The sequence below is a fragment of the Candidatus Baltobacteraceae bacterium genome (assembly GCA_036489885.1).
Lineage (GTDB): Bacteria > Vulcanimicrobiota > Vulcanimicrobiia > Vulcanimicrobiales > Vulcanimicrobiaceae > JAFAMS01.
In genome coordinates this window covers 115,343-576,715 of sequence record DASXEW010000001.1, presented here as the reverse complement: position 1 = coordinate 576,715, position 461,373 = coordinate 115,343, and the positions used below count along the sequence as shown (strand labels likewise).

Annotated in this window: 430 protein-coding genes, 3 tRNA genes, 1 other RNA gene and 5 pseudogenes (2 of these 439 only partly in view); 204 read left to right on the top strand and 235 right to left on the bottom strand. The window is 60.9% G+C overall.

Annotated elements, in window-relative coordinates:
- Nucleotides 1-269, top strand: partial view of a diguanylate cyclase gene (locus tag VGG22_02755; GenBank protein ID HEY1727283.1) — the final stretch only. It extends 1,006 nt beyond the left edge of the window; 269 of the gene's 1,275 nt are visible here — the last part of the coding sequence; its start codon lies beyond the left edge, outside the window; the stop codon is at nucleotides 267-269.
- On the opposite strand, the gene VGG22_02750 is transcribed toward VGG22_02755, so the two are convergent.
- Nucleotides 266-502 carry a hypothetical protein gene (locus tag VGG22_02750; protein HEY1727282.1) on the bottom strand — a complete coding sequence of 79 codons (237 nt, stop codon included), beginning with the start codon at nucleotides 500-502 and terminating at the stop codon, nucleotides 266-268. The two genes, VGG22_02755 and VGG22_02750, sit on opposite strands and share 4 nt — an antisense overlap.
- 54 nt (nucleotides 503-556) lie before the next feature.
- Between VGG22_02750 and VGG22_02745 the strand changes: the two genes are divergently transcribed.
- Nucleotides 557-1,198 (top strand): hypothetical protein, encoded by a 642-nt coding sequence (locus VGG22_02745; protein ID HEY1727281.1) that lies wholly within the window; start codon nucleotides 557-559, stop codon nucleotides 1,196-1,198.
- On the opposite strand, the gene VGG22_02740 is transcribed toward VGG22_02745, so the two are convergent.
- The 16 genes and pseudogenes from VGG22_02740 to def form a co-directional block, all read right to left on the bottom strand.
- Complete coding sequence (locus tag VGG22_02740) at nucleotides 1,112-1,561, bottom strand: DUF2269 family protein (GenBank protein ID HEY1727280.1); 450 nt, start codon at nucleotides 1,559-1,561, stop codon at nucleotides 1,112-1,114. The genes VGG22_02745 and VGG22_02740 overlap by 87 nt on opposite strands.
- A complete protein-coding gene (locus VGG22_02735; GenBank protein HEY1727279.1) occupies nucleotides 1,561-2,508 on the bottom strand; it encodes a D-2-hydroxyacid dehydrogenase family protein in 948 nt (315 codons plus the stop codon). Before VGG22_02735 ends, VGG22_02740 begins: the two co-directional genes overlap by 1 nt.
- Nucleotides 2,509-2,510: 2 nt before the next feature.
- A complete protein-coding gene (locus VGG22_02730; GenBank protein HEY1727278.1) occupies nucleotides 2,511-3,575 on the bottom strand; it encodes an alcohol dehydrogenase catalytic domain-containing protein in 1,065 nt (354 codons plus the stop codon).
- Nucleotides 3,572-4,291: an ABC transporter ATP-binding protein gene (locus VGG22_02725; protein HEY1727277.1), complete on the bottom strand. Its 720-nt coding sequence runs from the start codon at nucleotides 4,289-4,291 to the stop codon at nucleotides 3,572-3,574. The genes VGG22_02730 and VGG22_02725 overlap by 4 nt, the downstream gene beginning before the upstream one ends.
- A complete protein-coding gene (locus tag VGG22_02720; protein HEY1727276.1) occupies nucleotides 4,284-5,054 on the bottom strand; it encodes an ABC transporter ATP-binding protein in 771 nt (256 codons plus the stop codon). Before VGG22_02720 ends, VGG22_02725 begins: the two co-directional genes overlap by 8 nt.
- Complete coding sequence (locus VGG22_02715) at nucleotides 5,051-6,055, bottom strand: branched-chain amino acid ABC transporter permease (GenBank protein ID HEY1727275.1); 1,005 nt, start codon at nucleotides 6,053-6,055, stop codon at nucleotides 5,051-5,053. The genes VGG22_02720 and VGG22_02715 overlap by 4 nt, the downstream gene beginning before the upstream one ends.
- Entirely contained in the window at nucleotides 6,052-6,921 is an 870-nt protein-coding gene (locus VGG22_02710) for a branched-chain amino acid ABC transporter permease (GenBank protein HEY1727274.1), read from the bottom strand. Before VGG22_02710 ends, VGG22_02715 begins: the two co-directional genes overlap by 4 nt.
- Nucleotides 6,922-7,000: 79 nt before the next feature.
- Entirely contained in the window at nucleotides 7,001-8,386 is a 1,386-nt protein-coding gene (amt, locus tag VGG22_02705; protein ID HEY1727273.1) for an ammonium transporter, read from the bottom strand.
- A gap of 127 nt (nucleotides 8,387-8,513) precedes the next feature.
- Nucleotides 8,514-9,362: a divergent polysaccharide deacetylase family protein gene (locus VGG22_02700; GenBank protein HEY1727272.1), complete on the bottom strand. Its 849-nt coding sequence runs from the start codon at nucleotides 9,360-9,362 to the stop codon at nucleotides 8,514-8,516.
- Nucleotides 9,359-10,603: an FtsW/RodA/SpoVE family cell cycle protein gene (locus VGG22_02695; protein ID HEY1727271.1), complete on the bottom strand. Its 1,245-nt coding sequence runs from the start codon at nucleotides 10,601-10,603 to the stop codon at nucleotides 9,359-9,361. The genes VGG22_02700 and VGG22_02695 overlap by 4 nt, the downstream gene beginning before the upstream one ends.
- Nucleotides 10,593-11,480: a protein phosphatase 2C domain-containing protein gene (locus tag VGG22_02690; GenBank protein ID HEY1727270.1), complete on the bottom strand. Its 888-nt coding sequence runs from the start codon at nucleotides 11,478-11,480 to the stop codon at nucleotides 10,593-10,595. Before VGG22_02690 ends, VGG22_02695 begins: the two co-directional genes overlap by 11 nt.
- Nucleotides 11,471-11,902, bottom strand: coding sequence for an FHA domain-containing protein (locus VGG22_02685; GenBank protein HEY1727269.1), 432 nt, complete (start codon nucleotides 11,900-11,902; stop codon nucleotides 11,471-11,473). The genes VGG22_02690 and VGG22_02685 overlap by 10 nt, the downstream gene beginning before the upstream one ends.
- Nucleotides 11,895-12,548, bottom strand: coding sequence for an FhaA domain-containing protein (locus tag VGG22_02680; GenBank protein HEY1727268.1), 654 nt, complete (start codon nucleotides 12,546-12,548; stop codon nucleotides 11,895-11,897). Before VGG22_02680 ends, VGG22_02685 begins: the two co-directional genes overlap by 8 nt.
- The gene (locus tag VGG22_02675) at nucleotides 12,545-13,885 is read right to left on the bottom strand and encodes a transcription antitermination factor NusB (protein HEY1727267.1); all 1,341 of its coding nucleotides are present in this window, start codon (nucleotides 13,883-13,885) and stop codon (nucleotides 12,545-12,547) included. The genes VGG22_02680 and VGG22_02675 overlap by 4 nt, the downstream gene beginning before the upstream one ends.
- Nucleotides 13,882-14,787 (bottom strand): annotated as a pseudogene (fmt, locus tag VGG22_02670) (methionyl-tRNA formyltransferase). Before fmt ends, VGG22_02675 begins: the two are co-directional and overlap by 4 nt.
- Before the next feature lie 23 nt (nucleotides 14,788-14,810).
- Nucleotides 14,811-15,335 carry a peptide deformylase gene (gene def, locus VGG22_02665; GenBank protein ID HEY1727266.1) on the bottom strand — a complete coding sequence of 175 codons (525 nt, stop codon included), beginning with the start codon at nucleotides 15,333-15,335 and terminating at the stop codon, nucleotides 14,811-14,813.
- A gap of 69 nt (nucleotides 15,336-15,404) precedes the next feature.
- On the opposite strand from def, the gene VGG22_02660 reads away from it, so the two are divergent.
- Nucleotides 15,405-16,121 carry a type II CAAX endopeptidase family protein gene (locus VGG22_02660; GenBank protein ID HEY1727265.1) on the top strand — a complete coding sequence of 239 codons (717 nt, stop codon included), beginning with the start codon at nucleotides 15,405-15,407 and terminating at the stop codon, nucleotides 16,119-16,121.
- Between the two features lie 53 nt (nucleotides 16,122-16,174).
- Nucleotides 16,175-17,656 (top strand): APC family permease, encoded by a 1,482-nt coding sequence (locus VGG22_02655; GenBank protein HEY1727264.1) that lies wholly within the window; start codon nucleotides 16,175-16,177, stop codon nucleotides 17,654-17,656.
- A gap of 49 nt (nucleotides 17,657-17,705) precedes the next feature.
- Here the strand turns inward: VGG22_02655 and VGG22_02650 are convergent, their stop codons facing one another.
- The 5 genes from VGG22_02650 to topA all read right to left on the bottom strand — a co-directional run bounded on the left by VGG22_02650 (nucleotide 17,706) and on the right by topA (nucleotide 24,382).
- Complete coding sequence (locus tag VGG22_02650; GenBank protein ID HEY1727263.1) at nucleotides 17,706-18,050, bottom strand: hypothetical protein; 345 nt, start codon at nucleotides 18,048-18,050, stop codon at nucleotides 17,706-17,708.
- A gap of 805 nt (nucleotides 18,051-18,855) precedes the next feature.
- Nucleotides 18,856-20,277 (bottom strand): ATP-dependent protease ATPase subunit HslU, encoded by a 1,422-nt coding sequence (gene hslU, locus VGG22_02645; protein HEY1727262.1) that lies wholly within the window; start codon nucleotides 20,275-20,277, stop codon nucleotides 18,856-18,858.
- 4 nt (nucleotides 20,278-20,281) lie between these two features.
- Entirely contained in the window at nucleotides 20,282-20,818 is a 537-nt protein-coding gene (hslV, locus tag VGG22_02640; protein HEY1727261.1) for an ATP-dependent protease subunit HslV, read from the bottom strand.
- Nucleotides 20,819-20,826: 8 nt separating this feature from the next.
- The gene (gene trmFO / locus VGG22_02635; protein ID HEY1727260.1) at nucleotides 20,827-22,167 is read right to left on the bottom strand and encodes a methylenetetrahydrofolate--tRNA-(uracil(54)-C(5))-methyltransferase (FADH(2)-oxidizing) TrmFO; all 1,341 of its coding nucleotides are present in this window, start codon (nucleotides 22,165-22,167) and stop codon (nucleotides 20,827-20,829) included.
- On the bottom strand, nucleotides 22,154-24,382 hold the full coding sequence (gene topA, locus VGG22_02630; protein ID HEY1727259.1) for a type I DNA topoisomerase: 2,229 nt from the start codon (nucleotides 24,380-24,382) through the stop codon (nucleotides 22,154-22,156). Before topA ends, trmFO begins: the two co-directional genes overlap by 14 nt.
- A 198-nt stretch (nucleotides 24,383-24,580) precedes the next feature.
- On the opposite strand from topA, the gene VGG22_02625 reads away from it, so the two are divergent.
- Nucleotides 24,581-24,865, top strand: a complete 285-nt coding sequence (locus tag VGG22_02625) for a hypothetical protein (GenBank protein HEY1727258.1) — start codon at nucleotides 24,581-24,583, stop codon at nucleotides 24,863-24,865.
- A gap of 52 nt (nucleotides 24,866-24,917) precedes the next feature.
- Here the strand turns inward: VGG22_02625 and VGG22_02620 are convergent, their stop codons facing one another.
- Genes VGG22_02620 through dxs form a run of 4 tightly spaced genes read right to left on the bottom strand, consistent with a single transcriptional unit; the run spans nucleotide 24,918 to nucleotide 29,360 of the window.
- The gene (locus VGG22_02620; protein HEY1727257.1) at nucleotides 24,918-25,970 is read right to left on the bottom strand and encodes an oligopeptide/dipeptide ABC transporter ATP-binding protein; all 1,053 of its coding nucleotides are present in this window, start codon (nucleotides 25,968-25,970) and stop codon (nucleotides 24,918-24,920) included.
- Nucleotides 25,967-27,022, bottom strand: coding sequence for an ABC transporter ATP-binding protein (locus VGG22_02615; protein ID HEY1727256.1), 1,056 nt, complete (start codon nucleotides 27,020-27,022; stop codon nucleotides 25,967-25,969). Before VGG22_02615 ends, VGG22_02620 begins: the two co-directional genes overlap by 4 nt.
- Before the next feature lie 7 nt (nucleotides 27,023-27,029).
- Nucleotides 27,030-27,425: a preprotein translocase subunit SecG gene (gene secG / locus VGG22_02610; protein ID HEY1727255.1), complete on the bottom strand. Its 396-nt coding sequence runs from the start codon at nucleotides 27,423-27,425 to the stop codon at nucleotides 27,030-27,032.
- A gap of 45 nt (nucleotides 27,426-27,470) precedes the next feature.
- On the bottom strand, nucleotides 27,471-29,360 hold the full coding sequence (gene dxs / locus VGG22_02605) for a 1-deoxy-D-xylulose-5-phosphate synthase (GenBank protein HEY1727254.1): 1,890 nt from the start codon (nucleotides 29,358-29,360) through the stop codon (nucleotides 27,471-27,473).
- Between the two features lie 141 nt (nucleotides 29,361-29,501).
- On the opposite strand from dxs, the gene VGG22_02600 reads away from it, so the two are divergent.
- Nucleotides 29,502-30,074 carry a phosphatase PAP2 family protein gene (locus VGG22_02600; GenBank protein ID HEY1727253.1) on the top strand — a complete coding sequence of 191 codons (573 nt, stop codon included), beginning with the start codon at nucleotides 29,502-29,504 and terminating at the stop codon, nucleotides 30,072-30,074.
- Here VGG22_02600 and VGG22_02595 read toward each other — a convergent pair.
- The 6 genes from VGG22_02595 to VGG22_02570 are packed head-to-tail and all read right to left on the bottom strand — an operon-like array spanning nucleotide 30,036 to nucleotide 34,908.
- Complete coding sequence (locus VGG22_02595; protein ID HEY1727252.1) at nucleotides 30,036-30,341, bottom strand: contact-dependent growth inhibition system immunity protein; 306 nt, start codon at nucleotides 30,339-30,341, stop codon at nucleotides 30,036-30,038. The two genes, VGG22_02600 and VGG22_02595, sit on opposite strands and share 39 nt — an antisense overlap.
- Nucleotides 30,338-30,862, bottom strand: coding sequence for an RNase A-like domain-containing protein (locus VGG22_02590; protein HEY1727251.1), 525 nt, complete (start codon nucleotides 30,860-30,862; stop codon nucleotides 30,338-30,340). The genes VGG22_02595 and VGG22_02590 overlap by 4 nt, the downstream gene beginning before the upstream one ends.
- 27 nt (nucleotides 30,863-30,889) lie before the next feature.
- On the bottom strand, nucleotides 30,890-31,684 hold the full coding sequence (murI, locus tag VGG22_02585) for a glutamate racemase (GenBank protein HEY1727250.1): 795 nt from the start codon (nucleotides 31,682-31,684) through the stop codon (nucleotides 30,890-30,892).
- A 9-nt stretch (nucleotides 31,685-31,693) separates the two neighbouring features.
- Complete coding sequence (locus VGG22_02580) at nucleotides 31,694-33,730, bottom strand: N-acetylmuramoyl-L-alanine amidase (protein ID HEY1727249.1); 2,037 nt, start codon at nucleotides 33,728-33,730, stop codon at nucleotides 31,694-31,696.
- Nucleotides 33,702-34,208 carry a GerMN domain-containing protein gene (locus VGG22_02575; GenBank protein HEY1727248.1) on the bottom strand — a complete coding sequence of 169 codons (507 nt, stop codon included), beginning with the start codon at nucleotides 34,206-34,208 and terminating at the stop codon, nucleotides 33,702-33,704. The genes VGG22_02580 and VGG22_02575 overlap by 29 nt, the downstream gene beginning before the upstream one ends.
- A 37-nt stretch (nucleotides 34,209-34,245) precedes the next feature.
- A complete protein-coding gene (locus VGG22_02570; GenBank protein ID HEY1727247.1) occupies nucleotides 34,246-34,908 on the bottom strand; it encodes an aspartate/glutamate racemase family protein in 663 nt (220 codons plus the stop codon).
- Between the two features lie 17 nt (nucleotides 34,909-34,925).
- Between VGG22_02570 and VGG22_02565 the strand changes: the two genes are divergently transcribed.
- Entirely contained in the window at nucleotides 34,926-35,432 is a 507-nt protein-coding gene (locus VGG22_02565; GenBank protein ID HEY1727246.1) for an invasion associated locus B family protein, read from the top strand.
- Nucleotides 35,433-35,438: 6 nt separating this feature from the next.
- Here VGG22_02565 and VGG22_02560 read toward each other — a convergent pair whose 3' ends face one another.
- The 5 genes from VGG22_02560 to VGG22_02540 form a co-directional block, all read right to left on the bottom strand.
- A complete protein-coding gene (locus VGG22_02560) occupies nucleotides 35,439-59,009 on the bottom strand; it encodes an autotransporter outer membrane beta-barrel domain-containing protein (GenBank protein HEY1727245.1) in 23,571 nt (7,856 codons plus the stop codon).
- Entirely contained in the window at nucleotides 59,009-60,679 is a 1,671-nt protein-coding gene (locus tag VGG22_02555; protein HEY1727244.1) for a hypothetical protein, read from the bottom strand. The genes VGG22_02560 and VGG22_02555 overlap by 1 nt, the downstream gene beginning before the upstream one ends.
- Nucleotides 60,676-62,409 (bottom strand): hypothetical protein, encoded by a 1,734-nt coding sequence (locus VGG22_02550; GenBank protein ID HEY1727243.1) that lies wholly within the window; start codon nucleotides 62,407-62,409, stop codon nucleotides 60,676-60,678. Before VGG22_02550 ends, VGG22_02555 begins: the two co-directional genes overlap by 4 nt.
- 203 nt (nucleotides 62,410-62,612) lie before the next feature.
- Nucleotides 62,613-63,443 carry a sugar phosphate isomerase/epimerase family protein gene (locus tag VGG22_02545; GenBank protein HEY1727242.1) on the bottom strand — a complete coding sequence of 277 codons (831 nt, stop codon included), beginning with the start codon at nucleotides 63,441-63,443 and terminating at the stop codon, nucleotides 62,613-62,615.
- Nucleotides 63,440-64,201 carry an MBL fold metallo-hydrolase gene (locus VGG22_02540; GenBank protein ID HEY1727241.1) on the bottom strand — a complete coding sequence of 254 codons (762 nt, stop codon included), beginning with the start codon at nucleotides 64,199-64,201 and terminating at the stop codon, nucleotides 63,440-63,442. The genes VGG22_02545 and VGG22_02540 overlap by 4 nt, the downstream gene beginning before the upstream one ends.
- A 155-nt stretch (nucleotides 64,202-64,356) precedes the next feature.
- Here VGG22_02540 and VGG22_02535 point away from each other — a divergent pair, with 155 nt between their 5' ends.
- A complete protein-coding gene (locus VGG22_02535) occupies nucleotides 64,357-65,670 on the top strand; it encodes a malonyl-CoA decarboxylase (GenBank protein HEY1727240.1) in 1,314 nt (437 codons plus the stop codon).
- Nucleotides 65,670-66,353 carry a ribose-5-phosphate isomerase RpiA gene (rpiA, locus tag VGG22_02530; GenBank protein ID HEY1727239.1) on the top strand — a complete coding sequence of 228 codons (684 nt, stop codon included), beginning with the start codon at nucleotides 65,670-65,672 and terminating at the stop codon, nucleotides 66,351-66,353. The genes VGG22_02535 and rpiA overlap by 1 nt, the downstream gene beginning before the upstream one ends.
- On the opposite strand, the gene hpnI is transcribed toward rpiA, so the two are convergent.
- Genes hpnI through VGG22_02515 form a run of 3 tightly spaced genes read right to left on the bottom strand, consistent with a single transcriptional unit; the run spans nucleotide 66,350 to nucleotide 69,010 of the window.
- On the bottom strand, nucleotides 66,350-67,465 hold the full coding sequence (gene hpnI, locus VGG22_02525; protein ID HEY1727238.1) for a bacteriohopanetetrol glucosamine biosynthesis glycosyltransferase HpnI: 1,116 nt from the start codon (nucleotides 67,463-67,465) through the stop codon (nucleotides 66,350-66,352). The two genes, rpiA and hpnI, sit on opposite strands and share 4 nt — an antisense overlap.
- Nucleotides 67,455-68,264: a hopanoid biosynthesis-associated protein HpnK gene (gene hpnK / locus VGG22_02520; GenBank protein HEY1727237.1), complete on the bottom strand. Its 810-nt coding sequence runs from the start codon at nucleotides 68,262-68,264 to the stop codon at nucleotides 67,455-67,457. Before hpnK ends, hpnI begins: the two co-directional genes overlap by 11 nt.
- Nucleotides 68,264-69,010: a ferritin-like domain-containing protein gene (locus VGG22_02515; GenBank protein HEY1727236.1), complete on the bottom strand. Its 747-nt coding sequence runs from the start codon at nucleotides 69,008-69,010 to the stop codon at nucleotides 68,264-68,266. The genes hpnK and VGG22_02515 overlap by 1 nt, the downstream gene beginning before the upstream one ends.
- A gap of 214 nt (nucleotides 69,011-69,224) precedes the next feature.
- Here VGG22_02515 and VGG22_02510 point away from each other — a divergent pair, with 214 nt between their 5' ends.
- The 8 genes from VGG22_02510 to VGG22_02475 are packed head-to-tail and all read left to right on the top strand — an operon-like array spanning nucleotide 69,225 to nucleotide 76,923.
- Nucleotides 69,225-70,076, top strand: a complete 852-nt coding sequence (locus tag VGG22_02510) for a squalene/phytoene synthase family protein (protein ID HEY1727235.1) — start codon at nucleotides 69,225-69,227, stop codon at nucleotides 70,074-70,076.
- The gene (gene hpnD / locus VGG22_02505) at nucleotides 70,076-70,939 is read left to right on the top strand and encodes a presqualene diphosphate synthase HpnD (GenBank protein HEY1727234.1); all 864 of its coding nucleotides are present in this window, start codon (nucleotides 70,076-70,078) and stop codon (nucleotides 70,937-70,939) included. The genes VGG22_02510 and hpnD overlap by 1 nt, the downstream gene beginning before the upstream one ends.
- Nucleotides 70,921-72,159, top strand: a complete 1,239-nt coding sequence (hpnE, locus tag VGG22_02500; protein ID HEY1727233.1) for a hydroxysqualene dehydroxylase HpnE — start codon at nucleotides 70,921-70,923, stop codon at nucleotides 72,157-72,159. The genes hpnD and hpnE overlap by 19 nt, the downstream gene beginning before the upstream one ends.
- Complete coding sequence (gene shc, locus VGG22_02495) at nucleotides 72,156-74,057, top strand: squalene--hopene cyclase (GenBank protein ID HEY1727232.1); 1,902 nt, start codon at nucleotides 72,156-72,158, stop codon at nucleotides 74,055-74,057. Before hpnE ends, shc begins: the two co-directional genes overlap by 4 nt.
- A complete protein-coding gene (hpnH, locus tag VGG22_02490) occupies nucleotides 74,054-75,061 on the top strand; it encodes an adenosyl-hopene transferase HpnH (protein HEY1727231.1) in 1,008 nt (335 codons plus the stop codon). The genes shc and hpnH overlap by 4 nt, the downstream gene beginning before the upstream one ends.
- Nucleotides 75,051-76,025: an NAD-dependent epimerase/dehydratase family protein gene (locus VGG22_02485; GenBank protein HEY1727230.1), complete on the top strand. Its 975-nt coding sequence runs from the start codon at nucleotides 75,051-75,053 to the stop codon at nucleotides 76,023-76,025. Before hpnH ends, VGG22_02485 begins: the two co-directional genes overlap by 11 nt.
- A complete protein-coding gene (locus tag VGG22_02480) occupies nucleotides 76,022-76,609 on the top strand; it encodes a hypothetical protein (GenBank protein ID HEY1727229.1) in 588 nt (195 codons plus the stop codon). The genes VGG22_02485 and VGG22_02480 overlap by 4 nt, the downstream gene beginning before the upstream one ends.
- Entirely contained in the window at nucleotides 76,606-76,923 is a 318-nt protein-coding gene (locus VGG22_02475) for an NIPSNAP family protein (protein ID HEY1727228.1), read from the top strand. Before VGG22_02480 ends, VGG22_02475 begins: the two co-directional genes overlap by 4 nt.
- 54 nt (nucleotides 76,924-76,977) lie before the next feature.
- On the opposite strand, the gene VGG22_02470 is transcribed toward VGG22_02475, so the two are convergent.
- On the bottom strand, nucleotides 76,978-78,120 hold the full coding sequence (locus tag VGG22_02470; protein HEY1727227.1) for a CoA transferase: 1,143 nt from the start codon (nucleotides 78,118-78,120) through the stop codon (nucleotides 76,978-76,980).
- Nucleotides 78,117-79,778, bottom strand: a complete 1,662-nt coding sequence (locus VGG22_02465) for a thiamine pyrophosphate-binding protein (GenBank protein ID HEY1727226.1) — start codon at nucleotides 79,776-79,778, stop codon at nucleotides 78,117-78,119. Before VGG22_02465 ends, VGG22_02470 begins: the two co-directional genes overlap by 4 nt.
- Before the next feature lie 47 nt (nucleotides 79,779-79,825).
- On the opposite strand from VGG22_02465, the gene VGG22_02460 reads away from it, so the two are divergent.
- The 8 genes from VGG22_02460 to VGG22_02425 are packed head-to-tail and all read left to right on the top strand — an operon-like array spanning nucleotide 79,826 to nucleotide 88,492.
- Nucleotides 79,826-80,914: a hypothetical protein gene (locus VGG22_02460; GenBank protein ID HEY1727225.1), complete on the top strand. Its 1,089-nt coding sequence runs from the start codon at nucleotides 79,826-79,828 to the stop codon at nucleotides 80,912-80,914.
- 13 nt (nucleotides 80,915-80,927) lie between these two features.
- Nucleotides 80,928-81,203: a hypothetical protein gene (locus VGG22_02455; protein HEY1727224.1), complete on the top strand. Its 276-nt coding sequence runs from the start codon at nucleotides 80,928-80,930 to the stop codon at nucleotides 81,201-81,203.
- A 21-nt stretch (nucleotides 81,204-81,224) separates the two neighbouring features.
- Nucleotides 81,225-81,446: a hypothetical protein gene (locus VGG22_02450; GenBank protein ID HEY1727223.1), complete on the top strand. Its 222-nt coding sequence runs from the start codon at nucleotides 81,225-81,227 to the stop codon at nucleotides 81,444-81,446.
- The gene (locus VGG22_02445) at nucleotides 81,443-84,058 is read left to right on the top strand and encodes a M1 family metallopeptidase (GenBank protein HEY1727222.1); all 2,616 of its coding nucleotides are present in this window, start codon (nucleotides 81,443-81,445) and stop codon (nucleotides 84,056-84,058) included. The genes VGG22_02450 and VGG22_02445 overlap by 4 nt, the downstream gene beginning before the upstream one ends.
- A 40-nt stretch (nucleotides 84,059-84,098) precedes the next feature.
- Nucleotides 84,099-84,557, top strand: coding sequence for a (2Fe-2S)-binding protein (locus VGG22_02440; GenBank protein HEY1727221.1), 459 nt, complete (start codon nucleotides 84,099-84,101; stop codon nucleotides 84,555-84,557).
- A 37-nt stretch (nucleotides 84,558-84,594) separates the two neighbouring features.
- Nucleotides 84,595-85,524: a xanthine dehydrogenase family protein subunit M gene (locus VGG22_02435; GenBank protein HEY1727220.1), complete on the top strand. Its 930-nt coding sequence runs from the start codon at nucleotides 84,595-84,597 to the stop codon at nucleotides 85,522-85,524.
- Nucleotides 85,521-87,605: a xanthine dehydrogenase family protein molybdopterin-binding subunit gene (locus VGG22_02430; GenBank protein ID HEY1727219.1), complete on the top strand. Its 2,085-nt coding sequence runs from the start codon at nucleotides 85,521-85,523 to the stop codon at nucleotides 87,603-87,605. The genes VGG22_02435 and VGG22_02430 overlap by 4 nt, the downstream gene beginning before the upstream one ends.
- Before the next feature lie 8 nt (nucleotides 87,606-87,613).
- On the top strand, nucleotides 87,614-88,492 hold the full coding sequence (locus VGG22_02425; GenBank protein ID HEY1727218.1) for an NAD-dependent epimerase/dehydratase family protein: 879 nt from the start codon (nucleotides 87,614-87,616) through the stop codon (nucleotides 88,490-88,492).
- Here the strand turns inward: VGG22_02425 and VGG22_02420 are convergent.
- Both VGG22_02420 and VGG22_02415 read right to left on the bottom strand, forming a co-directional pair.
- The gene (locus VGG22_02420) at nucleotides 88,476-89,252 is read right to left on the bottom strand and encodes a DUF4097 family beta strand repeat-containing protein (protein ID HEY1727217.1); all 777 of its coding nucleotides are present in this window, start codon (nucleotides 89,250-89,252) and stop codon (nucleotides 88,476-88,478) included. The two genes, VGG22_02425 and VGG22_02420, sit on opposite strands and share 17 nt — an antisense overlap.
- Before the next feature lie 68 nt (nucleotides 89,253-89,320).
- Complete coding sequence (locus VGG22_02415; GenBank protein HEY1727216.1) at nucleotides 89,321-89,860, bottom strand: GNAT family N-acetyltransferase; 540 nt, start codon at nucleotides 89,858-89,860, stop codon at nucleotides 89,321-89,323.
- Nucleotides 89,861-89,871: 11 nt separating this feature from the next.
- Here VGG22_02415 and VGG22_02410 point away from each other — a divergent pair, with 11 nt between their 5' ends.
- The gene (locus VGG22_02410; GenBank protein ID HEY1727215.1) at nucleotides 89,872-90,225 is read left to right on the top strand and encodes a tRNA-binding protein; all 354 of its coding nucleotides are present in this window, start codon (nucleotides 89,872-89,874) and stop codon (nucleotides 90,223-90,225) included.
- 375 nt (nucleotides 90,226-90,600) lie between these two features.
- Here VGG22_02410 and VGG22_02405 read toward each other — a convergent pair whose 3' ends face one another.
- Genes VGG22_02405 through VGG22_02395 form a run of 3 tightly spaced genes read right to left on the bottom strand, consistent with a single transcriptional unit; the run spans nucleotide 90,601 to nucleotide 91,502 of the window.
- On the bottom strand, nucleotides 90,601-90,921 hold the full coding sequence (locus VGG22_02405; GenBank protein ID HEY1727214.1) for a carboxypeptidase regulatory-like domain-containing protein: 321 nt from the start codon (nucleotides 90,919-90,921) through the stop codon (nucleotides 90,601-90,603).
- Nucleotides 90,918-91,268: a UBP-type zinc finger domain-containing protein gene (locus VGG22_02400; protein HEY1727213.1), complete on the bottom strand. Its 351-nt coding sequence runs from the start codon at nucleotides 91,266-91,268 to the stop codon at nucleotides 90,918-90,920. Before VGG22_02400 ends, VGG22_02405 begins: the two co-directional genes overlap by 4 nt.
- 3 nt (nucleotides 91,269-91,271) lie before the next feature.
- Complete coding sequence (locus VGG22_02395) at nucleotides 91,272-91,502, bottom strand: hypothetical protein (protein ID HEY1727212.1); 231 nt, start codon at nucleotides 91,500-91,502, stop codon at nucleotides 91,272-91,274.
- 30 nt (nucleotides 91,503-91,532) lie between these two features.
- Here VGG22_02395 and VGG22_02390 point away from each other — a divergent pair, with 30 nt between their 5' ends.
- The 5 genes from VGG22_02390 (at nucleotide 91,533) to VGG22_02370 (ending at nucleotide 93,757) form a co-directional block, all read left to right on the top strand.
- Nucleotides 91,533-91,667, top strand: coding sequence for a hypothetical protein (locus tag VGG22_02390; protein ID HEY1727211.1), 135 nt, complete (start codon nucleotides 91,533-91,535; stop codon nucleotides 91,665-91,667).
- Complete coding sequence (locus VGG22_02385; GenBank protein HEY1727210.1) at nucleotides 91,664-92,422, top strand: hypothetical protein; 759 nt, start codon at nucleotides 91,664-91,666, stop codon at nucleotides 92,420-92,422. The genes VGG22_02390 and VGG22_02385 overlap by 4 nt, the downstream gene beginning before the upstream one ends.
- Nucleotides 92,422-92,673 (top strand): GIY-YIG nuclease family protein, encoded by a 252-nt coding sequence (locus VGG22_02380; protein HEY1727209.1) that lies wholly within the window; start codon nucleotides 92,422-92,424, stop codon nucleotides 92,671-92,673. The genes VGG22_02385 and VGG22_02380 overlap by 1 nt, the downstream gene beginning before the upstream one ends.
- Nucleotides 92,663-93,337: a YoaK family protein gene (locus VGG22_02375; GenBank protein HEY1727208.1), complete on the top strand. Its 675-nt coding sequence runs from the start codon at nucleotides 92,663-92,665 to the stop codon at nucleotides 93,335-93,337. The genes VGG22_02380 and VGG22_02375 overlap by 11 nt, the downstream gene beginning before the upstream one ends.
- A 69-nt stretch (nucleotides 93,338-93,406) precedes the next feature.
- On the top strand, nucleotides 93,407-93,757 hold the full coding sequence (locus VGG22_02370) for an STAS domain-containing protein (GenBank protein ID HEY1727207.1): 351 nt from the start codon (nucleotides 93,407-93,409) through the stop codon (nucleotides 93,755-93,757).
- Between the two features lie 10 nt (nucleotides 93,758-93,767).
- On the opposite strand, the gene VGG22_02365 is transcribed toward VGG22_02370, so the two are convergent.
- Complete coding sequence (locus tag VGG22_02365; protein HEY1727206.1) at nucleotides 93,768-94,418, bottom strand: transporter substrate-binding domain-containing protein; 651 nt, start codon at nucleotides 94,416-94,418, stop codon at nucleotides 93,768-93,770.
- 61 nt (nucleotides 94,419-94,479) lie between these two features.
- Between VGG22_02365 and VGG22_02360 the strand changes: the two genes are divergently transcribed.
- A complete protein-coding gene (locus VGG22_02360) occupies nucleotides 94,480-94,773 on the top strand; it encodes a winged helix-turn-helix transcriptional regulator (GenBank protein ID HEY1727205.1) in 294 nt (97 codons plus the stop codon).
- A 35-nt stretch (nucleotides 94,774-94,808) separates the two neighbouring features.
- A complete protein-coding gene (locus VGG22_02355; GenBank protein ID HEY1727204.1) occupies nucleotides 94,809-95,738 on the top strand; it encodes a 2-dehydropantoate 2-reductase in 930 nt (309 codons plus the stop codon).
- Here the strand turns inward: VGG22_02355 and VGG22_02350 are convergent, their stop codons facing one another.
- Entirely contained in the window at nucleotides 95,739-96,497 is a 759-nt protein-coding gene (locus tag VGG22_02350; protein HEY1727203.1) for a peptidase E, read from the bottom strand.
- On the opposite strand from VGG22_02350, the gene VGG22_02345 reads away from it, so the two are divergent.
- Nucleotides 96,490-98,112, top strand: coding sequence for an FAD-dependent oxidoreductase (locus VGG22_02345; protein HEY1727202.1), 1,623 nt, complete (start codon nucleotides 96,490-96,492; stop codon nucleotides 98,110-98,112). The genes VGG22_02350 and VGG22_02345 overlap by 8 nt on opposite strands.
- Nucleotides 98,113-98,120: 8 nt before the next feature.
- Here the strand turns inward: VGG22_02345 and VGG22_02340 are convergent, their stop codons facing one another.
- Nucleotides 98,121-98,435 (bottom strand): EthD family reductase, encoded by a 315-nt coding sequence (locus VGG22_02340; GenBank protein ID HEY1727201.1) that lies wholly within the window; start codon nucleotides 98,433-98,435, stop codon nucleotides 98,121-98,123.
- A gap of 113 nt (nucleotides 98,436-98,548) precedes the next feature.
- Between VGG22_02340 and VGG22_02335 the strand changes: the two genes are divergently transcribed.
- Both VGG22_02335 and VGG22_02330 read left to right on the top strand, forming a co-directional pair.
- Nucleotides 98,549-98,932, top strand: a complete 384-nt coding sequence (locus VGG22_02335) for a DoxX family protein (protein ID HEY1727200.1) — start codon at nucleotides 98,549-98,551, stop codon at nucleotides 98,930-98,932.
- 23 nt (nucleotides 98,933-98,955) lie between these two features.
- Nucleotides 98,956-99,234: a hypothetical protein gene (locus VGG22_02330; protein ID HEY1727199.1), complete on the top strand. Its 279-nt coding sequence runs from the start codon at nucleotides 98,956-98,958 to the stop codon at nucleotides 99,232-99,234.
- Nucleotides 99,235-99,260: 26 nt separating this feature from the next.
- Here VGG22_02330 and VGG22_02325 read toward each other — a convergent pair whose 3' ends face one another.
- Nucleotides 99,261-99,422, bottom strand: a complete 162-nt coding sequence (locus tag VGG22_02325; protein HEY1727198.1) for a hypothetical protein — start codon at nucleotides 99,420-99,422, stop codon at nucleotides 99,261-99,263.
- 76 nt (nucleotides 99,423-99,498) lie between these two features.
- Between VGG22_02325 and VGG22_02320 the strand changes: the two genes are divergently transcribed.
- The gene (locus VGG22_02320; GenBank protein ID HEY1727197.1) at nucleotides 99,499-100,224 is read left to right on the top strand and encodes a hypothetical protein; all 726 of its coding nucleotides are present in this window, start codon (nucleotides 99,499-99,501) and stop codon (nucleotides 100,222-100,224) included.
- A gap of 1 nt (nucleotide 100,225) precedes the next feature.
- On the top strand, nucleotides 100,226-100,429 hold the full coding sequence (locus VGG22_02315) for a hypothetical protein (GenBank protein ID HEY1727196.1): 204 nt from the start codon (nucleotides 100,226-100,228) through the stop codon (nucleotides 100,427-100,429).
- Between the two features lie 4 nt (nucleotides 100,430-100,433).
- Here VGG22_02315 and VGG22_02310 read toward each other — a convergent pair whose 3' ends face one another.
- The 3 genes from VGG22_02310 to VGG22_02300 are packed head-to-tail and all read right to left on the bottom strand — an operon-like array spanning nucleotide 100,434 to nucleotide 102,311.
- Nucleotides 100,434-100,877, bottom strand: coding sequence for a hypothetical protein (locus tag VGG22_02310; protein HEY1727195.1), 444 nt, complete (start codon nucleotides 100,875-100,877; stop codon nucleotides 100,434-100,436).
- Nucleotides 100,878-100,901: 24 nt separating this feature from the next.
- Entirely contained in the window at nucleotides 100,902-101,030 is a 129-nt protein-coding gene (locus tag VGG22_02305; GenBank protein ID HEY1727194.1) for a hypothetical protein, read from the bottom strand.
- A gap of 15 nt (nucleotides 101,031-101,045) precedes the next feature.
- The gene (locus tag VGG22_02300) at nucleotides 101,046-102,311 is read right to left on the bottom strand and encodes a tetratricopeptide repeat protein (GenBank protein HEY1727193.1); all 1,266 of its coding nucleotides are present in this window, start codon (nucleotides 102,309-102,311) and stop codon (nucleotides 101,046-101,048) included.
- Between the two features lie 92 nt (nucleotides 102,312-102,403).
- Here VGG22_02300 and VGG22_02295 point away from each other — a divergent pair, with 92 nt between their 5' ends.
- Nucleotides 102,404-103,504: a glycosyltransferase family 9 protein gene (locus VGG22_02295; GenBank protein HEY1727192.1), complete on the top strand. Its 1,101-nt coding sequence runs from the start codon at nucleotides 102,404-102,406 to the stop codon at nucleotides 103,502-103,504.
- A 116-nt stretch (nucleotides 103,505-103,620) separates the two neighbouring features.
- On the opposite strand, the gene VGG22_02290 is transcribed toward VGG22_02295, so the two are convergent.
- The 9 genes from VGG22_02290 to VGG22_02250 form a co-directional block, all read right to left on the bottom strand.
- Entirely contained in the window at nucleotides 103,621-105,705 is a 2,085-nt protein-coding gene (locus VGG22_02290; GenBank protein ID HEY1727191.1) for a prolyl oligopeptidase family serine peptidase, read from the bottom strand.
- 721 nt (nucleotides 105,706-106,426) lie between these two features.
- Nucleotides 106,427-106,780: a transfer-messenger RNA gene (gene ssrA, locus VGG22_02285) on the bottom strand.
- A 21-nt stretch (nucleotides 106,781-106,801) separates the two neighbouring features.
- Entirely contained in the window at nucleotides 106,802-107,590 is a 789-nt protein-coding gene (gene surE / locus VGG22_02280) for a 5'/3'-nucleotidase SurE (protein HEY1727190.1), read from the bottom strand.
- Between the two features lie 6 nt (nucleotides 107,591-107,596).
- Nucleotides 107,597-107,944 (bottom strand): phage holin family protein, encoded by a 348-nt coding sequence (locus VGG22_02275; protein HEY1727189.1) that lies wholly within the window; start codon nucleotides 107,942-107,944, stop codon nucleotides 107,597-107,599.
- A gap of 10 nt (nucleotides 107,945-107,954) precedes the next feature.
- Entirely contained in the window at nucleotides 107,955-108,440 is a 486-nt protein-coding gene (locus tag VGG22_02270; protein HEY1727188.1) for a hypothetical protein, read from the bottom strand.
- Nucleotides 108,441-108,451: 11 nt separating this feature from the next.
- Complete coding sequence (uvrC, locus tag VGG22_02265) at nucleotides 108,452-110,473, bottom strand: excinuclease ABC subunit UvrC (protein ID HEY1727187.1); 2,022 nt, start codon at nucleotides 110,471-110,473, stop codon at nucleotides 108,452-108,454.
- 4 nt (nucleotides 110,474-110,477) lie between these two features.
- Nucleotides 110,478-111,083 (bottom strand): DedA family protein, encoded by a 606-nt coding sequence (locus VGG22_02260; GenBank protein HEY1727186.1) that lies wholly within the window; start codon nucleotides 111,081-111,083, stop codon nucleotides 110,478-110,480.
- A gap of 3 nt (nucleotides 111,084-111,086) precedes the next feature.
- The gene (locus VGG22_02255; GenBank protein HEY1727185.1) at nucleotides 111,087-111,473 is read right to left on the bottom strand and encodes a Clp protease N-terminal domain-containing protein; all 387 of its coding nucleotides are present in this window, start codon (nucleotides 111,471-111,473) and stop codon (nucleotides 111,087-111,089) included.
- Nucleotides 111,474-111,479: 6 nt separating this feature from the next.
- A tRNA-Pro gene (locus VGG22_02250) sits at nucleotides 111,480-111,556 on the bottom strand.
- A gap of 92 nt (nucleotides 111,557-111,648) precedes the next feature.
- Here VGG22_02250 and VGG22_02245 point away from each other — a divergent pair.
- Genes VGG22_02245 through VGG22_02235 form a run of 3 tightly spaced genes read left to right on the top strand, consistent with a single transcriptional unit; the run spans nucleotide 111,649 to nucleotide 113,984 of the window.
- Complete coding sequence (locus tag VGG22_02245; GenBank protein ID HEY1727184.1) at nucleotides 111,649-112,326, top strand: TrkA family potassium uptake protein; 678 nt, start codon at nucleotides 111,649-111,651, stop codon at nucleotides 112,324-112,326.
- The gene (locus tag VGG22_02240; protein ID HEY1727183.1) at nucleotides 112,326-113,012 is read left to right on the top strand and encodes an NAD-binding protein; all 687 of its coding nucleotides are present in this window, start codon (nucleotides 112,326-112,328) and stop codon (nucleotides 113,010-113,012) included. The genes VGG22_02245 and VGG22_02240 overlap by 1 nt, the downstream gene beginning before the upstream one ends.
- A 12-nt stretch (nucleotides 113,013-113,024) precedes the next feature.
- Entirely contained in the window at nucleotides 113,025-113,984 is a 960-nt protein-coding gene (locus VGG22_02235) for an ABC transporter substrate-binding protein (GenBank protein ID HEY1727182.1), read from the top strand.
- Here the strand turns inward: VGG22_02235 and VGG22_02230 are convergent.
- Both VGG22_02230 and VGG22_02225 read right to left on the bottom strand, forming a co-directional pair.
- The gene (locus VGG22_02230) at nucleotides 113,981-114,616 is read right to left on the bottom strand and encodes a response regulator transcription factor (protein HEY1727181.1); all 636 of its coding nucleotides are present in this window, start codon (nucleotides 114,614-114,616) and stop codon (nucleotides 113,981-113,983) included. The two genes, VGG22_02235 and VGG22_02230, sit on opposite strands and share 4 nt — an antisense overlap.
- Nucleotides 114,613-116,166, bottom strand: a complete 1,554-nt coding sequence (locus tag VGG22_02225) for a GAF domain-containing sensor histidine kinase (protein ID HEY1727180.1) — start codon at nucleotides 116,164-116,166, stop codon at nucleotides 114,613-114,615. Before VGG22_02225 ends, VGG22_02230 begins: the two co-directional genes overlap by 4 nt.
- A 54-nt stretch (nucleotides 116,167-116,220) precedes the next feature.
- On the opposite strand from VGG22_02225, the gene VGG22_02220 reads away from it, so the two are divergent.
- Complete coding sequence (locus VGG22_02220; GenBank protein HEY1727179.1) at nucleotides 116,221-118,338, top strand: hypothetical protein; 2,118 nt, start codon at nucleotides 116,221-116,223, stop codon at nucleotides 118,336-118,338.
- Here VGG22_02220 and kdpC read toward each other — a convergent pair.
- Genes kdpC through kdpF form a run of 4 tightly spaced genes read right to left on the bottom strand, consistent with a single transcriptional unit; the run spans nucleotide 118,328 to nucleotide 122,819 of the window.
- Complete coding sequence (kdpC, locus tag VGG22_02215) at nucleotides 118,328-118,945, bottom strand: potassium-transporting ATPase subunit KdpC (protein HEY1727178.1); 618 nt, start codon at nucleotides 118,943-118,945, stop codon at nucleotides 118,328-118,330. The genes VGG22_02220 and kdpC overlap by 11 nt on opposite strands.
- Nucleotides 118,946-118,947: 2 nt before the next feature.
- Entirely contained in the window at nucleotides 118,948-121,032 is a 2,085-nt protein-coding gene (gene kdpB / locus VGG22_02210) for a potassium-transporting ATPase subunit KdpB (GenBank protein HEY1727177.1), read from the bottom strand.
- Nucleotides 121,032-122,729, bottom strand: a complete 1,698-nt coding sequence (gene kdpA / locus VGG22_02205) for a potassium-transporting ATPase subunit KdpA (protein ID HEY1727176.1) — start codon at nucleotides 122,727-122,729, stop codon at nucleotides 121,032-121,034. The genes kdpB and kdpA overlap by 1 nt, the downstream gene beginning before the upstream one ends.
- Nucleotides 122,730-122,819 (bottom strand): K(+)-transporting ATPase subunit F, encoded by a 90-nt coding sequence (gene kdpF / locus VGG22_02200; protein HEY1727175.1) that lies wholly within the window; start codon nucleotides 122,817-122,819, stop codon nucleotides 122,730-122,732.
- Nucleotides 122,820-123,044: 225 nt separating this feature from the next.
- On the opposite strand from kdpF, the gene VGG22_02195 reads away from it, so the two are divergent.
- Together VGG22_02195 and VGG22_02190 are read left to right on the top strand one after the other, a co-directional pair.
- Nucleotides 123,045-123,167: a hypothetical protein gene (locus VGG22_02195; GenBank protein ID HEY1727174.1), complete on the top strand. Its 123-nt coding sequence runs from the start codon at nucleotides 123,045-123,047 to the stop codon at nucleotides 123,165-123,167.
- A 117-nt stretch (nucleotides 123,168-123,284) separates the two neighbouring features.
- Nucleotides 123,285-124,298 (top strand): hypothetical protein, encoded by a 1,014-nt coding sequence (locus tag VGG22_02190; GenBank protein HEY1727173.1) that lies wholly within the window; start codon nucleotides 123,285-123,287, stop codon nucleotides 124,296-124,298.
- On the opposite strand, the gene VGG22_02185 is transcribed toward VGG22_02190, so the two are convergent.
- From VGG22_02185 to VGG22_02150, 8 genes are all read right to left on the bottom strand, one after another.
- Nucleotides 124,295-125,506, bottom strand: coding sequence for a radical SAM protein (locus VGG22_02185; GenBank protein ID HEY1727172.1), 1,212 nt, complete (start codon nucleotides 125,504-125,506; stop codon nucleotides 124,295-124,297). The genes VGG22_02190 and VGG22_02185 overlap by 4 nt on opposite strands.
- Nucleotides 125,503-126,282, bottom strand: coding sequence for a diaminopimelate epimerase (gene dapF, locus VGG22_02180; GenBank protein HEY1727171.1), 780 nt, complete (start codon nucleotides 126,280-126,282; stop codon nucleotides 125,503-125,505). Before dapF ends, VGG22_02185 begins: the two co-directional genes overlap by 4 nt.
- A gap of 5 nt (nucleotides 126,283-126,287) precedes the next feature.
- Nucleotides 126,288-126,548 carry an RNA chaperone Hfq gene (gene hfq / locus VGG22_02175; protein ID HEY1727170.1) on the bottom strand — a complete coding sequence of 87 codons (261 nt, stop codon included), beginning with the start codon at nucleotides 126,546-126,548 and terminating at the stop codon, nucleotides 126,288-126,290.
- Nucleotides 126,545-127,447: a tRNA (adenosine(37)-N6)-dimethylallyltransferase MiaA gene (gene miaA / locus VGG22_02170; GenBank protein HEY1727169.1), complete on the bottom strand. Its 903-nt coding sequence runs from the start codon at nucleotides 127,445-127,447 to the stop codon at nucleotides 126,545-126,547. The genes hfq and miaA overlap by 4 nt, the downstream gene beginning before the upstream one ends.
- Nucleotides 127,444-129,117: a DNA mismatch repair endonuclease MutL gene (gene mutL, locus VGG22_02165; protein HEY1727168.1), complete on the bottom strand. Its 1,674-nt coding sequence runs from the start codon at nucleotides 129,115-129,117 to the stop codon at nucleotides 127,444-127,446. Before mutL ends, miaA begins: the two co-directional genes overlap by 4 nt.
- Nucleotides 129,114-131,594 (bottom strand): DNA mismatch repair protein MutS, encoded by a 2,481-nt coding sequence (gene mutS / locus VGG22_02160; protein HEY1727167.1) that lies wholly within the window; start codon nucleotides 131,592-131,594, stop codon nucleotides 129,114-129,116. The genes mutL and mutS overlap by 4 nt, the downstream gene beginning before the upstream one ends.
- Nucleotides 131,595-132,029: 435 nt before the next feature.
- Nucleotides 132,030-133,439, bottom strand: a complete 1,410-nt coding sequence (gene miaB, locus VGG22_02155; protein HEY1727166.1) for a tRNA (N6-isopentenyl adenosine(37)-C2)-methylthiotransferase MiaB — start codon at nucleotides 133,437-133,439, stop codon at nucleotides 132,030-132,032.
- 42 nt (nucleotides 133,440-133,481) lie between these two features.
- On the bottom strand, nucleotides 133,482-134,252 hold the full coding sequence (locus tag VGG22_02150) for a PEGA domain-containing protein (protein ID HEY1727165.1): 771 nt from the start codon (nucleotides 134,250-134,252) through the stop codon (nucleotides 133,482-133,484).
- Between the two features lie 45 nt (nucleotides 134,253-134,297).
- On the opposite strand from VGG22_02150, the gene der reads away from it, so the two are divergent.
- The 6 genes and pseudogenes from der to VGG22_02120 all read left to right on the top strand — a co-directional run bounded on the left by der (nucleotide 134,298) and on the right by VGG22_02120 (nucleotide 140,356).
- Nucleotides 134,298-135,662: a ribosome biogenesis GTPase Der gene (gene der / locus VGG22_02145; GenBank protein HEY1727164.1), complete on the top strand. Its 1,365-nt coding sequence runs from the start codon at nucleotides 134,298-134,300 to the stop codon at nucleotides 135,660-135,662.
- Nucleotides 135,662-136,276 carry a glycerol-3-phosphate 1-O-acyltransferase PlsY gene (gene plsY / locus VGG22_02140; protein ID HEY1727163.1) on the top strand — a complete coding sequence of 205 codons (615 nt, stop codon included), beginning with the start codon at nucleotides 135,662-135,664 and terminating at the stop codon, nucleotides 136,274-136,276. Before der ends, plsY begins: the two co-directional genes overlap by 1 nt.
- A complete protein-coding gene (gene efp / locus VGG22_02135; protein ID HEY1727162.1) occupies nucleotides 136,273-136,830 on the top strand; it encodes an elongation factor P in 558 nt (185 codons plus the stop codon). Before plsY ends, efp begins: the two co-directional genes overlap by 4 nt.
- A 76-nt stretch (nucleotides 136,831-136,906) precedes the next feature.
- Entirely contained in the window at nucleotides 136,907-138,889 is a 1,983-nt protein-coding gene (locus tag VGG22_02130) for an adenylate/guanylate cyclase domain-containing protein (protein HEY1727161.1), read from the top strand.
- A 41-nt stretch (nucleotides 138,890-138,930) separates the two neighbouring features.
- Nucleotides 138,931-139,668, top strand: a pseudogene (locus VGG22_02125) (sulfite exporter TauE/SafE family protein).
- Nucleotides 139,661-140,356: a FecR domain-containing protein gene (locus VGG22_02120; protein HEY1727160.1), complete on the top strand. Its 696-nt coding sequence runs from the start codon at nucleotides 139,661-139,663 to the stop codon at nucleotides 140,354-140,356. Before VGG22_02125 ends, VGG22_02120 begins: the two are co-directional and overlap by 8 nt.
- Here VGG22_02120 and VGG22_02115 read toward each other — a convergent pair.
- Nucleotides 140,351-140,836: a SprT-like domain-containing protein gene (locus VGG22_02115; GenBank protein HEY1727159.1), complete on the bottom strand. Its 486-nt coding sequence runs from the start codon at nucleotides 140,834-140,836 to the stop codon at nucleotides 140,351-140,353. The genes VGG22_02120 and VGG22_02115 overlap by 6 nt on opposite strands.
- 70 nt (nucleotides 140,837-140,906) lie before the next feature.
- Here VGG22_02115 and VGG22_02110 point away from each other — a divergent pair, with 70 nt between their 5' ends.
- Complete coding sequence (locus VGG22_02110; protein HEY1727158.1) at nucleotides 140,907-141,092, top strand: hypothetical protein; 186 nt, start codon at nucleotides 140,907-140,909, stop codon at nucleotides 141,090-141,092.
- Complete coding sequence (locus VGG22_02105; GenBank protein ID HEY1727157.1) at nucleotides 141,089-141,898, top strand: prephenate dehydratase; 810 nt, start codon at nucleotides 141,089-141,091, stop codon at nucleotides 141,896-141,898. Before VGG22_02110 ends, VGG22_02105 begins: the two co-directional genes overlap by 4 nt.
- 316 nt (nucleotides 141,899-142,214) lie before the next feature.
- Here the strand turns inward: VGG22_02105 and VGG22_02100 are convergent, their stop codons facing one another.
- From VGG22_02100 to VGG22_02090, 3 genes are read right to left on the bottom strand one after another with little or no spacing between them, the layout of a single operon-like run.
- Nucleotides 142,215-142,796: a YdeI/OmpD-associated family protein gene (locus VGG22_02100; GenBank protein HEY1727156.1), complete on the bottom strand. Its 582-nt coding sequence runs from the start codon at nucleotides 142,794-142,796 to the stop codon at nucleotides 142,215-142,217.
- The gene (locus VGG22_02095) at nucleotides 142,793-143,779 is read right to left on the bottom strand and encodes a transketolase C-terminal domain-containing protein (protein HEY1727155.1); all 987 of its coding nucleotides are present in this window, start codon (nucleotides 143,777-143,779) and stop codon (nucleotides 142,793-142,795) included. The genes VGG22_02100 and VGG22_02095 overlap by 4 nt, the downstream gene beginning before the upstream one ends.
- Nucleotides 143,776-144,747, bottom strand: coding sequence for a thiamine pyrophosphate-dependent dehydrogenase E1 component subunit alpha (locus VGG22_02090; protein HEY1727154.1), 972 nt, complete (start codon nucleotides 144,745-144,747; stop codon nucleotides 143,776-143,778). The genes VGG22_02095 and VGG22_02090 overlap by 4 nt, the downstream gene beginning before the upstream one ends.
- 89 nt (nucleotides 144,748-144,836) lie before the next feature.
- Between VGG22_02090 and VGG22_02085 the strand changes: the two genes are divergently transcribed.
- The 4 genes from VGG22_02085 to VGG22_02070 are packed head-to-tail and all read left to right on the top strand — an operon-like array spanning nucleotide 144,837 to nucleotide 148,733.
- Entirely contained in the window at nucleotides 144,837-146,594 is a 1,758-nt protein-coding gene (locus tag VGG22_02085; protein ID HEY1727153.1) for a thiamine pyrophosphate-binding protein, read from the top strand.
- Nucleotides 146,591-147,391 carry a hypothetical protein gene (locus VGG22_02080; protein HEY1727152.1) on the top strand — a complete coding sequence of 267 codons (801 nt, stop codon included), beginning with the start codon at nucleotides 146,591-146,593 and terminating at the stop codon, nucleotides 147,389-147,391. The genes VGG22_02085 and VGG22_02080 overlap by 4 nt, the downstream gene beginning before the upstream one ends.
- Nucleotides 147,392-147,409: 18 nt before the next feature.
- On the top strand, nucleotides 147,410-147,898 hold the full coding sequence (locus tag VGG22_02075) for a DoxX family protein (protein HEY1727151.1): 489 nt from the start codon (nucleotides 147,410-147,412) through the stop codon (nucleotides 147,896-147,898).
- Nucleotides 147,899-147,935: 37 nt separating this feature from the next.
- Nucleotides 147,936-148,733, top strand: a complete 798-nt coding sequence (locus VGG22_02070) for a sulfite exporter TauE/SafE family protein (GenBank protein ID HEY1727150.1) — start codon at nucleotides 147,936-147,938, stop codon at nucleotides 148,731-148,733.
- On the opposite strand, the gene paaI is transcribed toward VGG22_02070, so the two are convergent.
- Genes paaI through VGG22_02055 form a run of 3 tightly spaced genes read right to left on the bottom strand, consistent with a single transcriptional unit; the run spans nucleotide 148,730 to nucleotide 151,872 of the window.
- Complete coding sequence (gene paaI / locus VGG22_02065; protein ID HEY1727149.1) at nucleotides 148,730-149,116, bottom strand: hydroxyphenylacetyl-CoA thioesterase PaaI; 387 nt, start codon at nucleotides 149,114-149,116, stop codon at nucleotides 148,730-148,732. The genes VGG22_02070 and paaI overlap by 4 nt on opposite strands.
- Nucleotides 149,117-149,132: 16 nt before the next feature.
- A complete protein-coding gene (gene paaN, locus VGG22_02060) occupies nucleotides 149,133-150,833 on the bottom strand; it encodes a phenylacetic acid degradation protein PaaN (GenBank protein HEY1727148.1) in 1,701 nt (566 codons plus the stop codon).
- Between the two features lie 19 nt (nucleotides 150,834-150,852).
- On the bottom strand, nucleotides 150,853-151,872 hold the full coding sequence (locus VGG22_02055) for a ferritin-like domain-containing protein (GenBank protein ID HEY1727147.1): 1,020 nt from the start codon (nucleotides 151,870-151,872) through the stop codon (nucleotides 150,853-150,855).
- Nucleotides 151,873-151,953: 81 nt separating this feature from the next.
- Here VGG22_02055 and VGG22_02050 point away from each other — a divergent pair, with 81 nt between their 5' ends.
- The gene (locus VGG22_02050) at nucleotides 151,954-152,706 is read left to right on the top strand and encodes an SDR family NAD(P)-dependent oxidoreductase (protein ID HEY1727146.1); all 753 of its coding nucleotides are present in this window, start codon (nucleotides 151,954-151,956) and stop codon (nucleotides 152,704-152,706) included.
- On the top strand, nucleotides 152,706-153,680 hold the full coding sequence (locus tag VGG22_02045; protein ID HEY1727145.1) for a D-glycerate dehydrogenase: 975 nt from the start codon (nucleotides 152,706-152,708) through the stop codon (nucleotides 153,678-153,680). The genes VGG22_02050 and VGG22_02045 overlap by 1 nt, the downstream gene beginning before the upstream one ends.
- On the opposite strand, the gene VGG22_02040 is transcribed toward VGG22_02045, so the two are convergent.
- Nucleotides 153,673-154,239 (bottom strand): TetR/AcrR family transcriptional regulator, encoded by a 567-nt coding sequence (locus VGG22_02040; GenBank protein HEY1727144.1) that lies wholly within the window; start codon nucleotides 154,237-154,239, stop codon nucleotides 153,673-153,675. The genes VGG22_02045 and VGG22_02040 overlap by 8 nt on opposite strands.
- Nucleotides 154,240-154,300: 61 nt before the next feature.
- Between VGG22_02040 and VGG22_02035 the strand changes: the two genes are divergently transcribed.
- On the top strand, nucleotides 154,301-155,311 hold the full coding sequence (locus VGG22_02035) for a thiamine pyrophosphate-dependent dehydrogenase E1 component subunit alpha (GenBank protein ID HEY1727143.1): 1,011 nt from the start codon (nucleotides 154,301-154,303) through the stop codon (nucleotides 155,309-155,311).
- Here the strand turns inward: VGG22_02035 and VGG22_02030 are convergent, their stop codons facing one another.
- On the bottom strand, nucleotides 155,312-156,604 hold the full coding sequence (locus VGG22_02030) for an NAD(P)/FAD-dependent oxidoreductase (GenBank protein HEY1727142.1): 1,293 nt from the start codon (nucleotides 156,602-156,604) through the stop codon (nucleotides 155,312-155,314).
- A gap of 17 nt (nucleotides 156,605-156,621) precedes the next feature.
- Here VGG22_02030 and VGG22_02025 point away from each other — a divergent pair, with 17 nt between their 5' ends.
- Nucleotides 156,622-157,209, top strand: a complete 588-nt coding sequence (locus tag VGG22_02025; protein ID HEY1727141.1) for a hypothetical protein — start codon at nucleotides 156,622-156,624, stop codon at nucleotides 157,207-157,209.
- A 46-nt stretch (nucleotides 157,210-157,255) separates the two neighbouring features.
- On the top strand, nucleotides 157,256-158,647 hold the full coding sequence (locus VGG22_02020; protein HEY1727140.1) for a glycosyltransferase family 87 protein: 1,392 nt from the start codon (nucleotides 157,256-157,258) through the stop codon (nucleotides 158,645-158,647).
- Here the strand turns inward: VGG22_02020 and VGG22_02015 are convergent.
- Genes VGG22_02015 through VGG22_02000 form a run of 4 tightly spaced genes read right to left on the bottom strand, consistent with a single transcriptional unit; the run spans nucleotide 158,582 to nucleotide 164,227 of the window.
- Nucleotides 158,582-160,240, bottom strand: a complete 1,659-nt coding sequence (locus VGG22_02015; protein HEY1727139.1) for a peptide ABC transporter substrate-binding protein — start codon at nucleotides 160,238-160,240, stop codon at nucleotides 158,582-158,584. The two genes, VGG22_02020 and VGG22_02015, sit on opposite strands and share 66 nt — an antisense overlap.
- Nucleotides 160,233-161,366, bottom strand: a complete 1,134-nt coding sequence (locus VGG22_02010) for a hypothetical protein (GenBank protein HEY1727138.1) — start codon at nucleotides 161,364-161,366, stop codon at nucleotides 160,233-160,235. Before VGG22_02010 ends, VGG22_02015 begins: the two co-directional genes overlap by 8 nt.
- 2 nt (nucleotides 161,367-161,368) lie before the next feature.
- The gene (locus VGG22_02005) at nucleotides 161,369-162,880 is read right to left on the bottom strand and encodes a TolC family protein (GenBank protein ID HEY1727137.1); all 1,512 of its coding nucleotides are present in this window, start codon (nucleotides 162,878-162,880) and stop codon (nucleotides 161,369-161,371) included.
- 3 nt (nucleotides 162,881-162,883) lie between these two features.
- On the bottom strand, nucleotides 162,884-164,227 hold the full coding sequence (locus VGG22_02000) for an efflux RND transporter periplasmic adaptor subunit (GenBank protein HEY1727136.1): 1,344 nt from the start codon (nucleotides 164,225-164,227) through the stop codon (nucleotides 162,884-162,886).
- Nucleotides 164,228-164,354: 127 nt separating this feature from the next.
- Here VGG22_02000 and VGG22_01995 point away from each other — a divergent pair, with 127 nt between their 5' ends.
- The 3 genes from VGG22_01995 to VGG22_01985 all read left to right on the top strand — a co-directional run bounded on the left by VGG22_01995 (nucleotide 164,355) and on the right by VGG22_01985 (nucleotide 167,671).
- The gene (locus VGG22_01995) at nucleotides 164,355-164,750 is read left to right on the top strand and encodes a thioesterase family protein (GenBank protein HEY1727135.1); all 396 of its coding nucleotides are present in this window, start codon (nucleotides 164,355-164,357) and stop codon (nucleotides 164,748-164,750) included.
- 138 nt (nucleotides 164,751-164,888) lie between these two features.
- On the top strand, nucleotides 164,889-166,148 hold the full coding sequence (locus tag VGG22_01990; protein ID HEY1727134.1) for a copper amine oxidase N-terminal domain-containing protein: 1,260 nt from the start codon (nucleotides 164,889-164,891) through the stop codon (nucleotides 166,146-166,148).
- A gap of 188 nt (nucleotides 166,149-166,336) precedes the next feature.
- On the top strand, nucleotides 166,337-167,671 hold the full coding sequence (locus VGG22_01985) for a stalk domain-containing protein (protein ID HEY1727133.1): 1,335 nt from the start codon (nucleotides 166,337-166,339) through the stop codon (nucleotides 167,669-167,671).
- 69 nt (nucleotides 167,672-167,740) lie between these two features.
- Here the strand turns inward: VGG22_01985 and VGG22_01980 are convergent, their stop codons facing one another.
- Entirely contained in the window at nucleotides 167,741-168,289 is a 549-nt protein-coding gene (locus tag VGG22_01980; protein ID HEY1727132.1) for a hypothetical protein, read from the bottom strand.
- A 112-nt stretch (nucleotides 168,290-168,401) separates the two neighbouring features.
- Between VGG22_01980 and VGG22_01975 the strand changes: the two genes are divergently transcribed.
- The 3 genes from VGG22_01975 to VGG22_01965 all read left to right on the top strand — a co-directional run bounded on the left by VGG22_01975 (nucleotide 168,402) and on the right by VGG22_01965 (nucleotide 171,837).
- On the top strand, nucleotides 168,402-169,850 hold the full coding sequence (locus VGG22_01975) for a TldD/PmbA family protein (GenBank protein ID HEY1727131.1): 1,449 nt from the start codon (nucleotides 168,402-168,404) through the stop codon (nucleotides 169,848-169,850).
- The gene (locus VGG22_01970; GenBank protein ID HEY1727130.1) at nucleotides 169,847-171,175 is read left to right on the top strand and encodes a TldD/PmbA family protein; all 1,329 of its coding nucleotides are present in this window, start codon (nucleotides 169,847-169,849) and stop codon (nucleotides 171,173-171,175) included. Before VGG22_01975 ends, VGG22_01970 begins: the two co-directional genes overlap by 4 nt.
- 173 nt (nucleotides 171,176-171,348) lie before the next feature.
- Nucleotides 171,349-171,837 carry a urate hydroxylase PuuD gene (locus tag VGG22_01965; GenBank protein HEY1727129.1) on the top strand — a complete coding sequence of 163 codons (489 nt, stop codon included), beginning with the start codon at nucleotides 171,349-171,351 and terminating at the stop codon, nucleotides 171,835-171,837.
- Here the strand turns inward: VGG22_01965 and VGG22_01960 are convergent.
- Genes VGG22_01960 through VGG22_01945 form a run of 4 tightly spaced genes read right to left on the bottom strand, consistent with a single transcriptional unit; the run spans nucleotide 171,754 to nucleotide 174,634 of the window.
- Nucleotides 171,754-172,737: a hypothetical protein gene (locus VGG22_01960; GenBank protein HEY1727128.1), complete on the bottom strand. Its 984-nt coding sequence runs from the start codon at nucleotides 172,735-172,737 to the stop codon at nucleotides 171,754-171,756. The genes VGG22_01965 and VGG22_01960 overlap by 84 nt on opposite strands.
- Nucleotides 172,734-173,267: a redoxin domain-containing protein gene (locus tag VGG22_01955; protein HEY1727127.1), complete on the bottom strand. Its 534-nt coding sequence runs from the start codon at nucleotides 173,265-173,267 to the stop codon at nucleotides 172,734-172,736. Before VGG22_01955 ends, VGG22_01960 begins: the two co-directional genes overlap by 4 nt.
- A gap of 15 nt (nucleotides 173,268-173,282) precedes the next feature.
- Nucleotides 173,283-173,996, bottom strand: coding sequence for an LON peptidase substrate-binding domain-containing protein (locus VGG22_01950; protein HEY1727126.1), 714 nt, complete (start codon nucleotides 173,994-173,996; stop codon nucleotides 173,283-173,285).
- Nucleotides 173,993-174,634: a Fe-Mn family superoxide dismutase gene (locus VGG22_01945; protein HEY1727125.1), complete on the bottom strand. Its 642-nt coding sequence runs from the start codon at nucleotides 174,632-174,634 to the stop codon at nucleotides 173,993-173,995. The genes VGG22_01950 and VGG22_01945 overlap by 4 nt, the downstream gene beginning before the upstream one ends.
- 79 nt (nucleotides 174,635-174,713) lie before the next feature.
- Here VGG22_01945 and VGG22_01940 point away from each other — a divergent pair, with 79 nt between their 5' ends.
- The 5 genes from VGG22_01940 to VGG22_01920 all read left to right on the top strand — a co-directional run bounded on the left by VGG22_01940 (nucleotide 174,714) and on the right by VGG22_01920 (nucleotide 177,659).
- On the top strand, nucleotides 174,714-175,346 hold the full coding sequence (locus VGG22_01940; protein HEY1727124.1) for an O-methyltransferase: 633 nt from the start codon (nucleotides 174,714-174,716) through the stop codon (nucleotides 175,344-175,346).
- Nucleotides 175,336-175,815 carry a flavin reductase family protein gene (locus tag VGG22_01935; protein HEY1727123.1) on the top strand — a complete coding sequence of 160 codons (480 nt, stop codon included), beginning with the start codon at nucleotides 175,336-175,338 and terminating at the stop codon, nucleotides 175,813-175,815. Before VGG22_01940 ends, VGG22_01935 begins: the two co-directional genes overlap by 11 nt.
- On the top strand, nucleotides 175,812-176,447 hold the full coding sequence (locus VGG22_01930; GenBank protein ID HEY1727122.1) for an MBL fold metallo-hydrolase: 636 nt from the start codon (nucleotides 175,812-175,814) through the stop codon (nucleotides 176,445-176,447). Before VGG22_01935 ends, VGG22_01930 begins: the two co-directional genes overlap by 4 nt.
- Nucleotides 176,448-176,518: 71 nt before the next feature.
- Nucleotides 176,519-177,070 (top strand): YceI family protein, encoded by a 552-nt coding sequence (locus tag VGG22_01925; protein ID HEY1727121.1) that lies wholly within the window; start codon nucleotides 176,519-176,521, stop codon nucleotides 177,068-177,070.
- A gap of 217 nt (nucleotides 177,071-177,287) precedes the next feature.
- On the top strand, nucleotides 177,288-177,659 hold the full coding sequence (locus tag VGG22_01920; protein ID HEY1727120.1) for a hypothetical protein: 372 nt from the start codon (nucleotides 177,288-177,290) through the stop codon (nucleotides 177,657-177,659).
- A gap of 70 nt (nucleotides 177,660-177,729) precedes the next feature.
- Here the strand turns inward: VGG22_01920 and VGG22_01915 are convergent, their stop codons facing one another.
- Together VGG22_01915 and VGG22_01910 are read right to left on the bottom strand one after the other, a co-directional pair.
- Nucleotides 177,730-178,257: an iron-sulfur cluster assembly scaffold protein gene (locus VGG22_01915; protein ID HEY1727119.1), complete on the bottom strand. Its 528-nt coding sequence runs from the start codon at nucleotides 178,255-178,257 to the stop codon at nucleotides 177,730-177,732.
- Nucleotides 178,254-178,880, bottom strand: a complete 627-nt coding sequence (locus tag VGG22_01910) for a methanogen output domain 1-containing protein (protein ID HEY1727118.1) — start codon at nucleotides 178,878-178,880, stop codon at nucleotides 178,254-178,256. Before VGG22_01910 ends, VGG22_01915 begins: the two co-directional genes overlap by 4 nt.
- Before the next feature lie 91 nt (nucleotides 178,881-178,971).
- On the opposite strand from VGG22_01910, the gene sufC reads away from it, so the two are divergent.
- Genes sufC through VGG22_01885 form a run of 5 tightly spaced genes read left to right on the top strand, consistent with a single transcriptional unit; the run spans nucleotide 178,972 to nucleotide 182,856 of the window.
- The gene (sufC, locus tag VGG22_01905; protein ID HEY1727117.1) at nucleotides 178,972-179,742 is read left to right on the top strand and encodes a Fe-S cluster assembly ATPase SufC; all 771 of its coding nucleotides are present in this window, start codon (nucleotides 178,972-178,974) and stop codon (nucleotides 179,740-179,742) included.
- The gene (gene sufD, locus VGG22_01900; protein ID HEY1727116.1) at nucleotides 179,729-180,880 is read left to right on the top strand and encodes a Fe-S cluster assembly protein SufD; all 1,152 of its coding nucleotides are present in this window, start codon (nucleotides 179,729-179,731) and stop codon (nucleotides 180,878-180,880) included. Before sufC ends, sufD begins: the two co-directional genes overlap by 14 nt.
- The gene (locus VGG22_01895; GenBank protein HEY1727115.1) at nucleotides 180,877-182,136 is read left to right on the top strand and encodes a cysteine desulfurase; all 1,260 of its coding nucleotides are present in this window, start codon (nucleotides 180,877-180,879) and stop codon (nucleotides 182,134-182,136) included. The genes sufD and VGG22_01895 overlap by 4 nt, the downstream gene beginning before the upstream one ends.
- Before the next feature lies 1 nt (nucleotide 182,137).
- Nucleotides 182,138-182,536, top strand: a complete 399-nt coding sequence (locus VGG22_01890) for an SUF system NifU family Fe-S cluster assembly protein (GenBank protein ID HEY1727114.1) — start codon at nucleotides 182,138-182,140, stop codon at nucleotides 182,534-182,536.
- Nucleotides 182,537-182,595: 59 nt separating this feature from the next.
- Nucleotides 182,596-182,856, top strand: coding sequence for a hypothetical protein (locus VGG22_01885; GenBank protein HEY1727113.1), 261 nt, complete (start codon nucleotides 182,596-182,598; stop codon nucleotides 182,854-182,856).
- A gap of 5 nt (nucleotides 182,857-182,861) precedes the next feature.
- Here the strand turns inward: VGG22_01885 and VGG22_01880 are convergent, their stop codons facing one another.
- The 9 genes from VGG22_01880 to VGG22_01840 form a co-directional block, all read right to left on the bottom strand.
- Complete coding sequence (locus VGG22_01880) at nucleotides 182,862-183,371, bottom strand: hypothetical protein (GenBank protein ID HEY1727112.1); 510 nt, start codon at nucleotides 183,369-183,371, stop codon at nucleotides 182,862-182,864.
- Nucleotides 183,329-185,242, bottom strand: coding sequence for a TRAP transporter large permease subunit (locus VGG22_01875; GenBank protein ID HEY1727111.1), 1,914 nt, complete (start codon nucleotides 185,240-185,242; stop codon nucleotides 183,329-183,331). The genes VGG22_01880 and VGG22_01875 overlap by 43 nt, the downstream gene beginning before the upstream one ends.
- On the bottom strand, nucleotides 185,243-186,247 hold the full coding sequence (locus VGG22_01870) for a TRAP transporter substrate-binding protein (GenBank protein ID HEY1727110.1): 1,005 nt from the start codon (nucleotides 186,245-186,247) through the stop codon (nucleotides 185,243-185,245).
- Between the two features lie 17 nt (nucleotides 186,248-186,264).
- Nucleotides 186,265-186,963, bottom strand: coding sequence for an ABC transporter ATP-binding protein (locus VGG22_01865; GenBank protein ID HEY1727109.1), 699 nt, complete (start codon nucleotides 186,961-186,963; stop codon nucleotides 186,265-186,267).
- A complete protein-coding gene (locus VGG22_01860; protein ID HEY1727108.1) occupies nucleotides 186,960-188,789 on the bottom strand; it encodes a branched-chain amino acid ABC transporter ATP-binding protein/permease in 1,830 nt (609 codons plus the stop codon). Before VGG22_01860 ends, VGG22_01865 begins: the two co-directional genes overlap by 4 nt.
- On the bottom strand, nucleotides 188,786-189,631 hold the full coding sequence (locus tag VGG22_01855; GenBank protein ID HEY1727107.1) for a branched-chain amino acid ABC transporter permease: 846 nt from the start codon (nucleotides 189,629-189,631) through the stop codon (nucleotides 188,786-188,788). Before VGG22_01855 ends, VGG22_01860 begins: the two co-directional genes overlap by 4 nt.
- A gap of 96 nt (nucleotides 189,632-189,727) precedes the next feature.
- The gene (locus VGG22_01850; GenBank protein ID HEY1727106.1) at nucleotides 189,728-191,062 is read right to left on the bottom strand and encodes a substrate-binding protein; all 1,335 of its coding nucleotides are present in this window, start codon (nucleotides 191,060-191,062) and stop codon (nucleotides 189,728-189,730) included.
- Between the two features lie 125 nt (nucleotides 191,063-191,187).
- Complete coding sequence (locus tag VGG22_01845; GenBank protein ID HEY1727105.1) at nucleotides 191,188-191,547, bottom strand: hypothetical protein; 360 nt, start codon at nucleotides 191,545-191,547, stop codon at nucleotides 191,188-191,190.
- A gap of 96 nt (nucleotides 191,548-191,643) precedes the next feature.
- Entirely contained in the window at nucleotides 191,644-192,411 is a 768-nt protein-coding gene (locus VGG22_01840; protein HEY1727104.1) for a hypothetical protein, read from the bottom strand.
- A 75-nt stretch (nucleotides 192,412-192,486) separates the two neighbouring features.
- Between VGG22_01840 and VGG22_01835 the strand changes: the two genes are divergently transcribed.
- Together VGG22_01835 and VGG22_01830 are read left to right on the top strand one after the other, a co-directional pair.
- Nucleotides 192,487-192,801 carry a hypothetical protein gene (locus tag VGG22_01835; GenBank protein ID HEY1727103.1) on the top strand — a complete coding sequence of 105 codons (315 nt, stop codon included), beginning with the start codon at nucleotides 192,487-192,489 and terminating at the stop codon, nucleotides 192,799-192,801.
- 173 nt (nucleotides 192,802-192,974) lie between these two features.
- On the top strand, nucleotides 192,975-193,532 hold the full coding sequence (locus VGG22_01830) for a hypothetical protein (protein ID HEY1727102.1): 558 nt from the start codon (nucleotides 192,975-192,977) through the stop codon (nucleotides 193,530-193,532).
- Here VGG22_01830 and VGG22_01825 read toward each other — a convergent pair.
- The gene (locus tag VGG22_01825) at nucleotides 193,529-194,797 is read right to left on the bottom strand and encodes a glycoside hydrolase family 125 protein (GenBank protein ID HEY1727101.1); all 1,269 of its coding nucleotides are present in this window, start codon (nucleotides 194,795-194,797) and stop codon (nucleotides 193,529-193,531) included. The two genes, VGG22_01830 and VGG22_01825, sit on opposite strands and share 4 nt — an antisense overlap.
- Before the next feature lie 71 nt (nucleotides 194,798-194,868).
- Between VGG22_01825 and VGG22_01820 the strand changes: the two genes are divergently transcribed.
- Entirely contained in the window at nucleotides 194,869-195,582 is a 714-nt protein-coding gene (locus VGG22_01820) for a hypothetical protein (protein HEY1727100.1), read from the top strand.
- A gap of 3 nt (nucleotides 195,583-195,585) precedes the next feature.
- Here VGG22_01820 and VGG22_01815 read toward each other — a convergent pair whose 3' ends face one another.
- Entirely contained in the window at nucleotides 195,586-196,002 is a 417-nt protein-coding gene (locus VGG22_01815) for a hypothetical protein (GenBank protein HEY1727099.1), read from the bottom strand.
- Between the two features lie 173 nt (nucleotides 196,003-196,175).
- On the opposite strand from VGG22_01815, the gene VGG22_01810 reads away from it, so the two are divergent.
- From VGG22_01810 to VGG22_01790, 5 genes are all read left to right on the top strand, one after another.
- Entirely contained in the window at nucleotides 196,176-196,844 is a 669-nt protein-coding gene (locus VGG22_01810; GenBank protein HEY1727098.1) for a sigma-70 family RNA polymerase sigma factor, read from the top strand.
- Complete coding sequence (locus tag VGG22_01805; protein HEY1727097.1) at nucleotides 196,831-197,592, top strand: methylated-DNA--[protein]-cysteine S-methyltransferase; 762 nt, start codon at nucleotides 196,831-196,833, stop codon at nucleotides 197,590-197,592. Before VGG22_01810 ends, VGG22_01805 begins: the two co-directional genes overlap by 14 nt.
- Nucleotides 197,593-197,884: 292 nt before the next feature.
- Nucleotides 197,885-199,282, top strand: a complete 1,398-nt coding sequence (locus tag VGG22_01800; GenBank protein ID HEY1727096.1) for a hypothetical protein — start codon at nucleotides 197,885-197,887, stop codon at nucleotides 199,280-199,282.
- Entirely contained in the window at nucleotides 199,282-200,922 is a 1,641-nt protein-coding gene (locus tag VGG22_01795) for a peptide ABC transporter substrate-binding protein (protein ID HEY1727095.1), read from the top strand. Before VGG22_01800 ends, VGG22_01795 begins: the two co-directional genes overlap by 1 nt.
- Complete coding sequence (locus tag VGG22_01790; GenBank protein ID HEY1727094.1) at nucleotides 200,923-201,486, top strand: hypothetical protein; 564 nt, start codon at nucleotides 200,923-200,925, stop codon at nucleotides 201,484-201,486.
- 2 nt (nucleotides 201,487-201,488) lie between these two features.
- Here the strand turns inward: VGG22_01790 and VGG22_01785 are convergent, their stop codons facing one another.
- Genes VGG22_01785 through VGG22_01775 form a run of 3 tightly spaced genes read right to left on the bottom strand, consistent with a single transcriptional unit; the run spans nucleotide 201,489 to nucleotide 204,487 of the window.
- A complete protein-coding gene (locus VGG22_01785) occupies nucleotides 201,489-202,259 on the bottom strand; it encodes an MBL fold metallo-hydrolase (GenBank protein ID HEY1727093.1) in 771 nt (256 codons plus the stop codon).
- A complete protein-coding gene (locus tag VGG22_01780) occupies nucleotides 202,256-202,708 on the bottom strand; it encodes a peroxiredoxin (GenBank protein HEY1727092.1) in 453 nt (150 codons plus the stop codon). The genes VGG22_01785 and VGG22_01780 overlap by 4 nt, the downstream gene beginning before the upstream one ends.
- Nucleotides 202,709-202,756: 48 nt before the next feature.
- Nucleotides 202,757-204,487, bottom strand: a complete 1,731-nt coding sequence (locus VGG22_01775) for an NAD-binding protein (protein ID HEY1727091.1) — start codon at nucleotides 204,485-204,487, stop codon at nucleotides 202,757-202,759.
- 55 nt (nucleotides 204,488-204,542) lie between these two features.
- On the opposite strand from VGG22_01775, the gene VGG22_01770 reads away from it, so the two are divergent.
- The gene (locus VGG22_01770) at nucleotides 204,543-205,076 is read left to right on the top strand and encodes a hypothetical protein (GenBank protein ID HEY1727090.1); all 534 of its coding nucleotides are present in this window, start codon (nucleotides 204,543-204,545) and stop codon (nucleotides 205,074-205,076) included.
- Between the two features lie 34 nt (nucleotides 205,077-205,110).
- Here VGG22_01770 and VGG22_01765 read toward each other — a convergent pair whose 3' ends face one another.
- Genes VGG22_01765 through VGG22_01750 form a run of 4 tightly spaced genes read right to left on the bottom strand, consistent with a single transcriptional unit; the run spans nucleotide 205,111 to nucleotide 208,485 of the window.
- Entirely contained in the window at nucleotides 205,111-205,902 is a 792-nt protein-coding gene (locus VGG22_01765; GenBank protein ID HEY1727089.1) for a thiazole synthase, read from the bottom strand.
- A 4-nt stretch (nucleotides 205,903-205,906) separates the two neighbouring features.
- A complete protein-coding gene (gene thiS, locus VGG22_01760) occupies nucleotides 205,907-206,110 on the bottom strand; it encodes a sulfur carrier protein ThiS (GenBank protein HEY1727088.1) in 204 nt (67 codons plus the stop codon).
- A 19-nt stretch (nucleotides 206,111-206,129) separates the two neighbouring features.
- Nucleotides 206,130-207,788 carry an electron transfer flavoprotein-ubiquinone oxidoreductase gene (locus VGG22_01755; protein ID HEY1727087.1) on the bottom strand — a complete coding sequence of 553 codons (1,659 nt, stop codon included), beginning with the start codon at nucleotides 207,786-207,788 and terminating at the stop codon, nucleotides 206,130-206,132.
- Entirely contained in the window at nucleotides 207,781-208,485 is a 705-nt protein-coding gene (locus VGG22_01750) for a succinylglutamate desuccinylase/aspartoacylase family protein (GenBank protein HEY1727086.1), read from the bottom strand. The genes VGG22_01755 and VGG22_01750 overlap by 8 nt, the downstream gene beginning before the upstream one ends.
- 299 nt (nucleotides 208,486-208,784) lie before the next feature.
- Here VGG22_01750 and VGG22_01745 point away from each other — a divergent pair, with 299 nt between their 5' ends.
- Nucleotides 208,785-209,810, top strand: coding sequence for a FecR domain-containing protein (locus tag VGG22_01745; protein ID HEY1727085.1), 1,026 nt, complete (start codon nucleotides 208,785-208,787; stop codon nucleotides 209,808-209,810).
- Nucleotides 209,811-209,871: 61 nt separating this feature from the next.
- Here VGG22_01745 and VGG22_01740 read toward each other — a convergent pair whose 3' ends face one another.
- From VGG22_01740 to VGG22_01705, 8 genes are all read right to left on the bottom strand, one after another.
- Nucleotides 209,872-211,119: a heterodisulfide reductase-related iron-sulfur binding cluster gene (locus tag VGG22_01740; protein HEY1727084.1), complete on the bottom strand. Its 1,248-nt coding sequence runs from the start codon at nucleotides 211,117-211,119 to the stop codon at nucleotides 209,872-209,874.
- Nucleotides 211,120-211,139: 20 nt separating this feature from the next.
- A complete protein-coding gene (locus VGG22_01735; protein HEY1727083.1) occupies nucleotides 211,140-212,303 on the bottom strand; it encodes an FAD-binding oxidoreductase in 1,164 nt (387 codons plus the stop codon).
- The gene (locus VGG22_01730; protein ID HEY1727082.1) at nucleotides 212,300-213,763 is read right to left on the bottom strand and encodes an FAD-linked oxidase C-terminal domain-containing protein; all 1,464 of its coding nucleotides are present in this window, start codon (nucleotides 213,761-213,763) and stop codon (nucleotides 212,300-212,302) included. The genes VGG22_01735 and VGG22_01730 overlap by 4 nt, the downstream gene beginning before the upstream one ends.
- 42 nt (nucleotides 213,764-213,805) lie before the next feature.
- On the bottom strand, nucleotides 213,806-215,881 hold the full coding sequence (locus tag VGG22_01725) for a hypothetical protein (protein ID HEY1727081.1): 2,076 nt from the start codon (nucleotides 215,879-215,881) through the stop codon (nucleotides 213,806-213,808).
- Between the two features lie 58 nt (nucleotides 215,882-215,939).
- Nucleotides 215,940-217,706, bottom strand: coding sequence for a glycosyltransferase family A protein (locus tag VGG22_01720; GenBank protein HEY1727080.1), 1,767 nt, complete (start codon nucleotides 217,704-217,706; stop codon nucleotides 215,940-215,942).
- Complete coding sequence (locus VGG22_01715; protein HEY1727079.1) at nucleotides 217,703-219,427, bottom strand: glycosyltransferase; 1,725 nt, start codon at nucleotides 219,425-219,427, stop codon at nucleotides 217,703-217,705. The genes VGG22_01720 and VGG22_01715 overlap by 4 nt, the downstream gene beginning before the upstream one ends.
- 219 nt (nucleotides 219,428-219,646) lie before the next feature.
- The gene (locus tag VGG22_01710) at nucleotides 219,647-221,467 is read right to left on the bottom strand and encodes a hypothetical protein (protein ID HEY1727078.1); all 1,821 of its coding nucleotides are present in this window, start codon (nucleotides 221,465-221,467) and stop codon (nucleotides 219,647-219,649) included.
- A gap of 150 nt (nucleotides 221,468-221,617) precedes the next feature.
- Nucleotides 221,618-223,588 (bottom strand): hypothetical protein, encoded by a 1,971-nt coding sequence (locus tag VGG22_01705; protein ID HEY1727077.1) that lies wholly within the window; start codon nucleotides 223,586-223,588, stop codon nucleotides 221,618-221,620.
- 146 nt (nucleotides 223,589-223,734) lie between these two features.
- On the opposite strand from VGG22_01705, the gene VGG22_01700 reads away from it, so the two are divergent.
- Nucleotides 223,735-224,094, top strand: coding sequence for a hypothetical protein (locus VGG22_01700; protein HEY1727076.1), 360 nt, complete (start codon nucleotides 223,735-223,737; stop codon nucleotides 224,092-224,094).
- Here the strand turns inward: VGG22_01700 and gltB are convergent.
- Both gltB and VGG22_01690 read right to left on the bottom strand, forming a co-directional pair.
- On the bottom strand, nucleotides 224,091-228,305 hold the full coding sequence (gene gltB / locus VGG22_01695; protein ID HEY1727075.1) for a glutamate synthase large subunit: 4,215 nt from the start codon (nucleotides 228,303-228,305) through the stop codon (nucleotides 224,091-224,093). The two genes, VGG22_01700 and gltB, sit on opposite strands and share 4 nt — an antisense overlap.
- A 99-nt stretch (nucleotides 228,306-228,404) precedes the next feature.
- Nucleotides 228,405-229,580, bottom strand: a complete 1,176-nt coding sequence (locus VGG22_01690) for a M20 family metallopeptidase (protein ID HEY1727074.1) — start codon at nucleotides 229,578-229,580, stop codon at nucleotides 228,405-228,407.
- 99 nt (nucleotides 229,581-229,679) lie between these two features.
- On the opposite strand from VGG22_01690, the gene VGG22_01685 reads away from it, so the two are divergent.
- Genes VGG22_01685 through VGG22_01650 form a run of 8 tightly spaced genes read left to right on the top strand, consistent with a single transcriptional unit; the run spans nucleotide 229,680 to nucleotide 236,590 of the window.
- A complete protein-coding gene (locus VGG22_01685; GenBank protein ID HEY1727073.1) occupies nucleotides 229,680-230,720 on the top strand; it encodes a thiamine pyrophosphate-dependent dehydrogenase E1 component subunit alpha in 1,041 nt (346 codons plus the stop codon).
- Entirely contained in the window at nucleotides 230,711-231,712 is a 1,002-nt protein-coding gene (locus VGG22_01680) for an alpha-ketoacid dehydrogenase subunit beta (GenBank protein ID HEY1727072.1), read from the top strand. Before VGG22_01685 ends, VGG22_01680 begins: the two co-directional genes overlap by 10 nt.
- Complete coding sequence (locus VGG22_01675) at nucleotides 231,712-232,977, top strand: dihydrolipoamide acetyltransferase family protein (GenBank protein HEY1727071.1); 1,266 nt, start codon at nucleotides 231,712-231,714, stop codon at nucleotides 232,975-232,977. Before VGG22_01680 ends, VGG22_01675 begins: the two co-directional genes overlap by 1 nt.
- Before the next feature lie 5 nt (nucleotides 232,978-232,982).
- Nucleotides 232,983-233,345 (top strand): 6-carboxytetrahydropterin synthase QueD, encoded by a 363-nt coding sequence (gene queD, locus VGG22_01670; GenBank protein ID HEY1727070.1) that lies wholly within the window; start codon nucleotides 232,983-232,985, stop codon nucleotides 233,343-233,345.
- On the top strand, nucleotides 233,345-233,926 hold the full coding sequence (locus VGG22_01665) for a 7-carboxy-7-deazaguanine synthase QueE (GenBank protein HEY1727069.1): 582 nt from the start codon (nucleotides 233,345-233,347) through the stop codon (nucleotides 233,924-233,926). The genes queD and VGG22_01665 overlap by 1 nt, the downstream gene beginning before the upstream one ends.
- Entirely contained in the window at nucleotides 233,923-234,534 is a 612-nt protein-coding gene (gene mqnB, locus VGG22_01660) for a futalosine hydrolase (GenBank protein HEY1727068.1), read from the top strand. The genes VGG22_01665 and mqnB overlap by 4 nt, the downstream gene beginning before the upstream one ends.
- Nucleotides 234,531-235,376, top strand: a complete 846-nt coding sequence (locus VGG22_01655; protein ID HEY1727067.1) for a 1,4-dihydroxy-6-naphthoate synthase — start codon at nucleotides 234,531-234,533, stop codon at nucleotides 235,374-235,376. Before mqnB ends, VGG22_01655 begins: the two co-directional genes overlap by 4 nt.
- Nucleotides 235,373-236,590 carry a DUF1343 domain-containing protein gene (locus VGG22_01650; protein HEY1727066.1) on the top strand — a complete coding sequence of 406 codons (1,218 nt, stop codon included), beginning with the start codon at nucleotides 235,373-235,375 and terminating at the stop codon, nucleotides 236,588-236,590. Before VGG22_01655 ends, VGG22_01650 begins: the two co-directional genes overlap by 4 nt.
- Here the strand turns inward: VGG22_01650 and VGG22_01645 are convergent.
- Complete coding sequence (locus VGG22_01645) at nucleotides 236,587-237,153, bottom strand: PilZ domain-containing protein (protein ID HEY1727065.1); 567 nt, start codon at nucleotides 237,151-237,153, stop codon at nucleotides 236,587-236,589. The genes VGG22_01650 and VGG22_01645 overlap by 4 nt on opposite strands.
- Before the next feature lie 51 nt (nucleotides 237,154-237,204).
- Here VGG22_01645 and VGG22_01640 point away from each other — a divergent pair, with 51 nt between their 5' ends.
- Both VGG22_01640 and VGG22_01635 read left to right on the top strand, forming a co-directional pair.
- The gene (locus VGG22_01640; GenBank protein HEY1727064.1) at nucleotides 237,205-238,599 is read left to right on the top strand and encodes an FAD-linked oxidase C-terminal domain-containing protein; all 1,395 of its coding nucleotides are present in this window, start codon (nucleotides 237,205-237,207) and stop codon (nucleotides 238,597-238,599) included.
- Nucleotides 238,586-239,860 (top strand): FAD-binding oxidoreductase, encoded by a 1,275-nt coding sequence (locus VGG22_01635; protein ID HEY1727063.1) that lies wholly within the window; start codon nucleotides 238,586-238,588, stop codon nucleotides 239,858-239,860. Before VGG22_01640 ends, VGG22_01635 begins: the two co-directional genes overlap by 14 nt.
- Here VGG22_01635 and VGG22_01630 read toward each other — a convergent pair.
- The gene (locus VGG22_01630; GenBank protein HEY1727062.1) at nucleotides 239,799-240,992 is read right to left on the bottom strand and encodes an MFS transporter; all 1,194 of its coding nucleotides are present in this window, start codon (nucleotides 240,990-240,992) and stop codon (nucleotides 239,799-239,801) included. The genes VGG22_01635 and VGG22_01630 overlap by 62 nt on opposite strands.
- A 37-nt stretch (nucleotides 240,993-241,029) precedes the next feature.
- Here VGG22_01630 and pepP point away from each other — a divergent pair, with 37 nt between their 5' ends.
- Together pepP and VGG22_01620 are read left to right on the top strand one after the other, a co-directional pair.
- Nucleotides 241,030-242,352 (top strand): Xaa-Pro aminopeptidase, encoded by a 1,323-nt coding sequence (gene pepP, locus VGG22_01625; protein ID HEY1727061.1) that lies wholly within the window; start codon nucleotides 241,030-241,032, stop codon nucleotides 242,350-242,352.
- Nucleotides 242,349-243,197 carry a TIGR01777 family oxidoreductase gene (locus VGG22_01620; GenBank protein HEY1727060.1) on the top strand — a complete coding sequence of 283 codons (849 nt, stop codon included), beginning with the start codon at nucleotides 242,349-242,351 and terminating at the stop codon, nucleotides 243,195-243,197. The genes pepP and VGG22_01620 overlap by 4 nt, the downstream gene beginning before the upstream one ends.
- A 154-nt stretch (nucleotides 243,198-243,351) precedes the next feature.
- Here VGG22_01620 and trxB read toward each other — a convergent pair whose 3' ends face one another.
- The gene (gene trxB / locus VGG22_01615) at nucleotides 243,352-244,296 is read right to left on the bottom strand and encodes a thioredoxin-disulfide reductase (protein HEY1727059.1); all 945 of its coding nucleotides are present in this window, start codon (nucleotides 244,294-244,296) and stop codon (nucleotides 243,352-243,354) included.
- A 169-nt stretch (nucleotides 244,297-244,465) separates the two neighbouring features.
- Between trxB and VGG22_01610 the strand changes: the two genes are divergently transcribed.
- Genes VGG22_01610 through VGG22_01600 form a run of 3 tightly spaced genes read left to right on the top strand, consistent with a single transcriptional unit; the run spans nucleotide 244,466 to nucleotide 246,763 of the window.
- On the top strand, nucleotides 244,466-245,293 hold the full coding sequence (locus VGG22_01610) for an MBL fold metallo-hydrolase (protein HEY1727058.1): 828 nt from the start codon (nucleotides 244,466-244,468) through the stop codon (nucleotides 245,291-245,293).
- 5 nt (nucleotides 245,294-245,298) lie between these two features.
- The gene (locus tag VGG22_01605; GenBank protein ID HEY1727057.1) at nucleotides 245,299-246,261 is read left to right on the top strand and encodes a 4-hydroxythreonine-4-phosphate dehydrogenase PdxA; all 963 of its coding nucleotides are present in this window, start codon (nucleotides 245,299-245,301) and stop codon (nucleotides 246,259-246,261) included.
- Between the two features lie 55 nt (nucleotides 246,262-246,316).
- Complete coding sequence (locus tag VGG22_01600; GenBank protein HEY1727056.1) at nucleotides 246,317-246,763, top strand: cupin domain-containing protein; 447 nt, start codon at nucleotides 246,317-246,319, stop codon at nucleotides 246,761-246,763.
- Between the two features lies 1 nt (nucleotide 246,764).
- Here VGG22_01600 and VGG22_01595 read toward each other — a convergent pair whose 3' ends face one another.
- Genes VGG22_01595 through VGG22_01565 form a run of 7 tightly spaced genes read right to left on the bottom strand, consistent with a single transcriptional unit; the run spans nucleotide 246,765 to nucleotide 255,406 of the window.
- On the bottom strand, nucleotides 246,765-248,411 hold the full coding sequence (locus VGG22_01595; GenBank protein ID HEY1727055.1) for a redoxin domain-containing protein: 1,647 nt from the start codon (nucleotides 248,409-248,411) through the stop codon (nucleotides 246,765-246,767).
- A gap of 43 nt (nucleotides 248,412-248,454) precedes the next feature.
- Nucleotides 248,455-249,246 carry an ABC transporter permease gene (locus VGG22_01590; GenBank protein HEY1727054.1) on the bottom strand — a complete coding sequence of 264 codons (792 nt, stop codon included), beginning with the start codon at nucleotides 249,244-249,246 and terminating at the stop codon, nucleotides 248,455-248,457.
- Nucleotides 249,243-249,983: an ABC transporter ATP-binding protein gene (locus VGG22_01585; GenBank protein HEY1727053.1), complete on the bottom strand. Its 741-nt coding sequence runs from the start codon at nucleotides 249,981-249,983 to the stop codon at nucleotides 249,243-249,245. The genes VGG22_01590 and VGG22_01585 overlap by 4 nt, the downstream gene beginning before the upstream one ends.
- Nucleotides 249,984-249,992: 9 nt before the next feature.
- Nucleotides 249,993-250,835: a hypothetical protein gene (locus VGG22_01580; protein ID HEY1727052.1), complete on the bottom strand. Its 843-nt coding sequence runs from the start codon at nucleotides 250,833-250,835 to the stop codon at nucleotides 249,993-249,995.
- Between the two features lie 7 nt (nucleotides 250,836-250,842).
- Complete coding sequence (locus VGG22_01575) at nucleotides 250,843-253,230, bottom strand: alkaline phosphatase family protein (protein HEY1727051.1); 2,388 nt, start codon at nucleotides 253,228-253,230, stop codon at nucleotides 250,843-250,845.
- 34 nt (nucleotides 253,231-253,264) lie between these two features.
- Nucleotides 253,265-253,954 carry a response regulator transcription factor gene (locus VGG22_01570; protein ID HEY1727050.1) on the bottom strand — a complete coding sequence of 230 codons (690 nt, stop codon included), beginning with the start codon at nucleotides 253,952-253,954 and terminating at the stop codon, nucleotides 253,265-253,267.
- Between the two features lie 9 nt (nucleotides 253,955-253,963).
- Nucleotides 253,964-255,406, bottom strand: coding sequence for an NAD-dependent malic enzyme (locus tag VGG22_01565; protein ID HEY1727049.1), 1,443 nt, complete (start codon nucleotides 255,404-255,406; stop codon nucleotides 253,964-253,966).
- Nucleotides 255,407-255,478: 72 nt separating this feature from the next.
- On the opposite strand from VGG22_01565, the gene VGG22_01560 reads away from it, so the two are divergent.
- Together VGG22_01560 and VGG22_01555 are read left to right on the top strand one after the other, a co-directional pair.
- Nucleotides 255,479-255,862: a carboxymuconolactone decarboxylase family protein gene (locus tag VGG22_01560; protein ID HEY1727048.1), complete on the top strand. Its 384-nt coding sequence runs from the start codon at nucleotides 255,479-255,481 to the stop codon at nucleotides 255,860-255,862.
- A 116-nt stretch (nucleotides 255,863-255,978) separates the two neighbouring features.
- On the top strand, nucleotides 255,979-256,728 hold the full coding sequence (locus VGG22_01555) for an N-acyl homoserine lactonase family protein (protein HEY1727047.1): 750 nt from the start codon (nucleotides 255,979-255,981) through the stop codon (nucleotides 256,726-256,728).
- A gap of 31 nt (nucleotides 256,729-256,759) precedes the next feature.
- On the opposite strand, the gene VGG22_01550 is transcribed toward VGG22_01555, so the two are convergent.
- From VGG22_01550 to VGG22_01525, 6 genes are read right to left on the bottom strand one after another with little or no spacing between them, the layout of a single operon-like run.
- Nucleotides 256,760-258,106, bottom strand: a complete 1,347-nt coding sequence (locus VGG22_01550) for a TldD/PmbA family protein (protein ID HEY1727046.1) — start codon at nucleotides 258,104-258,106, stop codon at nucleotides 256,760-256,762.
- Entirely contained in the window at nucleotides 258,103-259,512 is a 1,410-nt protein-coding gene (locus VGG22_01545) for a metallopeptidase TldD-related protein (GenBank protein HEY1727045.1), read from the bottom strand. The genes VGG22_01550 and VGG22_01545 overlap by 4 nt, the downstream gene beginning before the upstream one ends.
- Nucleotides 259,509-260,999, bottom strand: a complete 1,491-nt coding sequence (gene dacB, locus VGG22_01540; GenBank protein HEY1727044.1) for a D-alanyl-D-alanine carboxypeptidase/D-alanyl-D-alanine-endopeptidase — start codon at nucleotides 260,997-260,999, stop codon at nucleotides 259,509-259,511. Before dacB ends, VGG22_01545 begins: the two co-directional genes overlap by 4 nt.
- Nucleotides 260,996-263,590, bottom strand: coding sequence for a M1 family aminopeptidase (locus tag VGG22_01535; protein HEY1727043.1), 2,595 nt, complete (start codon nucleotides 263,588-263,590; stop codon nucleotides 260,996-260,998). Before VGG22_01535 ends, dacB begins: the two co-directional genes overlap by 4 nt.
- A complete protein-coding gene (locus VGG22_01530; protein HEY1727042.1) occupies nucleotides 263,551-265,086 on the bottom strand; it encodes a glycosyltransferase family 39 protein in 1,536 nt (511 codons plus the stop codon). Before VGG22_01530 ends, VGG22_01535 begins: the two co-directional genes overlap by 40 nt.
- A complete protein-coding gene (locus VGG22_01525) occupies nucleotides 265,083-265,823 on the bottom strand; it encodes an SDR family oxidoreductase (protein HEY1727041.1) in 741 nt (246 codons plus the stop codon). The genes VGG22_01530 and VGG22_01525 overlap by 4 nt, the downstream gene beginning before the upstream one ends.
- A 105-nt stretch (nucleotides 265,824-265,928) precedes the next feature.
- Between VGG22_01525 and VGG22_01520 the strand changes: the two genes are divergently transcribed.
- Complete coding sequence (locus VGG22_01520) at nucleotides 265,929-266,630, top strand: alpha/beta fold hydrolase (protein ID HEY1727040.1); 702 nt, start codon at nucleotides 265,929-265,931, stop codon at nucleotides 266,628-266,630.
- Here the strand turns inward: VGG22_01520 and VGG22_01515 are convergent.
- Nucleotides 266,625-269,741, bottom strand: a complete 3,117-nt coding sequence (locus tag VGG22_01515; GenBank protein ID HEY1727039.1) for an efflux RND transporter permease subunit — start codon at nucleotides 269,739-269,741, stop codon at nucleotides 266,625-266,627. The two genes, VGG22_01520 and VGG22_01515, sit on opposite strands and share 6 nt — an antisense overlap.
- Before the next feature lie 122 nt (nucleotides 269,742-269,863).
- Between VGG22_01515 and VGG22_01510 the strand changes: the two genes are divergently transcribed.
- Nucleotides 269,864-270,253: a hypothetical protein gene (locus VGG22_01510; GenBank protein ID HEY1727038.1), complete on the top strand. Its 390-nt coding sequence runs from the start codon at nucleotides 269,864-269,866 to the stop codon at nucleotides 270,251-270,253.
- Here VGG22_01510 and VGG22_01505 read toward each other — a convergent pair.
- From VGG22_01505 to acnA, 3 genes are read right to left on the bottom strand one after another with little or no spacing between them, the layout of a single operon-like run.
- Entirely contained in the window at nucleotides 270,250-271,740 is a 1,491-nt protein-coding gene (locus VGG22_01505) for an MFS transporter (protein HEY1727037.1), read from the bottom strand. The genes VGG22_01510 and VGG22_01505 overlap by 4 nt on opposite strands.
- Before the next feature lie 6 nt (nucleotides 271,741-271,746).
- Entirely contained in the window at nucleotides 271,747-272,646 is a 900-nt protein-coding gene (locus tag VGG22_01500; GenBank protein HEY1727036.1) for an oxaloacetate decarboxylase, read from the bottom strand.
- Between the two features lie 20 nt (nucleotides 272,647-272,666).
- Nucleotides 272,667-275,321 (bottom strand): aconitate hydratase AcnA, encoded by a 2,655-nt coding sequence (gene acnA / locus VGG22_01495; protein ID HEY1727035.1) that lies wholly within the window; start codon nucleotides 275,319-275,321, stop codon nucleotides 272,667-272,669.
- Between the two features lie 62 nt (nucleotides 275,322-275,383).
- Between acnA and VGG22_01490 the strand changes: the two genes are divergently transcribed.
- Genes VGG22_01490 through VGG22_01465 form a run of 6 tightly spaced genes read left to right on the top strand, consistent with a single transcriptional unit; the run spans nucleotide 275,384 to nucleotide 281,078 of the window.
- On the top strand, nucleotides 275,384-276,133 hold the full coding sequence (locus VGG22_01490; protein ID HEY1727034.1) for an ABC transporter ATP-binding protein: 750 nt from the start codon (nucleotides 275,384-275,386) through the stop codon (nucleotides 276,131-276,133).
- A complete protein-coding gene (locus tag VGG22_01485) occupies nucleotides 276,126-276,875 on the top strand; it encodes an ABC transporter permease (protein HEY1727033.1) in 750 nt (249 codons plus the stop codon). The genes VGG22_01490 and VGG22_01485 overlap by 8 nt, the downstream gene beginning before the upstream one ends.
- Entirely contained in the window at nucleotides 276,872-277,645 is a 774-nt protein-coding gene (locus VGG22_01480; protein ID HEY1727032.1) for an ABC transporter permease subunit, read from the top strand. Before VGG22_01485 ends, VGG22_01480 begins: the two co-directional genes overlap by 4 nt.
- Before the next feature lie 22 nt (nucleotides 277,646-277,667).
- Entirely contained in the window at nucleotides 277,668-278,675 is a 1,008-nt protein-coding gene (locus VGG22_01475) for an ABC transporter substrate-binding protein (GenBank protein ID HEY1727031.1), read from the top strand.
- A complete protein-coding gene (locus tag VGG22_01470) occupies nucleotides 278,672-279,682 on the top strand; it encodes an ABC transporter substrate-binding protein (protein ID HEY1727030.1) in 1,011 nt (336 codons plus the stop codon). Before VGG22_01475 ends, VGG22_01470 begins: the two co-directional genes overlap by 4 nt.
- 1 nt (nucleotide 279,683) lies before the next feature.
- Nucleotides 279,684-281,078, top strand: coding sequence for an MmgE/PrpD family protein (locus VGG22_01465; GenBank protein ID HEY1727029.1), 1,395 nt, complete (start codon nucleotides 279,684-279,686; stop codon nucleotides 281,076-281,078).
- Here VGG22_01465 and VGG22_01460 read toward each other — a convergent pair.
- Entirely contained in the window at nucleotides 281,070-281,411 is a 342-nt protein-coding gene (locus tag VGG22_01460) for a hypothetical protein (GenBank protein ID HEY1727028.1), read from the bottom strand. The genes VGG22_01465 and VGG22_01460 overlap by 9 nt on opposite strands.
- 137 nt (nucleotides 281,412-281,548) lie before the next feature.
- On the opposite strand from VGG22_01460, the gene VGG22_01455 reads away from it, so the two are divergent.
- From VGG22_01455 to VGG22_01440, 4 genes are read left to right on the top strand one after another with little or no spacing between them, the layout of a single operon-like run.
- Entirely contained in the window at nucleotides 281,549-282,139 is a 591-nt protein-coding gene (locus tag VGG22_01455) for an ABATE domain-containing protein (protein ID HEY1727027.1), read from the top strand.
- Entirely contained in the window at nucleotides 282,136-282,648 is a 513-nt protein-coding gene (locus VGG22_01450) for a hypothetical protein (GenBank protein HEY1727026.1), read from the top strand. The genes VGG22_01455 and VGG22_01450 overlap by 4 nt, the downstream gene beginning before the upstream one ends.
- Complete coding sequence (locus VGG22_01445; GenBank protein HEY1727025.1) at nucleotides 282,599-283,378, top strand: GntR family transcriptional regulator; 780 nt, start codon at nucleotides 282,599-282,601, stop codon at nucleotides 283,376-283,378. Before VGG22_01450 ends, VGG22_01445 begins: the two co-directional genes overlap by 50 nt.
- Nucleotides 283,379-283,402: 24 nt before the next feature.
- Nucleotides 283,403-284,464, top strand: a complete 1,062-nt coding sequence (locus VGG22_01440; GenBank protein HEY1727024.1) for a zinc-binding dehydrogenase — start codon at nucleotides 283,403-283,405, stop codon at nucleotides 284,462-284,464.
- 78 nt (nucleotides 284,465-284,542) lie between these two features.
- Here VGG22_01440 and VGG22_01435 read toward each other — a convergent pair whose 3' ends face one another.
- Nucleotides 284,543-284,845, bottom strand: a complete 303-nt coding sequence (locus VGG22_01435; protein HEY1727023.1) for a GNAT family N-acetyltransferase — start codon at nucleotides 284,843-284,845, stop codon at nucleotides 284,543-284,545.
- Between the two features lie 4 nt (nucleotides 284,846-284,849).
- Entirely contained in the window at nucleotides 284,850-285,038 is a 189-nt protein-coding gene (locus tag VGG22_01430) for a hypothetical protein (GenBank protein ID HEY1727022.1), read from the bottom strand.
- Nucleotides 285,039-285,102: 64 nt separating this feature from the next.
- On the opposite strand from VGG22_01430, the gene VGG22_01425 reads away from it, so the two are divergent.
- From VGG22_01425 to VGG22_01380, 10 genes are all read left to right on the top strand, one after another.
- Nucleotides 285,103-285,414, top strand: a complete 312-nt coding sequence (locus VGG22_01425) for a hypothetical protein (GenBank protein HEY1727021.1) — start codon at nucleotides 285,103-285,105, stop codon at nucleotides 285,412-285,414.
- Nucleotides 285,411-285,653 carry a hypothetical protein gene (locus VGG22_01420; protein HEY1727020.1) on the top strand — a complete coding sequence of 81 codons (243 nt, stop codon included), beginning with the start codon at nucleotides 285,411-285,413 and terminating at the stop codon, nucleotides 285,651-285,653. The genes VGG22_01425 and VGG22_01420 overlap by 4 nt, the downstream gene beginning before the upstream one ends.
- 35 nt (nucleotides 285,654-285,688) lie before the next feature.
- Nucleotides 285,689-287,350, top strand: coding sequence for a gamma-glutamyltransferase (gene ggt, locus VGG22_01415; GenBank protein ID HEY1727019.1), 1,662 nt, complete (start codon nucleotides 285,689-285,691; stop codon nucleotides 287,348-287,350).
- Nucleotides 287,340-288,149 carry a helix-turn-helix transcriptional regulator gene (locus VGG22_01410; protein HEY1727018.1) on the top strand — a complete coding sequence of 270 codons (810 nt, stop codon included), beginning with the start codon at nucleotides 287,340-287,342 and terminating at the stop codon, nucleotides 288,147-288,149. Before ggt ends, VGG22_01410 begins: the two co-directional genes overlap by 11 nt.
- A 62-nt stretch (nucleotides 288,150-288,211) precedes the next feature.
- Nucleotides 288,212-290,056 (top strand): S9 family peptidase, encoded by a 1,845-nt coding sequence (locus VGG22_01405; GenBank protein ID HEY1727017.1) that lies wholly within the window; start codon nucleotides 288,212-288,214, stop codon nucleotides 290,054-290,056.
- 358 nt (nucleotides 290,057-290,414) lie between these two features.
- Nucleotides 290,415-292,850, top strand: a complete 2,436-nt coding sequence (locus VGG22_01400) for a xanthine dehydrogenase family protein molybdopterin-binding subunit (GenBank protein HEY1727016.1) — start codon at nucleotides 290,415-290,417, stop codon at nucleotides 292,848-292,850.
- A complete protein-coding gene (locus VGG22_01395; protein ID HEY1727015.1) occupies nucleotides 292,847-293,707 on the top strand; it encodes an FAD binding domain-containing protein in 861 nt (286 codons plus the stop codon). Before VGG22_01400 ends, VGG22_01395 begins: the two co-directional genes overlap by 4 nt.
- Entirely contained in the window at nucleotides 293,704-294,192 is a 489-nt protein-coding gene (locus tag VGG22_01390; protein ID HEY1727014.1) for a (2Fe-2S)-binding protein, read from the top strand. The genes VGG22_01395 and VGG22_01390 overlap by 4 nt, the downstream gene beginning before the upstream one ends.
- Entirely contained in the window at nucleotides 294,192-295,607 is a 1,416-nt protein-coding gene (locus VGG22_01385) for an AMP-binding protein (GenBank protein HEY1727013.1), read from the top strand. Before VGG22_01390 ends, VGG22_01385 begins: the two co-directional genes overlap by 1 nt.
- The gene (locus tag VGG22_01380; protein HEY1727012.1) at nucleotides 295,604-296,428 is read left to right on the top strand and encodes an enoyl-CoA hydratase-related protein; all 825 of its coding nucleotides are present in this window, start codon (nucleotides 295,604-295,606) and stop codon (nucleotides 296,426-296,428) included. The genes VGG22_01385 and VGG22_01380 overlap by 4 nt, the downstream gene beginning before the upstream one ends.
- A gap of 288 nt (nucleotides 296,429-296,716) precedes the next feature.
- On the opposite strand, the gene VGG22_01375 is transcribed toward VGG22_01380, so the two are convergent.
- The 7 genes from VGG22_01375 to VGG22_01345 form a co-directional block, all read right to left on the bottom strand.
- Nucleotides 296,717-296,800, bottom strand: a tRNA-Leu gene (locus tag VGG22_01375).
- A 24-nt stretch (nucleotides 296,801-296,824) separates the two neighbouring features.
- Complete coding sequence (locus tag VGG22_01370; protein HEY1727011.1) at nucleotides 296,825-297,745, bottom strand: ABC transporter permease; 921 nt, start codon at nucleotides 297,743-297,745, stop codon at nucleotides 296,825-296,827.
- Nucleotides 297,745-298,719 carry an ABC transporter permease gene (locus tag VGG22_01365; GenBank protein HEY1727010.1) on the bottom strand — a complete coding sequence of 325 codons (975 nt, stop codon included), beginning with the start codon at nucleotides 298,717-298,719 and terminating at the stop codon, nucleotides 297,745-297,747. The genes VGG22_01370 and VGG22_01365 overlap by 1 nt, the downstream gene beginning before the upstream one ends.
- Before the next feature lie 15 nt (nucleotides 298,720-298,734).
- A complete protein-coding gene (locus tag VGG22_01360; protein HEY1727009.1) occupies nucleotides 298,735-299,562 on the bottom strand; it encodes a 3-keto-5-aminohexanoate cleavage protein in 828 nt (275 codons plus the stop codon).
- Nucleotides 299,550-300,263, bottom strand: coding sequence for a hypothetical protein (locus VGG22_01355; GenBank protein ID HEY1727008.1), 714 nt, complete (start codon nucleotides 300,261-300,263; stop codon nucleotides 299,550-299,552). The genes VGG22_01360 and VGG22_01355 overlap by 13 nt, the downstream gene beginning before the upstream one ends.
- Before the next feature lie 2 nt (nucleotides 300,264-300,265).
- A complete protein-coding gene (locus VGG22_01350; protein ID HEY1727007.1) occupies nucleotides 300,266-300,823 on the bottom strand; it encodes a manganese efflux pump in 558 nt (185 codons plus the stop codon).
- Between the two features lie 9 nt (nucleotides 300,824-300,832).
- Nucleotides 300,833-301,240, bottom strand: coding sequence for a response regulator (locus VGG22_01345; protein ID HEY1727006.1), 408 nt, complete (start codon nucleotides 301,238-301,240; stop codon nucleotides 300,833-300,835).
- Nucleotides 301,241-301,381: 141 nt separating this feature from the next.
- Here VGG22_01345 and VGG22_01340 point away from each other — a divergent pair, with 141 nt between their 5' ends.
- From VGG22_01340 to VGG22_01320, 5 genes are read left to right on the top strand one after another with little or no spacing between them, the layout of a single operon-like run.
- On the top strand, nucleotides 301,382-302,386 hold the full coding sequence (locus VGG22_01340) for a substrate-binding domain-containing protein (GenBank protein ID HEY1727005.1): 1,005 nt from the start codon (nucleotides 301,382-301,384) through the stop codon (nucleotides 302,384-302,386).
- A complete protein-coding gene (locus VGG22_01335; protein HEY1727004.1) occupies nucleotides 302,383-303,309 on the top strand; it encodes an extracellular solute-binding protein in 927 nt (308 codons plus the stop codon). Before VGG22_01340 ends, VGG22_01335 begins: the two co-directional genes overlap by 4 nt.
- On the top strand, nucleotides 303,281-304,057 hold the full coding sequence (locus VGG22_01330; GenBank protein ID HEY1727003.1) for an ABC transporter permease subunit: 777 nt from the start codon (nucleotides 303,281-303,283) through the stop codon (nucleotides 304,055-304,057). Before VGG22_01335 ends, VGG22_01330 begins: the two co-directional genes overlap by 29 nt.
- The gene (locus VGG22_01325; GenBank protein ID HEY1727002.1) at nucleotides 304,050-304,748 is read left to right on the top strand and encodes an ATP-binding cassette domain-containing protein; all 699 of its coding nucleotides are present in this window, start codon (nucleotides 304,050-304,052) and stop codon (nucleotides 304,746-304,748) included. Before VGG22_01330 ends, VGG22_01325 begins: the two co-directional genes overlap by 8 nt.
- A complete protein-coding gene (locus tag VGG22_01320) occupies nucleotides 304,745-305,599 on the top strand; it encodes a proline dehydrogenase family protein (protein HEY1727001.1) in 855 nt (284 codons plus the stop codon). The genes VGG22_01325 and VGG22_01320 overlap by 4 nt, the downstream gene beginning before the upstream one ends.
- Before the next feature lies 1 nt (nucleotide 305,600).
- Here VGG22_01320 and VGG22_01315 read toward each other — a convergent pair whose 3' ends face one another.
- The 3 genes from VGG22_01315 to VGG22_01305 are packed head-to-tail and all read right to left on the bottom strand — an operon-like array spanning nucleotide 305,601 to nucleotide 307,364.
- Nucleotides 305,601-306,281, bottom strand: a complete 681-nt coding sequence (locus tag VGG22_01315) for a hypothetical protein (GenBank protein ID HEY1727000.1) — start codon at nucleotides 306,279-306,281, stop codon at nucleotides 305,601-305,603.
- Complete coding sequence (locus VGG22_01310) at nucleotides 306,278-306,991, bottom strand: hypothetical protein (GenBank protein HEY1726999.1); 714 nt, start codon at nucleotides 306,989-306,991, stop codon at nucleotides 306,278-306,280. Before VGG22_01310 ends, VGG22_01315 begins: the two co-directional genes overlap by 4 nt.
- Before the next feature lie 34 nt (nucleotides 306,992-307,025).
- Complete coding sequence (locus VGG22_01305; protein ID HEY1726998.1) at nucleotides 307,026-307,364, bottom strand: hypothetical protein; 339 nt, start codon at nucleotides 307,362-307,364, stop codon at nucleotides 307,026-307,028.
- Nucleotides 307,365-307,708: 344 nt separating this feature from the next.
- On the opposite strand from VGG22_01305, the gene VGG22_01300 reads away from it, so the two are divergent.
- Genes VGG22_01300 through VGG22_01290 form a run of 3 tightly spaced genes read left to right on the top strand, consistent with a single transcriptional unit; the run spans nucleotide 307,709 to nucleotide 310,533 of the window.
- Nucleotides 307,709-308,968: a peptidylprolyl isomerase gene (locus tag VGG22_01300; GenBank protein ID HEY1726997.1), complete on the top strand. Its 1,260-nt coding sequence runs from the start codon at nucleotides 307,709-307,711 to the stop codon at nucleotides 308,966-308,968.
- Between the two features lie 3 nt (nucleotides 308,969-308,971).
- Nucleotides 308,972-309,940: a C-terminal binding protein gene (locus tag VGG22_01295; protein ID HEY1726996.1), complete on the top strand. Its 969-nt coding sequence runs from the start codon at nucleotides 308,972-308,974 to the stop codon at nucleotides 309,938-309,940.
- A 44-nt stretch (nucleotides 309,941-309,984) separates the two neighbouring features.
- On the top strand, nucleotides 309,985-310,533 hold the full coding sequence (locus tag VGG22_01290; protein HEY1726995.1) for a GrpB family protein: 549 nt from the start codon (nucleotides 309,985-309,987) through the stop codon (nucleotides 310,531-310,533).
- A gap of 54 nt (nucleotides 310,534-310,587) precedes the next feature.
- Here the strand turns inward: VGG22_01290 and rpoD are convergent, their stop codons facing one another.
- The 3 genes from rpoD to VGG22_01275 are packed head-to-tail and all read right to left on the bottom strand — an operon-like array spanning nucleotide 310,588 to nucleotide 314,858.
- Complete coding sequence (gene rpoD / locus VGG22_01285) at nucleotides 310,588-311,748, bottom strand: RNA polymerase sigma factor RpoD (GenBank protein HEY1726994.1); 1,161 nt, start codon at nucleotides 311,746-311,748, stop codon at nucleotides 310,588-310,590.
- A 3-nt stretch (nucleotides 311,749-311,751) separates the two neighbouring features.
- Nucleotides 311,752-313,590, bottom strand: a complete 1,839-nt coding sequence (dnaG, locus tag VGG22_01280; protein ID HEY1726993.1) for a DNA primase — start codon at nucleotides 313,588-313,590, stop codon at nucleotides 311,752-311,754.
- A 35-nt stretch (nucleotides 313,591-313,625) separates the two neighbouring features.
- Nucleotides 313,626-314,858 (bottom strand): permease, encoded by a 1,233-nt coding sequence (locus tag VGG22_01275; GenBank protein ID HEY1726992.1) that lies wholly within the window; start codon nucleotides 314,856-314,858, stop codon nucleotides 313,626-313,628.
- A 289-nt stretch (nucleotides 314,859-315,147) separates the two neighbouring features.
- On the opposite strand from VGG22_01275, the pseudogene VGG22_01270 reads away from it, so the two are divergent.
- The 6 genes and pseudogenes from VGG22_01270 to VGG22_01245 all read left to right on the top strand — a co-directional run bounded on the left by VGG22_01270 (nucleotide 315,148) and on the right by VGG22_01245 (nucleotide 320,303).
- Nucleotides 315,148-315,534 (top strand): annotated as a pseudogene (locus VGG22_01270) (redoxin domain-containing protein).
- 168 nt (nucleotides 315,535-315,702) lie between these two features.
- Nucleotides 315,703-316,689, top strand: a complete 987-nt coding sequence (locus tag VGG22_01265) for a hypothetical protein (GenBank protein ID HEY1726991.1) — start codon at nucleotides 315,703-315,705, stop codon at nucleotides 316,687-316,689.
- 63 nt (nucleotides 316,690-316,752) lie between these two features.
- The gene (locus VGG22_01260) at nucleotides 316,753-317,685 is read left to right on the top strand and encodes an MBL fold metallo-hydrolase (protein HEY1726990.1); all 933 of its coding nucleotides are present in this window, start codon (nucleotides 316,753-316,755) and stop codon (nucleotides 317,683-317,685) included.
- Nucleotides 317,682-318,932, top strand: a complete 1,251-nt coding sequence (locus VGG22_01255; GenBank protein ID HEY1726989.1) for an HD domain-containing protein — start codon at nucleotides 317,682-317,684, stop codon at nucleotides 318,930-318,932. Before VGG22_01260 ends, VGG22_01255 begins: the two co-directional genes overlap by 4 nt.
- Nucleotides 318,929-319,759, top strand: coding sequence for a carbon-nitrogen hydrolase family protein (locus VGG22_01250; GenBank protein HEY1726988.1), 831 nt, complete (start codon nucleotides 318,929-318,931; stop codon nucleotides 319,757-319,759). Before VGG22_01255 ends, VGG22_01250 begins: the two co-directional genes overlap by 4 nt.
- 82 nt (nucleotides 319,760-319,841) lie before the next feature.
- Nucleotides 319,842-320,303, top strand: a complete 462-nt coding sequence (locus VGG22_01245; GenBank protein ID HEY1726987.1) for a DUF5666 domain-containing protein — start codon at nucleotides 319,842-319,844, stop codon at nucleotides 320,301-320,303.
- A gap of 41 nt (nucleotides 320,304-320,344) precedes the next feature.
- On the opposite strand, the gene VGG22_01240 is transcribed toward VGG22_01245, so the two are convergent.
- Nucleotides 320,345-322,036 carry a S53 family peptidase gene (locus VGG22_01240; protein ID HEY1726986.1) on the bottom strand — a complete coding sequence of 564 codons (1,692 nt, stop codon included), beginning with the start codon at nucleotides 322,034-322,036 and terminating at the stop codon, nucleotides 320,345-320,347.
- A gap of 239 nt (nucleotides 322,037-322,275) precedes the next feature.
- Between VGG22_01240 and VGG22_01235 the strand changes: the two genes are divergently transcribed.
- The 4 genes from VGG22_01235 to VGG22_01220 all read left to right on the top strand — a co-directional run bounded on the left by VGG22_01235 (nucleotide 322,276) and on the right by VGG22_01220 (nucleotide 325,819).
- Nucleotides 322,276-322,572, top strand: a complete 297-nt coding sequence (locus VGG22_01235) for a hypothetical protein (protein ID HEY1726985.1) — start codon at nucleotides 322,276-322,278, stop codon at nucleotides 322,570-322,572.
- Nucleotides 322,573-322,608: 36 nt separating this feature from the next.
- Nucleotides 322,609-324,237 (top strand): peptide ABC transporter substrate-binding protein, encoded by a 1,629-nt coding sequence (locus VGG22_01230; GenBank protein HEY1726984.1) that lies wholly within the window; start codon nucleotides 322,609-322,611, stop codon nucleotides 324,235-324,237.
- Nucleotides 324,238-324,243: 6 nt separating this feature from the next.
- A complete protein-coding gene (metC, locus tag VGG22_01225) occupies nucleotides 324,244-325,398 on the top strand; it encodes a cystathionine beta-lyase (GenBank protein HEY1726983.1) in 1,155 nt (384 codons plus the stop codon).
- A 70-nt stretch (nucleotides 325,399-325,468) separates the two neighbouring features.
- Nucleotides 325,469-325,819, top strand: coding sequence for an Hpt domain-containing protein (locus tag VGG22_01220; protein HEY1726982.1), 351 nt, complete (start codon nucleotides 325,469-325,471; stop codon nucleotides 325,817-325,819).
- Here the strand turns inward: VGG22_01220 and VGG22_01215 are convergent.
- From VGG22_01215 to argB, 5 genes are all read right to left on the bottom strand, one after another.
- A complete protein-coding gene (locus tag VGG22_01215; GenBank protein HEY1726981.1) occupies nucleotides 325,806-327,329 on the bottom strand; it encodes a thiamine pyrophosphate-dependent enzyme in 1,524 nt (507 codons plus the stop codon). The two genes, VGG22_01220 and VGG22_01215, sit on opposite strands and share 14 nt — an antisense overlap.
- Nucleotides 327,326-327,868, bottom strand: coding sequence for a chromate transporter (locus VGG22_01210; protein HEY1726980.1), 543 nt, complete (start codon nucleotides 327,866-327,868; stop codon nucleotides 327,326-327,328). The genes VGG22_01215 and VGG22_01210 overlap by 4 nt, the downstream gene beginning before the upstream one ends.
- Nucleotides 327,865-328,377 carry a chromate transporter gene (locus tag VGG22_01205; GenBank protein HEY1726979.1) on the bottom strand — a complete coding sequence of 171 codons (513 nt, stop codon included), beginning with the start codon at nucleotides 328,375-328,377 and terminating at the stop codon, nucleotides 327,865-327,867. The genes VGG22_01210 and VGG22_01205 overlap by 4 nt, the downstream gene beginning before the upstream one ends.
- A gap of 77 nt (nucleotides 328,378-328,454) precedes the next feature.
- Entirely contained in the window at nucleotides 328,455-330,989 is a 2,535-nt protein-coding gene (ppdK, locus tag VGG22_01200; protein ID HEY1726978.1) for a pyruvate, phosphate dikinase, read from the bottom strand.
- A gap of 105 nt (nucleotides 330,990-331,094) precedes the next feature.
- The gene (gene argB, locus VGG22_01195; protein ID HEY1726977.1) at nucleotides 331,095-331,877 is read right to left on the bottom strand and encodes an acetylglutamate kinase; all 783 of its coding nucleotides are present in this window, start codon (nucleotides 331,875-331,877) and stop codon (nucleotides 331,095-331,097) included.
- A gap of 4 nt (nucleotides 331,878-331,881) precedes the next feature.
- On the opposite strand from argB, the gene VGG22_01190 reads away from it, so the two are divergent.
- Genes VGG22_01190 through VGG22_01130 form a run of 13 tightly spaced genes read left to right on the top strand, consistent with a single transcriptional unit; the run spans nucleotide 331,882 to nucleotide 343,026 of the window.
- The gene (locus tag VGG22_01190) at nucleotides 331,882-332,571 is read left to right on the top strand and encodes a DUF1698 domain-containing protein (GenBank protein HEY1726976.1); all 690 of its coding nucleotides are present in this window, start codon (nucleotides 331,882-331,884) and stop codon (nucleotides 332,569-332,571) included.
- A gap of 50 nt (nucleotides 332,572-332,621) precedes the next feature.
- Complete coding sequence (gene argF / locus VGG22_01185; protein HEY1726975.1) at nucleotides 332,622-333,593, top strand: ornithine carbamoyltransferase; 972 nt, start codon at nucleotides 332,622-332,624, stop codon at nucleotides 333,591-333,593.
- Nucleotides 333,590-334,054: an arginine repressor gene (gene argR, locus VGG22_01180; GenBank protein ID HEY1726974.1), complete on the top strand. Its 465-nt coding sequence runs from the start codon at nucleotides 333,590-333,592 to the stop codon at nucleotides 334,052-334,054. Before argF ends, argR begins: the two co-directional genes overlap by 4 nt.
- Complete coding sequence (locus tag VGG22_01175; GenBank protein ID HEY1726973.1) at nucleotides 334,051-335,277, top strand: argininosuccinate synthase; 1,227 nt, start codon at nucleotides 334,051-334,053, stop codon at nucleotides 335,275-335,277. Before argR ends, VGG22_01175 begins: the two co-directional genes overlap by 4 nt.
- Nucleotides 335,265-336,689, top strand: a complete 1,425-nt coding sequence (gene argH / locus VGG22_01170) for an argininosuccinate lyase (protein ID HEY1726972.1) — start codon at nucleotides 335,265-335,267, stop codon at nucleotides 336,687-336,689. Before VGG22_01175 ends, argH begins: the two co-directional genes overlap by 13 nt.
- Complete coding sequence (gene argC / locus VGG22_01165) at nucleotides 336,686-337,666, top strand: N-acetyl-gamma-glutamyl-phosphate reductase (protein ID HEY1726971.1); 981 nt, start codon at nucleotides 336,686-336,688, stop codon at nucleotides 337,664-337,666. Before argH ends, argC begins: the two co-directional genes overlap by 4 nt.
- The gene (argJ, locus tag VGG22_01160; GenBank protein ID HEY1726970.1) at nucleotides 337,641-338,870 is read left to right on the top strand and encodes a bifunctional glutamate N-acetyltransferase/amino-acid acetyltransferase ArgJ; all 1,230 of its coding nucleotides are present in this window, start codon (nucleotides 337,641-337,643) and stop codon (nucleotides 338,868-338,870) included. The genes argC and argJ overlap by 26 nt, the downstream gene beginning before the upstream one ends.
- Nucleotides 338,867-340,087 (top strand): aspartate aminotransferase family protein, encoded by a 1,221-nt coding sequence (locus tag VGG22_01155; protein ID HEY1726969.1) that lies wholly within the window; start codon nucleotides 338,867-338,869, stop codon nucleotides 340,085-340,087. The genes argJ and VGG22_01155 overlap by 4 nt, the downstream gene beginning before the upstream one ends.
- A 7-nt stretch (nucleotides 340,088-340,094) precedes the next feature.
- The gene (locus VGG22_01150; protein ID HEY1726968.1) at nucleotides 340,095-340,415 is read left to right on the top strand and encodes a hypothetical protein; all 321 of its coding nucleotides are present in this window, start codon (nucleotides 340,095-340,097) and stop codon (nucleotides 340,413-340,415) included.
- Nucleotides 340,412-340,693, top strand: coding sequence for an SH3-like domain-containing protein (locus VGG22_01145; protein HEY1726967.1), 282 nt, complete (start codon nucleotides 340,412-340,414; stop codon nucleotides 340,691-340,693). The genes VGG22_01150 and VGG22_01145 overlap by 4 nt, the downstream gene beginning before the upstream one ends.
- A complete protein-coding gene (nthA, locus tag VGG22_01140) occupies nucleotides 340,690-341,313 on the top strand; it encodes a nitrile hydratase subunit alpha (GenBank protein ID HEY1726966.1) in 624 nt (207 codons plus the stop codon). Before VGG22_01145 ends, nthA begins: the two co-directional genes overlap by 4 nt.
- Complete coding sequence (locus tag VGG22_01135) at nucleotides 341,310-342,212, top strand: DMT family transporter (GenBank protein HEY1726965.1); 903 nt, start codon at nucleotides 341,310-341,312, stop codon at nucleotides 342,210-342,212. The genes nthA and VGG22_01135 overlap by 4 nt, the downstream gene beginning before the upstream one ends.
- 16 nt (nucleotides 342,213-342,228) lie before the next feature.
- The gene (locus tag VGG22_01130; protein HEY1726964.1) at nucleotides 342,229-343,026 is read left to right on the top strand and encodes an arylamine N-acetyltransferase; all 798 of its coding nucleotides are present in this window, start codon (nucleotides 342,229-342,231) and stop codon (nucleotides 343,024-343,026) included.
- Here the strand turns inward: VGG22_01130 and VGG22_01125 are convergent.
- From VGG22_01125 to VGG22_01105, 5 genes are all read right to left on the bottom strand, one after another.
- On the bottom strand, nucleotides 343,023-343,793 hold the full coding sequence (locus VGG22_01125; protein HEY1726963.1) for an ABC transporter permease: 771 nt from the start codon (nucleotides 343,791-343,793) through the stop codon (nucleotides 343,023-343,025). The two genes, VGG22_01130 and VGG22_01125, sit on opposite strands and share 4 nt — an antisense overlap.
- On the bottom strand, nucleotides 343,790-344,611 hold the full coding sequence (locus VGG22_01120; GenBank protein ID HEY1726962.1) for an ABC transporter ATP-binding protein: 822 nt from the start codon (nucleotides 344,609-344,611) through the stop codon (nucleotides 343,790-343,792). The genes VGG22_01125 and VGG22_01120 overlap by 4 nt, the downstream gene beginning before the upstream one ends.
- On the bottom strand, nucleotides 344,608-345,471 hold the full coding sequence (locus tag VGG22_01115; protein ID HEY1726961.1) for an ABC transporter substrate-binding protein: 864 nt from the start codon (nucleotides 345,469-345,471) through the stop codon (nucleotides 344,608-344,610). Before VGG22_01115 ends, VGG22_01120 begins: the two co-directional genes overlap by 4 nt.
- Nucleotides 345,472-345,575: 104 nt before the next feature.
- Nucleotides 345,576-346,916: a M20/M25/M40 family metallo-hydrolase gene (locus VGG22_01110; GenBank protein ID HEY1726960.1), complete on the bottom strand. Its 1,341-nt coding sequence runs from the start codon at nucleotides 346,914-346,916 to the stop codon at nucleotides 345,576-345,578.
- Complete coding sequence (locus VGG22_01105) at nucleotides 346,913-347,632, bottom strand: GntR family transcriptional regulator (GenBank protein HEY1726959.1); 720 nt, start codon at nucleotides 347,630-347,632, stop codon at nucleotides 346,913-346,915. The genes VGG22_01110 and VGG22_01105 overlap by 4 nt, the downstream gene beginning before the upstream one ends.
- A 56-nt stretch (nucleotides 347,633-347,688) precedes the next feature.
- Between VGG22_01105 and VGG22_01100 the strand changes: the two genes are divergently transcribed.
- From VGG22_01100 to VGG22_01085, 4 genes are all read left to right on the top strand, one after another.
- Nucleotides 347,689-349,014, top strand: coding sequence for an amidohydrolase family protein (locus VGG22_01100; GenBank protein HEY1726958.1), 1,326 nt, complete (start codon nucleotides 347,689-347,691; stop codon nucleotides 349,012-349,014).
- On the top strand, nucleotides 349,015-349,968 hold the full coding sequence (locus VGG22_01095; GenBank protein ID HEY1726957.1) for an aldo/keto reductase: 954 nt from the start codon (nucleotides 349,015-349,017) through the stop codon (nucleotides 349,966-349,968).
- A 2-nt stretch (nucleotides 349,969-349,970) separates the two neighbouring features.
- Nucleotides 349,971-350,966 (top strand): alcohol dehydrogenase catalytic domain-containing protein, encoded by a 996-nt coding sequence (locus VGG22_01090; protein ID HEY1726956.1) that lies wholly within the window; start codon nucleotides 349,971-349,973, stop codon nucleotides 350,964-350,966.
- Nucleotides 350,967-351,084: 118 nt separating this feature from the next.
- On the top strand, nucleotides 351,085-351,813 hold the full coding sequence (locus VGG22_01085) for an SDR family oxidoreductase (protein ID HEY1726955.1): 729 nt from the start codon (nucleotides 351,085-351,087) through the stop codon (nucleotides 351,811-351,813).
- A gap of 1 nt (nucleotide 351,814) precedes the next feature.
- Here VGG22_01085 and VGG22_01080 read toward each other — a convergent pair whose 3' ends face one another.
- From VGG22_01080 to prfB, 7 genes are read right to left on the bottom strand one after another with little or no spacing between them, the layout of a single operon-like run.
- A complete protein-coding gene (locus VGG22_01080; GenBank protein HEY1726954.1) occupies nucleotides 351,815-353,125 on the bottom strand; it encodes a glycine--tRNA ligase in 1,311 nt (436 codons plus the stop codon).
- Nucleotides 353,126-353,160: 35 nt separating this feature from the next.
- Entirely contained in the window at nucleotides 353,161-353,529 is a 369-nt protein-coding gene (locus VGG22_01075) for a hypothetical protein (protein ID HEY1726953.1), read from the bottom strand.
- A gap of 41 nt (nucleotides 353,530-353,570) precedes the next feature.
- Nucleotides 353,571-354,644 carry a 23S rRNA (adenine(2503)-C(2))-methyltransferase RlmN gene (rlmN, locus tag VGG22_01070; protein ID HEY1726952.1) on the bottom strand — a complete coding sequence of 358 codons (1,074 nt, stop codon included), beginning with the start codon at nucleotides 354,642-354,644 and terminating at the stop codon, nucleotides 353,571-353,573.
- Nucleotides 354,644-355,306, bottom strand: coding sequence for a uracil-DNA glycosylase (locus VGG22_01065; GenBank protein ID HEY1726951.1), 663 nt, complete (start codon nucleotides 355,304-355,306; stop codon nucleotides 354,644-354,646). The genes rlmN and VGG22_01065 overlap by 1 nt, the downstream gene beginning before the upstream one ends.
- Nucleotides 355,303-355,662: a heavy metal-binding domain-containing protein gene (locus tag VGG22_01060; GenBank protein ID HEY1726950.1), complete on the bottom strand. Its 360-nt coding sequence runs from the start codon at nucleotides 355,660-355,662 to the stop codon at nucleotides 355,303-355,305. Before VGG22_01060 ends, VGG22_01065 begins: the two co-directional genes overlap by 4 nt.
- On the bottom strand, nucleotides 355,659-356,546 hold the full coding sequence (locus VGG22_01055) for a glycosyltransferase family 2 protein (GenBank protein HEY1726949.1): 888 nt from the start codon (nucleotides 356,544-356,546) through the stop codon (nucleotides 355,659-355,661). The genes VGG22_01060 and VGG22_01055 overlap by 4 nt, the downstream gene beginning before the upstream one ends.
- Entirely contained in the window at nucleotides 356,543-357,649 is a 1,107-nt protein-coding gene (gene prfB / locus VGG22_01050) for a peptide chain release factor 2 (GenBank protein ID HEY1726948.1), read from the bottom strand. Before prfB ends, VGG22_01055 begins: the two co-directional genes overlap by 4 nt.
- Nucleotides 357,650-357,795: 146 nt before the next feature.
- On the opposite strand from prfB, the gene VGG22_01045 reads away from it, so the two are divergent.
- Nucleotides 357,796-358,917, top strand: a complete 1,122-nt coding sequence (locus VGG22_01045) for a hypothetical protein (GenBank protein ID HEY1726947.1) — start codon at nucleotides 357,796-357,798, stop codon at nucleotides 358,915-358,917.
- Here the strand turns inward: VGG22_01045 and secA are convergent.
- The 5 genes from secA to VGG22_01020 all read right to left on the bottom strand — a co-directional run bounded on the left by secA (nucleotide 358,914) and on the right by VGG22_01020 (nucleotide 365,822).
- Nucleotides 358,914-361,559, bottom strand: a complete 2,646-nt coding sequence (gene secA / locus VGG22_01040) for a preprotein translocase subunit SecA (protein HEY1726946.1) — start codon at nucleotides 361,557-361,559, stop codon at nucleotides 358,914-358,916. The two genes, VGG22_01045 and secA, sit on opposite strands and share 4 nt — an antisense overlap.
- Before the next feature lie 41 nt (nucleotides 361,560-361,600).
- Complete coding sequence (locus tag VGG22_01035) at nucleotides 361,601-363,031, bottom strand: LCP family protein (GenBank protein HEY1726945.1); 1,431 nt, start codon at nucleotides 363,029-363,031, stop codon at nucleotides 361,601-361,603.
- Nucleotides 363,024-364,406, bottom strand: a complete 1,383-nt coding sequence (gene rimO, locus VGG22_01030; protein ID HEY1726944.1) for a 30S ribosomal protein S12 methylthiotransferase RimO — start codon at nucleotides 364,404-364,406, stop codon at nucleotides 363,024-363,026. Before rimO ends, VGG22_01035 begins: the two co-directional genes overlap by 8 nt.
- Nucleotides 364,407-364,577: 171 nt before the next feature.
- A complete protein-coding gene (locus VGG22_01025) occupies nucleotides 364,578-365,069 on the bottom strand; it encodes a YajQ family cyclic di-GMP-binding protein (GenBank protein HEY1726943.1) in 492 nt (163 codons plus the stop codon).
- Nucleotides 365,070-365,822: a RodZ domain-containing protein gene (locus VGG22_01020; protein HEY1726942.1), complete on the bottom strand. Its 753-nt coding sequence runs from the start codon at nucleotides 365,820-365,822 to the stop codon at nucleotides 365,070-365,072.
- Nucleotides 365,823-365,864: 42 nt separating this feature from the next.
- On the opposite strand from VGG22_01020, the gene mnmA reads away from it, so the two are divergent.
- Nucleotides 365,865-366,947 (top strand): tRNA 2-thiouridine(34) synthase MnmA, encoded by a 1,083-nt coding sequence (gene mnmA / locus VGG22_01015; protein ID HEY1726941.1) that lies wholly within the window; start codon nucleotides 365,865-365,867, stop codon nucleotides 366,945-366,947.
- Nucleotides 366,948-367,251: 304 nt separating this feature from the next.
- Here mnmA and mqnC read toward each other — a convergent pair whose 3' ends face one another.
- The 6 genes from mqnC to VGG22_00985 form a co-directional block, all read right to left on the bottom strand.
- Complete coding sequence (gene mqnC, locus VGG22_01010) at nucleotides 367,252-368,334, bottom strand: cyclic dehypoxanthinyl futalosine synthase (GenBank protein HEY1726940.1); 1,083 nt, start codon at nucleotides 368,332-368,334, stop codon at nucleotides 367,252-367,254.
- Nucleotides 368,321-369,157: a menaquinone biosynthesis protein gene (locus tag VGG22_01005; GenBank protein HEY1726939.1), complete on the bottom strand. Its 837-nt coding sequence runs from the start codon at nucleotides 369,155-369,157 to the stop codon at nucleotides 368,321-368,323. The genes mqnC and VGG22_01005 overlap by 14 nt, the downstream gene beginning before the upstream one ends.
- Nucleotides 369,150-370,277: a CofH family radical SAM protein gene (locus VGG22_01000; protein HEY1726938.1), complete on the bottom strand. Its 1,128-nt coding sequence runs from the start codon at nucleotides 370,275-370,277 to the stop codon at nucleotides 369,150-369,152. Before VGG22_01000 ends, VGG22_01005 begins: the two co-directional genes overlap by 8 nt.
- A 14-nt stretch (nucleotides 370,278-370,291) precedes the next feature.
- Nucleotides 370,292-370,783, bottom strand: a complete 492-nt coding sequence (locus VGG22_00995; GenBank protein ID HEY1726937.1) for a phosphatase PAP2 family protein — start codon at nucleotides 370,781-370,783, stop codon at nucleotides 370,292-370,294.
- A gap of 121 nt (nucleotides 370,784-370,904) precedes the next feature.
- A complete protein-coding gene (locus VGG22_00990; protein HEY1726936.1) occupies nucleotides 370,905-373,250 on the bottom strand; it encodes a DNA translocase FtsK in 2,346 nt (781 codons plus the stop codon).
- Nucleotides 373,251-373,283: 33 nt separating this feature from the next.
- Nucleotides 373,284-373,667, bottom strand: a complete 384-nt coding sequence (locus VGG22_00985; GenBank protein HEY1726935.1) for a helix-turn-helix domain-containing protein — start codon at nucleotides 373,665-373,667, stop codon at nucleotides 373,284-373,286.
- 57 nt (nucleotides 373,668-373,724) lie between these two features.
- Here VGG22_00985 and VGG22_00980 point away from each other — a divergent pair, with 57 nt between their 5' ends.
- Nucleotides 373,725-374,594 carry an SDR family oxidoreductase gene (locus VGG22_00980; GenBank protein HEY1726934.1) on the top strand — a complete coding sequence of 290 codons (870 nt, stop codon included), beginning with the start codon at nucleotides 373,725-373,727 and terminating at the stop codon, nucleotides 374,592-374,594.
- On the opposite strand, the gene VGG22_00975 is transcribed toward VGG22_00980, so the two are convergent.
- Together VGG22_00975 and VGG22_00970 are read right to left on the bottom strand one after the other, a co-directional pair.
- Nucleotides 374,562-375,434, bottom strand: a complete 873-nt coding sequence (locus VGG22_00975) for an ABC transporter permease (protein HEY1726933.1) — start codon at nucleotides 375,432-375,434, stop codon at nucleotides 374,562-374,564. The genes VGG22_00980 and VGG22_00975 overlap by 33 nt on opposite strands.
- Nucleotides 375,431-377,140, bottom strand: coding sequence for a ribonuclease J (locus VGG22_00970; GenBank protein HEY1726932.1), 1,710 nt, complete (start codon nucleotides 377,138-377,140; stop codon nucleotides 375,431-375,433). Before VGG22_00970 ends, VGG22_00975 begins: the two co-directional genes overlap by 4 nt.
- A gap of 57 nt (nucleotides 377,141-377,197) precedes the next feature.
- Here VGG22_00970 and VGG22_00965 point away from each other — a divergent pair, with 57 nt between their 5' ends.
- From VGG22_00965 to VGG22_00945, 5 genes are all read left to right on the top strand, one after another.
- A complete protein-coding gene (locus VGG22_00965; GenBank protein ID HEY1726931.1) occupies nucleotides 377,198-377,470 on the top strand; it encodes a hypothetical protein in 273 nt (90 codons plus the stop codon).
- A gap of 129 nt (nucleotides 377,471-377,599) precedes the next feature.
- Nucleotides 377,600-378,826: a trypsin-like peptidase domain-containing protein gene (locus VGG22_00960; protein HEY1726930.1), complete on the top strand. Its 1,227-nt coding sequence runs from the start codon at nucleotides 377,600-377,602 to the stop codon at nucleotides 378,824-378,826.
- 225 nt (nucleotides 378,827-379,051) lie between these two features.
- Nucleotides 379,052-380,929, top strand: coding sequence for a molecular chaperone DnaK (gene dnaK / locus VGG22_00955; protein ID HEY1726929.1), 1,878 nt, complete (start codon nucleotides 379,052-379,054; stop codon nucleotides 380,927-380,929).
- A 6-nt stretch (nucleotides 380,930-380,935) separates the two neighbouring features.
- Nucleotides 380,936-381,439, top strand: a complete 504-nt coding sequence (locus VGG22_00950) for a nucleotide exchange factor GrpE (GenBank protein HEY1726928.1) — start codon at nucleotides 380,936-380,938, stop codon at nucleotides 381,437-381,439.
- Nucleotides 381,440-381,451: 12 nt separating this feature from the next.
- Complete coding sequence (locus tag VGG22_00945; protein ID HEY1726927.1) at nucleotides 381,452-382,477, top strand: J domain-containing protein; 1,026 nt, start codon at nucleotides 381,452-381,454, stop codon at nucleotides 382,475-382,477.
- A gap of 136 nt (nucleotides 382,478-382,613) precedes the next feature.
- Here the strand turns inward: VGG22_00945 and VGG22_00940 are convergent, their stop codons facing one another.
- Complete coding sequence (locus VGG22_00940) at nucleotides 382,614-384,362, bottom strand: carboxypeptidase-like regulatory domain-containing protein (GenBank protein ID HEY1726926.1); 1,749 nt, start codon at nucleotides 384,360-384,362, stop codon at nucleotides 382,614-382,616.
- Between the two features lie 27 nt (nucleotides 384,363-384,389).
- On the opposite strand from VGG22_00940, the gene VGG22_00935 reads away from it, so the two are divergent.
- From VGG22_00935 to VGG22_00920, 4 genes are all read left to right on the top strand, one after another.
- Entirely contained in the window at nucleotides 384,390-384,635 is a 246-nt protein-coding gene (locus VGG22_00935; GenBank protein HEY1726925.1) for a hypothetical protein, read from the top strand.
- Nucleotides 384,632-385,438, top strand: coding sequence for a tetratricopeptide repeat protein (locus VGG22_00930; GenBank protein HEY1726924.1), 807 nt, complete (start codon nucleotides 384,632-384,634; stop codon nucleotides 385,436-385,438). Before VGG22_00935 ends, VGG22_00930 begins: the two co-directional genes overlap by 4 nt.
- 2 nt (nucleotides 385,439-385,440) lie before the next feature.
- The gene (locus tag VGG22_00925) at nucleotides 385,441-386,109 is read left to right on the top strand and encodes a response regulator transcription factor (GenBank protein ID HEY1726923.1); all 669 of its coding nucleotides are present in this window, start codon (nucleotides 385,441-385,443) and stop codon (nucleotides 386,107-386,109) included.
- 121 nt (nucleotides 386,110-386,230) lie between these two features.
- Nucleotides 386,231-387,040, top strand: a complete 810-nt coding sequence (locus VGG22_00920) for a HAMP domain-containing sensor histidine kinase (GenBank protein ID HEY1726922.1) — start codon at nucleotides 386,231-386,233, stop codon at nucleotides 387,038-387,040.
- Here the strand turns inward: VGG22_00920 and VGG22_00915 are convergent.
- Entirely contained in the window at nucleotides 387,037-387,522 is a 486-nt protein-coding gene (locus VGG22_00915) for a hypothetical protein (protein HEY1726921.1), read from the bottom strand. The genes VGG22_00920 and VGG22_00915 overlap by 4 nt on opposite strands.
- Nucleotides 387,523-387,710: 188 nt before the next feature.
- On the bottom strand, nucleotides 387,711-388,091 hold the full coding sequence (locus VGG22_00910) for an anti-sigma factor (GenBank protein HEY1726920.1): 381 nt from the start codon (nucleotides 388,089-388,091) through the stop codon (nucleotides 387,711-387,713).
- On the opposite strand from VGG22_00910, the gene VGG22_00905 reads away from it, so the two are divergent.
- Both VGG22_00905 and VGG22_00900 read left to right on the top strand, forming a co-directional pair.
- Nucleotides 388,017-388,394 (top strand): hypothetical protein, encoded by a 378-nt coding sequence (locus tag VGG22_00905; protein ID HEY1726919.1) that lies wholly within the window; start codon nucleotides 388,017-388,019, stop codon nucleotides 388,392-388,394. The genes VGG22_00910 and VGG22_00905 overlap by 75 nt on opposite strands.
- Nucleotides 388,395-388,519: 125 nt before the next feature.
- The gene (locus VGG22_00900) at nucleotides 388,520-390,265 is read left to right on the top strand and encodes an ABC transporter ATP-binding protein (protein ID HEY1726918.1); all 1,746 of its coding nucleotides are present in this window, start codon (nucleotides 388,520-388,522) and stop codon (nucleotides 390,263-390,265) included.
- Here the strand turns inward: VGG22_00900 and VGG22_00895 are convergent.
- From VGG22_00895 to VGG22_00875, 5 genes are read right to left on the bottom strand one after another with little or no spacing between them, the layout of a single operon-like run.
- Nucleotides 390,252-391,823: a multicopper oxidase family protein gene (locus tag VGG22_00895; GenBank protein HEY1726917.1), complete on the bottom strand. Its 1,572-nt coding sequence runs from the start codon at nucleotides 391,821-391,823 to the stop codon at nucleotides 390,252-390,254. The genes VGG22_00900 and VGG22_00895 overlap by 14 nt on opposite strands.
- Nucleotides 391,820-392,350, bottom strand: a complete 531-nt coding sequence (locus VGG22_00890; GenBank protein HEY1726916.1) for a YceI family protein — start codon at nucleotides 392,348-392,350, stop codon at nucleotides 391,820-391,822. Before VGG22_00890 ends, VGG22_00895 begins: the two co-directional genes overlap by 4 nt.
- A 29-nt stretch (nucleotides 392,351-392,379) precedes the next feature.
- Nucleotides 392,380-393,516, bottom strand: coding sequence for a hypothetical protein (locus tag VGG22_00885; protein ID HEY1726915.1), 1,137 nt, complete (start codon nucleotides 393,514-393,516; stop codon nucleotides 392,380-392,382).
- Nucleotides 393,517-393,570: 54 nt separating this feature from the next.
- A complete protein-coding gene (locus VGG22_00880; protein ID HEY1726914.1) occupies nucleotides 393,571-394,359 on the bottom strand; it encodes an MEDS domain-containing protein in 789 nt (262 codons plus the stop codon).
- Nucleotides 394,360-394,363: 4 nt separating this feature from the next.
- On the bottom strand, nucleotides 394,364-396,331 hold the full coding sequence (locus tag VGG22_00875) for an AMP-binding protein (GenBank protein HEY1726913.1): 1,968 nt from the start codon (nucleotides 396,329-396,331) through the stop codon (nucleotides 394,364-394,366).
- 62 nt (nucleotides 396,332-396,393) lie between these two features.
- On the opposite strand from VGG22_00875, the gene VGG22_00870 reads away from it, so the two are divergent.
- The gene (locus VGG22_00870; protein HEY1726912.1) at nucleotides 396,394-397,569 is read left to right on the top strand and encodes an acyl-CoA dehydrogenase family protein; all 1,176 of its coding nucleotides are present in this window, start codon (nucleotides 396,394-396,396) and stop codon (nucleotides 397,567-397,569) included.
- Nucleotides 397,570-397,747: 178 nt separating this feature from the next.
- Here the strand turns inward: VGG22_00870 and nth are convergent, their stop codons facing one another.
- Complete coding sequence (nth, locus tag VGG22_00865; GenBank protein HEY1726911.1) at nucleotides 397,748-398,410, bottom strand: endonuclease III; 663 nt, start codon at nucleotides 398,408-398,410, stop codon at nucleotides 397,748-397,750.
- A 48-nt stretch (nucleotides 398,411-398,458) separates the two neighbouring features.
- Between nth and VGG22_00860 the strand changes: the two genes are divergently transcribed.
- Nucleotides 398,459-399,052, top strand: coding sequence for a sulfite oxidase-like oxidoreductase (locus tag VGG22_00860; protein HEY1726910.1), 594 nt, complete (start codon nucleotides 398,459-398,461; stop codon nucleotides 399,050-399,052).
- Here the strand turns inward: VGG22_00860 and VGG22_00855 are convergent.
- Genes VGG22_00855 through VGG22_00845 form a run of 3 tightly spaced genes read right to left on the bottom strand, consistent with a single transcriptional unit; the run spans nucleotide 399,049 to nucleotide 402,418 of the window.
- Nucleotides 399,049-400,011 carry a DUF4397 domain-containing protein gene (locus tag VGG22_00855; protein HEY1726909.1) on the bottom strand — a complete coding sequence of 321 codons (963 nt, stop codon included), beginning with the start codon at nucleotides 400,009-400,011 and terminating at the stop codon, nucleotides 399,049-399,051. The genes VGG22_00860 and VGG22_00855 overlap by 4 nt on opposite strands.
- Nucleotides 400,012-400,062: 51 nt before the next feature.
- Entirely contained in the window at nucleotides 400,063-400,968 is a 906-nt protein-coding gene (locus VGG22_00850) for a hypothetical protein (protein HEY1726908.1), read from the bottom strand.
- Entirely contained in the window at nucleotides 400,952-402,418 is a 1,467-nt protein-coding gene (locus VGG22_00845; protein ID HEY1726907.1) for a PLP-dependent aminotransferase family protein, read from the bottom strand. The genes VGG22_00850 and VGG22_00845 overlap by 17 nt, the downstream gene beginning before the upstream one ends.
- 80 nt (nucleotides 402,419-402,498) lie before the next feature.
- Here VGG22_00845 and lpdA point away from each other — a divergent pair, with 80 nt between their 5' ends.
- From lpdA to VGG22_00820, 5 genes are read left to right on the top strand one after another with little or no spacing between them, the layout of a single operon-like run.
- Nucleotides 402,499-403,944 (top strand): dihydrolipoyl dehydrogenase, encoded by a 1,446-nt coding sequence (gene lpdA, locus VGG22_00840; protein HEY1726906.1) that lies wholly within the window; start codon nucleotides 402,499-402,501, stop codon nucleotides 403,942-403,944.
- On the top strand, nucleotides 403,860-404,660 hold the full coding sequence (lipB, locus tag VGG22_00835; protein ID HEY1726905.1) for a lipoyl(octanoyl) transferase LipB: 801 nt from the start codon (nucleotides 403,860-403,862) through the stop codon (nucleotides 404,658-404,660). The genes lpdA and lipB overlap by 85 nt, the downstream gene beginning before the upstream one ends.
- 3 nt (nucleotides 404,661-404,663) lie before the next feature.
- On the top strand, nucleotides 404,664-405,524 hold the full coding sequence (gene lipA, locus VGG22_00830; protein HEY1726904.1) for a lipoyl synthase: 861 nt from the start codon (nucleotides 404,664-404,666) through the stop codon (nucleotides 405,522-405,524).
- Between the two features lie 32 nt (nucleotides 405,525-405,556).
- Nucleotides 405,557-406,948 (top strand): MFS transporter, encoded by a 1,392-nt coding sequence (locus VGG22_00825; protein ID HEY1726903.1) that lies wholly within the window; start codon nucleotides 405,557-405,559, stop codon nucleotides 406,946-406,948.
- 7 nt (nucleotides 406,949-406,955) lie between these two features.
- Entirely contained in the window at nucleotides 406,956-408,056 is a 1,101-nt protein-coding gene (locus tag VGG22_00820) for a P-loop NTPase (GenBank protein HEY1726902.1), read from the top strand.
- Between the two features lie 49 nt (nucleotides 408,057-408,105).
- Here VGG22_00820 and VGG22_00815 read toward each other — a convergent pair whose 3' ends face one another.
- Nucleotides 408,106-408,426 (bottom strand): YXWGXW repeat-containing protein, encoded by a 321-nt coding sequence (locus VGG22_00815; protein ID HEY1726901.1) that lies wholly within the window; start codon nucleotides 408,424-408,426, stop codon nucleotides 408,106-408,108.
- Between the two features lie 149 nt (nucleotides 408,427-408,575).
- On the opposite strand from VGG22_00815, the gene VGG22_00810 reads away from it, so the two are divergent.
- A complete protein-coding gene (locus tag VGG22_00810; protein ID HEY1726900.1) occupies nucleotides 408,576-409,766 on the top strand; it encodes a M48 family metalloprotease in 1,191 nt (396 codons plus the stop codon).
- Here the strand turns inward: VGG22_00810 and mptA are convergent.
- From mptA to VGG22_00785, 5 genes and pseudogenes are all read right to left on the bottom strand, one after another.
- Nucleotides 409,687-411,198 carry a GTP cyclohydrolase MptA gene (mptA, locus tag VGG22_00805; GenBank protein HEY1726899.1) on the bottom strand — a complete coding sequence of 504 codons (1,512 nt, stop codon included), beginning with the start codon at nucleotides 411,196-411,198 and terminating at the stop codon, nucleotides 409,687-409,689. The genes VGG22_00810 and mptA overlap by 80 nt on opposite strands.
- Nucleotides 411,191-413,326, bottom strand: a complete 2,136-nt coding sequence (locus VGG22_00800) for a family 1 glycosylhydrolase (protein HEY1726898.1) — start codon at nucleotides 413,324-413,326, stop codon at nucleotides 411,191-411,193. The genes mptA and VGG22_00800 overlap by 8 nt, the downstream gene beginning before the upstream one ends.
- Entirely contained in the window at nucleotides 413,327-416,140 is a 2,814-nt protein-coding gene (locus VGG22_00795; protein HEY1726897.1) for a zinc-dependent metalloprotease, read from the bottom strand. It abuts the gene before it with no gap.
- 66 nt (nucleotides 416,141-416,206) lie between these two features.
- On the bottom strand, nucleotides 416,207-417,394 hold the full coding sequence (locus VGG22_00790) for a SpoIIE family protein phosphatase (protein HEY1726896.1): 1,188 nt from the start codon (nucleotides 417,392-417,394) through the stop codon (nucleotides 416,207-416,209).
- A pseudogene (locus VGG22_00785) lies at nucleotides 417,368-418,648 on the bottom strand (GAF domain-containing protein). Before VGG22_00785 ends, VGG22_00790 begins: the two are co-directional and overlap by 27 nt.
- Before the next feature lie 140 nt (nucleotides 418,649-418,788).
- On the opposite strand from VGG22_00785, the gene VGG22_00780 reads away from it, so the two are divergent.
- Nucleotides 418,789-419,262, top strand: a complete 474-nt coding sequence (locus VGG22_00780; protein HEY1726895.1) for a redoxin family protein — start codon at nucleotides 418,789-418,791, stop codon at nucleotides 419,260-419,262.
- Nucleotides 419,259-420,437 carry an MFS transporter gene (locus VGG22_00775; GenBank protein ID HEY1726894.1) on the top strand — a complete coding sequence of 393 codons (1,179 nt, stop codon included), beginning with the start codon at nucleotides 419,259-419,261 and terminating at the stop codon, nucleotides 420,435-420,437. The genes VGG22_00780 and VGG22_00775 overlap by 4 nt, the downstream gene beginning before the upstream one ends.
- Nucleotides 420,438-420,450: 13 nt before the next feature.
- Here VGG22_00775 and VGG22_00770 read toward each other — a convergent pair whose 3' ends face one another.
- Genes VGG22_00770 through msrB form a run of 5 tightly spaced genes read right to left on the bottom strand, consistent with a single transcriptional unit; the run spans nucleotide 420,451 to nucleotide 425,679 of the window.
- Nucleotides 420,451-421,146, bottom strand: a complete 696-nt coding sequence (locus tag VGG22_00770; protein HEY1726893.1) for a VIT1/CCC1 transporter family protein — start codon at nucleotides 421,144-421,146, stop codon at nucleotides 420,451-420,453.
- Nucleotides 421,147-421,180: 34 nt separating this feature from the next.
- A complete protein-coding gene (locus VGG22_00765) occupies nucleotides 421,181-421,495 on the bottom strand; it encodes an NIPSNAP family protein (GenBank protein ID HEY1726892.1) in 315 nt (104 codons plus the stop codon).
- A 20-nt stretch (nucleotides 421,496-421,515) separates the two neighbouring features.
- Nucleotides 421,516-423,108, bottom strand: coding sequence for a hydantoinase B/oxoprolinase family protein (locus tag VGG22_00760; protein ID HEY1726891.1), 1,593 nt, complete (start codon nucleotides 423,106-423,108; stop codon nucleotides 421,516-421,518).
- On the bottom strand, nucleotides 423,105-425,162 hold the full coding sequence (locus VGG22_00755; protein ID HEY1726890.1) for a hydantoinase/oxoprolinase family protein: 2,058 nt from the start codon (nucleotides 425,160-425,162) through the stop codon (nucleotides 423,105-423,107). The genes VGG22_00760 and VGG22_00755 overlap by 4 nt, the downstream gene beginning before the upstream one ends.
- 37 nt (nucleotides 425,163-425,199) lie before the next feature.
- The gene (msrB, locus tag VGG22_00750; protein ID HEY1726889.1) at nucleotides 425,200-425,679 is read right to left on the bottom strand and encodes a peptide-methionine (R)-S-oxide reductase MsrB; all 480 of its coding nucleotides are present in this window, start codon (nucleotides 425,677-425,679) and stop codon (nucleotides 425,200-425,202) included.
- Nucleotides 425,680-425,782: 103 nt separating this feature from the next.
- Here msrB and VGG22_00745 point away from each other — a divergent pair, with 103 nt between their 5' ends.
- On the top strand, nucleotides 425,783-426,661 hold the full coding sequence (locus VGG22_00745; protein HEY1726888.1) for an NAD(P)-binding domain-containing protein: 879 nt from the start codon (nucleotides 425,783-425,785) through the stop codon (nucleotides 426,659-426,661).
- A gap of 113 nt (nucleotides 426,662-426,774) precedes the next feature.
- Here the strand turns inward: VGG22_00745 and VGG22_00740 are convergent, their stop codons facing one another.
- The 4 genes from VGG22_00740 to VGG22_00725 are packed head-to-tail and all read right to left on the bottom strand — an operon-like array spanning nucleotide 426,775 to nucleotide 428,085.
- Nucleotides 426,775-427,149 carry an SRPBCC domain-containing protein gene (locus VGG22_00740; GenBank protein HEY1726887.1) on the bottom strand — a complete coding sequence of 125 codons (375 nt, stop codon included), beginning with the start codon at nucleotides 427,147-427,149 and terminating at the stop codon, nucleotides 426,775-426,777.
- On the bottom strand, nucleotides 427,143-427,298 hold the full coding sequence (locus VGG22_00735; protein HEY1726886.1) for a hypothetical protein: 156 nt from the start codon (nucleotides 427,296-427,298) through the stop codon (nucleotides 427,143-427,145). Before VGG22_00735 ends, VGG22_00740 begins: the two co-directional genes overlap by 7 nt.
- A complete protein-coding gene (locus tag VGG22_00730; protein ID HEY1726885.1) occupies nucleotides 427,295-427,747 on the bottom strand; it encodes an SRPBCC domain-containing protein in 453 nt (150 codons plus the stop codon). Before VGG22_00730 ends, VGG22_00735 begins: the two co-directional genes overlap by 4 nt.
- Nucleotides 427,747-428,085 (bottom strand): metalloregulator ArsR/SmtB family transcription factor, encoded by a 339-nt coding sequence (locus VGG22_00725; protein ID HEY1726884.1) that lies wholly within the window; start codon nucleotides 428,083-428,085, stop codon nucleotides 427,747-427,749. Before VGG22_00725 ends, VGG22_00730 begins: the two co-directional genes overlap by 1 nt.
- Nucleotides 428,086-428,407: 322 nt before the next feature.
- Here VGG22_00725 and VGG22_00720 point away from each other — a divergent pair, with 322 nt between their 5' ends.
- Complete coding sequence (locus tag VGG22_00720; GenBank protein HEY1726883.1) at nucleotides 428,408-429,157, top strand: alkaline phosphatase family protein; 750 nt, start codon at nucleotides 428,408-428,410, stop codon at nucleotides 429,155-429,157.
- Here VGG22_00720 and VGG22_00715 read toward each other — a convergent pair.
- Nucleotides 429,138-429,908, bottom strand: coding sequence for a polysaccharide deacetylase family protein (locus VGG22_00715; protein HEY1726882.1), 771 nt, complete (start codon nucleotides 429,906-429,908; stop codon nucleotides 429,138-429,140). The two genes, VGG22_00720 and VGG22_00715, sit on opposite strands and share 20 nt — an antisense overlap.
- A 16-nt stretch (nucleotides 429,909-429,924) precedes the next feature.
- On the opposite strand from VGG22_00715, the gene VGG22_00710 reads away from it, so the two are divergent.
- Entirely contained in the window at nucleotides 429,925-431,883 is a 1,959-nt protein-coding gene (locus tag VGG22_00710) for a phosphodiester glycosidase family protein (protein ID HEY1726881.1), read from the top strand.
- Here the strand turns inward: VGG22_00710 and VGG22_00705 are convergent.
- Nucleotides 431,880-433,325, bottom strand: a complete 1,446-nt coding sequence (locus VGG22_00705) for an ATP-binding cassette domain-containing protein (GenBank protein ID HEY1726880.1) — start codon at nucleotides 433,323-433,325, stop codon at nucleotides 431,880-431,882. The two genes, VGG22_00710 and VGG22_00705, sit on opposite strands and share 4 nt — an antisense overlap.
- 60 nt (nucleotides 433,326-433,385) lie before the next feature.
- On the opposite strand from VGG22_00705, the gene VGG22_00700 reads away from it, so the two are divergent.
- On the top strand, nucleotides 433,386-434,570 hold the full coding sequence (locus VGG22_00700; protein ID HEY1726879.1) for an acetyl-CoA C-acyltransferase family protein: 1,185 nt from the start codon (nucleotides 433,386-433,388) through the stop codon (nucleotides 434,568-434,570).
- Nucleotides 434,571-434,593: 23 nt separating this feature from the next.
- Complete coding sequence (fabG, locus tag VGG22_00695; GenBank protein HEY1726878.1) at nucleotides 434,594-435,337, top strand: 3-oxoacyl-[acyl-carrier-protein] reductase; 744 nt, start codon at nucleotides 434,594-434,596, stop codon at nucleotides 435,335-435,337.
- A 3-nt stretch (nucleotides 435,338-435,340) separates the two neighbouring features.
- Here fabG and VGG22_00690 read toward each other — a convergent pair whose 3' ends face one another.
- From VGG22_00690 to VGG22_00670, 5 genes are all read right to left on the bottom strand, one after another.
- On the bottom strand, nucleotides 435,341-436,597 hold the full coding sequence (locus VGG22_00690) for a cupin domain-containing protein (GenBank protein HEY1726877.1): 1,257 nt from the start codon (nucleotides 436,595-436,597) through the stop codon (nucleotides 435,341-435,343).
- A 33-nt stretch (nucleotides 436,598-436,630) separates the two neighbouring features.
- Nucleotides 436,631-437,059: a GNAT family N-acetyltransferase gene (locus VGG22_00685; GenBank protein HEY1726876.1), complete on the bottom strand. Its 429-nt coding sequence runs from the start codon at nucleotides 437,057-437,059 to the stop codon at nucleotides 436,631-436,633.
- A gap of 34 nt (nucleotides 437,060-437,093) precedes the next feature.
- A complete protein-coding gene (locus VGG22_00680) occupies nucleotides 437,094-437,795 on the bottom strand; it encodes a gamma-glutamyl-gamma-aminobutyrate hydrolase family protein (protein ID HEY1726875.1) in 702 nt (233 codons plus the stop codon).
- 55 nt (nucleotides 437,796-437,850) lie between these two features.
- Nucleotides 437,851-437,926, bottom strand: a tRNA-Thr gene (locus VGG22_00675).
- 20 nt (nucleotides 437,927-437,946) lie between these two features.
- The gene (locus VGG22_00670) at nucleotides 437,947-438,951 is read right to left on the bottom strand and encodes an LLM class flavin-dependent oxidoreductase (protein HEY1726874.1); all 1,005 of its coding nucleotides are present in this window, start codon (nucleotides 438,949-438,951) and stop codon (nucleotides 437,947-437,949) included.
- A gap of 54 nt (nucleotides 438,952-439,005) precedes the next feature.
- On the opposite strand from VGG22_00670, the gene VGG22_00665 reads away from it, so the two are divergent.
- Nucleotides 439,006-439,200 carry a hypothetical protein gene (locus VGG22_00665; protein HEY1726873.1) on the top strand — a complete coding sequence of 65 codons (195 nt, stop codon included), beginning with the start codon at nucleotides 439,006-439,008 and terminating at the stop codon, nucleotides 439,198-439,200.
- A gap of 56 nt (nucleotides 439,201-439,256) precedes the next feature.
- Nucleotides 439,257-439,799, top strand: a pseudogene (locus VGG22_00660) (DsbA family protein).
- Nucleotides 439,800-439,962: 163 nt separating this feature from the next.
- Here the strand turns inward: VGG22_00660 and VGG22_00655 are convergent.
- From VGG22_00655 to VGG22_00645, 3 genes are read right to left on the bottom strand one after another with little or no spacing between them, the layout of a single operon-like run.
- Complete coding sequence (locus tag VGG22_00655; protein ID HEY1726872.1) at nucleotides 439,963-440,385, bottom strand: hypothetical protein; 423 nt, start codon at nucleotides 440,383-440,385, stop codon at nucleotides 439,963-439,965.
- Complete coding sequence (locus tag VGG22_00650) at nucleotides 440,382-441,494, bottom strand: hypothetical protein (GenBank protein HEY1726871.1); 1,113 nt, start codon at nucleotides 441,492-441,494, stop codon at nucleotides 440,382-440,384. Before VGG22_00650 ends, VGG22_00655 begins: the two co-directional genes overlap by 4 nt.
- Nucleotides 441,491-442,084 (bottom strand): hypothetical protein, encoded by a 594-nt coding sequence (locus VGG22_00645; GenBank protein ID HEY1726870.1) that lies wholly within the window; start codon nucleotides 442,082-442,084, stop codon nucleotides 441,491-441,493. Before VGG22_00645 ends, VGG22_00650 begins: the two co-directional genes overlap by 4 nt.
- 65 nt (nucleotides 442,085-442,149) lie before the next feature.
- Here VGG22_00645 and VGG22_00640 point away from each other — a divergent pair, with 65 nt between their 5' ends.
- Nucleotides 442,150-443,157 (top strand): TRAP transporter substrate-binding protein, encoded by a 1,008-nt coding sequence (locus VGG22_00640; GenBank protein ID HEY1726869.1) that lies wholly within the window; start codon nucleotides 442,150-442,152, stop codon nucleotides 443,155-443,157.
- Nucleotides 443,157-444,026, top strand: a complete 870-nt coding sequence (locus tag VGG22_00635) for a polysaccharide deacetylase family protein (protein HEY1726868.1) — start codon at nucleotides 443,157-443,159, stop codon at nucleotides 444,024-444,026. Before VGG22_00640 ends, VGG22_00635 begins: the two co-directional genes overlap by 1 nt.
- On the opposite strand, the gene VGG22_00630 is transcribed toward VGG22_00635, so the two are convergent.
- Nucleotides 444,010-445,629, bottom strand: coding sequence for a long-chain fatty acid--CoA ligase (locus VGG22_00630; protein HEY1726867.1), 1,620 nt, complete (start codon nucleotides 445,627-445,629; stop codon nucleotides 444,010-444,012). The genes VGG22_00635 and VGG22_00630 overlap by 17 nt on opposite strands.
- Before the next feature lie 15 nt (nucleotides 445,630-445,644).
- On the bottom strand, nucleotides 445,645-446,877 hold the full coding sequence (locus VGG22_00625; protein ID HEY1726866.1) for an ABC transporter substrate-binding protein: 1,233 nt from the start codon (nucleotides 446,875-446,877) through the stop codon (nucleotides 445,645-445,647).
- Nucleotides 446,878-446,933: 56 nt separating this feature from the next.
- Between VGG22_00625 and VGG22_00620 the strand changes: the two genes are divergently transcribed.
- Nucleotides 446,934-448,187: a hypothetical protein gene (locus VGG22_00620; GenBank protein ID HEY1726865.1), complete on the top strand. Its 1,254-nt coding sequence runs from the start codon at nucleotides 446,934-446,936 to the stop codon at nucleotides 448,185-448,187.
- Here VGG22_00620 and VGG22_00615 read toward each other — a convergent pair.
- Nucleotides 448,184-449,236 carry an acyl-CoA dehydrogenase gene (locus VGG22_00615; GenBank protein ID HEY1726864.1) on the bottom strand — a complete coding sequence of 351 codons (1,053 nt, stop codon included), beginning with the start codon at nucleotides 449,234-449,236 and terminating at the stop codon, nucleotides 448,184-448,186. The genes VGG22_00620 and VGG22_00615 overlap by 4 nt on opposite strands.
- A 1-nt stretch (nucleotide 449,237) precedes the next feature.
- Nucleotides 449,238-450,353, bottom strand: a complete 1,116-nt coding sequence (locus tag VGG22_00610) for an acyl-CoA dehydrogenase family protein (protein HEY1726863.1) — start codon at nucleotides 450,351-450,353, stop codon at nucleotides 449,238-449,240.
- Nucleotides 450,354-450,449: 96 nt separating this feature from the next.
- On the opposite strand from VGG22_00610, the gene VGG22_00605 reads away from it, so the two are divergent.
- On the top strand, nucleotides 450,450-453,536 hold the full coding sequence (locus VGG22_00605) for a TonB-dependent receptor (GenBank protein ID HEY1726862.1): 3,087 nt from the start codon (nucleotides 450,450-450,452) through the stop codon (nucleotides 453,534-453,536).
- Here VGG22_00605 and VGG22_00600 read toward each other — a convergent pair whose 3' ends face one another.
- A complete protein-coding gene (locus tag VGG22_00600) occupies nucleotides 453,537-453,788 on the bottom strand; it encodes a hypothetical protein (GenBank protein HEY1726861.1) in 252 nt (83 codons plus the stop codon).
- 96 nt (nucleotides 453,789-453,884) lie between these two features.
- Here VGG22_00600 and VGG22_00595 point away from each other — a divergent pair, with 96 nt between their 5' ends.
- Nucleotides 453,885-454,403, top strand: coding sequence for a gamma carbonic anhydrase family protein (locus VGG22_00595; protein HEY1726860.1), 519 nt, complete (start codon nucleotides 453,885-453,887; stop codon nucleotides 454,401-454,403).
- Between the two features lie 70 nt (nucleotides 454,404-454,473).
- On the opposite strand, the gene VGG22_00590 is transcribed toward VGG22_00595, so the two are convergent.
- A complete protein-coding gene (locus VGG22_00590) occupies nucleotides 454,474-455,391 on the bottom strand; it encodes a hypothetical protein (GenBank protein ID HEY1726859.1) in 918 nt (305 codons plus the stop codon).
- Nucleotides 455,392-455,707: 316 nt separating this feature from the next.
- Between VGG22_00590 and gcl the strand changes: the two genes are divergently transcribed.
- The 5 genes from gcl to VGG22_00565 all read left to right on the top strand — a co-directional run.
- The gene (gcl, locus tag VGG22_00585; GenBank protein ID HEY1726858.1) at nucleotides 455,708-457,447 is read left to right on the top strand and encodes a glyoxylate carboligase; all 1,740 of its coding nucleotides are present in this window, start codon (nucleotides 455,708-455,710) and stop codon (nucleotides 457,445-457,447) included.
- 13 nt (nucleotides 457,448-457,460) lie between these two features.
- Nucleotides 457,461-458,246: a TIM barrel protein gene (locus VGG22_00580; protein ID HEY1726857.1), complete on the top strand. Its 786-nt coding sequence runs from the start codon at nucleotides 457,461-457,463 to the stop codon at nucleotides 458,244-458,246.
- Nucleotides 458,218-458,910: an NAD-binding protein gene (locus VGG22_00575; GenBank protein HEY1726856.1), complete on the top strand. Its 693-nt coding sequence runs from the start codon at nucleotides 458,218-458,220 to the stop codon at nucleotides 458,908-458,910. Before VGG22_00580 ends, VGG22_00575 begins: the two co-directional genes overlap by 29 nt.
- A 208-nt stretch (nucleotides 458,911-459,118) precedes the next feature.
- On the top strand, nucleotides 459,119-460,546 hold the full coding sequence (locus tag VGG22_00570; protein ID HEY1726855.1) for a YncE family protein: 1,428 nt from the start codon (nucleotides 459,119-459,121) through the stop codon (nucleotides 460,544-460,546).
- Nucleotides 460,543-461,373, top strand: the 5' portion of a protein-coding gene (locus tag VGG22_00565) for a hypothetical protein (GenBank protein ID HEY1726854.1). 279 nt of this gene lie beyond the right edge of the window; only the first 831 of its 1,110 coding nucleotides appear in the window; it begins with the start codon at nucleotides 460,543-460,545; its stop codon lies off the right edge, out of view. The genes VGG22_00570 and VGG22_00565 overlap by 4 nt, the downstream gene beginning before the upstream one ends.

Here is a 461,373-nt window from a genome sequence, read left to right as displayed (position 1 = left end):
ACTATGTCTGCCGTTACGGTGGTGAAGAGTTTGTCGTCGTCCTACCCAACACGGACTTCGAAGCGGCGACACAGCTTGCCGAGCGTGCCCGGCAAAATGTCGCAGAGAACGTGGGCGTTACGATCACGATCGGCGTTGCGATGCTGCGCGATGACGGCTATACGCCCGATGAGCTGCTTCTTGCCGCGGATCGCAGACTCTATGAAGGCAAGGAAATGGGACGCAACAAGGTCGTCAGCGAGGTCCCGGACTTCTCCGCGACCGCTTAGGCCTCTGTATCGAGTATCCCAAGCGCGTCGCCGGCTTGATCGTCGAGCTTCGCCAGCGCCTGTAGGCCGGCTTTGCGGGCGACGTCACCGAGATTGAACTGCTGAATCTCATCGGCAGCGTCAGCATCGTCGCCTTCGGCGAGCGACGCGATCGAGTCTGACGCCGTGCGCGAAAGCGATGCCTCTTGCTTGTCGACGGCGTTCATCAGGTCGATCGGACCGATCTCGGACATAAACGCTGACTTTCTGGCAACTTCGCGGCCACCCTTCGGCGGTATCGTCTCGCGGTGTCAGATACGCTCGTGCGCGAGCTCGTTGCTGCGCCCGACGCGGCCTGCCGCCGCGCAGTGATCAAAACCTTGCGACGATTCGGTTCCGGCGCATTGCAGTTTGCAACGACCGCGAACATTCGCGTACACGTCCTTGCCGAGGGCGAACGCTATCGAGATCTTTCGCCCGCGTTGCGACGGCTTGGAATCGACGTCGATTCGTGGCCCGCTCCACCGGCGGGATTGTTCGTCGTGGAAGAACGCCGCGTCTATCTGCGCGCGCTCGGTGCGATGACGGTCGCGCACGAGTTTGGACATGCTCTCGACTGCGCGCTCGGGGGCGGAACGTACCGCTCCGCGGTCGATCCCGCTATACGCCGGGCCTACTCGCGCGCAAAGGCGTTTGTTACGCCATACGCGGCCTCCGGGATCGACGAATATTTCGCCGAGGCGATCCGCGCCCACATCGGCGCAAACGACCCGGTCTCGCCGTGGCCGGAAGCGACTCGCGCGCGGCTGCGCATGGTCGATCCGGAAATGGCGAAGATCGTCGCCCGCTTATTCCGTAGCGAGTTAGCTCGGCTTGACCACCATCACGAAGACGATGACAACGGCGATGATGCCGAGGATCATGCCGATGCTATTGCCGCGCGACGCTAACTTGACGGCTTCGGGGCTGTTGATCCCGCCGCTCGCAATTGCCGCGATCTGATTCTTGAGTGTCGGCGTGTAGAACGCGACCGCGATGATCACCAAGATGACGTACAAGACGAGCGCGATATCGATCCACTTCGTCCCCAGACCGTAGCCGCCGAGGTAGACCTCGAGCAATCCGGTTACGAGCAACAAACCGTAGGCCGGATTCGCGAGACGGTCGTCAAGGATCTTGATGCCTCGCAGAATCGTCTCTGCCGATTCAGGATTCGTTTTTAGGCGTGCGAGCCAGACTGCGTAGGTCGCGTTCGTTCCGAGCGCGACGATCGCCAGCAACACATGGATGAACTTGACGATCAGGTACAACATCACTCGACCACCCTTATCGGCTTGCCCGCAAGCCAAGCCGCGATGTCTTCAACTGTCTCGCGATAGAACGTTTGATACGAGGCGTCGGCAACGTATCCGAGGTGCGGCGTGAGAACGGTATTCGGCGCGTGGAGAATCGGATCGTCTGCCGGAAGCGGCTCGTGATCGTACACATCGATCCCGACGCCTGCAATCTGGCCGGCATGTAAGGCGCCGATGAGCGCCGACGTATCCACGATCGGACCACGGGAGGTATTGACGAGATACGCCGTCTTCTTCATCCAGCCGAGCTCTTCGTGGCTGACGATCTTGCGTGTGCGCTCGCTCAACACGAGATGGACCGTGATCACGTCGGCACGCTCGAAGAGCTGGCGCTTCGTCACGAGCTCGGCGCCTTGTTCGACGGCGCGTTCTTTCGTGAGATTTTGACTCCACGCGATGACGTGCATGCCGAAGGCGCGCCCAATCTGCGCAACCTGCGAACCGAGACGCCCAAGGCCGACGACACCGAGTGTCTTGTTGCGCAACTCCATGCCGACGGCGATCTGCCAGCGATGCTCGCGCAGGCCGTGATCCTCGCGCGGAATCCCGCGCACAACGGCGAGAATCAACCCCCACGCCAGCTCGATCGTCGAACCTTCGCTGCCGGCCGTACCACAGACCGTGATACCGCGTTCCTTGCAGGCAGCCAAGTCGACCGATGCGTTGCGTTTTCCGGTCGTGACGATCAGCTTGAGCTTTGGAAGCTGCTGAATCAACGACCGCGGGAACGGGGTGCGCTCGCGCATGATCGCAATGATCTCGAACATCGAGAGCCGTTGAACCAGCTCATCCTCGTTTTCGACGTGATCGTGAAAGAACCGAACCCCGACATTTTTCCCGAGTGAACCCCAGTCTCCGAGCGTGCGCGCCACGCCTTGATAGTCGTCGAGAACCGCGATGTTCATGCTCAAGCCGGCGCGCCGGGTGGAACGACGACGATCTTCATCGGATCGCCCTCACGCTCGCGCATGACGCGCAAGGCTTCGCTGATCTGATCGAGCGGAAATTCGTGCGTCACCAACTCCTCGCAGCGTAGACGGCCGCGTTGTGCCAGCGAAACCGCGCGCTTCACGTTGTTTCCGCCTTCGCCGCGACTCGTATAAATCGTGATGTCGCTGCGAACGATTGCGCTCATATCAACCGTGACAGGACCCGGATAGAACGCCACGATGAGTATCTTGCCGCCGCGTTTCGTGACACTGACGCATTGCTGCGGCGCGTCAACAGCGCCGGATGCCTCAATCGCGAGATCGACGCCTTTGCCACCGGTAAGCTCCATGATGCGTTTGACCGGATCGGTGTTTCGCGCGTTGACGATCTCATCCGCGCCAAGTTTCTTCCCAAGCGCGAGACGGCTGTCACGCGTTCCGACCAGGATAACGCTATTGGCGCCGAGCTGGTGCACGGCTTGGACCGTCATGAGACCGACGGGTCCGGGTCCCCACACGGCGACATCTTGGCCGAGTATATATCCGCCGGCGACGTCGAGACCGTACAAACCCGTGCCCGCCGTCATGATCAAGACGGCGTCTTTATAAGTCAGCGGCTTTGGAAGTTTGTAGAGCGAGCCGACGTGATGCAACGCGTATTCCGCGAAACCGCCATCGGTTGTCATTCCGGTTGCGCGCTGCCCCTTAGCCGGGTTGCCATAGTTGAGACACGCCGTATATTTTCCGACGAGGCAGTTGTCGCAGCGTCCGCAGCCGTGATGCGCTTCGATCGCAACGTCATCACCGACCGCGAGTTCATCGACGCTCGCACCGACTGCCGCGACGCGTCCCGTCCACTCGTGTCCGGGCGTGTATTCGCCGAACGGCGGCGTCAGCGGGAAATGGCCGTCGTATATTTTGAGATCGGTCCCACACATGCCGCACATCGCCACCTGCACGAGCACTTCACCGGGACCGGGCTTGGGGACGGGCTTGTCGACAACTCGCATGTCTCCCGGCCCGAAGAGCACCGCGGCCTTCATGAAGCTACGTCGGTAAGACCCATTAGCGTGCGAATGCGCTCTTGATCGCGGCGGAGCTGCGCCGCGTCGCCTTCGTAGACGATCTTTCCGTCATCCATCACGTATGCGCGATCGGCGATCTTGAGTGCCAAGAGTGCGTTCTGCTCGACCAGCAAAATCGAAACGCCGTGCGCCTTCATCTCCTCGAGAATGCGGTAGACTTCCTCGACAATCAGCGGCGCGAGGCCTTGTGACGGCTCATCGACGAGCAGCAGCATCGGATTTGCAACCAAGCCGCGTCCGATCGCAAGCATCTCTTGCTCGCCGCCGGAGAGACGGCCGGCTTTGCGCCGTCGCAGCTCAGCGAGTTTCGGTAGATGCTCGAGCACGCGTGCGATCGACCATACTCCAGGGCGGCCGTTCTGTGCCAGCTCCAAATTCTCGTACGTCGTCAGCGATTTGAACATACGCCGGCCTTCGGGCACGTAGCCGACGCCGAGGCGCGCGATCCGATAGGCGGGCCAGCCGAGAATCTCTTGACCGCTGAGCTTGATCGAGCCCGATTGGGCGCGCGTCAAACCGAGAATGCTGCGCATCGTCGTCGACTTGCCCGCGCCGTTTAACCCGAGCAGCGCGACCAATTCACCTTTGCCGACCGTCAAGGATACGTCACGCAAAATGTGGCTCTTGCCGTAGAACGTCTCGAGATTCCGGACTTCGAGTAACGACTCAGACACGGGCGATCACCTCGCGGCCCAGATACGCTTCGCGGACTGCTTCGTTCGACGAAATCTCTTGGGGTGTTCCTTCGGCCAGCTTCGCGCCGCGATCCAGAACGGTGATGATCTCCGCGACGTTCAGCACGACGCGCATATTGTGCTCGACGAAGAGCACGGTTAATCCCAACCGGTCGCGCAGATCGCGTACGGTGTCGATCACCCGCGATGTTTCCGATTCCGCGAGACCCGCCATCGGCTCGTCCAGCAGAACGAGAACAGGAGCGGGGGTGAGACTCATAGCGATCTCACACAGGCGCTGGCTTCCGTGCGAAAGCTCGGCGACTAGGCGGTTTGCGTAACGCGTCAAATTGACGAAGCCCAGCAGTTCTTCAACGCGTTCCTCGAGCTTCTTTCGCTGCGAGCGGGACGGCACGCGCATTTCGAACGCGACGTTCTGCTGCGCTTGCACACCGATCATCAAGTTCTCATGAACGCTCAGCTCCGGGAAAATACTCGGCGTCTGAAAGGTCCGGCTCATACCACGGCGGATGCGTTTCCAGCTAACTTCGCGCGTGATGTCTGCGCCCCGAAACGAAACATCGCCGGCGTCGGGATAATAATAGCCGGAGAGCGTATTGAAAAACGTCGTCTTTCCCGCGCCATTAGGACCGATCAACGCGTGAATCGTCCCTGAACAGACGTCGATCGAAACGTCGTTGACGGCCTGCAAGCCCCCGAAGCTTTTCGAGACGTTGCGCGCGGCGAGAAGAACTTCGCTCATGCCGATATACTCGCCGGCTCGGCTTCCGGAGCTTCCTCGTGCTTTACGCCGCCGTTGCGTGCGACGAGTGCTGCGATCACCGTTCCCAGAATCCCGCGCGGGAAACCGATGACGCATGCAATGAAAATGCCGCCCAAAAATATCTCCCAGGCCGGCGTGATCGTCGAGAGTATCTCTTTGCCTAACACGTAGATCAGTGCGCCGAGCAGTGGTCCCCAGACGGTGCCGGCGCCGCCAAGGACGGCCATCAAAAAGAAATCGCCCGACTGATGCCAGTCGAGCTCGAGCGGAAACGTAAAGAGGATCGAAATTGCGTAGAGCGCGCCGGCGAGGCCGGCATAGGCACCCGCTACGAGCAGCGCCACGAGCACGAAGCTGTCGCTATTGAGACCGAGGTGCCGCACGCGAACTTCGTTTTGCTTGATCGCGATGAGCGTATGCCCAAACGGTGATTTCGTGAGATACCAAAACGCGAGCAGCGTCAGTAAGAAGATACCGAGAGTGAGATAATAGAGCGCCGTCTCGTGAAAGGCGAAGTTCATGCCGGCGAGATGAAACACTGGGCGCTGAAACGTCATTCCGTCCTCGCCGCCCGTCACGTCTCTCATCCGATAAGCGACAAAATAGAAGATCTGCCCGAAAGCAATCGTCAACAGTCCGAAATAGATCCCGCGACGGCGCAGCAAGAACCAGGAGATGAGAAGCGTTCCGAGCAGCGCAAGCACGACGCCGAAGAGGATCGAGACAACGAATCCCGCGTGCAGAAACGTTATCGACAAGCTCACACCGTATGCGCCGAGACCGAAGAGCGCGGCGCTTCCAAACAGCGGAAGACCGGTGTAGCCGAACATTACGTTGACGCTCATCGCGGCCATCGCAAAGACGACGACCTCGCTGATGATCGAGATGTCGAGGCCGAAGTGCGGCGAGATCTGCGGCGCGAGGAGCATGATGACGATGACGACGGCCGAGCTGAGATAGCCGAGACGCTTCAGATTCACCCGAACAGCCCTTCTTCACCGAAGAGACCGCGCGGACGAATCGAGAGCACGACCGCCATCAGTATGTACATCGAGACTTCGCTGGCTGCGGGGATGTAGAGCGTCGTCAGCGCGATAACAACGCCGATAAGGATGCCGCCCGCGATGCTTCCGAGCAGGCTGCCCATACCGCCGATGATGACGCAAATGAAGGCCGGCATCAGGAGCGCGTTGCCGCTGGTGGGATTTAGTCCGAGCAATCCGGCCGAGAGAACACCGGCAACTCCGGCCAACAGAATCCCGATACCAAAGTTGATCATGTACAGCAGCTGCGTGTTCGTACCGAGCGCCGCGATCATCTCCGAATCCAAAACCGCCGCTCGCAGCCGAAGTCCGAATTGCGTCCCGCGCAAGAAGAGCGTCAGCGCCGCGATGACGATGATCAGCACCAGCGCGATGAACAGCCGGTAAACCGGATACGCCATGAAGCCGAGCTGCACCGTTCCGGCGAGCGAAGGCGGCGGCGTGAACGGAACGCCATTTGCTCCCCAAATCAAACGGAACGCTTCTTCGGCGACGAGTGCGAGGCCGAACGTCAGCAGCAAGCTGTAGATCGGGTCGCGGCCGTACAGCGGACGGATCAGCGTGCGTTCCGCGATAATGCCGACGACAACAGTCAAGAGCGGCGCGAGGATCAGCGCCAGCCAATACGGCGAGCCGGCCAGCACGAGCGAGAATGCGAGATACCCAGCGAGCGTCAAGAAACTTGTATGGGCAAGGTTGATCGTGCCGGTCAAGTTCATGATCAACGACAAGCCCAGCGCAACGACCGCATAGAACGCGCCCAGGATAAGACCATTGAAGACAGACGGGAGCAGCTGATCCATCAAGCGCCCGACTCGGTGGGGCTGCCCCAATTATCCTGCCAAAGTTGAAGAGCCCCACCGAAGTGGGGCTCTTTTCGTTTTAGGTGGCTCCCGTCTTTACGACGTCCAGAACCGGGTGTGGTGGTATCGGATCGATGCCGTGGATCGCGAGATCCCCGTCCTCCATTTCCGGCTGACTCGCCCTCAGAGGGATGACGAGCGAGATGAGCTTTAGGATAATAAACGTCGCGATCGCATCCCAGACGATGATGAATGCCGCGGCTTGGGCCTGGTGGATCAGCTGCGTGAAGCCGCCTCCATAGAACAGGCCGGTCGCGGAGACGGCAGACGTCTTCTTGTCCGTGCTGAGGTACTCGAGCATGTTGCCGTTGGCGAAGATGCCGACGCACAGGCCGCCTACCAGACCCGCAACGCCATGCGTGTGCAGGACGCTGAACGTGTCGTCGACGCGCTTCATGAACGGACGTTGCCCGATCAGGTTGAGCGTCAGCCACGGGATGATGCCGGCGCACAAGCCGACCATGATCGCGCCGAACGTGTCGACGTAACCGGCGCAAGGCGTGATGCCCACGAGTCCGGCGATCATACCGTTGATCATCGAGACCGCATTCGGTTTGCCCGTCGACCACATATCGAGAACCAGCCAGCACAACAGCGCAACGGCCGTCGTGACGTTGGTGTTGAGCACGGCTGCAGCTGCGTCAGCGTTCGCAAAGTACGGGTCGCCACCGTTGAAACCGTTCCAACCCAGCCACAAGATGCCGGCGCCTGCGAGCGCCATGATCAAGTTGTTCGGTTCGAACTCTTGGCGATCGGCGAGCAAACGCGGACCGACGACGGCGGCCGCGACAAAGCCCGATACACCGGCGGCCAAATGGATGACGTAACCACCGGAGTAATCGAGTGCGCCGAGTTGCGAAAGCCAACCGCCGCCCCAAATCGCGTACGCACCGACTGTATAGACGAGCGAGCTCCAAAGGGGAACGAAGATCATCCACGCTTTGAAATTCATGCGTGCGAAGACCGAGCCCGCGATCAAGATCGGCGTGATCGCGGCAAATACGAATTGGAAATACATCATCGCTGCGCCCGGAAAACGCAATGGCGGCATTCCAGCCGCAGCAAGGGGGATATTTCCTTGCCCTAAGATCTGGTTTGGATCCAGCGCGAAATGCGGAATCCCGATCAACTGGCTAAGGATGCCGGCGCCGAGCATTGCCGGTGCGCCGAAGCTCATATTGTAGCCCCACAGCACCCAGCACACGAGCACGATCGAAAACGCATAGAAGCACATAACGGCGGAATTCAGCGCCCATTTTTTCTTTACCAAACCGCCGTAGAGTATCGCGAGTCCGGGAATGCTCTGCATGCCGACAAACGTTGCGGCAGTCAATTGCCACGCCGTATCACCAGAGTTGAGATACGGCGGCGCGGGAATGTATGGGTTTACGTCAGCTAAAAACAAAAGAAAGTTATCCCCCTGTGCGAGAGTAGCTTCACGCGACTAGCGTAACGCCTCGCGCCCGTTTGCGCCTTCGACAAGCACCAAACGCTTCGGACCAGACGTCCGCCATTGGGCCGAAAGGACAGACCTACTTCACGAGATCGCCCACGGGCACGATCTGCACGTCATTGTCGGATGTGAGCCGCACGAGATTGGTGCGAAGCGCTTCGTACGTGTCCGGAGTGGCGTGCGCGACGACGATCGCGACGCCCGTGCGGCGCGCGAGATGCACCGCTTGCCGCAACATGTATGCAGCATAGCCTTCTTCATCATACGCATCGATCACGATGTCGCGCGAAGCAGTCGGAACGCGCCCACGTGCGACTTCGAAGTAAGTAGGCGAGCCCCCAGCCATCCCGTCGATGAGAAACGCTCCTGATGTCGCCAAGTCGTGCACGAGCGGTCCGGGACGCGGCGGATTCCCGGCGAGGGGCGTTATCACGCCGCCACCCCGAATTTGGTGCAAGCGCTTCTCAATTTGATCGACCGAACGCGCGCCGTCCGTATCGACGAGCAGCTCGTGCGGATCGGTCCGAAGCGTTTGCGACGGCGCATCCCCGGTCGCCGGAACTGCAAACGTTAGCGGATACGGGATCTGCATGAAGCGCTTGTCGAGCGTATCGTCGGCGCCGATCCCATCGATGACGATCGCCATGCGCACGCTATCGCCTTCGGCCGGGGAGCTATCCGGCGCCCAACCATCGGGGCGCTCGACGACCGCGTCGTCGACGAACGGCTCGTAGGGATCGAGCTGGCCCTCGCGTCCGCGTGCGCCGACGAGCGAGCGTTGGATCGGAACGGGCGCGATCTCGGGAACCTGCATCCTGGTCGGCATCGCCCCAACACGCTGCAGCTGTCCGCCAAGCATCCCGCCGCCAATCGAAAGAACGGCGACTCCTAAGATCGTCCCCCAGAACCAGTTGCCGAAGTTCTTCACGTCGCCGGCGCGCGAGCCGACAGAGCCCAAAGAAACGCCACGAGGAGGTAATTGGCGACGAGCGAGCTTCCTCCATATGAAAAGAACGGCAGCGTGATCCCGGTCAGCGGGAACAGATGCAGCACGCCCCCGACGATGATGAAGACTTGGAATCCCAGCGTCGCCGCAAGGCCTGTCGCCAGCAGCCTTCCATAAAGATCAGGCTTCTCGCGGGCAACGGCGAGCGCACGGAGCACGAGCGCGAGGAAAAGCGCGCAGACCGCGATCCCGCCGAGGGCTCCGAATTCTTCGCTATAGGCCGCGTAGACGTAGTCAGTCGCGACCGCGGGAATGTAGCCCGGTTTGCCGAGGCCATAGCCGGTTCCAAACAAGCCTCCGGCCGCAAGGGCAAATAGCGATTGCAGCGATTGATATCCGCTGCCGTACGGGTCCGCTAACGGATGCTTCCACGCTGCAATACGCAACGCTACGTACGTGTAGTGATGCATTGCCCAAAACGCCGCGAGACCGAACACTGCTATGCTCCCCGCAATCAAGTCGATGCGGCGCGTCGCAACATAGAGCATCGCCGAGAAAATCGCAAGCAAGAGCGCCGCGGTACCAACGTCGCGCTCGAACACGAGTATGCCCACGGATGTTCCCCATCCGATGAAGAGCGGGCCGAGGTATTTCGCATTCGCGCGCAACGACCACGGCCGGGCTTCCGCGATGACGTCGCCGGTTTCGGCCAGATACGCAGCCATGAACAACACGACGAACAGCTTGATGGCTTCGATCGGCTCGAATTGCACCGCGCCGATGCGGATCCACAGTTTTGCGCCGTTGACCTCTTGTCCGAAGAGCGCGACGAGAACGAACAAGACGATCGACGCCAGAATCCAAACGTACTTATAGCGTGCGAGCACGCGATAGCGGCGTAGCGCCGGGCCTATCGCGATGGCAGCGACGAGCGCAATCGTCAGCCAGATGAGCTGCCGGGCTGCGAGCACCGAATCGACTCGCACGATCGTGACGAGACCGATAGACGTTAGCACGATTGCGATCGCCGGCAGCACGTCGTCGCGCCGTTCGCCCGGGGGACGTGCGACGACCCACGCGAGTGCGAGAATCGCAAGCGCGATGACGAGCCAGTGTGGTCCGAGTCCAGGCGGCGGAACAAGCGCAAAAGCGAACGCGCCGATAATCAACGCGCCCAGCATCGGCGCGGCCGCGCGGCCGGCGCCGAGGATGTCAGCGAACAATATGAAGCGGGATCAGCGCCTCGTAGAGGAGCGCGACGACAACGATCACGGCCAGCACGACAAATGCGACGCCGAGCGCGCCGGAAAGACTTCGGCGCGCGGCGAGCTCCGCACCCAGCGAAATCGGAACTGTGAGATCGCGACCGACGATGACCGTCGCGCCGTCTTGGTTTCCACGCATCTTCAGCAACGCCAAGATACGATCGACGACCTCTGCCGAGCTGCCCGGCGAGCTGGCCGCGAACTCGAGCTCGTCGTTCGAGAGCGTCTTATGAACGCCGTCGCTGCACAGAATCAAACGATCGTCGTCGCCGAGCTCGAAATTCGTGACGGTCGCTTCGAGCGCCGGTTGCGTTCCGAGCGTGCGCGTGAGCAGGCTGCGCAATCGCGCGCCTGCACCGATCGTCATTTTTCCGCCGCCGCTGACCTCTGGTGCAATCGCATCGTCTTCAGTAAGCAGCGAAAGCTTTTCTTCACGTACGAGATATGCGCGCGATTCTCCGACGTGTCCGACATAGACGTGCGCACCGACGACGAGTGCGGCGGTCAGAGATGCGCCTGCGGCGACGAAATCATCGTGCGAGCCGCTCTGCGCGTAAATACGATTGTTGGCATGCGCGAAAGCCGCGAGCATCAAACGGCGCAGCGTAAGCGAACCGTTATTGCGCGACGCCAGCGTCCCGCTACGAATCTTGCGGCGAAAGAAATCGCGCAAGCTGGCGATCGCGGCATCGGCGACGCTTCCTCGTCCGATCGTGCCAAAACCATCGGCGACCGCGATCAATGCGACGTCAGGCGCGAGCGCTTCCGAGCAACACGCATCGGCGCTACGCTGATGTTGCGAGATTCCGAGCTCGGAGCCGACCGCTATTTCCATTCGTCCACCCCTACGTAGACAACATCCGTCGAACCTATTCTTACCCGATCCCCCGGATGAAGGAGCGCTTCGCGGACGAGAGATGTTCCATTCAGAAGCGTACCGTTCCGGCTTCCCAGGTCCTCAACATACGCGTCTATGCCCCGCCTTTCAATACGTGCGTGCACGCGGCTGACCGTCGGGTCCGCAAGACTGATCGCGGCGCTGGGAGAGCGGCCGATTAGCAGGCTATGAGCGGCCCGATAGCGCCTCCGCTCACCATCGTCCTCAACCTCAACCTCGAGCGCGAGCGGCGCGCCGCCCAAGTCCTCAGAGGCGACAACGTCGGACATTCTCCGCCTCGCGGTCAGAATGGCAAACAGTACAAGCGCGAGCACAAGTCCCAGCGACCAGAGTCTGGGGTTGGCGAGCGCGTCAGCCATCACCGATTTCTACTCTAAGCTCGGTGTCGCCGAGGATGACGACGTCACCCGGAACCAGACGCGTCGGGCCGGAAATTCGAATTCCGTTGACCTGCGTCCCATTCGTTGAGCCGGCATCTTCGACAATGACGCCTTCGTCAGTGCGCGTCAGGCGAGCGTGACGGCGCGAGACGCGCGGATCGACGAGATCGATCCCGTCTTCGGAACCGCGGCCGATACTGATCGTGCCTTCGATCGGCCATGCTGCGCCGAGCGGCACGCCACGTTTTACGCGAATCGCATAGCCGCGTGCGGAGGCTTCTTGTTCGTCACCTTGGACGGGATCGATAGCAACGGTGCCCGCGACCAGGGATTCATCTGCGTGCAGGATGACCCGCGCGCTCCGCTCGATCGAGAGGCCCAGCGCTGACGTCGTCCGCTCGAGTAACGCGCTCCACTCACGTTCGAGCTCGGCGCGCTCAGCGTGCAAACTCGCCAAATCGCGCGGGTGCAAGCGCACCAAATACGTTTCGGCCGGCGCGCTCTCCATCGTCGCGACGAGCTTGCGCGCAATTTGCGCCGGAGCGACGTCGCTCGGAAAGATGCGTGCAAACGTGCGCTCGACAAATTGGGCGCAGGCATCCTCGATTGCAGCAAACGGGTTCATGCCGGCTCACGACGTTCGAGAAGCGCGACGTAGAAGCCGTCGCGACGCTCGATTCCGGGCGGGAAACGCAAGTCGCCCGAGTCGAGACGCCACGCGCTGTATTTCGGCGCGGTGACGGGCCGCGAAAACTCCGGATGCTCGCGGAGAAACGTCTCTATCCGTTCGCCGGTCTCCACCGGACTGAACGTGCAGACTGAATAGACAAGGCGGCCACCGGGACGAACACGCTGCGATCCGCTTTCGAGCAGCTCGCTTTGGAGCGAGGCAAGGCGCGCCGGATCGCCCGGTTCTTTGCGCCAGCGCGCTTCGGGTTGGCGTCCAAGGATTCCGAGTCCCGAACACGGCGCATCGACGAGCACGAAGTCGGCATCTTGCCGCGCGACCTGCGTCTGGGTCGCATCACCCTCGTGCAGGCGCACGCTCTGCACCCCGAGCTCGTGCAGCCGGGCACGATCGAACGCAATCTTGTGCGCGTCGTGTTCGATTGTTTCCAGCGTTCCGCGATCGCGCGTGCGGCCGACGATCTCGAGCGTTTTGTTGCCGCGACCACTGCAGAGCTCGACGCCGTGCATCTCCGGCTGCGGATCGAGGACGTCGACGGGAACGGCAGCGATCTCGCCTTGTTGTTCCCAGCGCTGCTCCGCATCGGCGAGCACTTCGGGCGCTGCCCCGTCGACAAGGATGATCTCGCTCACCAAATCTGAACGTTTTGCGCCGATCGAACGCGACGCCAACACGTCAAGAGCTTCATCCGCCGTCGTGCGCAGCAAATTGACGCGCAACGCCGTCTGTGGCGGCTCGTTCATGCCGCTCAGCACCGCTTCGAGCTGCGAATCACCAAAGACGGCACGCGCGCTCGCGACAATCCAGGTCGGAAACGAATGCAGCGTTCCCAAGAAATCGTCGTCCGATTCGAATGTGTCACGCTGCGGCGTGCGACGTTCCGGTTCGAGTTCCGTAAGGCGGCGAAGCACCGCATTGACGAGCCCTGCCGTACCGCGATGCCCGTGTCGCTTCGCAAGTCCGACCGTTTCACTGACGGCTGCGTGTGTGGGCACCGCCATGCGCGCGATCTGATATGCGCCCAAGCGTAAGATCTCGAGTATCGTCGGCGGCAGCTCCGCCGTGCGCTTTCCGACGAAAGGCGCGAGCAGCCAATCCAAGTAGCGCCGCGCTTTGATCGAGCCGTAGGCAAGTTCGGCTGCGAAGGCACGGTCGCGCGCGTCGAGATTTGAGCGCCCAGCATGATAGTCGAACGACTCGTGCGCGCTACGCAAACGCCGGTCGCGTGCGAACACGTCACGCACGACGCCCAGGGCAAGCTCTCGCGCCCTCACGAACGCGCGAAGAGTGAGGCTGCGAACGCCTCGCCGCTCATCACGGAACGATTGGCGGGAACGATCCGGTCGATTGCAACGGCGCCCTCGCCGCACGCGACTGCCAACCCGTGCCGGATCTTGGAGGGCGTACCGGGCGCCTGTGTGGCGTTCGTTTCGAGCGGATGGGTCGCAACGATCTTTGCGCCGACGCCTTCGATCTCGCCCCGCGCGCATGGTTGCGGCGAGAGCGAGCGGACGAGCGCATCAACCTCGATCGCACGTCGCGACCAGTCAATGCGAAGATCGGGAGAACGCAGCGGTCGCGTGAGCGTCGCATCGATCTCGGCTTGCGCCGCGAACGTGGCTTGCGCAACCGGCTTGAGCTCCGCGCGCTCGGCGAGACGAATCGCGTTTACGAGCGCCTGGGCACCTAGCTCGGCCAATCGCGTTTCGAGCTCGCCGTAGGTTTCGCGAGCGCCGAGCGGCACTTGCTCGCGAATCAAAACGTCGCCCGTATCCATGCCGGCGTCCATGGCGATGATCGTTACACCCGTGACGGTGCAGCGGTCGCGAATCTGCGCTTGCAGCGGCGTCGCCCCACGGTAGAGCGGCAAGAGGCTCGGATGCACGTTGAAGGCGCCGATGCGCGGTATGTCGAGCACCGCTTGCGACAGAATCTCGCCATACGAGGCAACAACGAAGAGCTCCACATCGACTGCGCGCAGCTGCGGAGCGATCTCGCGCACGCTCTCCGGTTGCAAAACTTCGATCCCGAACTCGGACGCAAGGATCTTGACGGGAGGCGCTTGCAGCTTCTGTCCGCGTCCGGCCGGGCGGTCCGGTTGGGTGACGACGGCGACAACCTGCGTCGCATCGCGCAACGCTCGCAAACTCGGGACCGCAAATTGACTCGTCCCGAAGAAGACGCTCTTAAAGGTTCACCTTAGATTTCGACGGCTTCGGCTGCTTCGAGCTCTTCTTCGGTGACGGCCGGTCGAATGTTCTTGGCCTTGTCGACGTACAGGATCCCGTCGAGGTGATCCATTTCGTGTTGTAAGCAGCGTGAAAACAAATCGCCGCTGGCTTCGACCGAAATCTTGCGGCCATTGCGATCGAGACCTGCGCACACCACTCGCTCGAAGCGCGTGAGGTCGCCGATGAATCCGGGCACCGAAAGACAGCCCTCGACCGACTCGATCTCGCCCTCCGTGATCGTGAACTTCGGGTTGATGAACACGAATGGTCCGTGATTCTCGTCGTCGTCGTGCAAATGAATGACGAATATCCGCTTGCCGACGTCGATTTGCGGCGCCGCCAGTCCGATTCCGGGCGCGTTGTACATTGTCTCGAACATGTCATCGATCAACTGCTGAAAGAGCGGCTCGCGAAGCTCGTCGAGATCGACTTTCCTCGCGACCTTGCGCAGCGTGGGATGATCGTCGGTCAGAATCGGTCGGATGTACGGCATGGCAACGTTTATGAGACAGGTTTCGCGCCGAGAGGTTTGCGGGGCCTCCCGAAGCAAGCGCGGCTCGTGGTGACGACAGCGGCTCCATCGCCGTCCCGGCCGTATCCGCTGTGGCCGACGCTCGGGACAATCGTTCTGGTGCTGGGTGCAGGCTTCTTCGCGATGATCGTGGCCGGTATCCCAACCGTCATCACGCTCGGCACACCGATGAACCCGGGCGATGTCGGCGCCAACATCGTCGAAGCGGCCTTCTATCTCGGCGGACTCGCCGTGCTCGTTCCGATGCTCGAACGTGTTTCGCACCGCTCGCTTTCGCAGCTCGGCGTTCGGCCGCTCGACAAGTTCTCGTGGGCCGTCGTCGCCATTTTGCTCGTCGCGCTGCTGCTGATGCAAATCATCTATCAAGCAATCCTCGGCGCCTTCCATCAGGAGAATCATGTCCAAGCCGGCTTCGAACATTTCCGCGTCGTTTCGCCGGCCGCCGCGATCATGGTTTTGCTAACCGGCTCGCTCATCGCACCGATTGCGGAGGAGTTGTTTTTTCGGGGCCTGATCTTTAACGCGCTCGCGTCACGCATGCCCGTCCTTCTGGCGGCGGTCATCAGTGGTGTGTTGTTCGGACTCGGACACGGCGATCTCGTACTGTTCCCGGCGCTCACGCTCTTTGGGATACTGCAAGCAATCTGTTATCGCATCAGCGGTAATTTGATCGTGCCGATTATCGTGCACGCGGCGAACAATGCGATTCTCCTGGCCCTGATGATCGCCATCCCGGGATTTCGCTAAGCAGGCCAAGCGGTCCAGGTTTCGAAGGCGTCCTCACTCTGAGGGGAGGTCACATGGCCAGTGTTTCTGGGTCAACGGATGCCTTTCGCCTTGCGAAAGTCGCCGGGGTTCTTGCGGTCTGCGCTTCGGCTGTTTCCCAAGAGTACGGTAGCGGCATCAACTTCGTCATGGTGAACAGCCTTAGCCAATATCCGGCGGTTAAGTGGCTCGTTCCATTGGCGATGTTCGCTGCAGGAATCGTACTCATTCCCAAGGTCGCATTGTATGCACGGCTCTCATCCATCGCACCCCGCGCGGGTTCGAGCTACGTGTGGTTGACGCGCTCGCTGAATCTGCCGGTCGGATTCATCGCTGCGTTTCTTTGGTTCGTCGGCGTTGGCGCAGCCGGCGGGTTTCTCGCGTACGCAAGCTCGCCGTTCATCGGGTCGTTTCTGACCTCGATTGGCGTCGACGGCAGCTGGTGCACGACGGTGATCGGGCATCTCGTCATCGGCTTGGCGGCGATTTGGATCCTTTTCGCTCTGCATAATTCGGGCGTGCAAAACTACGCGACGTTCGTCTCCGTCATGTTCGTGCTCGTTTTGATCGCAGCGGCGCTAACGATCGCCTACGGTTTCGGGACGTCGCAGGACTTCTTCATACAAAGGGTCTCGGCAATCGTCCCCGGCATTACCGCGACGCCTCCGGATGCGTCTCCGCCGAGTATCAGCGCGTTCATATCGACGATAACGCTCTTCATGTTCGCGTACGGCGGGTTGACCGCTGCGACGTCGCTCGGTGGCGAAGCGCGCGAACCCCGCGAGAAGACGATGCCACGCGGCATCATCTACGGTTTCGCGACGGCGCTCGTGCTTTACACGCTGATCGCGTTCGCACTCTTCCACGCAGTTCCGTACTGGGCAGTCGGGCCGCTCATTCTCGCAAAGAAGCAAGCTCTCGCGACAACGCCCGGCTTAATCGGACTAATCGCACCCAAAGTAGCGTCCGCGTTCCTCAACTTCCTGGTCGCAGTCATCGTCGTCAAGACGATTGCGCCGGGGATGCTCGACTGTTCGCGGTATCTGTTCGCCTGGGCCAACGACGGGCTGCTGCCCGCTGCGTTCGGTCAGACGAACAAAAACAAAGCGCCGCAGCTCGCACTCATGACGATCGCTCTGCTCGATACGCTGTTTCTGTTCGAAGCAACGTTCATTGGTTGGTCGATCGGCGTCGTCGTTCGTTCGATCAGTCTCGTGCTCGTATTCGGGATGGTCGGCGTCGGCATCTACAACATGAAGTACGGGAGTGCGAAGAACAGCGAGCTCGCGCGGGTCGTCAAAGAACATCCGGACGTCCTGCTCTGGGCGCCGCTTGCGATCATCATCGCGATCATCCTGATTTCGAGCGTGATCGTGGTGCCGAAGGCTCCATGGTATTTCCAACCCAGCTTCCAAGGTCTGATCTCGATCTTGATCGCGATCTGGATCTACATGACGGCGGTCAAGCGTGACCCGAACGTCGCGGCCAAAGCCGCAGCCCATCTAACAGCCGAATAAGGCGCTCAAGCAGAGAGGCGTGCACGGCACGCCTCTCTTTCTTTTTCGGCTACCGAATCAGGCCGATGCGATCGGCTTGAAAATTTCCGTTCGCCCAAAATCCGAAAACGCGGATGTACATGCCCTGATGCAGGGTCAATCCCCGCGGATTGATGATGGTGCCCTGATGCAGATGCACGGGAACAACTTCACCGGCCGAACGGATATCCATCGTGAACGCGTTGAAATAGGTTACCGTCCCGCGAAGTTCATGCGTGCCGACGAACGGACCACCGGCTTGCTGCGCAACGATGACGGGCTGCTCGTCGACAACTGGGTTTGCCTGTGCGACCATCGGCGCTGTAAACGCCAGCACGCCCAGAGCCAGTGCGATTCCAAGAGAGGGGCGTTTCATCAAATTAGTCCTCCGAATTAAGCGGCTTCTCCACGAGAATATGCACCCAGACTGGGAAGCGTGCACTGAACCGCTCGCTTCTAACGGATTCTAAATCATATCGGCGCCCAAGATTGAACGCAGATTAGACGCGTCGCGATTACCGGGCGCGCGTTCGGTTTTTGCTCGGACCGATTACGAGCATGTCATCCCGAGCGTAGCAACGCAATGCGAAGTCGAGGGACAGCGACTATCTCGCTCCCGTCATCAGGAAGGTCCCCGCAGCAGATCGTCGATCAGGCTACCCGGATAAAACCTTGACATCAACCCGGCTGCCAAAAGCAGCAATCCCACGCCGCAAGAAATCGCGACAGCCTTAAGCCGCAGCGTGTCGACAACTAAGGCACGCCTGTAACGCGGAAAATCCCGGCGTAAGGTGGACGATAACCTGAATCCGCTTGCTGTTGCATAACCTCGGGTCACCTCTACAACTCGTCAGCCGCCTCCGGCCTGCTATCGCGCTTGGCGTAGATCTTTCCGGAACGCGAACAAACTCGCCATTAGGACCATAATAACTACGAAGGCCACCTCGCCGGCGATCGATCTCACTTGTCCGCCAAACGTCAACATTATACGTTAACCTTGCTTCGTTGTCGCTGTCCCTCGACTACGCGCCGCCATGCGGAGCTACGCTCGGGATGACAATATTGAGGCGAACCTTTGCGCCGAAGTGTCGACACGCCACAACCGAACGTGCGTGCGGCAATCGCGTTGCCGCTGTCCCTCGACTACGCGCCGCTACGCGGCGCTACGCTCGGGATGACAATCAGAGAATATACGCGCTTAGGTCGGTGTTGCCGGCGATTTGAGCAAGACGATCGCGTACGTAGGCTCCGTCGACCCGGACCGTTCCGGTTTTCTCGGGCGCTTCGAAGCTGACGTCTTCGAGCAACTTCTCAAGGACCGTGTGCAGACGGCGCGCGCCGATATTCTCTGTAACGTCGTTGACCTGGGTTGCGATACGTGCGAGCTCCGCAATCGCGTCCTGTGTAAACTCGAGCGTCACACCCTCGACGCTGAGCAGTTGTTTATATTGCTCGATCAATGCATTTTTCGGTTGCGTGAGAATCGTTTCGAAATCCGCCGCGGTCAGCGAATCGAGCTCGACGCGAATCGGAAAGCGTCCTTGCAGCTCGGGAATCAAATCCGACGGCTTGCTCGTGTGGAATGCGCCGGCCGCGATGAAGAGGACATGGTCCGTCTTGACCGGCCCGTACTTGGTGTTGACTGTGCTGCCTTCGACGATCGGCAGAATATCGCGCTGGACGCCTTCGCGTGAGACGTCCGGGCCGCCGCCACGATCACGTCCCGCGACCTTATCGATCTCGTCGACGAAGATGATGCCTTTCTCGCCGGCGCGGCGCAGCGCTTCGCGCTTGACGGCGTCCATGTCGATCAGCTTCTGTTCTTCCTCTTGCGCGAAGATGCGGCGCGCTTCCGCGACGGTGATGCGCTTGTGGACGCGGCGCTTCGGCAGCAAACCGCCCAGCATCTCGCCGATATCGGCTTGGCCGCCGGATGCGTCGCCGCCGATTACCCCGATCGGCATCGAGGCAGCTTCTTCCACTTCCACGTCGACAAGCCGCACGTCGTAAAAACCACGCAACACGTCGGCACGCGCCTGCTCGCGAGTATTTTGCGCGTTCGGATCGTTCGGTGCTTGTGGCGGAGCCTGGGTCTGCGTAGCCGCCGTCCCTGAAAAACCCGTCCCGCCGAAAATCGAGCCGAGCGCGGCAAACGGATTTTGCGCTGACTGTGGAGAGGGTGCGCGCGTTTCGGGATAGAGCAAATCGACGACGCGCTCGACCGCATTGGCATCCGCAGGCTCGATGACTTCCGCGCGACGCTCTTCACGGACCATGTGAATCGCGGCCTCTACCAGATCGCGCACCATCGACTCGACGTCCCGTCCGACATAGCCGACCTCGGTATATTTCGTGGCCTCGACTTTGACGAACGGCGCGTTTGCGAGCGTCGCCAAGCGCCGCGCGATCTCGGTCTTGCCGACGCCGGTCGGACCGATCATCAAAATGTTCTTCGGACTGACTTCGGCGCGCATCTCGTCGGCCAACTTCTCGCGGCGATAGCGATTGCGCATCGCGATTGCGACGGCGCGCTTGGCGTTCGCCTGTCCGACGATGTATTTGTCGAGCTCGGCGACGATTTGCCGCGGCGTAAGTTCGGGCATATCTCTAGAGCGTCTCCACCACGATGTCCGCGTTTGTATAGATATCGATCTTTCCCGCGATCTCGAGCGCCTTACGCGCGATCTCCTCGGGCGAGAGTGACGTGTTCTGGGACAGCGCGATTGCAGCGGCCTGCGCGTACGGTCCGCCGCTCCCTACGGCCGCGATACCATCGTCGGGCTCGATAACGTCCCCGGTCCCCGAAAGCACGAAGAGATGCTCGGCTGTCCCGACGATGAGCAGCGCCTCGAGGCGGCGGAGCGCGCGGTCTTGCCGCCAATCCTTGGCAAGCTCGACGGCAGCGCGCACGATATTGCTCTTGTATTCGTTAAGCTTGGCCTCGAATTTTTCGAGCAGCGTAATTCCGTCGGCTGCGGATCCCGCAAACCCGGCAATGGCACGACCCTCGGCGATGCGGCGCACCTTGCGCGCACTGTGCTTCATGATGGTCTTATCGAACGTGACTTGTCCGTCGCCGGCAACCGCCAGCTTGCCGTCGCGAAGGACGGCGAGAATCGTCGTTGAGTGAAAACGTGATGGCACTAGCTGAATTACCCGATCGAGGCTAGCAAAGTTCCGTGCGCCGCTTCCCATGCGGCGATCCGGACGAGCGCCCTCTCCGCGAGCACCCGGTGACGCTCGCGCTTGTGGCGCGGCAGGTCGGGCCCCGATGAAAAGTACGCCCAGGTGACATTGGCGGGTTGGAAATCGTGCGTCGCGGTGTTCTGAACGTGCGCAACGACCGCGCCCAGCGCCGTGTCGGCGGGGACGTCGATCGGCTCGATACCGATCAGCTCGCGCGCTGCCGCACGACCCGCGATCATCCCGCATGCCGCGGCTTCGACGTAACCTTCGGCGCCGGTGACCTGGCCCGCAAACGAAATGTTCGGATGTGAATGCAAGCGGAAAAACCGGTCGAGCAAACGCGGACTGTCGATGAACGTGTTGCGATGCATCACGCCGAGGCGGAGCCATTCGGCATTTTCCAGACCCGGGAATCGCCCGAAGACTTCCTTTTGCGCGGGCCACGTGAGGCGCGTTTGAAAGCCGACAAGATTGAGCGCCGAACCTTCGGCGTTCTCTTTTCGCAGCTGCACGACAGCGTAGGGAGCCTTCCCCGTGCGTGGATCGGCGAGCCCGACCGGTTTGAGCGGACCGAACCGCAATACGTCGTCGCCGCGATCGGCCATTTCTTCGATGGGCAGACAACCCTCGAAATACGTAGCCTTCTCGAATTCCTTGAGCTCGTGCCGCGGCTGCGTGCGCAAGTCGTTGATAAATTGCAGATAGGCATCGCGATCCAGCGGGATGTTGAGATAGTCGTCGCCGCCGCCCTTGTCGTAACGCGACTTGCGATACATCTTCGATTCGTCGATCGAATCGGTCGCGACGATCGGCGCGGCAGCATCGTAGTAGTGCAGACGGCCGCCGCCAACCAGATGATCGATCGAATCGGCGAGGCCGGCTCCGGGGAGCGGTCCGCACGCAACGATTGTGCGGCGATCGAGCGGAATCTCGCTGATCTCTTCGCGGCGCAGGCGGATTCGCGGATGCGCGCTGATCTGCGCTTCGATCTCGCCGCTGAACAGGACGCGATCGACGGCCAGGGCACCACCGGCCGGGACTGCATGCTTGCGCGCCGCCATCAAGATCAGCGAGCCGCAGCGGTGCAGTTCTTCTTTTAAAAGGCCGACTGCGTTCTCGAGCGCCGCTCCGCGCAGCGAATTGCTGCAGACGAGCTCGGCGAGGGCGTCCGTTTGATGCGCCGGCGAACGGCGCGCCGGCCGCATCTCATAGAGGTCGACCTCGACGCCCGCTTCCGCTGCTTGCCACGCGGCCTCGCAGCCGGCAAGGCCGCCGCCGATCACGACAAGCGCGTTAGACGGGGACATGCTCCAGATCGGCTTCGACCTCGTCGGCCGACGCCGACGTGCCGCCTTCGATTTGCTCGCCGCTCGAATCTTTGGCGCCTAGTTGCGAGAGATCGTGCTCTTTATCGGTCGAGCATTCGAAGCGAACCGTTCCACCGCGACGCGTCTTAGCCACGACGTACGATCCGCAGACCGGGCACGGCTCGGGAATCACGCGATCCCACGAGACAAAGTCGCACGCCGGATAGTTTGCGCAGCCGTAAAAGATGCGGCCCTTGCGCGATTTGCGTTCGACGATCTTGCCGCCGTCTTTGGGACACAGCGCGCCCGTGTCTTTGAGAATCGGTCGCGTCGTCTTGCACTCGGGATAACCGGTGCACGAGATGAACCGTCCGAAACGTCCCGTCTTGATCACCATCGGACGGCCACACTTCGGGCAGATCTCGTCGGTGGGTTCATCGCGAATTTCGAGTTTGGGAAGCTTCTTCTCGGCTTCGTCGAGCTCGCGCTTGAAATCGCCGTAGAACTCCGAGAGCAGGATGCGCGTCGGTTCCCAACCATCGTCCGACTCCTCGATGCGGTCCAGCCGCTGCTCCATGTTGGCCGTAAAATTGACGTCGACGATGTCCGGGAAATGCTCGACCAGCAGATCGTTGACGGCAAACCCGATCTCGGTCGGATGGAAGCGCCGCTCGATCTGTTCGACGTACGTGCGCGCCTGAATCGTCTCGACGATTGTGCTGTACGTCGACGGCCGGCCGATCCGGTTCTCCTCGAGCGCACGCACGAGCGTCGCTTCGGTGTAGCGCGGGGGCGGCTCTGTAAAGTGCTGCTTTGGGTCCAGGGCTCGCAGATCGAGCCCCTGTTCCGCCTCGAGAACCGGCAGCATCACGCGGGGCTTTATGACCTTTCCGTTCTTGCTCTTGGCGGCAGGCGGCGCTGCATTCGCGGCATCCTCAGACGTGCTCTCGTCGTAGACTGCCGTGAAGCCGGCGAACTTCAGCACGCTTCCCGTCGCGCGGAAAACGTGCGTGTGCCCAGCGCCCTTGGACTCGCAATCGACGGTCGTCTGATCGTAGACTGCGGCTGCCATTTGAGATGCGACGAAACGCTCCCAGATGAGCGTATACAAGCGAAGCTCGTCGCGCTTGAGGAACTGCGACATGCGCTCGGGCGTCCGCTCGACCGCTGTCGGCCGGATCGCTTCGTGCGCGTCCTGCGCGCCTTCACGCAGCTTGTGCTGGCGGAACGGTCCGACGAAATCCTTGCCGTAGGTCGCATCGACGTAGCTGACCGCCGAGTCGCGTGCAGCGTCTGAGATGCGCGTCGAATCGGTGCGCATGTAGGTGATCAGACCGACAGTCCCTTCGGACCCGAGGTCCATACCTTCGTAGAGCGCCTGCGCGAGCTGCATGACGCGCCGGACGCGAATTCGCAAACGGCGCGAGGCCTCTTGCTGAAGCGTCGAGGTCGTAAACGGCGGGGCGGGATTGCGGCGCTGCTCGCGCTGTTTGATGGTCGCGACGCGCCAGGGCGCATGCTCGACGGCCGTGACGATCTCATCGGCCAAAGCCTTGTTCGAAATTTCGATCCGCTCGCCGTCACGCGAATAGAACTCGGCGGGGAAAACCATCTCGCCGCTGCCCGGCGCCAGCGTTGCGGTGATCGACCAATATTCTTTCGCAACGAAGGCCTGAATCTCGCGTTCGCGATCGACGACCAGCCGGACCGCTACGGATTGTACGCGTCCGGCCGAAAGGCCGCCACGCAGCTTGGCCCAGAGCAGAGGCGAAATCTTATAGCCGACGAGGCGGTCGAGAATCCGGCGCGCCTGCTGCGCGTTCACGAGCGGGATCTTGATCTTGTGCGGATCTCTGAGCGCGGCAAGCGTCGCGTCTTTGGTGATCTCGTGGAGCTCGATACGCTTGGGATCTTGCAGCTTCAGAAGCTCGGCAAGGTGCCACGCAATCGATTCGCCTTCGCGGTCGGGGTCGGTCGCGAGATACACATCGGTCGCCGATTTGACAGCCGAGCGCAGCTCCTTGATGATCTCGCCCTTCCCTTTAATAGTGAGATATTTGGGAACGAAGCCATTGTCGACGTCGACACCAAGCGTGCTCTTTGGAAGATCACGAACGTGACCCACCGAGGCTTTAACTGCGTAGCGCCCCGGTAGGAATTTCTTGATCGTCCGAGCTTTGGTCGGCGACTCTACGATTATGAGTGGCCTCGCCAAGCTATCTCGCCTCCCTCAGAAAATGGAGCAAGCCGCCCCAAAAAAACGCCCTCAGTATAGCGCCCGCGTCAAGTGGGTGTCGAGGAAGGCGAACACATCGCACGACAAAAGTTGCATAAAACGTCGCTCCGGTGTACGATGCAAGCAACTGTGTCGCCGCTCGGCGGTCGGCACAACCTTTTCCGAGTCGGAGGAGTAATGGACGATACAATGATGGGCATGGTAGCGCCCGCACCGGCGAAAAAGAAACGTCGTCGCCGGAAAAAGAAGGCTGCCGTTGCTGCCACTGGTCGCAAGAAAGCCCGTAAGGGCGGTCGCAAAAAGGCCAGCAAGAAAAAGGGCGGCGCTCGCAAGAAAAAGGGCGGACGCAAAAAGGGCGGCGCACGTAAGAAAAAAGGCGGCGCTCGCAAGAAAAAGGGCGCGGCACGTAAGAAAAAAGGCGGCGCTCGCAAGAAAAAGGGCGGACGTCGCAAGAAGAAGTAACGCCGACCGGCCGTAACAATTCAAGAGCGATTCAGACGAATCGCTCTTCTTTTTATATTGCTTTTGCGGCCGCGGAGGACGCGACGTCGGGCGCTTTTCCACCGTGTTCTTCGACCCAATGACACGCGGCGAAATGTCCGCCACCGTAGTCTTTGAAGGCCGGAACTTCGACTTTGCAGCGATCAAACGCAACCGGGCAACGCGTGTGAAAACGGCAGCCCGGCGGCGGATTTACCGGTGAGGGAATGTCGCCTTTGAGCACGATGCGCTTGCGTTGACGCTCCTTGACCGGGTCCGGAATCGGAACTGCCGACAGGAGCGATTGCGTGTACGGGTGCAGCGGATTCTCATAGAGCGCATCGCGGTCGGCGAGCTCGACGATCTTCCCGACATACATGACGGCGACGCGGGTCGCAATGTGCCGGATCACCGAGAGATCGTGCGCGATAAACAGATACGTCAATCCGAGCTGCTGCTGCAAATCCTCGAGCAGGTTGATGACCTGCGCCTGAATCGAAACGTCGAGCGCAGAAACCGGCTCGTCGGCAACGATGAATTTCGGCCCAACCGCGAGGGCTCGCGCGACGCCGACGCGTTGGCGTTGTCCGCCGGAGAATTCGTGCGGATAGCGGTTGGCGTGGTAAGGCTGGAGCCCGACCATTTTCAGCAGCTCTTGGCAGCGCACTTCCGCTGCTTTGCCTTTGGCAATGTTGTGAATCTCGAGCGGTTCCGTAATAATGGCGCCGACGGTCATACGCGGATTGAGGCTGGCGTACGGATCCTGAAAGATGATCTGCATTTCTTTACGCAGGGCGCGCAAATCGGATCCGGCCAGATTCGTGATGTCACGCCCGCTGAACTCGATCGTTCCTTTGGTCGACGGCGTCAGCCGCAAGATCACACGGCCGGCTGTCGTTTTTCCAGAGCCGGATTCACCGACCAAGCCCATCGTCTCGCCGGCGCGAACTGCCAAATCGATGCCGTCGACGGCTCGCACGTCGGCGACGTGACGCGAGAAAATCCCAGCATTTATTGGGAAATACTTGAAAAGATCACGCACGACGAGGATGTCGGTCTTGCCATTTGGCACCACGGCCGTGCTCACGTTGCGAGCTCCTGCGGCGTTTCCGCGACCTGATCGAGCGAGACGGTCGGCGCGCTCTGGACCGGAAGCGTGCGAATACCTTCGGTGCGTTTGTCGTACAGAAGGCAGCGCGCGACGTGACCGTCTTTGAAGTCGAAGAGGGGAACTGCCTCGTCGCAAACGGGCATCCGGTAACGGCAGCGCGCGGCAAAACTGCAGCCGCTCGGAAGCCGCAAGAGGTTCGGGGGCTGGCCTTCGATTGGGACGAGACGCTTGTGTTCTTTGTCGTCGAGCCGCGGGAGTGATTCCAGCAATCCCATCGTGTACGGCATCTTCGGCGACGCGAAAATTTGATCGGCGGTCCCATATTCGACCATGTCGCCGGCGTACATGACGAGCACGTTCTTGCAGGTCTCGGCGACGACGCCCAAATCGTGCGTAATGAGGACGATCGCCATCCCCAGACGCTGCTGCATCTCGTTCATCAGCTCGAGAATCTGGGCTTGAATCGTCACGTCGAGCGCCGTTGTCGGCTCGTCGGCGATCAGCACTTCCGGATCGCACGAGAGCGCCATCGCAATCATGACGCGCTGCCGCATGCCACCTGAAAACTGATGCGGATAGTCCTTGATGCGTTTTTCCGGAACCGGGATTTTCACGAGCCGCAACATCTCGACAGCCTTATCCCAGGCTTCTTTTTTCGACATCTTCAGGTGCAGCTGGACTGCTTCTGCAATCTGCTCGCCGACCGTCAGCACCGGATTGAGCGACGTCATCGGATCCTGGAAGATCATCGCGATGTCTTTGCCGCGAATTTTCCGCATCTCCGATTCGCTCTTCTTCAGGAGGCTCTCGCCCTTGAAGTTGATCTCGCCGCCGTCGAAACGGCCGGGCGGTGAGGGGATGAGGCGCATGATCGAAAGCGCGCTGACTGATTTGCCGCTGCCGGATTCACCGACGATGCCGAGCGTCGAACCCTTTTCGATAGCGTACGACAATCCGTTGACGGCCCGAACGATGCCGTCTTCGGTCTTGAAGCTGACGCGAAGGCTCTTGACCTCGAGAAGACTCACGGGGAGCCTAGATGCCCGTCAACGACAACAAGGTCCCGAAAAAAATGAAGCTGATCGCGATGTAGGCGGTAAACCGCGCGATCTGTGCGTCGCCGCCGAACCGTCCGCGATATGCGCTCTCGGTGCGACCACCGATCGTCCCCGAGAGGCCCTCTTGTTTCGTGGTTTGGATTGCAAGCAGTCCGATCAACAAGACCGCGGAAAAAATGAAGATACCGGCAAAGACATGCGTCAGCCACGGCGCGTTCATCGCAATCGCGCTGCGCGACGGATTGAGCGCGTGTTGGAGTTGCTGCTGAAATTGCGCTTGCTGTTGCGGGCTCAGCGTCGCCGTAGCAGCTGCGCTGGCCGACGCAACAGGCGCTGCCGGAGCCGCTAAAAAAGCCAGTATCCCTGAAATCACCCGCCTCCCATTTGACGGCGGGTTCTACCCCGCCTCTGGACGTTTTTAGACGGATGCGGGGGTGCCGAGCGGCGTGCGAATGCGTTCTACGATCGCTTCGGCGGACAATCCGACCTGTGCACGTTGCTTGGGCTGCGAGTTTTGCTGCATCAAGACGTTCGGACAGCCGATCCGCTCGACGCTCGTCCGAATCCGGCGATCGTTGAGCAGCTCGACGACGGCCGATCCAAACCCACCGTCCAAACTGTGCTCTTCGAGCGTCATCAGACGATCGTGCGTGAGTGCAAGCTCGCACATCAGCCGCTCATCGAGCGGTTTCGCAAAGCGCGCGTTCACGACGGTCGGCGCAGCTTCGCCCGCGGCTACGAGCATATCGCGCGCATCGAGCGCGATATCGACACAGTTTCCGTACGCGACGAGCGCCGTGCCGCTTCCCTCATGCAAGACTTCGGCCTTGCCATGCTCGATCGGAGCAACGGGGATTTGATGCTTACCGCTTGTGCTTCCACGCGGATAGCGAATCGCTGCCGGCGTCCCGAGCGACACTGCGTGCGCCATCATCGGAAGCAGCTCATCCTCGTTGCGCGGCGCCATGACCGTCATGTTCGGGAGCGTGCGCATGTACGCAATGTCGTACAAACCCATATGCGTCGGACCGTCATCGCCGACGAAGCCGGCACGGTCCATACAGAAGATCACAGGCAAGTTCTGTACCACGACGTCGTGCACGATCTGATCGTAGGCACGCTGCAAGAACGTTGAGTAGATCGAAACGATCGGCCGCAATCCGGACGCTGCGGCTCCCGCTGCGAAGCATACTGCGTGCGCCTCGGCGATGCCGACGTCGAAATACCTGTCCGGAAAGCGCTTGTGGAACTTGGCGAGCTGCGTGCCGTCTGGCATCGCAGCCGTAATCCCGATGATGCGAGAATCCTTTTCCGCTAAGTCGATCAACGCATCGGCGAAGGCTTCCGAGTGCGACTTGCGCGCGCCGGCCTTCTTCTCGATTTTACCGTTCTCGATGTCGAACGCGCCGCATCCGTGGAAGGTCCGCGAGTCCAGCTCGGCTGGATCGTAGCCTTTACCTTTAACGGTGTGGACGTGCACGAGAACCGGTCCCTTGACCTTGCGTGCATTCGAGAGAACGTCGACGAGCATGTCATAATCGTGTCCGTCGATCGGACCGATGTAGCGGAAACCCATTTCTTCGAAGATGACGCCGGCTTTGTGCTCGGGGGACCAAAACCGCATCGTTGCGACCTCACCGGTCGTGATCGCGCGCCCGACCGTGCCGCCAAACGGGATGCGTCCGAGGACGCCTTTCACTTTTTCACGGGCCGTATTGTAGAGCGGTTTTGAGCGTAAAACTGCGAGGTATGACGCAATCGATCCGACGTTGGGGGCGATCGACATCTCGTTGTCGTTGAGAATTACGATCAAGTTCGACTTGAGCTGACCCGCGTTGTTGATCGCCTCGTATGCCAAGCCGCCCGTCAGCGCGCCGTCACCGATCACCGCGACGACGGTGTGATCGAGGCCCGCGAGATCGCGCGCTTGCACCATCCCGAGCGCAGCTGAAACCGACGTGGATGCATGTCCCGCACCGAACACATCGTAGACCGATTCGCTCCGCATCGAGAATCCCGAAATGCCGCCGCCTTGCCGTAACGTCGGAAAGCGGTCTTTGCGTCCGGTCAATAGCTTGTGCACGTAGCTCTGATGGCTAACGTCCCAGACGATCTTGTCCTCGGGAAGGTCGAGAACGTTGTGAAGCGCCATCGTTAGCTCAACAACGCCGAGATTTGGCGCGAGATGGCCGCCGGTTTTCGAACACACGTCAACGAGGGTGCGACGAATATCGTTCGCTAGCTCGTCGATCTCTTCACGCTTCAGCGCCTTGATGTCAGCCGGTTTGGAGATGCGGTCGAGGATCATAGAGGCCCCTTTTTCGATCTGCCCCTGCCATACCCGTTTGAAGGCCGCTTCCTCCCTGGCACGGTAGCTTTCCAAGCAATGGCCGAAGGGCAAATACGGGCGCCCGCAGACGCGAAGCGTTCGGGACGCGCGTTGCGGGACGTGGCCCGCACCGTTTCCACGGTATGCAATCCGTTCGTCGTCCCGCTCGTACTCTTCGTCTTACTCTGCGCCGGAACGACGCATACGTTCGGGCAGTTTTGGTATCGCCTGAGCGTCTGCGCGCTCTTCACCTCGATCGGGCCGATGCTGTTCTTGCTCTGGCTGTATGCGAGCGACCGCATCAGCGACTTGGACATGTCGGACCGCGAGGAGCGCCGCAAGGTCTTCACCGTCTTTATCATCTTCTACGTGATCGGGACCGGGATGCTGCTCTTGACCCATGCGCCCGCCATCCTCACGGCATCGATGGCCGGTTACACCGCGGCCGCCATCGTCGTCCAGCAGATCACGCGGTTCTGGAAGATCAGCACCCACGCAGTCGGCATCACGGCGCCACTCGTCGCGCTGACCTATTTGTACGGCTGGGATCCTCTACCGTTCTTGATCCTGATACCGCTGGTCGGATGGTCGCGCGTCTACCTCAAAGCTCACACGATCGCGCAAGTTTGCGCCGGAACGTTGCTCGGCGCGCTCTCAGTCGTGCTGTTCTTCCGGATCTTCCGCATCAACTAGCAAAGCTCGTGCGCGCTCCAGCCACGTGTGCGCCGTCTCGCCATCACGCGGCGGATAGAAAATGAATCCCCGCGCGCGCAGCTCGTGATACAGCCGATCGTCGCTCAGCTTTGCGGCGAGGAGCGCATCGATCTCGGCGACGGAACGCGCGACGTCGGGCTTCGGCGACTGCGCCCGGTACGCGCGAATTGCATCCTCGACGCTCCGATAGCTCAGATCGTAATCTTGGTGCAGGTACGTCCGAAACAGCGTTGCGAGCGGCGTCATCGTGCACTCGGATAGGCTGTGATGACAGTGTAGCCGGCCGGAAGTGCGGGGCGATGCTCGAGGATGACGTCAGCATCGGCACTGGGCTGGATCGCGTCCGTATCATAGCGAAAAACGCGCCCGATCGAACGATCGAAATGTACGTGTAAATCAAGGTTTCCGGAGCGATTTGCACTCATCCAACGCGCGATTTTCCCTTGATTTTCCGCGAATGCGGCATCCACGGTCTGCTGTGCCGTACCTGCGTCATCGAAGGTCGAGACATCGTGGTGCGTGCGCACTGCGCGGTCGTGTAAAGCCTGATCGCTCTGCGCGACGTGCCGCCGCAAGGTGTGTCCGTCTTCGCCTTCGATCGCGCGCAACTCGGGGCTGTGATAGGCCTCGGTCGCCGCGGGGCTCGCATCGATGCGATCGACCGCGAGCGAGAGCACGGGCGTCGTTGCCGAAGGCAAGCACGCTTTGAAGCCGTTTTCGCCAAGTACGCCGCTTGCGCCGGTAAGGACACGGAAGTCGATCGCCACCCGCCAGTGATAGCGGACGGCGATTGCTTACGTGTTACCGATACGCGTCAGGATGTCGTGAGCGAAGACGACCTGCGGATTTTCTTCGGCCAAGAGCGCGCGGATTGCCGCCCCAAACGCCATCGGCTCGCCGGTGGTCGCGTAAAGCGTCGTGCCGCTGCCTTCAGGGATTCCGAGCTCCCGGACGACCTTCTCAGCGGCTTGCGCTTGCGCTATTGCCGGATCAAGCCGTATCAATCCGTCGCCGAAAATCTCGGCGAAATGCGGATCGAGGATCGGATAGTGCGTACACCCCAAGACCAGCACGTCCAAGTCGCGCGAAAACGGCTCGCACGCCTCCTCGACTGCGGCACGCACTGCGCGACCGTTGTAGCGGCCGGCTTCAACAAGCGGAACGAGGGCGGGCGCCGCGACTTCCTCAACCTGAACGCCGGGGACGCGCGCACGGATCGCGTTTCCGTAGGCGCCCGTTTGCGTGGTGACGGTCGTTGCGAGGACTCCGACTTTGCGTGCGCCCATCGCGGCGATCGTTTCAGCCGCGTTATCGATGAGGTTCAGAACGGGGACGTTGCTCGCGGGCCAGCCATGCTTTATCGCGACCGCGCACGTGGTGTTGCACGCGACGACGATCGCATCGGAAGCTACGCCTTGCAGATAGACGATGTTGTCGCGCAAGAACCCGAGCAGCTCGTCGTCGGAGCGATCGCCGTACGGCACGTGCGCTTGATCGGCGAGATAGGTGATGTCGTGATGCGGCAGCCGGCGCCGCAATTGCTGGAGTACGGTCAATCCGCCGAGACCGGAGTCAAAGATCCCGAGCATGTACTCTCGTTAAAAGCTCCCCTGCTGCACCGAAACAGAGCTTGAGGGTTGACCGGCGTAATCCTTGATGCCGTCGGCGATGCCGACCGCAATCTGTTGACGGAAGTTCGGAGAACGTAAGCGCACCGCATCCTCTGCATTCGAGACGAAGGCAGTCTCGATCAGCGCGGCGGGCATCGTCGTGCGATGAATGACATAAAAGCGTTCGCGCACGACACCGTCGTCTTTCGTTCCAAGCAACGCGATCAAGCGAGCCTGAATGGCTGCGGCGAGCGGCCGATCTTGCGGTTTGTAATAGTAGGACGTGGTGCCGCTCGGCACGCTCGACGTACTCGAGTTGGCGTGAATCGAGACAAACATCCGCGCGCCGGCATTGTTCGCGACGTCAACACGCGCTTGCAACTCCGCAACGTCGGAGGCGTTCGGTCCATAAACGTCGCGATCCGTATCGCGCGTCAAGTGCACGATCCAACCGCGCGCGATCAGCAGTGTACGCAAGCGCAGCGCAATGTCGAGCGTGATCTCTTTTTCGACCAAACCGTTGTGCATCGCGCCCGTGTCGCTCCCCCCATGCCCGGGATCGAGCACGATCAGGCGGGGATTCGAACCGGGCGGCGGGATTGCGCCCGGGACCGGCGCGATGTCGGACGGCGTTGCCGTCGGCACGACCGCAACGTTTCCGGCGCCGGTCATGCCGCTGCCGACTTGCGCGATAAAATCTCCGGTGGCATCGACATCCGCAATCGTAATCGTCAAACCTTGCGCATCCGGGATGACGTCGAGACGGCGGTTCGGCGTCATCGTCAGTGCGAAACGCACCGTTGGGACGGTCGCGCTTTGGAGCTGACTCATCCGGTAGCCTTGCACGAATGCAACCGGCGGACGATCGTCATGCGCAGCCGACGTCAGCGTCGCGTTCGGGAAATCAATGTAGAAGCGATCGATGCCCAAGCGGTGCCATTCAAATGAAAGGCCGGGCGACGTCGCAATGTGGATCAGCAGGGCATCGGGCGCCGGGTTCTCGACGTCCAGGCCCGTCACAACGGACGACGTCGTCACGGGCGCAGGCGCGGATAGCGGCGTTTGGAGCGGCACTCCGTAGGGCGTCGGCACCGCGGTCGGGACGACCGTCGGAATCGGCATGGACGTCACGGGAGCGGCCTGGGTCGAGGGCTGCACGGCTACGGCCACGAGAGCGGCCGCTGCGGCTACGCTGCGGTAGATCGGGCTTACACCCTGCGAGGGGATGAGAATCCCGCTTTGGGCGACGTCCGGAGCCCCAAACGCGAAATCGAGCTCATTGCGGCTCGTCGAGGGCAAGAGGACGCGCGCCGCGCCGGGCGTCGTCTGAAAGGTCACGACCGTCGTTGGGTTGCGCGCACTTCCTGCGACTGTAATGTCGATGCGTCCGAGGCCCGGCAAATCAACCGCACGCGACGGCGACAAGGTCGAAGACGCACCCCTGAAAACGAGCGTCATCCGTCCCGGCTCGTCGATATCTTTTGTGAAGCGCAGCGGCGTTCCGCCGATCAACGAAACGAGCGTCCTGCGCCCTTCGCTGCGCACGCTGAGCGCGCCGATTTGCGGCTGCAGCACGTACTGCCCGCCTTCGAGAACCGGCTCGACGTACAACGCACGGGCGAGCGTCAGAAACGGCAGATAGACGTCATTGCCGTCGATGTATGCACGCAACGGCACGTTTTCACCGCCGGAGCTGGTTTGAAAGTGCGGCACGCCGAGCGTAAACGTGAGCGTGCGACGGTCGGCGGTCGTGATTACGACGTAGCGCGAGCTCGGCTCCCATGAAAGCGTCGCTCCGACGCGTGCGAGAAACCGCTGAAGTCCGGGATCGCTGCCGCGGACTGCAATTTCATTGTCGACCCTATCGGCATGTTCGAAGATCAATTGCGTTCCGGCGAACCAGAACGGCGGAATCGCGGCGAACGATTGCGCGTTTACCGGCGCGGCTGCAAAAGCAAAAGCGCAGCTCAGCCACAGCAGCGCAAGCGCTGCGGCTTTACCAGCTCGAACGCGCAAGCGGCTCATCGAGCTCCAAGTGACCTCCGGGAAGAGTTGCGACGCGCGAACCGTCGATGCGAATTGAAACCGCATCGATTCCGCGAATCGCCGTCAGCGTCCATACGAGCGATTTGAACATGCCGGATTCATCGAAACTTCCGCCGCCGTACTTGTTCACGTCGCCGGAAAGATCGACGATCGCACTGTCTGCGTGCAAATCTAAGGAAAGCAAATGCGTTCCCGACGGAAAGCGTATGGCTTCGACGCCTGAGGGCGGTCCGGCGACCGCTTGCGTCGCAGCGTAAAACGCGATGCTTTGCGTGTCGTGCGCCGTGCCGAGCGTCACACTGTACGGCACTTCAGTCGTACCGTCGTACTTAGTGTAGTACACGGTTACCGTACCGCTCTTGACGCTCGGGCCGCCGCGGTGATTGAAGTAATACCAACCCGCAGCAATAGCAAGAACGAACACCGTGATGAGAGCGAGGCCGCGCAAGAATCGCACGGACTGTTTTTTTCGCCTATTGCGCGGATTCGGCCTGTTATGCGGCGGCTAAGATTTCGATGAGACGTTCTGCGGCAAGCGCGGGACTGCTGAGAACCGGCTTCTGAAGGTTCGCCGGCAGCTTTGCCGTCAGCGGCGACATGCTGACTTGCGCGAGAAGCGCGACGTCGACGCGCTCGAGCAGCGAAGGCAACGCATCCAAGAGTATGCGATCGTGCGTGTCGCGATCGCCGCGACGCAACGCCTCCATGGCGGCTGCGTGAAAGCTTGGAACGATCTCGATCACCGTCCCCGTGCGAGCGGCCGCCTCGTTGAGCAGAACGACTTGCTGATCGAGTCCGGCCTGAACGGTCGCGAGCACGCCGATGCGTCGTCCGAGCACGATCGCTTTGTCGACCATCGTTTGATCCACGGCCATGATCGGCAGCGAACCGAAGCGTCTGCGCATCTCAGGAACGGCCGTCGAATATGCCGTGCACGTCAATAACACCGCATCGACGTTAGCTTTTTGCAGCAGGCCGATTACGATTTCCATGCGATCCAGCGTCTCGGGAACGAGACCGCCCAAGCGCTCTGCCTCCGAAAGCAGACCTTCATCGAGCACATTGATGAGGCGTACATCCGGAAGACGCTGCGCCAGCACGTCGCGCATCGGCGCGAGCGCGGGCAGGACCGCGTGGACGAGGCCGACGGTTTTCATGAGCGAATCTCTTCGGAATGAAACGAATCTCTCTTCTCGCCTGCCTGCTTCTTCTCGTCGCACAACCGGCGATCGCGCAGCAAGCTGCGCCCGCCTCGCAAGCGCGCATCAATATTACCGGATGGCGCCTCGAATGCGATGCGCAGACGAAGCTCGCGTGCCACCTCAGCAATCAGATTACCCAGTTGCCGACCGGAGGTCTGATCATCTCGATGACGATGGTCCCGGTTGCCAATGGAAAGATCCAGCTGACGATGCAGGTCCCGCTCGGCGCGGCGGTGGGCACGCCGATCAGCGTCAACTTGGGCAACGGCGTAACGCAGAACTATCCGTATCTGACATGCTCGCAGCAAGGATGCTTCGCGACCGCAACCGTGCAGGACGCCGTGCTGACGGCGATGCGCGCAGGCAAAGTCGAGATGAAAGTGACGTACACGATTCTCGATCAGACCTTGACGCCGCACGACATCAATGCGTCGATCGCGTTGACCGGTTTCCCCGAAGTCTACGACAAGCTGAAGTAGACGCGCCTAGTGCGCTGGCGCGTTGCCGACCTTCTGTGTCAGACTGAACTGCAACGTGCCGCCGTGCGTACGGCTGCCGATCAACATGTCCGCGGAGAGACGGAGGCCAAGCCCCTTCTTCCCTTCGATGTCGAGTGACGGCGCCACGTTGATGAGCGTGCGATCGATCTGACTCGTGAACGGCAGGCTCAAATTCGGATCCGCACCGGCGAGTCCGGCGGTGAATCCGGCTTGATTGCGGCCGATGAATTCGTTCGCAGAGATATCCAAGTTCGGGCGGATTTTCGCGTCACGCCAGGTTAAGTTTCCACCGATCTCCATGCCCGGATTGATCGTAAAATACATATCCTGCCTGGCATTTCCGACCAAGTCGAGGGGTCCGGCGCCGGTCTCCGTGTTCGTCCCAACGTAGACCGACGTCTCGTTCAGCCCGATGTATGGCTTGAGTGAGAAGCGGTTGAGGTCGAGCGTCTTGTCCAGCCGGATGCCGCCGGTGAGCATCGATACGTTGTTGGCGCCTTGCGTCGAAACGTTCGGAGTTGAGAAGCCGCCGAAGCCCGTTGCACCCGACGACGTTTGCACGGACGCGCTCGGGAAAGCGATATAGCGGTGCGTTTGATACGTGGCAGAACCTGCTGCGATGTCGGCCGAGAACATGAAGTCGTTTGACGTCTCGCGTTTTGCGGTCAGGCCGAACATGAAGCGCGAGCCCCACATCGACGAATTGCCCGAGTACAGATTGTCGCCCGCATATGAGAGACCCGCACCGACTGAAGTGCGTCCGTCGGCAACCGGGCTCTGGAATCCAAACGAGATGCCCTGCGTCTGCTCTTGGAATTGCACCGATATCGGCGACTCGACTTGCGAGAGATTCGTCGAGTTGATGCCGCCCCACGAGCAATCGCCGTCTTTTACCTCACCGAAATCCGCGCCCGGCGTCTTGCAGCTGATGAGCTGCCGGGCGAAGGCGAGACCGTTGAGCAACGTCGCAGCCTCCATCGGTGTGTAGCTCGCCGGCGTCAGCTCGCGGTAAAGCGAGTTCAGCGACGATTCGTTGGGAGAGTTGAAGATCGTCGTCAGCATGCCGCTCAGCGCCGAGGATGAACCATTGGCCTGAATCGAGGCGATGTACTGGCCGAATGCGCCCGTATCGCCCGACAGCGTCGGCGGCGAGAAGTTGACGACGTTTTGCAGCACGAGCGCGCCGCTCGGGCCGGGCAGCAACTGATATTGCGAGATGAACGACACCGGCGCGACGAGCTGGACGGCAGATGAGTTATTCGTTCCGCCTGCGTTCACGATGTTGAAGTTGAACGTCCCCTGCTTCACCATGTTGGTGTTGAGCAGCGAGAGGTTGATCGTGCCGGCCATCGTCACATTGCCGCTGACGTTCAGTTTGTCGTACGTGTAGTTGCCGAAGTCGACGTCGACCGGCATCACGGCTCCCGCGGTCTGCACGAAGTTGCCGGTGAGATTCGTCGTTTGAACGGTGCCGACGCCGCCGATCGTGAGGATACCGGAATTCGTTAGCGTACCCGGCGCGCCGAGGTTCGCGGTCGGCCCGAGAATCATGACCGCGCCCGGCGCATTGTTGACGTTACCGAAGCCGTCGAGGTCGATCGATCCGACCATAACATTGTTGTTGTTGACGGTCGTAACGCCGGCGTTCTGCGCAACGACGGCATAGCCGTTGATCCCGGAGAGCGAGGTGATCACGCCGTTGTTGTTGAGCGTGTTGTCGGATCCGCCGATGAACAGAACGGCCGCGCCCGTCGCGTCGCCCGCCGGCAGGTCGGCCGGTGTGCGCGAGGCGTTGGAGCCGACGATCGTATCGAGCGTGCGCGTGTTCGAGGACGTCATGGTCGCGCCGGGAGCCGAGCCGTTGTCGCCCCCGCCAACGATGACGCCGTTCTGCGAGAGCGTGATCGTGCTGCTGCCTTCGCCTGCAGCTCCGGTGCTCTGCGCAACGACCGCGTTTGCGGACGCGGATGCGACGTAGACCGAGCCGTTGATATTGATGTTGACGTTGCCCGACGTTCCGGTTCCGGCCGCGCTTTGCGCGACGATGCCACTCGACCCGGAGCCAGTCGTCGAGATCGTGCCGTTCTCCGTCACGTTGATGTTTCCCGACGAACCGTTGCCGCCGGCGCTGCCGATGTAATTGTTATTGACCAGGCCACCGCCGCCGCCGATTGATTGCACGACGAGCGCGTCGGCATTGTTGCCGGTCGTGACGATGTCGCCGGTATTGGCAATCGTAAGGTTGCCGCCGTTACCCGCGTTGCCGCCTTGCAACGAGATCGTTCCGGTTGTATTCGTGGCTTGACCGCCGCCGCCGCCGACCGATTGTGCCAGCACGCCAAAGGCGCCGTCGCCGGTTGTCGTGATCGTTCCGGCGTTCGTTAGGCTGATGTCGCCGCCGTTTCCGGATGCACCGTTTCCGCCCAGCACTACTGCGGATACGCCCGTTCCGACGTAGGCTCCGCCGCCGCCGCCGATCGACTGCAGATCGATCGCGTTTGAGTTCGTGCCGATCGTCGCGACCGCACCCGAATTCGTCAGGGTAATGTCGCCGCCGTTACCGCCCGTGCCGGTCGTTGCGCCGAGCTGAACGTTCGAGCCGGTGATGCCTTGCAGCTGGCTGCCGATATAACCACCACCGCCGCCGATCGACTGCGCAAAGATGCCGTTCGAGAGATCGCCCGTCGTGAAGATCGCGCCACTGTTGTTGAGCGTGATTGCGTTGCCGTCACCCGCGACGCCGCCGCTGCCTCCGAGAACCGCGCCGATCGTAACGCCCGGCGCGAGTGCGCTTGCCGACGTACCGAGATTTCCGCCGCCGCCGCCGATCGATTGAGCCGAGATTGCGTTCGCAAGCTCGCCGGTCGTCGAAATGATGCCGGCGTTGTTCACGCTGACCGCGCCTGCGCTACCGCCTGCGCCGCCTTGCGCTCCGAGATTCATGCTCGCGCCGCCGTCCGCGCCGATGCCGCCGGCTACGCTAAAGCCGGTATTTCCGCCGCCGCCGCCGATCGATTGCGCCAGCACGCCGGCCGATTCGTAGCCCGCCGTCACGATCACGCTCGGCGATGCGCCCGAATTCGTCGTAACGCTGACATCGCCCGAATTTCCGCCGGTGCCACCGTTCGCACCCATTGTCAACGCAACCGAATTCGCGCCCGCAATCGAGTTCGAGATCATGAATCCGCCGTCGCCGCCGCCGCCGCCGATGGACTGCGCGATGACCGCGTCCGCATTCGCACCGTAGGTGCCGATCGTTCCGCCGGCCGTAACGTTGACCGCGCCGCCGTTTCCGCCGCCGCCGCCCGAACCGCCCACTGCGACCGCGAACGAGCCGCTTTGCGCGAGCGTGCCGGCTACGACGAATCCGCCGCTTCCACCGCCGCCGCCGATCGACTGTGCAATGATGCCGGAAGCACCTTGACCGCTGGTCGTGATTTGATTGTTGTTGACGACGTCGACCTCGTCGGCATCGCCCGCAATACCGCCGCTTCCGCCGATGCCGACGGTCGCGGCAAACATCGTGCTTCCACCGCCGGTAACGTCGAATGCACCGTTGCCGCCGCCGCCGCCGACCGATTGCGCCATGATCGCGTTCGAGAAATTACCGGTCGTCGCAAGCAACGCGTTGTTGTTGACCTGTACGAGGCCCGCATCTCCACCAGCACCGCCATTGCCGCCGACTGCAAGACCGAGACCAGCTCCGCTCGACTCGTTCGCGGCAATCGCAACGCCGCCGTTGCCGCCGCCGCCTCCGATCGATTGCGCGAGGATATCGTTTGCTTCCAAACCGGTAGTTTGAATCGAAATGCCCGCAACATTCATGCCGTTGTTGACGCTCACGGCTTGGCCATTACCGCCTGCGCCGGCACTGCTACCAAAGCTGAGTCCGATCGCACCGGCACCGCTCATTCCGTTTGCAACCGTCAGCGCACCGTTACCGCCGCCGCCGCCGATCGATTGCGCTTCAATACCTTGCGCGTTCGAGCCGCTCGTTCCGATCGTTGCGTCGTTCGCAACCGTGACCGTTCCCGCGTCCGATCCGCCTGCGCCCGATGCGCCGAAACCGAGCGTCGCGGCATTCGTCTGCGAAAGCGCTGCTGCAACGACGAAGCCCGCGTCGCCGCCGCCGCCGCCGATCGATTGCGCCAGAATGCCGTTCGACGCCGTACCCGATGTGACGATCACACCGGTGTTTGTTACGGATACATCGTTGCCGGCGTTGCCGCTTCCGCCACCGCCGCCGATGCCGATGTTACCGGCGATTCCGAGCGAGCCTTGCGCTGCAATCGCGAATCCGCCGCTTCCACCGCCGCCACCGATCGACTGCGCAGAGATGCCGTCCGAGAGGTCGCCGTTCGTGAATATCTGACTCGAGCTATTGACGGTGACCGTGTCCGACGAACCGCCGGATCCGCCGCTGCCGCCGAGCGCGAGATTCAGACCCCAACCGCCGGTGATACTTCCCGAAACTGCGAACCCGCCTGCGCCGCCGCCGCCGCCGATTGACTGCGCGAGCACGCCGTCGGCCTCTGACCCGCTCGTGATGAGTTCGGCTGCAGTGTTCTGCACGTTGACGCTGCCGGAGTTACCGCCATCGCCGCCGCTGCGGCCCAGCGCCGTTTTCATGTTCCAATTGGCTGAGATGCCGCCCGCGATCGCAAAACCGCCGTCGCCGCCGCCGCCACCGATTGATTGCGCGAGCAGTGCACTCGAATTCGCGCCGGACGTTTGCACGCTGCCGGAGCTCGTGAGATTGACGTCGTTCGCGTTGCCGCCGCAGGAAGCGCCGCTCGCGCACGAGCTGCCGTAGTTGACATCGACTTCACTCGCGGCAGCTGTGAGAAGCGTGTTCGCAAGCGACTCGCCGCCGTATCCGCCGCCGCCGCCGATTGACTGCGCGAGAATGCCGTTCGAATTATCGCCGGCCGTAACAATCGTATTGTTGCTGGCCACGTTGACCGTACCGGCATCACCGCCCGAACCGCCACTACCGTATTTAAACGATCCGCCGATTCCGGTTTGCGTGACCTTTCCAGTCGCGGTGAACGCGGCGTTTCCGCCGCCGCCACCGATTGATTGCGCAACGATGCCGGATGAATTCTCACCTTGCGTCCAAACGACGCTGTTGCTCGTTACCGCAACATCGGATCCGGTCGAGCCGCTTCCGCCGCCGCTTCCGAGCGTTTGACCGAACGAGAACGCACTGCCGGCGCTGATGACGCCCGCAATCGATGCGCCGCCGTTTCCGCCGCCGCCGCCAATTGATTGTGCGAGTATGCCGTCGGCATTGTTGCCGACCGTGAACACGTCGACCAGCGTACTCGCATCACCGCTCGTGACGGTCACGCCCGCTGCCGTATTACCGGTGCCGCCTGCGCCGCCGATTGCGAGACTGAACGCGTTCAAGCCCGATAGGTCTTGGCCGATGCTAACGCCGCCGTTGCCGCCGCCGCCGCCGATCGATTGCGCCACGATGCCGCTCGATGAGTTGCCGTACGTCTGCAGATTCGTGTAGCTCTCGACGTCGACCGCGCCTGCAGTTCCGCCGTCGCCACCGCCGCCGCCGTGCGCGATGGAGAATGACGAGCCGGCCGAAACCGTGCCCGCAACATCGAATCCGCCGTTACCGCCGCCCCCGCCGACTGATTGCGCGAGAATACCGTTCGCGAAATCGCCGTTCGTCAAAATGGAGATCGCGTTTGCGGTTGCGCCGGAATTCACGGTCACCGCGTCCGACCCGCTGCCGGTTCCACCTGCGCCGCCGAATGCAAGTCCGAGTGCTTTGCCGCCCGTGATGCCGCCGGTTACGGAGAACCCGCCGTTGCCGCCGCCGCCGCCGATCGATTGCGCGAGAATGCCGTTCGAAGAGTCGCCGGCGGTTTGAATGCTTGCGGTCGTCGTTACGCCGACGGTGCTTGCAGTTCCACCGGAACCGCCACTCGTGCCGTAAGCCAGCGATGCGTCATTGCCTTGACCGAGTGTTGCGGCAACGACCCAACCGGAATTTCCGCCGCCGCCACCGATCGATTGCGCGAGAATGCCGTTCGAAGAGTTTCCGGATGTTCCGATCAGACCTGTGTTGTCGACGGTTACCGTACCAGCGTTGTTTGCTGCTCCGCCTGCGCCGCCGATTGCGATGTTCGCGGTCGTCCCGACCGAACCGGTCGCGCTCACCGCGAAACCGCCGTTGCCGCCGCCGCCGCCGATTGACTGCGCCGCGATTGCATCGGAGATGTCGCCGGTCGTTACAATCACGCTCGAGTTCGTCACGCCAACGTTTCCGGACGAACCGCCCGTGCCGCCGCTTCCACCCAGCGTCACGCCGAGCGACCAGCCGGATTGAATCGTTCCGCCGATAGCAAAGCCGCCGTTACCGCCGCCACCACCGATCGACTGCGCCAGAATGGCATCCGATTGCTCGCCGCTCGTGAGCAGCTGCGCTGCGGTGTTGCCGACCGTTACGTCGTTCGCGTTCCCGCCGGTACCGCCGGTCGTCCCGAACGTGTGCGAGAGCGCCGAAGTCGGAGAACCACCAAGATTGAGCCCTGCGGTGACATCGAACGCGCCGTCGCCGCCGCCGCCGCCAATCGACTGCGCAGTGAGCGCCGTGGCATTGTCACCGGTCGTTTGAATGCTGCCGCCATTGGAGATCGCGACGGTGCCGCCGTTGCCGCCGCTGCCTGCGGTCGCGCCGTAGTTCATTCCGAGATCGGATTCGAGCGTACCCATAACGCTGAATCCACCGAATCCGCCGCCGCCACCGATCGACTGCGCGAGCACGGCGTCGCCGTTTTCTCCGCTCGTTACGATCGTATCGGCGGTTGATACCGAAACAGCCTCGCCGTCGCCGGCGGAGCCGCCGCTTCCATAGGTGTAGCTCGCCTTTGCACCGGTGCTGCTGATGCGGCCGGATGCACTGAAACCACCGTTACCGCCGCCGCCGCCGATTGATTGCGCCGAAATCGCGACCGAGTTGTCGCCTGTCGTTGCGATCTGTGTGAAGCTCGTGACGTTCACCGCGCCACCGTTGTTGCCGCTGCCGCCGGCGCCGCCTTCACCGAACGCCATCGCCTTCGTCGCCGCGCTCACATCGCCGCCGACTGCGAAACCGCCGTTGCCGCCGCCGCCGCCGATTGACTGCGCGAGAATACCATCCGCTGCATCGCCGCTGGTCACGATGCCGACCATGTTGGTCGATGCGCCACTGTTGACGGTAACGGTCGATGCAGTGTTACCACTTCCACCCGCGCCGCCGAGCGCTGCCGTCATCGTATTCGCGCCGGTAATCGTACCGGCGACGCTGAATCCGCCGTTGCCGCCGCCGCCGCCGATCGATTGTGCGACGATGCCCGCGGACGAAACGCCGATCGTTTGAATGTTGCTGACGCTGTTGACGGTAACTGTACCGGCCGTACCACTGTCACCGCCGCCGCCACCGGCTGCGAGATTGAACGAACCGCCAGTCGCTGCGCCGCCGAACACGTCGAATCCGCCGTTACCGCCGCCGCCGCCGATCGATTGCGCGAGAATGCCGTTCGCAAAATCACCGCTGGTTAAAATTTGTACGGCGCTTCCGGCGCTGCCCGCGATTACGCCGACGTCGTTGCTTCCGCTTCCCGAACCGCCCGCACCACCAAGTCCGAGGCCTAGCTGTTTGCCGCCGCTGATGCCGGCGTTCGCAACGAACCCACCGTTACCGCCGCCGCCACCGATCGATTGCGCCGCGATACCATTGGATGAATCGCCTTGCGTTTGAATGTTCGCTGTTGACGTAACATTCACGGTCGACGCCGTTCCACCCGAACCGCCGGTCGTTCCGTACGCAATCGACGTGTCGTTGCCTTGATCGATCGTCGCAGCGACAACCCATCCGGAATTTCCGCCGCCGCCACCGATCGATTGCGCGAGGATGCCGTTCGACGCGTTGCCGTTCGTGACGACGAGACCGGTGTTGTTCACCGCGACTGCACCGGCATCGTTGCCGCTGCCGCCGGTTCCACCGATGCCGACGTTTGCACTGAGCCCGGCCGAACCGGTTGCGCTTACTGCGAAGCCGCCGTTACCGCCGCCGCCGCCGATCGATTGCGCCGCAATGCCGTCAGAAAGATCGCCGCCCGTGTAGACGACGCTCGAGCTCGTCACGTTGACGATGCCCGACGTTCCGCCGCTGCCGCCGGCGCCGCCCATCGTGAGGCCGAGCGACCAACCCGATGCGATGTTGCCGTTGACTGCAAAGCCGCCGTTGCCGCCGCCACCACCGATTGACTGTGCGAGAATGCCGTCGGATTGCGAGCCCGTCGTATAAAGTTCGCTCGACGTGTTGGTCAATGTCACGTCGCTGCCGTTGCCGCCGGTGCCGCCGCTCGTTCCGAAGCTGTGAGAGAGTCCGGAGAGTCCGCCCGTACCGAGTCCGGCCGAAACATCGAACGCGCCGGTGCCGCCGCCGCCACCGATTGATTGCGCGAGCAACGCGTGCGAATTCTCACCGGATGTTTGAATGTCGGCCGAGTTACCGACCGTAACGGTCCCGCCGTCACCGCCACCGGCCGACGCACCATAATCCATGCCGAGCGTCGTCGCAAGCGTTCCAATAACACTCAGACCGCCGTAGCCGCCGCCGCCGCCGATCGACTGCGCCATGACGCCCTCCGAGTTGTTGCCGCTCGTGACGATCATCGCGTCGTTGCCGACAGTGACGGCCTCACCAGCGCCCGCCGATCCGCCGCTACCGTATGTTACGCTCGCCTTTGCGCCGGTCGACGTAATCTTGCCGCTCGTGCTCACGCCGCCGGAGCCGCCGCCGCCACCGATCGACTGCGCTGCTATACCCACGGAATTGTCGGCGACCGTGACGATATTCGTGTAACTCGTTACGCCGACTGCTCCGGCATCATTTCCGGTACCGCCGCTGCCGCCTTCACCCATTGCAAGCGCTTTTCCGGCGCTGAGCGAGCCTCCGACGCTAAGTCCGCCGTTACCGCCGCCGCCGCCGATCGATTGCGCGAGAATACCGTCCGATGATTCACCGTTCGTGAAGATATCTACGACACTACCGAGCGCGCCGCTCGAAACGGTTACCGTTGATGCCGTATTGCCGTTGCCGCCGGCTCCGCCCAGGCCAACCGATAGCGAGTTCGATCCCGTGATCGATCCCGCGACGCTGAATCCGCCGTTGCCGCCACCGCCGCCGATCGATTGCGCGATGATGCCGTTCGAATCGTTGCCTTGCGTTTGAATGTTCGTAAAGCTTGCCACCGTCACGGATCCCGCGGTTCCTGCATCGCCGCCTGCACCGCCATGCGCAACCGAAAGCGTCGAACCCGACGCGATTCCGCCCACGATATCGAATCCGCCGTTGCCGCCGCCGCCACCGATCGACTGCGCGAGAATTCCGTTTGAGAAGTCGCCGTTCGTCAAAATTTGAATCGCGTTCGCGGAGCTGCCGGCGTTTACGCCGACGCTGCCGCTGCCGCTGCCGGTTCCGCCGGCGCCGCCCATCGAGAGGCCGAGATTGAAACCGCCCGTTACGCCGTCGGTCGTTGCAAAGCCACCGTTACCGCCGCCGCCGCCGATCGATTGCGCCGCGATACCGTTCGATGAATCGCCTTGCGTTTGTATGTTTGCGTTGGTCGTAACGTTGACGGTGCTCGCCGTTCCACCGGCGCCGCCCGTCGTTCCGTAAGAGAACGACGTGTCGTTGCCTTGCGTGAGCGTGGCAGCGACGGCCCATCCAGAGTTACCGCCGCCGCCACCGATCGATTGCGCGAGTATGCCGTTCGATGCGGTTCCATTAGTTTGAATCGCGTTGTTGTTGATGACCGTAACGGTGTCGGCGTTGTTGCCGCTTCCGCCGGTGCCACCGAATGCAGCGTTTGCCGCAAATCCAACCGAGCCGACTGCGGAGATCGCAAAGCCGCCGTTACCGCCGCCCCCGCCGATCGATTGCGCTGCAATACCGTCGGAGACGTCGCCGTTCGTCGTAATCGTGCTCGAGCTGCTGACGTAAACGTTGCCGGAGGTCCCGCCCGATCCGCCCGCGCCGCCCATCGATGCACCAAGACTCCACCCGGGAGTGATGTTGGCTGCGACGGCAAACCCGCCGTTGCCGCCGCCGCCGCCGATCGATTGCGCTAAAATGCCGTCGGATTGCGAACCGCTCGTATAAATTTGCGCCGAATTGTTGTAGACGGTGACGTCGACGCCGTTTCCGCCCGTACCGCCGCTCGTTCCGAAACTATGACTGAGTGCACCGGTGACGCCGCCGCTAAAACTCAAACCTGCGGATACGTCGAACGCGCCGTTGCCGCCGCCGCCGCCGATGGACTGTGCCGTGATCGCAGCCGAGTTGTCGCCACCGGTTTGAATGCTGCCGGTGTTGTTGACGATCACCGTTCCAGCATCTCCGCCGCCGGCCGCTGCGCCGTAGTTCATCCCGAGCGCAGCTTCGAGCGTACCGGTGACACTGAGGCCGCCGTATCCGCCGCCGCCGCCGATCGATTGCGCTAAGATACCGCCGGAGTTTTCGCCGGTCGTAATAATGTTGTCGAACGAAGCCGCAACGACGTCTGCGCCGGCGCCCGCAGCTCCGCCGCTGCCGAACGTATACGTCGACTTCACGCCCGTGCTCGTGATCTTGCCGGATGCGCTAACGCCGCCCGATCCGCCGCCGCCGCCGATCGATTGCGCGGTAATGCCGACCGAGTTGTCGCCGAGCGTTGAAATCTGCGTGTAGCTCGAGATCGTTACCATGCCAGCGTCGGCGCCGGTTCCGCCGCCGCCGCCCTCGCCGAACGCCAAGGCTTTGTTGGCGCTCGCCGTACCGCCAACCGCGAGGCCTCCGTTGCCGCCCCCGCCGCCGATCGATTGCGCGAGAATGGCACCGGAATTTTCGCCGTTCGTGTAGATCTGTACGTCGTTTCCGAGCGCGCCGCTGTCGACGGTTACCCTCGATGCATAATTGCCGTCGCCGCCTGCGCCGCCCATCGCTACGTCGAGCGAATTCGTCCCCGCAAGTGAAGCCGCGACGCTGAATCCGCCATTGCCGCCACCGCCGCCGATCGATTGCGCGATGATGCCGTCCGACGAATTGCCTTGCGTTTGAACGTCGGTAACGCTTGCAACCGTTACCGCTCCCGCATACCCACCGCCACCGCCCGCGCCGCCATAACCGAGTCCGAGCGATGTTCCGCTCGAGACGTCACCTGCGATATGGAAGCCACCGTTGCCGCCGCCGCCGCCAAGGGATTGCGCAAGAATACCGTTCGCGAAATCGCCGCTCGTCAAAATCTGTATCGTGTTGCCGGCGCCGCCCGCGTTGACGGTGACGGTGTCGCTATTACTTCCCGTTCCACCCGCGCCGCCGAACGATAATCCGACCGCCGTTCCGCCGCTGATGCCGCCTGCAATCGAGAATCCGCCGTTACCGCCGCCGCCGCCGATCGATTGCGCCGCGATGGCGTTTGATGAATCGCCTTCCGTTTGAATATTCGCCGTCGTTGTAACGGTAACAGTCGAGGCGCTGCCGCCGGAACCGCCGCTGGTTCCCCATGCGAAGGATGCGTCGTTGCCTTGACTGAGCGTGCTCGCAATTGCCCAACCGGAGTTACCGCCGCCTCCGCCGATCGATTGCGCGAGAATGCCGTTCGACGCTTCTCCCGCCGTTCCGATTTGGCCGGTGTCCTCGACCGTAACGGCGTTACCGTTATTACCGCTGCCGCCGGTGCCGCCAATTGCAATGTTCGCCGACGTGCCGGTCGTCATGATTGCGGAAACTGCGTAACCGCCGTTTCCGCCGCCGCCACCGATCGACTGCGCTGCGATGCCGTCGGAAATATCGCCGTTGGTTACGATGGCGCTCGAGCTCGTGACGTCGACCGTACCCGAGTAACCGCCCGAACCGCCGGCGCCGCCGAGCGCCATTCCGAGGCCCCAGCTGGCTGCAACGCTACCATTGATTGCGTAACCGCCGTTACCGCCGCCGCCGCCAATTGACTGCGCCAAGATGCCGTCGGACTGAACGTCTTGCGTCAGGAGCGCAGCCGCAGTGTTGTCGACGGTGACGTTGTTTGCATTACCGCCCGTGCCGCCGCTCGTACCAAAACTGTGACTGAGTCCCGCGGTCGCACCGCCGCTCGCTGCGCTAACGGAGATATCCATTGCGCCGTTACCGCCGCCGCCGCCGATTGATTGTGCAACGATCGCCGCAGAGTTTTGCCCAGACGTTTGAATCGCGCCGGAATTCGTGACGGACACGATGTTCGCGTCGCCGCCACCGCTCGATGCGCCGTAATTCATGCCGAGATCGGTTGCGAGCGTTCCGGCAACACTCAACCCGCCGAATCCGCCGCCGCCGCCAATCGATTGTGCGAGAATGCCGTCGGAATTATCGCCGGCGGTCGCGATCGAATCGTACGACGTCACGTAAACTGCACCGCCATCGCCGGCTGAGCCGCCGCTACCGAATGTGTAGCTCGCCTTCGCGCCGGTGTTCGTGATTTTTCCGGATGCGCTGAATCCGCCCGAGCCGCCGCCGCCGCCGATCGATTGCGCAGCGATACCAATCGAGTTGTCGCCGGCTGTGACGATGTCGCTGTAGCTCGTCACGGTTACGGTATTTGCCGTGTTGCCCGTTCCGCCGCTGCCGCCTTCGCCGAACGCCATCGCCATCGAGCTCGATCCCGACGCGCCAACTGCGAATCCGCCGTTACCGCCGCCGCCGCCGATTGACTGCGCGAGAATGCCGGCGGAATTTTCACCGTTCGTGAAGATGTCCACGACGCTTCCGGATGCGCCGCTGCCGACGGTTACGGTCTGTGCAGTGTTCCCGTTACCACCGGCACCACCGAGGCCGATCGTCAAGGCGTTGCCGCCGCTGAGCGCGCCCGCAACGCTGAATCCGCCGTTACCGCCGCCGCCGCCGATCGATTGTGCGATGATGCCGTTTGCGGAATTGCCGAACGTTTGAATGTCGCTGACGCTGTTGACGGTAACCGTACCGGCGGTTCCGCCATCGCCGCCCGCGCCGCCGTAGCCAAGCGTAAGCGCCGAACTGCTCGAGATATCGCCGGCGACCGAGAATCCGCCGTTACCGCCGCCACCACCCAGCGATTGTGCGAGAATGCCGTTCGAGAAATCGCCGCTCGTCAAAATCGAGATCGCGTCTCCGGCACTGCCCGCGATTACGCCGACATTATTGCTTCCGCTTCCGCTGCCGCCCGCGCCGCCGAACGCTAGCCCAAGCGAATAGCCGCCGGAAATATTTCCGGCGACTGCAAATCCGCCGTTACCGCCGCCGCCGCCGATCGATTGCGCCGCGATACCGTCCGATGAATCACCGAGCGTCTCGATGCTTGCGGTCGTCGAAACGTCGACGGTGAAACCGGTTCCGCCCGCGCCGCCCTTTGCACCGTACGCGACCGATGCATCGTTGCCTTGACCGAGCGTGCCGGCAATTGCCCAACCGGAATTACCGCCGCCGCCACCGATCGATTGCGCGAGAATGCCATCCGACTGTGAGCCTGCTGTCGCGATCTGGCCGGTGTTGACGACCGTTACCGCGTTGCCGTTATTACCGTTTCCGCCGTTACCGCCGATTGCAACGTTCGCCGACATTCCGGTCGAGCCGACCGCAGAGATTGCAAAGCCGCCGTTACCGCCGCCGCCGCCGATCGACTGCGCTGCAATAGCGTCCGAAAGATCGCCGTTCGTAATGATGACGCTGGAATTCGTAACGCCGACGGTACCCGAATATCCACCCGAGCCGCCGCTTCCGCCGAGACCAATTCCGAGCGCCCAACCCGGCGCGATGTTACCGTTGATTGCATCGCCGCCGTTACCGCCGCCGCCACCGATCGATTGCGCGAGAATGCCGCCTGACTCGGCGCCGCTCGTGTAGATTTCGACAGCGCTGTTGGCAACCGTGACGTTGCCGGCATTTCCGCCGACACCGCCGCTCGTTCCGAGGCTATGGCTGAGCCCTGACGTAGCGCCGCCGGTCGCTAAACCTCCGGAGATATCCAAAGCACCATCGCCACCACCACCGCCGATCGACTGCGCCGTAATCGCAACCGAGTTATTGCCGCTGGTTTGAATGCTGCCGGTATTGGTGACGTTGACGACGTCACCGTTACCGCCGCTGCCGGCCGAAGCACCGTAGTCTTGGCCGAGCGATGCAGCCAGTGTGTCGGCAAGTTTGAGTCCGCCGTAACCGCCGCCGCCACCGATCGATTGCGCGAGAATGCCGCCCGAATTATCGCCGCTCGTAATGATCGTATCGTACGAATTAACCGTAACGGCCTTGCCGTCGCCGGCCATTCCGCCGCTGCCGAACGTGTAGCTGCCCTTCGCGCCGGTGCTGTTAATCTTGCCCGACGCACCGAAGCCACCCGCACCGCCGCCACCGCCGATTGATTGCGCCATGAGACCGACGGAATTGTCGCCGCTGGTATCGATGTCGGTGTAGCTCGTTACCGTGACGGTGCTTGCATCATCTCCCGTACCGCCGGAGCCGCCTTCACCGAACGCGAGCGCTTTCGAAGAACTGATTGCACCGCCGGCCGCGAATCCACCGTTGCCGCCGCCGCCACCGATCGATTGCGCGAGAATACCGCCGGAATTCGTTCCGCTCGTAAAGATGTCGACGACGTTCGTCGATGCCCCGCTGTCAACGGTTACGGCGCCCGCGACGTTCGCGTTTCCACCGGAGCCGCCCATCCCGATCGTCAGCGAGTTCGCGCCCGCGATGCTTCCGGCGACGCTGAATCCGCCGTTGCCGCCGCCGCCGCCGATCGATTGCGCAACAATGCCGGTCGACGAGTCGCCGAACGTTTGAATGTTGCTGACGCTATTGACGTAGACCGAACCTGCGTGCCCGCCGTCGCCGCCGGTGCTGCCGTATCCGAGCGTAAAGGATGATCCCGCCGAGACCGTTCCCGACACGTCGAAGCCGCCGTTGCCGCCGCCGCCACCGATCGACTGCGCAAGAATACCATTCGAGAAATCGCCTGCGGTAAGAATCGTAACAGCGTCAGCAGCGGTGCCGGAATGCACGTAAACGTTGCCGCTGTAGCTTCCGTTCCCACCCGCGCCGCCTTCCGCGAAGCCGAGCTGCTTGCCGCCGCTGATTCCGCCGGTGACTGCAAAGCCGCCGTTGCCGCCGCCACCACCGATCGACTGCGCGACAATTCCGCCGGCTGAATCTCCATACGTTTGGATGCTCGCCGTGTTCGTGACGTGTACGTTCTCAGAGTTACCACCGGAACCGGCACTGTTGCCGTACGCGATGGAAGCATCGTTGCCGAGATCGAGCGTGCCGGCAACGGCCCATCCGGAATTACCGCCGCCGCCGCCGATCGATTGCGCAAGAATACCGGTTGAACCCGTACCGGTAACGACGCCACCGACATCGCTGCCCGTGACGATGATGCCGCTGTTCGTCACCCTGACGACGCCCGAGGAGTTACCGCTTCCGCCGCTACCGCCAATGGCAGTCGTGGCAGTGAGTCCCGTCGAGCCCGTTGCTGCAACGGCAAATCCGCAGTTACCGCCGCCGCCGCCGATCGACTGCGCCATAACGCCGTCGGAAAGATCACCGGTCGTCATGATTTGACTCGAGCTCGTAACCGTAACGTTTCCAGCCGTACCGCCGCTTCCGCCGCCGCCGCCGAGTGCAACGTTCAATCCCCAGCCCGGCGAGACGTTTCCAGAGATCGCGAAGCCGCCGTTGCCGCCGCCGCCTCCGATTGATTGTGCAACGAGCGCGCTGGATTGCGAACCCGAAGTAATCAACATCGCAGCACTATTAGCAACGATCACGTTGCCGGCGTTTCCGCCATCACCGCCCGACGACCCGAGTGCGTCGGTAATGCTCGACCCGATGCCCGATTGCGTCGCGAGGCCGACACTGATTGCAAATCCGCCGTCGCCGCCGCCGCCGCCGATCGATTGCGCGATGAGGGCGTTCGAGTTGTTACCGCTCGTTTGAATGCTGCCGTAATTCGTCAGCGTGACGTCGGTCGCGTTACCGCCGCACGACGCGCCGCTCGCGCATCCATTCCCAAGACCGAGACCAATCGCATTCGTCGCCGTGTCGACGAGCGAGCCCAGAAGCGACATTCCACCGAAGCCGCCGCCGCCGCCAATCGATTCGGCGAGAATGCCGTTCGAATTTTGCCCCGTCGTAACGATCGTGTCCAAGCTGCTGACGTTTACCGAACCCGCATCGCCACCCGAACCGCCGCTGCCGAAATCCATTCTGCCGGCAACTCCGGTCGAAGCGACCGATGCGCTCGCCGTAAATGCCGCGTTACCGCCGCCGCCGCCGATCGATTGGGCAACGATACCCGATGAGTTGTCGCCGGTCGTGAGGATCGCGCTATTGCTTGCAACGGTAACCGTCGATGCGGTCGCACCGCTTCCACCTGCGCTCCCCAGATTGAGTCCCGTCGTAAAACTCGACGACGTGGTCGCCGTTCCGACAACGCCGAAGCCGCCGTTGCCGCCACCGCCGCCGATCGATTGCGCGAGGATGCCATCCGAATTCGTTCCGACGGTTTGGATCGTCACCGCAGACGTCGAAGTACCGCTGGTGACGAGCACCGTACCGCCGGTGTTGCCCGTACCGCCGTCGCCGCCGAAATTCAGTCCGAATGCATTGGACGTCGAAAGATCGGCAGTAATACTGAAGCCTCCGTTGCCGCCGCCGCCGCCGAGCGATTGCGCGATAATGCCGGCCGATTGATCGCCCCACGTAAAGATGTTCGAATTACTGGTGACCGCGACGTTTCCGGCTGCGCCGCCGGTTTCGCACTGAATCACGCCACCGCATGGAACACCGAACGATGCAGCCGTCGCGCCGCCGCCATATCCAAGCGTAAATGAAGGTCCGCTCGATAGTGAGCCTGCGATGTTCCAGCCGCCGTTGCCGCCGCCGCCGCCGACCGATTGCGCGACAATTCCCGCTGATTGCGCGCCAAATGTCTCGATCTGAACTGCGCTCGTCGCGCTTCCGCTCGTGACGTTGACGTCGCCTGCGGTGTTGCCGTCCCCGCCTGTCCCGCCGAAGCCGAGCGTCATTGCATAACTGCCGCTGATTCCGCCGGAGACGTTGAATCCGCCGTTGCCGCCGCCGCCGCCAAGTGATTGCGCGATTATTCCGCCGGACGAATCACCGTGGGTTGTAATGTCGGCACCATTGGTGACATAGACCGTTCCCGAGTATCCGCCGCTGCCGCCGCTTCCGCCGAATCCGGCCGTGACCGCACTCGCTTCAGTAAGTGTTGCCGCAACCGTGAACCCGCCGTTGCCGCCGCCGCCGCCGATTGATTGCGCAAGTATCCCTGAGGATTGATCGCCATGCGTTACGATCGTGCCGGTACTGGTGTTCAGCACGTTGACGGCGCCCGCGTACCCACCGGTTCCACCGCTCCCGCCGAACGCAAAGTTTGCAGCGGTTCCGGCCGAGCCGCTAGCCGAGATCGCGAAACCACCGTTTCCGCCGCCGCCGCCGATCGATTGCGCTGCGATTGCGTTCGAGAGATCGCCTTGCGTCGTGATCGTACTCGAGCTCGTCACGCTAACGGATCCTGCGTCGCCGCCGGTACCGCCGCTGCCGCCCATCGCTAAACCGAGGCTCCAGCCGCTGGTGAGATTTCCGGCGACTGCGAATCCACCGTTGCCGCCGCCACCACCGATCGACTGCGCGAGAATACCGGTCGCATTCGAGCCTATCGTCGAGAGTGAAATCGCCGTGCTGCCGTCCGAATTTACAACGGTAACATCGCCCGAGTTGCCGCCGGTGCCGCCTGCAGCGCCGAATGCCGTTTTCAGCCCGCTTATTCCACCGCCCGACGCCGAGATGCCGCCGGAAATATCGAATCCGCCTTCGCCACCGCCGCCACCGATTGACTGAGCGACGATTGCGTTCGAAAAATTGCCCGTACTGTTCGTTACGTTCCCGGTCGCAATCGACGCACTGTTCGTGACACTGACGTCATTCGATCCGCCGCCGCTGTCACTGCTTCCGAAACTTACACCGAGCGCGCTTTCGATTTGTCCGGTGATACCGATGCCGCCGTAGCCGCCGCCACCACCGATCGACTGCGCGAGAATGCCGTCCGACGTGTCGCCTTGCGTCGTGATTCCCGACGTGCTCGAAACCGTTACGGTTCCGGAATTTCCACCGCTGCCGCCGCCACCGAAACCAACGCTCGCGCTAGCGCTTCCATTTTTTGCGTTGATGCTGCCCTTGACGTGCATCCCGCCGTTGCCGCCGCCACCGCCGATCGATTGCGCCGCGATGCCCGTCGAAGAATCGCCAAACGTCAGAATCGTACTGTTGCTCGTGACGGTCACGTCGGAGCTTGTGTTTCCCGTGCCGCCTGTTGAGCCGACCGCATCGCCGAAAGACGTGCCGTTCGCGATCGTGCCGGCAACGGACATTCCTCCGTTACCGCCGCCGCCGCCGATACTTTGCGCCAGAATTCCGTCGGCGAAATCACCACCGTCAATACCGGTTATGATCGAAACCGGCGTGCTCCCCAGGCCACTCGTGACCGTAACCGCGCTCGCGGTTCCCCCGCTTCCACCGTTGCCGCCAAGTGAAACGCCGATCGCCGTTCCGTTCGCGAGATCGCCGGCAACGCTGAAGCCACCATTACCGCCGCCGCCACCGATCGATTGCGCAACGATACCTGAGGATTGATCGCCGCCCGTCATCACTGAACTGTTCGAGCTGACGGTTACGGACGAAGCCGTTCCACCGCTTCCGCCTTTACCGCCGATGCTGACCGTGGCCGAGGTTCCATTCGAAAGAGATCCGGCGATTGAAAATCCGCCGTTGCCGCCACCACCACCGATGGATTGCGCGAGAATACCGTCGGATTGCGCGTCCTGCGTAGTTATCGTAACGAGATTCGTCGACGTGCCGCTCGAGAGGAACACGATGCCCGCGTCGCTTCCCGCGCCGCCTTTTCCGCCAATCGAGACGCTAGCCGTCGCGCCGTTCGTAAGGTCACCGGCAATGCTGAAGCCGCCGTTACCGCCGCCGCCACCAAGTGACTGCGCAACCAGACCCGCAGAGTTCGAACCGCTCGTCGAGACGTTGCCGTTGCTCGACAGCTCGGCTGACGACGCGCTGCCTCCGGCACCGCCGGTTCCACCTAAGCTGACGCTCGCGGCGCCGCCGTTCGAAATCGTGCCCGCGACGCTCCATCCACCATTCCCGCCGCCTCCGCCAAGCGATTGCGCAAGTATGCCATCGGCGTTATTACCGCCGGTGGAAATACTTCCGACGCTCGTAACTTGAACGGAGCCCGCATCTGCGCCGCCGGAACCGGAACCTCCGAGCGAAACCGCAGCGCTCGATCCTCCCGAAATTCCGCCTGCAATACTGAATCCACCGTTGCCGCCACTACCGCCAACCGATTGCGCGAAGATACCAACTGCACTGTCGTCGTGCGTCGCGACGTTGCCGATGCTCGAGACGGTGACGTTGTTTGCATCAGCCCCGCTTCCACCGCTGCCGCCCATGCTGAATTGCGCAGCGCCGCTGGCGGAAAGCGTTCCGCCGACACTCCATCCACCGTTACCGCCGCCGCCGCCGATCGATTGCGCGGTGATGCCATTCGATGCGACTCCGTACGTGGTGATCGAGCCCGTGTTCGTGACGCTAACCGTCGAAGCGGTTCCGCCGTTGCCGCCGCCGCCGCCGATCGAAACAGCGGCTGCGAGATCGCCGCCGGCACCCGCAATGCTGAATCCGCCGTTACCGCCGCCGCCGCCGATCGATTGCGCAATAATACCGCCGGCGGAATTGCCGTACGTCGTAATCGAGTTGCCATTCGTGACGTTGACGAAGCTTGCGTTCGATCCGCCGCCGCCGCTGCCGCCGAGGCTGCCGCCGATTCCGGCGTCGCCGCCGCCACCCGCGCCGATGCTAAAGCCGCCGTTACCGCCGCCGCCGCCGATCGATTGCGCGAGAATTCCGATCGAGCCGTTGCCGTCTGTATTAATGGTGGAACCGCTCGAGCTAACGGTGACCGAACCAGCAGTTGCGCCGCCCGCTCCGCTTCCGCCGAGCGAAATACCGGCGCCGACACTGCCGCCCAATCCCGCAGCAACGCTGAACCCGCCGTTACCGCCGCCGCCGCCGATCGACTGGGCCTCGATGCCGATCGAATCGTTGCCGGTCGTCGCGATATTTCCGTTGCTCGACACTGAGACGTAATTTGCTTGACCGCCTGACCCACCCGAACCGCCGATGCTTACACCGGCCGCAGCGCCGGCCGAAAGCGAACCTGCAATACTGAATCCGCCGTTACCGCCGCCGCCACCGATCGATTGCGCGAGAATTCCGTTCGAGTTATTTCCGTACGTCGTGATGTTGCCGGTGTTCGCAACGTAAACAGAACTTGCAGTCCCGCCCGATCCGCTGCCGCCGCCGATACCAACGCCGCCGGCGAAATCAACTCCGCCGCTACCCGCGACGCTAAAGCCGCCATTACCGCCGCCGCCACCGATCGATTGCGCGAGAATTCCGTTTGAGTTATCCGAGCCGCATTGGTTGCCGACGCAATTGCCGGCAAGGCCGGTCTGGATGTTCGTATAGCTTACGATGGTGACGCTCGACGCAGTGCTTCCGGCTCCGCCGTCTCCGCCGACTCCGCCGGCGAGCGCAGCACCGCCTGAAAGTGCGCCTGAAATTGCAAACCCGCCGTTACCGCCGCCACCGCCAACCGACTGCGCAACGATGCCGGATGAATTGGAACCTTGCGTATTGATCGTCGCCATGCTCAACGACGAGTTCCCGCTATAGACGGTGACCGTATTGGCATCGCCGCCGGTGCCGCCGCTGCCACCGACCGAACCGGTCAGTGTTGCGCCGCCGCTTATTCCGCCCGCGATGCTGAAGCCGCCGTTGCCGCCGCTACCGCCGAGACTTTGCGCAAAGATTCCGTTCGAGTTGTCGCCGGTCGTGCTGATCGTGTCGTTGCTGTTCGAAACCGAAACTGCGCCGGCACTCCCCGCATTGCTTCCGTTACCGCCGACCGCGAGCGATGCATTGCCGGCGAGCGAGAGCGCACCCGCGACGCTGAATCCGCCGTTGCCGCCGCCGCCGCCGATTGATTGCGCGATGATGCCGGTTGCGCCGGACCCGCCGGTTGTGATGTTGCCGTAATTGGAAACCGTGACGACGCTTGAGCTGCCGCCGCTGCCGCCGCTGCCGCCGACTCCGAATGCTGCGCCAGCGATTCCCGCAAGCGTTGCACCAACGGCGTAGCCGCCATTGCCGCCGCCGCCGCCGACGCTTTGCGCGAGAATTCCAGTTGAGTCCGTACCGTAGGTATGAATGTTACCGGTGCTACCGACGTTGACGTAGCTTGCATTTCCGCCGCTGCCACCGCTCCCGCCGACCGCAGCACTGACGCCTGCGAGGCTTGCGCTCGCGGCGATGCTCTCGCCGCCGTTGCCGCCGCCGCCACCGATGCTTTGCGCAACGATTCCGATCGAGTCGCTGCCGTACGTCGTGATGTTGTTGTCGCTAGTTACATTGACGACGCCCGCGCCACCGCCGCTGCCGCCGCCACCACCGACACCGAACGCACCGCTGACGAGACCAACGCTCGCCGCGACCGCCATGCCGCCGTTGCCGCCACCACCGCCGACCGATTGTGCAAGAATTCCGTTCGATTGATAACCGTCTGTCGTAATTGAACCGAGCGTGCCGTTGCTCGTGATGATGACATTTCCACCGGCGCCGCCACTGCCGCCACTGCCGCCGAGCGCGAATGCCGCAGCAATCGATCCAACCGACACTGAGATTGCGTAGCCGCCGTTGCCACCGCCGCCACCAACCGATTGCGCAACGACTCCGTTTGAACGATCGGCTTCGCCGCCGTAACCGGTATTGATGTTGCCGCCATCCAAATTGACGGTGACGGTTTGACCTTGGCCGCCGCTGCCGCCACTTCCACCAATCGCAAGCGTCGATCCAAAACCTGCGGCGAGTGAACCACCACCGTTGCCGCCGCCACCGCCGACGGACTGCGCGAAGATCCCCGCGGAATCGCTTGCGTACGTCGTAAGATTGCCGCTGTTCGTAACGTTGACGGTTCCACCATCACCGCCCGCGCCGCCGGTTCCGCCGATCGACTCTAGCCAACCGCCTGACGTGCCACCATTTCCGCCGCCACCGCCAACCGACTGCGCGAAGATTGCTTGCGCACCAAACAAACCGTTGCTGGCGACGCCGGTGTACGTGTGCGTCGTAATACTGCCGCTATTCGTAACGGAAACGTTGCCTGCACCGCTCGTCGAGCTACCGTTGCCGCCCAGCGACGCGAGACCGGTTGCGCTACCACCGTCGCCGCCATGCCCGCCGATGCTTTGTGCAAGAATGCCTTTTGCGACTTGTCCGAGCGTGGAAATTGAACCGTTGTTTGTAACGGTAACGTTCGAACCGGCGCCACCCGCGCTACCACTTCCGCCCTGGTCGTAAATCGCGCCGCTCGATCCGCCTGAACCGCCGCCGCCGCCAATCGATTGCGCGACGAGTCCATATGCATAATCGCCCTGCGTCGCGATCGACGTGCCGCTCTGCGTCGTGACGGTTACGTTGCCGCCGGAACCGCCGTTGCTTCCGTCGCCGCCGAAGCTGACGATACCGTCGAGACTTCCGCCCGCACCACCGAATCCGCCGACGCTTTGCGCGAGAATTCCGTACGAGCTTGTACCCGCGGTGAACACCGACCCGCCGCTTCCGAGTGTTAGCGCAACATCGCTGCCTGCTTGCGCTTGGTTGCCGGAACCGCCGCTTCCATAAAATAAACTGAAGCCGCCGCCGCCGTTACCGCCGCCGCCGCCAATGCTTTCAGCGAGAATACCGAACGCGTTGTTACCGAACGTGAAGATGTTGCTTTGAACGTCGAGATAAACGGTACCGCCCGCGCCACCCGGACCACCATTACCGCCGCCTCCGGTGAAACCGTCGCCGTCTCCACCCGAGCCGCCGACGCCGCCTGCGCTTTGCGCGAAAACGCCGTATGCTCCATCGTTTGCAGTGACAACCGAGAGACCACTTGGTGTGAACAGAGGCGAGGATATAGATGATCCGATGCTGCCACCGTTGCCGCCGCCGCCGCCGCCCGCTCCGCCGCCGCCGCCATACCAATCGCCGCCCGAACCACCATTGCCGCCGTTGGTTTGAAAATTGATGCCGTTGCCGCTGCTCGGGAAAATCACGCCGCTGATTGTGGGGAACGATGCGGTTAACGTTCCACCGTTGCCGCCACCACCGCCGGAATCCGGCGAAACAAAGAGCGCGCCGTCGCGGCCGTTGCTACCACCGCCACCATTGGAGATGTCGTTTTGCGAACCGTTTGTCTGTGGACCGGGGACTGTCGGCGTGGTCGAGCTGCTCGAACAGTTGACGATGTAGCTGCCGCCGCTCGGTGTGAGCGTACACGTAGCTGCGCGCGCGTGCGTCGCCGCCAATGACATATATAGCGGAAGCGCGAGTGCGCACGCCGAGACAAGCCGGACGAAGCGCGACAACATCACGGGACGAGAATCATCTCCGTGGGCGTGTTCAAATTCGGGAACGTTCCTGAGAGCGAGGCCGCCGAAACGGTGCCCGTCGTTGATGTCTCCGTGAACGCCTTCATCCCAGTCGAAGTCAGGACATAAAACGTTTTCGAGTGCGAATCAAAGACCATCGCCGTCGGCGACGACACTGAGAATCCGGACAACGATTGTGCGGCGCCGCTCGTGTTGTACGCAGTGATCGCGCTCGAGCCTTTGTTGGCCGCGAATATCCAGCCCCAATTCGGATCGTACGCCAGTCCGCTCGGATTGCTAAGCGACGTCGTCCACGACGCCGTGGTTCCGGCGCCTCCAGCTTCGGTGAATTCGTAAATCTTGTTGCCGGTACCCGACGCTAAGAAAATGTAGTTGTCCACAGAGTCGTACGCCAGCGCCGTCGCATTCGCGATATTCGAAATCGTCGAGAAGCCCGCGCCCGCCGTGCCGCCGCTCGCGTATGCCTCCATCGTCTGACCACTGGCTGCCAGATTCGCGAGATACAACTGATCGTTGTGCGGATCGTAAACAACCGGTCCTGGTGACGCTATTCCTACGAACGCTCCCGGGAGCGTCGTTGCCGTCGAGGGCGGAACGTACGCCTTGACCGATGGGCCGCCGACGTTCGTAACGTAGATGTCACCCTCATGGGTATCGGTCGTATCCGTACTGTTGTCGATTGCGATGCCTTGCGGCGTGCTCACGGTGAACGCCGGTGAGAGCGTTTTCTGATTTCCTTGCTCGTCGTACGCTGTGACGGAGCCGCCGCCGCCGGAATTCAGCACGAATATCCACGGCTGATAGAGCTGAAGCTGCACGGTCTCGGTAAACGCCGTCGTCGGTCCGCTACTCGGCACCGGCGTCGCTACGATTGTCAGGCTCGTGTTCGACGAAAGCGCCGGATTCGTTGCACTGTATGATGAGGTCAGCGTCCAGACGTTCGTGCCCGGCGACGGCGTCGCGAGCGCGAACGACGCCGTCGGCGACGGTGCGATCGAGGGCGACGGCATCGCGCCGACGATCGTATTGCCGTCGGCATCCTCGAGCACGACGGCAAATTGCACGGCCGTGTTACCGTAGATTTGGAAGCCGTTGCTCGCGCTGCCCGTCATACGGCTCGCGTTCGCCGTCTGCGACTGCACGACGACGGAAGCGACGATTCCGCCCAACGTCAGGTTCAGCGTATTCGCATTTCCGGCAACGACCGTATAAGAGACATTCGTCGCACCGGAGAGCGGATTGTTGCTCGCGTCTTCGAGGGTGAATGAAAACGTGTGGTTGCCCGGCGCAATGCTAAACGGGACGGTGCACGTGACCGGTGGCCCTGCGGCGCAATCGGTATTCGTCGAAGGAACCAGCGAGATCGGCGTCTGGACATTTCCGTCGACCGAGTAAGCGAGCTGTGTCGTTGACGATGAAATATACTTCGGACGGCGCCGTTCGCTCTGTGACGAGCCGCCCGTGGCCGGGATGACTATATGAAGGTAGAAACCAGATTTCGGCTGACTGCCGCCACTACCGTTACCGCCCGTGCTGCCGCCACCATTCGTCAAGCCTGAAAGAACACTGCCGCCGCCGCCGCAGCCGGCGGCAAAAGCCGCAAGCATTGCAAATGCGATCATGGCGATGCGCGCATGCAAAGTGCTCAATGCAGTGTCACTCCGAAGGTGGAGTAGGTGATCGTCACCGTGATGTTCGAGCTGAACCCACCGAGCCCAATCGTGCAGGAGCCCACCGACGGTGACCCTATCGCCGTTACCGTGTAAGTTGACGACGAATCCGACGATGGCTGTGTGATCGTCGCGAAATTGCTGCACGTGCCGCTCGCCGGAATTGTGCCGATGAGCAAGTTACCGTAGGTGGTGCCGGTCCAGCCCGCTTGCGACGCGGTGAACGTAAACGTCGAGCCGGTTCCGCTCGTCGCGTAGAGATCGATCTCCGGATTGCTCGAACTGTTAACGGGACCGGAGTACACGATTGAAGAGAGCGAGGGCGAGAAACTCGCCGTTTGCGTCGTTGCGCTGGTCGCACTCGCGGTGAGCGTCACCGGATTGACCGCTATACCCGTATAGTTGAGGGCGAGCTGTTGCGTGCCTGACGTCAACGTAACGGATTGACTTGCAGCTCCGCCGTTGACTGAGAGCGTCGTTGACGGATCGCTGCTCGTGACCGTCACGGAATTCGCGAACCCACTGTTGACCTGTGCGTTGCTGGAATTGAACGCCTTGAAGTTCAGAAGCTGATTGGTCTCCGACGTACCGGCACTTCCGCTCGGAAGCGTCCCAAACGAGAACGAAGTGACGGTTTGTCCGCCGCCACCCGGTGTCGGTGTGGCCGTGGGTGTGGTCGTTGGGAACGCAGTCGGCGTTGGAGTCGGCGTGCCCGGCGTCGCTGTCGGAGCCAGCGTCGGTGTCGTCGTCGGGCTTGGCGTCGGTGTTGCGGTCGCGGTCGGCGTTGGGATCGGCGTCGGCGTTGGGGCCGGCGTCGTCGTCGGAGTTGGAGTTGGCGTCGGCGTCGCTGTATGGGTCGGCGTCGGGTTCGGGGTCGGCGTCGCGATCGGCGTGCCCGTCCCACCCGGTGTGGGAGTCGGCGCAGGCGTCAAGGTCGTCGTCGGAGCGGCGGTCGGAGTCGCTGTCGTCGTGCCGCTTGCTATTGGTGTCGGCGTCGCGCCGGGTGTCGGCGTACTGCTGCTGCTCGGAGTCGGTGTCGCTACGCTGCTTGGAGCAACGCTCGGTGACGACGTCGGTGCAACGCCGCCGGTGTAGAGCGCGAAGTAGACGGTGCCGTTGGCCGGGATCGAAAGCGAGCCGGTCGCGTCCATCGGAAACGCGACTGCGCCATTGCTGACGTCGGCCGGTCCGGCGACCGTCGTCCACGCGTTGTTCTCGAGCTGCGCTAAATAAAAAGGTCCCTGCGTTTGCAACGACGCGGGCAACGTGATCGTGAATCCCGGATAGCCCGTGAACGTCACTGCGCCGCTTGCAGTGAGCGTGATGTACAGAACCGGCGTCAATCCACCCGAGTCGAGCGGATGACGATACGTACTCAAACCACGACGATGCAGAAGCGGCGTGATGCCGGCCGGTGCATTGACGTCGAGGCCGATCGTGATCGGTGCCGCGATCGCTGCAGGCGGCACCACCATCGTTCCACCGAACGATGCAACGGTTGGAAGCGGAACGCTTGTCGCGCTCGAGATCGGCGTGAATTGATTGTTCGCTGATTGTTGCGTGCAGGTCGGTGCCGTGCCGCTGAAGCCGCCTGGACATGCAGTAACTTGCTGCGCGGGAACTGCGTATGAACTTCCGCCGCCGCCGCCGCACGCGACAAAAGCGCCCGCGCTCAACAGCAGCACGAACGTCCCGAACGCGGTTCTCACCGACGTGCCGTTGAAAATAACTATTAAGACCTCGGAAAACCGTTCGTACGCAGCGACATACGTTCGAGCGGACAGCGACCTGAACGGTAGCTACTTGAGGACGGTAGCGCTTCCTTGTCGACTTACCAATCTATTACGTTCGCACGCTTGCTTACGAGGCTTTTACAAGGAGTTTTGTGCTTCGGGGCACAGGTCTGACGTGCTCAGGAAAGCGCCGGCAGATTCATCACGTTGCTCAGAAATCCGTGGCAATAACTCGCGCAGCGCTCGCCATCCGGGAACTGTTTGCACTCGACCGAGATCCATCCGTCGTATCCAACGGCCCGCAATGTTTCGAAAACGTCGACCCAATTGAAGATGCCGAGTCCGGGCGGAAGACGATTCGCATCGCTCACTTGCACGAACGTCATGTAACCGCTTAGCATCCCGTACACGAGCGCAGCCGGAATACTTTTCTCAACCAGACCTTGGTGATGAATGTCGGCTTCGAACGTAAGATTCTTCGCGTTGAACGATCTTATGAACTCGACGGTTTCTTTGAGTGTGTTGAGCGTGTCGAGATTGTACGGATGCTGCGGCTCGAGAACGATCTTGACGCCTTGACGCTCGGCGTACGGAAGCAGCTCTTCGAGCGCTGCGCGGAACCAACCGACTCCGGTCTTTCGATCCGGCGCCCACTTTGCTTGTCCGCGAAAACGTCCGATGCTCGAATCGACACCGTAACGCGCCGCCAGATCGATGACGGTCTTATAACGTTCGATCGCGCGTTTGCGCAACTCGGGTTCCGGCGACATGAAATACATGTTGTCGGTCTCACCGATGACGCCGGTCGAGACGGCGCAGATGACGAGGCCCGCATCCTTCACCTTCTTCTCGAATGCGACGGTATCGAACGCGGCGGGGTCGCGCGTTTGCAGCTCGACTCCGTCGTAACCCATCTTCGCCAGCGCCGGAAGAATCGTCGCGTGATCGCCTATCCACGCCATCGGCATGCGCGTCACTTCAGGCGTGACGATCGTGTAGGCTAATTTCACGCCGTGACCCCCAAACGCGTGAGATCGAAGGTCGTCAACTCGTCGAAGCCTTCCCCCAGACGAGCCGTCAGGGCGCATCGCAGCGGCTCGCGCTCGTGGACGTGCGACCCGTCGAAACTGCAGCAGCGGTCGTGGCCGAACACGATCACGTTCTGGGGATTCGAAGCGGCCCGTTCGCGCACGCGACGGATCGTCTCCTCGCTGCGCGCGAGGTCGAGCGTCATGTCGACACGCTGCGAGCACAGCTCCGCCCCATTCTTGATCGCGTCACCGGTGTAGATGTACTCGCCGCGCGCGCCCTGCGCGACGTAGGCCATGTGCCCGGGCGTGTGCCCGGGCGTAGCAACCGCTTCGATCCCAGGCACGATGACGTCCCCGTCCCCAATCCGCGACACGTTCTTGTACGTCAACAGCTTCTCGACGTGAAACTCCGCAATCGGATATTTTCCGATCGGTTGTTCCGCCGCCCACTTCAGCTCCGCATCGCCGATAAAAATCTCGGCCTTCGGAAACATCGCAAAGTTGACGCAATGATCCCAATGCGAGTGCGTGATCGCGACAGCCGTTATGTCGCCGAAATCAAGTCCGGCATCCGACAGCCGCTTCGCAAGAACGTCGCGGTGCATATAATGCCCCGTATCGAGCAGCACGTTGTGCTTCCCATCGCGCACGAGTGCAACGGTACTCCATCCCAACCCGCCGTGATAAACGCTCTTCCCCGGATAGCCTTGCTGCAGAATCGTCAACTCGTACGCCATGCGTCTCCCTCGTCCATCGGTCCGCCGACGTTGGCTTGGCGGACGCTCGACTTTTCCATCCCGGCTTCGCGAACGTCGCCGGCACCGCCCTACCGAGGGCGACGGCGAAATGTCGTCGCAACCGACCTGCCTTCAGCGTAGTATCCTTGGGTAGGATGATTAAGTCGATCGTAGGGTGGCGCGATGCCGCGGCTTCAGCCCGCGACAGTATTCTGCGTTCGCGCGCCGAGTCCGATAACCGCAAGACATCTCAGCGTTTGCTGGATCAGATGCGCGCGTGTTTGGAAGCCCGCGGCGGTGAAGTCGCGGCGCGGGCGCGGGCGGCTGCGCTCGGCAAGCAATATCTCGAGCTGGACGACGCCGGACGCGAGCAATTTTTCAAATCGCTTGCGACCTTTGACATCGATGAGGCGCTGCTGGAAGCCGCCGTTTCAGCAATGCGGGATTCTTCCGAAGAAAAGCGCCCGAGAAAGACCAGCGAGCTGCGGGCGGCGCTGCAAGCGCCGTGGGTCCGGTTGCTGACGCAGTTCAACAGCATATCGGGCGGCGTGAAGTTCTTGGTCGATCTGCGCGCCGATCTCTTGAGGATGCTCGATCGCGATCCGAAATTCGCACGCATCGACGACGATCTGCGCGAGATCCTGACCGCATGGTTCGACATCGGATTCCTCGAGCTGCGCGAGATCACATGGGACGCGCCCGCGGCGTTTCTCGAACGCCTCGCGCGTTACGAAGCCGTTCACGAAGTTCGCAATTGGCTCGACCTCAAGTATCGTTTGCAAGGCGATCGGCGCTGCTTCGCGTTCTTGCACCCGGCCATGCCCGACGAGCCGTTGATCTTCATCGAGGTCGCACTGACCGACGAACTCAGCGGCGACATCAGCGAACTCCTTGACCGCAAGGCACGACCGCTCGAGGGCGATCCGTCGGTCGCGATCTTCTACTCGATCTCGAATTGTCAGAAGGGCTTGCGGGGGATCTCGTTCGGCAACGCCCTCATCAAACGCGTTGCCGATCAGCTCTCGAAGGAATTCCGCTCGCTTCGCACGTTTGCGACTCTCTCGCCGATTCCAGGCTTCATGACATGGCTGCGCGGGCGTCTCATCGAGGATCCCGAGGGGATCGCAGCCGCGATCGGCCAGCGCGGCTGGCAACGGGATCCTGAGGTCGCCGAGGCACTGCGTATTCCGTTGATGCGGCTGTGCAGCCACTACCTTGTCCGGGAAAAGCGCGGCGGGAATTTTGCACGCGATCCGGTCGCGCACTTCCATCTCAGCAACGGGGCGCGCCTTGAGCGGATCAACTGGCTCGGCGACGTCTCGCCGAAGGGTCTGCGCGAGTCGGCCGGCATGATGGTGAACTACCTCTACGTCCTCGATCAGATCGATGACAACCATGAGGCCTATATGACGGAAGGAAAAATCGCGACCGGACCGTCCGTGAGGGACCTTTTGAAGTCGGCTCGCTAGTGGACGTAGCCGAGGAAAAGCGCGTTGCGGGCTATGCCGCAGTCGACCAGTTCGTGCGGAAAGAAATGGCCTGCATCGGTCTTGGGACCGGCTCGACCGCCTTCTTTGCGATCGAGCGGGTCGGTCAGCTCCTCGCCGAAGGCTGGTCGCTCTCCGCGGTCGTGACCTCCAAGCAGACCGAGCAGTTGTGTCGCGAGCGGAACATCCCGGTCGTCGGCTTGTGCGAAGGACCGCCGATTGCGGTTGCGATCGATGGGGCCGATGAAGTCGCTCCCGATTTCGCTCTGACGAAAGGCGGTGGCGGCGCGCTCTTTCGCGAGAAAGCCGTGGCGCTTGCGGCAGAAAAATTTGTCGTCGTCGTCGATCAGAGCAAGCTCGTACCGCGTCTCGGTAAATTTCCGTTGCCGGTTGAAGTCGTTCCGTTCACGCTCCGCTATGTCGAACGCGAGATCGCGAACATCTGTCCGAAGCTCGGCGTGCGAATGCGAGACGGAAAGCCGTTCGTCACCGACAACGGCAACTACATTCTCGACTGCGCGTTCGGCGCGATCGACGATCCGGCCGATCTCGACAAGCGCCTACGCGCGATAAACGGCGTCGTCGCGAGCGGCATTTTCGTCGGTCTTACGTCGCACGTACTCGTCGGCGGCAACGGCGGCGTACGCGAGATCGAGCGCCGCTAGCTTTCGAGAATCTCTCCCGCCGCATCGAGTTCGAGATGCTGCCCGCGCCAGTCGACGTCGCGCGCCACAAACGATGCAGCCCAAACTGCGAAGCTCATCGCGTCGCGCAGCGGAATGAGCATCGGCGAGCCTGCTTTGGCTTCGAAATGCAAGGCAGCACGCAAGCCGGCTGCGAGCGCCAGTAGGAGCGGCGTCCCATACCGGCCACCGGTTACGAGCGTCGCGAGTACAGCCAAGGGCAGGCCGAACGTCAGAAACGAAAATGCATGGCCGAGCGGCCGAACCGATCGTATCGTCCGCGACCAGCGCAGCTCGCGCGCCCATAAACTGCGGAAGCCGGGTTCGTCGATGACGTTCTCGACGACATAGTCCGAAAGCACGACCCGTTGGCCGCGATCCGTTACGAGCTTGCCGAGCAAATGATCGTCGGCGACGTGATCGCGTAGCGCCGCAAAACCGCCGATCGCATCGAGCATGCTCCGGCGCACGGCAATCGTGGCGCCAAAACAGTAGCGCAGCGGCTCGAGCGCGGTGGCAACGAGGACCGACGGCGCGAACTGCTCGTTGATATACATCGCGCCGAGCTGCGATTGTAGATTCGTGCTGGGCGCCCCGGCATAGAGGCACGTCACTGCCCCCACATCGTCCGACTCAAACGGCGCGACGATCCGGCGCAGATACGCCGGCTCGACACGCATGTCCGCATCGGCCATCACGATGAGGCTGTGCCGCGCGACACCGATCATCCCGGAGAGATTCGCGACTTTCGGATTGCCGGCGCCGGCCATGCCGTCGCCAATCGCAAGACGGGCGCGATCCGGATAGCGTGCAACGATGCGCTGCGCGATTTCGAACGCAGGATCGCGAACCTCGCACACGCCGAGAATCACCTCGAATACGGGATAGTTCTGCTCGCAAAAGCTGCGAAGATTTTCGAAGAGGTCTTCTTCTTCGCCGTGCAACGGCTTGAGAATCGAGACCGGTGTCAGCGTGCTCGCTTCCACGCGCGCCCGCCGGTTGAACTCGCGCACGCGCGCAAGCGCGAAGCCCAGATAGCCAACGCCGCCGAGCGCCGCGACCGAGAGAGCGATCCCGAAAAGGTTATGCCGCATTTGAGAGCTGCGCGAAATTCATCGAGACGATTTGGCCGGAACGCACCATTCGAATCACGTCCGGATCGCAAAGCGCCTGCAATTCATCGCTCCCGGCGTCGGGATGAAAGTACATCTCGGTAACGCCGGAGGGCAACTGTTCGAGCAGACGTTGGACGCGCTCGGACGTCATCTTTCCGGTATCGCTCAAACCGAGCACCGCATCGTTGTGCAGCATGCCCGCGCGCTCGATCTGCAGCTGCATGAGCGCGAGCCAGGGTGCAAGCAAGGCAGAATTTCCGAAACGTAATCCGAAATCGCGATGCGCGCTGCGCCACGACGGTAAGAACGGCTCGCGCGGAATGCGGACCGCGCGCATTCCATAATCGCCTCCCACGCGCAGAATCGTTGCGAGCACCGTTGGATGGACGTGCATATGGTTCTGCGCATTGACGTGATCGAGCGGCAGACCCGTTTGCGCGAATGCTTCGAATTGTGCACGTATCTCCGCCTGAAGCTGACGGCGTGCACCCGGATGGAAGAAATAGCGCACGCCCGCGCCGACGAGATCGGTCGGAAAATCGCCGTTGCTATCCACTAAATCCGGAACTTGTGAGGGCGGCAGCTTCGAACGGCCATTGACGAGGACGACGTGCAGCCCGACTGCGAGCGACGGCAGCGCGCGGGCGCGCGCAACTGCATCTTGAGTCCCGGGAGCAGCCACCATCAAACTGGCTGCGGTGAGAATCCCTTCGCGATGAGCGCGCTCTACCGCATCGTTGACGGACGTTGAAAGGCCGAAATCGTCCGCGGTTACGATCAGCTTGCGCGCGGTTCGAACACTCCTCGCAGGTTTTGTCCCGTCTTGGCAGCGTTGATGACCATCTGTGCGATGGACGGGACCACGCGCGGCCGGAGCAAGCGCGGATCGAACTGCGCCATAAGACGCGCGTTCTCGTTAACGCCTGCATTTAGTAATGCGATGAGACCAACGTTCGGCAGCTCGACGGGCTCCGTAACACCATCCGCCACATCGCGCCCGCTCACGATACGATCGATGAGTGCACGAATGTATCCGATGGCAGTTGCGACGGCTTGCATGAATGGACCGCCGTACCCGCGTTGCACGCGCTCGTATGCAATCCAATTGACGAAGAACACGATATGGCGCGCTTCTTCCCACAAGACGCGACTGAACAACGAGATCAGCGACTGCGGCATGAACTCGACCTCCTGCGCCAGACGGTATCCACCAAACCCCAGGAACGAGTCCAAACACTCGCAGTAGCCAAAATGGATGAACGCACTCTCAGTCGGCTCGAGCTGAGGCGGATGAACCTTCGCGCCGAGACTGTAACGTTCGACCATCGTTGCAATCAGACGGCCGTGGCGCGTCTCTTCAAAGCCTTGCAGCTCGATCGCTTGGCGAATCGTCGGGTCGGCGATCGTGGCTCCGAATCCGCTGACCATGGCTCCCGCATTGGTCTCGGCTTGCAGCGCCATCGGCCAAATTGGAAGCGCGCGGAGCTTTCTCAGCGACTCTTCATCGAGCTCCGGCCAGGGCAAATTTACGGGCTCATATGGCTCGTGACTCTCCGTGAATGTGCGACAAAACAGCTGCTTATGCGCCTCTGACCCGATTAGAAAGCCCTGCATCATCCTCCGTAACCTTGGCGTGAAATAGTTTGTCGCAGCAGGCATGGTGGAATACCCACGCTAGGGTGGATAACCTGCTAGGGCTTGCCATGAGCAAGTTGAATTTCCCCCACCCGTGGGGCAGATGAATAGACAAGACATGCTCTTGGCGGATGCGTATTGTTTATCGCTCGCCGATCAGCATTACGAAAATTTCAGCGTCGCCTCCAAGCTTCTCCCAGCTTCGATACGCCTGGATTTAGCGCGTATTTACGCATATTGCCGCACCACGGACGATCTCGGCGATGAGAGCGCCTCGCGCGAATCGGCGCGCGTACGTTTAGAGCTGTGGCGTGACGAGCTAAACGCGCTTTTTGCCGGAAAGCCGCCCATCCACCCGGTGCTGATCGCGCTCTCGGAGACGATCAAAGCACATCAAATGCCGATCGAGCCGTTCGTCGATCTAATCGCCGCGAACATTCAAGACCAAGAAGTTTCGTCGTATGAAAACTGGACCGACGTCCTCGGATATTGCCGCAATTCAGCGGCGCCGGTCGGACGCATGGTGCTCGCGGTCTTCGGGATCTACAATGCGACGACGGTACCGCTTTCCGACGATGTTTGCGTCGGATTGCAGCTTGCCAATTTCGCGCAAGACGTAGCTCGTGACGCGGCAATCGGACGCACGTATTTGGTCCAAGCCGATGTCCGTGCCGCCGGCAAAGCCGAGGCGACACGGATCATGGTCGAGCGGGCCCGCGAGCTGCTTGGCTCCGGGCGAGCCCTCGAACGCATGGCCCCCTCGGGGCTCCGCTTCCAATTGGCGCTCTACCGGCTGGGAGGGCTCGCGATCTGCGAGGGGATCGCCCGGATCGGCTACCGCACCGAATTCGAGCGTCCGACGGTTACACGGTCTGTGAAGCTCGGTTTACTTGCCCGCGCGATAGCGCTCTCTCTCCAGCCGGCTCGAAACGTCGAGCGCCCCGAGACCGCATAGTGCGGCTCGAAGCCACCGACTACGATCTCCGAAGCTCGGAGAAATATTGCCATGAACTAGCGCGCCGCGAGGCAAAAAATTTCTATTGGGGGTTCATCTCGCTGCCGTACGAGCAGCGCGTTGCAATCTACGCGCTCTATTGTTTCGCACGGCAAGTCGACGACGATGCCGACGGGCCGAACCGCGGCGATCTTCCCGAGCGTCTCGCAGTTCATCGCGAGCGCATTCGCATGTGCATGCGCGGCGAATGGAACGATCCGATCACCCACGTCCTCGCGCATGTAATCGAACGCTATCAGATCCCCGAGAGCGAGCTGCAAGAGTTGATCGACGGCGTCGAGCTGGATTTCTTCCGCAAGCGGTATCGTACGTGGGACGAGCTACAAGGCTATTGCCATCTCGTCGCATCCGTCGTGGGACGCATGTGCGTGCGCGTCTTCGGCTTCGAAGATCCAATTGCGCTCGAGCTAGCCGATGCGCTCGGACTCGCGCTTCAGCTGACGAACATCTTGCGTGACGTCCGCGAAGACGCCGGGATGGATCGGATCTATCTTCCGCAGGAAGACTTGGATCGATTCGGGGTTACCGAAAAGCAGCTCTTCGACGGTACGGCCGACGAGCGTTGGCGCGGCCTCGTCGCCTTCGAGGCAGCGCGAGCTCGCGAGCTGTTCGCGCGCGGCTACGGCGTCTTGCGACTGATTCCGCGGCGCTCGGCGGTGTGCGTGCACACCATGGCGGGCATCTACGAACGAATTCTCGAGAAAATCGAACGCGATCCCGACTTCCCGTTACGCGGCAGAACCTCGCTCACGCCTAGCGAAAAACTGCTCGTTATGGTCGGGTCGTGGCTGCGACCCGTGTAGCGATCGTCGGCGGCGGGCTCGCCGGTCTTTCTGCGGCGCTCGCGCTAAAGGAACAGGGACACGAGGTCGAGCTCTTCGAACGCACGCGCCTGCTCGGCGGGCGCGCGACGTCGTTTGCCGTCGATGGTCACGAAGTCGACAACGGGCAACATGTTTTCTTAGCCTGCTGCACCGAATTCATCAAGTTCGTCGAGCGCGTCGGGATGGTGGACAATCTCCATCTCCAGGAACGCTTCGATGTGCTCGTGATCGGCAAGGACGTGCGCAGCCGGCTGCGCGCCGCAAATTTGCCGGCACCGCTCCATCTCGCATGGTCCCTCATGCACTATGCGCCGCTCCGTTTTGGAGCGCGAATCGGAATTGCGCGCGCTCTTCTCGCCTTGCGTAAGAACGTTGCGGACTTACCTGACGAGACGTTTGCGCGCTGGCTCGAGCAGAGCGGCCAAGGGCCGGACGAGATCCGCGCCTTTTGGGATCCATTTCTGGTCCCTGCACTCAACGTGCCCCTCGATCAGATGAGTTTGCGCGACGGCGCGTTCGTGTTGCAAACGGCATTCTTGAGCGAAGCCGGCGCAGCGCGCTTCGGCTGGTTGACCGTCCCGTTGGCACGCATCGCGGAGGCCGCGGCAAAACGTCTGGATCGCGTGCATATCTCGACGCCGGTCGCGTCGCTCGAGCTCGGGGGCGCCGAGATCGGCATCATCCTGGCAGATGGACGGCGTGCCTTCGACAAAGTCGTCCTCGCCGTGCCTCCGGCGCAAGCCGCACGCCTGTCCGGGATTGTGAGTCTCGACGCCTACGAACCGCACGGGATTCTCGACATCCATTTATGGACCGATTCCGGCAGTCTGGATTTCGATTTTGCTGCCTTGCTCGACTCACCGGTGCAGTGGGTCTTTCAAAAGGATTCCGGTTATCTGTGTTGCAGCTTGAGCGCCGCCAATGAGTATCTCACCGCGACGACGGTGTCGCTGGTCGAACGCACGTGGACAGAGCTCCGCGCCGCGTTACCCGCGTTGCGCACCGCACAAATCGTTCAGAGTGCCGTGACGCGCAATCCCACTGCCACGTACATGCCGAAGCCCGGCGTGCGGCGCCCGCATTCCCGCACCCAATTCGCGAACCTGGCGCTCGCGGGTTCGTGGCTCGAAACCGGCTGGCCTGATACTATGGAATCCGCAGTGCGAAGCGGGCTTGAAGCGGCCGAGGTTCTGGCGTGATCGATCACACGCAAAGAGCCGTCGATTGGCTGATCGCGAACCAATCGATCGATGGGTGGTGGTGCGGCGAGCTCGAGACGAACGTCACGATGACCGCCGAGCACATCCTCTTGATGCGCTTCCTCGGCGTCCCGTTCGACGACATTCGCGACGGTGTCATCCGGCATTTCCTCCACCATCAACGCAGCGACGGATCGTGGGCGCTGTATTTCGACGGTCCCGCAGATTTGAGCACGACTATCGAAGCCTATGTCGCGCTCAAATTGCTCGGCTTCGATACGGAGCGAGACGAGATGCGCCGCGCGCTCGCGACGATTCATCGTCTTGGCGGCTTGACCGAAGCGCGCGTCTTCACCAAGATTTGGATGGCGCTGTTCGGGATTTATCCGTGGGAAGGCATCCCGTCGCTGCCGCCCGAGATCATCTTCTTCCCGCCGCAGATTCCGTTCAACTTATACGACTTCTCATGCTGGGCGCGCGGAACGGTCGCACCGCTGACGATTGTGATTACGCGCCGTCCGGTGCGTCCGCTAGGAATCGACGTCGATGAGATCTTTGCGCCCGGAACACGCGGGCGCATTTGGAGCGTCCCCGGCGCCGGCTGGATGTGGTGGCTCGATAAATTGCTCAAGCAATATGAACGGTTGCCGAGCAAGCCTGCGCGTGAAACGGCCATCAAACGCGTCTGCGAATGGATCATCGAGCGGCAAGAACTCGACGGAAGCTGGGGCGGCATTCAACCGCCGTGGGTGTACTCGCTCATTGCGCTATCCATCGAAGGCTATCCACTCGAGCATCCGGTGATCCGCAAAGGACTCACCGGAATGCAACGTTTCGTCATCCATGACGAGAACGGTTGGCGTTTTCAAGCGTGCATGTCGCCGGTCTGGGACGTCGCGTGGGCGATCCGCGCGCTTCGCATGGCGGGCCTACCGCGCGAACATCCCACGCTGACACGTGCGGTTAAGTGGATGCTCGACGAACAAATCGCGCCCGACCAGTGGGGCGATTGGCAAGTGCGCTGCAAAGGCGTCCCCAACGGCGGATGGGCGTTCGAGTTCGATAATGACATCTATCCCGACATCGACGACACCGCCGTGATCGTGTGCGCGCTGCTCGAAGGCGCGGTGCTCGACGAGCGCGCGAATGCCGCGATCGAACGCGCTTGCAATTGGACACTCGCGATGCGCTCCAGCAACGGCGCCTGGGCAGCATTCGATCGCGACAACGACAACGAGATCGTCTACAGGATGCCGTTCGCCGATTTCGGCGCTCTCATCGATCCACCGACGGAAGATGTCACTGCGCACGCCCTCGAGATGCTTGCGCTCCTCGGCCGCAACATCTCGGATCCGTATGTTGCGCGGGGACTTGCGTATCTACGCGCGACGCAGAAGCCGGGCGGATCGTGGTTCGGCCGTTGGGGCGTGAACCACATCTACGGCACGTGGTGCGTAATATCGTCGCTCGTCGCGCTCAAGACGGGCGAGGACATGACCGAGCGCGCCGTCGCCTGGCTGCTACGCGTGCAAAATCCGGACGGCGGTTGGGGAGAGACCGCTCATTCGTACGTCGATGAATCGCTCGCCGGTGTCGGCGCAAGCACTCCGTCGCAGACAGGTTGGGCGGTCTGCGCCTTGCAACTCGCAGGTCGGGGGCGGGATTCTGCGGTGCAGCGAGGTCTCGCATTTCTCCGCGAGCGGCAGCGCCCGGACGGAACCTGGGACGAGCCTTATCACACCGGAACCGGTTTTCCGCGCGACTTCTACATTAACTACCACCTTTATCGCCATCTGTTTCCATTGACCGCGCTCGGTTTCGATCGGACGCTCGCCAAGACGGACGACGGCCAAGGGGGCCGTTCCGAACCGCCGACCGAAAGTATTATGACGTCATGAGTATCCCGCTGCAGCAAAAAGTCGCCGTTGGCAAATACATCCTCAGCAAGAAGCTTGCGCGAGTCGAGAAATTCGCGCTCGTTCTGCAGCTCGAGCCGCTCTTTCAGTGCAATCTCGAGTGCGGCGGTTGTGGAAAGATTCAGTTTCCCACCGACATCTTACGCCAGCGCCTGACGGTGCAGCAGTGCATCGACGCGGTCGAGCAATGCGAAGCGCCGATGGTTTCGATCGCCGGCGGTGAGCCGCTCGTTCACGATCAGATCGCGGAGATCGTGGAAGCGCTCGTCGAGCGCAAACGCTTCGTGTACCTCTGCACGAACGCGATTCTCATGCAGAAGAAAATGGATCTGTTCAAGCCCTCCGTCTACTTCTCGTGGTCCGTCCACGTCGACGGCGTCGGCGCGCGTCACGACGAAGCAGTCTGCCGCGAAGGCATCTTCGATAAAGCGGTTGCGGCGATCAAAGAAGCCAAGGCGCGCGGCTTTCGCGTGACGACCAACACGACGTTCTTCAATCGCGACACGCCGCAGACGATCATCGAGACGCTCGATTATCTCAACGACGTCGCGCAAGTCGACGTCATGCAGATCGCGCCCGGCTACGCGTATGAAAAGGCGCCCGATCAGGAACACTTCCTCGGCGTCGAGCAAACGCGCGCGATCTTCCGCGAAGCGTTCGGCAACGGCAACCGCCAACGGTGGCGCCTCAATCACACGCCTCTGTATCTGGACTTCCTCGAAGGCAAAGTCGAGTTTGCGTGCACGGCGTGGGGAATTCCGTCGTACTCCGTTTTCGGATGGCAACGCCCGTGTTACCTGATGTCGGATGCACCCTACGCCGGCAGCTACAAAGAGCTGCTGACGGATACCGATTGGTCGAAGTACGGCCGCGGACGCAATCCAAAGTGCGAAAACTGCATGGCGCACTGCGGCTACGAGCCGACTGCTGTCCTCGCAACGACCGGATCGATCAAGCAAGCGGTTCGCGCGGCCATTGCGCAATGACCGCGTTTTCCTAACCGGCGCGACCGGATTCGTCGGAAGTCACGTCCTGCGCGAGCTGCTCGCGGCAGGTTTCACCGTGCGCGCACTCGTGCGCGACAAGGCGGCGCGCCTCGATGGGTGCGAGACCGTCGTCGGCGACCTGGAGCGCGCTGGAAATTTGCTTGACAGCTTGCGTGAATGCCGTTTCCTCGTGCACTGCGCGGCACTCTATTCGTTTGCGCCCGGCGATCGTGAAGCAATCGAGCGCGTCAATGTCACCGGAACCGAGAGTCTCTTTGCCGCGGCATATCTCGCCGGCGTCGAACGCGCCGTCCTGACGTCGAGCTCAGCGACGGTCGGACCCGCGCACGGCGCAAACGTTGCGACGGAGGCTGACTACGCGCACGAAGGCGGCGAGGGCTATCATGCTTCCAAGCTCGCACAAGAGCGTAGCGCAGTGTCGAGCCGCATACCGACCGTCGTCGTGTTGCCGACCGCGCCCGTCGGTCCCAACGATCACAAGCCCACGCCGACCGGAGCGATGATCCTGAATTTCGCGCGCGGACGCATGTTTGCAAAGCCGCCGTCGGGCGGATTGAACCTGGTCCCTGTCGAGGACGTCGCGCGAGCGCACGTCAGTGCCTTGCGCGATGGACGTCCCGGTGAACGCTACATTCTCGGCGGTGAAAATCTTACGCTCGACGAGGTGTGGGAAATGCTCTCCGAGATCACCGGCAAGCCCGTTCCGCGCGTGCGCATCCCGAAGCCTGTCCTTTATACGATCGCGTACGTCGATGAGATGCGCTGTTTCGTGCGGCGCGACGCGCAGCCGCTTGTTCCGCTCGAGGGCGTGCGCATGGCGGAAGAGCGCATGTTCGTCGACTCATCCAAAGCGCAACACGAGCTGAACTACAAGCCCGGCCCCGTTCGCGGCGCACTGGAACGCGCCGTCAACTGGTATCGCGGTCGCGGCTATTTGAAGTGATCGTCGTCTGCGCGACGCAGACCGAGTATCGCGCCGCGCAGCTCGAGCTGCGGAATCTCAACGTGCGCGTCGTGAAAACGGGCATCGCCCGTGGCGGAACGTTCGACGATACGGTGATCAGCCTCGGACTCTGCGGCGGTTTGCGCCGCGGTGTCGCAAGCGGCACCGTCCTCATACCCGACGAGGTCGAACGTCCGAGCGGAGAGCGCATCAGGTGCGATTCGGAAGCAGCCACGCATCTGCGCGACGCCGCACGGCGACTCGGCGAAGCCCCGGAGAGCGCGCCGCTCGTGACGTCGACGACCCTCGTGCGAGGAAAGGCGCGCGACCAATTAGCCGCCCGCGGCTTTGCCGGCGTCGACATGGAGAGCGGCCTCATCAACGCCCCGGGCCTGGTGGTCGTTCGTATCATTCTCGATACGCCGGAACGTGAGATCTCGGACGCGTGGGTGCGGCCGCTAAGCGTCCTGCTCCGGCCCGAAGCATGGAGTGAATTGCCGTGGCTCGCGCGAACCGCGCCACGTTACGCACGGTTAGCCGCTCTTATAGTACGCAACGCTCTCACCGACGGAGGACACTCGTGATCGTCGATATTCGCACCTACACCACGCTGCCCGGAAAACTCAACGTTTGGCTCGCGCTATATGAGGCGGAAGGCTATCCGATTCAACTCAAGTATCTGGGCGAGCCCCTTGGCTACTTCATGAGTGAAGTCGGCACGCAAAACCAAGTCGTGCATATCTGGAAATACGAGAGCATGGCCGACCGCGAGAAAAAGCGCACCGCAATGCAAGCCGATCCGGCGTGGCAAGCCTATCTGAAGAAAAGCGCAGAAGCCGGCTACATGCAGCACCAAGAAAACAAGATCATGAAATCAACCTCGTTCTCGCCCGTGTAGATTTTCGCCGTCCCTCGACTACGGCGCTTCGCGCCTACGCTCGGGATGACAACGCTAGCCCAGTTCTCTGAGGATTTCTTCGGTGTGCTCGCCGAGATTGGGCGCGATGCCCGGATCGGGGAGCGGCGTTCCCGCGAAGCGCGAGGCATGACCGGTGGTGCGCATCACGCCTTCGGTCGGATGCTGCTGCTTAACGAAGAATCCCGTTGCCGCGAGGTGCGGATCGCTGAGAACGTCGTCGAGATCGTTCATCGGCACGGCCGGCAGATCGTTCTCACGCAGCATCTTCAGCCAGTCCGCGGTCGTTCGCGTCGCCAAAATCTCGGCGACGATCGTGTAGGCTTCGTGATAGTGATCGCGGCGCTTGATCGTGTCGTGCAAGCGCGGATCGCTCGCGTATTGGTCGGCGCGCCCGACCTGCTCGAAAAATCGCTCCCACTGCTTGTCGTCGTAGAGCAGGACACAAATGTAACCGTCAAGCGTACGATGCGGACGCCGCAGCGTCGTGAGCAGCCGCTTGTATCCGAAGTCGCCCTCGCTCGGCTCGAAGCTATGCCCGCCAAGATGATCGCCGAACACGAAGTCGACGAGCGCTTCGAACATCGCGACCTCGACGGCTTGACCTTTGCCCGTTCGTTCGCGATGGTACAGGGCCGCAAGAACGGCGCCGAGCGCGGTGATGCCGCTCGTACGATCCGCCATGTTGAGCGGAACGAAGCGCGGCGCTTCTCCCGTCCGTTTGAACATCGCAGCGAGCCCTGAGGCGCCTTGGATCAAATCATCGTACGCGGGCCAGGGTGCGTACGGACCGTTTTGCGCAAATCCGACTAAGCTCACATACAGAATTTTGGGATTGCGGGACGCAACGTCGGAATACCCTAAACGCAAACGCCCCATCGCTGCGGCACGGATGTTGTGAAAGAGCAGATCGGCGCCTTCACACAGGCGTAAGACCTTCTCGCGATCGCCCTCGTTCTTCAGATCGAGCACGATGCTGCGCTTACCACGATTGAGATGCATGAACAGCGCACCCATGCCGACGTGACGGCCGGGGCCGGTCCAGCGCATGATGTCGCCGGCTTTGGACTCGACCTTGATGACGTCGGCGCCCATATCCGCCATCAGTCGCGTTACGAGCGGCCCCGCAACGACCGTGGACAGATCGATGACGCGCACGCCGTCCAGGGGGCCACTCATGCGGCGATAACGACCTCGATCAGGTTCGGCTTGTTCGACTCGATTGCGCGCTTGAGATGCGAGCGCACGTCATCCAGTGTCTTGACGCGCTCCGACGTGATGCCGAGCGAACGCGCGAGGCCGACGAAATCAATCGCGGGCTCCGTTAAGTCCATCGCGACATAGCGCTTGGTTTCCGCGGTGAACGCGCCCATTGCGAGTGCGCGCTGCTTGAGAATCTTATACGATGTGTTGTTGAAGATCACGAACGTGACAGCGAGCTTCTCGTGCGCCGCAGTCCACAAGCCTTGCACGGTGTACATCGCGCTGCCATCGCCGATCAGTGCGACGACCGGACGCGAGGGCAAGGCCAGCTTCGCGCCGATCGCAGCCGGCAATCCCCAGCCGATGCCGCCGCCGCGCAAGCCGAAATAGCTTTGTGAATCGTCGCTGCGCAACAACGAGCGTATCCCTAGCCCCGACGAAACAGTTTCGTCGACGACGACGGCGTTCGAGGGCAAGGTCTCGGCGATGGCTTGCAAGAGCGCAAGCGCCTCGATCGGCGTACGTTTCGTGGCCTCGGCTGCGGTTTCTGCAAGTTTCGCGCGCGCTTGCGCATTCTGCTTGCGCGTTTCTTCGCCGCGTTCACGCGCCGCGCTACGCTGCTCCGGCGTCATCCGTTCCTGTGTCTCGGCCGTAAGCTCGGGGAGCGTCACCTTAGGCTCACCAAATATCGCGGCCTCGACGGCATAGTTCTTCGCAATCTCCCACGGATCGGTGTCGAGGTGAACGATCTTGAGGTTCTCCGGCAGAGCATCGACCGGTGAGGGAAGCGAAAGCGTGAACAAATCGGCGCCGAGCGAGATCACGAGATCGTGCTGCGCCAGAATCTCGTGAATGTTCTTCTGCAAGCGCAGCATCGCACCGAAGAAATGCGGATGCGATGACGGAAATGAGGCGCGGCTCGATACGACTTCGGCGTAGACCGGGGCACCGAGCAGCTCTGCGAACGCAACGACTTCGGCAAGCGCGTCGCTTTGCGCGATCGCGTCACCGGCAAAGATCAGCGGACGCTGAGCGCTCGCACACAGCTTCGCCGCGGCTTCGATCGCGGCACGATCCCCACGCACGTTCGGCGCAACGCGTGACCGCGTGCCCATCTCAATATTGGCCTCGTTCGTGAGAACATCCCCGGGAAGCGAGAGAAAAACGGGACCGGTCGGGGGCGCGAGCGCCGTTTTCGCCGCGCGATGAATCGCGAGCGGCAATTCTTCCAGTCGTCGTACCTCGCTCGACCACTTGACGAGCGGTCGCGCAATCTCCGGAAGATCGGCCCACAACAGCGGCTCGCTAAACGTGAAGCTCTGATCGTGTTGTCCGGCCGTCACGATAATCGGTGAGCCCGCTTTGCGCGCGTCGTAGAGCATCCCCATGGCGTTGCCGAGTCCCGGAGCGACATGGACGCTGACACACGTAAGTTTTCCGGAAGCTTGCGCGTAACCGTCGGCCATCGCCATCACCGCAGCTTCCTGTAACCCGAGGATGTAGCGGAGCTCCGTTTCGACGGCAAGCGCATCCATGAGCGGAAGCTCGGTCGTTCCGGGATTTCCGAAGATATATTCGACGCCTTCTTGCTTAAGAAGCTCGAGAAACGCGCGTTTTCCTGAAAGAAAGGGCACGCTTCGCGAGTTGTGCAAGGCATTTGCTCAACCCTTGAGGGGACGAAATGACGACTCTCGCGGAAACAAAAACTGAAGACCTCGTCGAGTATTATTTCGAGCAAGCATGGAGCGACGGACTACCCGTCGTTCCGCCAACGCCCGAGAAGATTGCGGCCGTCATTGACGCGCTCGGGGGAGACCCCGAACATCTCGAAGCCGTCGTTCCACCGCGCCGCGGCGGACTAACACGACAGATTCTCGCCGTCAACATGGTGATGGCCGGCTGCAAGCCCGAGTACGCACCGGTCGTTCGCGCAGCGATGCTCGCGCTTTGCTCGCCCGCATTCAATTTGAACGGCGTGCAGGCGACGACGCACATGGTCTCGCCGCTGCTCGTCGTCAACGGTCCGATTCGCCGCGAGATCGGAATGAATTCCGGTCACAACGTCTTTGGTTCGGGGAATCGTGCTAACGCAACGATTGGGCGGGCGATCCGCATGATCTTACTCTCCGTCGGTGGCGGCACACCGGGTGATCTCGACAAGAGCACGCTCGGAAGTCCCGCAAAATATACGTACTGCATCGCGGAGAATGAAGAGATCTCGCCGTGGGCGCCTTATCACGTTGAGCATGGCATGAATCCTGACGACAGCTCCGTATTCGTGATTGCGTCGGAGCCGCCGCACAGCGTCACCAATCACATCGCCGATGACGCAGAGGGCGTGCTGGATAGCATCATATCGGCAATGTCGACGATCGCGCACAACAATGCGGTCTCCAGCGGCTCGTGCGCCGTGGTCATCGGGCCCGAGCACGCCGCCACGATATCCAAAAGCGGCTGGACGCGTCACGACGTGCGCAACTATCTTTGGATGAATGCCGGCAACAAGTTCTCCGCCCTCAGCTTTAACGATCGCTACGGGAAGATCTACAACCGCAATCTTCCACGCTGGTACAAGCGCGAGCCCGATGCACGAATTCCGATCGTCCCGAGTGCGGATGACATTCATCTGTTCGTCGCCGGCGGAGAAGCCGGACGTTTTTCGGCATTCATCCCGGGTTGGGGACATATGACGAGCCCGGTGTTGCTACGAATCGACGGAACGTCGCCGGATGCGGCGGCGATGTGTGAAGACGGCACGTGCCGTCTCTAGAGAGGATCCTCCAATGATCTACGATCCCCGCGGGACGATTGACGCGCCCGTTCTTCACCTCGCCAAACGTCCGGCGAACTTGCGCGGACTGCGCATCGGCGTTCTCGACAATACGAAATGGAACGGCTGGAAGCTCGAGGACCGCATCGCCACTACGCTCGCGCAGCGGCTCTCGCTGGGACCGATCAAGCGCTACAAGAAGGAAAGCTTTTCGCGCGACGCGCGGCCGGAGCTGCTCGCGCAGATCGCGGCCGAAAGCGATCTCGTGCTCACCGGGATAGGTGATTGAGGGTCCTGCACTTCGTGCTGTATGCACGACGCCATCCGGCTTGAAACATCGGGGATACCGACCGCCGTACTCGTCACGACCGTTTTTCTGCACGAAGCCAAAGTTCAACGTGAGGCACTCGGAATGACCGCCATCGAGCCCGTCGTCGTTACCCATCCGCTCAGCACGCTTTCGAACGAACAGCTCGACGAGCGCGCGGCCGAAGCGCTCGAGCAAGTCGTGCACGCGTGGGGTGGCAAATGAAAATTCTGATCACGGCGCTGCTCTTGGCAGCGACGACCGCAACTGCCGCAGCGTTCGATTTCGATAAGACGCCTGGCCGTCTTCCGAAAAACGTCGTGCCGCTCGACTACGCGATCGCGTTCAAGCCGAATATGGTGACCAAGACGATGACCGGGGCAGAGCGCATCACGCTGCTCGTGCGTCAGTCGACGAATCGCATCGTCTTCAACACGCTCAACCAGCATCTGAGCAACGTCCGCGTCGACGGCGTCCCGGCTCAGAGCGTTGTTACGCAGAACGGCAAGCAGCTCTCGACGGTCACCGTCGCGCACACGATGCGGCCGGGGCATCACGTCTTGACGCTGGCCTACACCGGCTTAATCAATACGACGCCGCAAGGTTTGTTCGCTCAGCCGTATCGGACGCCGTCAGGCAGTGGCGTGCTGCTCACATCGCAATTGGAATCAACCGATGCGCGCCGCTTCTTCCCGTGCTGGGATGAACCCGCGTTTCGCGCCCGGTTTACATTGACGGCAACGATCCCCGCAGCGTGGAGCGTCGTCGGTAATATGCCGATCGCGCACCGCGTCGTGCATGGAAGCACAGCCGACGTATCATTCCGCCCGACGCCGAAGATGTCGACGTATTTGGTCGAATTCACGGCCGGGAATCTCGCGTACATAACCGCGCGTAACGACGGCTACACGCATAGCGTTTGGGCCGTTCGCGGTGAGGAACACAAGGGACGCGACGCACTCGCGGCGTCGCAAACAATCCTCAACGACTACAACGCGTATTTCGGATTCCGCTTTCCGCTTCCGAAGTTGGACTCAATCGCGATTCCCGGCGGCTTCCCCGGTGCAATGGAAAATTGGGGTGCGATCACATACAACGACCAGCTTCTGCTGACGGGGCCGAGTACGACGATTTCGGCGCGCCAGATCGCGTGGGACGTGCAAGCCCATGAGATGTCACACCAATGGACCGGCGATCTTGTCACGATAGATTGGTGGAGCGACATCTGGCTCGCCGAGAGCTTTGCAACATGGATGGAGACCAAAGAAACCGCCCTGCGTCATCCATCCTGGGCGTGGTGGGAGATGACCGACGGCGAGGCACAAGATGCGTTTGACGCCGACGGACAACCAACGTCAATTGCAATCGAGTCGCCCGTAAAGGACGAGTTGCAAGCCGAAGCCTCATTTAATCCGGCTATCGTGTACACCAAGGGACGTTCGGTATTGCGCATGCTCGAGGAATATCTTGGTGAGGACACATTCCGGGATGGGATGCGCCGCTACATTCGCGCCAATGCGTATTCGAATACCGTCGGAAGCGATTTGTGGCGCGCCCTGAGCGCGGAAAGCGGTCAAGACGTTGCGGCACTCGGATCAGCGTGGATAAAACAACCCGGCTACCCAACGGTCTTCGTCCGGGCGCAGTGCGACGCGAGCGGCAACCGCACGATCGCATTGAGCCAGAAACGCTTCCTATGGGAAGGTAATGACGCAAAAGGCGAACGGTGGAACGTTCCGCTTCAAATTCAAAGCGGGAACGGCGACGTGGAAAAAATTGTCCTGAAAGATGACGGACAAACCGTCACGGCGGGGACTTGCGATCAGCCGCTGCTTGCAAATGCGGGCGGCTACGGCTTCTACCGCGTGGCATACGACAAGCAAACACTCGCGAACGACACAACGGCATTCGGATCGTTCTCGAATCCGGACAAGATCTCGCTGCTCGACGATCAGTGGGCATTCGCGCGCGCCGGCAAGGCTGGTCTTGGCCCGTACTTCGACATGGCCGCGAAAATGGGTTCCGACTACGATGCTCGCGCGTGGGAGCAAATCATCGCATCGCTCACCACGTTCGAACAGGACGAACGCGGTCTGCCGCGCCACGCCGATCTGTTACGCCGGTCGCGTGAGCTCTTATCGCCGCTCGTGAAGGCGCTCGGATGGAATATCAAACCGGGTGAAGCTCCGCCGATCCGCGACCTTCGCAATAAGGCGATCCTCGCGCTCGGGCAATTCGGTGATCCCGCCGTGATCGGAGAGGCTCGACGCCGCTTTGCGATCTTTGAACATAATCACGCGTCGCTCTCGCCCGATCAACAAGGCACCGTGTTACCGGTCGTGGCAGCCTACGCCGACCCGGCGATGTTCGAGCGGCTCCACAAGGTCGCGCTCACGGCGCGCGACGTTCCGGAGGTGGGGCGCTTCTATGGCGCGCTGGTCACGATACGCGATCCGAAGCTTGCGGCTATGGCGCTGCAGGCGGTCATGACGGATCCGCTGCCGCCACAAGCACAGAGCAACAAGCTGCGCCTGATCTTCGAATCGGCCGACTGGAATCCGAAGCTCTCCTGGACATTCTTCGAACGGCACGGGCCGGATCTCTTGAAGGACTTCTCCGAATTCGACCGGGCGCTGTTCATGGCCGATGCGCTTCCCGACATCTACAAGGATGCCGAGCCACCGTCCGTTATCGCGGTGTGGGTGCAAGCTCGGTCCCCGGCGGGCGCGGCACCGTACATCAAACGCGGCCTTGCGGCCGCACGCGTGAAGCTTGCGGAGAAGGCACGTCTGGTTGCGGAACTCAACGCCGAGCTCTCGCATACGTCCCGAAACTGACCGAGAAACCCCGGGGTCCTGGGGCATACTAATGCCGCAGATGAAATTGAAAGTCAATGGCTCCGACCACACCGTGGAGTTGGAGCCGAACGTCACATTGCTCGACGCGTTGCGCGAGCGGCTCGGTCTCGTCGGTACGAAAAAAGGCTGCGATTACGGGCAGTGCGGAGCATGTACGGTCCTCGTGGATGGAAGCCGCGTGCTCGCGTGCCTATCGCTCGCGATGATGCACGCGAATGCGGAAATCACGACGATCGAAGGCGTCGCGACGAACGGCTCGCTGCACCCGTTGCAGCAAGCATTCATCGAGCACGATGCCTTTCAGTGCGGTTTCTGCACGTCGGGCCAAATCGTCTCGGCGCTCGGTCTCGTCAACGAAGGCCACGCGCACACGGACGGCGAGATCCGCGAAGCGATGAGCGGTAACCTCTGTCGTTGCGGTGCGTATTCGAATATTCTCGCAGCCGTGCGCCAGGAGGTGCGACGTGCAGGCGTTTGATCTTCTTGCGCCCACGGATACGCGCGAAGCTCTCGAGATGATCGCTCGGACGAAGGACGCAGCATTCATCGCGGGCGGAACGAACGTCGTTGACTTGATGAAATGCGGCGTGACCTCGCCGGCGACGCTCGTCGACATTACCCGGCTTCCACTGAATTCGATCGATGCCGACGCCAAGCGCATTCGGATCGGAGCGCTCGTTCGCAACAGCGACGTCGCGCATCATCCCGCCGTCGTCGAGCATTTCCCGATGCTATCGAACGCTTTCCTCGCCGGCGCATCACCGCAGCTGCGCAACATGGCGACGGTTGGTGGCAACATCTTGCAGCGCACGCGCTGCTCGTATTTCCGCGATCCCGCGGCGGCATGCAACAAGCGACGTCCGGGCGACGGCTGCGACGCCTTCGAGGGCTTCCATCGCATGCATGCGGTTCTCGGAACGAGTGACGCGTGCTTCGCAACGCACGCTTCGGACGCTGCCGTGGCTCTCGTCGCCCTCGACGCCATCGTCGAAATCCAAAGCGTAGCCGGCTCGCGCCGCATATCGCTCGACGAATTTTATGCGTTGCCGGGCGAGACGCCGAACGTCGAGAACGACCTGAAACCGGGCGAGTTGATCGTCGCCATCGAGATTCCGCACGGCCGCGCGCACCGCCATTCAACATACCTCAAAGTTCGCGACCGCGCGTCGTATGAGTTCGCGCTCGTGTCCGTCGCCGCCGGACTCGAATTCGACGGCGATCGCATCGACGAAGCGCGCATTGCACTCGGCGGCGTCGGAACGATTCCCTGGCGTGCGCGCGCGGCCGAAGACGCGCTCGTGGGAACCTCCGGCGACTCCGCGTTTCAAAAAGCCGCAGAGATCGCACTCGCACACGCCGTTCCGAGACGCGACAACGGCTTTAAGGTCGAGCTCGCGACGCGCGCGATCGTACGCGCCTTAGAAACGGTGAGGCACGGAGCATGACGGCGACGGTTACCGGGCACACCCCCGTCGTCGGAACCCCGATCGATCGCGTCGACGGGCGTTTGAAAGTCAGCGGTCAGGCGCAATATGCAGCCGATACACCGGTCGAACACGTTGCGTACGCCGTGATGGTGACGAGCACGATCGCGCACGGGAAGATCGTTTCATTCGATACGGCGGCGGCCGGCGAGATTCACGGCGTTCTCAAGATTTTCACGCATGAGAATTCGCCTCGCTTCACCCAGCCGGAAGCTGATTTCATGAAGGCGATTGTCCCGGCGCAAACCTTCATGCCCATGCAAGGTCCCCAGATCGTCCACTACGGACAGCAAATTGCCGTCGTCGTCGCCGAAACGTTTGAGGCAGCACGGGCTGCAGCCGCCCGCGTGCGCGTAACCTACGAACCAGGTCACGCACTGCTTTCGTTCGATGACCCGAAGGCTGGGCGCACGAAACCCGAGCAATTCTTCGGATCGGCCTTGCAAACGGAACGCGGTGACGTCGACAAGCAGCTCGCCAGCGCCCCGGTTAAGCTCGACGAGCAGTACTCGACGCCGACGCAGTTTCACAATCCGATGGAACCACATGCGACCGTGGCGCAATGGAACGGCGATAAGCTGACGATTCACGAGCCGTCGCAGTGGGTTAAAGGTCTTCAGCAGTACGTCGCGATCGTGTTCGATGTAGCGGTCGACAACGTGCACATCATCTCCCCCTTCGTGGGCGGCGGATTCGGAAACAAAGGCTTTTCCTTTCCGCACACGATTTTCGCCGCGATGGCCGCACGCGAGCTCAAGCGCCCGGTGAAGTTGGTGCTGACACGCACGCAGCTCTTCGAACAGACGGGGAATCGTCCGCGCACCGAACAGCACATTCGCATCGGTGCGCAAAAAGACGGTAAGCTAGTTGCAATCGACCATGCCTCGACGATCGGCACGTCCGTCGCCGGCTGGTTCGTCGAACCGTCCGGACGCATCACGTCGATGCTCTATTCGTGTCCGAACGTTCGTATCAGTCACGAAGCGGTCTGGTTAAATACACCCGCGCCGGGACCGATGCGCGCACCGGGCGAGACTCCGGGAACGTTCGCGCTCGAATCCGCGCTTGATGAGCTCGCCGCGAAGCTAGGCATCGATCCCATTGAGTTGCGTGTGAAAAACGACGCGACGCAAGATGAGGAAGAGAAGCTGCCCTTCTCCAGCCGGCATTTGGTCGAGTGTCTGCGGGTCGGCGCGACGCGCTTCGGTTGGAAGGACCGCCCGCGTAAAGCCCGCGAGCGGCGCGAACACAACGAGTACGTCGGATACGGCGTCGCAACAGCAACATTTCCCGGACTGCGTTCGCCGGCTAGCGCCCGCGTGCGTCGAGACGGCGACAACTTCCTCGTTGAGGTCGCAACGCACGACATCGGAACCGGAATGTATTCGATCATTGCGCAGGTCGCCGCCGATGCACTTGGCGTCGGGATCGAGCAAATCGAAGTCCGCATTGGCGATTCTACGTTGCCTCCCGCGCCGGTCGCGGGCGGTTCGATGAGCACGGCGAGTGTCATGCCGGCGGTTCAGGCTGCTTGCCTGAAATTACGCGAGAGCGGCAAGAATCGCGCGGAAGCCAGCTCGGCGCCCGGTGACGAGCAAGGCCGGTACTCATTTCACTCGTTTGGAGCGCAGTTCGTAGAAGTGCGCGTCGATGAGAGGCTCGGACACGTGCGCGTGGCGCGGGCGCTCGGCGTATTCGATTGCGGCAAGATCATCAACCCGAAAACGACGCGCAGTCAATTTCTCGGCGGGATGGTGTTCGGCATCGGAATGGCGTTGATGGAAGGGGGCCGATTCGACGAGCGCTCGGGTCGTGTCATGACCGACAACCTTGCGGACTACCGGATACCCGTCAACGCCGACATCGGCGAGATCGAGGCGATCACGGTCGAGCATCCGGATTTTCTACTCAATCCGCTCGGTGTGCGCGGCGTTGGTGAAATCGGAACGACGGGGATCGCCGCTGCGATCGCAAACGCGGTCTACAATGCGACCGGCAAACGTATCCGCGAGCTGCCGATCACACCCGACAAACTGCTTTAAGGAGAACGATGCGAGTATTCGTTACCGGGGCATCCGGCTACATCGGAACAGCGGTCTGTGCCGCCGTCAAGAAATATGGGCACGACGTTGTCGGGCTCGCGCGTAGGGCCGAGTCGATCGAAAAGCTCAAAGCAGCCGGCGTGCACCCTGTAGCCGGTTCGCTCAGCGACCACAACGTGTTGCGCGAGATGACGCACGACGCCGATGCCGTCATTCATTGCGCGTTCGAGCAGACAGCCGACGGACCCGGACTCGAGGCCGGCGCGCTGGATGCGATGCTTGGCGCGGTCGACACCGATCATGAAGCTTTCATCTATACGAGCGGCGTGTGGGTCTACGGGGATACCGGCGGTAAGACGATTGACGAGCGGGCGGCGCTCAATCCGATTCCGCTCGTTGCATGGCGGCCCGCGATGGAGAAGAAAGTTCAAGACGCGCAGCGGCATAAGCTGCGCACGATCGTGATCCGCCCCGGTCTCGTGTACGGCGGCAGCGGCGGCCTCGTCGGCATGATGATCGGCCTTGCGAAAGCGCAGCAGCTCGCGATCTTCGGCGACGGAAAGAACCACTGGCAGATGGTGCACGTCGAGGCGCTCGCGGAGTTATACGCGCTCGCAATCGATCGCGCACCATCCGATTCGCTCTACAACGGCGTCAGCAGCAACTCGGTCCAATACGGTGAGCTCGCACGCGCTGCAAGCCGTGTTGCCGGCGGCGATGGCAACGTGCACACGGTCACGCTCGATGAAGGCCGTAAAATGATCGGCCCCTTCGCCGATGCGCTCGCGCTCGATCAACGGATCTCAGGCGCGAAAGCAGTGCGCGAGCTGGGATGGCATTCAGAGCGACCCGGCGTTTTGGAAGAACTCTCTAGCGTCCGGATTTGAGCTGCAACGTACCGCTGATGCTTTCGAGATCGATCCACCCGGAGCCGGTCCCGATGCGACCGTTCGCATGTGATCCGACCATCTCGGATTTGACGGTAAGCGGGAAATCGGATTGAAAGCCGCCGGACGTCGTCTGCGCTTTTACGACGGCGCCGGCGTCGTGCGGCACAGTAAGGCTAATCGCACCGCTGACGGTATGAAGCGAAACGCTTCGACCTTCCGGAAAACTCGTCACGGAAACGACGATCGCGCCGTTGATGGTATGCGCTCGCACGCTGCCGTCGCTATTTTCGGCGGACAGATTCCCGGCCACGTCGGTTAACGTCATATCGTTCGCAATACCGTTTGCGACGATGTTGCCCATCACGTTGGAGAGCCGGAGCACCGCGCGTCGAGGCACGCTCAGGGTGTACTCGACGGATCCACCGCGCCCGTCGCGGTCATAGTGCGTACGAATGTCGACGTCGTTTACGGGACTGCCGTCCTTGCTGATCGTCACGCTCATTCCAGCCAGGGCTGCCGCATCGGGAGCGGATTTGACCGCTTTGATCTCGACTACGTTCGCGGTCGATGGCGTCACCAGAATCCGGCCGGAGACGTTCTCGAGACGAATACGCACGTCCGGGGTCGTCCCAAACGACTCGTGGACGGTCGCGTTCGGCTCGTTTGATTGTGCCTGGACGCAGACCCGCGCCCCGCTCCACACGAGCAACGTGACGACGAGCATCGGCACGATGCGCAAAATCCAGGAATCCCTCACGGCTGACCTATCTCCTAATTCTTTAGGAGCAGTTTACCGCGGCAGGCCGAGGCCTGTCAACTAAAATATTAGTTAGAGGCCGGCGCCCGGAAGAGCGCGCTCTCCCATTCCCCATGGTATAGAAAGTCTTTCACGTAGGCGAAGCCGCTCTTTTCGAGGACATGGCGGGACGGCACGTTGACGGGGTCGATCACGCCGTACACGTTGGCGACTTTCAAGGCGTCGAACGCAACGCGTATCGACGCATGCGCCATTTCGGTCGCGAAACCACGTCCCCAATACGGTTCGTCGAGCACATATCCGAGCGCGATGACTTCCTCGTCGTCGATTACGTCATAGAACAGACCTGCAGTTCCGACGAACGTGCCGTCCCCGAGCCGGAACATCCATTCACCGAAGCGATGATCGCTCCAGTGACACATGAACTTTGCAAGGCGTTTTTGGCTCTCTTCGTGCGTGTACGTTTTTCCGAAAAGCGTGCGTTGCACGGCCAGATTTGAGTCGAGGGTACGAAAATTTGGAAGATCGTCAGCCGTCGGCTGCGTGCCGAAGAGCCGCTCGGTCGTAATTGAGCCTGGTGCGCCGAGGAAATTCCGATTTTGAATCATAGTCGGATGAAATGTCTTCGTCGATAAATACGACCGGCACCTTGGACGCGTTCGCGCTCATCGACGTACGCGTCGGTACGATCGTCGGCGCCCAAACCTTTCCGGAAGCACGAAAGCCTGCATTCAAGCTTACGATCGACTTTGGGCCGGATATCGGCGTTAAGCATTCGAGCGCCCAAATAACGGCGCACTACTCGGCCGAAAAACTCATCGGTTCGCAGGTTATCGGTGTCGTGAACTTTCCACCGAAACGTATCGCGGGCTTCCTCAGCGAAGTGCTCGTTCTCGGGCTTCCCGACGATCATGGCGAAGTCGTACTCGTCCGGCCCGATCTGAGCATAGCGAACGGCGCGCGGCTGTACTAAAAGGAGAGAGCGATGTCACGTCAGCTGTTCGGTTACTTGTTGGCCGCATCTGCCTAGTGGCATTAGTGCCAGCGTGGGGCCTACGTTTTGCGCTGCTCACAAAGCTCACGGCCGCCGCCGCCAATGCCTACGGTGCGGTTGAAGCACGGCAGTGGCGAGAACGTGCGCAAGCGCTCGAAGAATCTATCGCTAAGTTGGAATCGGCGACGGTATGGCGCGTGGAGCGCCGCCTCCGGCGCACGCCACGAAAACAACTGCGGAAACGATGAGCCAAAGGAACGCCGACGGTTATCTTTTCGGCATAGAAGGTGGGTTCGCTAGCGGCTACTGACTACACCTGGACGTTGTCTCCTGTCGACAGTTGCGGCTGTATCTCTAACCGTTCTGCATCGATCCGGCCGGGCCGGAACAACTGTAGTCAAGCGTCGTACTGCAGGCACGCATATCGAATCGTGTCGACGGCGCCTTGATAGTCACGCGAAAACGTTCAGATGGAACGTCCTTAGATCCGATCGTAACCCAACGCGCCCCGGAAGCAACACCTTTCACGGCGTAACGTCCACTTCCATCAGTCACAGCGTGCTTGTTATCGACTTGGACGTTCACGCCGCTTAGAGGTTGCCCGGTCGTACGATCGGTGATCTGGCCCGTTAATATCGCGAGCGCGACAAGGACGGCGATCTCTTTGAATTTCAATTCAGCTGCGACTCCCAGTCCTCGGGAACTCGACCGCGAGGACCCGGAACGGGCTGGTCCTCCGGATGCGAGCGCGGCGCCGCAAGACGAGGCCCCTCGACGTACTCACCCGTCTCGTAACTATAGAACCAAGTCTCGCCCGGCTCAAAGCTCGCAATGATCGGATGCTTTTTGGAATGGAAGTGAGCGGTCGCGTGCTGCTTCGGCGAGTTATCGCAACATCCGATGTGGCCGCATTGTGCGCATCGGCGCAGATGAAACCACCAGCCATTCTCGGCCGTGCATTCGACGCAACCCGTTCCTGAAGGCGGAACGGTCGGATCGATTCCAACAACACGTTTGCTCATACGTTACTCCTTCGCGGGAACCTGAACCACGACTGCATACGACGCACCTAAGGGACCGGGAATCAGCAGGGTGAGGGCCTCGTAACTGAATTCGCCGGCCGGCGTCGCGATCGTTGCCGCGCTCGGCAGTAGCGGGCTTGTGACCTTATCGTCGTTCCAAATCGCGCGTGTTTCACCGTCGGATAAAAGCAGCTCGCGAACGGCTCGCAGCGACGGAGTCGGGCGGCGGCTCATTGTTACGGCCGGATTCGGACGCGTTCAGCGTTGGGGCCGAACGAAAAACACTGGCACGGCGCCTCGCCGTTGACCGCGATGACGCACATTGCAACTCAGGAAGCGCTCGACGGCAAGGTCGTCGAATGGCTCGAGAAAGTAAGCGACGAACAATATAATGGTTGAGTAGAACCAGCGGGTATGGGTTCGGTCGTCACGTCCTGGGCGCGGCGGCCTTCGCGTTCGGCGTCATTTCGTTTTTCTGGCACGATTTCGATGCGTGGCAGCATCTCCAAACGCTCGCGAGCACACCTGCCGGAGACATCCTCGTTCGAATAATCTCGGTTCTCGAGATGATCGGCGGCCTCTGCATGCAGTGGCGACGCTCTGAACGCCTGGGCGCCCTGCTGCTGGGCGTCATCTATCTCTTCTTCGCTCTGATCTGCGTTCCGAGGATCATTGCACAGCCGCTCTCCTACGGAGGCGGTTTCGGAACGTTCTTCGAGGAGCTTTCTCTCGTCTCGGGCACATGGCTCGTGTTCTTCGCGGCCGAGCCGCCCTCACCGTGGCGTGCGCGGGCATTGCAGATCGGCCGTTACGCCTTCAGCGTTTGCGTCGTCTCGTTCACGCTCGAACAAGTCTTCTATCTCGAGGCCACCGCGGAATTTATCCCAAAATGGATTCCGCCGTCGCAAATGTTTTGGGCGATTACCACGACTGTCGCGTTCGCGCTGGCGGCAATCGCGCTGCTCACCGGCCTCATGGCGCGCCTCGCATCGAAGCTGACTACGGTCATGATCGTCCTGTTCGGGCTGCTCGTGTGGGTTCCGATCGTGATCGCCGATCCGCATACGCACATGAACTGGGCGGGACTCGCGCAAAACTACGCGATCGCCGGCGGGGCCTGGATCGCGATGGACTTTCTCACGGGAAAATTGTAGTGCAACCTGTGGTCTACGTGCTGCGCTGCGCCGATGGGACGCTTTACACGGGCTGGACGGTCGATCTCGAACGACGCCTGCGTGAACACCAAACTGCGCGGGCATCGAAGTATACGCGTTCGCGTCTACCGGTTGAGCTCGCCGCATCCGTCACCGTTAGCAGCCGCACGGAGGCACGCCGGCTCGAAGCTAAAGTTAAGGCACTGCCGCGTGATCAGAAACTCAAGTTTCTGGAATCGCATGAAGTCTGAGGAACACGGCCCGCTTCCCACCTTGCTGGGTTTGCTGACGCTCATAACCGGCTTTATCGATGCGGTCACGTACATTAATTATGGGCATGTCTTCGTCGCAAACATGACCGGAAACGTCGTGTTGCTCGGGTTCGCGATCGCGGGAAGCCACGACATTTCTATTGTCGGGTCGTTGCTCGCGGTCGCGGGTTTTCTGGTCGGCGCGCTCGCGGGTGGCGTGTTCAACGAACGACTCGGACAACATCGCGGCAACCTGCTGGCAAGGTCGTCGCTTGCGAAGGTTATGCTCCTGCTGACTGCGACGCTTTGCGCAATATTCGGCGTTTCACCCTACGCGATTATTCCGCTGCTCGGCATCACGATGGGCATGCAAAACGCCGTTACGCGGAAGTTGGCAATCCCGGACATCACGACGACGGTCCTCACGATGACGCTCACGGGCATCATGGCCGATAGCTCGCTCGCCGGCGGAAAGAATCCGCGACTGGCGCGCCGTCTCAGTGCGGTCGTGACGATGTTCGCCGGTGCCTTGGCGGGCGCGAGCATCGTTCTCTATCTCGGCATTCCGTTCGCGCTGGCGGGAGCGACGACGATCATGGCGATCGTTTGTGCCGGCACCTACATTCAGAGCCGGAACAATCCGTCGTGGGTGCGAGCCGCATAACCGCAAATCCTAATCTAAATTTTATTGTCCCAGGCGCAAAGCCCAGCGTCTCCGCAGCGGCATCTCAGAGTGACGCTCTACGATACGCACATGAACGGAGAATTGCCGCTCGCTGCGTTCTCAGGTGAGCTGGATATCAGAAACATCACATGGTTCAAGCGCGAGCTCGAATACGCGCTCGGATCGGAATCGTCGCTTGTGATCGATCTGGGTGCGATCACGCACATCGACAGCTCGGTCGTCCTGGCTCTCGTCGAGCTCCGGGACGAATGCCGTCAACGCAACGGTAGACTCATTTTCGCGCGACCCTCACGGAGCGTCGAACGCGTACTACGCTTGACCGGTCTCGGCGGCGCCGTGGCGTCCTCGCACGAGCTTCGTGATGTTCGCTGTTATCGCTCGAGAATGACGAATATCTGACCCTTTAGTCTTACCGTTCTTTCGATTCGCGTAAGATTCGCTCGAATGTCCCATCGGCGTGGATCGAAGCCATGCCGGCATCCAAACGCTGAAGGGTGGCTGCGCCGCGACCTTTGGGGAACGCAACGCCTAGCGACTCGCGCATGAACGGTGTCCCCGGAGCGGAAATTTTCCCCGCATATGCTTGTGCTACGACTTGCTCGCCTTCGTCGATATTCAAGGCAGCTGCATCGGCACGACCGCCGAGAACGTCATCGAGTGTTTCCTGGTAGCTGGCCGTCTTCAGTACAACGACACCCGGAAACTTCTGCTGCATAAAGGAGACGAACGGGCCAAAACTCGGCGTCGCCACCGTTTTGCCGGACATCGCTCCGAAATCATATTCCGACGAATGCTCTACGATGAGGAACGGAGCGATCGCATCAGCGGAGCCGTTTGCCAGCATCGTCGCCGGACTCGATGTCAGCGGCACGAACGTCAGCTTAATGTCTTCACGCGCGGCAGCTGCCTGCAGAATCTCGGCGAACGGCCCGACTACTTTGCCATCCCGTTCGGCGATAAACGCGGGCAACTTCGGATATGCGATGCGGACGGTCTCCGCCATGGCCGTTGTCCCAAGGATCTGGAGCATGAGGACAAGGAGTACGACGACACGAAACATGGTGGCTCACCTTCGTGCAAAATCGCTTTCGACGCAACTAGTATCAATAAGGATACCACGCATGCGCAGAACGCTGCCGGGTTCGAAACCCTACGTCAAGTGCCCCGTTGAGAAGGCATTGGATATCGTCGGCGGACGATGGAAAGCGATTTTGCTCTTCCACGTCTATACAAATCCGACGCTCCGGTTCGGTGAGCTGCGGCGGCGAATTCCGGGCGCGACGGCTGCATCCAGCGCAAAGTCTACGCGGAAGTCCCCACGCACGTCGAATACTCCGCGACGCCGTTCGGCCGCACGCTACAACCCGTCGTCGACGCCCTCTGTACCTGGGGCGTCGCACACGGCGATCGTCTAACGGAGACGGCCGCCGCCTCTTAGAATCACCAGCTTATGAAGATCGCTATTATTGGGGCCGGAGGCATCGGCGGATTTCTCGGGGCGATGCTGGCGCGCGCGGGCAATGACGTTAGCCTTTTGGCGCGCGGACCACACCTCGCCGCAATCGCGCAGAATGGCCTGCAACTCGAAAGCCGGCAATTCGGATCGTTCACGGTCACCACGGTAGCCACCGACGACGCGGCAAAACTTGGCCGCAACGAGCTCGTCTTCATCACGGTAAAGATGAACGACTTCGAAGAGGCCGCACGTACGGCGAAAAGTGTGCTCTCAGACGACGGCTTCGCGGTGACGATTCAAAATGGACTCGATGCGCCCGACATCCTTGCGCGCGTCGTCGGCGAGGCGCATACGTTGATCGGCACGATTGCCATCGAAGCGTCGATCGAAGCGCCTGGCAAGATTGCGCACACGACGCCGATGCACGTCCTCACGCTCGCGCAATTTTCGGGAACTCCAAGCGATGCAGTGAAACGTTTGCAAACAATGCTGCGGGAAGCCGAGCTTAACGCGCTATTGGCGGAGGACGGACGCAAGGCGCTTTGGGATAAGGCGTGCATACTGATACCGTTCGCGACGCTTACCGCAGCCGGTGATTGCACTCTCGGCGAGATCTACGGAATCCCAGCTCTCAAGCACGATTGGACGTCGCTCAGCGCCGAGGCCGCCGCCGTCGCTCGCGCCGACGGCTACGATGTAACCGAGTCGCTAGCGGCGATGCTCACGCGCTTCGAATCGCTCGCGCAGTCGTCGCCAGGCTTTACAACCTCAATGAATCGCGATATCCGAGCGGGCCGCCGCAGCGAGCTCGAATGGTTAACCGGCAGACTGATTCAAATCGGGACGGACAAAGGCGTGGCGACGCCGGCGCATGCAACCTTGTACGGGTTGCTCAAGCTTAAAGCGCAGCGCGCGTCCGTGTAATTACTTCAAGACCGTGGTGGGAAGCGCTGATTCCACGATCTCTCCATCCACTTTTTCGACGTAATAGGCAGACTGATCCGGCGTGCAGCTAACCACGCGGAGCAACTTGTCTCCGCGGTAGTGCGCCGCAACACCATCTGGACATGCAATGCCCGGCGACAACTCGCCGCCTTCAATAAGGGCGTGATACGTCTCACGGCGATCCGGGGCAAAGTAATGGACACAATTGCTTCCGCTGATAAAGCCAAGACCGTCCATCGCCGTATAGGAATCGGCAACTGAATCGGTCAGTCCGTTTTCAAACCAGCACAGCGAGCCGGCGCTCGAACCACATAAGAGTGCGCCCCTCTCCCACGTCTGCCGAACGAGTACATCGAGACCCCAGTGACGCCAGACTGCGAGCATGCTTCTCGTGTTTCCGCCGCCGACTTGAATGATGTCGAAGCTCGACATATATTCCGGCAAATCGGCTGGCGTGCGATCGAAGAATCGAAGCACGTCGGCCTTGACGCCGAGGCCCGTATATGTGGATTGAATCTGATTTATGAACTCGGCATTATCACCGCTGGCAGTCGGGACAAAACAAACGTGGGGCGCCCGTTTACCGGACGACTCGAGTATGAAGCGTTCAATTCTCGTATCGCCGTCGCCGGGCTGGCCCACGCGACCACCAATCGCTATTATTTGTTTATCCGGCATCCACACCATGATTAGCGGGAGGCAGGTCATTGCCTCGGCGAAGCGCCAAAAAATGTTCACGCGCGACGAGCTGCGGGCCATTCCGCTCTTCTCCTCACTTGCCGACAAAGAGCTGGACTACTTAGCCAGCACGAGTGCGGATATCCGGCTGCAAACCGGCGAGTACGTGTTGCGCGAAGGTGAGCCACGCCGCGCGTTTTACATTGCTGTTGAGGGACACATCGAGGGAACGAAATTCGTCGACGGCGTCGAGCGCGTGATCGGGGTGCGCGACGCCGGCGAGACGTTCGGCGAGGTTCCCGTCGTCTTGGACACGCCTTCGCTCGCGAACTTCCGTGCAACCGTTCCGTCACGTGTAATGCGCATCGAGCTCAAGGATTTTCGTACGGTCTCGGCGGCGGCACCGGAGGTCGCCGCATCCCTAACGGCCGTGGCGCTGGAGCGCGTGGAGGGACTGCAAGAGCTCGCCGCGGCTCCATCCCACATTCTCGGCGTTATCGCGCCGCAATACAATGCTGCGGGACATGAGCTGCGAGAATTCTTGCGGCGCAATTCCATCGAGTTCGATTGGAGCATCCCCGATGAAACGGTGACGACGCCGAACCAGCGCTTTCCGATCGTCCGGTTGCGCGACGGAACGCTCTTGGCAGAACCTTCCATCCGCGATCTCGCTGTTGCGATCGGCTTGTGTGTTTTCCCGAGAACGCAAACGTACGATGTCGCGATCGTCGGTGGCGGCCCTGCGGGACTCGCGGCGGCAGTTTACGGCGCATCCGAAGGCCTCTCGACGATCCTGATCGAGGAAGAGGCGCCGGGCGGTCAGGCCGGCACCTCGTCGCGCATCGAAAATTATTTAGGGTTTCCGTTTGGCATCTCGGGCGATGAGCTTGCCAACCGCGCGCTGCAACAAGCGACGCGCTTGGGCGCTGAGATCGTGGTGACGCGCTGCGTCGAAAGTCTCGACATCGACGAGCGGGTTGTGAAATTCGACGGCGGAGATCACGTCTGCGCGAAGACGATCGTCATTGCAACGGGCGTCGCTTGGCGGCGGCTCGACGTGCCGTCACTAACCGCGCTGCAAGGCCGCGGCGTGTTTTTCGGCGCCGCTCCGGGCGAGGAGCGCTCGATCCAAGGGAAGGACATCTTTATCGTCGGCGGCGGTAACTCCGCGGGCCAGGCGGCCATAAACTTCTCGAATTTTGCACGCTCGGTTACGGTGCTCGTTCGTGGCGATTCTCTGACGAGCAGCATGTCGCACTACCTCATCGAACAACTGAAGACGAAGGCGAACGTGAGCGTCGAGACGCACGCCGAGGTCGTTGAGGCAATCGGCGAGGATCACTTGGAAGCAATAACAGTCGTCGACAACGTGACGAAAGAGACGACCCGGCGGGATGCCTCAGCGATATTCATTCTGATCGGCGCCGACGCCGAGACCGCATGGCTGCCCGCTTCCATTGAACGCGATGCGGACGGCTACGTCGTGACGGGATCGGATGTCATGAAGAGCGGCCACTGGCCGCTCGAGCGGCATCCGTACATTCTTGAGACAAGCGAGCCGGGAATTTTTGCCGTGGGCGATGTCCGCGCCGGCTCGATCAAACGCGTCGCAGCCAGCGTCGGTGAAGGCAGCATGGCGATCGCTCTAATCCACCGCTATCTCGCAGGGCACTAGGGGGGCCGCTACGTCGATACTTCGATGTCGCTCAGAAGGAAGCGCACTCCACCCGTACCGATCGCGAGCGCGTCTTTGATTGCACCTTGTCCTTCCGGGCTCGCGATTGCCGCGCATGCATCTGCATAGCTCTCGAAATAGACGTCGGCGGTGCGATAAGCCGGTGTCGGGCTACCATCTTCTTTCGGAAACACTTTCGCGAGCTCGACACGCTTCACGTTGGGAATCTTCTGCGCGAGAGGCACATGCACGCTGTGATAGTGCTTCTCGAACGTCTCCGGATCTGTGGGATTATCGTACACTACGGTCAATTTAACAGCCATTGCGTGGTCCTCGGAAAAGAATGCCATCCAGGGAAATCCCCATAGGAGGCGGCGGCCAAACCTTAGGGCATGACACCTCCGAATACTCTCGAAAAGTCCAAGAAAGGCCACGAATGTTGGACCTCTCCTCGCTCACGGACTTCGGCTTGCTCTTCATGAGAATCATGGTCGGGGCTATCTATGCGAACAGCGGTTACAACGATTTCAAGGACCCCGATGCGCGTAGCAAGAGTATTGGGATGCCGAAGGCCTTCACCGTTTTTCTGGCGGTCGCCGAGATGGCTGGTGGCGCCGGCCTCATTCTCGGAGTTCTGCCGCAGCTTGCAGCGATCGGCTTGATCCTCATTATGCTCGGCGCCATTCAGAAAAAGATCTTCGTTTGGAAGACTGGATTCTGGGGAGCCGATGGACTCGGTTGGTACTACGACACAACATTGATTTCGACGCTGCTCGTCATCGTCTTTACAGATGGCGGGCGCTTCGTATTGCTGCGTTAACTGCAGCAGCCCAACTCGAAAACATGCAGACGGTACCAACCATCTCGGACGATAAGAAACAAACGACGGGACTGGAGGAACGTTACGCGGCTGCTGCGATGCTCGCCGATGATCTAATGGTGCGAGACACCGTCATTCCCTATAGCGGTTGCCTCGCCATCATAGCGGCAAGCCCGATTCTCAAACAAATGCCGGACGTTCAGGCCGAAATCAGCGGAGCGATGACGATGCCTGACACGGACGCGCTTCTTGAGGCTGCGCTTCGACAGCAGTCAACGAGAGATCGACATTCACCATGTTAGAGAGCGCTTCTATGTCAAGCCGGTGCTCACCTCAGGAATCTTAAGTAGAACGCTACGAACAGCAAGACGATTCCAATGTTCGCGATTAACCGCTCACCGAGGCGGTTTCTGAAGAACGCGACGTCTACGCCGACGATGATGGCCACCATCGCCATGACGTAAAGCACGATCACCACCTGCCGGCTCATTTTTACTCTCCGTCAATGTGTGTCTCGAATCGGAACTAGAGGGACCGACCTTCTCAAGGAGCATAGAGGCATTCCTATGACGCATCTCTGGCCGCTTGCGCTCACGGCGTTCGTCGGCTGTTCGGTCGAGGCCGCGGAAGCGATCACGATCGTGCTTGCGGTCGGTACCGCATATAACTGGCGTTCCGCGTTGCTCGGCGCGCTGGCAGCGGTCGTAGCACTGATCGTGTTGGTCGGTGCCGGGGGCGCCGTGCTGCTTACGATCATCCCTATCCGCGTCGTCCGGATTGTAGTCGGCGCGTTTCTCATCTACTTCGGTTATGGCTGGCTGCGCAAGAGCGTGCTGCGCTTCGCCGGGCGGATGCCGGTGCATGACGAAGCAGAAAAGTACCAGCATAAAGTCGCCGCGCTGCGCGACGCGCGTGATGCGCACGGTGGTTTGGCCGTAGCGTTCAATGGCGTTTTTCTCGAGGGACTCGAGGTGGCGATCATCGTGCTCACCGTCGGTTCGTCGTCGACTGCGGCCCTCGAGGCAGCTCTGGGTGCAGCGCTCGTCGCGTGCATTATTATGACGGGGATCGCCGCCCTTTTGCGCAAGCCGTTTTCACGTGTTCCGGAAAACGAATTGAAATTCATAGTAGGAACGATGCTTGTAAGCTTCGGAATCTTCTGGCTTGGCGAAGGCGCCGGCGTAGCGTGGTGGCACGACGAAGTTTCGTTGCTACTCTTAATTGTCGCCATGTTTGCGCTCGCATTCGCAACTATCGTTGGGTTGCGACGCCCGATAATCGCGGTGAAGTGAAGTGTCTTGGCCTCGCAGACACGAGCTGTTCGACATCGATCTCGACGCATACGCAGATGAGGAAGATACCTCCGCACACGGCGAGGCGCAGGCCGAAGAGACTCGGGTCGAGCCGGCGATCGAACAGAAGCGCGTTTCGGTGCTCGAGGCTGCCGAACGTGCCGGCATGCCGCTCGAGGAATTGCTGCCTAAGCTCGAGCGGTGAACGCCTAGTGAAAGTCTTGCTTGACGGTCCACTCCGTAAGGGGATAGCGCCCTTCGAGCCGGTGCCAGCCTCTTAGCAAATCGCTCGCTTCGCCGGATTTCCGGTAGTTTGCAACCGCCAAGAAATACTGCGCTTCAGGAGCACAGATCGAAGTCGGAAACAGCTTGAGTGTTTCTTCATAGAGCGCAATCGCTGCATCGAACTCGCGCAACCGTAAGCGTGCCTGCGCGAGGGCCGCAAGCAGCTGCGCCGCAAACTCAGCCGGCGGTAAATAGCCGTTCCAGCGATAGAGCTCGTCGCCGTCGCCCGTCAGAATGCGAAGGTCGGGCGTCCAGACGTGGTGATAGCGCTTTATGACCGGTTGTGCTGCGTCGACGGTGTTGTCAAACTGAATCGGGATCGTCGCGCGCTCGAGAATCTCGCGAACAGCGGCTTGAGGGTACGTCACGGCACCCATCGCTTTGCACCCGCCTCAACCCGGATTGAAGAAATCCAGTAGTACGAGCTTTCCGGTCTTCCGAGCCTCATCGAGCGCGGCGTCGAAGGACGTGCGCCAGTGGATCTGGCTAGCGGTTGAATGTCCGTCAACAGTTTGTGTCATGTGCTAGCTCCTTTACTATTTGATACCGTAACTCGCGAACTCCGCATCGACGTTGCCTCGTAGTGCCTTCGCGGCGGCGATGTCTGCGTCCGCGCTCGCGTCGCCCTTCTTGCGCTTGGCGAGGCCGCGCACGTACAAGGCTCCAGCGAATTTCGGATCGAGCGTGAGCGCTTCGGTGCAGTCCGTTATCGCCTTATCGAACTGTTCGAGTTTGAAATTGAGATCGCAGCGATTGTTGTAGGCGTTGGCATCCCGAGCTCGATTCACAGATTCATCGCAATCAGGGATCGCAGTGGTTAGGTCGCGACCAATGAGCACGCGCGTCCAACACCGGTTGGTGTAGCCTGACGCATCCTGCGGGTCGAGACGAATTGCGGCGTCAAAATCCGCGATCGCGCGATCGGTGTCGCCTTTCCGGCGATACAGAGCACCGCGGTTGTTATAGGCAGCCCCTTTATTGGGATCGATTCGGAGCACTTCGGTATAATCGGCGATCGCGTGGTCGAGATCGTTCTTACGCCCGTACGCAAGCGCGCGATCGAAGAAGGCGGGTGAGTACTGCGGATTGATTCCGATTGCCTGACTGTATTCGGTGATCGCCCGGTCGTAATCACTCTTAAAGAAATATATATCACCGAGGGCGGTAATGGCGCGCACGGACTTCGCATCAAGGCTAATGGCCTGGTTGAAGTCGGCGATCGCCGGGTCGTAATCGCCTTTACGGCTGTACGCGGTACCCCGGCCAACAAAAGCGGCTACGGACTTTGGATCGATTCCGATTGCCTGTTCGAAATCGGAGATCGCATTTCCGTAGGCGTTTTTCCCGAGGTTCGCGTTGCCGCGACCAATGAAGGCGGCCGCGAGCTTAGGGTTCACAAAAATGGCGCTATTGAAGCTTGGGATTGCGGCGTCGTAGTCGCCCTTGTCGGTGTACGCATCACCGCGATTACTGAAGACAACGGCGTCTTGCGCGTTGAGTTTGATTGATTGGTCGAAGTCGGGGATTGCGTGCGCATCGTCGCCGTTCTTGTAGTACGCTAAGCCACGTTTATTGTATGCGCTTGCCAGATTCTTCGAGCTTTCGCCGTGCGACGTAATGATCGCGCTACACGCAGCAATCTGCACATCAGCGGTGACGGCATCTCCCACGTTGTTGCAGGACGTCCAGTTTGGCGACGACTGTTGCGCCAACGCCGGCGACATCGGCCCGAACGCGACAACCAGTGTCGCGATGACAGTTTTTAGGAGCAGGCGTTTCTTATTCCCAGAAAAGCTGCGCATTACTGAGAGTTTCCCAGCATAGCCCGCGAGCCCTCCGGCGCGGGTTGTACTATGTTTGCAAGAGGACGTACATTGCAGTAGATATTGAGAATATGGACGCAGATCGGTTCGATAATGCGCGCGAATCGCCAGAGCTCGTGGAAGCAGTCGTGCGCGTCGTCGTCGGGTTGGGCTTATATGCCGACGGCGACGTAGCGACGGCGTCAGACATGTTCCTTAGAGCTACGGAATTGGCGCCCGATTACGTCGGCGCACACTTCGCCTACGCGCAAGCCCTCCTTGCACAGGGCCAGTTTTCCCCAGGCTGGCACGAGTTTGCTTGGCGCAAACCATACAATGGAGCGACGACAAGGCTGCTGGAAGAGATCACGATCCCGGAATGGAGCGGTGAACGAATGGACGCCTGCCGTCTCTTAGTGATCTGCGACGAAGGCGTTGGCGATGCGATAATGTTTTCGCGATACCTTCCACAAGTCGCAGACCGTGTCGGCGAGGTCGTCCTAGGGTGGGGGCAAGAACACGCGGCGCTCTTTAGGAAGATCGCCGGCGTATCCGACGTGCTCATATCGCGGCCCACCTTCACAGAATTCGACGCCTTCGTCATGATTTGCGATCTACCGCGCGTCTTCGGTACCACGTTAGAGACGATTCCCGATCAGACTCCCTACCTGCCGCTCGACACGCGCAATGAACAGGAGTGGCGTGAACGGCTCGACGCCAAACTTCCCAAGGGTCAGCTGCGAGTTGGAATAAATTGGGCGGGGAGTGAGCTTCACGCTAGGGATGAGCAACGTTCCCTCGCGTTCGAACAGCTTAGCAGCGTGCTCGGAATCGACGGCATCAGCTTCGTCTCATTGCAAAAGGTAGTGCGGGAACGGGACCGGGCAGATTTGGCGGCGGCTAAGAATGTCTTAGACGTTTCCCCATTGCTCAAAAGTTTTGCGGACACCGCAGCGTTGATCGCAAATCTCGATTTGGTCGTGAGCGTTGACACCGCCGTTGCGCATCTGGCGGGTGCGCTCGGCGCGAAAGTTTGGTTACTTCTTCCGCAACCCTCAGATTGGCGTTGGCTGCTAGGCCGCAGCGACACACCCTGGTACCCAACGATGCGTCTTATTCGCCAACCAAAATACGGTGACTGGGATTCGGTATTACAAGAGACGCGTCTCGGGTTATGTCATCTCGCAGTTTGAGCGAGAGTCTGTCGCCCATAATCACGGGACAGTAACCGTTTGGGGATTGTCATGACCGAGCACCCGCACAATGGAATGAGCACCGATAGCAGCACAGCCGGGAGACCGCTGCACTGTTATCTCGTTTCGTTCCAGAGGAACGTCACGGTGTCGGTGAGGACCGCGACTTCCGATGCCAACGTTCCACCCAGATGTCCGCCTCCGGCCACGTACAAGACGATCGGGGCGTTCGATGCTTGGGCCCACTGGAGAGTTGCCGCGAACTTATAGGAGTGCGCCGGCGAAACGCGAGCGTCGTTTTCTGACGTCAGGATGAAGGTTGCGGGATACGCCGTGCCTTGCTTGATCGCGAGCAGCGGAGCGTACGCCTTAAGCCATTTGAACTGCTGCTCGCTCGCAATCGGCGATCCCATTTCGGTTGCATAGGATGTTTCCGTGCCATACGTATAGGCACGCAAAACGTCGACCGGACCAGCTTCATCAGCTACCGCACGGAAAAGCGACGGATGCTGCACCTCAGTCACTCCGACGAGAAGGCCACCTGCGGACAACCCGTACGCGGCTAAGGTTCGATGCGTTGTGAAGCCGCGCGCGACGAGAGCTTGCGCTGCCGCCGCGAAATCGTCGAAAGAATTCTGCTTTTTGCCGAGCATGCCCGCGCGATGCCATGCTTCACCGTAGTCGCCGTCTCCGCGAATGCACGCGACCGCGAACGTCCCGCCCTTCGCGAGCCATAAGGCGTCGATCGGGTACCATCGCGTGTAGCAGGGAAATCCGGCGTTTCCGTACCCTGTAATCAACGTGGGCGCTAACCGTCCGTCTTTTCGATGTCCGACGAAGACCGGCACGCGAGTGCCGTCCTTGGATCTCACGAATATCTCTTCCGTGATATAGCGCGAAACATCGAATGGAGCGTGGACGCGACTGAACACGATGCTCTTTCCGGAGCGAGCGTCGCTCTGGAACGTTACAGGCGGCGTCGTTAGATTTGAGAATTGATAATAGAAGTTCGAGGTCGCCGGCGCAGCCGAAACATCAACGACGCCGATTCCCGGAAGAGCGACGTCGCGCACGGGTGTCCCGCGCCGGTCGAAGATCGCAAGTTCTGCGTGTGCGTCCCGACGATATTGCGCAATGAAGAAGCCACCGGCCGCATCGACGCTCGTAAGCGTCTCGGATTTTTCGGGCACGATGTCGCGTTCGACGGATGGTTTCTTGAGGTCGATTGCGACGAGCTTCCAGTTCGGCGCCAAATGATTGGTCCGGAAATAGAGAACGGTTCCGCTGCTATCGATGAAGCTATAGGTCGAGCTACTCATAGGACGAACGACGCGGACATGCGCGCCGGGTTTCGCCAAATCCATTACCGCTGCGAGAATCCCGGTGGACTGCGCCCCAAGAAAGAGATAACGCCCGTCTGCCGTTGGCTGCGAATACGGAATCCAATCGGGATGATCGGGAAGGCTGTAAATGTTGGAATCGGCTTCGGCTCCGAGGCGATGGAAGCGCACGGCAAGATCCTGTCCGATTGCCGTGCCAGCTTTGCGTGTCGCTTCCGAGCCATAGCTGTCATAGTAGAATCCACGACTATTAGCTGACCATACGATTGGATACCAGTCGGGAACGCCGGTAGCGACGTCCGGAAGGTCGCGACCGCTCTGGATTTCCATCACGTGCCAACGCATGATCCCTGCTCCGCGGGTTGGCGTCGAGTAGCCGAGCTTTAGCCCATCAGGTGAGAGCTTCCAAGCGCCAATCGACGTCTTTCCATCCGGCCAACGCAGGTCCGGATCGAGCAACACACGCGTTCCACTCGATGTCTTAACAAGGAGAACGTCGCTTTTATCCGGTCTGTGGTGAGACCATACCGTACTGAACCTTCCAAACTGAGGAAGGCCGTCTTGCCACGCTGTCCCAATTTGCAGTGCGAGCTTCCGTGTCGCCTCACGATCGCGAAACGAAGCCAGTACTTCGTCCGTCATATGTCGTTCTTGCGCGACCCAGCTTTTCGTTGTCGCTGAGTCTGTGTTCTCGAGCGCCTCGTACGGGTTAGGCGTCGCATGTCCGAAATAAACGTTCGTCGCAGCACTCCTAGCGATCGTCGGATACGCCCATCGGAATGGGGCAGCAATTCCGGCGAAAGCCGTGAACACGATGAAAGCCGCCACAACGAGAAGCAACGGGAGCGCGCGTATTGCCATAGTGCGGACGTCGTTCGACATGGGTGGTCTTAGATTCTCGAGGAGCGGATCGCGTTAGGTAGTGTCGACACTAACTGTTCGCCTAGGCTCTCCCGAAGACTTCGAGATTGCAAGTCGCCTCTAGAACGAAGTCTTGCGGGTGCCGGTCTCGTTTCCGGTGTATTTTGCGGTTCCGGCAAAGCGGGGGGGAGGGTGCTGTGGAAGTCCTCATCGTTCTAAGCCTTGTCATTGGCATTTATTTTCTACCAACCATCGTAGGCGTTGCCCGAGGAAAACAAAACTCCGGCGCAATTTTCGTGCTTAATTTTTTTCTCGGTTGGACTCTGGTTGGCTGGGTCGTTGCACTGACATGGGCCTGTACCGTTGACACTCAAGCGGTAATCGCTGGCCCGATCAACCAATCCGTCACGCTTCCACCGCAACCCAATGCGCTTCCAGCGGAAGCGACTAAGAAATGTCCGCATTGCTTTTCGGACATTCCAGCGGGCGCTACGGTGTGTCGATTCTGTTCCAGGGCAGTAGTGAGTTCAGCTTAGAGAGCACTGCCCTCTTATGTAGAATCCGCTGGACGTTAGGTCTGGATTTCGCGCTGATCTGATATTCCAAACTCACGGGGGCCGTTTACTGGAACCTCCAGACGATTGAATCCTCAACGATGCTGTCCAGTGAGAGCAAAAAAACAAGAACTCGGGTGCAAACCGAATTCTTGGATGTGCAAAATTGGTGGAGCTGCCGGGGAACCGCCCCCCGGGTCCGAAAAGCCGGACACGTGCTTTCTCCAGGCTCAGTCTCGAGTTTGTCTTGAGCGGAGGAGCTTGTCGAGACCGCAATCTCTTCCGCCGCAAGCCCGGTTGTTCTCAGACGGATCTCGGGCCAACCTCACCGTCCTAGCCGCAGTTAATGTCGGCGCGGGAGCTGATTGCGGCGACCTCTCCCTTACCGTCGCTAGCTTAGATTAAGCAGCGAGTGCGTATTGATTATCCGCGTGTATAGCGGTTGCGATCGTTTTAAGAGGGCTCGCAGCTCTGCCTGCTGACACGTACCGCGGATCATTCCGTCGAAGCTATTCAGCCCCGCGATGCGTTTGCGCATTGTATCACAACCCGGGGTGGGTTGGCGTGGTTGCTTCTAGCTCGTCGCGGAGGAGGGGGAGCAGGCTATCGTCGGTACGGTCGATCGAAATCGGGGTGACACTGGCGTAACCCTCGCGCACCGCCTCCAAATCCGTCCCGATCTCTGCGCTGCGCATATCGTAGCGCCCGCTGATGCGAAACATCGCGCCGCGCTCGCCGTCTTCTTCCCGCAAAAGCCGCTCTTCGTACCGCTTCCGCCCCTGTCGTGTCACGCGAATGCCGCGAAGCTTCCCGTCCGGAACGTTTGGGACGTTGAGATTCAAGAACGATGTTTGTGGAAGCCGCGTGCGCCACTCGCGGACGAGACGCAGCGTCAAGTCGCTCGCGCTTTGCCAATTGAAGGGCGTTTCGCGGTTGCCCCATTGAATCGCGAGCGAGACGGCGACGGACGGAATCCCGATGATCGAACCTTCAATCGCAGCCGCTACCGTCCCCGAGTAGTTGATGTCGTCGCCGAGATTCGCGCCGCAATTGATTCCGCTCACGAGCAGATCGGGGAAAACGTCGAACACTTCATATGCGCCGAGGATAACGCAATCCGCGGGCGTGCCCGAACATGAATACGTCGGAACGCTCCGTCCCTGCACCGGCGCGATCTCGACCGGTTCACGAAACGTCACGCGATGCGAGATCGCGCTGCGATCCCCGTCGGGCGCGACGACGATAACGTCGCCGAGCTCGCGCAGAGCCTCGGCGACGTTGATGATTCCCGGACTCTCGACGCCGTCATCGTTGGTGACGAGGATGCGCATGTTCCGCTAGTCGGCCACCGGCGCGAGCACGGCAGAAAGAATCCACGAGACAATCCACAGGATGATCGAACCCCACAAAGCGGCCCACCAGCCGTGTACGATTAGGCCGATGTGCAAGGAGCCGACGAACCAAAAGAGCACAGCGTTGATCACGAAGGTAAACAGTCCGAGCGTCAAGATCTCGATCGGCAAACTCAAGATAATCAAAATTGGCTTGACGATCGCGTTGACAATTCCCAAAACGATCGCCGCGATGAACAATCCCTTAAGATCGGTGACGGCGACACCGGACACGAAGTGTGCCACAACAAACAAGGCAGCCGCATTGATGATAAGACGTAGTATCAGGTACATCAGCTCTCTCTTACCCGGGAGCGACGTTCGATTGACATTTCGCCGTCTCGGGACTATCACTGGCGAAAACCGACGCGAGCGCGCCCGGAGCGATGGTCACGTCCTTTCCTTTGTGTAGGGCGTTGTATGCGCCTATCACGAGGCCGACACCCGGGATCGGAACGGCGCCGACATACCCGGGAAGCTGTCCATTATAGCCTTGCGCCGCAAGCGCGTTCGGCCGTCGATCGCGAATGACGTGAATCTCGTCGCCGTTCGCAAACTTGAAATACAGCGGCTCGAGACCGATAGCGCCGCCGTGACCGCGACCGGCTGCAACTGCGAGCGTCACGACGCCGAATCCCGGCGTCCCCGACGGGATCACGATCCTGCCTTGAAACGTCACGGCCCCGATCGACTTGAACGCAAAGAAGTCTCCCGGCTTTGCGGTGCGCGATTCGATCGGTTTTGTTGTTTCGATAATAACTTGCGTGCATGGCGGTAGGGCAGGAAGCATACGCTTCGATTTCAAGAACCGCCGAGCGCTGCCTTCACCGACGACGCAAGTGCGGGCGACATTCCTTTGACCGCAGCGATCTCATCGACGCTCGCGCGTTTGATCGCTGCAATGGAACCAAACGCGGTGAGCAACCGTTTTCTCCGTACAGGTCCTACGCCCGCAAGCGCATCCAGTTGCGAGGCGGTCATTGCTTTTGCGCGACGGTTGCGATGATACTCAACCGCGAAGCGATGCGCTTCATCGCGAACTCGCATGACGAGATGCAGGGCCGGCGAGTTCGGCGGGAGTACGATCGGCTCGGATTGGTGCGGCACGTAGAGCCACTCATTTTCCTTGGCGAGACCCGCAACCGGAATGCCCCACATATCCATCTCGTGCAGCACCTCGACGACCGCGCTGAGCTGCCCCTTACCGCCGTCGATCAACAGCAAGTCCGGCTTGTGATGAAAGCGCTCGCGCTTGGCCTTCGATTCTTCGACGGCTTCGACTGCCTTCTCGATGGATTGTGAGTGATGCGTCGGTCCGCGATCAGCTTGCTGGCGCAGATAGCGCAGACGCCGGCGTAACGTTTCCTGCATCATCGCAAAGTCGTTGGGACCCTGATCGTATTGAATCTTAAACTTGCGATAGTCGCTCTTCTTCGCCCGGCCTTCGACGAACACAACCATCGAGGCGACGGAGTTCGTCCCTTGAATGTTCGAGATGTCGTAGCACTCGATCCGATGCGGCGGTTCCGGAAGATCGAGCGCCGCCGCGAGATCGGTTAACGCACGCGCGGACGCGCTCTCCTGTACTTCCTGATGCGCGAGGAACGCCTTGAGATTTTGCTCGGCGTTCTTTTCGACGAGCCGCATGTACTCGGCACGTGGACCGCGCTGCGCCCGCACGACCCGCACGCGCTGACCTTTAAGCGCGGTAAGCCAAGCTTCAATCGTTCCGCGCTCGGCCGGTAAGGCATCGACGAGCACTTCCTTTGGAATGGCCGCAGACACAGCGGAGCGCGCCCGCGCGCGCGCCTTCTCCGGGATCGGAACTTCTTGATCGCGCGCTTGCCGTACGGCGAGCGGACTCATCGCTTCCGGCGCTTGCGCCCCGGCTGAACGCGCGGTGTAGAACTGCTCGAGAAACTCGCGCACGATCTCTTCATTGCTGTGATCGGCGACGCCGTCCAGAATGAAGTGCTCTTGGCCGAGCAGCTTGCCGGCGCGCACCATGAAAACTTGCATGCAGGCTTGACCTTGCGCACGGGCTAGACCGACCAGATCCATATCGATCCGCGACCGCCAGACGACTTTCTGGCCTTCGGTGACGCGACGCACGGCGATAATGCGGTCGCGGAGATGCGCCGCTGCCTCGTAGTTGTAATTCTCAGCCGAGGTTTGCATCTCGCTCTGCAGCCGTCCGAGCAGCGCTTCTTGCCGGCCTTCGAGAAAGAGCACAACCTCTTCGACCAGCGTATCGTACTCCGGTTCGCTTTGATAACCGACGCAGGGAGCCAGACAGCGTTTGATGTGATATTGCAGACACGGGCGTTTGCGCCGCCCGTCGATCGGCTCCGCGCAGGTTCGGAGCGGGAAGACGATTCGAATGAGATCGATCAGTTCGCGCAAACCGTGCGCATTCGTGTACGGGCCGAAATAGCGCGCGCCGTCATCGCGCACCATCCGTGTGAAAACGATCCGTGGAAACGATTCGTTCGTCACCTTCAGGTACGGATAGCGCTTGTCGTCGCGCAAGCGCACGTTGAACGGCGGCTGGTGCCGCTTGATCAGATTGGCTTCGAGGATCAATGCCTCGATCTCGTTGCTCGTGACGACCGAGCGAACGTCGCGCACGCGCTCGACCATCGCTGAGGTTCGCAACGGATGCGCAGCGCTATCCTGAAAATACGAGCGCACGCGATTGCGCAACGAGACGGCCTTCCCGATATAGAGAATGCGGTTCTCGTCCCCGACCATCATGTAAACGCCGGGCGCGTCGGGAATCTGGGCGAGCGTCTGCTCGAGCTGCGAGGGCGTGGCTAGAGACACACTCCTATGAACCCGGTCTGGGCGCAAAACGGCGGCGCATCGTTATATAGGATACGACGCCAAGCACGGCTATGACCAGGATGAAGCGGGCCGAACGCTGCAGCGCTGGGACGATGGCGTCGAGGTGTTGGCCGAAGGCGAAACCGATGTACGCCAGCGCAAAGCAAAAGATCGCCGAACCGAGCGCGTGGTACGTGAGAAAGTAGCGCTTCGGCATGCGCGACACGCCGGCTGGAAGCGCCGCGATACCGCGGATGAACGGCAAGAAGCGGCAGATGAAAATCGTGCGCGCTCCGTATCGCTCGAAGAATGCATGCGCCCGCGCCAGCTCGCGCTCGGCGCGACCGCCGAAGCGATGCGCGACCGGTGCGCCACCGTAGTATCCGATTGCGTAAAGTAAGAGCCCGCCGACGATCTCACCAAGCGTAGCGATCGCGCCCACAAGCAGCCAACTCGAGAGATGACCCGACCCGGCTGCGGCTCCAGCAACGACGATAACGACCTCCGCGCCGACCGGAATCGCCATATTGCCGAGCACCATAACAATGAAGAGCCCGGCGTAGCCGTAGCTGTGAACGAGCCCGAGAATCAGGCTCTGGTAGTGCTCCACTCCTTAACGGCTTGCCGCGAGACGGGCGAGAACGTCGGCGGCAACGCCGCCGCGCTCATCGCGAATCGCTCGGTACAAGTCGATCGGCTCGATATTGCCATCACCGACACGCTCTTCAGCGGTACGCACGATGTTGCGAACGCGCGGTGTGATCAGGATCCCCTCCCACACGCGGTCTTCTCCGGTGCCCAGCGCTCGCTTGAGCTCGGTGTAGATGTCACCGGACGAGATCTGTTCTTCGCGCAGCGCAGCCTCAACGTCGGCGTCCTGCTCTTCGATCAATGCAAAGAGCATGTGCTCGACACCAACGTAGTAATGGTTGTGATTTCGGCACTCTTGCTCTGCAAGCCGAAGCACGCGCAGTGCCGCTGGACTAAAACGTGAGAACATCGTAAATGGTCGGGGCGGCAGGATTTGAACCTGTGGCCTCTGCGTCCCGAACGCAGCGCTCTACCAAGCTGAGCTACGCCCCGACGAACTAGCCCGATGCTCCCCGTTTGCGCCGGGGTCCTCCTCAACGCCTTGCGGGGAGCGGCGCCAGGGTGTATAACTTGCCTGTTCTCCAATGAAGTACATTATCGTCGGCTGCGGCCGAGTGGGGTCGATGCTGGCGAAGCTGCTGGTCGAGGAGGGTCACGAGGTGACCGTCGTCGACGAGAATCCGGCCGCATTCAAGCGGTTGGGCAGCCGTTTTACCGGACAAGTCGAGCTCGGTACGGGAATCGACGCGGAAGTGATCCGGCGCGCCGGCGGCGAGTCGGCTGATGGGTTTGCGTCGACTACCAACGGCGACAACCGCAACGTCATGGCAGCGCTAATCGCACAGCGGCTCTTCAACATCAAGAAGGTCGTGGCGCGTATCTACGATCCGCCGCGCGGAAAAATGTACCGCGAGCTCGGCATCGAGACCGTATGCCCGACGACAGTCGGCGCGCAGCTCATTCGCGACATCCTGATCGCGCCTCCCCAAGTATCGGCAGCGTTCGATTTCGGGAAACTCAGCTCGCTGCGCTGCGCGGTTACCGACGCGGTCGCAAATCGGCGCGTAAGCGAGATCGAACGCGACGGCTCGATTCGCGTCGCCGCGATTCGCACGAACGGCGTCGTCCGCGTCGCATCACCAAATGATGTTCTCGCACGTGGAGACGAGCTGAACGTGATCCTCGCTCCCGAAGCGCTCGATCAGTTTACGAAGCTGTTCGCCGACACGAGCTTGATCGTTCCCGAGAAGGTGGGCGCCTGATGTTCATTCTGATCGTCGGCGGCGGAAAAGTCGGAACGTATCTGGCGCGCGACCTGTTGACGGAAAACCACGAGGTCGTCGTCATCGAAAAGGATGCGCGCAAAGCACAGTTCATGACGAACCTTCTCGAACAAGACGTCGCGATCGTCGGCGACGGCTGCGACCCGGTCGTGCTCACGCAAGCCGGCGTATCGCGAGCCGACGTCGTGGTTGCAGATACGGGCGATGACGAAGATAATCTTGTCGTCAGCCTTATCGCACAGAAGAATTCAAAAGCACGCTGCATCGCGCGCGTCAACAATCCGCGCAACAAAGCGATTTTCGACTCGATCGGCAAGGACGGAAATCCGATCTCGGTCATCTCGTCGACCGAGCTGATCCTGCGCATGGTTGAAGACGAAGTAAACATCTCGGAGTGCCGTCCGCTCTTGCGGCTGCGCAACGGCGACGTACAGTTGGTCAAGATGTCCGTCGAGGCCGGAACGAACGCCGACGGCAAGCGGATCGCCGATCTCGGTTTCCCGCGGAGCGCCATCGTCGTCGCCGTCGAGAGCCGTGACGGCGAGGTGACGATCCCGACGGGGGACACGCGTCTTTCGGCCGGCGATGACGTCGTCATGATGATCAAGAGCTCGGTCCGCGACCAAGTTCGCGACGTTCTCCGAGGAACGGGCGCCGCCGTCTAGGAAGCGCCGCCCATGATAACGAGGGGCGGTTTTCTTTCGGGCAGTGCGGCGACGCTCGTCGCAGCGGCGCCACCGGCTGCGCCGGCGAGCGTGGCGACTGCGTACCAGCCGGGCATGGGGTATGCCGCGTTCATCGTCATGCAGAAGCGCGGGCGACTAGCCGCGCAATTTCCGAACACGCAACTCACGTGGCGCGAGCTTTCGAACGGCGACACGATCCGTGACGGCATCATTTCGAACACGATTCAAATCGGCGTCGTCGGGACCGCGCCGTTCCTGATCGGTTGGGACCGCGGCATCCCGTGGAAGATTTTGTGCGACGCCAACAACTTCGATTTTTGGCTCGTCACGTTAGATGCGAACGTCAAGTCGCTCAGGGATCTCAAGCCCGGCGACAAGATCGCAACGCCGTCACCCGACGCCATCAATTCGATGGTCATTCGCGCCGCGCTCGTCCGTTTGGGTCTGCCAGCGAACTATCTCGACGTCGGGATGGTCGCCATGCCGCATCCGCTCGCCGAGCAGGCGCTGCTGAACCACCAGGTCGTCGCGCATATTGCGACGCCGCCCTTTGCGCAAGACGAAGTCAAACGCGGCGGACACGTCATCATGCGCACGAATGACGGCTTTCCCGGCGGCATCAGCACGACGGTAAGCGCTACGACGACAACCTTCGCTCAACAATACCCGGGCTTCATGGATGCCTACTTCAAAGAGTACGTGGAGACGGTAAAATTCATGCAAACGCACACTGATGATGCCGCAAAGATGTACGTCGACTCAACCGGCGGCAAGGCACAAATCGAGGACGTTGCGCCTTTGATGCGCGACCTTGCGAATACGCTGTTCACGATCCCACCGCATGGTGTCTTGCAAGTGGCGGCGTTCCTAGCCAAACTCGGCGTGATAAAAAATGCGCCATCGTCATTCGCGCAAATTTCGCTGGGATACGCCAACAGCGGAGCGAGTTAGATCAACCCTCGGCGCAGTGCGGTAACGGCCGCTTGCGTTCGATCGGACGCGCTCAGCTTCTCGAGAATGTCGCGGATATGGCCTTTGACCGTCCCGAGGCCGAGAAAGAGTCGCTGACCGATTTCCGCGTTACCCACCCCGTCCGCAACGAGACGCAATATCTCCAGTTCGCGCGGCGTGAGCGGGCTATCGATCGGCGGCGGGACCGGCGAGGGTGAGCCGAAATGCCGCAGCACCACATGCGCAATCTGCGGATCGAAATAGGCGCCGCCGTCAGCGACGACGTGCACCGCTGTCAGCAGATTCGACGGATCCGAGCCTTTCACGACGTACGCATCCGCACCGGCAGCGAGCGCAGCCAGAATCTCGCTATCCAGGTCGTGCATGGTGAGGATCACAATCCTCATGCCGCTCGTCTGCGCTCGCAAGCGCCGCGTCAGCTCGATACCGTCCATCCCCGGCAAACCGATGTCAAGCACGGCGACGTCGGGCGCCGTGCGCACGATCTCGGCAAAACCGGACTTTCCGTCGCCCGCTTCCGCGACGACTTCGACGTCGTCTTGACTGGCGAGCGCCGTCTTTATACCGGCTCTTGTAAGAGCGTGATCCTCGACGATTCCAACGCGAATCACGGCGCCACCGGTGTCGAGACTGCAATCCGGGGCAACTCAAGGGTGAAAACGCTTCCTTGCGGGACATTCGGCTCGTAGCGCACTCTGCCGCCGTGCTCTTCCGCGATACGCCGGACGATGTAAAGTCCGAGGCCCGTACCGCCGCCACGCGCGTGTGCGCCCGCGACGCGCATGAACAATGTGTCGCGAATCTCGTCGGGAACGCCGAAGCCTTCGTCGGCAACGCTAACCCTGACCATGCGGCCTTCGGAACGCATTTGAATTGCGACTCGGCCGCCGTCCTTCGACCAATTCACGGCATTTGCGAACAGATTTACAAGCGCGCGCCGGAGTTCTCCCGAGTCTCCGCTCACGGCAGCATCGACCGTCATAACGTCCACCGAGAGTTTCTTCGAATCGGCGAGCGGCTGCAGCTGCGCAGCGACGTCGCGGACCAAACGATCCAAGTCGATGGTGCGATGCTCGGCCGTGCGGTCACCCGATTCATACTGCGCAACCAACAGCAGTGTCTCCGCGAGGCGCTGCAGCTCGTCGTTCGCCGAGACGCTTCGATCGAGGATTTCACGGTAGCGCTCCGGCATCGGGCCGTAGGCCCCTTCACGCGCTTGGCGCAACGTCAACCCGGCAGCCGCAAGCGGAGTACGCAGATCGTGTGAAAGGGCGTAGACGATATCCCGAATGACTTCGCTGCGTTGCGCGAGTTCGTCGTTCTTCTTCGCAAGCTCGTCAAAGAGGCGCGACTGGCCGAGTGCGATGACGGCGGCCTCGGCGAAAGCGCGTAAGCTCAGCAAATCTTCTTCCGTCGTCGGACGGTCTAGCGACAGCAACAACGTTCCGTAGCGCATTCCGCCATCGATAAGCGGGACGACAACGGCAGAATCGATCTCCAGCGAGTCGAGAACGAGCCGGCCCATTGCGTCCTCACGCGAAAGCAGCGACGGCTCTTGCGCTTCGAGCGCTCGAGCCAGGACGGATTGAATCTCAGGGCGCGGCGCTTCAGTTACTTCCACGACCTCTTTGCTATTTTTGCTCGCCTCGAAGCGCGTCGCGCTCCCGGTCGTCGTTGCGCGATACAGCGAGACACGCGTCGCCGAGACGAGCCACATGGCTTCACGCGTGATCGCGCGTTCGACCAGCTCTTCGCTGAGCGAATTGCGGATGTTCTCGGAAGCTTCGCGCAGATCGCGCTCGCGGCGCACCGCCTTCGCAATTGCGATGGCCACGCCTTGCTGTTCGGCGCCTCGCTGCAATGCAAGGCCAAGCCAGCCGACGAGAATGATCGAGAGCGCTGCGAGCGCACGGTTTCCGAGTGCGACCGGATCCCAGACGCCTCCGGCTTGCAGACCGTTGATATAACCCGCGACCAAATTTGCGATAAGTCCGGCGACGACGAGTGCGCCCGTAAGACGGCGATTGCCCGCAAAAGCGCTCAGCACGATCGGGACGTCGAGTAGGATCGCAGAAATGAATAACTGCGGCGTAAAGAGATCGATCGCGAACGCCGCAATTAGGCCCGTGATGCACAGCGTCGTCAGTAGCCGCGGATTCATGAGTCTCGCCTTCGGCGGCGGAGGCTCGCAGCGCTTCCGCGAAGCGGCCTCTTGATGGACCGCGATGCCGATGCACGACCGCGCGCGGAGGAGCTGTTACGCGAGCTCGGTCTCGGAGCACGGCTTACCGTATATCTCGCAAGCGCGCCCGGCGCCGGAAAGACGCGCCGGCTCCTCGAGGAAGCCCGTGCACTCCAGCACAGCGGGATCGACGTTGCGGTCGGATGGGTCGATCTCAAGGGCCGCGCAGATCTCGAGCCGATCCTAGACGGACTGCGAATCATTCCGCCGCGAACGATCGAAACGGCCGGTTCGACGTTCGAGGATTTCGATCTCGAGGCAGCCTTGGCCGCGCATCCGACGACGATCGTCCTCGACGAGCTTGCGCACTCGAATATTCCCGGCGGACGCAACGCGAAGCGCTGGCAAGATGCGCTTGCGTTGCGCGAGGCAGGCATCAGCGTCATCGGCGCGCTCAACGTGCAACATATCGAAACCGTCGCGCCGGTTGCCGAACGCGCGATCGGCTTTCCGATCCGCGAAATCGTCCCGCTCTCATTCCTACAGGCCGCCGACCAAGTCGTTGCGCTCGATGCTCCGCCCGACCTGATCGAAGCACGCCTGCGTTCGGGGAAAATCGTCCCGCGCGACGACGTCGAACGGGCCCTCGCCGGTAGCTTCAAACCGCAAACGCTGCAGATCTTGCGTGAGCTGATGCTTCGAACGCTCGACGAGCTTACCGATCCGGTTTTGCGTCCGGTAAAGGTCTCCGCGCTTCTCGCAATTCCAATGGGGCTCGAAGATTCCGCGGTCTTCTTGCGCAAGTGCGCCGCACTCGCCGATGCCACCGATCTTTCGTTCGAAGTCGCGCGCACGGTCGAAAATGGAGAGCGGGTCGAGAAAGCGGCGCGCGCCGCCAATGCGCGCGTGATCCCATCGCTTCCGCAGGCGCATGGTTTGCCCGATTGGACGAATGCGGGCGCAACGATCGTTGCGATACCGAGCGGCGAAGCGGCGAAAACCATTGCGTCCAGCAGCATCGACCGTCACGTTTACATTGCGGATCCGAGCGCGTTGCACGTTTACGGAACGGGCACGGAGATTCGCGCACGTCATCCGTACGCGCAGACCGCGGGCGATCGTCTGCGCATCGGCTACGGCCGTTTCACGGTCTACCTCGGCGCTTCGGCGGGGTGCGGGAAAACCTACGCGATGCTGGATCGCGCGCATCAAATGAAGACCGCCGGCGTTGACGTCGTCGCAGCGCTGGTCGAAACCCACAATCGTCCGGGTACGATGCGGATGCTCGACGGACTCGAAGTGCTTCCGCGCAAAAATGGCGAGCTCGACCGGGAGGCGCTCATGATGCGCCGGCCTCAAGTCGCGCTGATCGATGAGCTCGCGCACACGAACGCTGCCGGAAGCGACTACCCCAAGCGCTATCAAGAAGTGCTCTCGATCGTGCGTTCCGGAATCTCCATTATCACCACGCTCAACGTGCAGCATTTGGAAGGGCTCTCGGACGCCGTCCTACGCCTGACCGGAACGCAGGTCCGGGAAATGCTTCCCGATGGAATTCTCGAGCTTGCCGATGACGTCGTTCTTATCGATGCAACGCCGGAGGTTTTGCGCGAACGGCTGCGTACCGGAAAGATCTATCCCGCCGAGCGCATCGACCGCGCGCTCTCGAACTTCTTCACGCTCGAAAACTTGACGGCGCTGCGCGAGCTCGCGATTCGCGAGACGATTCGTGCGCGACAAACGACGCGCTTACCCGCACCCTTCGCGCACATCGTGCTCGGCGTGCGAGCGCGCGAACGCGATATCGAGCTCATCCGGTGGACGGCTCGTTTCGCATCGCGTCTCGACGTGGAGCTGACCGTCGTGCACGTCGCACCGAATCAGGAAGCCGCAACTTTGGCCGAGATTCAATCTCTGCGGGCCGCAGCGAAGAGTGCAGGCGCGCAGTGGCTTCTCGAAGTCGATCCTAATCCGGCTGCTGCGCTCGTGCGCGTCTCACGGCAAATTGCGGATGCCGCTATCGTGATTGAGGGGGCTCGCGGGAAGAAGCGCTTTTGGCAGGCGCCGGCGTTTGCCCGGCGCGTCCTCGACGCCGGTGCCGGTGACGTCGTGCTCTTCTCGCCTGCGCCGTTCGAACCGGCTAAGACTTAGGTGCCGACGTCGCATCCAAAGCGCGATTGAGCTCGAGAACGTTGACACGGGGATCACCCAAGATTCCGAAGGTTCGCCCTTCGATATGAGCGTCGACGATTGCGCGAATCGCATCTTGCGAGACGCCGCGCGCTTTCGCGACGCGCGGGATTTGGTAATATGCCCCCTCGGGTGAAATATCCGGATCGACTCCGCTTGCGCTCGAGGTAACGAGCTCGGGCGGAATGTCGCCAGTCGCATTCGGATTGGCTTTTTTCAATGCGGCAACGGCGGCCGTAACCGAATCGATTAGCTTCTTCGACGTCGGCGCCAGGTTCGTGCCGCCCGTCTGCGTCGGGTCGTAGCCGTTCTTACCGGCTGCGGACGGACGGCCTTGGAAGTATTGCGGCTTCGTGAAGAGTTGTCCGAGCAGCGATGATCCGACGATCGTTCCTTTGTCGTCCTTGACGAGCGATCCGTATGTCTGATACGGGAAGGCGAAGGTTCCGATCAGCCATACGATCGCCGGATAAATTACGCCGAAAATAACGATCGTGATGGCCGTAAAGGTCACGGCCGGGACGAGATGCGAGAGCGTACTTTGCTTGGTTTCGGTCGTCGCTTTCATGATTAACCTGCGAGATGGAGACCGACGAGAACCACGTCGATCAGCTTGATGAACACGAACGGCACGATGATCCCACCGATGCCATAGATGAGAACATTTTCACGCAATACGGCATCCGCGCCGCGTGGACGGTAGGCCACGCCGCGCAGCGCAAGCGGAATGAGCGCAATGATGATCAGGGCATTGAAGATTATTGCCGACAGCACGGCGCTTGCTGGAGAATGCAGCCGCATGATGTTGAAGACGTTCATCGCGGGGTACGCCGTCGCAAACATCGCGGGCAGGATCGCAAAGTACTTCGCGACGTCGTTTGATATCGAGAACGTCGTCAGCGCACCACGCGTCATCAGCAGCTGTTTGCCGATCTCAACGATGTCGATAAGCTTGGTCGGGTCTGAATCGAGATCGACCATGTTCGCCGCTTCTTTGGCGGCTTGGGTCCCCGAGTTCATCGCAACGCCGACGTCGGCTTGCGCGAGCGCAGGCGCATCGTTCGTTCCATCGCCGGTCATCGCGACGAGTCGTCCAGACCCTTGCTCGCGCCGAATCAACTCCATCTTCGTTTCCGGCGTGGCCTGCGCCAAGAAGTCGTCGACGCCCGATTCTTTCGCGATCGCCGCAGCGGTCAGCGGATTGTCGCCGGTGATCATAATGGTGCGAATTCCCATTGAACGCAATCGATCGAAGCGCTGCTTGATGTTCGGCTTGAGGATGTCTTTGAGATGGATGATCCCGAGGAGGTTCCCGCCTTCGGCCAAGAGCAGCGGCGTGCCGCCGGCGCGCGCGATTCGCTCGACGTCCACGGTGAACTGCGTCTCGTCGACCTTACCACCTTGCGAGCGGACGAACGCGACGACCGCGTCGGCCGCGCCCTTACGGATCGCGTGAACGGAGCCGTTCGTCTGTACATCGAGGCCGCTCATGCGCGTGTACGCGCTGAACGGCACAAAGGTCGAACCGATCGGTGCACCGCCGTTCGGCGTCCCCATTCGCTCGGTAAGCATCACTATCGAGCGTCCTTCGGGCGTCTCGTCGGCAAGCGACGACAGATACGCCGCGCGAGCGGCCCGCTCGAGCGTCACACCGCTTACGGGAATGATTTCGGAAGCCTGACGATTGCCGAGTGTGATCGTGCCGGTCTTATCGAGCAGCAACGTGTCCACGTCACCGGCGGCTTCAACCGCGCGGCCGCTCATCGCGAGGACGTTGCGCTGCATGACGCGATCCATACCGGCGATGCCGATTGCAGAAAGCAGTCCTCCGATCGTGGTCGGAATCAGACAGACGAGCAGCGCGATCAGCACCGTGATCGATTGCACGGTTCCGGCATAGATCGAGAACGGCGCCAGCGTAGCGACCGCAATCAAGAAAATGATCGTCATGCCCGAGAGCAGGATCGATAGTGCGATCTCGTTGGGCGTTTTCTGACGCTGGGCGCCTTCGACCAAATTGATCATACGATCGAGGAACGTCTCGCCCGGATTCGCGCTGATACGGACCATGATCCAGTCCGAGAGAACGCGTGTGCCGCCGGTAACCGAGCTGCGATCACCGCCGCCTTCGCGAATTACCGGTGCGGATTCGCCCGTGATTGCCGACTCGTCGACACTAGCCGCGCCTTGAACCACGTCACCGTCGCCGGCGATGATCTCGCCGGTTTCGACTCGGATCACGTCACCTTTGCGAAGATGGGACGAAGGAATCGTCGCGTACTCGCCGTCGCGGACGAGCTTGCGAGCCTGCGTGTCGGATTTCGTCCGGCGCAAGAACTCGGCTTGGGCTTTCCCGCGTCCTTCGGCAACCGCTTCCGCGAAATTCGCGAAGAGGACAGTGAACCAGAGCCAGATCGAGATTGCGAAGTCGAAGCCCGCGCCGCTCGTCGGCGTCGAGACATGCGTCGCCCAGTCGCGGAAGAACAGGATTGAAGTGACGAGCGCGCCGACCTCGCAGATGAACATAACCGGGTTGCGCACTTGCCAACGTGGGTCCAGTTTTTTGAACGACGCACCGATTGCCGGGACGAGAATCTCGGGGTCGAACAGCGAGCGCGCTCTGGGCCGGCGTTCGATCCGTGCTTGCGAGATCATTAGTACGTCTTTCCTTGGTTGAGCAGCAGGTGCTCGACGAATGGGCCGAGCGCGTCAGCGGGTAGGAACGTCAACAGTCCCACAACGAGAACGACGCCGATCAAGAGAAACACGAACAACGGCGTCGTCGTCTTGAACGTTCCGGACGATACCGGAACGGCGCGCTTGCCGGCGAGGGATCCCGCGAGGCCGAGCACCGGGATGATCTCTGCGTAGCGTCCGCCGAAGAGCGTAACGCCGCCGATCATCTCCGTGAACGTGTTCCCGCTGATCCCGGCAAAAGCGCTGCCGTTGTTACCGGTCATCGAGGTCGTCATATACAAGATCTCGCTGAAACCGTGCGGCCCGGCGTTATTCATCGCAGCAAGACCGGCTGGAACGACGACCGCGACGGCCGCCGGACCGAGCGTGAAGAATGCGATCGAAAGAATGGCGAGCGAAGCCATCACGACTTGCCGGCGTTCGATCTTCTTTCCGAGATATTCCGGCGTGCGTCCGACCATCAATCCGGCGATGAAGACCGTGAAAATCACGAACTCCAACATGCCGTACATGCCGGCTCCGACGCCACCGAAGATGACTTCGCCGGTCTGAATGTTGATCAGCGGAATCGCGCCGGCCATCGGCAGGAACGAATCGTGCATCGAGTTGACGGCGCCGCTTGACGTTGCGGTCGTCGTGACCGCGAACATCGCCGAAGCCGCGATACCGAATCGCGTCTCCAGCCCCTCGAAGCTCTTGAAGATTCCGTGCGCGGCCATTAACGCGTTCGGCTGCGACTGGAAGTAGTAGCATGCCCAGAATCCGAGGATGTACAGCGTCGACATTGCGCCGAAGAGCACCCAGCCTTGTCGCTGATCGCGCGCGTAACGCCCAAACATGTAGGTGAGTGCGGCCGGTATCAACAGCTCGAAAAAGAGCTCGAGCCAGTCCGTAAACGGATTGGGATTCTCGTCGGGTGAGGACGAGTTTGCATTGACGAAGCCGCCGCCGTTGTTGCCGAGCTCCTTGATGCTTTCCATCGACGCCATCGGGCCTTGTGGTATCGAAACTTTGGCGCCCTCAACCGAGACGGTGTCGGTGTACGGCGAGAAGTTCTGCGGAACGCCCTGCCACAAAAGGACGAGCGCACCAACGAACGCGAGCGGAGCGAGCACGTAGAGGATCGTGCGCGTCATGTCTACCCAGTAATTGCCAAGCGTTTGCCGATCGGTGCGCACGATGCCGCGGATCAAGACGATGGCGACCGCGATGCCAGAGGCCGAGGACGTGAACATGTGCCACGCTAGGCCTGCCATTTGCGAGAAATAGCTCAGCGTGCTTTCGCCGGAATAGAACTGCCAGTTCGTGTTCGTGACGAAACTGATCGCCGTGTTGAACGCCAGATCGGGCGAGAGATTCGAGAAATGTTGCGGATTGAACGGCAGCCACTGCTGCGTCAGCAGAATCGCATAGAGCCAGGCGAAGCCGACCAACTGGAACGCGAAAAAGGCGAACGCATACGTCGTCCAACGCATCTCGCGCGAATAGTCGACGCGACACGCCGCGTACGTCGCGCGTTCGATGGGCTCCAGCACCGGTGAGAGGAACGTGCGCTCACCTTCGAAGACACGGTAGAGATATATCCCCACCGGTTTTACGCAGATGAGAACCGCGATGAACAGCAGTGCGAACTGCAACCACCCGATGATCGACATCTAAAACCGCTCCGGACGGAGCATCGCGTAGATCAAATAAACAAAGGCGGCCGCCGAAAGCACGAGGCCGGCCATATAATCGATCGTCATTGGATGCGCTCGCAACCGCCGATGTAGCGGTCGGCGAGAAAAAATAGCACGGCGCTGAGAACGAGCGCGCCGATTTGCAGTTGCCACATGGCACCAGCGTAGGATGCGCGCATGCGTACCACAACATCCGTACGGACTGTCCGAACGGACTGTCCAATCGGATCGACCGAATGGAGGCTGTCCCTTAGCCGGCGGCGCGGTTATAGATGAAGAGCCATGTCTCCGATGTCGAGGAAACGCTCGGCGGAAGAACGAGTCTCGATGGGTGTCGTCATTCTCGTCTTCGCTTTGACCGCTTTGCTGATCGTTACATATCTCTATTTCGCGCACACCGCGCCGCCGCACTGACGAAGAGCAAGCGCGCGTCTTAACAATTTCTCAACCAGCGGCACGTATCGTTTTCAGAGTCGTGATGCGAGAGAAAGTTCCCAGCTTTTTCCCAGCTCGCTCCCAAATAGTTTAGCGATGCACGACACGGCGCGTCCGGTTTTTCTGCACGCTGGTTGGCGAACGGCAGGCACGTGGTTATGGTCCGCATTTCGGCGTAGAGACGAAGTGCTCGGCCTCTACGAACCGCTCAACGAATCGCTCGCGACGCTTACCCTGCGGACACTGGGCTCGATGCGGCCGGCAGCAACGCCGACGTCGAATCACCCCGACGAACAGCGGCCTTACTTTGAGGAATTCGCGCCTCTTTTCTCGAGCCGGACGCCGGGCGTCGCCGGGTTTCGTCGCGAGTTCGTCTACGATTCGTTTTTCATAGCGCCGGACACCGAGTATCCCGAGCTGCGCCATTATCTCGAATCGCTCGTACAGCTTGCGCAAACGAACGGGAAGACGCCGGTGATGAAATTTTGCCGGGCGCTCGGCCGCGTCGGATGGATGCGCAAAAACTTTCCCGATGCCGCTCAAATCTTCGTCATGCGCGATCCGTTCAGCCAGTGGATGTCGGCCTGGAGACTTTCCAACGACGACGACAATCCGCATCATCTCTTGGCGCCGATGCGCGTCTGGACGTTACACAAGGACCACCCGCTCGTAGCGCTCGTCGTGAAGGCGCTGCGCATCAGTGCGAGTGATTTCGTCCTACCCACGAAGCATGCGCCCTCGCGCAAGGCTGTCCGCACGACTCCCGCACACATTTTGTACCGCGGCTTCCTCGCGTTTTGGTTACTAACGGCCTACCTCGCACTTCCTGAATGCGAGCTGGCGATCGAAACAGAGCGGTTAAACGAGAGCGACTATCGTCTGCACGTCCAACGCGAAGTCGAATCTCTCACGGGCATTGCGGTCGATCTCAGTGATGCGCGTTCCCTCGGCAACGTCGCCACGTCCAATGATTTTTTTGGCGCAGCACAAGCCCACGAGGATGCGCTCCGGGCACTCGCCTTACTCGAAGACATCGCTCCGGCTGGTGGGAAGGCGCCTGGACCGATCCTGCGCGAAAAGCTCACCGAACAAGTACAGATCGCGAGCTAGTGCGTGTGCGTGAAGTTCCCGAGCTCCGCACCCGTTTGACGGAGAGCTTCTAAGGCAGCGCGCATTCCAATCGGCTCGAGCGGCCGGCCAACTCGCGAGAAATAGACATGCGGATCGATGTTGAGCGTCCGTGTTTGCACGAGGGCAACACGCGTTTGCCGTAAGAACGCCGTCGCAGCGGCAACCTCCGCAGCTTCGTCCGTCACGCCGGGGTGTGTCAGCAAATTTAACGACACGCGCAAGCCCTTGCGCACCGCGAGTGTGATGCTCTCCAATACGTCGTCAAGCGCGTATCCGGCCGGCCGATAGTACGCCGCATATACGGGAGGCCGAAACGAATTCAAGCTGACGCGGACTGCGTCCAGGCCGGCATCGATCAGCGTCCCTAGCGACTTCGGCAAGCTTCCGTTCGTGTTCAAATTCACCGTACCGTTCGTGCGGTGCGCACGAATGTGCTCGATCGTTCGCGCGATCGCGGTGCTGCGTAAAAGCGGCTCGCCCTCGCAACCTTGTCCGAATGAAACGATTCCGTCGGGGACCCGCTCGAGATGCGCGAGTGCGATGCGGCTCAGCGCATCGACATCAGGCTCGATGCGAATGCGCTCCTGCGGCGCAACGATTACGCTACCGGCGTCGAGCTCCGAGATGCAGCCGACGCAGCGTGCGTTGCACTTCGGGGAGACCGGAAGCGCCGCTTCGCCTTGTTCGAGAAACACGTTTTGAGCGGTAAAACAGCCGTATTCGAGCGAGCAGCGTCCCAGCTGCGCAAGAATCCGGTTCTTCGGATCGCTGGCAAGACGTGTGGAGACGATCGTTTCCAGTTCGCTTTCGGCGAATGCGCGCGGACGCCAATTCGCATCTTCGTCGGTGCGCATAGCCGCAACATGAAGCTCGTCGTCGATAACGCATGCAAATGCGTAGCCGAAGAGCGGCAATTGCGGTGCCGACTCTCCTTCAACGTATGCAGGCAAAAGCAAGCGAGTATAACCCGCGGGCAACAGCGCACCCAGAGCCGTCCGACGCGCAGCCTTACCGCCGGTAACGAGCGGAGTCCGTCCCGGCAATGTGACCGGAACCGTCCCTTCCGGAGCGCGCAACAACTCGTTGCGTTTCGCGCGGCGAACGATGCCACCGTCGGCGAGTGGCTCGGAATCCGAATCGAAAAAGATGCGACCGCGCTTGTCGGTGTAGGCGAGACCCAGGCTCACGTTACGACGAGATCGCGCGCTCCCGTGTGCTCGACCGGCCCCGTCAACATCGCTTCACCCGCAAATGTCCATGCGACACGAAGCGTACCGCCCGGCGCGATGACGGTAACCGGCGCACCGACAAAACCTTCGCGCACCGCAGCGGTCGCGCACGCGACGATTCCGGTTCCGCACGCGCGAGTCGCGCCTGCGCCACGTTCCCAATGCAGCACCTGCAACTTCGAGCGCCCCGCAACCTTGACGAAGTGCACGTTCGTTCCGCCCGGAAAGTGCGGATGCGTCTCGATCGCAGGTCCCACCCTCGCAAGATCGACTGTATCGAGATCGTCGACGAAAATCACAGCGTGTGGATTGCCGACCGAGATGCTGATGAATTTCCAGCGTTGCCCGGCCGCCTCAAGCTCGCTCTCCTCACCGACGACGGGTACGCCCATCTTCGTTTCCACAGCGTAAGGAGCGGTGTCGACGACGCGAGCGCCAATCGGACCGGCTAAGGTCTCGACAACAAAACGATCGCCCTCGCTTCGTTCTTCAAGATAGCGCGCGACGCAGCGAACGCCGTTGCCGCACATTTCAGCCTCACCGCCGTCCGGGTTGAACATCCGCATCCGAACGCTGCCCGCTTGCGCAGGCAGCAAAACGAGGAGGCCGTCCGTATCCAATACGGCCCGCGCGATCCCGGCGTATTCCGGGGTCGTACGCTCACCCGGCTCGCGGTCATCGAGGAGCGCAAAGGCGTTTTCAGCCCCATGTAAGAGCTCCAGATGGACGTTCATGCTCCCTAAGACCCGGCGCGCGCGCGTTCTTCTTCACCCGAAAAGGCCGGACTCGCAAACGGGCCCTCGGGTGAAATGGTCGAGACTGCATGCTTATAGATGAGGTGCGACTTCCGTTCGTACTCTAAAACGATCGTAAACGGATCGAAGCCCTTCACGACCCCACGTAGCTGAAAGCCGTTCATCAAGTACACGACAACCGGAACGGCTTGTCGCTTGACCTCGCCGAGATAGGCATCTTGTAAAGGCTGCGGCCGCGCGTTCATGCCCACGCCTTCAGGCGAGCAAGGACGAATTCCCTGGCGTGCTCGGGTCGCACGCGTTCGACGTCCGGCTCGCTGCGAAACCACGTTTCTTGCCGTTTTGCGTACCGGCGCGTTGCTCGCAGCAGGTGCATACGCAGCTCCTTTCGCGTCGCCTGACCTCGCAAGTATGCATTGGCTTGCGGGTAGCCTACCGCGCTCGCGGCGACGACGTCGTCACCCAGCCGCTCGGCTTCCACGATCAACCCTTGCTCCAACATCCCATCGACGCGCGCCTCGATCCGCGTTTCGAGTTCTGCGATTGGAACGTCGAGATACACCTTGACGTAGCGCATTTGCTCCGAACGTAGCGAACGGCGTTCGACGTCGATTGGCCCGGCATCGGATCGCGCGGCCAGCGCTACTTCAAGGGCGCGCGCAACGCGATAACCGTCAGCCGCGTCGAGCGCTTCCGCGCGCGCATGATCGAGAACGCTAAGCCACGCGTGCATGAAATCGCCCGGATGGATGAGCGCTTCGCGCGCGAGACGCGCGCGCAAACTTTCATCGCGTGCGCCGGAAAGGGCAACGTCACCGGCTAGCGCACGGATGTAGAATCCGGTTCCACCGGTGACGATCGGTTGTTTTCCGCGGGCGTCGATATCGGCGATTGCGCCGAGTGCATCGAGCACGAACCTCGCGGCCGAATATCGCTCGCGCGGATCCAGAAAGCCCACCAGATGATGTGGCACTTCTCGCAGCTGCAGCGCGGTCGGTGCAGCCGTACCGATCGGCATCCCGCGATAAATCTGGCGCGAGTCAGCGCCGACGATCTCACCGCCAAGCTCTTTCGCGAGTGTGATTGCAAGGTTGGTTTTTCCGGACGCCGTCGGCCCAGCAAGAATGACGACGCCGGACCTCACGTACGCTTGAAGAGCCTTGCGATCGCCTCGGCGTCGAGTCGCACGACCGTCGGCCGGCCATGCGGACAATGCATCGGGTTTCGACATCCTCCAAGTTGATCGAGCAGCGCGCGCATCTCGACGTCGGAGAGAAACTCGTGGGCGCGAACGACCGAATGACAAGCAAGCGACGCCCACACGCGCTCGCGAAAGGTCATGCCGACGGTTTCATCGCTGAGGTCGCGGAGAAATTCGCCGATGTCGAATTCGCGCGAACCGGTCGTCCAGCGATACCCGGCGGGCGTCGCGGTGATACGATACACGCGCTCGCCGAATGGCTCGATTTCAAGCCCGGCTGCCCTTAGAGATTCGAGAGCGGGATCGAGCGCCTGACTCTGCGCAGCATCGAGCTCAAACTCGAAGGGCACGAGCAACGGTTCGCTCTGCGCGTGATTCGCTAAAGCCGCGTTCCGTTCGATCGCCTCAAAAGCGATCCGCTCGTGCGCAGCGTGCTGGTCGACCAGGACGACCGCGTTACCGTCTGTCGCCAAAATATACGTTGCGTCCAGCTGAGCGAGCACGCGCGTCCGCGATTCCGGTACAACCTCGAGATCTGCAGCGAACAGCGGGGCCTGCGATCCGTTCGCGCCGCCGGTGGCCGCCAGCGGCGAAAACGAGACGCTGTGCGAGAGACGCTCGCGCGCATTGTCGCGCAGCGAATTCGTCAGCGTTCCACGAACCGTTTCGAAAACGGCGCGATCGTAGCGCAAGCGCACGTCAGTCTTCGTGGGGTGAACGTTCGGATCGACGTGATCGGGCGGAAGCGCAAGAAACAAGACGCCGAACGGGTGCCGCCCGCTCATTGCAAACGTTGCATACGCCGCACTCCATACGCCCGACAGCAAGCCGCTGCGCAAGAGGCGTCCGTTGACGAAGAGATGCTGCATCCGGCGGTCGCTGCGATCGGTTCCCGGGGCACTCACGAAACCGCTCACGCCGATCTCGTGCGCGCCTGATAGTGGATGCAGCGGGATAAGTGCGTGCGCCAAGTTCTTACCGAACACGTGCTCGAGCCGTTGCTCGACGACGTCGCCCGACGGAAGAATCCACACGTCACGGCCATCGTGCGCGAGCGCAAACGTCGTGTCCGGATACGCGAGCGCCATCATCCCCAGCCAATTCGAGATGCGCGAAAACTCGGCGCTGGCCGACCGCAAGAAGTCGCGCCGCACGGGGATGTTGCCGAACAAGTCGCGTGCCGTGACGCGCGTTCCAACCGGGGAGGCAGCCGGCTCGACGTCGCCGGTTTGCTCGGCGAAGGCTTCGATCCGCGAGCCGATGTCGGAGTTCGCCGTACGCGATACGATCTCGAGGCGCGATACGGAGGCGATGCTCGCCAAACCCTCGCCGCGAAAGCCGAGCGTGGTTACGCGCTGCAGATCGCTGGTTTCACGCAATTTGCTGGTGGCGTGACGCGAAACCGCAAGCTTGAGCTCGGCCGGAGCGATACCGTCACCGTCGTCGATGACTTCGATCTCATCGAGCCCTCCGCCCGCGATGCGCACGGTTATGCGATGGGCGCCGGCATCGAGCGCGTTTTCAACCAGCTCTTTGACGACGGACATCGGCCGCTCGACGACTTCGCCGGCGGCGATCTGTCCGATCGTTTCCGGATCGAGAAGCTGAATCACGAACGCGGAAAGAGCAGCGGCTGTTCCTCGATCTGCGGCTTGCTCATACGGCCGCGTAACGGACGTTGTGCTTCGAGCGTTGGACGCTCTTCAAGAGCTTGCGCGATCTCTTTGGCTCGCGCGACGACGCTCCGCGGCAAACCCGCCATCCGCGCCACTTCGATTCCGAACGAACGCGAGGAGCTTCCCGGCAAGACACGATGCGAGAAAATCGGCGCACCGTCTTTGGTGTTCTCCACCGCAGTGATGTGATAGTTGGCGACAAGGGGCCAACGCTCGGCGAGCGCGACGAGCTCGTGGAAATGGGTCGCAAACAAGACGATCGGCGCGCGCATCTCCTGATCGAGCAAGTATTCGCAAATCGCTTGCGCGATCGAGAGGCCGTCGACGGTCCCGGTCCCTCGGCCGACCTCATCGATGAGCAGCAAACTGCGTCGCGTCGCGCGCCGCAAGATGTTCGCTGTTTCGAGCATCTCGACGTAAAAGGTCGACTGTCCCGATGCAAGATCGTCGCCGGCGCCGATTCGCGTGAAGATGCGCTCGATGATTCCAAGCTCCATCGAACGCGCCGGAACGAACGCTCCGATTTGCGCCAAGATGACGAGCAACGCGCTCTGCCGCAGAAATGTCGACTTGCCACCCATGTTCGGACCGGTGAGTACCAGAAACCGGGCGTGGTCTTCCTCGACGTTCAAGTCGTTCGGAACAAACTGCGTCCCCAAGATCGCTTCCATGACCGGATGCCGGCCGTCAACGATCCGGACATGCGAACCGTCAACGAAGCGCGGGCGCACGTAGCCGCGCTCAACCGCGACTTGCCCGAGCGCGCAAACTGCGTCGATCTCCGCCAGCGCATCGGCCGCGCGCATAAGATCGTCCGCGCGAACGGCAACCCGCTCGACGAGCGTCTCGAACAGCTCTGCCTCACGTTGGCGCTGACGCGTCTGCGCATTGGCGATCGCCAAGTCGAGCTCGCGGAGCTCCGGCGTGACGAAGCGCTCACCATTGGTCAGCGTTTGGCGTCGCGTGTAGTTCTCCGGAACGGCGGCCAGGTTATTCTTGCTGATTTCGATTGCGTAGCCGAATGCGCTCGCGTACTTGACTTTGAGCGAACGAATTCCGGTGCGTTCACGTTCGCGCTCTTCGAGCGCCGCGATGTGTGCGCGACCGTCGGTCCGCAGCGACACCGCTTCTTCGAGATCGGGATCGCTGTCGGGCCGAATCACGCCGCCGTCAGCGAGCGTCGCCGGCGGATCTTCCACCAGACTCCGCTGCAGATCGAGCGCCAGCTCTTCAAAGTTGCCGATTGCCTCGGCGCAGGCGTGCAGGTTCGGCGGTAAACTCGGATCGGCAAGCGCGTCGCGAATCGGATCGAGATAGGCGAGCGTGCGGCGAAGTGACGCGAGATCGCGCGGCAGCGCGCGGCGCAAGCGCACCTTCTGCGCGATGCGTTCGAGATCGAAACAGCCGTCGAGAACGGTCGCTAGCGATTCACGCCGGGCAGGATCGCGTACGAAGGCTTCGACCGTATCAGCGCGGCGCTCGATGGCGTCGCGATCGACGAGCGGCGCGAGTAGCCAACGCGCAAGCATCCGCGAGCCCATCGCCGTCCGCGTGCGGTCGATCGTCGCGAGCAGCGTGGCTTTCTCATTTTGTCCGAGCGCGTGCGTCAGCTCGAGATGCGCGCGCGAGCGAGGATCGAGCGCCAGAAACGTACGTTGCGCATAGTAGACCGGTTCGCGCAGCGTGCTCTCGCCTTCGAAGCCCACACGGCGCACGAAGGTACGGATGGCGCCGAGCGCGCGGTAAATCGCGGCGCTTTCCTCGGCGTCGAATCCATCTATGGCGGCATGCGCCACACCGTTGACCGACGCAAGTGACGAGCTGGTCATGCGAGCGCCGCCGGTGAGATTGAGTTCGAGTGCAGCGCGCGTTTGCGGCGGAACATCCGCGACGATCTCGGCCGGCGAAAGGCGCGCCAACTCGGCAAGCGCGTCCTCGAACGCGTGCTCGCCCGAGAACGCGGTGGCTGCAACGTATCCCGTCGACAGATCGGCGCCCGCGAGGCCGAGAGAATCGCCCATTGCGACGAGCGCACACAGATAGTTCGCGGCGCTGCTCTTGAGAAGCGGTTCCTCGACGACCGTCCCCGGCGTCACCACGCGCACGACGTCCCGCCGCACCAGCTTGTTCGGAACCGGGACTTCCAGTTGCTCGGCGAGTGCAACGACGAGTCGCTGCATCACGAGCTTCGCGAGATACGCATCGAGCGCATGATGCGGCACGCCCGCCATCGCGATCCGTTGGCCGCTTCCGGCTTCCTTCGACGTCAATGCAATCGAAAGCGAACGAGCGAGCGCCTCCGCATCTGCACCGTACGATTCGTAGAAGTCACCGACGCGTGAGAGCAACAGCGCTTCGGGATAGCGCGCTTTCATCCCGAAATACTGCTCGAGCATCGGCGAGTACCGAGTCACGATTCTTGGTTTTGCTCGGATGCGGCAATACTCCTCACTCCTTTGGATGCTGCGCTAGGCGCGGGACGGCGAAGTTTGTTCAAACACAAATGAGCCGGCCCGCAACAACGCGCCAAAGGAAAAGCGATAGAGCCAGCCGGGGTACCGACTAGCTCTATCTACGTAGCTTTGAGTCTGCTCGCCGACTTGATCCAGTTGCCCAGTTCAGTGCCGGCCGTCGATTCTCGGTTGCGGCTCAGATCCCCGCGTTAGCGTTGATCGTCATCGCCGGTGTCCCACGACGGCTACGCGCGCCGCACTTCAATTGCTTGAAGTAATGTCATCTTAATCACGCGCAAGTTGCTTTGCAATACTTATTTGGCGTGCCCACAGGCTTACTCACAAGTTTGTTGAGTTATTCGCAAATCGAGGCGGCTTATCCCCAAAATCCACAACTCAAGCGAGGATCAAATCGAGTACGGGCGCAGCAACGTTACGCGCCGGCCCGTCGAAATTGCGCGCACGTCCGACGATCGTTCCGGAGCATCCCCAGCGGTGCGCGGCGTCGATGCGGATGTCGAGCCACGGTTCGTTGGGGCGCGGATTACGCGCTTCGCCTTCGCTATCCGGTGCGATGACGTTAACGTTGTCGAGCGTACGCGCCGCGAGCTTCGAACGGTCTTTCTTCGATGGCCCGTTGATCAGCGCACGCACCGTCGTTCCGACCTTCGCAGCGTTGTGCGCAACGACGCCCGCATCCACAGCAACGTTGAGCGCCCGCAGGCGCTCGGCCCCGATCTCTTGCGGAAGTTGCTGCCAGCGCGCAGCCGGCGTCCCCCGGCGCGGTGAGTAGACGAAGCTGAAGGCTTGCGCAAAGCCGATGTCTCGGCAAGCAGCCAGGGTCGCCGCGAAATCATCCTCGCTCTCGCCGGGAAAGCCGACGATCAGGTCCGTCGTCAACGCCCAGTCGGAACAGCTCGCGCGGAAGGTCGCGACCTTTGCGCGATACTCCTCGATCGTGTATTTGCGGTTCATCTTCCGCAGCACGGGATTCGAGGCTGACTGCAGCGGCAAGTGCAAGCGCGGGTTGATCTTCGGATAGGCAGCGAGCACGCGGACGAGCCGCGGCGTGAAATCCTTCGGGTGCGAGGTCAGGAACGTAAGCCGTTCGAGTACCGGAAGCTCGGCGACCCGGCTCATCAGATCGGCGAAATCCGCTCCCGTTCCCGGATCGCGATACGCGTTGACCGTCTGGCCGACGAGCGTGATCTCGCGCGCGCCCTCATCCAGGCGGCGCTCGACCTCGGTGAGGATCTCTGCCATCGGTCGATGATCGAACCGCCCGCGCACGTGCGGTACGATACAGAACGTACAGTAATAGGAACAGCCGCGTTGCACGGTCACGAACGCCCGCAAATGCGAGTACGCATCCGCGACACCGTCGGCGCTGCCACCCATGGGGACGAGAAGCGCGCGTTCTTCGGCCTCGTCCGCATCGATCTCGCCGAACTCACTGCGCCAAGCCGCGATCGCATCGCCCAGCTGCGAGAGCTCCTGCGTTCCGAAGATCGCATCGACGTGCGGGATGGTGCGCTGCATGCGATCACGATCTTGTTCTGCAAGACAACCTGTGACAACCAGACGCATCCCGGGATTCGCATCCTTGAGGGCTTTGAGGTGCCCGATCCGTCCGTACGCGCGCGTCTCGGCGTTATCCCGGACAGTACACGTATTGACGACCAGAATCGCCGCTTCGTGCGGACGGTCAACGACGGTATAGCCGGCGCGCTGAGCCCGCTCCGCAATTTCCTGGGAGTCGGCCTCATTCATCTGGCACCCGAACGTTTCGATATATATGCCCGGCACGGAACCAGCTAGGTTCGCCCCACGCAGCCTCTCCCTTTTAATCTAATGCGGATGAAGCGGTACGGCTCCGATTCGCACGAACAGGTCGAGCGGCAGAAACAGCTTCCCGCCGATCATGGCCGGCGGCGTATCAAAGGTGGCTGCCTCGCCGTCGATGCGCATGGTCGCATCGCCGAGAGCTCCGCTCACCGTATGACCGTTGTGCCGGATCGAGATGCGCTTACCGTCGACGCCTACGTCGCTCATCGGCAAATAGTTGGTTACCGGAGCAACGACGATTGCGTGGTTGGCGCTCTCGCTTCCGATCCGCACAACCACATTCGTCGTCGTGTCGGGATAGATATCGACTTGACGCTCGAAGCGACCGTTCGCCGTCTCGACCGCGATCGTGTGTTGCCCTGGGGCCACGTCCAGTTTTCCGGCAGATGATAACTTCACGGCAGTCCCGTCGACGGTCACGCTGCGAACCGGAAGCCCGGCGTGAAGCGCAAGCGTTCCGTTTTGCGCAGCCGCGCTTGGATCGCGCTCCAGCTGTAGGTCGATAAACTGGAGCGGATCGCGCTCGCTGACGTTGACGCGAAGCTCGCGACTCACCCAGCCCGTCTTCGCAGCCGTGATCGTGTGTTTGCCGAGGCCGAGCGCATCGACCAGCACCGGCGAGCGTCCAACGTAGGCGCCGTCGACCCACGTATCCGATCCGCTGGGCAGCGTCGTTAGATAGATTGCGCCGCCCGCCGGGCTCGCCTGCACAGGCGTCGTGCTGGCGAAAACTGCGGCGATGAAAGCGAAAATGATTGCGCGCGGCACGATCACAGGTGGCGGACTTCTCCCCCAAGGCGCCGTAGGCTGCCTGCCGAGATGTCAGCCCCACCCGTATCCGCATCGATTCGCCCCGCAACGGTCGCCCTCGTTGGGCGTCCCAACGTCGGCAAGAGCTCGCTGTTCAATCGTTTGATCGGCAAGCGGCTTGCAATCGTCGACGAGGCCCCCGGCGTGACGCGCGACCGTTTGTACGCGCTGGCTGAATGGCGCGGCCGCGTGTTCACGGTCGTCGACACTGCCGGCATCGATACCGACAGTCCGAGCGATTCGATCGAAGCCAAGACGCGCGCCCAAGCTGAGGCTGCGGCCGCAGATGCGGACGTCATCCTGTTCGTCGTAGACGCAGCCGAAGGCCGCAATCCGCTCGATGAAGACGTCGTCGCGATCATGCGCCGCACGCGACGTCCGGTGATACTTGTCGCGAACAAAGCTGAATCGAACAGCGCGCGCGACGCCGTCCATGGCGAGTTCTCACGTCTAGGCCTCGGCGAACCGATCGCCGTCTCTGCGATCCACGGCGAAGGCACCGGCGATTTGCTGGATGCGATCGTGGCGCGGCTTCCGCCGCAAGCCGAGCAGACCGAACCGCCGCCTGACGAACTCGCAATTGCGATCATCGGTCAACCGAACGTCGGCAAGAGCTCGCTGCTGAACGCGTTGCTCGGAACCGAACGAGCTCTGGTTTCCGACGTACCGGGGACGACACGCGACGCACTTGACTCCCTCTTCCCGTATCGCGATCGAACGATTCGCCTGATCGATACCGCGGGCGTGCGAAAGAAACCCTCGACGCGCGGCTCGATCGAATACTACGCTTCGCTGCGTTCGCTGGGAGCGATCGCACGCGCCGACATTACGCTGCTCGTCCTCGATTCAATGCAGGGCCCACTGGCGCAGGATCGCCGGCTCGCCGGCATTGCGATCGAAGAACGCAAAGGCCTCATCATCGTCTCAAACAAGTGGGATTTGGCGCGCGCCCAGGGCGAGTACTCGCAATCCGAGCTGAGCGAAGCCATCTACCAGCAAATTCCATTTGCGCGCTTTGCGCCGGTCGTCTTTCTCTCGGCACTGACGCATCGGCGTCTGGGTGCGCTCATGCCGTCGGTCATGGGCGTTGCGGAAAACCTCGAACGGCGCGTCGCAACCGCACGCCTCAATGCGATCGTCCGCGACGCGGTGCTGGCGCATCCGCCGCCGATGATGGGCGGAAAGATCCTCAAGATCTTCTATTGCTCGCAAGTCGCGACACGGCCGCCGCTCTTCATCTTGCACTGCAACGATCCGGACCTCGTCCGTCCGTCTTATCAGCGCTTCTTGGAAAACGTCTTGCGGGCATCGGACGATTGGAGCGGGATCCCGCTCACGTTCGAATTTCGGCCGCGCTCGGGCCCGGAAGAATAGTGAAAGAAGCCGGCACGCTGATATTTGCGTTCCTTCTCGGATCGCTGCCGTTCGGCTTGATCGTGGCGCGCGTCTTCTTCAAGACCGATATCCGCGCGCAAGGCAGCGGCAACATCGGCGCGGCGAACGCTGCACGCACGCTCGGTAAAGGCGCAGGCGCCTTCGTTTTGCTGCTGGACGCGCTCAAAGGTTTCGTCCCGACGATCCTTGCGCAGTATGTGGGAGGCTTGCCGCTCGCGCTGTTCGCGGGGTTCGCGGCAATTATCGGACACTGCTATTCGCCATGGATGCGATTTCGAGGGGGGAAGGGAGTGGCAGCCGAGCTGGGCGTGCTCTTCGGTCTCTCATGGCAAGCAGCGTTGATCTTCATCGGCGTCTGGATTGTGGCCGTGCTGGCGACCGGATACGCCAGCGTCGGCTCGCTGCTCGCCAGCTTCTCGACGATTGGGGCGCTCTGGTTATTTCTCGATGTACGCGCATCGATTTATGCTGCGTGTGTCGTCGCGATCGTTGCGTGGCGCCATCGTGAGAACATCCGGCGGCTGTTCGAGGGGCACGAGAATCGCTTGATAGGAGCTTCCAGGTCGGCGTCCAACCCGGGTGGCGCTCCATGATATCAAGCAACGACTTTCGCAACGGAATCACCATCGTCATCGACGGCCAGCTCTGGACGGTTATCGAATTTCTGCACGTCAAGCCGGGCAAAGGCTCAGCCTTCGTACGCACGCGCCTGAAAAACGTCAAATCGGGTTCAACCGTCGAGCGCACGTTCCGCGCGGGCGAGAAGCTCGAACGTGCGATCGTCGACAACCGCGACATGCAAATGCTCTATAACGACGCAGATGGCTTCCATTTTATGGATTCCGAGTCGTACGAAAACGTCACGATCCAAGGCGATTTGATCGGCGGACCGGCCGACTTCCTCAAAGACGGCATGAAAGTCGCCGTGCAATTCTACGAGGGCAATCCGATAGGTGTCGACGTCCCCGCGCACGTCGAGCTTGCGGTCACCGAAACCGACCCGGGGTTCAAAGGCGACACCGCCACCGGGACGACCAAACCCGCGAAGCTCGAAACCGGGACGACCGTGCAGGTGCCGCTCTTCGTGAATCCGGGCGACATCGTCCGCATCGATACGCGCGACCGCCGCTACATCAGCCGCGCGTAAAGGCTTGCCTGCCCAAACGGGGAGGTAAGGGGCGTCCGTCTAAGGCTTTCGGTACGCTCGTCACGGGGTTTTCCTGATGCGTCGTCTTCGCACGTTATCGATCGCTATCGTACTGTCGCTGTTCTCGGCAGGCATCGGTATTTTGTTGTACCTTGCGCCGGCACAGACGTTCTCCAATGCGAACCGCGTGATGGACTACGTCGTCGTCAACGAGGCGATGCTCGCCGCCGACGACTCCGATTGGCTCCATAAGGTCGGGCTGCACTTCCCCGACCGGCACGAAGTCAATCCGCACCTCAAACTCGTAACGATCGACGAAGAATCGTACGGAAAGATCGGCCCGTTCCCGTGGCCGCGCTCGACCTACGGACGCCTGCTGCAAAAGCTCGGCAAGGCGGGTGCAAAAGCCGTTGCGTTCGATATCTTATTCATCGATCCGGCGCAGGATCCGCGTCAAGATGCCGCCTTCGCAAAAGGTCTGCGCGCCGTCCCGACGATCCTGGGCGTCGACATCAACACGACGACCGCTGGAAATCTTGGCGTTGAACAGGTTGCACCGTCACTTCTTCCGTTTACGGTAAACACCGGATACACGACGGTCGACAACCCCGGCGGATGGACGCTCTCACAACCGTTCCCGCTCGTTACGACCGACGGAAACGGTAAGCAACAGATGTACCTGTCGCTCGCAGGTGCGACCGTCCAGCAGTTTACCGGAAAGAAATTCGCGTCGATCAGTAGTTGGCGCGCGCGCTTCGGCGACCGCACCATACCGCTCGACGGCGACAACCGCATTCTCAACTTGCCGTTCCGCACCTACGAGCTGCAAGAGATCACCGGACGCACCGGAGCGCCGACCGAGCATATCTCGTTCGCCGAGCAGATGTCGTTCTGGGATGCGCTCAATGCGAATCAGGCCGATCTCAAGGCGTTTTCGAACGGCAACATCATCGTCGTCGGCAGCACCGCACAGGGTTCGGGCGACTTCGTGCTGACGCCCAACGGCCGTTATCCGGGAGTCTTCTCGAATCTGCGGTTCATGGACCAATTCCTCACGAACACGTACATCACGCGCTCGCGTCCGTGGGTCAACATCGGTCTGTTGTTGTTGCTGCCCATCTTCGTCGGCGTGATCGTGACGTTCTTGCCGCCGCTCATCGGCATCGGTTCCTCAGTGGCAGTCATCCTTGCGTACTCGGCGATCGTCGTTCTGATGTACGGATTCGCGCTCTATTGGCTCGATCTGATTCACATAGACGGCGCCATGCTCGGAACCGCGCTCTTCGTTGCTCTGTACCGGATCATCACCGAAGGTAACGACAAACGCGCGATTCGCGATATGTTCGGCAAACACGTCAGCCCGGAAATCGTGAGCGAAATGCTCAAGCACGACGATCCCAAGGCCGCGCTCAACCTGCAAGGAAAGCGGGTCAAGGTCACGATCTTCTACTCGGATATTCGCGGATTTACCGCGATGTCGGAAAAGATGACGCCGGAGCAAATCTACGGACAGCTCAACGAATACTTTGAAGACATGTGCCAAATCGTCTTCAAGTACGGTGGGTACGTCGACAAGTTCATCGGCGACTGTCTTATGGCCGTCTTCAGCGCACCGAATCCCAAACCGGATGATGCAAAGAACGCCGTCTTCGCGGCAATCGAGCAGCAAGAGAAAATCTTGCAGATAGCCGAGGAGTGGAAGAGCCAGGGACGCCAGGTCTTCACGGTCGGCATGGGACTCAACACTGGTGAAGTCGTCATGGGCAATCTCGGATCGGCCGACCGCTTGAACTACACGGTCATCGGCGACAACGTCAACACGGCGGCTCGCCTCTACAACGTCGCAAAGGGCGGACAAACGATCATCAGCGAGACGACCTGGAATGAGGTCAAGGATCTCGTTGTCGTCAACGAGCTCGATCCGGTCATGGTCAAAGGTAAAGAAAAGCCGCTGCGAATCTTCGAAGTGATCCGCAAGCTGAATCCGGGCGAAGTGAATCCCTCGAAGCTGCGCGATCCCAATGAGCCGGTCGTTGCGCAAATGGCGGCAGCACACTAACGAACGAAACGCTCCTCACCTCACTCGCGCTCTTTTTCGTCGGAGCCGTCGCAGCAGTCTTCGGTTCGCTAGCCGGACTCGGCGGTGGGTTCTTGGTTGTTCCCGTATTGCGGCTCTTCTTTAGCGTCGAACCCGCGATGGCTGCAGCCGATTCGCTGTTCTTCGTCTTTGCGAACACGCTCGCCGCATCGCTCACGTTTATGCGCAGGCGAGTAGTCGATCTGCCGCGAGCGCTCACGATCGCTGGCGCCGGCATCCCGTCTTCGATTTTGGGCGCCTATGTCGTGCGGCTGCTCAGCGGACGCAGCTTCGACCTCATCTACGGCGTGTTTCTGCTTGCTACCGCCGCGATGATCATTTTGCGGCGAAACAAACAGCCTGAACCGCGCAACTTCACCAAGAGACAGAAGCTCGCGGTTGAGATTCTCATTGGTTTTCTCGTCGGTTTTGCTTCGAGCTTGTTCGGAATCGGCGGCGGGATCGTGCTGGTCCCGGTGATGCTCGTGCTGTTCCGGGAAGACGTCCACATCACCGCAGCGACGTCGGCCTTCGTCGTCATGCTGACCTCACCGGCCGGGATCATCGCACATGGTCTCTATGGCGACTTCGAAGCCTGGGCGGCGTTCCCACTGGTTGCGGGCGGATTCGCCGGCGGCTCGGTCGGTGCGCACGTCGCGCGAAGGATGCACGCGACGCAACTCTCAACTGTTATGGCAGGAATGCTGTTCGTAGCCGCGCTCGCACTGGCCGTCAAACACGTGCATACGGGTCATGCGTAGAGCCGGCGCCTTAGCCGCGGCCGCGCTGGTAGCGCTTGCGCTTCCGGCGCGCGGCGCCGACGACAACATCCTACGGCGCGACAAAGGGACCGTTACATACAAGCTGCCGACCACGGATCCGAGATCGCTGTATGCAGAGGTTGCGGTCGGTGACTCCGTCATCGCGACGACGGAGGTCGCGACGCTCGCGACCTTGCAGCTGAGCGACTCGAGCGAGGTTCGCATCGGAGATCGCACGACCGTGCGCATCGGGGCTCTGCACGCCGCCGAAGCCGCGAATCCCGCCGGAGGAACGATCTTCATCGAGCGGGGCGCCGTGCGTTTCAACGTCGTGCATCCGACCGGCGCAAAGGCCAACTATCGTTTTGTGACGCCGACCTCGCAGCTCTCCGTTCGCGGAACGGTAGGATATTTCGTTGCCGGACCGGCCGGCGATCAAATCTATTGCGTGAAGTGTGCGGACGGCGACGTCACGATCACAAGCTCGAACAAAACCGTGCAGATCCACAGCGGGCAGTCGCTGAACGTGCACCTTGACAACGGGGTCGTTACGGGCAGCGAAGTCGTTGGGAACCGCACGATCAACAACCCCGCGATCGATCAGTTCCTCAAGGGGTTCAGTCCGTTCGGGCAACCGGCGCAGAAGGGTTCGGATATGACCGGTTCGGGAAGCGGCCAGAGCTTATAGCGAGCCGCGCGCCGCGCGAATCCCGCCTTCGTCCAGCTCCCGCATCTCAACGACTTCGAAAACCGTGATCTGGCGACGGCAGTGCGCGCAGCGCGCACCGGGCGGCGGACGTCTTTTGCGCAGCATCTCGCGGCGGCAGCGTTCACAGCGCAGAATGTAACGTTTCGGACTCTCGTTGAGCGGCGTCGCCGTACCAAGATCGTGATAGATCGACTTGAGCCCTAGCTCGCGCATCTTCTTCTTGAACGTGGGCGTGTGGCCGGGATTCTGCTTGCGGGCAAAGAGCCACGCGTGGATCATCTCGTGCAGCAACGTCTCTCTCAGCTGGTCGGGCTTGTCGCGCAAATGCTTGGGCGAAAGCTCGATCTTCGGCGGCTTGTACGTAATGCGGCCGGCGACGTTGGAGAAGCGATTATTGTACGAGATCTCGTGTGTCGGAATCTCGCCATCGAAATACGTGCAATTGAACTGAGCAAACATGAGCTGCAGTTCCGCCACGTCCGGAAGCACAGAGAAGGGATTGCCGTCGCCCGGGCGCGAGTCCTTCGCAGTGAACCCACCGCCGTCGCGTGGTTTGCCCCCGCGCATCTATCTCCCGATCCTCGCCGTCGTAGCGATTCTGTTCCTCGGCGTAATGTTCTATTTGCTGAACGCCGGCTTCCGCGTAACAGGTTCGGCATTCGGAACCACCGCCGCTACGCCGATCCCATCGCAAGGTCCACGTTCGACAAAATGACCTCGATACGCACGGTCGGCTTTCAAGGTGAGCCCGGCGCATTCAGCGAGGAGGCCGCAAACAATCTCGTTCCGGACGCGCAGCCGCGCGGTTACCGGACTTTTGCGATGCTGATCGCAGCGGTCGACGGTGGAGAAATGGACGCGGCGCTGCTTCCGATCGAAAACTCGATCTCCGGCCAGATTTCGGCGAACTACGATCTTCTCTGGGCGCACCAGCAGCTCACGATCGTCGACGAGACGGTGCATCGCGTGGTGCAGTCGTTGCTTGGCATCAAGGGCGCGACGATTGAACGGATACGCGAGGTACGCTCGCATCCTGTTGCGCTCGAGCAGTGCGGACGGCTCTTCGCGGCACATCCGGATTGGACGCGCACCGTGGTCGACGATACCGCGGGCGCCGTGCGCGAGATCGTGGCGCAAAACGATCCGAGCGTTGCCGCAATCGGCTCGCGGACCGCAGCAAACCGCTATGGCGCGGCGATTCTGGCCGAAGCCGTACAGGATAATCCGGAAAATTTTACGCGCTTCTTCTTGGTGCGGCGCTCGGGCGGCGAACCGGGTGAAGGCGGTAATCGAGCCTGCGTGGCGCTCGCGCTCGCGGATCGTCCGGGCTCGCTGCGCGATGCGCTTTCAGCCTTTGCGGATCAAGAACTGAACCTACGCTCCCTCGTCTCGCGCCCGGCGCCGGACGCGGGTCCGTTCAAGTATCGCTTCTATTGCGAGATCGACCGCGCCGAACCCGATGCCCTCATGCGCGCCCTCGCCGAAATCGACGGCGAGAGCCGGATACTCGGGGCGTATTAGCCCGATGTCATCCTGAGCGTAGCAACGCGCAGCGTTGCGAAGTCGAAGGACGCGACGCACTGAACCGGGCTGCGCAGCGATCCTTATAGGTAGCGAGCACGACAGTGCCCTCGACCTTGTGTCATCGTTACGTAGCCTGAAGCCGCTTCTCTGTCCCTCGACTTCAGGGCGCTGCGCGCCCCTACGCTCGGGATGACATGATGGCGCAATTCGTCGCCAGCGGCGGCCCTTTGAGCGTCCTCATCGGCCTGCGGCAATCGTACGTGCGCGAGACAATCCTGGTACGTGCGCGAGACAATCCTGGTACGTGCGCCAGTTAATCGTAGATTCCCTTACCCTTGAGGATGGCCGGAGTGGATTTTTCAATCCGCGCCTCGCGAGTCTTCGACTGTTTTGCGCCGGCAAAATACAGCAAGTAGCCGCGTTGCCGTCCCGGCGTCAGCGCCTCGAAAGCTTTCTTGAACGACGGCGTCTTGGCGAACTTCGCTTTGAGCTCGTCCGGAACCGGATACTCCGAGGTCTCTTTGTACTTGACTTCCTTGCCGGTTTCTTCGTTCTTGATCGCTTCGCGAATATATGTCTTCACGACGGATTCCAATTTCGTGATTGCCGGAACGCTATCGAACTTCACCCAGCGCGAAGCCTGCGACTGCCCAACTTTTTCGAGCACGTGACGGGAATCTCTTATCAGAGCACCCTTGCAAAACATCAACGCAAGGTGCTCCTTGAGAGGGATCAATATGACGACGTTGCTTTTGTCGAACGTGTAGGTGGGCTTTCCCCACTTCACTTCTTCCGTCAAACCGCAGCTGCGAATAATTGTGCGGAGTTTCTTCAGCTCTTTCTGCCACGTTTTGGCTCTCGAAAAAAATGCGTCCGCAGTAATATTCGTATTCATCGCATGGCCTTTTGGATCGCCGCGAAGATTTTCTCCGCGTTGACGCGGTACGTGTTTTCGAGAACCGGCGCATAGCCGACCGGAATGCGCGGGGCGCCGATGCGCGCGACGGGTACTCCAAGCTCTTCCGTAATTGTTGCTGCAATCTCCGCACCGAAACCGCCGATGCGCACCGCTTCGTGTGCGATCAAGGCGCGCTTGGTGCGCGCAGCCGATGCAAGGACGCGCGTCCGATCCCACGGCCACAAGCTGCGAAGATCGATCACCTCGACCGATATCCCGGCTTCGCCGGCCTTTTCGGCTGCAGCGAGCACCGCCGGCAGCAAGGACGACCACGTCACGAGCGTGAGATCGCTACCTTCGCGTGCGATGCGCGCTTCGCCGATCGGTATCGTGTAGTCGCCCGCCGGCACTTCACCCGTCGTCGCGAAGAGCGATTTGGGATCGAGCATCACGACCGGATCGTCGCTGCGGATCGCCGCTTTTAAAAGCCCCTTTTCGTCGGCCGCGGTCGCCGGCGCAAGAACGACTAGTCCCGGCGTGTGCACGAGCCAGGCTTCGAGCGACTGCGAATGCTGCGCCGCTTGAAAGCCGCGGCCGATCCCCTGCGGTAGGCGCACGACGACCGGCACGTTCGTTTGACCGCCGAACATAAAGCGCGCCTTTGCGATCTGATTGATCAGCTCGTCCCACGCGCAGAGCGCGAAATCAAGAATGCGCATCTCGATCACAGGACGCGTCCCGGCAAGCGCGGCGCCAAACCCGACGTTCATGATCATGCTCTCGGAGATCGGCGTGCTGACGATACGCTGCGCTCCGAATTCATCGAGCAGTCCTTTGTACGTTCCGAAAATCCCGCCCGCTGCAAGGTCTTCGCCGAGCGCCCACACCGAGGGATCGCGGCGCATTTCCTCGGCAAGAGCATCGCGCGCCGCCTCGGCGATCGTCATCGTCGTCGTCTTCGGCGTACTCTGAACGCTCATACCGGCGCCCCGATGTTTTGCACGTCGAGAAACGCATCGGCTTCGGTCGGAAGCGGCGCACGCCGCGCCGATAACATGGCACGCACCATCTCCTCGCGCGCCTCGACGTGAATCTTGTCGACCTGCGCTTGCGCGACGCCCCATTCACGCAAACGAGACTCGAGATCGCTGACGGGATCGTCTTCTCGTTTGCGTTCCAGCTCTTCGCTCGAACGGTACGGCGCCTTATCGAAGACGGTATGACCGTCGAGCCGATACGTCGGTGCATACAGAAACGCGGGGCCCCGACCCTCGCGAATGTGCGCGATCAGCTCGTGCGCGGCGTCGTAGACGGCGAAGACGTCGTTGCCGTCGACAGATCGTGTTTCGAGACCGATCGCCTCTGCACGCGCACTCGCGCCTTTTCCGGCGGTTGTCGAGCTGGCGCGCGTGAACGCCGAGAACGCGTTATCTTCGCAGACGAACAATACCGGAAGCTTGAAGACGACGCTCCAGTTCAAGCCTTCCAGAAACGGTCCGCGATTGACCGCGCCGTCGCCGAAAAAGCAGACGCTGATACTTTTCTTCCCGAGCAAACGTGCGGCTTGCGCTGCGCCGACCGCGATACCGATGCCGCCGCCGACGACACCGTTTGCGCCGAGCATGCCGACCGAGAAGTCGGCGATGTGCATCGAGCCGCCCTTGCCTTTGTTCGTCCCCGTCGATTTGCCGAACAATTCCGCCATCATCGCGCCCGTCTCGGCGCCTTTCGCAACGCAGTGTCCGTGACCGCGATGCGTGCTCGCAACGTAATCTTCGCGCGCGAGATTCGCGCACACGCCGACCGCTACGGCTTCCTGTCCTATCGAGAGATGCACGACGCCCGGAATCTCGCCGGCGTCGTAGCCGATGCGCGCGTGCTGCTCGAACTCTCGAATCCGCACCATCGTACGTAGGAACGAGACGCCAAGCTCGACGCGATCTGCCATAGGGCTCCATTTCTGCTGTCCCTCGACTACGGCCCGCTACGCGGGCCACGCTCGGGATGACACGCCCGGGGCTCCGCGAACGTTATCGCATGATCGCAGAGCCAGCGCAAACGAAGCTTCCAAAGGGCAGGATGACGGGCGGACGCGCGCTCGCCGAAGTCCTCCGCGTCGCCGGAATCGGCCCGATGTTCGGCATGGCTGGATTCCAATTGCTCCCGTTTTATGAAGCGGTTCGCGAACTGGGACTCCGGCATTTTCTCATCAACGACGAACGCACCGGTGCATTTGCTGCGGATGCGTACGCGCGTGTCAGCGGACGGCCCGGCGGATGCGATGCGACGCTCGGACCCGGCGTCACCAACCTCGTTACCGCGCTCGTCGAATCATATAACGCCGGCGTGCCGATGATCGCGATCGCCGGCGACGCGAATCGTACGCACGCTTGGAAGAACATGACGCAAGAGACGCGTCAAGTCGACATTCTGCGACCGGCCGTCAAAGAATTGCTGCGCGTCGAATCCGTGCAGCGCGTTCCAGAATTCGTCGCGCGCGCATTCGCGATCGCGACTTCGGGACGCCCCGGACCGGTCGTGGTCGACATCCCCGAAGATGTCGCACACGGCGAGCACGAGTTCAGCGAAGCCGACTTCCGTATGGATCCCAAAACGTTTGCGATCCCGGCGCGACGCATGCGTCCTGCGCACGATGACGTCGATGCGGCAGCTGCCCTGCTCGCGAAGGCCAAGCGTCCGATCATTCTGGCCGGCGGCGGCGTGCATCTTTCGGGCGCGTACGCCGCACTCGCGCGCCTCGCTGACGAGCAGTCGATCCCGGTCGCGCACACGATGAGCGGCAAAGGTTCGATCGCGTGCACGAATCCGCTTTCGGCCGGCTTGTTCGGACGCTACTCGCGCATCGCAAACGAGCTGATCGCCGAAGCCGATTGCATCCTCGTCGTAGGCTGCAAGCTCGGCGAGATCGCAACCAAACGCTATGCGCTCATTCCAAAAGAGGTTCCGCTCATTCATCTCGAGCTCGTCGCCGAAGAAATCGGACGCACGACGTTCGCGAATGTCGCCATGTGGGGCGATGCGCGCGAAGGGCTGAGCGATCTTGGGGATTCCCTTTCAGACGGAAAGAGTGCGCGCCTGAACGAGCGGCGCGAGTACGCTGCGGATGTCGCAGCACGAATGAATCGCTGGCGGATCGATGCCATGCCGCGCTATACCTCGGCCGAGATTCCGATCAACATGGGACGCTTGATCGGCGAGCTGCAACGCGCGCTGCCGTCCGACGGCATCGTCGTCGCCGACGGCGGCTTCGCTGCGCACTGGACGGGATTGCTCTACGACACTAAGGAGGCCGGACGCACGTACGTCGCCGATCGCGGCTTGGCATCGATCGGCTATGGCTTGCCGGGCGCCATCGGCGCGCAGCTTGCGGCGCCGGATTCGCCGGTCGTGGCCATCACCGGCGACGGCGGTTTCAACATGACGATCGGCGATCTCGAAACGGCGAAACGCGCCGGAACGAACGTCATCATCGTCGTCGTCAACAACGCGGCCAGCGGTTACGTGAAGGCGCTGCAGCATGCGATGTACGGCAGCGGCAACTACCAGTCGAGCGATCTCATCGAGATGGACTACGCCGCGATTGCGCGAGCTATGGGCTGCCGCGGAATTCGCATCGAGCGGCCGGACGATCTCGCTTCGGCGTTTCGCACCGCCATCGACGATCGCAGCACCCCGATCGTGCTCGACGTCGTCGTCACGCGCGATCCCGGCGCAATGTTGCCGGCCGCCGACAATCGGACGCTCGTCGTAAAGGCCGGCGATCGTCCCGTTTGATCCGCGTCCTTGACAGCATAACGCTTCTCGAAGAACAAGACGCCGGCAAGGTCGTCGTCGCGGCGTCGCATGGTGGCCGCTACTGCGGTTACTGCGCAGCCAAAGGTCACGTACTCGGCGCAATCTTCTCCGACGCCGGCGTCGGTCTCGAGAATGCGGGGATCGCAGCGCTTGAGTATCTTGACGCACTCGGCATTCCGGCCGCGACCGTCGACTATCGCTCGGCTCGCATCGGCGACGGCACCGATCTTGCGCAACGCGGACGCATCAGCTTTTGCAATGCACGTGCACGCGAACTCGGATGCGCTCCGGGACAAACGACGCTGGAGTGCGCGCAGCACATGGAGCGCGCCCGGAGATCCGACGCGCCGCCACCCGTGTATGAAGAGGCGCGCACTCTCCTACTCGAGCGGCCTGGCCGCTATAAAGTCTGGGGGCTCGACTCCAACTCGCTGGTTACACCCGATGACACCGGCTCGATCGTCGTCACCGGATCGCACGGCGCAATTCTCGGCGGTAAACCAGAGACCGCGCTGCGCATCGATGCGCTTGCAGCCGTCTATAACGATGCCGGCGTCGGCATCGATGATGCAGGCATCTCGCGTTTGCCCGCGCTCGACGCGCGCGGTATTGCGGCAGTGACGGTCGACGCCCAGAGCGCGCGAATCGGCGATGCTCGCTCGACATGGGAAAGCGGCAAGATCTCGCATGTCAACTCACTGGCGCAAGCATACGGATGCCGCGTGGGAATAAGCGTCCCAGCTTTCGTGGAGTGGGTCTTCCGCTCTATCAACTGATAACGGGTAAGAGGGAGCATGCGAAACGTCCTTGCTCCCAAAATGCCCGGCTCGGCCTCAATCGGGCTATTTTTCGTGCGCATCCTCGTGGGACTTGCTTTCGTCTTTCACGGCTATCCAAAAATCGTGAACCCGCTTGCATGGATGGGTTCGAGGATGCTCACAGTGCCGTGGACCGGCACAGCCGTCGGTCCGATACCGGATTGGCTCCAAGCAACGGTCGCGTTTGTCGAGTTCTTCGGCGGCGTCGCGCTCATCTTCGGCTTGCTCGCGCGCTTCGCCGCGCTTGCGCTTTTTGTCGACATGATCGTCGCGTGCGTCTTCGTCGAGTTGCCGCGCGGTGTGCCGTTCGTCGCAAGCGGTCATACGCTCGAGCCGACCCTTGCGTACATGGTGACGACGTTGTTATTACTGCTGACCGGACCGGGAGTGGTTTCGTTCGACGCAGCGCTCAGCGCGCCACACAAGATGCCGGAGACAACCGGAGAGCTTTCGCGGGCCGCATAATCCGGAACAATCGGTAACCTCGCGGCGTTCATGTAGTGTGACCGACGCGATCGCGTTCGTCGCCGGCGTCCTCCTCGGTGCCCTCGGCACGCTGATAGGAGCCGGCGGCGGATTTCTGCTTGTCCCCGCGCTGATCGTCGTTGAGCCCGAATGGTCGACCCAGTCGATCACGGCTTTTTCGCTCGCGGTCGTTGCAGCCAATGCATCCGCCGGAGCACTCTCCTACTGGCGGCAGATGCGTGTCGATCTGCGAACGTTTCCACTCTTCGCGCTTGCCGCGATTCCCGGATCGATCGCCGGCGCGTACGCAACGCGCTTCATCCCGCGTCATGTCTTCGACATAGGCTTCGGAGGCATTTTGCTCGCTATCTCGGCGTGGCTGATCTTTCGTCCCAAATCCCATGCCGCATTTGATTTCGGAACGACGACGCGCTCGCTCGTCGATCGCGAAGGCAACGAGTATGAATGGCGCTTTAGCTTACGGGTCGGCATGCTGGCGGCGGTCGTGGTCGGATTCGTCTCGAGCCTGCTCGGGATCGGCGGCGGCATCGTGCACGTTCCCTTCATGATCGCGGTCCTTGGTTTTCCCGAACACATCGCAACCGCGACCTCGCATGCCGTTCTCGCGGTCACAACAATCGTCGGCACGATCGTCCATCTCATTCATGGCGATTATCGCCCGATCTGGACGACGACGCTCGCCACCGCCATGGGCGCGCTGGTTGGCGCGCCCATTGGTGCACGGCTTTCACGTCGCGTTTCGGGCCCGATGATCACGCGCATTCTTGCAATTGCGCTCGGGAGCGTCGCGCTCCGTCTGATCGTCGCGCACTAAGACGGAATAACGGTCCCTTCGATGCGATACGACGTGCCGCGAAAGAACGCGATCGCCGTGCCGTTCTCGTTCTGCACTTCGACGTCGTAGATACCGGTACGGCCGGCGCGCGAACGCTCTTGCGCGATTGCCACGAGACGCTGATCGACGCGTCCCGGCGCCGTGAACGAGATCGCAGCGTTTAGCGCGACATTTGATTCGTTACGTGAATTGCACGCGTATGCGAAGGCCGTGTCGGCGAGCGCGAAAATGAAACCGCCGTGTACGACCGCATGACCGTTGAGCATCGAGGGCGCGGTGACCATCGAGAGCCGCGCGTAACCAGGCCGGACTTCTTCTATTCTGATTCCAAGCGTGCGCGCAGCGGCGTCCCGCGCGTACATTGCCTGCGCGGAAGCGTCAGCTAGCGTTTGCGGGTCCAGGTACCACCGTCCGTGTCTGCGTGATTCGGAAACGTCCCGCAACGAATGCCGCGTCGGTTAGCGACGCGTTGCCCGCCGGATTGGCGCCGCTGACGTGATAGTCGCTGAAGGCGGCCGATTGATTCACGAGCAGGGCCCCGGTCAGATTGATCGCCAGCGAAACGCCCGCATCGGCGGCAAAATCCTCGGCCTTGGTGACGATCGCCGGATCTGTTGAATAGAGCATGGCCGTGATCGCGCCGCAGGCGCGTGCGCCCTTGGTTGCAAGCTCGAGGCTTTGCGCGGTCGAATCGGTCGCGATTACAAACGCGATCGGCCCGAACATCTCGCCGCTGTAGCGTTCTTCGTCGGCAGCGTCGAGCCGCGCCACGATCGGCGTGCGGATACGTGCGTCCGGAAACTGCGGATGCGCGAGCGCTTTCGATGCAAGTGCGACGCCGTCGCCTTTGGCTTGTGCGTCGACGCGCGCGAGCGTCCCATCCGAAGCAATCGCACCGAGCACTTCGACGGCCCGCTCCGGAACCGCGAGCAGATCGTCCACGGCCTTGGTGATGGATGCGAGCACGTCGTCAAAGCTGACCTGCTGAGTTCCAACGTTGATCCCGCCGCGTGGAACGAAGATGTTTTGCGGCGCGGTGCACATTTGACCTGAATAGAGCGAGAGCGCCATCGCAAGATTGCGCGACAATCCGGCAAGGTCGTCGGTCGAATCGATTACGACCGCATTCACGCCCGCCTTTTCGGTGAAAACGCTCGCATTCGTCGCGTTCTTCTCGAGCCACTCACCGAATGCCGACGAGCCGGTGAAGTCAACGATCGCGATCTCGGGTCGGGTCGCCAGCGTCTTTGCAATCGGTGCATCCGGGACGTCTGCGGCGAGGATGACCACATTCGGATCGTAGCCCGCTTCTGCAAGCGTTGTGCGAGCGAGCTCGACGGTGATTGCCAGAGGCAAAATCGCGTTCGGATGCGGTTTGATAATGACCGCGTTCCCGGTGACGAGGCTCGCGAACATCCCCGGATACGAATTCCAATTCGGAAACGTCGAGCTCGCGATCACGAGGCCGATTCCGCGCGGGACGATGCGAAAGCGCTTCTCGACGCGAAGCGGCTGATTTTTCTGCGGTTTCTCCCACACGGCGAACGGTGGAATGTCGCTCATTGCATCGTAGGCATAGGCGATCGCTTCGAGCGCACGATCTTGCGCGTGCGGACCGCCGGCCTGAAACGCCATCATGTAGGCTTGGCCGGTCGTGTACATCGTCGCGAATGCCATCTCGAAGCTGGACTTGTTGATGCGCTTGACGATCTCGAGACAGACGCCGACGCGGTTTTGCACGGACGCCGTCGCCCAATCGCGCTGGGCGCTCTGCACGGCGGCGATAACGTGATCCGCATCGATCTGCGGATACGTGACGCCGATCGTCACCCCGAAGGGTGATTTTTCCGCGCCGATCCATCCCGTCGTTCCGGGTTGCGCGAGTTCAAAGCGTTTACCGAGACGCCCCTCGAGCTTCGCTTTGCCTTCGGCTTGCGCGTTCTCTCCATAGATCTTGCCGCTCGGCACCTCCGGATACGCCGAGTAATACTCACGCGATTTGATCGCGGCAAGCGCGTGATCGAGGAGCGGCTGATGCTCGTTCCACCACTGCGAGGCAGGCGAGGGAGCGATCGTCATGGTCATCGCGAACCTCCGTTCAGAATACGGGGATGATGTCTTCGGCTGAGATGTCGCCGACGTCGACGCCGTCGAGATCGAGCTCGGGGATCGCGGGAAACTCGATACCCCACTCGCCGATGATCGCGCGAACCTTCGCGAGCGCGTTGCGCCAATTGTCGGCCTGCTCTTCGTACGTCAAGCACCCGAGTCCGGCGTCACGCGCGTGCTGAATCAGCACCCGGTGGTTCGGCATGAAGTAATCGGTGAGTTCCCAAAACTGCTGCGGCGGTTCCCACAGAATCATCGAGAGAAAGACGAATCCCGCGCGGAGCTGCTTGGTGATGAGGACCTTATCTTCTTCTCGCAGTCCCGGGAAATCGGTTTCGAGGATCGCGAGGCAGATCGCGAGATGCCGCGCTTCGTCTTGACCGACGCGCTTGAAGATCTGCTGGAAGACGGGGTGTCTGGCTTTCTTCGACATCCCGAAGAACAGCGTCGAAGCTGCCACTTCGCCCATCATGAACGACGTGAACAAAACGGACAGCGGGTACTTGCCGAGCGACGCGGCGTAGCCTTTCCAATAGCGGCCGCCGTTGTGGTAGAGCCACTCGATATTATTCTTGGCGGCGTTCTCGAGCGGCGTCTTCGGATTGAAATCGAGCGGACCGCCGGGGACGAGCTTTTGAATGACGCGCTGACACACTTCTTCGTGATTCATCTCATCGCGCGTTATCGAGAAGAAACATTTGCGAATCGGGTCTTCGGCGTGCTGCTCGAATGAGTGGACCGTCGCTTGCGCGAAAACCGGCGGACCCGATCCGTCGAAATTCGCGAGCACCGCATACCAGTACATGATTCCGAGCCGTTGCTCGGGTGTGAAATCTTCGGCGCGCAAATCGTCCCAAGGAAAATCGGCGGGATTCCAAAGTGCGCGTTTGCTGCGCTCGTACAACTCCGCAAGCTTGGGCGTCTCGACGCGCCACTCAAGGGGATAGATGTTGGGCTGCGGGATCTCGGGGGCGGGGATCAGCCCGCCGGGTGGTATCACAATGTCCATTCTGCCTCCCTACCAAATGGTAGGTTTGCCGATTGTAGCACCTAGCCGGTGTTACCCGTCAAGTGCCGGAAAAGCGCCCGCATGAGCAGCAACAAGATCGACCTCTCCGGGCGGCGGGCCATCGTGACCGGGGGTGCAAGCGGAATCGGCATGGAGACCAGTCGCCGTCTCCTGGCTTCGGGCCTCGCCGCGCTGACCATTTGGGACCGTAACGAGAAGGCGCTGGCCGAGGCGCGCAAGGCTCTGGGCAACGTCGAGACGCACGCAGTCGACGTCACCGATCCGAATGCCGTCGATGCTGCGACGCGAGAAGCGCAAAAGTCGATGGGCGGCATCGACATTCTCGTCAACTCGGCCGGGATCACAGGCCCGAACATGACGGTCTGGGACTATCCGGTCGATGAATGGCGCGCCGTCATCGACATCAATTTGACCGGAACATTTTTCTGTCTGCGCTCCGTGTTGCCGGTCATGAAAGCCGCACGCTACGGGCGCGTCGTGAATATCGCCTCGGTTGCGGGGAAAGAAGGCAATCCCAACGCGTCGGCTTACAGCGCGTCGAAGGCCGGCGTCATCGCGTTGACCAAATCGGCCGCGAAGGAGCTCGTCCGCGACGGTGTGATCGTCAACTGCATTACGCCTGCCGCCGTCGAGACGCCGATGTTTGCGCAAATGACCAAGGAGTTCATCGACTTCATGCTTTCGAAAATCCCGATGGGCCGCTTTGGATCGCCGCAAGAAATCGCGGCGCTGATCACCTGGCTGTGCAGCGACGAGGTCTCGTTCTCGACCGGCGCGGCCTTCGACGTTTCCGGGGGTCGATCGACGTACTGATGGCAAGCGCCCGCATCGTCGCCACCTGGCCGCTGACACCGCATGCCGTCGAGCGTTTGCGTGAGGTCGCCGGAACGATCGAAGACGTCTCAGGCGACAATCTTCCCAAGGAGCAACTCGCAAAGCGTCTGGAGGACGCGGACGCGATCGTTACCTTTCCGCTTGCGATTCGCTTCGATCGCGATCTGCTCGCGCATTGTAAGAATCTCAAGGTGATCGCGACGGTCTCGGTCGGCTACGACAACATCGATCTCGGCGTCTGCGCCGAGCGCGGCGTCAAAGTCGGCAATACGCCGGGTGTTATCGCGCCCGCGACCGCCGACATCGGCATGGCGCTGATCCTGGCGACGATGCGGCGCATCCTCGCCGGCGTCGATTTTGTGCGCGCCGGGAAGTTCGAGCGCGGCGAGATGGCGCCGTACGGCAACGACCTCAACCGAAAGACGCTGGGCATCTTCGGGATGGGCGCAATCGGCGCAGCACTCGGTCAGCGGGCGCGCGCGTCCGGCATGAAGATCATCTACTACAACCGACGCAAGCGCAGCGACGTCGATCCAACCGAAGCGGCCTATGTGAGCTTCGGCGATTTGCTCGCGAAATCCGACGTTATCGCGGTCACGGCCCCCCTGACGCCCGAAACGCGCGGCGTCTTCGGCAAAGAAGCCTTCGCGAAAATGAAGCGCGGCTCGTATTTCGTCAACATTGCGCGCGGCGGTCTCGTGCAGACCGATGCGTTATGCGAAGCGCTCAAATCCGGACAGTTGGCGTACGCCGGCCTCGACGTGACCGACCCGGAACCGTTGACGCTCTCGCATCCGCTCTACAGTCTCGAGAACGTCGTTATAATCCCGCACATCGGGACGTCGACCCCCGAGACACGTGACGAGATGCTCGAGCTCGCGGTCTCGAATGTCATCGCAGCCTTGCGCGATCAGCCGTTGCCGGCGCCCGTTCCGCTACCCGTTCCTACGTAAGACCTTCAAAGAGCACGGCGAGGATCGCGTCTGCGATCTTCGCCGCATCGATCGCGCCGCTCGGGCGATACCACTCGACGATCGAGTTCGACATCCCAAAGCACAGACGCGTCACGAGACCGGCGTCCAAGTCGGCACGCACTTCGTGTGCGCCCTGTGCGAGCACGACGAGATCGGCGACAGCACGATCGAATCGCCTGCGACGTTCAAGCGCCTCGCGTTCGACCTCGGAGTTGCCGCGCGCACGAAAGAGAACAGTGACCTCTGCAAGGTGCCGCGTCGTGGTTTCGGCGACGCCACGCACGATGTAGCGCAAGCGCGATGACGGCGTGCCGGTTGTGGCATCCGGCTTCTCAAAGATCGCGAAGAGTGCGTCGAGCGCACGATTGAAGCCGCGCGCCAGCAGCTCTTCCTTGCCGCTTACATGGTGATAGATGCTGGCCTTGGTGATGCCGGCTTCGGCAGCAACGTCGTCCATCGACGCGCCGTCGTATCCCTTACGGGCGAACACGCGCAGCGCGACGTCCGTGAGCGAATCGATGTCGTAACGGCGCTTCACCTTTTCGTGCTTTGCGGTTTCGGCCGTAGGTCCTCGGCTCGAAGATGGGCAAAACCGGAGCATGGCCACCCGAGCCGCGACCGTGCACCCGCTGTCCGAAGAACAGCTCGTTACGCTGCTAAGAAACATGCTGACGCAGCGCGCAGTTGATACGCGAGGCTTTCAACTCAACCGGCAGGGTAAAGTCGCAATCGCCATGGGTTCCGAAGGGCACGAGGCGGTGCAAGCCGGCGCCGGACTCGCGTTCGAGCGCGGGAAAGACGTGCTCTATCCGTACTACCGCAATACGGGCATCTCGCTTGCCTGCGGCCTGCCGATTGAGGACTTGTTCCGCTCGCAGTTCGCGCGCGCGACCGATACGACCGGCGGACGTTCGATCATCAACCACGCGACGGCTCGCGCGCGCGGCATCGCGTCGATCTCCTCGATCATCGCGTCGCAGTGCTCGCACGCCGCCGGCGCCGCGTACGCCTTCAAGTTCCGCGGCGAGAACGACCGCGTCGCGCTTTGCACCTTCGGCGAGGGGGCGACAAGCGAGGGCGAGTGGCATGAAGCCGTGAATTTTTCCGCGATTCACGCTATTCCCGTAATCTGGCTGTGCGAGAACAATCAGTGGGCGATCTCGACCCCGATTACAAAGCAGATGCGCAACACGACCGTCGCGGAACGCGCTACCGCATACGGCATCGAAGGCGTGACGGTCGACGGATTCGATCCGATTGCCGTCTACACGGCAGTGCGCGCCGCGCGCGCCAAGGCAGTCGCCGGCGCCGGCCCGACCCTGGTCGAGGCGAAATGCTATCGCTTTCTCTCGCACACGACGGACGACGACGACAGGACCTACCGCACGCGCGATGAGGTCGAGCAACAACGCTCGCAAGACCCGCTGCCGCGCTTCGAGCAGTACCTGATCGATCACAAGGTGCTGACGCGCGACGCCATCGACACGCTTCGCGCCGAGATCGCGCAGCACGTCAATGAGATGACGGATCGTATCGAAGCAGAACCGTTGCCGAACCCGAGCACGCTCTACACGAACGTCTACGCCGGCTCAACCGACGCCTGGATCTAACTAGCGGCCTGCGTCGCGTAGCGCGTCGCCGCGCGCTACTTCGGTGTCGACCCGTAATTGTGCGATGTCGCGTGGGAAGATAAGCGCCAGCAGCCAGTCGAGCGCAACGCGAACTTTGCGATACCAACCCGGAATGCGAGCAAGATAGTACGTGCGCCACAGCCACCACGCGGCGAAACCGGTCAGCACGAAACCGTTCGGGAACCCGACCACGCCGCGATGTCCGCCGAGCGACGCCATCGTACCGAGCGCCTTCCAACGGAACGGCTGCGTCGCTTCACCTCGCAGTACTCGCACGATATTCTCCGCGAGCACCGGTCCTTCGCGAATTGCGTGCTGTGCCGTCGCCGGATAGAAGCCACCCTCGGGCATCGGAATCCAGGCGCAATCACCGAGCGCCCAAATGTTCGGTGTATCTTTCACCGACATGTCGGCGTTCGCGAAAATGCCGCCGTTGCGTGCATGCGGCAACGGCAGCGATGCGATCAACGGCGACGGACGCACGCCGGCGCTCCACACCACGGTCGCCGACTCGAGGCGCGAACCGTCCTTCAGTGCGACGCCGCCGGCGTCGACCGAAGCAACGAGGGCGCCGGTTCGCACGCGCACCTTGCGGCGCGCGAGAAATTCGGCGCAGTATTCACCCATGCGCGGCAACAAGTCGGGCAGCAGTTTCGGGCCGCCTTCGACGAGCACCACTTCGACCTCGCTCAATTCGATATGACGATAGAAGCGTAAGATGCTGCGGAAGAAATCGACGAGCTCGCCGGCGACTTCGACGCCCGTGTAGCCACCGCCGACGATGACGTATGTCAGCAAACGCCGGCGCTGCGTGCTATCGCTTTCGATATCGGCCAGCTCGAGCGTCTCGACGATGTGATTTCGCAAGCTTTCAGCATCCTCGAGACGTTTAAACGGAAAACTGTGCTCAGCCACGCCCGCAATACCAAACGTTGCGGAGACGCTGCCCGTCGCGAGGACGAGGTGATCGTAGCTAACGTGCTGACGCTCGTTCGTAAGCAGCAGCCGCGTCTCGATCGTGCGCGCGCCAAAGTCGATCCCAAGGACTTCACCGAGCACAAGCGTCGTCGTGCGAAGCAACCCGCGCAGAGGCGACACGATGTGGCGCGGCTCCAAATCGCCGTTGCTGACTTCGGGGAGCATCGGCGTAAAGAGTGCGTAGTTGTCGCGACTGACGATCGTGACGTCGCACTCGCCTTCGCGCAACAAACGCTCCAAGCGCTGCGCTACGGCCAGCCCTGCGAAACCACCGCCGAGGATGACAATTCGCACTATCCGAACCTTTGAGCATGAGCGAGAAACCGCCTCCGGATTTTGCGATGCTGCGCGCGGTCGAGCTCATGGCGCAATTCGTCGAACAGCAAATCGGGAAGCCGCCGGTCCCTCCCGCCCCAATCGACAAGCCCGTCATTCTGTTCAACGAGAATCTTTCGTTCGCGCTCGAAAACACGACGCGCAGCGAGGTCGAGCGTTCGTTTGGGAGCGGCTACCCCTATCCTGCGAAGGGTTTTCACAGTTATGGCCTGCGCCATGATGGGAAACCCGCGCTCATCTCAGCCTTCTTCGATCGAGACGAAGTGCTCATCGGCGTCGAGCACTACTATGTCACGTCAAAGAACGCGCCGTCGCTCGCGCCACGCGCGATCGGGACGTTCCGGTTGATTCCGGGCGAGATCGCACTCGGAATGCCGACGACGAAGCTCTCCGACGAGTTCGTCCCCGCGATCAGTGGACCAAGCCCTGCAATCTACGCCCAGCGCTACGAAGTTCGCTTTCCGGGCGGAGTTGCGTACGTCATGGGAAACAAGATGCGCGTTGAACGCCTCGTCCTCTACGCCGATCGTTCGAAGCCTGCAGTCTACCACAGCGAAGAATAAGCGCACCACCTCGTTCGTCATCACGTGCGCGCTCGCGCTTTTGCTGGTGGGCTTCTTCATAGTGCGGCCGAGCGGTGTCTCCGGGCCGGCGATGCGCGATTTCGAAGCCTTCTACGCCGCCGGCGCTACTGCGAATGCCGGTGCCGATCCGTATGGACGCGCGATTTGGCAAGCCGAACGCGCGATCCCCGGCGTCGATACGTCGCACGACGAGACGCTGCCGTTCGTCGGACCGCCCGCGGAACTTCCGCTGTGGCGCGCGCTGGCATTATTGCCGTTCAGCGTGGCCGGTCGCGTCTGGGGAGCGATGCTTGCCTGCACCATGCTCCTGACGGTGTTCGGCACGCTCGCGCTCATCCGTGCGCCGGAAGAGGCGACGATCGTATTGGGAGCCGCGATCTTCGCGGGTTCATTCGGCGCGCTGATTAGCGATGTCGCACTCGGACAAATCGCGCTGTTCTCGACTGCAGCTGTCGTCGCTACGCTCCTGCTACTACGTTCGCGCGCGTGGCCGGTCGCGGCGCTGACGAGCACGCTGGCCGCGTTCCAACCGAATCTATGCATCGTGATGATCGCGCGCGCCACCGACCTGCGTGCGCTGGCAGCCTTTGGCTGCGGCGCGATCGTCTTCTTCGGTTTGATGATCTCGGCCGGCGGTTTCGATGCACTGGGCCATTACGTGCATCTGCTTGGAGTGCACGGTGAGGCCGAAAAGCACACGGTCATTCAAATCACGCCCGCGAGCGTTGCGCTCGGTTTCGGAGCCCCCGACGCCGTGATTGCATTCGTCGGTTACGCGTCGCTGCTGGTTGCGCTCGTCCTCGGCGCCCTCGCGATTTTCCGTATTCGCGACCCCATCGCGCGCGTCGGAATCGCGGTCTGCGTCTTACCGTTTGTCGTGCCGTTTTTTCACGAACACGACTTCGTCTTGCTGATCTTGCCTGCGCTGTACTGTGCGATTCACGCGCGCGGGAGTACGCTCGCGTTCTCCGCGCTCGCCGCCACGCTCTGCGGCGTCGATTGGCTTGGGCTCGGTCAGCGTCCGAACGCCGAAGTTCAGAGTGTCGTGCTCGCGACCGCCTGCGCGCTCGGATTCGCTTTGCTCGCGCAGATGCGTCGCGCGGCCTTTGCGGGACTCATCGTGCCGCTAGTGGTCGTCGCGGTTTCGTTGTTCGCGCGCGTGCACCCGGTGCCGATTTGGCCGGACGCCCTTCCTCTCCACTGGCAAGGCCCCGCAAATGCAAGCGTCAGCGCCCTGTGGGGACTCGAGCAGCGCGCGGCCGGACTCGATACCCAAGACCCCGTCTGGGCTTTTCTGCGTTTGCTATCGCTCGTTGCCGATGCACTGATCGGCTTTGCGCTTTATCGTTGCTTACTGGATGTCGACGTTCATGAAATCGTCGAACGGCGCGAGGGCATTGGGGTGAAAGCCCTGTAGGGCATTCGTAAACGCATAGTTATCGTACCGAATGTAGAGCACGACGGTCGGCACTTGATCGATGAGGCGCGCGACCGCGTCGTCGAGATACGGTTGCCGCGCCTTTGGATCGTAAAGGACCTTGAAGTGCGCCATGTCGGCGTCGAATTGTTTGTCGCACCAGCGCACGACATTTTGTCCGTTCGGCGGGATAAAATCGCAACCGTAGAGGTTCGTGAGGTCGCCGATCGGGTCGCTTCCCCAGTAGAAACTCTCGACGTCGAATTTTCCGCTGTACGAAATCCCGCCGTTTTGGAGCAGCGCAAAGAACAGTCCGGTGTCGTAGTGCTTGACCTGAATCTCGACGCCGATGGCTTTCCACATACTGCGAATCAACTCGACCATCGTATCGACATCGGCTGCGCCGGTATAAATCGCATACTCGAGACTGAACCGCTTGCCGTTCTTCATGCGAATGCCGTCCTTGTCGCGCTGTGTCCAGCCGGCTTGATCGAGCAGCGCGTTCGCCTGTGTTACATCCGTGGGAACCATGTCGAACTTGTGATACTGCGGAAAGATCGGCGGGATCATTGATTCTTGCAGGACTCCGCCGTCATGAAACGCCTCCTTGAGGATCGTTGCACGGTCGAGTGCAAAGCGCAGCGCGCGCCGCACGCGCACATCGTCGAGCGGCGGATGCGTGACGTTGAAGTCGACATGACCGAAATAGGAGCCGACCGGCTTTATCGTCGTATGACCCGGAATCGCCTCGGTGCGTGGAACGTAACCGGCGCCTTCGTCGGACCACAAATCGAGTTCGCCGGTCTGCAGCTGCGTCAAAAGCGTGTTGCGGTCGGGAATCTGCTTGTAGATGATTTGCTTGAGCTTAGGCATGCCGCGCCAATAGAGCGGGTTCGGTTCCATCACGACGGAATCGCCGCGTTTCCACGCGACGTATTTGAACGGCCCGATTCCGATCGGCAACGAATTATACGGCGCGGTGTTGATGTCCGGAAGATTCCCGAGAATGTGCTTCGGGATGATGCACGGATTTGCGCCTGCAGTGCCAAAAAATGTCGGCAGATACGACGCAAACGGCTTCTTCATGTGATAGACGACCGTGTATTTGTCGGGCTCGTCGATCTTCGTAATGAGGTCCCAACCGTCGCGACCTACCTCGTTGTTTTTCGGATTGAGCACAGCTTGCGTCGAGAACACGACGTCGTCGGCGTCAAACGGCGCGCCGTCCGACCATTTCACGCCCCGCCGGAGGTGCCATGTGATCGTCTTCCCGTCTTTGCTGATGCCACCGTTGTCAACGGTCGGCACCTCGGTCGCAAGCTCGGGAATCGGCTTGTTGTCGTGGTCGTAACGCACGAGCCACGCCATCGTCAGCGAGGAAAGATTTCCGAGTGACGTGGCTTGATAGAGATGCGGGTTCAGCGATTGGAAATTTTGACCATCCGCATACACGAGCACGTGCGGGGGATGCCGGCGCTCACCAGTTGAGGTTTGGGTTCCCGTCGAGCCGGTTTGGCTGACGGCTCCCGTCTTCACGCATCCGCACAACGCGACGAGCGAGCACAATGCCACCGCGAGGGCGGCTCTACGCACGCATCGATCCGGGATCGAGTTGATTCGCCCGGCAAAACTCCTCGTATGCGAGGGGCGAGATTTCCGATGGCTTGATCTCGCTGCGTCCGCCCCAGAAAACGTTTGTGTATCCAACCGTGATCCCCGCTTCCGCAAGATGGGCGTCGATCGCGGCTTTGTGCGCGAGGACGAGCGCTTTGTCCGTGCCGTGCACGACCCCCATGACATTCACGTTGTGGAATTCCGGACCGCCTTCGCGCCAGTAGGCGTGCGTCATACAATAATGCCGTCCGACTTCTCGGCCGGCATCAAGCTCCCGTCCCGGCGGGACTGCCCAATGAAAGAGCGCGTTGTAGCGCGTAACCGAGTTGCCGAGATTTCCGGCCGTGGCCTTGACGTGTTCGAGGAACGTCGAGAAACGGCCGATCACACCGCGATCGTGCAAGCTCTGCGCCGCGCTAAGAAACTCATCAAGGCTCACGCCGGCTTCAACCGCGCGCGGTTGCCACAAATCGCGAACCAATTCATCCGGCGCGAACTCGCGCTTGAGCGCCGTCAGCACGCGCCAATCTCCAGCGCTGAGCTCGACGATCTTGGTGTCGCGCGGATCGGCAAGCGTCTCGGCGCGCTCACCCGGCTGCACGCTCCGCCGCCGGACATGTCCGACGCCCAGCACGAACAAACACTTGGCCGGCATCAAACGAAAGTGACCCGCGCCGATTTGGGTGCGCAGAAATTCGGCGTGCTTCGCGATCGAGAACCCCTGCGGAACCTTTAGCGTCGTCCAGAGACGATACGTCGACCCGGGCGTCGCCGCGTCTGTGGTCCGGATAACGACGTGTCCCGAGAACGGATCCTCGCGGAAGAGAAAATCGAACGCCGCATTGAGCCGTTCTTCCGGAACTTGCCACGCGACGAGCGCTCCGTCCGCAAGATTCGTCGCCATCAACGTCTGACGAACACGACGGATCGTTCCGGCCCGGACCATCGCGGTGATGCGCTCGAGCACGGTATCGACCGGGACGCCGGAGAGTTCCGAGATCGTTCCAAAGGGATCACGCACGAAGCCCCCCAGACGATCTTCGGAGATCGCCAAGATGGCTGCGTTCGTCGGATCCTCGACGTGCGTGGGCACGCGAGCGAGCATGGTTACGTGTTTTGGCCGGTTGCGAACAAGAAGGCCTGCTCGGCCTGGCGCAGACTGTAGATCGAGTTGACCTCGTTGATGAGCGCGGTCGTCAACTGCACCTGTGCGTTGAGCAGCAGGGGCAGCGTCGTCACGCCCGCCTTGTATTGCGCTTGCGTCGCACGCAAGACCGTCGCAGCTTCGTTGTACGCAACTTGCGTCGCATCCAGCGCGGCACGCGCCGAAATCAGCGCCGTCAGCGTTTGCTTCACATTCAGCTGGACGCCGAGCTTGGCCGTGTCGTAGCCGGCCAGCGATTTCGTTAGGTTGCCTTCAGCTTGCTCGATCGCCGCACGTGTCGCGCCGCCGTCGTAGATTGGAACGTTGAGCGTCGCGCCGATTGACCAGCTCGAAGCGAACGTGCCGCCGTGCGGATCGGTCGATGAGCTTCCAAGCGATGAGGTACCGTTGATGGTCGGCACATAGCCCAACCGCGCGGCATGCAGCGAATCTAGCGCGGCTTGAACGAGCTGCGCCGAAGAGCTGAGATCGGGACGCAGCAAGTACGCTTGTGAAATCGCTTTGTCGTAGGTCGGAATTGCGATCGCGGAGGCGGTGACTTGTTGGTACGTCGACCCATCGTCCGCCGGACGAACGACGGTGTTAGCGTCGAGTCCCATCGAGTTTGCGAGCGCGGCTTGCGCGCCGGCTTCGACTCCCTGTTGTTGCACCAGCGCAACGCGCGTTTGCGCAACGGGAAGCTCTGCCGTCGCGATGTCGACGAGCGAGGCCTGACCCGCGTGGTATTCCGCGATGACCAGATTCTCTTGAACGATGTCTTGCTGCATGGTTTCGTAGTCGACTGCGGTCGTACGCTGCGCAACCAGCGCGTTGTAGTACGCTACCGCGACGTTGTACGCGACTGTTTGCAGATCGCGTTGGTACGTGTCGAGCGATGAAACCTGACTTGCCGAAGCCGACTTGATCTCCGCGAAGGTTCGGCCGCCGTCGAAGAGCAGCTGCTGCAGGTTCGCCGAGAGCGAGTTCGACGTGACCTCGGTCGTATTGAACGTCGTGCCGCCACTGCCGTTGTTCGTTCCGCGCGCGGTGCCTGCCGGCGAATGCGTGTGACTCGTCGAAGCACTCGCGCTCAGATTCGGAAGAATCGGAACGCGCGCAAGATCGACGCTAGCCTTTGCGAGCTGTAAATCACCGCGTGCCGACGCCAGCGTCGGCGATTTTGCAACGCCGATCAAGATTGCTTGACGCAGCGTGATCGTTTGCGGCACGTTCGGGTTGACGGCGCTTGCGGTTACGCCGGGCGCAGGCGTCCCGACTGCCGGATACGGCAGCTGCAGCGATGCGCTGGCGGGCGGAAGCGTCGGAATCGCTGAGGGAGCGATCGTCGGCACCGGGATTGGTGTCGGGACCGTGGATGGCGCGGCGGCCGGCTGTGCGCCGGCGAGCTGCGGGGCCCACGCGGAGGCGATCAGCAGCGTCGCAACCGACGCTACAAGTAAGTGTCGTCGTATCATCGGTTAGCCCGGCTTTTTCCCGCTTGGGGTGCCGCTTGCACCTGCTGCTGGGGCACCGGGCTGGGTCACAGCCACCGTACTGCCGTCGGCGAGCGCGTCCGGACGCGTGGTCACGACGAGCGTCCCCGGCGCAACGGGCGCGATGATCTCGGAGAGCACGTCGGTTTGCAGGCCGACGGTAACCGGTATTTGCTTGGCGATCTTGGTGGGCTTCCCATCAGGTCCAGGCTTACCATCCGCGACTGTGAAGATGCTGGTACCGGTGTCGCCCTGGAAGATCGCCGTTCGAGGCACGACGAGCGCGGCGCGATGGTATTGCTTGCGGACGTTGACCGTCACGAGCATCCCACCACGCAACTTGTCGCCCGGATTTGTCTCGACGATTCGCGCGCGATACGAGAGCGTGCCGGTCGTCGGGACAGCGTTGACGTCGAAGACACGTCCGCGATACGTCGTCCCGGGAAGACTCGAGGTCGTGAACGCAACGGGTGTACCGGGGCGGACAAAGCCGAGCTCGTCGTCGGGAACGTTCGCGTTGACGTAAACAGTATCGACTTGCGATATCTGCAGAATGTTTTGATTGGGTCCCGCAAACGATCCGGGATCGAGCAACCGCGCCGTAATGATGCCGTCGTAAGGCGCGTATAAGGAAGTTTGCACGATCGCGGTTTCAAGCTGTTTGACTTGGGCGGCGTTCGCCGCAACCTGCGTTTTCTGAACCTGATTGTTGGTCAGATTCGTTTGCGCGGCTTTCAGCCCTGATTGCGCAGTGCGCAACAGCTCTTTGTTGCTCGAGAGCGTTTGTTGCGCAGCAACGTATTGCGATTTGGCCTGTTCGAGCGCGGTTTGCGCAACGTAGCCCTGCTTGTAAAGCGACTCGTCACCGTCGTAGAGCACCTTCGCGTTATCGTACGCCGCCTGCGCGCTCGTCACGTTGTTCTTCGCGTTGGCGAGATTCTGCTCCGCCGAGATCAGCGCCGTGCTATTTTGCTGGACCGTGACCGGCGTGCTCAGTGCCGAACCCGAAAGCGTTGCTCTGGCCTGAGCCAATTGTGCACGCAGCGTCGAGTCGTCGATCTTCGCGAGCAGCTGACCACGCGTTGCGCGATCGCCCTCCGTTACATAGACGGCAGAGAGCGTTCCGGACTGCGGCAGGCTCAGATTCGATTGCTGCAGCGGCGTGATCTGTCCGTCGAGCTGAATGTAGGTGGCGATGTCCTGACGCGTCACCGGTTGCGCGTCGACGGCTAGCGGCGGTTGCACGGGATGCTGCTGCTTCCCGGCACACCCGGCCATGAAGGAAGCGGCGAGCATTAAACCCACCGTGACGGTGCTGCGAAGGGCCATGATTCTCCTAACAGGGTACGTGGACGGGCGGCGGTTCACCCCAACCACATACGCTGCCTGCCCGCAAAAAGATTCAACTCCCCAGAAAAAGGCGGGAGCACCCGGCTGGGCTCGCAAAAGGGCGGGCATGCCGGCAAAGCTCGAAGTCGGGCGCTCGTATCAAAATCAAACCCGGGTCGAAGAATGGATGACGGCCCAAAAAGCGGGGAACGCCGGCGTCGACGTGCTGTCGACACCGATGCTGCTGCAGTTAGTCGAGGAAGCCGCGATGCAGTGCATCGCGCCCACGTTGCAAGCCGGGACGGTCACGCTCGGAACGGACGCCCAAATCCAGCATCTCGCGCCGACGCCCGTCGGCTTTATTGTCCGCGTCGAAGTCGAAGTGATTACGGTCGACGGCCGGCGTATTGAATTTGCGTTCGCCGCCTTCGACGAGCGTGAAAAAATCGCCGAAGGGACGCACGAACGGTACGTCACCGAGCTCGCGAAATTCAAAGAGCGGATCGAAGAAAAAAAGAGCTAGCCAAGCAAGCCTACTCTTACCAGTGGAGCAGGGCAGTCATGTGCCGCGCGTTTAATCGTAAGGTCAGCGGGTAAGCTTCCCGCTGACTGTCTTTATACAGCCCTCACATCACGCCGCTCTCTACTTGAGGAGGGAATTTTGATTAAGGTAAGCTCGGGAATTCTAGCAGCGTTTTACGCCGCGGGATTCGGGCTTGCTGCGCTTTGCGGTCCGACGCTCGCGTCGGCACAAGGCGCGCCACCCCCCGAATTTGGATCGCCGCCCTCGGGCCAGTATCCAATTCTCTTCAACGATCATCACGTTTACGCCAAGCCCGACACCGATAAACAAAATCGGGTTCTTGCTGCGCAAGTACGCGGCAACACGATCCTCGTTCCGTTGCGCTCGCTGTTCGAACAAATGGGCGCGACCGTTTCGTACGATCCGGCGACGCAAACCGTCGACGTTTCGAAACCCGGTTCCGACATCAAAGTCACGGTCGGAAAAGCTGAAGTCGTCATCAACGGCGAGAGCCGTCCGCTCGACGTCCCGCCGATGATGTGGCACGGCGACATGCTCGTTCCGGTGCGCGTCATTTCGGAAGGCATGGGCGGTTACGTGCAGTGGGTCCCCGGGAAGCGAACCGTTGTCGTTCGCTACGTTCCGGCACCGCCGCCGACGCCGCCGCCTCCGCCGCCACCGCCTCCGACTGCAACACCGGCCCCGCCGCCACCGCCGACACCGGCACCAACGCCGACGCCTGCGCCGCAGAAGCCGGTGTACTACGATCATTTCGTCGTGGGCGATTACATCTTGTCACCAACGGTCTACAACGAATTCAGTCCGGGAACCAAGGGATCGGGTTCATACACCGGCCGCTTGGGGCTCGAATTTCCGCTCCTCGGCCTGACCTGGATGGCCGAAGGCGATTGGCGTCATTGGTCTTACACGACGACCGCGGGGCCGGTAACGATCATCGGGGGAGCCGGACAGACTCTCGTACCGTCGTTCACCGCGCACGAAGATGACGTCGATGCACGGCTCGGAATCAAAGTTCTCGATCCGCGCATGTACATCGGCGCATCGTATTTGTGGCGCCAGAACAACTACGGCTATCCGCAATTGAGCGGCGTCGGATTCGGCGCGGAAAAACTGCCGGATCTCGATCAACCGCTCACGGTCTACGGCAGCGCGTATTTCTACCCGAGCGTGCAAGGCGGCTTCGCGGGCGTTCCGGGGGGAATGCTTGGATACCGTGTGTTCAAATACGAAATCGGCGTCGACTGGAGTTTCCTCGGACCGTCATTCCCGGTCTACCTCGATCTCGGTTTCCTTGGAAATCAGTACAATAACAGACTCAACGCACCGTCCAACATCAATCAATACGGACCGTACGTCGGACTTGGGTTACATTTCTAAGCGAGCGCGCCCTCGATAAAACACGAGCCCTCGATTCACGTCGAGGGCTCACTTTTTATTAATTGAGCAACCGTGCGAACGCTGATTGACGATCTTGCGTTCTGGGTACGGAGCGACCGAAGCAAAGGACGCTCAGTTTAAACACGCCGCCCCTTCAACCCAAAAACGTATTCACTAGGGAGGGAATATTGAAACACCAGAGCTCTGGGGTTTTCGCAGCAGCACTCGCTGCGGGATTCGGGCTTTCGGTTCTTGCGGGCTCCGCAGCTCTCGCAGCGCAAGGTAACACTGGACCCTACGCGCCTGCACCAGCCGTCGTAGTTGCGCAAGGCGCGCCACCCCCAGATTTTGGATCCCCGCCGTCTGGCGAGTATCCGATCCTGTTCAACGATCATCATGTCTATGCCAAGCCGGACACAGACAAGCAAAATCGCGTGCTCGCTGCGCTCGTTCGCGGCGGCACGATTCTCGTACCACTCCGCTCGATGTTCGAGCAAATGGGTGCGACGGTATCTTTTGATCCGGCTAGCCGGACCGTAGACGTATCGAAGCCTGGCTCCGATATCAAAGTCACGGTCGGAAAACCCGTCGTCATCATCAATGGCGAAAGCCGTCCGCTCGATGTCCCACCGATGGTTTGGCACGGAACGATCATGGTTCCGGTGCGTGTAATCTCGGAAGGCATGGGCGCGTACGTTCTGTGGGTTCCGGATAAGCGAACCGTCGTCGTCCGTTACGTAGCGGCTCCGCCGCCGACGCCGGCCCCGCCGCCTCCGCCACCGCCGCCGCCGACCGCAACACCGGCTCCGCCGCCGCCCGCAACCGCGGCACCAACGCCGACGCCGGCACCGAGCCGCGCACCGTACTACGATCATTTCGTCGTCGGTGACTACGCGATCTCACCAACGGTCTACAACGAGTTCAGCCCGGGCGACAAAGGCCACGGCACGTATGCCGTGCGCGGTGCGTTCGAGTTCCCGTTGTTCAACATTCCGTTCATGGTCGAAGGCGATTGGCGCCACTGGAGCTATCCGACCGCAACTGGAGTCGCCGGTTCTGTTTGTCCGGCACCCGGATGCGTAACGATCATCGGCGGTGGGGGACAAACTTTCGTACCGTCGTTCACGGCGATCCAAGACGACGTCGATGCGCGTGTTGGTATCCGTGTGTTCGATCCGCGATTCTACATAGCAGCCAGCTACCTGTGGCAGCAAAACAACTACGGGTATCCGGAGCTACGTGGATGGGGCTTCGGTGGTGAGAAACTGCCCGATCTCAATCAAGCGATTGCGCTCTACGGCAGCTTCTACTACTATCCGTCACTGCAAGGTACGTACGGTCCGTTTGCGCTGCAGTATCGTCTAGCGCGATACAACATCGGCGTGAACTGGAACTTTGCGGGACCGAACTTCCCGGTGTTCTTGGACGTTGGGTTTATGGGCAACTACTACACAAACAAACTCAACGCGCCGTCGAATGCCAACGAGTACGGCCCATATGTTGGTCTCGGAATCCACTTCTAGTACCTAGCACCCGAGATCTCACGAGAACGCCCCCGGAGGAAACATCAGACCTCCGGGGGCGTTTTCTCTTTACTGACTCGCTTGCGAGTTTTGGGTGGCGACCGGTTTCGTTAGATCGACGGCGGGTGGCGGCGACTGCACGACGCTAGGCGGCGGCACCGCTCCGACTTTGCCTTCGGCCAGCTCGCGCTTGCCGACTTTGCCGTACCACGTGCTTGGGAAATCGTGCACAAGCCACGCCATCGTCGCTTTGGCTTGCGCGCGACCTAGGTCGGTTGGAATGCGATTGTAGAAGCGCTCGATCGAAAACAACGACTTTGCGATCCACGGATCGCCGGGATATTTGTGCTCCCAATCGTGAACCGCGTCGACCGCGAAGCCGATCGTACTCATCTCGCTTTCCATCTCTTCGGGACGCCGATCGAAACGTAACGTCTGATCCTTGATGGTGTTGGCGATTCCGAGAATGCTCATTTTCAGGCGGCCGAAATACTCGTCGGCCGGCGCAATTTTCTTTTGCGCCGAAACTTTCGGCGTCGTTTCTGCAATGACAACGGAACGGTCGCTATAAACAAACGCCGCGACCATGAGTGAAACAACCAGTAGAAAACGTTTCACAGGACCCTCGCCGAACTGCAAATCCCAGCCGGTAGGCGGCCAGGTTCTATTGCAAAGCTTTTTCGGTGGCCTACCGCCAGGCCCCCGTTGGTTCGAGACGTATCTGAGACCAGTGCAGTTCGAGGAGCTTGCCGGGAGGGCGCTCGAGACAGCGGCCGTTCGCCGTGCCGATTATGCCGATGTCCGCTTCGAAGACGCTCGCTCGGAACGCATCGAGGTTCGAAACGGCGAGGTCATCGCGCTACGCGACGACGTCTCGCGCGGATACGGAGTCCGCGCGCTGTGCGATGGTTCCTGGGGATTTGCGTCGTCCGATGACTTGAGTGGAGCCGGCATCGACGCCACCGTCGCGCGTGCCGTCGATATCGCGCGTGCGAGCGCAGCAGTCGGCACCAAGCGTTTCGGGATGGCGCCTACCGACGCGCACGTCGGCACGTACGTCACCGAAGTCGAAATCGAGCCGGATCGCGTCTCGCTCGAGCAGCGCGTCGATTTGCTCGTTGCCGCCGAGTATGCGCTGCACGTCAATCCTGCAGTGCGCACGGGACGCGCACACTTGGATGTGTGGCGTACACAGAAAGAGTTTTTCAGCTCGATCGGCTCGCAAATCGCCCAAGACATCCGTCAAATCGGGAGCGCCGTAAACGCGCTGGCGGTCGGAAACAGCGACGCACAAGACCGCGGATGGCCCGGCGACCGCGGTTTGTACATGACGGGCGGCTGGGAAATCGTCGCGCGTGCCGGCTTGATCGAAAATGCGCCACGCATCGGGGAGGAAGCAGTCGCGCTGCTCTCGGCTCCGCAATCGCCGAGCGGCACGCGCGACATTGTACTGGGCGGCTCGCAAGTTTCGTTGCAGATTCACGAATCGTGCGGTCATCCGGCCGAGCTCGATCGCGCGCTCGGATGGGAAGCGAATTTTTCCGGAACGAGTTTTCTCGAACCGCGGCTGCGCGGTGCGTTGCGCTACGGTTCACCACTGGTGACGATCGTCATCGATAACACCCTTCCCGGCGGACTTGCGACCTGTGGCTGGGACGATGAGGGCAGTCCGAGCGGCAACTCCGACATCGTACGCGCAGGTGTCTTCGAAGGCTTTGAAATGTCGCGCGACACTGCGCGTCTCTTGGAGTGCACGACCAATGCCTGCGTACGCGCGGAAAGCTGGGCACACGTCCCGATGATCCGCATGTGCAATCTGAATCTCTTGCCGGGAGAGCACACGCTGGATCAGATGATTGAAGAGATCGATGACGGCATTTACATGGAATCGAATCGTTCGTGGTCGATCGACGACCGACGTCTCAACTTTCAATTCGGTTGCCAGATCGGCTGGGAGATCAAACGCGGGAAGCTCGGTAGGATGCTCAAGAATCCCACATACGGCGGGATAACGCCGCAGTTTTGGGGATCCTGTGATGCGATCGGTGAGGCCTCGACCTGGGTGCCGTGGGGAACGCCGAATTGCGGCAAGGGCGAGCCGATTCAGGTCGGACGCACGACACAGGCCGCGGCGCCGGCACGATTCCGTAACGTTCATGTCGGCGTAGGTTACGAATGAACGATAGCGAGCGGCTCGCACTCGCGGAACGCGCCATACGCGACGGCGCCGCAGACGGCATCGAAGCGATCGTCTCGGAACAGCACGACGCGCTGACGCGATTCACGCACAACGCGATCCATCAGAATCTCGATACGTCACAGACTCTGGTACAAATTCGCGCAGTCGTCGACGGACGCGCGGGCTGGGCGGCCACGAACGGCCGCGACGACTCCGATCTCGCGCTCGCGCGCAATCGTGCGATCGCGCAGGCGCGTTTTTCACCAAAGCCGGTCGTCCCGGTACGCCTGCCGGCAAAAGCCGCCTACGCGATGCCGGATCTCGCGTACGACGCAGCGACCGCGGACACGACGCCGTCGGCACGCGCCGAGGCCGCAGGCAAGATCTTCGCGATCGCGGAGGGGGCCGGTGCTTGGGCGGCGGGTTACGTCGCAACGTCCGCGAGCTCGATCGCTATCGCCAATTCGAACGGCGTGCGCGGGCAGTTTTCCGGGACGAGCGCGGTCACCAACACGAAATGCGTTGCCCCGATCGCGAGTGGCTACGCAGAGGCGTATAGCCGGCGCTTCGCAGAGATCGATACATCCGCTGTCGGCGCGCGCGCAACCGCCAAAGCCAAGGAGGCCGGCGAGCTCGGCACACCCGACGTCGGCGACTGGAGCGTCATCGTCGAACCGGCCGCGCTCGGCGAACTGATCGCCTATCTTCTTCCACATTTCTCGGCGCAGCGCGTTTACGAAGGCGCATCGTTTCTTGCCGACGGTCTCGGACGGCAATACATGGGCGAAAACGTCACGCTTACCGACGATTTCGCGCATCCGTTATTTGCAACGTGTCCGTTCGATGGCGAAGGTTCGCCGACGCAGCGCGTCACGTTGATCGAAAATGGGATCGCGAAAGACTTCGTGACCGACCTCGAGTGGGCAGAGCGTCTGGAGCGCCGCAATACGGGTCATTACGTTCCCGGCGGCGCCGAGGGTCCGTCACCGCGCGCAGTCGTGCTCTCACCGGGAAAACGCTCGCGCGATGAGCTGATCGCTTCGACAAAGCGCGGGATCTTGATCAGCCGGTTCTGGTACATCCGTGTCGTCGATCAACGCAAAGCAATCGTCACCGGGATGACGCGCGACGGAACGTTCCTCATCGAGGACGGCAAGCTCCGAGGCGGAGTCAAAAACCTGCGCTTCAACGTGCGCATTCTCGATCTGCTCTCGTCGTGCGAGCTGTCGGACCAGCTGGTACGCACAGGTGGCTACTCGTACGGCATGGTCTGCCCAACCGGAAAGTTCGACCGATTCTCAGTTTCGAGCGTGACGTCGTACTAGGCTGCGAGCAGGAAGACTCCCCCGGCCGGGCGATTGCTTCACTTAGGGGGTAGTCAAACCTTGAAGAATCCGCTCGACACGCTGACCGGAACAATTATCTGCGGTCTCGTTCTCTTGCTCATCCTCTACTTTGTCGTCAAAGCGATTCAGCCGGTAGGAGCATAACCATGGAAATGCCTCTGGTACGTTGGTTACATTTCTTATTCGGCATCATGTGGATCGGCTTGCTGTACTATTTTAATTTCGTACAAGGGCAAGCGCTCGCGCAGGCCAATGCGGCCAATGACGGCAGCGCAAAGGGCATTACGAAATTCGTCGCGCCTCGCGCACTCGAGTACTTCCGCTGGTCCGCGCTCGGAACGTGGATCTTCGGCGCGGCACTGCTAGGCCAGCACTTCATCTCCGCGTTCGCGCTTCAGCCGCCCTACGCAGGAATCGGCGTCGGTGCGTGGCTCGGCACGATCATGCTGCTCAACGTTTGGCTGATAATCTTCCCGAACAACATGAAGGTTCTCGGCTTCGTCGAGGGCGTTACCGACGAGCAAAAGGCCAAGTCACGGCGCTTAGCCTTCTTGGCTTCACGTACCAACGTGCTGCTCTCCATCCCCATGCTCTTCTTCATGGCGTTCGGATTCACGCATCGCGCCGTGGTCGGACTGTAAGAGCGAACCAGCCAGCCCCACGACGATAAAGAACAGCCCCAAGATCAACACGTAAGGGTGGGGGGCGCTTGCGACCACGAGCTGCGGATACGTTCCCAGCGTCGCGCGCAAGCGAACCCCGCCGATTTCCGTTTCGACGCCTGATGCGGCCACTCCGATGCCCAGCGAATGATTCGATCCGGCATCGAAAACGTCGTAGAGAATCGCGGGCCCGCCGGCAGCCGAGGGCGGAAGCTGCACTTTCAAACGCACGACGTCGTCCGGTGAGAAGTACACGACCTTCACGCTTCGGTTTCCACCGGGCAGCGCGAAGCCGTCGATCGGATGCATGCCTCCGGCAATTTCTTGCCGCGTACGAAAGAGCAGAAAAGGGGACAGAAATGCGCTCCCGGTCGGTTGCGTCACGGTGAGATGATCGCCGGAGTCATCGAAGGCCTCGACGTACGCAACGGGCATTGCTTCGGCCGTCAGCAGCCACGCGCCGAGAAATTCCCTCGAGCCCGGCGTTACGACGATGTCCGTATGGTTTCGTCGCCGGATCGCGATGACGGCATTGTTTTTTGCGATCGATTGCGACGATGCGCTCGAGAAAAACGCGGCAGCGGCGATATCCGGGATCGGAGCGACCGTCCCCGGAGCGCGCGCAATGCGTTCCGTATCTGCGCCCAGCAAGCCGGATGCGAATCCATCGGCGAGCACGATCAACGCGCCCAGGACCGAGATCGCGAACAACGCGCGTTTGCTGCGCGTAGCGCTGACGATCAACAACCACGCAACGACGGCGAGCGCAAGCGCGTACTGCCAGGTGTGAAAGAGCGGGGCGCCGGGAACGACGATCTGCGCGATCACGAGCGCGCACGCGATCAGCTCGGCGAACACCCCCGCAAAACGCGCGTTCACTTCGTCTTCAAAACCGGCATTACGAGCGCTTGCATCGCATCCAGCGTCATCTCGCCGTCGACACCCTTAACGATATGCCCGGTTCGGTCGACCAGCACGGACGTTGGCAAACCTTCGGCGCCGTATGCGCGTCCGTACTGTTGTTGATCGTCGATGAGAATCGGAAACGTGACGCCGCGTCCGCGCGCGTAGCCGGCAGCAATCTTTGCAGATTCACCTTGATCGATGCCGAGAACAACGAAGCCTTGTGCCAGATGCGCGCGATAAAGCTTCTCGAGTGCCGGCATCTCTTCGCGGCACGGCGGACACCACGTCGCCCATAAGTTGACGAGCACGACTTTTCCGCGATAGCGCGCGAGCGCATCGGGAGAACCGTCGGCCCGGATGACTTCGAAGCTGGCCGCCGGCGCACCGGCTAGCGATGACGGGCCGGCGACGACGTCGGGACGGCGCGGTCCACCGCCAAGATAGAACGTAACCGCTAAACCGGCGACGATAAGAACGCCGACGATTACCCAGATCGCGCGCACGTCGCCCGGCGTTCGCTAGTTCAAACTGAAAAACTTTCCGTAGTAACTTTCCTGCTGCGAACGCGCTTCGCCGCCGAGCGGCTCGCGACGCACCGGAGTAGGCTGCGTGCGTTCGCGTTCGATGCGTGCTCGGAGCTGCGGCAAGAGCCGGCGTAAGAACTCGATTTCGATTCGAAGACGCTGCTCGACGTCGGTCGTTTCCAAGAGACGTTGTTTGACGAGATCCGCGATTTGAAGCGCACTTCCGATCACGAACGAAGCTTCAACCGGGTCAAGCGGGAGATCGACCGCTGCGGCCGGACCGACGTACGAAACGAGCAAATGCTCGTATTCTTCGAACGATGCCCGCACGCGATCGACGAGCGCATCGAGTGCGGTCGCATCGCCGGCCGGTTCGTCGAGATATTCGACCTCGCACAACAGATACGGTTCCCGGCTTATGATGCCGGTGATCTTGAATCGCCGTTTCCCCACGGTGCTCACGTAGTAGCGTCCGAATGGTAGCGGCATCACCTCGACGATCTCTGCCGCCGTCCCGACGTCGTGCGGATTAACCTCCGGGTCTCCGGCCTCACTACCTTCACGAATCAGACAGACGCCGAATGCCTCGCCTTGATCGAGACATTCGGCGACTAATTGTTTGTAACGCGGCTCGAAGACGTGCAAATGCAACGTCGCGCCGGGGAAGAGCACCGTGTTCAGCGGGAAGAGCCGAAGGCGCTCGCTCACCTTATCGTGGGCACCGTTCCGCTAGCGTCTTTTCGCACGAGACGGCCTGCAATCGTCTCCCAATCGACGTTCGCAAAAAAGGCTTCGATGTATTTGGGGCGTTCTGCGGGCTTATAGTCGAGCATGAATGCATGTTCCCACACGTCCATAACGACGATCGGAGCGAATGTCGCGAGATTGCCGTCCTGGTGCAGCTCTACCCAGTGATTTGTAATGCGGCCGTTGGCCGGATCTTGATAGGCGATCGCCCAACCGACGCCGCGCATCGAGCCGATTGCGGCGAAGTCTTTTTTCCATGTTTCGAAGTCGCCGTAAGTGCCCGCAAGCGCCTTGCTCAATTCGGGGCCCGGCTCTCGGCCTGCGCCGGTGAGATTGTTGAAGTAGAGCTCGTGCAACCGCATGCCGTTGTACTCGAAGCCGAGACGGCGATTCAATTCACTAAATTCCAAATCGGTCGCGGATGCATGGCCGCCCTCGATCTTGCCGGCAATCTGTTCGTTCAGCAAATTCGTGTTCTTGACGTAGCCCTCGTACAAGCCAAAATGCATCTCGAGCGTCTTGTCTGAGATCCCCTTCAAGCCGGACAAGTTCCACTTCTTTGGCGCGTAGGTCTGTGTCGCAAGTGTAAGCGTTGCCACGGAAAATACGTTATCCTCGCTCGATGAAGAAAGGTGGTATAAAAAGGTTCCCCTCCACCGCTGGCGGCAAACATACGGCGTGGGAGACCAAGACCTCGCCTACCTCGCGCACCTGCACACGCAGCCCTCGCCGCTCGTACTCGAGCTCGAAGAGCTCGGTATTTCCGCGGGGATCCCGATCGTCGATCGCGCCACCGCGCGGCTGCTTTCCACGCTTGTCCACTGCATGCAGGCAAATCGCATCCTAGAAATCGGTACGGCGTACGGATATTCGACACTGTGGATGGCGCTCGCAATGCCGCCCGCCGGGAAAATTTGGACGATCGATCCGGATCGCGAACGAACGAACATTGCGGCGCAATTCTTTGAACGCGCCGGCGTCGCGGGCAAAATCGACATCATGAACCAGCCTGCGCTCGAGATTCTCGAAACGCTTTCGCATCGAAATCTCGATATCGTTTTTCTCGACGCCAACAAAGATCAGTATCCGGAATATCTCGAGATTTGCGTGCCGATGCTCAAGCGTTCGGGACTGATGATCGTCGACAACCTTCTCTGGGGCGGCAAAGCCGCGGCTTCGGAGCAGCCTTCGGACACGGAGGACACGCGCGCGATCCGGCGCTTTAACGACTTGTTCTTGCATCATCCGCTTTTGGATGCGACCATCATCCCGCTTGGGGATGGCGTCGGCATCGGTGCGCGTGTCGAATAATTTCCGCGACGCGATGCGCCGCTTTCCGACCGGCGTCACCATCGTTACGACGCTGACCGACGGCGTACCCTACGGTTTCACGGCCAACGCGTTTACCAGCGTGTCGGCCGACCCGCCCATGGTGCTGGTATGCGTCAACCGCGAGGCCTCAGCTCATCCGATGATTTCGCGCTCGTCGATCTTCTGCGTCAACATTCTCGGGATCGGCCAGGAAGAGATCGCAAAGCTCTTTGCCGATCACGCGCGACGCACCGATCGTTTCGAAGGCGTGGCGAGGCGACGCGCCGCCACCGGCGCCCCCGTCATCGACGGTTGCCTCGCGTTCGTCGACTGCCGTCTGGCCGAAGAACACAGCGCGGGGACGCACACGTTATTTCTCGGCGAGGTGCTCGATTGCGGCGCCACCGATGGACGGCCCTTAGGTTACCTTAATGCGGGCTACCGCGATTTTGGAATCGACGTCCCATGATCGCACTCCACTTTCCGGTTGGACCGCTGGGCTGTAACTGCAGCGTTCTCGGTGATGAGGCAACCGGCGAAGCCATCGTCGTCGACGGTGGAGACGACGTCGACCACATCGCGAGCGTTCTCGAAGAACACAAGCTTCGTCCGAAATATCTCGTCCACACGCACGCGCACTTCGATCATATCGGAGCCCTCGGCATGTTGCGCGAACGCGTCGGCGGTGCAGGCCTGCTTCATCCCGGCGATCGTCCGCTCTACGCGCAATTAACCGAACAAGGGCGTTGGGTGGGCCTTCCGATCGCGCTTGCGCCGACGACGCTCGACGGAGATCTCGAAGATGCGCTCGTCTTGCGCGCAGGATCGGTGAGCGTAACCTGCATCCACACGCCCGGGCATACGCCGGGAAGTACCAGCTTCGCGCTCGAGGTCGACGGTAATACCAGAATTCTGAGCGGCGACACGCTCTTTCGCGGTTCCGTGGGAAGATGGGATCTCGGCGGGACCTCGCTCGAGGATATCGTCCACAGCATCCGCACGAAGCTTCTCGACTATCCCGATGAGACGATCGTAGTCCCAGGGCACGGCCCGGCTACAACGATCGGCGACGAACGGACTGGGAATCCGTACCTCACCTAGAACCCCATTCAGGTTCTTTTCAGGCTTCGCTGATAGGTTTCGTGCGTATGTTGAGATTCACTCGGGCTTCCATGATCGCGGCCGCCGCATTTTTCCTGGCCCTCGCGCCCGCGGTTCGAGCCGACGAACCTTCGCTCGACCCCAATCACACGCAGACGCATTTCGCCGTCAAGCATTTATTGATCTCGACGGTCGAAGGTACGATCCCGGTAAAGTCCACCACCGTGGTGCTAAATTCGAGCAAGATCCCAACGTCGATCACGGCCGTGATGGATCTGACCAAGATCGACACGCATAACAATCAGCGTGACAGCGATCTGCGTTCGGAGAAATTTTTCAATGTCGATCAATTCCCGGAGATGACGTTCAAGAGCACGTCGATAACCGGGAGCGGAACCACGTTCGTCATGAACGGCGATCTCACGTTCCACGGTGTAACGAAGCCGATCGTCGTCAACGGAACGGTCAACGGCACCATTACGGACGGCCGCGGACGCACCCACGTCGGTTACAGCGCGACCGCGACGATCGATCGCACGCTATGGGGAATCGGGCCGGGCTACCCGCAAGCAGTCGTCGCGAACAGCGTCCTCATCACGATCGAAGCCGAAGCCATTTTGTAAACGCGTGTCATCCCGAGCGTAGCGCCCGCAGGCGCGTAGTCGAGGGACAGCGACAGTGCTTCCAACAAATTCCCTTCGGAGTGTGCTTCTGACGTCGCTCGCGCCGTGCGCGAATTTCGGGGCCGCCTGCAGCGGCTATGCGCGTTGGCAGTTGGATCGTGGTCATCTTCCGCGAAGTTACATCGGCGCGTGGGCCACACTGGAAGACGTTCGCTTAATGATCGTCACGGCCGAGCCAGGTGAACCCAGCGACGGCGAGTCGTACAGCGGTGCTCTAGATGACTTAATGACGGCAAGTCAGGAGTTTCCACAGGAATCTACGCAAATTCTCGATGTCTGTTGGCCGAACTCGACGATGGATGTACAACTTCGCAAAACGTGGATAACCGCCGCTGTGCTCTGCTCGGCGCGCATCTCCGGCAAGTCAATCCCGCTTCGAATTGAAAATGCGTGCGGAGAAATGTATCTTGCCCCGCAACTCAGATCGCCGGACTTCGTCGCGCAGCATCCGAGTGCAAGACCGGTTACGCGACCGCAAGACTCGTGGAATGAAGCCGGTCATGCCTTTCAGGCATGGCTGCGAAGATAACCACGGCCTCAGAGATTACCGCTGTCCCTCGACTACGCGCCTGCGGGCGCTACGCTCGGGATGACAAAGGCTAGTGTAGCTTGATCGTGACTTTGCCGGCGTCTTGCATGATGCGCGGTCCGGCATTTTCGTCTTGTGACGTTTTCCCGTTTCCGGGGAGCGTCGCGGCGCGCGCGGCAGCTGCAGTTGCCGCAGCTTGCGCGAGCATGTCGTCACTGATCTTTCCGGTGGAGCGCTTGGCGCGATAATCTTCGATCGCGGCAATGAGCGCGAGACGCGAACGCTCCGGATAGTCTTTCTTTTTATCGGGATAGCCGTCGAGGGCGTTCTCGATATCGGCGTCCGTAATCGCCAGTGCTTCGTCAATCGTCTTCCCGCGCGCGAGCTCGACGAGCAGACTGCACGTAGCCGTTCCGAAACCGCAACCGGTCGTAAAATACGAAAGGTCCTCGATGACCTCACCGGGACCGATCTGCAAATAATACGTGTACATATCGCCGCACGAGTCGCTGAAATACTCGCCCGTCGCCATCGGGCTCTCCATCGTGCGGAAACCGGTACGCTCTTCGACCAGCTTCTGGAATTTCGGGAAGTTCATACTTTGACTTCGAACCGGCACGCGTCGCCGCCGGTTGCAAGCGATTCCGTCTGCTTGCTACCCGCGGGGAACAAGTCTCCCAAGACCGTGTGAATCACAGAGCAGACTTGTGGGTGCTCCTTTACGGTCTCCGCGTACGGGCAATTGTGCTCGCGAATCTCGTATGTCTTGCCGTCGGCGTTGTAATCGGCTTCGACGCCGTGTTCGCGCAGCAGGTCGACGAGCGCACCGACACGTTCTTCACCTTGCTTGTCACCGGCACGTGAGGACATCTTCTCCGCCGCTCGGCGTCCCATGCGCTCGAAGATCTCGCTGACCGCATCGTCCCCGCCGAGGTCGCGCACTTCACGCAACACCGCGTTGAGAAGCAGATCGTAGCGCTGCGGAAAGAGCCGTTCACCGTCGCTCGTAAGCGAAAACTCGTGGGTCGGCTTCGTCTTGCCGCGCCGCACGGGACGCTCACTGACTAACCCCTCAAGCTGCAGTCCCGCGAGCTGCTGCCGGATCGCATTTGGTGAGAGGTCGAGTTCCACGGCCAAATCGGCTGCCGACGCGGATTTTCTCCGCCGCAAGGCTGCGGCTATCCGGCCCTTGGTCGTGGCAAAGAAGCGCTCGGTCTGCATACTTTGTCGCATGTAATCGTATCACGGCGCCAGGAGGAAAGTCCAGGGTTTCCTTGACTTTCTCTAGGCCAAAACCTTACGATGGAGCAGTATGGCTAGCGGGCTGAACGTATCCGATCTTCACGTAACGACGGGCGATTCGACAGAGATCCTCAAGGGGATCGACCTGACCATCGAGCCTGGACGCGTCTACGCCCTCATGGGGCCGAACGGAAGCGGCAAATCGACACTAGCCTTCGCTCTCGCCGGACATCCCAGCTACCAAATTACTCGCGGCGCCGCGACCCTGGACGGCGAGGACCTGCTGGCTCTTTCGCCCGACAAGCGAGCCAAGCTGGGATTGTTTCTTTCCTTTCAGTACCCGGCCGCCATACCGGGCGTCAGCGTCGCAAACTTCTTGCGCACGGCGCGCACCTCGGTTCGCGGTAGCGATCTCAACCCAGCCCAATTTCGCGCGCTAGTCTTCGAACAGCTCGATCATCTCGGCATCGATACGTCGTTCCTCGGACGTTACGTCAACGACGGGTTTTCGGGCGGCGAGAAAAAGCGTCTCGAGATGCTGCAACTTGGCATTCTTGCTCCGAAGTACGCGATTCTCGACGAGACCGACTCGGGTCTGGACGTTGACGCGTTGCGCGCCGTCGGCGAATCGCTGACGACGCTGCGCTCGGGCGCAGGCAGAGACACCGGTTTCCTCATCATCACGCACTATCCACGCATCCTGCAATTCGTCGAGCCTGACGTCGTGCACGTGTTGATGGACGGCCGCATCGTCAAGACCGGGGACGCCGATCTTGCGCATCGCATCGAAGCTGAGGGCTACGACAATATTCGCGACGAGATCACGAGTGGCACAGCTTAGCGTCGTTCCGTCGCGCGCCGGGCGTGATGAAGCGCTCGCACTTGCACGCACGCTGCCTCCACCGGGACCCGTACCGGGACGCTACTGGAAGATCGACCTCACGAAGCTTGCACTCGAAGAGGTGCAGGCTGGAGACGTTTCGCCGCGATTCGAGATTTCCGAAGAAGCCAAGCACAAAGGCGTCGTCGCTATCGACATACGAGACGCTACCGGCGAACACGCATCCGTCATCAGTGCAACCGAAGGCAAGGCCGTCGATTGGCGGGTCGGACGTTTCACCGCACTCAATGCGGCGCGGCGCGAAGGCGGCGTCTTCATCTTCTTGCCCAAGGGCGCGGTCATCGAAGAGCCGATCGTCATCACACAGCGGCTCGAAGGCCCGGCGGCATTCCCATACGTACTTGTTGCGGCATCCGAAGGGGCACGCGCAACGATCGTGACACGCTACGATCCCGCGGCAAATCTCGAGCTCGTGAGCGAGATCGTCGAGATCGTCGCGCTCGAGCATGCGTCGATCACGTATGCAGCGATTCAGGATTTACCGGACGGCGTTCGCGTCTTCTGGAGCCGTCGCGGAAACGCCGCACGCGATGCCGAGGTGAATTGGGCGATTGCCGAGCTGGGCGCCGACGTGTCGATCGGCGACGTGAAGTCAACGACGCTCGAAGCCGGTGCGCGGACCACGATCGCGGGAGTATTCTTCCCGAATAAACTCCAGCACGTCGATCTCAAATCCGAGACCGATCATCCGGCCGCACAAACGCAATCCGAAACGATTTTCAAGAGCGCGGCAATCGATCGCGGTCAGGCGCGCTTCATCGGCAATATTCGTATCCACCCATCGGCCCACGGCGTCGATGCGACGCTGCGTGACGATGCGCTGCTGCTTTCGAAAGACGCGCACATCGACAGCATTCCGGCGCTCGAGATCGGTGCAAACGACGTTAAGGCCTTTCACGGCGCGACAATCGGCGCGATCGACGACGACGAGCTGTTCTATGCGATGAGCCGCGGCATCGAACGCCACGATGCGGAGCGCATGATCGCACTCGGCTTTTTCGAGCCGGCGCTGGTTCGGTTCCCGACCGAGAAGTTGCGCGCGGAGCTGCGCGCCGCGCTCGCCGGGAAAATCGGATGACCGCGACCGTTCGTCCGGACGCCGTTCAAGAACGTATCCTGCGGGATTTTCCGATCCTGCACAAGCCCACGTCGCGTGGTAAGCGGCTCGTCTACTTGGATTCGGCCGCAACCTCGCAAAAGCCGCAATCCGTCATTGACGCGCTCGTCAAGTATTACAGCGAGTACAACGCCAACATCCACCGCGGCGTCTATGAGATCGCGGAACGCGCCACGACAGCATTCGAAGAAGCCCGCGCTAAGCTGGCGCGCTTCATCAACGCGGCTGACGACGCCGAAGTCATCTGGACTCGTAACTCAACCGAGTCGATCAATCTCGTCTCGTACACGTGGGGCCTTCACAACATCCATCGCGGCGATGCGATCCTCACGACGCAAGTCGAGCATCACAGCAATCTCGTCCCCTGGCAGCTATTGGCCGAGCGCACCGGCGCTGAGCTTCGGTTCATCCCCGTCGACGCAAACGGCGAGCACGTCCTGGACGATCTCGACCGGTTGTTCGACGGCGTCAAGCTGCTTGCGCTCTCGCATGTCAGCAATACGCTCGGCACGATCGCGCCGCTCGAGTTGCTGACGCAGCGTGCACATGCAGCCGGCGCACGCGTCCTGGTCGACGCCGCACAAAGCGTCCCGCATTTGCACGTCGACGTACAAAAGCTCGGCGTCGATTTCTTGGCCGCTAGCGGACACAAGATGCTGGGTCCGACCGGCATTGGTTTTCTCTACGGCAAGCGCGAACTGCTCGAAGCGATGCCCCCGTTCCTTACGGGCGGCGACATGATCAAGCGCGTCGAGTACACGCACACCGAATACAATGAAATTCCTTGGAAGTTTGAAGCCGGGACCAGCAACGTAGCCGATGCAATCGGCCTCGGTGCGGCAGTCGACTACTTGAGCGACATCGGGATGGATTGGGTTCGCGCGCACGAGATTTCCTTGACGACGTATGCCCTCGAGCGCTTGCAAGCGCTGGAGCGCCGCGGTCTGGTCGTGTATGGGCCATTGCCGGCTTCGAAGCGCGCCGGCGTCATCTCGTTTAACCTCGGCGACGTTCACGCGCACGACGTCGCGTCAATCCTCGACACGGACGGCGTTTGCGTTCGCGCAGGCCATCACTGCACGATGCCGTTGATGGAAAAGATGGGCTGGCCGGCAACCGCGCGAGCCTCGTTCTATGTCTACAACACGGAAGCCGACGTCGACGCACTGGTTGCATCGCTTCAAAAAGCGGCGGACATCTTCAAACTGCCCGGCTAGCATGGACGATTTCTACAAAGAGTACATTCTCGAACACTACCGCGATCCGCACAACTTCGGACAGCTCGAAGACGCAACGGCGACGTTCGAGGATCTCAATCCCTTGTGCGGTGACAGGATTCGCTTCGACCTCAGAGTGAATCGCGACGGCATCGTCGAGGACGTTCGCTTTTCGGGACGCGGCTGCGCAATCAGTCAGGCATCGGCGTCGATGCTGAGTGACACGATCAAAGGGATGCACGTTGAAGCGGTCGCCAAGCTCGACAAACAAGTCGTGCTCGACAACGTTGGCATCGGAATCAGCCCGGCTCGCATGAAGTGCGCGACGCTCGGGCTAAAGGTCGCGCGCTCGGCAGCGCTTGGAGAAATTGCCGGCTGGCCCGACGAGGAACCGTCATAGTCGATCCGTTCCTGTTCCGCATTGCGCCGTTCGTCTTCGCGGCGATCTTGTTGCACGCGATGGCCTTCATCCTGTGGAACATCGGGACACGCCCGCCGGCGCAGTTGATCAGAGACATCGGCAAATTTGCGTGGCGTGGGCTTTGGCACTTCGTGCTGGGGTTCGTGATTCTCATCGCCGGTGCAGCCCTAATGCTGAGCGTCACGCTCGTCGACGTGCAGCATGAGTTTGCGGTGCTGGAGCTGATCGCCGTTGTCTCCGGATTGCTGGTCGAGACGCTCTTGGGCTCGACGATTCGCGCCCATCTCTACAGCCGCTAGCGCGGCTACATCAAGCGCTGACCCTGACTGCAGACGTTCTGAACGTCGGATGCGCGCAACGCTTGCCAACGGTAGACTCCGTGGTCCAGCAGATCCATGTAGATGTAGCGCTCGAAATCGGAAACGAGATCGTTGTTGAAGATCACTTCGCGCGCAACGACATAGTCGTCGCTCGAACCGAGTTGTTTTGCAAGCCCGGGCTTCAGCAATCGCAGACGATCGTAGTACTCGATCGCACCGTCGGAGGTTTTCAGATCGGCCCGGTATTTTGCAAGCGTGGGGATACCGGGCCCGGTCGGAAGCGAATCGTAGACTGACGTCATGATGCTTCCCATCGACGTCGTCTTCGGATACTCGTGAACCGGATGGGTGCTGCAAAAAGACTCGACGCGCTTGGGCGTCGCAAGCGGCTCAACGGATTGCGTACACGCCGTCGCGGCGCCGATGAGAGCAATGCAGGCCGCGAGGGTTTTTAGTGTCCGAACGATTTGCCTAAGAATCCGAGCGATAACCATGGGACGTATGCGATGATGATGAGGCCGATCAAGACGGCACCGAGATATGGTATCACGCGTATCGCGGCCTCGTCGGGCGACGCCTTCCCGATTGCGCACGCTCCGTAGTATCCGACACCGAGCGGCGGCGCAAAGAGTCCGATGCCCATCGCGATGATCGCGATGATCGCGTAGTGTACCTCGTGGACGTGGAATTGCTGCGCGATTGGAAAGAGGAGCGGCCCGAATAGCACCATCGCCGGAATCCCTTCGAGCACGGAACCGAGTACGATGAACACCACGATCGACATTGCGATGAATCCGACTTTACCGCCGGGTGCAGCAGCGAGCGACGTGGCGAGCTGTTGCGCGAAGCCGGATTGCGTCAGCGACCAACCCATTGAGGTCGCGGTAGCGATGATCAGCAAGATCGCGCCGGTCAGGGCGCTCGTCTCACGCAAAATCGGATAGATCCGCTTGATCGGAAACTCGCGGTAGACAAAGATGCCGATGAAGATCGTGTAGATGATGCCGACCGTGCTCACTTCGGTTGCCGTCGCAATTCCATCGAGCACAAAGAATCGAATGACCAGCGGCAGCAAGAGTCCCGGTATTGCTACGATGATCGCCCTGACGATGAATCCGAGCGACGGACGCTTGGCGAGTTCGACTTTGTCGTCTTTCGAGCGCCACAGGACGACGACGACAAGCGAGAGCGCCAAAATTGCAGCCGGCAAGAGTCCGGCGGTGAAGAGCGCAGCGATCGAGACGCCGGTCACTGAGCCGATGATGATCAAGACGAGACTCGGAGGAATCGTTTCCGACATCGCGCCCGAAGCCGAGAGCAGCGAAATCATCTCGGCGCGCTTTTGTCCACGGCGTTCCATCTCGGGGAAGAGCACCGGCGCAATTGCCGCCATGTCGGCAGCCTTAGAGCCGGAGATTCCGCTTACGAGATACATTGCGCCCAGCAGCACGATACCGAGGCCCCCGCGCACATGTCCAATGAGCGACGCAATTGCATCCACCAGACGTTTCGCGATTCCGGAGACTTCCATCAGCAATCCGAGCAGCACGAACAGCGGAACCGCTAGCAGGACGAGATTCGAGACACCTTCGTCCATGCGACCGACGACGGTATTCAGCGGCACCGACGTTGTAAGCGCCAGATAACTCAGCGTCGCGAACCCAAACGAAAATGCGATCGGAACTCCGATCGCGATCAGCGCTCCGACCAACACGACGAAGAACAACAGCAGATTGAGATTGCCGAGTGGGACCAGGAAGGGATGCAGTAAGACGGCACCCACGGAAACTACGACCGCGACCCCAACGACGGGCACGGCGATACGCCAATCCGAATCAATGAGCCGCATGATCGAAATGATCAACATCAAGACCAATGCGACCGTGATTGCCGAGACGACGTACGATCGTGGAATATTGAGCGCGGGCGTTAGATCGATCGTTTCCTGTACGATGAACGCGTAGCTCGAGGGCATCAGCTCGATTGCGAACAACGACACGACGACGGCTGTGATCGCATCGAATATCTGCTGTTGCCGGTGAGGACGCCGGCGATACAGCGCCGTCAATCGCATGTGTTCGCCGCGCCGGTACGCGATGACCGCTCCCATCATGGCGAGCCACAGAAACAGAATCGTCGCAAGCTCGTCGGTCCAGACGATCGCGTTGTGCAGGACGTAACGCGAGAACACCCCGCTCGCCAAGATGATGACCTCGACGACGAGGATCACGGATGCTACCGGTTCCAGGATCGCGCCGATCGCGCGGTCGATCGCGACCGTCCAAGGCCGCCACAGACCGGTTGCGCTCGGGACGATCCCCCCGCCCGCTTCGATCGAAGCGGTCACGTCCGCGGTATCAGTCACCTAGCCGAGTTTACCGCTGTATCGTTCGAGCAAACTCCACGCGGTATCGCCGAATTCGGTGTGATATTGATGGTAGAAGCCGCCGAGCTTCGAGCGGAACGTCGAGACATCGGCGTTGTTGACCGCCATTCCCTCGCGATGCAGCTTGTCGATCAGCGTGTCGTTGAGGAGCTGCACGTCACGTCGCTGCAGCAGAGCGTACGTGCGCGAGTTACGCGTCACGACGGCCTGGATGTCAGGCGGAAGTGCATTCCACGCATCCATGTTCCCAAGTAAATGAAACGCCGACCACATGTGATTCGTGATGCTCAGATATTTCTGGACTTCGTAGAGCCGGGCGGTTTGCAGAATTGCGGGCGGATTCTCCTGACCGTCGATCACGTGCGTCTGCAGCGCCGTGTAGACTTCGTTGAAATTGAGCGGGGTCGGTGACGCGCCCAGCGCCTTGAACAGATCGACCCACAACTTTCCTGCGGGCGTACGAATCTTGAAATTGACGAGATCGTCGGCTGTGCGAATCGGGCCTTTGGCCGACGTGATGTCGCGCATCCCGTTGTCCCACATCCGGTCGAACACCCACAGGCCTTTGGCCTTGATATCGCTGCGGACGTAATCACCGAGCGCTCCGTCCATCGCGCGAAACGCGTCGGCGGAATTACGGAACGCAAAACCAACGCCTTGAATTGCAGCGACCGGCACGACCGATTGCAAGATGCCGCCGTCCAGCGTGAAGAATTGCAATGCGCCTGAACGCAGCTGCGTGAGCATCGCCGTATCGCCGCCGAGCTGATTGTTCGGGAAATTCTGGACCTCGAGACGGCCCTTGGTCTCGTCTTTGACGGCTTTCCACATCTCGACCATGCGGACGTTGAGTGGATGCGAGACGTCGATGTTGCTGGCATACTTATATGCGAATTGCGCGGCTCGTGCTTGCGAGCGCACGACGCCGATGGAAGCAAACGTTGCAGTCGCTCCCGCGGCAAATGTGCGACGGGTGTATTTCATGCGCGGTGCCTTCTGCGTCAGACGCCGAGATGCTTTTGGAGGAACTCGGGGTCGGCTTTGATTTCCGCGGCCGGACCCTCGTGCACGACGTGGCCGTTGCTGATGAGATAGGCGCGGTGCGCCAGGCCCAGCGTGGCCGCAATGTTCTGCTCGACAAGCACGATCGTCTGGCCTTCGTCGGCCAACTTGCGGCAAACCGCGATGAGGTCGTGAACGATGACGGGGGCCAGTCCCTCAAACGGCTCGTCGAGCAGAATGAGCTTGGGACTGCGAATCAAGGCGCGAGCGATTGCCAGCATTTGCTGCTCGCCGCCCGAGAGGTCCGTCCCGCGGCTGCGGCGCCGTTCTGCGAGACGCGGAAAAACGTCGTAAATGCGGTCGAGAGTCCAAGCGTTCTTTGCGCTGAGGCCGGCCAGCACTAAATTCTCCTCGACGTCGAGACTACCGAAGATGCGGCGGTCCTCCGGCACGAGTTGCATACCCGCCTGGGCAATCGCATGCGCGGGTTTACCGGCAATCTCCTCACCGTCGAAAACGATCGAACCCGAGTGCGGACGCACGAGACCAATCAGACTTTTCAACGTCGTGCTTTTTCCGGCGCCGTTGCGACCGAGCAAGGCTACGACCTCGTGCGCTTCAACGCGTAACCCGACGTCGAACAAAATGTGCGAATCGCCGTAGTAGCTATTGAGCGACTTGACCTCGAGGAGGCTCATACCGCCTCGCTCACGCCGAGATAGGCTTCCTGTACTGCGCTGTTCCGCCGAATCTCTTCGGGCGCGCCTTCAACCAACACGCGGCCTCGTACAAGCACCGTGATCGTTTCTGCCAACTCAAAGATCGCATCCATATCATGATCGATGACGACGGTCGTGCGGCCCACGTTGATCGACTTCATCAGCTGGACGGTCTGAACGCGTTCGCGCGGACTCAAGCCCGCGAGCGGCTCATCGAGCAGCAACAATTTCGGTGACGTTGCCAAGGCCAACCCGATTTCGAGCCGCCGCTTCTCGCCGTACGCGAGCTCTGAAACCGGCGAAGATGCACGATTGCTGAGCTGTACGAGCTCGAGCGTTTCTTCCACGCGTTCGTGCAGACCGCGCACGCTGTCCATGCTGCGCAGGAAATCGAGGCGGAACGGGCCACGCTTCTCCGAGAGCGCCGCTACTGTGATGTTCTCGCGCACCGTGAGCCGGTTGAACAGCTGGTTGACCTGATAACTCTTGGTCATGCCAAGCTGGCAGACTTGCGTGCTCGTGAAGCCGGTGATGTCGCGATCCTCAAAGCGAATCGTCCCCGAGGTCGGCGAAACTTCGCAGGTAAGCATCTTGAAAAACGTCGACTTGCCTGCGCCGTTCGGACCGATGATGCCGCGCAATTCACCGCTGCGCACTGTAAAATCGATGTGATCGTTTGCGATCAGACCGCCATAACGCTTGGTGACGCCTTCGGCCCGCAGAATCGTCTCGTTGCTGTTGGACGCCGCTTTCGTTTGCGTCACGGGCATGAACTCGACGACGGCCGTGCCTGCAACCGGCGCTACGGACTGCTCCGCGGCTTCGCGAGTCTTGCCGCGCATGGTGACCAGACGCCACGCGGAGACAAACGCGCCGACGATACCGTGGCGTAAGAAACAAACGAGCAGTACAAAGATGAGACCCAGCACCAACTTCCAGGTCGCGCCCAAATGCAGCGTCGTCTGAAGAAAATCGCTGAGATAGAACCACACCGCCGCACCGACGAGCGGTCCGAACAGCGTTCCGGCACCGCCAATTGCCGTTTGCATCACCAGCTGTCCCGACGTGTCGAACGTAAACGCGTCTGGCGGCATGAAGCCCTGCATCAAGCCGAGCAGCCCACCCGCAAAACCGGCATAGGCCGCTGCGATGATGAACGCGGCGAGCTTGTAACTGTGAATATTGTGCCCGACGGCTGCAGCACGTAGGGGATTCTCACGGATCGCGCTCAGTATCGCGCCGCCCGGCGAGCGCACGATCCGCAGCGCAATCACCACACCGATGAAGTACCACGCCGCCAGGTAGATGTAGATCATCCAGTCGTTGCCGAAGTTGATGGTCGTAAAGCCGAGCCAGAGACTTGGCGTCGGCACGCCCGGCAATCCGTTCTCGCCACCCGTAAAGCGCGAAAGCGGGTTGAACTCGACGAAATAAAACACTTCCGCGATCGCGACGGTGATCATCGCAAAGTAAATGCCGGTGCGCCTCAGCGCAATCAATCCGACCAAGTAGCCGATGACGGCTGCCGAGACCATCCCGATGAACAACGCGCCCGTTACGTTCGTGAAGTTCATTTGGGTGAGCAGGTAGGCCATGATCATACCACCAGCGCCGAAGAATGCCGACTGACCGAACGAGAGCAGACCACTGAAACCGAAGAGAATATCGAAGCCGACTCCGAACAACCCCCAGATCAGGATTCGGTTGATCGTGGTCGACGTAAAGCCGAGGTGCGGTAATACAAACGGCGCTGCAATCAGCGCCGCTGCCGTCAGCAGCTCGACGAGAAGTGGACGTTGTCTCATTCTCGTCCTGCGGCACCGAGCAGACCGTAGGGACGAAGCACCAAGACCAGCGTCATCGCTACGAATAGCATCACGTAGGAGTAGCCCGGGTTGAACATCGACGTAACGCTGATGATTTCGCCTGCGATTAGTCCGCCTAGTATGGCGCCGGGGAATGAACCGACGCCGCCGATGACGATGACGACGAATGTTTGCACGAGGATTGCGTCACCGATGTCCGGCGAGAGCGATACGATCGGGGCATTGATGATTCCGGCGAAGCCTGCAGCCATGGCGCCGACGCCGAAGACCAGCATGAACGCCTTGTAGACGTCGATACCGAGCGCATCGACCATGGCCGAATCCTCGATGCCGGCACGCACGATCATTCCGATACGCGTACGGTAGAGAACGACATAGAGTACGAACAGCGCCACTGCGACGATCGCGACCATCAACAACCGGTACGCCGGGTAGACCATGAATCCGAGGTTGATGATTCCGTTCAATTCGGACGGGAGCGTCGTCGTCTTCGAGAGGCTGCCGAAAAAGAAGCGAACGGTCTCGACGAATACGATGCCGAGACCAAAGGTAACGAGCAACTGGTCCTCGGGCGGACGTGAATAGAAATGGCGAATGATCACGCGTTCCGTCACGATTCCGACGATCAGCCCAAAGAGCGTCCCGGCGATCACGGCAACGATGAAGTTATGCGTATTGTGAAACGCGACCCATCCCGCGTACCCGCCGAGCATGAACATCGCACCGTGCGCAAGGTTGAGAACGCCGAGGGTGCCATAAATAATCGTAAGGCCGGATGCTATCAGCGCCAATAATGCGCCGAGCACCAGCCCGTTGAACATCTGTGGGAGTAGGTCAGACCAGTTTATGACTATCGACCCCGCGAGAAATGCGTGGCCCGCAATTGAAGCGGACCACGCATGAGTTCGCGACGATGGTTAGGTGTAGTCGCCGAGACTGCACCCGAATGCGTCGGGTTTCTGCATCAGCGGCTCGCCGGGGACGATGTCAAGAACCTCCCAATAGTCTTCGCTGTTCTTCATCGCGCTCGGCTTCTTGCCGCGCACGATGATGACCGGACGGACCAATTGGTGATCGGCGGCGCGGAAATGCACGTCGCCGACGAATGACGGGAAGGTCTCGCCCTTCTCGTACTGTTTGATGACATCCGGCGGATAGAAGGTGCCCGCCTCGGATACCATGCGCGCCCAAATGGCGAACTGCATGTATCCGTTCTCGGCGCCCCACTCCGGCCGGTAGCCGTACTTCGCGTTGAACGAATTGACGAACATCTTCGCCAGTGGGAACTTGTCCTCAAGTGTCCACCAGAAATCCGTTGCAGCCAAAACGCCCTGCGTGAGTTCCGGTCCCACTTCCTTGGCGAGGAACGGGATTTGATAAGGAACCACCAGCTGCATCTTCGGGATTAAACCGAACTGCTTGGCCTGCTGAATCGACAACACCGCATCGCGGCCCCAATTCACGTTGATGATGAAGTCGGCGCCCGAGTGGGCGATGTTGGTGAGATATTGACTGAAGTCCTGAGTCCCGAGCGGCGACACTTGGTCGGTGACCTGCTGCCAGCCGGCGTTTTGGCTCAGATAGTCGTTGACCGACTTCGTCACCGTGTGGCCGTAGGTGTAGTCCGGCGTCATGAACGCGGCCTTACGGTTCTTGCCGAAGTTCTTGACGATTACCGGCCCGATTGCGTTTGCAGCCGTCTCGCCGTAGAAGCACTGACGGAACCCGTAGCGCACGCAGTCCTTGCCGGTCGTGTCGTTCGAGCCCGAAATCGCGGTGAGGTACAGCACCTTCGAACGTTGAGCGAAATGGTTGAGTGCTACGGCAACCGCCGACGACGTCGCGCCGGTCATCGCGATGACCTTATTGTCCGTGATAAATTTCTGTTGTTCTTGGACTGCGTCGTTGGGTTTAGCGCCCGAATCGGCGACGACAAGCTGCACTTGTTTGCCGAGAACGCCTTTTGTGACTTTCGGCGCAATCTTTTTGATCAGCGGATCGCCGCTATTGATGTGCTCGATGGCAAGTTGCATGCCTTTGAGCTCGTCCTCGCCCTGTACCGCATAGGTGCCGGTACGCGGCACGGCCGCGCCGATCGTAACCGTATTACCTGTAGTACCGTCCGGCCACGTACCGATAGGTGCCTCGCCGGCGGCGCCGATTATCGTCGGCCATAACGTCGTCCCGACGAGGCCGGCGCCGCCAGCCAGGATCGCGCGGCGTGACAGCGGCGCTTCGAATCTTTCTGACACGGGAATAGCCCCTCTCAATCTACGTTGGGAAAGCCCTTAATGGTCGTGGCGGATTGTTCTCACATCCGCCATCCCCCTTCGTCAGACGAGGTTACCAGCCTCGAACTCGCGCCGCCCCCGAGGCGTTAGGGACTACCGATTACGCCGCAGGCGACGGACGGAGCTCCGATCGCAATCGCGTGCGCCATGATCGGGTTGGCACCGGTCATGCTGACCGATGGCAGATAGGCCGTGATTGCGCCGTTGCCGCGAGAGTCAACGAAAAGTTCAGGCAAGGCTGCAACCATGTCGCCATTCGCCGGACATGCCGTGGCGTTGCTGATTCTCATCGCGTAAACGCCCGGAGTCATACCGGTCATGGTGAGGACCATCTCGATGCCGCCCGCATCTTGCGGAACGAAGTTGACGCTGCCGACTTGCTGGCCGCCGGCATTGAATAGCGGCGCGACATAATGCTCTTGCGGCGTTGCGAGGGCGATTTGCATGGATGCTAGGACCGCCGCGGCGGTCAGTCCGATAAAGCGTAAGGAAGTAAGCATGCGACGGTTTTACCCGTCTTGCGCGCTTGCATGTCCGGATGGTTAGCGGGCGCTCGTCCCCCCGACCGGTATGACCTCGCGCTGGGTTATTTTTGACGCGGACCCGTCGACGACGAACGTTCCGAAATACTCGCCGCGCGATGTTCGAAACTCAACTTGTACGTTCGTGCCGCCTCCGGGTGCGTGGCCGGCCGTCATCGACGTGATGCGCATCGTCGGATCGAGGAACTGCGCCTCGCCAAGCGGCGTGCCTGCGCCACCGAGAGTTCCGTACGCGGTCGCATCGTCGCCGTGTGCCACGGCTTCCAGGAATTTGCGAACGAGCGCTTGCGCCGGCGATGACTGGACCGCAACGGCGGCCGCGGTTGGAGCCACAGTCGGCGCCGGTGTCCGCGTCGGGGTCGACGTCGGCGACGGCGACGGCGTCGCAGTCTTTGCGACGGTGAGCGCTGCAGTCGGCGTCGGCGACGCTTTTGGTTTTTCTGTTTGCGCCGGCGTCGCAGTCGGGGTCGACTTCGGCGTCGTGGTCTGCTTTGGCGTCGACGCCGGCGTCGGCGTCGCAGACGGCGTCGCCGTTACCTGCGCTTGCGTGACTGCAGCGATCGGCGTCGGCGTGTGCATCACGACCAGCGGCGCACTGCTTTTCGCCGGCGCGGGTACGTGACGTGCAGCGAACGCTGAAAGGAGCGCGCCGATGCCCAAGCCTGCGATGATGACGCCCGCAAATAGCGGGACCATCGGTAAGCCGCCCCGATCTTCGTCGTCGCTCGAAGAACGGCGGCGTCGCGGTGAACCAGATCCGGAACTCATGTTCTCGCAGCGTTCCACGCGCAGAGGTCTCGCCCTGGATGGGCGAGCGCAGTGCGAAGCGAAACCACAGGCAGCATGATTCGGGTACCGGTGCCGATCGATCTGGGAACCGCCATGACGGCGCGTGCTTCCGTCTTCGCACTCGTCACGCCGATTCGCGTTGCCACGTTGATCGAGCTCGCGATCGCCCGAACGCTCGGACGGCGCGCGCCGCCCGACAAATGTGCGCGCGTGATGAACTCAACGCTGGCTGGATTGCGCACCGGATCGTTCTCACTGGATATCGATGGGCGCCGGATCCACGATCCCGACGACGTTGTCGTCTGCAGCGGCGGTGCTGCGACGTTGCGCTTTTTCTCGCACCGTTCCGTTATTACGTCGATCGAATAATTCTGGACGAGAATCGTAGACCGCGCGCCGAACGGTTCGTAGCGGTTGTTGACGCTGCGCTCGAAGCCTGGGGAGCGCGCTGGCCACTCTATATTGCAATCGCCGTCGCCTGCATCGCTATTCAAACGGCCGCGGCGTACATTGCTCATTTCGACATCGTTGCAATCTTGATCGTGAATTGCATCGTCGACGGATACGCGACGGCGTTTTTCACGATTGCGATCGCCGCGCAGCGCCAGGAAGTAAAGGCATCGGTTGCGGAGATTGCGCGCGCTGCACTGGCGCGCAGCTTCAACGTCACGATCGTCTATTTCGCAATTCAGATCGTAATCTGGGCGTTCGCGCCCTGGATATTCGGAAATGCCGAAGAGATGGCGTACGGCCTCGGCGTCCTTCCCACGCTGATCGTGTTCGGCATGATGTCGATTGCGACCGTGGTCGCGACGCTCGACACGTCACGGCCGAATTACATGCAGCCCGGCTTTGCGATTCTGCGCGGCATCATGTTCGCGCGCTCGTGGGCCAATATCTGGCGCCTCGGAGTCGGGGGAGCAATCGTCATCATCCCGATGATGCTCGAGCAGCTTCTCGAACAGTATCTGGCGCACCACGGAATACCGGCGTCGCAAAACATCTTCTGGGCGAATACTCCGATTGACGCGCTCGTGCTCGGCCCGACGCAGGCCTTCTTCACCTACCTCTACATGGATTTGCTGGCGCGCGAAAGCTAGCCGCGTTCGGCGGCGACTTGCCTGTCCTGAACGAGCTGCGCATAGAGCGCATTCGGCCAAGCGAAATCCGCGCGGGTGAACTCGTGCGGAGCGTTGACGTCGAATGATTCGTGCAGCCGGTGGTCGCCCAGATCGGAAGCGGCGATGTATCCGAGGACCCGCTTGACCTCGTCCTGATCGGTGCTCGTCAGCGCTTGCATGACGAGCGCCAGCGGCCAGACATAGTCTTTCGGCGTGTGCGGGCTCCCGACGCCCTGCGCGTATTTTCCAACGAAGTAGTACGGATTACGCGACGACAGGACGAATGTGCGCGTCCGCTGATACGCCGAGTCGGTCGCCGGGAGATATCCGAAATACGGAATCGCCAGCAGCGAGGGTATGTTGGCGTCGTCCATCACGTTGGCATGGCCGAGACCATCGACTTCATAAGCGTAGATTCTGCCGAACGTATCGAGATTGACATAGCCGTACTGCTCGACGCCGCGCTGAATATCGACCGCCAAACCCCAAGCGTTGCGGGCGGCATCCCAGTCGCCGAGAACATCGCGCTCGAGATCCCCGAGCATGTGCAAGACGACCGAGGCGAACATGTTGACGGGAATATTGTACTGATAGCGCGCTGCGTCATCGGAGGGCCGGAAACCCGTCCAAACCATCCCCGTGTACGCGACCGGTGAGCCGCGTCCGTTGTTGGCCAGCTGCGGATGACGGTACTGGGAACGGCGGGCATGATGCTGCTCGTTGCGCAGCGTCTTGAGTATCAAGCCGAACGCGCGCCTCAGGTCGGCGGTGAAGATAGACTTGTCGCCGGTCCGCTTGTAGTAGAGCCCCGCGAACCAGACGGGATAGAGCAGCGAGTCGACCTCGAACTTTTCTTCGGCGACCTGATATTCGACGGTAAACGCATTCGCGTACGGGTCTTCGAGAATGCACTTTGCTTGGCGCGCCAAGAGCCCACGCAACAGCGAGGCAACCGACTCGTCTTTGCCCGCAAGGTCGATGTACGGCAACGCCACCGCGGCCGAATCACGCAGCCACATCGCCGGGATGTCGCCGGTCGAGACGTACGTCGTGCCGTCGCTCTCGATCGTCGCGTGTCGATTGATTGCCTCATCGAACGCAGTCAGATAGAGAGGGTCCGTCGAAACAACAGCATCGGCCCGTCTCGGCCATAGTGAGCCGAGAGCGAGCGTACCGGCAATTCCAACAAGAAGACGGCGTCGCGATAAGTTCAGAACGCACACGTCTTCCGGAGTTAACCGCACACTCTCCCTCTTGCACACTTGACGTTTGGTGCGTCTTCACCGACTTTTAACGGGAGGGAGAATTTTCAACCGTGTTCGTCGCTCGGGGATCGCTGGCCATTCTCGCGCTTTTGCTTGCCGCCGGATCGACGGAAAGTCATCAGACCTATCAAGTAAGCGGTAAGGATAGCTATCAAATCGGTTCGCGCGAGCTGCGTAGCGACACGTCATACGAAGGCAAAGAACGGTTGACGATACGAAGTGCAGCGGGCGTCACACATTATAGCGCTCGGGCTACTTACGTTAAGACCGATCAAGGCCAAGGGCATCCGAGCGTCGCGACTTTCGAGTCCGAAATGCAGCCGAGTGGAGCCGAACGTGACATCGCGAGCAGCGACCCGGATTTCCTGACCGTCCTCAACCAACCGTTCGCCGTTCAGCTCGACGCGCAAACGCTTCGCGACGTGCGCAAGCTGCACGAGCCGTCGCCCTTCACCTTCACTTCGGCGATGACGGGCGCGACGCTACGCGGCACGCTCTTTCACGTCAGAGACGGTTTGATCGCCGGTCATCCCGTCGTCGGCATCGGATTCGACGCCAGCGGCCCAATGCGCGGTGGCCTTCCCGAGCATCCGGAGATCTCGCTACACGGAACGATCCGGATGTCGGGGCGAGCGTACTACACGCGCGCGTCTGCCCTCTTGCTCGGACTCGACGCTAAGCTGCAAATAGCCGGGACGCTCGCGAACACGAACACCTCGGATCCCGTCAAGATTCTCTACCGGCGCATTATCCGCGCCGAGTAGCGTTTAGGTTAGAGCTAGCTCCGAGGCGATATCGACTTCGAGCGGGTGCGCCAAAACGCGATCTCCCAGCTCAATGAAGTTCGTGAACGACAGATGCTCTTGGTGGCAATCAATCAGCATCTGGATGCCACGCTTCACGCTACCCGTCTTATCGACGTACTTGCGAACTTTGCGCCTGAAATAACTGTGTGGATCGCGCAAAAGCTCGGCATAATATGGGTCGCTCGTAAGCCCGTGCGGATCGATGCCGGCTCTTGGAACGAGCCAAACAAACCTCGGATCGCATCCGTCGTTGAATCCGATGATTACGAGCGGAATCGCGTGCGCGGTGCGTTGCGTCCCATCCGGGAGACGCGGAACGAAGCTGCACAACGTGTACCCATCGAATGCGAGCTCGTTAGGTTCCATCCGTGACGACATGAAAGAACCCCGTTACGACAAACAAAAAAACCCCGCTCGGCATGTGCCGGAGCGAGGCAAGGTAGGCGCGAGGCGAACCATGAGCGTGGCTTCGCTCGGGCGCTGAAGGAGCACCTTCCGTGCCGACCAAAACGCGAAACCTTCAGAGTAGTCCGGGCGGTCTGGGGGCGCGTATGGCTGCTCTCGCCCCGCTTCGACGGGAGTATAGTTTGGCCCAAGCTGCCGCGGCGTCGGCACCCACTCGGTCGGAGACGGCTCCGGGACCGGAGAATTTCGAACGGATCGTCGATGAATTCCAACGACGGCTCTACGGCTTCGCGCTGCGCATGACGGGCAATCGCGAAGACGCCGAGGAGATCGTACAGGACGCGTTCGTGCGAGCCTACCGGGCCCTCGTCAAAATGGACCCCAAGCAACGGGCCGAGCTCCGTCTGCAGCCGTGGCTCTACACGATCACGCTAAACGTCACCCGCAATCGTTTGCGTAGCAAGCGGCCGACAAACGTTGCGCTCGATTCGCTTGCGGATCCGGATGCGTTGTTGAATGAAACGCAAGAGGGACCGGATCAACCCGAGCAGATCGTCGAACGTGGCGCCGACATGGTGCTTGTCGAGCAAGCACTGTTGCAATTACCCATGCATTTGCGCGCGGCAGCAACGTTAAGGTTTATCGAGGGCCGAAGCCATCCGGAGATCGCAGAGATTCTCGATCAACCGATAGGTACTGTGAAATCCCACGTCCACCGAGCCGTCCGTATCCTCAGGCGTATCCTCGGTCCACAAGTCGGGCGCATTGCTCCCTCGAGTGCCGAGGAAGGAGAACCGAATCATGCGGTGCTGTGATCTCGTTCGAATGTGGGACGAGCTGCGCGAAGGCGGCTCGGCTCCCTCCCGCGATGAGGTTCTAGCGCACTTGCGTAAGTGCCAAGACTGCCAAGAGGCCTATCAAGAGTACGAAGGCGTCGCATATTGCCTGAACTGCTTACCCGTCGTAGAACCGCCTTCGGGCCTCGTACCGAAGATTCTGGACCATATCAAGTCGATGCGACCGGCGACACCGGACATGTTCGCGCGCATGACGAGCCCGCTCGGAGATTTGCTCGTCGCGTTTCGTGAAAGCGGCATCACTGCCGTCGTCATCTGTGCCGACGGCGTCGAGAGCACGCTCTGCGAAGCGATCGCCAAACGTCTGCACCGCGGTCTCGTCCCGGCCCAAGCACCGCAATGGGTACGCGACACGGTCGACCAATATTTTCGAACCTTCAAGACGGACGGCACACGCGTTGACATCTCGGCGCTCACCGAGTTCGAGCAATCCTCCCTCAAGAAAGCCGCGGAGATTCCGCCGGGTGAGGTCCGCTCCTACGGCTGGATCGCTCGCGAAATCGGGCAGCCGTCAGCCGCACGGGCGGTTGGCCGCGCTATGGCGCGCAATCCGGTACCGCTGCTCTACCCGTGTCATCGCGTCGTCGATTCGAACGGCGCGCTTCACAACTACGCGTACGGGCTCGAAGTAAAAGCTCGCCTCCTCGAAATGGAAGGCTACGTACCGCCGAACGCATCGCGCTCAGCCGCAGTGGGCAGGGCGTAACCTCGACATCTGCGAAAGTCGCAGATAGAAAACGTCCGCGGTTCCTTCAGATAGAGAACAACGAAGGTGAACAGTCGGACTGAGGAGGTGATCATCGTTACAAGCGATAGCAATAAATGTAGTTACACGATGATTGGAGGTGCTGCGACCTAGTCGCAGCCACCAAGAACCTAGTTCGACTCGAGCCGGCGCGGACGCCGGCTTTTTTTTGCCTTTCTAGGGCCGGAGCCCGGCCTGACAGTAACTCTCAAGAAGGCGAAGACGAAAGCACGGCTAACGGAAACAGCCGAGCTTGAACGACAATCAAGGCCGGGACGCGCGAATCGCGGCTATCCCGGACACGCACGGTCACGCCAAGGGTGAGCACAAGGCGTTCGCCGAGGAACGGCCCATCCCGTACTCAGCGCGGATGCTCTTCCTTTGGTTCTACCATGCCTGCCGGCGCGGGTTCCCGCGATTCATGATGGTCACCGACCACATGAATTATCTCACCTTCGAAGACCCCGCCGCCGTCAATCTCGTCCGCCGCGCGCTCAAGCTCGCTCAAGCCGGCGACCTCTACGGGGCCGCCGAGGCTGCGAGCGTCGACGTCGCACATGCAGCGGTCGTCTCCGACGGCCTGCGGCGCGGGATGCACTTCTCGATCGGCGCCGAGCTCGACAACGATCCGCGTTGCCGCCCGGACGCCCAAAACATCGTCGATGCGATGCGGCCCGATGCAATGATCCGCTCCGTTCACTTTCTCACGATCGAGCATCCGACGGCGGGACCGAACTACACTTGGAACTTCGATAATCCGGAGTTTATCGCGCTCTACGATCACGTCGGTACCGAGCGCACCTGGCAGCTTTATATGGAAGCGCTCCTCAAAGCGATCGATGAGCTGCCGGGACAGATTGTCGGACACTTCTACGTTCCGGCGATTTTCGGACATTGGCCCGAACGCGCGTCGCTTGAGAAGTATGAAGATCAAGTCGTCGCCGCGGCCAAGACCAAGGGAATGGCGATCGAGTTCAACACGCGCTTCTTGTATCGCGATCATGCGCCCGACGAAAAGCAGCGCTATCTCGAAGCCAACAAACGTCTGGTTCGCAAGTGCCGCGATGCCGGAGTCGTGGTCGCCGTCGGTTCGGATGCGCACAGTCCCAAGGACCAGGGTGGCGCCTTCGACGTCGTTCTCGATTTGCTCGACAGCCTGGATATCAATGAAATTGCGTTCCCCGTCGGCGGACGCATGGCGCGCGTTGCGTTGCGCGTGGTCCAGCCCGAGCCTCCGCCGGTACCGGTTGCGGAAAAGCGTGCGCGAGCCGGCCCAATCAGAAAGACCGCAACGCCTGCGCGGACGCCCGAACGCAAATCCGCGAAGCCGGCGTCAAAGACCGCCGCGAAACCGGCTGCCAAACCCGTCGCAAAGCCAGCCGTGAAACCCGCAGCGGTCAAGCCGGCTCCCAAAGCCAAGAAAGCCGCGCCACCCCCTAAGAAAGTCGCGAAGAAAGCAGCGGCAAAACGGCCCGCTCCGGCCAAAAAACTTGCCCCGCCCAAACGCGCCAAAGTTCCGGCAGTGAAGGCCGCTGCAACGAAGGTGCCCGCGAAGAAGGCGGCTGTGAAAAAGACCGTTGCCAAGAAGGCGGCTCCGAAGCGTTCGATGCCCGCGAAAAAATCATCGAAGAAGGCCGGCAAGCGCCGCTAGTGCGGATCCGCGCACTCGTCGCCGTTCTTTTTTTATTGTGCGGCTGTACGCGCGCAACCGAACAAAGCGTCACGGTAGGCTCGACTACCGTACAGCGTCACTCATGGTCGATTCCCGGCGTGTTGCGTGTCGCCGTACAGAGCCCGCCGACGAATCTGCAGCCTCTCTTATCCGGCAACACGACGGACGTCATGTTCGACCGGCTCGTGTACGATCCGTTGATCACCGTGAGCGCAGACGGCAAGACGCCGATTCCGATTCTTGCGACGCAAGTTCCGACGCTGGAAAACGGGGGGATCAGCAAAGACGGCCTCACGATCACCTACAAGCTTCGCCACAACGTCAAATGGCACGACGGTGCTCCGTTCACGAGCCAGGACGTGAAGTTCACGTGGCAAGGCATCATGAACCCGGCGAACAACGTCGGCACCCGGTCCGGTTACAATCTCATCCGCTCGATAGACACGCCGGATGACTACACCGCGGTCTTTCATCTCAAGCAAAAATTCTCACCGGCCGTAAATACATTTTTCGCCGAGAGCGACTCACCGATTTTCATCATCCCCAAACATCTTCTTAGCATGTTACCCAATGTCAACAACGCTCCGCAAAACGTGAGTCCCGTCGGAACCGGCCCCTTCAAGTTTTCAAAATACATCCGCGGCGATCGTCTAGAATTCGTCCGCAACGACGACTACTTCATGGGCAAGCCGAAGCTGAAAGAAGTCGTCGTCAAAATCATCCCCGACGAGAACACGTCGATGAATCTTTTGCGCTCTCACGAGATCGATTGGATCTTCGAAGCATCGCCGCAACTCTATGGCCAGCTCAAGACGATTCCCGATATCAAGAATCTGCTCGTTCAGCAGAATCAATATCTTGGTCTCTTGATGTACACCCGGAATCCGATTCTCTCGGACGCCGGCGTTCGACGTGCCCTTGCGTACGCGATCGACAAACAAGCCCTGGTCAACAAGGTCACGTTCGGCACGGCGCTGGCCGCCGACGACGAGCATCCGCCGTTCATGTGGGCCTACGTCGGAGGAAAGTCGTATCCGTACGACCCCGCGAAAGCCCAGGCGCTGCTTGCCGCCGATGGTTGGACCCCCGGGGCCGACGGGATCCTGCGCAAGGGGACGAAGCGTTTGAGTCTCGTCCTTTCCACCAATACGTCGAACGTGACGCGTCGGACTGCAGTCGTTCAGATCCAATCCTACTTGAAAGCGATCGGCGTAGATGCGACCGTGAAGAGCTATCTCGGGGTAGAAATGTTCGCACCGCTCGGCATGGGCGGAATTTTGGCGTCCGGCAAGTTCGATCTCAACGTCTCCGGCTGGATCGCGGGAATCGATCCCGACGATTCGACGCTGCTCATGTGCCGGTCGATTCCGCCGGACGGGAGCAACAACCCGCGATTCTGCTCACCGCAAATGGACGCGGCCGAACAGGTCGCGCTGACGCACTACGATATTCCAACGCGCAAGAAAGCATATGCTAGGATTCAACAGATTGTTTACGAGCAGATGCCTATCGATTATCTGTGGTGGCCCCGTCAGCTACAGCCGATCAGCGTCGATTTCAAAGGGTTCGATCCGAATCCGGTCAACGAAGCCTGGAATTGTTGGGAGTGGTCAATCTAAATGCGCGACGATCGTCCGCCAGGCAATTTCGATTCCTCGCTCCACCGTCTCCCTGAGCTGAAATGGCTCAAGCAGATCATCGTCGAGCGCGCATTGACGCGTGGCGATTATGTCTTAGCCGGCGGCGCTCGCAGCGACTACTATATCGACAAGTTCCGCCTGTTCAGCGATCCGCACGTGCTCCGGCGTATCGCGCGCATGTTCGTCCCGATCTTAGCCGAGGTGAACCCCGATTTGGTCGCGGGAACGGAGCTCGGCGGAGTGATCATCGCAACCGCCGTCTCGCAGATGTCGAATATTCCGATGATCGTCGTACGAAAGACGCCGAAATCGTATGGCGCCTTCCCAGATGAGTACGTCGAAGGTGGATTCGAAGGCGGTCAGCGCGTGCTGCTACTCGAGGACGTCGTCACTTCGGGACGCGAGGTGCTCGATGCCAAGCGCCGCCTCATCGAGCTTGGTTTGGACGTGACCGTCTACGCCGTGATCGCGCGCGAGCTCGCGCCCGTCAACGCGCTTCTCCAGTTTTCGCTCCCACGGGGCCAAGCCAAGACCGACAATTAGGGCTAGACGGCCATTCTCGTGTGGTCATCGGCCACCGAAATTTTTCCGGTGAAGACGCTGCGCGCGTGCAAGATCAATTCTTCCTGCGAAGTCTCGGCGGGGTAGTGGCTGAGCATCAGGTGATCGACACCCGCCTTCTTCGCCATCTCCGCGGCCTCGCGCGCCGATGAATGACCGCGCATCCCATGCTCGACTTCGTTAGCCGTCAACGTCGCTTCGCAAATGAAGAGATTGCTATCGGCGGCATGCCTCGCGACGCCTTCGTCCGGCGCCGTGTCGGCAGAATACGTCACCTTCGTACCGTTGCTCTCATAACGCAGCGCAAAGGTTGGGATGTAGTGCCGCGTTGGGACGAAGCTAACTTTGGAGTCGCCGAGCTGGATCGACTTCTGCGGATCGTACGTCGCGATGTCGAAGACTTTGAGAAAATCTCCCGCGCCTTCGTCCGCAAATGAATTCGAGAGCTCGCGGAGCTGCCCCTCACCGCCGGGCGGAAGCCACAGCTGGACTTTCGTCGAGCGCTTGCGGGGCCCGTACAGAAGCGCGTACCGCAGCGGGATGACGTCGAAGAAATGATCGGCGTGCATATGACTGATTACGATGTAATCAACCAAGTCGTAATCGAGATGCTCGCGCATGTTGGCAAACGAGCCGGTGCCGAGATCGAAGACTACGCCGCTGTTTCCGTTGAAAAAGAGATAAGAACTGCACGCTCTCGATGGTCGCGGGATCGAGGAGCTTGAGCCGAGGACTGTGAGAGAGATGCCGCTCAACTTAGCGATGATAGCACCTCGGCCGCGTGCCCTTCGACGACGACCTTCGGCCAGACACGCACGATCTTGCCGTTATCGATGAGAAACGTAGAACGCTGTATCCCCATCGACTTCTTTCCGTACATATTCTTTTCGACGATGACGCCGAACGCATTGCAGATATTCGAATCCGTGTCGGCGAGCAAGTGGAACGGCAAACCGTACTTGTCTTTGAACTTCTTCTGCGAAGGAACGGCATCGCGGCTCACGCCGACGACCTCGGTCTCCTTTTTCCTGAACTTTGCGTATAAGTCGCGAAACTGCTGCGACTCGTTGGTGCATCCGGGCGTGTCGGCTTTCGGATAGAAGTACACGACGGTACGCGAATTCACAAGCGAGCCCAGCGAAATGTCTTCGCCGGCTTCGTTTTTAACGGAGACGTCGGGGACGTGATCGCCTGCGCCTAGCACGCGCATAGCCCCCGTCTAAAAAACAGGTTAAGCAAGCAGGATTTCCTTTTAACCTGTCGCCGCCGTTTCCATTTCGGCCGCTTCTTCAGGTTCAGTCTTGGGGACCGGGGGCTTGGCCTTGAACTGCGAGAGCGGCACGAGGAATAGGAGCCGGTCGAAAGGCTTCATCTGGCCGAAATCGTTGATGAGCACGAGTCCACTCTCCCTCCAGACGCAGAGCGGAATGCAATCTTGAGCCGGCGGCGGCTGGGGGATTTCGCCTTGCTGGCGTTCGCCAACGTTATACGTCTCGTCGCCGTAGGCGATCCGGCCGCGCGTTCCGGGGAAGCGGGAGAGACCCGCAAAGCCCGGCGCTGAGAGCTCTGACGTCGAGAAGCTGTGATCGAGGCTGAACTGATGCTCGACGAGCCGCGCAAAGGTTTCGTCTTGAACGCGCATGATGACCGGAAGGTCAGGATTGCGGGCGCGCGCGCCAAGCGCCACTTCGAGGTTTGCCGTCTCGTTGCCGGTCAATGCGACGACCGATTGCGCTTCCATTAGATTGCACATCAGCAAGACTTCTTCGCGCGTCGCGTCGCCGGTGAGCAGCGTGAAGTCGCGGTTGCGAACGCGATCGACGATCGTCGTGTCCGGGCTCGGATCGATGACGACGACTTTCTTGCGCAGCTCGACCAAATAATCGATGACACGCGTGCCGACCTGCCCGGTGCCCACCACGACGATGTGATCCTTGTGTTTGAGCATGCGCAAGCCTTGCGTCGCGACATACTGCGCACGGCTGAAACCCTCGGCCATGAATGCGATGAAGATACCGGTCAAGATCGTCCCGACGATCATAAGGCCGTTGGCCATGAGCATCGGGAACGGACCTTTGTCGATCGGCGTGATATCGCCGTATCCCGTCGTCGTCATGGTCGTCAGCACGAAGTAGATCGCCGTCACGGGATCCTTGTGATAGACGAAATTGAAAAACGTGCTGAATGCGACGAACAAGCCGGTTGCGATGACGGCGACCAGCTTGATGATGGGATCGAGCCTGCGGAAAAAAGTCTTTAGGAGGCCCGGCACTTCGCTCAAGACTTCGCGCCACGGCCGCCGTTCGATGACGACTTGGCGTTTTGGAACGAGTGCTTCGAGCGTCGCTACGTCACCAAACAGAACGACTTCGTCTTCGGGTCTCGGAATGATGCCCGGGACGAAAAAATCCATGCCGTTGTAGCCGACGACCCGAATCTTGTGCTGCGCTTCGAGCTCGGCGATCGTTTGAGTATTGATTTCACCGAAAACCGAAGCCGGCCGCCGCGCAAAGGCAACGAGCGGCCCATCGAGATCCGGGAACTGCACCGCGTAAAAAACCGAACGATCGACGGCACACGCAGCAAATGTTGCGGCCGCATGACCCGAGAGCGAGACGACTGAGCAGTCCGGAAGATTTTGGGCGATCTTGCGGCCGAGCTGACGATTGAACTGACGCAGCACGACGCGAATCTTCGGATTGATGTCGCGCGCTTTCAACGCGACTTGAAGATTCATGCGATCGTCGTCCGAGAGCGCCATGATCGACGCGGCGTCATCGACGCCGGCCGCGTGCAGGCTGTCGAAATCGTTTGGGGGGAAACCGAGGAACTCGGCGCCCAATTTCTCGACGTATGCAGCGATCTCGGGATCGTGATGCCACATAAGCGCAACACGATGACCAGCCGTGGCGCACAGCTCTTCGGTCACCCGCAAGGCAAGTTTATCGCCACCCACGACCAAAATCAGTGGTTGCTGAACCATGGCTGACGCCTCTTCGTCGCCCGCTACCGCGGGCACTTTCCAAAACGCGCACCCTTTGGCGCAACGCCTCTACGAGCGCATCGGCAAGGGCAGCAAGCCAATTGTCGTCGTAGGCGACGGCACAGGCCGCAATTCTCGCGCGCTTACTGAGGCGGGGCTGAGCGTCGTTGCGATACCCGATGAAGCGCCTTATACGCAGCTCGCCTACCCTGCGCGACATTTCGCCGGAGCGCTCTCCACGCACGCTTATCTCCATGGCACGACGTCAAAGATCAGGTTGGGCGTCGCCGAGCTCGCGCGGGTGTTGGAAGGCGATGCACCGGCGTTTCTGAGCTTCGGATCGATTCGGGACGTGCGCTATGGTTTCGGCGATGCGCTCGACCCGCAGACCTTCGCGCCCGGCGACGGCCCCGAACAAGGCGTCCCACACGGATATTTCGACCGAGACGGAATCCTCGAGCTGCTACGCCCGCTCGTTATTGTCTCGATGGACGAAGTGAATGTCGACACGATCGTCGGCAAATGGGCTCATCTCGAGGACGAACCTCCCGGCAAGGTTCATTGGTTCGTGGAAGCGCGAAAGGCCTGATTTAGCGCTGTCCCTCGACTACGGCGCTTCGCGCCTACGCTCGGGATGACAACGATATAAGGTCGCTCATCGGGCTCGACGCATTCGCGTAAAGCCGCTTCTCCATCCGTCCCGCCAGAAACGCGGCGCGTCCGGCTTCGACGGCCAAGCGCATCGCGTGCGCCATACGCACCGGCTGTTTCGCGGCCGCGATACCCGTGTTCATAAGCACGGCGTCGGCGCCGAGCTCCATCACGATTGCGGCATCGCTCGCCGTCCCGACGCCGGCGTCGACGATGACCGGCACCTTTGCGCGTTCCTTGATGATCCGAATCGAATACGGATTGCAAACGCCGAGGCCGCTGCCGATCGGCGCCGCCAGCGGCATCACGGCCGCGCAGCCGGCTGCTTCGAGACGCTGGCACGCGATCGGATCGTCGACCACATACGGCAGCACCGTAAAGCCGTCGCGAATCAGCGCTTCGGCGGCAGCGATCGTTTCGCGCGTATCGGGATAAAGCGTCTGCGCATCGCCGATCACTTCGAGCTTGATCAAATCGGTCCCGAGCGCTTCACGCGCCAGGTGCGCGGTGAGGATCGCTTCCTTGGCGTTGTAACACCCCGCGGTATTCGGAAGAATCTTGTACCGGTCGCGATCCAAATAGTCGAGCAGCGTCTTCCCGCTAGGATCGTCGAGATGAATCCGGCGTATCGCAACGGTGACGAGCTCGGCGCCGCTGGCTGCATGGGCTTCCTGCATCACGTCGAGCGTCGGATACTTTCCGGTACCGACGATCAGTCGCGAAGAAAACTCGTACTTTCCGATTCTTAAAACGTCGTCTTGCATGCTTCTATCCACCGGCCACTGCGTTGATGATTTCGATTGCATCGCCGTCTGCGGGACGATATTCCTGCAGCCGTCCGCGCGACACAACCGTGTCGTTTACCGCGACCGCGATGCCGTAACTCGGGCTCAGTCCGAATTCGTCCAAGATCTGCGCGAGCGTCAGGCCCTCGCCTACGTTGCGCTCGTCGCCGTTGACGATCAGCTTCATTTGATGATTTGCCCGATCACTAGAGCCCCGTGTAGACCGGTCCCTCGCCGCCTTGCGGCGGCACCCAAGTGATGATCTGGTACGGATCCATGATGTCGCAGGTCTTGCAGTGGACGCAATTCGAGAAGTTGATCTGCAGCCGGCCTTCGACGTTTCCATCTGCCGAAGCGGTGAATTGGGGCTCGTAGACCGCGGCTGGACAAAAATACTGACACGGGTTGCCGTATTCGTGCGTGCACTTCTGCGCGCAGATATTCGTATCGGCGACGTGCAAATGGACGGGCTGATCTTCGTCGTGCATCGTGCCGGAGTTGAAGACATCGGTCACCTTGTCGAACGTGAGCACGTTGTCGGGGACGACGCGAGGCCGAACGGGACGCGGATGTTCGGTTATTTTCTGCATGCGTGAATATCCGGGCTCGCCTGCGAGCCGGTCGCGCAGTGCAAAGCCTTTGCCGCCGAAGAGCGTTCCGAGTCCGGCGTTCAGCATCCCGAGGAACAGACCACCCTCAAAGCCTTGATGAAAGTTGCGCGCCGCGTGCAGCTCCGTGTACGCCCACGAGGCCTCGAAGGCGCTTTGATAGGCCGAGAGCGCGCCCGAGTCGCTCTTGTCTTGTGTGAGCGCGGCGAACGCAGCATCGGCGGCCAGCATTCCGGACTTGACGGCGAGATGAATGCCTTTAAGCCGCATGCCGTTCAGAAAACCGCCCGTGTCGCCGATCAACATCAATCCGTCGGCGTAGAGACGGGGCATCGCGTATAGCCCACCCTCGGGAATCGCCTTCGCGCCGTAACGTAAGAGCTTCGCGCCCTCGAGCATGCGCTTGATCGCGGGATGCGTTTTGAAGCGTTGGAAGTTGTTGTGCGGATCGGTTTGCGGATCACGATAGTCGAGTCCGGTCACGAACCCGACGTCGAGAACGTCGTCTTTCATCCCGTAGACAAAACCGCCGCCGAACTCATCGCTTGTAAGCGGAAAGCCCATGGTGTGAATCACCATGCCCGCAGGTACGCTGCCCGGTTTGCACTGCCAAATTTCTTTTACGCCCGTCGCGTAAACTTCGGGTTCGCGGCCGGAATCGAGCCCGAGTTTCGGAATCGCCTGCTTTGCAAGCGTCCCACGTGGGCCTTCGCCGAGGATCGTGATCTTCGCAAAAAGATCGGGACCCGGTTCGTAGTTTGATTTCGGCTGACCGTTCTTGTCGACGCCCTTGTCGCCGACTCGCACGCCGATGACACGCGAACCATCCCACAACAACTCTTGACCCGGAAACGACGGAAACACGTCGGCACCCGCGGCTTCGGCTTGCTCACCCATCCACTTGGTCAGCTTTTGCAGCGACGCGACGTATTTGCCGCGGTTATTGAGCATCGGCGGTACGACCGGCGCCTTGATCTTGCCTGACAGCGTGAGAAACCACAGCTCGTCGGTCGAAACCGCGGCTTCAACCGGTGCCTGCGTCCGCCAATCCTCGAAAAGCTCATCGAACGAGCGCGGATCGAGGACGGCGCCCGATATCCCGTGATTGCCGATCTCGCCGCCCTTCTCGATCACCATCACCGAGATCTCACGGCCTTGCTCCGCGGCTAGGCGCCGCAGGCGGATCGCACCCCCCAAACTGGCCGGGCCTCCTCCGACGAAGAGCACATCGACTTCAAGGCTATCGCGCTCAGGCATGCGGCCGCGCTTTCGCGGGCAGTGATTTAGCCCCCGCCAGGGCCGTGGTTACAACGAGACGATGCATTGCAATACGATCTTCCCAAGAACGCCGCCGTGGCGTCTCCGCGGTTATATAGCGACCTGTCGCCGAACGAAGCAAGTAGAGCGACAGCGGCAGACCGGGGAAAAATCGCGTCTCGGCACCGGCATTCACCAATACCCGGCCGCGTTCGAGCGTTCGCAGCTGATCCGCCTTGCGCGGATCGCGCGGATATCCGAGGTCGAAGAGATGGTCGAGAGATTGTAAAGGAAAGCCGGCAAGCTCGATCGCTTCCAAGATCCCCTCGCTGAGCGGCGCGCGCCCATCGACGACCGGCTCATAGCAATAAAAGCCGTCGGCTTCAAAATCTTCGTGAAGGTCCATTGCCAGTGCGAAACGGCAATCGCGATTCTCGGCCATCATCGCGCGAGACTCCGGCGTCGATCGTTCGTAGCTGAAGCTGCGATTGACGTCGTTTCCGTCAGCGTTTACGCGCGTTCCGGCGCGATAGCCCGTGGGATTCGTGCAGGGCCACAATCGATAAGAGAACGTTGAGTCCAGCAAACCGCCTTCCACGCTGGAAAGCAGCGCCCATGGCCCCGCAGGTTCGTCGCCGTGCACGCCGGACGTGATGTGGACCACAGCGTCCGTAGGGGCACCGAACTCGACCAGCATCAGGGCACGGTCGCCGGTGTCGCAGGAGACCTCCCGGAAGCGAAAACCCCGGCGGATACAGGCCTTTTGCCAGGCCTCCAGCAGGGCCTCATAACAGGTGACGTTCCTCACGTTACCGGTTCCAATGAACGATTGACCTCACAGGTTTCCTTCGTTACGCAGGGGACGGTCGTCAGCCGCACAACCAATCAATGTTGCAACCGGCGGTTTTTGTCAGGGAGGTAGGGATGTTTCAGGGCCGGGGTCACCGCGTAATCGGACGCTTACTTTCGGTAGCGTTAGCCGCGGCTTTTGTGTTGATGCAAGCCCCTCATGTCAGCCGTGCCGTCACAGAAAAGACGGTCGTCCGGGTTTCGGGCGATGTTGGCTATCAAACGGGCGCAAACACACCCTTCATTCCAATTACGGGACAACAAGCTGTCCCGGACAACGCGTATGTTGTCACGCGAGCGAGCGGCGTCGCCGACTTGGTGATGCCCGACTCGTCGGTCATTCGTATTGCACAAGCTGCGTCGATTCAAGTCGGCGCGTTCCACGATCCGGGTACCGGTGAAAATACGATCACGATTTACAACGGATCGTTCCGCTTCAAAGTTCAGCATCCGGCGGGCGGTGTCTCGAACTACAAGTTCGTAACACCGACCTCTCAGATTGCTGTACGCGGTACGGAAGGCCTCGGCACCGTCAAGACGGACGTGACGCAAGTTTCGACGACAGTGTCGAATCAGCCGAACGACGTTCAAGTCGCGCCCGCGAAGATGCAGACGTCCTATTTCCCGACGACCGGGAACGCAAAGGATCTGCGACTCTTCCTGCGGGCGGATCCGACTGATGAAATGCAGCTTGCAAACATGGCGCCCGAACCGCGTCTCGTCGCACAAGTGCAAGTCGTCTTCACCGCATTGGCGCAAGGCTTCACAGCAACCGTTACCGTGAACGGCGTTGTGGTCGGTCAGTTCGTCCTCTCGAGCGCCGCACTCGGCGTCGGTGGTACGCTCTCGTCTACCGCAAGCGCAGCCGCAGGTGCGGGTTCGAGCGCGGTCTCAGCCGGTACGTCGGCGGCAGCAAGCTCTGCAGCCGGAACCGCGGTCGTTACAGGCGCAGCCGCTGCAGCAGCAGCGGGTGGTCTTGCGGCAGCAGCAGCATCCGCGAACTCCGGTGTAACGGCGTCGACGCCGCAGGCGACTGCAAGCCCGACACCATCACCGACCGCGAGTGTCGTCATCTCAGTCGGCAGTCATGCGAGGAAAGGACCGGAGACCGCACCAAGCGCGGCACCGACTCCACCTCCGCTGCCGGTACCGATGCCGCCGCAACGGAAATAAACCAAGCGAAGCCCCTGAGCAATCAGGGGCTTCTTCTTGTCAACATTCCCGGAGGGGGCCCTTACGCTACATTACCCTTTTGAATTGAGAGATCTAATAGTTCGATAGGGTGCATCGATTCGATTGATTCGCCGCGGGCGCGAAGACGCGACTGAATCTGCAGCGTGCATCCGGGATTCGCGCTCGCGATCAAACGCGTGCCGGTCTTGAGAACGTTGTCGGCTTTGCGATCGCCGATCTCACGCGCGCTTTCCGGCTCGAATAAGTTGTAGGTACCGGCGCTTCCGCAGCACTGATCGCCGTCCGGGATCTCGCACAACTCGAGGCCGGGGATTTGTTGCAGCAGACGGCGCGGCTCGGTACGGATCCGCTGCGCGTGCGCGAGATGGCATGCGTCGTGATAGGCGACGCGGGCCTCGATTCGTCCGCGCGGCGCTTGCGGTTCGAGTCCGGCAAGCAGCTCGTTGACGTCGCGCACGCGCGACGCGAATCTGGCCGCCTTCTCGCGATACGCGAGATCGTTTGCAAATAGCTCGCCGTAGCCTTTCATCGCAGAACCGCAGCCCGCCGCGTTGATCACGATCGCGTCGTAAGGTTTCTCATCGAACCGGTCGATGAGCGCGCGCGCAAAGCCCTTGGCTTCTTCTTCGCGGCCGGAGTGCAGCGAGAGTGCGCCGCAGCAACCCTGGCCCTCCGGAACGTCGACCTCGCAACCCTCGGCGGAAAGGACGCGCAAGGTCGCCGCGTTCACGTTCGGAAAAAAGACACGCTGCACGCAACCCGCGACGAGTCCGACGTGCGTGCGTTTGGCTCCGTGCGCATCGACATGCGTAGGCAAATCTTCATTTGCGGCTGCCGGCGGGGCAAGATCCGCAAGCTGCTGCAAGCGCGCCGGCAAGAGACTCAGTAGCCCCGAACGGCGGATCAGCGTTTGCAAGCCGCTGCGGACGTAGAGTTGCAACGGCGCTCGAAGAATCTCGAGCCTCTCGGGATACGGGAAGATCGAGAACACAAAGTCGCGGAAGAGCCGATCGAAGAACGAGCGCTTCGTTTGATCTTCGACTTTCGCGCGCGTCGACTCAATCAAGAGGTCGTAGCGCACGCCCGATGGACAAGCGGTAACGCACGCCATGCACCCGAGACAACGGTCGAAGTGCGTGCGCACGGTCTCGGAGAGCGGGATGGCGTTTTCCTCGACGCCTTTCATCAAGTCGATGCGCCCGCGCGGCGAATCCATCTCGACGCCCCACGAGCGATACGTCGGACAGGCCGGCAAGCAGAAACCGCAATGCACGCAGTCGGAGATCAAGTCCGCATAGGTTCGCGTGCTCATAGGCCTCCCACGAACCGGCCCGGATTCAAACGATTGTGTGGATCGAAGCGCTCTTTGAGCGCGCGCATCAATTTGAAGGCCGGCGGCGGCGTGCCCCACGCGTCGATTTCGCCGCGCCACTCATCCGGCATATCTTGCACGACGAGCGTCCCGCCCAAAGATTCGAAGATGGCACGAAGCTCTTGTGCGCGCTCGAGAGATTGGTGGCTTGTGTCATCCCGAGCGTAGGGCGCACCTTGTGCGCCCGTAGTCGAGGGACCACCGAAATAAATGGCACCGAGACTCGGGAACGTGAGCGCTTCACCCTCGATCTCGCGCGCGACGCGAGCGAATTCCGCCGGCGGAAATGTTGCCTTGAAGCGATACTTCCTTTGCCCTTCGACTTCGCTCGCTGCGCTCGCTATGCTCAGGGTGACACGGGAGGCAGCATCTTCGCAGGCTACGCTTTGCGCGTCGACTCCGGGGCCGAAACCTTCAAAGACGACCTCAATCGTCGCTTCGGCGCCGCCGGCGTTCGTCGCCCGATTCAGATGCACCGCGATAGCAGCGGGTTCAAGCTGCGATTCGCGTAGCGCGAGCACGAACGGAAACACGTGCTCGAGCTTCGTGTTGAAGGCAAGACGCGTCGTTTTCTCCGGAAGCGGATGGACGCGGAACGTCGCCTTTGTGATGATCGCCAGGGTGCCGAGCGAACCGACGATTAGCTTCGAGACGTCGAACCCTGCGACGTTCTTGACGACCTTGCCGCCGGCGTGCGCGACGACGCCGTCGGCACGGACGAGCTCTACGCCGACGATCAAATCTTTGAGCGTTCCGTAACGCAGCGCGCGGGGTCCATACGCATTCGTCGCGAGCATCCCACCGATTGTTGCGCCGTCGCCGCCGACCGGGTCGAGCGCCAACCGTTGTCCGCGCTTGCCAAGCTCGTTTTGCAGCTCGCTTAGCGTAACGCCCGCCTCGACGACCACAACCTGATCTTCAGGCACATAATCGACGATTCGATCGAGTCCGCGCATCTGCAACGCGATATCTTCACGAGAAGCGGGATTACCAAGGCCAAGCGCCGTTCCGGAACCGACGGTCGCAATCGCTCGGCTTCCAGTCGAGCGTACGGATTCCGCGACTTCCTCGACGGTCTTTGGTTCGAGAGTTTGCGTCATCCCCGGCCGGCCAGATCTTCTTTTTCCGTCTGGTGGGCGACGTACGGTCCGGGTCGATCGCCGCACAAGCGCGGCGTCGGGAAAACCTTGGTGGGATTGAAGATGCGCTGTGGATCGAACGCACAGCGCACGCGATTCATCGTTTCCAAGTCGTCGTCGCTGAACAGCTCGCCCATATAAAATTGCTTGTCGTGCCCGACGCCGTGTTCGCCGGTGATCGAGCCGCCGTAGCGGATGCAGATGCGCAAGATCTCGCCGGAGACCTGTTCCGCACGCTCGCTTTCGCCCGGTTTGCGCGCATCGTATAAAACGAGCGGGTGCAAATTTCCGTCGCCGGCATGAAAGACGTTCGCCACACGCACGCCTTCCCGCGCCGCGAGCTCCGCGATCTCGCGCAAGACCGGCCCGATCGAGCGCCGCGGTACGACGCCATCGCCGACGTAGTAGTCGGGACTGATTCGCCCAACCGCCGCGAAGGCGCTCTTGCGGCCCTTCCACATCAAGTCGCGCTCGAATGCGTCGCGTGGCGTCCGAATCTCGATTGCCCCGGATGCCTTTGCGATACGCTCCGCTTCTGAGGCCGTGTGCCCAGCTTCCGCTTCAACGCCGTCGACGTCCATCAACAAAACCGCGCCGACGTCAAGCGGCCAATCGACGCCGGTCGCGGCGACGATCGCTTCGATCGCGAGCGTATCGCACATCTCGATCGCAGCCGGCACGATTCCCGCAGCGATGATTTTCGAAACAGCTTCTCCGGCTTCGTCAGTCGTCGGGAACGTTGCAAACAACGTGCGCGTCGACTGCGGTTTGCGCAGAATTCGGACCACGGCCTCGGTTACGATTCCGAGCATTCCTTCACTCCCGACGATGGCTTTCGTGAGATCGTAGCCGAGCGGATCGCCGTGTTCTGCGCCCACATCGATGATGCTCCCGTCTTCGAGGACCATCTTTACCGCAACGACGTGATTGGTCGTAAAGCCGTACTTGAGGCAATGCGCTCCGCCGGAATTTTCGGCGATGTTTCCGCCGATCGAACAGACGCTTTGCGAGCTGGGATCGGGCGCGTAATAGTAGCCGAGCGGGGCAAGATACGCGCTCATGGAGAGATTGATGACGCCCGGTTGGACGCGCATCCGCAGATTCGGCAAGTCCACATCGAGAATCGCGTTCATGCGCGAGAGCCCGACGACGAGACAGCCTTCGGTCGGCAGCGCGCCGCCGGAAAGACCCGTACCCGAACCTCGCGGCACGACCGGCATGTTGGCATCGCGCGCAATCTGCACGCAATCCGCAACCTGTTCGGTCGTGCTTGGCAGAACGACGATCCGCGGACGAACACGATAACCGGTCAACCCGTCGGATTCGTACGTCCGCAATTCGGTCGGATCGGTAATGCACTGCGACGCGCCGACGGCAAGCCGCAAACGGTCGACGACATCTCGCGACGGCAAAGCGATCATCTCAACGCCCTTCGACGCTGAGGTGAAATTCCTAAGGGGACGCTAGTACGCTGTGAACGGGCTGACGATCGTCGCGCGCACGCCGCTCATCGAGCCAGCCACGGTTCCGCCCAGATCGTAGAAGAATTGTACGAGGCCGCCGGTGCTGGCGCCGTTCCACGCTCCGTCGTACGAGGCAATGATCTGCGTGACCGGATTGCTGAAGGACGGCAAGGGCGCACTTGTTGGCTGCGCGGGCACGTTAGCGATGAACGGTTGGACAGCGTTGCTGTTAGCAGCCAAAAGGTATAGCGAGCCGCCGGGATATGCGAACGAAGCTTGCCCCGGAGCGAGATTAGCGCTGTAGCTGAAGACGGTATTCCCCATCTCAACGCCACAGAAAAGATAGAGACAGGTGAGAATGTTTTGCGAGTTGCCGTTCCCAGCATCGAACGCTAGGAACGACACGTACTGCTCGCCGGAAATGTTCTCGGCCGAAGCGGCGTACGTGACCGGCGTGAAGAGCGATTGCCCACTAATCGACGGACCATCCTCGAGGTCGATCGTCGTGAAACTCGGATCGCTGTTCGCATCGCTGATTTCGAAAATGTTCTGCGAATTGTTACTGGTCGCGAACACATAGTCGCCACCGCCGCCCGTGTTCCAGGAGACGACGAGATCGGAGGGCCCCGTGATCGTCCCCGCGGATTCAAGTTGCGCGGTCGTGATGGACGAGAAAGTGTTGTCGTTGACCGTTTGAATCGAGCCATCGGCGTTCAAGATGTAAATCATCCCCGAGCCAACGCCTTCACTCGGCGAAACGGCGAGCGTCAGTGGATTGTGCCCGCCAACCTGTATGGGAAGAACCGGCACCGCGTTCACTATTCCACCGGTCGACAGGAAATCACCGAAATCGAACCGGTTGAGATCAATTACGGTGAGATAGGGCGTGCCAGAAACGCTATCGAGAACGGCCGCGCCGGGAGCGTAATCATCCTCGCCGATTGCAACAGGATTCGAAAACGAAGTGACCGGGGACCCGGTGGCGTAATTTCCCATCGGCAGCGTGCCGCAGGCGTACGTGGCCGGCCCCGAATCGACAAGTCCGGTAACGCTAATCCCGCTCGTTGACGGAGAAAGCGCAAGCCGGTCTACCGCATAGAGATTCCTGGACGTGCTCGGAGTCAAATTGATACCCACGGAACCAGCGGTAGAGCTGACGCTGACAACGCCGGCGCTGCCGCTTGCCGAAGCGACGAATTCGAACCCATTGAAGAACCCGGCGGCATAGCCGGCCGTGTACGGTGTCGCGAGCGGCTGCGCGTAAAGGTTGTAAAGCGCGAAGTTTCCGGTCATGTTGATGGTCACAGGATTGGCAAGATAACCGGCGACGGGATAACCCGAGGCGTCCGCCAGGAAGGCCTCAGCGACGAGAGGCGTGCTGCTCGGATCGATGCACGACGTGGGCGCATCGATGCCAAGATATGATGCCACCGCATACGTCTGAATCGAGATCGGAGTCGGATATCCCGACGACGTAATCGTGTACGAAGGCTGCGTTGCCGCAACATAGTTCGTTCCCGGCCAACCGGGCGTAACCGAAAGCGGCTGCCCTGCCGAATTTGACGTGACGACGTAAAACGTATCGTTGCCCAGCGGTGCGAAAACATTGGAATAGTTCGCGCACTGGTACGTACCAGCCGCCGGGACGTACGCGCAGTAAAAATCGTAGGCGCCGTAGGTCGTTCCGGCGGTGAACGGTCCCTGGGTGAGAGCGAGCTGCGCCGTTCCATTTTGCGTCTGGTAGACGGCGATCGTAATCGAACCGCCGATGAGACCGTAGTTGATGTACTGAGGCTTGCGCCGCAACGACGTAGAGTTTCTCTTCGGTGTGAACGCTTTCGAACGTCGCTGCTTGTATGCCGGTTGATAAGCAGGCGTCGTCCAGACGTTCGCGTTGCGCGGAGGCAGCGTGAATTTCAGCCCGATCTTCGACGAATTCGCCGGTGCCGTCGTGTTATGAAGGCCGTTCCCGGTGCTCGGAAGCGAGCCGCCGCCCATCTTGCCGCCACCACCACAGCCCGCGATAAGAATCATTCCCGCGGCCGAGACGGCCGCAGTGGCCTTTCGTGCATCCATTAGTTAGCCGAGTTTCGCGTCTTGGGGGGCTCGCCCTCGTGGACGGCTGTGCCTGCGCTCACTTACCTATCGGGCCTTCTTCCTTGAGTCGCGCGGGCTTGCTTAACCGCGCACTCGTGACGTTGAGAACGATTCCGCCTTTGGCGCGAATGTTCTGAACGAAATCGCGCCGCCGGATCGCAAGAAGCGGCCGGTCCGGGAAAGGGTGACGCTTGTACGCCTCCTCATAGAGACCGGCGTACGAGGCACCGGTACGCTGCAGCCAGTGAGTGTACTCGCCGCCGAAAGACCACAGCGACGTGACCCGGTCGACATGTAGCCAGTCGTAGCGAAGCGCGATGCGCAAGATCATCTCGTAGTCGTCGTTGGGGGAAAGCGCCGTATCGAACAAGCCGACTTCGCGGAAAACGTCGCGGCGAATCACGGCGGAGATCATTCCGAGGAACGGACACACGACGAGCGCCTCTTCGATATCGACGCCGGTAACGGCGCCCGGCGAAAAACCGACCAGCTCATCGGGGGCGCCGCGGATTCCCATAAGTGCATCCGCGTGCGCGACCTCGGCGCGTGCCCCCTCAAGGGCATCGACGAGCGAGGAAAGATGATCGGGGAAAAAGATGTCGTCGTCGTCCAGGAACGCGATGTATTTGCCGGCCGCGCGCTCGATGCCCGAGTTGAGCGCGGCTCCGTGCCCGCCATTCGCGTCACGTCTGACGAGCGTCGCGCCGAAACGCTCTGCAATGTCCGAGATATCCTCGCCTGCATCGTTGACGACGACGATCTCGACCGCGGGATAATCTTGGCGTTTGATGCTCTCGAGTGCGCGTGGCAGGAGCGTTCGCCGATTGTAGGTCGGTGCGATCACGCTCACGAGCGGAGCGCGCTCCCGAACGGCGGCCCGACTTCTGCTCCCCTTCGACTTCGCCTGACCTGAGCGTAGCGTAAGCGGAGTCGAAGGGCTCAGGGTAACAGGATGTGGCGAACCGCCGGCGAGTGCGCGGAGCGTTGCAGCGAGAATTGAATCCCGGTTCCAACCGTCATAGGGCGCGACGTTGGCGACGAACTCGTGCGCACCCGATGTCCGCGCGACCGCCAGCGGAACGCCAAAGCGTGCCAGTGCAATTGCAGTCCCGGGTTGATCGTCGCTCGTATCAACGATCGCTGCGGCCGAACGAAGCAGTGGTTCTGCTTGTTCAACCGTCACGCGATGGATCGTATCCGGAATCTTTCCGCCCTTGCAGACGACGTAAACCGGAAGATGCAGCTCTTCGAGCGCGCACAACGTGATCGCGATCTCGTCCGCGCTCCGATTGCCCGCCCAAATGACGACGTGATCGGCATCTTGCGCGGGTGCCGCAGGTTCAGGGATCGTTATATCACCTTGCACGACTTCCGTGCGCGACAGGTGCCAACGTCCGAACACGAACGCGAGACGGGTGTAGGCAGCTTCCGAAATGATGACCGCGCTATCGGCCAAACACCAGAGCGCGCGCGCGTGCGCGAAAGCGTCGCCATCGATACCGCTCAGCTCGGGTTGACGCTTTCCATCGACGACGACCGCGCCCATTGCGATTGCGCCGCAGAGACCCCGGCGATCGTCGAACGTTTTCGCAGATGACAAGAGCTTTGCAGCCCAACTGCGCACGAAACGGTTCGGATCTTCGTCGAGAAACATCGCGACGCCAAAGCTCTCTCCGCGCGCACGCCGGCGCACACCCTCGAGAACCGCTTCGAGAAACGCTGACTCGTCGGCGGCAATGATGTTCCCGCTCGCCTGCGCGCTCTTCGCCCAGCGCTTGGCGCGCTCTCCGAATGCTTTGATCACGGCAGCGGACGCGGCGGCTCGAAACGAATCGCGGGCGTTCCCCAGCGCGGCGTCATGTCCACACCGCGGTGCTGATCGATCATCTGCTGCCGCATCGTATCGATCTGCGGACGATCGACGAGCGGATGCAGCTCGACGATCCGCGCGTACGCACTTCCAAAGCGTGCTGCGAGCGTGACGACCGTGTTCGTCGCATCGGTGCGCACCGAATAGATTCCGGTTACGTACGGGACGTATTGCACGTCGTAGTGTTCCGCAATGCGGATCCACAACTCCCAATCCTCGGCAAAATCCACGGACTCTTCGAATCCGCCTAAATCCTCGAGAACGGAACGACGCATGAGCATCGACATCGGGGCAATCGGATCGCGCACATAGATATCCGAACGATCGATATGACGCGCCAGCGCGACGCGATAGCCGTAAACGGCGTAGTCCGAAAAGGGCGTCAGCTCGAGATAGCAGGTAATGGCGTGCGAATTTGCGGCCGCCCCTCCGATCCGCTCCATTGCATCGACCAAACGCGAGACGTGATCGGGAAAGATCATGTCATCGTCATCCAACAAGCCGACGTAGGTTCCACGCGCGGCGCGAAGGCCGACGTTCGCCGACGGAGTCGTACCAAGATTTTTCTCGTTGACGACCAGGCGGGCGAATGGAAACCGCGCCACGACGTCGTCGACCGCCTCGCCCGCATCGTTCACGACGACGGCCTCGATGTCGCGATAGGTTTGTGATGCGATGCTCTCGAGCGCCCGTTCGAGAAAGCGCGGACGATTATACGTGCGGACGATGAGCGACGTCAGCGGGCCGTTCGTGCGAAGTTCCGGCGCACGCAGCAGAGCCGGCGGCGATTGCACGGCCACCGTCGTAGGCGAGCGCCCGAGCGCGACCTGCACGCTTTCACGAATGCTGCGGCGCATCCACGGCACGTATCCACTTACGCCCGGGACGTATTCGTGCGCGCCGTTGGGCATAGGCGTCGCGACACGATGTCCGAGGCGCGTCAACTCGATGGCGTCGTGCGGATCGGAGAGCGACGCATCGATGACAACGGCTGCATCCGCAAGAACCTCGCCGGCGGCCTGCGGCCGGCGAACATCGAGTTCCGGATCGCGAAACGTTCCGCTCTTGCAAATCACGACGAGCGGCCGATGGAAGTCCAGAAGCCCGTAGACGAGCAAGCCGAGGTGCGAGGTTTGCAGCTCCGGCGCCCACAGAACGATTTTCTCGGCATCGCTCTTCGGACCGGGCAAGGTCAAGGGTTTGCGCGATACGACTCTTCGTACTTCCGCCGGCTCGATTCCCAGCGTGCGCGTTATGCGCGTCGCTTCGGACCAGCTTCGCACGACGAGCACGTCGGCCATGCGCGCAAAATCGCGCAAGGTATCAAAAGCGCGCGGATCGACCGTCGTCATCTGCGCCATCGGTTTCCCGTCGAAGACGGCACGATGATTCGCGATCTCTTCGAACATCTGCATCCGGTCATCACGGTACTTGTGTTTGTTGAGCACTGTTGCCGAAAGTGCCCAGGCGAGCGAAGAGCGCGATTCGTCGAGCGCGATCGCGGCCAATACGGGTTCGCCGCGCTTTTTCGTTTCGATTGCGGTTAAAAATGCAGAAGACGCGCCGCTGGGATCGACGATGATGAGTTGATCGTCCATCTCGTCGAAACGGCGCGCCCAAGCTCGTGCTTCATCGCCGAAGGCTAGGATCGCCACGCGCGACCCTTTCGCTCTGCCGTTAGGCGCGCGCCTCTACGGACGTGGATCGTGCTGAGGCTAGCGGGATTCGTGTCGTGCTGCTCGTGCTGTGACACGTTCCGCTACCGGTAAATGCCGATGAGCTGAACGCGCGCACTAGAACGCATTCGTGTTGTCGGCACCGCGGATCAGTTCCAGACCGGATTATCGGATCTCTAGCCCCGCTTCACGTTTTCCCTAGTAGAGGGGCGCTAGCCATGCATTCGGCCATTGAACCGAACCTTCGCTGATCCAAGAACTGCCGTTCCATTGCATGAACGTCGTCGTAGACGTTCCGTCGTAGACACCCACGAACCCAGGCGCGGCTTCGCCCGGCACGAATCGCGCTTGCGCCGCCGGAAAAGTGTAGGTGCCGGTCTGAGCGAGGCTCACCGGCGGTACGTGTGCGTAGTACTCTTTCATGGCGGTTCCGTTCACAACCAGCACATCGCCCGACAAATTGTCATAGCGAATGCTGACCGGGTTCGAATTCGAACTGCTGATATAGAGGCAATCTTTGCTTCCGATTCCGACCGTGGGATCGAACTCGCACAACGAGTATTGGGGCGCCGAGGCGTCAAAGCCGCGGAAGAAAATATAATTCCAGCCTGCGCCGGAGGGCTGAAGAGTGTACACGGTTCCGCTGGTAAACGCGGTGATCGTCGGATACGCATTGCCGTTCGTGCGATCGACGCCGTATAGCAGATTATTCGAACCGCTTGAGTAGTAAAGCGCGTATTGTCCGGGTCCGCCCTCACCTGCGATCCGCGTCGACGTCGTTGCCGCGAATGAGAACTGGTACGATCCTTGGTAAACCGTATTAGCGCTCGTAGCGAGGAATTGATCGGCTTGACCGTTCCCGGAGTTGTTCGAGTTATTCGTTATGACGAAGAAGCGGCCAACGGCGTCCGGCGATGTAAAGAGATTGATCGGCGTTTCGTTGCTGCCCAGCGTGTAGGTCGAGGTAATCGTGAAAGCAGCTTGAGGAACGCCGCCGGCGACATAGAAAACGGGATTGCCGGACCCCATCATATCGATGTTATTTCCGTCGATGATGATGATATTGCGATTCGAACCCGACGAATCGCCGGTAGTGCCCAATAAGGCTGGGCTGCTGAGCGACGGATAGACCGAGAAACTGTTGCAGCTCGCAATAGCCGGAACGCTCTCTTGGACATCGTACGCGTTCAGCACCGGGTTACCGGGCGTCATCGCAACAGCGATGTACGTGCCGACGGTTAATTGCGAGAATGCCGGGCTCGCGATCGAGCCGAGTTGGAAGCCGGCGGCTCCATTACTACCGGAGCCGAAATACGCCGGAAGATTGTACGTCGCGCCGTACAACACGCCTGAGCCCTCGGGGCCTCCCTCGTACACGAACAGCTGGTACAGCGATGTGTCGTAGATCGTATTATGATCCGCGGAAGAGACGCCGTACGTCGAGCTCTCGTAGAGGTCAACCGCGCCCAGCCCAACGCCGTTCCCCGCACTAACGTAACCCGTGAGCGGATTCGCTAATGGGCCGACGATCTCGTTGGCGTCGGCGTCGAATGCGTAGATTGGGGCGTAGGCGCTCGAGCCCGTCGTCGTCGTGCAATTGTTCGGCACTGCGATGAAAACGTACTGAGCGATTCCTGCGACATCGGCGTAGAGGTAGTTGCCGTACGGCGCTGCTCCATTGGCATAAATCGTCTGTGGCGCCGGGCTCAGATAAAGATTCGTCCCGAGCCAATTACCGTTCGCGCTTGGGCCATCGTAGAGATTCGTATAGAGCGTGTACGTTCCGACGGGAAGACTCGTCGAGCACTGATAGATTGAGTATAAATCGGTGCATTGTGACAGATTGATCGTTGTTGTAAACACGCCGGCGCCGTTGTAGACGGCGCTAATCGCGATGCTTGATGTGGAGGGACTGATGAAGGCCGGGGCGCGTTTGCTCGCAGCTTGCGGACGAACCTTATTATTGATGCGCCGCCCGTTCATCGGCGTTTTCTGAGCGACCGCGATGCTTACCGTCACCTTCGCGCCATTTGTAAGGCTCGATGGGCCTGAGCCGCCGCCGCTGGGCGGCGCGGAACCTACAGAATGCCCTCCGCCGGAACATCCTGCGATGAACATCATTCCGGCTGCGGACAGCGCTGCGGCCCGGGCGTTCCTCATGTCACTCTACTAGTAGAGCGGTGCCACCCAGGCGTTCGGCCACTGGATAGAACCTTCGCTTGCCCACGCACTTCCGTTCCACTGCAAGAACGTCGTCGTATAGGGCGATACCGACGAATAAACTCCGATAAATCCAGCCGTCGCCTCTCCAGGAGTAAATCGCTGCTCCGCATTCGGGAAGCCCGTGTATAGCGTAGCGGAAGTAAAGCTCGAAGGCGTTACGTTGGCGGGATCTCCGTATATGGAAGTTCCCTCGACTGACATTATCTGTCCCGTAAACGTTTCATATCGCACGGCGCCTTGATTCGTGTTCGAGCCGCCAGCCGGGACACAATGGTTCGAACCGAAACCCGATTGGGCATCGAAGACGCACAACTGATATGTGGATGCATATGCGTTATAACCCCGGAAAAAGATGTTGTCGACGGTGGGCCCAGCCGGCGACAGCTCGAAAATCGTACTTCCGCTGGTGAAAGCCGTAATCGTCGGATACTGATTCCCGTTCGTGCGGTCGACTCCGTACAACAGATTCGAACCGCTTGGATTGGTGTAGTAGAGCGCGTAGATGTTGTTTGCGCCCGTGCCTGCGATGCGCAATAAGTTTGTGGCCGGAAATTGGAACGAATACGATCCCGAATAGACCGTGGCGCCGTTCGTGGCGAGGAACTGATCGGCTTGACCATTCCCGGAATTATTCGAGTTGTTCGTTATCACGAAGAACCGGCCGGTAACGTCCGGTGACTCGAAGAGATTGATCGGCGTCTCATTGCTGCCCAGCGTGTAGGTCCCCGTAATTGGGAAGGCCACTTGAGGCACGCTGCCGGTCAGGTAGATGACGGGATTGCCCGACCCGGTCATGACGATGTTCTGTCCGTCAACGATGAGGATGTCGCGATACTGACCCGACGAATCCTCGAGAGAACCCAGGAGCGATGGGCTACTGAGTGACGGGTAGAGCGAAATACTATTGCAGGTCTCGATGGCCGGAACGCTCTCTTCGATGTCGTACGCGTTCAGCGTCGGACTTCCGGGCGTCATCGCGACCGCGATGTACGTACCGACTGTTATTGTCGAAGACGCGGGGCTCGCGATTGACCCAAGCTGGAAGCCGGCGCCTCCGTTGCTGCCTGAACCAAAATAAGCCGTAATATTGTAGGTAGAGCCGTACAGGGTGCCCGCGCCCTCGGGTCCAGCCTCATTGATAAACAGCTGGTACAAGGACGTGTCGTAAATCGTGTTATGGTCCGCTGCGAACAAGCCGTACGTTGACGCTTCGTAAAGGTCGACCGCCCCCAGCCCTGCGCCGTTCACAGCCGCAACGTAACCCGTAATCGGATTTGCCAACGGGCCTACGATCTCGTTGCCGGCCGCATCGACCGCATAGATCGCGGCATAGTTGCCCGAGCCTTGAGTCGTCGTGCAATTCAACGGCGCCGCGACGAAAACGTACTGTGCGATTCCGGCCACATCGGCGTACAGATAATTGCCGTACGGAGAGGCTCCGTTCGCGTAAATCGTTTGTGGGCTTGGACTACTGTACAGATTCGTACCGAGCCAATTGTTGTTCGAATCGAAGAGACTCGTGTAGATCGTGAATGTTCCGACCGGTAAGTTGGTCGAGCACGAATAAACGGCCGAATAATTAGCGCACTGGTTCAGGTAGACGTACGTGTTGAAAACACTTGCGCCGCCGTAGAAAGCGCTAAGCTCGATGCTATATGTCGATGGACTCACGAAGCTCGGAACGCGCTTGCCGGCTATCGCGGGCCTAACCTTGGAGTTGATGTGTCGGCCCTTGAGCGTTTGTTTCTGCGCGAGCGAAATGCTCAGCGTAACTTTTGCACCATTTGCAAGGCTGGACGGACTTCCACTTCCGCCCGAAGGCGGCGCAGATCCAACCGTATGCCCCCCGCCGGAACATCCGGCGATCAACATCAAACCGGCTGCCGAAAGTGCTGAACGACGCGCCCTGTTATCCAAAAATTCCATCTTCCTTGCTGACCAGGTAAGCGGTTCGGGGATGGCCTTGTCTGACCTTGCAACGGTTAACGAAGTGTGAGGTCGCTCAGATGGGGGATGACCTCACAGGAAGCGCCAAAGGCCGTCGACCCAATGAAAGGACGCTCATGAATCCGTCCGACCTCACGGAACGCATCATGTCCCAGGCTCGCGAGCTACAAAACAAAGTCTCGCAAGCTGCCACCCAATCGGCGGAACAGATGAAGCCCTTCATCGAGCAGTCGATGACAACCGCGGGTGAGCTTCAGAAGACCCTCGCGGAGCACGCCTCGAAGTCTGCTGCGTTCAATCAGGAATATGCGAATCAGGCCTTAGGGCATCTCTCAGAACTCATGAAGCTCGGCTCAGAGGCCATGCGCGCAAATGCTGAGCAGGCTCGCGCTATGGCCCAAGACATGGTCGGCCACGCTCGCCGCGCCTACGAGACGACCAGCGCCTTCGAGCAGGGCGCCGCAAAGGACGACTAGCGGCTTTTTGCCGCGACCGGAACCGGCGTCTCGACCGCCGGGGCGTATTTCAAAAACTTCTCAGCTGACTGCGGCCACGAGGCGATAAGCTCGCGCGCCAACGCCGAGTTAGTGGCTGCATGATGCCGCTCCAGCAGGTCGCGCAGGACGCCGGCGTCGGGATCGGACGCATTCATCGTCGTCATTGCCTCGTGCGGTCTGGCGATCAGATCGCTCCCCAGCACGAAGACGGTACCACCGGTCATGCCGCTCGCAAAATTCCGGCCGATCGGTCCCAGAATTGCGACGATGCCCTTCGTCATATACTCGCAAGCGTGATCGCCGGCGCCCTCGGTTACGACGGTCGTGCCGGAGTTGCGCACGGCAAGCCGCTCTCCCGCGGCGCCGCGTACAAACGCTTCGCCGCCGCGCGAGCCGTAGAAACAGGCGTTGCCGATCGCAGGTTCGTGCGGCTCGCCAGGAGAGCGGACGATGATTTTACCGCCTTCCATTCCCTTGCCGACGAAATCGTTGGCATCCCCGTCGAGCTCGAGCGTCAACCCGGTCGTAATGAACGCACCGAAACTTTGGCCGGCCGTTCCACGATAGCGTAGCGTAATCGGGCGCACGTCTTCACCGCTCTTGCGCTGAAGCACGATCGAATGCGCGATGCGCGCGCCGACCGTACGATCCGCCGGCGTCAGCACGAAACGCTCGTTCCTCGCCGAGGCGCGATCGTCGACGTGACCTTCTTCCTGGGCAACGTCGCGCGGCTCAACCATTTGTTCCGGCAGGCGCAGTACTTCCGTCAGATCGACGTCAACGCCGAGATCGAGCGTCGCGTCGGCGACGCGCAACAGATCGGAGCGGCCGTGGATCTCTTCAAGGCTACGTGCACCCAATTTCGATAGGCGGCGCCGAATGTCGTTCGCGATAAACTCGAAGAACGCGATCGCTTCCTCCGGCTTTCCCTTGAACTTCTCGCGAAATTTCGGATCTTGACTGGCGATACCAACCGGACACGTGTTCTTGTGGCACTGTCGTGCGTAGATGCATCCGAGCGCAATCAACAGCGCGGTGCCGAATCCATACAGATCTGCACCGAGCATCGCCGCGACGATCACGTCACGGCCGCTCTTGAATCCGCCGTCGACGCGGAGCTTGACGCGCGAACGAAGACCATTCGCAACGAGTGCATGATGCGTTTCGACTAGACCCAGCTCCCACGGCAAGCCGGCGTGCTTGATCGAAGACAGCGGCGACGCACCCGTGCCACCATCGAAACCGCTGATATGAATGACGTCCGCACGCGCCTTCGCGACGCCGCTTGCAACGACGCCGATTCCTGATTGGCTGACGAGCTTGACCGCAATCTTGGCTTGCGGCGCCGCACGCCGCAAGTCGTAGATCAGCTGTGCTAAGTCTTCGATTGAATAGATATCATGATGCGGGGGCGGTGAGATCAATTGCTGTCCGGGACTCGCGCCGCGCAGGCGCGCAATATCAACGGAAACCTTGAAGCCCGGAATCTGTCCGCCTTCGCCGGGCTTGCTGCCCTGCGCCATCTTGATCTCGAGCTCGTCGGCACTCGCCAAGTATTCGGCGCCGACTCCGAAGCGCGCCGAAGCGACTTGCTTGATCGCACTGCGCGAAGGCCCCCAGAAACGCGACGGTTCTTCTCCGCCTTCACCCGAGTTGCTGCGCGCTCCGATGACGTTCACTCCGGTTGCGATCGTAGCGTGCGCCTCGGGCCCGAGCGCACCGAGTGACATCGCGGCGGTCGTGAACTTTCGCACGATGTCGCCGACACTTTGCGTTTCGTCCAGAGGAACCGCATCACCGATCGATTGCGGCTGGATCAAATCGCGCAGCGCAATCGGCGGACGCGCTTCCATTTCGTCCGACAGCTTTTCAAATGCGGCATAATCGCCGTTCATCGCGGCGGCGCGCAAGAACTTGATGACGTTCGGATCGAATCCGCGCCGCACTCCTTCGCGCCGGTAGCGGAACAAACCACGATCTTGCGGCGCAGCGCCCTCGGCAGCAGCACCGCTCCAGGCGCGAATATCTTCTTCCAGCTCGCGTAAACCGATGGTCGGGACGTGCGTGCGCATCCCCGGGAAACACAGGTCGACGACGTCGCGGCCGAGACCAACCGTCTCGAATGTTTGAGCACCGATGTACGAGCGCAACGTGCAGATCCCGAGCTTCGACATCACCTTTAGAACACCGGAACGCACGGCGTCGAGGAATGCGCGACTCGTGCCGCCGTTATGTGCTGCAATACGCAACCCGAGCCACGGACAAACGACGTTTGCGCCGGCCGAGATCACCGAAGCGATCGAATGCGAGTCGCGTCCGAAACCGTCCGCGACCGCTATGCTCGACTGCATGCGCAAGCCTGCGCTCGTCAATGTTTGATGCACGGCTCCAACCGCAAGCACGGCCGGAACCGGCGTCTGCGCATCGCGATCGTCGAGGACGATCAGGCTGGCGCCGTGCCGCACCGCTTCTTCCGCTTCGTGTGCGATCTCACGCAACCGTTCACCGAGACGCGATGCACCGAGTTCCAGTCGAACGACGTGCTGCGCCATCCGCTCGTCGGAGCGCACGAGATCGAATGCGTGCTCGTCGAGCACCGCGTGCTCCAGCATGACCAGCGAACCGAACGACGGAACGTCGCCGTTGGTTGGACCCGAGCCGATCCACGCACGCATGTCGAAAACGAGTCCTTCGCGATACGGATCGATCGGCGGATTCGTAACCTGCGCGAAGCGTTGGCGCAAGTAATAAGCAATTGGCATGCGACGCTCGAGAAACGGCAGTGCTGCATCGTCGCCCATCGAAAAGATCGGCTCGCCTCCGCCGGAAGCGACGACGTCGACGACGTCTTTGATCTCGTCTTTTGCGTACGCAAAGCGAACGAGATCCGCATCGCTCGCCGCCGGCGGCGCCGTGAGTGCCTGTGCACGCGATAAGTCGAACTGCCACGAGCGCACGATCGGGCGGTAATCACCGCGCGCCCGCCGCTCCTCGCGAAACGTCTTGGGCTCGACCAACTCACCGGTCGCAAAACGCACGACGAGCCGTTCACCCGGACCGAGACGGCCACGTTGCACGATTGCGTCGTTGCCGAAATCGACGACGCCCGCTTCGCTCGCGCACAAAACTTTACCGGATTCGGTGCGGCACCAACGAAGCGGACGGAACCCGTTGCGATCGAGCGCAGCGCCGACGATGTCACCGTCGGTGAAGATCATCGCTGCCGGGCCGTCCCACGGCTCGATCGTCGGAACGTGCGCGTCATAATACGCGTGCAAGCGATCGTCGTCTGCATCGATCGCTGGCGCCAGCATGAAGTCGATGGCGACATCAATGCGATGCCCGGATCCGAGCATCATGTCGAGCGTCGTGTCGAAGTCGAGCGAATCGCTCGCGCCGCGAATCGGCTGCATGCCGCGCGCGCGCATCCACGCGCGATTGCCCGTGATCGTGTTGATCTCGCCGTTGTGCGCGATGAGATTGAATGGCTGAACGAGCTTCCACGACGGCGACGTGTTCGTCGAGAAGCGCTGGTGGAAGACCGCGTATCGCGACGTGAACGCGGGGTCGCGTAAATCTTTGAAGTACGAGCCAAGCTCGTTGCTCGAGAGCAAGCCCTTGTAGATGACGCTGTCGGGCGATGCGCTGACGAGCGCTGCTCCGCCGCCGGTATCGCGCAGCGTACGAATGAGGTTGCGACGCACCTGACGCATGCGCTCGCGAACATTGCCGGGACCCATGTCGACGAGCAGCTGCTCGTAGAGCGGACGAGTTGCGCGCGCGTGCTCGCCGAGCACCTCGGGATCAACCTTCGGGCGCCGCCAGAGCAGCGGCTTCACGTCAGTGGCGAAGACGGCGGCCTCGATCTGGCCGCGCAGTCCGGTCGCTTCTTCAGGATCGTGCGGCAAAAAGAGCGCGATCGCGGCCAGGTGACGCTCGGGAACGCGCCGGCTCATGGGCGGCAGCTCGCGGATCAACAGACTGCGCGGCGTCTCGATCAGCAGACCAGCGCCGTCACCGGTCCGGCCGTCCGAGGCTCGCGCGCCGCGGTGGACCATGCAGCCGACAGCCTCGAGCGCGAGGCGCACGATTTCGTGAGATGCGGTGTGCGAAAGGTCGGCGATGAATCCGACGCCGCAGGCGTCGTGTTCGCGCGCCGGTCCCTCTTCAAGATCTGTCAGGGCGCGCATGTGTAAGTTTCGACTTTAGGCCAAGCCGGCTATAGGGTCAATCGACAATTGTCGAATTTGTATACATTTTAACGTAACGCGCTGGCCCGGCGCTACGACTTAGCCCCGAAGGCCGAGCGCCACCATCATCTGATAACCAACCTCGAGGGCCCGCTCGTCGATGTCGAAGCGCGCCGAGTGGTGCGGGAAGGCCGTCCGTTCGTCGCCGCGCGCGCCGACAATGAAGTACGCCCCCGGCCGCTGCTCTTGCATGAACGACATGTCTTCGGCCCAGCTGACAAGGTCGTGCTCGATGACGTTCTCGGCGCCGAGCGTCTTGCGGCCAACCCCGCGCACGACGTCGTTCATTGCCTTGTCATTTACCGTCGGGGGATAGTTAAAGCGATAATCCATCGATGGCTGCACGCGCATTGCGTCACCAACGCCTTTGGCAATGCGCTCGATGCGCTCGGGCATGCTCTTGCGGATCTCCGGATCGAAGGTTCGCACCGTTCCGCGTAACATGACTTCATCGGGAATCACGTTGAACGTCGTCCCGGCTTCGATGTGCCCGACGGTTACGACCACGGCATCTTTCGGAGCGATCTCGCGGCTCACCAGCGTCTGGACCATCGTGATGAAGTAACCGGCCGCCGCGATCGGATCGTGCGTGGTCTGCGGCATTCCGCCGTGGCCGCCTTTTCCGCGGATATGCAGCGTAAATTCGTCGGCCGACGCAAAAAACGCACCATCGCGCACGCCGATTTTTCCGACGTCGAGTCCGGTATACAAATGAAGCGCGAACGTTCGGTCGACGTGCGGATTCTCGAGTGCTCCATCGTCGATCATCAGCTTGTTACCGGCTGCGCCTTCTTCACCGGGCTGAAAACAAAAGACGAGCGTCCCCGGAACCTCGGCGCGACGCTCGGCCAGCGTCTTGGCAGCGTTGAGCAAGATCGACATGTGTCCGTCGTGCCCACACGCGTGCATTTTGCCGACGTTCTTCGAGCGATACGGCGCCTCGCCGAGCTCGGTAACCGGAAGTGCGTCGATATCGGCACGCAGCAGCGTCACCGGACCAGGTTTGCCGCCCTTGAGCGTCCCTAGTAGTCCGGTCTTTCCGATTCCCGTCCGCAGATCGTCAAGACGCATCTTACGAAGATGCTCCTCGAGATATTTTGCGGTGTCGTGTTCCACGAGCGAGAGCTCGGGATACATGTGGAGATGCCGGCGGACCTGGACGAGTTCTTCGGAGACTTGCGGACGATCGAGCAGCATGCCATCCTCATTTGTCATCCCGAGCGTAGCGCCCCGCAGGGGGTCGGTGCGGGGGGTACGACACGTCTATAGAAGGGAGCCGCCGGGAATGAAAGGCCAGAATCTGAGGGAGGTTGGATGGCGCGAGCGCTGAGGCCGCAGACGGGTTCCGGCGCGACGACGTTCGAGCGCTTCGGACTGTCGGACGAACAGTTGATCACGATCTTGCGCAACATGTTGATGCAGCGGATTGTTGACAATCGCGGCTTTCAACTCAACCGGCAAGGCAAGGTGCCGTTCGCGCTGGGCAGTGAGGGACACGAAGCGGTCCAAGCCGGCGCTGCGTTGGCATTTACGCGCGGTAAAGACATTTTCGTTCCGTATTATCGCGATCTCGGTCTCGTCCTCGGCATCGGCTATCCCATTCTCGATTTGCTGCTTTCCATGTTTGCGCGCGGTGCGGATCGTTCGGGCGGACGCCAGTTCCCGAATCATTTCGGAAATCACGATCTCGGGATCATGAACATCTCCTCGATTATCTCGGCACACATTCCGCATGCCGTCGGAGCGGCCTACGCGTTCACGTATCGCGGTGAAACGGGACGCGCAGTGCTCGTGACGTTTGGCGAAGGTGGAACGAGTGAAGGCGAATGGCACGAATCGATCAACTTCGCGTCGATCCACAACTTGCCGATTGTCTTTCTCTGCCAGAACAACGGGATTGCGATTTCGGTCCCGCAGTCGCAGCAGATGCACGTCAAAGACGTGGCGCAAAAAGCCGTCGCGTACGGCATCCCGGGCGAAACTTTCGACGGAATGGATCCGCTGATCAGCTATGACGCCGTCAAGCGCGCGCTCGACCGCGCGCGGACCGGCGGCGGCCCGACGCTACTCGAAGCCAAATGCGCGCGCTTTCTCTCGCACTCGACCGATGACGACGATCGTACCTATCGTTCGCGCGAGATCGTGCAAGAGCTGCGCAAGCGCGATCCCATCGCGACCTACGAAGCCATCTTGCTCGCAAACCGAGTCGTCGATGAAGCGAAGATCGAGTCGTTACGTCGCGAGATTCTCGAGGAAACGAACGATGCGACCGACCGGGCCGAAGCGATGCCGCTTCCAGAGCCCTCGGATCTCTACAAGCAAGTGTACGCGGGAGACTACGAGCCGTGGCAATAGCAACGCAAACGCGCGAGATGAATAACGTTGAAGCCGTGCGCGAAGCGCTGCACGACGCTTTGGTGAACGACGAGCGCGTCCTCATTATGGGCGAAGACGTCGGCGCGCGCGGCAACGTCTTTCTGATCACCAAAGGCTTCCTTGAAGAGTTCGGTCCGAAGCGCATCATCGATACACCGCTGGCCGAAGCCTCAATCGTCGGCGTTGCGATCGGCATGGCAATGGAAGGATTGCGCCCCATCGCCGAGATTCAATTCGCCGACTTCATCTACCCGGCGTTCAATCAGATCGTTGGTGAGGCTGCGAAGACGCGCTACCGCAGTAATGGCGACTACACGTGTCCGCTCGTGATCCGCACGCCTTACGGCGGCGGCGTCCGCGGCGCGCTCTCGCACTCCGTCTCGATCGAAGCGCTGTTCTATCACGTCCCCGGCCTGAAAATTCTCGCGCCCTCGACGCCGGCCGACATCAAAGGTCTGCTGACCGCAGCGATCGAGGACCCCGATCCGGTGCTGTTCCTCGAACACAAGAAGACGTATCGCCTCGTCAAGGGTCCGGTCCCTGAAGGCCACTTCGTTCTACCGATCGGCAAGGCCGACGTTAAGAAGGAAGGCTCGCAACTGACGGTCGTCTCGTACGGACTGTACGTGCATCAGGCCCTCGACGCGGCGCGTCAGCTCGAAACCGAAGACGTATCGGTCGAGGTGATCGACCTGCGTTCGATCCGGCCTATGGATCGCGAAACGATTTTGGAGAGCGTACGGAAGACGCGCAAGCTTCTCATCATTCACGAGGACAACAAGTTCGGCGGCATCGGCGCCGAGATCGCGGCGATGGTCGCCGAAGAGGCACTCTTCGATTTGGACGCGCCGATCAAACGTCTGTGCGGTCCCGACGTTCCTGCAATGGGCTACGCGATCACGCTCGAAGAGGAGTTCATGATCTCACCCGAACGGATGCGTGAAGCGATGCGAGAACTCGTGAACTTCTGATGCCGACGACGATCAAGATGCCTCAGCTCGGTGAGACCGTTACGGAAGGCACGGTTGCGCAATGGCTCAAGAAGCCCGGCGACCGCATCGAAAAATACGAAGCGTTCGTCGAAGTCTCGACCGACAAAGTCAACGCTGAAGTCCCCGCGCCCGTGAGCGGCATCCTGCGCGAGATCATCGTTCAAGAGGGTGAGACCGTTCCGACCGGGGCGGCAATCGCCGTCATCGAGGAAGCCGGCGCACCCGCGAATGCGGAGCCGGTCGCGGATGCGATCATGGCAGCGCCCGCGGCTGCCGTTCACACCGCCGCTGCTCCGGCCGCAAGCGCATCGAAGACGAACGGCGTTTCGCGTGCCGATACGTCCCTGCGTGGCGTCTCGCCGGCAGTGCGCAAACTCGCGCGCGAACACAACGTCGACGTGACGCGCATCCGCGGAACCGGCGCGAACGGACGCATCACGGCGCAAGATATATTGGAAGCCTCGCGTGGCGGCGCCGCGGCGTCAGCTGCGCCGGCGCGTACGCAAGCAGTCCCCAGCGACGGTCGCTCCTCCTACACGAATCCAATTCCGGGAACGACGATCCCGCTGACGCAGGCGCGCAAGATCATCGCGCAGCGCATGGTCGAGTCGCGCCATACAGCGCCGCATGCGTGGACGATGGTCGAGGTCGACGTTTCGAATCTGTGGACGTGGCGCACGCGCGAGAAGGACGCGTTCGAGCGTGAGAACGGTCAAAAGCTCACGCTGTTGCCCTTCTTCATGCGCGCCGTCGTTGGATCGCTCGCGGCCTATCCGCTGATGAATGCCTCCTTCGCCGACACCGGCATCAAGATCCACAAAGACATCAACGTCTCGATCGCGGTCGCGCTCCCCGACAATTTGATTCTTCCGGTCGTACGCAATGCCGACAAACTTTCGGTCAAAGGTCTCGCCGTTGCGGCCGGTACGTTAATCGATCGCGCTCGGCGCGGTCAGCTCGGTGCCGACGATCTCGCGGGCGGGACGTTCACCGTCAACAACACCGGAGCAAACGGGTCGATCATGTCGGCGCCGATTCTTCCAACCGGACAAGCCGGCATCATCACGATGGAGGCGGTCGTAAAGCGTCCGGTCGTCGTGACCGGCGACGCCATTGCAATCCGTTCGATCATGAACGTCTGCTTGTCGCTCGATCATCGCGTCGTCGACGGCGGCATCGCCAGCGCATTTCTTTCCGACGTCAAGAAGCGGCTCGAAGCGATGGGTCCGGCCGGCACGCTCTAAACTCGGTGCAAGTCCGCAAATCGTTCCATTTCGAAGCCGCGCACGTTCTCCCGCATCATCCCGGCAAATGTTCGCGTTTGCACGGGCATTCGTATCGTCTCGAAGTTGCCGTCAACGGTTCGATTCAAAGTGACGGGCCGAGCCAAGGCATGGTGATCGACTTCGATGAGATCGACAACGTCGTGCAAGTCACGATCATCGATCAATTGGATCACGTTTCGCTAAACGAGCTCATGCCGAATCCCACGAGCGAAAACATCATTATGTGGATTTGGCGCCGCCTCGATCCGTCACTCGACGGACTCACCGAGCTGGTACTCTGGGAAACCGCGACTGCGTGTGCCGTTTTCCGAAGGGGCGATCTCTAATGCTGCAGATGGTCGAGATCTTCTACAGCTTGCAAGGCGAAGGCAGTTATGCTGGAACGCCGGCCGTATTTGTGCGTCTCGCAGGCTGCAATCTTTCCTGCGGTTTCTGCGACACTGATTACGCGCTCAGGTTCCTCTCATCGGTCGATGACGTCGTCGGCCGCGTGCGAGAAATTGGCGGAGATTGTCCGATGGTGGTGATCACCGGTGGCGAGCCGTTTGCGCAGCGCGAGACGCTTGCGCTGATTTCAGCACTGCGGACCGCCGGAAAACGCGTCCACGTTGAATCGAACGGTACGATTCCGGTCGACGCCGATCTTCCATCCGATGTCTGGTTGACTGTCTCGCCGAAAGAGCGGCTCGACTCCGGTATGGCGCGGCGCGCAAACGAAGCGAAACTGATCGTCGACCGTCGCGTGCCGCGCGAATGGACGGAACAGTTTGCCTCAGAGACGCCGATCTTTCTCCAGCCCGAAGGCAACAAGCCCGAGAATGTCGAGCTTGCGGTCGAAGCGGCTAAAGCGGAGCCGAATCTTTTCCGGCTATCGCTCCAGACGCACAAGTTCATCGGCATTCGTTGATCCTCGTCGTTTGTGCCGTTGCGCAAGAGCTGCGGCACTGGAAGCCCCGCGACCATGTCGAGATGCTCGTAACGGGTATTGGTCCGGTTGAGGCTGCGGCTGCAACATCACGCGCGCTCGCAACTTCGGCGCCGAGCATCGTGATCAACGCCGGCATCGGTGGTGGTTTTCGCGGACGGGCCGCAGTCGGCGACGCATTTGCAATCGAGACCGATCATCTCGCCGAGCTCGGACTCGAAGACGGTAGCCCGCTGCCGCCCTTACCCGGCGGCGTACGCCTCGTAGAAAAAACGGACAGCGCCGAAGATCTTGTCGAGGCGTGCGCCCGCGTCGGTGCACGCATCGGAAGCGCGATCACGGTCTCAACGATTACAACGAGTGACGCCCGTGCCGAGGGTCTGGCACAGCGATTCGAAGCCGAGGTTGAAGCGATGGAAGGTTTTGCAGTGTTGCGCTCTGCAGCGGTGGCCGGAATACCTGCCCTCGAGTTGCGGGGCGTCTCGAATCTCGTCGGCGCGCGCGAGCGCGCGGGCTGGGACTTCGATGCAGGTGCGCGTGCCGTCGCGATGCTGCTGGATCGCTTCCTGGATACGTTTGTAGAAAAATGAGTTATTCACTCGCGTACACGCCTTGTCCCAACGACACGTACATCTTCGCGGCCCTTACCAACGGCTTGCTGAAAGACGCTCCGAAGGTCGACGCCGTTCTAGATGACGTCGAAGGCCTGAACGCGGCCGCGCGACGCGGTGCGTACGCGCTTACCAAAGTCAGCTACGGTGCCATTCCGTATCTGCTCGACCGCTATCGTATCTTGCGCGCGGGTGGCGCACTCGGTCGCGGCTGCGGCCCACTCTTGATTGCAAAACCGCGCGCGGACGGCAGCGTGCCGACGCTCGAGGAGCTTTCGCCCGACGCGGTAATCGCAATCCCGGGCATTCTGACGACCGCATTCTTGCTCGTGCGGCTTGCGCTCGAGCGCACTCCGCAAATCGCGGAGATGCGCTTCGATAAAATCGTTGACGCCGTCGCGAAAGGCGAAGTCGACGCCGGCCTCATCATCCACGAATCACGATTTACGTATCAAGTGCGTGGGCTACGCTCGATCGTCGATCTCGGCGAATGGTGGGAAGGAAAAACGCGAACCCCGATACCGCTCGGCGCAATTCTGGCGCGACGCGATCTCGGCGACCACGAGGCGCTTGAAGTCGATGAGGCCGTGCGCCGCAGCTTACAGTTCGCGCGGAAGCGCGAGGACGCGATCATCGACTACGTGCGGGCGCACGCAACCGAAATGTCCGATGACGTCATGCGCAAGCACATCGGACTCTACGTCAACGACTTCAGCGACGACGTCGGTAACGAGGGCCGGGCGGCTGTCGATACCCTCTTTGCGCGCGCTTCATCGGCGGGCTTGATCCCGACGGACGTAAAGCCCGAATTCGTCGGATGAACCGGCGCGGATTCCTCGCAGCGTCGGCGGCAGCCGCGCTCGCCCCGCGGGCAGCCGCGGCACAATCGCACCTACAGGTCGTGCTCGGCGACGACGCCCTTCTGAACGGCGTCTGGCATGAGATCGGCAATCGATGCGTCGGCATTGTTACCAACCAAACCGGTGTTACGTCGAATCACGGAACGATCGTCGACGCCTTGCGACGCAATCCACAGGTCTGCGTCAAAGCTCTGTTCGCACCCGAACATGGGTTACGCGGCGACCGGCCGGCCGGCGCCTATGTACCGTCGTATACCGATCCATCAACGGGTCTGCCGGTCTACAGCCTGTACGGCGCGACGCGGCATCCAAGCGCGGCAATGCTTTCCGGCATCGATCTTTTGCTCTTCGACATTCAAGACGTCGGTGCGCGTGCGTACACGTTCATCTCGACGATGGCCTATGTCATGCAAGCGGCCGCACAGCACGGCAAAGAAATCTGGATTCTGGATCGTCCCAATCCGATCGGCGGTACCGTCGTCGAAGGTCCGGTGCTCGAGCCCGAGTACAAATCGTTCATCGGCCTCTACCCGATCGCGATGCGGCACGGCATGACGGTCGGCGAGCTGGCGCAGATGTTCAATGGCGCCTTCGGAATTCACGCAAAGCTGCGCGTCATTCCGATGCGCGGTTGGCAGCGTACGATGCTTTGGGATGCGACGAAGCTCCCGTGGATTCAGAGTTCGCCGAACATTCCGTCGTGGAACACGACGCTGCTGTATCCGTGCACCGGTCTCGTCGCTTCGGCCGGCCTGAACAATGCGACCGGAACGCCAAAACCGTTTCAATACGCCGGCGCCTATAAACTCGACGCACAACGTTATGCCGACGCGATGAATGCACGCCATCTGCCTGGCGTCAGTTTTCAGGGCGTCGTTTGGGTGCCGGCCTCCGGATTTTGGGCGGGGAAGCAGCTCACCGGAGTAGCTCTCGGAGTCACCGATCCGCACGCGTTTCTCGCCGTGCGCACTGCCGTCGAGCTACTCGTCACTGCACATCAGATCGCACCGAACATCATCTCGATTCAAAGCAGGACCGGCATCGATCGCGATTGGGGCACGGATTCGCTTCGCGAAGGCTTGCTCGCCGGGAAATCTGCCGATGACATCATCGCGGGATGGCAGCCGCGACTCGCCCAGTTCGAAACGCTCCGCGCGAAGTACTTACTGTATTAGTAAATAACGCGTTTGTCGCGTTCGGTTTTGATTCGCAGCTGATTCAGCTGAAAGTAGTGCGCGAAGCGCTGGATCTCGTCCATCGTGCCTTCGCTTATGTCGACGAACTGTATGCCGTGGACGAACAACGCGCGCGGAAGATTGAAGAACGTAATCAGAGATTTTCCGCGGACGTGCATCTCGCTGAATTTGCGCGGTGGCTTCTTAACACGCTTCTTGCGAGGCCCAAAGGGCGTATCCTCAGAGACTTCTTTCCACTCCGGAAAATGCTCGAGAAAATCGCACGGCAGCGTAAAGTGCAAAAGCAGCTCTTGCTCGCGAACTAAATCCTCATCGAGCAGAACGCGCAAACCGCCGGCGGAAAGATCGTTCGCCATCGCGCGGCGTTCGCCAGGACGTCCAACAACTTCGTAATACACCGGAAACTCAACTTCGGCGCGAAACGCAGTACGTTTATTGTTGGGACCGCCTGCGGCCGCTGGTCCGCCGCCGCGCGCTACTGTCGCCGCGCTTTCAGCCGAGCCACCAGCCGTACGCTTTCTCTCGCCACCAAACCTGAACATCGGAGTTCTCGCTTTCCAGGACTATCCGCGCAGCCCTCCGTAAGGGGGCGCGTGAGCGTGCTCGCCGAGCGATTAATTAACGCACTGGGGGCGGACGCCGTCCACACCGAGCCGGAAGATTTGGCCGTCTATTCGTTTGACGCGTATAGCGAGGACCGGCTCCCCAGTGCCGCAGTCGTTCCAAAAGATGTGCGTGAGGTCACGCAAGTCGTCCGGATCGCAGCTGAATGCGGTGAGCCGATCGTTGCGCGCGGCGCGGGAACCGGCTTGTGCGGCGGCGCCGTGCCGACACACGGCGGCATCGTCGTGTCGTTCGCCCGAATGAATCGCATTCTCGAAATTGATACACGCAATCGACGCGCGAAAGTCGAACCCGGGCTCATCAATCTCGATCTTTCGCGCGCAACCGCTCGCGACGGACTGTTTTATGCACCGGATCCCGCGAGTCAGAAAGTCTCTTCTCTCGGCGGAAACATCGCAACGAACGCCGGCGGCCCGCATTGCCTCTCGTACGGCACGACGACCAATCATGTGGTCGGGCTCGAATACGTCGATAGCCGCGGTGAAGTCGTAACCGTCCACCAGGACGATCCGGGCTACGATCTCGCCGGCGTCTTGGTGGGCAGCGAAGGTACTCTGGGAATCGTGACGTCGATCGACGTGCGCCTGACGCGTCTGCCTGAGGCGGTTCGCGTTTGCGTTGCGACGTTCGGCGACGTCGAGAGCGCAAGTGAGGCCGTTTCGCAAGTAATCGGGGCCGGAATCGTCCCGATTGCCCTGGAGATCATGGACAAAGTCATCACCGGCGCCGTCGAAGCCGCTTTTAAGGCCGGCTATCCCCAAGACGCCGGAGCGGTGCTGCTCGTCGAGATCGCCGGCCTGGCCGATGACATGGACGCGAGCGAAGCTGCCATCGCCAAGGTCGTGCGAGCCTGTGGTGCACTTTCCTGGCGCGCGGCGCGCAGCCAAGCCGAGCGCGACCTGCTGTGGGCCGCTCGCAAGGGCGCTGCCGGCGCGATCGGACGTCTCGCGCCCAACTACTACATTCAAGACTGCGTCGTACCGCGCACGAAGCTGCCGGTGGTCATGCGTAAGGTCGAAGAGATCGTACGCGATCATCAGCTCCAGGTCGGCAACGTCTTTCACGCCGGCGACGGTAACTTGCACCCGCTGTTGCTGTTCGATCGCAGCCGTCCGCGCGATATTCAGGCCGTAATCGAAGCCGGCAGCCAGATACTACAAACGTGCATCGACCACGGCGGCACGATCTCGGGCGAGCACGGCATCGGCTATGAGAAGCGCGAGTCGCTTGGGTTGCTCTTCTCCGCGGACGACCTCGCGACGATGGGGCGCGTCCGCGACGTGTTCGATCCAGCGCGACGCTTCAATCCGGACAAGATCTTCCCGAGCAGCGCGTCCTGCAACGAAGTTCGTGCCGCGAGCTAAAGCACGCGCAAACGTCTACGAGATCGACGGACGTCGGCCCACTCGAGTCGTTGAGCCCACGAACGAACAGGAAGTAGCAGATATCCTTCGCGCGGCGGATGCAGCCGGCGATGCGGTCGTTCCGATCGGCGGCGGAACGTTGCTCGGCGTCGGTAATCCACCACGTCACTATGAGATCGCGCTCTCGACGCTACGTCTCGATAGCGTGCATGTCTACGATCATCGCGATCTGACGATCGGCGCCGGCGCCGGCATGACGCTCGGACACTTGGCATCGTTGCTGGCAAAGCACCGTCAGTTCGTGCCGCTCGACGCTCCGCGCGCGGCTGCCGCGACGCTCGGCGGGACGTTGGCCGCCGGTTGGCTCGGACCGCGGCGCGCAACCTACGGTCGTCCGCGCGATCTCTTGATCGGAACCACGACCGCACTCGCCGACGGAACGCTCGCGCACGCAGGCGGCATGGTCGTCAAGAACGTCAGCGGTTACGACATGTCGCGTTTGTACGTATCTTCGCTCGGAACGCTCGGCGTCATCACGCGCGCAAATCTCAAGATTCTTCCGATGCCGGCTGCATTTCGCTTGACGGTCGCCCGGCTTCCCGAAGGCACGCGCGCACGCGCGGCAGCGAACGTACAAGGCCTCGACGTCGAGCCTACGGCTGCGCTTTTGATTGATGGATTTCGCGAAATATTGCCTTTCGAGCTCGGCGCGGAAGGCGCGATTCTGCTGGCCTTCGAGGGTTCTGCCGCGGCGATCGAGCGCGCAACGCGGAGCGTTCGTTCGGCGCTGGGCTCGGCGGGCGTCCCCGAGACGCGCATCATTGACACCGGCGCGCACCAAACGTTCGCGCGCACGATTGATGCGTACGTCGCAAGCGTTGCGGAACGTTCGGTAACGCTGCGCGCGCTCGGTCTGCCGGACGGCGTACTCAAACGCGAGGCTGCGGCACGCGAAGGGATCGCGCCGACAGCTGCACTGCTCGACACGATCGTCGATCTGCGCTGCGGCGACCTCATCGCGCGCGTCTTCGTCGATGGAAAGCTCGATCAACTGGCGGTGCGTGGAACGCTCTCCGATGCGGTCGCCGCGTTACGCGCACGGCTTCCCGATGCGACGGTGCTTGCGCGCGGATTGGCGCTTGAGGGCGACATCGATGCGTGGGGGACGCTGCCTCCCGCAATCGACGTGATGCGCGATCTTAAGGCGCGGTTCGACCCGCGTGCAACGCTGGCGCCGGGCCGCTTTCTCGGCGGAATTTAACCAGCGCAAACGCGACCGCGGAGACGAGCGGAACGAAGCTTACGAGCGAGAGCGCGGGCCCCGGGCCCTCACGCGCGACGATCACTCCGACTCCGGTAACGAGCGCCGAGCCGATTCCGAAAGCGACGCCGTTCATGAGACCAAGCGCCATTCCGAGATTCTGAGGCAGCATCGCTTGCACGAGCGCAACGCCCGGGCCGGTATTTGCCGACAGCAAAATGCTCCCCGCCACAAGTGCCAACAGTCCGAAAGGACCTCCGAAAACAAAGAACCCAAGCAGACACGGCACGGCAGCAACAAGCGTTGCAATCGAGACGAACAATGCACCGAAACGATCGGCCAGCATTCCCCCCGCATACGTTCCAAGCACGCCCACGAGCAAAAACATCGTGACGATCTGACCTGCTTCCACGAGTGAATGTCCACGCGCGACCAGCAAATTGGGCAAGAAAATCATAAATGACGAGTTGACGAGATTGCGTAACGCCGTGCTGACGACCAACAATCCGATGCCGTACGGATCAGCCTTCGGAGCGTCGATATGGAGCGCGGCTTCATGACGGCGCTCGGCGCGCGGGCCGACTTTGCTCATCGCCCAGAACAAGGCTGCTACTGCGAAGATGCCTGGAATCGCAAGCCATACCGTGCCGCCACGCCAGTGCGCGAGCGCGACCGCAGCGAACGCAGGTCCGATCGAATATCCGATTTGCCCGCCGATGACGAAGATCGACATGCCGGTCGATTTGTGCGAACCGCTCAGCATCGACGAATAGCGACCCGCCTCCGGATGCATGAGCGCGGAACCAAATCCGCCGAGGATCACAAGCGCGATCAACAATGCGGGTGAGGTTGCGAGACCCGCGAGCGACACGCCGAGCGTGGTTACGCCGACTGCAGCCGGTAGGAACCACCAACGACCGTAGCGGTCGGAGTATGCGCCGAAGATCGGCTGCACAATCGAGCTGGTGAAATACCAGATGAAACCGACGATGCCCTGAAAGATCGGCGAGAGCCCGTTGTGGCTCGCGACGTAGTACACGATCAGCGGGACGAAGCCGGCGTAAAAGTCGCTGGTCCCGTGACTCGCGGCGATGACCAGTAGGCCGCGACGGTCCCAATCCCGCTTCTTCACGGGGCCGCTTTCGCTGACCGGCGAACCCAAGTCCCCCATGAGCATCTACCGCAACCGCCGGGATGCGGTCGCCCAAAAGCTGGGCGACGAGGCGATTGCCGTCATACCGGCTGCACTTCATCACATTCGCAACAACGACGCCGAGTACGAATACCGGCAAAACTCGGATTTTTACTACCTAACGGGCTTCACGGAGCCCGAGGCGGTCCTCATCATCGCGCCCGGTCGCGAACAGCGCGACACGTTATTTTTGCGACGGCGCGATCGCGAGATGGAGATCTGGACGGGAAAGCGGCTTGGCATCGAAAATGCGCCGGCTGCACTGAACGTTGAGGCGGCCTTCGCCATCGACGAGCTCGATGACAAGTTGGGCGAGATGCTCACCGGCTGGGAGCGGCTCGCGTACGGCTTCGGCCGCGACGAAGCGTTCGATCGCAAAGTGCACGCTGCGGTCGCCGAAGCGCGCCACGCCGTACGGCGCGGCGGCAAAGCACCGATCGAATTTTTCGAGCCCGGAACGGTCTTACACGAAATGCGCTTACGGAAGTCGCAGGACGAAATTGAGGTGATGCGCAGCGCCGGAGCGATCACACGGCTGGGACACATTGCGGGAATGCGCGCGACGCGTCCGGGGATGTGGGAGTACGAGTTGGAGGCGGTCATCGAGTACGCGTACATGCGTAACGGCGCGCAATCAACCGCCTATACGTCGATCGTCGCAGGCGGCTCGAATGCGACAATCTTGCATTACAACACGAATCGCGAACAGCTTCGCGACGGAACGCTGGTGTTGATCGACTCCGCCGCCGAGCTCGACGTCTACGCTTCGGATGTGACGCGCACGTGGCCCGTCAACGGCCGTTTCACCGCGGAGCAACGCGCGATCTATGAGATCGTACTCGCCGCGCAGAAAGCCGGCATCGAAGAGGTTCGCCCCGGAAAAACGTTCCGGGCGTACCACGATGCGGCGGTTCGCGTGTTGAGTGAAGGCCTCATTGAGATCGGGTTACTCTCAGGCTCGCTCGATGAAGTGATTCAAAACGAAACGTACCGCGATTTCTATCCGCACAACACGGGACACTGGATCGGCCTCGACGTCCATGACGTCGGCCGCTATCGCGATCACGCCGACCACTGGCGCAAGCTCGAGCCCGGTATGGTTATGACGGTCGAACCCGGCCTTTACGTGCAAGAAGACCTCAACGTTCCCGAACGCTTTAAGGGCATCGGCGTACGCATCGAGGACGACATCCTGTGCACCGCGAGCGGTCCCGAAAATCTCACGCCCGGCATTCCCAAAGAAATCGATGAAATCGAAGCGCTGGTCGGCGCGGACGCAAAAGAGCTCGCTAAAACCTGAATCTTCATCTAACGATAGCCGGCGGAACGGGCTTCGTCGGCCGGCATCTGATCGATGCGTTGCGCGCACGTGGTGACGACGTCGTGGTCACGTCGCTGGGCAACCTCGACGCGGCGGCGCGCGCCTGCGCGCATGCCGACGTCGTCATCAACCTCGCCGGCGCCCCCGTCGCTCAACGTTGGACAAATTCGCACAAGGTAGCGATTCGGTACTCGCGCGTCGAGCTGACGCGCGCTCTTCTCGAACGGATCGCACAACTCGAGAAAAAGCCGGTTGCGTACGTTTCCGCGTCAGCGGTCGGCTATTACGGGACGAGCCTCACCGAAACGTTCATTGAGACAAGCTCGCCGGGGACGGATTTTCTCGCGCGCGTCTGTCTTGATTGGGAACGTGAGGCCAATCGCGCCACCGAGCTCGGGATGCGAGTTGCGATCGTTCGAACCGGCGTGGTGTTGGGGCCGGACGGTGGTGCGCTTCCCATGATGCTCCCCGCCTTTCGCTTCGGCTTAGGCGGGAAGCTCGCGAGCGGAAAGCAGTGGATGTCGTGGATTCACATTGAGGATTTGATCGATGCCTATCTCCACGCGATCGACGGCACGGATGGCGCGCTCAATGCAACCGCGCCCGAACCCGTGACGAACGCGGAGTTCACGCATGTGCTCGGCGAGGTCTTACGGCGCCCGACGGTTTTTCCGGTTCCCGAGTTGGCGCTCAAGGCTTTGTTCGGTGAGGGTGCGATGATCCTCAGCGAAGGGCAGCGCGTGCTACCGGAACGCACGCTGGCAAGTGGATATCGCTTTCGATATCCTGATCTCGAACCCGCATTACGTTCGCTGTTGCGATGAACGCGGGGATATAGCCGACGCGCGCGATCGCGTTCACGACAAGTATCGCTTCAACGTCCCAGGTGATATCGCGGCCGCGTTTTCGCATCCGCACGCTCGTACCCCACGCCGCGCGCCGCCACGCCGAGGGGCAGGTCGGCCCCTGTGATCTGCGTTACGCTGAGAGGCTCTGCTCCGCTTCGGACGACTCGAGCATTTCCAGAAAACGCTCGGCCTCCATCGACGCTTTGCATCCCATTCCAGCGGCGGTGATCGCTTGCTTGTACCTGATGTCGAAAACGTCGCCGCCAACGAACACGCCTTCGACGTTCGTGTGAACGCCGTCCGGCGAAACGATGTAACCCGCACGATCAAGCTCCAGCTGTCCCCTAAAGATCGACGTGTTCGGATCGTGTCCGATCGCGATGAACATTGCGTCGGCTTCAAAATCATAGCTTTTCTCGGTAATGAGGTTGCGCAAGCCTAGGCCCGTCATCACCGGATCGCCGTGGACTTCCTCAATCACCGTATTCCAGATGAAGTCGATCTTCGCGTGGTTGTGAGCGCGCTCGGCCATGATCTTACTGGCACGCAGCGTGTCGCGCCGGTGTATGACGGTAACCTGCGAGCCGAAACGCGTCAGAAACAACGCTTCTTCCATCGCGGAATCGCCGCCGCCCGCGACGACGATTCTCTTCTCCTTGAAAAATGCACCGTCGCAGGTCGCGCACGTCGAAACGCCGCGTCCGCGTAAGCGTTCTTCGCCCGGAATACCGAGCCAACGCGCACTCGCACCGGTCGCGACAATAACCGACTGCGAGCGAAACTCGCCTTCCGACGTCAGCACCGTAAACGGACGCGAACCGAGATCGACGGCAGTGACGTCGACAAACTCCAGCCGTGCGCCGAAACGCTCGGCTTGCATGCGGAAGTTTTCCATGAGCTCCGGGCCCATGATGCCTTCCGGAAAGCCGGGGAAATTCTCGACCTCGGTCGTGAGCATCAGCTGGCCGCCGTAGAGAGCGCCTGCGAAAACGAGCGGCTGTAAGTTCGCACGCGCCGCGTAAATCGCGGCAGTCAAGCCGGCGGGGCCGGAGCCGATGATGATCAACTTCTCCATCTTAAAGGCGCTTCGCCCCGGGCTGCGCGCCCCCCACGCTAACGCGTGGGGCCCCCGAGCGCGCTCGGCCCATCACCACTGTCATCATGTCACCATTTTCTCGCTGGCCTCGCAACAACATTTTGTTTGATAGGCAGGAAGGTTGATTGGGTTTCACAGACATTTTTTGATGCTCGAAGACGAATTTTCCGACATCGTTCGCAAGGCAAGCCGGGGCCTCGGAATCGACGTAGCGACGCTCGCTTCACGCACCGGGCTTGCTCAAAGCGAGCTCAAAGCGTGGATCGGCGGTGAGGGCGCGCCGACCGACGCCGAAGCGCGCGAGATCGCGCGCGTCCTGCGGCTCGATCCCGGCAAACTCGCCGACAGCGCGGCACAACGCTGGGAGCCGCACGTCGCGTCGCCCGAAGACGTGCGCCATCATCCGCAAAATCCGCATCCGTCGAACGGCTACATCTTCTTCCTCGAAGACGGTAAGACGGCAGCGCTCGTCGATCCCGCCGGCGATCCAAATAATTTGCGGCGCGCGATCGCAGAGGGTCCGTACGTCCTTCGTTACATTTTAATAACTCACAAGCATCTCGATCACTGCGATGCAACCGCGGACATTGCGAAGCAATTCCCGGATGCGAATATCGTGATGCATAAGTCCGACGTGCACGCGATCGGCGCGCTTGCGAGCAAAGCGATCCCGGTCCAAGACGGCGAGCAGCTCCCGTTCGGCGACGCCGCCGCGATCCGCATGCTGCACACGCCCGGACACACGGACGGATCGTCGTGCTATCTGTTCAAATCAACCGTGTTCACGGGCGACACGCTCTTCGCAGGAAGCGTCGGCGGGGCGTTCGGGGAGAACACCGGCTACCAAGACATCCTACGAAGCGTATCGACCAAACTGTTCAAGCTCGATGAAGAGACCGTGGTTATGCCGGGACACGGACCGCCGAGCACGATCGGTCTCGAGAAACAGCACAACCCGTTCTTTAACGGCTTCTAGCTGCGGTGAAACCGAAGATCGGCATCGGTGTCGGCGATCGCAACGGCATCGGGGCGGAGCTCGTCGCTCGGTTGCTCGCCGAATCCGAGATTTTCGAGCAAGCTGAAATCACCGTTTTCGGCGATTCGCAAGTAATCGAATTCGGAAAGCGCGTGACCGGCGCCGAGTACGCGGGACCGGTTCGAGCGGTCGATATGACGTCAGGTAAGGCCGAGCCGTTCGGCACCGGGAAAGTAAGTGCGCCTGCGGGGGCGGAGACTCTCGAGCAGCTCGCAACGATGCTGGCAAGCGCGCAACGCAGCGAGATCGATGGGATCGTGTTCGCGCCGCTCAACAAGAACGCGATGCGGCTCGGTGGATTACCCGAAGGCGACGAGCTCGATTTTATCGTTGAACGACTTGGGTTTACAGGAAACTGCGGCGAGCTCAATGTGCTCGGAAATTTGTGGACCTCCCGCGTTACCTCACATGTACCGTTGCGCGACGTCGGCGATTTGATCACAAAGAAACGCGTCTACGATGCGATCCTTCTCGTAAACGACGCGTTGCGCGCAGCCGGGATCGCCGCACCGCGTTTGGCGGTTGCCGGATTGAATCCGCACGCCGGCGACGGCGGAACGTACGGCGACGAAGAGACTCGGGAGATCGCGCCCGCTGTCGAGCGCGCCAAGAACGACGGCATAAACGCCGGCGGACCGTTTCCCGCCGACACGGTTTTCGTCGCCGCGATGCGTGGCGATTACGATGCGGTCGTCACCATGTATCACGATCAGGGCCAGATCGCGATGAAGCTCCTCAAGTTCGGCAGCGGCGTGACCGTCCTCGCGGGCTTGCCCGTTCCGATAACAACGGTCGGACATGGAACGGCATACGACATCGCGGGTAAGGGCATCGCTCTCCCCGACGGCCTCAGAGAAGCCTTAAAAATCTGCTGTAGCATGGCGCGAGCGCAGAGCGCGATCCGGTAGGGATCGTCTGCTCGTCCGACAATAGTCGGCAGACTACTCGCTTGAGGGGATAAGCATGCTCAAGAAAACGGTCTTTTCCGTTGCAATTCTAGCGTTCAGTATGGCTGCGACCGCAGCATTCGCACAGTATGGGATGCCGCCGGCAACTCCGGCACCGGCTGCTGCAGCAAGCCCGATCACGAGAACGGTCCTGCAAACCGCGAGTTTTCCCGGCGACGAATATTCAACGATCCAGGCGTACGTCGTGATCGCACCGGGTGCTACGGCCGCATCGCACACGCATCCGGGCGTCGAGCTGGGCTACGTAATCGACGGCGAGGCGGATCTCTACGTCCAAGGCCAACCGAAGAGGCACGTGAAGACGGGGGACTCGTTCCTGAATCCGGCCGGCATCCCGCACGGCGCGGTCAACACGAGCGCGAGGAATCCGCTCAAGATCCTTTCGGTCTACGTGGTCGACAAATCGAAGCCGCTCGCTACACCTGCCGCGGCATTCTTCTAAACTAGCGGAACGCCAGCGTCCGAGCCGATGCGGTCGACTTTCCGTCGGTGACGACTACTCGGACGCTGGGTACGTGACTCAGCGACTTTTCGTCCGGCGGGACGACCTGAAACTCGATCACCTTCACGCCTGAATCCGGCAACGTCGTCGCGACTTGCAGCGGAGCGCAGATGCGATCGGTGCAGAATGAGGCGATCCAACCTTTCGGAAGATCGACCGCGTGTAAGTGGATGCTCCCTCCGGGCTTTCCGGTAACGACGAGCCGGTACTTCGCGGTGTCCGGCGAACTGCCGGGCAACTGCGGACCGGTCCACGGCGCGAATGAGAGCGCGGTTGAGGTGCGCGATGCACTACGGATGTCGAGCGCTACGGTCTCTTCCTGCGCTTGCTCGAGATAGATTGAGTAACGCGAGTTAGTCTTCGGAAGCCTCAGCGTCGTTTGCGTCGCTTCGGCGAACTGCTGCCGCGCCGCCGGAATATTTCCGGCTTTGGCTTCCATGCGGCCGTAGTAGAGATGCGCCCACGCGAGCATACGAATGTCCGTCGTTTTTGCACGCGGGGCATCAGCCTTCGCGCTTGCGAGTGCGATGGCGCGATCGAATGCGCGGCGGCCTTCGTCGAAGCGCTTCGCAGATCCGGATTGCACGCCAAGATCGACGTAGGCCGAGACGCTCTTCGGCTCGAGAGCCACGAGCTGCTCGTCGGCACGAAGCACAATGTCGTGTCTCTTCAGCCGGCTGGCTGCGGTCGACATCCCGCTGAGGGCATCTTCGTTCTTCGGGTCGAGCATGTGGGCCGCGGTGTATGCGCTAAGTGCCTCTTCGTGCTTGCCCTCATACTCGTTCGCATCGCCCTGGAGCAAATCGAGAGCGATCTTCTGTGCGCGCGCCGTCGCAATCGGCGTCATCGCTGCAATCGCTTCGCTGCGCAGAGCATTCTCTTCGGCTTCGGTCCGCGGCACATCGATGGGATTGCCGGCCACGGGATCCGAGTTGTCGATCATCTCGCTGACTTGTGCGACGGCTTTTTGAAAGCGGTCTACGGTTGCGGTGACGTGTGCCGCATCGCCCTTGAACGAATACTTGGAAGGCGCGAGCAGAGCGTCGATCTTGTCTTGAATCGGCGACGCGAGCTGCGAATTGCGGCCCGCCTGTGCGTCGGCAACGAACTGCGCGATGAGCTTCGGAGTCACGAGATCGATGTAAACCATGCGCAGAACGCCATCCGGTCCGATCACATACGTCGTCGGGAAATACTTGATGTGGTAGGCGTTGGCGAATGTCTGGTCCGCGTCGACGGTCTCGAGAAACTTGATGTCTTTAGCCGCCGCAAACGCTTTCACGAGCGGCGCGGTCTCGGTCGAGTCGACGCCCATGAAGACGACGTCGTTGCCGGCGGTCTGGTTGTACGCCTTGATGAGGTTGGCGGTCTCCTCTTGGCACGGCGGGCACCACGTCGCCCAGACGTTGATGACAACGGTCTTTCCGCGCAGGCCATCGAGCGTGACGCGCTTACCGTCGATCGTCGGAAGATCGAATGCCGGAGCCGGATCTCCCACAACCAATCCCGGCGCAGGCGCTGTAGGCTCGGCTGCAACCGCAGGCAGCGCTGCTGCGAGACCAAAAACGAGAGCGGCAAAAAGTCGCATTATCTTCATGTCTAGTTTAGAACGCATGGCGGCCCCCAAGGGTTCACAAACGGAGTTTGTATCCAACCGCGGTCATCGTCAGCGCGCCCCCGAACGCCCCGATGGCGAGCACGAAAACAACCAGGAGCGATAATCCTAGCTCCACGTCGCTGCGTCCTGTGAACGAGTAACGGAACGCGTCGATCATGTAGAACATCGGATTGAACAGCGAGAGCTTCTGGACGAGCGGCGGCAAGAAGTGGCTCGACGTGAACACACCACCGACGAAGACGAGCGGCGTGATGACGAACGTCGTAAAAATCGCAATGTGATCGAACTTCTCCGCCATCAGGCCGAAGATGACCCCGATCGACGAGAACAGCACGGCGACGAGGCTGACGACCAATAGATAGAGTCCCCAATTGTGTGGACCGACGTGTACGAGCAGCACGCCTAGGGCCGTGATGAGACCGGCGATAATAAAGGCTCGCACGATTCCGGCTACGACGAATCCGACTACGATCTCGAGCGCCGACATGGGCGAGATCAACATCTCTTGCACGTGGTTCAGGAAGCGTCCCTGAAAAACGCTGCTCGACGCCTCGCCGTACGATTCATTGATCACTTGCAGCATGATCAATCCCGGAATCAAGAACGTACCGTACGGAACTCCCTGCGTCGTCCCGATGCGGCTTCCGAGCGCAAGTCCGAATACGAACACGTACAAGATGGTCGTGATCACGGGTGGCCAGACGACCTGATTGATCACTACCCACATGCGCTTCATCTCGCGCTTGATGAGCGTCCAGAGGCCGACGTAGTTCTTTATGGTGAACGAGCCTGGGGCGATCGTCACGGAACTTGCGCTCCGGCGCGCTCTTGACTGATTAAACCGAGGAACACGTCTTGCAGCGAACGGTCACCGATGAGCTTCGCCGTCGATTCGCGCGCGATGATGTGCCCGCCCTCGATGATGGCGATGTTCTTGCAAAGCGCTTCGGCTTCTTCGAGATAGTGGGTTGTCAAGAAGATCGTCGTTCCGGCGCGATTCAAATCGCGAACCAAGTCCCACAGTTCGAGACGCAGCTCAACGTCAACGCCGGCCGTCGGCTCGTCGAGAATGATGAGACGCGGTTCGTGGATCATCGCTCGCGCAAGCGTCAGACGCCGCTTCTGTCCGCCGGAAAGGCGTGTAAAAACCTGATTGGCTTTGTCGCTCAAACCAAAACGTTCCAGCAGCGCGTCGGCGCGACGCTCTATCGTCACACCTTGCAAGCCGTAATATCCGGCTTGATACAGAAGGACGTCGCGAATCGAGAGATAGCGGTCGAAATTGAATTCCTGCGGGGCAACGCCGATGAGCGGACGCGCTTCACGCCATTCGCGCGTGATGTCGTGACCAAAAATGCGAATCGAACCGGCTTGAAAGGTAGCGAGACCGACGACTGCGTTGATCGTTGTGGTTTTCCCGGCACCGTTCGGGCCAAGGAAACCGAAAAAATCGCCCTCTTCGACGGCCAGCGAAACGCCGTCTACGGCAGTGAAATCACCATATCGTTTGACGAGACCGTCAATTTCGATCGCATTGGGCACAAAGGACCTCTAGGTTCGTTTGAGAGGAAGCACCAGCGACGGTGGTCCACCGCCTAGCTTCCCAAACTCCCATAAGTCGATTGCAACGACGTCCAGTTTCGCTTTACGCAACATTGGCACCGCGAAGCGGAACCGCAGATTGGTGAGGACGCGGCGCGAACCAAGCGGCAGCAGCGACGCGCCGAACTCCTCTCCGAGCGGAATCGCGAGGATCTGAGCTCGTGCGCGTAGCGCCGAAGTGTCGACGAAATCGGTAGCAGCGACGATCAAGTCATCGGCCGCGGACGAAAACACGTCGTTCAGGCGCGGAATCGAAGCGTCCATCGACAGCTCCTGCGTCTGCATGCCGACAGTGACCAATAGCTGCGAGAGCTGACTGCGCCCCAGCGTATTGCTGCGCGACTTCTTGTTTGGGATGCCGATGTATGCCGTATTGCCGTTGACGACGATGTCGCCGCCGTCGAGCAAGCCGGGCGCCTCGATCTTTCCGAGGATCGGAATGCCATGATCGCGCAGCTTCGCCTCAACCGCGTTCACTTCGCGCCGGCGCTCGACGCGATGCGGCCGCAAAATGATCGCTCCCGTGGAAACCAGCAGCGCACAATCAGCGACGAAGGCTGCATGGCCGGTATCATCATCCGTTTCGAGCGGATGAATTCGGACGCCGCAGTCGTGGAGCGTCCGCGCCAACACGCTGTGCTGCTCCTTTGCGCGTTCGATAAGAGTGCTCGGCTCGCCGTAGAGAGGCGTGACCTGATCGAGTGCCGCGCCGGGCGCGACCAAGATCGCTTCACGGAGCGTCGCGTTTGGCGCGCGAACGAATGGTGCGGCGATAGTGTCCTTTTCCGTCACGGTCGGCTCATTCGGTCTGGCTCTCGACCGGTCTTGCCGTGTACGGCGTGAAGTTCGGGCGGTCGGAGAAAAAGTCGGACATATCGCCGGCGAGGAGATCCCCCAGCGAGAGCGGCGGCAAGCCAAGCAGCTCTTCTTCCGTCTTGAGCACGCTGACCGTCGAGAGATGGCGATGCCCGACGTATCCTCGCTTCGCATACGGCGAAATGACCAGCGCGTAGGAACGCTGAGCGTTCACATGATCGCGCTGGGTGGCGGCATCCGCGGGCATCACGAAGATCGCGGTGTCTTTCCAGAGCAGAGAACGCGTGATGTGCGAAACGATCACGCCGAGCGCACGATCGCCATCGGCGACTTCTTCATGGAGCGGCGGAACGTCGGCCCCCGTACCCCCGCGATCGTCGGGTAGCCATACCACCGAAAAGCGCGGCGCATGATGCGATAGTACGAGCGCGTCGAAATCGCGCACGAATTCGCGCGCGCGCCGCTCGTCGCGAATGCGCAGATTCCAGCCGGGATACCGCTCGTCAACGTGGCCGCGCAGCGCGGCGAGCGCGGGAACGTCGAGCGTATAGGTGCCGCCCAAGCCCGTTGTGGGCGCAAAGCGGTCCAGCGGATCGACGGGACTCGTGTCGATGTCGTAGCCGCGCAACAGCAAGTGATCACCATAATCGCGGTACGAAATCCGGTGCAGTCCGAGCATGTTGAAAATGTAGCCGAAGCGCGGGTAATCTTCGGGATCTTCGCGCGGCAGCGCGCCTTCGAGGCTGCGCCTCTGCGCGTAATCGCTCGCGACGCCGCCGAGCGCGTATTCATGACCGAGAACCATTGTGCGCGAATCGGCATAAAAATTATCGGCCAGTCCGAACGTTCGCGCCAAAAGGTGAAGATTCGGCGTCACGTTCGCGCCGAATGTGGTCAAGGCCGGATCGCCGTTACCGTGCGGACGTCCCGCCGCATCGACAAGGTCGCCAAGCATCGAGTCGAATGTCTTGTCCTCCTCGAGCACCAGAACCACGTGCTTGATCCGCGCGCTTCCCTGTCCGCTTCCAAGCGGCGAGACGACCGGATTCCGCGGCGCGGTGTATGAGATACGCGTCGAACCGAGTGCCGTGTACGTGTCGCGCACGAGGTTCTGCTGCTGCAAGTCGATGCGTTGCAACGTCGAGGGAACATCGTTCCCTTCCGGACCGTAACCCTTGCTGTTGACGGCGTAGAGCGAGTGGTCGTCATCGGATAACGCAAGCGCCGACGGATAGTCTCCGGTGGGGATCAATCCCAGACGCCGCATCCGCAGCGGGTTCGATGAATCGAGTACTGCGATCGCGTCGAGACCCGAGAGCGCAACGTACAATCGCCGCCCATCGTGCGAGACCGCAAGCGCGGTCGGCTGAGTACCGTACGGACCCTTCGGGAACAAACGCAGTTCGGTCCCTGTAACGACGTGTGGAATACCAGTCAGCGAAACGACGGCGACTCGATCGACGTTCGCCATCGTAACGAACGCGTACGCTCCATCCGGCGAGATCGCGATCGCGCTTGGGTGAGCCCCACCGATGATGCGAACGCCGTCCGGCGGACGATCGAGGTGTAGCGGACCATCGCCCGTGTTCTGTGCGGAAACGTTAGCACTCGCGTCGAGTCCAACGACATCGACCGAGGATGCGGCATCCATGTTCGGCGGCGGCGTTCCGAACATCGGTATGAGCGCGGGGGTCGCAAGTTGCGCGTAGCGCATCAAGCCTTCATTGCAAACCAGCAGCTGACCGGGTAATCCGCTGCGCAACAAGAGCGCAGCGCCGATGGGCGCAAACCCCACCAGGCGCGTCGAGCGCGAACGGCGGCGGCGTAAGTCGATCGCGGTCACGCTATTCCCGGCGCTTTGCAGCGCGTACGCGGTGGCGCCGTCGGGCGTTGCTACGAGTCCCTCCGGGAAACCCGGAAGTCCGATGTTCGCGATCCGATCCGGCGTCAAATTCGTGCCGTCGAAACGATAAAAATAGAGTGCATCGGCTCCGCCCGAGGAGGCGACGACGAGCGTGCGCGTTGCATCGAGCGGGTCGCGCACGGCCACGACGCTCGTGTATGGATGCGCGGCCGGCGCCCCATATTGCGCGACCACCGTCATCGAATCGACGTCGATCGCTGCCAAGGTCGATCCCGCCACGAACGCATAACGTGAATCCGGCGAGAGCGCGACTGCAAGCGCGCTGCTCCCCGCAACGACGCTGCGGCCTTGCGGTTTGACCAAACGTCCCGACGGCAAAACGGCCCAAAACGGCGTGATGCCGATACGTCCGGCCGGCAAGTTCTTGGCGGGAGATTCGTAGACGACGGGGCCTGGCTGTGCGAAACCGATGGAGACGAATGAGAGCGCGGCGATGAACGCGCTCACAAGCGCAAGAAAGCGGCGGATCAGTTTGGGACTCCTAGGGTTTGTCCAGCCGGTATCCGATGCCGCGAACGCTCGCGATCGCGAGATTTGCACTCACCTCGGCCAGCTTCTTACGCAACGCGGCAACGTGCACGTCGACGACGCGCGTCGGAACGCCGGAGACGTCGTTCCAGACGTGCTCGAGAATCTGCGCACGCGTCAGCAAACGGCCTTCGCCTTCGCCGAGATACCAAAGCAAACGAAACTCGAGAGCCGTCAGTGGAACGTTGCGCTCGCCGTTCTGCAAAACGTGAAGATCGCGAACGAGCGTCACATTGCCGACCGTCATGCGTCCTTCTTGTTCGCGCTGCGCGTGACGGTCGCGGCGCCGCAAGAAGGACTGAATACGCGCTACGAGCTGGCCCGGCGAGAAGGGCTTCGTTATGTAATCGTCCGCGCCGAGGCCGAGGCCCTTGAGAATGTCATCCTCGCCCGACGCCGCGCTCACCATTAGAATGAAGGCGTCGCTGGTGTTCGATAGCGACGTGAGCACGTCCAGACCCGAAATGTCGGGCAGGTTCACGTCGAGCAAGACGACGTCCGGAGACCACTGCGCCGCAAGCTCGAGCGCCTGAGCCCCGTTGGGCGCGATCTGCACGGTGAAATCGGCGCGTTCGCAAACGGTGCGCTCGTACGAGGCCACATCAGGGTCGTCCTCGACGATCATAACTCGTGTCTTGCTCATGGCGTATTTCTAAACGAGAGCGGCAGCGTGGTCCTCTTCGGCGACTGCCATGGCCCGACGAGCAATGCCGTCTTCGACCGCGGCGTGCGAGACGGCCTTGGCGACGGCCTCCATGACGCGTTGATCGAAGACGCTCGGAATAATGTACTCGACACTTCGTTCCTCTCCAACGATTGCAGCAATCGCCTTTGCCGCTGCCAATTTCATGTTGTCGGTTATGCGCCGTGCCCTACAGTCGAGCGCGCCGCGGAAGATGCCGGGAAATGACAGAACGTTGTTGACCTGATTGGGGTAATCGGAACGTCCCGTCGCCATAACGGTGACGTAGGGTGCTGCGACCTCGGGCATGATCTCGGGTGTTGGGTTCGCGAGCGCGAAGACGATCGGATCGCGAGCCATGTTTTTGAGATCGTCAGCCTCGAGTACGCCCGGGCCCGAAACACCGATGAACGCATCGGCGCCACGCAGAACGGTATTGAGCGTACCGCCGACATTCTCGCGGTTCGTATTTTGCGCGAGCCACGTTATGTGTGTGGGCTCGTAACGCTCTTTGCGGTTGATGACTCCCTCGCGTCCGACCGCGATGATGTCGCCGACGCCGGCCAGCTGTAGCAACTTGATCGTCGCAGTTCCGGCTGAGCCCGTGCCGCCTGCAACGACGATCCGCATGTCGGCGAGATCTTTACCCACGACGGCAACTGCGTTGATCAAGGCTGCGAGCGCAACGACAGCCGTACCATGCTGATCGTCATGCATCACAGGAATGTCGAGTGCTTCGATCAATCGCCGTTCGACTTCAAAGCAACGCGGCGCCGAAATATCTTCGAGATTTATGCCGCCGAATATCGGAGCGATGCGCACGACCGTCTCGACGATCTCGTCGACGTCTTTGGTGTCAAGACACACCGGCCACGCATCGATCTGCGCAAACCGTTTGAAGAGCATGCACTTGCCTTCCATTACGGGTGCAGCTCCTAGCGGACCGATATCGCCAAGACCGAGTACGGCCGTACCGTCCGTGACGACGGCTACGGTGTTGCGTTTGATCGTCAACTGAAACGCTTTGCTCGGATCGGCAGCGATTGCCATCGAGACACGCGCGACGCCCGGCGTGTAGACGGTCGAAAGATCCGCGCGCGTTTTCACGGGCAGCTTGGATTCTACCGATATCTTGCCGCCGAGGTGGGCGAGAAACGTGCTATCCGACGCGCTAACGACCCGCGCACCGTCGATCCGCTCGAGCGCGGCGCGCACGAGAGACGCAATTTGCTCAGAGCCAACCGTCACGGTGATGTCACGTACAGTCGTCCCTTTTGAAACGGAACGCACGTCGACGGCGCCGACCACGCCACCGGCATCTCCGATTGCCGAAGCAAGCAGTCCGAACGCCCCGGGATGGTTCGGTGCTTCCACGCGGATTATCAAGGTGAACCCGATGGGACCGGCAGTCATAACGGAAGGGTCTATTGGCGCACGTCCAGGACCCTCCTCGCTCGAAGCCCGCTCAGCTATGGAGGCAACATAATGGATCGCAAAGAGGGTGCCCGTATCCGTCGTGAGGTTCTTGGCGCAGAATACGTCGATGGGATGCTCAAGCGCGCAGCCGGAGACTCGCTCGCCGAAGCATTCATCGATTTCACCGAAGAGTATTGCTGGGGAAACGTCTGGGTACGTCCCGGTTTGGAACACAAAACGCGCAGCATGCTCAATCTCGCGATGCTGACCGTGCTCGGGCGCTGGCACGAGCTCGAAGTTCACGTGCGCGGCGCAATTAATAACGGCGTAACCAAGGAAGAGATGAAAGAGATTTTCTTGCAGACCGGCGTTTACGGCGGCGTCCCGGTCTCGGCGGAGGCATTCCGCATCGCGCGGGCCGTCTACGCAGAGCGAGAAAAACAAAAAGCGTGAATTGCGAGGCCGTCGAAAAAATCGCGACACCATTTCAAATGGTGATGGGCCGAGCGCATTTGGGGGCCCCAACTTTCAAGTTGGGGGGCGCGCAGCCCGGGGCGGAGCGCCTTTAGATGGATATCTTTGCGTGCATCGTAGGGCGGTCGAAGCGGCCGTACTACTACATGTTCAATTTGGCGAACCGCACCGAGGAGATCGAACTCGTCTACCCGTTTTGGGTGATCAAGGACAAAAACGAAACGGTCATGATCGACACCGGATTTTCGGAACGGATGGCCGGCGAGAAAGGCGTGTTCGATTATCTCTCGCCGAGCGAGCTTCTTCCGCGCGTTGGCGTTGACGCCAAAGACGTGAAGTCGATCGTAATCTCGCATCTCCATTACGATCACTTCTGCGTTCCCGAGCGTTACCCGAATGCGACTTTCTACGTGCAGAGCGATGACATCGAGTATTTCACGGGGCGCGGCGTCACGCATCCGGCATTCAAATCCGCCGATCCGACGGCAATCGATCAAATCGGGCGGCTGCGTTCCGAAGGAAAGATCAAAGCCAAGAGCGGCGATTTCAACTTCTCACCGTCGATCAAGGTGCTGCACGTCGGCGGCCACACGCCTGGGCATCAGATTACGGTCATTGACACGGGATCGAACCCGCTGGTCCTGGCGTGCGACGCGTCGCATTTCTATGCCAATCTCGAAACGCGCACCCCGACCTCGATCATCCACAACTACGACAACTATCAGCGTGGGTTTACGACGATCGAGACGCTTGCCTCCGGTGGCCGCTGGTTCCCCGGCCACGATCCAAAGATGCTTTCGAATCTCGAACAAGTCGAAGACCGAATCTATAAGGTTTCGTCGTAAACGCATCCCCATGTCATCCCGAGCGTAGCGGCTACTCCCCTGAGACGGTCATTTCGGCGACGCGGAAGGACGGCGCGGCGATTGCGGAATCGAAACGTAGATCGCTCGCGAGCGCATCGATCCCCGGCAAAATGCCGGTGAGAAAATTCGACGCGATCGTGACGCCGTCGACGGCCTGACACAATTCGCCGTTCTCGATGAGCACGCCGCTGACGCCGCGGCTATAGGTTCCCGTTGCACACTCCGTTGCGAAGCCGATGATGGAGAGCACGAGCAGACCGCGCTTTGTTTGTCCGATCAGATCTTCAAGGCTCAGCTCGCCCGCTTCGAGATAGAAATTGTTGGGGCCGATGCCGCCGCCGGCCGCGTTTCCGGTGGTTTGCGCTCCGAGCTTGCGCGCGTAATAGGTGTCGAAAAGATGCGTCTTGAGCACGCCATTCTGGAAGACGACGGTGCGGCGCGTCGGAACGCCCTCGCCGTCAAACGGCGACGTCCCCATGCCGCGCGCCAAGCGGCCGTCGTCGACGATCGTCACCAAATTGCTGCCGACCTTTTCTCCGACCTTGTCGGCAAGATATGAATTGTCGATCGCGACGTTCGCGGCGCTCACCGCGGCAAAGATGTCGCCGAGAACGGCGGATGCAACGTCGCGCTCGAAGATGACGGGCAGCTTCTGCGACGCGATGGGCCTCGCACCGAACATCGCCAAGATGCGTGAGCTTGCACGCCGCGCGACTTTTACCGGGCGTTCGCATCCGCTCCAGGAGCGTGCCGCGGTCGAATAGTAGGCGGTGCGCTTTGCCTCGCCGTCGCGGCCGACCGGGTTAGCCATCATCGACGCACTCGTCGAACGATACGACGCACGCGATCCGCTCGAGTTCGCGAAGCCGAGCGTCACCTGCGCGTCGGAGACGTACGATCCGTTCGAATTGTCGATGCGCGCATCGAAGGCGCGCGCCTCACTTTCGAGTGTTAAAGCGTCCGCGATCTTCTCGTCGTTGGGACGTGATTCAACGTCACGAGCGTCGATCTCGAGATCGCCGGCGTCGAGCGAGCCCCGTGCCTCCGGAAGCCCCGCGAACGGATCCTGCCCGACATGATGCGCGGCATCGACGACGCGTTTTGCAATGATTTCGATTCCGTCGCCGGATAGGTCGGTCGTCGACAGCGTCGCGCGCCGCAACTTGCCCGGTTCGCCGACGAAAACGCGCAAGGAGAGCCCGCGACCCGTCGATTGCTCGAGCTTGTCGATTTCGGTATCGCGTGCGCGCACCGAGAATCGCCGTGCGATCGTGCATGTTGCTTCGGCTTCGCGCGCACCGGCCGCGAGCGCCGAACGCAATCCGCGTTCGGCAATATCGAGCGCAGCGTCGCTCATTGGAGCGCGGAACCGCCGACGGTTAGGCTCGAAATCTTCACCGTCGGCATGCCCACGCCGACCGGGACCATTTGTCCGTTTTTACCGCACGTATATTGTCCGTTCGCGAGCCGCGCATCGGAACCAACCGCGACGACTTTCTCCATGATCGCCGGACCGTTACCGACCAAGCTTGCACCTCGAATCGGCGCCGTGATCTTACCATGTTCGATCAGATAGCCTTCCGAAATCATGAACACGAAATCGCCGCGGCTGATATCGACTTGACCGCCGGCAAACGATTTCGCATAAACTCCACGATCGACGCTGCGAATGATCTCATCCAGCGTCGAGTCGCCGGGCGGCATATACGTGTTGCACATGCGCGGAATCGGAAGAAACCGAAAGTTCTGACGCCGGCCGCTGCCCGTCGAAGCGGTGCCCATCAACCGCCCGTTCATACCGTCGAGCATGTAGCCGCGCAAAACGCCGCGTTCGATCAGCACCTTATGTTGACCGGGCGTCCCTTCGTCGTCGACGGAAATCGAGCCACGCTCGCCCTCGATGTCGCCATCGTCGAAGATCGTCACGAGCTCACTTGCGACACGCTCGCCGACACGTCCGCTGTAGAGCGACGTGCCCTCGCGATTGAAGTCGCCTTCGAGTCCGTGACCAACCGCTTCATGCAGCAGCACGCCGCCACTTCCGGCGCCGACGACGACGGGCATCTCGCCCGCGGGCGCTTCGCGCGCTTCCGCATTGATCACGGCGATGCGCGCCGCTTCGGTCGCAATCGCTTCAGGCGTCTTCTTCTCATAGAATGCAAGCGAGGTGCGTCCGCCGTCGGCGTACGACGCGAATCCGCGGACTTGGTCACGCGCCACGATTTGCGCGCTCAGCACGATCAGCGGCCGCGTATCGTTGACCAGCCTTCCGTCGCTCGTCGCGATCTGCACATGCTGTACTTCGCCGATCATCGCTCCGTTGACGGTCTCGATGCGCTTGTCGTATGCGCGGCCGGTAACGTCGATACGCTCGAGGAACGCAACGTATGTGTTCAGATCGCCCAGACCCGTCGCTTGAGCTTGCGCGTCAACCGAGTAGCGCGGCTTGACCGCCACCGCACGCAAGTCTGCCGCGTCGGCGCGCGCGCCGTTGCGGGCAATCAACGAGGCAACCCGCGCGGCATCCAAGAGCGCCTTCTCGGAAAGATCGTCAGTATACGCGTAGCCTTGCCGGTCGTCTTCTACGACACGTACGCCCGCGCCCGACGTTACTCCGACGCTGGCTTCATGCATCTTCGAATCCTGAAGCCGAATCGACTGGCTGACGCGATGCTCGACGAACACGTCTGCGTAGATTCCGCCCCGCTCAAGAGCTGCAGAGATCGTTTTCTGCAGCAGCGACGGATCCAGATCGTAGTTCATAGGGAAACGAGTTCGTCAAGAGCCCGATCGATTCCGACCTGAATCGAAGTGGCATCGTCCGCATACGGTGCGTTCACCAGGAACGCAAAGGCCAAGCGTCCATGGTGACGCGTATCGACGTAGCCCACGAGCGAATTCACGCCATCGATATGGCCGCTTTTTGCATGCACTCGGCCAAGCGCAGGTCCCAAATCGTGATGTCGCACCGTTCCCTCGATACCCGCTCTTGGAAACGCGCTAACGTACTCGTGCGCGATCGGCAAATGGTCGGCTACCTGCAACAAACGCACGATCGTGATCGGCGCGATCCGGTCGCGCTCTGCGAGCCCGCTCCCGTCAACGATTTGAAGAGCCGGCGTCGGCACGTCTCTGGCGTGCAAGAAGGCGCGCTCGGTGCGTGCGCCCGCGGCCTCCGATCCACCCGTTATCATCAAACCATCACCACCGGTCGTTCCGAGCACCCGTAGCAGCGTCTCGGCGATATGGTTGTCCGATTCGAAAAGCATTTGCTTTATCATCGTGTGTAGCGGCGGCGAACGGTGCTCCCAGAGCGTTTGCACCGCAATCGGATCGGTTCCAAGCCGCGCCCGGCCATCAAACATAATGTGTTGATCGTGCAGCATCTGCGCGACGACTTGCGCGGCCCACAGCGGAATGCCGTCAACCGGCCTGAAATAGGATTGCTCCCATCCGTACGCGATCGAACCGCGAATATTGAACTCGTTGCGCCCCTGCTTCACGCGATCGATTGTGAGGGTTGTGTTGTAGCCCGTCATCGGCGTACCGTGAACGATGATCGAGGGGTCCGCCGGGAATACGGTAACCCGCGCCGGCTCTCCGACGCGCGTCGGCAAAACCTTGAACTCAATGACGTTCCAGTTTAATGAGATCGCGCTTGTCCCGGCAGCATATCCGTATTCGAAATCGTCCGGTGCCCAAGCCATGTTTTGCTCCGGCGCCGTGAACGAGGTCGCATCGACGATCACGTCACCGTCGACGCGCCGCACGCCCTTCTTGTAAAGCGACGCGACGCCGCTCTGCAGCGCGACGAGATCCAGCGTCGGGTCGCCGCCGCCGACAAGCCACAAATCATCGATGCGGCCTTCCGTATCCGGGTCATTCAGGGACGCAAGACTGGTATCAAGCCGCGCGTCGACGCCGAGCGTTGCGAGCGACGTCGCGGCAACGAGCACTTTCAGTGTCGATGCCGGGGCATAGCCGTGGTCGACATTTCTCCCGTAGAGCAGCCGTCCCGATTCATCCGCGACTGCCACGCCGGCATGCGCGAAATACTGCGAAACGAGCGAGCTTTCCAGAATCGAATGCACGCGTGCAAGGTCACTTGGCGACCAATTCGTACGCACGACTTGTTGTGCGGGCTCCGCGTGCGCGACGGCGACGGGTTGAGAATCCGAGCCGGCTGCGGTGAATCCGCATCCAACGAGCCAGAACAGTGTGAGCGAAGCCGAAAGCGCTCGCACGTTCATGCCTTTATGGGCAGCTCCGTATCAAGCCGCGTGCGTAGTGCTTGCACCGTTTCGCGCAGCTCCTCGACGTCGGAGCGGAGCTTCGCAAGCTCGGGCGGCGTTCGCTGCGCTTCACCGATCCGTTCGATCGCTTCGAGCGCATTACGCCGGATACGTCCGTCGCCGTCGAGATTCGCAATGCGCCGCAATGCAGGGACTGTTGCGGTCTCGCCGAGACGTTCCGCGGCACCCACTGCAGCGAGACGAACCAGGAGATCGTCATCGTCGAACGCCTCGATGATGGCTTCGATGATCGAGGGCTTGCGTTCGTCAAGAAGATGATACAACCGGGCGAGCGCGCCGAGCGCAGCACGCCGCAGCTCGTCACTGCGGTCGTCGCGCGTCGCCGCGATGAGCGGCTGCACTGCGGCAGCATCACCCAGCTCGCCGAGTCCGCGTGCCGCGCCGGCGGCGATTGAGTCGGCCCACGACGCCGCGCTCAGATGGCGCATCAATATTTCGCGTGCGCGCGAGTCGCGTGTTTTGCCCAAGCTACCGAGCGCCGCAGCAGCGACGAAATACGACGCATCATCGAGCATTTCGATGAGTGCGCTCGCGACGTTTGGATCGCGTGGGAACGCCCCGAGCGCGGCAGCGATCCCGCGCCGCGCTTTGGGATGCGGGTGCTTGCGCGCCTTCACCAACGCTTCTTTGGCCCACGGCGCATGCGTTTGTGCGAGCGCTTGCGCGATCGATAGGCTTACGCCCCAGAACGGCTCGCTCTCGAGCGCCGCTGCAAGCGCTTCGCGTGCATCTCGATTGCCTTCCTTGGCAAGAGCCTGTGCCGCGCGAATACGGGCAACGATGTCCGCTTCCGTTTGCAAGATCCGCACGAGCATGTCGGTCCCGAACTTGTATTCGGCTTTCGCGAGAATGTACGCGCCTGGATCGATGCGCACCAGCGAGGGTTCTTCGGAGACGGGGATCGCAAAGGATTCCTGTGCACGCGTAACCTCGAGGCGCACGCGATGTTCGCCCTCGACCTCTTTGTCGCCGGAGTCACGCCTTATCGCCGAAGGGACACGCGTTGCCGAGAGAAAGCCGACGTTCAAATCGAAGCGGAAGGCGGGATTCTCGTCGTCGACCTTCTGCTTCTGCCGAATGTCGACGATCGCGCTCTTTCGCTCCGCGTCGTACTTGTAGCCGATTTCCAGCTCGGGGTAACCGCCACGATTAATCCACTGCTCGAAGAAGCCGCGCAGATTGCGGCCGCTGGCATGCTCGATTGCGCGCACGAGATCGATCGTCTCAACGCTGCCGCCGCGATTGTCCTCGACATAACGACGAATCGCACGCCGGAAGCGCTCGTGTCCGAGCGTTCCACGCAGCATGTGCAGAACGGCACCGCCTTTTTCGTACAGGTGCCGGTCAAAGATCTCGATCGGATACACAAATCGATTAAAAACCACGGGACGCCGGTAGCGGTCGTCGTCTTCCGCAAAATAGTTTCGCACCATGGAAACGACGTGGTACGCGTACTCATCCCATCCGCGTGATGCTTCGAACCAGACCGCCTCGAAATAGGTAGCGAAACCTTCGTTGAGCCATGCATGCGCCCAATCGCGCGTGGTTAGCAGATCGCCGAACCACTGATGCGCAAGCTCGTGCGAGACCAGTGGCTCACTCGAGAAATCGAGATGCGCGCGCTCGTCGTGCAACGTCCGGTCCGTTTGCGTCGTGGCGGTCGTATTCTCCATACCGCCGAAGATGAAATCGGCAACCGCCACCTGGGAATAGCGCGCGAACGCGTAGTCGACGCCGATGAACTCGTTGAATACCTGAATCATGCGCGGCGTCGCGCCGAAACTGCGCTCGCCGTCGGCTTCACGGCCGGGGGCAACATAATAGAGAACCGGCACCTTAGCGCCGGTTTGTGCGATCTCAGTGAACTCACCGACCACAAGCGTAAAAAGATAGGTTGGGTGCGGGATCTCTTGGCGATACACGAACGTCGTGGTTTTCGCATCGTCGCGGCGGTCGATGAGGGCGCCGTTTGCCAGCGCAAATAGGCCCTTGCCTACGACGACGGTCGTCGTGCTGGTCTGCTTGTTGTCGGGATAGTCCACGCACGGGAACCACGCGCGCGCGTCGCTGTCTTGACTCTGCGTCCAAAGCTGCCGCGGCTTTTTCGGATTCGCACGATCGGGCTCGGTGAAGTATGCGCCCCGCGTCGGCTTGACGACGCGATACGTGACGGCGAACTCGAGCTGCTCGCCGCTGCGCAGCGGACGTTTGAAATGAATCGTCAGAGAGCCGGTTCGGCGCTCGTATTCCAGCGCACCACTGCCGGACCGCACGTCTTGGATCTCCATGTCGACCGCGTCGAGCGTGATCCGTTCAACGCCCTCATCGACCGCCTCGACGCGTGTCGTGCAGGTTCCATCGATCGAATGCGCGTCGAGATCCGGTTCGAGGTGCAAGTCGATGTTCAGAACGCGAAGCGGACGATCGGGACCGTATTGCAGCTCTGATCCCGGCAGCGCGAACCTGCGCCGGTCTTCTGCGTAACCCATTAGATGTGCGCGACGTGCGGCGGAATTGCGGACGGCCACGGGCCGGGCATTCGCAAGAGCGCAAGTCCTTGATCCGTCAAACCGTAGCACCACGTCAGATAGTAGGGCCGCGGCGGAACGCCCATGCCCGCGTCATACTTCAAGATCGGTCCGACTTCAACGCGCTCGCACGCATTGTGCAGCTGCTTTTGAAAATCGGGGCGGCCGTGTTCGAGCGGGTGTTCACCGGGGACGGCAGGCAACGGCACGAGCGACTCCTTGTCGACGAATAGCGCGGTGCGTGGACCGCGAATATGCGTTATCCAGCTATGAGATTCCGCGCCCTGCCAGTCGTAGCCGATGACAACCGGCGGAATCCCGGCATCGAAATCAAGCACGGACGAAAGGCCGTAACCGTCGGTCATGACGACGGCGTCGCGTTCGCGCGCGATGATTTTGACGTTGTGCGCAAGCTGTGCGGTCGTGTAGATTTCCCACGGTCCCGTATTGCGCATGGCAGAGCCGGTGCTCACGATGACGTGATAGACGTCGGCCGGCATCTCAGCGGCAATGAAGAGCGCGGGCAGCAAGACGAGCGCGGGGACCGTCGAAGCTGCCGCCCAAATCACGCGCGCTCGCTGCGAGAGCCCGACGAACGCGATCCCGATTGCAACGCACAATGACGCGTACGCGCTTGAGACCCAGTTGATCTCAACACGCTCGAAGAACGCGAGGACCGTCAGAAGCAAGATCAGGGGTACTGCCGTCCAGGCCAAGAGTGCGTCACGCGGTCGAATCGCACACAATAGCGCGCCGATCCACAACCCGGGCGAATACGCTGCCGCTTGAACGGCGTACATCTCGATGACGCGCCGAATCGAAAACGCCGCCGGCACGTGCCGCGCAAAAAAGGTGAATTCGAAAGTCGGCCATCCGTGCGTCGCATTCCACCAGACGAACGGCGCGTAAAGAATACCGGCGATTGCGAGCGAAACGAGTAGACCGCTTCGCCATGCGAAGCGGCGTTGCGGCGCGAGCGCGTAGCACACGACACCGAAGACGAGCGCCCATCCGAAGAAGCGCGCAAGGACGAGCGCCCCCATCGAAACGCCGAGTGCGATCCACGTCCAGCGTTCGTTGCGCCGGAATGCGCGGGCGGAAAGCCAGAGCGAAACGCACCAGAATGCGATACTCGGGCCGTCCGGCTGCGCGGTACCGAATGCCAGCGACATGAACGGCGTGAGCGTCAGCGCAAGCGCAGCCGCAGCGCCGGCGCGACGATCCCGCGTAATCTCGGTTGCACACGCCGCTGCCGCCAGTGTTGCGACGACTCCGGAGAGCACGAAGCCAAACCGTACGAATCCCGCATTCTGTCCGATCCAAGAAAACGCTGCGATCGTCCACGCGACCATCGGCGGATCGTCGACGTAACCGAAGGCGAGCCTGCGGCTCCACTCCCAATAGTATGCTTCATCGCCGACGAGAGGAACGTTGAAGATCGTTATCGCGCGCATCAGCGTGACGACCGCGATGACAATCCACACGAAGACGATCACCCTTCGTATGCCTCGAGCAAACCGCCGGTCACGGCGAGAGATTGTCCGTTAACAAAGCTCGCTCCATCAGAAGCAAAAAACACGACTGCCTCAGCGATGTCCTCCCAGGATCCGGCACGCCCAGTCGGATTTTTTCCGGGGAGACGCGTCGCCTGTTCCCGGTCGGCGTGCTTCTCCCGGATATCACCCGGCTCGACGACGTTGACGGTGATTCCGCGCTTCGCCTCTTCCGCCGCGAGCGTGCGCGCGAACGACGTAACCGCAGACTTTGATGCTGCATAGAGTGAGAGGACCGGCGACGGCGTCGTCGTCGACGAACCGTTCGTGCCAAAAAAGATCAGACGTCCAAAGTTGCGTTCGCGCATCGATGGGAGAACCGCTCGCGCCATCCACACGGCACTGCCAAAATTGCCGTCGACCATTGCACGGTAATCGTCGGGAGACGAGCGCGCAAACGATCCGACGACCATCGGACCGACGACGTGCACCAACACTTCTACCGGACCGCGCTCTGATGCGATGCGAACAACACGCGCTGCTTCTGCTTCGCGCGTTGCATCCGCCGGAATTGCCAGCGCCTCCGCGTCATGTCGGCGGACGAGCTCGAGGGTCTCGTTCGGCGGCGTCCCGCCGGGCCGATGCGTGAACGCAATCCGGAAACCCGCACGCGCGAGGCCAAAGGTTATACCTCTCCCTAGCCCGCCGGCACCGCCGGTAACGAGCGCGAGCCTTCCCAAATTAACGCCGCTCCGCCCCTGGATGCGCGCGATTTTCTCGCGCTAAATTCATAGCGGTACTAAGGTAGGGCAGGACAACCGTCCGGTCCTTGCCAACCGGGGTTCGTGGTCTCTGGTTCCGCAGCCACGGCCCAAAATGGTCGTGAAGTCTCGTTTCTAAGCGAAGACAGCGTTCACCTAAAAGGAACGTATTGGCCGCCGCGGCAATCGGGGCGCTCCTCCGTCGCGCTGATTCACGACTTCGGTGGCTCACGCAATGATTGGCTTCCGTTCGTGCCTTTTTTTCGTTCGCGCGGATGGGCGATACTTGCGTTCGATCTGCGCGGACACGGCGAGTCGGTACATCAGGACCAGCACCAGCAAGACCTCATACCGGAGCAGTCCGATCTGCGTTCGCCGACTGCATATCCGAACGACACCAAAGCTGCACTTGCGTTCATCGAACGACAGCCGCACACCGAAAGTGGGACGATTGCCGCGATTGGCGTCGGACTCGGGGCCGATCTTTCATACGCGGCAGCCGCGCGCGGATGGGGAACCGCAAGCACCGTTCTGATCGGGCTCGATGACAGCCGCGCGCGCGACCTCGCGGGTTCGGGACCGTTCGCGCCGCGCAATGTTTATTTAATGTACGCAGCGGAAGACGCTATCAGTGCTCGCGGAGCCGAGACGATGCTGCGAACAGCATCGCGGCCGACTGAATCGTTCGCTTACGCGGGAACGACATCGACCGGCATCGCACTCGTGCGCGAGAAATCTCCCGAGCTGCTCGCGCGCGCTATAGCCTGGATCGAACGAACGCTATAGCGTTCCGATGCCGGTAAGCTCCGGCAGATCCTTGAGCTGACGCGCAGCCCGTTTCTGCGCTTTGCGGTCGATGCGGCCAACCACCCACGTGTAGATTACCGGTACGAGGAACAGCGTCAGGATCAGCGAGCTAAGCAGTCCGCCGATCAGAACCGTGCCCATCGACATGCGGAACTCCGCTCCTTCCGCAAGACCGAGAGCAAGCGGCAACATGCCGAACACCATAGAGAACGTCGTCATGACGATTGGGCGGAACCGTGTATTTGCGGCTTGCATGATCGCTTCGTCGTATTTCAGACCGCGGCGGCGCAACGTGTTGGCGTAGTCGACGAGCAGTATCCCGTTCTTGGAGACGAGTCCGAAGAGCATGATGATACCGATCATCGAGAACAGGTTCAGCGTCTGGTGCGCGATCGCAAGACCGAACAGCGCGCCGATGATCGCCAGCGGGACCGAGAACATCACGATGAATGGCATCCAGAACGATCCATACAGGACGACCATCAGCGCATAAACCAGCGAGAAGGAGGTCAGCATCGCGATCGACATGCTGCTCATCGTCTCTTCGAAGAATTGCGAATCACCCTGTGTGCGCAACGCGATTCCCGGCGGGAAGAAACCGGGCGACTTTATGGCTTTATCGATCTTCTGCGAAACTGCGCCCAGCGTCGTCGCCCCCGGCTCTATGCCGCCGGTGACGCGGACGACGCGTTGCTTGTCGAGACGCTCGATCTTCGTAGGCGCCTTGTCATACGAGAACGTGGCTACATCGCCGACGCGATAGATCGATCCGTCGCCGGCACGCACCCGAATATTGCGGATTTCTTCGAGCCGATTACGATATTGCGGGGGCAGCTGGACGCGGACGTCGACGAGACCGCTGGATGTGCGTACGCGCGTTGCCACAGCACCACCGATCGCAATGCGCGCAGCCGTCGCGACATCACCAGGATTGAGCCCAACGAAAGCGGCCTTCCTACTATCGACATTGATGTTCAAGCGGGGCGCTGCTGCTTCTGCACCTGTTTGGACGTTGACCGTCCCTGGAACCGATCGAATGAAATCGGCGAGCTTCTCCGCCGCTCCGTCGATCGAGTTGTCGGGTCCACCGACCGTGTAAGATATCGGATCGCCGTTATCATCGCCGACGGTGATCTTTGCACTTGGAAAGGCTGCGGCGAGCTTACGGATGTCAGCGGCGGCGCGATTCGTTTCGCGGCGACGGTTCTTATAGAGCAGCGCGTGAAGCGTCGCATAGCTTCCGCCCTGCGTCGAGCCCCAGCCAGCCGGCTTGTAACCAACGGTCGAGATCGTCTTCTCGATCCCCGGAACCTGCATGACCTCTTGCTCGAATTGCGATACCGCTTTGGCCGTGATCCCGATCGGCGTTCCAACCGGATAGGAGAACGTCATGTCCACCTCTCCGTCTTGCGTCGAAGGGACGAACTCGGATTGAATGGCACCGAGTGGTATGAGAGCGATCGCAGCCACGACCAAAACGGCGCAAAAGGCTACGGTGCGTTTGCCGTGCGCGAGCGCATACGGCAGCATGCGATCGTGATACGTCCGCAGCACCCGCTCGTAGGCAACTTGGAACCAGCCTAGCCAGGACGGCGGCCCGGAGCTGCGCTTCAGCATCGACCACTTTGCGGCGAGCACCGGCGTCAGCGTAAAGGAAACGAACAGCGAGAACATCGTCGCGACGACAACGACGACGCCGAACTCCTTCATGTACTTGCCGACGATACCGGAGAGGAACGCCATCGGAAGGAACACGACGACGTCGACGAGTGTTATCGCAATGGCAGCGCCGCCGATCTCTGCGCGGCCGCTAAGCGCGGCGTCCATGGGCTTCTCGCCCAAATCACGATGTCGCGTGATGTTCTCGAGCACGACGATCGAGTCGTCGACGAGGATACCGATCGTGAGCGATAGGCCCATCAATGAGATCACGTCGAGCGTGAATCCGAAGAGCCGCATCGCGATGACGGTCGCGAGCAGCGAGGACGGGATCGCAACCATGACCACGATCGCGTTCCGCCATGCGTGCAGGAACACCATAAGAACGAGCGCCGTAAGCAAAACGCCCTCACCAAGGGTCTGCAAGACGCCGGCGAGTGACGCCATCGTATATTCGGCCGGGGCGTCGACCTCGGTGAAAGTTACCTGCGAATACTTCTTCGCGATGTCCTTGAGCCTATCGCGCGCGACCTTCGTGGTCGCGATCTCATCGGATGTGACGACGCGATTCAGGTCGAGCAGAACGGTCGGAGCGCCGTTGAAGCGCGAGATCGAGCGCTGATCGACGTGACCGTCCTCGACGGTCGCAACATCCTGAATGCGCAGTCCCTTTTGCGCATAGAAGGTGGCTGAAAGCGGAATCGGCAGCATATCGCTTGCGCGATCGATCTCACTGTGCACCGAAACCGTCGTCTCGGACGACGGAGAATCCATACGGCCGCCAGGAAGGGTCGCGTTGTTCTGCTGCAGAGTGTAAAAGATGTCGGGGAGCGTCTCGCCAGTCGCGAGCATTCGCTCCGGAATCGGGAAGACGTGGAATTCCCGCTTCACTTCACCGCGCTCGTCGACGGATTGAATATTCGGGATGCGCAGAATGTCCGGAACGATCTTCTCGCGCACGACATCTGATAAGCCGGTCGGAGACAGACTCTTCGAGAAGAGCGCCATCGTCAAGACCGGGGCTTGCGATCCACCCGCACTCTTGTCGACGATTGGAGGATCGAGATCGGTAGGCATGTACGTGCGCGCAATGTCGACACGCCGCTGCACATCAATCGCCGCGAAGTTGATGTCCGTATCGATCTTGAACTGCACGATGACCGCGGCGGTACCTTCTTGCGCGGTCGCGCTGAGACGGTCGAGATTCTCGATACCGTCCATTTGGTCTTCGATCGGTTTGATGACGAACCGCTCCATGTCGGCCGGCGACGCCCCGGGATAGACCGCGGTTACGAGGACGATCGGAAACGTTACGTTCGGATTGAGGCTCCGCCCGAGCTTAAAGTACGAGAGCGTACCAAAGACCGCGAGCGCAATGAAAAACATTGCGACGATAATCGGTCTCTGTATGCAGAAGCGAGTCAGCCACATTCTCGAAAGCTCTTACGGCCAGAGTTAGCCTGATGTTTCAAGGGCCGGCATGGCGGCGCCCGCTTCTCTCCGCCCCAAAGGGGCGCGTTTCGCTGGGGACCGCCTCGGAGAGAGGGTCCAATATGAGACAGCTATCTATAGCCCTCGGCGCGTGTGTCGCGGCGCTGGCCGTGACGGCGGGACCTGCGCTTGCGCAAAACTCCACGCCGTCAACCTACAAAGCGGCGCGCGCCGCCGGTGCTGCCGCGCAAAAAGTTGCACCACCGAATCTGGTGCTGCCGGCCGACATGGGTGGCGGAACGTATTCGCAGCGCATGACGAGCACTGACAGCACGACAACGACCCCGAACGCAACACCGAATTCGGTGCCGCCGTCAACGCCAAACAATATCGGGCCCGGAACCGCATCTCCGGCGGACAATAGCGGTGCCTCCAAACCTTCGACGCCCGCAAACGGGCCGCCGAATAACGGGAACAACACCACGAGTCCCAACACGAAACCCGGCGGCTAGTTCGTCCTAACGCGTAAATCCCAAACGGCGGCGATGATTGCAGCACAAAGTGCAAGCATCGCCGCCGCAATCATTGTTACGCGAAAGCCCGCGACGTACGAGGTCTGAATCGCATGCGTAACACTTGCCACTTCTCGCGGCGGTAGACGCAGATCGAGACTTTCGCCTGAGAGCAGGTTGCCACGCTGACGCTCGACCTGAGCAATCGCCGCCTGCGTTAGGTTCAGCTTGGTCACCTCAACGTCCAAGCGCATTTCAAACCTAGAAGCGAGCGCGAGGCCGAGCCCCGCGATCGCAATCAGTCCCGCCGTGCGAGCGACCGCGTTGTTGATCCCCGATGCGATTCCGGCCTGTTCCGCCGGCACCGAGTTCATTGCGGTCGTCGTCAGCGGCGCGACGAAAAATGCGCCCGCACAACCGAGGACGACCGACGCCGGGAAAAAAGTCGTCCAATACGATCCGCCGATGCCCGGAACTGCGAACAGCGCAAAGCCGGCTGCCGCCAACAGCCCGCCCACTACGAGCGGAATTCGCGCGCCGATGCGCACCACGAGACCGCCCGACCAACGCGATGCGACGAACATGATCGCAATGAACGGGAGAAGCGACGCGCCCGCCGCGACCGGCGGATAGCCTTGCACATTGATCAGGTCGAAGGGCATGAAGTACAAGCTTCCGCTCAAGCCCGCGTACAGAAGAAACGTATAGAGATTTGCGCCCGCAAACGGTCGCGACGCGAACAGATCCGCTTTCAGCATCGGGTCGCGCGCGAGACGGCGCTCATAGTATACGAAGGCGGCCACCAGCACCAGGCCTGCGATTGCGGTCGTCAACCCCCAGGTATCGGCCCGCGCGTTTTGCAGCGCGATCAACCCGTAGACGAGCGCACCCAAACCGGCGGTTACGAGAGATGCGCCGATCACGTCGATTGCGCGCGGCGCGTCGCTGTCGCGACTTTCCGGCACGTACGATAAGGTTATCGCCAGCACCGCAATGCCGAGCGGAATGTTGATCAGGAAAACCGCCCGCCATGAGACGGCCTGCGTAAGCCATCCGCCCAAAACGGGACCGATTGCAGCCATGATCGCGGTGTATCCCGACCACGTGCCGATGGCACGCCCGCGCGCCTCGCCGGAAAACGCCGTCGTGATCAGCGCGAGACTCCCGGGCATCAATAGCGCCGCGCCGATTCCTTGAATGCTGCGCGCAGCGATCAGAAATCCCAGCGTCGGCGCAACCGCGCATCCAAGTGACGCAACGGTGAAGAGCGCGGTGCCGAGCGAAAAAATGGCGCGACGCCCGAACCGATCGCCGAACGCGCCGCCGACTAAGATCAGTGCTGAGAGAAACAGCGAATAACTCTCAACGACCCATTGAAGACCCGCAGCGCTTGCGCCCAGATCGCGCTGCATGACCGGAAGAGCAACGTTGACTGCCGTGGTGTCGATGAGCGCCATCGCAGTACCCAGGATGGCGGCAACGAGCACCCACATTTACGTCGGTGTCAAACTTTTCTTCTGGACACGTTCGACGAGCTCGCGTTCGTAGGCGTCGGCTTCCGCAAGTCCGACGAGCTTCTGGCGATCCTGGAACGACATCATGCGGTCGAGCAGGCTCGCCGTCGTGCCCTGCTCTTTGAGAACGCGCAAACCTTCGCGCTGCGCATACGCACCGAGATACAGCATCGCGTTCGGAAAGATGCACAGTTTGAATCCGAGTTCTGCGAGCTTCGAAGCCGGCAAGAGCGGCGTCTTCCCGCGCTCGACGGTATTGAACACCAAGATCTGGCCTTTGAACTCGGAACCGATGCGTTCGACTTCTTCGAGACTCTGCGGAGCTTCGAGGAAGAGCGCATCGGCGCCCAACTCGAGATAAGCACGGCCGCGGCGAATCGCGGCGTCGAGACCTTCGACGGCGCGCGAATCGGTGCGCGCGATGATCAGAAAATCGGGATCGCTGCGCGCGTCGAGCGCAGCCTGGAGGCGATAGAGCATCTCATCGATCGGCACCACGGCTTTGCCTTCGAAATGCCCGCAACGCTTGGGCATCACTTGATCCTCGATGTGCAAGCCGGCGATGCCCTCTTGCTCGTACATCCGAATCGTGCGCTTGACGTTGTGCACGCCGCCGAAGCCCGTGTCGCAATCGGCGATAACGGGGACGTCCACCGAACGCGCGATCGCGCCCGCGCGCGCAGCAAGCTCGGTGAGCGTGATCAAACCAATGTCGGGCTCGCCCAGTAGCGTGTTCGTCACACCGGCGCCCGTGACGTAGATCATCGGAAACCCGGCCTGCTCGATCAATTTCGCGACGAAGCAATCCGTCGCACCCGGAGCCATGACCGCTCCGTCTTGACGTAGGAGTCGCCGGAGCTCGGTAGTGCGCGCGGTCATTGCATCGTCCTTTCTGGTTGCTAGCTCAACATCGAACGCAAAACGTACGGTAATATCCCGCCGTGACGATACCAATCCAGCTCGACCGGCGTATCGATGCGCGCCAGCAATCGAACGGAATCGACTTTGCCGCTTGCGCGCGTAATCGTGCACGTGATGGAGTCGCGCGGCTTGAGTTCACGTAAACCGGTGAGCGTGTACGTCTCGGTTCCGTCGAGACCGAGCGTCTTGCGCGTGGTTCCCGGCTCGAACTGCAATGGGAGGACGCCCATCCCGACGAGATTCGAGCGGTGAATACGCTCGAAGCCTTCGGCGATGACCGCGCGCACGCCGAGCAGCCGCGTGCCGCGCGCCGCCCAATCGCGCGACGAGCCCGTGCCGTACTCGGCGCCGCCGACGACGACCATCGCCGTCCCTTCGGCCTCGTACCTCTTTGCCGCGTCGTAGGTGCTCATCGTCGCACCGTCGGGCATGTGCTTCGTGAACCAACCCTCCGTCGGCGAAACGAGTTCGTTCTTCACGCGCGGATTCGCAAACGTGCCGCGGATCATGACCTCGTGGTTGATGCGGCGCAAATTGTAGGTCCCGATGTCACCCGGTTCGATACCGCGGCTGCGCAAGTATTGCCACGCCGGCGAATCTTTGTGAATCGTCGCGATCGGCGAGATGTGATCGGTCGTGACCGAATCGCCGACGATGACAAGTGGCCGCGCGTTTACAATGTCGTTGACCTTCGGCGTCTCGCGCGTTACGCCGGCGAAGAATGGCGGTCGCTTGACGATCTCGCTGTCGTCAGGCCAATCGAATGTTTCGCCGCTTTGCGAATCGAGCGCGTTCCAATCGTCTGATCCGGAGAATCCCTTATTGTATCGGTCGCGGTAGAGATCGGGTGAAATCGCAGAGTTCAGCGTTCGTTCGATCTCTTCATCGGTCGGCCAAATATCGCGCAGGAAAACAGGCTCCGCATCGTTGCCTTCACCGAGCGGCTCGTTCGTAAGGTCGACGTTGAGGGATCCGGCAATCGCATACGCGACGACGAGCGGCGGCGAGGCGAGGTAACTGGCCTTGGCTTGCGGATGAATCCGGCCTTCGAAATTGCGATTGCCCGAAAGTACGGCAGCCACGACGAGGTCGCCATCATCGACTTGCTGCGCAACGTTCGCCTCGAGCGGGCCCGAGTTTCCCATACAGGTCGTGCAGCCGAAACCGACCGGAGCAAATCCAAGCTCGCTGAGCGACGACTGCAAGCCGCTCTTCTCCAAATAGTCGGTGACGACGCGCGAACCGGGCGCTAGGGACGTCTTCACCCATGGTTTCTTGTGCAGGCCGCGCGCGACGGCGTTTCGCGCCAAGAGTCCGGCACCGATCATCACCGATGGGTTCGAGGTATTGGTGCAACTGGTAAGTGCGGCAATGACGACGTCACCATCGTGGAGTCCCTCTTCCTTATGATTGCCGCCGTTCGCACGACGCGGAAACGTCGGCAACGCTTCCTTAAAACTCGCGGGAACCTGGCCGAGCGCGACGCGGTCTTGCGGCCGGCGCGGACCGGCGAGACTCGGCTCGACTGACGAGAGATCGAATTCGATGACGTCGCTGAAAGCCGGCTCTGGCGTCGTCTCGTCGCGCCACAGACCTTGCGCTTTCGAATAGGCTTCCACGAGCGCAATGTGTTCGGCGCTGCGACCGGTGAGCTGCAGATAGCGCAACGTCTCGCTGTCGATGGGAAAGTATCCGATCGTAGCGCCATATTCGGGCGCCATGTTCGCGAGCGTCGCACGTTCCGGTAAGTGCAGCGTTTCGAGACCTGGTCCGATAAACTCGACGAATTTCGCAACGACTCCGTGCTTGCGCAGCGCTTGCGTCAACGTCAACACGATATCGGTCGTCGTAACGCCGGCTTTCGCGCGCCCGACGAGCCGGCAGCCGACGACTGCGGGGATTGCGAGCGGCAACGGCTGACCGAGCATCGCAGCCAGGGCTTCGATCGCACCGACGCCCCAACCCAGAACGCCGAGGCCGTTCGTCATCGGCGTATGGCTGTCCATACCGACCATCGCATCGGGACACGCAACGGTCGTGCCGTCTGCGTTGTCCAGCGTCCAAACAACGGTCGCGAGAACCTCAAGGTTTATTTGATGCAAGATGCCGTTGCCCGGCGGAATGATACGAAAACGTTGGAACGCATCTTGCGCCCAACGCATGAACGCATAACGTTCGCCGTTGCGCTGAAATTCGAGCGCGAGATTTTGTTTGACGGCATCCGGTACCGAGGCAACGTCGACAATCGACGAGTGGTCTATGATGAGATCGACGGGGATGCGTGGATTGACGTCGCTCGGGTTTCCGCCCAGATCGCGCATTGCCGAGCGCATCGTTGCGAGATCAGCCGCAAGCGGGACCCCGGACGAATCACCGGCAAGGACGCGCACGGGATGAAATGGGATCTCCGTGCCGCCTTTACGTTCCTTACCCCAACCGGCAAGCGCGTCGAGATGCTCGGCAGTGACCACATGTCCGTCGGCATGACGCAACAAATTCTCGAAAAGTATCTTCAGCGAATACGGCAGGCGCCCAAGCCCTGCATATCGCTGCTCTTCTGCCGCCGGAAGACTGAAGAAAGTGTAGCGACGATCGCCGACGTTCAGCTCTCGACGAAATGTCGACCCGTTCACGAGCCGCGGCTTTCCCCGACGAAGCATCTTGGCCTGCTTGCGCGAAGTGACCGCCCGGTCGAATGCGTGTAACGCTAGAGGGGCTCGGCAAAACCTATCCGGCAAAAGACGCCGGAAGCTTTGTCGCGCTCGAAAATGTCTCGCTCGACATCAAGTCGGGCGAATTCGTCGCCGTCATCGGTGTCTCGGGGTGCGGCAAGAGCACGCTGCTCGAGCTCGTCGCCGGGCTGCAACAGCCGACGAGCGGCACCATGAAGTTCGACGGCGTTCCCCACAGTGGTCCCCAGCCGCGCGTCAGCGTCGTCTTTCAAGAAGATTCAACGTTTCCGTGGCGGACCGTCGCGGGAAACATCGGCTTCGGGTTGTCGATGCGCGGCGTCGACGCCAAAACACGCGACGCACGCGTCGAGAAAATGATCGACATGGTCGGGTTGCGCGGCTTCGAGCATCACTATCCTCACCAGCTCTCGGGCGGCATGCGACAACGCGTCGCAATCGGCCGCACGCTCGTTCTCGATCCCGGCCTTCTTCTGATGGATGAGCCGTTCGGAGCACTCGACGAACAGACGCGCTTCGTCCTGGGTGAGGAGCTGTTGCGCATTTGGCGCGAGAGCGGATGTACGATTCTGTTCGTGACGCACAGTTTGCACGAAGCCGTGCAGCTCGCCGACCGCATCGTCGTCCTAACGCCAAAGCCGGGCCGTGTTGCACGTGTGATCGAAAACGATCTTGCGCGACCGCGCAGCGAATCGAACGAACCGGAGCGCTACGGTGCGATGATCGGAACGCTACGCGAGCTGATCAGTGTCTAAAATACTCCTGACACGGATCGCAATCATCGCAATCGCAATTGGAATTTGGGAAGCGCTTGCGCGCGCGCACGCCTTCGGACCGACGCTCTCCGTACCGCCGACCGTTATGTTCATGACGATGATCGAAGCGCTCGGAGACGGACGCCTCGTCCCCGACGTGGCACGCACGGCGGTCGAAATTGCATTGGCGTATGGAATTGCGCTCATTATCGGACTGCCGCTTGGCGTCATCCTGTGGCGCTCGCGCGTGCTTGCAACCGCCATCGAGCCATATCTCTTGGCGTACTACGTCATTCCGTTGTTTGCGTTTTATCCGCTGTTCATCAAGATTTTCGGCGCGGGCATTGCGCCGATCGTTGCGATCGGCGTCATCAACGGCATCGGTGCGATCACCATGAACGTGCTGGTCGGTCTGCGCGAGATACCGCGCGTTCAATTGGCGCTCGCGCGCAGCCTCATGCTTCGACCGGCGCAAACGCTCGTCCACGTCATCATCCCGGCGACCGTTCCTCAAGCGTTCGTTGGTCTGCGCCTCGGGTTCGTCTACGCACTGATCGGCGTCATCGCGGCCGAGTTCATCCTCGCGACGGCCGGCGTCGGATACCGGATCGCATTTGCCTATAACAACTTCGAATCGAAGATCATGTTCGCGACGATCTTACTCGTTTTGATCGTCAGCATCGTGTGCAATCAAGTGCTCATCTCGATCGAGCGTCGCTTGGGAAGATACCGGCGCGCATGAGTCCGCAACGCACGAATCTGATCCGCTTGGGATCCGTCGTCGCCGTCATTGCATTGTGGGCGTTCTTCGCACGCATTCTCGGCGAGGACTTCCTACCTGGCCCCGGGCTGACGCTGCAAGTGATTGCGCAAGGTTTTTCGGAAGGCTGGCTTTGGAAGGCGACGCTGACGACACTCTCCGAGGTCGTGCCGGCGTTCGCAATCGCAGCCGTCGTCGGACTCTTTTTCGGCGCCGTTCTCGGACTCTCGCGCGTGTGGGGCGAAGTGTTCGAGCCGCTCATCGTCGGCGTCTACGCCGTTCCGAAGGTCACGCTCTATCCGATCTTCCTCTTGGTCTTCAAGGTCGGCGCCGCCTCGAAGATTGCGTTCGGAATGTTTCACGGGGTCTTTCCTTTGCAGATCATCGCGCAGGCGGCGATCGCGCACATGCGCCCCGTATATCTGAAGGTCGCTCGCAGTCTCAATCTCTCGCCGGCGCAGACACTGATACATGTCGTGATACCTGCGTTGATCCCAGCGCTCGTGGTCGGACTGCGGCTCGGCTTCAGCCTAACCTTTATCGGAGTCGTCCTGGGTGAGATCTTCGCATCGCGCGGGGGACTCGGATTTCTGCTTTCGGCAGCAGATCAGACTTTCGATGTCAAACGGGTCAACGCCGTCATCGTGATCCTTGCGGTCCTCGGCGTCGGCGTTAACATTCTCTTCAACATGCTCGAACGGCGCGTCGCTCCCGTCTCGGGCACCGAACGTCAAGCGACGCTTGCCGGCTAGCTACGTCATGAAAGGGGCATGTATGAAACAGGCTCGGCGAAACTTCCTGATCGCCGGCGGCGCGGCCGCTGCGACGCTTGCACTTCCACGCATTTCGCAAGCGGCACTCACAACGTTCAACATCACGTGCACGCACTATCCCGAGCAAGACTACGGCTTGCCGATCGTCGTCGCACAACAGCTCGGTCAAATGGCGAAGCTCGGGATCGACGTCAAGTCGATTACCGGTTCGAGCGGCGGCGGTACGACCGTCCGTAACGTCACGCAAGGCGGACTCTCACTCGGACAAGTTGCAACGTCTGCGGGCATCAAAGCCATCTTGGCCGGCGAAGATCTCAAGATCGTCGGCGGCGCCGTTATGACGCCCGGTACGATCTGCTGGATCGTAAAAAAAGATTCACCGATAAAATCGATCAAAGATTTCGTCGGCAAAACCGTCGGCTTCACGCAACCGGGTTCGGTCAGCGAATCGCTGCTCGCGCTCAGCCTCAAAGCGGCGGGTGTGGACCCTGCATCGGTGAAGACACGCGCCGCGGGCGGCATCGGTGAAAACTACACGCTGCTTTCGACCGGCGGACTCGATGCCGCATTCACCGTCGACCCGATTCTCACGCAGCACGCTGCCGATATTCGCCTCGTCTTCTTTGCGCGCGATTACGTCAAGCATTTCTTGCAAACGGTTTGGGTGACGGACTCTGCAACGCTCAAGGACCAAGGTCCGCAAGTTGCAGCGTTCCTTCGCGGCTGGACGTGGGGCGTCGAATACACGACGTCGCACGTGGCCGACGCAGCAAAGATCTTCGCGAAGGCCGGTCAACAGGACGAAGGCCCCGTGACGTACACGCTGCAGCACGAGCAGCCCGCGCAATACTTCGGCAAAGGCAACCTCGACCAAGAAGCGCTTACGAACGCGCTCGAAGCAATGCGCTTCGGGAAGTTGCTGGGTCCGGATAAGATCGACCTGAGCAAGATCATCGATCAAAGCGCGCTGCAAGCTTCCTTGCGTACTTCACTTCCGGCGATGGCATGATGCAAAGACGACAAACATTTCTCACATCCGGTGCGGCTGCCGCAGCAACTCTTGCGCTGCGGCCGGCTGCGTCGGGGGCCGACCTCATTCCGCTGAACATCACCGTCACGCACTATCCCGAGCAGGACTACGCGCTTCCGATCATTGTGGCGCAGCAAAACGGCTTCATGGCGAAGCAAGGCCTAGACATCAAGGCGATTACCGGCTCGAGCGGCGGCGGGACGACGGTTCGTAACGTCGCGCAGGGCGGACTCGCCATCGGTCAAGTTGCGACCCCGGCTGCAATCAAAGCGATCTTGGCCGGCGAGGATCTCAAGATCATCGGCGGCGGCGTCATGACGGCCGGCACGATCTCATGGAGCGTCAAGAAAAACTCGCCGATCAAAACGATCCACGATCTCGTCGGCAAGAGCGTCGGATTCACGCAACCCGGCTCCGCAAGCGAATCGCTGCTTGCACTGAGCCTGCGTGCCGCAAACGTCGACACCGCGAGCGTCAAAACGCGGGCTGCGGGCGGCATCGGTGAAAATTATGCGCTCCTGATGAGCGGGGACCTCGATGCGGTCTTCACCGTCGATCCGCTGCTGACGCAAAAGGCGAATGAGATTCGCGTGGTCTTTTATGCACGTCAGTACGTTCCGCACTTCATGCAATCGGTCTGGGTGACGGATTCCGCAACGCTTCACGACAAGAGCGCGGAGATCGCCGGGTTCCTACGGGGCTGGACGTACGGCGTCGATTACATCACGTCGCACATTCCCGAATCGGCACGGATTTTCGCAAAAGCGACGTCGGCTGACTACAGCGTCGTTCTTACGACGCTTCAGCACGAGCAGCCCGCGCAGTATTTCGGCAAAGGCGACCTCAACCGCGACGCGCTGGCGACCGCCGTCGAGGGCATGCGCATCGGTAAGTTGCTCGGCCCGGACAAACTCGACCTGAGCAAGCTCATCGACCAAAGCGCGCTCGCAAGCACGATGCGAACATCGCTTCCCGCCACGATGTAGCGTGTCGACCACGGCAACGGCAGCAAATCCATACACGCGGGGGCTCGCGGCATTCGTCGCGGGCCTTCGTTACGAGCAGATTCCGGAAGACGTCCGGCATCGCATCAAACTCCTCATCCTCGATTCGCTTGGCTGCGCGCTCTACGGCGTGCGGATGGAGTGGACGAAGATTCTCATCGACACGCTCACCGGAATCGACGCAACGCGCACGTGCTCGGTGTGGGGGACGCCGGCAAAGCTTTCCGGTCCACACGCAGCGCTCGTCAACGGAACGGCAGTTCAGGGCTTCGAGCTCGACGACGTGCATCGATACGGCGTGCTTCATGTGGGAGCCGTCACGCTTCCGCCGCTGTTTGCGCTGATCGATTCCGCGCATCTGCTCGATGGGCGGGCGTTCCTCACGTCGGCGGTCGCCGGATATGAAGTCGGTCCGCGCGTCGGGATGTGCATGGGGCAAGAACACATCGGTCAGGGTTGGCATTCCGGCGCGACGGTCGGCGTATTTTCCGCTGCGGCCGGCGCCGCGCGAGCGCTCGGTCTCGACGAACGGCAAACCGTTCACGCCCTCGGCATTGGCGGAACGCAAGCCGCGGGTCTCATGGCTGCGCAGTACGGCGCAATGGTGAAACGCATGCATGCCGGACGCGCGGCACAGAGCGGGTTGTACGGAGCTCTATTTGCGGCCAATGGGTTCACCGGGATCGAGACGATCTTCGAGAGCGAGTACGGAGGCTTTTGCACGACGTTCTCACGTTCGACCGATCGCTTCGATCTCGAAGAGCTCACCGGTGGACTCGGCGAGCGCTGGGAGACGCTCCGCATCTCGCTCAAGTTTTATTCGTGCGTGGCAAGCAATCATACGACGCTCGATGCGGTGCGCTCGTTACAAGCGAAACACAAATTTACGGCCGGGGACGTCGAGACGATCAACGTTGCGGCATCGCATGTTACCGTCGAACACGCGGGTTGGATCTACGAGCCCAATGGACTCGTAGCGGCACAGCTCAACTTGCCGTTCTCGGTTGCTACGCTTTTGATCGAAGGCGATGCGTTCGTCGATGAATACACGGAGGCAGCCTGCACCGATCCGGCACGTATGGCGCTCGCCAAACGCGTAAGAGTCGTCGAGGATCCTGCGATCACTGCACTCGGGCGCGAACGCCGGCACTACGTCCGCGTCCACGTCGAGCTCAAAGACGGCCGGCGCTTGGAAGAGACGTGCGAAATCGCGCGCGGCAGCGACAAAGACTTCGCGAGCGATGCTCAGGTCATTGCGAAATTCGAGAAGCTCGCCGGTGCCTCGCTACCGCGCGAAAAGGTAACGCAACTCCGCGACGCCGTGCTGCACTTGGACGAGATCGACGACGCGCGAAGGGTTGCTCGCCTTCTAGCCTGAGAGCTCCAAGCGGAAGAAATCGCTCCGCCTCCCGTCCTCGCTCTTCTCTTGATAGACGAAGCATAGGTCGCGATCGTCAAAGGCCTGGAACCAGTCATTCCAGTCAATGCGCTTGAGCGCACGCCCCGTCTCTCCTGGGATGTCGAGCCGCAGGACTCCGATGCCCGTGTTCTGTGAGCGGACACTGCTCGCAGGTTGGGCGCCGCGATCTTCCGCCCACCTCCGAATCAGCTCGTGATCGCGCGTCGTTTGCGTACGACGCCGCGGCTTCTCGCGTTCCTCGGAAGAAATGATGTGCTCGTCGGTGTAGCGGTCGGTTTTTGTGTCTCTCATGGTTCGAAGTCTCCCGCCTGGTTGTTCCCACCCCGCGAGCGATGCTCGGTCTGTCGCCCTCCGATATAAGCGCTCCTGGATGGATGTAACCCCTTTAACAGGTTGACATAACCGCTTTAGAAGGTTACAGTCTACGCATGACTCCGGCCGCCCTTCAGCGCCTCGCGAATGCCAAGTTCCGGTTCACATACGGTTCGAACGCTCTGAATCTCGCGGTGACCCTGCGGCGGCGCGCGTCCGAGCCCGTTGAGTTACTGGTCACGCCGGAAGACGCCAGCCGTTGGCTGAACGCCGCGGGGCTCTTCGAAGAGCCGGTTCGAATTCGCGAGAGCGAGCTGCTCGAGCTTCGCGAACTGCGCGACGCTATCTATTGCATCGGCCACGCCGCATCGGAGCAACGCCCACCATCAGCGAGCGATCTTCGACTTCTCAATCAAGCCGCGCGCCGCAGCGAAGCGCTTCCGCAGCTCGGCGACGACTGGTCGGTGCGTACCTTGCGCGCGGGCGCGTTCAATACAGCCATTGCGACGCTCGCGCGCGACGCAATTGCGATTTTCGGCAGCGACTCTGAACGATCGCTTCTTCGCACGTGCGAGCAATCCGATTGCGGAGGCCTTTTTCTCGATCGCTCGCGAGGCGAACGCCGCCGCTGGTGTTCGATGGCGCGTTGCGGTAACCGCGCTAAAGTTGCCGCATTCCGTAAACGTCAAAAGGAAGAAAGATCGTGAACGAACTCGCGTGGCAAGTCTTCGTCGCCAACGCAGATCGCGGATTGCTTTTCGGCTTAGAGACCGACGGGCGAACGGATGAGGCGGTCAACGACGCGTTCGTCGAACGCGCGCGCTGGTTACTACCCGAGAATGAGTATGGATTGAGGATCGTCCGCACGTACGTCGCTCCGCGCTTGGACGCAATGAGTCTCCGCGCGCACTTTATGGACGCGATCGCAAGCAAGCTTCCGCGCCGCGCCGAGCGTCTTCTTCTCATCGTCGAAGGCTTCGAGCTGCTCGAGGCAAGCGACCGGATCGCGCATCTCGAGACGCTCCGCCTGGCCATGCGGATGCCGAATGTCGTCATCCTCGTGACGGCTGGCCGCTTCGGTCAACGCGAGCGCAAATTCTTCGATCAGACCGGCATATCGGCAAAACCGCTTGACTTGACCGGTCTGCAAACTGTATCAAACCGGTATGATGCCACAGGTCGCGGCCGGAGCTATTCGCTATCGCACGGTCGCTGATGAGCTCGAGCGCCGGATCGCTTCGGGCGAACTGCGCCCCGGCGAACGCATGTCGGGCGAGAACGAGCTTGCGCGCGTATTCCGTGTCAGCCGCGTAACGATCCGGACGGCGCTCGCCCTGCTCGAGAAAAAAGAGCTTATCGTGCGGCGCGCCGGTGCGGGCACATTCGTCGCGATGCCACGCCTCCATCACGATCCCACGATTCTCGAGAGCATGTTTGCGCAGTTCACAAAGGCCGGCATTGCATCGTCGGCGGAGTTGCTCGAATATCAGTGGACGTCCGTTGATGCGCAGACTGCGCGTACACTCGGCTTTTCCGAAGCAATGCGCTTGAGCCGGCTCTGGTCGGTCGGCAAAACGCCCATAGCTTTCACGTTCGCATATCTGCACCCGGCGACGCGCTCGATCTCGCATGAGCAAGCGGAGCAAAATCCGGGATACATGCTCTTGGAATCAGTCGGTCATCGCGTCGACCGCGCGCATCTCAAACTGCGCGCAGAACGCGCCGACCGCAAGATCGCGCAGGCGCTCCACATCGAAGTACACGCACCCGTTCTGGTGCTCGAACGCACCAGCTATTCGGATGCCAATGAGGCGCTCGAGCACACGGAATGTTTTATGCGCTCGGATGCAATCGATTTCGTGCTGACCGTGCGGGATGGCGCATCGGTCTCGGCGTCTTTCGAACAATCGGGAAGCGCGCGCCACAACGGGGCCCAGCACAACTAGGGCTTTTCATATATACTCGTATGGATGCGAGGCGTCGTTTTTACCGGAGATCGCAACCTAGAGCTCCGCACTTTTCCCGATCCCGCACCAGGACCCGGCGAGGTCGTCATTGAGCTCAAGGCATCCGGGATGTGCGGCAGCGATTTGAAGGTCTACCGTCACTCGAAAAGCGCGGGCGGGGACTTAGCGTTCGGATTCGCGGATCCCGGAGAGATCATCGCGGGACATGAACCGTGCGGCATCGTGGCGGCTGTCGGCGCCGACGTCACGGAAAAGCAAGCCCGCATTGGGGCTCGCGTGATGCAATTTCATTATGCCGGCTGCGGTTTCTGCGCGCAGTGCCGTTCGGGCTGGGGACAGCTATGCCTCGAAGGCGTGAAAACGATCTTCGGTGTTACGGGGAACGGCGCGCACGCAAAATATCTCAAGTGCCCTGCAAATACGCTTGTGCATCTGCCGGACGAGCTTTCGTTTGAAACCGGTGCTGCGATCTCGTGCGGCACGGGCACGGCGTGGGCGGCGCTGCACCGCCTAGGACTCGGCGGCCAGCACACGATCGCAATTTTCGGACAAGGTCCCGTCGGTTTGTCCGCAACGCAGCTCGCGGTTACACTTGGGGCGCGCGTCATCGCCATCGATGTTGGACGCGAACGCCTCGAAGCTGCCCGCAAGTTCGGCGCCGATGCGACGGTTAATCCGTCGCAAACCGATGACGTCGTCGGCGCGATTCGCGAGCTGACACATGGTCCGGGAGCCGATGTCTCGCTCGACGCGTCGTCGTCGCCTGTGGCGCGCGCGCAAGCCGTGCGGTGCGTGCGAACCTGGGGAAAAGCGTGCTTCGTCGGGGAGGGCGGCGACGTTACGCTCGACGTGAGCCCCGATCTGCTTCGGCGTCAGGTGACGCTGATCGGATCGTGGACTTTCTCGATTACCGGCCAAGCCGAATGCGCACGCTTCATCGCCGACCGAAACATTGATGTCGACGCACTGTTCACCGATCGCTGGCGTCTCGCTGATGCAGAACACGCGTACGAGGTCTTCGACACACAAACGAAGGGCAAAGGCGTCTTCGTCGACTTTGCTTAGGGCAGGTTTGGCGATAGTTCTTCTTCTAGTCTGAGCGCGCAAAATATCATCTTCGATTTGCGAGCGGCAGAGTCGCGTTCATGTCTTGAAATCCGAGATGCCGTAATACGTTCCGGTGCCTGCGGGTCGCATGCCGGACTTTTCGGCGACGCGTCGCGATCCGATATTTTCCGGCATAACGATCGCGATTACACTGTCGAGCATCTCGGACCTAAACACATAGTCGAGAACGGCAGCCACCGCTTCAGTTGCGTATCCGTTGTTCCATGCAGCTGAGCCGAAATGATAAGCCACCTCGACTTCCGGTCCTTTGCCTTCAACCGGATTCAACCCACATTGTCCGACAAGCGCGCCGGTTGACTTCAGCGCGACTGCCCACATCGTATTAGCCGAGCTCGTCTTCTCTTGTCCTCCGTTGCTCGAGCGCGTCGTAGAAGCTCTCGATCGTCCGATCCGGAAACGGCGGCAAGAAACGACGCACGAGGGGATCGTTCAATATTGCGACCCACGCTTCACCATCGCCCGGCTCGAACGAGCGGATGACCAGGCGCGCAGTTTCAAGGTGCATCGTCACCTGTCACGCTATTTGCAACCAGAGGGCCTGCAAACGCGGTTGGCAGATGAGTCTGGAGTAAAGCATGGATTTTAAGACCTACCTGGCCGGCATCGAAACGGCCATTCGCGAGCGCGACGTCAAAAACGAGATTACGCTCGCGTATACGGACGGAAGCTACAATCGCACGTTCGACGGAGAATGGACGTGGCGCAAAGGGAATCTCGGCGCTCGCGTCATGCGCGGCGCGACTCCGGTTCAGTCAATCATCCAGTGGCTCGATGGGGCAACCGTCGATCATAGTTCGAAAGCCGTCATCGGTGAAAACGCACCCGCGACCGTTGCGACGCAAATCATCGAAACCTTACGGCGTGGACTCGGGATCCGTCGCAGATGACTGACGCAGAAGTTCATCCTTGGGTGGGGAAAGCCGTACGCGCAACACTTGCGGACGGCCGCGTGATCGCCGGAACTCTTCACGCAGAAGACGTTCATGGACACGGTCACGCACACTATGTAATCGTAAGTGATTCCGTTAAGCCTGGCCAAGGCAAAGTTCAGGAAATGATTCACGGGGCCGAGTCGTTCGTCGAGATCGTCGACGCCTCGAATGATCCCGCCGCTCGCGAGGGCTAGTCGCGAACCTCTACGCCGTCGCCGTCCTTCTTCTTATACTAATCTCGTCGACGATCGGCGCACGCGAAACTCCGCGGAATACGGTCGCGACCGGTGCTCATGCAGCGGTAGCGACCGATCAGCGATTGGCATCAGAGACGGGATTGCGCATTCTCCGGCAAGGCGGAAACGCGGTTGATGCCGCCGTTGCCATAGGATACACGCTTGCGGTGACCTACCCGAGCGCCGGCAATCTGGGCGGCGGCGGTTTCATGACCGTGCGTTTAGCCAACGGCGATTCACACTTTGTCGATTTTCGCGAAACGGCACCGGCCGCAGCAACGACCAACATGTATCTCGACGCAACCGGCGGCATAATTCCTGACGCCAGCACAGTCGGTCCACTATCAGGCGGCGTTCCAGGCACCGTTGCCGGGCTCGAATACGCGCGCGCGAAGTATGGCACGCGCTCGCGGCACGAGCTGATGCGTGATGCGATCGATGATGCAGAACAAGGCTTCCTCCTTTCGGATGCTGATGCTGCGGTGTTCGCTCGCGCCCGGAAAGCGCTGATGTGGTTTCCTACAACGGCCGCTATCTTGGTAGCTGGTGGTGAAACACCAAAAGCGGGTTCGGTTTTTCGGCAGCCGGATTTGGCGCAGACGCTTCACCGAATCGACACGGAAGGCGCAGCAGGCTCTTATCAAGGCGCAATTGCGAAAGAGCTGGCCTCCGCGGTCCGCGATTCTGGCGGAATTATCACGGAGGCCGACTTGGCTGCGTACCGCATCGTTGAACGCGTTCCGCTAAAATGCAAGTACCACGGCGTGACAATTGTGACTGCCCCTCTTCCAAGTTCCGGCGGCGTCACGATGTGCGAAATCCCGGGCATCCTCGCCAACGATAGGCCGGCGCCACCCGTACGGAGCTTTATGAATGCGCACCTCGAGATCGAAGCTGAGCGGCGCGCCTTCCTTGACCGAAATACGCAGCTCGGCGATCCTGCGTTCGTCCCATCTAGAGCGACAGCTTTGCTCAATGCGTCATATCTATCACGTCTGCGGAAGTCGATAGCTACGGATCGCGCGACGACGTCAAGCTCGTTGTCCCCCGGAATCGCCACGCACGAAGGGTCTAATACGACGAACTACAGCGTCGTCGACGTTGCGGGCAATGCGGTCGACGTGACGTATACGCTCAACAATGGCTTTGGAAGCGACTTTGTGGCGGGGAGCACAGGCGTTCTGCTCAATGACGAGATGGACGATTTTGCAACAAAGCCTGGTGCGCCAAACATGTTCGGCCTCGTTCAAGGGATCGCAAACGCGATCGCACCTGGGAAGCGCCCACTATCCTCGATGGCGCCATCCGTTGTCGTAAACGGATCGGGACATCCCATGCTCGTCGTTGGAGCAGCTGGTGGTCCGCGGATCATTACGACAACGCTCGACGCCATTCGCGCCGTCGTGGATTTTCATCAGGATACAGTCACCGCGTTAGCCGCTCCACGGATGCACATGCAATGGCTTCCAGATCTCGTATATGCGGAGACCGCGACGTTCGATCCGACGACGTTAGCGCAGCTTAGTGCATCCGGTTACACCGTCAAGATCGGTCGGAGCGGTACCGACGCTAACGCCGTGGGCATACTGGCAAACGGCGTGCGCATGGGAGCGCACGACCCGGATAGTCCAACGGGAGCTGCTCTTGCTTACTGACCACCCGCTGGGAGCCTCAGATTACTTCGGGAACCTGCTCCGACGCAGCGTTGCGGGTCCATTTGTCATCACCGAAGGCGCTTTCAGCAGCGGTTCTGCGTTGCCGGCGCACTCGCACGACATTCCGTATTTCACCTTCACGCTGCGTGGAAGATATCGTGAACGCTGCGGCCCTCGCCAGCGTCTTTGCACACCGGGGACCGCAGTCGCCCATCCCGCATTCGAAACGCATGCGCAAGAATTCGCAGACGAACCCGCACTCCTGATTCGAGTCGCGCTGGCGCCGGGCGAAGCCGAACCCGAAGTAGAAGCCGCCCTCGAAAACCCACTCTGCATAACGAGCTCCTCGATCGCTCGCATCGTCTCGCATATGCACGATGAGCTCGGACGCACCGACGAATCGTCTGAGATGATCATGGAAGGTTTGGCGTACGAGTTAACGGGCATGGCGCTCCACGCCGAGGGTTCAGGCGGCGGCAGCCGCAGACGAGCGCTCAATGCCCGTGCCTTCATACGTTCGTCGCTACGATATCCGGTTTCTTTAACAGTCCTGTCCAATCAGATCGGCGTCTCGCGTGCGACACTCTATCGCGATTTCAAATCTGCGTTCGGCTACACTCCCGGTGACTTTCTCCGGCAAACTCGACTGACTGCCGCCGCGACTCTGCTGCGCAAAACAAAAATGCCGGTCAGCGAGATTTCCGCCGCATGCGGCTTCTTCGACCAGTGTCACTTTGGCCGCAGCTTCCGCGAAACGTGGGGTGTCTCGCCGTCGGCATACCGGCGCGTAACCGAATGAGACGGGCGTACTAGCGCGCGAACAGCGGCCTTGCTAGGCTCGCTTCGATGATGATTCGAAGCGTGGTGGGACTCCTCGCCCTGCTGCTTCTCGTCCCGCAAACCGCGGCAGGCAGCAGCCCCGGCATTCCTCTCAAAACCTATCTCAGCCTGACCGACGTCGCATGGATATCGACTTCTCCGGACGGTTTGCGCATCGCGTACACGTCGGAGGAAAGTGGCAGCTGGCAACTCTGGGTCGTCGACACCGACGGATCGCATCGAAGGCAACTTACGAGGGGCGTGGATTCGGTGCATGGCGCGTGGTGGATTCCCGGCGACGCGCACACGATTCTGTACACCATGTCGCACGGCGGGAGCGACGTCGATCAACTCTACACGATTCGCGACGATCGTTCCGGCTCTGTGGCATTGCTTCCGCATGAAAAGAACGTCACGCATCTCTTCGGCGCATTCTCGCCCGACGGTTCCAAAATCGCATTCTCATCGAACCGCCGAAACGAACAAGCCTTCGACGTATACGTCCTGGACCGCAAAACGGCAACGGCCCGGCGCGTCTATACCAGCACACAATCTGCCAACGCAACTGCTTGGTCACCGGACGCCCGCAGACTCCTAGTGCAGGTCGTCCACAATCCGTACAATGCCGACCTGTATGCGGTCGATCTGCGGAGCGGCAGGCCGACTCTGCTTACGCCGCACACGGGAGAAGCAAATTTCGATAGCTCACAGTTCACGCCCGACATGCGGGCCGTCGTCTGTGTTAGCGATTTACACAACGAATTCCACGCGATTCAGCGCATAGATCTCGCAACGCGCACGACGCGGCCAATCGTCGACATTCCGCACGATATCGATCAGGTTCTCGTTTCGCCTGATGGCCGACTCATGACATATATTGTGAACAATGACGGTTACGGCAACGTCATAGTCGCCGACTCATCGGGACGTGCAATCGACCAACCCTCGATGCCTCCCTACATTGCGGAGAACCTCATTTACGCGAAGCACGGTACTCTGCTGCTGTACGCAGCGTCCGGTCCAACGTTCCCGAAAGTCATTTGGTCTTATGACCTTCAATCGCACAAGACGACGCAGATTCTGAAGCCGAATTTCCACGGTATTCCGCCGGCAAGTTTATCAGAACCTCAGATTATCCACGTGCGCAGCTTTGACGGCAGGATGATTCCCGCGTGGTATTTCAAACCGAAGAAAAACAGCGGCAAGCCGGCAGTTTTTCTCGATATTCATGGTGGCCCTGAACTTCAGGACCGCGCTTGGTTCTATCCGTTCGCCCAATACGTCGTGTCGCGCGGCTACGCATTGCTCGATCCCAACATCCGCGGAAGTGAGGGGTACGGTCGAACCTACTTGCATGCGGCCAATGGCCGCAAACGCGAGAATGCCGTCAAGGACATCGGCGCCTTGCACGATTGGCTCGTTGCCTCCGGTGGCGCCGACGCCGGAAATATTTTCATTGATGGTGCATCTTACGGTGGCTACATCGTGCTGGCGAGTTTATATCACTACCCCTACGCGTTCGCGGGGGGAATCGACTTTTACGGCGTTGCGGATTGGGTGAGCTTCCTTCAAAACACCGGCGAGGTTCGATCAGCGCGGGAAAGCATCTACGGAAGCCTAGCCCACGATCGGACGTTTCTAGAATCAATTTCACCGCTCAAACATGTCTCCGAGATCAAGCGCCCCGTCTTCATCGTCGCCGGCAAGAACGACACAATCGTACCCGTCGCGCAGAGCGAACGCATCGCAGCGGCACTTCGCCGTAACGGCGTCCCAGTGCAGTTGCGTGTATTCCCGAACGAAGGCCACGGCATCTCGAATCTCAAGGATCTCATGGCAGCGTATCAATGGATGATGGCGTTCGTACAGCAGTACGCACGCAAGTAGCCTACCCTCGAGCTACTTATCTTGGCTGACGTTTACGCGCTGTATGCTTCAGCGGCGCAATATCTGGAATTTTCTGCCGGGTGCATGATCAAGCTTAGGCGATCGCTCGACACGTCCGTGATGTAAGAGACGTCGCCGATTTTTGATCCCCTGTCCGGCAATAGTATTGCAGCGAGCGTCAAAAACCCAGCGACCACTATTTTTTGCACGATCGTACTCTCCTAAGATCTGCACCAAAGACAGGCCCTGACGCGGGCCTCAGGCATGCTGGATGACACTTCGAGCGACACTGAGGGACGACTTCACGATTATTGCTCGAATGGGAGCGCTTCTCTGCCCCGGCGAATGAATGCGAGCCGTGGCAGATTCGTATACTAGGGTCGTAAGCAAGGTCCCGAAACCGCGACGATGGATCGGCGAGCCGGTGCCGCGCAAAGAAGATCCCGCGCTGCTGGTCGGCGAGGGACACTTCATCGATGATCTCGAGCCCTTCCCGAACATCCACCACGCAGCGATTCTGCGCAGCCCGTACGCACACGCGCGAATAAAAAGCATCGACGTAAGCGGGGCACTCGCGCTCGACGGCGTCGCCGGCGTCGTAACCGGCCGGGAGGTCGCGGCTGCGTGCAAGCCGTTCGCCGTCGGAATCGAAACGCAGCCGGTTTTCTATCCCTGCGCCATCGATAAAGTGCGTTACGTGGGCGAACCGGTTGCCGTCGTCGTCGCGCGCGACCGGTACGTCGCTGAAGATGCGCTCGAGCTGATCCAGGTCGTGTATGAGCCTTTGGATGCGGTCGTATCGATCGATGATGCGTTGGAGCACGGCCCAGCATTGCACGAGAACATCGGATCGAACGTCGTTCACGACCGTACGTTCGTCTACGGAGATGTCGACGGCGCATTCGCTAATGCCGAGCACGTAGTTCGCGCGCGCTTTGACTTCCCCAAATACGCGTCGACGCCGATCGAAACGTACGGCGTTATCGCAAAACACGAGCGTGGCAACGACAGCTACGTCGTTCACGCCAACTTCCATGGTCCGTTTGTCTTACAAGCAGTCATGGCCGGCGCGCTAAGTGTTCCGAGCCACCGTCTGCGGATCATCGTGCCTCCCGACATCGGCGGCTCGTTCGGGATAAAAGCCCACGTCTATCCGTACATCGTGTTGATCTCGCTCGCGAGCAAACTTTGCGGCGTCGCTGTGAAGTGGATCGAAGACCGCTTGGAGCACCTGATCGCTGCCTCGAGCTCGACCGATCGTGTCACGTGGGCGCAAGCCGCGGTGCTGCGAGACGGGACGATCCTAGGACTTCGTCTCGATCAAGTCGACAACGTCGGCGCCTATGTCCGTGCGCCTGAGCCTGCGTGCCTCTATCGTATGCATGGCACGGTGACGGGAGCCTATCGCATTCCCGTCGTCGGAATCCGAAATCGACTGGTGACGACAAACAAGCTGCCAACCGGCCTCAACCGGGGTTACGGCGGACAAGAGCAATATTTCACGCTGGAACGCTTGATCGCGCTCACCGCGCGCGAGCTCCGTCTCGATCATGCCGAGGTCGTGCGGCAAAACTTGATTCGAAAGGACGAGTTTCCATACCACGCACCGGCTGGGTCAATCTATGACAGCGGCGACTACGAAGCGGCGTTCGAGCGCGCGCTCGAGCTCGCCGGGTACGACGCGTTGATCGCGCGACGCGCACACGCGCGCGCCGAAGGTCGCCACTCCGGAATCGGAATTGCGTGCGTCGTCGAACCGTCCGGCTCGAACATGGGCTATATCTCGGTTGCATTACCGCGCGAGCTTCGCGAGCGATCGCTGCCGAAATCAGGTTGCACGGAGGGCGCGACGGTCGCAATCGATCCGCTCGGTTCGATTACGGTACGGCTTTCAACCACGCCACAAGGTCAAGGTCACGCGACCGTAGCGGCGCAGATCGTGGCCGAAGAGCTCGGCGTAACACCCGACGCGGTCGATGTTGTAGCCGAAATGGATACCCGAACGTCGGCATGGTCGATCGCTTCGGGCTCGTATTCGAGCCGCTTTGCGCCCGTGGCAGCCGTCGCGATTCGCGACGCCGCGCGAAAGGTTGGCCGCAAACTTCGTGCCATCGCTGCGCATCAATTTGAGGTCGCGCCCGAGGACGTCGTGCTCGCGGAAGCGGCGGCGTACACGCTCGACGGCAGTCACAACGCGTCGCTCAAGCGGCTCGCCGGCACCGCGCATTGGCATCCGCTCGGCCTTCCACCCGGCATGGAGCCCGGAATCTACGAGACGGCGCATTTCACGATCGACGTGCTTGCGCCGCCGGATGCGAACGATCGCGTCGATTCCTCCGCCGTCTACGGATTTATGTCCGACATCTGCTACGTCGAGATTGACCCGGACACATCACGAGTCGACGTTCGCTCTTACGTTACGGTGCACGATTGTGGAACGGTCTTGAATTCCAAGATCGTCGAAGGTCAAATCCGCGGTGGATTTGCTCACGGTTTGGGTGGCGCACTTTTCGAAGAGCTCGTCTACGAGGAAGACGGCGGTCCGCGTAGCGGGACGCTCGTCGACTACGTCATCCCGTCAGCTACCGAAATTCCGCTCGTGTCGATCGATCACGTTGACGTCAAATCACCTTTTACGCCGCTCGGAGCAAAGGGTGTTGGCGAAGGAAACGCGATGAGCGTTCCGGTGGCGATCGCGAATGCCGTTGCGGACGCACTCGGGATCGACACGGTCGCGCTCCCGTTGACGCCGAGCCGCGTCTTTTCGCTCATGCAGGCGCAGACGCCGGAATGAAGCCCGCCCCCTTCGACTACGTGTGCCCCGAGACGCTCGAAGAAGCGCTTTCGATCCTGAGCGAGTTCGGCGAGGATGCCAAGGTCTTGGCCGGTGGCCAATCGCTTGTGCCGACCATGAATATGCGACTCGCGCGTCCTGCGATGATCGTCGATATCAATCGTCTGCCTCGACTCGCGGACATTCGCAGCCACAACGGCAGCATCCACATCGGCGCACTCGTCCGCCAAGCCGATGCCGAACGCGAACAGCGCATACCACAGGCGATTCCACTTTTGGCGCTTGCACTTCCACATGTCGGGCATCGCCAGACGCGCAATCGCGGGACGATCTGTGGCTCGCTCGCGCACGCGGATCCGAGTGCCGAGGTTCCACTGGTCGCCGTAGCAGTCAACGCACAGATCGAAGCGCAATCGTCACGTGGGGCGCGCCGCATCGCAGCCGACGCGTTTTTCGACTCCTTTTTCACGACGACGCTTGCGGCAGATGAGCTCGTAACCGCCGCGACGTTCCCCGCGCATAGCGAAGGCTGTGGATATGCCTTCGAAGAGTTTGCGTTACGGCATGGCGACTTTGCGATCGTGGCGACGGCATGTGCCGTTCGCATCGATGCCGACGGCAAGACGGATACACTCTCCATCGTGCTCGGCGGCGTCGGCGAGCGGCCGTATCGTTGCGACACCGATGCCTGGCTCGGCCGCGCGTTGACCGCGGACGACATTGAAGACGTCGCACAAACGGCTTCCGCTCGCATCGATCCCCCCAGCGATCTGCGCGGCACGGCGAAGTATCGCCGATGGCTTGCGCAAGGTCAGATCCGGCGCACGCTGTCCCGCGCGCTCGAGGGTGCCCGATGATTCGAACCTCCAAGAGCGAGCACGCATCGATCAACCTGCGCGTCGATGGAAAGCCGGTCAAGGCTGACGTACCACCGCGTCTGCTCCTGTGTGATTTCTTGCGCAGTCAATGCGGAGCCAAAGGCGTGCACGTCGGGTGCGAGCACGGCGTCTGCGGCGCGTGCACGATTCTCGTCGATGGTCGCGCGGTGCGATCGTGTCTGATGTTTGCGGTGCAGGCGGAAGGGGCCGAGGTCAAGACCGTCGCCTCGCTAGGTTCCCACGATAATCTCTCACCGTTGCAAGAAGCCTTCCGCGCACATCACGCACTGCAGTGCGGGTTTTGCACGCCCGGTATCCTGATCTCCGCGCAGGCGTTTCTGACCGAGCGTCCTTCGGCGACGCGACGCGAAGTCGAAGAGCTCCTCGCGGGTCACCTTTGCCGCTGCACCGGTTACACCTCGATCGTCGATGCAATCATGGCGACCGAGGAGACGACGGCCTGATGGATCTCGGTACAACGTTTTGCGCTGCCGTAGAACGCGAACCGAATGCGCTCGCGATCGTTGACGGAGCCATACGGCTTACGTACGCGCAGTGGAAAGAACGTGTCATGCGCGTCGTTTCGGGTTTGCAGCAACGTGGCGTCGGTCGCGGCGATCGCGTCGTCACCGTGCTGCGGAACAGCGAGCCCATGGCGACGCTCTATTGGGCAACCCAGTTGCTGGGCGCGACGTTAACGCCGGTGAATTGGCGGCTTTCACGGGACGAACTCGAATTCATCATCGAAGATGCGGAGCCGCGCTGCGTCATAGGCGAAGCGGCGACTTCTTTCGAAGAGCTCCTGGACGGCACGTCCGCGACGAGCACGGACTCCGTCTCCGAAGAGACGTACTCCATCATGCTCTACACGTCCGGGACGACCGGACGTCCCAAAGGTGTCTTGCGAACGCATCGCGCGGAACGCGCCGCAGCGCTCGCGCACATCGCGCAAAATCATTATGGCCGCTCCGAACGAACGCTTGGCGTGATGCCGCTCTATCATACGATGGGGATCCGTTCGCTCATCGCGATGACGATGCTCAACGGCAGATTCGTTGCAATGCCACGGTGGGACCCCACGCAAGCGCTCGACCTGCTCGAACGGGAGCGCATTACGAATCTCTACCTCGCTCCCACACTGTTTTACGATCTGCTCGCCGATTCGAGCCTCGAGGAGCGCGATCTGAGGGCGCTGCGGAAGATCGGGTTCGCCGGTGCGCCGATGACGCCGGTGCTGGTCGAACGCTGCTTTGCAACGTTCAACCCGGACGTGTTCGTCAACCATTATGGCTCGACGGAAATTTACACGTTCTCGATCAACGACACGCTGCGCGCGAAGCCGGCGTCGGCCGGCAAAGCCGGGATCAACGAGCGCTTGAGCGTCATCGATGGCGAGATTGCCGTTCACATGAGTTCCCCGGAGGCATTCTCGGGATATTGGAAGCGGCCGGATGCGCAAGCGCGCGCAATTCGTGACGGATGGTATCACACCGGAGATGCCGGCAAGATCGACGAGGACGGTGATCTCTTTGTCTTGGGCCGCATCGACGACATGATCATCAGCGGCGGCGAAAACATCTATCCCGCCGAGGTCGAAGACGCGATGGCTCATTGCCCGGCGATTGCGCGCATCGCGGTCATCGGAATGCCGGACGAACGCTTAGGCCAGAAAATCGTCGCTTTCGTCGAACCAGCGAACGGCGAGGTGAAGGAAGAACATCTGGAAACATACGCGCGTTCCTGCGGCATGACTCAGTTCAAGCGTCCGCGCGAGTATATCTTCGTTCGCGCGATTCCCCAGTCACCGTCGGGAAAGATCCTTCGTACCAAACTGCGCGCCGGAGAATACGAGCGCCGAGGAGTGAGCCTACGATCGTGAATCTCATTGACGACGCAGCGAAATTGCGCGAATACGCCCTGCACCTCGAGCGCGAGCCGCAGCGTCACGTTGCGACGATCGTTCTCGACGATGCCGAACATCACAACACGGTTCCTTTCGCTGCACGGCGCGTGCTCGCATCGCTGTTCGACGAGTTGACCAACGACGACGACGTTTGGGTCATCGTCATCAAAGGCGCCGGAAACGAAGCGTTCAGCGCCGGTGGACACATCGCGCAATTCCTCGAGCAAGATCCCGAAGCGCTCTCCGACTTGGCGTGGAACATCGGCGCTTCCGAACGCTGTCCAAAGCCGGTGATCGCGCAGCTGCAAGGGTTCACGTTCGGTGTTGGCCTCGAGATTGCGCTCGCGTGCGATTGGCGAATTGCCGCCGAAGGTACGCTGATGGCGCTTCCGGAGATTCGCCTCGGCATGATCCCCGGCAGCGGCGGAAGTCAGCGCATTGCGCGGATGGCGGGACTCGGTCGCGCCAAGGACATGGTGATGCGCGGCCGTCGCATTAGCGCCGCGGAAGCGCTCGCGTGGGGACTCGTGACGAGCGTCGTCCCACAAACGCAGCTCGACGAAACCGTCGCCAACCTCGCAGCTGAATTGACGGCGCTTCCGCAGCCTGCGCTCCGCACGCTCAAACGCGTGCTGAACGCCGCGTACGACGCTCCCTTACACGTCGCGATGGATCTGGAGGGCCGAGAATACGCACGACTGCGCACAACACCCGACTTCATCGAGGGCGTGACCGCGTTCAGCGCCAAGCGCAAGCCGAACTTTCCGAGCTTCAGAACGACAAACCGCTCAGGCTGACTGCCTCCCTTTTTCGGGCCCTTGACTTCAAGTGCACTTGAAGGCGTAAGGTCGTTGAGTCGTGGGGTTTCACTTCCTCCATAACGCTAGATATCTATGCGCCCGTAAATGCCTGCCGACCAGGGCCCACTCGCGGCTTCCTTCGACCGGCAAGTCCAAGCATGTTTCCCAGAGTCTACGGGAGTCCAAGCAATGCGCTCCATTGCTCCCGCAGAGTGCCAGCCCACCAAAGTTATCCACATCGACAGACAAGTAAAAAACCCTGATTCCATCAGGGTTTGTGAGTCATGCGCGAGACAGGACTTGAACCTGCACGCCGTTGCCGGCGCTAGCCCCTCAAGCTAGTGCGTCTACCAATTCCGCCACTCGCGCACGGGGGCCAAGAGAGTCTAGGGCCTACCTCATATTGGGGTCAAGAGCATCCCGCAGGCCGTCGCCCAGATAATTGATCGCCAAAACGGTGATGAGGATGCAGAGGCCGGGGAAAATCGCAGCCCAGGGCGCGATCGCCATGTTGGCCTGCGCGTTCGCGAGCATGTTGCCCCAGCTTGCGGTCGGCGGCTGTATACCAAAGCCGAGGAACGACAGCGTCGACTCCAAGATGATGACGTTCGCGACCTCGAGCGTCGCCTGCACGATAATCGGCGCCATGGCGTTCGGCAGGAGGTGGCGGAAAATGATTCGACCGTCGTTGTTGCCGAGCGCGCGCGCAGCTTCCGCATACTCCCGTTCGCGCAAGCTCAAAAAAACCGCCCGGACGATACGCGCGACGGGCGGCCAACTGACGAATCCGATGATCAAGACGATCGATGCAAAATTGAGCGCGGCTTTGTTCGACGTCTCGGCGACGATTGCGGTCAACACGAGCAACAACGGCAGGAGCGGTATCGAGAGCACGACGTCGGTCATCCGCATGATCGTGAAGTCGATGACCCCGCCGTAGTACCCGGCGATCGCGCCAAGCACCGTGCCGAGCACGATCTCCATCGTCACCGCGAAGATCGCGACCGTCAACGAGATTTGCGCTCCGAAAATCAGACGCGAAAGCAAATCTCGACCGTTCTCGTCGGTCCCGAGAATGTGTCCCGCGACGCCCGGTGCGAGCGGATAGCCGCTCCAGTGAGCTTGATCGATGAAGTTCGGATCCCACGGTGCGATCCAGTGGGCGCACACCGCAATGAGAATCGTAAACGCGAAGACAACGCCACCCACGAGTGCCAGCTTGTGCTTGCGGAAGCGATTCCACGTGACGTGCTTGCGAAGCTCGAAGTGGTCGTCGGCCGGAAGCGTAGCGGTGGTCGGCAGCGTCGTTTGCATTAGCTGTACTTCACACGCGGATCAAGCCACGCGTACGCAATGTCGGCCAGCAAATTGAAGAGCACGACCAAGAACGAGACGAGCATCAAATAGCCCATGAGTAGCGCAAAATCGAATTGCGTGAGCGCGTTGATGAACAAGCGCCCCATTCCCGGCCACGCGAAAATCGTCTCAGTCACGACGGCGCCCGCGACGAGGCCGGGTAATCCAAGTGCAACGATCGTGACGAGTGGGATTAGCGCGTTCTTCAGACCGTGTTTGAGCACGACTTTGACTTTTGAAAGACCCTTGGCGGTCGCCGTACGCATGTAATCTGTGTTGATCACTTCGAGCATCGAGGAGCGCATGAAGCGGCTCCAAGTTGCTATGAAAAGTAGAGAGAGCACGATCGTGGGCAAAATCAAATGCTCGATGCGATCGCCGAAGCCGCACGCGTCGGTCGAGCACATGCTGGCCGAGGGCAGCTGAATCTTGTAGCCGTCGGGCAACGGAATGCCATAGACCGCGAACGCGAGCTGCAGCATCAATGCGAACCAGAACACGGGCATCGACTGTCCGAAGAACGCGAACGTCGTCACCACATAGTCGAGCCACGAGTACGGCTTGAGCGCCGAGAGAATCCCAAACGTCACGCCGATGCCCAGCGAAAATAAAAACGCCGCACCCATGAGCTCGAGTGTGGCGGGAAGCCGTTCGAAGATCGCCTGCGTGACGGTCTCAGAGTTCGACGTCGAGTATCCGAGATCGCCGGTGAGAACCTTGCCCAGCCAGTGCACGTACTGAATCGGGAGCGGTTGATCGAGGCCGAGATTGTGTTTGAGGCGCTCGATATCGGCTTGCGTGATATGCGGGTTCTGCAGATATGGCGTCAGCGCGCCGCCCGGCGCATTGGACAGAATTATGAAGATCACCAAGCTGATCAGAATCAGCAGAGGTATGTTCAAGAGCGTCCGGCGGATGACGTACGTTATCAAGTCGGCATCGGCGTTCTAAGCAGCGGTGTTGAATCCTGGCAATCGAAGGATGCGGCGAGCGTCGTCGGGCGTAGCCACGGGGCGCCCAAGCTCTGCCGCAATCCGGGTAACGCGCGCGACCAGCTCTTCATTTCGAGCTAGCTTACCCTTCGTATACCAAATGTTGTCCTCGAGGCCGACGCGGACGTGGCCGCCCATCGCGACCGCGATCGTCGCCATCGGTAGCTGCATCCGCCCGATCGCCGCAACCGACCAGGTACACCCCGGCGGAAGCGCTCGCACGCAGTCGAGCAAAGCCTCGGCGCTTGCCTCGAGTCCGCCCGGAACGCCGAGCACGAAATCGACGTGTTGCGGAAAGCGCAGCAGGCCCTCGACCGCGAGCCGCTTCGCGTTTGTGAGATGTCCGGCATCAAAGATCTCGAGCTCGGGGCGCACGTCGTAACGCTGCATCACAGACAAGATGCCCCGCATGATCGGGAAGCTGTTCTCGAAAACGTCGTCGCCGAAATTGACGGTCCCGCACGTGAGAGTCGCCATCTCGGGTTGCAATTCGAGCGGAGCAGCACGCTCATCGGGCGTCATCCCAATCGCGCCGCCGGTTGAAAATTGCACGATCAATTTGCTGCGCGACCGGATTGCACGCAATGCATCACGGAAGCGCGCAACCGCCTGCGTATTCGCGCCGTCGTCCGTGCGACAGTGAACGTGCACGATCGACGCGCCCGCGGCTTCGCACGCGGCGGCGGTTTCGCCGAGCTGCTCCGGCGTTACCGGCAGATACGGCGTCTGATCCGGCGTCAACTCGGCACCGACGGGCGCAACGGTGACGATCAAGGGATCCATCGTAATCCTGCTTGCACGTCGTAACACGGAAGACCCGTGGCGCGCGAAACCGCATCACCCAGCGCCTTCGCATCGACGCTGCACCCTTCTCCAACCGGACAGGTCGTGCACGCAAGCACGCGCTCCGAACCGATCCGTTCACTCGCCACAAAACGCTGCGTCGTTTCGGCAACCCCCTCGATCGTCGACGCAAGCGCCATTCCGGTTGCGACGAACAAAGGATCGAAACCCGTTGCGACGACGGCGACACGATCGATCGCACCGTCGACGATGACGCGATCGACGCCGAGATGCACGAGGCGTTCGATAACGGATCGCATGCCACGCGCCGTCGGCGCACCGGAGATTTCGACATACTGCGGAATGTTCGTCCGATAAAACACGATCGGACCAAGTGCGCTGCGCTCGTGCTCGTCGAGAATCTCGATCGTGCGCGGTTGCGGAACGAGCGCGCGGCCGGCCGCCACGATCGTGCCGGCCTCGACAAAGATGCGCGGCTTCGGCGCTTCGTCGACGGCGTCGAAGGCTTCGCCGTCGCGTCCGATAGACGTAAGGCCAATCCGCAAATCGCGCGAGTCGGCAACCCGCAGAAGCGATGTGACAGTCGTTGTTTTGCCGACATTCTTGGCGGTCCCGACGACGATCAGCGAACGTGCGCCGGTGGCTTCCCAGCGATCGAAAAGCTCTTCCGCTACGCTCAACGCTAGAAACCGAGTGCGCGCGCGATCGCGAAAACGATGCCCGTCAGGGCGAGCAAGATTCCCGCAATGAGTCCCGTCGCTCCGCCGACGCGATTGCCGACGATGCGTCCGAGTGCCAAACCGCTGGTCGTCGCTACGATCGATGCGGCGAACACCGCTGCCAACGCGAAGACGATATTAACACCGAGGTACGGTAACGTAAAGCCGACGCCGAGTGAATCCAAACTGATCGAGATCGCTGCAACGAAAAGTCCCCAGCCCGTCGACAGGTCGAGCTCACCCGATTCCTCGCGCACGCTTTCGACGATCATGTAGACGCCGACGCCGATGAGCGCCACGAATCCAAGATATGCGGCGGCGGCGCCGATCAGCTGTCCGACGCCACGGCCGATTCCCGCCCCGATCAGATTCATGATAACTTCGGCGGCGCCGAATGCCGCACCGATACGCACTTTTTCTGCACGCGTGTGACCGCGAACGCCAACGCCGACTGAAACGGCGAATACGTCGAGCGCAAGAGAAACCGCGAGGACGGCGACCTTGAGAACCGCTGAAACCATGCGGTTCGCTTATTGGGCGGTTAGCGCGCTTTCACTCTTCGAGGCCAAAAGGCCGGTCAAGGCGCTTCGCAGTTGCGAAAGCGTGAAGGGTTTGTTCAGAAAATGATTTGCGCCGGCGGCTTTCGCGCGATCTTCCATGCCGTAGTTCGTGTGTGCGCTGATCATGAGAATCGGGACTTTCGCAGTCATCCGATTGGCGCGCAAGCGCTGGATGAGCTCGAGACCGGACATCCCGGGAAGCATGAAGTCGCTAATGATGACATCGTACGGCTTCTTGTCGTTGGCGCGAACCAGTGCCGACTCTGCGTCCGAACACAAAACGACCTCGTAGGTCGGGGTCCGCAAGACCGTTGCCATGAGCGTTCGCATGTCGGCATCGTCGTCGGCTACTAAGACGCGGTACGTCTGCGGAGTCATCTGTAAAGGCGTGTTTACGGGCCCTGACTCCCCCCGCCTCGCCTCGGTGAGCGGGTTGACGAAATTTTAACGCTTGCTTGGCCGCTCGCAGGCCGGCGCCGCACGCAGGGAGAGGTTTGCCCCGCAAAGATACCTTCCATCATGCCAAGTGCTGTTGCTAACGGTGTCTCGTCTCGACGGCGAGTTCGGGGACTTTCGCAAGGCGACTTGGCCAAAGCCGCCGGCGTCAGCCGCCAGGCAATCAGTGCAATCGAGTCCGGGCGCGCTCAACCCGGCGTCGGTTTGGCGCTCTCGGTCGCTCGCGCGCTCGATGCGAGCGTTGAGGATCTCTTCGGCCTAGCTTCGGGGGCGAGCATTGAGCCGGATCCGGCCACGCTCGCCGGACGCCGAGCGGCTACCGCGACGGTCGCCGGCCGGCGCGTAAATCGCCAACTTGACCCGCTCGACCCGCTCGCTACCCCCGAGCGGACCGAATCCGTGGCCTTCGTCGCCGGTTGCGAACCCGCGCTCGCCCTCTTAGCGGCGCACGTCAAGAACGTCGATTCGGACGCGGTCTGGTTTGCAACCAGTAATCGCGATGCACTTGCGGACCTGCGCGAGCGCCGCGTTCACGCCGCGCTAGTGCACGGTTCGAACGAGGAAGTGCAGCGGCTCGTGCGGCGCGCGGGTGACGACGCCTTCGACGTCTACGAGTTCGCGATGATAGAGGAAGGCTGGATCATCGGCCGCGGCAATCCGAAAAAATTTCGGGGAGCTCGCGATCTCGCCCGCGGCAGTATGCGGCTCGCGAATCGAGCCGTTGGCGCCGGAGCCCGCACGCTCCTCGACACGGAGCTTCGACGTGCGGGCGTGGCATCGCAAACGATCGCCGGCTACGGACACGCGGTTGCCGGTCACGCCGACGTCGCGCGTGCCGTCGCGTTCGGATACGCCGATGTCGGTCTCGGAGTCGCCGGCGTCGCCGACGCATTTCGCCTATCGTTCATCCCGCTACGTAACGAGCGCTGCGTTCTCGTGATTCGGCGCAGCGATTGCGGCCACACCGGCGTCGCGGCGATGGTGAGCGCGTTGCGCTCGACGGCGTTTCGCCGCGATCTCGCGGCATTCGGACCTTACGACATCACCCGACTAGGAGAAACTCTGTGAATCGTTCCGCCTGGATCGCTGCAAGTGCCGCAACGCTGCTCGGCGGGTTTGCTACGAAATCGCTCGCGCAGACACTCACCGTGCTCGACGTAGCATACGCCGGCTCGATGGGCTCGATGATGGAAGGCCCGATCAAGTCGACGGCAGCCAGCGCGCTTGCGGTTGACATGCACGGACGCGCGCAAGGCTCGGATGCGCTTGCAAAACTCATCGTAGGCGGCAGCATCACCGCCGACGTCTTCATTCCCGTAACGCCTGGCCCGGCGATGACGGTACTCAAGGCGGGCAAAGCGCAGACGGCGGTACCGATTGCGCGAACCGAGATGGTGATTGCATATAGCCCGAAGAGCAAATACGCGCAGCAGTTCGCCGATGCGGCTTCCGGTAAACGCGGCGGGATGCCGTGGTACGCGGTTTTGCAGCAACCTGGGATTCGTTTCGGCCGTACCGATCCGATGACCGATCCGCAGGGCCGCAACATCATCTACACGTTCCAGCTCGCGGAGGCGTACTACAAACAGCCGGGTCTCGCGCAAAAAGTTTTGGGCGACAACATCAACACCGCGCAAATCTTCGCCGAGCCGACCGTCGAAGCACGCCTGCAAAGTGGTGAGCTCGATGCGGCCTCAGCCTATAAGATTCAACCTGGGCCGTTCAATCTTCCGTACATCAACTTGCCCGACGAAATCAACTTAGGGAACCAGTCGATGCACGACCGCTACCAACAAGCGACGCGGACGCTGGGCGAGCGAACGTCACATCCCGAAGCACTCGTGTACTATGCGGCGGTGATTACCGGCTCGGCACGTGCCGACAAGGCTGCGGCATTTGTACAATGGCTCTCGAGCACTGGCGGCCAGGCGATCTTCCGGCAATACGCGTACGATTCACCGGTTGGGGCGGTCGCACTCTCTGAAAGGTAGCCTCGCGCGCGCAGGCGCGGTTCTGTTTGCAATCGTCGTTCTCTTTCCGCTGGCCGGCCTATTCGTTCGGGTCGGCTCGTGGCGTTGGGAAGGCAGCGGAACGCTCGACGCTGCGCGCGTATCGATTGGACTAACCGCGATCGCGATGGTGATCGTGGTTGCGCTCGGAACGCCGATGGCGCTCTACGTCGCGCGCTGCTCGGCACGCGAACGCCTGCTGTGGCAAGCGGTCTTGCTGGTATCCGTGCTTCTTCCGCCGCTGGCGCTCGGCATCTTGATATCGCTCGCGTTCGGACAGCACGGCCTGGGGCTTTTTCTCGAACAGTTCGGTCTCTCGATGACGAACACTCCGCTGGCCTTCGTCGTCACGCAGGTCTATGTCAGCGTCGGGTATTACGTTCTGGGCGCGATCGCTGCGCTCGACTCGGTGCCACGTCCGCTCGAGCTGCAAGCCGCGCTGCTCGGTCACGCGCCGTGGAGCGTTTTCTGGCGAGTGACGTTTCCGATTGCCCGGCTCGGGTTCGCGGTCGCGCTAAGCCTCGCGTGGGTCCGCGCGCTGACCGAGTTCGGCGCCGTTGTGATCACCGCGTACTATCCGGCCGGTCTGCCTGTTGCGATCTGGACGAATCTCGAAAACTTTGGCTTGCCGGCCGTGATGCCGCTGATGATCGTCTTTCTCGTCACCGCGCTTCCGCTGCCGTGGCTCGCACATCTGCTCGCGCAGCGGCGGAGCGTGCAGCGTGCTTGACGTGCATGTCGTCAAGCAGCGCGCGCACTTTCGCATCGACTGCCTAGTCGCAGTCAGCGCCGGCGAAGCCTGCGGTCTCTTCGGCGCATCCGGCGCCGGTAAGAGCACGACGCTCGCGTGCATTGCCGGGACCGAACGTCCCGATGACGGTTTCGTGCGGCTCGGCGGCGAGACATTGTTTCCGCCGCAGCGTGCATTGCACGAACGCTCCATCGGATACCTGACGCAGGATGCGAACATCTTTCCGCATCTGCGCGTTAGCGAGAACGTCCGCTTTGGCCTAACGAACGGCGCGCGTGATGAGAACGAAGCCTGGGTCGCGCAGCTGCGCGAACGCCTGCAGCTCGAATCGGTTTGGAATCAGCCGGCGCATGCAATTTCCGGCGGCCAAGCGCGGCGCGTCGCATTGGCGCGCACGCTGGCCCGCAAGCCCGCACTCGTCTTACTTGATGAGCCGTTCAGCGGCCTCGACAGGCATCTCGTCCGCGAGTTGCTCGCAACGCTCGTGACATGGCAGCGAGAGCTACGCTTCACGATGCTCGTCGTTGACCACAAGGCCGAGATCCTCGAGCGCCTGTGTGACCGCGCGATCGTCCTCGAGGAGGGTCGAGTCGTGCAAGACGCGAGATGGGACCTATTACATGCACACCCCGCCACGCCGCTTCTGGCTCAACTTCTGACCCCATTGTGAACATCGCCCGCCGTTTCGTCGCCGGTGAACAAATTGAAGACGCGATTGCAGCCGTTCGACGGCTGAACGATCGCGGGATGTCGGCGTCAATCGATTTCCTCGGTGAAGACGTGCACAGCATGCAAGACGCAATCGCCGTTCGCGGCGAGTACCTGCTTCTGCTCGACGCGCTTGCCGACGCGGGCGCACGCAGCAACGTCTCCGTCAAGCTGACGGCGCTCGGTTTGCTCGTCGATCGAGGACTTTGCACCGAGAACTTGCACGCGATCGTCGTGCGAGCTGCGGACACGACGCGGCGTAGCCTGATCGATCCCTTCGTCCGCATCGATATGGAAGGCTCAGCGCTCACCGATACGACGCTGCAAGTGTTCGAAGACGTTTTCGCCGAGCGAAAAAACGTGGGCATCGTGCTTCAAGCTTATCTCCACCGTACTCCCGCAGATGTGGCGCGCACCATCGCGCTCGGCGCACGCGTGCGCCTCTGCAAGGGCGCCTACAAAGAACCGGCGCAGATCGCAATCCGCGACATGCCTGCAATTCGGAGCGCATTCGTACAGCTTTCCGAGAACCTAATCACGCGCGGAAATTACCCGGCGATCGCGACGCACGATGAGTCCTTGCACAAAGCCGTCAAAGCATTCACGACCGAACGCGGCATCGCGAAGGACCGATTTGAATTTCAGATGCTCTACGGTGTACGGCCCGATTTACAAGAACGGCTCAACGCCGAAGGCTACAACGTACGCGTGTACGTTCCGTACGGGACGCACTGGGCGCAATATTTCTATCGCCGCATCCGCGAGCGGCGCGAAAACGCCTTACTGGCATTACGAGCCCTCGTCGGGCGCTAACCTACATCGAGGGGTGCGGTTGTGCGTTCGCCGGCTTGACGTTGGGGTTTAAGTCAGCAAATTCGCCCCTCGGATTCGGAATGACCCAAAAATTGATGTCCCAAATCGCGGGGAAGAGAAACACGAACGCGACCTCGCCGGGACTCTTCGCGATGCCCATATTGACCAGCGTTTGTTTTGTCGGCGACGCCACGGAGCCACCCGCATCCGAGAAGCGCTTCGTGCCCGCGCCGCCGTACTTGATGCCGTCCGGCGTGTGCAAACCGTAATGGATGTGCGCGTGAATAACCGACCAACGCGGGGGATTGATTCCCCACAGATTCGGCGGCACAGTGGTGTCGTTTTGAAGCACCGAGTAATCGACGCCGATCAAATGGCCTGCGGAGTCATACCAAACTTGGCTCGGGTGATCCACGTCGGCCGAAGTCCATTGTTGATTGGCCCATGAAATCGCGCCGCTTTTGTCCTCGTTCGTGAATCGAACGAAGCCGGCGCGAGCAGCCTTCTCGGTCGTCGAATAGTGCTTATGAACGAAGCGCGATGACTGCGTGATAAACGCGTGTTCCGCTGCGTCCGCATGCGGTGAGAGTTTCGATGCCCCCATTTGCGCGAAGACGGGAACCTGCGTCGCAACCAAAAGTGCGCTCGAGGCGGACAAAATGAATTCTCGCCGATGCATCATGATGGCGTGGGATTCGGCGTCGGGCTCGCTGTTTCCGAGGAGCTCGGCGACGGACTCGGCGAGGGCGTCGCTTTGCCGCGGCGCCGCCGGCGTGGCCGTGGGGTGAAAGCGGCCGGGTTGTAGGTGGTCAGCGGGATCGGTGTGAACGCCGCAAACGGCCGGTCTGTCGAGATCGTGTACGGCAAAGGAGTAGCGAGAACGGTTTTGTTCGGGTCAGTGGCATCAACCGTCACCGTCGTCCGCGCGCGCAGCTGCGTTCCGGGCGCGAGCGTGAGATCCGAGCCGCGCACCGGCGGCGAGCTTCTCGCCTTCGCGGGCAGCACGACGTCGTCGGGATTCGCGAGTACCAGCGTCGCACTCAGTGCCGGATGCTGCAATCGCAACGGCAGATTGAGCTCGTCATCCAAACGGAGCGACTCAACGCGAAGCACGACTTCACCCCCGACGCCGTTTCCGGCGCGCCGTACTTCGGTGACGATGAGATGCAGCGGCGTGCCCGCCTTCGCGAGCGTTTTCCCGCGCAACACGATCGCGTCGCGCAAATGCGCGGGTACGATCGCGCCGGGCTCCAGCTCGGCCGTGCTGACCGTATGGTCGAGCACGATCGTTTCCACGGACCCGGCAAATAAAAGGAAGCCCGCCGCAGCCGGCTGCGACGGGTCGGCACGAACTAAAAGCGGGATGGCGACGCTCGCAACGAGCGCCGCCAACGCGGCGCCTTTGCGCGTCGCCCTCACGACTGGGTTAGGAAGCTCGCTTTTCGCTCTCGGGAGCGGCGGCTGCGGCCGCGCGCTTGCCTTGCTCGATCAGGGCTTTGACCTTCTGGCCACCCTTCTGACCGATCTCTTCGTAGAAGCTCGGGCCGTAACGGTCGCGAGTCGCCTCGCCGCCTTTCTTTCCGCCCTTCTTACCAATCGTTTCGTAAAACGCGTGTCCGTGCGCGGCCTTGGTGGCCTGACCGCCCTTGCGCCCGATATTCTCGTAGAATTCCGGGCCGTACTTACGTTTGACGGTCTCGCCGCCTTTTTGGCCGGCTTCCCGAACGGTCATTCCGCCGCCGGGCTTTTTCGCTGGGGTCGACATAACTGGATTTTAAACCTCGTGTTTTCGGATGGACTATACCTTATAACGCACAAACGTCCCCGAAAGTTGGGTACCGACCCGTGAAGCTGCTCACTTGCTTCGTTCTTCTTGCAATCTTGACAGTTGCTGGGGTCGCCGCTTCGGGCAACCCCTATCGTACGATTGAATACTGGGAACTGAATCGGTCGCCGGGCGGCAACCAACTCGCTTCCCTTATTAACCAGGGCGACCCAGCAGTGGCAGCACGCGCTGCCTTGGCGTTAGGGAGGACCGGCAAGTTGCTGGCAGCCGATCCCCTGCTACAGCATACCCAGGCGAGCGACGCCGCAATCAGAGCTATGTCCGTGTACGGCTTGGGCCTCCTCGCGCCGGCTCTCGGCGGAACGTCGCTCTCGGCGATGCTGCAGCCGCTGGCTGCCGATCGCAAGGCGCGCGCCGGGACCGCAATCGTCGATGCACTCTCGGATTCTTCCGACGCGGTTTGCGTTGCGGCGCTCGACGCGACTGCACGTTTTGCGGTCGCCGGCGATCTCTCACCGCAACTAACGAGCGCTTCGTTCGAGCGCGTGACACACATCTTACGCGCCGATGCATCACCAGTGTTGCGCGGACGCGCTGCGTTCACGCTCGCCTGGTATCCGCCGGCAAATCGCTCGCTTCACTCCCGTGCATTGCAAGCGCTCCAAGCCGCGTTCGCGCACGAAGACGACGACACGGCACGTTGGCACGAGATGTGGGCGCTCGGGCGCGGATTCGCAAAAGAAGTCGACGGCAAAACGATCGCGGCTGGACTTGCCGACAAGTCCGAGCTCGTGCAAATTCAAACGCTGCACGTCCTCGAGCGACGGTTGAGCAAAGGGTGGATTCCACAGGTTGAGCCGCTCGCGCACGATCCGCGCTGGCAAGTGAACGAAGAAGCGCACGACGCGATCAAGGTGATGAACGGCGGCAAACGGACGGAGCATTTGAAGACGCTGCCCAACGGTGTCGTCACGCCGCCACCACAGGTGTCACCGAGCGAACAACCTGCGAACCTTGCCGTGCCGACGAAAAAACTGCACGCTCCGAACCTCGATCAACTCATCTACAGGCCGCACGTTCTGCCGCGCACGCTCGCACAGATGACGGGTCCGGCGAATGGGCCGCATCCGCGCGTTGCGATCGTCACGACGCAAGGCACGCTCACGCTCGTACTCTATCCTGAATGGGCGCCGAGCACGGTCGCGAGCTTCTTGAACCTTGCCAAGACAGGTTATTACAACAATAACCGCTGGTTCCGAATCGTCCCCGACTTCGTCGTGCAAACCGGTGACCGCACCAACACGGGCGACGGAGATGCCGGCTTCACGATTCCGGCAGAGGAAAATCCGATCGAGCAAGACTCGGGCGTTATCTCGATGGGGCTCGAGTACACCAAGGCCGGCGCGAAGCGCGACTCGGCGGGCTCGCAGTTCTACATCACGCTCTCACCGCAACTGCACCTCGACATGGCGTTCACGGTCTTCGGCCACGTCGAGGACGGCTTCGACGTACTCGGACGGTTGCTCGAGTCGGACAAGATCATCACGATCCGCCGATTGCCCGACGAACAGATCGGCTCCTAACACATGGCGACCGTCGCGCTTATCGACTATTCGTGGCCGGATTTGGCGATCGAGCGCGCGATCGTCGGCGGCGCAGGGCACACACTCATCGAGGGACCGTTGAAATCCGGCGATCCGTCGGCGCTCGAAGCGTTTATCAAGCAGCACGATCCTGAGACGATCATGGTAACTTACACGCAGATTACGTCGCAGGTTATCGCACAGGCGACGAACCTGCGGCACATTGCACGTGTCGGGATCGGGACAGATAACGTTGCGATTCCAGCCGCTACGGAACGCGGCGTGCTCGTCACGAACGTCCCGGATTACTGCATTGAGGAAGTCTCAGACCACGCAATCGCGCTCATGCTTGCTTTCACACGCCGCATCAACGAATACGATCGCGAAGTGCACGCGGGGCGTTGGGGATTGCTGGCTGCGGAACGGCTCCGGCGCACGAACAAACTCACCGTGGGCGTGATTGGCTATGGCCGCATCGGACGCGCCACGGCGCGTAAGCTGCACGGACTGGGGGCGAGCGTACTCGCGTACGATGTGATGAGCGTAAGCGATCGCGGACCCGCAAAAATGGTCGGGCTCGATGAGCTGATCACAGGTAGCGATGTCGTCATCTTGCACACGCCCTTGGATGCGTCGACGCATCACATGGTCGATCGCGCTTTCGTCGGCAAGATGCGCAACGGTGCGATCCTCGTCAACGTGAGTCGCGGACCGCTCGTCGACAATGATGCCGTCCTCGAAGGCCTACGCTCCGGGAAACTGAGTGGCGTCGGACTCGATGTGGTCGAGGGCGAACCGAACCCACCCCGCGCGCTCGTCGAGCACCCGGACGCGATCGTCACGCCGCACGTCGCCTACGCCTCGGATCTCGCGGTCGGCGATCTGCGCACACGCGCGAGCGAAGAAGTCGTGCGTGTTCTCGCCGGCGAGAAGCCCCGAAATCCGTGTAATAGCATCGCGGCGCGAACGTAACAAGCGATCACGCCCCCAATGTCAGACTGAGCGCAGCGAACGAAGTGAGCGAAGTCGAAGGTCAGCGACCAAACTCAGGGCCGGTCAGACTCGTGGCGCACGACCCGGCGTGGTCAGCGCTCACCGAACGTGAGGCTGCGAGAATGCGCGAATCGCTTGGCGCGATTCTGCTTGAGGTTTATCACATCGGATCGACCGCGATCTCCGGGATCGTCGCAAAGCCCGTTGTCGACCTCATTCCCGTCGTCCGCGACCTCCCAAGTCTCGATGCGGCGCGCGCGAAGATCGAAGCGCTCGGCTATAGCTGGTGGGGCGAGTTCGGCATCGCCGAACGCCGCTATTGCACGCTTGACGACTTCGGTCGCCGCCTCGTCAATGCCCACTTCTATGCTGTGGGAAATCCGCAGATCGAACGGCACGTCGCCTTTCGCGACTACCTTCGCGCGCATCCGGAGGTTGCGCGAGAGTACGAAGCGCTAAAGATTCGCCTAGCCGCCGAGTATGGAAATGACGTCCTCGAATATGCGGACGCAAAAACGCCGTGGATTCGTTCTGTGGAATCCGCGGCGATTAGTTTCTATCGATCGAGATGATCGCTGTCCTTCGACTACGCGCCTTCGACGCTACGCTCAGGATGACAACGGGGGCTACTCATTGCTCCAGTAGTCTTTGAGGGCTTTGCCTCTCGACGGGTGGCGTAGCTTCCGCAAAGCTTTCGCTTCGATTTGACGGATGCGTTCGCGCGTGACGCCGAACTCTTGGCCGACTTCTTCGAGCGTACGCTGGTGGCCGTCTTCGAGACCGAAGCGCAGAACCAGCACTTTGCGCTCACGCTCGGTGAGGTTTTTAAGGACGTCCGCCATCTTTTCTTTGAGGAGCATGACCGAGGCGGCTTCCGCGGGCGCGACCGCTTCCTGATCCTCGATGAAGTCACCGAGATGCGAGTCTTCCTCTTCACCGATCGGCGTCTCGAGCGAGATCGGCTCTTGGGAGATCTTGATGACCTCGCGAACCTTTTCGGGCGTTAAGCCCATCTCGGTTGCGATCTCTTCGACCGACGGATCGCGGCCAAGCTCTTGCAGCAGCTGGCGTGAGATCTTGATCAGACGGTTGATCGTCTCGACCATGTGCACGGGGATGCGAATCGTTCGGGCTTGATCGGCGAGCGCGCGTGTGATCGCTTGGCGAATCCACCATGTCGCGTACGTCGAGAACTTGTAGCCCTTGCGATAGTCGAATTTCTCGACCGCCCTGATCAATCCGAGGTTCCCTTCCTGGATCAAATCCAAGAAGAGCATGCCGCGCCCGACGTACTTCTTCGCGATCGAGACCACGAGCCGTAGATTGGCTTCGGTGAGCTGCCGTTTAGCTTGCTCGCCCTCGTGCAAGATGACCGAATCGGCGCTGCCGTTCTTGGCAGCTTCCAGCTCGCCGCGCTCGATCGCCATCGCCAGTCGCTTCTCGTCCTCCATTGAGAGGAGCGGGACGCGGCCGATCTCCTTGAGATACATGCGAACCGGATCATCAAGCGACAGACCGGCCGGAAGGGAATCGTCCTCTTCGGCTTCGCGCTTTTCTTCCTTCGTTTGTTCGTCGACGACCGCAATGCCGAGCGTCTCGAGTTCCGCGAGGACGTCGTCCATTTTCTCGGAGTTCGTCTCTTCTTCGCTGTTCTCAAAAATCGCATTGACTTCGTCCCAGGTGACCGAACGGCGCTTTTTCCCGCGTTCAATCAGGCGCTTGATCAACTCATCAAGCGACAATTCGGGCTTCTCGGCTACTGCAGCGGCGGACTTCTTACGAGCCATAATTTACGTATTCACCTCCCTTCTCTCGCGTTTGTGCTGCGCTTCCCGCAGCGCGTCTTCCAATTGAACCTGACGTTCCTTGATCTCCTTTGGTATCGGCCTGCCTTCGGAAAGGAGTGATGTGATCTCGTGCTCGAGCGTCGCCAGCTCCGAGCGAACCTGAGCAGCCCGGCGATCGCCGTCGAGCCGCACCGCGACCCGGTCGAGAAACGCACGCCGTTGCGAGCTGTCCTCGAAACGGCGAAGCTTCGAACGCTCGCCGAGCTCCAACTCGGCGAGGAGCGTGACCACGTCTCCACGCTCCGAAAAAAGTGCCGAAACGTCGGCGGCCGTCCGCAGGTCGGCTCGCGCGGCATACAACTGCTCGAGAACCTCACGAAGGACGGGATCGACAAACGCTTCAGGAGCGATGCCGCCGACGTACTCGTCTAATAACAACGGTTCTTCGACGAACGCTGCGACGACGTCGCGCTCGAACGTGACACGCTTGGGCGCCGGGGCAAGATGGCGGGTAAAGCGAGCGCCCGGCGGGGTTCTGGGAGCGAATCGCGTCGGATCGCCCATCGTAATGCTGCTCTCTAAGTCGCTCGGGTGCAGTTTGAGAAGCCCGGCGACGTAGATGCGGCGTTGATGCCATTCTTCGCGCGGTGAAAGCTCGCGCATGATTCGCTCGCCCTCGCGCGCCTTTTGCGCGGGCGTTCGGTGCGAAGCGGCGAGGGGCCCAATGGCCCGGTCGAGTGCAAATTCCACCGCGTCGACTGCATGGTCGAGTAAGGTTTGGAATCCGGCTGCACCCTGCGAGCGCACGAAGCTATCCGGATCCTCGCCGACGGGAAGCGCCACGATCTTGACGCTCAACTCTTTATTCGCAGCGAGGATGCCGATCGATTTCCGCGCAGCCGCTTGCCCGGCGACGTCAGCGTCGTAGCAGACGAAGATCGTCGTGGCATATTTTTGCAGCTCAACGGCCTGCTCAGGTGTAAAGGCCGTTCCGAGCGCCGCTACGGCATTTCCGAACCCCGCCTGGTGCAGCGCGATGCAGTCGAGATATCCCTCAACCACGATCAGCGTGCCGTCTTTGGCAGCGTTTCGGCGCGCCACGTTGAGCGCGTAGACAAAACGGCCCTTCGTATAAACAGGCGTCGTCCCGGTATTGAGATACTTCGGGTTCTCGTCTGCGAGCGCGCGTCCGCCAAAAGCGACGACCTCGCCGGTCGTGGCGTATGTCGGAACCATAATGCGGTTGCGGAAGACGTCGTAGACGCCGCGTCCCTCGCCGCGCGCTTTGACAAGGCCGGCGGCCAGCGCGATCTGAACGTCGACGCCCTCACGCCGCAGCTCGTCGGCGAGCGCACTCCACTCCGGCAACGAAAAGCCCAGTTGGAACGCCTCAATCGTCGCGGCCGTGATGCCCCGGCCTTCACAATAACGCCGCGCGGCCTCACCGCGCGGGTCGTTCAGCAGCAAGCGATGGAAGAATGCTGCCGCGATCTTGTTGGCGTCATAAATTGATTCGCGCTCGCTACGGCGGCGCGATTCGCGCGGATCTTCTTCGACGAGCTCGACGCCTGCGCGCTTCGCGAGCATTCGTGCCGCATCCGGAAAGCGGAGATTTTCAAGCTCCATCATGAAGCGGATCGCATCGCCGCCTTTTCCACAGCCGAAGCATTTGAAAAAGCCACGATCCGGATGCACGTGAAACGACGGTGTCTTCTCGCCGTGAAACGGGCAGAGCCCGACCAGGTCACGTCCGCGTTTGTGCAGCGAAACGTATTGACCGATCAGAGCCGCGAGGTCGGTTCTTGCAAGTATTTCTCGCGTCACCGACTGGTCGATCCGCACCACTTGAATCTTCGCGCCGGGCCTCGGCTACCCCGCTACGAGGTCGCTTCCGAGCGCGCCGCGCGCGACGCCACGAAAACGAACGCGACCGCAATGATCCCGATGCCGTTCAACAGGAGCGTAACGCGATCGTTCAGCTCCATCGACCCCATCGAGACTCCTCCAAAGACGTCGCCGATCGCGCGCTCCATCACTGCACCCGCAAGCATTGCGCCCAGGACGAACAAGATGATGAACCATCGAACGACGCGCGCGGGAAACGATTTCATGTAGATGGCGATAAGCGGCGGAATCAGCAGATCGCCATAGATAAACGTTGTATTCGCTCCAAGCGGGATTCCGGCTTGCGCGAGAAACCGCGCGATCGGAACGTTCCCCATCGAGCAGATGAACGAGATGACCGCTAATAGTAGGCCAACTGCAAGAAGCAAGATATAACCAGCGTAGGGAACTGAGCCGACACTCTGCAGCGCGCGCGCAAACCAATCTTGCGGAACGAGCGCGGCGGCGAATCCGGCAATTACGTAGCCGACGATCAGTTCGTTGCGAAGCATTGCGACGTCGGCTAGCGCAGTTTCGGCGATCGTTCGCCACGTCGCCGGATCGCGCAGGGCGCGCCAACCCGCGGCACCATCGGCTGCGTCTGTGTTCCCGTCGCCCACCCATCGTCTGGGATCTGCCGCGAGATCTTTTGCGTGCTTCTGCCCGCACGCAAGATATGTCCGCCCCTCGCAAGTCACTGCGAGATCAGGCTCGCCTTCCATCCCGCAAATCGGACACTCTGTGACGATCCCGGGCTGCGCACCACCAGGGGCTGGACGCTCGCGGCGCAGCCGTTCCAGTTCATCGCGCCCGAAAACCACGCTGAATCCCGTAACCACGACCGCGATGATGATGACCCCGCCGAAAAACTCGGCGAACGCAAACTTCCAACCGAGCAGACTCCAAAAGAGAATCAAAATCGCCAGATTCATGTTCGTCGACGAAATCAGGAACGAAAAGACCGCGCGAATGTCGGCGCCGCGCTGATAGAACCCTTTGGCTGCAGCGGAAGCGCCGTACGAACATGCCGATGCGATGATGCCGAATCCGGCGGCAGATAGAATGCCGCGCAGATTGCCGCCTAGATAGCGATGCATCATCGCGGGCGTCAGCACGACTTGAACCACTGCGGAAATCAAGAAGCCGAAGATCAGCCCGAAGAGACTGTCCCAGAAAAACTGCAGCGACTGGAGCAGGCCGGCCGCAACCGCATTCAAGACCATCATTGTCACAAGACTTCGCGAAGGAGAGAAAATGTCACTGGCTGAGATACTCGATCGCACGCGTACCGCCGCCGAGGCTAAGAGACCGCCTGAAGTGGTCGCGGAGATGCACCGAGCGGTTGACGAGCTCCGTAAGTCACGAGCGCTCGAGCGAATCCTCAAGGTTGGTCAGTCGATGCCGGCTTTTCGCCTGCCGAATCAAGATGGACACGAAATTGACTCCGCGACTTTCCTCACAAAAGGGCCGCTCGTCGTTACTTTCTATCGGGGCAAATGGTGACCGTACTGCAATCTAGAGCTGTCAGCTCTAGGCCGCTCGTATAACGACATCCGCGCGCTCGGCGCGGATTTGGTCGCGATCTCGCCAACGACCCGAGAGTTCGCAAAGGTCGTCCACGACCAGCATAGCCTACCGTTCGACGTCCTCTCCGATTTGCGGAACGAAGTCGCCGCTCGCTTCGGTTTGGTCTTCCGGCTCCCCGATTATCTCATCAAAATCTACAAGAGTTTTCCACTGAATCTTCCTGATTACAACGCTGACGAATCGTGGACGCTGCCGGTTCCGGCGCGCTTTATCGTGTCGACGGACGGCATCATCCGAAAGGTTGACGCAGACCCGGACTACACGCGCCGACCCGAACCAGATGCGACGGTTGCGTTCCTTCGGGAACTGTGTTAGTGTTTGGCGCAATGAACGCGTGCTGCGAAAAAATGGCCTGTTGTATGTCGCCCTTGCTGGGGTCGGCGTAGCGGTCGTTCGCGCAGCCTCGTAGGCTTCACGAGACCCTCACCGACCGGTGGGGGCCTTTTGTTTTTCAGCACTTACGTGAAGCCGATGAGGAAAATAATGCTCTCCGCAGAGCTATCGCAGTACGCCGAATCTAAAATCTACATCATCCACGAGAATGACGCGTGGGTCGTTCCGTTGCACGCAGCACTCGACGAGCTGCACCTGCCCTACGAAGACATCTTCGTAGACACCGGGCTGATCGATTTTGCGCAAGCGCCGCCGCGCGGCGTCTTCTACAACCGCATGAGCGCCTCATCGCACACGCGCGACCATCGCTACGCAATCGAGCTAACCGACGTTTTGCTGGCATGGCTCGACGAACATGGACGCCGCGTCGTCAACGGCCGTAAATCACTCGCGCTCGAGCGCAGCAAGATCGCGCAGTATGCGGCCCTCGCACCCTTTGACATCTGGACGCCCGCCACGCTTGCGGCGGTGGGCGATCAGGCGATCATCGCCGCAGCGCAAACGTTTGCGGGCCCGTTTGTCGTCAAGCCGAATCGCGGCGGCAAAGGCCTCGGCGTGCGGCTCTTCCGCAACGTCGACGCACTCGTTACGGCGCTCGGCGGCGGGGAGCTTCCCGCTCCGGTTGACGGCGTGACGCTGGTGCAGCAATACATCCAGGCGGCGACGCCGACGATCACACGCCTGGAGTTTATCGGCGGCGATTTCTTCTACGCCGTGAACGTCGATACGTCTCAAGGCTTCGAGCTGTGCCCGGCGGACGTCTGCGCTCCCGACGCCGCGATCTGCGCGCCACAGGAAGCCCCGCGTCCGCGCTTTGCGATCCAGCCCGAATTTGCGAGCCCGCTGATCGAGAAGTGCGAGGCATTTCTCGCCGCGCACGACGCGCAAATCGCCGGCATCGAGTTCATCCAAGACGAGCACGGCCGGCCATTCGTTTACGACGCCAACTTCAACACGAATTACAATCCTGAAGCCGAGGCGGCTGCCGGAGAATTCGGGATGAAGGCGATCGCGGGCTATCTTGGAGCGGAACTGTCGGCACTTAAACGACGCGAGCGGCTCCGCGCGGCGAGATAAAGGAAGGACACCGGCTCGTAGTCTACCTCCCTTCAATTAAAACGGACCTTGAGGGGAGCCGACATGTGCCTCGAATCGCCATTTACACGCGCTGATTTTCTAAAGGCATCGACCGCGACTGGTCTTGGGACCGCCGCGGCACTGGCGCCGATAGCATCGTTTGCCGGAGCCGAGCAAATTGCGCAAGCCGGCCCGCGCGTCCCGATCAACGTTCGTTGGCTCGGCGGCGGTGTAACCGAACTATCGACCCCCGACAGCAAGCAGATCATGCTGGTCGACGCGTGGATCTGGAACAATGCCGGATACGATCGCTTTAACCTCAAGAAGCCGCCCGAGCTGTCCAGCGCAGCCGCATATGCCGATCATGTCGCTGCGCGCAAGCCGGAAGCGATTCTGGTCTTGCTCACGCACGACCACGGCGACCACATCGGCGACTATTTCGAGTTGCTGAAAACGCTACACGAACGCGGGCTGAATGTGAAAACGATGGGCTTTAGCGACCTGATGCGCTACGCACTCGTCCCGAAATTCAAAGAAGCCGGACTCGACGAAACGGCGATCGTCGTCAACAGCGGCGCGGGCGGCAATATCGGCGGCGTTGGGTCGCACGGTGGGATGCGCGCGGTCGTCGTTCCGGCTGTCCATTCAACAACGTTCGGCTTGCCGTCGATCGGCTTCGTCGCACAAATCGGCGGTCTGAACGTCTATGCGTCCGGTGACACCGACCTCTTCGGCGACATGGCGCTGATCGGACGGCGCTACAAACCGGATCTCGCGATCGTTTGCGTGGGGAACGGTGCGTTCACGATGGGACCCGCGGATGCCGCCGAGGCCGTGCGCATGCTGGGCGCGACGGTTGCGATCCCGGTTCACTACGCGCACAACGGTCTCGTGATAGGCACCGAAGCCGGCGATAAATTCGCAGCCGCGCTGAAACAAACTGCCCCGCGCGCACGAGCAATCGTAATGAAGCCGGGAGAGACGACGCAAGTTTGAAGCGGATCTTCGATCCGATTCACCGGTTCATCGAACTCGACGATGCCGAAATGCAGCTCGTCGGGTTGGTCGCGTTTCAACGACTCCGACGGTTGCGGCAGCTCGGGCTCGCATATCTTGCATTTCCGTCCGCCGAACATTCGCGCTTCACGCATGCACTCGGTGCGCTTGCCGTCGGCGAGCGCGTCTTTGCGACGCTCTGGCAGCATTCGTCGGAATTCTTTTCAGACGAAGCCGACTTCAAGAAGCAGCGCCGGCTGTTGCGGGCGAGCCTGCTTCTGCACGACATCGGACACGGTCCGTTCTCGCACGCTTGCGAAGCCGTGCTCGGCCGGCGTCACGAAACGCGGACGGCAGCCATCCTCGCGCTCCCGCAAGTTGATCGTGCGCTTGCGGACATGGAGCTGGATTCGTTCGAAGTGCTCTCGCTGGTCGCCGGGGGCGCGACGCGCTATCCGGTATTGCGCGAGCTCGTCAGCGGCCCGAACCTCGACTGCGATCGCATGGATTATCTGCTGCGCGACGCGTACTTTACCGGCGTCTCCGGCGGGAGCTACGATGTCGATCAGCTGATCGGCTCCCTGCGCATCCTCGACGTGCGAGGCGAGCCGTTGCTCGGCGTCGACGGACGTGGCGTCGTTGCCCTCGAGTCGTTCGTCTTGGCGCGCTACATGATGTTCGCGACCGTGTACTTCCACCACACGACCCGGATGTTCGAGCATGTACTACAAGAGGCGCTCAGCGAGCTTTGGCCCGACCCATCGAAGCTCGATCCGATCGACGAGTATCTTGCCTGGGACGATTTTCGTGTCTTCGATGCGCTGCGGACGGTCAACACGGAGTCAGCGCGGGCACTTCGTGACCGGGAGACCCCCTACGCTCTGATCGCCGAATTCACGGCCGAGCGGGACCTGACCATATTCGCAGCGCATGAACGGACATTGCGCGAACGCTGGGGAGACGCGATTTGGATCGATGCGCAAGAGGAGCTGCTGCACCGCTTACCGCTCGGCGTCCCGACGCTTTCCAGCCACCCTACGACTCCCACGGTTTGGGTCGGAACGCGACGCGGAATCGTCGACGCACGTGAGGCTTCCGATTTGATCGCAAAACTTTCAGGCAAGGCCTACTGGCGCAAAATCTTCGCCGACAAGAAACGCGTGCCGATCGATGAGGCGCGTGCCCTGTGCGGTGACATCGATGCGCGTTTGCGGCGCGAAAGTTTGCCGCTGCCCTTCGTCCGATGAGCCTCAAGCTTGCCCTCGGGCAACTCATCGTTGGGAGCGATAAAGCGCTCAACCGGCAAAATATTTCAGACACGACGATGACGGCGGCGCGTCATGGCGCGCGGCTTCTCGTTTTTCCCGAAGCATCAATGTTTGGGTTCGGCAAACCGAACGATCCGCTCGACGGCGCGGCCGAAACACTGGACGGAGCGTTCGTCTCGATGTTGCGCGAACTCTCACATCGCCACAACCTTTGGATTCTCGCCGGCATGTTCGAAAAGATCGAAGGCGCCAAGCACGTTTACAACACGCTCGTCCTTACCGGGGACGACGGCAAACTTCATGGTGTTTATCGAAAAATCCATCTCTACGATGCCTTCGGCTATCGCGAATCCAACCGCATGCGCGCCGGCGAGGGCGACACACTCGTGTTCATGCTCGACGGAATGTGCTTCGGCGCGATGACGTGCTACGATCTGCGCTTTCCGGAACTCGCGCGCGATCTCGTTCGCCAAGGCGCGCAAACGCTGCTCTTGCCGACCGCCTGGCTAGCAGGCCCGCTCAAAGAAATGCACCTTGCGACGCTGCTGCGCGCACGTGCAATCGAAAATACCGTTTATGTCGGCGCTGCCGATCAGTGCCCACCCGGCTATTGTGGCAACAGCGTGCTGTATGACCCGCTCGGAGTGTGCGTCATCTCACTTGGTGAGGCATCGGGTGTTGCGATCGGCGAGCTCGATCCCCATCGCGTCGCAGAAGCCCGTAGCAAAAATCCGAGCCTGGACAACGGTAGAATCGATTTGTACGCTCGGTGGAGCGAACGGAGTGCAGCAACGCCCAACAGGTAAGCGGGCGAGGTGTTGTCTTGTACACGTAGTTCTCTACGTGGTTCGGGGTATGGGGAGTTCTCGAAAGGAGCTCCCTCGGCAAATGAAACTTCGCACGCTGACTCTCACCTTGCTAACCGCGTTCGTGCTGACGACGGCATTTACGGCGACTGCCCAGCCGGCGTCGGCACAGGCTGCGTATGGACGCGCGAACGGAACGATCGCGGCTCGCGACGGGAGCAGCTTTACGCTGGGTAACGGCGAGACTGTCTTCATGCATCCGGGCACCGTGATCAATCCGACCGGAACAGATCTCGAACCCGGTATGAGCGTGGCGATCGTCGGACACTACAACGGTGATGGCACGATGAACGCCGACACGATCAACGTCGGTGCGCCGGCGAACTACTATCGTCAGCCGGCTCCCTCCTATCACAACGGTTGGTACGACCGCGATGGCAATTGGCACGAAGGTCGCGCCGCTAACGGTTGGTATGACTCGGGCGGTAACTGGCACGCGTATTCGAACGGCTGGTACGATCAAAACGGAAACTGGCATCCATAAGGAAAATCGCCCGGCACAAGCCGGGCGATTTTTTTCGTGCCCTAGATCTGGGCTGCGAGTTTCGCGATGTCGAGCGTCCCCATCCCCGTCGTCATGTCGTAACCGGGTAGCGCGGTGAACAGACCGTTCGCGCCGGTGATGACGTCATGGTACGGCCCCAACATGTCCGTTGGAGGCGTGCCCGTCGGCCCCGTGTCGGAACCGACGTACAAACTATAGAGACGTGGCGCGGCGAAGCCGAGTTTATTGCCCTTCGCCGTTTGCAGACGCGCATACGAGCCCATGGCGAGCGGCGACGAGAGGCTCGTTCCGCCGTAGTACTCTGCAGCGCCACCCATGAAGATCTGCGCGCCCGTATTCGGATCGGCGACCATCGAGATGTCGGGCAAGGATTTGCAATTGCACTTCCCGCCGATCGTCGCGATGCTGCTTTGCCAATACGGAGATGGCTCGAATTGCGAGATTCCGCCACCGCCCGCGTACCACGCGACCTCGCCGTCGTAGTTGCCCGCCGTGTCGGTCGTCAACGTCGTTCCACCGACGCCGACCACGTACGGTGATGCAGCCGGATATTCAACGAAGGGTGGACCCGCTGCCGGGACGCCGTTCGGCGCGCCGACGCCGCATGACGAACCTTGATCTCCGGTCGATGCGAAGAGCGTTTGGCCTTGTGCCGCGGCCTGCAAGAAGACTTGATCGTCCGCCATCATCGAGCCGTCGAGATACGCGAAGAACTCGCAGAGTCCGAGCGACGCGTTTCCGATCTTGGCGACGTCTTGCTCGGCCCAACGATTGAAGTCGAGGGCCAGATCGGAATCCGAAAGCGACGTCGTCACGTAGAAGTACAGGTGCTTCACGTTACCGGCAACACCGGTGGACGTTTGGGAATCCAGATCCCATTCGTCGGCGCCGGACGTATCGGTCGATGCCAGGCCAACCTGCACGATCGAGACGGGAACTTGCGGCAAGCCGTTCTGCTGTTCGAAGTAACGCAGATCGGTGATGACCGATGCGACGTTTCCTTCGGACATGACGGCGATCGTCGTGTTCGAACCGGTCGGCGTTGAGCCGGCGTCGTACGCCAGCTGGAAGCCTGTCGCATTATAGCTACGGATGCAGTTGGTCGTAACCGTAATATCGCAGGCGAGGCCCGGAGCTTGGTGATTCGGCGTCTTGGCGGGGACGTTGTTGAGTCCCAGTACCGAAAGTACGATTCCGCTTAGCGAGCTCGGAACCAGCGCCGGACTCGTATTCGCGAAGACATGCAGTCCGTTCCACGTGAATTGCCCCAGCGACGTATTGAACGCGGCCTGAATTACCCCGGGCGTACCCGTTGCCGAGACGAAAAGATTGTTCGGCTCGGCTGATACGTTCGTGAAGCCCTTGCTCGTAAGGTACGCCGTCACGGCGCTAACTTGACTCGACGTCGGTCCATAAGAAGCCGTAAATTGCGCTGGCGATAGAAACTGCCCGTACATCGAATCAGTCGGGTTATTGACGCGGGTCGCGACTGTTTGCGCGTCGGCGGCGTCGCGCAGCGCAAGCGCGACTGCAACATTGATTTGCGTCGTCGCGGGGACTGCACCAAGAGAAGTTGCGTTAAGGAGATTGAGGGCGACTGTGTTTGTTGCAGCCCATCCCGATGGTACGGAGATCGACTGCGCGACGCGGCTGAGTTGCGAGTTGCGTGGCGCCGAAGCTTGAGTCGTCGTTGTCGTCGACGATGCGGACATTCCGTCACTCGTCGTTGTGGGAAGCGAAGATGATCCACCGTGCGAGCAAGCTGCCAACGCCATGACCAGGAGGAGAGGCGCGAGAGCGCGAGTTTGCATACATTTACTCCCAAGCATGACGAGGGCTATGCTACCCATGTGCGCGAGCGTTACAGCGCTCGCTCGCATTCAGTGATCTCCGTCGCAGTGAGCAAGCGCCGAGATGTTTGTATACACGCCGGCTCGGGCAGGATGCTGGCATGAAAAGACACGCGCTCATTGCCACGCTCATGGGATCCGCGCTCACGCTGATGATGCCGTTTGTTGCTTCAGCGCAAAACGGTCAGTATGCGTCACGCGTCGGACTCATCACGGACGTTCAGGCAAATCAGGTTACGCTCGACAACGGTATGACGGTCTACTTGCATGAAGGCACGGTCATCAACCCAACCGGCGTGACGCTTTACCGCGGGATGCGCGTTCGCGTGTTCGGAACGCGGTATTCACACTGGCATCTTGACGCGCGTCGCGTCCAATTGATCGGCGCTCACCGCTAAATGAGCACGGCCGCCCGGGGGAGAACCCGGGCGGCCATGAAGATTAGACGACGCGAGGCCGCTCTCGCGATGGCCGGATTCGTTGCGGCCGGCGCGAGTCGAGCGAGCGCGCAAGGCTCGCGGCATCCGTACACGGTTCCGCACACGCTGCGCTACACGACGGCGTCGGATATCAACACGCTCAATCCGCTGCTGCTGCAAGATTTCAATTTGGGGCTACTTGGCAGCCTCACCATGGCATGGCTCGTCCGCTATGACTTCCGCAATCAGCCGGTACCGGAACTAGCTACGGTCGTCCCGACGCAACGTAACGGCGGGATCAGCGCGGACGGCAAGACGATTACCTTCCATCTTCGTAAGGGCGTCGTCTGGTCGGACGGCGCGCCGTTCGATGCGCGCGACTTCGTGTTCACATGGAAAACCATGATGAACGACGCGAACAACATCACAGACCGCAGCGGTTGGGATTTGATCACAAAAGTCGAAACGCCGAACCCGTATACGCTGGTCATCCACTTGAAGGAGCCCTACGCGGCCTTTTTGCCAACCTTCTGCGGAAGCGCCGGCGCAAATCCATGCATTCTTCCCGAGCACATTCTCGGCGGTCTTCCCAACATAAACAACGCGCCGTATAACAGCCTTCCCGTCGGGATAGGACCGTTCAAATACAGCTCCTGGCAGCGTACCGTTCAGATCGAGATGGTCGCCAACGACAAATATTGGCGCGGGCGTCCCAAGCTCGACAAAGTTATCTTCAAGGTCATTCCGGACCGCAATACCGTCGTCACCCAGTTGACGACGCACGAAGTCGACTTTTGGTATCCCTTCGGCGGTGCGTACCTCGATCGCATAAAGGCTATCTCCGGCGTGAAAATCCTGCGGCAGGCCGGATACATCTACAACCACATCGACATGAATCTAAGCCGCGACGTTTTCAAAGACCTCGCGGTGCGGGAGGCGTTGCGGTACGCGATCAACCGCCCTCTCATACGCGACAAAATCGGTCATGGCGTCGGTATTATCCAGGAATCGTTGATGGCGCCGACCCATCCAATGTACGATCCGCACATCGCCATTATTCCGTTTAATCTCAATAAGGCGAATAAGCTGCTCGACGGCGACGGATGGAAACGCGGAAGTGACGGCGTGCGCGCAAAGAATGGGTTGCGGCTTGCTCTCGTCGCCGCCTCGACAACCGGAACGCCCGACGCAGATTCACAGATCGAGCTCATTCAGGATTGGTGGAAACAGATTGGCGTCGATCTCGAAATCCACCGTTACGCTCCGCCGCTCTTCTTCGCGCCGTATGCAGACGGCGGGATCCTCTATAACGGGAAATTCGACGTCATCTTCTTTGCGTGGCAAAACGACGTCGTCGGCGATATGAGTAACGTCTTCTCATCGAAAGAGATTCCGCCCAACGGGCAGAACGACGAGCGCTACCGCAATCCGCAAGTTGACAAACTGCTCGCTGATTTTCGTCATACATACGACGTCTCGCGACAACGCGATCTTTCGTGGAAAGTCCAAGGACAAGTCGTGAAAGACGTCGCTACGATCGTGACGAGTTTCCGCGAAGACATGTACGGGTTCAACGACGATCTGCAGAACTTCCATCCGAACGCCGTGACGCCGTTCGATGACATGATGAACGTAGACATTTAGGTCGCCGTGAACAAAGACACGCTCCTCGGGCATGTCGCACGGCCCAAGCCCGGGCGCGTTCCCGTGAATACGCCCGTACAACGCGCATCAACGATCCTATTCGAGACGGTCGCGGATTTCGAGGCTGCGCAAAAGACGCGCGCAGAACGTGACGTGCTCTTTTACGGCACGTACGGTACCGAGACGTCGTTCGCGTTCTCGACCGCGCTCGCGGCGCTCGAAAATGCCTACGGAGCAATCGCCGTCTCATCCGGACTTGCCGCGATCATCGCAACGATCCAGGCGTTTGTCGGAAGCGGCCAGCATCTCTTGATACCGGACTCCGTCTATCATCCCGGGCGTATTGCGTGCGATGGCGTTCTCAAAGAGCTCGGCATCGAGACGACATACTACGATCCGCTGATCGGCAGCGGCATTGCTGAGCTCATCAAGCCCAACACGCGGCTGATCTACATGGAATCGCCGGGATCGATGACGTTCGAGGTACAGGACGTTCCCGCCATCGTCGCCGTCGCGAGATCCCGCGACATTCCCACGGCGATAGACAACACGTGGGCGACGGGCTACTATTTCAACGCGATCGCGCACGGCGTTGACGTGTCGATCCATGCCGCAACCAAATACATCGCCGGACATTCCGACGTAATACTTGGCGGGATCGTGACCAACGAGCGCTATTTCGCGCAAGTCCGCAGAGCCGTCGCGCAGCTTGGCTATACCGCGTCGCCCGACGATTGCTGGCTCGGGCTTCGCGGATTGCGCACGCTCGGTGTCCGGCTCAGTGCACATGCGAAACGCGCACTTGCGGTTGCGGAGTTCCTGAGTACCCGCCCGGAAATCGAGCGGGTTTTATATCCCGCGTTACCGGGAGCGCCGGGACACGCGCTTTGGAAGCGGGATTTCCAAGGAGCTACAGGGCTCTTCTCCTTCCTATTCAAACGCGAAATTTCCGAACGCGCAGCGATCGCGATGATAGAGCGCTTAAAGCTTTTCGGACTTGGCGCAAGCTGGGGAGGCTATGAGAGCCTGGTGCTTCTCAGCAGACCCGCGCGAACGTCGCCGCGATGGAAAGATGCAGGCGCAATCGTCCGCCTGCACGTTGGTTTGGAAGACCCGGTAGATTTAATCGAGGATTTGCGCGCGGCATTCACGACCTTGTGATGACCGTCACCGTATCCGGGAATGAGGTCCGCACCTCGCTCGCGCATACGTCCTCAGGGTGGTTAGCCGAATGATTTCTTTAGATGAAGATCGCTTGATGTCTGTGTGCGGCGGCGACAGCGATGCTGCTCTCGCACTGTTGCAGCTCGCGGCCGATTCGGTACGCGACCTGATTGAACGTATGCGCTACGCGCTCGACCAGGGCGATATCAACGAACTCGGTATCATCGCGCACGAGTTGCGCGGTTCGTGTAGCAGCGTCGGTGCGACCGAGATCGCATCACTTGCATCCGCGCTCGAAGACGAGCTCGAGATTCAGAACGCCACGACACTGGCTGCAGCACGCATCCAAGAATTCAATGAGGCGCTCGATCGCCTCGAATCCGCCGCGCGCGGTCTACGCCCTGCTACGGTGCCGTAGCCGGACTTCGAACCGACGCGATCCGCGTGTTGAGGCATACGACGTGCTCCATCTCGCGCGCTTTTCCCAGCGCCGAACGTAGCTCGGATTCCGAGGAGACGTCGAAACCGCGCGCCCCAAACCCGCGAGCAACTTCATCGTAACGCACGGCGCCGAGCATCGTGGCAACCGCGCGTCCGTATTTTTCCCGCTGCGTATGCCATTCGGCTCCCCAGCGATCGTCGTTGCCGACGACGACCGTAAGCTTGACGCCCTCGCGGACTGCCGTTTCGATTTCCGCAAGATGATAGCCGAAGGCCCCGTCGCCGACGAGCGCGACGATGCGACGCTGCGGCTGTCCGACTGCGGCGCCGAGCGCGAGCGGAAGCGCGCCGCCGATCGCGCCGAGCCGGCTGTTCCAGACGACTTGATTCGGGACTGCAGCCAATGCGAGCCGAACCCACTGACAAAACTCGCCGCCGTCGAGAATCACAAGATCATCGGACCCGAGCGTCTCGCGTAAGATCGCCCCGACATACAGCGGGTGGAGCGCACCACCGGACGGCGGCGCATTGTCGCTAGCACGATCCTCGACCGGACGCGCGCGCCGTTTCTCGGGAAGACGCGCAACGATCGCTTCGAGCGCCCGAGTAGGCTCGAGACGAAGGTGAACGTCCGGCTTGCGATCGTGCTGCGGATCGTCCTCGGCATCGATGAGCGCAACAGCTCCGTTCGAGGCAAGCGCCTCTTGCGAGAGAGAATGAACCGCAAAATCCGCCGGACCGATGACGAGAGCGAAATCCGCGCTCGCATAACCGCGCGTCTCGAAACGGTATTTCAAGTCTTCGGTGCCGCGCGGTGACTCCATGATGACCGGCCGAATTCCGAGGCGCGAAGCAAGCTCGTGCAATGCTGCCCCGGCTCGTCCGCGCGCCGCAGACGGTCGAACGATGACGACGGGCCTGCGCGCATTTGCGAGTCTATCAGCGATCTTCGCCAACAGTTGTACGTCGCCGTCCTCGAGAGAAGCGGCATTGGGGGCGCCGGGCAAGCTCGCGAGTGTCGTGCCAATGCGATTCGCACCTCTCGCAGCAATGTCAGCCGGAATCATCACGTGGACGGGACCGGGGATGCCGCTTTGCGCTTCAACTGCAGCGCGCACGAGGTCTTCTTCGATCGTGTCCACGCGCGCAAGTTTGTGCGTGCCTTTGCACACTTTCGAAGCGATCGTCGCCTGATCGAGATATTGAAATGCGCCGGGACGATCGCTGGTCGACGGCGGGCCACCGCTCAAGAGCAGAACGGGCAGCTCCATCGTTGCCGTGACGGCAACTCCGGTTAACGACGCAAGAAAACCCGGACCGCCTGCGACGAGCGCAACGCCAATCTCGCCCGTGGCCTCGCTCCAGCCGGCGGCCGCATATGCGGCAGCCGATTCGTGCCGCGTGTGCACGATTCGCACGTCTGCCGAAGCAAGGCCCTCGTACAGCGAGAGAATCTGATTTCCGGAAACGGAGAAAACCGGTCTCATGCAGGCCACCAATAAATCCCGACGATAGCAAATATCGTACCGCCCAAAGCCATGAGCGCAAGAGGATTGAAACGCAGCCAACGCAACGCGACGAATGCTGCGACCGCCACGATCCACGCCAAGATGCCGCCTTCCGCAATGCGAAAGATGCTGTAAAGACCGGCGAGGATCAGGCCGGCAGCGACCGGCGCGAGGCCACGCTCGACTGCTTGCTGCCACTTCGCATCGCGATAATGCCGCCAGATGCGTGCGAGCACGTACAGGATCGCCGACGTTGGCACGAAGATCGCCAGGGACGCGACGATCGCTCCGATGACGCCGTCGACTTGAAAGCCGATAAGCGAAACAAGCAACGACCCCGGTCCCGGCGCAGCGCGCGAAATTGCAAAAAGATCGAGAAACTGTCCCGCGGTCATCCAGTGATTGACGCTAACCGACTGGCGCTCGAGGTCCGCGATGATGCTCGCGCCGCCGCCGATCGTAACAAACGAGAGCGGCGTAATGACGCGCAGCAGCAGGGAGATCAGCGACCAGCTCATGCCGGACGCTGCCGATAGAACGCCCACGCAATGCTGAGTGGTGCAATGACGATGACAAGCTCAAACATCGACCAACGCAGCAAACCGATCCCGACGAACACGATCGCAACAATCGCCAAGGTGACCGCATCGCGCACGGCCGAGACCGTGACGCGCGAAACCATGTTGAGCGTCAGCGCCAGAGCCGCGGCAGCGACGCCGGCTAGCGCATGGTGGACGGCGGGATACTTGCCCCAATAACCGTACGCGATCGAGATCGGAATGATCACGATCAACGCGGGCACGATCATGGCGCAAAAGCCGACGATTGCCCCGAGCGTGCCGCGCAGCCGAAAGCCGAGCCACACCGCGAGGTTCACGACGTTGACGCCCGGCATGGCTTGGCAGATCGCGAGACTGCTCAGAAATTCCGATTCTGAGAACCAGCTACGGACCTCAACGAATTCCCGGTACATCCATCCTGAGAGACCACCGCCGAAACTCGTCAGACTGATTTTCGTAAAGACCAAGAAAATTTCGGCGAGCGAAACTCGCGGGCGATCTACCTCCACACTGTGGAAGACGATGAAATCGAAGCGGAGGTTGCTTAGAGTGCGGCTTGCGCAGCTGCGAGTCGCGCGATCGGAACCCGATACGGCGAGCACGACACGTAGTCGAGACCGACTTCGTGACAGAACTCGACGCTCGACGGATCTCCGCCGTGCTCACCGCAGATCCCGATCTTCAAATCGGGACGCGTTCCGCGGCCCTTGCCGATGCCTTCACGCATCAGCTCGCCGACGCCGACCCGATCGAGTACCTGGAACGGATCTTCTTTGAGAATCTTGTGCTGGAGATAGAACGGAATGAAGCTGCCTTCCGCGTCATCGCGGCTGTATCCGTAGGTCGTTTGCGTCAGATCGTTCGTCCCGAACGAGAAGAACTCGGCAATCTCTGCCAGCTTGTCCGCAATGATGCAGGCGCGCGGAAGCTCGACCATGGTGCCGACGTGGTACGTCAGGTCGACGCCGGCGTCGGCGATGATCTCATCGGCGATCTTTTTGACGGCATCCGCCGTCACGCGCATCTCTTCTTCCGTTCCGACACCGGGAATCATCACGTCCGGTCGAACGTCGACTCCGCGCTCACGTAACGCGACTGCAGCTTCGAAGATCGCGCGAATTTGCATCGCGTAGATTTCCGGATAAACGATGCCCAGACGGCAGACGCGCAGACCCAGCATCGGATTCTGTTCGTGCAGCTCGCGAACGCGCGCGAGAATCGCTGCCTTCTCCTGGTATTTCTTGCTGCGTTCGCCGCGTTTGATGCGTAGCTCCGTCGTCTCGACAAGCAGCGTCTCGAGACTCGGCAAGAACTCGTGCAACGGAGGATCGAGCAAACGGATCGTCACCGTATAGCCCGCCATCGCTTCGAGAATGCCCTTGAAGTCTCTACGCTGGAACGTCAGCAGCTTTTTGAGGAATTTTCCCCGCGCTTTGACATCTTTAGCCAAGATCATATCCTGCATGAACGGCAGGCGCTCGCGCTGCATGAACATGTGCTCGGTACGCGTCAGGCCAATCCCGGTCGCGCCTAGTTCTCGCGCGCGCTTCGCATCTTCGGGCGTATCGGCGTTCGCCCAAACGCCGAGTTTCTTGTATTTGTCGGCGAGCGCGAGAAATTCGTTCAGCCATTCCGGCAACTTGCTCGGCGGCGGGATGAGAGTTAGCTTCTTGAAGATCACGTTGCCGGTCGTGCCGTCGATCGTAATCTCGTCGCCCTCTTTGAGGCTCGCGCCGTTGAGCGTAACCTTCTTCGTGCGGAGGTCGATACGGAGCGCGTCGAGTCCCGCAACGCACGGTTTGCCCATGCCGCGCGCGACGACCGCAGCATGCGAAGTGGCGCCGCCTTTTGCGGTCAGCACGCCTTGGGCGGCTATGATGCCATGGACGTCGTCTGGGTTCGTCTCCGTGCGAACGAGCACGACTTTCTTCCCGGCTTTGGCGCGGACGACGGCGGTGTCGGGATCGAGAACGATCTCGCCCGTCGCAGCGCCCGGCGATGCATTGAGACCCTTGCCTGCGACTTGATATTTCTCGTGCGGATCGATTTGCGCGTGAAAGAGCTGATCGAGCGACGCGGCGTCGACACGTTTGAGCGCTTCGCGCTCGTCGATCGTGCCCTCGTGCAGGAAATCAAGCGCGATTTTGACGGCGGCTTCGGCCGAACGCTTCGCACTGCGCGTCTGCAGCATGTAGAGCTTGCCGCGCTCGACCGTGAATTCGAGGTCTTGCACGTCGCGGTAATGTGCTTCGAGTTTATTCGCGATCTCGACAAACTGCTTGTAGATCTCCGGCTGACTCTTTTCGAGATCGGTGATTTTTTCAGGCGTACGAATGCCAGCGACGACATCCTCACCTTGCGCGTTGCGCAGATACTCGCCGTACAGTTTCTTTTCGCCGGTGGAGGGATCACGCGTGAATGCGACACCGGTACCTGAATCGTCGCCGAGGTTTCCGAAGACCATACCTACGATGTTGACCGCGGTGCCCCAATCCTCGGAAATCTTCTGGAACCGGCGGTACTCGATCGCGCGCTTTGAATTCCACGAACGGAAAACCGCGCCGATCGCCATTTCCAGCTGCTCGTAAACGTCTTGCGGCGCTTTCTGACCGACGATGTGCTCGAACATCTTCTTAAAGCGCGCGTAGCAATCTTGAGCGAAGCGCACGTCGCCGGCGTTGCGCGCCAAACCGCGCACAGACGTATCGTTCAGGCCGAGGTTGAGGATCGTGTCCATCATGCCGGGCATCGAGACGCGCGCCCCGCTTCGCACGGAAACGAGCAGGGGGTTCTTGGCATCGCCAAAGCCCTTGCCGGTGCGTCGTTCCAGCTCGTGAATTGCGTCGTGGATAGCGTCCATGAGCCCCGCCGGCATCTTGCCGCCGAGCTTGTAGTATTCCAGGCACGCTTCAGTCGTAATCGTGAAGCCGGGCGGGACGGGCAGTCCCGCACGGGTCATCTCCGCGAGGCCGGCACCCTTCCCACCGAGCAGATCCTTTTGCGAGCCGTCGCCTTGCTCGAAGAAAACGATGAACTTAGAAGCGAGCGAACCCGCGGTCTGATCCAACGCTGTAGACATGCTCCTCCATTACCCAAGCGATATGAAAATAATTTTCCATCTAAGGGCACATTGTCGTCTATAGCTTTTGTCACTACGGAGACAAGAGGGGGCTCGATCACTAGGCTAGAGCTTGAGCTCGGTCCCCGCTCCAGCCAGCGCTCTCCGAATTGCCTCCGGGCCGGCACCCGCGACGATCGCGCGCTTGGCACCGTGCCGGAGAGCATCGAGCGCCGAATCGACTTTGGGGATCATGCCGCCGGCGAGTGAGCCCACTGTTCGCCACTCTTTTGCTTCCCCGGCGGTCAGCACGTCAATCGCCGAATTGGGATCCTCAATATGCCGAAGAATCTTCGGAACATCCGTAACTGCGACAAAAGCATCTGCTCGCAGCGCGCCCGCCAGCGCACCGGCAGCCGTGTCGCCGTTGATGTTGTAGGCGGTGCTTCCGTCGCGCGCGACACCGAGCGGCGCGACAACCGGAACGAAACGATGCTCGAGCAGCGCGTCGATAAGGGCCGGCCGAACTTCTTCAACTTCACCAACGAATCCGAGAGACTCGCCGCCCTGCGGCGGCGACTGACGTGCAATCAAGGTTGGACCATCCTCGCCGCTGATTCCAACCGCCGCGAGACCCAGTCCGCACAACGCGCGCACGAGCGCCTTGTTGACCGTCGCGCACAGCACGTACTCGACGACGTCGAGCGAGGCCCGCCCCGTCATACGAAGCCCGGCGATTCGCTTCTCGACAATCCCGCGTTCCTTGAGAGCCGCGTCGATCGCGGGTCCACCGCCGTGAACGAGCACGACGCGATGGCCTTCTCCGACTAGCGAGGCCAGATCCGCGAGGACCGGATCGGCCTCGAGGCCTTGCATCGCGTTTCCGCCATATTTAACGAGAAGCAGCATGTCTTTGCGCTTTCGGCGACCAAGCGCGCGCGACATGGCATCGCAATGGCAGCTTCATGGGCTTCCCGATGATCTTTCGGGAAAATCGTTCATCGACGTCGGGTGCTGGGAAGGCAACATCTGCGCAGAAGCTACGAAACGTAACGCCGCATCCGTACTTGGAATCGACTACTGCACGTCGCCGGATCTCGAACGCAATCAGAAAACATTCGGATTTGGATTTATTCAGCTCGACGTGTTTTCCGAGAAGCTCTTGGAGCTGCCGGAATTTGACGTCGTGCATTGCGCGGGTGTGCTTTACCACGTCGAAAATCCGCTTTCGCTGTTGTTTCGCTTGCGCAAACTGTGCCGCTCCGGCGGCTCGCTCTACCTCGAGACGACACTGTATCATGCGCCGACGAACGATCCGGTGATGGTCTTCCATCCGGATAACTCGCTCGACGACAATCCGTCGAATTGGTGGTCGGCGAACGAGGCATGCCTGTTCGAAATGCTGCGGGCGGCGGGATTCGCCGACACAACGGTGACATTCAAAACCCCACCGCCCCCCGCGGCGCCGACGGTCGGCCGCATCGGAGTTACCGCATGGTCCGCGAGTAGCCCGGACGACATCTCCCTCAAGCTGCTCCCCCGCCGGCCTTCCTATATGCCGAACGCCTCCGGACGCGGAAACCGGGCCGGAATCCGCCGCTAGGGCAAAGCCCTCTTGCATGATTATGCAGTCTTCCGTATAATTATGCAATCGTGATTTCCACCGTTCCCGTCAACCGCCTCCTCGGGCGCAGTCTGCTCCGCATCACCGACCTCAATCAGGCCGAGCTGGTGATGCTTTTGAATTTGGCGTCGCAGATCAAGGGGATGCCTCACCGCGAGCAACACTCGCTCTTGCCGGGACGCACGCTCGTGATGCTTTTCGAGAAGCCGAGCCTGCGTACGCGGATCTCATTCGAAGTAGGAATGAGCCAGCTGGGCGGCACGTCGATCTTCGCACAAGGCAACGAATTCGGCGTCGGAAAGCGCGAGACGCCCGAAGACGCGGCGCGCTCGCTCTCGCGTTATGCGAATGCGATCGTGATCCGCATGTACGATCACCCGATGCTGGAGCGTCTGGCAAACGCGTCAACTGTCCCCGTAGTCAATGCGCTGTCGCAAGCTGCGCATCCGTGCCAAGCTCTTGCGGATGTGTTCACGATTCGCGAGCGGTTCGGAACGCTCGAAGGCTTGCGCCTCGCATATATCGGCGACGGACGGAACAACGTCGCGCAATCGTTGGCGGAGGCAGCCGCGATGGCCGGGGTCTCCATTACGTTCGGCTGCCCGCCAACACATCGTCCCTCAGACGCTTTTCTTTCGAAGCTCGCAGAGCTCGGGAAAGCATACAATGTCACCGCGCGAGCGTTCACGAGCCCGGTGCGCGCTGTTAAAGAAGTCGACGTGGTCTATACCGACGTGTGGACGTCGATGGGCGACGAGCAATTCGCGGAACGAAACGCCGCTGCACTCCTCGGATATCAAGTCGATTCGAAGCTGATGAAAGCCGCCGCCTCGCACTCGATCTTTATGCATTGTCTCCCGGCGCATCGCGGTGAAGAGGTGACCGACGAGGTGATGGACGGGATTCAAAGCGTCGTCTTCGACCAAGCCGAGAACCGCATGCATGCTCAAAAGGCGTTGCTGCTCGCGCTACTTACAGACCTGAAGGGCTTTGAATTATGAAAACCAAGCGCCAGCGCGCGATTCTTTCGCTCATCGCGGCCAGGCCGATCCGGTCGCAAGAAGAGCTTGCGCATTTGCTCGAACAACAAGGCTACGAAGCGACGCAGGCTACCGTTTCGCGCGACATCAAGGAGCTTGGGCTCATGAAAGTCCCGCTGCGTAACGGAAACGGCCAACAATTCAAGTACGTCGAACCTTCGGCCGGACCGTCGTATTCGAGCCGTTTGCACCGCGTCGTCGCCGAGCTCGCGCTCAGCGTCCGCGGATCGGGCAACCTCATCGTCTTACGCACGCAACCCGGCAGCGCAATGATGCTCGCATCCGCGATCGACGCGAGCGAATGGCCGGAAATTCTCGGCACGGTCGCCGGAGACGACACCGTATTCGTTGCCGTCGCAAATCCCGAGCAGCTCTCCATGCTCGTCCAACGCTTCCTCGATATGAAAGGTCCTGAATCATGAGCCGCGTCGTCCTCGCCTACTCAGGCGGACTGGACACTTCCGTCCTTCTCAAGAAACTGATCGATGCCGGTCACGACGTGATCGCGATGACTGCGAATCTCGGCGAAAGCGACCACGTCACCGGCGAGGGCGCCGAAGCCGCGCTCGAAGGCGTGCGCCGCAAAGCGCTTGCGCTCGGTGCGAAGGACGCCGTTCTGCTCGACGTGCGCGAGCGTTTCATCCACGATTACTGCCAGCACGCGCTACGTGCGAACGCCCTCTACGAAGGAGTCTATCCGCTTTCAGCTTCGCTCTCGCGTCCGCTGCTCGCCGATCTGCTCGTGGAAACGGCCGAAGAATATCACGCCGACGCGGTCGCGCACGGCTGTACCGGAAAAGGTAACGATCAGGTTCGCATCGAGGTCGGCGTCCGCGCACGCGCACCGCACTTGAAATGCATCGCGCCGCTGCGCGACGAGCCGATGTCGCGCCCGGATGCAATCGCATATGCGCAAAAGCACGGCGTGCCGATTCCGCACACGCTCGAGCGACCGTTTTCCGTCGATGCAAACCTGTGGGGGCGTTCGATCGAAGCCGGCGTGCTCGAAAATCCCTGGAATGCGCCGCCGGAAGATGCATTCGCTTGGACGAGGCCGGCCGCGCAACAGCCGAACCAGCCCGAAGAAATCATCATTGATTTCACGGACGGCGTTCCGTCTTATAACGGGACCGGCGGCGCAAAGATGATGGCCCAGCTCAACGCCGTCGCCGGATTGCACGGCGTCGGACGGCTCGATGTGATCGAAGATCGCGTCGTCGGCCTCAAATCTCGCGAAGTCTACGAGTGCCCGGGCAGTCTCACGCTGATCGCCGCGAATAAAGCGCTCGAGCGTCTCGTGCTCACGCGCGACGAGCTACGCTTCAAAGCGACGGTCGACCAGAAATACGCCGAGATGATCTACGACGGACAGTGGTCCTCGCCGCTCCGCGCTGCGCTCAACGCGTTTAACGCACAAATCGCGCAGCGTATGACGGGGTCCGTGCGTATCGCGCTCTTCCACGGCCAAGCAGTGGTCAACGGCTCGAAGTCACCCTTTGCGCTCTACGACGAAGGCCTCGCCACATATGGTGCCGGCGATACCTTCAACCACGATGCCGCAACGGGCTTCATCGAGATCGTCGGTCTTCCCATTGCGGCTGGTGCTGGAGCAGTCGCGAAAGCGACGCTCGCGTGCACGACGTAAAAGTCGCGGCCGACTTACAATGGGGCGGCCGCTTTGCGTTGCCGCCTGATCCTCGGCTGCTCGCGTTTGGATCGTCGCTCGAAGATGATCTGGTGCTGGCGCCGTTCGACGTGCGTTGCTCGCATGCGCACGTAACGGCGCAGCTGCAGGGCGGCGTCATCGATCGCGAGGCGGCCGATGCGCTGTATGCGGCGCTCGATCAAATCGCAAGTGAGATCGCAAAGGGCGACTTCGTCGCGTTCGCGCGCAACGGTACGTTCGAAGACGTGCATGGCGCGATCGACGCACGCGTTCGAGGAATCGTTTCCAGCGCCGCCGGCGAAGCGCTGCACGCAGGACGCTCGCGCAACGATCAGGTTGCGACGACTCTCGTTCTCTACGCACGCGACCGCGCCGAGGAAGGCTTACGCCTTTGCACGGCGATCGCGCGACGTTTTCTGGATCTCGCGCAGACGGCGCTCGACGACGGCACGCTCTTGGCCGGAACGACCCATTGGCAACCGGCACAGCCGGTGCTGCTCGCGTTTTGGCTGCATGCCGCGAGTGAGGGCTTCACTCGCGCGGCACGCCGGTTCGAACGCGTGGTGCACGACGCATCGGAATTCTCCCCGCTCGGCTCAGGTGCACTTTCTGGAAGCTCCCTACCGCTCGATCGCGCTGCGGCAGCGCTGGAGCTCGGATTTGACGCCCCGACACGCAACGCGCTCGACACAGTCGGCGATCGTGACGTCGCACTCGATTTGCTCGACGCGGTGACACGCGCGCTGATTTCCGCGTCGCGTCCGAGTGAAGAGCTTGTAATCTGGTCGACGCCCGCTTTCGGCTACGCGCAGCTCGACGACGCGGCTTCGACCGGCTCGAGCCTGATGCCCCAGAAACGCAATCCCGATCCCTTCGAGCTGACGCGTGCCGCGGCGGGACGAGCCATCGGCACGCTCGCCGGTGCGCTCGCGACCGTCAAGGGGATCGCACTTTCCTATCATCGCGATTTACAGGAAACTAAATCGGCGATTCTCGACGGGACGGAACGCGGGCTCGCTGCACTCGAGGCCTTCGCGATCACGCTCACGCATCTCAGCTTCAATCACGCCAAAATGACGGCCGAGGCAGCGCGCGGATTCACGGTTGCGACCGATGTCGCCGACGCACTGATCGCACACGGAGCCACGGCCCGTGCCGCACACCGTTTTGTCGGCGAAGCCGTCGCGGCCGCAAAGGGCGACGTGATGTCGGACGCTGAGCTTGAGCAACTGCGCGCGTCCAGTGGAATAGCGGGACTTGCCGCGCCGCTTGACGCAGATGGGTGCGTCGCAGCCAAGCGTACCTCGGGTTCCACGCATCCGAGCATGGTCGCGGAAGCGATTGCATCAACCCGAAACGAGCTCAGCGAGTTGGAAGCGACAAAGGCATGACACGCGTTCATATCATCGGCGCCGCCGGTTATGGAGCGGGCGACGCTATCCATTATCTCGACCAGCATCCGAACGTTGAGCTCATCACGCTCGAAAGTCAGAGCAGTGCGGGGACGGCCGTGCGCGACACGTTCCGTTCGCTGCCGTACGTCGACCGCACGTTCGATCGCGCCGGTGCCGCACTCGAGGTGTGTCGCGCGGGTGACATCGTCATCCTTGCAGGCGAGTCTGAGAAAGCGCGCGAGCTTGCGCCCAAGTTCCTGGAGCTTGGCGCGCGTGTCATCGATCTCTCGGATGCGTTCCGCATGGCGTCGTTAAATCCGCAAGCCGTCTACGGTCTTCCCGAGCGCTACCGCGATCAGATTGCACGAGCACAGCTGGTTGCAAATCCCGGCTGCTATCCGACGGCGTCGCTCCTGGCGGCAATCCCGCTTGCACCCTTTGCGCATCGCATCTCGAATCTCGTCATCGACGCCAAGAGCGGCATCTCGGGCGCAGGTCGCTCGCCGAAGCTCACGTCGATGTACGCGGAAGTCGACGGCGACGTGCGCGCGTACGGCATTCCTTCGCATCGCCACGGCAAAGAAATCGAGCAGGAGCTGCGTGCACTCGGCATCGGCGTTCCGTTCGTCTTCACACCTCACGTCGTACCGATGACGCGCGGGATGCTCGTCGATGCCTACGCCGTGATGCGCGAGCCGATCGAGGAGAGCGAGATCCGCGGATCCTTTGCAAAATCGTACGCAACGAATCCGTTCGTCGAAATCCTCGACGCGCCGCGCGTTCCGTATCTTCCCGCACTCGCGGGGACAAACAACACGCAAATCGCAATCAGCGTTCGCGGCGGAGTCGTGCATGTGCTCGCAGGCAACGACAACCTCGGTAAAGGCGCCGCCGGTCAAGCGGTGCAGAATCTCAACATCATGTGCGGTTACCCTGAGGAGGCCGGACTTGGCGCTCGCATCCCAGTCGTCTGAATCGTTCCGGCTCGTCGACTTGCGCGGCGGCCTCGGTGCCGTTCCCGATGTGCGCTGCAGTGGCGTCATGTCGGGCATCAAGCGCCGAAAAGCCGATCTCGCGCTGATCGATCTGAGCGGCGAGCGCGTTTGCGCGGCCGTGATCACCACTAACGACGTCAAGGCTGCGCCGTTGATAGTCTCCAACGAACATCTTGCAACCGATGGTGATGCGATCCGCGCGATCGTCGCGAATTCCGGCTGCGCGAATGCGTGCACCGGCGAGCGCGGACTCACGGATGCCCGCGAGACCGCTTCGCGCGCTGCCGCGCTCATGGGCATACGCACCTCGCAGGTACTCGTCGCGTCGACCGGCGTCATTGGTGTTCCGCTTCCAATGGACGTCATGGGTCCCGGGCTCGAAAAGGCCGTGCGCGCGCTGCGCACCGGAAGCGAAGCTGCCCTATCAGCCGCAGAAGCGATCATGACGACCGATCACGTACCGAAGCTGGAGGCCTGCGCATACTACGACAACGGGTGCCAGACGCGCTTCGTCGTCGGTGGTATTGCGAAAGGCGCGGGGATGATCGCCCCCAACATGGCAACGATGCTTGCGTTCATCGCGACCGATGCGAGCTGCACGCGCACGTCATTGCAGGCGGCGCTCGCCGAAGCCGTCGATGACACGTTCAACATGATTTCTGTCGATGGCGACATGTCCACCAATGACTGCGTATACGCGTTCGCAAAACCGGGGACCGAGGAAGCGAGCCCGGGTTTGCGCGCCGCGCTGCACACCGTCTGCCGCGAGCTGGCGTTCGACATGGTCAAAGACGGCGAGGGCGCAAGCAAGACACTCACAATGCACGTCACCGGTGCCAAGAATGCGGCTCAGGCGCGGCAAATCGCGCGCGCGATCATCAACTCTAGCCTCGTGAAGACCGCGCTTTACGGAGAAGATCCGAATTGGGGACGCATCATCGCTGCGGCCGGAAGCGTCGGCTCCGGAATGCGCGAGGATGCGTGGTCGATCACGCTCGGCGGATCGCTATGGGTCGACCGCGGCGCGCTGGAAGTCCTCAGCGAAGCCGAGGCTCATGCATTGCTCGAGCATAAGTCAATCAAAGTTGGACTCGATCTCGGAATGGGCGAAGCCGAAGCAACCGGATACGGATGTGATATGACCCTCGAATACGTGCGCATCAACGCGCACTACCGCACGTGATCGCCCACTCAGGCGGCCACTCGCTCCCGGCGATCGACCACCCGCATCTGATGAAGAACTACAACCGTGCGCCGGTCAATTTCGTGCGCGGTGAAGGCGTCTGGCTGATCGATCAGAGCGGCGACCGTTATCTCGACCTCGTTGCCGGAATCGCGGTCTGCGCGCTCGGCCATTCGCATCCGGCCATCGTCGGCGCGATTGCAGCACAAGCCGCGACGCTCGTGCACTGCAGCAATCTCTACCATCACGAACCTGCGGGCGAGCTGGCGAACAAACTCGCCGAGATCTCGGGTTTCGATCGCGTCTTCTTCTGCAATTCCGGAGCTGAAGCGAACGAAGCCGCGATCAAGCTGGCGCGCAAGCGCGCGTTCCGTCTCGGACAAACCGATCGCAACGTCATCGTCGCGTGCACGAATTCGTTCCACGGCCGCACCATGGGTGCGCTTTCGGCGACCGACAACCCAAAATATCATGAGGGCTTCGGCCCGCTTCCCGGCGGTTTCAAGTTCACGCCGTTCAATGACATCGCTGCGCTCGAGGGCGCAATCGATTCGAAGACGGCTGCCCTGATCATCGAGCCAGTCCAGGGCGAAAGCGGCGTCTTTCCGGCAACGAACGAGTTTCTCCAAGCGGCGCGGGAGATCACTGCCAAGCACGGCGCGCTGCTGATTTTCGATGAGATTCAAACCGGGATGGGACGCACCGGGACGCTTTTTGCATTCGAGTACTACAACGTACGTCCCGACGTGATCACGCTTGCAAAGGCTCTCGCAAACGGTTTGCCGATCGGAGCGTTACTTTGCACCGATGCGGCTGCGTCGGCGCTGCTTCCCGGCGATCACGGCACGACGTTCGGCGGTTCACCCGTTCCGTGCGCGGCCGGGCTTGCGCACCTCAATCTGCGCGACCGCATGAACCTTAACGTTCATGTTGCCAACATGGGCCATATTCTGCTCTTGGAATTGCGTGAGATCGCAAATGCCGATCGTGAACGGTTCGGCGACCCACGCGGCATCGGCCTCATGGTCGGCCTTCCCGTCATGGAGCCGTTCTCCGCGAAAGACATCGTCGAAGCTGCGCTGAGCGAACACCTGTTGATCAACGCGGCCGGCTCGAATACGCTACGTTTCGTCCCGCCGCTCGTCATCAACGAAGAGGAGCTGCGCGAGGGCCTGCGCCGTCTACGGCACGTGATCGCGTCCACGCGGAAGCACTAAGTTTTCTATGGATTCGCACCCGCGTGGGATGCACGACCTTGGTGGAGAACCGGCAGGCGAAATCGATCGCGCCGAACATCAAAACGATTTTTGGGAGCAGCGCGTCGATGCGCTAATGCGCGCTCTCGGAACGCTCGATCCGCCGCTGGTGCGTACGGACGAATTACGCCGCGCGATCGAAGGCATCGGTGCGGACGCCTATGATTCCATGTCGTACTACGAACGCTGGATTGCTGCGATCACCGAAGTGCTGCTCGAAAAGGGCGTGATCTCGGTCAATGAACTTTCCGGGAAGATCGCCGAGATCGAGAAACGAGAAGCCGAATGAGCGCACGCTTCGCGCCGGGCGATCGGGTTCGCGTCCGCGAGTGGTTTCCGCCGGGGCACATCCGCACGCCCTACTACGTCCGCGGGAAACGCGGCGAGATCGAGCGCATATGCGGAAGGTTTAACAATCCCGAGCGGCTTGCGTACGGACGTGCCGACGATCCAAAAGTGCTCTACCGCGTGCGCTTCGCGCAAACAGAAGTGTGGGGACGCGCCGAGCGCCCCAGCGACACGATCGACATCGAAATCTACGAACACTGGTTGGAGCCAGACAAATGAGCGACGATCACGACCACCCACATCACCCCGAGCATCATCTGCCGAGCTCGTATCACGAGAAGCTAACGGCAGCCGTCATCGAGCTACTCGCCGAGAAAAACGTGCTCCCGTCAGAAAAGGTCACGGCAGCGATCGACATCATGGATTCCCGCGGGCCGAATCTTGGGGCGAAGGTCGTCGCGCGTGCGTGGGTCGATCCGGAATTCAAGAAGCGCCTGTCGGCCGATGGGACTAAAGCTTGCGCAGAGCTCGGAATCGACGTCGGGTCGCTCAAGCTGGTCGTCGTCGAGAACACGCCGCAGGCGCACAACGTCATCGTCTGCACGCTCTGCTCGTGCTATCCGAAGATGTTGCTTGGCATTCCGCCGGCGTGGTACAAGAGCAAAGCCTATCGCTCACGCACCGCTCGTGAGCCGCGCAAAGTGCTGCACGAGTTCGGTCTTCACGTCAATGACGGCGTCGCGGTGCGCGTCCATGACAGCACCGCCGACATGCGGTATCTCGTGCTCCCGATGCGTCCGTCGGGAACTGAAGGCTGGAGCGAAGACAAACTCGCCGAGCTCGTAACGCGCGATTCGATGATCGGCGTGGCACAAGCGAACGAACCGATCGCCATTTGAGGGGAGCGCTCCTAGGCCTCGTCGCCCTCTGGTTCGCCTGGGGTCTGAACTGGTCGTTGTGGCGGCTCGTTCTTCCCTATACCGGGCCGCTCGAATTCATTGCTCTGCGCACGATTCTGGCAGGCGCGATGCTCGTCGTGCTAATGCTCGTGTTGCGGCGTTCGCTGAACCCTGCGCCCTTCGTGCCGCTCGCGTTGATCGGATTGCTTCAGGGCGTGGGGATGAACGGCTTCTCGGTCATCGCCGTCGCTGACAGCGGCGCGACGAAGGCCACGATCTTCGCTTACACGATGCCGTTCTGGACGGTGCTCTTCGCGCGTTTGATCTTGCACGAAGAGCTCAAGCTACGGCAGTGGATCTCCGTTGGGCTCGGTGCGATCGGCCTCGCTATCATCATTGCGGGTCACGGCTCGCGTGTCTCCGAGGTCGGCGCCGTGTTTGCGATGGCCGGCGGAATCTGTTGGGCGCTCGGAACCGTCGTCTGGAAATGGACGATCGAGCGCTACACCGTCGACCCCATGGTGATGATCACGTGGCAGAACCTCGTCGCGATCATCCCGCTCGGTCTCGCTGCGCTCTTCGCGCACGAGCGGCCGATGCAGTGGAACGCCTTGCTAACGTTCGTGTTCGTCTTCAACGTCATCGTAACGGCAGTCTGCTCGTGGCTCTTATGGTTTTGGGTGGTGAAACGGCTGCCCGCCGTCACGGCCGGGATGAGCGCGCTCGCAATTCCGGTCATCGCGATCGTCAGCGCGTATTTCCTGGTCGGCGAGCGCCCCGAGCCGCTGCAATGGGCTGGGATTTTCTGCATGCTGCTCGCGCTTCTCGTCGTGAACCTGCCGGGAGAACAACGCTCTAAGGTTGTCATCCCGAGCGTAGGAGCGCAGAGCGCTCCGTAGTCGAGGGACAGAGATAATGCCGGACATCGATCTCAACGCATATTTCACGCGCATCGGTTACGACGGATCGCGCGAGCCGACGCTTGCGACGCTCGGTGCAATTCAAATGGGGCACATGTCGCGCATCCCGTTTGAGAATCTCGACGTGCTGCTTGGCCGCGGCGTTCGACTCGATCTCGATTCGCTCCAAAAGAAGCTCGTGGCCGCAAAACGTGGCGGCTATTGCTTCGAGCACTCGACGCTGTTGGGCGCGGTCTTGGAGCAGCTTGGCTTTTCGGTCGAACGGCACGCTGCACGCGTCGTCCTGTTCTTGCAGCCGACCGAAGCACCGCGCACGCACATGTTTCTCGTCGTGACGCTTCCGGAGGGGAAATTCGTCGTCGATCCCGGCTTCGGAGGCAGCGGCGCACGATTTCCTGTGCCGCTCGAGGGCAGCGCTGAAAACGCGACGCACTGGATCGCACGCGAAGGCCGCAACATCATCTTACGATTCAAGCGCGACGGAACGGATGTAGACGGCTGGGTGTCGGACTACGAGGAGGTCAACAACCCCATCGACTTCGAGATGGGCAACCATATGACGTCGACCCATCCCACCTCGCCGTTCAGGCAACTCATCATGATGAGCATCGTGACGCCGACCGGTCGCGTTTCGGTCATGAATCGCGATATTACATTCCACGACGGGGACGATGTGATGCCGATGCAGCTTGCCGACCGGCGCGCATTCCGCAATCTACTGGTCGAGCACTACGGCTTCGATCTACCGGAGTTCGACACGTTACGTATTCCCGCAATCCCGGAGTGGGACTAAGACTCCTCGAGGAATTGCATGTAGCGCTTCATGCTACGATCGAGGATGTAGCGGAAGAGTCGATCGGTTGCGGCGCCGACGACGCTAAGCGCAAGCAGGCCGACGAAGAGCTGGTCGGTCTCCATCAGCATCTGCGAGTTCATGATCAGGAAGCCGATGCCGCGATGCGCACCGATGAGCTCGGCAGCGACAACGCCCATGAATGCGAAACCGAGCGCGACGCGCATCCCGGTCAGCACGTAGGGAACGGCTGACGGAAGGACGACACGCAAGAAGACTTGCATGTTCGTCGCGCCGAGCGACAATGCCGCACGAACGCGCGAGCGCGGCGTGCGCGAAACGCCGGCGGCGGTATTGAGCAGCACGACGATAACCGACGCGTAACCGATGACGAAATATTTCGAGGTCTCGCCGATACCAAACCACAGCATCGCGAGCGGAACGATCGCGACGGGCGAAACCGGCCGGATCATCTCGAGTATCGGATCGGCCAGATCACGAATGATTGCAACCCGTCCGATGATGCCGCCTAAAATGATTCCGAGCACGCACCCTGCTACGTAGCCGACGAGAATTCGCCATAGACTGATGCCGACGTTCGCTTCCAAATCGCCGGTGCGGAGCATCTGCCACGCGCTTACAAACGTCGTCGCGGGGCTGGGTACCAAACGCGGATTGAACCAATACATGTCCGCGAGCTGCCAAATGACGAGGAACGCCGTTAGCGAGATCACCGCCATCAAGGCTCTGCGCGTCCCGGGGCTCATGCGCTTGCCGCGACCTGGGCGCTCTCATCGATGAGGTTTTCCAGCTCTCTGACGTAGCGTGCAAAAGCCGGATCTGCAGGATCGCGCGGACGCGGTAAGTCGATCGGAAGATCGGCCTTTATTTTCGCCTTTGGCCCGTTGCTCATAACGGTGATACGTGTCGCGAGCAGCAGCGCTTCGGCGATATCGTGCGTTACATAAACGACGGTACGACCGGTTTCAGACCAAATGCGGACCAGCTCGCGCTGCATCGCGCGCTTCGTGATGGCGTCGAGCGCCGCAAGCGGCTCGTCCATCAGCATCATCTCAGGATCCATGATCAAGGCGCGCGCGATCTGCAAGCGCTGTCGCATCCCTCCGGAGAGCTCGTAAGGGAATTTGTGCGCGTGCTGTTCGAGGCCGACGAGTGCCAGCGTCGCGCGCAAGCGCGGTTCGAAATCCGCAATCGACGCGTGACGCAGCTTTGGACCGAAGGCTACGTTTTCCTGAACGTTGAGCCACGGGAACAAGGCTGCCGTCGAGTCCTGAAAGATTACCGAACGGTCGGCGCCGGGACCCGCAATCTTCGTCTCGCTTCCGTCCGCAGAAACGAAAGAGATCTTGCCCAAGCTCGGGGCTTCGAAGCCCGCCACGATGTTGAGCAAGGTCGTCTTGCCGCAACCGCTCGGCCCGAGCAAGCAATGAAAAGAGCCGCGCGTAACGTCGAGCGAGATACCCTCGACCGCCGCGTACTCGGCTCCCCGTGAATCACGATAGAGTTTGGAGACGTCCCGAAACGCTACCGTCGACCAGTTTGGCTGGCTCGAAACGCTGGTCAAGAAACGAGCGACGAATCCACTTGGCGTAAGGAACGAGGATCGAACATCGTGCTCCAGTCGATCTTCGTCTTGATAAAGCCCGCAAGCTGGTCCATATCGCTTCTGAACTTCGGCGTGAAATTCAAATCCCAGTTGATGAGACCGAGCTGCTTCTTCATGGTCGCAACGTCTTGCGTACGCAGCGCTTGCGCGACCGCTTGCCCCGCGTCATCGAGATTGCCAGGGATCCACTTGCCGGCCGCTCGCAGGCCTCTCACAAATGCGGCAAGCTCCGGTTGGTGCGTCGCCGCATAGGTTTTATTGACGGTGCAGGCTTCCCATTCTTGGAAATATGGTCCGGCATCGGTCAGGATGTGCACGCCTTTGATCGTGTCAACGGCCTTCCAACCGAACGGCTGCCACAGTACGAAGCCGTCGATATCGCCGCGATCCAGTCCGGTTACCATCTCCGCCGGCGTCAAGTTGATCGCCTGGATATCGTTCATCGTCATGCCGGCTTTTGTGACGTATTTTTGAATGAAATATTCGGACGTGGATCCGAGCAGAATCCCGATCTTCTTACCCTTCATGTCCTGCGCGTTCTTGATCGAATCGCGCGTGACGATGATGCTCAAATCATAGTGCGCTTGCGGACACAGACCAACTCCGTCGCCACCCGTCCACAATCGGAGCGAAGGGAGATCGCCGGCCACGGCAACGTCGCCGTTTCCGGTTCGGAATGCTTGCGTCGCGGCCGAGCCGCTCGTGAAGTAGGTGATCTCCGCCGGCAAGCCTTCTTTCTCGTAGAATCCCTTTTGTAATCCGACGATTACGTTACCGAACTGCGGCGTCGTACCGAGCACGATGTTCAGCTTGCGCAACTTCGCTTGCGCTCGAACGACGTTAATGGAACTAAAGGTCGCAGCCGCAGCTGCGCCAGCTGCAATTACCGCCCGACGAGAGATGTTTTGCTTGGATGTGTTATTCACGTGCGTGCCTCCTGAAGGTCGACTGCGGGCATCAGTCCACGCCCGCGAACGAATTCGGCCCGGTTTTTCGAGCAAATCTCAATCGCGGATTGGGCGAAGACCTGTCCCGCGGTTGCGACGTCTGAGATGGAAACGTACTCTCCGTCGAACGCCCGCGCATCGGTGCTCATATCCGCGCTGCCGTTCTTCGAAGTTGCCGCCCGCGAACGCCCGCCGGCGCCGTAGACCACAGTTGGAATTCCAAAACGATTGCTGTCGATTGCATCCGTACAGAACGGCGGCGCGAACGAAACGTGCGGGTCGCTTCCCGTCAGGCTCTGATGCGCGTCAGCAACGCTCCGAACAACCGGATGCGACGGCGATACGAGCGTGCCGGGTCGAGACATGTAGAATTCGATCTCGATGTCAAATTTCTCGCGCGCTGCGACGGCTGCGACAAGATCACGCAGCTCGAGCTGCACGTCGAGAGGAAAAACTGGTGGCGGAATGCGCACGTCGACGTAGAGACGACACAGATTCGGCGTGCGCGCGGCGCGCCAGGGAAGCCCTCCGCGAATAGCCGCAACGTTGACCGCCGGCTCGACGCCCATAAAGGCGTTGCGCTTTCTGTATTCCGGTGCCCACGACTCGATTGCATCGAGCATCGGCCGCATACGCTTGATCGCACTCGGCTGCGATGCCGACCAGGCCGTGTGCGCGAACGCCCCGTGCGTCGTAATCTTTGCCCACACCGTTCCGAACATGCCGACGTGTACGTTTAGGCCGGTCGGTTCCGGAAGCACGTGCACATCGGCGGCAACTCCGTGACTAACCAGGTGCCACATGCCGGTCCCGTATCCGTCGTACTCGCGGCCTTCGAACTCATCCACCGGCGCCATCTCGATTTCTCCAGCGGTTCCGGCCACGATAATGTCGCCCGGCAATTTTATGTCGCAAGAACGCATCGCTGCGATGGCTGCGATAAAGCTTGCGAAACCGTTCTTCATGTTGAACGCGCCGTTGCCGTAAAGCCAATCGCCGTCAAGAACAGCCTTATTTTTCCAACCGATTCCGCTCAAGTAGTCCTCGTCCCCGCGTACGGACGTGTCGAGGTGACCGCTGAACAACAGCGTGGGACCACCTCCCGTACCCGGCATGCGGCCGACGACGTTGTAGCGCTCGTCGTAGATGTTTTGCAACCGCGTTTCGAGCTTATATTCTCGGAAAATCTCCGCGAGCAGTTGCGCGATTGCCATCTCGTGGCCGGTCGGACTCGGCGTATCTACCAGGCGCGTCAGAACATCGCGTACGATGCCCTTGTCGACGGCCGAGACGACGCGTTCCACTGACGTGGTCATGTTAGTTCGGTCCCCTTCTTCAAAACGAACTGGGCACGTAGCAAGGCAATTACGTCGGCGCTGGCTTGTTTCAAATGCTCCTCCATCAAAGCTGCTGCGCTCGGATCGCCTGCAAGCATTGCGCGAGCAACGCGCAGATTCGCGCGCAGCGATCGCTGCACTCGATCGGAAGGGCCAAGATTGATGCGGCGAAATCGCCGGATCGGTCCGACGAGATTCTGATACATCTGAACGAGCGTGCGATTCCGAGCCAGCCGCATGATCAACAGGTGGAATGCGTCGAGCGCCTCAGCATACGCATCGGCGTCGATGGCGGCGGCCCGGAGCGACTCCATCGCTTCCATGAACTCCGCGCGTCCGACCGCGCTCACTCGTTCGATCAGCAACTTCACGGCGAGCACCTCGAGCGCAATGCGAACCTCGTAAATCTCCTCGACGTCTTCGGGCCGGATGGCGCGCACGGACGCGCCGACGTGCGGAGCGATTACGATCAGCCCCTCGTGCGCCAATTGGTTGAGCGCCCGGCGAACGGGGGTGCGGCTTACCTGTAGGCGGCGTGCGACCTGAAGCTCCGAAAGCCGCATCCCGCCGGGCAGGGCTCCAATGATAATTGCCTCGCGAATTGCAGGGGCGATCGTTTGTTCCAAGACCGCCATGTCGCCCAACCGTCCCGCGAGGGTCGTCAGGATGTCGAGGGGATCGTCGGCTTGCGACAAGGGGATCGCCGTGGTAGTTGCCCTCCGGGTTCGTTCAGTGGTATGCATTGTATACCGTGGCGACAGAAGAACGCAAGACTGTTATTCGTGCCGGCCGGCTCATCGACGGCAACGGCGGATTCCGCGAAGGCGGGGTCGTCGTCGTGCTCGACGGCGACCGCATTGAGAGCATCGGACAAATCGATTCGCAGCGTCTACCCGAGGATTACACCACGGTTGACGCGGGGGACGCGACACTGATGCCCGGTCTGATGGATTGTCATCTCCATCTGAATCAGTACAACACGCTGACGTTCAAGAATTATCGCGCGGCAGCATTCGAGATTACACCGCAACTGCAGATGCTCTACGCCCTTCTCCACGCACAGATTTGCATGGAGATGGGCTTTACGACCTTGCGCGACCTGGGCGGCTACAGTTACGCCGGCCACGTGACTGCAGAGATGTGCGCCCTGCGTGACGCGATCGAGTTCGGCATCATCGCCGGACCGCGACTTTTCTGCGCCGGGTGGGCGATCATCACGAACGCACATCTCGATTGCATCTTGCCGCGGAACGTTCCGCGCGTTGCGCTGGCGACGGCCGACGGCCCGTGGGAGCTGCGTAAGCTGACACGCTCGCAGCTGCGCATTGGCGCCGACCTCATTAAAACGTGCTGCTCGGGCGGCGGCGGAACCGATAAGGAAGAGCCCGACATCCGAAACATGACGCAAGAAGAGATCGACGCGATCGTCGATGAGTCACATGCTTTTGGAAAGCGTACTGCGGTCCACTGCTTTACACCCGAAGCGCAAAAGATGGCAATGCGCGCCGGCGCTGATACGCTCGAGCATTCCGTCTTCACTGACGACGAAGCGATCGCGATGATGAAAGAGCGTAAGATCATTTTAACGCCGACGCTTCAGCATCGGACCGATCATGCAATTGAGATTCGTCGTCAAATGGGTACACCCGAGTTCACGCTCAAGAAGATGAAGAAAATTCAGCCGTCCACGAAGGAGACGTTCCAGCGTCTGCATCGGGCCGGAATCAAGATGGCGCTCGGAACCGATACGCAGCTCGATCCGGAAATGGGCAGTCAGGCCGGCGAGATGGTCATCTACGTCGACTTCGGGATGACACCCGAAGAGGCGATCAAGACCGGAACGAAACACGCGGCGGAAGCGATCGGCGTCGAAGACAAATTGGGAACGCTCGAACCTGGAAAGATCGCCGATATCATCGCGGTGAACGGTAATCCGTATGCGGACATCAAGGTCCTCACCGAGAAAAAGAACATTTTACTAGTGATGAAAGAAGGCCGAGTCTACGTCGATCGGCGCCCGGGGCAAACGGAACGCCTGATCCACGATGCCTCGTGGGGGTGGAAGATTCCGATTTAGATGCGCTTCGCTGTCTTGCCGAACAGCGACCTCAAAGTGTCGGTCGTAGGGCTCGGATGCAATTCATTCGGAACGCGGGCGGATCGCAACGCATCACTTGCAATACTCGATCGAGCACTCGACGCGGGGATCACGCTTTTCGACACAGCCGACATGTATGGCGGCGGCAAGTCCGAGGAAATACTCGGGGAGTGGTTACCCAAGCACCGTGATCGCGTCGTCTTGACGACAAAGGGCGGTGGCGCGGGGAATAAACCCGCCGAGCGCGGCGGCTCGCGACAACATTTGCGCAGCGCGCTTGAAGCGAGTCTACGACGCTTGCAGACCGATTATATCGATCTGTATTACGTGCACTATTTCGATGGCGTGACGCCGGATGACGAGACATTCGGGACGCTTGAGGAATTCAAGCGCGACGGGAAGATTCGTGCGGTCGGCGTTTCGAACTATTCTGCCTGGCAAGTCGGACGCACGTTATGGGCGAGCGAGCGCAGCAGGTTCGTGCGCTGTTCCGTCGTGCAGGCCAGCTATTCACTTATCGATCGGACGGCAGAGCTTGAGATGTTGCCGCTGTGCCTTGCCGAACAGGTCGGTTTCTACGCTTTTTGGCCGCTCGGCGGCGGTATTCTCACCGCGAAATACCGCAATAACGCGCCACCACCGCCATCGTCACGTCTTTCGACGCAGCCAATCTTCGCGCAGAGTGTCACCTCGCCACGCCTAGCGTTTGCGGAACGCGTTGCAGCGATGGCGCAAGAAAACAATTGGAGTCCGGCGCAACTCGCACTCGCTTGGGTGCTCAAACGTCCCGGCGTTACCGGAGCCTTGTGCGGAGCGACCAGGACGGAGCAGCTCGGCGACAATCTTGGCGCACTCGAGGTTGATCTCACCGATGACCTGTTGCAGGAGCTCGAGGAGCTGTCATCCGATGCGCAGCACACGCCGTTCCGGTGAGTATGAACGCGATGGTGTTGCGTCAATTCGATGCGCCGCTGGTCGCCGAAGGACGCGAGATTCCTATTCCCGGTCAAGGCGAAGCGCTCGTGCGGGTCGCGGCCTGCGGCGTATGTGGAACGGATCTCAAAGGTTATAAAGGCGTCGTAGCTACGATTAAGCCGCCGCGCGTCCTCGGACACGAAGTCGCCGGTGAAGTCGTATCAGTGGGCGGCGGAGTATCGGGTGAGCTCGTCGGTCAACGCGCGTGCATCTATTTGTACCGAGGCTGCGGCGTCTGCGCGTACTGTCAAAGCGATCGGGAGAACATGTGCATCAACCCGGGGCCACGCATCGGCTTCGAGCGCGACGGTGGATTTGCGGACTATCTCGTGTGTGCCGCCGATAATCTCATCGCAATTCCGGACGGGATCGAAAGCGATGCTGCTGCTGTGCTGTGCGATGCGGCGGCGACTGCCGCACGCGCCATCGCGCGTGCCGATCTGAAGGCCGGGCAAAGGGTCGCCATTCTTGGCGTGGGCGGACTGGGTTCGTTCGCGGTACAGCTCGCGAAGCGCGCCGGAGCGAGGGTCATCGCTGCAGACGTCAAGTCCGAACGGCTCAATTCAGCGCGCGATCTCGGTGCCGAAGAAACCGTCGATCTCCGCTCGGCGAGCTTGCCGCGCGGACTCGATGCCGCAATCGATTTCGCCGGCGTCGCCCAAAGCGCGACGGCCGGATTCGAAGCCCTTGCACCCGACGGCATTCTCGTCGTGACCGGCTACGATCCAGGCGCGATTTTTCCAGTGCAGACTCAGACGCTCGCGCGTACGCAACGGCGCGTTGCCGGGTCTCGCGGTTCGACACGTAGCGATCTGCGAATGGTCATCGATCTCGTCGCGCGTGGCGAGCTACGCGCCGCGATCGGCGACCACTTCACACTCTCACAAGCCAACGAGGCGCTGGCGCGCGTCAGCGCGGGAGCCGGGGTAGGTCGAGCCGTAATCTGCTCAGCATGAGCGCAATTCAGAACGCACACATGTCGCGCATATCTTCGAGAATTTCGACGTGCTGGCGTCTCGAACTCAGGCGGCGTATTCCGGCGATACCCGAGTGAAATGAGAGAGAGGTCATTGCGTGAGTGATTTATCCGGACGTGTTGCCGTTGTGGTCGGCGCGAGCAGTGGGATTGGGCTTGCAACGGCTCGACAATTCTACGACGCGGGAGCGACGGTGCACGCAGTCGCACGCCGCAAAACAGAACTTCAGGAAAACGATCGATTTCACGCTCATACATTCGACCTCGCGGACTCCGCGGCGGTCGAACGCGGAATGGCGGCCATCCTGAAAACGGGTCCGATCGACGTGCTCGTGTATGCCGCGGGTCATAACATCCCGAACCGGCGACTTGCGGAGACCTCGCTCGAGGATTGGAATACCGTCATCCAAGTGAATCTCAACGCCGCATTTCAAACGTTGAAAGCCTTGCTTCCGTCACTCCGCGAGCGACACGGAACGGCAATATTCATCTCGAGCAACTCGGCGGCGTGGCCGAATCTCTCCGGGACCGCATACCAGGCTTCGAAGACCGGGCTCTTCGGCCTAACGCGCTCCGCGGCGTACGAAGAGCATCAAAACGGCGTTCGAATTTCGGTCATCTTGCCGGGCGTCGTCGACACTCCGTTTCTTGCGCGCCGCGCGAATCCGCCGGGCGCAGAAAAGCGCGTAAACATGCTTCAGGCCGACGATGTCGCATCGGCCTGTTTGTTTCTCGCGGCTCTACCCGAACGCGCCTATGTTCCCGAGATGGTGCTGTTGCCGACCTATCTCCAAGCACCCGGAAAAGGCGACGGAGCGCACAAGTAGTTTAGCCAATTCGCTCGGCGAGAAACGAAGCAATTTGCGCAACTGCAACGCGGTCTTGTCGCATCGAATCGCGGTGACGAATCGTCACCGTGTCGTCGGCAAGCGTCTGATAATCGATCATGATGCAGAACGGCGTGCCGATCTCGTCTTGCCGGCGATAGAGTTGGCCGACGTTGCCTTCATCATATTGACTGCGAAAATGCGGACGTAGCGCGCGTTCGATCGTCTGCGCGCGGTCGACCAGCTCAGGCTTGTTGCGCGCGAGCGGAAACACTCCAACTTGCACGGGCGCGATCTTCGGGTGGAACCGTAACACGGTGCGCGTGCTTTCCTTTCCGCTCTCGTCCGTGATCGTCTCTTTGTCGTACGCATCAACCAGCATGGTAAGCGTCGTACGATCCATTCCCGCCGAACTCTCGATGAGAATCGGGACGTACTTCTGCTTCGTCGCCTCGTCGAAGTAGGTCAGATCTTTGCCCGAGAGTTTAATGTGCGCGTCAAGATCGTACGTTCCCCGATGCGCGATCGATTCGAGCTCGCCCCAACCCCACGGGAACAGATACTCGACGTCGATTCCCGCGACGGCGTAATGCGGACGCTCCTGAGGCGTAAGCTCGTAGAAGCGCAGACGCTCCGCCTTGATGCCGTAGTCAGAATACCATTTCTTGCGCGCGTCGACCCATTCTTTGAACCATTCCATGTCGCGTCCATCATGCGGGACGAAAAACTCGAGCTCGGCTTGTTCGAACTCGCGCACCCGGAAGGTGAAGTTTCCCGGCGTGATCTCGTTGCGGAATGATTTGCCGATCTGAGCGATGCCGAACGGCGGCTTTTTGCGCGAGCTCTGATAGATGTTCTTGAAATTGACGAACATGCCCTGAGCTGTCTCCGGCCGCAAATATGCAACCGCAGCGCTATCTTCCATCGGGCCGACTTGCGTCTTCATCATAAGGTTGAAGTTGCGCGGTTCGGTCAGCGTTCCGCGCATACCGCAATCGGGGCATTGCTCCAGCGTCTTCAGATGATCTGCGCGAAAACGGTGCTTGCAGTTCTTGCAGTCGACGAGCTTGTCGTGAAACGCCGCGACATGGCCGGACGCTACCCACGTATCGGGATGCATGATGATCGACGAATCGAAGGCGACGACATCATCGCGCATCTCGACAATCTCATGCCACCACGCATCTTTGACATTTCGCTTCAGAACCGCGCCGAGCGGACCGTAGTCGAAAAAGCCGCCGATCCCGCCGTAAATCTCACTCGACTGAAAGATAAAACCACGGCGCTTTGCCAGCGCCGCTATTTCGTCCATTGATGCGGGGTTTGTCAGTTGCGTTTCGTCGACCATCAGGCCCGAGTTCGGCCGCGTGAGGGCGGGCGCCTACTGCGCGTCAGGTACTCCGACGCAAGTCGCTTTCCGGCGCAGGCAAACCATGCCTCGACCAGCGCTTCCTTCAGAGCCTTAACGGAAATCCGTTCGAGCTCGACGAGCACTGCCGGATAGCCATCGAAGTGCGGCGTCGTGAAAAATACTTTCGGATTGCTCGTCAGCAACACGTCTTTCATTTCGAGATCGACCGTTTTCAAGCCGAGCACCGGACCTTTGGGCGCACGCTTGCCGAGCGCCGCAATGTCGGACTTCCGGACCGAACACGCAGCTCGTCCGAGCGTTCTTTCTCGGCGACAGCTAGAGCCGTCCGCCGCGGTGCGGGCCACGGGCAGTGCCTCCGCTCGCAGACGCCCGCTCGCGGCGGCCATCATTCCTGAGGTGCGTTCTTCTCCGCTTTGAGTTGCCCGCAGGCGGCTGCGATATCGCGCCCCATCGGAACACGCACCGTCGCGATGGCGCCGTTATCTTCGAGCCTCCTCTGAAACGCACGCACCTTCGCGTCGCTGCTGCCGCTTAACTCGGCGCTGGTTGCGTTGTACGGGATCAAATTGACGTGGTAGAGGGGACCGCGCATTAACTGGGCTAGCTCTTTCGCGCATGCATCGGTATCGTTTTGCCCATCCAGCATGACGTACTCGAAGAAAATCTTGCGGTGCGTTGCCTTCATATAGCGAGCGCAGGCCGCCATCAGCTCGGCGATCGGGTAACGCCGATTAACCGGCATCAGCCGACCGCGCAGCTCGTCGTTCGGTGCGTGCAGCGAGATTGCGAGATTGACCTGAATCCCTTCGCTTGCAAACTTGTCGATTTGCGGAACGAGGCCGACCGTCGAGATCGTGATGTGCCGGTGTCCGAGGCCAAAACCTTTCGGATCGTGCAGCAGGCGCACCGCGTCCATGACGGCGTCGTAGTTGGCAAACGGCTCGCCCATCCCCATGAAAACGACGTTCGTTATCTTCTTGTCGCGACGCGCCAGCTCGCGCGCGAAATAACGCGCCTGGTCGAAGATCTCGGTCGCCTCGAGATTCCGCGTAAATCCGCCTTGACCGGTCGCGCAAAACCGGCACGCATATGCGCAGCCGGCTTGGCTCGAGATGCACACCGTGCTGCGCTCGCCGTGGTGTTCCATCAGGACGGCTTCGACTTCCGAGCCATCGACAAGACGAAACAGGCCCTTCGTCGTTTGCTTGTCGTTCGAGCGCTGGACGACCGTCGGCGCGACCGAATCAAAAGCAAAGCCGCGCTCGCTGAGTTTTGCGCGAAGCTCCTTGGGGAGCGTCGTTACCGCATCGAGATCGCGCGCCAGCTCTTTTGTCGCGGCACGATAGATTTGCTCGAGCCGGTATTTGCGCAAATCGAGCGCGGAAAGCAAAGCGGAGCCGCTGGCAAATCCGCCGCGGCGTGCTTTTTCGTCAAACCAGATTTCCTGTGCGGTACTCATCAGAATAACGCTTCTTGTATCACCTCAGGCTCGGTCTTTGGTTTCGGTTCGTCGAGTCGAGCCCGAATTTGTTTCAAATCCGACCATACCAAGCGCTTGACTTCGGTCATCTCTTTCCCGCCCGTCATGCGTAAGACGTACGCAGGGTGGAAGGTCGCGATCAGAGGGATGCCGTTCGGCCCATCGTACCAGATGCCACGCTGCTTGGTTATCGAGAAGCGCTCTCCTAAAAACGATTTCGCGGACGGCGCTCCGAGGCACAGGATCATTTCCGGCTTGATGATCTCGATCTGTTGGTCGAGATAGGGACGGCAGTTGCGCATCTCGTCCGGCGTCGGTGCGCGGTTGCGCAAGCGATTGCCGTCATCGAGCGTCGGGCGGCACTTAACCGTGTTGCAGATGAACACTTCCTCGCGCGCAAGTCCGATCGCGGCGAGCATGCGGTCAAGCAATTCGCCGGCGCGCCCAACGAACGGCCGGCCGAGCTTATCTTCCGTTTCGCCCGGGCCCTCGCCGATTAACATCAAGCGTGCGCATGGATCGCCTTCACCGTATGCGATATTGGTGCGCGTGTACCCGATCTCGCACTTGCGGCACGACGCAACGACTGACGCCGCGCGCGAAAGCGCCTTCTCGCGTTTTGCGCGCTCTTCGAGGCTCATGCGACGGCGGATCCCATCTTGCCCGGCTCCGGATCGAGAATGACCGCTTCACCGAATGCCACGACGCGCGTCGAGCCGTCCGATTGCTCCGCGACCTGAAACTGCAGTCCCAAGATGCCGTTCGCACCCAGCGTGTTCGCACGCGCAATCAGCGCGTTCAGTGATTCGGCGCGCGCACGCTCCGCATCCGTGAGATACTCGATCGGCGCGAGACCGATAAATGCGCCGATGCTGCGAAAGGTCGCGCGCAACAGATTCTTCGGACGACTCGCCTGTCCGTACGCGTAACCAAGCGACTTGAGGACTTTGAAGCCGTCAATTCGCTCAAAGGTCACGACGTTCTCGGGGGCGATCATCGCAAGACTCGTTTCGCCACCAGCGCCACGGCACCGGCCGCCCCGATGTAAAGAGCGTAGCGACCGACGAGCGCCGCGACGAGCGTCCCGTACCAGACGGGACCGTGGTGCTTGAGCCAATATGCGCGGCGCGAACGCTGCTTACGTGCATCGACGCTGTACGCGCCACGTGCGCTCGCCCGGCCTTCGTGCACAGCCTCGCTTTGCGGAACGTACCACGTCTCCCAACCGGCCAGGGCAGCGCGTTTCGCAAAATCAACTTCCTCGTGATAAAGAAAGAAACGCTCGTCGAAGAGTCCGATTGCATCCAAAAGTGTACGCCGAATCGCCAGCGCCGCGCCAATCGCGATATCGACGCGCCGCTCTTGCGCGAAATCCCAGTCGCGCAGCGATGCACCGTTGGCGTACCGGCGGAACATCGGCCACTCGCCCCAAGCGCTCGAGCGCAGAAATGCCCCGGCCCAAGTATCGAATTCACCGACCGCGTCGCGCTGAATCGTGCCGTCGAGATTATAGATCCGCGAGCCCGCGATGCCGCAGCGCGGATGCACGTCCATGAACGCAACGATCTCGCGCAGCGCACCGGTTTTTAGCTCGGCATCCGGGTTCAGTAAATATGCATACGGCGACGACGTCCGCTCGAACGCGCGATTGCAGGCCGCAGCGAAGCCAAGGTTCCCGCCGTTCTCGATGATCTGGACGCGGTCGCCGTAGCGTTCCCGAATGAACTCGCGCGAGCCGTCGGTCGAGCCGTTGTCAGAGACGACGACATGCGCGAACGAAAGATCGCTCTTTACTTCATCGAGCTCGAAGACCGAGTCCAGCGCCTTTGTGATGTTGTCGCGATCGTTCCAGCAGACGACGATAACGTCGATTCTGCTCATGCGCGCGCGAGACGGGGACGCTGCTGCAAATAGGGCCAGATGAAAACATCGATCTCGCCGTCGAGAACGGCTTGCGTGTTGCCGGTCTCGACGTTTGTGCGATGATCCTTTACCAGCGAATACGGCTGCAGAACGTACGACCGGATTTGCGAGCCCCATTCATTCGCGCGGCGCTCACCACGCATCCCATCGAGTAACGCTTGCCGTTCCTCATAGTCGCGCTGCACCAGCTTGGCGCGCAGGATGTTCATGGCGACGTCGCGGTTCTGCATTTGCGAGCGCTCTTGCTGTGACGCGACGATAAGGCCGGTAGGAATGTGGATGATGCGAATTGCCGATTCGGTCTTGTTGACGTACTGGCCGCCGGCGCCACCGGATTTGAAGGTCTCGATGCGCAGGTCGTCCGGCTTGATCTCGATTCCTGCGTCTTCTCCGCTCGCGATCTCCGGGATGACGTCCACGGAGGCAAACGACGTATGACGGCGGTGTTGCTGGTCGAAGGGAGAGATGCGCACGAGCCGATGCACGCCGCGCTCGCTCTCGAGCATTCCGTACGCGTTCCTTCCGCGCACGAAGAACGTAATCGACTTAAGCCCGGCTTCTTCCGCCGCGGATGCGTCGGTAACGTTCACCGAAAACTCTTTGCGCTCGGCCCACCGCATGTACATCCGCGCCAGCATCTCGGCCCAATCCGCCGCGTCCACACCACCGGCGCCCGAATTGATCGAGACGATCGCGTTGTGCGCGTCGAACTCGCGGTCGAAATTCGCCGCCATTTCGAGTTCGTCGAGCCTAACCTCGGCTTGCGCGATTCCGCTCTCCGCCTCGTCGGATGCACCTTTTTCGTCGCCGAGGATCTCGAGCGTCTCTTCTGCCTCATCCAGCAGCGTCTCGACACGCGTGAACGTATCGGTCTCTTCGCGCAACTCGGCCAGCTCTTTCATGACACCCTGCGCCGTCTGCGAGTCAGTCCAGAAGTCTTCCGCGCGCGAGCGGTTCTCGAGCTCGCTTAGCTTCCGCCGTTTTCCGGCGTCGTCAAAGACGCTCCCGGAGCGTCTCCAAACGCTCGCGAAGGCGTCCAATCGCTGCCAGTTGCGCGTCACTCATGGTTGTACGGGTTTCGAGCTAGCTGCGCCGGCGGGCCTGCGTATTGGCAGGCTGGGCAAATTATAGGAGCCGTTCAGCCCTAGAGCGACGGAGCAGACGACGCCTAAGCTCTTAATCAGTCCTTTCTTTCGGAGCCTACCCTATGCAGAAGGTCGCAACCCGGCTCCCTCTTGTCGTCTTGCTTTTGGCGCTCGCGGCTTGCTCTTCCGGAGGCCACACCACACTGGCGGTACCGGACGCGGGCAATGCCGCGCCGGTCGGTGGTAACGGCAGTGGATCGACTGCGAGCACCGCGAACCTCACCCCGCTCACGCAAAAGGAATATAGCTTTCCATTTACGTTTGCCCAACTCGGCGCGGCGCCGGATGGGAAGATATGGGGAACCGCCGGCGGTGGGACTGCGGCGTTGCTGAATCCAGCGGTCGGTGTCTCACAATACAATGCGATCGCTCCAACGCAGCCGTCGAACTCCTGGGTGTACTCCTTTACGGTCGGGAAAGACGGGTCGCTCTGGTACACGCTGGCAGCAGACTGCAATAGCTATTCAGGATTTCTGAACAGTCTTTCCGAGAGCGGCGGCTTGCCGGTAACTTATTTGGCGGCAGGCACTCACTGCTACTACCTCCACTTCGTCGCGATTGGTTCGGACGGCAACGTCTGGGTCACCGGCAACGACGAATCTAACAACGGCAATGGCGTGATTCTCAAATTCGTCCCCGGAATTATCGGCGCTCCCGCGGCTGTCTATCCGGTCCCGTTCACGCCGGGTCCGATCACTGCGGGCCCCGATGGCGCCCTGTGGTTCATCGACTTCTATTTGGGAGTCGTTACATCGGGACACCTCGATCGTATCGACACCGGCGGCAACGTCACGCAAATCGCGGACGTTTCGAACGAGGGGTTCTTCAACATCGTTTCCGGCGGCGGCTACCTTTGGGTCGACGGGAAGATACCGAGCGGCTACGCGATCGCGCGTTTCTCGACGAGCGGTGCGGAAACCGACTATCCCGTGAAAGGGGCGCTCCTTGGAACGGGGTGGGGAATCGCCGCCACCGATAGTTACGTGTATTTCCCACAAGCGAACACGGGCAATGCCAATGGAGCGATCGGACAACTCAATATGAAGACGGGCGTTATCGCTAACTATACGCCGGCGGGCTGCTCCAGCTTCAACCCTTTCGGTATAACGATCGATCCGTCGGGGAACGTTTGGGCCTCAGATGCTTCGATTCCAGTCGTTTGGGAGATGACGTTCCCGCACTAGGCGGCGGCGCCGTGGCACCTCTTAAATTTTTTGCCTGAGCCGCACGGGCAGAGCTCGTTGCGTCCAACCTTGTCGTTCGCGCGCTGCGTCGGTTTGGCCGGTTCTTCACCGTCGCGATTCGTGTGAAGCTGTGCTTTCGCGGGCTTGCCCGGAACCGGCCCCAACATCTGTTCGAGCGCCCGATCGTCGAGCGGCGCTGCGGGCAGCGCGGCTTGCGGAAGCAACTGTCCCGACGGAACGGCTTCGAATGCCGGCCCCGGCGCAACGAGCTGCGGCTCGGGCGCCGGCGCTTCTTGGCGCTCGATCTGAATGTGGAAGACGGTCTTGATCGCTTCGTCGGCGATGTTGTTCTTGAGATCTTCGAATATCTCGTAGGCTTCTTTTTCGTATTCGACGCGCGGATCTTTTTGACCGTAACCGCGCAAACCGATACCGCTCTTGAGCGTGTCCATCACGTAGAGATGATCGACCCACATGCGGTCGATAATCGGCAGCATGATGTAGCGCGACTCAACGAAGCGCATGATGTCGGGTGTTACTTCGGCTTCTTTAGCTTCGTACAGCTCCTCGCCGATCGCGATAAGGCGCCTCTTCATCTCATCCCGATCGAGCTTCTCGATGTCTTCGAGCGATATGTGGCCCTTGACCGGGAAAATCGGCTCGATCTCATCCAGAATCGCGCCCAGCTGCCATTCGCTCGGGTGCCGTTCCGCCGACGCGTGCTCGTCGATCCCGGAAGCGATCTTGTCGTGCAGCGTCTGCAGCATGAACGGGCGCATCGACTCGCCTTGCAAGATCTTACGGCGCTCGCCGTAGATGATCTCGCGCTGTTTGTTCATGACGTCGTCGTATTCGAGAACCGATTTGCGGATCTCGTAATTGTGGTTCTCAACTTTGCTCTGCGCACGCTCGATAGAACGCGAAATCATCTTCGCTTCAATCGGCGTCTCATCGCTAAAGCCAACCATCTTCATCACGCTCTGAATGCGCTCGGCACCGAACAGCCGCATGATCTCGTCTTCGAGCGCGACGTAGAAGCGCGTCGAGCCGGGGTCGCCTTGACGGCCCGCGCGTCCGCGCAGTTGGTTGTCGATCCGGCGCGACTCGTGCCGCTCGGTCCCGATGATGTGCAGACCGCCGATGTCTGCGATGCCTTCACCCAGCTTGATGTCGACGCCGCGACCGGCCATATTGGTCGCAATCGTGACCGCGCCGCGAATACCCGCATCTTTGATGATCTGCGCTTCCTGCTCGTGGTACTTCGCGTTGAGAACGTTGCACTCGGTGCCTTTGCGGCGAAGCATCGCGGCCAAGCGCTCTGATTTTTCGATCGAACGCGTCCCGACGAGAACTGGACGCCCCTTGGTGTGCTCCGCGACGATTTCTTCGACGACCGCCGCGAACTTTGCGTCCTCGCTCTTGTAGATGATGTCGCCGAGATCGTCGCGTTGCACGTCACGATTGGTTGGAATCGCAACGACCGAGAGACCGTAGATCTCACCGAACTCGCGCTCCTCGGTCTTGGCCGTACCGGTCATGCCGGCGAGCTTGTCGTAAAGTCTGAAGTAGTTCTGGAACGTGATCGTCGCCAGTGTCTGGTCTTCGCTGCGAACTTTCAAGCCTTCTTTGGCTTCGATCGCTTGGTGGATACCGTCCGAGTAACGGCGGCCCGTCATCAGACGCCCCGTGAACTCGTCGACGATGATTACCTCACCGTCCTTGACGATGTACTGCTGCTCTTTGTGGAAGAGATTCCACGCCTTGAGCGCGGCATTCAGCTGGTGCGCGAGCTCGATGTTGCGCTGATCGTAGAGATTCCCGATCCCCAGCATCTTCTCGACTTTGGCGACGCCGGCTTCTGTGATTGGAGCGGCGTGCGCCTTCTCATCAACCGTGAAGTCTTCTTCTTTCTTCAGACGCGGGACGATCTGCGCAAATTTCGCATATAACTCGGTCGCGTCGTGTCCTTGACCGCTGATGATGAGCGGCGTGCGGGCTTCATCGATGAGAATTGAGTCGACTTCGTCGACGATCGCAAAGCTAAGCTCGCGCTGCACCATGTCTTCAAGCTGCCACGCCATATTGTCGCGCAGATAGTCGAAGCCGACTTCATTGTTCGTGACGTAGGTGACGTCGGAATTGTAGGCTGCGCGCCGCTCGGGAGGTTGCAGATCGTGTTGGATCACGCCGACGGTCAAGCCCAAGAATTCATAGATCGGCGCCATCCACGCTGCGTCGCGTTTCGCCAAATAGTCGTTGACGGTGACGAGATGGACGCCTTTCCCGGCGAGCGCGTTCAAGTACACCGGGAGCGTCGCGACGAGCGTCTTACCCTCGCCGGTTTTCATCTCCGCGACCTTACCTTCGTGCAAGACTTGGCCGCCCATCAGCTGCACGTCGAAGTGCCGCATGCCGAGTGTGCGTTTTGCGGCTTCGCGCACGACTGCAAAGGCTTCGGGCAGGAGATCATCGAGCGTCGCACCGCCGGCAAAGCGTTCCCGAAATTCGGGCGTCTTGGCCGCGAGCGACTCGTCGGAAAGTGCCGAAATCGCCGGCTCGAATGCGTTTACGCGGTCCGCGGTGCGTCGCAAACGCGAAATCTCACGCTCGTTGGCGTCAAAAATCGTCTTCAGAAAGGCCATAATCTCTACGTCTTAACGTTCTCGGTGTCGATCAGTTTCCGCTACCGAGCGGCGGGTCGGGCTGCGATGGCATCGGCGAAGTCTTTCCCGACAATGACCGTTACGTCACTTTTCCAACCCGTCGAGGGGGCGGGCGCCGGATCGGCGCTCACGACCAGACCCGGGATGATCGCCACGTCGCTGCGGACACGCGCACCGGCTCCAAAGATCCGTGAGTGTTCCAATATCTGCGTCTGTGCATGACCGAAGGTCTCGGCGTTGCCGACCTTGCCGACATTGTAGCCCTTCGTGCGGAGCAAGCTTGCGAATTGCTTTGCCATGCCTGGTATGCCGCTGCCATTGAGGACGTCGATCGCGAGATCGGATGGCTTGATGTTGCTGACAACCGTCGGTGGAATCGTGGGCGGAGCGCCCAGCGGTCCCATGATCAGGTCTTGAATCATCTTCTGATCCTTTGCGGGATCGGGGATCAAGACGTCTCCCGCCGCAACTTCCTTGTCGCCCGTGTACGCGAGCTGTCCCGTTTTTATCCCAGCTTGTTCGACTTGTGAGAACGCGGTCGCGAGGCTCAGCTCTTCATCGAAGGAGAGATTCGTCTCGATGTCGCGCTTGGCAACCCCGAGCAGATCGCGAACGTGCGCGACATCGTTGAACTTGTCGCGTTTGAGTTTGTCGACGATCGTGCGCATGACTTGCTGTTGACGTAAGATGCGGCACGGATCGCTGCACCAGTCGTGCCGGAAGCGCACGTAGCCGACGGCTTGATCGCCGTTGAGGTGCTGCATTCCCGGCTTCAGATGAATGTGCAAGTGACCCCAATTGTCGTCGTAGTCGAGCGGACCGTTCGGCCCTGAGTGCGTAATGGCGTTTGAATTCATGACGTCGACATCGACACCGCCAATCGCGTTGATAAGATCCTTTGACGCGTCGACGCGCAAGACGATGTACCGGTCGAAATAGTGCCCGCTCGACGTCCTCGGGATGCCAAGGAATCCACCAATGACTTGATCGGCTTCACGCGCACCGCCCTCCCCGTAGGCCGCGTTGATCTTGTCCACCTCACCATTCGGCAGCGTGGCTTCCATGTCGCGCGGAATCGAGAGCATCGAAACGCCGCGCGTCGGAAAATCAAGCGTCGTTACGAAGATCGTGTCGCTGCGCGCGCCGTTCGAATAATGCATGTCGCGCTCGGTGTAGTTGTAGTCGATTCCCAAGACTAGAAGCGAGATGCGGTCTTTCGCGAAGATCTGCTCCGGCGGCGGGATGAAGATGTTGACGATCTCTTGCTGCAGCGTGCGGTGGTGTGCTTTCGCGCGCAACGCCAAAAAGCCGACGGCGATGCACAAGAAGAACAGCACACCGAGCGCGGCGATCGGAACGACGCGCAAGTGGCCCTTCTGGCGGCTTGGACGAGAGGGCTCGAAAGGATCGGGATCGCTAGAAACCGGCGGCGGTGCGAGATGCTTACCCAACAGCCGCCAATTCCGGTGCAAACGTGCCGTAGAAATCGAACGGGCCGGCGCCAATCAGATTTGCAGAAGCAAACTCGCCGACATTCGCGCGCGCGTTTTCGGCCGGCAGAAAGATGCTGCCGTCGACGCCCGGCGCTTCGCCCATCGAACGCGAGACGAGTACGTCCCGCGTACCCAGCGATGCCGCAATCGCATCGTTCTTACGCAACTTCGCGCGACTTTCGATCAGGACGCGAACGGTTTGTCCGATGCGGCGCCCGCGAGCGTGGTCCGAGGCGACACGCGCCGCTTCGCGTAGGCGCAGAAGACGCTTGCGCTTCTCGCGTTCCGGAACTTGTTCGCCGAGTTCCGCCGCGGGCGTGCCTTCTTCTTGACTGTACGTGAAAAATCCGACGCGATCGAGCTGGGCGCGCCCCAGCCATTCTTCAAGATACTCCACATGCTCGTCGCGCTCGCCGGGAAAGCCGACGATGAACGTCGAGCGCATCGTGATTCCCGGAACGCGATTGCGAAATTCCTCGATCAATTCCAAATAACGTTCACCGTTCGAGGGCCGCAACATCGGGCGCAACACGTCGGGATGCGCATGCTGAAGCGGCATGTCCATATACTTGCAAACGCGATCGATGCCGGCAATTGCGTCGATCAGCTCCGAATCGACCGTCGCCGGATAGAGATAGAGCAGGCGGATCCATTCGATGCCCTCGACGTCCGCGAGACGCTCGAGCAACGTCGCCAAGCCGCCACGACGATATCCGCGGTCGCGTCCCCACATCGATGTGTCTTGCGCGATCAGGATCAGCTCTTTCGTTCCGCCGGCGGCAAGCGCGCGCGCTTCCGCGAGAATCGACTCTTCGCTGCGCGAACGAAACTTGCCGCGCAACTGCGGGATGATGCAGAAGGTGCACGGGTGATCGCAGCCCTCCGCGATCTTTAAATATGCGGTTGCACGCGGCGTGGTGACCAAGCGCGGAAGAAAGTCGTGTTCGGGCTCGCTTTCGAACTGCAGGCGTACAGGTCGCAAACCCTCACGCGCCTCTTCGAGAATCTCTGCGATTCCCGCGTAGGCGCCGGTTCCGACGATGCCGTCGATTTCCGGGATCAGCTGCTGCAGCTGCGCGCCAAAGCGTTGTGACAGGCAGCCTGCAACGATGAGCTGCTGCCCCGGCTTCTTTGCGGCCGCGTGCTCGAGGATGACTTCAGTCGACTCGGCCTTGGCCGGATCGATGAACGCGCACGTGTTGACCACGACGGCGTCCGCCTCAGCGGCATCGGGAACGAGCTCCCAGCCCGACTCGCCAAGCTTGCCGATCATCACTTCAGAATCAACAAGATTCTTGGCACAGCCAAGCGAGACAAGCGCTACTCTAGGCACGACGCGCTATATTACCATACTTCGGCCACCGGCCCGACGACATTCCCCTCCCGAGCACTCGTCTTTTCCTTCCTGGAAAAGTCTGCTCGCCCGCTTTTTCCTCTCGCCCTCCATGGCTCCGGAAAAAGCTGGAGCGTCTGTCGCGGAATGCCATCGGTCCGGCGGCCTTGCTCAGCGATAATTCACAAACTGTAGCGGGAGCTCGAAATCCAAGGCTTTGAGAAGATTTATTGCCTTCTGCAAATCGTCTTTCGATTTTCCTGAGACCCGAATCTGGTCGCCTTGGAATTGCGCCGTGACCTTGAGTTTCGCGCTCTTGATCGCATCGAAGATCGGCTTGGACTTATCTTTGGGAATCCCGACCTTTAGCGTGATCTTCTGACGTAATGTATTTTGTGTGGCCGGCTCGACTTTTCCGTAGTCGAACGACTTGAGCGAAATTCCGCGCTTCACCGCGCGCGATTGCACGATGTCGATGACGTTCTTCAGCTTCAGCTCGTCGTCGGCGACGATCGTAATATCTTTCTCGGTGTTCTCAATCGTCGTTTTCGAGTTCTTGAAATCGAAGCGACCTGCAATTTCCGCGCGCGCTTGATTGAGCGCGTTCTCGAGCTCTTGCGCATCGATGCGGCTGACGACGTCAAATGAAGAATCTGCTGGCATTTACTCCGTTTTCCCAGTGAGTTTATAATCGCGCTGCACGACCTGTCCGGTCGAACCTAACACGCGCGACGGTTGTCCGGGTGGCGTAACTTCAACGCCGCCGCCATTTCCAACGAGCAGCTGCACGTGCTTCCCGCGAAAATCGCGGATCGTCCCCGGTGGAAACTCGCCTTCAAGAACGACATTCCCATCAACGGTCACGCGCATCCACGAAAGCTGTGTCAGCTTCACGGCGAGGACGTGCCCGACCGGACGTGCCGGTCCCGGGGTCGCAGCAAGCGGCCTCGCGCTGGCCGGCGGCAAGCTCGATGCAGGGGTGGCGCTCCCGTCCGCGATCGGGATCGCAGCGACCGTCTTTTCGGGAGTGGCACTGCGCAGCTGATAGTAGCCGTAGCCGACGTACCCGACGAGGCCAAGCGCCACGACGACGGCGACCCACAGCCAAAGCGAGGGCTTTCGGCCGCTGGTCGGATCGACGCTGACGGCGCCACCGCCGTTCCACTGCTTGGTCGGGGGAGCGGAAGGCACGGTCGCATTGAAGGCCTCGATTGCGTGCTCGGGGTCAACACCTAAGAACCGAGCATACGTTCGGATAAAGCCTCGAATGTAGACCGGAGCCCCGATGACCGGCCAGTCTTCCTCTTCGATCGCTTGGAGATAGATCGATCGAATGTGAAGGCTTTCGGCAACGTCGGAGAGAGACAAGCCGCGCGCTTCCCGTGCAACGCGAAACTCATCTCCGAGCGAAGGCATCACACCCAAAGTTAGCGCCACCTGGAGCCTTTCCCCCCGACGATGACGAGACAGCAGACCCGAGTAGTAGCCGCAATGAGCGGCGGAGTCGATTCCGCCGTCGCTGCCGGTTTGCTCGCGGAGGCGGGTTACGATGTCGTCGGCGTCACCATGAAGATGTACGCGCCGACAAAGCCGTCGTATGCAAAGTCGTGCTGCGGTGCAGACGATTTCGACGATGCACGCCGCAGCGCTGCGATACTGGGGATCCCGCATTACGTTCTCGATTTTCAGGAAACGTTCGAACGCAACGTCATCACGCGCTTCGCCCAGGAATATCTGAGCGGGCGGACTCCCAACCCGTGCGTCGCCTGCAACAATTTCGTAAAGCTTGGAACGCTACGCTCGTACGCCGATCGGCTCGACGCACGCTACGTAGCGACCGGGCACTACGCGCGGCTCACCCACGCCGATGACGGCGCGCACTTATTTCGCGGAACGAGCGCGAAGGATCAGGCCTACGCGCTCGCGCAGCTCACGCCCGCACAACTTGCGGGATTGTTGCTGCCGCTCGGCGAGCTGACGAAGGCAGAGACGCGCGCGCACGCGGCGCGGATGGGACTTCCGGTACACGACAAAGCCGAATCGCAAGACATCTGTTTTGTCGAAGGCGGCGATTATCGCGACGTGCTTACGCAGCGCGGATATGGATCCGGAACGCGCGGCGAGATTCGCGATACTGCCGGCGTCACGGTCGGCGTGCACGACGGCATCGCACATTACACGGTCGGGCAGCGCGCCGGTCTCGGCGGCGCCGACGCGCCGCGTTACGTGACACGTGTCGACGCGTCGACGAACACGATCGTGATCGGCCGCGAAGAAGAGCTATTCGCCTTGGGCCTGATCGCCGACGAGCTTAACGTGATTCGTCCGGAGCTATTCGCCGCGGAAGCCGATGTGCTCGCGATGATTCGCTATCGCGCGACGCCCGTTCCAGCGCGCGCCCGCGTCGACGCGGCTGACGGCGCACTTCACCTGCGATTCCTCGAGCCGCAGCGCGCGGTTACGCCTGGGCAGCTGGTCGCGCTATTCGCGCTCGATGGTGACGAAGTTCTCGCCGCCGCTACCATTAGGGAAGCGATTTAGCCCCTTTGTCATGCTGAGCGTAGCAACGCGCAGCTCAGTGTCATCCTGAGCGTAGCAACGCGCAGCGTTGCGAAGTCGAAGGACCATTCCGATCACGCAGGCGGCGAAACGATGCGACAAGGTCGAGGGCACGATCGCGCTCGCAGCCTTTAAAGATCGTTGCGCTGCCTGCACGATTGCGTCTCGTCCTTCGACTTCGCGCGCGTGCCGCGCGCTACGCTCAGGATGACATGCTGGTGCCGCGCGCTACGCTGAGGATGACATGGGGCGGGGCTCGGCCCGCTAGTCGTGACGCTGAGGTTTCTCAGGCTGTAGCGAGCGCGATGTCCGAACGAATGTTCCAGTACGTGTCTCGGATGACGGGACGGAATCCCGCGCCGATGATGACTTCTTCGAGTTGTTTGCGCGTTGCTTCGTTGGTCGAGCCCGCGTCTTTGACGACGCGCTCTTCGAGAATCGTGCCGCCCATGTCATCGCAGCCGTAGAACAGCGCGAGCTGACCCATCTTGAGACCGGGCGTCAGCCACGAGGCTTGCAAGTGCGCGAAATTATCGAGATAGAGCCGCGAGACGGCAAGCACGCGCAAGTACTCGATCCCTGTTGCTTCTTGTCCACGCAGCGGCGTCTTCCACGGCACGTAGTACCACGGGATGAACGCCGTGAAGCCGCCGGTCTCGTCTTGCAGCTCGCGCAGAACGTCGAGGTGCATGATCCGCTCTTCATCGGTTTCGATCGAGCCGAACATCATGGTCGCCGTCGTCGGCATGCCGAGCTTCTGCGCATCACGCATCACGTCGATCCATTCTTCGGGACGCACCTTGCGGGCCGAGATGCGCTTGCGCACACGCTCGACCAATATTTCCGCACCCGCGCCGGGTAGCGATTTCATTCCGGCAGCGCGCAGCCGCTCGAGTATCTGTCGCGGCGTCATTCCCTCGATCTTCGCCAGACCCGTGATCTCGGAAACCGACAGCGAATGGATGTCGACGTTCGGATATTGCGCGCGAACGCGATTGAACAGTCTCTCGAACCAATCCAAGCGTATCTCCGGATTGACGCCGCCCTGAATCATGATCTGGGTTGCGCCTTGATCCGCGGCATACTTCACGCGCCCGAGCACGTCGTCGTGCGACATCGTGTAACCTTCGCCGTGCTTCTCCGGCCGGAAGAACGCACAGAAGGTACAGTGCACGTTGCAAACATTCGTGTAGTTGATGGTCGTGTCGATGACGTAGGTGACGACCTTCGGATCGTGCAGCGCCATACGGCGCGCGTTCGCTGCGGCACCTAGCTCGTGGAGCGGCGCCTCGCGATATAGCTTGACCCCTTCCTCGAAGGTCAGACGCTTGCCGTCGGCAGCGCGTTCGAGCAGATTATGAAGCGACACGGGCGGTTTCTGAATTTCGGAAGACACCGGGGATGAGTCCTACGGCGTCGAGCTCGGCCATGAAGCGGGCCAAGCCGCTGCGGGCCGAGAGATCGAGCTTGAAGTTCAGCACCGAGTAGTACTGCTCGTAGAACTCGAGCGTGCGCGGGCTCAACGACTGAGCACGAGCGACGACTTGCGGCATGTTCTGCTCGCCCCAGGCCTGGGCTGCGGCAAGCGCCTCAATTGCGGCATCGACCGCTTTGGGCTGGCGCTTGTAGACATCGTTGCGCACGACCCAAACTGCGAAGACCATGTCGGCTTCGGTCCATTCGTGCCAGAGATGCGAAAGATCGTGGACGCTGGCCGGGTCGAACGTATCGCGCGCGTGCAGCGCGTTATCACCGATCAATAGCGCCGGTTGGTGCATTTGCGCCGCGTAGAACGGATCTTCCGTCGAAACGAATGCGGCACGAACGCCGTAGCGGCGTTCGAGCAGAATCTGCAAGAGCCCACGTCCGCTCGCGGACTCGCGCGTAACCGCAATCTCCGCGCCATCCAAAAGATGCGGCGGCTGCTGCGAGATCAACAGCACGGACCAAGCATAGTCACGTGCGCCGATGCAGGGTCCGTCGATGAGCGTCAGCTCGTCCGAGTGACGCGCGAAATGCGCCGCGCTGATCGGGCCCATATCCAGATTTCCGCGGATCGTCTCGGCATTCAAGCGCGAAGGAACGCCGTTGATCAACTCGCCCGGAAAGTTTACCGCGCCTTCATCGAATGCGAGGTAAAGCGGAAGATCGTTGAGATATTCAATCCGCCCGCAGCGGATCGCGTCAGGCAATTGCCAGCTCGGGAGTCCAATCGTACGGGAATGTCTCGTACGTTGAGTTTCTTCGAACCGGCACGTAGCCGGCTTCCTCGATCAAACGGCGGAACTCGCGATCGTCGACGTACTGTCCCGACTGCGTCCCTGCGCTGTGGTAGATGCGTTCTTCATCGGTCGAGCCGTGCGTGCCGTCCATATCATCGGCCCCGAAGTTCAGCGCGAGCTGGCAAACCTGCAAGCCCTGAATCATCCAGTATGCCTTGATGTGGTCGAAGTTGTGCAACATCAAGCGCGCTGTTGCGAACATCCGGATGTCGTCGAGGCCGCTCGTCCAACCGCAGTCCGACAGAGAATTGCCGTCAGGATGGAACGCAAGCGGGATGAACGCGTTGAAACCCGGCGAGCGCGTTTGCGATTCGCGCAACAAGATCAGGTGTTCGAGCCGTTCTTCGAGCGTCTCAATCGTTCCGTAAAGCATTGTCGCATTGGATGCGATCCCGACGCGATGCGCCTCTTCGTGAACCTTCAGCCAATCTTCGGTCGTCACTTTATTGGGGCAAACGAGATCGCGGAAGCGTTTGGCGAAGATCTCGGCGCCGCCGCCGTTGATGTTGTCGAGCCCGGCTTCGTGCAGCTTCACGAGCGTGTCGTGGTGACTCAAACGATGCCGGCGCGAGAGGTAGTCGATCTCTGCCGCCGTGAACAGCGAGAGCTGCACGTGCGGTGCACGCTCGCGCATGCGGCGCATCAGCGGTAGCCAGTAGTCCAGCGAAAGCTGACGTGGATCGTGGCCGCCGACGATGTGAATTTGATTGAAGTTCGCGCCGGTCTCGAAAACCTTATCGAAGACCTGGTCGGCCGACATCCGGATGGCGCCTTCTTCTTTTTCGCCGCGCGCAAACGAACAGAACTTGCAGGCGGCATAGCAAACATTCGTCGAGTTGATGTAGCGGTTGAGCACGTAGTAGACGTTCTTGCCGCTCTTGCGCTCTTTTTGCGTCTTCGCCAGGCGACCGAGTGTATGCAAATCGCTCGTGCGCCAGAGGGTCATCCCGTCTTCGAGCGAGAGGGGAATTCCCTCGTCGAGCTTGTGCTCGATCGGCTTGAGTGCCGGATCCAAAATCGCCGTAGCCATCTTCGCTTTCGAGTCTATTCTAAGCGTGGTTCCTTTGCCTCCACGACTAGGGTCGCAGCGCGCAGGGCGCCGACGACGGCAATCGCGAGGAGCCAGCCGCCGACGATGTCGGTCGGAAAGTGCGCGCCCATGGCGAGCCGCGACCAGTCGATGACGACCGACCACGCAAAGAGCAGGCCGCTTACGGCGAGGCGCACGCCCAGCGGAAGGCCGGATCGCCAAATCATCAGCGCCCACAGCCCGTAGAACGCGAGGCCAAGCGCTGAATGCCCGCTCGAATACGATGCCGAGCTCTCGTGCACGAGCAACCAGTGATCGGGGCGCGGGCGATGGAAAAAATCCTTGAAGCGGTCGCTGATGATCCACGTCAGCAGCAATGCTCCGATCGCAAACGCAACGCGTCCGCGCCAGCGCGGCATCCAGATCGCGCCGAGGATCGTGAGCACGCAAAGCACGGCGTACGTTTGAAACAGACCGCTGTGGTATGCGAAGAACGCGAACCCCAACCCATGCCCGAGCAGCGCTTGCCCCGCGACATCGAACGCGCTCGGCGGTTGCCACGAAACGGCCGCGCCCAGCCCGACGTACAGCCCGAGCGCGACGGCGGCGATCGCCGCTATTCGAAGACTACGCCCCTTGCGCGAAGAGATTGCCTTGGCCGCTATCGTCTTTGCCGAGCCGCGGCGCGATCGTCTCGAGCTCGGCGACGCCGAGCAAAATGCGCCGAGGCTTCGTTCCTTCGTGCGGTCCGACGACTTTGAAATCCTCGAGCTGCTTCATGATGCGCACCGCGCGCGGGTGTCCGATCGAGAAACGCGTTTGCAGCTGCGCCGTCGACGCGAAGCTCGTCTCGATGATGAACTTCGCAGCTTCGTACGCGAGTGGATCGATGTTGCGCTTTTCCTCGTCGTCCGCGATCGGGACGATCTCGAGATCGACGCGGTTTTCCGGATTTGCCTGTGCGGCCCAATGCGCGACGAGCCGATTGATCTCGCCGACCGTCACGAACGCGCCCTGCACGCGCACCGGTTTGGGCGCATCGATCGGAAGATACAACATGTCCCCGCGCCCGAGCAGTCGTTCCGCACCGGGCATGTCGAGGATCGTGCGTGAGTCGATTTGTGACGAGACCGCGAACGAGATGCGCGAAGGAATGTTGGCCTTTATGATGCCGGTGATGACGTCGACCGACGGACGCTGCGTCGCGACGACCAAGTGGATTCCGGTCGCGCGCGCCAGCTGCGCGAGACGGCAGATCGTCGTCTCGACTTTGGCCGGCGCAACCAACATCAAATCGGCCAGCTCGTCGATCACGATCACGACGTGCGGCAGCGGCTCCTCGGGAAACTTTGCGTTGTACTCTTCGATCTTGCGAACGCCGGCGCGCGCGAAACGTTCGTAGCGTTCGTCCATCTTCTTCGTCATGTCGAACAGTGCGCCGGCGGCCATGCGCGGATCGGTGACGACGTCGGTCACCAAGTGTGGGATGCCGTTGTAGACGATCAGCTCAACGCGCTTCGGATCGATCATCAAGAGCTGCACTTGTTTGGGCGTCGCCGAGACCAGCAACGACGCGATGATCGTATTCAGACAGACGCTCTTGCCGGAACCGGTTGCGCCGGCCACGAGCAAATGCGGCATCTTGCCAAGATCGCCGATGACGGGCCGGCCGGTAATATCTTTTCCCAGCGCCATGGGCAGCGGTGGAATCGTACCGCGATTCGGAAGCGCTTCGAGAATTTCGCGAATCGCGACGACCGAGACGATCGAGTTTGGCACCTCAATGCCGACAGCAGACTTGCCCGGAATCGGCGCCTCGATCCGAATCGACGTGGCCGCCAGCGCGAGCGCTATGTCGTCGGCGAGCGACGAGATGCGCGCAATCTTGACGCCGCGCTCCGGCTTGAGCTCGTAACGTGTAATCGCAGGACCGCGCTCGATGTGGACGACCTTTCCCCCGACGCCGAAGCTCGAGAGCGTATCTTCGAGCAAGACTGCGCGGCTCGCGTCATCGTTTTTCTGCACTTGCGGCGGATCGAACATCCCCAGATCCGGCAGGCGATAATCGGCCGACGCGACGACGGCGATCGGCGCTGGCTGATACTCGCCGCTTACAGCGGCCGGTGCAGCATCCTCGGCCTCGTCGTCGTCTTCGTCTTCGTCGTCCTCGTCTTCATCGTCGAGGTCTTCCTCGTCGTCGAGATCTTCGTCGTCTTCGAGATCCTCGTCGTCGAATTCCATCGCTTCGGGCTCACCCGAATCGTGCAACACTTTCGGTTCGATCGTCGTGGGCGTCGGCGGCGGCACCACGGTCTCGACGATAGTATAGGAAGGGACGGGAACGATCGGTGCGTGTGCCGGCTCTTCCGCGCGCTCGACTTCGGGTAAGTTGAACGCTTCGCGAAGCGTCTTTGGACTTTGCACGGCGGGAAGCTGCGGCTTCTCACCCGTGCTCGCAGGTCGTGCCGCGCGCAACATGCGCACGAACGCCATGACGTGCTTGATCGTGAATCCGATCGTGCGCTTGAGCGAAACATTTGTCACCCACACCGTGAGCCCAAGCGCAGAGAGAATGATGACGATCGTTGCGCCCGCTGTGCCGAATAGCCAGCGCAGCGCGTCCCATAAATGCGAACCGAAGAAGCCGCCCATCGGACCGTACACGGCACACACGATGAGGAAGTAGCCGAGCGCCGCACCGCCGAGAACCGCGATCATCTGCGGAACGTTGATTTCGAGGAAGACGATCGCTCCGATCAAGGCCACGAGTACCGGCAGATAGATTGCGGCCGCACCGAAGAGCGCGTGCAACGTCCAGGCGGTTAGCGAACCGACGAAGCCCGCGCGCGCCGACGGCAAAGCCAGCGCGATCCCGAAAAAGACCGCGAGCCCAAGGGCCGCGATTCCGACAAGCTCGCCTTGAAGGCGGAGCCGCGTCTTTGCCGCCGGTTTCCGGCGAACGCGAGACGACATTATCCCCTGAGTTCGGCGGGGAGCACGTGCCCCCTACGGCTTGCCACGCGCGTCGAACGCTTTCTGGGCCGTGACGAACGTGTTGACGTTCTCACCGATCCAGCGGAACAAATCCATGAAGCGCTGCGCCAAGTCTCGTCCGCTCGCCGTAAGAGCGTATTCCACGTGCGGCGGGATGACGGGCAGGCTCGTTCGCCTGAGCAATCCGTCGCGTTCAAGCACGTCCAGCATTTGTGCGAGCATTTTTTCGGAGATCCCGCCGATTCGCGCGCGAATCTCCGAGTAGCGCAAATCGTGCTCGAGAAGTGCTGCGAGAATCAGTCCGCCCCAGCGGCTGCTGACGTGATTGACGATTTCGCGCGCCGGACAGTCAGCTTTGAAGCAATCCCCGACGGCGCGCCCCCGAACTCTCCCCATAACTAACCTTTCAGTAAGTACTTCCCTTTAGTTAGTATACCTCCTACAATACGGAACATGCCAGAGCAACAAACCATCGTCGTTACCGGAGCCAGCTCCGGTTTTGGACGCGACACCGTCAACCGTTTCGCAGACGCCGGGTGGCGCGTCTTCGCCACCGTTCGTGATTCACAGGGCCGGAATGCGCCGGCCGCTCGGGAGCTCCGGGCGCGCGGCGTTCAGGTCGTCGAGCTTGAGGTCACGGAACAAGCATCGGTCGATGCCGCTGCAGCCGATATTCTCGCACGCGGACCAGTTGACGTGCTCGTCAACAATGCAGGCGCCGCGTTCTTCGGTCCGGTTGAAGGCTTTACGCCGGAGTTAGCTCGCAAACAATTCGAGGTCAACGTTTTCGCGCCACTGCGCGTTAATCGCGCCTTCTTGCCGAGCATGCGCGAGCGCCGAACGGGACTCATCGTCTACGTTTCCTCCATAGTCGGACGGCTCGTTCTTCCGTTCGGAGGCGTATACGCTGCCTCCAAGTGGGCAATCGAAGCGCTCGCCGAGGCAACTTCGTACGAACTGCGGCCATTCGGAATCGACGTCGCGATCGTCCAGCCCGGCGCGTTCAGTACGAACATCTCCGAGTCGCGTGTCGGTCCTGACGACACGCCTCGGCTTGCGGGTTACGCAGACGTGTTACCGCTGGCACAAAACATCTCTACAGGCTTGCAGCAAGCCGCTGCTGGGCGCGATTCACGTGAAGTTGCAGAAGCGATCTTCGGGCTGGCGGCAATGCCGCGCGGCACGCGCCCGCTCCGGACGCTCGTTCCCGACGAAGCCTCAGTCGCATCGTTAAACGCGCTCGCAGCAGAGGTCCAGCGTGGGACGCTTGCAGACTTCAACCTCGAACCCTTAGCGCAACCGTACGTCGAGAGCGTCGCGTAAACCGTCGCCGAGCAAATTGAACCCAAGCACGACGAGCGTGATCGAGACGCCGGGGAAGATCAAGGCCCATGGAGCCGAAAGCCAATAGTCGCGCGCATCGTTGAGCATCGCGCCCCACTCAGGCGTGGGCGGACGCGCACCTAGGCCCAAGTAGGAAAGACCCGCGGCCTCGAGCTCGGCCGTCGCGATCCCGAGTGTGGCTTGAACCAGGAGCGGCGCCAAAATGTTCGGCAGCACGTGCCGGATTAAAATGCGCGGCACGAGCGCGCCGAGGGCACGCGCCGCTTCAATATATTCAGTCTCTTTCACGGAGAGGACGGCGGAACGGCACAACCGCGCGTACTGCGGAATGTAGACGATCCCGACGGCGATCATCAGGTTGTTGATGCTCGGACCCAAGATCGTGGCGATCGCGATCGCAAGAATGATCGATGGAAACGCGAGCATCAAATCCATCGCGCCCATCAAGAGCGACTCGACGTACCCGCCGAAATATCCGGCGCAAAGTCCGATCAGCGTTCCGACGCTGATTGCAAGTCCGACCGCAACGAAACCGATCCGAATCGAGATGCGTGCGCCGAAGAGAATGCGCGCCAGCATGTCGCGTCCGAGCTTGTCGGTCCCCAGCGGATGCGCAAAGCTCGGAGCCTGCGCGCCGGCGCCGATGTTCTGCGCCAGGGGATCGTAGTGCGAGAGAAGCGGCGCGAAGACGGCCGCGAGTATCAAAAGAACGACGATGGTCAGACCTGCGAGGGCTCCCGGTGTGCGCCGCAGGCGAATCCAGATGTCGAGCCCGTAGCTGCGGGATTGAGTCAGCGGCTCAGCCGCGGCTAGACTCAAACCTCCATCACGACGGGAACGACGATCGGCCGCCGCTTCGATCGCGTGTAGATCGCTTGTGCTAAGCCTTCACGAATCGTTTCCTTGACGTTGTGCACGTCGCGAAGTCCCTCGGCGGAAACACGATCGAGGATCCCACGAAGCTCCGTCTTGAGATCGTCGAGAACTTTGCCGTCGGATTCCGGAATGTAGAAAACGCCGCGTGTAATGAGATCGGGCCCGGCGATGACGCGCGCTTCTTCGGCGTCGATCGTGACCACGACCATCATGATGCCGTCGCTGCTGAGATGACGGCGATCGCGCAGCACCGCATCGCCGATGTCGCCGACCCCCGAGCCGTCAACGAAAACGTTGCCACCGTACGTGCGGCCGACTTTGCCGGACATGTCTTCCGTAAACTGGATGACGTCGCCGTTTTCGCAGACGAAGATGTTCGACGGCTCGACGCCGGTGCGCTCTGCAAGCTTTCCATGCGTCACAAGCATCCGGTACTCGCCGTGCACCGGAATGAAGTGCTCGGGACGGATCAGGTTGAGCATGAGCAACAGCTCTTCTTGCGACGCGTGTCCCGAGACGTGCGCGGGATGCGACGCCGCAGCGCCGGGCCCGGATGCACCATGATAGACGATCGCGCCGAGACGATAGAGATTGTTGATCGTGCGGCTGACCGCTTTTTCGTTACCCGGAATCGGCGTCGCGCTGATGACGATCGTGTCGCCGGCGACGATTTGCATCTTCGGATGATCGCGGACCGAGAGACGCGAGAGCGCCGACATCGGTTCGCCCTGCGAACCGGTCGTCATCACGACGACTTGTTCGCGCGGATAATCGTCGATGTTTTCGACGCGAATTTGGAGTCCCGGCGGAATGCGAAGGTACTTCAACTCGCTCGCAAAGTGCACGACGTTGACCAGCGAGCGCCCGAGAAACGCGATCTTGCGTTCGAAGCGTTCGGTCTGGTCGATCACCTGCTGAATGCGCGGCACGTTCGACGCAAACGATGCCACGATGATTCGTCCGGCCGCACGCGCGAAAATGTTTGAAAACGCTTCGCCGACGAGCCGCTCCGAGAGCGTGTGTCCGGCGCGTTCGGCGTTGGTACTGTCCGAAAGCATGCAGAGCACGCCTTCTTCACCGATGCGCGCCATCGAAGCGAAGTCGGCAGGCTCGCCGTCGACCGGCGTTTGATCGAATTTGAAATCGCCGGTGTGAAAGATCGTACCAACCGGCGTGCGCAGCGCGAGCGCGCATGCGCCCGCCACGGAGTGGTTCGTGTGAATGAACTCGGTTTCGATGCTGCCGTACTTCACGCGTTCGCCCGGTTTGACGGTGATGAACACCGGCTCGCGCGATGTTTGCTCGCGCATCTTCGCCCTAATGAGCGCGAGCGTGAGCGACGTTCCGACGACCGGAACGTTCAGCTCGCGCAATAAATACGGAATCCCGCCGATGTGATCTTCATGGCCGTGCGTGACGAGAATCGCGCGCAGCTTGTCGGCGCGTTCACGAATATACGTGAAGTCGTTGATGACGATGTCGACGCCGAGCATGTCGTCGTCCGGAAACATCAGCCCGCAATCGACGGCAACCATGTCCTCATTCGTCTCGATAACGGTCATATTGCGGCCGATCTCACCGCAGCCGCCGAGCGGAACGATACGTACGAACGGTTCGACCGGCGCGGCCGGGACGTGATACTCCGTCAACGAGCCCCCTTGTCGTTTGTGTGCGGGGCGTGAACGCGGCGTACGGAGGTTTGCAGCATGCTCGGGTTAGTGGTCGCCCTTCTTTTTCTCGTTGTCCCCGTCGATCGTCCGCATATCCAACACCCCGTTGCGCCGCACCCTGGGAAGCCGCCTCCTCGGGCCGCGATGTCCGCATACGCGGGCGACCTCTTCAGCCGCCGGGCACGGCGTCGTGCGGCGGTGATCCTACGCTTGCGCTGGGAAGACTTGCGCCTGGCTCAGCTCGACCGGATTCGCGCCGCGATTCGCCGCCAGATCTCGATTGACGACTTGTTGCGGGAAGCGAAGTAAGCGCATGGCCGTTCAAACGCGGCGACGAAGTTCTGAGGGCCGGACGGAACCGAGCAACTTTCCAAACTCGTTCCAGGTAGTGCTTCTATGAACTAAATGCCAACCGGCACGAAAAAGGACCAAGTACTGATGATTCGTTCTCGAGTTATGCAAACTGCCATCGTCGGACTTATCGGCGCGATTATCGGCAGCTTCTCGATGATGCTCTTCGCGAGCACACATTTCGCTAACGTTGCGGGCCCCGGGAACACGCCGCCGCAGGTAAACGCGGCGCCGCTAACCTCCGGAGCAAGCGATCAAGACCGCATAATTAGCGCGGTCAAACGCGTGGAGCCATCTGTTGTTGCACTCAACGTAACCGTCAACGGACAACAGTATGTCCCCGTCGATCCGTTCGCGCAGTTGTTCGGAGGTCCGAACATCGTACGTCCGCAGGCGTTCCGTAGCCGCGTCTCCGGTTCAGGATTTGTCTACTCACGCGATGGCGGAATTCTCACGAATGCGCACGTCGTAACCGGTGGCTTCGCCGGTCAACCTTCGAAGATCGATGTCGTCTTCGCGAACGGCGATCACGTGCCGGCGCATCTCGTCTCCGCGAACGTCGGCGTCGACCTCGCGCTTGTGAAAGTCGACAACTACGCCAAGCTGCCGCCGCCTTTGCGCTTCGCCGACTCGGACCGCCTCGAAGCCGGGCAGTGGGCGATCGCGATCGGCGAGCCGCTCGAGCTCAAGCAAACCGTGACGGTCGGCGTCGTTTCCGGCTTCCACCGCGATGAAATCGCCGGGACGGACGCCGGCGGCGCACCCCAACAGTTCAAAGGCCTGCTCCAAACCTCGGCCCCGATCAACCCCGGCAACTCGGGTGGACCGCTCGTCGACCTCAACGGCGACGTCATCGGCATCAACCAGTTGACGGCGAACCCGCAGGCCGCCCAAGGCATCGGCTTCGCAATCCCCGCGAACTCTGTAGAACAGGTCGCTCTCCAGCTCACGAAGACCAAAGGCATCACGCAGGGGACGCACGAGGGCTACATAGGCGTCGCGCTTGCAGCCATGAGTCCGGGAGCCCGTTCGCAGCTCGGCTACAACGGGCCTGACGGCGTCGTCGTTGCCCAGGTCGTCGGCGGTGGACCGGCCGACCGAGCCGGCCTCGAGCCCGGTGACGTCATCACGGGCGCCAATGGCAAAAACGTGGCGACCCCTGGGGACCTGACCAACGTCATCAAGGGCATCCCGGTCGGCGGGACGGTCAACCTCCAAGTCTGGAGCGCCGGTAATAAGAAGCTGGTCGCCGTCAAGACGAGCGAGCGTCCGGCCAACCTCGATACGCCTGCGCAACCCCAGCAGCAACCCTAACTTGTCATCCCGAGCGAAGTCGAGGGAGCGCGGAAATCGGCCCTCGACTTCGCAACTACTGTGCCACGGAAATTGTCATATAAGGCGAGCGGAACAATCTACCGCCGATTGCGGTAAGATGATCCGTACCTTACCTTTCAAGACTCCTGAGTGAGATAAGCGGCAAGGCCAAGAGCTAGCGCTCGCGGATGGTCCACTGGCTCGGGAAGAAGGCACGAAAAACACATGGCAAAAGTGGTCGGCATCGACCTCGGCACGACCAATTCAGTCGTCGCCGTAATGGAAGGCTCGCAGCCAGTCGTCATTCCCAATGCGGAAGGCAACCGTACGACCCCATCCGTCGTCGCGTTTACAAAAACCGGCGAACGTTTGGTGGGTCAGCTCGCGAAGCGCCAAGCAATAACCAACCCCGAACGTACCATCGCGTCGATCAAGCGGCACATGGGCACGGATTTTAAAGTCAAAATCGACGGCAAGGATTATTCGCCGCAAGAAATCTCGGCGATGATCCTTCAGAAGCTTGTCAACGACGCATCGACATATCTCGGCGAGCGCGTGACGAAAGCCGTCATCACCGTTCCGGCATATTTCAACGATGCCCAACGGCAAGCAACGAAGGACGCAGGCCGCATCGCAGGCCTTGACGTTCTGCGCATCATCAACGAACCGACCGCGGCATCACTCGCGTACGGTCTCGAAAAGAAGGGCAACGAGACGATCCTCGTTTGGGATCTCGGCGGCGGCACGTTCGACGTTTCGATCCTCGAGGTCGGTGACGGCGTTTTCGAAGTCAAAGCCACCAACGGCGACACGCACTTGGGCGGCGACGACTACGACAAGCGCGTCGTCGATTGGCTCGTCGGCGAATTCCGCAAGGATCAAGGCATCGATCTGTCCGGCGACAAGCAGGCAATGCAGCGTCTGACCGAGGCAGCCGAGAAGGCTAAGATCGAGCTGAGCTCGATGGTTTCGACCTCGATCAATCTGCCGTTCATCACGGCGGATCAGAACGGTCCGAAGCACTTGGACTACACGCTCACGCGTGCAGACTTTGAACGGATGACGAGCGATCTCACCGATCGCACCGTGCAGCCTTTCAAGAGCGCACTCAGCGATGCGGGACTCGACATTTCGAAGATCGATCAGGTAGTGATGGTCGGCGGCGCAACGCGCATGCCGGTCATTCAGGAGCTCGTGCAAAAGCTGACGGGCAAAGAGCCGAATCAGACGGTCAATCCCGACGAAGTCGTCGCGGTTGGTGCAGCGATTCAGGCCGGCGTTCTCTCCGGCGAAGTGCACGACGTCGTACTACTCGACGTTACACCGCTCTCGCTTGGAATCGAAACGCTCGGCGGCGTCAACACGAAGCTGATCGAACGCAACACGACGATCCCAACGCGTAAGGCGCAGATCTTCACGACTGCCGAAGACGGCCAGACCTCGGTCGACATTCACGTTCTCCAAGGCGAACGCGACATGGCGGGCGACAGCAAGACGCTCGGACGCTTCCGCCTCGAAGGGATCCCGGCGGCTCCGCGCGGCATACCGCAGATCGAAGTCACGTTTGACATCGATGCCAACGGCATCGTGAGCGTCAACGCGAAAGATCTCGGCACGGGCCGCGAGCAGAAGATCACGATCACGGCATCGACGAATCTTAACAAAGACGAAGTCGATCGCATGGTAAAAGACGCCGAGGCATTCGCGGCGGAAGATCACCGCAAACGCGAAGAGGCTGAAGTCCGCAACGCGGCAAGCTCATTGACCTACTCGACGGAGAAATCGCTCAAGGAAGTCGGCGAAAAACTTGATGCATCGGCCAAGGCGGATGTCGAGAGCGCGCTCGGCGAGCTGAAGCGGATCTCCGAAAACGGGACAGTCGCCGAGGTCAAAGCTGCGACCGAGAAGCTGCAGCAAGCCAGCTACAAGATGGCCGAAGCGCTCTATCAGAAGAGCGATGCGACGGCGTCGAGTAACGGGCAGTCCGAAAACGGGGCGACGCACGACGGCGCGACCGATGGACAGCAGCAGCACAGCGAGTCGACTGCGTCATCGCAATCATCCGATGACGTGATCGACGCCGAGTTCAAAGAAGCCAAGTAAGCTTCGATGGACACGAATACGGAAACGACTGCGGCGCAGGGTTCTGCGCCGCAAAGCGACGCCGCCGCTGAACTTGCAGCCGCCAAAGCCAAAGCCGAAGAGAACTACAACAAGTACCTCTACGCGATGGCCGACTTCGAAAATTACAAGAAGCGCATCGAGCGGCAGTTCGCCGAGATTGCCACCTCCGGAAAGCGTTCGCTTCTCGAACGCATCCTGCCGGTGATCGACAATCTCGAGCGGGCGCTCGCGACTCAAGCGGATACCGATGTGATGCGCAAAGGCGTCGAGCAAACGCTGCGGGGCTTCGAACAAGTCCTTGCGGCTGAAAATGTTCGCGCGTACTCGGTCAAGGGACAACGCTTCGATCCAACGCTTGCAGAAGCAATTGGAACGCAGCCTGCTCCCGGCGTCGAAGACGACATCGTCGTCGAAGAAGCACAGCGCGGGTACAAATATGGCGACGAAGTCATTCGGCCCGCGAAGGTCATCGTCGCTAAATTTAGCTGACGCAAGAACGCCGTGCCTATTAACTACAAGGACTATTATCAAGTCCTAGGCGTCCCGAAGAATGCCGCCGAGAAAGACATCAAGTCTGCGTATCGGCGGCTGGCGCGTAAATGGCATCCGGACGCCAACCCCACGAACCCAAAGCAAGCCGAGGAGAAATTCAAAGACATCTCCGAGGCTTATGAGGTGTTGGGCGACGCCGACAAGCGCAAGAAGTACGACGTCCTCGGATCTGATTGGCAGCGCGCTGCGCAGCAAGCCGAACAGCAACGGCGCTATCGCAACCAGCAGCAGCAAGAAGATTTCAACGCCTCGAACTTCGGTGGTTTCGGAGCCGGCGGCCCGAGCGGGTTCTCCGATTTCTTCGATGCGTTCTTCTCCGGCGTTGGGAATGCCGGCGGCCGCCGTACGACCCGACAACCATTTCAACAACGCGGACAAGATCTCGAAACGACGCTCGATCTGTCGCTGCGCGAATCATACGAAGGCGGAAAGAAATCCGTCTCGCTTCAAATCGAAGATCTCTGTCCCCAGTGCAAGGGCACCGGCACCATCGGCAAAGGCATTTGTCCGAAGTGTCACGGAACCGGCCGCGTACTCGAAACAAAGCGTTTCGATGTAACGATTCCCAAAGGCGTGGGTGAAGGCCAACGTATTCGGCTTGCGGGTCAAGGTGGAACGGGGCTCGGGGGCGGACCGAAGGGCGATCTCTATCTGGTCGTCCACGTCAAAGACGATCAGACGTACGTGCGCAAGGACGACGACCTGTATATCGACATGCCTGTCTCGATTTACGATCTCGTGCTGGGTGGCGAAGTTCGTGTGCCGACGATGAGCGGCGACGTTACGATGACCGTACCTGCAGGTACACAGAGCAACAAGCTCTTGCGTCTAACGGGGAAGGGAATGCCACACTCTAAGAGCAGCGGAAACGGCGATCAGTACGTGCGTTTGATCGGTACCGTCCCGCAAAATCTCTCCGATAAAGAGCTAAAGCTCTACCGCGAGCTCGCAACGCTCCGCAACGGCAAAGCGTAGCGCAGGCGCAGTCCGCGCACCGCAACGCCGGTTAGGAGGGAAAGCTCGAGCTCGGATCGAGCGACGCCGAATCGACCAGCGATGCGCGTCTGCGAGCGCAGACTATCGCCAAGGTGTGAGAGAACTCTGAAGGGCCTCAGCCGGCGAAATTGAGGACGACCGAGCTGCGGCGCCCCTGCTGGCGAAGCTCGCTGCGCACGCCGATCGAGGTCCGAAGCGAGAGCGGAAAATACATGTCCCCATCAACCCCGCGCCGAGTCTGCTGGTAGAAAAAGTTGGCCTGCGTCGCGGTACGGCGATAGATCGCATCCAGACGAAATCCACCGTTCTGGTTCGTGACCCAAAGCGAATCGCCCGAGATATAGGGCGTATCCTGTACGCCGCTGTATGCGTTGTCATCGTTGAAGAGCCGCAGGCTCCAGGCGCGAATGCTGGTCGTCGGCGTAATCTGATACTCGAGCGACGCGCCGTTCCCGGTCATACCGTGTGCGTTGGCAAGGTTCGTATTTTGCCCATACGTTTGCAGTTCGGCTCGGAGCCGGCGGCCATCACTATAGTCGAAATGCGCCTCTGCCAGCGCGGCGAGATACGGCGCTCCGTATTCCGATATTCGAACCAGCGATGTGGATACGCCGCCCGTAACCGAAAAGCTGCCGAGACTTTGCACGACCATCAAAGACGGTAGCACCAGGTTGTGCGGTCCGCCCTCCGCATCGTAGGTCGTATGAGCGACGCCAAAGTCAACGCTCGTGCGACCTGGGATGTGCGCGTGCACGTAGACCGTGCTCTGTCCGAAATTGATAGCGGTTCCGGCCCATGCGATATTGTTCGAGTTGTTCGAATACTGCGCGCCTGCATCGAGCTGGACGACGCCTAAGCGCGTGCCCGCGGAAGCGTTCAGCGCCGAGTCGTTCCAAATCGTGTCGTTCGTAAAAAGGCTCTGGGTGCCGAACGCGTCGGAGGCCGAAAACCGAAAGCGAACGCGATCGAATTGCTTCGTAAATCCGACCGTCGCGCTCGACTCCGAAAGATCGAACGTCGAAAATGGCAGCACCGTTTCGGCTCGCGACGACGAAAGCTGCGCATCGAGCGTGCCGCCCGCGAACGCCGCGTTGCCGCTTGCAACGACACGTTCACGTTCCGTGTAGTCATCGGAGTCTGAGCCGAGCGAAACGCCCAAATCCGGCGCGCCGGCGGAAAAGCGGAATGCCGAGGCGTTTCCGAACGCAGCCTGTTCGACGATTGCGGGGTCGCGCGAAAGCGCAATCAGTCCACCCGTTGCGTATGCGCCGTATTGATACGCCGAGCTCGAAGGTTCGAACGTCACAACATTTCCGGAATGGGTCGGCGTCGTCGCAAGCGCGGTCGGCAAATAGGATGCAATATTGTACGTCGGCGCGTCACCGTCAAGTACAAGCGCGTTGTTTCCGAGGCCGCGATCGGAAAGTGAACGATCGTTGGGAAGACCGTTGCCCAGCCGCAGCACCTCGAAGGGCCGTAGCGCAAGAGCATTTTCGATTTGCGTATAGGGCAGCGCCATCAAATCGGACGGGGAGGGTCCGTCGGCAACGAGCGCGTCGTAGCGCTGCAGGATCGCGACAACCGGTTCGCCGGGTCGCACGGTTAAGGTTAGGCTCCGGCAAAAGCGGCATGTGATGCGCACGCGCTCCGGCGCTTGCGGTGTGTCAAGAGCGAACGTACCATCCTTATCCGTGGAAGCATTCCCAACGAGGGCGCCGCCGGCGTCCAAGCCGCTGACCAGCGCGCCCGTGATCGGCGCCCCATGCGCATCCCGGACGATCCCGGCCAAAAGGGAACTCGCCAGGGCCGGCGGCGTAGCCAGCACAAGCCAGAGCGCTACCGCAACGGAGCCCGCTTTCAGCAATTTTTCATGCCCGAATGGTAAAGAGAGATGATGAACTTTAAGCTCGCTTTCGCGATGGGCGTTTTGCTCCTGGCGCTGGGCTCGGCAATAGCCGTGGCCGGCGTTGAGCTCAACCCCAGCACGATGGCGCAGGTTCTCGAACCGTCGCAAGCGCCGTCACTGCTCGGACCGATCGCCGTCGAAGGCCGTATCGGTTGGGTTTGCGAGCCTGAAAAGGCTGCGACGACGGTCTCGATTCACGACGCTCACTTACCGCAGCCGCCGGGACAATGAGCGTGCGCGCCTTGGCGCTCGCGCTCTGCATTGTCGCCGGCTTTCCGCAGGCCGCGACCGCACAGAGTTATGGAGCGCCGACACCAACCTCGACCGATCGCGCGACACTGCGCAATCTCGCGATTGCGCGAGAGATCCGCGAGCGCTTCGCACGCGGAATGGCGGCTCTCGACCGGTCCGACTACGCGACGGCCACAACCGAATTCGAAGCCGCGCTGAAGCGTAATCCCGCCGAGCCGCAAAACTCAACCGCACACTATAACCTGGCGCTCGCACTTGCGGGCGAACGCGACTACGATCGCGCCGCGAGCGAGCTGCAAGCGGCGATTGCGCGCGACCCCGGATTTCTGGCCGCATATGCCAACTTGATCACGGTCGATCTCGACCGGAACGATACAACGGGTGCTCGCGCGGCCGCGGACCGCTTCGTTGCGCTCGCACCGACCTCCGCGCGCGCCCTCTATTCGCAAGGGCTCGTCGCGTTGCGGGCAGGCGACACGGCAACCGCACGTGCGGACTTCAATAAGCTGATTGAACGGAACCCGGCTTACGCTCCGGCCCATTACGATCTCGCGCTCGTCGCACTGCAATCCGGGCACCTGGACGTTGCGGAACGCGAGCTGCAGGCTGCACTGACATCGACTCCCGAGTATCCGCGCGCGCGCTTTGCGCTTGGAATCGTGCTCCTGCGCGAAGGACGGCGCGCGGAGGCGCGAATGGCCTTCGAAGCGGTCATGCGTAATGCATCGGACCCGAGCTTGCGAAACATGGCGCTCTCGATCCACGACACGATTGCGCAATAACGATGCGCATTCTGCTCGTCGAAGACAACGAAGAGATTGCCGATGCGGTCAAGCGCATGCTGGAGCGCGAGCGGTACGCGATCTCGCACGTTGCCGACGGCGAATCCGCGCTCGCGCAACTGATCGACGGCGAATTCGATCTGGCCGTCTTGGATCTGGTGATCCCCAAAGGCGATGGTTTTTCCGTCTGCTCCAAAGCACGCGAAGCCGGCGTTTCGACGCCGGTTCTGATGCTGACGGCCCGTGACGCCGTCGAAGACCGCGTGCGCGGTCTCGATTGCGGCGCAGACGACTATTTGGTTAAGCCGTTCGTCGCACAAGAGCTGCTCGCACGCATTCGCGCGCTGCTGCGGCGCGCCGAACGTCCGCCGCAGAGCGTGATCGCCGCCGGCGATCTGCACGTCGATCTTACGGCGCGCCGGGCGTTCGTGAGCGAATCGGAGATTGTGCTCGGGACGACGGAGTTTCGTTTGCTGGAATATCTCGCGCGGAATGCCGGTCTGACGCTTTCGCGTCAGCAGATTTTGGACCGCGTGTGGGGCGATGAATTTGCCGGTTCGAGCAACATTGTCGACGTCTACGTCGGCCAGCTTCGCCGCAAGTTGCGTAGCGCCGGAGCCTCGGATATGATCGCGACTGTGTGGGGAGTCGGGTATAGACTGGTCACCTAAACGCGCGATCGTCCGCCTGACACTCTCCTATTGGGCGGTCTTCGCATTTGTCGTCGTCGCTTTGGCCCTCGGCGCGTACGTATTCGAGGAACGGGTCAACCGTGATCTCGTCGCTCCCCTCTTGAGTTCGCCGCAAACTCGCGCTCTCGGCGAAGCCGCTCTCGGGCGCGCGATGGAGCGCGTCGTGTGGATACTCGCATCCATTGCGATTCCGCTCTTGGCCTTGGTTGCGATGGCCGCCGCGCTCGTCGCGCGCCATTCAATCGCTCCCCTCGAGGCCGCGGCCGAGCGAGAGCGCGACTTCGCTGCCGACATCGCGCACGAATTGCGGACGCCGCTCGCTACGATAGCGAGCGTAGCGCAGCAAGCTGCGGTCGACGCGCGCGATGCGGAACGTGCGGCATTCGAAACGATTGCTGCTGCCGCACTCGACGGATCCAGACTCGTCGGCGATCTCGCACTGCTGGCGCGCGCCGGCGGCCCGGAAAAGCTCGAACGCGAGACGATCGACGTCAGCGATACCGTCACGCGCGTCACCCGTGAGTATGCCGGTCGAAAAGGATCGCCGCGGATCGACCTCGAGTCGGCCTCCGTCTTCGCCGAAGCCGACGAGCGCCGCGTCGCGCAAGTCGTTCGCAATCTCCTCGACAACGCGATCCGGCACGCACGTTCCACCATCCGCGTCGGCGTGCACCCGGACGGCGACTTCGCCGCCATCGTCGTCGACGACGACGGTCCCGGCGTTCCGGGCGAAATACGAAGCCGCGTATTCGATCGATTGGTTCGTGCCGGCGACGGCGCCGGAAGCGGACTCGGCCTTGCCATTTGCCGCTGGGTCGCAGAGGCTCACGGCGGTGACATCAGCCTCGAAAGCTCCGCGCGTTTCATCGTTCGGATTCCGCGATTGCAACATGAGGGACTCGATTCCTAAGGATGATAGTCGTTGGCTGGGGTTCCGGCGGCGGCGGCCATACCGGGTCGCGCGATAGACCACACGCCGCCGAATGAGTTGATGCCGTTACCGTTGGTTTGTCCGGCCGCACTGTCGCCTGAGTACGTGTAAAGTGGCCAGCCATTGTATGAAAGCTGCGTTTGACCATCGCCGCGAACGAAGGTCGACCACCCGATCGGCATCGATGCACCACCTCCGGGCGGTGCAAGCACCGGCCACACGCCCGTGCAGCCACCCGTCGACGTACACGTCGAATCATTGAACGAATCCGCGCTCAACACGTAGACCGTAAATCCCGTGGGCGAAACATATCCGGCTGAACCCGCAAGCGACGATGTCGAAAGCGGACTCGCCGACGAGCTATTCGAGGACGTCGAACCCATCCCGTATCCACCAGCTCCGCCACATCCGGCAAGTGCGGCAATGGCCAAGAACACGAACGCGGCAAGAGCGGTGCGCATGAGATTGAGAACTTCCTTTCGGTTAGCAGTAACTGCGCACGAGCTTACGAGAACCGCGTGAACGAACTCTAAACAGTTTTGGGGCGCATCTTCAGACTTTATTCACCACGCTTGGTTACTCTCATGACGCGTGAGGCAGACGCGGCCCGGCGTCCACCCGAGAGTCCACAGGGATAGGCGCCGGGCCTTTACGTCAGCGGCTGAACGAAGAGCGGCTTCGTGGTCGGCGCTTGACTGCCGCCGGAAGGCTCGACGCTGATCGCGACCGCGCTGATGTTCGCGGAAGATTCCGGAAGCGAAACAACGACGAATCCGCGGTTGTCGGGAACGAACGTGACGCTGGGGGTAACGTTCTTGGCGCCGGGCGCAAGCGTCCAGGCTTGATAGACGTGTCCGGCCGCAAGTGCCGGCAGCGTTCGCATTACGAGATAAACGCGCTCGCGGTTCTTGAAAACATCACCGTCGCGGACGTGATATTGCTGCGCTCCGGCAATTTGCAGATCGTTCAAGCGGCGTTCGGCGTTCCAGGAAAACAATCCGAGTACGACGGCCGCCGCAAGTGCGAGCACGGCTACGAACGCGAGCGGCCGGATGCGCTCAAGCGCGCCACCGAAGCCGGCGTGAAGTTCCCGTCCTCGCCCTCGCCCGATCCCAAAGACGGCAAAGCGCTAACGACGGCGCTCTACAAAGCCGGCGTGGATCCGGCATCCGGATTCAATGTCGAATACATGCTCGATCGTCTCGTATCGCATCCGATTCACGACCAAGTCATGGACGACATCGATGCAAAGTACGGAAAGACTGCCGACGGCGTGTATCACAGCGTAACGCTCGTCGTCTTCCAGGATCTCAAGAAAGCGTACAACCTCTAACGTAACCGGCTTGCGCACCACGTGGTTATAGGCCACGTGGTGCCCGAATGCTAGGCGGTGGTCCGCCCGTCCACTTGATGTGGTCGAGCATGTTCAACCCCGACAGCCCGCAGCCCAAACGCAAAGTGGATCTGCGGCGCATCGCACGCTTCTTCGCACCCTATTGGCGTGAAGAAGCCTTCATTTTAGTCTCTATCTTCGTCGTCGCGTTGCTCGGACTTCTACCGCCGCTCATCACAAAGTGGCTCATCGACGACGCGATTCCGCAACACTCGCTGCGGCTGGTTCTCGTCTATGTCGGCGCCATGATCGTCAGCGCGATCCTCGCAGGGATCGTCGGCGTCGTGCAAGGCTACCTGAACTCGTACGTGGGCGAGGGGATCATGCGCGACATCCGCACCAGCCTCGTCTCGCACCTGCACCGAATGCCGATCTCGTTCTTCACGAATACGAAGACCGGCGAGATCATGAACCGCGTTTCCAACGACGTCGACAACATCGACAACATCGTCACCGGGACGCTTGTTTCGATTATTACGAACATCGCGACGATGGCGACGACGCTCGTGACGATCTTTATCCTCGATTGGCGTCTCGCGCTCATTTCGGTCGCCGTCATCCCCCTGATGATCTTTCCGCTCTCGCCGGTCGGGCGGAGAATGTACATCGTCCGCAAGCGCACGCGCGAAAAGCGCGACGCGATCGAAAGCATTACGCAAGAAACGCTTTCGATCTCGGGGATCACGCTGATCAAGTCGTTCGTCCGCGAACAGTTCGAGCGCAGCCGCTTCTTCCGTGTTGCAAATGAGCTCATGACCCTCGAGATCGATCTCGCGATGATCGGACGCTGGTTCATCATGTTGATCGGCGCAATGGTCGTCATCGGCCCGGCCACGGTGTGGTTGGGGGGCTCCTGGTTTGCTATCCAAGGTACGCTAACCGTCGGCACGATCGTCGCCTTCGTCGCGTATCTCAGCCGGCTGTACGGCCCCGCGTCAACCCTGGCTGGGGTGCAAGTGCAAGTCGTGAGCGCGGCGGCAGTCTTCGAACGCATTTTCGAATATCTTGACATGCCGACCGAAGAGGCAAACTGCGCCGGGACGCAGCTGCTCGAGAATGTTCGCGGAGCGATCGACTTCGAGAACGTCTCGTTCGCTTACGGCGATCGTACGGCGCTGCGCGACGTCAGTTTTCACATCGAGCCGGGACAAACCGCGGCGCTCGTCGGGCCGTCCGGTGCAGGCAAGACGACGATTACGCAGCTCGTGCCGCGTTTCTACATTCCGCAGTCGGGTCGCGTCTCGATCGATGGACACGATATCTGCGACCTCGATCTCACATCTCTACGCAACGCGATCGGAATCGTCACCCAGGAGACATATCTCTTCCACGACACGATTGCCACTAATCTCCGTTACGGCCGAATGGACGCGAGCGACGAAGACCTCATCGCGGCTGCCAAAGACGCGAATATTCACGATTTCATCGCGAGCCTTCCGGACGGATACAACACGATCGTCGGCGAGCGCGGCCACAAACTTTCCGGCGGCGAGCGTCAACGGCTCGCCCTGGCGCGGGTCTTGCTCAAAGATCCACGCATCTTGATCCTCGACGAAGCGACCAGCTCGCTCGACTCGCACAACGAATCGATGATTCAATCGGCGCTCGAGCGCGTGATGCTCAACCGTACGAGCCTCGTCATCGCGCACCGTCTCTCGACGATCATCTCGGCGGACATCATCTTCGTCGTCGAAGGCGGACGAATCGTCGAAAGCGGGACGCATGCCGTATTGCTCGCGAGGGGCGGCGCGTATGCGCGCCTTTACCTCGAGCAATTCCGCGACGAGTCGCGCGAGGTTACTGCGCGGTAATCTTCGCCATCATGCCGCCGTCTTCGTGATCGGTGATGTGACAATGGAACAGAAACGTGCCTGCGATGACCGCATCGCGAAAGTCGACCAGTAAGGTAACAGTCGTCGGAACCGCCGCGCCCGACCCTCCGTGCGACTGGGCCGGCACGTCGACGGTGTCGAGCCAACGCGCCGTCGGATTCGGAATGCCGTTACTCGAAAGAACGACGAAATGGACTTGATGCGTGTGGAACGCATGAACTTCATCCGTATCATTTTCGATCGTCCACTGCTCCGTCGTCCCGATGTGGACCGTGTACATCGGCGACGCGGCCGGATCGTACGCCTGGCCGTTGATGTAAAATGCCGTCGAGTTCTCTTGCAAGTGAACGGTCCGGAATGCCGACGGCGCCGGCGGCGCGACGCGGTAAGCTTGACGCATCCGCAATCCCATCGGCTTCGCGACACGCACGGCCGAGGTTGCTCCGTAGTCGTTGTAGAGCTGTCCGAGCGTCACTTGCGGATTGGGATCGCCGATGGGTCCCGCGTCGTAGCATTTCGAGATCAGCGGCGCCGCAGCCGACGGGCCTGTCACGATGAATTCCGCGCGTCCGGCAGGTGGGATGACGATGTCGTTAACCGTGAGCGACTGCGTGCTACCCGCGCCCGTATAGTCTTGCAGTGGGACGCCGTCTTGGGCAACGAGCTGCAATTGCACGCCCGGTATGTAAAGATCGAAATGACGCACGCCCGACGCATTCAGCACGCGCCACAGTTGTTTCTCTCCCGGTTGAATGCCGATCGATGCGGTCTGGACGCCGTTGATCGTCGGCGTTTTGTCGCCTTCGGGTTGACACAAGGACGTGCTGCCGGGACCACCGCCCCCTTCATCGTCGAGCGTATGGCGATAAGCCATTATTCGTGACTTCCGGCGCGCGACGTCGTCGCCGAGCGCTACAGAGACCGCTGGATCGTGAAATACATCGCGCAGCACGATCACTCGCTCGCGCAAACCGGCGAGGCTCGGAATCTCATCCGCAATTCCCTCGATGACGATAGCCCCGCCCATCCCGTTCCCAATCTCCCAGTTCGTGAGGCCATGCGGATGCGGATGATACCAATACATGCCGGGCGGTTGATCCGTGTCGATCTTCACGCTGTACGTGTACGACGAACCCGGCGCGGCATTGGTGAGAATGACTTCGTCGCCGGGTTGATTTGGTGACGTCGTCAGCCCGTGAAAATGCAGATTCGAGTTCGAGACGATCCCGACGCCGCAAAACTCGGGCAAATTGTTCACGTACGTCAATTGAATCGTGTCGCCGGGATGGACGCGGATCGTCGGCGCGACTTCGGCACCGTTGTAAAAGAACGCCGGACGGCTGTTCGAATCGTACTGTGCCGTCAATGTGAGGGCCGCGACGCCGTTGACGCTGTCCACTTCCGGAATGCTCGGCAGGTTCGTTGGATTCGACGGAAGCGAGGAACCGCCGCCGGGTGAGTGCGTAGCGCTTCCTCCGCCGCCTCCGCACGAGACGAGCGCAAAGATTGCCGCGATGACCAGGGTGAAGCGCCTCATTTCAGCACCACGTCCATCGTAATATCCGCGATGCGGCCGATTGCCGGATCGAGCCGCGAGCCCTTCATTCCGAAAACATGCCGGTCGATCTGACCGACGACATGATATGTTTGGTGACCGCCCGCGTTCTGAATCGTCGCGTCAAAATGCTCGGGCTGCCCGACGCCGTGCATCGTCAGCGTGCCGTCGATTCCGAAGGATGTAGCGCCGTGCGGCGTGATCTTCGTGCTCGCAAAAGTCCACACCGGAAATTTCTTGACATCGAAATAGTCGGGGCCTTGAATGCAGCCGGTTTGATCGGGATCGCCCGTCGAGACTTTCGTTGCGTCGAGCGTCACGGTAACGCTGCTCGGAATCGGCGAGTCCTCCGCGCTAAAGCCGGCCGTACCGCTCGCGATCGGGACCGTTCCGTTAACGTGCTCGACGAACACGTGCGAGATGCTGAAGCCGACTTTGGATGCGGCCGTGTCGACCGTGCGATCCGAAGTTGCCGCTGCGGCGTACGACGGCGCTGCGAGAAGCGCCACAACCAATGCTGCGAGAATTCGAGCGTACATCAGATGCCGATCGTAAATTGGAGATTCCACACGTGCGTCGGCGCGGAATTCGAGATAACGTTCTCGAGCGTTATGCGCGAGTTTTCACCGGTGCCGTAACCGAGCATCAGCACGCCGTCGCGATAGAATCCGCCGTTCGGCGAACCCGGACCAGGCGTGAGAGACGGCGAGTCGGTGCCTTCGTAGCGCCCTTCGGCGAAAAGTCTGCGGTCGAACATATAACGCAGCTGCGTGAGGCCACCGCTCGATGCGCAACCTACATGAAAGAGTTGGTTACAGTTCGCGTCCCAGCCCGTCTGGATCAGGTTATCCCATTCCCAGTGCGAGAAATCGTTGTAGACGGCTGCGAATCCAGTGCGCTGGAATCGATTGATGTCTCCATCGACGAGCGGACGCGTCCCGGAATAGCGATACGTGGTGACCGTTACGGGACCAAGCGTATCTTGCGCGACGCCCATCCAATCGTTTCCGTACGACGGAATAGAACTTTGCCGGTCGTGCCCTTGTCCGACGAAGACTTGGCCGCTCAAGCCGCGCGTCGTATCGCCGACGCTCGCACGAATACCGATCTTCGGATCAAAAAAGTTGAACGGATTGTTGCCGACCGTCTGCTCCATGACGGCGTAACCTTGATAGGAATCGCGGAATGTCTCCGGATCGACCGGCACCGGCAGCGTGAACGATCCGGCTTGCGCAAAAACCGGGATCCGCGCGCTCCACGGATTGACGCGATCGATGACCCACGCGTCGCGAGTGAGCCCCGGCATGCCTCCGTCCACGACATATTGCTCGACGAGATAGCTCGCGCGGTTGCCGACGGCACCCGCAGTGAAGGTCTCGACTTCGTCAACGATATCTTTTGGAAGACCGTCGCCCTGAACCTCACTCGATGCGACCATATTCGTCTTGGCCGAGATCGGAAATGCCGGGCCCGGTTTCACGCCAGGGATCCGGTAGCCGTTGGCCATGAAGGCGTTCCCGAAAGCGTTCAGGTGCGGAATGACGGAGTGGCACTTTTCGCACGTGACGCCGTACTGATGAGCAAATATCGGAACGGCGACGACCGGCCGCGAGCGTAAACCAGCCACGATCAAGAGCCCAACCAGGGCCACACCTAAAGCAAGTCGGCGAAACATTGGTCCTCCGTAAGCGGCGCATTAGGCACGCCTACCTAGGATTCCTAGCTCGGCCTAACCTACTTGTTCGAGATAGTAGTTCCGGGCCAACGCGAGGACATCACCGGCCTGGTCGGGGAGCGCTTTGCGCAGCTGAAGGATCATGGTCTCGCCGCGCGGCACCGCCGCCCATTTGCGCGGCGCCCCGCACAGGACTTCGGGCAAAATTTCCGCGGTTCGATCGACGCCAAGCACGCGCGCCATGGCGTTTGATATCGACTGGTGCAGCCGGTCGTCGTTCCCCGACGGGATAACGGTCGAATGCGCGCAGAGCACGCCGTCGACTGCTCCCCAGTGGAATTCGTGACCGAACACATAGATTTGATAGCTGCAAAAAAGCGTGAAGCCGTCGGACTTCGCGTGCAACTCGTCCCAAAGCTGTTCGAGACGCACGGCAGCCGGCGATTTGCCCGCGCGCCATAAAAGATCGACCATCTCGCCGTATGCACGCACACCGCGGCCTTTGGCTCGGTCCATGCAGGCACGTACTACGGCACCGCACGTTTCCCCAAACAACAATGCATCCGGATAGCCGTGCACCATGAAGCTACTTAGCATTTCTTCTGCATCGAGGCAAACGAATTGGCCGTCATCGATCGCTCGCTGAGCATCGATGCCGAGCGCTTCCAAGCCCGCGATGAAGGCTACACGGTGCCGCGCCATTGCGATAACACAAAGGCTGCCGCCCTTACGGTAGCCGTCGGCGAGGTACCGGACGACGTTCGAAATCAACGCGCGTTCGTCCGAGTCATAAAACTGGACGGCGTGTTGATGCTCGATTTCGGCGAAAGGAGTGTCAACCACGTTTTCAGCGCCTGGCGTCAATCGCGTCCAGGGCGGCGACGTTTTCCAAAGCGGAGAGGTCGCCCAAATCGAGTCCAAGGTACCGAGCCCGCGCGACGCGGCGCATCACCTTGAGATTGCGTGTTTTCGGAAGATCGTCGACAAACACAATCGACTTGGGCCGCAACGATTTTCCCATCACGCGCTCGATCACGCCCATCAGTTCCGAGCGCATGGTCTCGCCTTCATCTTCACGGCGTTTCGAAACCACGAGGCAAACGACGACATCGCCCTTGATGTCGTCGGGGACAGCAATCGCGGCAGCTTCGCGCACGCGCGCATCGGAGACGAGAGCACTTTCGAACTCCGCGGGGCCGACTCGCTTTCCCGCTACATTGATCGTATCGTCGCTGCGCCCGCGAATATACCAATAGCCGTCCGGTTCAATGACGCACCAATCACCGTGCACCCACGTACGCGGAAAACGCTGCCAATACGATGCGAGGTAACGTACGTCGTCGCGCTCAGTCGCGGTGCCGCCCCAAAACGATTGCGTCATGCCAGGCCAAGGTTCCGTAACCACCAATTCCCCGACGTCGCCGCGCAGGGGTTTACCGTCCGCGTCATAGACATCCGCTACCATGCCGGGAATCGGTCCATGAAATGAGTTAGGGACGAGCGGCATCGTTGGAAAACAACCGACGATTCCGCCAGCTATTTCCGTTCCACCCGAATAGTTGATGATTGGAAGACGATCGCTGCCGACGACGTGGGCGAACCATTTCCACGGTTCGGTATTCCACGGCTCACCGGAACTTGCCAGGATGCGCATGCGCGAAAGATCGTGCGCGCGCACCGGTTCCGCACCGTGCACCATCAGCGAGCGGATCGCGGTCGGCGCAATCCCCAAATGCGTCACGCCATGTGATTCGCAGACGCTCCACAACCGATCCGGTTTCGGATAGTCGGGCGTCCCTTCATACAGTACGGCGGTCGCTCCGATGCCGAGCGCAGAGAAGATCAACCACGGCCCCATCATCCAGCCGATGTCGGTAAACCACAGAATCCGATCGCCTGCGCGCAAGTCTGTGCACAACCAGGCGTCGATCATCGCTTTGAGCGGAAAACCGGCGTGTACGTGCACGACACCCTTCGGCTTTCCGGTGCTGCCGCTCGTGTAGAGCAGCATCATTTGATCGTTCGCATCCGTTCGCTCGTACGTGAGAACGGGATCGTGGGAATCGACGGCCGTCTCCCAATCCAAGTCGCGGCCGCTCTGCATCGGGACGTCGATGTTGGCGCGGCGATAGACGAGCACGTGCTCGACGCTCGGCGCGCCGGCGAGCGCCTCATCGGCGACGGTTTTCATGGCTACGGGCTTGCCCCGTCGCGAGACGCCGTCGACCGTCAGGAGAATCTTCGCATTTGCGTCTGCCAAACGCGTCGCGAGCGCTTGCGGACCATAACCCGAAAATGCCGGAACCGCAACTGCTCCGATGTACGCGATTGCTAGCAATGCAATCGCCGTTTCAGGGATGAGCGGCATGAAGATGCCGACCGTGTCGCCCTTGCGTACGCCGAGCGCGCGCATCGTACCGCCTAGCCGCGCGACCGCGCCGCGCAGCTCCGCATAGCTGAGCGTGCGAATCGTGCCGTCTTCGCCTTCCCATATGATTGCGCGTTGCTCTCCGCTGCCGCGCGCGATCCAGCGATCGAGACAGTTCCCGGCCGCGTTGTATTCGGCACCGACGAACCAGCGCGCGAATGACTTTCCATGCGAAAGATCCAGCAGCTCGTCCCACGTCCGATCCCAGTGCAGATCGAGAATGTCGACCATCGTCTGATTGAACGGACGAATGTCACGCGCGATCGCTTCGAGCAACGCGGGATACGAATCGACGTCCATGCGCGCCAGCAGCTGCGTTAGATTCGCGTCGCGAATCTGCTCCTTGCTCGGCTCCCAGCGATAGAGGGACTGCGTGGGGACGCTCACGCGGCGTGACTTCTCTAGGGGGGATAGGTCGCCTCCGAAGGCTGCGCGAAACGCACACGGCTATGGCTGTTGCACCGCCGAAATACGACTCCGACGAAGAGGCAATGATCCTCGATATGGTGCGTACGCTCGTCGCCGAGCGCGTCGCACCGCGCGCCGCCGAGATCGACGAGCGCGGCGAGTTTCCGTGGGATATCAAAGAACTGTTCGCGCAAAACGATTTGCTCGGCGTCCCGTTTCCGTCCGAATATGGCGGCGTCGGCAGCTCCTTCGTCACCTATGTCAAGGTCGTCGAGGAAGTTGCCAAAGCGTGCGCATCGAGCGCGTTGATCATCGCGGTGCAAGAGCTCGGTACGTTACCGATCATGATCGGCGGCAGCGACGAACAAAAGCGGCGCTTCATTCCGAAACTCGCCAGCGGCGAGTCGCTGTGCGCTTACGCACTCACCGAAGTCGGCAGCGGCTCGGATGCAGCCGGCTCGATGCGCTCGACCGCGAGGCGTGACGGCGACGCATTCGTTCTCAATGGCGCCAAGATTTGGATTACGCAAGGCGGCGTCGCCGACGTCGTCACCGTTTTCGCGATCACCGATCCGAGCAAAGGCCCGAGTGGCATCAGCGCTTTTCTCGTCGAGAAAGGCATGCCGGGATTCAATGTAGGCAAACTAGAGAAAAAAATGGGAATTCGCGGCTCGCCGACGGTAGAGCTCAACTTCGTTGATTGCCGTGTACCGGCCGCGAACTTACTTGGCGTCGAGGGTGAAGGCTTCAAGATCGCAATGAAGGTCCTCGACAAGTCGCGTCCCGGAATCGCCGCGCAAGCGCTCGGCATCGCGCAAGGCGCGCTCGACTACGCAACACAGTACGCCAAAGAGCGGATCGCGTTCGGTAAGCCGATCGCGCAGCAGCAGGGCATTCAGTTCATGCTTGCCGACATGCGCACCGAAGTTGAGTCGGCGCGCCTGCTGCTCTACGAAGCAGCCCGCAAGTGCGACGAGGACGCGCCGGATACGACCGAATTCGCCGCGATGGCCAAGCTCAAATGCGGCGACGTCGCCATGAGCGTGACCACCGATGCGGTCCAAATCCTTGGCGGGTTCGGCTACTCAACGGAGTACCCGGTCGAACGAATGATGCGCGACGCCAAGATCACGCAGATCTACGAGGGCACGCAGCAGATCCAGCGGATCGTCATCTCCCGGAAAATGGTCGGCAAAGGACAGGCCCCCCGGGGGTAGAAACTTCCCGGCCTCGACCTTCGTTAGTCGAGTGCGACGCCGGTATTTCAGCCGGTAACATCGCACGGAGGGGGGTGCCTGCTACATGCCAGCCAAGAAAAAGATGGCCAAGAAAAAGATGGCCAAGAAAAAGAAGTAGATTTTTTCAGTAAAACGGACTCATTCGAAGGAGTGTAGCCTATCGGCTACGCTCCTTTTTCTTTAATGTCCGCGCGCGAATCGGCGGCGTCGGACAGAGCTTAACGACCGGGCACTCCTCGCACTTCGGCCATGGCGCTTTGCAGATCGCGCGGCCGTGCAAGATAAGCCAATGGCTGACGTGAGGTTGCTTCTTGGGAGAGACGATCTTGACCAAATCTTCCTCGACCTCGCGCGGATTTTTCCCGAGCGTCAGTCCGAGCCGGTGTGAGACGCGAAAGACGTGCGTGTCGACGGCAATCGCCGCTTCGCCGAACGCGACCGACATGACGACGTTGGCCGTCTTGCGCCCGACGCCGGGCAGCGACTCGAGGCTCTCGCGATCCTTCGGCACTTCGCCGCCGAAGTTCGCGACGAGCGCCTTGGCTGCGTTGACGATGCTCTTGCTTTTGGTTCGGAAGAAGCCGGTCGGCTTGATGATCTTCTCGACGTCTGCGAGCTTCGCGCTCGCGAGGGCTTGCGGCGTCGGGTATTTCTCGAACAGAAATGGCGTCACGCGATTGACGCCGGCGTCGGTCGTCTGCGCCGAGAGAATGACCGCGATCAAGAGGTTGAAGACGTTGTCGTAGTCGAGCGCGGTAGCAGCTTCGGGGTAGGCCTTCTCGAGGATCTCGAGCTCCTTGCGCGCGACGTCGAGCGGCACTTTCCGCTTTGGAAACGGTATGCTGGGCACAACTGTTATAATGCGGTGATGCCGTTCCTCAAGCAAGACCCGACCGTCCCGCCAGGCCAGACGCTTACGACCGGCTTCCCCGTCCTGCACGTCGGCGACGTCCCGCAGATCGATCCGAAAATCTGGCGTCTGCGTTTCTTTGGTTTGGTCGAAAACTCGTTCGAACTTTCGTGGGACGAGCTGCAGGCAATGCCGTCCATGACGTGGACCGGCGACATCCACTGCGTCACGCGCTGGTCGAAGAAAAACACGGCTTGGAAAGGCGCGCCGTTCTCTGAGATCATGAAGCGCGCACAGCTTAAGTCCGGCGTCACGCACGTGATCCAACACGCCGACAACGACTATACGACGAATCTTCCACTTTCGGTCATGCTCGACGACGACGTGATGATCGCTTACGAGTACGACGGAAAGCCGATCGAACCGGTGCATGGCGGCCCGGTCCGAATGCTCGTCCCAAAGAAGTACTTTTGGAAGAGCGCCAAATGGCTACACGGGCTCGAGTTTCTCGATCACGACGAGCGTGGTTTTTGGGAAGTCCGCGGTTACAACAACAACGCCGATCCGTGGAAGGAAGAACGTTACTCCGATCTTCCTAGTTGGTCGACCTAGTTCGTAAACGTGCCCAGCATTTGGGAGCCGGTCGGCGAGCTCGTCGAATCGATCAGGTATAGAAACAACTCGTTGTTGCTGCCATCCGGCATCGACTGATTCACGTTAGCCGAGTCAACGCCGCTCACCGGGAACTGATCGTTTGAAGGCGCCGGAATATTGATCGGCGGCCCGGGAACCGTCGCTGCGTACACCGTCGGTGACGGAATCGGGGCTGCTGTAGGCGACGGACTCGGCGTCGGTGATGCGGAGCTCGAGCTAATCGGGATCGGCGTCGCCGTCGCGGTGATTACGGGACCGGCCCAAAACCCGATGCCCGGAGGACCAACGAATGCCGGTTGGCTGGTAACGCCGACAAACGACGCCGTCGTCCCGTTCGTCGTTCCGAACGACATGGTGCCATAGACCAAGTACAGCGGCGCACTCCCGAGTTCAATATCTCCCACGTATATACCGAACGGCGATGCAGCCGCCGCGGCCGGAGACGCATGATGGAAGACAACGCTGTATTCACTAGTCGGCGTCGTTATGGTCGGTTCGATGAACGCACCTACTTGAAGTCCAAGCGAACCAATCAGCGTCGCGCGACCTTCGAGGACGACCGTTACCTTCGAGTTGGCCGCTGCACCGAGTTGAAATGTCTGCGGGGTCGTGCCGTTCGCCGGAAAGAGATTGGTTGTCGTCCCGGTTTTGACGAATGCGACTTGCGGAAGAGGCTGCGTCCCGACCGTCAGCGACGTATACGCGCTGACCTGAGCATACGCAACATTGCTCGCGACCACTTTGCCGTTTACCAACACGTCGATGTTGCCGGCGTCGGGTGAGCCATTGATGAACCGGATGCTTGCAGTCCCGGTGGTATTGGGGGTCGTCGATCCGCCGCCGCCGCACGACGCCAGCGAAATCGCCAGCGCGGCCACGATCAGGCTTACAAAAATCCCGGTTCGGTTAAGACGCATAGGTTGCGCGGTTCGCAAAGGTCCTGGCTCCCCCTCTCTCGGCGTGCAGTTCTAACGAAGTCTTATGCCGCCAAGGTCGCGCACAACGAGACCGTCGCGTTCCATGCCGTCGACGATTTCGTCGAACGAGTAGCCGCGCGTGAGCTCGACACGTGCGACCAAATCTGCAGGGCGCAGCACGCCTCCAGGCTCGAGCGCACGCAGCTGATCGAGGATCCGGCCGCGGACGTAGCGGCGTGTTTTCAGAAACGGCAGCTTCGCTTGCGGACCTTGGCGTTTCGCCGCGAGCCGCAATTGCGCGCTGCGCGCAATCTCAGCCTCTCCGTGCGGTGCAGCAGCGCAAGCGGGCCGCACCGGGCACTGCATGCATTTCGGCACACGCGCCGTGCAGATCGTGGCGCCCAGATCCATCATTGCCGAGTTCCAGTCGTGCGCGCGCCCACCAGGCAAAAGCGCGCGTGCCGCGCCGTCAATTTCGTTCGCGCTCGCCTTGGGTGGATGCTCGAGACCGAATCGGAGGCGATGGACGACGCGCCGCAGATTGACGTCGACCGCGACATCGTCGATCTCGAACGCAAACGCGCGGATGGCTGCAGCCGTGTACGGGCCGATTCCCGGCAGCGCGCGGAGCTGCTCGACGCCGGACGGCATCGCCCCAGCGTATTGACTGACGACCGCACACGCCAGCTCGTGCAAACGAACGGCACGCATGTTGTAGCCGAGGCCTTTCCATGCACGAACGATGTCGGCGCGCGCTGCGCTCGCCAAAGCTTCAAAGGTCGGATAGAAATCGATAAAGCGTTGATACGCTGCGACGACACGCTCGACTTGCGTTTGCTGCAGCATGAATTCGCTGACGACCACGCGATATGGGTCGCGCGTCGTGCGCCATGGCAACGTCGCACGCCCGTGAATGCCGTACCAGTCGAGAAGCTCGGTATTAGGCGAGCGCTGCACCGATGCGCTTGATCCCTTCTGCGATTTCGTCGCGCGACACGGGCGTCAGTGCGAGACGCAGACTGTGGTCCCCGCCGGCACCGGGAAAAAACGCTTCGCCGAACAAGAACGACGCGCCGTGCCGCTCCGAATCGTCCAGCAGCGAGCGCGTCCGGATCTCGCGCGGCGTGGTCGCCCACAAATAGAATCCTCCATGCGCCGGCCAAACGCGAACCGTCCGCGGCCAGAACTGCGAAACGGCGTCGTCTGCAATGCGTCGCCGCAGCGCCAGCTCATCGCGCAGTGCGAGCAAATGCTGATCGTACGGACCCTCCAAGTAATCGTGCACGCCGGCTTGCATGTACATGCTCGATGCCATGTCGATGGATTGCTTGCGCAGCAGCAGCCGCTCGAAGATCGTGCGCGGCGCCGTCAGCCAGCCCAAGCGCAGCGAGGGTGCGATCGTTTTCGAAAACGAGCTGATGTAGACGACGTACTCCGCATTCTTTGCGACGAGCGGTTCACGCGCGACCGTCGCAAGCTCGCCATACGGATCGTCTTCGACGATCGGTACACCGGCGCGCTGTGCCAGCGTGACGAGCCGCTCGCGGCGATCTTCATTCATCGTCGCGCCGGTCGGATTGTGCATCGACGGCATCGTGTAAATGAAGCGTGGACGGCGCGTGCGCAAGATCGCCTCGACGTGATCGACGCGCATGCCTTCGTCGTCGACGGCAACCGGAATCGCGCGCAAGCCTGCGATCTGAAAAATCTGCAGCGCGCCGGGATAGGTCGGTGCTTCGACGATAATCTCATCACCGGGTTCGGCGAGGCTTTGCGCGACGAGGGTGATCCCTTGCGTCGATCCCGTGAGAATCAAGACGTCGCGCTCTTGGAGCGCGCATCCACGCTTTTGCATCCGGCGCGCGATCGCGGCACGCAGCGGAATGTAGCCTTCACTGTTCCCGTACGAGAGCACGAAGTCGACGTTGCCGCCGACCCGCGCGAACGACGCAGAAAGATCGGGGAGCGGCGAGGGTGTCGCCGGGGGGACGCCCTGTACGAACGCAATCCGGCGATGCCCGTCCGAGAGCGCTTCCGGCGACGCGGCCAGTTCCCCGAGGATGGCCGGAAACTCGCCGACCCGCCACGAGGGCAGCGTCACCCACCAAGGGACCGACGCGTGCCGATCGGCGGGGGCAACGGGAAGCGGCGATGCGACGCGCGAGCCGGAACCCACCCGCTGCTCGATGAGACCGTCGGCGGCGAGGTCGCGGTACGAATGGACGATTGTCGAGCGGTTGACGCCCAGCAGCTGGGCCAGCGTCCGCTCCGGCGGCAGCCGGGTCGACTCGGGAAGGACGCCAGCCAAAATTTGCTCGCGCAGGTGCTCGTAAATCTGACGGTAGATCGGAACAATACTATCGCGGTCGAGTTTGGCCGCGATCTCACCCCATCCAATCGTTCGCACTGCCATCCAATTCGTGGCAACATTCGAAACCGCCCGTGCGCTCGCGCCGCTCATACAGATAGAAGAGGAGACAACTTACCTTGGCTGACCAGACCGTCGACGCAATCGTCATCGGTGCCGGGCCCGGCGGCTATCACGCCGCGATTCGGCTCGCGCAGCTCGGAAAGAACGTCGTGTGCTTCGACCGTGACGAGGTCGGCGGCGTTTGTTTGAATTTGGGCTGCATTCCCACCAAAGCGCTGCTGCACGTCAGTGAGGTCGCGCGGCAAATCGAGCACGCGAACCTGATTGGACTCAAGGTCGGAAAACCGACTGTCGATCGCGAGGGCGTTGAAAAATTCACGCAAGAGGTCGTCAAGGCGAACGTCGGCGGCGTGAACACGCTCTTCAAAGGCAACGGCGTGAAATTTGCGTACGGCGAAGCGTCATTCGTCTCCAAGAATAAAGTGCAGCTCAAGAAGCGCGAAGGCGGCACGGATACCTACACCGCGCAGGCGATCGTCATCGCGACCGGCGGCGCACCGGTCGACATCAAAGCTTGGCCGCGCGACGGCGAGACGATCATCAACTCCGACGACGCCGTAAAACTGAAGAAAATTCCGAAGTCGATCTTGATCGTCGGCGGCGGCGTCATCGGTCTCGAATTCTCAACCGTCTATCAGCGGCTCGGGGCGCAAGTGCAAGTCGTCGAAATGCTGCCGCAGATTCTGACCGGCACCGATCTCGAGATCGGCAAGACGCTGCTGCGCATTCTGAAGAAGCAAGGGATAGAGATCGCGCTCAACACGTCGGTCAAGACGATCGAGAAGACCGGCAAAGGCGTGAAAGCCACGCTGAACGGCGAGCTTACCAGCGGAAAAGACGAGACGCGCGAGTACGAGATGGTTTTGGTTGCGGTCGGACGGCGGCCGGTGACCGACGGACTGAATCTCGAAGCGGCGGGCCTCAAGACGAACGACAAGGGTTTCATCCCGGTCGATGCGCGCCGTAAGACGGCGGTCGACGGCATCTACGCGATTGGCGACATCACCGGTGGTCCGCTTCTCGCCCACAAAGCAATGAAAGAAGGCGTCGTCGCAGCCGAAGCGATCTCGGGCGACAAGTCGGCCGCGTTCGATCCGGTTGCAATTCCGAATTGCGTTTACACGGATCCGGAAGTCGCGACGGTCGGACTTTCCGAGGAAGAGGCCAAGGCGGCCGGACACGAGATCAAAGTCGGAAAGTTCCCGCTCGTCGCGAGCGGACGTGCACGCACGATGAACGATCTCGACGGCGGCATGATCAAGCTGATCGGCGACGCGAAAACCGATCAATTCCTCGGTATGCACATTGTCGCACCGCAAGCCGAATCGCTGATCGGTGAAGGCATCATAGCGCTTGAAATGGGCTCGACCATCGAAGATATCGGGCTTTCAATCCATCCGCACCCGACGCTGACCGAATCGATCCTGGACGCCGCAGAAGCGATCCACGGCAAAGCGATTCACATCCTCAATCCAAAACCGAAGACACCTGTCGGGGTCTGACTGCCATCGGGACCGCTCTTCTTCTCGATCTCGGACGCCGGTCGTACGCAGAGACATGGGAGCTTCAGCGCGCACTGCACGCTGAAGTTGCCGCCGGCGAACGCGACGTTTGGATTGCGGTCGAGCACGCTCCCGTGGTTACGATCGGACGCCAGGGAAAGACGAACAGTTTGCTCGTTCCGCGCGAGACGCTGCTCGCCCGAGGTGTCGAAGTACACGAGATCGAGCGAGGCGGCGACGTAACGTATCATGGTCCGGGGCAAGTGGTGATCTATCCGATCATGCGGCTTCCGCGCTTCCGCGAGATCGTTCCGCTGGTGCGCAAGCTCGAAGAAGCCGCGATCGGCGCCTGTGCCCGCTACGGTGTTACCGCGGAGCGTTGGAGCGCGCACGCCGGCGCATGGGTCGGCAACAACTGCATCTGCGCGATCGGTCTCGCGGTTCAGAAGATGACGTCGCTGCACGGCCTTGCGCTGAACGCGTCGACCGTACTCGATTACGATCGCATGATCAATCCATGCGGCCTCATCGACCGCGGGATCACGTCCCTTAGCCACGAGACCGGCCGGCTCGTCTCCTACGACGAAGCGAAAACCGTCTTGCTCGAAGAGCTTTCCCGCGTGTTTGATGTTACTTTTGTCACCGGTGTCATCCCGAGCGAAGCGAACGGAGTCGAAGGAGAGCGAGAAACCGAAGACCGTCGGAAAGCCTCATAGACGATGGTGGAGACTTTACGCAAGCCGCCGTGGTTGAAAGTACGCTTGCCTTCGGGCGAGCAATACGAAAACGTCCTCGGCAAGGTCAAGCGTCTCGATTTGCACACCGTGTGCCAAGAAGCGCGTTGTCCGAACCTCGCAGAGTGCTGGGGCGCCGGGACTGCGACGATCATGATCCTCGGTGATACATGCACGCGCGGCTGTCACTTCTGCGCGGTAAAAACCGGAAATCCGCGCGGCGAAGTCGATTGGCTCGAGCCCAAGCGTGTCGCCGAAGCCGTCGCCGAGATGGGCTGGAAGTACTTAGTGCTGACCGCGGTCGATCGCGACGACCTCGCCGACGGTGGTGCGTCGATCTTCGCCAACACCGTGCGCATGATTCGCAAGATCGCGCCAGACGCGAAGGTTGAGTGCTTGACCGGCGATTTCGCGGGCGACCTTGCCGCGCTCGACATTGTACTCGAAGCGCAGCCCGAAGTGCTCGCCCACAATTTGGAAACCGTTCGCCGCCTGCAGAAAAAGGTTCGGGACCGCCGCGCAACCTACGAACAATCGCTAGCAATCTTGCGACACGCGAAACAAAGCGAAAAAGTTCGTTACACGAAAACATCGCTGATGCTCGGACTCGGAGAAAACGACAACGAGATTGAGCAGGCGATGGATGATGCACGCGAGGCCGGCGTCGACATCTTCACGCTCGGCCAGTATTTACAGCCGACGAAACGGCATCTACTCGTCGAAGAGTTCGTGACGCCGGAGAAATTCGATCGCTTGCGCGTCCTCGGCCAAAGCAAAGGTTTCCGTCAAGTCGTCTCGAGCCCGCTCTCGCGCAGCTCCTACCACGCAGAACAGGCGTTCAGCTGACGGAAGAAGGTCTTCCGGTCCTTGCGCGCCGGTTGGCGCTCATAACGTTCCAGACGGCAACAGTAATGTCCGTGCTCGACTCGTCGATCGCGAACGTTGCGCTGCCGACGATTTCGCACGAGCTGCACTCGTCGCCGACCCAATCGATTTGGATCGTCAACGCATTTCAGATCGTCATCACGGCCACGATCTTCGCCTTCGCATCGCTCGGCGAGCTGATCGGATTCGAATACGTTTACCGCACCGGTTTGACGCTCTTTACGATCGGGTCGTTGCTTTGTGCGATCTCGCATTCGCTGCCGCAGCTGATCGGTTCGCGTATGGTGCAAGGCCTCGGCGCCGCGATGATCATGGGAATTCAGCCGGGGATGATCCGGCGGATCTATCCACCCAACATGCTCGGACGCGGAACGGGATGGATGGCGCTCACGGTCGCGACGAGCGCGGCCGCCGGCCCGACCATCGGCGGAGCGATTCTTGCGATCGCGCATTGGTCGTGGCTGTTTATGATCAACGTTCCAATCGGAACGCTCGATCTGATCGCTTCGTTCAAGACGATGCCGAAGTTTCCAACGACAGGATCATGGCGGCAATACGATCTCGCGGGAGCAATCTGTATCGGACTCGCGCTCAGCTTCTTCACGCTCGGCGTCGAGGCCGTCGCGCATCGCGGCACGGAGACCGCGATCGCAGCCTGCTTTGCGATCTGCATCGTTTCACTCGCGCTCTTCATTCAACGCGAGAAGCGCGCGGAGCGGCCCCTCGTATCCCTCGAGCTGTTCCGGCGTCCCGCGTTCTCGCTTTCGTCGGCGACCTCGGCGTGCTCGTATACGGCTCAAGGTCTCGCAGTCGTATCGCTGCCCTTCTTCTTTCAGGCCGTTTTAGGCCGTACACCGTTTGAAGCCGGCTTGCTTCTCACACCATGGCCGCTGGCAATCGCCGTCGTCGCGCCGTTCGCCGGAAGACTTGCCGACCGCTATCCGGCTTGGGTTCTTGCAACGTCCGGACTCGGAATAATGGCGCTCGGGCTCGCGTTGCTCGCAATCATGCCTGCAAATCCAAGCGCCGCCGACATCGTCTGGCGTGAAATCGTCGCGGGTATAGGTTTCGGGTTCTTTCAATCGCCGAACAATCGCGAGCTGCTTTCCAGCGTGCCACGCGAGCGCGCCGGCACCGCAGGCGGCATGGTCGCGACTGCGCGTCTGTTTGGGCAGTCGCTCGGCGCCGCGCTGGTCGCCGTCGTGTTCGGAATGCTTGGCGCGCGCGAAGTGTTCGTTTCCGGAGCACCGCACGCAGCAATCGCACACGCAGGACCGGTGACGCTATGGATTGCGGCGGCGATCGCAGCTGCCGGTGCGATCGTCAGCGTCCAGCGGGCCCATGCGACGGCAACCGGAACCTCAGCGAAGTTCGCGAAGTCATGAGGTCGTAATGCCAACTGCGTCAGAAATCCAGCTCGGGCCAAAGACCAACATCAAAGAGCTCGTCGATGCCATGCCCATCGCCGAGCAAGTGCTCACCAAGTTCGGTCTCCATTGCGGCGGCTGCGGCGTCAACAAGTACGAAAACATCGAAGCCGGAGCGAAAGCGCATGGCCTGCGCCTCGAGCCGATTATCGCGGCACTCGAGGAAGCGCGGCGCACTGGTGCTGTTCCGACCGTCTCTGACGACGACCGGACGCCCTTGCGCCGAGCCCCCGGCGAGTTCGCACGCCGCTCGCGTTTCAAGCACGTCGTACCTGTCATGTCGGGCAAAGGCGGGGTCGGAAAGTCGCTCGTCACGGCGATGCTCGCCGTCGGCTTGCGCTCGCAGAATCTCAAGGTCGGCATTCTCGATGCGGACATCACCGGTCCGTCGATACCGCGTCTTTTCAATCTTCGTGAACCGCTCGGACTCATGCACGATCCCAATGGACAACCCGGTCCGAACGGACAACCGCCGCCGCCGATCATGGTGCCCGCGATCTCGCGCACCGCGATTGAAATCGTCTCCTCTAATCTGCTGAGCGATCAAGAAGACACGGCGATGATTTGGCGCGGCCCCATTCTCTCGGGCGTCATTCGGCAGTTCTACGAGCAGGTGATGTGGAGCGACCTGGACGTGTTGCTCATCGACTTACCACCCGGGACTTCGGATGCGCCTCTTACGGTGCTGCAGTCGCTCGCCGTCGACGGCGTCGTACTCGTAACGATGCCGCAAGCGCTCGCGACGATGATCGTGCGCAAAGCTGCGAACCTCATTCACCAGCTCAAAAAACCGATTCTCGGCGTCGTCGAGAACATGTCGTACTTCGAAGCGCCCGACACCGGCAAACGTTACGACGTCTTCGGCCCTTCGCATGCCGAGCGCGTCGCCGAGCTTGCCCACGCGCCCGTTCTTGCGCGCATTCCGATCAAGCCGCGCTTGATGGAACTTGCCGATGCCGGACGCGTCGAAGAGATCGACGATCCTATTTGCGTCGAGCTCGCGCACGCGATGCTCGATCAGCTCGTCACGACGCCGCGCCCCAAGAAAGAAATCTCGCTGATATAAACTACGCCGCTCGAAGTCGAGCGGCGTAGTTCCCTTCGGGGAAATTAGCCTAGCGCCAGTGACCCGCCACCCAAACTCGATAACCGCCGGGACCCATGCGATAGTGTCCGGCCACCCATTGACCGCCGGCACGTCCGTGAACGTAATGGCCCGGGACCCAAACCCATCGACCACCCATGGCACGCCAGTGTCCTGCGTCCCAGTGATAGTATCGTCCCGGCGGTGGCGGAATGGCCTCGTATCGCGCCGGTGGCATCGGTCCGATATGGACGCCGATCGACATTTGCGCTGATGCCGGTGCGGGCATCGCGCCGGCGAACATCGCCAAACCAAAAAATGCTGCGAGGAAAATGCTGGTAACTTTCTTCAACCTGGTTCCTCCATTGCGTATAAGTGCACGCGGCATCGGCCGCACTGACGTAACGGCTCTCGTGAACCGGTGTCCGCGGCGACCGAGGTTTTCAAATCCCGGGTTAATCCTACCCAATTTCCTGGGCTTGTCTGGGTAGAATCCCGGCCATGCGACGCATAACGCTCGGCCTTTGCGCCGGCTTCCTGGCGGGTTATGCGGCGGTTCGCGCCGCCGAAGCCTGGATCGACATTCGGCACCCGGCCGGACCGCTTGCAAAGAACCCGAAGGCCTACGGCGCGACGAAGCGCGCGTTGATGGTCACGGGCTTGGCGCGTTCCCTCGCCGGACAAGCCGTGATTGCATTTGCGCTCGCCGATCGTTTGCCGGCGGCGATACGCGACTCCGATCGTCCGCTCGTTACGGCGACGTACAATGCACTCGGAACGCTCATCGACACAATTTTGGACACGCCGATCGAATATGTCGAGCGATACGTGATGGAGCGGCGCTACGGACTCTCGGACCAAACACGTGCAGCGTGGCTGCGCGAACGCGCAAAGGCAACGGCGCTCGGAATGGGGCTTGGCATACCCGTCATCGCCGGGCTGCTCTGGATTGCGCGCCGTTTTCCAAAGGCATGGCCGTTCGTCAGCAGTCTCGCTGCCGTGCCCGTGCTGACGTTATTGACGCTCGTTGCACCGGTTTATCTCGCGCCGATCTTCAACAAATTCGAACGCCTCGAAGGCCCTCTTGAGGAGCGTCTGCGCCGATTAGCGGCGCAATACGGCGCCGGCAACGCCGACATTTTCCGGTTCGATATGAGCCGTCAAACAAAGAAGGCCAACGCGTACGTCACGGGATTGCTCGGCAGCCATCGCATCGCGATTGCCGACACCCTGCTCGAGGGGTTCAGCGACGATGAGACCGAGTTTGTCGTCGCGCACGAGCTCGGCCACTACGTCGCCGGCGATACGTTGCTCAGCATCGGAATGGGGTCGCTGGCGGCAACGTTTCTGATCTTTGCCGGGAAAGCGATCGCGCTCGGTGACGGTGAACGCGTTGCGAGCATTCGCGGCCTTGCGCGTTTCAGCTTCACGACGCAACTGCTCGCGGCGCTTGTCGGGCCGCTACTCGCAGCCGGATCACGCGCGATCGAGCGGCGCGCAGACCGTTTCGCGCTCGCGGCGACCGGACACCCGGAATGGGGTGTCGCAGCCTTCGAGCGCTTACGCGATCAAAATCTTGCTGAAGACGAGCAACCGCGCTGGGCAGAACTGCTTATCTCCTCGCATCCCTCGCTGCGGTCTCGAATTGCGACCTTGCGCGAAGCCATGCCGCAAGCTCCGTCTTATCCGTGACGTAGACGCTGTCGCGCAGCTCGCGCCGGAATTCGCCGAAGGTTCCAAATGCTTCGGCGAATGCATCGTGCTTGTGAATTGATTCGTAGTTCAGCTGAGTGGCGGCAACGAACGTCTCGTCCGGAAAGTCCGCATACATCGCGAGCGTGCTCGCCAGGATCTCGCGTACCACGTCTTCGACGAAGCGCGGGCGATGGTGCGCCTTGTTGACGACGAAAAACTCATCGGGACGCTTGAGCAGATCGTACGTCTCGCTCGACATCGAGTTCTCGACGATCTCTACGAGGTCTTCGGCACGAATCTCGGCGGCGCGATCCGACGATGTTCCAATCAACAGCGTACCCTTTCCGCGCTGATTGTGCGTCGCGACGGGAAGCGCATCCAGTGCGCGATTTGCGTCGGCCTCGGTGAAGCCGGCTTCGAGCAGCTCGCGGTGCGAATGCTCGCGAACCATCAGCTGAGCGCACGGGCACGCCGTCATACCTTCGGCCTCGACGCCGACGGCACGCCGCGTTCCTTGACGGTCGGCGTGTGCGACGCCCACGAGCGCGTAGGTCTCTTCGGTGCGCTTTCCGCTCACCGGCGTCCAGCGTTCGAGACCGAACTCGGCGCGCACCCGAACGTCGGCACGCAGGGCGTGCTGCGATACGACGATCTCGCGTGCTACGCGCTCGACCACTTCTTCAACCGTCGATGCCGGCTCGCCACGCGCGAGCACTTCGAGCAACGCCTCTTCGAGCAGCTCCGAAAAGCGTGACATATGAACGCCGGCGCGATTCGGCTCGAGATCGGCGACCATCGAAAACTCTGCGTTCAACGGAACCTTACGTCCGTGCATCGTCAAGCGAATGATGCGCTTGATCTTGGCAACGCCGACGCGGCTGAGCGCGAGACGGTGCTCCGGCTCTTGGCTTTGGCGGTCGACGTCGAAGCGCAACGCACGAGGTTTGCGCACGACGCCGTCGTGTGGAACGCGCGATGCCATTTTCGCGAGCGTCGATTTGCGGACCGGATCGACGAAATCGGGCGCGATCTCCGCCAGCGGAATCAGATTGAACGGACGCTGCTCGACATACGGATGCGGCAGCTCGAAACGGCCGAGATCGGCGACCAAGTCGCCGTAGTAGAGAAAGTCGATGTCGATTACGCGCGCGGCGAGATGCTCGTGACGCCGTGCGATCGCGGTTTCGACGTCGCGAAAAAACGACTCGAGCGCGACGGGATCCAGGTCGGTTGTAAGCCGCGCGGCTGCGTTGAGGAATTTTGGCCCGGCGACATTGCCGACGGGAACGGTCTCGTAGAACGAAGAGACCGCGTCGATACGAACGCGCGTGCGCAGCCGCTGGAGCGCTTGCAAGATGTTGCCTTGCCGCTCGCCGAGGTTCGAACCGATCCCGATCAGCGCCGTGTGCATTCCCCCAATCCTATCCATCTGCCGTGCGTGACGCAATAATCTGGGCGAAACGCGTGCTGGCGGGCGTCGCGACGCGTCTCAAGTCCGGATCGTGATCGAGATCGACGTGGTAGAGCCCAAAATCGCTATTGTTGTCGAAAGGCAATCCCCATTCGCGATTCGAGGTGATGCTCCAGCACAGATAAGCTTCGACCGGCAGTCCCGTAGCCAGCGCCTTCTGAACTTCGCGAAGATGATTCGCAATGTAGTCGGCGCGCGCTACGTTGTCTGCGCTCGTAACGCAGCCGTTCTCGACGATGATGATCGGCTTGCCGGGAAACTGCTTGTGCTGCTCGCGCAGAATCTGACCGAGAACGCCCGGCCAAACCGGTGCGCTCGCATACCTGCATTCGGCCGCGGACACCAAACGACTGAACTTGAAGAGGGAAGGCGCGCCCCAATAATAGTCGAGCCCTATGTAGTCGAGCGTCCCGACGCATTCAGGCGGACACAGAAACTCCGCCAGGCGGCCGGCCATCCCCAAATTCCACCAATTCGTTCCGAGAATCGTGGCGAACATCGAGATCGTCTTACGCAACCCGTCAAAACGCCGCAGCCAGGAGCGCGTTGCATCGAGCCGGCGATCGCCCTCCAAGGGTACGAAATCGACTCTGCCGGGTTTTGCGCCGAAGATGCGCGCCGCAATCTTTCGGGCGAGATCCGGCTCGAGACCCTCGTACGCGCCATTTTCTCCGCGCGTGCAAAGCGTTGAAACTCCGGGCCGAATTCCGACGCGCAAGACACCACGCCGGCGAATCGCACGCAGCGACCTATCGAGATCGGGGACGTGCTGCGGAGCGATCGAGGTGCGTCCGATGTGTGCGACCGTCTTACGGTTGTTTGTGTGCGGTGCATTCGGCATAGATTCCTTGGCATCGCGCAGCGCCAGATCGACGGCGTTCAGCAACGAACGGCTCCCAAACGGAATCGCCACCGCAAAATCCTGAGCGTGTCCTCGAACCGCGCTCCTAGTAAGCGTGCCGTGCGCGTAAGGCTCGAGAAACACATCGTCGTCGAACACGAGATCGACGTGTCCTTGGCGAAGCGACGCGACGGCCGTGTCGAGGTCATCGAATTCGTGCATCGAGGCCTGCGGGAAGTACGTTTGGAACTGTTCGGCGGGCGCACCGTCCGCGGCAACGCCGACGCTGCCGGCAAACGTGCTCGAATCGATGGGCGGCACCTTGGCGCTCTCGTGCAGCGTACAGAGATTGGCAGCGAAATACGGCTCCGAAAACAGCACGCGATCCATACGCTGCTGCGTGATCGTGATTTGTGCGATCGAGATATCAACCGAGCCGGAGTCGAGGATCGGCACTTGCGAGAAACGCTTCGCTTGTCGAATGAGGTCGTCGGGCGTGCGAAGGTTGACGGCGGCACGATCGACGAGGGCCTGAAACCACTGCGGCAAGCCGAGAACGAGCGGATTCGTTCCAACGCGCGCCTGCGGACGCTCCTTGTGAATCGCGGCACGCGCACGGTTATGTGCGCGAAAGAGATTTGGGATCAGCTTGATGACCGCTTCCATCTGTTCCGTCTCGGTCGCGAACGGCTCCATGCCCGGCGGCATCGCGTAAGCACGCATGCACCAGAGCTTGATGAATCCGTACACGAGCTGGTTGGGCTCGTTGATCGTAACGTAGTAGTCGATCAGGTCCCCAAGACGTTGCACGACCTGCGTTGCGTACGCTGCGAGGCGATCCGGAAACGCCGGATCGAGCAAACCGGCGCCGTTCCCCGCAGCTTGGATGTGGATCGGCCACGAGTTATGGTGCAGCGTGACGATCGTCGTCATCCCGGCGTCGCGCATATACTGCAGCACGTCGCGATAGTGCGCGAAGGCTGCATCATCCCACGTACCCGCTTGCGGTTCGAGTCGTGCCCATGAAAGCGAGAGACGAAATGCGCCGCAACCGAGCCCACGCGCAAGATCGACATCCTCTTTATACCGGTTCCAAAAATCGGTGGCTTTGCCGCGCGCCGTCAGACCGCGAACGCGCTCCCACGTGTCGCGAATGTCGTCTTCACCCGTATACGCTTCACACTGATGATCCGCCGTGGCAACGCCGAAGCGGAATTCAGGTGGAAACGGCGGTAGGTCGCTCAGCTATAAGGCTCGGGTGTTTTGGGCTGCCAGCCCACGCGCGATGCGCGATGAGAGTTCCGCGAGATGCGCTCGCGTGGCGATGTCGAGCCCTCGCGAAGCCAATCCCTTGTGGACCTCGGCTTGCGCGCGATGCAGCTCGTAGCGCGCCAGCTCTTGGGTTTCGTAGGGAATCTGCAGCTGGTCGAGCGCAAACGAGGGCAAGAGCGCAATTTGCAAGAGCAGATCCGTGTAGCGCCGTTGCATTTCGCGATGCATCGCGGGGATCGGCGTGCCGGACGCGACGTCATCGTAGACTGCCGACGACGACCATTCGAACAGATCTTGCAACGACATCGTCTTGCCGGGCGCGAGCTGCGACTGATCGGCGATCCGGGCGATGTTGACCGGCGTGAAGATCGTGTAGAGGATCGTATCTTGAACGTTTGCGACGAACGCCGTCAACGGAAAGTCCGGTCGCGCGTTCAACCCTTGCGCGCCCCAACCGTGGAATCGGTCAGGCCCTAAGTGCTCGACCAAGCTCGGCGGCAACGCCAGCGCGCGCGCCCCGAATACGTAACGGTCGAGCAAATCGAAGGCGCGCTTTTGATCGCTGCGCGGAACCGGCGAAAACGGCGGGCTGCCACCCTTCTCACCACGATGCGAACGTGAGGTGTAGACACCGCCAACCCAGCGCGTCGTAAGTAACGCGGAGCGCGTGTATTCGCCGAGGATCGTCGAGAACGCCAGCCGCTCGTCATTGTAGGAGCGATCGTTGCGCGGATAACGTCTGTCGAGCGTCGCCAGAAGACGATCGGCGATTTGAAAACGCTGCGCGTGCCATCCGATCGGGTCGCTCGAGAGCACGAACAGAGCGACGCGCGGATCGACGGCCCAGGCCCCGCTCGCATCTTCATCCGTCTCGAAGACATGATCGGGCTCGCCGGCACGATCGGCAATCGCTTTGAGCGAGCTTGCCGAACCGTTCGGCGTGTATCCGTATTGGATCGCCCAATAGTCGTACGGTCCGAGCTGCGTTTGGAAGAAGTCGGGTTGAGGTTGACCCGACGGAGCCAGGTCGACCGGATTGTACGCCATCACCGAAGCGCTGATGCCGTGCTTCGCGGTGAACGCCGGATTTTCGACGTCGTGGAGCGAGTAGACCGACGGCGCCGCGAAGTTATGACGCAAGCCGAGCGCGTGGCCGACTTCGTGCATCGTCACGGCTTCGATGTACTGATCGACGTATTTATTCGTCGCGCTCGAGCTTTCACGTAGTCCGGGATAGAGCGCCAATGCGGCGAACGCCGCGTCGGATTCGAGCGCCTCACCGTACTCGCAGAAATCCGCCAGGCATGGGTCGGCTAGCGTCGCAGCTGTGCTCGCACTCTGAACGGAAACCGCCGTCGAGGCTGCGTTCGGCTTCAAACCTGAGTCGGCGAAAAACGGGGCGTAGGGCGAATAGGCAGCAATCGGCACGCGTGACGGCACGACATTGTCGATGAATCCACGGCGCAAGCTGCGCAGCGCTTCACCATCGACCGTTACCGTTGCGCGCAGGATCTGGCCCGTGGCGGGATCGGCAATGTGCGGGGTTGCCGCAACGAAGCTGGCACGATCCTGGTCGATCCAGCGCACCGAATTGTATTTTGCATCGTCCGGATCGAACGACGGATCGGACGGCGGATCGTCGACACGGATTGCGTGAGGATAGCCGATCTTCGCAAACGCCGCGTTCCACGCCAAGATGCCGCGTTTGACCGCGTCGCGGTACTCGCGCGGAACTTCGTTCGTCAGCGTGAAGACGATCGGACCTTTCGAAAGATCCCAGCGGTCGATATAGCGCACGAACGGTGAGGGCGTCTTGTCGTCGCCGAAGCGCTTGTGCGTCTCGAGGAAATAGCCGATGCGATCGTCCGCAGCTCGCGGCGCGTATCCCGCGGTGCGCACCGGTTCTTCGAGAATACTGTAGTGGACTTTGATCGGCGTGCCGCGCGTATCCGGGACCGTTTGCAAATCGCCGTTTCCGTTGAACGTCAGATTGACCGTGATCTCGTCATTATCCGGTAACGCCTTGGTCGAGATGTAATACGAGCGCGAAGGATCGAGCGCAAAACCCGCACGCGGGCCGCCTAAGAGCAGCAGTAGGCCGCCGCCGGGCGTTCCGCCCCCGGCAGCCGCCGCGAGATCTTTACCGATGTCGAGGTGATCCGTTAGGAAGAGCACCGGAGCGATCGCCACGTGATCGGTCGCGGCGTTCTCCGCCAGGATCGGCGAGACGGCGATGATCGACGAGGAAGTTGAAATCGCGAGCGCTTTAGCCGCCGTACCTTGCGACGACGCAAAGTCGGTGTTCGGCGTGATCCAAAAGACGCGGTGGCCGATGCGCTGGAATTGCACCAGCATCGGATCGTAGAGCCGCCCCGCGAACGTTCCCGCGCCGAGACCCGACGCGAGCGACGGCGCAAAGATGAACGTCTTCTTGAAATCTTGCGGACCAAGATCCAAAAACAGCTCGTCGTCCTTGCGAATGAGGTTGATGAGCCCGGTCTGCAGCTGCGCGTTGTGCATGAACGCGGCGTACGATTGCGGCGTCTGCGGCGCAATGTTGAGCAATGCTTTTATCGCCGTCGGAACGTTTGCCGGCATTCCGGGTGACGGCAAGATGACCGGTTCTTGGCCGCTGGGAGAGCTCTCAGGTTTCGGGCTCCCGGGGGCGGGCGCCGCTGTTGCAGCAGCCTGGGGTGCGGCCTGCGCGCGCACCGCGGGCGTGCCCGCGGCAGCAACGAAGAGCGCAGTAAAAACAAAAAGGGCTATGGCCCTGATGGAAAGGCTCATCGCCCCACGACAGTTCCTTTTCGCAGGGCACGCCTCCCGGCTGCCTTGCTTGAATTTATCGAAAAATTAAGCTAGAGCTTGCGAGCGTTCGAACGCCGTATCGGCGGCGCGCACGACCGGGAGCGCAACGCGCACGTGCGTGCCGTAACCTGCGATACGCTCGACGTCGACCGTTCCGCCGAACTGCTCGACGAGCCACAAGCCGCGGCCGGCTTCCATAAATATATCGGCGCGGCGGCGCGATTGAAATCGAAAGCCGTTGCCGCGATCGGTTACGTGCAGGACCGCAAAGCCATCGATCCATTCGAGCGCAATGTCGATCGGGCCGGGCGCGTGGCGGACGACGTTTGCGATCAGCTCGCCGAAGATGACTTCGGCGGCATCGATCTCACTCGCATCCGTTGCTTCGGCGCGAAGATGATCGATAAAAGCATGCCGCGCGTCGCTAGCGGCACGCGCATGGTCGGCATGAAAGCGCCACGTCGTATGCGGAAACGTGACGACGAAGATCGCTGCATCGTCTTGCACCTGTGCCGGCAGGCACGTCGATGCGATCAGGTTCGCCGGGCTGCGTACAAATGGTACGGCGCCTGAGCCGAAGGCACGAATAAGTACCTCTTCGCCGGCCACGATGTCGCGGTTCGCTTCGACCACTCCGTCGGTATAAAACGCAATTGCCGCTACGTCGTGCATTGCCCGGTAACGCGCGGGTTGAGAGGATGCAAGCTTCCGCAGTCCGATCGGCATTCCGTCGACCTGCAGCGGCTCGATCGAACCGTCGTTTAAGCGCAGCAGCGGATACGGATGTCCCGCATTAGCTGCGACGACTTGCCGCGAGCGCCGATCGTACACCGCAACGAACGCCGTCGCAATCGCGTCGGGATAGCGTTGAACCACAACACTCTCGGCCGCATCCAGAATCTTGCCGGGATCGCTTTCGTACATGCCGACGACGTTGATCGTGTGGCGCAGCTTGCCCATGATCGCCGAGGCCTGAAGACCGCGTCCCGTGACGTCGCCCATAGAGAACAAGAACCGTCCGTCCGGAAGCTCGAAGATGTCGTACCAATCGCCGCCGACCTGTGCGTCGCTGGCCGTCGCGGCAACGTAGACGGTACTTACCTCGGCACCCGGCACGTTCGGCAATTGCGCCGGAAGCGTAACCTCTTGGAGCGTTTTCGTGAGCCGGCGCTCGCGCTCGACGCTTTCTTCATGCTCGAACGCGAGCGCCACGCGTCGCGCTACTTCTTCCATCAGCTGCACTTCATGATCGCCGAAGTTACGGCTGGTCGAATAAATCGTAAGCGCGCCGTAAACTGAGTCGGTTGTAAAAAGCGGAACGGTCAGCATCGACTGCGGCGTCGCTTGCGCGAAAACCGGTAGAATGTAGGGCTGCAGGGTTTCTCGCAGCCGTTCGATCCCGGTATTGGTGCGCAGCATCGTACGGTGTCTATTGAGCGTCTCGTAGAAGTTGCGTTCGGTCTCGCGGTTAAATATTCGCTGCCCGCGCATTTCGGAAAGGACTGCGCCGACTTGCGGATTCCGGTGCGCCAGCTCCTCGAGTCGAATCGAGCTGGGGCCACCCAAGACATAGATGGCCGCCCAGTCGGCAACCTCCTCGACGATCACGTCCAGCACTCTGCGCAGCTTCGTCTTGGCTTCGCCGCTTGCGAAGAGAATGTCGGTCTCGCGCGCCAAGAGCCGGAAACGTTCGAAAGAGCGTACGTTTTCGAGCGCCACGGCGAGTTGCCGCGCTCCGGCCATTGCAATGTCTATGTCCGCCGCGTCGAACTCGCGGTCGCTCGACGAGATGAAAATCAACGTTCCGATCAGACGTTGCGCGACGATCATCGGAACGGCGATCGACGCTCGCGAACCCAGTTCTGCGTCGACGGAAGCGCCGCGGAGCGGTTCTCGCGTTTCGATGACACGATCGACAAGCCCGTCGTGCAAGAAGCGATTGATCTCGCCCTTGCGCATCACCGCCATAAGTGCGGGGTCATTGTGCGCGACGGCGCCGATTCGCAACTCGCCGCCCTCGGCGAACAGAACAACGCATCCGTCGCTGAAACGCTGCGCCGCGACGCGCGCAAAGGCGGCGACAACCTGCTCCTGGTCGAGCGAGGATGCGAGCACGTTTGCGACTTCAGAAAGAAACCGCGAACCTTCGCCTGTGCGAACTTGCTCGTTGATATCCGTCGCCACGCTGATCCAATGCGCGCTCTCGCCATTCGAGTCGAGCCTACGAGCGGCACGCGTCAAGAACCAACGGTAGCTTCCATCTTCCGCGCTTCGAAGCCGGTATTGCATCTCGAATTTCTCGCCGGTTTCGAGCGAATGCTTCCAGCGCTCCGACGCCGCCTCGAGGTCGTCGGGATGAATGATACCGGAGAGCACGCCAAGAGAGACGCCCGCTAAACCCTCGATTGAGCGTCCCGTATAGGCGACCCACCGGGAGTTGACGTGCACGATTCGGCCGCTGTCGTCGGCCACAGAGACGAGATTCGGCGTTGCCTCGGCTACGTCAAAATCCCGGAGCTGGCTAACGTTCGTCCCTCACGTCCATACGTTGTGCCCCTTGTCTGGGAGCCTAAAACAAAGCCTGCCCAGGGGGACGGAAAAGCCGGAAAGCGGGGAATGCTGGTCCCATGGCACTGAGGGTGCGCGATGCGCTCCCCTCTCTCGAGGGGGCGACACGCTGGATCAATGGAGCGGAACTTTCGCCGAGCGAGCTTACCGGACGTGCGGTGTTCCTGCACTTCTGGTCGATGACGTGTTACGTTTGCCACGACGTCGCACCTGAGGTCGAACATTGGCGGCGGATGTTCGAGCCGGCGGGCTTGCTTTTCGTCGCGGTGCATCAGCCGCGGGTTCCGCAAGAGCTCGACGTCGATGCCGCAATCGACGACGCGCTGAATGAAATGAACCTCTCGCATCGCGTTGCGTTCGACAACGATCTGCAGATCGTCGGGCGTTTCGACAATGAGTTCGTCCCCGCGTACTATCTTTTCGATCGCGAGCACAAGCTGCGGCACTTTCAGGCCGGCGACAAAAGCTACGACCGTATCGAAGCCGCCATCGAAAGGGTGCTCGCCGAGGTCCCACAAACCGCCAAAGCCTGAAGCATTACTACGGCTGGACGATCGTCGCCGCGCTCGGCGTCACGACGATCGTCTCGTATGGTACAAGCCAGTATCTGATCGGCGTTCTCGTCGGACCCGTCGCGCAGGATCTGGCTTGGAACAAAGCGGCGATCAACGGCGCCTACTCGCTGACCGTTCTCGTCTCGGGGATCCTCGGATTCGGCGTCGGACGCGTCCTGGATCGATTCGGCGCGCGCACGCTGATGTCGGCCGGCTCGATCGTCATGGGCGCGTCGCTCATTCTTCTAGGCCGGGTGCACACACTTGCGGAGTTTTACGCCGTATGGGGCATTGGTTTCGGGGTCGGCACGGCGTTGACGTACTATCCGGTGTCGTTCACCGTCGTTGCCAACTGGTTCGAAAGCCGGCGCATGAACGCGCTTTCCATCCTCACGTTCATGGGTGCGTTTTCATCCACGCTGTTTTATCCGTTGAACGGCGTGCTGGTATCCGCGTTTGGCTGGCGCGAAGCCGTCATGCTGCTCGGCCTGATTCAAATCGCGATCACGCTGCCGTTGCATGCGCTCTTACTGCGCCGCCAACCTGAGGATCTCGGCCTAAGTCCCGACGGCGGCAACGCAGCTCCGGCAAGCGGAATGCTGCTCGGCGAAGCGTTTCGAACGCGCGCGTTCTGGTTGATAACCGCGACGATCTCGCTTTCGTTCTTTGCGAGCACGACGGTGATCATCGAACACATCATCTTCTTGACGTCGCGCGGTTTCGCCGCGCCGCTGGTCACGACCGTCGTCGGGCTCTTCGGCATCGCGTACCTTCCGGGCCGCGCGATCGTCATTTACGCGAGCCGGCACGTTCCGCTACGATTCCTGGTCGCAGGCGCCGTTGCGCTGGAAGCGATCGGCGTTGTTTTGCTCTTGAGCGCGCATGGGATTGCGACCGTCGTCGCCTACGTGCTCGTCTTTGGAAGCGCATATGGTGCACTCTCGCCGCTACGCGGCGCGATTATGGCCGAGCGCTTCGGCCGGCGCGCATACGGCGCGATCATCGCGTTGCAGGGAATACCGATTGCAATTCTTGCAGCGCTGGGGCCATTCGTCGGCGGCAGATTGATCGACGGATTCGGCTACACGGCGTCGTTTGAAGGTTGCATCGCTTCGCTCGCGCTCGGCGCGCTGCTGATGCTGCTAAAGTTTTAAGACCCTACTCCGGCTACCCAGTGATGAGCCGCGCAATACCGAAGGCCGCGGCAGCGGCGGCGGCGCCGATCAGCGTGGTTTGTATCGCACCGCGAAGCCGCGGCGTTCGCGTCATGCGCGCTTTGTAGCCGCCGAACAGAAAGAGCGCGACGAGCGTCAGCGCGACCGAGATCATCAGCGCATACGGAACGTTCGAGATGAACACGTACGGGACGAGCGGGACGAGTCCACCGACCGCGTACGAGATCGCAATCGTCAGCGCACTGATGGGCGCCTGATTCACCTTCGGACGTTCAAGACCAAGCTCGAAGCGCATCATGAAGTCGACCCACCGGTCCGGATCGGCTACGATATGATCGACGACTTGCTCGAGCTCGCTTCCGCCCAAACCGTACTCGCGAAAAACGTCGCGCACTTCGTCGCGCTCGATATGCGGTACGAGTTGCACCTCGCGATACTCGCGCCGCCGTTCGCTTGCGTATTGATCGATGTCGGTCCGAGCAGCGAGGTAGCCGCCGAGGCCCATCGAGATCGATCCGGCGACGATCTCGGCGAGACCGGCGGTGACGACAACCTTCGACGAAGCCACGGCGACCGAAACGCCGGCCGCAAGCGCAAACGGAACGGTCAAGCCATCGGATAAGCCGATGACGACGTCGCGAAGCGCGACCTTCGGATTATGGTGCGTCTCGCCGTGATGTTTGACCACGCCACTCGCTAGGCGCGATAAGCGACCGATTCCTTCAGAGCATGACGAATTCGGGCGTCGTTTCCGTCAGCACGGCGCTGTAGCTCTCGATCATCGGCATCGCGATCCCCTCAAGCTCATTCTTCCATACCGGCCCGTCATAGAAGAGACTCTTCATGCGGTCGCGCTCTTCGAGTGAGGGAAAGGAACGCAGAAACAAAAACACGTTCGGATTCTCGGTGTCCAGCAACGGTCCGAGCACTTTTATCCCGACGGCCTGCTGTTCCGGAATGGCACGTTTTTCGAAAAACGCAACGAACTGATCGCGCAACCCCGGCTTGATCGTGTACGTCCGAACCTCGATGATCATTGATAACTCCTCGGCGCCGCTTACGGCTCGTCTGATCCCCACCCGCCGCCGCCCGGTGATTGCAAGATAATCTCATCGCCGGCCGCGATCGGAACGTTGATCTTGCCGGGTAGCTTTTTGCGCTCTCCGTTGCGCACGATGTGGTGCTCGCCCGGGGCGCCGTCCGCACCACCGCGCAATCCTCGCGGCCCGAGCGTATGATGTTCGGCAATCAGCGACGCGCGTCCGGTACCTTCCAGGAGTTTCCATGAACGCACGAGGCCGAAGCCGCCCCGGTATTTTCCGGCGCCACCAGTGCCTTCCGCGAATTCGTAGCGCGTGACGCGAATCGGAAGATAATGCTCCATTGCTTCGATCGGCGTGTTGAGCGTGTTGGTCATGTGAGCTTGGATCCCGTCAACTCCGTCCGCACTCGGACGCGCACCCATCCCGCAGCCGTTGGTCTCGTAGAATGTCCAGGCTTCGCCCTTTGCGTCGACGCCTCCGACGATCACGTTGCTCATGGTTCCTCCGCTCGCCGCCGGGACGCGCTCGGGCGCTGCGTCGGCAAACGCGCGCAGCACCGTGTCGGCGTTGCGCTGCGACGTTTCGACGTTTCCACCGGAGACTGCAGCCGGCCGCCGCGGATTGAGAAACGAACCTTCCGGAACATGCACCGAGATCGGACGAAAGCAGCCGTCGTTCATCGGGATAGTCGGATCGGTGAGCGCCCGCACCACATAATAGATGCCGGAGAGCGTTACACCGTAAACCGCATTGATCGGAAAATTGACTTGCGGACTCGTCCCTGTGTAATCGAGTGAGACGCTGCCGCCCGCGATCGTTAGTGCGAGACGAATGAAGACCGACGGATTGCCGTCGAGATCTTCCATCGCTTCTTCGACTTCGTAACGACCCGGCCGGAAAGTCGCAAGCTGGGCGCGCAACGCTCGCTCACTTTCATCCAGAATACGCTCGAGCGCGCCTTCGTACGTCGCGAGTCCATAGGTTTCGATCAATGCAAGGACGCGACGTTCGCCCGTGATGCTGCCGGCGATCTGTGCCTTGAGATCGCCGCTGCGCGCATGCGGATTGCGCGAGTTGGAGCGGACGAGCGCGACGATTTCGGGTTGCACGGCATCGCCGCGCATCAACCGCAACGGTGCGATGACGAGCCCTTCGCCGAAGAGCTCCTCGGCATCGGCGCTCATCGAACCGGGGACGGCGCCACCGACGTCGGTGTGGTGCGCTTTGCTCGCAGAATATCCGACGAGCCGTTCACCCACGAAGACCGGGCGAATGACCGTCACGTCGTTCAGATGTGTTCCGCTGATATACGGGTCATTGACGACCCACATGTCGCCGGGAGCCATCTTCAGACCCATGCCGTCGATTGCCGCGAGCGTCGCGCGCAATCCCCACGGCAGCGATCCGAGATGAACCGGGATGTGCTCGGCTTGAGCAATCAAACGCGTTTGCGCATCGAAGATCGCACACGAATGATCGAGCCGGTCTTTGATGTTCGGAGAATACGCCGAATTGCGAACAGCGATCCCCATCTCTTCGCTCGCATAGACCAGCGAATTCTTGATGACCTCGACCGTAATCGGATCGATGCGCGACGGGGCAATCATGCGCGCACCAAATTCAGATTTCCGAGCTCATCAACAGCCGCCGTCCATGATGGCGCAACAAGCGTCGCGCTATCGTATTGCTCGATGATTGCAGGTCCCGCAACCGTTGCGCCTCCACCGAGTTGCTCGCGCTGATAGACCGGCGTGTTGATCCGGCCCTTTTGCGCGAAGTACACCTGCCGGTGGCTGGATGGTCGCTGTGGTTCGACGACGCTCACCATGACATTAGAGATATTGGGTTTCGCGACTTCACCGACGGCGACCAGACGCGCGGCGACGACTTCGACGGCGTCTTCGCGCGAGGCGTAGCCGTACGTGCGCTCGTGTTTCTGATGAAACGCCTCGATCGCTTGTGCGAACGTCGTCATCGGCACTCCAAGCTCATAGCCTTGGCCGAGATACCGTATCTCGAGCTCGCGAATGAACGCCATCGCGTCCGGCTTGACGCCTTGCGCCGCGAGCTCGTCGTGTCCCGTCTTTTCCATTTCGGCAAACGCGGCGTCAACGCGCGCCCCATCCAGCCGATCGACTGTCGCAACGATTGTGCGCACGTACGATGCGCGGACGTCGGCGGCCAGCAATCCCCACGCGGAAAATAAACCCGGTGAGGGCGGAACGACGACGCGCTTGACCTCGAGTGCATCCGCGAGCGCACACGCGTGCAATGGACCGCCGCCGCCGAACGCCATCATCGTGAACGTTCTCGGGTCGTAACCACGCTCGATCGAAACGATGCGCAAGATCTTCGCCATCTCGTTGTCGACGAGTTCGATGATGCCGGCCGCCAGCCGATCGCGATCGAGCTCGGGTAGCCGCGGCAACAGCGACTCGATTGCAGCGTGCGAACGTTGCGCGTCGATCGGCATCTCGCCGCCGAGCAATGCGACGGGATTCAGCCGGCCGAGCACGATGTTCGCATCGGTGACCGTGGGTTGATCGCCTTTGCCGTATGCGGCCGGTCCGGGATCGGCTCCGGCCGAGAGTGGTCCGACACGCAGTGCACCGCCCGCGTCGATCCAAGCGATCGTTCCGCCGCCGGCGCTAACCTCAGCCAAGTCGACGAATGGAAAGCGCACCGGATATCCGCTGCCTTTCACGGAGCGCCCCGAGTGCGTCCGTCCCGCAGCTTCAAACTCCCCGACGACTTGCGGCTCGCCGCCAAAAACGGTGCCGGCCTTCGCGGTGGTTCCGCCCATATCAAAGGAAAGAACGTTCTCGATGCCCAGCTTGCGGCCAAGAAACGCTGCGCCGATCACGCCGGATGCCGGACCGCTTTCGATGATCGTCGCCGGGCGTTTTGATGCAACGCTGATTGCCGCCATCCCGCCGTTGCTCTGCATCACGTAGAGCGGCGCACGAATTCCCAGTTTGCGCACTTCGCGCTCGAGCTGTTCGAGATACCGCCGAACGAGGGGAACAAGCAGCGCGTTGACGACGGTCGTGCTGGTGCGTTCGTATTCGCGGTACTCGGGATCGATTTCACTCGACAGCGTGACTTCGGCGTTCGGCAACCCGGCGCGTACCGCATCGGCTGCCGCGCGTTCGTGATCGGCATTTGCGTACGCGTGTAAAAATGAAACGGCGACCGCACGCACGTCAGAGCGCGCAAGTTGCGCGACCGCGGCGTCCAGCGATGCGCGATCGAGCGGGACGACGACCCTTCCCCGATGATCGAGCCGTTCGCGTACGCCGATACGATCGCCGCGCGCCACGAGCGGACGCGGGCGCTCAACGAACAAGTTGTAGACTTCGGGACGATTTTGCCGCCCGATCTCGAGAACGTCGCGAAAACCTTCCGTCGTCAACAGCGCGACGCGCGGTAGCTCGAGGTTGATTTGGCCGAGCAGTGCATTGGTCGCGATCGTGCTCGAGTGCGCGATCAAACTGATCGCGGCGTCAGGGTCGCGCGCAACAAAGTCGCGCAATGCACGAACGACGGCCTCCTCGGGAGCGCGCGGAGTCGTCGACACTTTCAGGCGCGAAAGAGCGCCCGTCTTCTCGTCAAGAGCGACGAGGTCGGTGAACGTTCCGCCGACGTCGATGCCAACCCGCATCCCGCGGGCTACAACAACGTGACGGTTTGGACCTCGATTAGCTCTCGGGCTTGAACTTCAGCGCGACGCCGTTCATGCAGTAGCGCAATCCCGTCGGTCGTGGACCGTCGTCGAACACGTGCCCGAGGTGACCGCCGCAACGGCTGCAATGTACCTCGGTGCGAGCTTCGAACATCGAGTTGTCCCGTGACTCGCCGATAGCGCTCGGAAGATGATCGTAAAAGCTCGGCCAGCCCGTCCCGCTATCGAACTTCGTCTTTGACGAGAACAGCGCTTGATCGCAGCCGGCGCAATCGTAGATGCCGTTACGCTTCTCGTGATCGAGGGGGCTGGAACCCGCGTACTCCGTGCCATGCTGCCGCAGCACCGCGAAAGCTGCCGGGCTCAGCCGCGCGTGCCATTCCCCGTCGCTGAGATTCCATGCCGAATCGGTCGCCTCAGCCGCACGCGGCGATGCCGACGCTCCGAGGGCTGCAAAGAAGGCACCGAGTCGTGTAAGCAATGCCGAACGTGTCATGGCCAAAGCCTACCATGACAGCGCGCTCGACGCAGTAACCTAGCCTACGTCAGAGGAGCTTAGCGACTGCTCGCATAGGCTGTGACTTTCACAGATCAGGAGGTTGAATTTGCCGCTCGTCGTTGGTGTTATCGGTACGGGACTGATGGGGAAACCGATGGCCCGCAACCTGTTGCGCGCCGGTTACTCCGTGGTCGTGCAAAACCGCACCGCCTCAAAATTCAAAGATCTCGTGGAGGCCGGCGCGATCGCCGCCGCGACGCCCAAAGTGCTTGCCGCGCAGTGCGACGTGGTCATTACGATGCTGATCGATTGGCCGACGACGCATGACGCAATCTTTGGATCCGATGGCGTGCTGGCCGGAATTCGCGCGGGCAGCCTCTTCATCGACATGGGAACGACGTCGCCCGCGCACGCGCGTGAGCTCGCTGAAGCTTTTACAAAAAAGGGCGTAGACGCAATCGATGCGCCCGTGAGCGGCGGCGAGAAAGGGGCGATCGAAGGGACGCTCACCGTTATGGCGGGCGGAAGCGAAGCCGCTTTCGAGCGCGCTAAGCCCGTGTTCATGGCAATGGCCAAGACCGCCGTTCGTATCGGCCATGCCGGCGCCGGACAGATTGCGAAGATGTGCAATCAACTCATCGTCGCCTCGACCGTCGAACTGGTTGCCGAAGCATTCGCACTTGCACGCGCACACGGCGTCGATCCGGCGACGGTGCGCGAAGCCATGCTCGGCGGATTCGCCGGCAGCAAGATCCTCGAAGGTCAAGGCCAGCGCATGCTCGATCGCAATTTCGTTCCGGGCGGACCGATCAAGACGCACATGAAAGACCGCGAGAACATTCTCGATGCATGCGCGCGGGTCGGTCTCGAACTACCTGCCGCGAAGGCAGCGTTCGATCGGGTCAAGGAAGTCGTCGATCGCGGCGACGGCGAGCTCGACCACACCGCGCTCTACAAACTCTACGACGATCTGCCGTAGTATCGAGCGATCTGGCGATACGCGTACTGAACGCCGGCCCAGATCGCTACCAGCTCCTTCTTGATCACTGAGTTACCTTACCCAATTTTTCTCAGAAGGTCATTGGACAAGTGTTAAGTCGTGAGTACCTTTTGCAGTGGATGCCAATAATGCTCGTACCATCCCGAGGCGAGATGCGGTGCCGCTTCGTTCGGAAATCCGGTATGGTCGAAAACGACCTTCGTCCCTGAGCCGTGCCGCACTAGGACGAACTTCGCGATCGAGAACCAGCCGGGTTCCCAGCTGCCGGCACGCCAAGCTTGCACGAGACGCGTTTCGCGGACCATTTCGAGATTGCGGCCCGTGACGTAGCCGCCGAAAAGTGTGAACGCTCCACCGGGTTCGGGATCGATGTAGGTCGGCGTCTTGCTGATCGCTCCGATCATGCTCGACTTCATGCCGAAGCCGGCGCGGACGACGCGATCGAAGGTTGCGGTCGTGATCAGCACCCTAAAGGCGGAGCCGCAAACATGATCTCTTGATGGATCGCGGCATTCGAGTGCGTGATGTCGACGGTCGCGTCTGCTTTTCCGCGCGTAGCCACGCCGAGCCCGATGCCGATCAGGATCCCGGCGCGGCTGATCTTCGCAGCGCTCACGAAGTGATTTTCGCGAGCTGGTCGAGGCAGGCGCCCCAACCGGCAGCGTGACCGTCGCGCGATTCGACGCTGCGAAGATTTTCGTGCGTGAGGACGAGATCGGTTTCGTTACCGCGGCCTTTGAAATCGAGGGTCAAGAGCGTCTCGACGACGTCTTCCGGACTGTCTTCTTCCCATGTCCAGGTGCACACGAAATGCGAGGGCGCTTTGATTTCTCGATAGACGCCGCCGACGGTCAAGACTTCACCGTCCGGCTTGACGAACGTGATGCTGTACTTGCCGCCGACGCGGAAGTCGACTTCAAGATTCGTGACCTTGGCTTCGCCGGGGAAGAAAAACTGGCGCATTCCGTCGGCGGACGTCCAGAGGTCGAACACTTTTTGCGCGGGCGCTTGAAACGTGCGCCGAAGGACGAGTTTCGAGGGAGAGGCGAGTTCTGTCGTCGTCATCATTTCTTCTTTCGTTTAGATGTGCGTGCGAGAAGTGCGTCGAGGCGATCGAAGGTGGAGTTCCAGAACTCGCGCTGTTTGTCGATCCACGACGAAGCAGCAATCATCGTGTTCGTGTCGAGACGGCAGCGATGCACGCGGCCATCGATCTCACGTTTCAGAATCCCAGCTTCTTCAAGAATACGGAGGTGCTTCGAGATCCCCGGCTGCGAGATCGTAAATCCGGCAGCGATCTCCCCGACCGTCATCGGCTGGCGAGCGAGCCGCTCGACGATGCGCCGGCGCGTGGGATCGGACAAAGCGCCGAAAACCGCGTCCAGGCCTCCAACGTTAACCATACGGTTATATAACCACACGGTTATAGCTCTGTCAACCTCGCTTCCCGAGAGTAGGGCTTTGATGTCATCCCGAGCGTAGGGCTTTGATGTCATCCCGAGCGTAGGGAGCGAAGCGACCGTAGTCGAGGGACAGCCGAAATCATAGCTAGTAGAGAGGAAGGTGAAATATTTCGCCGCGATCTTTTGCGCCCTGAGCTTGCTCGCTGTCCCTCGACTACGCGCCTTCAGCGCTACGCTCGGGATGACAAGCAGCGGCGCTACGCTCGGAATGACAAGCAGCGGCGCTACACTCGGGATGAGAAGCAGCGGCGATACGATCAGGATGACAAGAGTACAACACGTCGTAATCGTCGTTGAGGAAAACAAGACGCTGGCGCAGATCCGCGGCAATCCACATGCGCTGTACATCAACAAGCTGATGCGCGGCGGCGCGTTGTTTGTGAATGCGCATGCCGAGCGGCATCCGAGCCTGCCGAATTATTTCGCGCTCTTCGCGGGCCTGGTTAACGGCAACGGCGATGATTGTCCCGCAACCGGCTTTCCGGCGAATGCTCCCAATATTGGAAGCGAGCTGTTTGCCTCGCACCGCGCCTTCGTCGGATACGCCGAATCGATGCCGTCGGCGGGGTTCACCGGTTGTTGGGCCGGACCGTACGCGCGCAAGCACGTGCCGTGGGTGCAGTTTTCGAATATCCCTGCGAGCGCTAATCTTCCGTTCTCGGCCCTACGTTCGTACGATACGCTCCCGGCCGTAACGATGATTATCCCGAACGTCAACAACGACATGCACGACGGTACGATCGCGATGGGCGATGCGTGGCTTGCGAGGAACATTGCGCCGTTGCTCGACTGGGGCGCGAAGCACGATACGCTCTTCGTCCTCACATGGGATGAGGGTTTTGACTCATCCAACAACATCCCGACGCTCTTCTTCGGTCCGATGGTCAAGCCGGGCGCGTACAAAGAACCTGTCGATCACTACATGGTGCTTCGCACGATCGAGGATCTTTTGCAGCTGCCGCCGACCGGCGCTGCGGCTCACAAAATGGCGATCAGTGACTGTTGGCGCTAACGTCGGCTAAGGCTTGATCGAAGCGCGTGAGCACGGAGTAGCGGTGAATCAGCAGCAGATTCTCTGAATCGGCCGCGTTGCCCCAATCCTCGATGAACCCCATCTCGTAACCGTTCTCGGATGCGAGTCGCGCCAGACGGTCGTCGTAGTTGTCCTCGGGATAGACGAGCGCGTAGATGTGCCGGCCGAGGCGAGCCTCAAGTGACTTGCGCGAGAGCTGCAGCTCGTGGACGACGAGCGCATCGGAAAGCTTTCGCAGATCGGGTGGATGGTTCGCTGTCAGACTCTGCACGTCGATCAATCCGCTGCGTTCCATCTCGGCGAGCTGCGCCCACGTGTTGTGACGTTTGCTCGTCGTCTTTCCGACGAAATTCGTGTGCACGAAGAGCGTCGCAGGATAGTTATATTTTTTCAAGAGCGGAAACGCGTTCGCGTAGATTCCCCAACCGTTGTCATCGAATGTCAGCACTAGTGGCTTGGATGGAACCGGCGCGCCGCGCTCGAGATGCGCTCGTAACTGCTCGAGCGTGATGACGTGAAAGCCGCCCTTGTGAATTGCTTCGAGCTGCCCTTCGAACGTTGCGAGCGGCGTATCGAACCAGACTTCCTTTGACGGCACGACGTCGTGCCAGACGAGGACCGCGAGATAAGGCGTCTTACCTCCGGCCGCAACTTGCGGCAACGGATTTTGCGCGGAAGCTGGGACCGCGAGCAAGCAAACCAGCGCGCCCAGGGCAAGCCACTTGATCATCGAAACCCCAGACCCCGTGCTGAGGCTCAGCGTTGCGGTTGGTGCTGCGTTCGTTCTCGCGATTCTCATTGGAATGAGCGCCGTCTTCCCCCGAATATTCTTGGGACACGCCGTAAGTGGTATCACCGGCGCCGACATGAATGCCGATAGCGTAGCATTTTCCGGCGGTCTGCGGCACTTTGTCGCGACGAACTTCGAGCTGCGCAATGCGAGCGGCTCTGCAATCCTCAAAGCGCCGCGCGCAGACATCGACTTCGGCGGCAGCGCTCCGCACGTCGTCCTCGATCATCCGACTGCCACCGTCGCACGTGCCGATCTAGCTACCCTCGCGAAAGCAGCCGCACACCTGGGCTCCGGCACGATCGAAGTCAACGCAGGTTCGTTTCAGGTTCAAAATGCGCTCGACGTCGAGTCGATCGATGGGAAGCTCCGCGTGAAGGGATCGGAACTCGCCTACGACATCCGCGGAAACGTCGTCGATCAGGGAACATCGTATCCATTTCACGGCGGAACCGACGAAGACGCCGGCATCACGATTCAAACCTGGAATGCGTCCGCGCTTCCCGTCGCACCACTCGTTGCCGTCGCCGCGTCACAAGATCTCGAGGTCGCGTCTTCGAGCGGACAACTCAAGAACGTCGAGCTGACCGCAGAATCCACCGGCGGGAAACCGGCGGAATTTCACGCCGATGCCGAGCTCGCCGGCGGTGCGCTGCAGCTCGGCGCGCCGACACACACGATCGCCGGACTGCACGGCAAGCTCGTCATCGACGCGGACTCGATCGGATCGAGAATGGTCGAGGGAACGCTCGACGGCGTGCCGCTCACGCTCGTCGGGCGGATCGAAGATTATGACGTCGCGCGCTTCGATAGGCTCCTGTTGGACGTCGCTGCCGAGCCGAACTTGCGCGAAGCCCATCTTGAAGCGACCGCGCCCGGCGTCGCGTTTGCAAAATATCGCTTGGAATCGGAACACGGTCGGCTTGCAATTTTCGTCTCGTCGGTTGATACGAAGAACCCGACGGTAAGCATCAATTCCGCCTTGGCCGACGATCACGTCACGTCCGGAGGTGAACGCACCTCGACGATGGGGCAGCGCACCGGTGCCGTGATGGGTATCGACGGCGATTATTTCGACATCGGGGGAAGCTATGCGCCACAAGGCGTTCTCGTCATCTCGGGTAAGCTGCTGCGCTCGCCGACGAAGCGGTACGCGATGACGGTTCATCGCGGAAATCACGTCACGTTCGATGAGTACACGTTCGACGGCAAAGCCGTTGACGGTGAACATACGATCCCGATTCACGATTTCAACGTCTATCCGCCCGGGAAGGTCGGGATCGTAACCCCGGCGTTCGGTAAGCTACAACCGCATATCGGAACGACGTTCGTTGCGCTCGACGCCGTGCCCGGAACGACGCCCGGCGAGAATGGGGAATACCGAGTGACACGCGTTGGTCCGATCGAGGGCGTTCAACCTGCAACGATGGGACTTGCCTTTGGGCGCTATGCGGAAGCAAAACCGCCGCGTGTCGGCGACACGATTCAACTCGAATATCATCTCACGCCGGACTACAACGATATCGTCACCGCTGAAGGCGGCGGTCCGCTCATGGTTCGCGACGGGCAGTTTCTCGAAGACCCCGATGCGCCGGCCAAGGACGAGCACGACGTTCGCTGGCCGGTTGTCGGCGTCGGCCGCCTCGCCGACGATTCGCTACTCTTTTTCGAAGTCGATGGGCGCTGGCCCGATATCTCCGTTGGGATGACGCGCCCCGAATTCGGCGATCTGATGGTCCGCTATCATGTCGTCGACGGCTTTGCGATGGATTCCGGCGGATCGGCCGGGATCGTTTCCCGGATCCCCGGCGACAAAGAGGTCAGCGTGCGTAGTCACCCGTCGGATCAGAGCTGGGAACGCTACGTCACCGACGCGATCTTCGTTTACAGCTCGGCGCCGAACATCGATCCCTAGCGGCGCACGATCCCAACAACGCGTCCGTCTTCCAGCTTCAGCTCGTTTTCGATCCAATCCGGAATGTCGCTCTCGTGGTGCCCGATCATCACGATGGAGGTTCCGGCCGCGGCCAGCTCTTCGACGCGGCGCAGCATGCGCGCACGAACGTCGCGATCGAATCCGTTGAGCGCCTCATCGAGAATGAGCAGGCGCGGCGTTCGTACCAGCGCACGAGTTACGAGCACGAGCCGCCGCTGTCCGAAGGAAAGCTCGAGAAACGGCCTTTGCGCCAGATGCTCGATCCCGAAATCGCGAATTAAGCGGCGCGCGGTCTCGATCTGATCGGCGGACGCCCTGCGCATCACCCCGACGCTTGCAAAGAATCCCGAAACGACGACGTCTTCGACCGGAATGCTCCAGTCGTAGCGCAGCTGCTCGTCATCGGAAATCAGGCCGACCGTGCGGCGGATTTGCGCGACGCTCACGTTCTCGTACGAGCCGTTGCGCTCGATGCGTCCCCCGTACGCTGTTCGCAGACGACCGTAGAGCAGTTTCGCAAGCGTCGACTTCCCGGCGCCGTTGGGGCCGCTCACGAACCAATGCTCTCCGGCGCGTAATTCCCAACTGACGCTGCGCAAGGCGTGCCGCTGTTCTTGAAACACGTCGACGTCTTCAAGCTTGACGACGACCTCGCCGGCACCGCGCCCGATGACCTTGCCGTTGCGTCGATTAGGCGTCATCGATGGCTTCTCGAGCGGCCCCACGGACGAAACACGCCCGCCATCCAATCGCAGCTCGTGCGTGATCGCCGCCGGCAGCTCTTCACGCCGATGCGTGGCGATCACGAGTGACGTCCCCTCATTGACGGATTCGGCGAGCGTTTGTGCGATGATGTCGCGCGATTGCCGATCGATACCGTGCGCGAACTCATCGAGCACGACGACGCGCGGTGCGCCCGCAAGCGCGCGAGCGAGCAACGCGCGGCGCAGCTGTCCGAACGAAAGCTCGTTCATCGGTTCGTCGAGAAGGCCCGCGATACCGAGGCGCTCCGCCAGGAGCTGAACTCGCGCGAGCTCTTCAGCCGTGGCGGGTTCGGAAAGATATAACGTCCCATGCACGCCGCCTACGATAAGTTGCCTAACGTCGAGCGGAAGCTCCATGCGCAACAGTCGCTCGTGCAGTTCAGGCGCGAGGTATCCAATGTTCGCTTTGGCGGTTGCGAGCGCGTCGGTTTCGGCGCCGCGCAAATGATAGGTGCGCGAGCCGCTGCCATATGCAATGGGTTGATCGCCACGAATGACGCGCAAAAGCGTCGTCTTGCCCGCGCCGTTCGGTCCGCTGCAGAGCCAATGTTCGCCCGCGCGCAATTGCCAGCTGACGTTTTCGAGGACGGTACGATGGCCGAGCATCACGCGAACCTCGTGCAGGTCGATCAGCGGAAGATCGCTTGCTCGATCCATGAAGGTATCTTTGAATTGCGGGCATGAAAGCCTCGCGCTTAACCTGCACGAGAGGGAAACATGGCGGACAGAAACGTGGTCGTCCTGAGCGGAGCTCGGACCGCAATTGGTACATACGGCGGAAGTCTCAAGGACGTACCACCGACGCAGCTTGGCGCTACGGTCGTTCGCGAAGCGGTCAAACGCGCCGGCGTCGCGCCGAGCGAAGTCGGACACGTCGTGTTCGGCAACGTCATTCACACCGACGCGAAGGACATGTATCTCTCACGCGTCGCGGCTATCGAAGGCGGACTCCCGCAAGAAACAGCGGCCCTAACGCTCAACCGCTTGTGCGGCAGCGGGCTGCAAGCCATCGTCTCGGCAGCGCAGACGATTTTGCTCGGCGACACTGACGTCGCGCTCGGCGGCGGCGCGGAATCGATGAGCCGCGGAATCTACGGTGTGACGGGGCTGCGCTGGGGCGCGCGCATGGGCGATAGTCAAACGATCGACATGATGGTTGGCGCGCTCACCGATCCCTTCGACACCGTTCACATGGGGATGACGGCCGAGAACGTCGCGGAAAAATACGGAATCTCGCGTGACGCGCAAGACGCGTTTGCCGTCGAAAGTCAGAAACGGGCCGCTTCAGCGATTGAGAAAGGCCACTTCAAAGAGCAAATCGTTCCCGTCGAAATCAAATCGCGCAAAGGTACGATTTCTTTTGATACCGACGAGCACGTGCGCGCCGACGCGACGCTCGAGGGCGTCGGGAAGTTGCGCGCGGCCTTCAAATCCGACGGAAGCGTGACCGCTGGTAACGCTTCAGGTATCAACGATGCCGCAGCCGCGATCGTGATGATGGAAGCCGGAGCCGCGCAGCGGGCCGGGCGCAAACCGATGGCGCGGCTCGTTTCGTACGGGCACTCCGGCGTCGATCCGAAATACATGGGCATCGGGCCGGTACCCGCAGTGAAAAAAGCACTCGAGCGCGCGGGTCTGAAAATCTCCGATCTCGATGTCATCGAATCGAACGAAGCATTTGCGGCACAGGCTTGTGCGGTTTCAAAAGAGTTAGGACTCGACTCCGCCAAGGTCAATCCCAACGGCGGCGCGATTGCTCTGGGTCACCCAATCGGCGCCACCGGCGCAATCCTCACGATCAAAGCCATTTACGAGCTCAAGCGAACCGGCGGCCGGTATGCGCTCGTGACTATGTGTATCGGCGGCGGTCAGGGCATCGCTGCAATCTTCGAACGCTTGTAATTTTCGTCTAGCGAGGAAACACGATGTTCAGCGACGGGCAAGTTGCAATCGTCACCGGTGGCACGCGCGGAATCGGCGGCGCGATCACGCGCATGCTGGCCAAGGCCGGCGTAAAGGTTGCGGCCGGGTATAGCCGCGGCAAAGAGGGCGCGGAGAAGCTGAAAGCCGAGCTCGAAAAAGACGGCTCGCACATTTCGATTCATCAAGGTAGCGTTCATTCGCCAGCCGATTGCGAGCGCGTCGCCAAAGAAGCGATCGATCAATGGGGCAAGGTTGATTTTCTCGTCAACAACGCCGGCATAACGATCGATAAAACGATGCGCAGAATGACCGATGAGGATTGGACGAACGTCATGGACGTAAACCTCTCGGGTGCGTTTCGAATGACGAAAGCCGTGCTCGATCACATGGTGAGCCGAGGCTCCGGGCGGATCATCAACATCAGTTCCGTGATCGGCCAGACCGGAAACGTCGGTCAAGCCAACTACGCCGCGTCAAAAGCGGGTCTGTTCGGATTGACGAAGAGCCTCGCGCTCGAGCTGGCGCAACGTGGCATTACCGTCAACGCGGTCGCGCCGGGGTTCATCGCAACCGAGATGGTCGGTGCGATTCCGAAAGAAATCCTCGACAAAATCGTCGAGCGCATTCCTCAGCGCCGCCTCGGGAAACCCGAAGAGGTCGCGCGCGTCGTACGCTTCTTGCTCGAAGACGAATCCAGTTACATTACCGGCGCCGTTTTCAACATCAACGGCGGCCTGGATATGTAGCGGCTAGTTGACCGAGATCAGCCCTTCGAGGAGCAGCATCTTCACGAGCTGACGGCCGACGTTGCCGGGCAGCGCCGCATCGACTTGCGAAACCGTCATTGGCCCAGCCTGCAGTTTTTCGAAGAGCGGTGCGTATGCCGCGGGAAACGCGAGCGACTTCCCGGCGATCAGCAGTTCGATATTCTGACCGGCACGGCGCAACATGAAGGGTGCATCGTCGCGCATCGTGAGCGTATTCGTCGGCCCGAGCGTCATGAAACGCTCCCATTCACCAAAGGCCCCGCCCGCTTCGGCCCGCGTTACCGCGAACAGATCGCGTAGAATCATCTCGCTCGCGGCCGGGACGTGCGCCGCAGGTAGCGCTTTGGGGAGACGCTCGTGGATCATCGCGGCGAAGCGCGCCGGAAATTCTTTCGATTCATGCCAACCCGGCGGGAGCGCACGGCGAAGCTCGAGGTCGGTTACCGCAGCGAAATCGATCATAGCTTCAAGCAAGTCGATGACGCGTAACGGGCACATCGCGAGCGTGACGTGCAGCGACTTTCCTTCGGCCGTCATGGCTTCGTGCGGGAAACCATGCGGAACGTAGAGCGTATCGCCGGGATTGAGCGTGACCTCGCGATTCAGCTTGATCTGCTTTCCGTGCTCATCTTTTGAGAACGGCTGCGTCTCGACGGGGAGCTGAACGACGGGATCGTAGATCCGCCACGTCTTCGTCCCTTCGATCTGCATCACGAGCGTATCGTGCGTGTCGTGATGGACGTCGAAGCCTTGCGCCTTCGGCGGCGTGAAATAGACGTTCGTTTGAATGTAGAAGCCGAGCCGCTGCTGGACGCGATTGACGAACTTCTGCAGCTTCGGACTGAACAGCGACGCGTCTTTGATGACCAGCGAGTAGCCGCGGTCGAAATATGACACGATGACGCGCGGATCGATCACGAGCTTCGGCGCGCGGCCGGTGTGCCGTGCACGCGTATGCTTGCGTTCGATCATCATTTCGTCGGGGGAAACCTGACCCGTGCCGTGCTTGATCAGAACGAACTTGTCGTGGTCGTTTCCGCCGACGGCGAGCGAGCTCTCGATCTCGCCGACGTCGTAGACCCCGCTGAAATACTTCGGATCGCCGCGTCCGATGTGGAGCGGTTCCTTCTCAAAGTAGCGTTCGAGGAATTCGGTCGGAGAGCTCGGCGCAAGCAGCATCGCGAGAACGTCGGAACGGCGCTCGGCGGGGTGCGGGGCGCGGTGAGGGAGAGGCTGCATTCACAGGTGGTATCGGCCCGCGGCCAGGGCGGCTTAAGAGGAGGCGAGCTTCTTGTACATCACCAGGGCATCGACGTAGCCCGCAGTGGGGTGGTTGAACGCCCCCGGCAACCGGCCGGCCACCTCGAAGCCGAAGCTCTGCCAGAGTCGTATGGCCCCGACGTTGGTCGAGACCACGAAGTTGAACTGAACCGCCCGGTACCCGAGCTCCCGGGCCAGCTCGAGCGAATGGGCGCACATGGCCCGCGCCACGCCGCGTCCCATCGCCGCAGGTGAGGTCACGTAGCCGCAGTTGGCGACGTGCGAACCGCCGCCGGCAGCGTTCGTATGAAGGAAGTACGTCCCCAAAACCTCGCCTTCGTCGTAAACATGAACGTGATGCCCGGATGCGAACCAGTACGTGAACGCGTCGTCTCGTGAGAGATCGCGCGGAAGCGTGTAGGTTTCTCCTGCGCGGATCATCGGTTCGAGAATCGCCCAGATCGCGTCGCGATCGTCAGGCGTAGCTGCGCGAACCGGCAACGGCTTTCAAAAAATGTTCGAACACCGGACCCGCAAGCTTCTCAGCCTGATCCATCCGCTCGGGATGCCACTGCACGGCGAGAAGAAACGGTTTTCCTTCGGGTTTCGCCCACTCGAACGCTTCGATCGTCCCATCGCTTGCGCGCGCCGTAACGACAAATGGATCGGCGAGCCGATCGACGGCTTGATGGTGCGAACTGTTTACTTCGGCCCGATCGGCCGCAGCTAGGCGCGCAATCATCGATCCGGGTTGAACGGTAACCATATGCTGCGCATCGTTGCCATCGGATTTGGCGTGATCGCTCGCCGTAGAAATGTGCGTGATCAGCGTTCCGCCGAAGCCTACGTTCAGCAACTGCTCGCCGCGACAAATGCCGAGCACCGGCACCTCGCGTTCCTTCGCCGTCTCGCACATGCGAAATTCGTGATCGTCGCGTGCGAGTTTAACGCCTTCGCACCGATCGATCTCAGAGGGTTTACCGAAGCGATCGGGCGCGACATCACCGCCGCCCGTGAAAACAATACCGTCAATGCTCCCGATTTCTTTGGGATGCGCCCAAAGATCGATAACCTCGACGTCGAGCCCGAGGCGCGTCGCTGCGCTCTGCACGGCTTCAATGTATCGCGGATACGGGCCGGACTGCGGCGCGTAGCTGATCCCTATTTGAATGGCCATAGCAATTGACCGAACGTGCGTTCGGCTGCCGTGCCTCGCGATCTTCTATAAAAGCTGGAGCCGACGAGCGGACTTGAACCGCTGACCTGCTGATTACGAATCAGCTGCTCTACCAACTGAGCTACGTCGGCGCTGGACGGGCTTCGTTTTGCTACCCACCCTTGAGGCCCTTCAGAACTTCTGAAGCGAGCTCGAACGAACGCAAGCGAGCAGCTTGATCGTAGATCATCGACGTGATCATCAGCTCGTCCGCTTGCGTACGTTTGATGAAACCGGCAATTCGTTCGCGCACCGTCGCCGGTGAACCAACCGCTGCGTACATCTGACGGTGCGCAACAGCAGCTCGTTCTTCGGACGAAAGCAACTGCTCCATCTGCGACATGTCGACAGGCTCCGGCAGTTGGCCGGGTTTCCCACGCACGAGATTCGCCGTCGACTGTTGCGAGCTCGTCAGCAACCGGCGCGCTTCTTCGTCCGTATCTGCAACGATCACCGGAATTGTGGGCATCGCGCACGGTTGCTCCAGCTCTTCCGAGGGCTGGAATGTATCGCGATAGATCTGCAGCGCCTCGAACAGCAAATCCGGAGCGAAGTGCGATGCGAAGCCGAACGGCAAACCCAGCTCCGCCGCAAGCTGCGCACTAAAGAGACTCGAGCCCAAAAGCCAAATCGGCGTGTTGGCGCCGGTTCCCGGCACTGCCTGAATCCCGTGCTGCGGAAAACCATCATCCAGAAAACGCTGCAGCTCCAGCACGTCCTGCGGAAAACGATCCGACGTCGTAGCAAGATCGCGTCGTAGTGCACGCGACGTGATCATATCGGTTCCCGGCGCGCGGCCAAGTCCAAGATCGATACGCCCGGGATAGAGCGCTTCGAGCGTCCCGAACTGCTCTGCGATCACGAGCGGCGAATGATTCGGCAGCATCACACCGCCCGAACCGACTCGCATCGTCTTCGTCGCGCCCGCGACGGCCGCGATGACGATTGATGTCGCGGCGCTGCCGATCCCCGGCATGTTGTGGTGCTCGGCCACCCAGTAGCGGTGATAACCCCACTGCTCGGCGTGCTGGGCAAGCTCGATCGTACGAGACAACGCTTCGCCGGGCGTTCCGCCTTTACGAATCGGCACGAGATCGAGAATTGAAAAATATTTCATGCTACAATCGGACGGATGACGCAGGCACAGACTCTCGTTCGCGCACTCAACGCCTTGACCAAGTCTCCACAGTTTTCGTATCAGAAGGCACGGGCTGCGGCACGCCAGGACAACAACGTCGATTGGACGCGCACCAAAGCCCTCAACGAAGACTTCAATCCTGAAGTCGATGGTTGCGAGTCGTTCGTAATGCGCGACGGGAGTGTCTGTGAATGGAAGCCCGCGTCGTACACGTACGGCGCGAAATGAATCCCCAAGCGCGCATCATCAATATCTGGTCCGACGTTGTTTGACCATACTGCTACCTCGGCTCGGTCTGGGCCGAACAAGCCGCACGAGAGCTTGACGCAAAGCTGCGCTGGCTTCCGTTCGAGCTGCATCCCGAAACGCCGCCGGAAGGCGCACCCAAACCGTTCCCGCCGGAAGCGTGGCCCGCAATCCGCGAGCGCCTGATCCGCACGGCGCAAATGGTCGGTCTCCCGATCGATCCGCCATCGCGTAACTACAACTCGCGCTTCGCACTGGAAACAGCCGAGCTCGTTCGCTCGCTCGGCGGTGACGATGCGTCCGGCGCATTTCATCATGACGTCTCACGCGCATTCTTCACCGAACAAGCCGACATCGCAAAGCCCGCCGTAATCATCCCGATAGCGGAGCGCTACGGCGCGACGGCAACGGATGTCGAAAACGCATGGTCCGAGCATCGTTTTGCAGCGACGGTCGACGATTTCATCAACGCGTCGCACCGTGCGGGCGTGAACGGCGTTCCGGCGATGGCGTGGCCGAATCGCATGGCAGTCGTCGGGATGCAACGACCGGAGAATCTCGTCCGGCTACTGAGCAGCTAGCGATGCAAAAGACGTGCGACAAGTGCGCAAAGTCATTGATTGGCGAAGAGAGCGTCATGCTCTGCGAATACAGCCACGCGTTTTGCAAGGCGTGCGCCGAATCAAATGACGATCATTGCCTCAATTGCGGCGAAGAGCTCGTCGAGTGTGACGCCCCGGCGAGCTAGAGCTTTGTGCAAACGTCTCCGCCGCGATCGATCGTTTGCCCGTTCGCGAACTGCTGGAACTTGCGAACGTACTTCGTCGGACTCTTGATCACGTACACGATGCGCCCCAAAAGCGCCTCGCCGCCGCCCGCGGGATAATATGGCCCGGTCCACACCCACGTGCCCTTGACCGGTCCGCTCGATGTGAGATTCGCGTACGAGCCGTCCGCGCGAAAGTCGCGATACACAAAGCCGTGTAAACCCTCGACGTAGCCGAATACGGCGACGCCGCTCGGCCGCTTCGGGTTTCCATAGACGACCTTGAGCCACGGTGAGCCTTTCGCGAGTGGCGAGAAGGTCCAGTGCACGGGACCGCACATCCACGAGCCGACGAAGTATTTCGCCGCGGTCATAAGGACCGCGAAAACCAACATCATCATTGTTTGGCACTACACAGGGCGGAGGGTTGCGGTTTCGCTGGGCCCGTGTCATCGATCGCGCAGAATGGGATTGACCAGACGAAGTCGGCCTGCGTGGCAACGCGCGTTGATTTGTCGCTCGACCAGAACCATGCCGGATCGACGGCTCCGACGAACGAGTTCCCCGCCGGATCGAAGCCGCCGAACGACGTCATTTTTCCGGTGCGGTCGAAGGCGGCTCGCGCGTGACACGTCATGCACGAGGACTGGGCTACGAAGCCGTTCTCGGTAACGGAGTTGCCCAGACGCAGCGCGACGCCGGTCGTATCGGTGAAATCACTTTGGGTGCCCTTGAGGCAGTAGTGCGCAAAAGCCGCATCGATCTTGGCGTGCACGAACATCGCGTTCAACCCCGGTGTACGCGGACAAGGGCCATAACCCGCATTGCGCACCGCATTCGGCATAACGAAAGGAGTTTGGGCCCCGAACGTGTCGCTACAGCCAAGCGTGTCGCAGCGAGCCGGACTATTCTCATGCTCGAAGGTCGCCCATGTCCAATTCGGCACGGCTTTCGATATGATGTGCAGCGAGACGAGCGCGTACGCTTGACCGTTTGCGTCTTTGCTCACGTGATAGACGCGATACGCTTGCGAGGGATCTCCGCGGTATCCGGGGATATGCTCTATCGGATACCAGTTCGCTTTGACTTCGACGGCATCGACCGGAAAGCGCAACGTCGTCCCGAAAGCAGCCTGCAAACCTCGAACCGAATACAAGTGATTGTCGACGATGAAGTCGTACGCGGCCTGATTTCGATTCGTCTCCTCGCCCGCACCCTCAAGACTCGGGTCGTGAGCGGAGACGAGCGCCTGCGGCGAGAGACGCAGCGGATGATGCGTTCGAACGAAACGCGCAGGCTTTATCGTAAACGTGTCGCCGTCGTTGGGCCACGTCTCAAAGAGTACGTCGCTGTTACCGGACGTCGACGCGTCTGCGTTGACCTGTAGGAATAAGGACCACGCGAGCTGATCGGGAGCATTCATCGCCGGATTCGGCGACGTTTGTGCAAAGACAAGTCTCGCGATCAGCACGATTGCGACGACAGCTCCGGCCACGGCCGGAAGTTTCACGGGATGCTATACGACGCGAGCGTGCACGTCGTCGCGGGCAGATTGAGCGCTTGCGACGCGGCAAGATCGATTTGCACTTCGCCGATCCCCCTCACCATGTAAACGGTTCGCGGAAAGGGCAGAGGCGGATGACCGTTGTCGGTTTCCTTGAAGACGGAAACGCCCGTAAAGACCCGCGCGTAGCTCGTGACCGTCGTCAAACCCGCATACGTCACGGTGATAGTGCCGCCATAGCCGTCCGGCAATGAGAAACTCTGTCCGATGACCGGATTGATCGGCAGCTCCAGCTGTGGCGGATTGATTTGCACGCTCGGGTACGTCGGCGCAAAAACCCAGCCGCCCGCCTTCGTCCCTTGTGAATCGTTCATTTGTAATTCGCCGAATTGTACGCTCGGCTGTCCGGGTATCGTCAGCGAAAGCATGTTCACGAAGCCCGACACGCCGTTGATTGCGCCGTTCGATATCGTGCGGTTCGCCGCAATCCCACCCGAGCAGCTATAGATCCAGCGCGCTCCGGCGACGAGAGGTTGATACGGTTGCATTGATGCCTGCGCCAAAGCGCCGGCGAGTAAAACCGCGAGCAGTGTCATCTCTCTTCTTTCTCCGCAGATGCGGGGAAGGCTGCTTCTTCAAAAGCGCGGAAGGGCTGCGCCCCATGCAAAACCGACGCCGCTTTCTGACAGCCTCGGCCGCGACCGCGCTTGCGGTCAACTTCGTCCGCTTTCCCGGCGAAGCCGCCGAGTTCTCCATGAAGATTGGGACGGACAATCCCGAAACACATCCGACCAACGTTCGGCTCAAAGCAATGGCAGACAAGGTCCGCTCGCAGACGAACGGCCGCCTCGATTTGGGCGTGTTCCCGAATAGTATTCTCGGCGGCGACAGTCAGATGCTAACCCAGGCCCGCTCGGGCGCGCTGCAGCTGTGGTGCGCGCCCGATAACGTGCTGGCCAATGTCGTTAGCGTTGCGGCGATCAGCAATGTCGGCTTCGCGTTCAACGATGCCAAGCAGGGGTTCGCAGCAATGGACGGTGCGCTCGGCACATTCATCCGCAATCAAACCGGGAAAGTCGGACTGTACACGTTTGCCAAGATCTGGGACAACGGGGTCCGCGAGATCACGACGAGCACGAAACCGATCGCGCAAGCCAGCGATATGCTCGGATTCAAGATCCGCGTTCCGGCCAGCCCCGTCGCGATCGCGATGTTCAAAGCCATCGGCGCTTCGCCGTCGCCGATCGACTCCAAAGAGATGTACACCGCGTTGCAAACGCGTGTGATGGACGGTCAAGAAAATTCGCTCGCAATCATCGAGACGTACAAGCTGTACGAAGTCCAGAAATTCTGTTCGCTTTCGAATCATATGTGGGCCGGTTACTGGATGGCGATGAACTCGGCGGCAAAGGATTCACTCCCGAAGGACGTCTTCGACGTGCTCGAACGCAACATGAACGAGACTGCACTTCTGCAGCGCGGCGATGTCGAAAATCTGAACGCGACGCTCCAGCCGAAACTTACGCAAGAAGGGCTGACGTTCAACAACGTCAACCGCGACACGTTCAAGGCTAAGCTGCGCGATGCGGGCTTCTACGATCAACAAAAGAAGCTCTATGGCGACGAAGCCTGGGGACTGCTCGAGAAAGCCGTCGGTAAGCTGGCGTAATGGCGTTTCCGTGGCCTGACGGAAAACGCATCGCCGTCTGTCTCACGTGGGACGTCGACGGCGAATCGGCACTCTACTTTCGGTTTCCCGACCGGTCACGCGAGCAGCTCGGGGAGCTCCATCAGCGCATGTTTGGTCCGCAGGTCGGTGTGTGGCGCATTCTGCGCATGCTCGAGCGCCACGGCGTTCCCGGAACGTTTTACGTGCCGTCGTACATTGCTATGATTCATCCGGAAGTCGTCGATGCGTTCGTGCGCGCGGATTATCCGGTCGGCTTGCACGGCCACATTCACGAAGCGCTCGAGTTGCTCGACGAGGCGCGTGAAAACGAAATCTTGTCGCTCTCGAAAGCAATCCTCAGGGAGCGGTGCGGCTACACGCCGACGTTGTATCGTGCGCCCGGTTGGGAGCTCAATCGGCGCACGCCCGAGATTCTCATCCGAGGCGGCTGCCGTTCGGATTCGAGCTTGATGGACGATGAATCGCCCTACGCGCTTGAAACGCCGGCTGGGGCGCTGATCGAGATTCCAATTCAATGGGCCCTGGACGACGCGGAGTACTGGGGCCACACGCGCACCAATCGCGACAAGGCGCTCGCTGATCCCGAGACCGTCTTCCGTTTCTGGTCGGATGAATTCAACGGTATGTACGAGGACGGCGCGTGTTACGTACTCACGCTCCACCCGTTCATCTCGGGCCGTCACGTCACGATGAAGACGATCGACCGCCTCATCGCGCACATCAAAGGCTTTGACGGCGTCTGGTGGACCACGATCGAGGGCGTGACCGCGCATTGTGAAAAGCTGCTGGCCGGAGGCAAATTGCCGATCAAGCAATCGCCACTGCCTGCGCCTATACAGACGCGGTAGCGTACTTTTCCCTAAGCGTTTTCTTCGAGACTTTTCCGGTCGCCGTGTACGGCATCTCGTCGATGAATACGATCTCGTCCGGAAGCCACCAACTCGCAACTTTCGGCTTGAGAAAGGCGATGATCGCATCGCGATCGACGCTGCTTCCCGCGCGGCGCCGTACGATCAGCATCGGACGCTCGCCCCACTGGGTGCTCGGCATCGCAATTGCCGCAACCTCGTCGATTTCGGGATGAGCAAGCGCAGCATTTTCCAGATCGATCGAGCTAATCCACTCGCCACCCGATTTGATCAGATCCTTCGCGCGATCCGTGATCGTGAGATAACCCGTGGGGCTGATCGTCACGATGTCGCCGGTACGAAACCAGCCGTCTTTCGTAAACGCTTGTTCCGTCGCCGCTGGATTCTCGTAGTAGGCGCTCGCGATCCACGGGCCACGAATGCAGAGCTCGCCTTGCGCGAGGCCATCGTTCGGCAGTGTCGCACCGGCGGGGTCGATGATCTTCATATCGACGCCGTAGAGACAATGGCCGGCCATCGACTGGTATTTGCGGACCTCGGGTGACTCGCGAATCTCGCCCGGCAAGCATCCGGTCGTGCAAACCGGACTTGCTTCGGTCATCCCCCAACCCTGCGCGACCTCGATGCCGCGTTTCTCGAACGCTTCGATCATCGTGGGCGGTGCCGCAGAACCGCCGACGCGCATCGCTTGCAGCGTCGTCAGTTGCAAGCCGTTCTCTTCCACATACGTCAGCAAACGATGCCAGATCGCCGGAACGCCGCCCGCGGTTTTGACGCCTTCCGCTTCCATCAGCTCGTATATTTGCTTGCCTTCGTAACCTGAACCGGGAAGAACGAGCTTCGTCCCCATGATCGGCGCCGAATACGGAATGCCCCAACCATTAACGTGAAACATTGGGACGAGCGGCAGCGCGCAGTTTCGGCCATCGATGCGCCGATTTTGATCCACGCCTGCCGCGGAGAGCGCATGTAAGACCGTCGAGCGGTGACTGTATAGTACGCCTTTCGGCTCACCGGTCGTTCCCGAGGTGTAGCATAGCGACGACGCGGTGCGCTCGTCGAAAACCGGCCAGTCGATGCGATCGGGTTGTGCGGCCAAAAGCGATTCGTAGCAATATACATTCGGAAGCGAGGTTTTGGGCATCGTCGCCTCGCCCGTGAGAATGACGTAACCGCGCACCGATTTGAGCGCCGGCGCTATCGCCTCGAGAATAGGCACGAAGGTCAAATCGGAGAAAATATAGCGATCCTGCGCGTGTTCCACGACGTACGCAACCTGCGCCGGATGCAAGCGTGGATTCGCAGTGTGCAGTACGGCACCAATCCCCGATACGCCGTAGTAGAGCTCAAAGTGCCGGTACGTATTCCAGGCGAGCGTCGCAACGCGGTCGCCCGGTTCGACGCCGAGCGCACGCAGCGCGTGCGCAAGTCTTGCGGCACGGCGGGCCGCTTCACCGTATCCATACCGGTGAATCGGCCCTTCTACCGTCCGCGTGACGATTTCAACGTCACTATGCCATTGCGCGCCGTACGAGAGGAGCGAGCTGATCATCAGCGGCGCGTCCATCATCAGCCCGAACATGACGCGTTCTTCCTTTTACTTACGCGCGGACATCAACGTTCCGAAATTTACCCACTTTCCGTCGGTGTACTTCGAGAGTTGCATCTGACGGATCGGGAAGTGATCTTCCGGACTTGTTTCGATGACCATCCCCGGCAGCACGAACGGATTGTTCGTCTCGTGCAAATGGAGCGAGGCCTGCATAATGTTCTCGCGCGTCAGGTTCTTACCGGCTTTCGTCAGCGCATCCATCATGGTAAACGCCGCGCCCATTCCGTACAGATAGAATGAGTCTGCCGGATCAGAGCCCGGAGCATATTTAGCGAGAATCTCGTGCTCGAGCTTGATGCCGGGATCGTTCTGCATCGCCGCGTCGCTTGGATCTTTGAGATACTGAATAGAGATGACGCCATTGGTAGCTGCCGGACCGCCTCCCGTCGTTGCTGCACGCATGACCGACTGCGAATTCGAAACGACGTTGAGATAAACGGTCGGCTTCCACGAGAGCTGCGCGATCGACGCGAGAGACTGCGTGCTGAACTTCGGTGTTGCAAAGATGAAGACGGTGTCTGCACCGCTCGCTTTCAACGATGCGATCTGCGACTTGACGTCGGGATCTGTCGTCTCGTAGCTAACCGTCTTTACGATCAGATTCGTCTTCGAGCCGAGCCCCTTGTTCAAGCCGTTGAGATAATCCTGACCGTAGTCGTCGTTCTGATAGATGACGCCGATCTTTGCGGTCGGATCGTGCTGCAGCAAATACTTCGCGTAAACGATCGATTCGGCTTGATAATCGGGCTGCCAGCCGATCGTCCATGGGAATTTTGCCGAGTCGAGTGCCCACGTCGTTGCGCCGGTCGCGACGAAAAGCTGCGGAACTTTGTTGTCGTTCAGATACGGCCGCAAGACCGTGTTGACCGGAGTTCCGAGCGGATTGAACATTGCGAAGACGTGATCTTGTTCGACGAGCTGCTTGGTAAGCGTCAATGATTGCGGCGGATTATAGGCGTCATCGAGATCCTTGTAGATGACCTTCCGTCCGTAGACGCCCCCTTTGGTGTCGTTGATGTAATCGAAATACGCTTTTGCGCCTTTTCCGATCGAGCTGTATGCCGACGCCGGTCCGCTATACGGATGGACGCCGCCCAAGAGAATCTGCGTACTCGTTACGCCCGGGACACTTTGTCCGGTCGCCGGCACGATCGTAGCCAAACAAAGGGCTACAACCGCGACAATGGACGAGACGAACCAACCTCTACGTGCGTTCATGCCTCTCCCCTCCGCGTTTTGCGGTGGCCTGTGTTACGCTCGAAGGGAACGAATCCATGCTAGAAGCGGTCGACGACCTGCGCGCGAGCGCAAACGCAGCCTATCCCCTCTCACAACCGCTTCCACCGGGAGCGTATGGTGTGTTCGGCCCCGAGATCGCCTTCGGCACACCCGCATATGCTGCATCGGACGCGCGCGCCATTTCGCCGGCGCTCGTCCCGCCGCCCGATCCGATTCCAGGCTGGCGTCTTAGCGGTTCGCTATGGCCCGGCGAACGTTACGTCGCTCGCATTCCGCGAAAATGGAACGGCCGTCTTGTCGTCGCGGGGACCCCCTCGCAGCGTAGCGAGTTTGCAAACGATCTGATCTTTTCGGATCCGCTCTTGGCGCGCGGCTACGCCTACGTCTGCGGGAACAAGTCGCAAGGCGAAAGTCATGTTATCCTTTCGGGAACGTCACGGCTCGAGATCGGCGGCGTTGTGATGCCGCGTTTCTTCATCCCGGGCGATCTCGCAATCGCATTTTGGCAACACGCGCCCGGGAATACGCTCGCGCGCTGGATGGACGAGTTCTTTGCCATCACCGACCACGCGCGCGAAGCGATCGCGCACGTTCATCACCGTGAACCGGAAGCCGTCTACGCCGTCGGGCTCTCGAACGGCGGCAACCAGGTTCGCTTCGCGCTCGAGCGGAGCGATCGATATAACGGTGGTCTCTGCTGGAATGGTGTGTTGTGGACGGAGCGGCACAATCTCTTGCGTCAACTTCCTCAGGCCGTCGGGGCCATGAAATCGCGAGACGCCGGGCAACTCGAAGCACTCGGCTTTCCACCCGACGTCCCCGGCATCTCGGGCGGCTCGCTGTACGCGAAAAATCTTGCGACCTATTGGGTCGTCACTGCCTGGCTGCTCGCGATGTCGTTCGATCCGCAAACGTCGACTGTGTACGGCGATGTGGACGTTCCCGAACCCGCCGAAGGCTGGAATGGGAAAATCGGAGATTGGCGGATCGACCGTTCACCGAAGATTCTCGAACGAATCGGCGCGTACGCTCACACGGGAGCGATTCGCGCAAAGATGATCGACATCGCGTCTGAGCACGATCATCTTCTCCCGCCGAAAATGCACTTCTATCCATATGGTGAGATGGTTGAGCGCTCCGGGTGCGCGGCGCTGTATCGAAGCGAGCTGATCCCGAACGCGCAGCACGTCGATTCCTGGTCGGAAGATCCGAACTATCCGCAGATGCGCCCGGCACATCCGCGCGTTATGGCCGCGCTCGATGAGCTGGTGCGGTGGGTCGAAGGCTAGCTTAGGTAACGATCCAGATGATAGTCCACGTCGCCGAACAAGCGCTCGAGCGACGTCATTCGCTTGAAATACGCGCCGAGCTTGTACTCTTGCGTCATCGCGATCGCACCATGAAGCTGCACGGCGTTCTGTCCGACGAAGCGTCCCGAACGCGACACTTGGATCTTCGCGCCGGCGATCGCACGCGCTCGCGCCTCAGCGTCACTTTCGTCGTCGGCGGTCATCGCCGCAACATATGCCATCGAACGCGCCAGCTCGAGCTCGGTGAACATCTCGGCCATTCGATGCTGCAAGGCCTGGAACGATCCGATCGGGACGCCGAACTGATTGCGCTCCTTGAGATATCCGAGGGTCAAGTCGAACATCGTTCCCATCAACCCGACGGCCTCGCCGCAAAGCGCCGCATTCGCGTACTCGAGGCCGCGCTGCAATAGCCCGACGCCCGGCGCGTCTCCGATGCGTGCCGATTCTTCGACGATGACTGCATCAAGCTCAAGGCGCGCGACAGTGGTGCCATCCTCAGCGATCTCATCGTGGCGCTGCAGACCACTCGAGCCCGGCGCGACGGCAAAAAGCGTGACGTCGCCGTCCGTCTTCGCGGACACCAAGAACGTTGCGTCGCCGCGCGGAACCGGAACGCGCACCTTCTTGCCGGTCAGAACATAGCCGCCGTTCGAGCGTTCCGAGCGTGCCGAAACTGCCCCAGGATTGTAATGGGCGCCCGGCTCTTCGTACGCGACCGCGAAGCGTCGCTCGCCCTCGATCAAGCCTTCAAGCTGATCGCTGCGGCCTGCAGCGCGTAAGATGGCGGCGGGGAACACTGCGCACGCCGCATACGGTTCGAGATACAATCCGCGTCCGAATGCTTCCATGACGAGCATCGTTTCGAGCGCACCGCCGAACCCGCCCAAATCTTCCGGCGCACCGATACCAAGCCATCCAAGCTTCGCGAATTCGCGCCACGGCTCGGCCGGCGCGGGCTGCTGCGCGACGAATCGCTCGACGCTGTCCTTGATGAGCGTTTGTTCGCCCGACAGTTTGAAATCCAAGTTACAGCCCTAAGATGCGCTTTGCGATGATGTTCTTTTGAATTTCGTTGGAACCCGCGTAGATCGAGGCTTTACGATAATTGAAATACGCTGCGGCTTGCGCTGTTTGTGCGTAAGGGCCGACCGCGTCCAACGCGAGCTCGGCGAGGGCTTGTTGAATCTCGGTTCCTTTGATCTTGAGAATCGAGGACTCAGCTCCGGGCCGTTTTCCGGCTGACGCGGCAGCCAGCGTTCGCAGCTCCGTATAAGCGAGGGCGGCGAGCTCGATCTCGACGAGCGCGATACGCTCGCGAAGACGACGGCTGTTGCGGCCTTCGCGCTCGATGATCTCGCGGAGTTGGGCCAGCTGCACGCGACAGCGAGCGACGCCGGCCGTCCCAGTACGCTCATGCTCCAAAAGGAAGACCGCGTAGCGCCAACCTGCATTTTCCTCGCCGACGAGGTTTTCGAGCGGCACCTCGACGCTCTCGAAATGCACTTCGTTGATTTCGTGACCACCGTCAAGCGTCTCGATTGGACGAACGCTGACGCCCTTCGACGTCATGTCGATGAGCAAGAACGAGATGCCCTTGTGCTTGGGAACGTTCGGATCGGTGCGGACGAGCGCAAAAATCCAATTCGCATATTGCGCTCCGGTAATCCACGTCTTCGTTCCGTTGACGAGGTAGCCGTTACCGCGGCGCTCCGCGCGCGTTTGCAACGAAGCGAGATCCGAGCCCGAGCCGGGTTCAGAATAGCCTTGACACCACCAGTCCTCAGCGCTCAGTATCCGCGGCAGGAAGCGCGCACGCTGCGCATCGTTCCCGAACTCCATCAGGATCGGAGCGAGCATATTCAAGCCGAACGGTATCGTACGCGGCGCCCAGCCGTACGCAAGCTCCTCTTCAAAAATATGACGTTGTACCGGAGACCAACCCGGGCCGGCGTACTCTCGCGGCCACGATGGTCCGGCCCATCCGCGTTCCTGCAAGATGCGTTGCCAGCGTACGTAATCGTCTTTCGCCAGCGACTCTCCGTCGCGAACTTTTTCGCGGATATCTGCGGGGAGGCGCTCGGCGATAAAGCTGCGGATCGTCGTTCGGAAATCGATCTCAGCCGTGCTGAACGCCAGATCCATGCCTTCTCCTTTAGATAAGGTTAAGACCCGGTTCAGCGCTCATAACTGAGAATCCGCTGAGAGTTGTCGAGGCAATGGGTACGAATTGACATCGAGATGTTTCGCCGTACCATGGCCTTCGGTCTCGCGCTCCTCTTCGCGCTGGCTCCCACACTCGCGCGCGCGCAAAGCGACACCGGAGAAATCACGATCACCGTCGTTGACACCAGCTCGGGTAAGCCGCTGGATGACGCGCGTGTTTTCCTGACCGGCGCCATGCTGGTCAGCGCGCTCACGCAGAAATCGGGAACGGTGAAGTATACGGACGTGCCGACGGGAATCTATCGCGTCCGCGTCTCGCGTCGCGGTTATGACGCTGCGCGAAGCAACGAGTTCGAGGTTCTGGACGGTAAAGATGTGACGGTGAAGTTCGCGATGATCCCCTCGCAACCGGGAGGTCAGGCGAACCAAAGCAATTTGCGCGTCATCGGCACGGTAGTCGTGCATTCGAACGTGCGGATCAACACCAACGATATCTCCGATGAAAGCCCGATCCGGCGTATCTCGGATTCGATGATGGATGCACTCGACAAGATGGCCGGCGTTTCCGTCAACCAAGATTCGAACGATCCTGATTCCGCGGTGACCGTCTCACTGAACGGACACGACGAATCGCAGACTGCGATTTCACTTGACGGCATACCGCTCGGAATGCCCGGAACGGCCACCAACATGCGTGGCGTCAACAGCGATCTTTTCTCCGGCGCCAGCGTTAGCTTCAGTCCAACCGCATCCGGCCTCGGCGGCGGCGTGAACTTCCGCACGATCGAACCGACGCAGAGCTGGAACGAAAAGCTCTCGACTACGTACGGAACGTACGACCGTTGGAATTACGCGGTTCAGGCCACGGGGAGCATCGGTCCGCTTGGAATAGCGGTCATGCACACCGACCGAGGGGGCAACAATCCGCTCACGTTTCAAGATTACGAAGACTCGAGCGGCATAACATATCCGCACGGCGGCTTCAGCGACAATCTCGGCGATCTCGTCAAGCTGCGCTATCGTTTCGGAGATGCCGTTACGTTGACGGGTTCGTTTCTGTCCTCGAACGGTTCGATCTCGCAGGTCTGCACGCAGTGGGCCACGGTACTCCCATGCGGCATCGGACCCGACAACAACCGATACAACAAATTTCAGTTCGACTATCTTACCGCGGCCTCGCTGATCGGAAACGTCGCGTTCACGGCGACCGCGTTCTCGATCACGAGTCACAATCTCGTCGACGATCTCAACGAGTTCATCGACGATGTTCCCAACCCGCTCGAAACGCTCAGCCAAAGCCGGACGAACGGCTACGCGTTCACGGCATCGGTCGCGCACAACAAACATACCTTTACGCTGACCGGCAACATCGAAAGCTCGATGAACCAGTTTACGCCGCTGACGTTCACGCCGTTCGTAGTTCAGTCCGGAATCGGCGTCAACGCTCACCAGCTGAACTTCGCCGATTCGATCAAATCGACGGACAAGCTCAATCTCAATTTTAACGGTTCGCTCGCGGATACGTCGGGTGTCGGCTATTCGGTCCTGGGCGGAGGCGGCGCGACATGGCGGCCGACCGGGCACGATACCGTTCAGCTTGCGCTCAATCTCGGAAGCGCTCAGCCGCCGCCGACGACGCCGCGCACGTTCAGCGATCCGGCGCTAGCGCGCTTCAATTGCGACGCCGGAACTTCGATCGTCAGCGGCCCGGGCGACCAAGGTGACCAAAAGCAATCATCGACGAGCTACAACCTTGATTGGACGCATCTCTGGCGAACCGGACAGATCACCTTCAATGCATTTCGTCAAACGCAAATCGGCCAGACGATCAACGCGCTCGTCAACGCCGATGGTGAGCCGCCCGATTATTTCCCCGCCGGATACGTCGGTTCGATCGGACAAACATGGTCGCAAGGGACGATCTGCGGAGCCCTTCCGTTCAACCCGAGCGGCGTTTACGTTAACGAGCCTATAGCGGGAACGGCGCGGGCATATCAAGGCTTCGATGTAAGCGGACGAATCGCGCTCGGACCGAACGTCGTCGTGCTTCCAACGTACGCACTCAACAGCGCGATACTCCTGGCTGCCGATTCGCGCCTGACGACTGCTCAATCAACCTCGATCGTCGGTGCGCAGCTTCCTGGGCGACCCATTCATCGCGAAGGCGTGACGTTCGATGCAGAGCTTCCGCATAACGGTTTCGAGCTGCTCGCAAACGCGCAGTACACAGGCTCGAATAACAATCGCTATCTCGATCCCTACACGACCGTCAATTGGGGAATCTCGCACGCATTCGGACCCGGACGCTTGACGCTGTTCGAAACGAATGCGTTCAACGCAGTCTCCGGGGAGTTCTCGACGCTTTTATACGCCAATCCGGTTCCGGTCAGCGGCGGCGGCGTCGTGTTCTTTGCTGCGAATCCGCTCTTGCCGCGGACGATCAGCCTGAACTATACCGTGGCCGTCGGAAAAGGCGCGCAAAAATCTCCGTCGACACTTGCAAATGCCGCACGCATGGCGGCGCGTGCCGGCGGCGGAGGCGAAAGCGGCGCACCTAATGTTGGGGGCGGATTCGGCCGGCGGCCCGGTGGTCCGGGTGCCTTCCGCCGTAACGTTCTTCCGGCGGGTGGCGATCCGTTTTCGCTCGCGACCGATAACCCACTCTGCAATGCGGCAGCCCAAGAGATTGCGAAGCCCTTGCTCGACGGATTGCGCGCGTACGTTACCGCATACGAAAACAAAGCCCCGCTTCCGCCGGCAGGCGAGTACACCGTCATCGCACACATGACGGCAGCCGGCAGCGCGGTTCCCTATTGGCTTGAGATACGTCCGCAACTTCCACCCGGCGGTCCACCGAACGGCGCAAGGCCTTTCCCACAGCGGGGTTCGAGTCAAAACGTTGCGATCAATGGTGCGCCGGAGATCTCGCCGCGACCCGAACCGTCAGGCAGCGCAGGTCCGCGTCGTCGCGGTGAAGGTCCGGAGCGCTTCCGCGCAATCTTCGCGTGCGAATACATCGCTTTGCTCACGCCGGATCAGGCCAAAGCAAAAGGCATCGATACGAATGGACGCGTGTTCATGGGATATGCGCCCGGCATCGGAATCTTCGGCGTACAGCCGCGACAGCTGCCACAAGGCGGCGGCAGCGTGCGGGATCAGTAGCTATTGGTCGTGGAACGTCCCGCGCTGCGCGCTTTCGTCTAACACGAGATCGTCGAGATAGTAGTAGACGATCTTGCGATCGTCGAAGCCGACTTTCACAAGCTGTTCGCCGCCGATCTCTACAACTTCGTGAACATGTCCGGTCTTGCCGGCATACTCGTAGTTCACGCTCGAGTAGCGCGCATCATCGGGCTTCGGATTCGGCACTGCCTTCACACCGCGCAGTGCTGTTTGATGTCGATGGGAACTCAAAGGGTCCTCGCGCCTAAACGATAACTGTTGGGGCCTAACGTTCGGGGGAGGAGCAGCAGCGTCATGTTCATCGAGTACCGCGGGAAGCGGCCAAAGGTGGCAGAAAGCGCATTTATCGCGCCGACGGCCGTATTGATCGGTGACGTCGAGATAGGTGAGGAATCGAGCGTTTGGTTCGGCGCCGTCCTCCGCGGCGACAACGGGCCGATTCGCGTCGGTGCACGCAGCTCGATTCAAGATAACTCGGTCCTGCACGTCAGCCACGATTGCGAAACCGTCGTCGGCAACGACGTCACGATCGGCCACAGCGTAACACTCGAAGATTGTCACATCGAAGATTGGGCGCTCGTCGGTAGCAACGCCGTCGTCTTGAACGGCGCGGTCGTTGGACGCAAATCCCTGATCGGCGCGGGGAGCGTCGTCGGCGCGAACTCGCATATTCCGCCTCTCACCGTCGCGGCCGGCGCACCCGCAAAGGTGAAAAAACCGCTCGAAGGCGAGGCTGTCGGCTGGTGCGAGCACGCACCGCCTGAATACGTAAAACTCTCGCGCTCGTACCTCAGGCAGGGTATTGGTGACCCCGAGCTCCACGAGCTCGCCGAAGCGAAAGTCTAGACTCTTCTAACGCAGCGCGAAGAGCGGCGCCATCGCCTGAACGCCGGGATTGCCGACGTGACGCAAGTTGTCATGATGTGATGCGGAACCTCTGAATGTAATCACCTGAGCCGTTTGCGCTAGCCCAGACGGCCCAGATATAACCCGTCTTAGGATCGATCGCCAGCGTGTGAATCGGATGCTTGGTGATGAGCGATGCGACCGGCGTCGGAGCAGCACCGCGACGCAAACGCAAGACGGCGATCGTGCCGCGTCCCGCGCAGGCAAGTAAATGGCGCTGCTGATCCAAATCGCACTGATCGACGTGCGACGGATATGTGGTTTGCGCGATGAAACGTCCGGACGGAGCGTAAACGGCAAGGACGCCATTCGTTCCGCCGACGACGATCTCGTGATAGGTCGCGTCGTACTGAAGCGGATGATTGGACTCCAACATCGGCGTCTTGACCGTCTTGAAGACACGCATCGCCTTGGGATCGATCTCGACGAACTCGTTCAGGTCGGGGACATTTTGATAGACGACGTGCGTCACCGGATCGACGACGAGATACTCTTCATCGTGGCCCGGCAGCGTGACCGTTCCGACACGCTGCATGGTACGTACATCGATGACAAACACGCGCGAGCCGCCGTCTTCATCCGCGTAGATACGGTGATAGAACGGATCGTACGTGATAGCGTCGATCGGTCCCGCAACGTCGACGTCCGTCGCCGACTTGCACGCGACGGGATCGACTTTGCTGACGGTACGGTCCGTCCCATTTCCCGTATAGACGTCACCAGTTGCAAGATCCGGAGCGGAACCGTGCATCGGGCCGACGTGGACTTGGCAGATTACTTTGCCGGTATCTGCATCGGCGACGAGCAAGCGGCCGCTCCCGCCGTGCGCAGCATAGATGCGACGGCGTACCGCGTCGACAGTGACATAGTCAAACCCGCTGTAGGCTCGAACCGGCGCGGCTGCGGTGACGGGCACGATTATCGGCATTTCAACTCCCTAAACGTGGAACGTCGTTGTCGACCAAGTCTGTCGAAATGGAAGACCGAACTCCTCCGCGCCTGTGGAGATGACGTTAAACCTTACTCACAACTCCGAAGCCGATCAATCCCCCATTGCGACGCGTCGTTGTTGAACAGGTTGTTGAGGCCGAGATTGAACGTCAAATGTCCGACGGTCTTGGAGAGATTGGCGTTCAAAACCAATACGGCGGCCTGTCGAATCCCGATGCTCCATTGACAGGCGGCCGGGGAATCCGCTAGCGTGATTGCATTCAAAATTCAGAATGCAAAGCGAGGGTCGATTCATGATGACTGCCGCCGAAGCTGCGGTTCGTGTCCTCGAGAGCGAGGGAGTCGAGGTCATTTTCGGGATCCCGGGGGCCTCGATTCTCCCGGTCTACGATGCGTTGCGGAAGTCGAGCATCCGGCACATCGTCACCCGCCACGAGGAGGGTGCGAGTCACGCCGCCGACGGCTATGCCCGGGTCACCGGCAAGGTCGGTGTTGCCCTGGCAACGTCGGGACCGGCCGGGACCAACTTCGTCACCGGGCTGTACACGGCGATGGCGGACTCGATCCCGATCATCACGATCACCGGGCAAGTTCCGGTCGGGCAACTGCACCGCGAGGGCTTCCAAGCCGTCGACATTTGCGAGATCGTGAAGCCTGTCGTCAAGCGCGCCTTCCTTTGTAAGGAAGCCGCGCAGGTTCCGGCCGTTTTCCGCGAGGCCTTCCGGCTCGCGCGCGAAGGACGGCCCGGCCCGGTGCATATCGACTTGCCACAGGACGTGCAACAGCAGTTGATTGCTTACGACGCGGCGATCGACGAGCCGCTCCCGGTGTTCGCGATGCCGCCGAGCCGTGCGAAGGTGCGGTGCGCAGTCGAGATGCTGGCAACGGCCGAACGTCCCGTCCTGATGCCCGGTGGCGGGGTCATCATTGCGGAGGCATCTGAACCTCTGGTTGCGCTGGCCGAACATTTCCAGATGCCGGTCAGCCCGACGCTGATGGGCAAAGGCGCGATCGACGAGTTGCATCCGTTGTATATGGGCATCGTCGGGATCCAGACCCAGCAACGTTTCGCCAACGCATTATTCCTCGAATCGGACACCGTGTGTGCGATCGGCGCGCGCTTTGCGTCGCGGCATACGGGCGATCTCCCGACGTATCGAGGAGAGCGGCGCTTCATCCATGTCGACGTCGAAGCCACGCAGATCGGTCGCATCTTCGAGCCGACGCTGGGGATTGTCGGCGACGCGCGGCTCACGCTCGAAGCGATGCTGGCCGAAGCGCGCCGGCTCTATCCGCAAGGCGTGCAGCGCGCGGCGTGGACACGGCGCATCACGGAGGCTCGCCGTACGATTCTCCGGCGCATGGATTTTGCAGACGTGCCGATCAAGGCGCCGCGCGTCTTCAACGAGCTCAATGCGTTCTACGACGGCGACACGACGTTCGTCACCGCGATCGGCTTGTATCAAATCTGGTCGGGCCAATTTCAAATCACTCGCAAACCTCGACGCTACTTGGTTTGCGGCCAGGCTGGCCCGCTCGGTTGGGAGATCAGCGCGTGTACCGGTGCAAAAGTCGCTGCACCCGAGCGCGAGATTGTCGGAATCGTGGGCGACTATTCTTTCCAGTTCTTGATGGAAGAGATCGCGGTCGCTGTGCAACATCGCATTCCGTTCGTGCTCGTCATGCTGAACAATGCGTATCTCGGCCTGATTCGGCAGGCCGAACGCGGCGCTTTCGGATTTGATGCCAACTATGAAGTCGGGATTGGCTACGGATCCGACGGTTACGGAATCGATCACGTCAAAGTGATGGAAGCAATGGGCGCGCGCGGTGTGCGCGTCACCGACCCCACACGCATCCGCGACGCGCTTGCCTGGGCTCGCTCGACCTCAAATGCCGAGCGCATCCCGACCCTCGTCGAGATTCTCATCGAGAAAGAAGAGAACGCAGCGATGGGCGCATCGATTGCTGCGGTCAAAGAGTTCGACGAAATCGTCGATCTCGCGCCTCGTGGGGAGCCGGCGATTGCTTAGGTTTTCAGCCAACTTGTCGTTTCTCTTCGGCGAGCTTGGCACGATGGTCGAGCGCATCGACGCGGCCGCTGAGTGCGGCTTCAATGCGGTCGAGTACATGTTTCCGTACGCCGAGGATGTTGGCGCCCTGCGTGCTCGCTTGCAGCAACGCAAAATGAAACAGGCGCTCTTCAATTTGCCTGCCGGCGATTTCGCGAATGGCGAACGGGGCATCGCCGTCGATCCACGGCGCGTTGCGGAGTTTCGCGCCGGCGTCGCGGATGCGATCCGCATTGCCGGCGAGCTCGGTTGCCCGCGCATCAACTGCCTGATCGGCAAGACGCTTCCCGACGTCGACGCGGCGACGACGCGCGCGACACTCGTCGACAATCTCCGCTATGCAGCGGACGCGTTCAAGCCTGCCGGCCTGACGCTGCTGATCGAACCGCTCAACCGCATCGAGACGCCCGGCTTCGCGATTGGGACGAGCAGCGAGGCGCTCGAGCTCATTGCCGAAGTGCAGCAGCCAAACTTCAAGCTTCAATACGATTGCTATCACGCGCAGCGTGCCGAAGGCAATCTGATCGCGACGCTGCAAGCTCACATTGAAAAGATCGGGCACGTGCAGATCGCCGACTCACCCGGACGCAACCAACCAGGAACCGGCGAGCTTGCGTACGATCGCATCCTACGATCGCTCGATGCGTTCGGGTATCCGGACTGGGTCGGTCTCGAATACAAACCATCGAACAGGACGCGCGAGAGCTTCAGTTGGATCGAAGCATACGGATTTGAACGTATGGCAGTCGAGGTGCGATGAGGGACGCGCTCCCGGCGATCGGCTTCATCGGCCTGGGCATCATGGGTGCGCCGATGGCAGCGAACTTACTGCGCGCCAATTTCGCTATCGTTGTCGACGAACGCCATGCGGGACGTCACCGAAGCTCGTCGCGTCAGGTGCGCGTTCCGCGCCGACTCCGCGCGCTATTGCAAAGACGCTCGCGAACGACGGCGTTGATACACTCGACGCCCCGGTCAGCGGCGGCCAACGCGGCGCGATCGATGGTACGCTCTCGATCATGGTCGGCGGTCCGGAAAAGACATTCGATGCGATGCTGCCGATTTTGGAAAAGCTGGGCCGGAACATCGTGCACATCGGCGAGTGCAGCGCCTGTCAAGTCGCCAAACTGTGCAATCAGATCGTCGTCGGTATCACGATCGAAGCCGTCGCCGAAGCGCTGGCGCTCGCCGAAGCATCCGGCGTCGACGCTGCCAAAGTACGCCAAGCGTTACTCGGCGGGTTTGCGCAAAGCCGCGTTCTCGATGTGCACGGTCAACGAATGCTGGGTCGACAGTTCGCACCCGGCTTCAAAGCCATGCTGTACCGCAAATATCTTTGCGATCGCGGACTGCCGCCCATAAGGCCGGGCTTGACCTACCGGTCGCGCACGTCGTCTTCGACCAGAGCCTTTTGCGCATGTTGATCGAGGCTCAAGCGGACGCTCGCTAGCCTCTTTGCGAGCGCCGAACGAGCGCTCGAAAATTCTCTCAGGAGGGGAATCGCATATAGGTACGCTTTTCACTCCTTGCGCAAAAAGAATTTTGAATGCAATAGTGTGACAAATCGAACTGAATTTCGCATGCATTATGCGATTTAGCCCGATTTCTCTATCGACCTAGCACGGAGGAATCATGAGGGGTACCAAGTTCTGGCTCGCCCTGACGCTCGGCGCCACGTTGTTCTCGTCAACGATCGGCTTGGCGGGCTCCGCAACGTCAGGACCTTACGCCGTCGTCACCGGGCGGCGCGATCCTAACCTCTTCGTCATCGACATCTCGAAGGCGATCGATCCCGCCAATAACCTTACTGATAAAGCCATCGTCAGCCGCCCTCGCGTTTCACCGAACGTCCCGAATCTCGACTCTGAGGTTTCCAGCAGCAAATTTATCGGGATCCATATGATCCCGGCGCAAGCACTGCCCAACAACGTCATCCTCGGACCGCACGGCAACCATTTCTACGTCGTCGATCATGCAGGTTGGGCGCGACCCGTCGATGTCGAGGCCGGTATGCCGCACGGCTACGCCGGCGCGTTGACCGTTATGGACGTCAGCAAAACGCTGAACCCGGCTAACAGCAACACGACAAACGCCATCGATGCGATCTATCGCACGGGTGGATGGGGTCCTGCTGGTGTCGTCGTCACGCAAGACGATCATTACGCGTTCGTTGCCAATTCCGAAGGTCCGAACAGCGAAGACGGCGCGCTTGAAATCGGGCTCATCAATTTAAAAACGCACGAGCTCGAGCGCGTCTTGCTGCAAGCGTGGGGAAAAGGCGGCGCCCATCATCAGCCTGGCCACGGATGCGACGAGATCAAGATCAACCCGGGGCTGATCCCACACTCCTCGCCGGACATCAATTTCGGCTGCTTTCCAAATCCAAACGGCCTGGCGTACTCCCCGCGCGGAGGCGGCTATATCTTCTCCGCGAACGAGGGCACGCTCGACGTCGGCGTCATCAACATGCACAAAGCAATCGCCGGCGATCCACACTTTGAAGAATCTCGCATACCGGTCGCGAGCGGTCCATGGGCGATCACGACGAGCCCGGACGGCAAGTACGTTGCCGTCACCGATCGCGACAACGACCAAACCGATGTACCCGGACAGTTCATCTCGATAATTGACGTCCAGCGAGCGATCAACAAAGATCCGCACGCGGAAATCCGTCGCGTTCTGGTCGGTACCGATAAAGAAGACGGCGGCAGTCATCCATTCGGGCTTGCGTTCACGCCGAACGGAAAATACATTGTCACCGCGTGCGATCTCGCTGGTAACATTTCGGTCGTCGATCTCAAGAAAGCGGTCAGTGGCGATCCGCATCCCGAGATCGCGCGCATCCCGGTCGAAGCTCCACCGAACGGCGGTCCGAAGCCGCGTCCGCGTGGCGTCGCAATTACGCCGGACAGCCGTTATGCGGTAATCTCCGGTGGTCCGCCTTACGTAAAATCGGGCGGCGTCGTTTGGATCATCGACCTTCAGACATTCAAAGTCGTGGGCACCGTAACGGGCGTCGGAAACGAGCCCTATCTCGCGGCCATCACCGAGGGCAAATGAGACGTGCCCTCATAATCGGGATCGCCGTCGTCTTCGCGGCCATTCCGACTCTCGTGCTCGCAGCGCGCTTCGGAATCATCAAGTCCATTCCGGTTCCGAACGTTGTTGCGGGCGGCGACTTCTCATTCGATATCAGTTACGTCGATGCAGCGAGCGGCCGCTACATGCTCTCCGATCGCACGAATAGTGCCGTTGACGTTTTCGATGCGCGGACCGGAAAGCTGATCAAACTCGTCAAGGGCTTCACCGGCGCAGCCAAGACATCGTCGAGCTCCGGACCGAACGGCCTCGCCGGTATTCCGGGCACCTCGCTCGTTTATGCCGGAGACATCGGCAGCATCAAGCTGGTCGATTTCATGGCCGGCAAGATTGTCGCTTCGATTCCGATTCCGAACGCAAAGATGCGTACGGACGAAGGCTGTTACGACGCGGACGATCGGGTCGCGATGTTCGCGAATCCCGACGATCTGAAACCGTTCGTAACGTGGATTTCGACGGCGACGAACAAACGCATCGCACGTTTGCAATTCGTCGCAGACGGACTCGAGCAGTGCGTGTACGATCCGCACACCAAGAATTTTCTCGTCAACAACGACGGAACGCCGAAGAACCCCGGCGGCGAAGTCGACGTCATTCCGGCCTCGTCGGTGCTCAAAAACCATCCGGTCATTTCCGTTGCGTACGCGGTTCCCGGATGTGCGCTGGCGGGCATGGCACTCGCACGCGACGAGAAATTGCTGCTGGGCTGTTCCGCAGATAAAAAAGGAGTGAAACTGCTCACGCTCGTGATGAACGCCGCGAGCGGCGCGATCTTGAAGATGATCGCG

Coding starts and splice junctions, on each gene's coding strand:
- VGG22_01510 (HEY1727038.1), top strand. CDS start 269,864: ATGAGACAGCTATCTATAGCCCTCGGCGCGTGTGTCGCGGCGCTGGCC.
- VGG22_00625 (HEY1726866.1), bottom strand. CDS start 446,877: ATGAACGCACGTAGAGGTTGGTTCGTCTCGTCCATTGTCGCGGTTGTA.
- VGG22_01385 (HEY1727013.1), top strand. CDS start 294,192: ATGGATCTCGGTACAACGTTTTGCGCTGCCGTAGAACGCGAACCGAAT.
- VGG22_02415 (HEY1727216.1), bottom strand. CDS start 89,860: ATGATTCAAAATCGGAATTTCCTCGGCGCACCAGGCTCAATTACGACC.
- VGG22_02565 (HEY1727246.1), top strand. CDS start 34,926: ATGAAACGAATCTCTCTTCTCGCCTGCCTGCTTCTTCTCGTCGCACAA.
- VGG22_02320 (HEY1727197.1), top strand. CDS start 99,499: ATGACGCATCTCTGGCCGCTTGCGCTCACGGCGTTCGTCGGCTGTTCG.
- VGG22_02690 (HEY1727270.1), bottom strand. CDS start 11,480: ATGGAAATAGCGGTCGGCTCCGAGCTCGGAATCTCGCAACATCAGCGT.
- VGG22_01145 (HEY1726967.1), top strand. CDS start 340,412: ATGAGCGCACGCTTCGCGCCGGGCGATCGGGTTCGCGTCCGCGAGTGG.
- hslU (HEY1727262.1), bottom strand. CDS start 20,277: ATGCCCGAACTTACGCCGCGGCAAATCGTCGCCGAGCTCGACAAATAC.
- paaI (HEY1727149.1), bottom strand. CDS start 149,116: ATGTACGCGCGGGACGCCGCTGCGCGCACGCTTGGAATCAGAATAGAA.
- fabG (HEY1726878.1), top strand. CDS start 434,594: ATGTTCAGCGACGGGCAAGTTGCAATCGTCACCGGTGGCACGCGCGGA.
- hfq (HEY1727170.1), bottom strand. CDS start 126,548: ATGAACGCGCGGCCGCAGCCTTTACAAGATGCCTATCTCGGCGAGGTC.
- VGG22_00765 (HEY1726892.1), bottom strand. CDS start 421,495: ATGATCATCGAGGTTCGGACGTACACGATCAAGCCGGGGTTGCGCGAT.
- VGG22_02190 (HEY1727173.1), top strand. CDS start 123,285: ATGCACGACACGGCGCGTCCGGTTTTTCTGCACGCTGGTTGGCGAACG.
- VGG22_01730 (HEY1727082.1), bottom strand. CDS start 213,763: ATGATCGCTTTGCCGTCGCGAGATGTCGTCGACCGTTTGCGGCTTGCC.
- VGG22_02115 (HEY1727159.1), bottom strand. CDS start 140,836: ATGTTTGCTCAGTTCAATTGCACGTATTTCGATGGCGAGATTCCGACA.
- efp (HEY1727162.1), top strand. CDS start 136,273: ATGATATCAAGCAACGACTTTCGCAACGGAATCACCATCGTCATCGAC.
- VGG22_01655 (HEY1727067.1), top strand. CDS start 234,531: ATGAGTTATTCACTCGCGTACACGCCTTGTCCCAACGACACGTACATC.
- VGG22_01805 (HEY1727097.1), top strand. CDS start 196,831: ATGCGGTGCTGTGATCTCGTTCGAATGTGGGACGAGCTGCGCGAAGGC.
- VGG22_02535 (HEY1727240.1), top strand. CDS start 64,357: ATGATTAAGTCGATCGTAGGGTGGCGCGATGCCGCGGCTTCAGCCCGC.
- VGG22_01360 (HEY1727009.1), bottom strand. CDS start 299,562: ATGGATCCCTTGATCGTCACCGTTGCGCCCGTCGGTGCCGAGTTGACG.
- VGG22_02100 (HEY1727156.1), bottom strand. CDS start 142,796: ATGAATACGAATATTACTGCGGACGCATTTTTTTCGAGAGCCAAAACG.
- VGG22_01055 (HEY1726949.1), bottom strand. CDS start 356,546: ATGAGCAGAATCGACGTTATCGTCGTCTGCTGGAACGATCGCGACAAC.
- VGG22_01910 (HEY1727118.1), bottom strand. CDS start 178,880: ATGCAGACCGAGCGCTTCTTTGCCACGACCAAGGGCCGGATAGCCGCA.
- VGG22_02735 (HEY1727279.1), bottom strand. CDS start 2,508: ATGAACATCGCGGTTCTCGACGACTATCAAGGCGTGGCGCGCACGCTC.
- mptA (HEY1726899.1), bottom strand. CDS start 411,198: ATGGATAGGATTGGGGGAATGCACACGGCGCTGATCGGGATCGGTTCG.
- VGG22_01150 (HEY1726968.1), top strand. CDS start 340,095: ATGGATTCGCACCCGCGTGGGATGCACGACCTTGGTGGAGAACCGGCA.
- VGG22_00755 (HEY1726890.1), bottom strand. CDS start 425,162: ATGCGGGTTGGCATCGACGTCGGCGGAACGTTCACCGACCTCGTCGCT.
- VGG22_01855 (HEY1727107.1), bottom strand. CDS start 189,631: ATGTTCAACGGGCTGGTGCTCGGCGCATTATTGGCGCTGATAGCATCC.
- VGG22_01500 (HEY1727036.1), bottom strand. CDS start 272,646: ATGACCGCGCGCACTACCGAGCTCCGGCGACTCCTACGTCAAGACGGA.
- VGG22_01750 (HEY1727086.1), bottom strand. CDS start 208,485: ATGCTGGTCGAGTTCGGTGCCCCTACGGACGCTGTGGTCCACATCACG.
- VGG22_02275 (HEY1727189.1), bottom strand. CDS start 107,944: ATGTACCTGATACTACGTCTTATCATCAATGCGGCTGCCTTGTTTGTT.
- VGG22_00605 (HEY1726862.1), top strand. CDS start 450,450: ATGTTTCGCCGTACCATGGCCTTCGGTCTCGCGCTCCTCTTCGCGCTG.
- VGG22_00930 (HEY1726924.1), top strand. CDS start 384,632: ATGAGCGTGCGCGCCTTGGCGCTCGCGCTCTGCATTGTCGCCGGCTTT.
- VGG22_01215 (HEY1726981.1), bottom strand. CDS start 327,329: ATGAGACCGGTTTTCTCCGTTTCCGGAAATCAGATTCTCTCGCTGTAC.
- VGG22_01425 (HEY1727021.1), top strand. CDS start 285,103: ATGGATTTTAAGACCTACCTGGCCGGCATCGAAACGGCCATTCGCGAG.
- pepP (HEY1727061.1), top strand. CDS start 241,030: ATGAGCATCTACCGCAACCGCCGGGATGCGGTCGCCCAAAAGCTGGGC.
- VGG22_02710 (HEY1727274.1), bottom strand. CDS start 6,921: ATGGATCAGCTGCTCCCGTCTGTCTTCAATGGTCTTATCCTGGGCGCG.
- VGG22_02450 (HEY1727223.1), top strand. CDS start 81,225: ATGCACGACGCCATCCGGCTTGAAACATCGGGGATACCGACCGCCGTA.
- VGG22_01065 (HEY1726951.1), bottom strand. CDS start 355,306: ATGAGCCTCGAAGAGCGCGCAAAACGCGAGAAGGCGCTTTCGCGCGCG.
- VGG22_01790 (HEY1727094.1), top strand. CDS start 200,923: ATGCGCGACGATCGTCCGCCAGGCAATTTCGATTCCTCGCTCCACCGT.
- VGG22_00980 (HEY1726934.1), top strand. CDS start 373,725: ATGCCAGAGCAACAAACCATCGTCGTTACCGGAGCCAGCTCCGGTTTT.
- VGG22_02325 (HEY1727198.1), bottom strand. CDS start 99,422: ATGAGCCGGCAGGTGGTGATCGTGCTTTACGTCATGGCGATGGTGGCC.
- VGG22_02570 (HEY1727247.1), bottom strand. CDS start 34,908: ATGAAAACCGTCGGCCTCGTCCACGCGGTCCTGCCCGCGCTCGCGCCG.
- VGG22_00960 (HEY1726930.1), top strand. CDS start 377,600: ATGATTCGTTCTCGAGTTATGCAAACTGCCATCGTCGGACTTATCGGC.
- rpoD (HEY1726994.1), bottom strand. CDS start 311,748: ATGGCTCGTAAGAAGTCCGCCGCTGCAGTAGCCGAGAAGCCCGAATTG.
- ppdK (HEY1726978.1), bottom strand. CDS start 330,989: ATGTCTACAGCGTTGGATCAGACCGCGGGTTCGCTCGCTTCTAAGTTC.
- VGG22_02655 (HEY1727264.1), top strand. CDS start 16,175: ATGGCCAGTGTTTCTGGGTCAACGGATGCCTTTCGCCTTGCGAAAGTC.
- VGG22_01600 (HEY1727056.1), top strand. CDS start 246,317: ATGCTCAAGAAAACGGTCTTTTCCGTTGCAATTCTAGCGTTCAGTATG.
- secA (HEY1726946.1), bottom strand. CDS start 361,559: ATGGCCTTTCTGAAGACGATTTTTGACGCCAACGAGCGTGAGATTTCG.
- VGG22_02050 (HEY1727146.1), top strand. CDS start 151,954: ATGAGCAGCAACAAGATCGACCTCTCCGGGCGGCGGGCCATCGTGACC.
- VGG22_00700 (HEY1726879.1), top strand. CDS start 433,386: ATGGCGGACAGAAACGTGGTCGTCCTGAGCGGAGCTCGGACCGCAATT.
- VGG22_01420 (HEY1727020.1), top strand. CDS start 285,411: ATGACTGACGCAGAAGTTCATCCTTGGGTGGGGAAAGCCGTACGCGCA.
- VGG22_02580 (HEY1727249.1), bottom strand. CDS start 33,730: ATGAGCCGCTTGCGCGTTCGAGCTGGTAAAGCCGCAGCGCTTGCGCTG.
- VGG22_02295 (HEY1727192.1), top strand. CDS start 102,404: ATGGACGCAGATCGGTTCGATAATGCGCGCGAATCGCCAGAGCTCGTG.
- VGG22_01885 (HEY1727113.1), top strand. CDS start 182,596: ATGGCCTTCATCCTGTGGAACATCGGGACACGCCCGCCGGCGCAGTTG.
- VGG22_02235 (HEY1727182.1), top strand. CDS start 113,025: ATGATAACGAGGGGCGGTTTTCTTTCGGGCAGTGCGGCGACGCTCGTC.
- hpnH (HEY1727231.1), top strand. CDS start 74,054: ATGAGTATCCCGCTGCAGCAAAAAGTCGCCGTTGGCAAATACATCCTC.
- VGG22_02750 (HEY1727282.1), bottom strand. CDS start 502: ATGTCCGAGATCGGTCCGATCGACCTGATGAACGCCGTCGACAAGCAA.
- VGG22_01995 (HEY1727135.1), top strand. CDS start 164,355: ATGCCGGCAAAGCTCGAAGTCGGGCGCTCGTATCAAAATCAAACCCGG.
- dnaK (HEY1726929.1), top strand. CDS start 379,052: ATGGCAAAAGTGGTCGGCATCGACCTCGGCACGACCAATTCAGTCGTC.
- VGG22_00985 (HEY1726935.1), bottom strand. CDS start 373,667: ATGGGGAGAGTTCGGGGGCGCGCCGTCGGGGATTGCTTCAAAGCTGAC.
- VGG22_01315 (HEY1727000.1), bottom strand. CDS start 306,281: ATGATGCATCGGCGAGAATTCATTTTGTCCGCCTCGAGCGCACTTTTG.
- VGG22_01870 (HEY1727110.1), bottom strand. CDS start 186,247: ATGAAATACACCCGTCGCACATTTGCCGCGGGAGCGACTGCAACGTTT.
- VGG22_01650 (HEY1727066.1), top strand. CDS start 235,373: ATGAACCGGCGCGGATTCCTCGCAGCGTCGGCGGCAGCCGCGCTCGCC.
- VGG22_01025 (HEY1726943.1), bottom strand. CDS start 365,069: ATGCCAGCAGATTCTTCATTTGACGTCGTCAGCCGCATCGATGCGCAA.
- VGG22_01690 (HEY1727074.1), bottom strand. CDS start 229,580: ATGACAAATGAGGATGGCATGCTGCTCGATCGTCCGCAAGTCTCCGAA.
- VGG22_02055 (HEY1727147.1), bottom strand. CDS start 151,872: ATGGACATTGTGATACCACCCGGCGGGCTGATCCCCGCCCCCGAGATC.
- VGG22_02220 (HEY1727179.1), top strand. CDS start 116,221: ATGGACCGCGATGCCGATGCACGACCGCGCGCGGAGGAGCTGTTACGC.
- kdpF (HEY1727175.1), bottom strand. CDS start 122,819: ATGACGATCGATTATATGGCCGGCCTCGTGCTTTCGGCGGCCGCCTTT.
- VGG22_00590 (HEY1726859.1), bottom strand. CDS start 455,391: ATGCCGATAATCGTGCCCGTCACCGCAGCCGCGCCGGTTCGAGCCTAC.
- VGG22_00895 (HEY1726917.1), bottom strand. CDS start 391,823: ATGAGGCGCTTCACCCTGGTCATCGCGGCAATCTTTGCGCTCGTCTCG.
- VGG22_02470 (HEY1727227.1), bottom strand. CDS start 78,120: ATGAGTGGCCCCCTGGACGGCGTGCGCGTCATCGATCTGTCCACGGTC.
- VGG22_02330 (HEY1727199.1), top strand. CDS start 98,956: ATGCAGACGGTACCAACCATCTCGGACGATAAGAAACAAACGACGGGA.
- VGG22_00935 (HEY1726925.1), top strand. CDS start 384,390: ATGATGAACTTTAAGCTCGCTTTCGCGATGGGCGTTTTGCTCCTGGCG.
- VGG22_00855 (HEY1726909.1), bottom strand. CDS start 400,011: ATGCGTCTTAACCGAACCGGGATTTTTGTAAGCCTGATCGTGGCCGCG.
- VGG22_01020 (HEY1726942.1), bottom strand. CDS start 365,822: ATGCCTTCGCTCGGAGATGAGTTTCGCGTTGCACGGGAAGCGCGCGGC.
- VGG22_01550 (HEY1727046.1), bottom strand. CDS start 258,106: ATGAGCGACGCTGCGCTCGATATTGCCGAACGCGGATTGCGTTCGGCG.
- VGG22_01675 (HEY1727071.1), top strand. CDS start 231,712: ATGCCGACGACGATCAAGATGCCTCAGCTCGGTGAGACCGTTACGGAA.
- hpnI (HEY1727238.1), bottom strand. CDS start 67,465: ATGCGGCATAACCTTTTCGGGATCGCTCTCTCGGTCGCGGCGCTCGGC.
- VGG22_02290 (HEY1727191.1), bottom strand. CDS start 105,705: ATGGCAATACGCGCGCTCCCGTTGCTTCTCGTTGTGGCGGCTTTCATC.
- VGG22_01570 (HEY1727050.1), bottom strand. CDS start 253,954: ATGAGCAAGACACGAGTTATGATCGTCGAGGACGACCCTGATGTGGCC.
- VGG22_01110 (HEY1726960.1), bottom strand. CDS start 346,916: ATGACCACGTCAGTGGAACGCGTCGTCTCGGCCGTCGACAAGGGCATC.
- VGG22_00790 (HEY1726896.1), bottom strand. CDS start 417,394: ATGGAAGAAGTAGCGCGACGCGTGGCGCTCGCGTTCGAGCATGAAGAA.
- VGG22_00645 (HEY1726870.1), bottom strand. CDS start 442,084: ATGACACTGCTCGCGGTTTTACTCGCCGGCGCTTTGGCGCAGGCATCA.
- VGG22_00570 (HEY1726855.1), top strand. CDS start 459,119: ATGAGGGGTACCAAGTTCTGGCTCGCCCTGACGCTCGGCGCCACGTTG.
- VGG22_01835 (HEY1727103.1), top strand. CDS start 192,487: ATGATTCGGGTACCGGTGCCGATCGATCTGGGAACCGCCATGACGGCG.
- VGG22_02430 (HEY1727219.1), top strand. CDS start 85,521: ATGACGGCGACGGTTACCGGGCACACCCCCGTCGTCGGAACCCCGATC.
- der (HEY1727164.1), top strand. CDS start 134,298: ATGTCAGCCCCACCCGTATCCGCATCGATTCGCCCCGCAACGGTCGCC.
- VGG22_01765 (HEY1727089.1), bottom strand. CDS start 205,902: ATGCAAGACGACGTTTTAAGAATCGGAAAGTACGAGTTTTCTTCGCGA.
- VGG22_01265 (HEY1726991.1), top strand. CDS start 315,703: ATGCTCTCCGCAGAGCTATCGCAGTACGCCGAATCTAAAATCTACATC.
- VGG22_02245 (HEY1727184.1), top strand. CDS start 111,649: ATGAAGTACATTATCGTCGGCTGCGGCCGAGTGGGGTCGATGCTGGCG.
- VGG22_02075 (HEY1727151.1), top strand. CDS start 147,410: ATGCGAAACGTCCTTGCTCCCAAAATGCCCGGCTCGGCCTCAATCGGG.
- VGG22_00620 (HEY1726865.1), top strand. CDS start 446,934: ATGCTAGAAGCGGTCGACGACCTGCGCGCGAGCGCAAACGCAGCCTAT.
- VGG22_00925 (HEY1726923.1), top strand. CDS start 385,441: ATGCGCATTCTGCTCGTCGAAGACAACGAAGAGATTGCCGATGCGGTC.
- VGG22_02300 (HEY1727193.1), bottom strand. CDS start 102,311: ATGCGCAGCTTTTCTGGGAATAAGAAACGCCTGCTCCTAAAAACTGTC.
- VGG22_02355 (HEY1727204.1), top strand. CDS start 94,809: ATGAAGATCGCTATTATTGGGGCCGGAGGCATCGGCGGATTTCTCGGG.
- VGG22_00885 (HEY1726915.1), bottom strand. CDS start 393,516: ATGTTTCGCCGACTTGCTTTAGGTGTGGCCCTGGTTGGGCTCTTGATC.
- VGG22_01060 (HEY1726950.1), bottom strand. CDS start 355,662: ATGATCGCCCCCGAGAACGTCGTGACCTTTGAGCGAATTGACGGCTTC.
- VGG22_01920 (HEY1727120.1), top strand. CDS start 177,288: ATGATCGTCACGGCCGAGCCAGGTGAACCCAGCGACGGCGAGTCGTAC.
- VGG22_01275 (HEY1726992.1), bottom strand. CDS start 314,858: ATGATGGTCTTGAATGCGGTTGCGGCCGGCCTGCTCCAGTCGCTGCAG.
- VGG22_01130 (HEY1726964.1), top strand. CDS start 342,229: ATGCCGGACATCGATCTCAACGCATATTTCACGCGCATCGGTTACGAC.
- VGG22_01745 (HEY1727085.1), top strand. CDS start 208,785: ATGCAAGCCCCTCATGTCAGCCGTGCCGTCACAGAAAAGACGGTCGTC.
- VGG22_02375 (HEY1727208.1), top strand. CDS start 92,663: ATGAAGTCTGAGGAACACGGCCCGCTTCCCACCTTGCTGGGTTTGCTG.
- VGG22_01930 (HEY1727122.1), top strand. CDS start 175,812: ATGATCGCACTCCACTTTCCGGTTGGACCGCTGGGCTGTAACTGCAGC.
- VGG22_00690 (HEY1726877.1), bottom strand. CDS start 436,597: ATGCAGCCTCTCCCTCACCGCGCCCCGCACCCCGCCGAGCGCCGTTCC.
- gcl (HEY1726858.1), top strand. CDS start 455,708: ATGATGACTGCCGCCGAAGCTGCGGTTCGTGTCCTCGAGAGCGAGGGA.
- VGG22_01340 (HEY1727005.1), top strand. CDS start 301,382: ATGCCAAGTGCTGTTGCTAACGGTGTCTCGTCTCGACGGCGAGTTCGG.
- VGG22_00685 (HEY1726876.1), bottom strand. CDS start 437,059: ATGATCCGCGCAGGAGAAACCTACACGCTTCCGCGCGATCTCTCACGA.
- VGG22_02410 (HEY1727215.1), top strand. CDS start 89,872: ATGTCTTCGTCGATAAATACGACCGGCACCTTGGACGCGTTCGCGCTC.
- VGG22_01245 (HEY1726987.1), top strand. CDS start 319,842: ATGAAACTTCGCACGCTGACTCTCACCTTGCTAACCGCGTTCGTGCTG.
- VGG22_02035 (HEY1727143.1), top strand. CDS start 154,301: ATGGCCACCCGAGCCGCGACCGTGCACCCGCTGTCCGAAGAACAGCTC.
- VGG22_01685 (HEY1727073.1), top strand. CDS start 229,680: ATGGCGCGAGCGCTGAGGCCGCAGACGGGTTCCGGCGCGACGACGTTC.
- VGG22_01390 (HEY1727014.1), top strand. CDS start 293,704: ATGATTCGAACCTCCAAGAGCGAGCACGCATCGATCAACCTGCGCGTC.
- VGG22_02005 (HEY1727137.1), bottom strand. CDS start 162,880: ATGATACGACGACACTTACTTGTAGCGTCGGTTGCGACGCTGCTGATC.
- VGG22_02395 (HEY1727212.1), bottom strand. CDS start 91,502: ATGAGCCGCCGCCCGACTCCGTCGCTGCGAGCCGTTCGCGAGCTGCTT.
- VGG22_01370 (HEY1727011.1), bottom strand. CDS start 297,745: ATGCAAACGACGCTGCCGACCACCGCTACGCTTCCGGCCGACGACCAC.
- gltB (HEY1727075.1), bottom strand. CDS start 228,305: ATGCGCGCCCTGACAGATCTTGAAGAGGGACCGGCGCGCGAACACGAC.
- VGG22_02340 (HEY1727201.1), bottom strand. CDS start 98,435: ATGGCTGTTAAATTGACCGTAGTGTACGATAATCCCACAGATCCGGAG.
- VGG22_02335 (HEY1727200.1), top strand. CDS start 98,549: ATGTTGGACCTCTCCTCGCTCACGGACTTCGGCTTGCTCTTCATGAGA.
- VGG22_02445 (HEY1727222.1), top strand. CDS start 81,443: ATGAAAATTCTGATCACGGCGCTGCTCTTGGCAGCGACGACCGCAACT.
- sufC (HEY1727117.1), top strand. CDS start 178,972: ATGGCTAGCGGGCTGAACGTATCCGATCTTCACGTAACGACGGGCGAT.
- VGG22_01735 (HEY1727083.1), bottom strand. CDS start 212,303: ATGACGCAAACTCTCGAACCAAAGACCGTCGAGGAAGTCGCGGAATCC.
- VGG22_02440 (HEY1727221.1), top strand. CDS start 84,099: ATGAAATTGAAAGTCAATGGCTCCGACCACACCGTGGAGTTGGAGCCG.
- VGG22_00915 (HEY1726921.1), bottom strand. CDS start 387,522: ATGCGCACCGCTCTTGCCGCGTTCGTGTTCTTGGCCATTGCCGCACTT.
- VGG22_02360 (HEY1727205.1), top strand. CDS start 94,480: ATGCGCAGAACGCTGCCGGGTTCGAAACCCTACGTCAAGTGCCCCGTT.
- VGG22_02625 (HEY1727258.1), top strand. CDS start 24,581: ATGGACGATACAATGATGGGCATGGTAGCGCCCGCACCGGCGAAAAAG.
- VGG22_01345 (HEY1727006.1), bottom strand. CDS start 301,240: ATGACTCCGCAGACGTACCGCGTCTTAGTAGCCGACGACGATGCCGAC.
- VGG22_02740 (HEY1727280.1), bottom strand. CDS start 1,561: ATGTTGTACCTGATCGTCAAGTTCATCCATGTGTTGCTGGCGATCGTC.
- VGG22_00610 (HEY1726863.1), bottom strand. CDS start 450,353: ATGGATCTGGCGTTCAGCACGGCTGAGATCGATTTCCGAACGACGATC.
- VGG22_01595 (HEY1727055.1), bottom strand. CDS start 248,411: ATGCGACTTTTTGCCGCTCTCGTTTTTGGTCTCGCAGCAGCGCTGCCT.
- VGG22_01965 (HEY1727129.1), top strand. CDS start 171,349: ATGCCTCTGGTACGTTGGTTACATTTCTTATTCGGCATCATGTGGATC.
- VGG22_01440 (HEY1727024.1), top strand. CDS start 283,403: ATGCGAGGCGTCGTTTTTACCGGAGATCGCAACCTAGAGCTCCGCACT.
- VGG22_00705 (HEY1726880.1), bottom strand. CDS start 433,325: ATGGATCGAGCAAGCGATCTTCCGCTGATCGACCTGCACGAGGTTCGC.
- VGG22_01565 (HEY1727049.1), bottom strand. CDS start 255,406: ATGACTGCCGGTCCCATCGGGTTCACCTTGATAATCCGCGTGGAAGCA.
- VGG22_02560 (HEY1727245.1), bottom strand. CDS start 59,009: ATGTTGTCGCGCTTCGTCCGGCTTGTCTCGGCGTGCGCACTCGCGCTT.
- def (HEY1727266.1), bottom strand. CDS start 15,335: ATGCCGTACATCCGACCGATTCTGACCGACGATCATCCCACGCTGCGC.
- VGG22_02270 (HEY1727188.1), bottom strand. CDS start 108,440: ATGCTTCCTGCCCTACCGCCATGCACGCAAGTTATTATCGAAACAACA.
- VGG22_02685 (HEY1727269.1), bottom strand. CDS start 11,902: ATGGCTGACGCGCTCGCCAACCCCAGACTCTGGTCGCTGGGACTTGTG.
- VGG22_01475 (HEY1727031.1), top strand. CDS start 277,668: ATGAAACAGGCTCGGCGAAACTTCCTGATCGCCGGCGGCGCGGCCGCT.
- VGG22_01210 (HEY1726980.1), bottom strand. CDS start 327,868: ATGAGCTGGTCGCTGATCTCCCTGCTGCTGCGCGTCATTACGCCGCTC.
- VGG22_02240 (HEY1727183.1), top strand. CDS start 112,326: ATGTTCATTCTGATCGTCGGCGGCGGAAAAGTCGGAACGTATCTGGCG.
- VGG22_02120 (HEY1727160.1), top strand. CDS start 139,661: ATGCGTAGAGCCGGCGCCTTAGCCGCGGCCGCGCTGGTAGCGCTTGCG.
- VGG22_02510 (HEY1727235.1), top strand. CDS start 69,225: ATGAATAGACAAGACATGCTCTTGGCGGATGCGTATTGTTTATCGCTC.
- VGG22_02085 (HEY1727153.1), top strand. CDS start 144,837: ATGATCGCAGAGCCAGCGCAAACGAAGCTTCCAAAGGGCAGGATGACG.
- VGG22_02400 (HEY1727213.1), bottom strand. CDS start 91,268: ATGAGCAAACGTGTTGTTGGAATCGATCCGACCGTTCCGCCTTCAGGA.
- VGG22_01775 (HEY1727091.1), bottom strand. CDS start 204,487: ATGGTTCAGCAACCACTGATTTTGGTCGTGGGTGGCGATAAACTTGCC.
- VGG22_01305 (HEY1726998.1), bottom strand. CDS start 307,364: ATGTCGACCCCAGCGAAAAAGCCCGGCGGCGGAATGACCGTTCGGGAA.
- VGG22_01480 (HEY1727032.1), top strand. CDS start 276,872: ATGAGTCCGCAACGCACGAATCTGATCCGCTTGGGATCCGTCGTCGCC.
- VGG22_02010 (HEY1727138.1), bottom strand. CDS start 161,366: ATGCTCGCTCGCGTGCCCACGCACGTCGAGGATCCGACGAACGCAGCC.
- VGG22_00715 (HEY1726882.1), bottom strand. CDS start 429,908: ATGATCAAGTGGCTTGCCCTGGGCGCGCTGGTTTGCTTGCTCGCGGTC.
- VGG22_01810 (HEY1727098.1), top strand. CDS start 196,176: ATGGCTGCTCTCGCCCCGCTTCGACGGGAGTATAGTTTGGCCCAAGCT.
- VGG22_02095 (HEY1727155.1), bottom strand. CDS start 143,779: ATGAGCGTTCAGAGTACGCCGAAGACGACGACGATGACGATCGCCGAG.
- VGG22_02255 (HEY1727185.1), bottom strand. CDS start 111,473: ATGTTCTCACGTTTTAGTCCAGCGGCACTGCGCGTGCTTCGGCTTGCA.
- VGG22_00760 (HEY1726891.1), bottom strand. CDS start 423,108: ATGATTGCCCCGTCGCGCATCGATCCGATTACGGTCGAGGTCATCAAG.
- VGG22_01545 (HEY1727045.1), bottom strand. CDS start 259,512: ATGAACTACGATCTGGATCCGTCGCTGCTGCAGAAAACGATCTCTGCA.
- VGG22_01610 (HEY1727058.1), top strand. CDS start 244,466: ATGCTCGAAGACGAATTTTCCGACATCGTTCGCAAGGCAAGCCGGGGC.
- VGG22_01220 (HEY1726982.1), top strand. CDS start 325,469: ATGATTTCTTTAGATGAAGATCGCTTGATGTCTGTGTGCGGCGGCGAC.
- VGG22_01860 (HEY1727108.1), bottom strand. CDS start 188,789: ATGAGACAACGTCCACTTCTCGTCGAGCTGCTGACGGCAGCGGCGCTG.
- VGG22_02425 (HEY1727218.1), top strand. CDS start 87,614: ATGCGAGTATTCGTTACCGGGGCATCCGGCTACATCGGAACAGCGGTC.
- VGG22_02090 (HEY1727154.1), bottom strand. CDS start 144,747: ATGGCAGATCGCGTCGAGCTTGGCGTCTCGTTCCTACGTACGATGGTG.
- argB (HEY1726977.1), bottom strand. CDS start 331,877: ATGCTGCTTCTCGTTAAATATGGCGGAAACGCGATGCAAGGCCTCGAG.
- VGG22_01915 (HEY1727119.1), bottom strand. CDS start 178,257: ATGAACTTCCCGAAATTCCAGAAGCTGGTCGAAGAGCGTACCGGTTTC.
- VGG22_00990 (HEY1726936.1), bottom strand. CDS start 373,250: ATGTCGTCTCGCGTTCGCCGGAAACCGGCGGCAAAGACGCGGCTCCGC.
- VGG22_02540 (HEY1727241.1), bottom strand. CDS start 64,201: ATGGCGTACGAGTTGACGATTCTGCAGCAAGGCTATCCGGGGAAGAGC.
- VGG22_01095 (HEY1726957.1), top strand. CDS start 349,015: ATGCGCTTCGCTGTCTTGCCGAACAGCGACCTCAAAGTGTCGGTCGTA.
- VGG22_01865 (HEY1727109.1), bottom strand. CDS start 186,963: ATGAGCCTCCTCGAGGTCAAGTCGCTCAATAGCTACTACGGCGATTCG.
- VGG22_00720 (HEY1726883.1), top strand. CDS start 428,408: ATGACAAGAGTACAACACGTCGTAATCGTCGTTGAGGAAAACAAGACG.
- VGG22_02345 (HEY1727202.1), top strand. CDS start 96,490: ATGTTCACGCGCGACGAGCTGCGGGCCATTCCGCTCTTCTCCTCACTT.
- VGG22_02435 (HEY1727220.1), top strand. CDS start 84,595: ATGATCGCTCGGACGAAGGACGCAGCATTCATCGCGGGCGGAACGAAC.
- VGG22_02365 (HEY1727206.1), bottom strand. CDS start 94,418: ATGTTTCGTGTCGTCGTACTCCTTGTCCTCATGCTCCAGATCCTTGGG.
- VGG22_01555 (HEY1727047.1), top strand. CDS start 255,979: ATGGATATCTTTGCGTGCATCGTAGGGCGGTCGAAGCGGCCGTACTAC.
- VGG22_00655 (HEY1726872.1), bottom strand. CDS start 440,385: ATGATGATGTTGGTTTTCGCGGTCCTTATGACCGCGGCGAAATACTTC.
- VGG22_00635 (HEY1726868.1), top strand. CDS start 443,157: ATGGCGTTTCCGTGGCCTGACGGAAAACGCATCGCCGTCTGTCTCACG.
- surE (HEY1727190.1), bottom strand. CDS start 107,590: ATGCGCATCCTCGTCACCAACGATGACGGCGTCGAGAGTCCGGGAATC.
- VGG22_01460 (HEY1727028.1), bottom strand. CDS start 281,411: ATGAGAGACACAAAAACCGACCGCTACACCGACGAGCACATCATTTCT.
- VGG22_01235 (HEY1726985.1), top strand. CDS start 322,276: ATGAAAAGACACGCGCTCATTGCCACGCTCATGGGATCCGCGCTCACG.
- VGG22_02455 (HEY1727224.1), top strand. CDS start 80,928: ATGATCTACGATCCCCGCGGGACGATTGACGCGCCCGTTCTTCACCTC.
- kdpA (HEY1727176.1), bottom strand. CDS start 122,729: ATGTCGATCATCGGGTGGTTGCAGTTCGCACTGCTGTTCATCGCGGTT.
- VGG22_01000 (HEY1726938.1), bottom strand. CDS start 370,277: ATGGCTACGGCGATTTTGGATCCGGCACTCAAGCCGATCGAGCACAAG.
- VGG22_02025 (HEY1727141.1), top strand. CDS start 156,622: ATGAGCGAGAAACCGCCTCCGGATTTTGCGATGCTGCGCGCGGTCGAG.
- VGG22_00950 (HEY1726928.1), top strand. CDS start 380,936: ATGGACACGAATACGGAAACGACTGCGGCGCAGGGTTCTGCGCCGCAA.
- VGG22_02130 (HEY1727161.1), top strand. CDS start 136,907: ATGCGTCGTCTTCGCACGTTATCGATCGCTATCGTACTGTCGCTGTTC.
- mnmA (HEY1726941.1), top strand. CDS start 365,865: ATGACGAGACAGCAGACCCGAGTAGTAGCCGCAATGAGCGGCGGAGTC.
- VGG22_01470 (HEY1727030.1), top strand. CDS start 278,672: ATGATGCAAAGACGACAAACATTTCTCACATCCGGTGCGGCTGCCGCA.
- VGG22_01895 (HEY1727115.1), top strand. CDS start 180,877: ATGACCGCGACCGTTCGTCCGGACGCCGTTCAAGAACGTATCCTGCGG.
- VGG22_02730 (HEY1727278.1), bottom strand. CDS start 3,575: ATGAAGGCCGCGGTGCTCTTCGGGCCGGGAGACATGCGAGTTGTCGAC.
- thiS (HEY1727088.1), bottom strand. CDS start 206,110: ATGAAGCTGATCGTCAACGGCGACGAGCGCAACGTAGGCGAGGGCCTG.
- paaN (HEY1727148.1), bottom strand. CDS start 150,833: ATGACGATCGCTCCCTCGCCTGCCTCGCAGTGGTGGAACGAGCATCAG.
- VGG22_02680 (HEY1727268.1), bottom strand. CDS start 12,548: ATGAACCCGTTTGCTGCAATCGAGGATGCCTGCGCCCAATTTGTCGAG.
- kdpC (HEY1727178.1), bottom strand. CDS start 118,945: ATGAAAGCGACGACCGAAACCAAGCAAAGTACGCTCTCGCATCTCGTC.
- VGG22_01435 (HEY1727023.1), bottom strand. CDS start 284,845: ATGTGGGCAGTCGCGCTGAAGTCAACCGGCGCGCTTGTCGGACAATGT.
- VGG22_01490 (HEY1727034.1), top strand. CDS start 275,384: ATGCGTGTAACGCTAGAGGGGCTCGGCAAAACCTATCCGGCAAAAGAC.
- VGG22_01045 (HEY1726947.1), top strand. CDS start 357,796: ATGCAGAAGGTCGCAACCCGGCTCCCTCTTGTCGTCTTGCTTTTGGCG.
- dacB (HEY1727044.1), bottom strand. CDS start 260,999: ATGAACGTGCGAGCGCTTTCGGCTTCGCTCACACTGTTCTGGCTCGTT.
- VGG22_01840 (HEY1727104.1), bottom strand. CDS start 192,411: ATGAGTTCCGGATCTGGTTCACCGCGACGCCGCCGTTCTTCGAGCGAC.
- VGG22_01755 (HEY1727087.1), bottom strand. CDS start 207,788: ATGCCTGAGCGCGATAGCCTTGAAGTCGATGTGCTCTTCGTCGGAGGA.
- VGG22_02460 (HEY1727225.1), top strand. CDS start 79,826: ATGACGACTCTCGCGGAAACAAAAACTGAAGACCTCGTCGAGTATTAT.
- VGG22_00640 (HEY1726869.1), top strand. CDS start 442,150: ATGCAAAACCGACGCCGCTTTCTGACAGCCTCGGCCGCGACCGCGCTT.
- VGG22_01970 (HEY1727130.1), top strand. CDS start 169,847: ATGAACGATAGCGAGCGGCTCGCACTCGCGGAACGCGCCATACGCGAC.
- VGG22_00680 (HEY1726875.1), bottom strand. CDS start 437,795: ATGGCCATTCAAATAGGGATCAGCTACGCGCCGCAGTCCGGCCCGTAT.
- VGG22_02650 (HEY1727263.1), bottom strand. CDS start 18,050: ATGAAACGCCCCTCTCTTGGAATCGCACTGGCTCTGGGCGTGCTGGCG.
- VGG22_01080 (HEY1726954.1), bottom strand. CDS start 353,125: ATGGACGAAATAGCGGCGCTGGCAAAGCGCCGTGGTTTTATCTTTCAG.
- murI (HEY1727250.1), bottom strand. CDS start 31,684: ATGCTCGGGATCTTTGACTCCGGTCTCGGCGGATTGACCGTACTCCAG.
- VGG22_02045 (HEY1727145.1), top strand. CDS start 152,706: ATGGCAAGCGCCCGCATCGTCGCCACCTGGCCGCTGACACCGCATGCC.
- VGG22_00795 (HEY1726897.1), bottom strand. CDS start 416,140: ATGAGCCTTTCCATCAGGGCCATAGCCCTTTTTGTTTTTACTGCGCTC.
- argR (HEY1726974.1), top strand. CDS start 333,590: ATGAAAACCAAGCGCCAGCGCGCGATTCTTTCGCTCATCGCGGCCAGG.
- VGG22_01560 (HEY1727048.1), top strand. CDS start 255,479: ATGGATCGCAAAGAGGGTGCCCGTATCCGTCGTGAGGTTCTTGGCGCA.
- VGG22_01700 (HEY1727076.1), top strand. CDS start 223,735: ATGAATCCGTCCGACCTCACGGAACGCATCATGTCCCAGGCTCGCGAG.
- VGG22_01455 (HEY1727027.1), top strand. CDS start 281,549: ATGACTCCGGCCGCCCTTCAGCGCCTCGCGAATGCCAAGTTCCGGTTC.
- VGG22_02105 (HEY1727157.1), top strand. CDS start 141,089: ATGACCTCGATACGCACGGTCGGCTTTCAAGGTGAGCCCGGCGCATTC.
- trxB (HEY1727059.1), bottom strand. CDS start 244,296: ATGGAGAAGTTGATCATCATCGGCTCCGGCCCCGCCGGCTTGACTGCC.
- dxs (HEY1727254.1), bottom strand. CDS start 29,360: ATGATCCTCGACCGCATCTCCAAACCGGCTGACATCAAGGCGCTGAAG.
- VGG22_00820 (HEY1726902.1), top strand. CDS start 406,956: ATGCCAACTGCGTCAGAAATCCAGCTCGGGCCAAAGACCAACATCAAA.
- VGG22_01350 (HEY1727007.1), bottom strand. CDS start 300,823: ATGGTTTCAGCGGTTCTCAAGGTCGCCGTCCTCGCGGTTTCTCTTGCG.
- lipA (HEY1726904.1), top strand. CDS start 404,664: ATGGTGGAGACTTTACGCAAGCCGCCGTGGTTGAAAGTACGCTTGCCT.
- VGG22_00965 (HEY1726931.1), top strand. CDS start 377,198: ATGCTCGGGTTAGTGGTCGCCCTTCTTTTTCTCGTTGTCCCCGTCGAT.
- VGG22_01175 (HEY1726973.1), top strand. CDS start 334,051: ATGAGCCGCGTCGTCCTCGCCTACTCAGGCGGACTGGACACTTCCGTC.
- dapF (HEY1727171.1), bottom strand. CDS start 126,282: ATGAACGTCCATCTGGAGCTCTTACATGGGGCTGAAAACGCCTTTGCG.
- VGG22_01845 (HEY1727105.1), bottom strand. CDS start 191,547: ATGCAAATCGCCCTCGCAACGCCGCAAGAGCATTATGTCGCGCCGCTA.
- rlmN (HEY1726952.1), bottom strand. CDS start 354,644: ATGAGTACCGCACAGGAAATCTGGTTTGACGAAAAAGCACGCCGCGGC.
- VGG22_01445 (HEY1727025.1), top strand. CDS start 282,599: ATGATGCCACAGGTCGCGGCCGGAGCTATTCGCTATCGCACGGTCGCT.
- VGG22_00780 (HEY1726895.1), top strand. CDS start 418,789: ATGGCACTGAGGGTGCGCGATGCGCTCCCCTCTCTCGAGGGGGCGACA.
- VGG22_02720 (HEY1727276.1), bottom strand. CDS start 5,054: ATGAGCGAAGTTCTTCTCGCCGCGCGCAACGTCTCGAAAAGCTTCGGG.
- VGG22_02305 (HEY1727194.1), bottom strand. CDS start 101,030: ATGACACAAACTGTTGACGGACATTCAACCGCTAGCCAGATCCACTGG.
- kdpB (HEY1727177.1), bottom strand. CDS start 121,032: ATGATCTCGCAAGCACGGATCGAACGCCGGCCCAGAGCGCGCTCGCTG.
- VGG22_01125 (HEY1726963.1), bottom strand. CDS start 343,793: ATGAGCCCCGGGACGCGCAGAGCCTTGATGGCGGTGATCTCGCTAACG.
- VGG22_02195 (HEY1727174.1), top strand. CDS start 123,045: ATGTCGAGGAAACGCTCGGCGGAAGAACGAGTCTCGATGGGTGTCGTC.
- VGG22_00810 (HEY1726900.1), top strand. CDS start 408,576: ATGCGACGCATAACGCTCGGCCTTTGCGCCGGCTTCCTGGCGGGTTAT.
- VGG22_01645 (HEY1727065.1), bottom strand. CDS start 237,153: ATGTTCAGGTTTGGTGGCGAGAGAAAGCGTACGGCTGGTGGCTCGGCT.
- VGG22_01295 (HEY1726996.1), top strand. CDS start 308,972: ATGGCGACCGTCGCGCTTATCGACTATTCGTGGCCGGATTTGGCGATC.
- VGG22_01260 (HEY1726990.1), top strand. CDS start 316,753: ATGTGCCTCGAATCGCCATTTACACGCGCTGATTTTCTAAAGGCATCG.
- VGG22_00670 (HEY1726874.1), bottom strand. CDS start 438,951: ATGAAATATTTTTCAATTCTCGATCTCGTGCCGATTCGTAAAGGCGGA.
- VGG22_01240 (HEY1726986.1), bottom strand. CDS start 322,036: ATGTCCGCATCGTCGACGACAACGACGACTCAAGCTTCGGCGCCACGC.
- VGG22_00725 (HEY1726884.1), bottom strand. CDS start 428,085: ATGGTTAACGTTGGAGGCCTGGACGCGGTTTTCGGCGCTTTGTCCGAT.
- msrB (HEY1726889.1), bottom strand. CDS start 425,679: ATGACACGTTCGGCATTGCTTACACGACTCGGTGCCTTCTTTGCAGCC.
- VGG22_00860 (HEY1726910.1), top strand. CDS start 398,459: ATGCCGTTCCTCAAGCAAGACCCGACCGTCCCGCCAGGCCAGACGCTT.
- VGG22_01250 (HEY1726988.1), top strand. CDS start 318,929: ATGAGCCTCAAGCTTGCCCTCGGGCAACTCATCGTTGGGAGCGATAAA.
- argC (HEY1726971.1), top strand. CDS start 336,686: ATGACACGCGTTCATATCATCGGCGCCGCCGGTTATGGAGCGGGCGAC.
- VGG22_01515 (HEY1727039.1), bottom strand. CDS start 269,741: ATGTGGCTGACTCGCTTCTGCATACAGAGACCGATTATCGTCGCAATG.
- VGG22_02595 (HEY1727252.1), bottom strand. CDS start 30,341: ATGACGCCGCTCGCAACGCTGTTTCGGACGTACCTGCACCAAGATTAC.
- VGG22_02000 (HEY1727136.1), bottom strand. CDS start 164,227: ATGGCCCTTCGCAGCACCGTCACGGTGGGTTTAATGCTCGCCGCTTCC.
- nthA (HEY1726966.1), top strand. CDS start 340,690: ATGAGCGACGATCACGACCACCCACATCACCCCGAGCATCATCTGCCG.
- VGG22_01925 (HEY1727121.1), top strand. CDS start 176,519: ATGATCGCGGCCGCCGCATTTTTCCTGGCCCTCGCGCCCGCGGTTCGA.
- VGG22_00630 (HEY1726867.1), bottom strand. CDS start 445,629: ATGTTCGGGCTGATGATGGACGCGCCGCTGATGATCAGCTCGCTCCTC.
- VGG22_01230 (HEY1726984.1), top strand. CDS start 322,609: ATGAAGATTAGACGACGCGAGGCCGCTCTCGCGATGGCCGGATTCGTT.
- VGG22_00870 (HEY1726912.1), top strand. CDS start 396,394: ATGGCTGTTGCACCGCCGAAATACGACTCCGACGAAGAGGCAATGATC.
- VGG22_00730 (HEY1726885.1), bottom strand. CDS start 427,747: ATGACGACGACAGAACTCGCCTCTCCCTCGAAACTCGTCCTTCGGCGC.
- VGG22_02225 (HEY1727180.1), bottom strand. CDS start 116,166: ATGAATCCGCGGCTACTGACGACGCTGTGCATCACGGGCCTAATTGCG.
- VGG22_01395 (HEY1727015.1), top strand. CDS start 292,847: ATGAAGCCCGCCCCCTTCGACTACGTGTGCCCCGAGACGCTCGAAGAA.
- trmFO (HEY1727260.1), bottom strand. CDS start 22,167: ATGTCCCCGTCTAACGCGCTTGTCGTGATCGGCGGCGGCCTTGCCGGC.
- VGG22_01725 (HEY1727081.1), bottom strand. CDS start 215,881: ATGGATGCACGAAAGGCCACTGCGGCCGTCTCGGCCGCGGGAATGATT.
- VGG22_01880 (HEY1727112.1), bottom strand. CDS start 183,371: ATGGTTATCGCTCGGATTCTTAGGCAAATCGTTCGGACACTAAAAACC.
- VGG22_01665 (HEY1727069.1), top strand. CDS start 233,345: ATGCTGCAGATGGTCGAGATCTTCTACAGCTTGCAAGGCGAAGGCAGT.
- VGG22_01815 (HEY1727099.1), bottom strand. CDS start 196,002: ATGTCGTCACGGATGGAACCTAACGAGCTCGCATTCGATGGGTACACG.
- VGG22_01890 (HEY1727114.1), top strand. CDS start 182,138: ATGGACGATTTCTACAAAGAGTACATTCTCGAACACTACCGCGATCCG.
- VGG22_01090 (HEY1726956.1), top strand. CDS start 349,971: ATGAACGCGATGGTGTTGCGTCAATTCGATGCGCCGCTGGTCGCCGAA.